At 46.2% G+C, this 461373-nt stretch carries 341 protein-coding genes, 15 tRNA genes, 11 pseudogenes and 1 CRISPR repeat array (2 of these 368 only partly in view); of the genes and pseudogenes, 184 read left to right on the top strand and 183 right to left on the bottom strand.

The window, feature by feature from the left end:
- Positions 1 to 2198, bottom strand: partial view of a glycosyltransferase gene (locus ACOJUO_RS22500; RefSeq protein ID WP_422138235.1) — the 5' portion only. The gene continues 535 nt to the left of window position 1, outside the view; 2198 of the gene's 2733 nt are visible here — the first part of the coding sequence; its start codon is at positions 2196 to 2198; the stop codon falls past the left edge of the window.
- A 181-nt stretch (positions 2199 to 2379) separates the two neighbouring features.
- Here ACOJUO_RS22500 and ACOJUO_RS22495 point away from each other — a divergent pair, with 181 nt between their 5' ends.
- Entirely contained in the window at positions 2380 to 2865 is a 486-nt protein-coding gene (locus ACOJUO_RS22495; protein WP_422138234.1) for a DUF29 domain-containing protein, read from the top strand.
- An 88-nt stretch (positions 2866 to 2953) separates the two neighbouring features.
- On the opposite strand, the gene ACOJUO_RS22490 is transcribed toward ACOJUO_RS22495, so the two are convergent.
- The 16 genes from ACOJUO_RS22490 to ACOJUO_RS22415 form a co-directional block, all read right to left on the bottom strand.
- Positions 2954 to 3679, bottom strand: coding sequence for a glycosyltransferase family 2 protein (locus ACOJUO_RS22490; protein ID WP_422138233.1), 726 nt, complete (start codon positions 3677 to 3679; stop codon positions 2954 to 2956).
- On the bottom strand, positions 3676 to 4779 hold the full coding sequence (locus ACOJUO_RS22485; protein ID WP_422138232.1) for a hypothetical protein: 1104 nt from the start codon (positions 4777 to 4779) through the stop codon (positions 3676 to 3678). Before ACOJUO_RS22485 ends, ACOJUO_RS22490 begins: the two co-directional genes overlap by 4 nt.
- Complete coding sequence (locus tag ACOJUO_RS22480) at positions 4743 to 5291, bottom strand: hypothetical protein (protein ID WP_422138231.1); 549 nt, start codon at positions 5289 to 5291, stop codon at positions 4743 to 4745. The genes ACOJUO_RS22485 and ACOJUO_RS22480 overlap by 37 nt, the downstream gene beginning before the upstream one ends.
- Before the next feature lie 4 nt (positions 5292 to 5295).
- Positions 5296 to 5682 carry a capsular biosynthesis protein gene (locus ACOJUO_RS22475; RefSeq protein ID WP_422138230.1) on the bottom strand — a complete coding sequence of 129 codons (387 nt, stop codon included), beginning with the start codon at positions 5680 to 5682 and terminating at the stop codon, positions 5296 to 5298.
- Complete coding sequence (locus tag ACOJUO_RS22470) at positions 5679 to 7121, bottom strand: hypothetical protein (protein ID WP_422138229.1); 1443 nt, start codon at positions 7119 to 7121, stop codon at positions 5679 to 5681. Before ACOJUO_RS22470 ends, ACOJUO_RS22475 begins: the two co-directional genes overlap by 4 nt.
- A 97-nt stretch (positions 7122 to 7218) precedes the next feature.
- A complete protein-coding gene (locus ACOJUO_RS22465; protein WP_422138228.1) occupies positions 7219 to 9606 on the bottom strand; it encodes a glycosyltransferase in 2388 nt (795 codons plus the stop codon).
- On the bottom strand, positions 9569 to 11395 hold the full coding sequence (locus tag ACOJUO_RS22460) for a hypothetical protein (RefSeq protein WP_422138227.1): 1827 nt from the start codon (positions 11393 to 11395) through the stop codon (positions 9569 to 9571). Before ACOJUO_RS22460 ends, ACOJUO_RS22465 begins: the two co-directional genes overlap by 38 nt.
- A 345-nt stretch (positions 11396 to 11740) precedes the next feature.
- Positions 11741 to 12853, bottom strand: a complete 1113-nt coding sequence (gene rfbB / locus ACOJUO_RS22455; RefSeq protein ID WP_422138226.1) for a dTDP-glucose 4,6-dehydratase — start codon at positions 12851 to 12853, stop codon at positions 11741 to 11743.
- On the bottom strand, positions 12850 to 13797 hold the full coding sequence (rfbD, locus tag ACOJUO_RS22450; protein ID WP_422138225.1) for a dTDP-4-dehydrorhamnose reductase: 948 nt from the start codon (positions 13795 to 13797) through the stop codon (positions 12850 to 12852). Before rfbD ends, rfbB begins: the two co-directional genes overlap by 4 nt.
- Positions 13798 to 13799: 2 nt before the next feature.
- Positions 13800 to 14429: a dTDP-4-dehydrorhamnose 3,5-epimerase gene (rfbC, locus tag ACOJUO_RS22445; protein ID WP_422138224.1), complete on the bottom strand. Its 630-nt coding sequence runs from the start codon at positions 14427 to 14429 to the stop codon at positions 13800 to 13802.
- Between the two features lie 12 nt (positions 14430 to 14441).
- Positions 14442 to 15365: a glucose-1-phosphate thymidylyltransferase RfbA gene (rfbA, locus tag ACOJUO_RS22440; protein WP_422138223.1), complete on the bottom strand. Its 924-nt coding sequence runs from the start codon at positions 15363 to 15365 to the stop codon at positions 14442 to 14444.
- A gap of 305 nt (positions 15366 to 15670) precedes the next feature.
- On the bottom strand, positions 15671 to 15946 hold the full coding sequence (locus ACOJUO_RS22435; RefSeq protein WP_422140091.1) for a nucleotidyltransferase domain-containing protein: 276 nt from the start codon (positions 15944 to 15946) through the stop codon (positions 15671 to 15673).
- 178 nt (positions 15947 to 16124) lie between these two features.
- On the bottom strand, positions 16125 to 17642 hold the full coding sequence (locus tag ACOJUO_RS22430) for an IS1182 family transposase (RefSeq protein WP_422132798.1): 1518 nt from the start codon (positions 17640 to 17642) through the stop codon (positions 16125 to 16127).
- Positions 17643 to 17697: 55 nt separating this feature from the next.
- Entirely contained in the window at positions 17698 to 18114 is a 417-nt protein-coding gene (locus ACOJUO_RS22425) for a nucleotidyltransferase substrate binding protein (RefSeq protein WP_422138222.1), read from the bottom strand.
- A gap of 9 nt (positions 18115 to 18123) precedes the next feature.
- Positions 18124 to 18519: a PIN domain-containing protein gene (locus ACOJUO_RS22420; protein WP_422138221.1), complete on the bottom strand. Its 396-nt coding sequence runs from the start codon at positions 18517 to 18519 to the stop codon at positions 18124 to 18126.
- On the bottom strand, positions 18506 to 18817 hold the full coding sequence (locus ACOJUO_RS22415; RefSeq protein WP_422138220.1) for an AbrB/MazE/SpoVT family DNA-binding domain-containing protein: 312 nt from the start codon (positions 18815 to 18817) through the stop codon (positions 18506 to 18508). The genes ACOJUO_RS22420 and ACOJUO_RS22415 overlap by 14 nt, the downstream gene beginning before the upstream one ends.
- Before the next feature lie 379 nt (positions 18818 to 19196).
- Here ACOJUO_RS22415 and ACOJUO_RS22410 point away from each other — a divergent pair, with 379 nt between their 5' ends.
- Together ACOJUO_RS22410 and ACOJUO_RS22405 are read left to right on the top strand one after the other, a co-directional pair.
- The gene (locus ACOJUO_RS22410; RefSeq protein ID WP_422138219.1) at positions 19197 to 19427 is read left to right on the top strand and encodes a hypothetical protein; all 231 of its coding nucleotides are present in this window, start codon (positions 19197 to 19199) and stop codon (positions 19425 to 19427) included.
- A 27-nt stretch (positions 19428 to 19454) separates the two neighbouring features.
- Positions 19455 to 19721 (top strand): hypothetical protein, encoded by a 267-nt coding sequence (locus ACOJUO_RS22405; protein ID WP_422138218.1) that lies wholly within the window; start codon positions 19455 to 19457, stop codon positions 19719 to 19721.
- Here ACOJUO_RS22405 and ACOJUO_RS22400 read toward each other — a convergent pair.
- From ACOJUO_RS22400 to ACOJUO_RS22390, 3 genes and pseudogenes are all read right to left on the bottom strand, one after another.
- Positions 19700 to 20032, bottom strand: a pseudogene (locus ACOJUO_RS22400) (IS1634 family transposase); the annotation flags it as partial. The gene ACOJUO_RS22405 and the pseudogene ACOJUO_RS22400 overlap by 22 nt on opposite strands.
- Positions 20033 to 21166 (bottom strand): ISAs1 family transposase, encoded by a 1134-nt coding sequence (locus tag ACOJUO_RS22395; protein WP_422138217.1) that lies wholly within the window; start codon positions 21164 to 21166, stop codon positions 20033 to 20035.
- Between the two features lie 117 nt (positions 21167 to 21283).
- A pseudogene (locus ACOJUO_RS22390) lies at positions 21284 to 22606 on the bottom strand (IS1634 family transposase); the annotation flags it as partial.
- 91 nt (positions 22607 to 22697) lie between these two features.
- Between ACOJUO_RS22390 and ACOJUO_RS22385 the strand changes: the two are divergent.
- Positions 22698 to 22901: a hypothetical protein gene (locus ACOJUO_RS22385; RefSeq protein WP_422138216.1), complete on the top strand. Its 204-nt coding sequence runs from the start codon at positions 22698 to 22700 to the stop codon at positions 22899 to 22901.
- A 161-nt stretch (positions 22902 to 23062) separates the two neighbouring features.
- Here ACOJUO_RS22385 and ACOJUO_RS22380 read toward each other — a convergent pair whose 3' ends face one another.
- Genes ACOJUO_RS22380 through ACOJUO_RS22365 form a run of 4 tightly spaced genes read right to left on the bottom strand, consistent with a single transcriptional unit; the run spans position 23063 to position 27462 of the window.
- The gene (locus tag ACOJUO_RS22380; protein WP_422138215.1) at positions 23063 to 24700 is read right to left on the bottom strand and encodes a polysaccharide biosynthesis/export family protein; all 1638 of its coding nucleotides are present in this window, start codon (positions 24698 to 24700) and stop codon (positions 23063 to 23065) included.
- Between the two features lie 58 nt (positions 24701 to 24758).
- Positions 24759 to 26012, bottom strand: coding sequence for a hypothetical protein (locus tag ACOJUO_RS22375; RefSeq protein ID WP_422138214.1), 1254 nt, complete (start codon positions 26010 to 26012; stop codon positions 24759 to 24761).
- 20 nt (positions 26013 to 26032) lie between these two features.
- Complete coding sequence (locus ACOJUO_RS22370) at positions 26033 to 26686, bottom strand: ABC transporter ATP-binding protein (RefSeq protein ID WP_422138213.1); 654 nt, start codon at positions 26684 to 26686, stop codon at positions 26033 to 26035.
- Complete coding sequence (locus ACOJUO_RS22365) at positions 26683 to 27462, bottom strand: ABC transporter permease (RefSeq protein WP_422138212.1); 780 nt, start codon at positions 27460 to 27462, stop codon at positions 26683 to 26685. The genes ACOJUO_RS22370 and ACOJUO_RS22365 overlap by 4 nt, the downstream gene beginning before the upstream one ends.
- A gap of 1330 nt (positions 27463 to 28792) precedes the next feature.
- On the opposite strand from ACOJUO_RS22365, the gene ACOJUO_RS22360 reads away from it, so the two are divergent.
- Positions 28793 to 29497 (top strand): acyltransferase, encoded by a 705-nt coding sequence (locus ACOJUO_RS22360; RefSeq protein WP_422138211.1) that lies wholly within the window; start codon positions 28793 to 28795, stop codon positions 29495 to 29497.
- Positions 29498 to 29602: 105 nt separating this feature from the next.
- Here the strand turns inward: ACOJUO_RS22360 and ACOJUO_RS22355 are convergent, their stop codons facing one another.
- From ACOJUO_RS22355 to neuB, 6 genes are all read right to left on the bottom strand, one after another.
- Positions 29603 to 30670 carry a DUF6716 putative glycosyltransferase gene (locus tag ACOJUO_RS22355; protein ID WP_422138210.1) on the bottom strand — a complete coding sequence of 356 codons (1068 nt, stop codon included), beginning with the start codon at positions 30668 to 30670 and terminating at the stop codon, positions 29603 to 29605.
- Between the two features lie 49 nt (positions 30671 to 30719).
- Positions 30720 to 32186, bottom strand: a complete 1467-nt coding sequence (locus tag ACOJUO_RS22350) for a hypothetical protein (RefSeq protein WP_422138209.1) — start codon at positions 32184 to 32186, stop codon at positions 30720 to 30722.
- Between the two features lies 1 nt (position 32187).
- Complete coding sequence (locus tag ACOJUO_RS22345; RefSeq protein WP_422138208.1) at positions 32188 to 32838, bottom strand: tetratricopeptide repeat protein; 651 nt, start codon at positions 32836 to 32838, stop codon at positions 32188 to 32190.
- On the bottom strand, positions 32819 to 33499 hold the full coding sequence (locus ACOJUO_RS22340) for a cytidylyltransferase domain-containing protein (RefSeq protein WP_422134106.1): 681 nt from the start codon (positions 33497 to 33499) through the stop codon (positions 32819 to 32821). The genes ACOJUO_RS22345 and ACOJUO_RS22340 overlap by 20 nt, the downstream gene beginning before the upstream one ends.
- Complete coding sequence (gene neuC / locus ACOJUO_RS22335; protein WP_422138207.1) at positions 33499 to 34665, bottom strand: UDP-N-acetylglucosamine 2-epimerase; 1167 nt, start codon at positions 34663 to 34665, stop codon at positions 33499 to 33501. The genes ACOJUO_RS22340 and neuC overlap by 1 nt, the downstream gene beginning before the upstream one ends.
- A 70-nt stretch (positions 34666 to 34735) precedes the next feature.
- Positions 34736 to 35773, bottom strand: coding sequence for an N-acetylneuraminate synthase (gene neuB, locus ACOJUO_RS22330; protein ID WP_422138206.1), 1038 nt, complete (start codon positions 35771 to 35773; stop codon positions 34736 to 34738).
- A gap of 978 nt (positions 35774 to 36751) precedes the next feature.
- On the opposite strand from neuB, the gene ACOJUO_RS22325 reads away from it, so the two are divergent.
- Complete coding sequence (locus ACOJUO_RS22325) at positions 36752 to 36937, top strand: hypothetical protein (RefSeq protein WP_422138205.1); 186 nt, start codon at positions 36752 to 36754, stop codon at positions 36935 to 36937.
- 51 nt (positions 36938 to 36988) lie between these two features.
- Here the strand turns inward: ACOJUO_RS22325 and ACOJUO_RS22320 are convergent, their stop codons facing one another.
- The 3 genes from ACOJUO_RS22320 to ACOJUO_RS22310 form a co-directional block, all read right to left on the bottom strand.
- Positions 36989 to 37432: a helix-turn-helix domain-containing protein gene (locus ACOJUO_RS22320; RefSeq protein ID WP_422134103.1), complete on the bottom strand. Its 444-nt coding sequence runs from the start codon at positions 37430 to 37432 to the stop codon at positions 36989 to 36991.
- Positions 37433 to 37449: 17 nt separating this feature from the next.
- Entirely contained in the window at positions 37450 to 37791 is a 342-nt protein-coding gene (locus tag ACOJUO_RS22315) for a DUF4258 domain-containing protein (RefSeq protein WP_422138204.1), read from the bottom strand.
- 205 nt (positions 37792 to 37996) lie between these two features.
- Positions 37997 to 38073: transfer RNA gene (locus ACOJUO_RS22310), tRNA-Pro, on the bottom strand.
- Between the two features lie 215 nt (positions 38074 to 38288).
- On the opposite strand from ACOJUO_RS22310, the gene ACOJUO_RS22305 reads away from it, so the two are divergent.
- The 3 genes from ACOJUO_RS22305 to ACOJUO_RS22295 are packed head-to-tail and all read left to right on the top strand — an operon-like array spanning position 38289 to position 42083.
- Positions 38289 to 38906 (top strand): peptidylprolyl isomerase, encoded by a 618-nt coding sequence (locus tag ACOJUO_RS22305; protein WP_422138203.1) that lies wholly within the window; start codon positions 38289 to 38291, stop codon positions 38904 to 38906.
- Between the two features lie 53 nt (positions 38907 to 38959).
- A complete protein-coding gene (locus tag ACOJUO_RS22300; protein ID WP_422138202.1) occupies positions 38960 to 39889 on the top strand; it encodes a sulfurtransferase in 930 nt (309 codons plus the stop codon).
- Positions 39882 to 42083: a tRNA(Met) cytidine acetyltransferase TmcA gene (locus tag ACOJUO_RS22295; protein ID WP_422138201.1), complete on the top strand. Its 2202-nt coding sequence runs from the start codon at positions 39882 to 39884 to the stop codon at positions 42081 to 42083. Before ACOJUO_RS22300 ends, ACOJUO_RS22295 begins: the two co-directional genes overlap by 8 nt.
- Positions 42084 to 42087: 4 nt before the next feature.
- On the opposite strand, the gene ACOJUO_RS22290 is transcribed toward ACOJUO_RS22295, so the two are convergent.
- The gene (locus tag ACOJUO_RS22290; RefSeq protein ID WP_422138200.1) at positions 42088 to 42330 is read right to left on the bottom strand and encodes a hypothetical protein; all 243 of its coding nucleotides are present in this window, start codon (positions 42328 to 42330) and stop codon (positions 42088 to 42090) included.
- Between the two features lie 314 nt (positions 42331 to 42644).
- On the opposite strand from ACOJUO_RS22290, the gene ACOJUO_RS22285 reads away from it, so the two are divergent.
- A complete protein-coding gene (locus ACOJUO_RS22285) occupies positions 42645 to 42902 on the top strand; it encodes a GrxA family glutaredoxin (protein WP_317146159.1) in 258 nt (85 codons plus the stop codon).
- Positions 42903 to 42969: 67 nt separating this feature from the next.
- Here ACOJUO_RS22285 and ACOJUO_RS22280 read toward each other — a convergent pair whose 3' ends face one another.
- The 3 genes from ACOJUO_RS22280 to pdxH form a co-directional block, all read right to left on the bottom strand.
- Positions 42970 to 43353 (bottom strand): hypothetical protein, encoded by a 384-nt coding sequence (locus ACOJUO_RS22280; protein WP_422138199.1) that lies wholly within the window; start codon positions 43351 to 43353, stop codon positions 42970 to 42972.
- 210 nt (positions 43354 to 43563) lie between these two features.
- Positions 43564 to 44460 (bottom strand): DNA replication terminus site-binding protein, encoded by an 897-nt coding sequence (locus ACOJUO_RS22275; RefSeq protein WP_422134096.1) that lies wholly within the window; start codon positions 44458 to 44460, stop codon positions 43564 to 43566.
- Positions 44457 to 45092 (bottom strand): pyridoxamine 5'-phosphate oxidase, encoded by a 636-nt coding sequence (pdxH, locus tag ACOJUO_RS22270; RefSeq protein WP_422134095.1) that lies wholly within the window; start codon positions 45090 to 45092, stop codon positions 44457 to 44459. Before pdxH ends, ACOJUO_RS22275 begins: the two co-directional genes overlap by 4 nt.
- A 683-nt stretch (positions 45093 to 45775) precedes the next feature.
- Between pdxH and ACOJUO_RS22265 the strand changes: the two genes are divergently transcribed.
- From ACOJUO_RS22265 to ACOJUO_RS22235, 7 genes and pseudogenes are all read left to right on the top strand, one after another.
- On the top strand, positions 45776 to 47335 hold the full coding sequence (locus ACOJUO_RS22265; protein ID WP_422134094.1) for an AbgT family transporter: 1560 nt from the start codon (positions 45776 to 45778) through the stop codon (positions 47333 to 47335).
- 552 nt (positions 47336 to 47887) lie between these two features.
- Positions 47888 to 50689: an insulinase family protein gene (locus ACOJUO_RS22260; RefSeq protein WP_422138198.1), complete on the top strand. Its 2802-nt coding sequence runs from the start codon at positions 47888 to 47890 to the stop codon at positions 50687 to 50689.
- A 135-nt stretch (positions 50690 to 50824) separates the two neighbouring features.
- Complete coding sequence (locus ACOJUO_RS22255; protein WP_422138197.1) at positions 50825 to 51058, top strand: CopG family ribbon-helix-helix protein; 234 nt, start codon at positions 50825 to 50827, stop codon at positions 51056 to 51058.
- The gene (locus tag ACOJUO_RS22250) at positions 51048 to 51338 is read left to right on the top strand and encodes a type II toxin-antitoxin system RelE/ParE family toxin (RefSeq protein WP_422138196.1); all 291 of its coding nucleotides are present in this window, start codon (positions 51048 to 51050) and stop codon (positions 51336 to 51338) included. Before ACOJUO_RS22255 ends, ACOJUO_RS22250 begins: the two co-directional genes overlap by 11 nt.
- Before the next feature lie 143 nt (positions 51339 to 51481).
- Positions 51482 to 52489: pseudogene (locus ACOJUO_RS22245) on the top strand (2-hydroxycarboxylate transporter family protein); the annotation flags it as partial.
- A gap of 134 nt (positions 52490 to 52623) precedes the next feature.
- Positions 52624 to 53724: an enoyl-CoA hydratase/isomerase family protein gene (locus ACOJUO_RS22240; RefSeq protein ID WP_422138195.1), complete on the top strand. Its 1101-nt coding sequence runs from the start codon at positions 52624 to 52626 to the stop codon at positions 53722 to 53724.
- A gap of 123 nt (positions 53725 to 53847) precedes the next feature.
- Positions 53848 to 54579, top strand: coding sequence for an SDR family NAD(P)-dependent oxidoreductase (locus tag ACOJUO_RS22235; protein ID WP_422138194.1), 732 nt, complete (start codon positions 53848 to 53850; stop codon positions 54577 to 54579).
- Positions 54580 to 54740: 161 nt separating this feature from the next.
- Here the strand turns inward: ACOJUO_RS22235 and ACOJUO_RS22230 are convergent, their stop codons facing one another.
- Genes ACOJUO_RS22230 through ACOJUO_RS22220 form a run of 3 tightly spaced genes read right to left on the bottom strand, consistent with a single transcriptional unit; the run spans position 54741 to position 57623 of the window.
- On the bottom strand, positions 54741 to 55418 hold the full coding sequence (locus ACOJUO_RS22230) for a type 1 glutamine amidotransferase domain-containing protein (protein ID WP_422134088.1): 678 nt from the start codon (positions 55416 to 55418) through the stop codon (positions 54741 to 54743).
- An 18-nt stretch (positions 55419 to 55436) separates the two neighbouring features.
- On the bottom strand, positions 55437 to 56594 hold the full coding sequence (locus ACOJUO_RS22225; protein WP_422134087.1) for an iron-containing alcohol dehydrogenase: 1158 nt from the start codon (positions 56592 to 56594) through the stop codon (positions 55437 to 55439).
- An 18-nt stretch (positions 56595 to 56612) separates the two neighbouring features.
- Positions 56613 to 57623 (bottom strand): NADP-dependent oxidoreductase, encoded by a 1011-nt coding sequence (locus tag ACOJUO_RS22220; protein ID WP_422138193.1) that lies wholly within the window; start codon positions 57621 to 57623, stop codon positions 56613 to 56615.
- Between the two features lie 98 nt (positions 57624 to 57721).
- Between ACOJUO_RS22220 and ACOJUO_RS22215 the strand changes: the two genes are divergently transcribed.
- Together ACOJUO_RS22215 and ACOJUO_RS22210 are read left to right on the top strand one after the other, a co-directional pair.
- Positions 57722 to 58666, top strand: a complete 945-nt coding sequence (locus tag ACOJUO_RS22215) for a LysR family transcriptional regulator (protein ID WP_422138192.1) — start codon at positions 57722 to 57724, stop codon at positions 58664 to 58666.
- 102 nt (positions 58667 to 58768) lie between these two features.
- A complete protein-coding gene (locus tag ACOJUO_RS22210; RefSeq protein WP_422138191.1) occupies positions 58769 to 59083 on the top strand; it encodes a hypothetical protein in 315 nt (104 codons plus the stop codon).
- A 159-nt stretch (positions 59084 to 59242) separates the two neighbouring features.
- On the opposite strand, the gene ACOJUO_RS22205 is transcribed toward ACOJUO_RS22210, so the two are convergent.
- Positions 59243 to 59707, bottom strand: coding sequence for a hypothetical protein (locus ACOJUO_RS22205; RefSeq protein WP_422134083.1), 465 nt, complete (start codon positions 59705 to 59707; stop codon positions 59243 to 59245).
- A 212-nt stretch (positions 59708 to 59919) separates the two neighbouring features.
- Here ACOJUO_RS22205 and ACOJUO_RS22200 point away from each other — a divergent pair, with 212 nt between their 5' ends.
- Complete coding sequence (locus tag ACOJUO_RS22200) at positions 59920 to 62865, top strand: TatD family hydrolase (RefSeq protein WP_422138190.1); 2946 nt, start codon at positions 59920 to 59922, stop codon at positions 62863 to 62865.
- Positions 62866 to 62987: 122 nt separating this feature from the next.
- On the opposite strand, the gene ACOJUO_RS22195 is transcribed toward ACOJUO_RS22200, so the two are convergent.
- Together ACOJUO_RS22195 and ACOJUO_RS22190 are read right to left on the bottom strand one after the other, a co-directional pair.
- A tRNA-Ser gene (locus tag ACOJUO_RS22195) sits at positions 62988 to 63078 on the bottom strand.
- An 84-nt stretch (positions 63079 to 63162) separates the two neighbouring features.
- A tRNA-Ser gene (locus tag ACOJUO_RS22190) sits at positions 63163 to 63253 on the bottom strand.
- A 238-nt stretch (positions 63254 to 63491) separates the two neighbouring features.
- Between ACOJUO_RS22190 and ACOJUO_RS22185 the strand changes: the two genes are divergently transcribed.
- The 5 genes from ACOJUO_RS22185 to ACOJUO_RS22165 all read left to right on the top strand — a co-directional run bounded on the left by ACOJUO_RS22185 (position 63492) and on the right by ACOJUO_RS22165 (position 65590).
- Positions 63492 to 64163 carry a Bax inhibitor-1/YccA family protein gene (locus ACOJUO_RS22185; protein WP_317146175.1) on the top strand — a complete coding sequence of 224 codons (672 nt, stop codon included), beginning with the start codon at positions 63492 to 63494 and terminating at the stop codon, positions 64161 to 64163.
- A gap of 67 nt (positions 64164 to 64230) precedes the next feature.
- The gene (gene tusD, locus ACOJUO_RS22180) at positions 64231 to 64623 is read left to right on the top strand and encodes a sulfurtransferase complex subunit TusD (RefSeq protein WP_422134081.1); all 393 of its coding nucleotides are present in this window, start codon (positions 64231 to 64233) and stop codon (positions 64621 to 64623) included.
- A 2-nt stretch (positions 64624 to 64625) separates the two neighbouring features.
- Positions 64626 to 64985: a sulfurtransferase complex subunit TusC gene (gene tusC / locus ACOJUO_RS22175; protein WP_422134080.1), complete on the top strand. Its 360-nt coding sequence runs from the start codon at positions 64626 to 64628 to the stop codon at positions 64983 to 64985.
- Complete coding sequence (gene tusB / locus ACOJUO_RS22170) at positions 64985 to 65272, top strand: sulfurtransferase complex subunit TusB (RefSeq protein WP_422138189.1); 288 nt, start codon at positions 64985 to 64987, stop codon at positions 65270 to 65272. The genes tusC and tusB overlap by 1 nt, the downstream gene beginning before the upstream one ends.
- Before the next feature lie 3 nt (positions 65273 to 65275).
- The gene (locus ACOJUO_RS22165) at positions 65276 to 65590 is read left to right on the top strand and encodes a TusE/DsrC/DsvC family sulfur relay protein (RefSeq protein WP_422138188.1); all 315 of its coding nucleotides are present in this window, start codon (positions 65276 to 65278) and stop codon (positions 65588 to 65590) included.
- A 95-nt stretch (positions 65591 to 65685) separates the two neighbouring features.
- On the opposite strand, the gene ACOJUO_RS22160 is transcribed toward ACOJUO_RS22165, so the two are convergent.
- The 9 genes from ACOJUO_RS22160 to ACOJUO_RS22120 form a co-directional block, all read right to left on the bottom strand.
- The gene (locus tag ACOJUO_RS22160) at positions 65686 to 66912 is read right to left on the bottom strand and encodes a hypothetical protein (protein WP_422138187.1); all 1227 of its coding nucleotides are present in this window, start codon (positions 66910 to 66912) and stop codon (positions 65686 to 65688) included.
- Positions 66913 to 67081: 169 nt separating this feature from the next.
- On the bottom strand, positions 67082 to 68356 hold the full coding sequence (locus tag ACOJUO_RS22155) for a hypothetical protein (RefSeq protein ID WP_422134076.1): 1275 nt from the start codon (positions 68354 to 68356) through the stop codon (positions 67082 to 67084).
- A 151-nt stretch (positions 68357 to 68507) separates the two neighbouring features.
- Complete coding sequence (locus tag ACOJUO_RS22150; RefSeq protein ID WP_422134075.1) at positions 68508 to 69989, bottom strand: hypothetical protein; 1482 nt, start codon at positions 69987 to 69989, stop codon at positions 68508 to 68510.
- A 93-nt stretch (positions 69990 to 70082) separates the two neighbouring features.
- Positions 70083 to 71360 carry a hypothetical protein gene (locus ACOJUO_RS22145; protein ID WP_422138186.1) on the bottom strand — a complete coding sequence of 426 codons (1278 nt, stop codon included), beginning with the start codon at positions 71358 to 71360 and terminating at the stop codon, positions 70083 to 70085.
- A 96-nt stretch (positions 71361 to 71456) separates the two neighbouring features.
- Positions 71457 to 73025, bottom strand: a complete 1569-nt coding sequence (locus ACOJUO_RS22140) for a hypothetical protein (protein WP_422138185.1) — start codon at positions 73023 to 73025, stop codon at positions 71457 to 71459.
- 170 nt (positions 73026 to 73195) lie between these two features.
- On the bottom strand, positions 73196 to 74674 hold the full coding sequence (locus tag ACOJUO_RS22135) for a hypothetical protein (RefSeq protein WP_422134072.1): 1479 nt from the start codon (positions 74672 to 74674) through the stop codon (positions 73196 to 73198).
- A 353-nt stretch (positions 74675 to 75027) separates the two neighbouring features.
- A complete protein-coding gene (locus ACOJUO_RS22130) occupies positions 75028 to 76287 on the bottom strand; it encodes a hypothetical protein (protein ID WP_422138184.1) in 1260 nt (419 codons plus the stop codon).
- Positions 76288 to 76479: 192 nt separating this feature from the next.
- A complete protein-coding gene (locus ACOJUO_RS22125) occupies positions 76480 to 78882 on the bottom strand; it encodes a hypothetical protein (protein ID WP_422138183.1) in 2403 nt (800 codons plus the stop codon).
- 264 nt (positions 78883 to 79146) lie between these two features.
- Positions 79147 to 80595: a hypothetical protein gene (locus ACOJUO_RS22120; RefSeq protein ID WP_422138182.1), complete on the bottom strand. Its 1449-nt coding sequence runs from the start codon at positions 80593 to 80595 to the stop codon at positions 79147 to 79149.
- 283 nt (positions 80596 to 80878) lie between these two features.
- Here ACOJUO_RS22120 and ACOJUO_RS22115 point away from each other — a divergent pair, with 283 nt between their 5' ends.
- On the top strand, positions 80879 to 84133 hold the full coding sequence (locus ACOJUO_RS22115) for an ankyrin repeat domain-containing protein (RefSeq protein ID WP_422138181.1): 3255 nt from the start codon (positions 80879 to 80881) through the stop codon (positions 84131 to 84133).
- Here the strand turns inward: ACOJUO_RS22115 and ACOJUO_RS22110 are convergent.
- A complete protein-coding gene (locus ACOJUO_RS22110) occupies positions 84020 to 84406 on the bottom strand; it encodes a hypothetical protein (protein WP_422138180.1) in 387 nt (128 codons plus the stop codon). The genes ACOJUO_RS22115 and ACOJUO_RS22110 overlap by 114 nt on opposite strands.
- A gap of 251 nt (positions 84407 to 84657) precedes the next feature.
- Here ACOJUO_RS22110 and ACOJUO_RS22105 point away from each other — a divergent pair, with 251 nt between their 5' ends.
- From ACOJUO_RS22105 to ACOJUO_RS22085, 5 genes are all read left to right on the top strand, one after another.
- Entirely contained in the window at positions 84658 to 86364 is a 1707-nt protein-coding gene (locus ACOJUO_RS22105) for a mechanosensitive ion channel domain-containing protein (protein WP_422138179.1), read from the top strand.
- 529 nt (positions 86365 to 86893) lie between these two features.
- Positions 86894 to 89233, top strand: coding sequence for an ATP-binding protein (locus ACOJUO_RS22100; RefSeq protein WP_422138178.1), 2340 nt, complete (start codon positions 86894 to 86896; stop codon positions 89231 to 89233).
- Positions 89234 to 89294: 61 nt separating this feature from the next.
- Positions 89295 to 90005, top strand: a complete 711-nt coding sequence (locus ACOJUO_RS22095) for a TetR/AcrR family transcriptional regulator (RefSeq protein ID WP_422134064.1) — start codon at positions 89295 to 89297, stop codon at positions 90003 to 90005.
- Between the two features lie 174 nt (positions 90006 to 90179).
- A complete protein-coding gene (locus tag ACOJUO_RS22090; protein WP_422134063.1) occupies positions 90180 to 91325 on the top strand; it encodes an efflux RND transporter periplasmic adaptor subunit in 1146 nt (381 codons plus the stop codon).
- Positions 91326 to 91327: 2 nt separating this feature from the next.
- Positions 91328 to 94384, top strand: coding sequence for an efflux RND transporter permease subunit (locus tag ACOJUO_RS22085; RefSeq protein WP_422138177.1), 3057 nt, complete (start codon positions 91328 to 91330; stop codon positions 94382 to 94384).
- A gap of 521 nt (positions 94385 to 94905) precedes the next feature.
- Here the strand turns inward: ACOJUO_RS22085 and ACOJUO_RS22080 are convergent.
- A complete protein-coding gene (locus tag ACOJUO_RS22080) occupies positions 94906 to 95802 on the bottom strand; it encodes a hypothetical protein (RefSeq protein ID WP_422134061.1) in 897 nt (298 codons plus the stop codon).
- Between the two features lie 172 nt (positions 95803 to 95974).
- Here ACOJUO_RS22080 and ACOJUO_RS22075 point away from each other — a divergent pair, with 172 nt between their 5' ends.
- Positions 95975 to 96382, top strand: a complete 408-nt coding sequence (locus ACOJUO_RS22075) for a hypothetical protein (protein ID WP_422138176.1) — start codon at positions 95975 to 95977, stop codon at positions 96380 to 96382.
- A gap of 285 nt (positions 96383 to 96667) precedes the next feature.
- Here ACOJUO_RS22075 and ACOJUO_RS22070 read toward each other — a convergent pair whose 3' ends face one another.
- The gene (locus ACOJUO_RS22070) at positions 96668 to 96973 is read right to left on the bottom strand and encodes an RNA recognition motif domain-containing protein (protein ID WP_422134059.1); all 306 of its coding nucleotides are present in this window, start codon (positions 96971 to 96973) and stop codon (positions 96668 to 96670) included.
- Positions 96974 to 97060: 87 nt separating this feature from the next.
- The gene (locus tag ACOJUO_RS22065; RefSeq protein WP_422138175.1) at positions 97061 to 97252 is read right to left on the bottom strand and encodes a hypothetical protein; all 192 of its coding nucleotides are present in this window, start codon (positions 97250 to 97252) and stop codon (positions 97061 to 97063) included.
- Between the two features lie 335 nt (positions 97253 to 97587).
- Between ACOJUO_RS22065 and ACOJUO_RS22060 the strand changes: the two genes are divergently transcribed.
- From ACOJUO_RS22060 to ACOJUO_RS22040, 5 genes are all read left to right on the top strand, one after another.
- Positions 97588 to 98583 carry a C45 family autoproteolytic acyltransferase/hydolase gene (locus ACOJUO_RS22060; RefSeq protein WP_422134057.1) on the top strand — a complete coding sequence of 332 codons (996 nt, stop codon included), beginning with the start codon at positions 97588 to 97590 and terminating at the stop codon, positions 98581 to 98583.
- A 113-nt stretch (positions 98584 to 98696) separates the two neighbouring features.
- A complete protein-coding gene (locus tag ACOJUO_RS22055; protein WP_422138174.1) occupies positions 98697 to 101129 on the top strand; it encodes a DNA translocase FtsK in 2433 nt (810 codons plus the stop codon).
- Positions 101130 to 101135: 6 nt separating this feature from the next.
- Positions 101136 to 101849, top strand: a complete 714-nt coding sequence (gene lolA / locus ACOJUO_RS22050; RefSeq protein ID WP_422138173.1) for an outer membrane lipoprotein chaperone LolA — start codon at positions 101136 to 101138, stop codon at positions 101847 to 101849.
- 62 nt (positions 101850 to 101911) lie between these two features.
- A complete protein-coding gene (locus tag ACOJUO_RS22045) occupies positions 101912 to 103189 on the top strand; it encodes a replication-associated recombination protein A (RefSeq protein WP_422140090.1) in 1278 nt (425 codons plus the stop codon).
- 104 nt (positions 103190 to 103293) lie between these two features.
- On the top strand, positions 103294 to 103608 hold the full coding sequence (locus ACOJUO_RS22040) for a hypothetical protein (RefSeq protein WP_422134054.1): 315 nt from the start codon (positions 103294 to 103296) through the stop codon (positions 103606 to 103608).
- A 3-nt stretch (positions 103609 to 103611) separates the two neighbouring features.
- Here the strand turns inward: ACOJUO_RS22040 and ACOJUO_RS22035 are convergent, their stop codons facing one another.
- Positions 103612 to 104319 carry a class I SAM-dependent methyltransferase gene (locus tag ACOJUO_RS22035; protein WP_422138172.1) on the bottom strand — a complete coding sequence of 236 codons (708 nt, stop codon included), beginning with the start codon at positions 104317 to 104319 and terminating at the stop codon, positions 103612 to 103614.
- Between the two features lie 260 nt (positions 104320 to 104579).
- Positions 104580 to 104861 carry an addiction module antidote protein gene (locus ACOJUO_RS22030; RefSeq protein WP_317146204.1) on the bottom strand — a complete coding sequence of 94 codons (282 nt, stop codon included), beginning with the start codon at positions 104859 to 104861 and terminating at the stop codon, positions 104580 to 104582.
- Positions 104862 to 105118: 257 nt separating this feature from the next.
- Here ACOJUO_RS22030 and crcB point away from each other — a divergent pair, with 257 nt between their 5' ends.
- From crcB to serS, 9 genes are all read left to right on the top strand, one after another.
- Positions 105119 to 105508 (top strand): fluoride efflux transporter CrcB, encoded by a 390-nt coding sequence (gene crcB, locus ACOJUO_RS22025; RefSeq protein ID WP_422134050.1) that lies wholly within the window; start codon positions 105119 to 105121, stop codon positions 105506 to 105508.
- A 112-nt stretch (positions 105509 to 105620) separates the two neighbouring features.
- Positions 105621 to 107048, top strand: a complete 1428-nt coding sequence (locus ACOJUO_RS22020; protein ID WP_422138171.1) for a hypothetical protein — start codon at positions 105621 to 105623, stop codon at positions 107046 to 107048.
- Between the two features lie 191 nt (positions 107049 to 107239).
- On the top strand, positions 107240 to 108841 hold the full coding sequence (locus ACOJUO_RS22015) for a hypothetical protein (protein ID WP_422138170.1): 1602 nt from the start codon (positions 107240 to 107242) through the stop codon (positions 108839 to 108841).
- Positions 108842 to 108994: 153 nt separating this feature from the next.
- A complete protein-coding gene (locus tag ACOJUO_RS22010) occupies positions 108995 to 110065 on the top strand; it encodes a hypothetical protein (RefSeq protein WP_422138169.1) in 1071 nt (356 codons plus the stop codon).
- Positions 110066 to 110133: 68 nt separating this feature from the next.
- A complete protein-coding gene (locus ACOJUO_RS22005; RefSeq protein ID WP_422138168.1) occupies positions 110134 to 111297 on the top strand; it encodes a hypothetical protein in 1164 nt (387 codons plus the stop codon).
- Positions 111298 to 111497: 200 nt separating this feature from the next.
- Positions 111498 to 112547, top strand: a complete 1050-nt coding sequence (locus ACOJUO_RS22000) for a hypothetical protein (RefSeq protein ID WP_422138167.1) — start codon at positions 111498 to 111500, stop codon at positions 112545 to 112547.
- A 143-nt stretch (positions 112548 to 112690) separates the two neighbouring features.
- Complete coding sequence (locus ACOJUO_RS21995; protein ID WP_422138166.1) at positions 112691 to 114238, top strand: hypothetical protein; 1548 nt, start codon at positions 112691 to 112693, stop codon at positions 114236 to 114238.
- A 146-nt stretch (positions 114239 to 114384) separates the two neighbouring features.
- Complete coding sequence (locus ACOJUO_RS21990) at positions 114385 to 115899, top strand: hypothetical protein (RefSeq protein ID WP_422138165.1); 1515 nt, start codon at positions 114385 to 114387, stop codon at positions 115897 to 115899.
- A 177-nt stretch (positions 115900 to 116076) separates the two neighbouring features.
- A complete protein-coding gene (serS, locus tag ACOJUO_RS21985; protein ID WP_422138164.1) occupies positions 116077 to 117360 on the top strand; it encodes a serine--tRNA ligase in 1284 nt (427 codons plus the stop codon).
- Positions 117361 to 117394: 34 nt separating this feature from the next.
- On the opposite strand, the gene ACOJUO_RS21980 is transcribed toward serS, so the two are convergent.
- Complete coding sequence (locus ACOJUO_RS21980; protein WP_422138163.1) at positions 117395 to 118786, bottom strand: MATE family efflux transporter; 1392 nt, start codon at positions 118784 to 118786, stop codon at positions 117395 to 117397.
- Positions 118787 to 119295: 509 nt separating this feature from the next.
- Here ACOJUO_RS21980 and cysG point away from each other — a divergent pair.
- Positions 119296 to 120684, top strand: coding sequence for a siroheme synthase CysG (gene cysG, locus ACOJUO_RS21975; protein WP_422138162.1), 1389 nt, complete (start codon positions 119296 to 119298; stop codon positions 120682 to 120684).
- A gap of 59 nt (positions 120685 to 120743) precedes the next feature.
- On the opposite strand, the gene ACOJUO_RS21970 is transcribed toward cysG, so the two are convergent.
- From ACOJUO_RS21970 to ACOJUO_RS21945, 6 genes are all read right to left on the bottom strand, one after another.
- Positions 120744 to 122471, bottom strand: coding sequence for a hypothetical protein (locus tag ACOJUO_RS21970; RefSeq protein ID WP_422138161.1), 1728 nt, complete (start codon positions 122469 to 122471; stop codon positions 120744 to 120746).
- A gap of 470 nt (positions 122472 to 122941) precedes the next feature.
- Positions 122942 to 124210 carry a hypothetical protein gene (locus tag ACOJUO_RS21965; RefSeq protein WP_422138160.1) on the bottom strand — a complete coding sequence of 423 codons (1269 nt, stop codon included), beginning with the start codon at positions 124208 to 124210 and terminating at the stop codon, positions 122942 to 122944.
- 5 nt (positions 124211 to 124215) lie between these two features.
- Positions 124216 to 124635: a hypothetical protein gene (locus ACOJUO_RS21960; RefSeq protein WP_422134037.1), complete on the bottom strand. Its 420-nt coding sequence runs from the start codon at positions 124633 to 124635 to the stop codon at positions 124216 to 124218.
- Positions 124636 to 125053: 418 nt separating this feature from the next.
- On the bottom strand, positions 125054 to 126988 hold the full coding sequence (locus ACOJUO_RS21955) for a hypothetical protein (protein WP_422134036.1): 1935 nt from the start codon (positions 126986 to 126988) through the stop codon (positions 125054 to 125056).
- Positions 126952 to 127737 (bottom strand): hypothetical protein, encoded by a 786-nt coding sequence (locus ACOJUO_RS21950; protein WP_422138159.1) that lies wholly within the window; start codon positions 127735 to 127737, stop codon positions 126952 to 126954. Before ACOJUO_RS21950 ends, ACOJUO_RS21955 begins: the two co-directional genes overlap by 37 nt.
- A 382-nt stretch (positions 127738 to 128119) precedes the next feature.
- Positions 128120 to 129487 (bottom strand): hypothetical protein, encoded by a 1368-nt coding sequence (locus tag ACOJUO_RS21945; RefSeq protein WP_422138158.1) that lies wholly within the window; start codon positions 129485 to 129487, stop codon positions 128120 to 128122.
- A 266-nt stretch (positions 129488 to 129753) separates the two neighbouring features.
- Between ACOJUO_RS21945 and ACOJUO_RS21940 the strand changes: the two genes are divergently transcribed.
- Positions 129754 to 131055, top strand: a complete 1302-nt coding sequence (locus ACOJUO_RS21940; RefSeq protein ID WP_422138157.1) for a hypothetical protein — start codon at positions 129754 to 129756, stop codon at positions 131053 to 131055.
- Between the two features lie 877 nt (positions 131056 to 131932).
- Here ACOJUO_RS21940 and ACOJUO_RS21935 read toward each other — a convergent pair.
- The 10 genes from ACOJUO_RS21935 to ACOJUO_RS21890 form a co-directional block, all read right to left on the bottom strand.
- Positions 131933 to 132916 (bottom strand): transposase, encoded by a 984-nt coding sequence (locus ACOJUO_RS21935; RefSeq protein WP_422138156.1) that lies wholly within the window; start codon positions 132914 to 132916, stop codon positions 131933 to 131935.
- Between the two features lie 166 nt (positions 132917 to 133082).
- Positions 133083 to 134606 (bottom strand): hypothetical protein, encoded by a 1524-nt coding sequence (locus ACOJUO_RS21930; protein ID WP_422138155.1) that lies wholly within the window; start codon positions 134604 to 134606, stop codon positions 133083 to 133085.
- 214 nt (positions 134607 to 134820) lie between these two features.
- The gene (locus ACOJUO_RS21925; RefSeq protein WP_422138154.1) at positions 134821 to 136320 is read right to left on the bottom strand and encodes a hypothetical protein; all 1500 of its coding nucleotides are present in this window, start codon (positions 136318 to 136320) and stop codon (positions 134821 to 134823) included.
- Between the two features lie 164 nt (positions 136321 to 136484).
- Positions 136485 to 138011: a hypothetical protein gene (locus tag ACOJUO_RS21920; protein ID WP_422138153.1), complete on the bottom strand. Its 1527-nt coding sequence runs from the start codon at positions 138009 to 138011 to the stop codon at positions 136485 to 136487.
- An 88-nt stretch (positions 138012 to 138099) separates the two neighbouring features.
- On the bottom strand, positions 138100 to 140163 hold the full coding sequence (locus tag ACOJUO_RS21915; RefSeq protein WP_422138152.1) for a hypothetical protein: 2064 nt from the start codon (positions 140161 to 140163) through the stop codon (positions 138100 to 138102).
- A gap of 93 nt (positions 140164 to 140256) precedes the next feature.
- Positions 140257 to 141750: a hypothetical protein gene (locus ACOJUO_RS21910; RefSeq protein ID WP_422138151.1), complete on the bottom strand. Its 1494-nt coding sequence runs from the start codon at positions 141748 to 141750 to the stop codon at positions 140257 to 140259.
- Between the two features lie 228 nt (positions 141751 to 141978).
- Complete coding sequence (locus tag ACOJUO_RS21905) at positions 141979 to 143541, bottom strand: hypothetical protein (protein ID WP_422138150.1); 1563 nt, start codon at positions 143539 to 143541, stop codon at positions 141979 to 141981.
- Between the two features lie 220 nt (positions 143542 to 143761).
- On the bottom strand, positions 143762 to 145372 hold the full coding sequence (locus ACOJUO_RS21900) for a hypothetical protein (RefSeq protein WP_422138149.1): 1611 nt from the start codon (positions 145370 to 145372) through the stop codon (positions 143762 to 143764).
- Between the two features lie 121 nt (positions 145373 to 145493).
- On the bottom strand, positions 145494 to 147293 hold the full coding sequence (locus ACOJUO_RS21895) for a hypothetical protein (protein WP_422138148.1): 1800 nt from the start codon (positions 147291 to 147293) through the stop codon (positions 145494 to 145496).
- A gap of 144 nt (positions 147294 to 147437) precedes the next feature.
- The gene (locus ACOJUO_RS21890; RefSeq protein ID WP_422138147.1) at positions 147438 to 149042 is read right to left on the bottom strand and encodes a hypothetical protein; all 1605 of its coding nucleotides are present in this window, start codon (positions 149040 to 149042) and stop codon (positions 147438 to 147440) included.
- Between the two features lie 883 nt (positions 149043 to 149925).
- Between ACOJUO_RS21890 and ACOJUO_RS21885 the strand changes: the two genes are divergently transcribed.
- Entirely contained in the window at positions 149926 to 156312 is a 6387-nt protein-coding gene (locus tag ACOJUO_RS21885; RefSeq protein WP_422138146.1) for a hypothetical protein, read from the top strand.
- Positions 156313 to 156359: 47 nt separating this feature from the next.
- Here ACOJUO_RS21885 and ACOJUO_RS21880 read toward each other — a convergent pair whose 3' ends face one another.
- Both ACOJUO_RS21880 and ACOJUO_RS21875 read right to left on the bottom strand, forming a co-directional pair.
- Positions 156360 to 157406, bottom strand: a complete 1047-nt coding sequence (locus ACOJUO_RS21880) for a hypothetical protein (RefSeq protein WP_422134022.1) — start codon at positions 157404 to 157406, stop codon at positions 156360 to 156362.
- A 118-nt stretch (positions 157407 to 157524) separates the two neighbouring features.
- Positions 157525 to 159129 carry a peptide ABC transporter substrate-binding protein gene (locus tag ACOJUO_RS21875; protein ID WP_422134021.1) on the bottom strand — a complete coding sequence of 535 codons (1605 nt, stop codon included), beginning with the start codon at positions 159127 to 159129 and terminating at the stop codon, positions 157525 to 157527.
- 395 nt (positions 159130 to 159524) lie between these two features.
- Between ACOJUO_RS21875 and ACOJUO_RS21870 the strand changes: the two genes are divergently transcribed.
- Positions 159525 to 161105 carry a hypothetical protein gene (locus ACOJUO_RS21870; RefSeq protein WP_422138145.1) on the top strand — a complete coding sequence of 527 codons (1581 nt, stop codon included), beginning with the start codon at positions 159525 to 159527 and terminating at the stop codon, positions 161103 to 161105.
- A 27-nt stretch (positions 161106 to 161132) separates the two neighbouring features.
- Here the strand turns inward: ACOJUO_RS21870 and ACOJUO_RS21865 are convergent, their stop codons facing one another.
- Together ACOJUO_RS21865 and ACOJUO_RS21860 are read right to left on the bottom strand one after the other, a co-directional pair.
- On the bottom strand, positions 161133 to 161789 hold the full coding sequence (locus tag ACOJUO_RS21865) for a DMT family transporter (protein ID WP_422138144.1): 657 nt from the start codon (positions 161787 to 161789) through the stop codon (positions 161133 to 161135).
- A 287-nt stretch (positions 161790 to 162076) separates the two neighbouring features.
- Positions 162077 to 163225: a pyridoxal phosphate-dependent aminotransferase gene (locus ACOJUO_RS21860; protein WP_422140089.1), complete on the bottom strand. Its 1149-nt coding sequence runs from the start codon at positions 163223 to 163225 to the stop codon at positions 162077 to 162079.
- Between the two features lie 356 nt (positions 163226 to 163581).
- Between ACOJUO_RS21860 and uvrB the strand changes: the two genes are divergently transcribed.
- On the top strand, positions 163582 to 165588 hold the full coding sequence (gene uvrB, locus ACOJUO_RS21855; protein ID WP_422134018.1) for an excinuclease ABC subunit UvrB: 2007 nt from the start codon (positions 163582 to 163584) through the stop codon (positions 165586 to 165588).
- A gap of 89 nt (positions 165589 to 165677) precedes the next feature.
- Here the strand turns inward: uvrB and ACOJUO_RS21850 are convergent, their stop codons facing one another.
- Positions 165678 to 166427: a hypothetical protein gene (locus ACOJUO_RS21850; RefSeq protein WP_422138143.1), complete on the bottom strand. Its 750-nt coding sequence runs from the start codon at positions 166425 to 166427 to the stop codon at positions 165678 to 165680.
- A 375-nt stretch (positions 166428 to 166802) separates the two neighbouring features.
- On the opposite strand from ACOJUO_RS21850, the gene ACOJUO_RS21845 reads away from it, so the two are divergent.
- The 5 genes from ACOJUO_RS21845 (at position 166803) to ACOJUO_RS21825 (ending at position 170842) form a co-directional block, all read left to right on the top strand.
- Positions 166803 to 166879, top strand: a tRNA-Val gene (locus tag ACOJUO_RS21845).
- 248 nt (positions 166880 to 167127) lie between these two features.
- Complete coding sequence (locus tag ACOJUO_RS21840) at positions 167128 to 167766, top strand: RING finger domain-containing protein (protein WP_422134016.1); 639 nt, start codon at positions 167128 to 167130, stop codon at positions 167764 to 167766.
- Between the two features lie 311 nt (positions 167767 to 168077).
- The gene (locus tag ACOJUO_RS21835; protein ID WP_422134015.1) at positions 168078 to 168548 is read left to right on the top strand and encodes a hypothetical protein; all 471 of its coding nucleotides are present in this window, start codon (positions 168078 to 168080) and stop codon (positions 168546 to 168548) included.
- Between the two features lie 46 nt (positions 168549 to 168594).
- Positions 168595 to 168819, top strand: a complete 225-nt coding sequence (locus ACOJUO_RS21830; protein ID WP_422134014.1) for a SecY-interacting protein Syd — start codon at positions 168595 to 168597, stop codon at positions 168817 to 168819.
- A 163-nt stretch (positions 168820 to 168982) separates the two neighbouring features.
- A complete protein-coding gene (locus tag ACOJUO_RS21825; RefSeq protein WP_422138142.1) occupies positions 168983 to 170842 on the top strand; it encodes a DUF3857 domain-containing protein in 1860 nt (619 codons plus the stop codon).
- A 7-nt stretch (positions 170843 to 170849) separates the two neighbouring features.
- Here ACOJUO_RS21825 and maiA read toward each other — a convergent pair whose 3' ends face one another.
- The 5 genes from maiA to ACOJUO_RS21800 all read right to left on the bottom strand — a co-directional run bounded on the left by maiA (position 170850) and on the right by ACOJUO_RS21800 (position 177695).
- Positions 170850 to 171479 (bottom strand): maleylacetoacetate isomerase, encoded by a 630-nt coding sequence (maiA, locus tag ACOJUO_RS21820; RefSeq protein WP_422134012.1) that lies wholly within the window; start codon positions 171477 to 171479, stop codon positions 170850 to 170852.
- A 4-nt stretch (positions 171480 to 171483) separates the two neighbouring features.
- Positions 171484 to 172794, bottom strand: a complete 1311-nt coding sequence (gene fahA / locus ACOJUO_RS21815; protein ID WP_422138141.1) for a fumarylacetoacetase — start codon at positions 172792 to 172794, stop codon at positions 171484 to 171486.
- Between the two features lie 92 nt (positions 172795 to 172886).
- Positions 172887 to 174200 carry a homogentisate 1,2-dioxygenase gene (gene hmgA / locus ACOJUO_RS21810; RefSeq protein WP_422134010.1) on the bottom strand — a complete coding sequence of 438 codons (1314 nt, stop codon included), beginning with the start codon at positions 174198 to 174200 and terminating at the stop codon, positions 172887 to 172889.
- A 260-nt stretch (positions 174201 to 174460) separates the two neighbouring features.
- The gene (locus tag ACOJUO_RS21805) at positions 174461 to 175669 is read right to left on the bottom strand and encodes a hypothetical protein (RefSeq protein ID WP_422138140.1); all 1209 of its coding nucleotides are present in this window, start codon (positions 175667 to 175669) and stop codon (positions 174461 to 174463) included.
- 508 nt (positions 175670 to 176177) lie between these two features.
- The gene (locus ACOJUO_RS21800) at positions 176178 to 177695 is read right to left on the bottom strand and encodes an IS1182 family transposase (protein WP_422132798.1); all 1518 of its coding nucleotides are present in this window, start codon (positions 177693 to 177695) and stop codon (positions 176178 to 176180) included.
- Positions 177696 to 178404: 709 nt separating this feature from the next.
- On the opposite strand from ACOJUO_RS21800, the gene ACOJUO_RS21795 reads away from it, so the two are divergent.
- The gene (locus ACOJUO_RS21795; RefSeq protein ID WP_422138139.1) at positions 178405 to 180765 is read left to right on the top strand and encodes a DNA polymerase II; all 2361 of its coding nucleotides are present in this window, start codon (positions 178405 to 178407) and stop codon (positions 180763 to 180765) included.
- 236 nt (positions 180766 to 181001) lie between these two features.
- Here ACOJUO_RS21795 and ACOJUO_RS21790 read toward each other — a convergent pair whose 3' ends face one another.
- From ACOJUO_RS21790 to ACOJUO_RS21745, 10 genes are all read right to left on the bottom strand, one after another.
- Positions 181002 to 182129: a hypothetical protein gene (locus ACOJUO_RS21790; RefSeq protein WP_422134007.1), complete on the bottom strand. Its 1128-nt coding sequence runs from the start codon at positions 182127 to 182129 to the stop codon at positions 181002 to 181004.
- Positions 182130 to 182550: 421 nt separating this feature from the next.
- Positions 182551 to 183165, bottom strand: a complete 615-nt coding sequence (locus ACOJUO_RS21785; RefSeq protein ID WP_422138138.1) for a hypothetical protein — start codon at positions 183163 to 183165, stop codon at positions 182551 to 182553.
- A gap of 890 nt (positions 183166 to 184055) precedes the next feature.
- Positions 184056 to 185273: a hypothetical protein gene (locus tag ACOJUO_RS21780; protein ID WP_422134005.1), complete on the bottom strand. Its 1218-nt coding sequence runs from the start codon at positions 185271 to 185273 to the stop codon at positions 184056 to 184058.
- 397 nt (positions 185274 to 185670) lie between these two features.
- On the bottom strand, positions 185671 to 186825 hold the full coding sequence (locus tag ACOJUO_RS21775; protein WP_422138137.1) for a hypothetical protein: 1155 nt from the start codon (positions 186823 to 186825) through the stop codon (positions 185671 to 185673).
- A 244-nt stretch (positions 186826 to 187069) separates the two neighbouring features.
- Entirely contained in the window at positions 187070 to 188194 is a 1125-nt protein-coding gene (locus ACOJUO_RS21770; protein WP_422138136.1) for a hypothetical protein, read from the bottom strand.
- Positions 188195 to 188649: 455 nt separating this feature from the next.
- Positions 188650 to 189753: a hypothetical protein gene (locus ACOJUO_RS21765; RefSeq protein WP_422138135.1), complete on the bottom strand. Its 1104-nt coding sequence runs from the start codon at positions 189751 to 189753 to the stop codon at positions 188650 to 188652.
- A 624-nt stretch (positions 189754 to 190377) separates the two neighbouring features.
- Entirely contained in the window at positions 190378 to 191181 is an 804-nt protein-coding gene (locus ACOJUO_RS21760; protein ID WP_422138134.1) for a hypothetical protein, read from the bottom strand.
- 720 nt (positions 191182 to 191901) lie between these two features.
- Complete coding sequence (locus tag ACOJUO_RS21755) at positions 191902 to 193002, bottom strand: hypothetical protein (protein ID WP_422138133.1); 1101 nt, start codon at positions 193000 to 193002, stop codon at positions 191902 to 191904.
- Positions 193003 to 193594: 592 nt separating this feature from the next.
- The gene (locus ACOJUO_RS21750; RefSeq protein WP_422138132.1) at positions 193595 to 195991 is read right to left on the bottom strand and encodes an ATP-dependent helicase; all 2397 of its coding nucleotides are present in this window, start codon (positions 195989 to 195991) and stop codon (positions 193595 to 193597) included.
- A gap of 120 nt (positions 195992 to 196111) precedes the next feature.
- Entirely contained in the window at positions 196112 to 198664 is a 2553-nt protein-coding gene (locus tag ACOJUO_RS21745) for an HYR domain-containing protein (RefSeq protein ID WP_422138131.1), read from the bottom strand.
- 299 nt (positions 198665 to 198963) lie between these two features.
- On the opposite strand from ACOJUO_RS21745, the gene ACOJUO_RS21740 reads away from it, so the two are divergent.
- From ACOJUO_RS21740 to ACOJUO_RS21700, 9 genes are all read left to right on the top strand, one after another.
- Complete coding sequence (locus tag ACOJUO_RS21740) at positions 198964 to 200217, top strand: NupC/NupG family nucleoside CNT transporter (RefSeq protein ID WP_422140088.1); 1254 nt, start codon at positions 198964 to 198966, stop codon at positions 200215 to 200217.
- Between the two features lie 121 nt (positions 200218 to 200338).
- On the top strand, positions 200339 to 200770 hold the full coding sequence (locus tag ACOJUO_RS21735) for a DbpA RNA binding domain-containing protein (RefSeq protein WP_422138130.1): 432 nt from the start codon (positions 200339 to 200341) through the stop codon (positions 200768 to 200770).
- Between the two features lie 42 nt (positions 200771 to 200812).
- Entirely contained in the window at positions 200813 to 202165 is a 1353-nt protein-coding gene (gene guaD, locus ACOJUO_RS21730) for a guanine deaminase (RefSeq protein WP_422138129.1), read from the top strand.
- A gap of 50 nt (positions 202166 to 202215) precedes the next feature.
- Positions 202216 to 203502, top strand: coding sequence for an MFS transporter (locus tag ACOJUO_RS21725; protein ID WP_422138128.1), 1287 nt, complete (start codon positions 202216 to 202218; stop codon positions 203500 to 203502).
- An 851-nt stretch (positions 203503 to 204353) separates the two neighbouring features.
- The gene (locus ACOJUO_RS21720) at positions 204354 to 205817 is read left to right on the top strand and encodes a glycosyltransferase family 39 protein (protein ID WP_422138127.1); all 1464 of its coding nucleotides are present in this window, start codon (positions 204354 to 204356) and stop codon (positions 205815 to 205817) included.
- 228 nt (positions 205818 to 206045) lie between these two features.
- Positions 206046 to 207296 (top strand): GtrA family protein, encoded by a 1251-nt coding sequence (locus tag ACOJUO_RS21715; protein ID WP_422138126.1) that lies wholly within the window; start codon positions 206046 to 206048, stop codon positions 207294 to 207296.
- Positions 207293 to 208519 (top strand): glycosyltransferase family 9 protein, encoded by a 1227-nt coding sequence (locus ACOJUO_RS21710; protein ID WP_422133992.1) that lies wholly within the window; start codon positions 207293 to 207295, stop codon positions 208517 to 208519. The genes ACOJUO_RS21715 and ACOJUO_RS21710 overlap by 4 nt, the downstream gene beginning before the upstream one ends.
- A gap of 105 nt (positions 208520 to 208624) precedes the next feature.
- On the top strand, positions 208625 to 208954 hold the full coding sequence (locus ACOJUO_RS21705) for a helix-turn-helix domain-containing protein (protein ID WP_422133991.1): 330 nt from the start codon (positions 208625 to 208627) through the stop codon (positions 208952 to 208954).
- A 108-nt stretch (positions 208955 to 209062) separates the two neighbouring features.
- Positions 209063 to 209887 (top strand): omptin family outer membrane protease, encoded by an 825-nt coding sequence (locus ACOJUO_RS21700; protein ID WP_422138125.1) that lies wholly within the window; start codon positions 209063 to 209065, stop codon positions 209885 to 209887.
- 210 nt (positions 209888 to 210097) lie between these two features.
- On the opposite strand, the gene ACOJUO_RS21695 is transcribed toward ACOJUO_RS21700, so the two are convergent.
- The 3 genes from ACOJUO_RS21695 to ACOJUO_RS21685 all read right to left on the bottom strand — a co-directional run bounded on the left by ACOJUO_RS21695 (position 210098) and on the right by ACOJUO_RS21685 (position 212308).
- Positions 210098 to 210370, bottom strand: coding sequence for an HU family DNA-binding protein (locus ACOJUO_RS21695; protein ID WP_257254590.1), 273 nt, complete (start codon positions 210368 to 210370; stop codon positions 210098 to 210100).
- A gap of 94 nt (positions 210371 to 210464) precedes the next feature.
- Positions 210465 to 210938 carry a hypothetical protein gene (locus tag ACOJUO_RS21690; RefSeq protein WP_422133989.1) on the bottom strand — a complete coding sequence of 158 codons (474 nt, stop codon included), beginning with the start codon at positions 210936 to 210938 and terminating at the stop codon, positions 210465 to 210467.
- Positions 210939 to 211447: 509 nt separating this feature from the next.
- The gene (locus ACOJUO_RS21685; RefSeq protein WP_422138124.1) at positions 211448 to 212308 is read right to left on the bottom strand and encodes a universal stress protein; all 861 of its coding nucleotides are present in this window, start codon (positions 212306 to 212308) and stop codon (positions 211448 to 211450) included.
- 302 nt (positions 212309 to 212610) lie between these two features.
- On the opposite strand from ACOJUO_RS21685, the gene ACOJUO_RS21680 reads away from it, so the two are divergent.
- Positions 212611 to 213237, top strand: a complete 627-nt coding sequence (locus tag ACOJUO_RS21680) for a tRNA-(ms[2]io[6]A)-hydroxylase (RefSeq protein WP_422133987.1) — start codon at positions 212611 to 212613, stop codon at positions 213235 to 213237.
- 211 nt (positions 213238 to 213448) lie between these two features.
- A complete protein-coding gene (locus ACOJUO_RS21675) occupies positions 213449 to 214627 on the top strand; it encodes a hypothetical protein (RefSeq protein ID WP_422138123.1) in 1179 nt (392 codons plus the stop codon).
- A 75-nt stretch (positions 214628 to 214702) separates the two neighbouring features.
- Here ACOJUO_RS21675 and ACOJUO_RS21670 read toward each other — a convergent pair whose 3' ends face one another.
- Positions 214703 to 215437 carry a UDP-2,3-diacylglucosamine diphosphatase gene (locus ACOJUO_RS21670; RefSeq protein ID WP_422133985.1) on the bottom strand — a complete coding sequence of 245 codons (735 nt, stop codon included), beginning with the start codon at positions 215435 to 215437 and terminating at the stop codon, positions 214703 to 214705.
- Positions 215438 to 215449: 12 nt separating this feature from the next.
- On the bottom strand, positions 215450 to 215941 hold the full coding sequence (locus ACOJUO_RS21665) for a peptidylprolyl isomerase (protein WP_422133984.1): 492 nt from the start codon (positions 215939 to 215941) through the stop codon (positions 215450 to 215452).
- Between the two features lie 387 nt (positions 215942 to 216328).
- Between ACOJUO_RS21665 and ACOJUO_RS21660 the strand changes: the two genes are divergently transcribed.
- The 19 genes from ACOJUO_RS21660 (at position 216329) to ACOJUO_RS21570 (ending at position 238546) form a co-directional block, all read left to right on the top strand.
- Complete coding sequence (locus tag ACOJUO_RS21660; RefSeq protein WP_422138122.1) at positions 216329 to 218023, top strand: glutamine--tRNA ligase/YqeY domain fusion protein; 1695 nt, start codon at positions 216329 to 216331, stop codon at positions 218021 to 218023.
- 74 nt (positions 218024 to 218097) lie between these two features.
- Entirely contained in the window at positions 218098 to 219477 is a 1380-nt protein-coding gene (gene cysS / locus ACOJUO_RS21655) for a cysteine--tRNA ligase (protein ID WP_422140086.1), read from the top strand.
- Between the two features lie 581 nt (positions 219478 to 220058).
- A complete protein-coding gene (locus tag ACOJUO_RS21650) occupies positions 220059 to 221192 on the top strand; it encodes an ISAs1 family transposase (protein WP_422138121.1) in 1134 nt (377 codons plus the stop codon).
- A 437-nt stretch (positions 221193 to 221629) separates the two neighbouring features.
- Positions 221630 to 221902, top strand: coding sequence for a hypothetical protein (locus ACOJUO_RS21645; RefSeq protein ID WP_422138120.1), 273 nt, complete (start codon positions 221630 to 221632; stop codon positions 221900 to 221902).
- A gap of 987 nt (positions 221903 to 222889) precedes the next feature.
- The gene (locus tag ACOJUO_RS21640; protein WP_422133980.1) at positions 222890 to 223786 is read left to right on the top strand and encodes a hypothetical protein; all 897 of its coding nucleotides are present in this window, start codon (positions 222890 to 222892) and stop codon (positions 223784 to 223786) included.
- A gap of 976 nt (positions 223787 to 224762) precedes the next feature.
- Positions 224763 to 225443: a hypothetical protein gene (locus ACOJUO_RS21635; RefSeq protein ID WP_422133978.1), complete on the top strand. Its 681-nt coding sequence runs from the start codon at positions 224763 to 224765 to the stop codon at positions 225441 to 225443.
- Positions 225444 to 225546: 103 nt separating this feature from the next.
- Positions 225547 to 226095: a GNAT family N-acetyltransferase gene (locus tag ACOJUO_RS21630; RefSeq protein ID WP_422138119.1), complete on the top strand. Its 549-nt coding sequence runs from the start codon at positions 225547 to 225549 to the stop codon at positions 226093 to 226095.
- A 108-nt stretch (positions 226096 to 226203) separates the two neighbouring features.
- Positions 226204 to 226695 carry a GNAT family N-acetyltransferase gene (locus ACOJUO_RS21625; protein WP_422133976.1) on the top strand — a complete coding sequence of 164 codons (492 nt, stop codon included), beginning with the start codon at positions 226204 to 226206 and terminating at the stop codon, positions 226693 to 226695.
- Positions 226696 to 227673: 978 nt separating this feature from the next.
- Positions 227674 to 228051 carry a hypothetical protein gene (locus tag ACOJUO_RS21620; RefSeq protein ID WP_422138118.1) on the top strand — a complete coding sequence of 126 codons (378 nt, stop codon included), beginning with the start codon at positions 227674 to 227676 and terminating at the stop codon, positions 228049 to 228051.
- A 528-nt stretch (positions 228052 to 228579) separates the two neighbouring features.
- Positions 228580 to 229005, top strand: coding sequence for a GFA family protein (locus ACOJUO_RS21615; protein WP_422138117.1), 426 nt, complete (start codon positions 228580 to 228582; stop codon positions 229003 to 229005).
- Between the two features lie 483 nt (positions 229006 to 229488).
- Entirely contained in the window at positions 229489 to 230622 is a 1134-nt protein-coding gene (locus ACOJUO_RS21610; RefSeq protein ID WP_422138116.1) for an ISAs1 family transposase, read from the top strand.
- Positions 230623 to 230828: 206 nt separating this feature from the next.
- On the top strand, positions 230829 to 231755 hold the full coding sequence (locus tag ACOJUO_RS21605; RefSeq protein WP_422133972.1) for a HamA C-terminal domain-containing protein: 927 nt from the start codon (positions 230829 to 230831) through the stop codon (positions 231753 to 231755).
- A 6-nt stretch (positions 231756 to 231761) separates the two neighbouring features.
- Complete coding sequence (locus ACOJUO_RS21600) at positions 231762 to 234302, top strand: DEAD/DEAH box helicase (protein ID WP_422138115.1); 2541 nt, start codon at positions 231762 to 231764, stop codon at positions 234300 to 234302.
- Positions 234303 to 234412: 110 nt separating this feature from the next.
- Positions 234413 to 234670 (top strand): BrnT family toxin, encoded by a 258-nt coding sequence (locus ACOJUO_RS21595; protein ID WP_422138114.1) that lies wholly within the window; start codon positions 234413 to 234415, stop codon positions 234668 to 234670.
- Entirely contained in the window at positions 234660 to 234890 is a 231-nt protein-coding gene (brnA, locus tag ACOJUO_RS21590; protein ID WP_422138113.1) for a type II toxin-antitoxin system BrnA family antitoxin, read from the top strand. Before ACOJUO_RS21595 ends, brnA begins: the two co-directional genes overlap by 11 nt.
- A gap of 262 nt (positions 234891 to 235152) precedes the next feature.
- On the top strand, positions 235153 to 236583 hold the full coding sequence (locus tag ACOJUO_RS21585) for a DUF4062 domain-containing protein (protein ID WP_422138112.1): 1431 nt from the start codon (positions 235153 to 235155) through the stop codon (positions 236581 to 236583).
- 144 nt (positions 236584 to 236727) lie between these two features.
- Positions 236728 to 237699: a hypothetical protein gene (locus ACOJUO_RS21580; protein ID WP_422133967.1), complete on the top strand. Its 972-nt coding sequence runs from the start codon at positions 236728 to 236730 to the stop codon at positions 237697 to 237699.
- A complete protein-coding gene (locus ACOJUO_RS21575; RefSeq protein ID WP_422133966.1) occupies positions 237696 to 238181 on the top strand; it encodes a Panacea domain-containing protein in 486 nt (161 codons plus the stop codon). The genes ACOJUO_RS21580 and ACOJUO_RS21575 overlap by 4 nt, the downstream gene beginning before the upstream one ends.
- Positions 238182 to 238234: 53 nt before the next feature.
- Positions 238235 to 238546 carry a hypothetical protein gene (locus ACOJUO_RS21570; protein ID WP_422138111.1) on the top strand — a complete coding sequence of 104 codons (312 nt, stop codon included), beginning with the start codon at positions 238235 to 238237 and terminating at the stop codon, positions 238544 to 238546.
- Here ACOJUO_RS21570 and ACOJUO_RS21565 read toward each other — a convergent pair.
- Positions 238535 to 240096, bottom strand: a protein-coding gene (locus ACOJUO_RS21565; protein ID WP_422138110.1) for an IS3 family transposase whose coding sequence is annotated in 2 segments (ribosomal slippage) — positions 238535 to 239634 and positions 239634 to 240096 — 1563 coding nt in all. Because the reading frame shifts where the segments join, the coding sequence is not laid out codon by codon here. The two genes, ACOJUO_RS21570 and ACOJUO_RS21565, sit on opposite strands and share 12 nt — an antisense overlap.
- Positions 240097 to 240112: 16 nt before the next feature.
- Here ACOJUO_RS21565 and ACOJUO_RS21560 point away from each other — a divergent pair.
- The 4 genes from ACOJUO_RS21560 (at position 240113) to ACOJUO_RS21545 (ending at position 242415) form a co-directional block, all read left to right on the top strand.
- Positions 240113 to 240820, top strand: a complete 708-nt coding sequence (locus ACOJUO_RS21560) for a class I SAM-dependent methyltransferase (protein ID WP_422138109.1) — start codon at positions 240113 to 240115, stop codon at positions 240818 to 240820.
- Positions 240821 to 241227: 407 nt separating this feature from the next.
- Positions 241228 to 241482 (top strand): type II toxin-antitoxin system HicA family toxin, encoded by a 255-nt coding sequence (locus ACOJUO_RS21555; RefSeq protein WP_422138108.1) that lies wholly within the window; start codon positions 241228 to 241230, stop codon positions 241480 to 241482.
- A complete protein-coding gene (locus ACOJUO_RS21550) occupies positions 241479 to 241811 on the top strand; it encodes a type II toxin-antitoxin system HicB family antitoxin (protein WP_257282032.1) in 333 nt (110 codons plus the stop codon). Before ACOJUO_RS21555 ends, ACOJUO_RS21550 begins: the two co-directional genes overlap by 4 nt.
- A 337-nt stretch (positions 241812 to 242148) precedes the next feature.
- Positions 242149 to 242415 carry a hypothetical protein gene (locus tag ACOJUO_RS21545; protein ID WP_422140107.1) on the top strand — a complete coding sequence of 89 codons (267 nt, stop codon included), beginning with the start codon at positions 242149 to 242151 and terminating at the stop codon, positions 242413 to 242415.
- A gap of 91 nt (positions 242416 to 242506) precedes the next feature.
- Here the strand turns inward: ACOJUO_RS21545 and ACOJUO_RS21540 are convergent.
- Positions 242507 to 242695: pseudogene (locus ACOJUO_RS21540) on the bottom strand (RING finger domain-containing protein); the annotation flags it as partial.
- Between the two features lie 112 nt (positions 242696 to 242807).
- Positions 242808 to 244070 (bottom strand): group II intron reverse transcriptase/maturase, encoded by a 1263-nt coding sequence (gene ltrA, locus ACOJUO_RS21535; protein ID WP_422138107.1) that lies wholly within the window; start codon positions 244068 to 244070, stop codon positions 242808 to 242810.
- Between the two features lie 705 nt (positions 244071 to 244775).
- Between ltrA and ACOJUO_RS21530 the strand changes: the two genes are divergently transcribed.
- The 5 genes from ACOJUO_RS21530 (at position 244776) to ACOJUO_RS21510 (ending at position 247482) form a co-directional block, all read left to right on the top strand.
- Positions 244776 to 245414 (top strand): FMN-binding negative transcriptional regulator, encoded by a 639-nt coding sequence (locus tag ACOJUO_RS21530; RefSeq protein WP_422133962.1) that lies wholly within the window; start codon positions 244776 to 244778, stop codon positions 245412 to 245414.
- 58 nt (positions 245415 to 245472) lie between these two features.
- Entirely contained in the window at positions 245473 to 245877 is a 405-nt protein-coding gene (locus ACOJUO_RS21525; protein ID WP_422133961.1) for an ACT domain-containing protein, read from the top strand.
- A gap of 102 nt (positions 245878 to 245979) precedes the next feature.
- Positions 245980 to 246684: an aspartate/glutamate racemase family protein gene (locus ACOJUO_RS21520; RefSeq protein WP_422138106.1), complete on the top strand. Its 705-nt coding sequence runs from the start codon at positions 245980 to 245982 to the stop codon at positions 246682 to 246684.
- 3 nt (positions 246685 to 246687) lie between these two features.
- Positions 246688 to 247116, top strand: coding sequence for a hypothetical protein (locus ACOJUO_RS21515; RefSeq protein ID WP_422138105.1), 429 nt, complete (start codon positions 246688 to 246690; stop codon positions 247114 to 247116).
- An 18-nt stretch (positions 247117 to 247134) separates the two neighbouring features.
- Positions 247135 to 247482: a cupin domain-containing protein gene (locus ACOJUO_RS21510; RefSeq protein WP_422138104.1), complete on the top strand. Its 348-nt coding sequence runs from the start codon at positions 247135 to 247137 to the stop codon at positions 247480 to 247482.
- Positions 247483 to 247743: 261 nt separating this feature from the next.
- Here the strand turns inward: ACOJUO_RS21510 and ACOJUO_RS21505 are convergent.
- Positions 247744 to 247977 (bottom strand): annotated as a pseudogene (locus tag ACOJUO_RS21505) (transposase); the annotation flags it as partial.
- A gap of 67 nt (positions 247978 to 248044) precedes the next feature.
- The gene (locus tag ACOJUO_RS21500) at positions 248045 to 248371 is read right to left on the bottom strand and encodes a phage integrase N-terminal SAM-like domain-containing protein (protein WP_422133957.1); all 327 of its coding nucleotides are present in this window, start codon (positions 248369 to 248371) and stop codon (positions 248045 to 248047) included.
- 225 nt (positions 248372 to 248596) lie between these two features.
- On the opposite strand from ACOJUO_RS21500, the gene ACOJUO_RS21495 reads away from it, so the two are divergent.
- From ACOJUO_RS21495 to ACOJUO_RS21470, 6 genes are all read left to right on the top strand, one after another.
- Positions 248597 to 249112 carry a GNAT family N-acetyltransferase gene (locus ACOJUO_RS21495; RefSeq protein ID WP_422133956.1) on the top strand — a complete coding sequence of 172 codons (516 nt, stop codon included), beginning with the start codon at positions 248597 to 248599 and terminating at the stop codon, positions 249110 to 249112.
- A gap of 87 nt (positions 249113 to 249199) precedes the next feature.
- Positions 249200 to 249736 carry a hypothetical protein gene (locus ACOJUO_RS21490; protein ID WP_422133955.1) on the top strand — a complete coding sequence of 179 codons (537 nt, stop codon included), beginning with the start codon at positions 249200 to 249202 and terminating at the stop codon, positions 249734 to 249736.
- 103 nt (positions 249737 to 249839) lie between these two features.
- Entirely contained in the window at positions 249840 to 250121 is a 282-nt protein-coding gene (locus ACOJUO_RS21485) for a type II toxin-antitoxin system mRNA interferase toxin, RelE/StbE family (protein ID WP_422133954.1), read from the top strand.
- 1 nt (position 250122) lies between these two features.
- On the top strand, positions 250123 to 250383 hold the full coding sequence (locus ACOJUO_RS21480; RefSeq protein ID WP_422138103.1) for a helix-turn-helix domain-containing protein: 261 nt from the start codon (positions 250123 to 250125) through the stop codon (positions 250381 to 250383).
- A gap of 171 nt (positions 250384 to 250554) precedes the next feature.
- Positions 250555 to 251073: a GNAT family N-acetyltransferase gene (locus ACOJUO_RS21475; RefSeq protein WP_422133952.1), complete on the top strand. Its 519-nt coding sequence runs from the start codon at positions 250555 to 250557 to the stop codon at positions 251071 to 251073.
- 146 nt (positions 251074 to 251219) lie between these two features.
- Complete coding sequence (locus ACOJUO_RS21470; protein ID WP_422138102.1) at positions 251220 to 252641, top strand: ATP-binding protein; 1422 nt, start codon at positions 251220 to 251222, stop codon at positions 252639 to 252641.
- A 289-nt stretch (positions 252642 to 252930) separates the two neighbouring features.
- On the opposite strand, the gene ACOJUO_RS21465 is transcribed toward ACOJUO_RS21470, so the two are convergent.
- Positions 252931 to 253731: a reverse transcriptase domain-containing protein gene (locus tag ACOJUO_RS21465; RefSeq protein ID WP_422138101.1), complete on the bottom strand. Its 801-nt coding sequence runs from the start codon at positions 253729 to 253731 to the stop codon at positions 252931 to 252933.
- A gap of 258 nt (positions 253732 to 253989) precedes the next feature.
- Here ACOJUO_RS21465 and ACOJUO_RS21460 point away from each other — a divergent pair, with 258 nt between their 5' ends.
- A complete protein-coding gene (locus tag ACOJUO_RS21460) occupies positions 253990 to 254646 on the top strand; it encodes a hypothetical protein (protein WP_422138100.1) in 657 nt (218 codons plus the stop codon).
- 45 nt (positions 254647 to 254691) lie between these two features.
- On the opposite strand, the gene ACOJUO_RS21455 is transcribed toward ACOJUO_RS21460, so the two are convergent.
- The 7 genes and pseudogenes from ACOJUO_RS21455 to ACOJUO_RS21425 form a co-directional block, all read right to left on the bottom strand.
- Positions 254692 to 255093: a type II toxin-antitoxin system VapC family toxin gene (locus ACOJUO_RS21455; RefSeq protein WP_422133949.1), complete on the bottom strand. Its 402-nt coding sequence runs from the start codon at positions 255091 to 255093 to the stop codon at positions 254692 to 254694.
- Positions 255090 to 255332, bottom strand: a complete 243-nt coding sequence (locus ACOJUO_RS21450; RefSeq protein ID WP_422133948.1) for a FitA-like ribbon-helix-helix domain-containing protein — start codon at positions 255330 to 255332, stop codon at positions 255090 to 255092. The genes ACOJUO_RS21455 and ACOJUO_RS21450 overlap by 4 nt, the downstream gene beginning before the upstream one ends.
- Before the next feature lie 144 nt (positions 255333 to 255476).
- A pseudogene (locus ACOJUO_RS21445) lies at positions 255477 to 255836 on the bottom strand (group II intron maturase-specific domain-containing protein); the annotation flags it as partial.
- A 256-nt stretch (positions 255837 to 256092) separates the two neighbouring features.
- Complete coding sequence (locus ACOJUO_RS21440; RefSeq protein WP_422133947.1) at positions 256093 to 256266, bottom strand: hypothetical protein; 174 nt, start codon at positions 256264 to 256266, stop codon at positions 256093 to 256095.
- Positions 256267 to 256583: 317 nt separating this feature from the next.
- Positions 256584 to 257207, bottom strand: a complete 624-nt coding sequence (locus tag ACOJUO_RS21435; protein WP_422138099.1) for a hypothetical protein — start codon at positions 257205 to 257207, stop codon at positions 256584 to 256586.
- 93 nt (positions 257208 to 257300) lie between these two features.
- Positions 257301 to 257807: a helix-turn-helix domain-containing protein gene (locus tag ACOJUO_RS21430; RefSeq protein WP_422138098.1), complete on the bottom strand. Its 507-nt coding sequence runs from the start codon at positions 257805 to 257807 to the stop codon at positions 257301 to 257303.
- A gap of 47 nt (positions 257808 to 257854) precedes the next feature.
- Positions 257855 to 258658 (bottom strand): group II intron reverse transcriptase/maturase, encoded by an 804-nt coding sequence (locus ACOJUO_RS21425; protein WP_422138097.1) that lies wholly within the window; start codon positions 258656 to 258658, stop codon positions 257855 to 257857.
- On the opposite strand from ACOJUO_RS21425, the gene ACOJUO_RS21420 reads away from it, so the two are divergent.
- The 3 genes and pseudogenes from ACOJUO_RS21420 to ACOJUO_RS21410 all read left to right on the top strand — a co-directional run bounded on the left by ACOJUO_RS21420 (position 258657) and on the right by ACOJUO_RS21410 (position 260450).
- Positions 258657 to 258809 (top strand): IS66 family transposase, encoded by a 153-nt coding sequence (locus tag ACOJUO_RS21420; RefSeq protein WP_422133943.1) that lies wholly within the window; start codon positions 258657 to 258659, stop codon positions 258807 to 258809. The two genes, ACOJUO_RS21425 and ACOJUO_RS21420, sit on opposite strands and share 2 nt — an antisense overlap.
- Positions 258739 to 259218 (top strand): annotated as a pseudogene (locus ACOJUO_RS21415) (IS66 family transposase). The gene ACOJUO_RS21420 and the pseudogene ACOJUO_RS21415 overlap by 71 nt, the downstream one beginning before the upstream one ends.
- 575 nt (positions 259219 to 259793) lie before the next feature.
- A complete protein-coding gene (locus ACOJUO_RS21410; protein WP_422138096.1) occupies positions 259794 to 260450 on the top strand; it encodes a hypothetical protein in 657 nt (218 codons plus the stop codon).
- A gap of 212 nt (positions 260451 to 260662) precedes the next feature.
- On the opposite strand, the pseudogene ACOJUO_RS21405 reads toward ACOJUO_RS21410, so the two are convergent.
- The 3 genes and pseudogenes from ACOJUO_RS21405 to ACOJUO_RS21395 all read right to left on the bottom strand — a co-directional run.
- Positions 260663 to 261256, bottom strand: a pseudogene (locus tag ACOJUO_RS21405) (IS91 family transposase); the annotation flags it as partial.
- Between the two features lie 179 nt (positions 261257 to 261435).
- A complete protein-coding gene (locus ACOJUO_RS21400) occupies positions 261436 to 261558 on the bottom strand; it encodes a tyrosine-type recombinase/integrase (protein WP_422140085.1) in 123 nt (40 codons plus the stop codon).
- A pseudogene (locus tag ACOJUO_RS21395) lies at positions 261531 to 261779 on the bottom strand (hypothetical protein); the annotation flags it as partial. The gene ACOJUO_RS21400 and the pseudogene ACOJUO_RS21395, both read right to left, overlap by 28 nt.
- A 313-nt stretch (positions 261780 to 262092) precedes the next feature.
- On the opposite strand from ACOJUO_RS21395, the gene ACOJUO_RS21390 reads away from it, so the two are divergent.
- The 3 genes from ACOJUO_RS21390 to ACOJUO_RS21380 all read left to right on the top strand — a co-directional run bounded on the left by ACOJUO_RS21390 (position 262093) and on the right by ACOJUO_RS21380 (position 265853).
- The gene (locus ACOJUO_RS21390; RefSeq protein ID WP_422133941.1) at positions 262093 to 262815 is read left to right on the top strand and encodes a hypothetical protein; all 723 of its coding nucleotides are present in this window, start codon (positions 262093 to 262095) and stop codon (positions 262813 to 262815) included.
- A gap of 569 nt (positions 262816 to 263384) precedes the next feature.
- Positions 263385 to 263711: a hypothetical protein gene (locus tag ACOJUO_RS21385; protein WP_422138095.1), complete on the top strand. Its 327-nt coding sequence runs from the start codon at positions 263385 to 263387 to the stop codon at positions 263709 to 263711.
- 759 nt (positions 263712 to 264470) lie between these two features.
- On the top strand, positions 264471 to 265853 hold the full coding sequence (locus ACOJUO_RS21380; protein WP_422138094.1) for a Fic family protein: 1383 nt from the start codon (positions 264471 to 264473) through the stop codon (positions 265851 to 265853).
- Positions 265854 to 266262: 409 nt separating this feature from the next.
- On the opposite strand, the gene ACOJUO_RS21375 is transcribed toward ACOJUO_RS21380, so the two are convergent.
- Both ACOJUO_RS21375 and ACOJUO_RS21370 read right to left on the bottom strand, forming a co-directional pair.
- A complete protein-coding gene (locus ACOJUO_RS21375; RefSeq protein WP_422138093.1) occupies positions 266263 to 266562 on the bottom strand; it encodes a hypothetical protein in 300 nt (99 codons plus the stop codon).
- A 590-nt stretch (positions 266563 to 267152) separates the two neighbouring features.
- On the bottom strand, positions 267153 to 267371 hold the full coding sequence (locus ACOJUO_RS21370) for a hypothetical protein (RefSeq protein WP_422133938.1): 219 nt from the start codon (positions 267369 to 267371) through the stop codon (positions 267153 to 267155).
- 811 nt (positions 267372 to 268182) lie between these two features.
- On the opposite strand from ACOJUO_RS21370, the gene ACOJUO_RS21365 reads away from it, so the two are divergent.
- From ACOJUO_RS21365 to ACOJUO_RS21325, 9 genes are all read left to right on the top strand, one after another.
- Positions 268183 to 271149 carry a death domain-containing protein gene (locus ACOJUO_RS21365; protein ID WP_422138092.1) on the top strand — a complete coding sequence of 989 codons (2967 nt, stop codon included), beginning with the start codon at positions 268183 to 268185 and terminating at the stop codon, positions 271147 to 271149.
- Positions 271150 to 271568: 419 nt separating this feature from the next.
- Positions 271569 to 271895 (top strand): hypothetical protein, encoded by a 327-nt coding sequence (locus tag ACOJUO_RS21360; RefSeq protein ID WP_422138091.1) that lies wholly within the window; start codon positions 271569 to 271571, stop codon positions 271893 to 271895.
- A gap of 150 nt (positions 271896 to 272045) precedes the next feature.
- On the top strand, positions 272046 to 272462 hold the full coding sequence (locus ACOJUO_RS21355) for a hypothetical protein (RefSeq protein ID WP_422138090.1): 417 nt from the start codon (positions 272046 to 272048) through the stop codon (positions 272460 to 272462).
- Positions 272463 to 273270: 808 nt separating this feature from the next.
- Positions 273271 to 276162 (top strand): hypothetical protein, encoded by a 2892-nt coding sequence (locus ACOJUO_RS21350; protein ID WP_422138089.1) that lies wholly within the window; start codon positions 273271 to 273273, stop codon positions 276160 to 276162.
- Positions 276159 to 276404 carry a death domain-containing protein gene (locus ACOJUO_RS21345; RefSeq protein WP_422138088.1) on the top strand — a complete coding sequence of 82 codons (246 nt, stop codon included), beginning with the start codon at positions 276159 to 276161 and terminating at the stop codon, positions 276402 to 276404. The genes ACOJUO_RS21350 and ACOJUO_RS21345 overlap by 4 nt, the downstream gene beginning before the upstream one ends.
- A 389-nt stretch (positions 276405 to 276793) precedes the next feature.
- Positions 276794 to 279811, top strand: a complete 3018-nt coding sequence (locus ACOJUO_RS21340) for a hypothetical protein (RefSeq protein WP_422138087.1) — start codon at positions 276794 to 276796, stop codon at positions 279809 to 279811.
- 235 nt (positions 279812 to 280046) lie between these two features.
- On the top strand, positions 280047 to 281150 hold the full coding sequence (locus tag ACOJUO_RS21335; RefSeq protein ID WP_422133932.1) for a hypothetical protein: 1104 nt from the start codon (positions 280047 to 280049) through the stop codon (positions 281148 to 281150).
- Positions 281151 to 281313: 163 nt separating this feature from the next.
- A complete protein-coding gene (locus ACOJUO_RS21330) occupies positions 281314 to 282417 on the top strand; it encodes a hypothetical protein (RefSeq protein ID WP_422138086.1) in 1104 nt (367 codons plus the stop codon).
- Positions 282418 to 282586: 169 nt separating this feature from the next.
- Positions 282587 to 283690: a hypothetical protein gene (locus ACOJUO_RS21325; protein WP_422138085.1), complete on the top strand. Its 1104-nt coding sequence runs from the start codon at positions 282587 to 282589 to the stop codon at positions 283688 to 283690.
- Between the two features lie 91 nt (positions 283691 to 283781).
- On the opposite strand, the gene folD is transcribed toward ACOJUO_RS21325, so the two are convergent.
- Positions 283782 to 284636 (bottom strand): bifunctional methylenetetrahydrofolate dehydrogenase/methenyltetrahydrofolate cyclohydrolase FolD, encoded by an 855-nt coding sequence (gene folD / locus ACOJUO_RS21320; RefSeq protein ID WP_422133929.1) that lies wholly within the window; start codon positions 284634 to 284636, stop codon positions 283782 to 283784.
- A gap of 359 nt (positions 284637 to 284995) precedes the next feature.
- On the opposite strand from folD, the gene ACOJUO_RS21315 reads away from it, so the two are divergent.
- The 10 genes and pseudogenes from ACOJUO_RS21315 to ACOJUO_RS21270 all read left to right on the top strand — a co-directional run bounded on the left by ACOJUO_RS21315 (position 284996) and on the right by ACOJUO_RS21270 (position 295485).
- Positions 284996 to 285072, top strand: a tRNA-Pro gene (locus ACOJUO_RS21315).
- A gap of 54 nt (positions 285073 to 285126) precedes the next feature.
- Positions 285127 to 285203 (top strand) — tRNA-Arg (locus ACOJUO_RS21310).
- 33 nt (positions 285204 to 285236) lie between these two features.
- Positions 285237 to 285312, top strand: a tRNA-His gene (locus tag ACOJUO_RS21305).
- Between the two features lie 70 nt (positions 285313 to 285382).
- A tRNA-Leu gene (locus tag ACOJUO_RS21300) sits at positions 285383 to 285467 on the top strand.
- 230 nt (positions 285468 to 285697) lie between these two features.
- Positions 285698 to 287056, top strand: coding sequence for a trigger factor (tig, locus tag ACOJUO_RS21295; protein WP_422138084.1), 1359 nt, complete (start codon positions 285698 to 285700; stop codon positions 287054 to 287056).
- Positions 287057 to 287220: 164 nt separating this feature from the next.
- On the top strand, positions 287221 to 287859 hold the full coding sequence (clpP, locus tag ACOJUO_RS21290) for an ATP-dependent Clp endopeptidase proteolytic subunit ClpP (protein WP_422133927.1): 639 nt from the start codon (positions 287221 to 287223) through the stop codon (positions 287857 to 287859).
- Positions 287860 to 288185: 326 nt separating this feature from the next.
- Complete coding sequence (gene clpX / locus ACOJUO_RS21285; RefSeq protein ID WP_422133926.1) at positions 288186 to 289475, top strand: ATP-dependent Clp protease ATP-binding subunit ClpX; 1290 nt, start codon at positions 288186 to 288188, stop codon at positions 289473 to 289475.
- Between the two features lie 561 nt (positions 289476 to 290036).
- Complete coding sequence (gene lon, locus ACOJUO_RS21280; protein ID WP_422137112.1) at positions 290037 to 292430, top strand: endopeptidase La; 2394 nt, start codon at positions 290037 to 290039, stop codon at positions 292428 to 292430.
- 530 nt (positions 292431 to 292960) lie between these two features.
- Positions 292961 to 293239 (top strand): annotated as a pseudogene (locus tag ACOJUO_RS21275) (HU family DNA-binding protein); the annotation flags it as partial.
- Positions 293240 to 293577: 338 nt separating this feature from the next.
- Positions 293578 to 295485 (top strand): SurA N-terminal domain-containing protein, encoded by a 1908-nt coding sequence (locus ACOJUO_RS21270; RefSeq protein ID WP_422138083.1) that lies wholly within the window; start codon positions 293578 to 293580, stop codon positions 295483 to 295485.
- Positions 295486 to 295725: 240 nt separating this feature from the next.
- Here ACOJUO_RS21270 and ACOJUO_RS21265 read toward each other — a convergent pair whose 3' ends face one another.
- The 3 genes from ACOJUO_RS21265 to ACOJUO_RS21255 form a co-directional block, all read right to left on the bottom strand.
- On the bottom strand, positions 295726 to 296646 hold the full coding sequence (locus ACOJUO_RS21265) for a hypothetical protein (RefSeq protein ID WP_422133924.1): 921 nt from the start codon (positions 296644 to 296646) through the stop codon (positions 295726 to 295728).
- Positions 296647 to 297054: 408 nt separating this feature from the next.
- On the bottom strand, positions 297055 to 299241 hold the full coding sequence (locus tag ACOJUO_RS21260; protein WP_422138082.1) for a hypothetical protein: 2187 nt from the start codon (positions 299239 to 299241) through the stop codon (positions 297055 to 297057).
- A 168-nt stretch (positions 299242 to 299409) separates the two neighbouring features.
- Positions 299410 to 299967: a hypothetical protein gene (locus tag ACOJUO_RS21255; protein WP_422133922.1), complete on the bottom strand. Its 558-nt coding sequence runs from the start codon at positions 299965 to 299967 to the stop codon at positions 299410 to 299412.
- A 237-nt stretch (positions 299968 to 300204) separates the two neighbouring features.
- Between ACOJUO_RS21255 and ACOJUO_RS21250 the strand changes: the two genes are divergently transcribed.
- A complete protein-coding gene (locus ACOJUO_RS21250; RefSeq protein ID WP_422138081.1) occupies positions 300205 to 300372 on the top strand; it encodes a type II toxin-antitoxin system RelE/ParE family toxin in 168 nt (55 codons plus the stop codon).
- On the opposite strand, the gene ACOJUO_RS21245 is transcribed toward ACOJUO_RS21250, so the two are convergent.
- Positions 300340 to 300960 (bottom strand): hypothetical protein, encoded by a 621-nt coding sequence (locus ACOJUO_RS21245; protein WP_422138080.1) that lies wholly within the window; start codon positions 300958 to 300960, stop codon positions 300340 to 300342. The two genes, ACOJUO_RS21250 and ACOJUO_RS21245, sit on opposite strands and share 33 nt — an antisense overlap.
- Positions 300961 to 301124: 164 nt before the next feature.
- Between ACOJUO_RS21245 and ACOJUO_RS21240 the strand changes: the two genes are divergently transcribed.
- The 3 genes from ACOJUO_RS21240 (at position 301125) to ACOJUO_RS21230 (ending at position 303680) form a co-directional block, all read left to right on the top strand.
- Positions 301125 to 301415 (top strand): type II toxin-antitoxin system RelB/DinJ family antitoxin, encoded by a 291-nt coding sequence (locus tag ACOJUO_RS21240; protein ID WP_422133919.1) that lies wholly within the window; start codon positions 301125 to 301127, stop codon positions 301413 to 301415.
- A gap of 96 nt (positions 301416 to 301511) precedes the next feature.
- The gene (locus ACOJUO_RS21235; RefSeq protein ID WP_422137111.1) at positions 301512 to 301691 is read left to right on the top strand and encodes a type II toxin-antitoxin system RelE/ParE family toxin; all 180 of its coding nucleotides are present in this window, start codon (positions 301512 to 301514) and stop codon (positions 301689 to 301691) included.
- Between the two features lie 507 nt (positions 301692 to 302198).
- On the top strand, positions 302199 to 303680 hold the full coding sequence (locus ACOJUO_RS21230; RefSeq protein ID WP_422138079.1) for a hypothetical protein: 1482 nt from the start codon (positions 302199 to 302201) through the stop codon (positions 303678 to 303680).
- Between the two features lie 7 nt (positions 303681 to 303687).
- Here the strand turns inward: ACOJUO_RS21230 and ACOJUO_RS21225 are convergent, their stop codons facing one another.
- Positions 303688 to 304155: an Lrp/AsnC family transcriptional regulator gene (locus tag ACOJUO_RS21225; RefSeq protein WP_422133917.1), complete on the bottom strand. Its 468-nt coding sequence runs from the start codon at positions 304153 to 304155 to the stop codon at positions 303688 to 303690.
- 306 nt (positions 304156 to 304461) lie between these two features.
- On the opposite strand from ACOJUO_RS21225, the gene hppD reads away from it, so the two are divergent.
- From hppD to ACOJUO_RS21205, 4 genes are all read left to right on the top strand, one after another.
- A complete protein-coding gene (gene hppD / locus ACOJUO_RS21220; RefSeq protein ID WP_422138078.1) occupies positions 304462 to 305550 on the top strand; it encodes a 4-hydroxyphenylpyruvate dioxygenase in 1089 nt (362 codons plus the stop codon).
- Entirely contained in the window at positions 305528 to 306445 is a 918-nt protein-coding gene (gene phhA / locus ACOJUO_RS21215) for a phenylalanine 4-monooxygenase (protein WP_422138077.1), read from the top strand. The genes hppD and phhA overlap by 23 nt, the downstream gene beginning before the upstream one ends.
- Before the next feature lie 199 nt (positions 306446 to 306644).
- On the top strand, positions 306645 to 307493 hold the full coding sequence (locus ACOJUO_RS21210) for an alpha/beta fold hydrolase (protein WP_422133914.1): 849 nt from the start codon (positions 306645 to 306647) through the stop codon (positions 307491 to 307493).
- 76 nt (positions 307494 to 307569) lie between these two features.
- On the top strand, positions 307570 to 308427 hold the full coding sequence (locus ACOJUO_RS21205; RefSeq protein ID WP_422138076.1) for a DUF4892 domain-containing protein: 858 nt from the start codon (positions 307570 to 307572) through the stop codon (positions 308425 to 308427).
- Between the two features lie 49 nt (positions 308428 to 308476).
- On the opposite strand, the gene mukB is transcribed toward ACOJUO_RS21205, so the two are convergent.
- The 3 genes from mukB to ACOJUO_RS21190 are packed head-to-tail and all read right to left on the bottom strand — an operon-like array spanning position 308477 to position 314971.
- Entirely contained in the window at positions 308477 to 312880 is a 4404-nt protein-coding gene (gene mukB, locus ACOJUO_RS21200) for a chromosome partition protein MukB (RefSeq protein ID WP_422138075.1), read from the bottom strand.
- Entirely contained in the window at positions 312877 to 313629 is a 753-nt protein-coding gene (locus ACOJUO_RS21195) for a chromosome partition protein MukE (RefSeq protein ID WP_422138074.1), read from the bottom strand. The genes mukB and ACOJUO_RS21195 overlap by 4 nt, the downstream gene beginning before the upstream one ends.
- Entirely contained in the window at positions 313619 to 314971 is a 1353-nt protein-coding gene (locus tag ACOJUO_RS21190) for a hypothetical protein (RefSeq protein ID WP_422138073.1), read from the bottom strand. Before ACOJUO_RS21190 ends, ACOJUO_RS21195 begins: the two co-directional genes overlap by 11 nt.
- Before the next feature lie 449 nt (positions 314972 to 315420).
- On the opposite strand from ACOJUO_RS21190, the gene ACOJUO_RS21185 reads away from it, so the two are divergent.
- Entirely contained in the window at positions 315421 to 315825 is a 405-nt protein-coding gene (locus tag ACOJUO_RS21185; protein WP_422138072.1) for a PPC domain-containing DNA-binding protein, read from the top strand.
- On the opposite strand, the gene ACOJUO_RS21180 is transcribed toward ACOJUO_RS21185, so the two are convergent.
- From ACOJUO_RS21180 to ubiG, 4 genes are all read right to left on the bottom strand, one after another.
- Entirely contained in the window at positions 315797 to 317437 is a 1641-nt protein-coding gene (locus tag ACOJUO_RS21180) for an HAD family acid phosphatase (RefSeq protein WP_422138071.1), read from the bottom strand. The genes ACOJUO_RS21185 and ACOJUO_RS21180 overlap by 29 nt on opposite strands.
- 144 nt (positions 317438 to 317581) lie before the next feature.
- Positions 317582 to 318355: a YciK family oxidoreductase gene (locus tag ACOJUO_RS21175; RefSeq protein ID WP_422138070.1), complete on the bottom strand. Its 774-nt coding sequence runs from the start codon at positions 318353 to 318355 to the stop codon at positions 317582 to 317584.
- Complete coding sequence (locus tag ACOJUO_RS21170) at positions 318348 to 319067, bottom strand: HAD family hydrolase (protein WP_422133906.1); 720 nt, start codon at positions 319065 to 319067, stop codon at positions 318348 to 318350. Before ACOJUO_RS21170 ends, ACOJUO_RS21175 begins: the two co-directional genes overlap by 8 nt.
- A gap of 8 nt (positions 319068 to 319075) precedes the next feature.
- Positions 319076 to 319783 carry a bifunctional 2-polyprenyl-6-hydroxyphenol methylase/3-demethylubiquinol 3-O-methyltransferase UbiG gene (ubiG, locus tag ACOJUO_RS21165; RefSeq protein ID WP_422137110.1) on the bottom strand — a complete coding sequence of 236 codons (708 nt, stop codon included), beginning with the start codon at positions 319781 to 319783 and terminating at the stop codon, positions 319076 to 319078.
- 532 nt (positions 319784 to 320315) lie between these two features.
- Here ubiG and gyrA point away from each other — a divergent pair.
- The 14 genes from gyrA (at position 320316) to ACOJUO_RS21095 (ending at position 336146) form a co-directional block, all read left to right on the top strand.
- Positions 320316 to 322937: a DNA gyrase subunit A gene (gene gyrA, locus ACOJUO_RS21160; protein ID WP_422138069.1), complete on the top strand. Its 2622-nt coding sequence runs from the start codon at positions 320316 to 320318 to the stop codon at positions 322935 to 322937.
- 140 nt (positions 322938 to 323077) lie between these two features.
- Positions 323078 to 324196 (top strand): 3-phosphoserine/phosphohydroxythreonine transaminase, encoded by a 1119-nt coding sequence (gene serC, locus ACOJUO_RS21155; RefSeq protein ID WP_422133904.1) that lies wholly within the window; start codon positions 323078 to 323080, stop codon positions 324194 to 324196.
- 99 nt (positions 324197 to 324295) lie between these two features.
- A complete protein-coding gene (pheA, locus tag ACOJUO_RS21150; RefSeq protein WP_422133903.1) occupies positions 324296 to 325381 on the top strand; it encodes a prephenate dehydratase in 1086 nt (361 codons plus the stop codon).
- Positions 325382 to 325491: 110 nt separating this feature from the next.
- The gene (gene hisC / locus ACOJUO_RS21145) at positions 325492 to 326601 is read left to right on the top strand and encodes a histidinol-phosphate transaminase (protein ID WP_422138068.1); all 1110 of its coding nucleotides are present in this window, start codon (positions 325492 to 325494) and stop codon (positions 326599 to 326601) included.
- Positions 326602 to 326715: 114 nt separating this feature from the next.
- Entirely contained in the window at positions 326716 to 327678 is a 963-nt protein-coding gene (locus ACOJUO_RS21140) for a prephenate dehydrogenase/arogenate dehydrogenase family protein (protein WP_422138067.1), read from the top strand.
- Between the two features lie 173 nt (positions 327679 to 327851).
- Positions 327852 to 328550, top strand: a complete 699-nt coding sequence (gene cmk / locus ACOJUO_RS21135; protein WP_422133900.1) for a (d)CMP kinase — start codon at positions 327852 to 327854, stop codon at positions 328548 to 328550.
- 246 nt (positions 328551 to 328796) lie between these two features.
- A complete protein-coding gene (gene rpsA, locus ACOJUO_RS21130) occupies positions 328797 to 330476 on the top strand; it encodes a 30S ribosomal protein S1 (RefSeq protein WP_317146341.1) in 1680 nt (559 codons plus the stop codon).
- Between the two features lie 312 nt (positions 330477 to 330788).
- Positions 330789 to 331088: an integration host factor subunit beta gene (gene ihfB, locus ACOJUO_RS21125; RefSeq protein WP_422133899.1), complete on the top strand. Its 300-nt coding sequence runs from the start codon at positions 330789 to 330791 to the stop codon at positions 331086 to 331088.
- Positions 331089 to 331169: 81 nt separating this feature from the next.
- Complete coding sequence (locus tag ACOJUO_RS21120) at positions 331170 to 331490, top strand: lipopolysaccharide assembly protein LapA domain-containing protein (RefSeq protein ID WP_422133898.1); 321 nt, start codon at positions 331170 to 331172, stop codon at positions 331488 to 331490.
- Entirely contained in the window at positions 331490 to 332665 is a 1176-nt protein-coding gene (lapB, locus tag ACOJUO_RS21115) for a lipopolysaccharide assembly protein LapB (protein WP_422138066.1), read from the top strand. The genes ACOJUO_RS21120 and lapB overlap by 1 nt, the downstream gene beginning before the upstream one ends.
- Positions 332666 to 332788: 123 nt before the next feature.
- Positions 332789 to 332992 (top strand): hypothetical protein, encoded by a 204-nt coding sequence (locus ACOJUO_RS21110; protein ID WP_422133896.1) that lies wholly within the window; start codon positions 332789 to 332791, stop codon positions 332990 to 332992.
- A gap of 315 nt (positions 332993 to 333307) precedes the next feature.
- Positions 333308 to 333541, top strand: a complete 234-nt coding sequence (locus tag ACOJUO_RS21105; protein ID WP_422133895.1) for a FeoA family protein — start codon at positions 333308 to 333310, stop codon at positions 333539 to 333541.
- Positions 333538 to 335892, top strand: coding sequence for a Fe(2+) transporter permease subunit FeoB (feoB, locus tag ACOJUO_RS21100; protein WP_422138065.1), 2355 nt, complete (start codon positions 333538 to 333540; stop codon positions 335890 to 335892). The genes ACOJUO_RS21105 and feoB overlap by 4 nt, the downstream gene beginning before the upstream one ends.
- Positions 335892 to 336146, top strand: coding sequence for a FeoC-like transcriptional regulator (locus tag ACOJUO_RS21095; protein ID WP_422138064.1), 255 nt, complete (start codon positions 335892 to 335894; stop codon positions 336144 to 336146). The genes feoB and ACOJUO_RS21095 overlap by 1 nt, the downstream gene beginning before the upstream one ends.
- On the opposite strand, the gene ACOJUO_RS21090 is transcribed toward ACOJUO_RS21095, so the two are convergent.
- Positions 336118 to 336591: a methyltransferase domain-containing protein gene (locus ACOJUO_RS21090; protein ID WP_422138063.1), complete on the bottom strand. Its 474-nt coding sequence runs from the start codon at positions 336589 to 336591 to the stop codon at positions 336118 to 336120. The two genes, ACOJUO_RS21095 and ACOJUO_RS21090, sit on opposite strands and share 29 nt — an antisense overlap.
- Positions 336592 to 336999: 408 nt before the next feature.
- Between ACOJUO_RS21090 and ACOJUO_RS21085 the strand changes: the two genes are divergently transcribed.
- Positions 337000 to 337602 carry a hypothetical protein gene (locus tag ACOJUO_RS21085; RefSeq protein ID WP_422138062.1) on the top strand — a complete coding sequence of 201 codons (603 nt, stop codon included), beginning with the start codon at positions 337000 to 337002 and terminating at the stop codon, positions 337600 to 337602.
- A 267-nt stretch (positions 337603 to 337869) separates the two neighbouring features.
- Positions 337870 to 345453: a CRISPR direct-repeat array (repeat unit 28 nt; unit sequence GTTCACTGCCGTGCAGGCAGCTTAGAAA).
- 239 nt (positions 345454 to 345692) lie between these two features.
- On the opposite strand, the gene cas6f is transcribed toward ACOJUO_RS21085, so the two are convergent.
- The 8 genes from cas6f to ACOJUO_RS21045 form a co-directional block, all read right to left on the bottom strand.
- The gene (cas6f, locus tag ACOJUO_RS21080; protein WP_422138061.1) at positions 345693 to 346280 is read right to left on the bottom strand and encodes a type I-F CRISPR-associated endoribonuclease Cas6/Csy4; all 588 of its coding nucleotides are present in this window, start codon (positions 346278 to 346280) and stop codon (positions 345693 to 345695) included.
- A gap of 6 nt (positions 346281 to 346286) precedes the next feature.
- Positions 346287 to 347264 carry a type I-F CRISPR-associated protein Csy3 gene (csy3, locus tag ACOJUO_RS21075; protein ID WP_422138060.1) on the bottom strand — a complete coding sequence of 326 codons (978 nt, stop codon included), beginning with the start codon at positions 347262 to 347264 and terminating at the stop codon, positions 346287 to 346289.
- 13 nt (positions 347265 to 347277) lie between these two features.
- Positions 347278 to 348474 (bottom strand): type I-F CRISPR-associated protein Csy2, encoded by a 1197-nt coding sequence (gene csy2 / locus ACOJUO_RS21070; RefSeq protein ID WP_422138059.1) that lies wholly within the window; start codon positions 348472 to 348474, stop codon positions 347278 to 347280.
- Positions 348471 to 349958, bottom strand: coding sequence for a type I-F CRISPR-associated protein Csy1 (gene csy1, locus ACOJUO_RS21065; protein WP_422138058.1), 1488 nt, complete (start codon positions 349956 to 349958; stop codon positions 348471 to 348473). The genes csy2 and csy1 overlap by 4 nt, the downstream gene beginning before the upstream one ends.
- 4 nt (positions 349959 to 349962) lie before the next feature.
- A complete protein-coding gene (gene cas3f, locus ACOJUO_RS21060; protein WP_422138057.1) occupies positions 349963 to 353313 on the bottom strand; it encodes a type I-F CRISPR-associated helicase Cas3f in 3351 nt (1116 codons plus the stop codon).
- A gap of 6 nt (positions 353314 to 353319) precedes the next feature.
- Complete coding sequence (gene cas1f / locus ACOJUO_RS21055; protein ID WP_422138056.1) at positions 353320 to 354261, bottom strand: type I-F CRISPR-associated endonuclease Cas1f; 942 nt, start codon at positions 354259 to 354261, stop codon at positions 353320 to 353322.
- 148 nt (positions 354262 to 354409) lie between these two features.
- Positions 354410 to 355612, bottom strand: a complete 1203-nt coding sequence (gene fabV / locus ACOJUO_RS21050; RefSeq protein ID WP_422138055.1) for an enoyl-ACP reductase FabV — start codon at positions 355610 to 355612, stop codon at positions 354410 to 354412.
- A gap of 135 nt (positions 355613 to 355747) precedes the next feature.
- On the bottom strand, positions 355748 to 356704 hold the full coding sequence (locus ACOJUO_RS21045) for a GlxA family transcriptional regulator (RefSeq protein ID WP_422138054.1): 957 nt from the start codon (positions 356702 to 356704) through the stop codon (positions 355748 to 355750).
- Between the two features lie 179 nt (positions 356705 to 356883).
- On the opposite strand from ACOJUO_RS21045, the gene ACOJUO_RS21040 reads away from it, so the two are divergent.
- The 3 genes from ACOJUO_RS21040 to cobB all read left to right on the top strand — a co-directional run bounded on the left by ACOJUO_RS21040 (position 356884) and on the right by cobB (position 361164).
- Positions 356884 to 358725: a beta-ketoacyl synthase gene (locus tag ACOJUO_RS21040; RefSeq protein WP_422138053.1), complete on the top strand. Its 1842-nt coding sequence runs from the start codon at positions 356884 to 356886 to the stop codon at positions 358723 to 358725.
- 252 nt (positions 358726 to 358977) lie between these two features.
- Positions 358978 to 360378: a DUF4139 domain-containing protein gene (locus tag ACOJUO_RS21035; RefSeq protein WP_422138052.1), complete on the top strand. Its 1401-nt coding sequence runs from the start codon at positions 358978 to 358980 to the stop codon at positions 360376 to 360378.
- 57 nt (positions 360379 to 360435) lie between these two features.
- Positions 360436 to 361164, top strand: coding sequence for a Sir2 family NAD+-dependent deacetylase (gene cobB / locus ACOJUO_RS21030; RefSeq protein WP_422133880.1), 729 nt, complete (start codon positions 360436 to 360438; stop codon positions 361162 to 361164).
- A gap of 59 nt (positions 361165 to 361223) precedes the next feature.
- Here the strand turns inward: cobB and ACOJUO_RS21025 are convergent, their stop codons facing one another.
- Entirely contained in the window at positions 361224 to 362030 is an 807-nt protein-coding gene (locus ACOJUO_RS21025) for a hypothetical protein (RefSeq protein WP_422138051.1), read from the bottom strand.
- Between the two features lie 234 nt (positions 362031 to 362264).
- On the opposite strand from ACOJUO_RS21025, the gene ACOJUO_RS21020 reads away from it, so the two are divergent.
- From ACOJUO_RS21020 to hepT, 4 genes are all read left to right on the top strand, one after another.
- Positions 362265 to 362387: a hypothetical protein gene (locus ACOJUO_RS21020; RefSeq protein ID WP_422133878.1), complete on the top strand. Its 123-nt coding sequence runs from the start codon at positions 362265 to 362267 to the stop codon at positions 362385 to 362387.
- Between the two features lie 23 nt (positions 362388 to 362410).
- Positions 362411 to 364534 (top strand): phosphocholine-specific phospholipase C, encoded by a 2124-nt coding sequence (locus tag ACOJUO_RS21015; protein WP_422138050.1) that lies wholly within the window; start codon positions 362411 to 362413, stop codon positions 364532 to 364534.
- Positions 364535 to 364885: 351 nt separating this feature from the next.
- On the top strand, positions 364886 to 365263 hold the full coding sequence (gene mntA / locus ACOJUO_RS21010; RefSeq protein ID WP_422133876.1) for a type VII toxin-antitoxin system MntA family adenylyltransferase antitoxin: 378 nt from the start codon (positions 364886 to 364888) through the stop codon (positions 365261 to 365263).
- Complete coding sequence (gene hepT, locus ACOJUO_RS21005) at positions 365253 to 365660, top strand: type VII toxin-antitoxin system HepT family RNase toxin (protein ID WP_422138049.1); 408 nt, start codon at positions 365253 to 365255, stop codon at positions 365658 to 365660. The genes mntA and hepT overlap by 11 nt, the downstream gene beginning before the upstream one ends.
- Positions 365661 to 365976: 316 nt before the next feature.
- On the opposite strand, the gene ACOJUO_RS21000 is transcribed toward hepT, so the two are convergent.
- Positions 365977 to 366129 (bottom strand): hypothetical protein, encoded by a 153-nt coding sequence (locus tag ACOJUO_RS21000; RefSeq protein ID WP_422133874.1) that lies wholly within the window; start codon positions 366127 to 366129, stop codon positions 365977 to 365979.
- A 300-nt stretch (positions 366130 to 366429) separates the two neighbouring features.
- Positions 366430 to 367329 (bottom strand): hypothetical protein, encoded by a 900-nt coding sequence (locus ACOJUO_RS20995; protein ID WP_422138048.1) that lies wholly within the window; start codon positions 367327 to 367329, stop codon positions 366430 to 366432.
- Positions 367330 to 367598: 269 nt separating this feature from the next.
- On the opposite strand from ACOJUO_RS20995, the gene ACOJUO_RS20990 reads away from it, so the two are divergent.
- Positions 367599 to 368174, top strand: a complete 576-nt coding sequence (locus ACOJUO_RS20990) for a DUF1285 domain-containing protein (protein WP_422138047.1) — start codon at positions 367599 to 367601, stop codon at positions 368172 to 368174.
- A gap of 83 nt (positions 368175 to 368257) precedes the next feature.
- Here the strand turns inward: ACOJUO_RS20990 and ACOJUO_RS20985 are convergent, their stop codons facing one another.
- Positions 368258 to 369901 carry an electron transfer flavoprotein-ubiquinone oxidoreductase gene (locus ACOJUO_RS20985; protein WP_422138046.1) on the bottom strand — a complete coding sequence of 548 codons (1644 nt, stop codon included), beginning with the start codon at positions 369899 to 369901 and terminating at the stop codon, positions 368258 to 368260.
- A 533-nt stretch (positions 369902 to 370434) separates the two neighbouring features.
- Between ACOJUO_RS20985 and ACOJUO_RS20980 the strand changes: the two genes are divergently transcribed.
- From ACOJUO_RS20980 to ACOJUO_RS20925, 12 genes are all read left to right on the top strand, one after another.
- Positions 370435 to 371184, top strand: a complete 750-nt coding sequence (locus ACOJUO_RS20980; protein ID WP_422133870.1) for an electron transfer flavoprotein subunit beta/FixA family protein — start codon at positions 370435 to 370437, stop codon at positions 371182 to 371184.
- Positions 371184 to 372113: an electron transfer flavoprotein subunit alpha/FixB family protein gene (locus ACOJUO_RS20975; protein WP_422138045.1), complete on the top strand. Its 930-nt coding sequence runs from the start codon at positions 371184 to 371186 to the stop codon at positions 372111 to 372113. The genes ACOJUO_RS20980 and ACOJUO_RS20975 overlap by 1 nt, the downstream gene beginning before the upstream one ends.
- A gap of 163 nt (positions 372114 to 372276) precedes the next feature.
- Positions 372277 to 372933 (top strand): UvrY/SirA/GacA family response regulator transcription factor, encoded by a 657-nt coding sequence (uvrY, locus tag ACOJUO_RS20970; protein WP_422133868.1) that lies wholly within the window; start codon positions 372277 to 372279, stop codon positions 372931 to 372933.
- Positions 372934 to 373024: 91 nt separating this feature from the next.
- Entirely contained in the window at positions 373025 to 374878 is a 1854-nt protein-coding gene (gene uvrC, locus ACOJUO_RS20965; RefSeq protein WP_422138044.1) for an excinuclease ABC subunit UvrC, read from the top strand.
- Between the two features lie 192 nt (positions 374879 to 375070).
- Positions 375071 to 375637: a CDP-diacylglycerol--glycerol-3-phosphate 3-phosphatidyltransferase gene (gene pgsA / locus ACOJUO_RS20960; protein WP_422133866.1), complete on the top strand. Its 567-nt coding sequence runs from the start codon at positions 375071 to 375073 to the stop codon at positions 375635 to 375637.
- A 103-nt stretch (positions 375638 to 375740) separates the two neighbouring features.
- A tRNA-Gly gene (locus tag ACOJUO_RS20955) sits at positions 375741 to 375823 on the top strand.
- Positions 375824 to 375857: 34 nt separating this feature from the next.
- Positions 375858 to 375940: transfer RNA gene (locus tag ACOJUO_RS20950), tRNA-Gly, on the top strand.
- A 151-nt stretch (positions 375941 to 376091) separates the two neighbouring features.
- Positions 376092 to 376174 (top strand) — tRNA-Gly (locus tag ACOJUO_RS20945).
- A gap of 34 nt (positions 376175 to 376208) precedes the next feature.
- A tRNA-Gly gene (locus ACOJUO_RS20940) sits at positions 376209 to 376291 on the top strand.
- A 34-nt stretch (positions 376292 to 376325) separates the two neighbouring features.
- Positions 376326 to 376401, top strand: a tRNA-Gly gene (locus tag ACOJUO_RS20935).
- A 99-nt stretch (positions 376402 to 376500) separates the two neighbouring features.
- Positions 376501 to 376574: transfer RNA gene (locus tag ACOJUO_RS20930), tRNA-Cys, on the top strand.
- 63 nt (positions 376575 to 376637) lie between these two features.
- Positions 376638 to 376725, top strand: a tRNA-Leu gene (locus ACOJUO_RS20925).
- A gap of 883 nt (positions 376726 to 377608) precedes the next feature.
- Here ACOJUO_RS20925 and ACOJUO_RS20920 read toward each other — a convergent pair.
- A complete protein-coding gene (locus ACOJUO_RS20920; RefSeq protein WP_422138043.1) occupies positions 377609 to 378058 on the bottom strand; it encodes a transposase in 450 nt (149 codons plus the stop codon).
- 79 nt (positions 378059 to 378137) lie between these two features.
- Between ACOJUO_RS20920 and ACOJUO_RS20915 the strand changes: the two genes are divergently transcribed.
- The 3 genes and pseudogenes from ACOJUO_RS20915 to ACOJUO_RS20905 all read left to right on the top strand — a co-directional run bounded on the left by ACOJUO_RS20915 (position 378138) and on the right by ACOJUO_RS20905 (position 379988).
- Positions 378138 to 379184 (top strand): hypothetical protein, encoded by a 1047-nt coding sequence (locus ACOJUO_RS20915; RefSeq protein WP_422133864.1) that lies wholly within the window; start codon positions 378138 to 378140, stop codon positions 379182 to 379184.
- 246 nt (positions 379185 to 379430) lie between these two features.
- Positions 379431 to 379586 (top strand): annotated as a pseudogene (locus ACOJUO_RS20910) (IS21 family transposase); the annotation flags it as partial.
- A 234-nt stretch (positions 379587 to 379820) separates the two neighbouring features.
- Positions 379821 to 379988 (top strand): hypothetical protein, encoded by a 168-nt coding sequence (locus ACOJUO_RS20905; RefSeq protein WP_422138042.1) that lies wholly within the window; start codon positions 379821 to 379823, stop codon positions 379986 to 379988.
- Positions 379989 to 380191: 203 nt separating this feature from the next.
- Here the strand turns inward: ACOJUO_RS20905 and ACOJUO_RS20900 are convergent, their stop codons facing one another.
- Positions 380192 to 380572 carry a transposase gene (locus tag ACOJUO_RS20900; RefSeq protein WP_422138041.1) on the bottom strand — a complete coding sequence of 127 codons (381 nt, stop codon included), beginning with the start codon at positions 380570 to 380572 and terminating at the stop codon, positions 380192 to 380194.
- A gap of 265 nt (positions 380573 to 380837) precedes the next feature.
- On the opposite strand from ACOJUO_RS20900, the gene ACOJUO_RS20895 reads away from it, so the two are divergent.
- From ACOJUO_RS20895 to ACOJUO_RS20875, 5 genes are all read left to right on the top strand, one after another.
- On the top strand, positions 380838 to 384377 hold the full coding sequence (locus ACOJUO_RS20895) for an ankyrin repeat domain-containing protein (protein WP_422138040.1): 3540 nt from the start codon (positions 380838 to 380840) through the stop codon (positions 384375 to 384377).
- A gap of 181 nt (positions 384378 to 384558) precedes the next feature.
- The gene (locus ACOJUO_RS20890) at positions 384559 to 385887 is read left to right on the top strand and encodes an ATP-binding protein (protein WP_422138039.1); all 1329 of its coding nucleotides are present in this window, start codon (positions 384559 to 384561) and stop codon (positions 385885 to 385887) included.
- Positions 385888 to 386586: 699 nt separating this feature from the next.
- Positions 386587 to 386778: an IS66 family insertion sequence element accessory protein TnpA gene (tnpA, locus tag ACOJUO_RS20885; RefSeq protein ID WP_422133859.1), complete on the top strand. Its 192-nt coding sequence runs from the start codon at positions 386587 to 386589 to the stop codon at positions 386776 to 386778.
- Between the two features lie 408 nt (positions 386779 to 387186).
- A complete protein-coding gene (locus ACOJUO_RS20880) occupies positions 387187 to 388296 on the top strand; it encodes a hypothetical protein (protein WP_422138038.1) in 1110 nt (369 codons plus the stop codon).
- A gap of 132 nt (positions 388297 to 388428) precedes the next feature.
- Entirely contained in the window at positions 388429 to 388818 is a 390-nt protein-coding gene (locus ACOJUO_RS20875) for a hypothetical protein (protein WP_422138037.1), read from the top strand.
- Between the two features lie 537 nt (positions 388819 to 389355).
- Here the strand turns inward: ACOJUO_RS20875 and ACOJUO_RS20870 are convergent.
- On the bottom strand, positions 389356 to 390267 hold the full coding sequence (locus ACOJUO_RS20870) for a LysR family transcriptional regulator (protein WP_422133856.1): 912 nt from the start codon (positions 390265 to 390267) through the stop codon (positions 389356 to 389358).
- Between the two features lie 109 nt (positions 390268 to 390376).
- Here ACOJUO_RS20870 and ACOJUO_RS20865 point away from each other — a divergent pair, with 109 nt between their 5' ends.
- Positions 390377 to 392395 carry an alkyl/aryl-sulfatase gene (locus tag ACOJUO_RS20865; RefSeq protein ID WP_422138036.1) on the top strand — a complete coding sequence of 673 codons (2019 nt, stop codon included), beginning with the start codon at positions 390377 to 390379 and terminating at the stop codon, positions 392393 to 392395.
- A gap of 596 nt (positions 392396 to 392991) precedes the next feature.
- Here the strand turns inward: ACOJUO_RS20865 and ACOJUO_RS20860 are convergent.
- Positions 392992 to 394134 carry a Fic family protein gene (locus tag ACOJUO_RS20860; RefSeq protein WP_422138035.1) on the bottom strand — a complete coding sequence of 381 codons (1143 nt, stop codon included), beginning with the start codon at positions 394132 to 394134 and terminating at the stop codon, positions 392992 to 392994.
- Between the two features lie 247 nt (positions 394135 to 394381).
- On the opposite strand from ACOJUO_RS20860, the gene ACOJUO_RS20855 reads away from it, so the two are divergent.
- The gene (locus tag ACOJUO_RS20855; RefSeq protein WP_422138034.1) at positions 394382 to 394954 is read left to right on the top strand and encodes a cyclin-dependent kinase inhibitor 3 family protein; all 573 of its coding nucleotides are present in this window, start codon (positions 394382 to 394384) and stop codon (positions 394952 to 394954) included.
- Positions 394955 to 395506: 552 nt separating this feature from the next.
- On the opposite strand, the gene ACOJUO_RS20850 is transcribed toward ACOJUO_RS20855, so the two are convergent.
- Both ACOJUO_RS20850 and ACOJUO_RS20845 read right to left on the bottom strand, forming a co-directional pair.
- A complete protein-coding gene (locus ACOJUO_RS20850) occupies positions 395507 to 395641 on the bottom strand; it encodes a hypothetical protein (protein ID WP_422132603.1) in 135 nt (44 codons plus the stop codon).
- A 153-nt stretch (positions 395642 to 395794) separates the two neighbouring features.
- Entirely contained in the window at positions 395795 to 396988 is a 1194-nt protein-coding gene (locus ACOJUO_RS20845) for an RtcB family protein (protein WP_422133852.1), read from the bottom strand.
- A 1477-nt stretch (positions 396989 to 398465) separates the two neighbouring features.
- Between ACOJUO_RS20845 and ACOJUO_RS20840 the strand changes: the two genes are divergently transcribed.
- Positions 398466 to 399341 carry a hypothetical protein gene (locus ACOJUO_RS20840; RefSeq protein WP_422138033.1) on the top strand — a complete coding sequence of 292 codons (876 nt, stop codon included), beginning with the start codon at positions 398466 to 398468 and terminating at the stop codon, positions 399339 to 399341.
- Between the two features lie 253 nt (positions 399342 to 399594).
- Positions 399595 to 400455 (top strand): trypsin-like serine protease, encoded by an 861-nt coding sequence (locus ACOJUO_RS20835; RefSeq protein WP_422138032.1) that lies wholly within the window; start codon positions 399595 to 399597, stop codon positions 400453 to 400455.
- A 147-nt stretch (positions 400456 to 400602) separates the two neighbouring features.
- On the opposite strand, the gene ACOJUO_RS20830 is transcribed toward ACOJUO_RS20835, so the two are convergent.
- The 33 genes from ACOJUO_RS20830 to ACOJUO_RS20670 form a co-directional block, all read right to left on the bottom strand.
- Positions 400603 to 403836, bottom strand: coding sequence for a CHY zinc finger protein (locus ACOJUO_RS20830; protein ID WP_422138031.1), 3234 nt, complete (start codon positions 403834 to 403836; stop codon positions 400603 to 400605).
- Positions 403837 to 404133: 297 nt separating this feature from the next.
- Complete coding sequence (locus ACOJUO_RS20825; protein ID WP_422133846.1) at positions 404134 to 405969, bottom strand: RING finger domain-containing protein; 1836 nt, start codon at positions 405967 to 405969, stop codon at positions 404134 to 404136.
- A gap of 149 nt (positions 405970 to 406118) precedes the next feature.
- Positions 406119 to 407681 (bottom strand): F-box/WD repeat-containing protein, encoded by a 1563-nt coding sequence (locus tag ACOJUO_RS20820; protein ID WP_422138030.1) that lies wholly within the window; start codon positions 407679 to 407681, stop codon positions 406119 to 406121.
- 149 nt (positions 407682 to 407830) lie between these two features.
- Positions 407831 to 409432, bottom strand: a complete 1602-nt coding sequence (locus ACOJUO_RS20815; RefSeq protein WP_422138029.1) for an F-box/WD repeat-containing protein — start codon at positions 409430 to 409432, stop codon at positions 407831 to 407833.
- Between the two features lie 149 nt (positions 409433 to 409581).
- A complete protein-coding gene (locus tag ACOJUO_RS20810) occupies positions 409582 to 411189 on the bottom strand; it encodes an F-box/WD repeat-containing protein (RefSeq protein WP_422138028.1) in 1608 nt (535 codons plus the stop codon).
- A 145-nt stretch (positions 411190 to 411334) separates the two neighbouring features.
- Positions 411335 to 412942 carry an F-box/WD repeat-containing protein gene (locus tag ACOJUO_RS20805; protein WP_422138027.1) on the bottom strand — a complete coding sequence of 536 codons (1608 nt, stop codon included), beginning with the start codon at positions 412940 to 412942 and terminating at the stop codon, positions 411335 to 411337.
- A 149-nt stretch (positions 412943 to 413091) separates the two neighbouring features.
- Positions 413092 to 414708, bottom strand: coding sequence for an F-box/WD repeat-containing protein (locus tag ACOJUO_RS20800; RefSeq protein WP_422138026.1), 1617 nt, complete (start codon positions 414706 to 414708; stop codon positions 413092 to 413094).
- 149 nt (positions 414709 to 414857) lie between these two features.
- On the bottom strand, positions 414858 to 416474 hold the full coding sequence (locus tag ACOJUO_RS20795; protein WP_422138025.1) for an F-box/WD repeat-containing protein: 1617 nt from the start codon (positions 416472 to 416474) through the stop codon (positions 414858 to 414860).
- Between the two features lie 149 nt (positions 416475 to 416623).
- Positions 416624 to 418228 carry an F-box/WD repeat-containing protein gene (locus ACOJUO_RS20790; protein ID WP_422138024.1) on the bottom strand — a complete coding sequence of 535 codons (1605 nt, stop codon included), beginning with the start codon at positions 418226 to 418228 and terminating at the stop codon, positions 416624 to 416626.
- 159 nt (positions 418229 to 418387) lie between these two features.
- The gene (locus tag ACOJUO_RS20785) at positions 418388 to 419998 is read right to left on the bottom strand and encodes an F-box/WD repeat-containing protein (protein WP_422138023.1); all 1611 of its coding nucleotides are present in this window, start codon (positions 419996 to 419998) and stop codon (positions 418388 to 418390) included.
- Positions 419999 to 420160: 162 nt separating this feature from the next.
- Positions 420161 to 421714 (bottom strand): F-box/WD repeat-containing protein, encoded by a 1554-nt coding sequence (locus tag ACOJUO_RS20780; RefSeq protein ID WP_422133837.1) that lies wholly within the window; start codon positions 421712 to 421714, stop codon positions 420161 to 420163.
- A 149-nt stretch (positions 421715 to 421863) separates the two neighbouring features.
- Positions 421864 to 423471: an F-box/WD repeat-containing protein gene (locus tag ACOJUO_RS20775; protein ID WP_422138022.1), complete on the bottom strand. Its 1608-nt coding sequence runs from the start codon at positions 423469 to 423471 to the stop codon at positions 421864 to 421866.
- 149 nt (positions 423472 to 423620) lie between these two features.
- The gene (locus tag ACOJUO_RS20770) at positions 423621 to 425213 is read right to left on the bottom strand and encodes an F-box/WD repeat-containing protein (protein ID WP_422138021.1); all 1593 of its coding nucleotides are present in this window, start codon (positions 425211 to 425213) and stop codon (positions 423621 to 423623) included.
- Positions 425214 to 425362: 149 nt separating this feature from the next.
- Positions 425363 to 426973: an F-box/WD repeat-containing protein gene (locus ACOJUO_RS20765; protein ID WP_422138020.1), complete on the bottom strand. Its 1611-nt coding sequence runs from the start codon at positions 426971 to 426973 to the stop codon at positions 425363 to 425365.
- Positions 426974 to 427198: 225 nt separating this feature from the next.
- Complete coding sequence (locus ACOJUO_RS20760) at positions 427199 to 431113, bottom strand: ankyrin repeat domain-containing protein (RefSeq protein ID WP_422138019.1); 3915 nt, start codon at positions 431111 to 431113, stop codon at positions 427199 to 427201.
- A gap of 689 nt (positions 431114 to 431802) precedes the next feature.
- A complete protein-coding gene (locus ACOJUO_RS20755; protein WP_422138018.1) occupies positions 431803 to 436068 on the bottom strand; it encodes an ankyrin repeat domain-containing protein in 4266 nt (1421 codons plus the stop codon).
- 204 nt (positions 436069 to 436272) lie between these two features.
- Entirely contained in the window at positions 436273 to 436515 is a 243-nt protein-coding gene (locus ACOJUO_RS20750) for a hypothetical protein (RefSeq protein ID WP_422138017.1), read from the bottom strand.
- Positions 436512 to 436763, bottom strand: a complete 252-nt coding sequence (locus ACOJUO_RS20745) for a hypothetical protein (protein WP_422138016.1) — start codon at positions 436761 to 436763, stop codon at positions 436512 to 436514. Before ACOJUO_RS20745 ends, ACOJUO_RS20750 begins: the two co-directional genes overlap by 4 nt.
- Positions 436681 to 437076, bottom strand: a complete 396-nt coding sequence (locus tag ACOJUO_RS20740) for a hypothetical protein (RefSeq protein ID WP_422138015.1) — start codon at positions 437074 to 437076, stop codon at positions 436681 to 436683. The genes ACOJUO_RS20745 and ACOJUO_RS20740 overlap by 83 nt, the downstream gene beginning before the upstream one ends.
- Positions 437077 to 437132: 56 nt before the next feature.
- Positions 437133 to 438734, bottom strand: coding sequence for an F-box/WD repeat-containing protein (locus tag ACOJUO_RS20735; protein ID WP_422138014.1), 1602 nt, complete (start codon positions 438732 to 438734; stop codon positions 437133 to 437135).
- 165 nt (positions 438735 to 438899) lie between these two features.
- Positions 438900 to 440510, bottom strand: coding sequence for an F-box/WD repeat-containing protein (locus ACOJUO_RS20730; RefSeq protein ID WP_422138013.1), 1611 nt, complete (start codon positions 440508 to 440510; stop codon positions 438900 to 438902).
- Positions 440511 to 440674: 164 nt separating this feature from the next.
- On the bottom strand, positions 440675 to 442282 hold the full coding sequence (locus tag ACOJUO_RS20725) for an F-box/WD repeat-containing protein (RefSeq protein ID WP_422138012.1): 1608 nt from the start codon (positions 442280 to 442282) through the stop codon (positions 440675 to 440677).
- On the bottom strand, positions 442270 to 443859 hold the full coding sequence (locus ACOJUO_RS20720; protein ID WP_422138011.1) for an F-box/WD repeat-containing protein: 1590 nt from the start codon (positions 443857 to 443859) through the stop codon (positions 442270 to 442272). Before ACOJUO_RS20720 ends, ACOJUO_RS20725 begins: the two co-directional genes overlap by 13 nt.
- Before the next feature lie 149 nt (positions 443860 to 444008).
- Positions 444009 to 445613 carry an F-box/WD repeat-containing protein gene (locus ACOJUO_RS20715; protein WP_422138010.1) on the bottom strand — a complete coding sequence of 535 codons (1605 nt, stop codon included), beginning with the start codon at positions 445611 to 445613 and terminating at the stop codon, positions 444009 to 444011.
- Positions 445614 to 445762: 149 nt separating this feature from the next.
- Complete coding sequence (locus ACOJUO_RS20710; RefSeq protein WP_422138009.1) at positions 445763 to 447307, bottom strand: F-box/WD repeat-containing protein; 1545 nt, start codon at positions 447305 to 447307, stop codon at positions 445763 to 445765.
- 149 nt (positions 447308 to 447456) lie between these two features.
- Complete coding sequence (locus ACOJUO_RS20705; RefSeq protein WP_422138008.1) at positions 447457 to 449058, bottom strand: F-box/WD repeat-containing protein; 1602 nt, start codon at positions 449056 to 449058, stop codon at positions 447457 to 447459.
- A 149-nt stretch (positions 449059 to 449207) separates the two neighbouring features.
- Complete coding sequence (locus ACOJUO_RS20700; RefSeq protein ID WP_422138007.1) at positions 449208 to 450770, bottom strand: F-box/WD repeat-containing protein; 1563 nt, start codon at positions 450768 to 450770, stop codon at positions 449208 to 449210.
- 58 nt (positions 450771 to 450828) lie between these two features.
- Positions 450829 to 452577, bottom strand: a complete 1749-nt coding sequence (locus tag ACOJUO_RS20695) for an F-box/WD repeat-containing protein (protein ID WP_422138006.1) — start codon at positions 452575 to 452577, stop codon at positions 450829 to 450831.
- A 190-nt stretch (positions 452578 to 452767) separates the two neighbouring features.
- On the bottom strand, positions 452768 to 454369 hold the full coding sequence (locus tag ACOJUO_RS20690; protein WP_422138005.1) for an F-box/WD repeat-containing protein: 1602 nt from the start codon (positions 454367 to 454369) through the stop codon (positions 452768 to 452770).
- Between the two features lie 168 nt (positions 454370 to 454537).
- Positions 454538 to 456151 (bottom strand): F-box/WD repeat-containing protein, encoded by a 1614-nt coding sequence (locus ACOJUO_RS20685; RefSeq protein ID WP_422138004.1) that lies wholly within the window; start codon positions 456149 to 456151, stop codon positions 454538 to 454540.
- A 104-nt stretch (positions 456152 to 456255) separates the two neighbouring features.
- On the bottom strand, positions 456256 to 457851 hold the full coding sequence (locus tag ACOJUO_RS20680; protein WP_422138003.1) for a WD40 repeat domain-containing protein: 1596 nt from the start codon (positions 457849 to 457851) through the stop codon (positions 456256 to 456258).
- A 116-nt stretch (positions 457852 to 457967) separates the two neighbouring features.
- Positions 457968 to 459923: a hypothetical protein gene (locus tag ACOJUO_RS20675; RefSeq protein ID WP_422138002.1), complete on the bottom strand. Its 1956-nt coding sequence runs from the start codon at positions 459921 to 459923 to the stop codon at positions 457968 to 457970.
- A gap of 300 nt (positions 459924 to 460223) precedes the next feature.
- Positions 460224 to 461373, bottom strand: partial view of a WD40 repeat domain-containing protein gene (locus ACOJUO_RS20670; RefSeq protein WP_422138001.1) — the 3' portion only. It continues 425 nt past the right edge of the window; only the last 1150 of its 1575 coding nucleotides appear in the window; its start codon lies beyond the right edge, outside the window — the gene reads right to left on this strand; the stop codon is at positions 460224 to 460226.

Genomic DNA, 461373 nt, shown 5'->3' with positions numbered 1-461373 from the left:
GTTTTATCATTGGATGGTGCATAAGGAGTAGTGCATTCATCAACCGTATTGTATAACAGCTGACTTCTATCTTCAGAGCCGACAAAGCGGGCAGTACAGAGCGAATTAACGATAAAACCATCTGCCCACTTGTTAATATTGATTTTGATTCTTTCAGGATTAGAGCCAAGAGCTTCGCAGAGATCATGATCCAGTTCCGGTAGTTCTCTCACATGCATAAGACCGGGTATACCCGATTCTTTTGCTGCCATTATCGGCTCCCTGAGGACTAGTGTATTGGCATGAAGCAGATTGACTTTGTATTGTTGAATGACAGCTTTGAATTGATCAACCGTCTCTCTGTTTACGGGTCTCTTTTCATGCCACCATAAATAGGGTATGACAATAATGTAACTTGCAAAGTCCTTCAAGGCATCCAGATACTCAGGGCTCCCTGTTTCAGGAAGAGTAATAATCAAGCGGTAATCATTGATGCTGACGGCCTTGGCCAAATCGAGAAAGCTGCGTTCCGCACCGAAAAGCGTTTTACCTGCGGCATGAGCACAGAGTAAAACGGTTGGTCTATCAGTAGATACAATCTGACTACCCTGATAAACAGGGTATAACGCTTTGCCAAAATATAAGCCTGGACGTTGAATGGATTCCGGGGCAGTGAAAGCTCTCTGCGCCGGGTTAAACTCCATATACAACGAGCTGTCTTTTTTTGCTTGCTGGTGCCAGCTTCGGGCAGCATCCATATAATCCTTACGAAGACCACCGAACTGTGTTCGCCAGTGGGTCTCGGAGGTGCCCGTCAGACTATTCTCTGAGCATCTGCCAAACGATAATGGAACGCCTGGCAACACTTCATACAGGCTGTTATCGCCATAATTACTGGCTATACGGTAGTAGAACTCAGTGTCTGCATTGATGGAAACTCTATCCCAGTAGCCCAGCTGTTCAAAAACCGATCGATGAAACATCAATGATGAAACGTTGCGATGTACCCAACTGGATTCCTGGCGCCAGGAACCAAAGACAAGCTCACCAGAACAACGAGCCCAGTGCGAAGTAGTCGCTTTAATGACGGAGGACTTTTTAAAAGCTTGAACCTGATATTCGATTTTCTGGCAATGAGACCAGTCATCACTGTCATGGGTGGTTATATAGTCGCCACGGGCAACTTTAATGCCTGTATTTCTTGCAGCATAGGCCCCCTGATTGCAATGTTGCTGAATGACTTTAACTCTTTTGTCCCGTTCAGAAAATAATTCAGCAATGCTCAGCGAATTATCGGTACTGCAATCATCGACAATAAGAATCTCAAGGTTCTGATGGGTCTGATTGAGCAAAGATTCAATCGCTGTTGGTAGTGACTTTTCAGCATTGAAAACAGGAACGATCACCGTGACCAATGGCTGTTCAGAACATTGATACACAAAACTGGATTTTGTAGTTAAATTATCTAGGTTCAAACCCCTGTCAATGCTCTTGTAGTCGGGCACCAGCAATTTATTTAATCGATACAAGCGCACTAATGAAGATAGTCCATCTCTTTTACTGTTCTGGTCTGTCTGCTCAAGAGAGCACTGCATTAATGCAATATCCGGTTGATGTTTAAACGACTTCTGAAGTTTATTGAGTAACTCTCTGGCTGAAGAAATATCACCACATTTCAGGAGTGCGCAGAATATCAGTATGAAAGGGCCATCATGAGCCAGAAAATCTTCACGCGCCTTCTGGAAGTCGTTACTTTGAATGGCTTTCAGCAAAGATTTTGCAACAGGCAGAGCTGCTTGCCATTGTCCCTGGCTTGCATACCATCTCGTAAGAGCCCAGTGTGAGTAAAGCCTTTCTGCATCGCAACCATGGTTTAATAGTTGACCCAGCTTTTTAACGCTTGAATCAACATGATCAGTCTTATTCCATAACTGCTTTTCAATTTCTATGGCTTGCAGTGATCTTGGCAGTCTGCCTTCATTTTTTCCGTATCGAAGAAAATGTAACAGTGGGTTTATGCCTGATGCTTTAACGTCAGGGTTGTTTTCCAGATACCACTCAATGGAGAAACGAGGGGAGGGGGAACAGCCCTTGAGCCAGCCTATTGTGCAGAAGTGTTCAAGGGCTGTTAAATCATCATCACCCTCCTTGAGGTATTTCTCCTGGTAGGCCTTTTGATCGAAATAATCTGAGGTCTTTATTAGTTGGATGTCTTGCATAATTCTAAAAACAACAGAATGCAGGCAGATCTTATTATCAAGGAATTTAAATTTTTCAGGCCATGTAAACCAGATGCACATTCAGCATCAAGGGTTCACCCTGATCAATGAAATCGCTGGATCAGTTGCAACAGATGATCTACATTGGAAGGTCAACGGAGTTAAACATTAAGAGGTCATCATGGAAAACCTTTATGAGTCCGACTATCACGGCTGGATCGCCCGGCAACGTGAACTACTGAAAAACAACAGGCTTAACGAACTGGATATACCCAACCTGCTAGAGGCAATGGAACAGGAAATGGGGAACAACCATCATACCCTTGAGTCACATCTGAAGATTCTTTTATTGCATCTGCTGAAATACCAACATCAGGTAGAGGTTATCAATCCGGTACTGCCGGTGCCGTATAATTGTCGTGAATGGTTTGCAAGCATAGACAGGGCCAGGGATGATATAAGGTCGTTACTTCGCAGAAACCCATCTCTGAAACGAGAGACCGGCGCAACACTCTGTGAGGTTTATCACAGTGCCAAGCGCATGGCCATTAAAGAAATGAATCGCTACGTGCAGAAGCATCAGCAGCTCGATAATAACAGTTACCCACCCGAGTGCCCATGGATCTTCGAGCAAGTGATTGAGGATGACTGGCTACCCTGCGATTAAGTCGGCTACTTTGAAGTTTTACCCGTTTTGGACGAAGCGACGACTTAATTAGAATTGTTTGACATATGTCATGATAGGTCGTTTTGAATTATTGGCCCGTAGTTTTAAAGTCAAGGTACTCTTGTGGTACACCGCAAAAAATCACTTCCTCCGAGGCAATAAGGTCATAACCCACAAAAGCCCCTCTAGAAATCAACAGGTTGTATAAAGGCGCAACGTATAACTCGGACTTTTCCCACTCAGACTCTGGTCTTGAGGCATATTCCAGATAGATCTCTTTAAAGTCACTCATATTGGAGAAGTAATAAAGCCCAGTACAACAGAGATCAGAGATTGGATTTTTCTCAGTCGTTTTTATCACTCTCTGTGGCTGAGCTTCATCAAGTTTGATAAATGACCAGTTATCACCTTCTCCTCTAAATACCTCAAGGTAGCCATCCAGCTCTTCAAGATTATCAGGGTAGGTAAAACCGGGTCTGAAGGTATCAATATTAAATATCGTAATAGATTCCTGAGAATTAATCTCCTCCAGAGCAAGATAGACTGTCTCAGCCTGGCCTCTTGTCTCTTCATCCAGTACATGAATTTTATAGGCACTGATACCCAGCTGTTCTAGTTCATCCCGTACAAAGTTAGCCGTACCATACACATCCCTGATGATAAACAGGAACGTCTCTGTCTCAAAATACTGTCTGAAACTCTCGACTGCATGTCTGAAGAGGCTTTTGCCATGAGCCTCAAGCATGTATTTAGGCTGCTCATAGCCTGCTTTGAAAAATCGGGAACTTAAACCCGCCATAGGCATGACAATCATTCAGCCTCCTCAAATCGTACGTTGCCACTCTCTATCAGCATGCGATACAGACGTAATGCATTAGCAATCATTGCCATTTGCCCTTCAGGGCGATCCGAATGTAGTGGCAGCATAGAGAGGAACAGGTGAATCGTGATGGCCAGAATTTGTTTTTCAGTCTCTGGCTGTTGATGAAAGAAGCTCTTCCGGAATGTTTCCTGAATCTCCAGAAGGCGCTCTGCATCAGGAAAATTCAGATAAAACTCACCGGCTTCAGGTCTGGATTCGAGTTCAAACCGTTGTGCAATAATCAAGTCATAAAGACCAATCACCGAGTGATAGAGCTTGGCGATGTCATAGCGACGGTCACCATAAATCGTGAGATTACCTTCATTGTCTACGCCCCTCGGGTCAATCAGTTTGATTGCCTGCACTCTGGAGTCGTAGAGGATGTTACTAAAGCAGAAATCACCGTGGGCCACTCCAACATCACCTGGCACCGCTCGCTCAATCAATTGGGCCGTTTCATGAGCAATATCCAGCAAAGAGGGTAGCGCTGCACCATTGAATGTAAGAGATTTATTGAGGTCAAAGTCTCTTTGAGCCGCAAAGTCCTCTAGCCGAGTTAACGTTTTTGGCAGGTACAAACTAACCAACTGCTCTGGAGTAATGGCCTTCAGTGGTTGATGGCCTTTGAAAGCCACACTTACTTCTTGGCAGGCTTGAAAGATCTGATGCCAGACACTGCCAGGCAGTCTGCCATAAACAAACATATCGTTCAGGGGCAGCAGGTAGAGATATTCCAGGGAATAGGTGGCCAGTTCGTCTTCGGTACGATCGCTGACCAGATGTGGCGTAAAAATTCTAAGCTCTTCCGGAAGGGTCTTAAACCAGTTCGCTTCAGCCTGCATCTTCAGTCGCTTTTTACTGGCTTTCTCAACAACACGAGGTGTGATGGACATCTCGTTAAACTCGCGCTGAGTAGTGATCAGGGTTCTGGAACGGAAAAAGGTATTGATATGACCAAAATCGAGCCACTCTTGCGTGTCAAGTCCCTTAAGGCGGCAGTGCTGGCTGTAATGTTTCAGTCCCTTAACAAAATCCCCGCTGTTTTTAGCCACCCCCTGGATAAACAAATAGGGCTGACTGAAAGAGAAATAGCCTGACAGTACCCAGTATCATCGCCAGCCCAGGCATCTTCAATTGAACCATTCATCAAATTGCCACGAGAAACCGTAGCGCGGTGATAATACCCTTTATTCTGGGCGATGGATACGTAGTCCAACAGATTAAAGTCAGCTCCGCAAATCAGTGTATCGCCATGAAGAATCTGTAATTGTTGATAGGCGTTACCGGTACTGTTCCAGCAATAAAGAATAGATTCACCCAGACTCAGACCTGTCGGTACAGGTATAATGGTGACTCCATGCTGATCCAGAAACGACTGATCATGGCTTTCCAAAATAAAATCTTCAGGCAGTGAGAGAAAAATATCACTCTCTGTAGCAGCTATCTCTTCCAATTGATAACAGAAAAGGCGTTTGTTTCCAACTGGTAGAAAGGAGGGTGGGAGCTGACCGATTTCAGAAACTAAGTCGGGGGAGACATAAGCCCCGGAGGTGATTAAAAACATAGTTTTATTGTTTCCTGTACTCGGCTTCCCTATCAAGCAGCTGATTAATGCCTTCAGGGCTTAACTCAGCAAACTCACTGGGTCGAATGGCCCTGTCATCTATGTAGAACCCGTCGTGGCCACACCAGGGTTTGCCGACAATGATTTCGTCGTAAGGTACTTTGTGTTGCTCAAGCCACTGAGTAATCACCGGCAAGGTGTGAATGTTGATCCTGCCAACATTCCCTTCATAAGTACGCATATTACGTGCGGTATGAATGGTAATGATGAAGCCTATTTTCCGATAAAGTCTTAACTGTCTAATAACATCCAGATTAGGTTTAACATTTTTGTAGTCATTAGTGTCAGCTTTAGTGATGGTTCCGTCGAGGTCAATAATTAGCTTCTTCACACTGTGTCCTCAGCTCTAAATATCTCATTCGTATCAAAAATACTTAACAACTTTGGGTTTGAAAAACCATTATGGGTAATATTGCTTTTTTTGCATTCAGCTCCATTAAGCCATGCTTCAATACCACAATTAGTATGGCCGGTATACTCTGAGGAAAATGCACTAATGATTCTGGTCAAGCGGGTTGATAAAAGATCACCACCATGTACATCCAATATTTTTGTCATCAAAGCAGGGTTACCAACTATAATTTGATCTCCAATGCCAAAGCCCCACTCTCTAAATATCCAACCGCCATCATTTTCAACATATACGAGGTTTTGATCGCAAACTTTTTCTGTATCAAAGAATGTATTATCAGATTTATATGTGATATCAGGTCTCACTTTAACTATCTTGCTATATTTTTTAAAATGATTTTTACCTAATGTTCTAATCCAAAAGCTATTATGGTAATACATTTTTTCAGATCTAAACATTTCATTGTATGGATACTCTTTATCATTTTTAATATTTATATGACAGGTATTTGCATCTTGTAAAAGACTGCCTAAACGGGCTTTTATCTCTGAGTCAATAGCTATAAATTTTTTGCTGATTTTTTGAGAAATTTTTTTCAAATCATCTTTGGTTTTATTTTCTTTAATCCATGCTACCGCATCTTTTTCAAATAACCTCTCTAACCTTTCCCATGTTACAGATGTAGTGCCAATATCATTCCAAGTGCTTACAAAAAAATCACAGTTATGGATGTTTTCTATATGTGAGACCAAAGATGCTATACCGTTTTCAAAACCTCGAAGCTGACCGGTAATAAATATTGCTACTTTATCTTTACCTTTAATTCCCTTTACGCTTTTCTCTTTTGCTAGAATCAAAGCGCTAATTCTTTTTTCGAATGCCGATCTGATATCTGATGAATAGTAGCATTCATTATGTTCTAATAAATTTAAAAACCGCTTAAGGTAAAAGATTTCTTTTTCCTTTGGGAATATCTGAAAAGCTGTAGCAGCTAATGCAACATAAAGAATTAAAGAAGGTGAAAAAGGTGTATTTAGACTAGGCTTTTCACCAACCAATTTTTCAAATAAAAACGAAGCTATTTTTTTTCTAGACATTACCCTTAGAAGTTTTTCCTTTTCTAGGCATGATAGAAAGGATAATGCATCATCATACAAGATAAATTGGCTTGGAAAGGCAAATGCTAGATTATATAAAAAAACTTCATCTTTTTTATTGGTTTTGATCAGGAAATTGTTTTTAGAAAAATGATCGTCAAGAATATCGCAAACTATATTCCAAGAGTAAAGACGCTCACCGTCTGCATCTTCTTTTAGTTTACAAATGAATGATTTGCTAGCTAAAAGATCGACAATCTCATTCATATCTAACGCACTTTTTTGCAAAGCACTTTTTACATTTGTTAAAGAAAGTTTCATGAAAAGTAATTGGTCAATAATATATTAAAAAATAATAGGCAGTAAAGGAATATAGTAATTGATTATTTAAAAACAAGGTAGAGCTGTGAATGACCAACTAACCAGTTAGTAAAGAAACTTGCAATTCTGCATTTGAATAAGTTTGATTTATATAAGCTTTTAGTGAATCTACATCACTAGCATACTTAATAACTTCGCTCCAGTGCATCTTATAGACTTCTCTTTCATTATGCTCACCTAATGAGGCAATCGTTGCACTAAACTGTTCCAGAAATTTTTTTTTCAGTAGAAGCATATCTATGTTGAAAACTTTATTACTAATATCAGATGGCTCAGGATTAAGTTTAACTAGTGAATCAGTTACAACTTCTACCTTATACTTCTCAAAAAACCTTAAATTAAACTCGAAATCTTGATGCCTTCTATAACTCTCATCAAAACCATTTATTGAAAAAACTGAAGAACGCTTGTAGGTGGCTGTGTTTGTGTGTAAATAGTGTTTTGAGTATTCAAGCAACAACAGCTCTTTTGTTAAATCGCCTGCTGTATATCTATTGATGTCATTTTTTGGTGAATTCCATCCAATAAAACCGCAATAAACGCCACCAACAATAGGGCCTTGTTTTTCCAAAAAAGCTACACTTTTCTCAAGGCGGCCAGGTAAATAAATATCATCATCATCTAAAAAGGAGATATACTCACCTGTAGAGGCGAGAATTCCAGTGTTTCTTGCTGATGCACCGTTTCGATTTTTTTTATGTTCAATAAATTTAATTAAGACATCTGGAAATTCTATTTTTATCTTATTAACAATAGCTCTAATCTCATGATTATATTTAGACTCTTGTCCTGTATCATTAATAACCAAAATTTCTTTATTAGAAAACCTTTGCTCTGCAACAGAGTTTAGTGCATTTCTAAGATTTTTAGGACGTTTATAAGTTGGAATTATTACCGATACTCTTCCAGGTACAACCTCTATTGTTCGTACTTTATGTTCCTTTAGAGCACCAATATAGCTATCACTACCTAGTTGTTTCTCTAAGATGTACTTTTCAATATCTTCTTCATACAGTACATCATTTTGACCAATGGTAACCCAGTAATCACTATCAGGATAATAAATATCTTTATTACAACTGTGTTTGCCGATCCAAGTAAGATTGTCAAAATTATGTATTGGTCTTAGTCCATCATCACTTAAAGCATACAATCTAAGGTTGAATGTAGACACCTTTGCTTTGCTGAATAAGCTTGCATACTTAAGACTTTTAGCCGATTGAATCAAGACAGAAACTGATGGAGAGGGCAAGGGGAATTCAAAATTTTCAGGTACCCATCTCATTTTTTCTGCATGTTGAAGCTGATCTCGACCATCCCTGATATTACTATCAGTCACATCTGGCATCACAATATTGGGGTAGGAAACAAAGCACTTTCCTAAGTATCTTTCATATATTTCACCCATCGGCAGATGGTCAAAGGGCGCTTCAAACGCTGACTCTGCTTCGATCAATTCTGAAAGTATATTACCCCTTAAACCAATAGCGAAAGATCCACATGTATCCAGCTGCCTTGGATAATAAAATCCATCTTTCTCAGCATTGGCTAGTTCAACAGAATTCCAGCCATATTGTGAGGCACCAAGCTGAATTACTTTCCAATCTGGATCAATTTTATTTAGAAAAGCTTGAAAGTCAGTTTCAAAGTTGTTCGATAAAATAATATCATCTTCAAGTATTAAAAACTTATCGTAACCCTTTTCTAGAGCATCTTTCATTATATTGATATAGGTATATATATAACCAACAGCTCCAGCCGATTCGATAAAGCCTTTACCGCGCCATATCTCACGCTCATTCATCTCCTTATACCGTATTAGACTACCTAATTGTCTCTTTTTATATTCTTCGTATTTTTTTAATGGTTCACCTTCATATCCATTTACAGCATTCCAGAACTGGAAATTCACACCTTTAATTTTTAGATGTTTAGAAATTCTTAGTTTTTCTTTTACTGATTTCTCCAAATTGACAACATATACATTATCAAAGTAATCATTTAATAAATGATATTTATTTTCATAGTTTAAGGAAAGTGAAGGTCTTGAATTTACTGTCTGATTTTTTGGCAGCGGAAATGTTATACGACCTTCTTTACTCCCACAACGTATAAAATGAACAAGTGGATTTATACCTGCTTTACATACATCAGGATGGTGCTCTAGATATTTTGCTGTATTAAATTTTTGTGACGGATTTCTCCCAATTCGCCAACCCAGGTTAGCATAGTGATTTGCTGGGCATAGATTGGCTTTTTTTACATCGGGGTATTGTTCAAGGTACCACTCGGCATCAAAGAGATCCGAGTTTTTAATATCCCTTAAAATTGACTCAGGCATAATATTTTTTATAGCAGGTTGAATGAAAATAAAGGCTGACAATGCATCAGGCTTTTTCGATAAAACGGCCTTCGCTTTGACCAAACTGGATGTAATGCAGCAATGGGTTCACACCGGCTTCTTTAACATCCTGATAAGTATTCAGATACCAGCTGCTATTAAAGTCGGCTGATGGGTTATGATTCTTTTTAGCTCCAAGCATCAGGTAGTGCGCAATAGCCCCGGCTTTATATTGAGCCGCTTCTGGGTAGGATTGGGTGTACCACTGGATATCGAATAATCCGGACTGTTCAATCAATGCGATCTTTTCTTTCAGTTTTGCGTTTGCAGCCTGTCTTTTCCCTAGTACATTAAAGCTCTGTGCCAAGCGTTTTTTGTAAGCTGTTTTTGCCTTCGTTTTTTCTTCAGCACCGGTAACAGTTTGCCGTTTGATTTGTTGCTCTTTCTCTTCCAGCATCGAAGTCAGCATAGCCAGTTCATCAAAACGCTGTTGTAGGGACTGTTCCAGTCGGCGGTTCTCCTGCTTTAGCTCTTCTATGGTCAAAGCTGCCTGTTTCTGATCCGCTTCTAACAACTGGTTATTCTGTTCCAGCCGTTGAATTAACTTATCCTGTTCTATCAATTTCTGGGTTGCGCCGGTCAGCTCCACCCCTGCCTTTTGATTATTACCCTGTTCGTATTTTAATTGTTCAGTCAGTTTTGTGATTTCCGCTAAACGGGCTTTATTGGCCTCTGTCAGGGATTGTTCCAGCGCCTGTTGCAGTTTTGTTTGCTCAACCCTGGCTGCCTCTAGTTCGGTTTCTGTCTCATTAAGCAATGTAGTCAGTTTGGCCAGTTCATCAAATCGTAAACTGATAGAATCTTCAAGAGCTTGCTTTTCTTCACTCTTTTTTGAATCTTGCCGTTTCAATTGTTCAACATCATCCTCTAATGTCTCAATTTTTCTCTGACTGTTATGAGATTCATTTCTGAATGATGTGAGTTGTTTTTCGATAGCTGCTTTCTCGTCAGCCAGGATTTTTAGATTTTCTTTAATATCAGTTCTATCTTTCTCGGCTATCTTAAGTTGAGTAATGGCAGCTGCTTTTTCTTTATCAATTAATAGCAGCTTTTCTTGTTGCTGAAGAATATCATTGTTGAGTTTATCCACCCTTGATTTATTGGTCTGACTTAACCAGCTATCATAACAGGCTCTGCCCAGTCTTCTGTATACGTCATGTAGAACTCGATTACCAGAATTGTTCGATCCGCGATTACAGAGTGATTGCACTCTGGCCGTTTGCTCCTGACCAAAAGCAACGAGCAATAGCCCATTACCATGAGTGAATTCAAAAGTGGGGTAGGTGTCTTTCAGTTTTCTGCAAATCGGTTTGAGTTCTTTTTTCTGGCTACCGTGAACCAGGACAACGGATTTTTCTGACAGTTTTTTTTGCCATTTATCCATCAATCCTTTATCGAATAAAATAGCGTTATTGTATTTTAATAGAAAAAGATCAATAGAATTATTATCATATTCATTAATGAGCTCTTTACCGGACTCTTTAGAAATTAATGAAAACTCCTGATAATGTTCATGATTATAGTCATTGATTTTTTGATAATTATCAAAGTTACTGCTCACTGTAGCATGGCAGAGTGTTTCAAGATTTAGTTTGTCCACTGCCTGACATAATGCAAAATAAGAGCTGGCAGCCGACATTTCTGTTTCGAGAATTCTTGCAGGCTCAAGAGCTTCTGTCAGCCAGAAATAAAAGGGTATATGTTCCAGCCATTCTGATTCTTCCAGGTATCTTGGTCGCCAGAACATAGCTTTGGAGGATAATGTGGGCAAAATGCTATTGCTGGTATCAATTATATTTTTTAATTCGGTCATAGTTGATTAGCTTCAGAACTGAAATGGTAATATTTGGGAAAAGTGTTTTATGGCTGAAAAGCTATTCTTCTTGAAAGACGTACGCACATTAAACAACTAAAGGCTTAATGCCACAGCGGTACTCATAGCAATCTAATAAATAACTTTCATCATATCATTGCTATATTGCATGTTTTTTAAATCGGCTTGTGGTACAGCAAGAATTTTATCGTAGGGTTTAACGTCATATATGGCAATGCTTCCGCTAAAGCAGCAATCGTTATACTGAATTCCTGAAATAGTGCTGTCACTTTGTAGTATCAGAACGAGTGGTCGGCTTTTTTGAGGGTTACATGCTGCTGCAGGCTATAGATTTTCAGGAGTGGCATTATTTTCCCTGCTCCCGTCAATAAGAGCCAGCCACCAATCTTGATTATTCAAATACCATTCAACGGTTTTTCGAATACCTGTTTCAAATGATTCTTTAGGCTCATAACCCAACTCTGAACGTGTTTTTGCTGCATCAATAGCGTAACGGCGGTCATGACCCGGTCGGTCTTTAACGTATTGGATCAGTGATTCTGAGTTGCCAGCTATTGCGGACTTTGCGGTTGGGTAGCGTTCCTTGAGCTGGAAGCCCGAGGCTGGAAGCTGGAAGCTTTCATCCATCAGTTTGCAGATCAGTCTGACTATATCGATGTTATGCCATTCGTTGTGGCCGCCGATATTGTAGTTTTCGCCAACTTTGCCTTTGTTCAGAACCAGATCAATTCCGCGGGCATGATCTTCTACATAAAGCCAGTCGCGGATTTGTTTGCCGTCGCCGTATATGGGGAGTGCTTTATCGTGCAAGATATTTGTGATCACCAGAGGGATCAGCTTTTCCGGGAAATGATAAGGTCCGTAATTATTTGAGCAATTACTAATAGTGGACTTTAACCCGTAAGTTTCCTGATAGGACCGAACCAGGTGGTCACTGCCAGCTTTACTGGCTGCATAAGGTGAGTTCGGGGCATAAGCAGTCTTTTCGGTAAAGGCTGGGTCACTTAACGACAGAGTACCGTACACCTCATCAGTAGATACATGGTGGAAACGATGTTCTTTATCTTTTAGCAGGTCTTCGTCCAACCAGACTTTTTTTGCCGCTTTGAGCAGGCTGTGAGTACCTATAATGTTCGTTTCAAGGAATGCATCAGGACCCGTTATGGAGCGGTCTACATGGGATTCAGCTGCAAAGTGGACCAGAGTGTCGATTTTATGGTTTCTCAGCAATCCTTCTACCCGTTCTGTATCCAATATATTCCCATGCACAAAGGTATAGTTGGGGTGCTCTTTAATGGGGTCAAGACTGGCAAGATTTCCTGCATAAGTCAGGGCATCAAGAACTACGATGTTATGCTCGGGGTATTGCTCTATCCAGTACTGGACAAAGTTTGAGCCAATAAAACCGGCACCACCGGTGACTAATAGTGATTTCATGAAACTGGTTTGTCTGACTTAAGCTCTGTTAGCACGCACCTGAGAGCACTTCGCCAATGCTCAATTGGAAGCTCTAACTGAGAGTAGGTCGGTTGTTTGTCCAAAACACTGTATCCAGGGCGTTCAGCCGGAGTGGGGTAGGCAGAAGCGGGTATTGGTTTTATCGGGATACTTTTTTGTAGGATGCCCAGCGTCAGGGCTTCTTCCTGTATGGCTATAGCGAAGTCGTACCAGCTTGCGACACCGGCGTCGGTCCAGTTGAGGATAGCTGGAAGCTGGAAGCCGGGCAGAGAATTGTTCCCGACATTCTCTGCATTCCCATTATCCCTGGCGGTCAAAGCTTGAAGTTTTTTTAATGATTGCCAGCAGCACAGTGCCAGAGACTTGGCCGAGGTAGGTGTGCCAATTTGGTCAAAAACAATACCCAGCTGATCTTTTTCTTGCATCAGTCTTAGCATGGTTTTTACAAAATTATTACCGTGAGACGAATAGACCCAGGCTGTGCGAATAATAACGGCCTTGTTTCCAAGTATCCTGAGAACCTGTTTTTCGCCCTGAAGCTTACTCTCTCCATAGACACTGACAGGGTTGGTTTTGTCAGTCACTTTATAGGGAGTTGATTGAGAACCATCAAAAACAAAGTCAGTAGAGAGCTGAATCATCGGGATGTCATGCTTTGAGCAAGCTTCAGCCAGGAAAGCGGCACCGTTGGTATTTACTGCGAAAGCTGCATCACTATCCGTCTCCGCTTTATCAACCGCAGTATAAGCCGCTGCATTGACTACCGCTTCAGGCTGATGAGCATCAAAGTAAGCATGAACAGATTCTTGAGATGTAATATCCAGTTGACCCCGATCAGCGCATAACAGACCTATACCGCAAGGCACAGTCCTCTGCAATTCGTAGCCCAATTGCCCATTGGCACCCGTAATTAGCACGCCCATCTTCAGACTTCTCTTACCCAACTTCCAGGCCGAAAATTGTTCCCGACATTTTCGGCACTTCCACCATCCCTGGCAGTCGCTTCCAGTTTCCAGCTTCCGGCCTCAGAAAACGCTATAGCATTCTCGTCCTTGCCAGACAGCAGAGGCTGTTCGCCATTGAGCAACGGCCATTCAATCGCCAGATCAGGATCGTTCCATGCAATGCTCAGATCATACTCAGGCGCGTAATAATCTGTGCATTTGTAAACGAAGTCAGCACTTGCGCTGGTGACATAAAAGCCGTGAGCAAAACCTTCGGGTACCCAGAGCATACGCTTGTTTTTGGCGGATAGAAAAACGCCATGCCACTGGCCGTAGGTCAGTGAATCTTTTCTCAAGTCGACCACTACATCATAGACTTCGCCCTGTATAACACGTACCAGTTTGCCCTGGGTATGTTGTGTTTGAATATGGAGTCCCCTGAGGATGCCCTGTTTGGAACGACTGTGATTATCCTGAACAAAATGGGCAGGAAGGCCAAGTTCCTCGAACTTTCTGGACTGCCAGGTTTCCATGAAGAAACCGCGTTCATCACCAAACACCTGCGGCTCAATGACTTTAAGCCCTTCAATGCCTGTTTCCAATGCTTTCACTATTATGATACCTCAGGCAACTTCGATCTTATGTTGTTCGAACCAATTGATGCCTTCCAGTTCTTCGATGATATTCATAAGATAAACACCGTATCCGCTTTTACGCAGTGGACCGGCTATTTCAAACAATTGTTCTGCACTAATGTAGCCCATTCTGTAGGCGATTTCTTCAGGGCAGGCAATCTTTAAACCTTGTCTGGATTCGATAGTTTCTATGTATGTAGCAGCATTAAGAAGGCTTTGGTGAGTACCGGTGTCCAGCCAGGTTGAGCCTCGGCCAATGGTAGTGACATTCAGGCTGCCTTCCTTAAGGTAGCAATCGATGACAGAGGTGATTTCCAGTTCACCCCGTGCTGAAGGTTTTATCGATTTAGCAAAATCCACGACCCGGTTGTCGAAGAAGTATAAACCTGTTGCTGCATAATTCGACTTGGGGTCAGAAGGTTTTTCTTCAATGGACAAGGCTTTGTTGTTTTCATCCAGCTCAATAACACCATAATCCTGAGGGTTGCTGACCCGATAACCAAAGATTGTTGCCCCCTGTTGTTTATCAGCCTTTTGAAGCAGACTGGAAAACTGGTGACCGTAGAACAGGTTATCACCCAGTATCATGGCGCAATCACTTGAACCAATAAACTCTTCTGCCAATATAAAGGCCTGAGCGAGACCATCAGGTGAAGGTTGATTCAGGTATTCAAGTTGAAGTCCCCACTGTGAGCCATCACCTAGCAGTTCTTTAAAGCAATGCTGCTCTTGAGGTGTGGTGATAATCACTATTTCAGTAATACCTGACAGCATTAATGTTGCCAGTGGGTAATAGATCATGGGCTTATCGTAAACCGGCATTAGCTGTTTGCTGACAACGCGGGTTAAAGGATAAAGGCGAGTGCCAGAGCCTCCAGCCAGGATAATACCTTTTCTATTTGATTTTCCCATCTTGGATCCTGATTGCAGGTTATTAGAGACTTAATCGGGCCTGCTGGCTGATCTCTTTCCTGACCAACTCTATGATGTCGTCTTTCTGTTTCGGACTGATTCTCAATGGCCACCACCTAACTTTATATTGTGGAGCCTGAGTATGTAGGCTTTGATCCGATCGGTGATTTTAATCAGTTCGGGAGCGACAGCTCATGCCATGTTGAGCGCTTCAGCCCGCTGTGATTCACTTTGAAACCAGTATGCTGCCAAGAGTGCCAACTTATCAGTATCTCCGAAAAGCATTGCCCGATAGGCGGGGGCTGTCAGCTCTGATAAAAAAGCTTTCCCACCCGCTGAATATGCTCAACCAGCGCCGGGTTATCAATGTCTTCCAGAATCGAGAGATCAAAACTGTAAGGCAATAGCAGGTTATCCAATGCATCATCAATTTTGAACAGCAGGTTTAAATCCAGTGTTTCACCCTCTGCAGCCACCAGGGTTAGATCAATATCTGAGCCTGTGCGGTAGTTTCCTTTTGCCCTGGAACCATAAATAATGGCGCTCCCAACTTGCTGGTGTCGGTTTAATACGTCTTGAATGGCTTCAATGGTTTTATCACTTAAGCCAAATTTCTTGAGTTATCGTCACCTAGGAGCCTGACCGAGAATAGCGCAACCAGACCAACAGAAGTTTTCCCAAATCTTAAAATGAGCAAAAAATATCCAATTATTAGTGGGATTTTGCTCATTTTTGCATATTTATGCCTTCTCACAGCCTCTATGCTGCCTTTTTAGCCTCTTTCAAATCTTCAAGACGGATTGACCTCGTGGAAGCCGCTTTTACAAATTTTTTGATATTATGCGCAGTGCATACCAGTGAAAATTCCGCTGAAACTTTTTCTTTGCCGCGGAGACTGAACCCTCGGAAACCAGATTCTTTTATCTGTCCAAATGGTGGCTCCGCAATAACTTTACGACGCTCATATATGGCTTTCGCACCGGCTGTCTCCATTTTCTTATTCATAGCCTGACGTGCTTTTTCAAACTTATCGGTACGGATAACCCTGCCAGCCTCTTTCTTTGAATCACTGCAATTCCGACGATAAGGGCATTCCCTGCATACCGTCTTGTTTGCCCGGTAGCTTTTTCTTTTGCTTTTGCTGGCCGGGTTCGTTACCAGCTTTTCCCCTGCCGGACAGATAAATACATCAGCTTCGGAATCATACGCAAAATCCGCTTTGACAAACTTCCTGTCAGAGCTTTCAAGGTCGTCAGCGGCAGGCTTCTCCGCCTTGTCGGTTGCGATATAGGCATCAATCTCATGTCGCTCGACTGTATGTAAGTTTGACCCTGAAAAGTAACCATTATCCATACTCCACTTATCTACAGCCGCGCCATCAGTGGCTCCTGATAATGCCCTCAGCGCCGGCTCCACTTCCTGTACATCGTTGGCGTGTTGGCTGACATGCTGGCCAACAATGATCTGGTTATCGGAATCAACTGTAATTTGAGCATTGTAGCTGTACTCACAATACCCCTTCTTGCTCATCACGCGGGCATCGTGATCTGCAAAACTGATCTGCTTTTTGTCGTCTATTGGTTTGTCTGGATTTAAAGCTTTTTCACGTTCTTCAAGTGCTTTCTTGGCCTCTTTGATTTTTTTCAGGCGCTCTTCTTTAAACTGGAGGTCTTCAGGAATGCTGTAACCATTGGTTGCTTTGTAGGCGTCATCTTCTTCCTGATCACACTGACTGGCTTTTTTGATCAGCTCATCCACTTCGGCACTGAGTTCTGCCTCTTTCGCTTTGAGCCTCCCGTAGCTCATGGCCTTGTGTTTTGAGCTGTTGGCTTTGAACTTGGAGCCGTCCAGGCTGATATGACCCAGTGATGCCATTTTGAGTTCAATGGCCAGTTTGACTGACTGTTTGAAGCAGTCATGGAAAAACGACAGATTATCCTTACGAAAGTCACCAAGAACCCTGAAATTCGGGCAGTTCATTTGTGAGATATACATGAACGCCAAGTCTTGTCGACACCGTCGCTCAATCTCACGGGAACTGAAAACACCATGGCTGTATGCGTAGATCAGAATAGCGACAATGAGCTTTGGAGGGTATGCGTGCTGACCAAGGTGGTGATATTTTTTTTCGACTTCAGACGTATTAATGTTCTGAAAAATGCTTTCATAAATAAAACAATCATGATCTTTGGGAAGCAAATCGAAAACGTTGGTTGGGAACAGCAGATGCTGATCAAACTCAACAGGACTGTCCTTAAACTTTGGTGGTGGTGACATTTGGCATAATCAGAGTTGGTTTAAGGCTTATCATAACAGATAAGCCTATTCTCGGTCAGGCTCCTAGCCTTTTTAACATCTGCTCCAGTGCTTTGAATTCAAAAAAATACTGGCTGATGATATTTTCATAGATTTCCTGAGCAACTTCTTCCCGATAGGTGTGAGATGTCAGGTTTCTGCTTTTAATCATACTCATCCAGATTTCACCCTGCTCTATAAGCCCTTCTTTGAAGGCGAGGCGAGTGACGTCCCTGGAACCGTAAATTTTTTCAGCCCCGCGCTCAATCAAAAAGCCTTTCAGGGTATTGCAGGCCAACTCGTGGGTAAACTCAAAGACTTTGATCAAACCCAGTTTTTCAAGCTCACTCAACACACGATGGTTGGCCAGACTGACAGCTTCCTGCAATCGGTCTAAGGCACGCTGGTAGTTATCAAATCGTTGCTTCCAGCGACTATCTTGTTGCTTTTCCATCCTGTTATTTCAGTGATCTGGTTGAATCAGGCTAAAGGCTGGCAGTCTTGATGCTTTTCTGTCAAAGGTCCAGGTCTTTTTGCATTGATGACTGAGGTTATAGTGGCCAATCATTGCATCTGCAAAGTCATACCCTTGTTCATAGTCATCCAGTGCAGCTATGACCGCTTGCCGGTCATCGGTGACAACGCCCTGTTGGCAAATAAAAGCCTTTAATATCTCGCACTGTCGTAACCGCTTGACCTGATAGAAATGACTGAGTCCCCATACCGTTTCTACCAGCAGCACGATGGGGGAGAGATAAACCTTCGGCATTCCGATAAACAGTGACAGTGCCTGTTGGTACTGCTGCAGGTCATCTTTGACCAGGAAGCGGATAAGTACATTTGTATCAATCCCTTCCATTGTCAAGCTCCTTGTTCTGCCCCCAATCCTTAGTGGCGCCCTCCTTGATAGCGGATTCCATATCTTCAAGGGATGCCCGGCGTCCGCCCACATCGTCGGCAAGGCAACCGGCCAGGTGGGTAATATCCTGTTTCATGGGTACCAGGGTGATTACCCCGTCTTTTTCTAAAAACAGCACCTTATCGCCCGGTTCCAACTGGAATTTCTCCCGCAAGGCGCTGGGGATGGTCACTTGTCCCTTGGTGGTAATAGAGCTGCTGGCCATGGCTGACTTCCCGAAAATAAAGGCATTACTCAAAGTAATACCTGGAAGTCTACGTGTCAAAGGGCGCAAGCCGATGTTTGCACTCAGTGGGTACCATGTCATTTAGGAACATTATTTCACCATAGACTCTCACCAGAACGGTATTGTTTCGCATATACATGGACATTTATCAATAAAGCAAAGGTTGCACTGAAATTACCAGGATTAACCGTACAAACAGACGACGGATTGATTATATATTAACCAGTCATTTGCACACCATTCCATTAATAATCATTAGCCCCAGCTATTGACTGGATACTACTGGAAAGGTGAGTGTCAAAACCGGTTCTGTTAATGATGATTTGCCAATGCACCATGATGCACTATTATCACATTCATGATGTATCAAACTAAAAAAAGGGCTTAAACCATGAGAACAACACTGGATCTAGAGCCGGGCTTGCTTGCTCAGCTCAAGGAGCAAGCCGCCAGGGAGCGCACAACCGTGAGCCAGTTGGCAAACCAACTCATTCGCATGGCTATTTCCACACAGCAGAATAAACCGGAGCAGGTGCCTTTCCAGTGGCATGTGGCAGAAAATGGCAAACCTGCCGATGGTTTTGATCCATCGGATCGCAGCTACCTTGATGACCTGGCTTAATGCCCTATGAATTGAGCGGAATAAGCCATGAAGCTGATTGATACCAATATTCTTGTCTACGCCAGCATTCCCTTTTTTGATGAGCACAAGGTAGCCAGGGGGCTCCTGGAGCAGGTTGCTTCGCAGAAAACCCGCCACTGCATTACCTGGATCAATATCTTTGAATATATGAGAGTGGTCACCCATCCAAAGCTAATCAAGCCGAAGCCACTGAGCATTGAACAAGCACTTGCCAATATAAAGAATCTTCTTGCCGCCTTTCACCACCCCTATCAGGAATACATGGACTCGTAAAAAATGCCCAAAATTTGAATGATCGTCCACTGCCTTTCCTTCAAACCAACCACATGTTCCTCCTGATTATTGACCGTTAATACACTAAGCCCCTGAAAACAGAAAAATACCCATCTTGCTGTTGGGTTCTGGCAGGGCTTTTTTTTCTGGTCTGGAAATACACGACTTTGCTTTTTCAGTTCCTGCCTGATTCTGTGCTGGATAGCAGCATAGACCATCAGGCACAGAGTCATCACCATTAACAGGGCTTCAATACGTTCCGCTTTCTTCAAATAGAGCGAAGAGACCAGAAAGTCCGGGCTAGGGAAAAATCATGAAACCCCACACCCAGCAAGGACTTCAGACAGGTATTGTGTGTTCATGGCTGCCTTTTTCTGTTTACGCTTTAAGCCTGCTTTAAAGGTTTTGGTATTGTTCAACATATTCACTGCCATATGTCGAAAACCTGTGAGCATTTCAGCGGCATTGCCCCTTCTGATTCGACAATCATCTTCTCGCATTGCAACATCCATTTTCCAATGGAGTTTATTTTCGATCGCCCAATGCTCTCTTGCAGCATGTGAAAATTCTTCTGCTGTTAACTTCGCAGAGGAGATATAATAACGGACACTGATATCATCAGCATTGAACACTTTATCTTCCATTCTTGCAGAGAAAATAATCCCGAGTGTTTTCATTCCTTTCCAATCAAAAGAAAAATTAACGAACTCATCAAAGGTATCACTTACAATGTGAAGGCGTGTTTCCATTCTACCATGGCTTTTCTCTTCGATTCTGAAAGTATCACCATTCCATTGATTCACTTTTTCAACAGAGAAATGTTTCTCAAATGCTTCATAAAGCTTACCCTGGTTGCCTTTTACCGCTAACAAATAATCAGCGCCTTTATCAACGATTTTCTTGGCAATATCCCTCTGACACCCCATGGCGTCTATAGTGATGAGGCAGCCACGGATTTCCAGGAGATCGAGCAATTCAGGTATGGCGGTAATCTCGTTACTTTTATCATTAATTTTAATTTGACCAAGAACCAATTCGTTTGCAGTCGCAAATGCACTCACCATGTGAATTGCACCTTTGTCCTTGCCTTTATCGTAAGAGCCTCTTGCTGTTTTTCCATCAATTGCAATGATCTCACCATTGGTTGTCTGGTGACAGGCTTGCATCCACTCAATAAAGCATTTCTGGAATTGCTTTGGGTTAATAGCAGCAACTACTCTGGAAATTGTATGATGTGAAGGAATACCGTATCCAAATTCACCATACTTTTTTAACCATTGCAGTCTTTCATTGCCGAAGTCTTCAATTTCTTCCCAACCTTCACAACCTGCAATGACAGCACAGATGGTTAAGAGCAGAATATCAGCAAGTTTATGATCTACTTTCCATTGCTGACGTGCGTCATAAATGACAGATAGCCTATTCATTAAATCAAATGCATTCATTTCCAGAACATCCAAATCTTTTTTGTATAAGACAATGGATGTGTATTTTACTCTATAGGTAGAAATCCTTATAGCCATTGAGCCCAGTGGCTTCGGGGGCTTTCATGATTTTTCCCTAAAGTCCGGGCTCTTCAGGAACCGAAAGCCGCCTTCAACTTTTTGTTGCGACTTATAGATAGACAACAGCTCAGAGGCATTCAAACTATTTTTATCCAGCTCATTGGTGCTTAGGATAAAACAACCCAGTGAGGCCTCTGCATGCTCCCTCTTCTCGCAGGAAACAAAGCATTCAGCCTGCACAAAGTACTCGAAGTGATCAGGCTTGCTATCCGGCGATGGTCTTCCTTTGCCCGAATAGCAGGGTTTACAGATAACCTCAGGCTCTGTTTCGCTTTGGCAAAGTTTCGATTGTTTCTGCCACAAGGCAAAAGCCTTCAATGCATCGTCCCGGCACAAAAAGGCCTTTTTGCTCAGCTTCTCCAGATCACGGGCCTCTTTCAATGACTGTTTTTGCATCTTTCGGGTCAGTGTTTTCCGTTCACTAAGCCCGCGCTTTTTGTTGAGAAACAGGAACCATCGTTGTTGAACCCCTCCGTAGCAGGAAGGCACTTCAGCTGAGTAATAATCTTCATAGCCTTCAACAGGCTCCAGCGACATGGTTGGCGCTTTGCAGACCAGCTCCTTTGCCTCCTTGATGTTCAGGGGTACCCGGGAGATAAACAGCTGCTTTTGCTCATCAAGCGACTGAAGGGTTTCTGCAACATACATGGCAGCATCAGCAACCAGATAGCGGCTATTCAAAGCAGCCTTAAAACATGACAGATGATTTTTGATAATTTCCTGAAAACAGGTTTTGTCGTTTACATTACCGCTGGCAGGGGCCATAAACACAGGGATGCCCGCCTGGTTTTCAGTCATTAACTGTAAGACTACCTGGTTCAGGTCAGGCCGGTGGTCACGGCTGTAACCTTGGCAGATATGAATACAGTTCAAGTCGTCTGGATTGTCATGACTGTTATAGACTCCATCCACATGAAAGCTGGTGCCATCCAGATTTAATGCCTTGCAAGGAAGTTTCAGATGATTGACGACCTTGACGGCCAGATTGAGATACAAGTCGCTAACACCAGCGTCGTACAAACTGTCGAGAGCCCGACCAAGTACCTTATCGTTCAAGTGTTCAGCCTGTATACCTTCCCCGATAAGGCGGTCAATCGGCTTATCCTCAAAAAACTCAGGGAGCATGTATAGAGTTTGCCCCGTAAAGCCCAAGCCATTGATGATCATTGCAACTACAGCTTGTCCAATAGTGACATTACGAACATCGGAGTCATTTGTGATACGGGCATCAATGTATTCGGCTATCTTTAACTCCCGACACATAGCGGCAACCAAGCCAAGGTGGTTGAGGTTCTTAGACTGGTATTGAGCTTGAGACATGTTGGTGTACCTGAATGTCTGTTTATTTCTTTGACAACAGATTTTAGGCAAATATCAATCGGTGTGGTGAAAGGCAGTTCTTGATCAGCCAGTGGTATCCCGGATTGATCCGGGCCCTGACCATTTGCAGTATTTTACAGAAATTATCCAACAAGTGGCGCCTGTCAGAGGTAACTTTGTTCACGATTGTCGTATTGCAGCAGTGATGAAAGAGCATAGTGTCCGTGAGATTATTACCCGGGATACCGATTTTATGAAAATCCCCGGTTTTTCTGTGACTAACCCTTTTGATTGATGAGGTACCTCAGCATCGAACGCAGGCAAATTTCTGCCCGGAAAAGCCATACAATGGATTTTACCCACATTACCAGTCATTCCGATTTGATCGGCTTTTCTACGGATAAGCATGAAAGGTTACTACCTAAAGTAATACCCTTTCATAACCGCAAAAAAGTGCTACAGCCTCAACACCACCGCCGCACTCATAGCCACCTGATAAATGACCTGCATAATATCACTGGTATATTGCATGGTTTTTTCATCGACCTGTGGCATCACCAGGATTTCGTCTCCGGGTTTAACGTCGTATTTCGCTAAACCACTACTGAACAGACCATCGTTGTATTCAATGCGAGAAATCGTTCCATCCTGATGCAGGACCAGCACTCGGGATTGATCGGCTTTTTGAGAGTAGCCCCCTGCTGCGGAAACGTAGTCGTTGATGGTTTTTTCATTATCAAAGACCATGGCATTGGGGAACATGACTTCGCCATGCACCTGAACCAGAACGGTGTCATTAGGAATAACGATTCTATCCTGGTCTTTCAGCATGACATCCATGCGGGTTTTATTCTGGCCCAGCAGTACCTGACCACGAGGGACTGCCTGTCTGGCTCTTTCTACAAATTGCAGGATCGATTGTGCATCGGCCTTTCTCAAGTTGGCTTCGCCTATGCTTTTGCTTCGTGCCGAGAGTGCCGCTTGCTCAAGCTGTTTTAGCTGCACATCAAGCATGGCTTTCTGGCGTTTTGCTACAGACTCTCTGAAGAGTTGCATGGCTTCCATATTGGACCGGTCGTTAGGGGAGAGCCGGGCCATCAGATCTTTAATGGTGCTGCCGTAAGGAAGGATATAAATAGCCTGTCCGTTGTGTTCCCCCTCGACTGATACACTGATGGTTCCCGGCATTTTGTCAGAAACAACGGTGACTTCATCGCCACTATGAAGTTGCACGTCCGCTGTTTTGGCAATAGACAGGTATTCCACGTTGCGCTTGGCCATCTGGTTTCTGGCAATCCGAACGTGGGTGGCCTCGGGTAACACACCGACCATATCCAGAGCGTCTTTTAGAGCCGTCTGGCCGTTGGCGAATTCAATTTGAACCGGGTTTTCAACCAGTCCATCAAAAGCGGCTACCCCTTGTCGTGTGTTGACTACCAGAGTGTCACCGTCGCCCAGTTGAACCTGTTCAATGGTACCTGTGAGAAGAAACTCGTAGAGGTTAAAAATAGCTCGGGTCTTGCCGTTGCGTTTTAGCTCGACGTTCAGATAACTACCAGACTCTGGACGTATGCCACCGGCTTTTGCCAGAAAGGCCAGTATTGAATCCGATGAAAAGCCGCCATAAAGGCCGGGTGATTGTACAAAGCCGGTGACAAACAGTTTAACCGGTTCTGCTGCATTCAGGCTGGAGTAGACGTTGACATTTTTTTGGTAAACACTGCGAACTTTTTTCTCGATAACCTGGTTCAGGTCTTTGTTGGCAACACCTTGCAGCTTTACGGGTCCTACCTGTGGAATAAAGACATTACCTTGTGCATCGACCGTAAGTTCTACGGCCACTTCATAAGCTCCCCACATTTGCAGGGTTACTCTGTCGCCAATGGCCAGAGTGTACTCAGGGTTGAAGCCTTTAAACTCGGCCTGTTTGAACCCTTCAAATAAATTTTGACCGAATACCGGATGTTGCGTGACGGTTTCAACCAGTTCCGGGCCCACTGTTTCCGTTTCAGTAGATTCGGGGATCGGTGTGTTTGCGTAAGCAGCCACACTCAGCATGAGTGCAGCTGTTGAAGAGATCAGTTGTTGTTTCATAAATTCATAGTCTGGGAAATCAGGAATGCTTTAACGATGCTGTTTTCTTGATCTTTCGTCAATCACGATGCTCATAGATAGTGGCGCGAATCATTCGTGCCAGAGCAAATATCATCAGCAAAATCAGCAGTATGTTAATAAGTGAGTAGGCCACCCTGGGGTATTTGGCATCCTGCGCCTGGTATGGACTGCTGACGACGACCAGCTGCTTTAATTTTCGGCTTGCCTCTGTGCGTGTTGTTTCCAGGGCAACCAGTGCCGACGTATAGGCCTGGGTAGCCAGCTCCAGATCCAGTTGTAACTCTTGTTGTTGAGCAGCAAGTTCGTTCAGCGAAGTAGCATCACTATCGACAAGCTTGTCCTTTTCTGTGGTGATCTGAGATTGAAGAGCACTGATCCGTTGTTTTAATGCAATAACTTGAGCGGAGTTTTCGTTCAGGTAAGACGTCAGGGTCTGTAACTCGGTCTGGCTTCTGATCAGTTCAGCCTGAAGTTCATTCATTATGCCGCTCAGTGCAGCTCCTTGCTCTTCGACGCTCAGTAATCCGGTTTCGTTCTGGAAGTTTAATAATCTTCGCGTGAAGTCCTTGAGCCTTTGTTCAGCTCGCTCGACTTCGGAACGTACAAAGGTTAATTGTTCATTGGCCAGGTTGTGACTGATGTCATTTACAAAGCTCTCGCTTTTTAAAAGAATCAGGTCGGTGACTTTTTTGGTGTATTCAGGCTCAAATCCCTGAACCTCCATATCCAGCATGCCATTGGTATCGTTGTATCGCACATTGATATGGCTGCGATAAAAGTCGAGAAAATCTTCCTGACTGGCAGATGGGGAGAGTCTGGAAATCCAGTCGGCAGATTCAATGTAATGCTGTTTCAATGAAAGCTTTTGATCCAGGTGCTCCAGCATATCGGGCGACTGTATAAAGGTCTCCAGAATCTTCTGGTCATTGCTGGCTTGTGGGGTCACGCCAAACAGACTGAGGCCTTCAATAGAGCCGCCGCCTGAGTCACTTCGCTCAATAAGAAAGCTGGCCTCGGACACATATCGATCCGAAGCGATCAGGGTAAAGTATATTGCACAGAGTGCCCAGGGAATAAGAACAATAGCGGTAAACCACTGCCCGGTTTGATGAGTCAGAAGTGCTGACTTGAGCTTATGAGCAAGGTTAAGCTGTTTTAGCTTTTTCTTGATAGTATATGCAGGAGCGACAGTCTGTTTGTGCTCTGGTGGAGTTCGAAGAACTTCGCTTTTACTGGCTGGTTTTTCTTCTTTAGGAGGTGTTTGAGGTGGTGCTTGAATAGTGTCTGGCATGTCGATAGGGTCAGGTCAATTTACATCGAGTTATAGGCGGCAATGGCATCATCTATGCTGTCATGAACATGGATTGAGCCGTCTTTTATATAAATGCCAATGTCACACTGCCGCTTTAGCTCATTGATGTTGTGTGAAACAAAAAGAAAGTTGGCTATCCCTTTTTTGGCATCAAAGGTTTTACGACATTTTTCTCTGAATCGCTTGTCACCTACGGCTGTAAGCTCATCAATCAGGTAGTAGTCAAAGTCAAAAGCCATGCAGACGGCGAATGAGAATTTGGATCTCATTCCGGAGGAGTAGCTTTTGAGAGGCATTTCGAAAAAGTCATTCAGTTCAGAAAAGTTTTTGATGTATTCGATCTTATCCCTGATCTCATCTTTGTTTTTTCCGTAAATCCGGCAGATAAATTCGGCGTTCTCACGGCCCGTCATACTGCCCTGGTAACCGGAAAGTCCCAGAGGCCATGAAACATTGCCTGCTATTTTGATACTGCCTTTGTTGGGGTGGTCGACACCCGCCAGCAGTCGCATTAGAGTGGACTTGCCACTTCCGTTGGCTCCAAACACTCCGATGTTTTTATCACCGGGCAAAACAAGGTCTACATCTTTGAGTATGTAGTGGCGGCCTTTGGGAGTCGGATAATATTTTGTGACGTTGTTGAAAGTGATCACTGTGTCAGCATCCTGCGCCAGTTAGCCCGGAGCATCAGAAGGCCTAAAGTTAAGGTTGTTAAGGCCCACATCTCTACGTATTCAAGACTGAGCAGGCTGGTATCATAGTCGTATGAAAAGCCTGAGCGCATAAATTCAAAAATATGGACCAGTGGATTCCACAGCAAGATTTCCTGTGCAGCAGAAGGCAGCTCGTTGATGGAGAAGAATGTGCCAGAGATGAACATCAGCGGTCTGAGTATGGCGGGTATAAATTTTCCAGGCTCAGGGTAAAGCGTATTGATGACGCCAAAGATCAAACCCAGACCAAATGCAATGATGCTCAACAAACAGTAGGAATAAATGATAATCAGGCTGTTTACCAGATTGACTTCATAACCAACCCACCAGGTGATCAGAATTATCCCGGATAAGACAATAAAAGATGTTATAAATTCAAGTATGAAGCGGCTCAAAAAGGTGTCAAAGACTCTTACCTGACGGTATATGAGTAGGTTTTTGTTGGCGCTGACTGCATTCAATGATTGTGTTACGACTTTCTTGAAATACAAAAAGGGTGCAATACCTGTGGCTAGAAATAGCGGTATTTCGAGCCCTCCCACAGAGCTTCTTCCACCAAAGTAAAACAGCCCCATGAAAACAGCTATCTGCAGAACAGGTTCAATAAAGGCCCAGGCTATGCCAAGCCGGTAAGCTCCAAAGCGGGTTTTAAGCTCGCGTGTGAGTAGCGCATGCAGTACAGCATACTGAATTTGTAAGGGTGATCTTGATTGCATCAGAAAAATGAGGTCAGTCAGCTCGAGCCATTAGCAGGTTTGTAACTTGGATTTGCATCGATTTATATTCAGGCACGCTACCGCCCTTCGAGATTTGCTGCATGAATTGTCATAGGACAGGTACGAGCACGCATATACTGAAACAGCGTGTTAGGAAATTTGGCTGAGTACTATAAGCTTTGTGTTTTATTCAGGTAATTGTGTATTGTCGCACTTGATTATTTCGTTTTTGTTACACTGATTATTGCGGCTATGTTCTTGTACAGGTGCGAAGACAAGGAAGGCAATAAACTCTAGGAGCCTGACCGAGAATAGTCTGCCCTACTGCGGCGGCAGCAAATTGGTCTGAAAATCCGCTTTTGTTCGTCAAATAGCTCGCTATTCTCCTCACAAAACCGAATTTTCATCCTCAATTTTCTGCCGTCCTCGCTACGGGCGCTATTCTCGGTCAGGCTCCTAGGTACAAAGGCGGATCAGGTATCTCGATTGCTGTTGTTCATATTCATGCTTTGTTCATAAAATGTCTGGTTTTGTAGGCTTTTTGTAATTTATATGGTACTAATGTTTCATACAATAGGTAGTATACCTGCTTGGAGAAATAAGAAAAGCATGATAATCGCCAATGTCCTATTATATTACCATGTTAGTGTATTTTAGTGTTTATCCAGTTATGAAAGACTTGGTGTAAGGTTAGTGTCGTTTAAAGATTCGCCAGCATCGCGCAATCCAATCGCACTTTCTGTGCGGTAACATAAGTCCTAGACATCCATTCCGATGCGTCGCTGGGCTCCGATAGGGAGTGGCCAGATGTACCTGAATCACTAGTCGAAAGCGCTGGGATAGCCAACATCTGAACTAAGGAGCTTGCGCACAAGTTTTGCTCTACTCAGGCTCTATCAGAAAAAAACGACATTCAGGCTAATGCATCGGGTCAACGAAAATAGTAATGATGCAGGGCTTGCGCACTATTTGACAGGTTGAGGTAGAGGTATATAATCCGGAACTTCCTAAAACTTATTAGCCTGATCCCTTCTCGCTTTACTTGAAAATTTCGAAGATACTCGTTCTTTGACGTCATGTGAACACGGCTTTAACGATATCCTTGTGATCGGTAATTTCGACATCATCACTAATGTCGGTATTTAGGGGAGGTTGGTAAAGAAAATAGGTTGGTTGCGAGCTTTTTGCGGAACTGTTCGGAGGCATGTCCTCGGATTATAAGTTCAAGCTAAGGATCAGCCATCTTTATCCTGGTTAATTTCTGGATTGCTTTACCCGCTGGGTAAAATCTGCTTTTCCCGAAGGCTCTGAAAGATGAAACCAGATTAAAATGATATCAATCAACGCAGACACACATTGCAACGATATTACTATCAACAAAATGAATAGTGATATCAATGGTCTTAGTATAATGGCTAAGGGGAGCGGTAATACGCTGCTTATTGAGTCAGGTGCCAAAATCAATAATCTCAAGATCGACCTTATTGGTGATCATAATAGTGTTATTATCAGAAAAGGTGCAATTTTCTTTGGGGGGAGCTTAAGTGTTTCTCACAAAGCTAGCGTTAATATTGGTCTCAGGTGCAGATTTGGAAACAGACTGGAATTAATCGCCGAAAAAGCATCCATAATCTTCGGTGACGATTGTATGTTAGCTGCCGGGGTTCAGCTCAGGACGACCGATTCTCATCCTATTTTTGATTTAGACAGCGATACAAAAATCAATCAATGCAAGAGTATTGAAGTGAGTGATTATTGCTGGATAGGAAAAAATGTGACTATCTTAAAAGGGGCGCAAATCCAACCATGCAGTAGTGTTGGCATTAACTCAACTGTTACAGGGAAAACTACACCGTTTTCGGTATGGGCCGGATCACCAGCGAAGCTGGTTAAAAGTGATGTCATCTGGTCAAGATTGAATAAAATTGATAGCTATCTTGATGAACCTATCATTGTAAGATATTTAAAAAAATATAAGGATCTCATTCCAGAAGGTTTACGCGACACTATTGTGAAAAAAATAGAAAGTTTCTAAAACACTGTGCTCAATATCTGAGCTAATGGTGAAAACGGCTTCTGTCGGGTAAATGTCATAATAGGTTGTGGCTACTGCATATAAAATATGTTTTGTGGTCAGACTTTATTGTGAGACTCCCTGTCTATTGGTTTTTGAGTCGATAATTGTTGCAAAATTTCTTAAAACTTTATACCTGGAGTCATTACAAAATCCTATTGGATCACTCATTAGCTTTTTCATTCTTTTTAACAATAATGGCCTGTTATCCGGTACTTTTGAAAAAGCTCCATCTGGCATATGACGATGTGGTAACAGGCCTTTATTTTTAAGAATCAGAAGCTCATTTAGTTTTATTTTTAATGCCTCCATATCAGGTGTTTTTACATTTTTTTCTAACCACTGTCGGTTAACCGAAGGCACATACCCAGTAGCCAGTTGATCAAAGGTTGCCAGGCATCCACTGCCTACAAAGCTTGCTGTATGTATATCTTTTCGTACCCCAAAATCACTTACAATGGCTGTTGGGATGCCACGAGCCATAGCCTCTATTGCGACAGTTGAACTGACAGTAATGCATAGGTCAGTGTGCTGAAGGATTTCTTCGACCGGTTCGTAGGTAAATCGCAAATTATCCGGAAATTTTAATTTCAGTAATTTTCTTATTCTTTCTAGATGCCATATTTGTTTATGAATTGTTCTACCGCCGAGTTTGCAGCGGGGCTTTATTAATATGGTTTTCTGAGGTTTTGATTTCGCTAAATGAACGAGTTTTTTTAATAAATAACATCTTTCGCGAAAATTCCTGGGCGCAACAAGCTGCTCAAAAAAAACTATATCTTTTTGTTTGTTGACGAAGTTATGTTTGATATTTAAAAGCTGAGGGTAGCCAAAACAAAAAGCGTTATCTGGTGAAAAAGCAAGCTCTTTCGATAATTCGATATATCTTTCGTAATCGTTGGGACAATTGAATAATATTAGATCAGACTGGACTCTGGATAAAATGGTTGCATCATCCCCCTCAATGTATCCAGAAAAACAACTAACAATCAGCTTTGAATGATTTTGTTCAAAAAAATTAATAAATTGTTTGTTGGTCAAGTTCTCAATCAAAATATCATTCTTGAAACAATCACCCAATGAATGTTTAATTGCATATTTCGATAAATTTAATGATGAGTATTTTTTAAGCAAATTGTATCAGCTGACGTTATATAAAATTTTAAAAAGATTAAATGAATAATCAAATTATGTATTCTTTTAATTTATTCAGATTGTAATCTGACTGCCCTTTGCAATTGACAAAAAAGTGATTGTCTCCATCGCTTTCCATCTCAGGCATGTTAACAATGTATTCGACAGTCTTTTTGTAATCATCGATATGATGAAATAACTTTTTGCTGATCGCTTCTGAAAAATATTCCTTGGCATTTTCGCCATAGGCTAGGACTTTACAACCGAAAAAACTGGCTTCATATGCTACTGTAGAACTTTCAACAACTACCGCATAAGCCTGATTTAAGAGTTCGTATATATTCTTTGAGGTGGTTTCTTGTATATCAAAAAAAGAATAACTAGAAAAATAGTCTGTATATTTTTCTATCAAATGATGACTTCGAGGATGCAGTCTCAAAGAGATCTGAAATTTATCCTGAAGATTATTGTCAATTATCGTATTAGCGGCCTTGGTTATCATTGATTTTGTATGGTTGTGAGTATATTGCTCAATAAATACAATATTCTTGATCTTTTTACCTTCTTTATTGCTTCCATTCTTATAGGAAAATAAGTCTAATTTCCCTCCTACTAGCACTTCTGGTGTTAAATCGTCTTTTACTGGCTTTATGTATTTTCTTGAAGACTCACCCCAGACCCAAAAAGTATCTGGTAAGATATCCTTTTGATGATCAAATTTTTTCAAGTTATAAAAGTTTGGCCCCAGAATCCCATGTTGTACTTCTACCGTTTTTATTCCCAGCTGTTTGCAGGCAATAACCGCAGCCAGGCGTTCAGAAGAATAAAAGCTGGTCAACATGAGAAGCTTAGGTGAGATGTTAGATAGAATATTTATGAAATTATCTGATCTTATAAATATGGATTTAATCCATCTATCAACATAATCGTAACTGAATGGGCATAATAATTTATTCTTCCTAATGAAAAAGAAGAGTTCTTTTAGTCCTCGTATGTTACGTTCTTTAAAATTATTGGGTATATATTTATCAATCGGTTTCTTATAGTACAATATGTCTCTTTCGAATTGGGTTTTTCTGAAACCGTTATCAAATGGAAGAATGCTTAACTGTGTAAACTCTGACATTTCATCTTGAAAAGGCTTAAAAAGCCTGTTCTCTGAAGAGCCTCTCTCATTTAAAACCAATGAATCAAGAGCTTCAAGAAAAACAATTTCATAATTATTGTTAAGGCAGCGTTTTTCTTTCGCTAATAGCAAATTATCACCAACCTCTTTTGCGAAGAGTTTGTTTTGACGAAATGAGGAATCACTATTAAAAACTGAATAAGTTTTTCTATTGGCCGAAGCCAATAGCCCAGCACTATCGAAAGACCACAGGTGAAGACCTGCTAGCAAGCACTTTACAGCGTTCCAGACATACCAGCCATTAAATCTTATGTTTTTTACATTGAACTCATGCTCAATTCGACTGATGTTTTCTTCAACAACTTTAGGGTTCAGTGAAAATGAGGCCATATTAAATAATTTCTAGCTTGTAGTTGATTTTAAGGCCGTACTTGTTTTCCAGAAATAGCTTTTTCTCATATTGTTTTTTTGCCTGATTGCCAACTATGTTGCTATATAACATTCTACTTCTTGGGTTGACACCGTTACGTATTATATATTGCTTTAACCTGAATAAGCTTTTTTTAAAATTGCCACAATGATAATGGCATTCAGCAGACTTTATTCTTGATGATTTAGCCGCTTTATGGGTATTTATAATGTACTCATAATACTCCAAAGCTCGTTCAAAATTTCTAAGTGCATGATATGAATCACCTATCAATTCAACTGTATTTTTGCCATATTTATGCTCAATTTCATCATGTCTTTCTTTAGAGAAGAGTCTTACAACTTTATAAAAAGATCTCATTTTAAAAAGTTCTCTAGCAATATCAACTTTAAGGGACTCATGAATTTCATAAAAGCGTATAATTCTTTCAGCAGAGAAATTATTGTTAGCACTACGGTATACTTTTGAAAACTTTACAGCTAAAGGGAATGTTCTTGGACTAACTCTACAGGCTAGCTTAATGAGTCTTTCAGTGTTTGCAGAGCTCTTACCAAAAAAAGAAAAATATTTCCTTATAAAAAAAGCTCTAACTCTAGAATATGGATTCAGCATTTACCAGGTCATCAATATTATCGATATCAATTGAAAATTTACGTTCCATGTCAAATGGAATGACCGGCTTTTCAAAGAGATCTAATCGTTTTATGAAGTTGATGCAATTTGATATATAGATTGCTCCATTAATTAAGTATGTTGACTCTAAACTTTGTCTTGGGGCTGTGAGGCTAGCCCAGTCAAAAACCGGTTCAATAAAACCATTCCGAAAATATAAGTTCTTTTGAATAGGGTGGTCTGTTTTGGTGACACTTACCAGGCTTTTAGCATTAGACGCATTGAATTTCTCCTTCGCGTCTTTAATGTGTGTAGCACTACGCAAAGGTGATGTTGGCTGCAAAAGTATAAAATGCGTCGTTTCTTTATTTTGATTTACAAGCTCTAACAAAGCATGTTTGACTACATCAAGACTGCTTGATAAATCTGTTGCCAGCTCATCTGGCCGGTCAATGACCTCAGCTCCCCAGGTCAAACTGACCTCTTTAATTTCGGAGCAATCTGTTGTTACAACAATATGCTCAAAGCATTGGCTTTCCAGTGCTGCTGTTATAGTGTGTGCAATCATTGGTTTACCAGCAAGGTCAAGCACATTCTTTCGGGGTAACCCTTTAGAGCCTCCTCTGGCAGTGATAATGGCGGTATAGGTATTTTTCTGCATCAGGCTACTTCCTTGATGACAGTTGCCATTAATGAAAAGTCTACATCATTGAATAGTTTTTGGTCTGCAGCAGACCAGATTTCTTCTTTCTCTATAAGTGAGATGAACTTTTCTGTACTATTGCCATCACCAAAATAGCTGTCTCTTACGGTTTTTGTAAATCGAGAAGCTTTTTGAATAGCTTTGTATATGTCTTCGCTATCGTAACCAGTATTGATAATGCTCTTTGCAAAATACCTTGCGTTCTGACGGTTACCTATATTAATTGATGGCATACCATAGAATGGTGTTTCACGAATGCCTGCGCTGGAGTTGCCAATTATGCACTCAGAATTCTTCAGTAACGTCAGAAATGACTCAAACCGGATAGAAGGGTAAATTCTAAAGTTTTCTCTGTACTTCAATCGATCATACTCTTTAAGAATATAATCTGAACCTTCATCATTATTGGGGTATACAACCACAAAGTTTTTTTGGCATTTCAATAAAGCGTCAACCATTGCTTTGGCATTGGCTGGCATATTATCAATATCAGTGGTTACCGGATGAAATAGAACAACGCTGTAATTTTCAAACGGGATGGAATAATGTTCCTTCACTATATCTAAATCAGGCAGGTCAGACGATAGCATGGCATCTATATCGGGTGAGCCGATATTATGGATAAATTCTTGCCTTTCTCCCATTTGGACCAGCCGTTTTACTGCCTCATTATTACTAACCATATGTAGATGAGATAATTTAGAAACAGAATGACGAATAGATTCATCGATCGTACCAGATCGCTCACCACCCTCAATATGGCACACCAGTGTATTAGTAAGGGCCCCTACAATGGCGCCTGCAAGGGCTTCTACTCGATCACCGTGGATGACGAGCATGTCTGGCTTATTTTCATGAATGTAGCGTGAGAGACCTTTAATGGTGCTAGCCAGAATCATTTCCATTCTGTCACCAACATGTTGATTCATAAATGTGTAAACAGACTTATAACCTGCGCTTAAAACCTCTCTGGCAGTATAACCATAACGTTGTAGTGTATGCATGCCCGTAATAAATACTTGGCATTCAAACCTTTCATGATTTTCAGTAGCTAGCATTAAAGGCTTTATTTTACCATAATCAGCACGTGTGCCTGTGAGGAATAGTATTTTACGTTGCTCCATGACTTTTTTTTCTGTTGAGAAGAGAATAGGAAGAGCTGACGAATGAACTTCGAAAGATCTTATGGGCAAGTTAATTTACATCTGACTTTTTAATATGTTCGTCAGAGCTGATGTTTCGTGTTGCGACTTTGCCTAGTAACGAATTGAAGTCCTCTGCTAGTATTTCACCAGTGCCAGGGCGCTTAACCCAGATGTTGTCTTTACTGAATAGATCACCTTCTCTGATATCTCTGATTGCAACAACTGTTGCGAATGCAAAATCTATAGTAGGTTGTTCTTCATTAATCGGTGTTTTTGTTCCGCCCAAAGTCTTGTGGATGATTTTAGATCCTAAGATTAGCTCAGACATGGTTTTTGAATCATTTGAACAAACAATATCTGGCCCTGGTCGATCCATTCTATCTGTAAAGTGTCTTTCAAGGATTTTGGCGCCCAGTGCTACGGCACCCAGACATGCATAATTATTAACAGTATGGTCTGACAGACCAATTACAGCATTCGGAAATGCAGATTGCATTTCGGTCATAGCACCCAGTCTGACTAATTCTGGTGGTGTTGGGTAGACGTTAGTGCAGTGTAACAATGAGTATGGTACGCCATGCTTTTCAAAAATAGAGACTGCTTTTTTAATACTCTCTATGGTATTCATTCCAGTGCTGAGTATTATAGGTTTACCAAATGAGGCAATATAATCAATTAATGGGTAGTTGTTGCACTCACCGGAACCAATCTTATAGGCAGGTATATCCATTCGTTTGAGTCTGTTCGCAGCTGCACGAGAGAAAGGTGTGCTAATAAAGATCATACCTTTACTTTCGACATATTCTTTAAGTTTGATTTCTTCCTCTTCATTGAGTGAGCATCTATCCATTATTTCGTATATAGAAATATCTGCATTGCCAGGGATGACTTTTTTTGCCTCTGCACTCATTTCATCTTCAATGACATGGGTCTGGTGCTTAACCACTTCTACACCGGCTTCAGCTGCAGCATCTACCATCTCGAAGGCTGTTTTCAATGAGCCTTCGTGGTTGATTCCAATTTCAGCAATAACCAGTGGTTCGTCATTTGGACCAATTCGTCTGTTACCGATAAAAAATTCATTCATGTTGTATCTCTAAAAGTTTTGGCTGTTTTTAAGTGAGCTTTATTTAAAGTATCAAATACAGAATTTAGGGGTTAGATTGTGAATTTAGAATCCACTTTTAATATCACTGGTGTGATGCATGGTTTTCTGATCAGGCTTTTGTGCCATCAAATCTTCTGGTTCGCTATTGACTGAGATTAATGGATATTTGAGGGGGTTGTTCCCCAAGCTATAAGTAGATTTACGCTATGGTTCGTAATGATTTATATTCTGAAACGCTACCGCCCTTCGAGTTTTGCTTCGTGAGTTGTTGTAAGACTGACGCAAGCACGCATAGACTGAAACATCGAGATGGAAAATTTGGCTGAGTATTTTAAGATTTATCTTTTGATCAGGTTATTGTGTATTTTCAATACCTTGATCGGTTTTGTGCATCTGACCTACAGATATGATCTGAAACAACCAGATGTCGAAATCTGGCTGAGCATTTTAAGTTTTATGTTTTTTTGAGTAATAGTGTATTTGCACACTTGATTTAAGGGTTACTACATTGCGTATTGCTGCTATGTTCCCGTAAAGGTGCGAATATAAGCTAGGTAATAAGTACCTTGTATAAAGGTGGAGAAGTATCGTGATCTCTATTATCTATATATATTTTGCACACGAAATTCAGAAGTCTTGTATTTCCCTGAAATCTATACTGTATTGATTTCCTATGCAATAAGTACTAGAACCTATCTCTGATTTGCCTTGCCTAAGTTTTGCTCACGACTTCGATCGCTAACCTTTCGACTGTTCGAAAGGGTTACAACTCCTTTTAATCTGCTATGCTCAGATCTCGAATAAAAAACCATTAATTGAAGTAGTATGATTCTTGAGGCTAGAGCCACGGCATTGGAAAAGAATCGGGAGCATTGCGACAAGGTCCCTGTTGGTATTGAGGGCACTCTAGGGTTGATTCTCAGGGAACAGGAGGGGATGAAGTAAGAGATCACCGGGGTGAAGAAAGAGATGGACAGGCGCTTTAGTGAGCACGATCAGATACTCACTGGCCTCAAAAGCACAGTGGCCTGGATTCTGAGGTGGCAAATATGGGTGAGGGAAGAATTGGCGGATCACAGTAGACGCTTCGACAAAGTTGAAGAGCTGCTGGTCCAGATCGTCAACAACCTTGCCAGCAAGTAATCAACTTGTTTCCATGCATGGACCGATAGAGCCTTGAAGCGCACGAACAAGTCAAATCGCTAACGACCACTGATTATTTTCAGCCTTGAGCGTCAGCTGCTTGATGGCCTGTGCCTCTTCGCTCTGTGCAAGAAGGTTGAGGAAAAAGCTGATTTTGCTGCTCGTGTTTATGGTTTCCAGATAGATAGATCGAAGCACTGCGTCCGAGGTTCTTGGTATAGCGATTTGATCCTTCTCCCAGCGAGCAACTGTTTGGCTATTAACACCCAATATTTCCGCCATGTTTTTTTGAGACATGCCACACTCGATTCTCAAAAATCGCACCTCCTCACCCAGGAGCGGGGTTTTCTTTTCAGTAATATATTTGGCAATGATTCGGTGAAGACCATGAACATCTTCTACGCCCACATAAGTCTCACCATCTATGGTTTCAATATCGTACCCATCAGCAAGGTAAATGTAAGATAAACCACACTCTGTATAGTGATAATTCATATCTCAGTCCTCCATCATCACTTAACGATAACTGTAACAATGTAAATGCTAGGCGCGTCTTCTGGTCTACGTATATCGATAACAAGCTCTATCGCCGTACCAGAAGAAAAGCCCATCAGGTTGAACTTCCATGTTCCTCTGGGAGTCTGATATGGGCTCTCGGTGATATAGCTTCGATGAGAGCCTAAAACATCGAATACTTGCTTGTTGCTGACTCCCCTTTCCAGCATGCGATCTTTGGCATGCTGGCTAAATCTGACAGACTGGGTATGGTTGTCTGCTAAATCGCGCACGATATTTAATGCTGAATTCGGCTTGAGTGGGAATTCCTCAACAGTATGCGGTTTTTTTGAGTCCATGTACTACCTATCAGTTTGATAGTTATCATTATGATAGATTGTTATTTGATGTTGTAAATAGATAATTTTTGAAGTTCAGTAAGTCAGGATGATCAAATGATTTAGGCAAGCCAAAATGTTCGAAAGATTCTTTGATGGCTTGTTAGCCAAATGAAGGTTTATGATGCAGGATTTTTTTGTAAATTGCTGAAAATAAAGGTTAATTTGGTCGGAGCGAGAGGATTCGAACCTCCGACCCCCACAACCCCATTGTGGTGCGCTACCAGGCTGCGCTACGCTCCGACGTGCCGCTCTGTGCGGCGGAGCTGTATATTACCTTTCTAATGCGGATTTGCAAGTCTTAGTCTGATTTCCTTCTATAGCAACCACTATAACAACAATGGATTAGCGAACAGAAAATGAAGAAATGTTTACTTTTTCTCCGTGTCAGACTATAGCCTTAACGACGAATCCAGTAGGATAACGACCTTAATCATCTTTCTTATGGGTTAACGCCAGTGTTAAATGCAATCAAAAGGGTTCTGACGCTATCTTTTTTACTCTTTGCCAGTCAACTGCTGGCAGAGCAGAAAGCAACAGCTCCAGATAAACCTGCTTCAGAAGCTGTGCAGCCTGTTGATGTAGTGATCAAGACCAGCAAAGGTGATATGACAGTTCGCCTGAATCCCGAGAGGGCCCCCGCCACCGTAGAGAACTTTCTCGCTTATGTAGACCAAGGGTTCTATGAAGGTCTGGTTTTTCACCGAGTGATGCCTGGCTTTATGATTCAGGGCGGTGGCATGACCGCAGATATGAGTCAAAAGCCGACGGAGGCACCTATCACGAATGAGTCTGGTAATGGCCTCAGGAACAGTCGTGGCACTGTCGCTATGGCAAGAACCTCTGACCCGGACAGCGCTACCTCTCAGTTCTTCATTAATCTCGTTAATAATGATTTTTTGAATAATCGTCCGGGTCGTCCGGGCTATGCAGTGTTTGGCGAGGTGATTAAAGGTGACGAGGTTATGGATTCCATAGCTTCCGTGAAAACCGGGAATAGAGGGCCTCATGCAAATGTTCCTGTTGACCCGATCACCATTCTGGCAGTTGAAAGAGTCAGAAACCCAATTAAGTAAAACAGCTATAAGCGTCGCTGTTACCCCAATAACTATCAGGTAAATAAGGTTCCATGAAGCGTTGGGCAAAAAATTGTCTGTTAATCATCTTGTTGCCGGTTATTACAGCCTGCGACAGCTTTTGGAATAGCAGGCTGGCATTAAAATCTGTTGATCAACCTGAGATGGAAGCATTGGTCCGGGAGCAGGGCTGGGTCCTGGTCGATGTTCGAGACAGTAACTGGTATAACGGATGGCCTTCGGGTAATGATCCGGATGGGGGGCATATTCCGGGTGCCCGAAACTTTGACCTGGCTTTGATGACAGCCGACCCTGAACCTGTTCAGAACCTTTTGGCCAGTAAGGGAATATCGCCTGACAACAATATCGTTGTTTATGGTCGCGACAAGCAGGATGCCCAGGTGCTCGCCCAGTGGCTGGTGGATGAGCAGGGCTTTAATGAGGATCGGATTCGTGTGTTTGAAGCAGGCTTTTCTTCCTGGCTGACCCAGGGTGGCAAGCCTGCCAAGTTGCCGGGTTATGAGCGACTGGTTACACCTGAGTGGCTGGATGAGCAGCTTAAGGTAAATTCCGATCTTATGGTACTGGATGTCTCCTGGGGCAGGGGGGCTCGCTATGTCGTTGAGCATATTCCCGGTGCCCTGCATGTTGAAACCGGCAGCCTGGAGTCGATTATCAAGGAGTCAAAAAAACTGGTGTCGGTCCTGCTCAGGCTGGGTATCACTAAAGATACGCCTATAGTCGTTTATGGCGATGATATGATTGCCGCTGCACGAGTTTTGTTTGTTCTTCAATATGCCGGTGTCAAAGATGTACGACTTCTCAATGGTGGACTTAAAGCCTGGACGGGTTCAGGCTTCCCGGTAGAAAGAGGCATTAACCACGCGACACCTGCCAGACAGTTTGGTAGCCGTATTCCTGCTGATTCTGAACTATGGATAGTTACGATGGCATTAGAAAAAATTGCGGCGGCAAATGGATAAAGTTGAGTCCATCCTGAGGCAGGCGGCTGAAAACAATCATCGTGCTCTATTGGTTTTATCCGGGACAGAAGTCTGGGCACAGCAGCAGGCTGAATGCCTGTTTCAAAATGCACTCCTGTGCTCAAATAATCCGGAGCTACAAGCTCTCTGGGTAGGTGAGCGCAAGCGGGGAAATGAAAGTTCGATCTCTGCATCTAAAGCTACAAGCTGGTTAGGGCGTGAGATTGACTTCCTGGTATTTAACGCCTTTTCCGGTTTTGATGTCGATGCCTTTGGTCAACTCAGTGGTGCTTTGAAAGGGGGAGGGCTTTTCGTACTTCTGGTGCCAGACCTGGATAACTGGCCAGATTACTGCGACCCGGACCATAAAAGACTTACTGTTTACCCCTATCAGCCTGAGCAGATCGGGGGGCTCTATCTGAAAAGGCTGGCAAACCTTATCAAGTCTGAAACGACGCTCTCTCTGTTATGCGAGAACAGCGATGCTCGATGGCAACAAACTGTTTGTTACACCGATTTATCTGATTCTTATCAAGCTGGATCAAAAGGCGACAGTGCTTGTAGAACATGGGATCAATCCGGGGCTGTTGAAGCTATTCTTCGCGTGGCAAAAGGCCATCGGCGTCGTCCATTAGTGCTGACTGCAGATCGTGGTCGGGGCAAGAGTGCTGCACTGGGTATTGCCTCCGCCCGCTTACTGCAATCGGGGCTTTCAAGGATATGGGTAACGGCCCCCTCTCTGACTTCTGCCGAAGTCGTCTTTAATACCGCTGAATCATTGCTTGATGGGTGTGAAGTCCGCCGGGGAAAACTGCTTTGGGAAGGCAGTATACTTGAATTCAAAGCACCCGACGAACTCCTGCATCCTGATGATGACTCTGGTTGCGACCTAATGCTGGTCGATGAAGCCGCTGCTATCCCGGTGCCACTGTTGACCCAATTGTTAAGGAATCATTCCAGAATCGTTTTCTCATCCACCCAGCATGGCTATGAAGGAACGGGCAGGGGTTTTGCCATCAAGTTCAAGTCAACACTGTCTGAACTGACGCCAAAATGGCAGGGTCTGCATCTGAAACAGCCGATCCGTTGGGCTGGTAATGATCCTTTCGAGGCGTTTGTTTTCAGAGCGTTGATGCTGAATGCCTCACCTGTTTCAGAGGAAATGGTAGAGGGTGCAGGTATTGAGAACTGTTCATTTGATCGTCTTGAGTCGACTGAACTGATTCATGACGATCAGCTGCTGACGGATGTGTTTGGTCTGCTGGTATTCGCCCATTATCGAACCCGTCCTTTTGATCTCAGGCATTTACTGGATGGCCCGAATATCGAGGTGCACTGCCTCAGGTATCAGGAACGTGTCGTGGCAACGGCGTTAATGGCGCTGGAAGGTGGCATTGAAGACAACTTGCAGGAAGCGGTCTGGCTTGGGCAGCGCAGGGTTCGGGGTCATCTTATTCCACAGTCTCTCAGCAATCATTGTGGTTTTCCGGAGGCTTCAGGCTTTAAAGGTTTGAGGGTTATTCGAATTGCGGTACATCCTTCATTGCAGGGGAATGGGCTCGGCACTCATCTGTTGAAATGCATTGAAGAGCAGGCAAAGCTCAGAAAACTGGATTATCTGGGCAGTAGCTTTGGTGCAACCTCAGAACTGGCGTCTTTTTGGGGAGGTTCGGGCTATCTTCCTGTTCGAGTGGGTATTACCCGTGAAGCGGCCAGTGGCTGTTATTCAGTGATGGTTTTGAAGTCACTGAATGAAGCATTTTGTCTTCTTGTTAAAGAAATGCAGTGTCGTTTTACTTCAGGTTTTCTGATCCAGCTGCCCGGGGTATTCAGAGAAATGACTCCTGATCTGGCTCGAGTGATACTTCGCTTGAGTCATTCAAACATTGAATCGGTTCTGGATCAGCGAGATCAGATGGATCTGAAATCTCTTGTCTGTTCGGATCGTCTGTTTGAAAGTTGTCTGCCTGCCATTCGCTCCCTCCTTTTATCAAAAATTTCTGACAGCTCTGTCTCGAAGGTCGCTTTGAATGTCTTGATAGCCAAAGTACTTCAGTTGAATGACTGGTCAGAGATAGCCAGGGCGAATGGCCTGACGGGCAGAAAGCAGGCCGTTCAATTTTTAAAGCAATGTGTCCGGGGCTTATGTACGCAACAAAAAATCGCTGAAAGCCAAAGTAGCTCCCAGCTTTAAGGAGTCAATCAGAGAAATTTGAGCATTTAACCACGCCGCCAAAGTTCTCTTTCTTGCAAAGCTTAACGTTTCCGTTTTCAGAATCCAGAACCCATATTCTGTGATCCTGATCCTTACTCTGGACGGGGTAAGCCACAAACCTGCCTGTAATGATGCTTCTTAAAGAATCCGCCGCCCAAACTGCGCTACTGAATAAAGCGGCAGCCAAAATAATCATCAGATAGTTTTTTGGATAGTTCTTTTTCATAAATGATATTTCCTCAACTCTTGAAAATGGTTGACTTCAATGCAAACTGGTTAGGTACTTACTATATAGACAACAAAAAAAAGTAATCGTTCACCGCTGAAAATCCAGTCTGCTGTAAAAGAGGCGTCTGGGAGAACGGGGCAATCCGTTGTTGAAGCCGGACTGACAGGCAATAAGGAGGTTCGGCAATGACGGATAGACTTTCTCTATCAAACCGTTAAAAAATACTGATTTCAGGCATTACACTGACTCGTTTATAGTCAGTGGCATCCTTTTATATGAATTTGAATCCTGATTAGAGTTAGGTGGATTTTATGGATCGTTTTACCGTTTTTGGACGTCCGGGCTGTGGCTACTGTGTGCGGGCTAAAGAAGTGCTGGAAAGCCGTGGACTGCCCATGTTGTATGTGGATATTCATGCGGAAGGTATCACCAAGGCAGATCTGGAAAAAACCGTTGGAAAGCCGGTTGAAACCGTGCCTCAGATCTTTCACGGCCAAAAGTACATTGGCGGTTACACAGAGTTGGCTGCCTATTTGAAAGAAGAGTTGGTGGAATCCCTGCAAGGCTGAGGTCAACAGCCAGCCGCTGCACCATTGCCAGCTGCTGCACAACCACTGCAACCAATGAGCCTTTGCGCTAGTGAAAGTGCCAGTTGATGATAAAGACGCTGACAATGGTGGTTATCAAACTGAGAAAGGTAATGATGTATTGTCGGGTGAAGGAACCCATTTCGGCTCGAGCATCGGTAATTTCAGCACGTACACCGGCTATCTCTTTATGCAGCTCAGTACGCACACCGGCTATTTCCCTATGCATCTCAGTACGCAAGGCACTGATATCCGAACTCAGTGACTGATAATTGCGCTCACTTTGCAGTTGTATCTGCATAATGGCTTCCTGCATGATCAGGATATCCTTTTTACTGGCATTGTATTCCGGATCAAGGGAAGCACTGACCTTACTGGCCAGTTCTTCATCAATGCCAATACGCTTGAGCTCTGAAAATAACGACTTTTCCATAACCACCCCGACAAAAACTGAAAAAACAGCATAGATCAGGGATGACATTATGACCAGCTGGCATGACTAGACCGCAGACCCATTTTTCAACAGGCCGACGATGCCGAAAAAGAACGTCTGTGCAACCATTACCGGGATCAGAATCTGGCCCCTGCCATTGCCATGGAAAACCGGGCCGGAGCGAAAAGCATTTTTGATGAGCAGGCACGTTCAGGCATATTTATAAATTCGAGAGTGCGGGTTTTCCGAGATTTTCACCAGTCTGGTGTCACTGCGTGTGAGTCGCTCCTGTTTGGCAGAGGGGTCAAAAGGTTTGATCCGGTTGAACTCTGGTAATGGCTGGCCTTTTTCCAGCTGGACAAAAACAGGCAGGGGCGTATTGATCTGGCCAGGATAGAGTTTGCGAAAATCTTTATCCGTTTTTCTCAGTTGCTCAATATCCTTTGCCCAGGTCAGGTTGGCACGCAGATGAGGGCTCAGCATTCTTTTAATAATAACGGTCTCAGCGGCAGGCATCTGCTCAAGCATCTGGATGTCTGTCTGGATGGCGTTGGAAGTCAGGTATTTCTTGCGCAGGTGATCAATCGCCTCATTTGCAGAAAGCTTCACAGAGCCGCTGTGGTGGGCTGCCCAGCTGAAGCCAATGCGACGGGGTGGAGTCTCAAAGAGTTTTAGTTGACGGTAACTCTGGACGAAATGTATGTGGGCAAACTGCAAGCCGCCGAGCATTTTTTCCCTGATCTCGTCCGAGGTTTCTTCAATGGCCTCAATACTGTCTCCGTAGAGTTTCCTGAACTCGGACATAGCCTGTTTGAAGTTTTCCCGGGCTTCGTTAAGTTTTATACCCGTCTGCAGCGTTTCTTTGGCAATGCCAACTATTCCGGGCAGTCGGGCTGTTTCCTGTTTGTTTTGTTGATCGGTATAGATCAGTCGGGTGCTGGTTTCTGCCGCCAGAGCACGGTCATTCTTGTCTTCGTCCGGGGATTTCATAACCCAAACGGGCAGGAGCTGGTCATCATAGACCTGATCACGAAACTGTCTGTTGACGGTCACCATATGAATCAGGGTGTCTCTGACGGCAATCCTGGCCGCCGTCTTCTGACTCATGGTGACAGCCTTTCTATTGACCAGTTGGATTCTGTTCGTTTAAACAGGAAACGGTCGTGCAGACGATTGGGGCGCCCCTGCCAGAATTCTATGGCTTCAGGGATGATCCGATAGCCCCCCCAGAAATCCGGTAAAGGAACCTTGCCTTCCTTGAATTTTCTTTTCATTTCTTCCAGCTTCATCTCAAGCACTTTTCTGCCAGTGATGACTGAACTCTGCTGTGAAACCCAGGCTCCTAACTGGCTGCCGTGAGGGCGGCTGGCGAAATATTTTAGCGAGTCGGTTTTGGAAATCTTTTCGGCCCGACCCCGAACAGTGACCTGTCTTTCCAGGGCAACCCAGGGAAACATAATGGCTACATTGGGGTTGTCGGCAATGTCCTGAGCCTTGCGACTGCTGTAGTTGGTGAAAAAGACAAAGCCCTCGGGGCTTACGTATTTCAGCAGGACGGTGCGCAGGCTGGGTAAACCATCTCTGGATGTTGTTGCCAGGCTCATGGCGTTGGGTTCGGGCAGTTGTGCTTCGACCGCTTGTTGAAACCACAGGTCAAACTGTTGGAATGGATCGGGATCAAGAGAGTCCAGATCGAGACCCGCCTGAGTGTAATTCTCTCGCAGATGGCTGATATCCATGTTCATACTTCGCTGATGCAGTGAGTTTATTGTATATGAACCGGTCAGGTCGTGAAACCGCTGTCAAATCTGGTCAGTGGAGTTGTACTTAAGACCTGAATCCTTGCATTGGGCTTGTCGAAGTGCGATACCATTTTGGGTATTAATTAATAGAAAATGATTAACGACACCGTTAACCTAATGCCCTGATTACACGTGTTTTTTTAAAAGGCCGCATTTGTGAATAGGGTATTACTTTGTTTTTATTTGAAGTTCTGGTTTATTTCTCGTTGTGCGAGTTTTTATTGGTTGAAAGTACTGTGTTCATTGGTATTAATACGATTTGTTGAGCTGGTCTATATCAATGAGAATACAGCCTCTTGTTCAAGATTATAATAGTGTGTGGGGGCAGATGCTTGAAGGTGGAAGAGTTTCATCTCTGAGGGTTTTTCTCCGTCGATGCGGTGAACGGACCACAGAACTCACTTCATGCCCTGTCCCTTGAGGTAGGGTAATTGATTTAATCCAAGTCATTCTGACTGAAATTAAAGTCAAACATACTTAATACCTTAATCCTGTCTTTCCAATTCCTTTCAGAAGGGAAGGGCCCTCAGGCCTTTGGCTTCCTGTACCCTGAGAAAGGGCAAATGAAAAATACAAATACCTGGTTAGGTATTTAACTCTTGTTAAACAGGCTGGTTTTAATGAGCACAACGTCAACGGTCGCACCTTCTGCCAATGACGGCAAGAAGTCCATTATTGAAAGAATCGGAAAAAAAATACCTGACCCGGTCATCATCTTTATCTGGTTATTCGGCCTGACTCTGGCAGGTTCTTTCCTGATGGGAGGCCACAGCTTTGAAGTTATGGGCGCTGATGGTGGTCAGATTGTTCATACTGTCAAAAACATGCTGACCACAGAAAATGTCCGCTGGATGTTTGAAAATGCCATTCTGACAAACTGGTTGTCCTTTGGTCACGGCGTTCTTGGCATCATCCTGATTGTTATGTTGGGGGTCGGTGTTGCAGAAGACTCTGGTCTTCTATCCACCCTGATCAAGAAGGCCGGTCTTAAAGTGAACGATAAATACCTGCCTGCTTTGCTGGTATTCATTGGCATCATGAGCAGTGTAGCCACCGATGCCGGTTATCTGGTTCTGATTCCACTGGCAGGCCTTTTGTATGCGGGCCTCGGCAAGAATCCTCTGATTGGCATGGCGGCTGCGTTTGCCGGTGTCTCTGCCGGGTTCAGTGCGAATCTGCTGCCTGCTACTCCGGTGGATGTTATCGTTGGTGTCAATGCTCAGATTTTTGCTGAATCTCAGGGAGTGCCTTTCACTAACGCAGCCGGTGAAGCACTAACGCCTGCCACCATGCACTATTTCTTTATTTTTGCATCGACTTTTATCCTGGCGACTGTGGGTGCCTGGGTGACCCACAAGTTTGTTACTCCCAAACTTGAGAAAATGGATTATCAGATACCTGAAGATCTGGATATCACCAATTTCGAACTCACCAAAGCTGAGAACAAGGGCCTGAAGGCCGCATTTTTTGGCCTGCTGGTTTCCATTGCCATTATGACAGGTCTGGCAATGGGGCCGCTGGCTGAATACACCAATGAAGCCGGTAAGGTGGTCAACCCATTCCTTAATAACATCATCCTGATGATTACCATGACTTTCCTCATTGTGGGTGTTTGCTATGGCAAATCGACAGGTAAATTCAAGGTTATGCAGGATGTTATCAGTGCCATGGTCAAGCAGATGAATACTGTCGGCTATGTACTGGTGTTGACCTTCTTCTGCTACAACTTTCTGGCCCTGTTGAGCTTTACCGGACTGGGGACCTACATTACCTTTCTGGGAGCGAGTTTCCTTCAGTTCCTGGGGTTGGATAATTTCCCAATTCTCTTGATCATTGGCTTCATTATCACCACTGCAGTCATCAACCTGTTTGTCGGCGGCCTGACATCCAAGTGGATGCTGCTGGGTCCAATCTTCGTACCTATGCTCTACCAGGCTAACCCGGCGATGACTCCTGATCTGGTGGCCGCAGCATTTCGTGTTGCTGACTCTTCCACCAACATTATTACACCGATGATGACTTATGCGGGTGTTATTCTGGCCTTTATGAGGAAGTACAAGCCTGATCTGACCATTGGTGACATGATCGGAATCATGATGCCTTATTCCATTGCCTTTATCACTATCTGGACGACTGCATTGATAGGGTTCTTCGCCTTCAATATTCCCCTGGGCTTCTGATCCCTCAAAGAAGAAAACCAGCCTTCAGGGCTGGTTTTCTTTATTTTCAAATCTTCAGCGCAACAGGGCGTTAGAAAGTTTGATTGGTATAAGTACTCAACCATACGAAATCATATTTTCTGACTTATTGTTCAGGCACTCGCGGCAACTGCTCCTGCGTTGCTCTAGCTCCTGCATCCATGCAGTCGTGATGCGTTGCAACTCTGGTCACATAGCTTGCTATGTGCCCGTCGTTGCGCCTTGCAGAGCACCTGCCCAATAAGCCAGAAATATTCGATTCCGTGTGGCTGAGTACTTAATACTCGAACCTTTAATCCTTTCTGTGGTACAAGTGTAATTAGATTACGACTGCTACTTTTGTACTCTGGTTTAAAATCTTGACGAATAGAAAAATAGATATAAATACAGGCACCCTTTGTACGTGCGTCTATACGGACATCTTTGCGAACAGTAAAAGGATGGTAAATTGGCTGTCTCAGTGCTTGATAATTAGCCCTGTCTGCAGAAAGTATTCAGCTGGGATCAAGACCTTTAGAAGGTGTGGGAACTTTTATGCTACGAAAGCACATGTCTCTGATTGTGGGAGTGCTGGCAACGATACTGGCAAGTGGGTGTACAGTGACAGCTGAACGAAATGCAATGGAAAAAAGTCGGGTGGTGGTGAAAAGTCCAGCGGATGATCGGGACTATCGTTTTGTCGAGTTGGACAATGGTCTCAAGGCTCTTCTGATTTCTGATCCGGATACCGATAAGGCCGCTGCCGCAGTGGATGTGAAAGTGGGTAGTTTCCAGGACCCGGACAATCGTCTGGGGCTGGCTCATTTTCTTGAACATATGTTATTTCTGGGCAATGAAAAATACCCGGAAGTGGATGGGTATTTTGAATACATCCGTGCCAATGGCGGCAGTGCCAATGCCTATACGGCTGATACCCGAACCAATTATTTCTTCGATATTAACAGTGACAAGCTGAGACCTGCGCTGGATCAGCTGGCACAGTTTTTTGTCTCCCCTACGCTGGATCCTGCTTATGTTGATCGTGAGCGTAATGCCGTTGATTCAGAATATAAGCTTCATGCCAATGAAGATGGCTGGCGTCTGATGACAGCTCAGAACGCTACTTCAAATCCGGCTCATCCCCGCAGTCGTTTCAATATCGGTAGTCTGGAAACCCTTGCCAACGAAGACGGCAGGTCACTCTGGAAAGACCTTAAGAGGTTTCACGATGCCTACTATGTAGCGGAGAATATCGGCGTTGTTATCTATGGCAAGGAATCAACAGATGTTCTGGAAAATTGGTTAAAAGAGTCTTTTGCCGGAGTACCTGAAGGCCAGTCACCGGGCACTCATATTGGTCTTGCTCCCTATACACCTGAGCAGCTGGGTGTTCGTATTGATCTGGTACCTCTAAAAGACGTCCGGGTACTCTCTTTGAGCTTTCCAATGCCCAGTCAATATGAGAATTACCGCAAGAAGCCTCTGGGCTATCTGGCGAGAATACTGGGTTATGAAGGTGAGGGCAGTCTGCACAGTTATTTGAAGGAGCGTGGTCTGATAGAGTCGCTGTCTTCTTATTCCAGCCATTTACCCGGAGAGTTCAGTGAGTTCACGGTTCGAATGGAGTTGACTCCAAAAGGTCTGGAGCAGGTCGACGAGATGACTGCCCTGGTGTTTGATTATCTGGATCTGGTTCGCAAACAGGGTTTGGAGCTCCGGATATACGAGGAAGCTCGTCAGCTGGCAGAACTGGGATTCCGTTACCAGGAAGATGCCAATCCACAGCAGACCGCATCCGGACTGGCTTCTCGCATTCACGATATCCCGCCTCAGGATATTTTGCGGACCAGCTACCTCTACGAAGACTTTGATCGCGAGCTGATCAGTGATCTGCTTGATCAAATGAAGCCTTCGAACATGAGGCAGGTTGTTATTGCCAGAGGCATTGAAACGGATCAGGTCGAGCCCTATTTCAAGACTCATTACAGTATCAAACCTCTGTCTGATACCCTGGTGAAGCGACTTTTATCGCCTCAGATTCATGCAGAAATGACCATTCCCGAGCCTAATGACTTTATTGCCCGGGATTTGAAGCTGCGTGAAAGCAGTTCCGGTGATAAGCCCGGGGTGTTACTGGAAGAGCCCGGCTTTCAAGTCTGGAGTATGACAGACAGCAGCTTTGAAGTGCCCAAAGCCAATGTTCGCATCAAGATATCCTCCGGGAAGGCTTCCGAAACAGAAGCCGATCTTGTAGAGATGCAACTCTACAGCGTCCTCCTGAGACGAAGTCTGAATGAATACGGCTACCCAGCCAAAGAAGCGGGCCTGAACTACGGTGTTTCATCCAGCCGGGAAGGGCTGACCATTGCGCTGTCTGGCTATCAGGATAAGCAGGAGCTTCTGCTAAAAGACATTCTCAAGGCCATCAGGCAGTTCAACCCCGATCAGGCCGGTTTTGACCAGGAGAAGGCGCTGCTGATCAGAAGGCTCAAAAACAAGCAGTTCCAGCCACCCTATCGACTGGGTATGGATCGTTTGAGCCAGGAACTTTATCCCACCTATCGTGACGATAAGACGTTACTGGCAGCCGCTGAAAAGGTGACCTTCAGTGATGTTAAACAGTTTGCCAGTGACTTCTATCGTTCGATTTATATCCAGATGCTGGTCCATGGAAACCACAGTTCACAAGAGGCTATGAAGCTGGCTGAGCTGGTGGAAAAAGCTTTGTTAACGAAAGACAACCGTGGCCGTCAATTCAGGCAGCCTCTTAATCTTCTGAAGGATAAGAAGCGCACCATCAAGACTGACTTTAACCACAATGACTCTCTCTATATCACTTACTACCAGCGCCCTGGTACTGATGACAGAGATCGTGCCGTATACTCCCTGCTGGGCAGACTGCTGGCGACTCCCTTCTTCAACCAGTTGCGGACAGAGCAGCAGCTGGGATACATCGTCTTTGCCGGTCCCCGTCCTGTTGAACGTCATCCTGGCTTAATCTTTGTGGTGCAGTCTCCTGTGCTGGGGCCGGAAGGTATCGAGGAGAAGGTAGAAGTCTTCCTGAAGGGCCAGAAAGAGAAGATGAAATCCCTGACCGATGAAGAGTTGGAGCAGTATCGTCAGGGCCTGTTGGGTGATCTTTTGAAGAAAGATGCCAACCTGGATGAGCGCAGCTCCCGTTTCTGGCAATCCCTGGATGGTCAGGAAGCCGGTTTTGATTTCCAGAAGCTCATTGCTGAAGAAGTGAAGACCGTCTCTGTTGAAGAGATTCAGCAGGCGCTGGATACCGTTCTAGAAGATAAGGGAAGATTGACCGTTGAGTCTGTTGGCAAGGCCCAGACGGACCGGGAAAGCTGAGTTCTCGTATCCAGGCCAGACGATTTATCTGGTTTGGATTTATCTCAGAAAAATAATTGGCTATGGACTTTTCTTGCAGGTGTACTATTTTGTGTACATGCGAACACAATGGAGGCACACAATATGAATTCCACTATGACAATCAGGCTTGAAGACAGTCTCAAAGATCGTTTGGAAAAGCTTTCTGAGGCCATGCAAAGGTCAAAATCCTTTCTCGCAGCGGAGGCAATCAAAGATTTTGTGGAACTCAATGAGTGGCAGGTGGATGAGATAAAGCTTGCTGTTAAGGAAGCAAATTCAGAAGAATTCGCTAGCGATCAAGAGGTTCAGGGGCTTTTTGATCGCTGGGGGCTAGAGAATGGAGATTAAGTGGCTTAGAAAAGCACTAGAAAGTCTGAATAATGAATTAGATTACATTTCACATGATGATCCAGCAGCGGCACAAAAAATTTTGGAGAGAATACACAAGGCCGTTTTAAGTCTTGCTGATAATCCTTCAGCGGGTCGAGCTGGAAGGGTTTCTGGGACAAGAGAGTTGGTTGTGCCAAACACAAGGTATGTTGTTCCTTATCGTGTTAGGCTCGACCTCGAGAGAGTAGAGATACTGAGGGTTTTCCATTGTTCACGCAGGCCACCCAAAAATTGGTAAAAATAGGTAAGAAGTAATTAGTGTCGCCAAATTATCCTCCACAGCCACACTTTTCTTAAACCCCACCTTAAGAATCTACCGGTTTTTCTGCCTGAAAGAAATGTCTCCCCGAAAGAGCGCCACTATCCCCCTGTGACAGCGTCTCTGATTTTGTCCGAAATCAGGGTTTTCTCACTTTGTTTATATCAGGCCTTATTACTGGCAGTTTGTTTGGTATGGACAGGCAGCTGCTGTTGCGATCAGCACTCTGGTATTTACCGGTGATCGTCGGCGGTGTTCTGGGTGCCATTACTCTGGTGGGGCTGGCAGGTATGCTCATTGGTACTGGCTTTGTTGAAGCTGTCTTCTATGTTGGACTGCCCATCATGGGTGGCGGTATGGGTGCTGGAGCTGTCCCGCTGGCAGAGATCTTTGCCAATATTCTGAACTCCGACGCTACGACGGTTTTGTCAAAAATGGTCCCGGCGGTTGTACTGGGTAATCTGGTCGCCATTATTGCAGCGGGGTTGCTGGAAAGGCTGGGTAAGATCAAGCCCGGTCTGACAGGCAATGGCAAACTGATGAAAAGTCAGAAGGCCACTCTCCATGAAGAGCGTCATGAAGATAAAGTCGAGCCTGTTCCCGATCTGGCGAAGATAGGGATCGGACTTTTTGTTGCGAGCGGTTTCTACGTTTTGGGTTATTTGCTCAGTCTGTTCATTTCTCTGCATCCTTACGCCTTAATGATTTTCTCTGTCGGCCTTGTCAAAGCGCTGGGAGTGTTTCCTTCCAGCGTTGAAGAAGGAGCTGCTCTGTGGGGCGATTTTATGGTGATGTCTCTTACGCCTGCTTTACTTGCCTGTATAGGAATAGGCTTTACGGATCTTCATCAGATTGCACAAGTGATCTCTTTGCAGTATTTCATTCTGGTAGTGACGACTGTCACAGGGGCCATACTGGGTGCAGGACTGGCTGGAAAAATACTGGGTTTTTATCCCATAGAAGCCTCTGTAACGGCGGGGCTGTGTATGGCAAATATGGGGGGAACCGGAGATGTGGCGGTATTATCAGCCAGCCGTCGTATGTATCTCATGCCTTATGCACAGGTCTCTTCAAGAATAGGAGGGGCCTTTATTTTGCTATCGGCAAATGCACTGGTGTGGTTGATGTAGATCAGATCAGGTTTGAAAAGCCCACGTTGGTCTCATATAGTGGATCAGTGAGAGAACTACCTATCCAGTGACCCTGGGTGAGCACAGAATAACGATTGAACGGTTTATCGCCGGTCATTGCAGGAGAAGAAGAAATGACCAAAAAGGTCCTATTTGACAGGCTCGATACAGCCTCCGGGCATAAAGTTGGTGTTATCACTCTGAATGCTGAGGGCAATCTTAACTCTCTCGACAAAGCGATGTTAGACAGCCTTTATGAACAATTCAGTGAATGGCAGGAAGACAACAAAATCGTCTGTATTTTTCTTCAGGGGGCTGGGGAAAAAGCGTTTTGTGCGGGTGGAGATGTCCGTTCTCTCAGGCAAAGTGTTCTTGATGGGGATACCAGTGCCCCGGGGCAGTTTTTTGAAAAAGAATACCGTCTTGACTACCTGATTCATACCTACCGAAAACCCGTGATCTGCTGGGGTAACGGAGTCATTATGGGGGGCGGTTTTGGCCTCATGGCCGGGGCAGACTTTCGTGTAGTGACCGACACTTCTGTTATGGCCATGCCTGAAATTACGATAGGACTTTATCCGGATGTCGGTGGTTCATGGATCTTGAATCGCCTGCCCGCAAAAATTGGTCTGTTTATGGCTTTGACCGGGTGTCGTTTAAATCCTGCGGATGCTATGTACCTGGGTCTGGCTAACCGATTTATTGATCATGCCTTTAGAAAAAATGTGCTGGAATCACTTCAGGAGGCTGACTGGTCCGGAGACCATTATCAGGTGACCTCTGATGTTGTTCAATTTTATGCAGATAACAGTGCTGGCTGGTTGCCTTACTCCAAGATCAGGGAACACCGTGATTTAATAGCCCGAATGATGGACAAGTCAAACTTTTCGGCGATCATTGCTGATCTGAAAGCCCTGGAAACAGAAGACAGCTGGCTTGAGCAGGCACGTAATATAGCTCTGACGGGTTCGGCTCTGTCGGCTGTGGTTGCCTACGAGCAATTTAAAAAGAGTCGGCATGTCTCTTTGAAGGAAGTCTTTCAGAGTGAACTCTTGCTCTCCATCAACTGTGTGCTGAAAGGCGATTTTCAGGAAGGGGTCAGAGCGCTTCTGGTGGATAAGGATAATCAGCCACAATGGGCTTATCCAGTGATTGAAGAGGTTCCTCAGGAAAAAGTAGTCGAAATGTTTACCCCCCCCTGGGGAGAGTCAGCCAATCCATTGTCTAATCTCTGATGAATGTCGGTAGCAGGTTCCCATGTGGAGCGTGGGAGCCAGTTGAAATTGATTATTGCGATAAAATGTGATCCAGATTCATCGGAATGCGTAGGATGAGTGACGCATCTAATTGAGGCTTCTATGAAAATACTGGTTGCTGGTGGCAGTGGTGGAATTGGTCGGGCCTTTGTCGAAGAGATCGTGCATGAAATGCCAGAAGCGCAAGTACATGCCACTTTTTTCAGAAGCTCTCCGGATTCCAAAAACTCTCCAGAAAATAATAATTCCGTAAACTCCGTTCAATGGCACAGGTCAGACCTTACCGATGCCGATTCCGTTGAACAGCTTGCCGATAGCGTTGGGCCAATTGACTGGATTATCAATGCTTCGGGAATGCTGCATACTCCCACTCAGATGCCTGAAAAATCGATTACTCAGATAGATTCAGATTTTTTTCACAAAACAATGGCAGTGAATGTTCTGTCGACACTTTTTTTGGCCCGTTACTTCCTGAAAAATTTTAAGGGCAGTGAATGCCCCCGGTTTGTTGCACTGTCTGCAAGGGTGGGTAGTATTGAAGATAACAGGGTGGGGGGTTGGTACAGCTACAGGGCATCGAAATCGGCTCTTAATATGGTGTTGAAAACACTCAGCCATGAGTGGCGAAGAAAAAAGCCCGATGGTTGTATTGTGGCCATTCATCCCGGAACGGTAGATACTCAGCTTACCGAGCCATTTAAAAAAAATGTTCCACCGGAAAAGCTCTTCTCTTCGCAGCACTCAGCCCAGAGGATGTTGGAGGTGATTCTTCGTTTAACTTCTGAGCAGACTGGTCAGTTTCTGGCATACGACGGCTCCCTGATTCCCTGGTAGTTAATTAGTATTGATTTTCCCGGATAGTCAGAGGCATTGATAGTCAGAGGCATTGTTGGTCAGAGGCATTGTTGGTCAGGTTACTTCATAAGAGAAGAGAGTGGCTGTTTCCAAAGCCTGCTTTGAAAAGAGAATACCAAAGCAGGCCCTGAATGCCAGCGTCAGCTAAGCATCGACAGGACAACTTCTGCAACAGCTTCTGAAGAAGCTGGATTTTGCCCAGTTACCAGTAAACCATCGGTAATACAGTAGGGTGACCAGTCATCTCCCTGGCTGTATTGGCCTCCCTTGTTTTTGAGCTCATCTTCCAGAAGAAAGGGAACCACATCGGTTAAACCTACAGCGGCCTCTTCGCTGTTGCTGAAACCGGTGACTCTCTTGCCACTGATCAGTGGTGTATTGTCTCCTTTCTTTGCATTCAGCAAAACGGCTGGTGCATGACATACGGCAGAGACAGGCTTCCCCTGTTTCGCGAATGCTTCTATCAGGGCTATAGAGTTTTTGTCATGGGCCAGATCCCATAAAGGGCCATGGCCACCCGGATAAAAGATGGCATCGTATTCGTCAGCAGACACCTCAGACAGCTTTAAGGTATTTGACAGTTTGTTTTTCAGGGCACCGTCCGAATCAAACCTTTTTGTGGCTGCAGTCTGAGAGTCCGGCTGGGCACTTTTAGGGTCAATGGGCGGCTGGCCACCCTTCGGGGATGCGAGGGTTACCTCGGCATTGTGATCCGCAAACACATAGTAGGGCGCTGCAAACTCCTCGATCCAGAAACCCGTTTTCTCACCTGTATCTCCCAGCTTGTCATGGGATGTCAGGACGAATAACACCTTCATAAGTTCATCTCCATATGGTCAGGCGGCATGCCTGAGAATTTTGGTGGCAACTTCAGGAGTAATATTCTGCTTTTCTCCCAGTGCAGTCATTTTGTGCCGTTTCAGCTGATCAACAAGGTCAGCGATGGCGCTTTCCTCAATGCCATAATCGGACAAACGCGTTTTAATACCCATCTGTTCAAAGAATTCGCGGGTTTTGCTGATGGCTGAATCCATCTTCTCCTGGTCGTTGCCTTCCTTAATGCCCCAGATCCTGTCAGCATACTGAAGCAGCTTGGACGCTTTCTCTTCTCTCATGACATGCATCACTGAGGGGAGCACGATGGCCAGTGTCTGGGCATGGTCGAGGCCAAACAGGGCAGTGATCTCGTGGCCAATCATATGAGTAGACCAGTCATGGGGCACACCCACGCCAATCAGACCATTCAAGGCCTGATTTGCAGCCCACATGATGGTGGCTCTGGATTCATATTCCTGGGGTTGTTTGAGTACAACCGGGCCTTGCTCAATCAGGGTTAACAGCAAACCTTCGGCATAGCGATCCTGAACAGGGGCATTTTCGCGGGTCGTCAGATACTGCTCCATTACGTGGACAAAGGCGTCTACGACACCGTTAGCGGTCTGGCCTTGCGGAAGGCTATAAGTGGTTTCCGGATCCAGCACAGTAAATTGTGGAAAGACTTCGGGGCTGCTAAAAGCCAACTTGTCATTGGTGGCTCTGCGGGTAATAACTGACCCTGAGTTACTTTCCGAGCCTGTTGCCGGAAGGGTAAGAACGTTGCCAGCAGGTATGGCCTGATGAATCCTGGCGTGCTCACTGAGAATGGTCCAGGGATCTCCTTCAAATGGAATGGCTGCGGCAATAAACTTTGTGCCATCAATGACCGAGCCACCACCTACGGCCAACAAGAAATCAATGTTTTCCTGTTTTGCCAGAGCAACCGCTTCCATCAGTGTTTCAAAGGAAGGGTTAGGCTCAATACCGCCAAACTCGGTAATGGACGTATGCTCTTTCAGGGCTTCCCTGACTTGATCAAGAGTGCCGTTCTTTTTAATGCTACCACCGCCATAGGTGATCAGAATTCTGGCATTACGAGGGACTTCATCAGCAATACGGGCGATCATGCCTTTGCCAAAGTGAATGCGTGTTGGGTTGTGAAATGAAAAGTTTTTCATGATTAAACCTAATACTGATTAGCTGAGTTTAACGAGCATTTTGCCGGTATTAATGCCAGAGAAAAGCCCGAGAAAAGCTTCAGGGGCCTGCTCGATACCTTCAAAAACCGTTTCTTTCCAGGAGATCTTGCCTTCCTGTATCCAGTGGCCCATCTGTTGGACAAACTCGGGGTAATGCTCCCAATGTTCGAACACAATAAAGCCCTGCATTTTCAGTTTTTTTACAATTATCTGAGCCAGATTGGCTGGTCCGGGAACAGGAGCAGTTGAGTTGTATTGATCGATCATGCCGCATACAGCTATACGTCCATGATCGTTCATTAGATTGAGGGCGGCTTCAAGGTGCTGGCCGCCGACATTGTCAAAATAGACATCAATGCCTTCAGGGCAGGCTTCGGCAATGGCATTCGCCAGGTCAGGTACGGTCTTGTAATTGACCACTGCATCGACTTTCAATTCTTCCTGCAGGTAACGGGCTTTATCATCGGAGCCAACACTGCCGACAACATAACAACCCTTGAGCTTTGCAATCTGGCAGACGGTCGACCCTACTGCTCCGGATGCAGCAGAAACAAAAACACGGTCACCTTTTTTCAGTTCTGCAATTTGTGTTAATCCCACCCAGGCTGTCATGCCAGGCATACCCATTATTCCCAGGAAGGCCTGATCGTCAATTTCTGTCTGGGGTAGCAATTGAAGGTCTTTATCATCAGAAATGAAATACTCGCGCCAGCCTTTCATGCTGGACACTTTGCTACCTGTCGGCAGGGATGGATTTCGTGACTCTATGACTTCGCCGATGGCTGCACCTTCGAGGGTGGCATCCAATGCAAAGGGTGGCACATAGCTTTTGCGATCGACCATGCGTCCACGCATGTAGGGGTCAACAGACATCCAAAGGTTTTTAACCAGAACTTCACCCTCTTTCAGCTCTGCAACGGGCTGAGAAACCAGTTTGAAGCAGGTGCTGTCTGGCAAACCTTCGGGGCGTCTGGCAAGATGAATCTCGCAATTTTTCTCTATAAACATGAACGAATGTCCTGAAACAGATAGTTCAGGGAATAATTTATCGTTGTACTCAATATGACTCCAATGCATCATTGTTATATTGATCATGATTGTGAGTAATGAGTTTGCCTGTTGATAATCTCTCGTCTTCCGACTTAAATTTGCTGCCGGTGTTGCAGGTCCTGATGGAAGAGCGAAGTGTGACCCGTGCTGCTGGTCGATTAAATCTGACTCAGCCTGCCATCAGTCGAAGTCTGGCCAGACTTCGGGTACTTTTTGATGACCCTTTGTTCACCCGGACTCCCCAGGGGCTGGCACCGACACCACGGGCCCAGGGTATAGCCCTGGACTTGCAAAAATCATTGCAAGACATCAGCCAGTTAATTGAGCCTCCCCGTTTCATAGCGGCAGAGTCTGAGCACAGCTTTCGAATGGCCTCTTCAGATTATGGGGCTCACGTATTACTGCCTGAAGTCATCAGGAGGCTAAGTCGTGAGGCTCCGGGAATTTCGCTCGAAATTGTGCCCTGGCGTTCGCATTTGCTCCATGAGATGGATCAGCAGAATGTCGATCTGGCTGTCTGCTCTATCACCGACGCGCCGGCAATGATTCATGGGCGAGGAATAGGTCAGGACAAGTTTGCCTGTGTTGTCAGAGATTCACACCCTCTGCTGGAGCAGGGCATGGATATTGAGCGCTATGCCAGCCATTCCCACGCACTGATTACCATGGGGGGGGAGCGTAAGGGTGCTGTTGACTACCTGTTGGAAGAGCGGGGATTGTCCAGGCGAATTGCCCTGAGGGTGCCGCACTTTATTGCCGCACTGGCTCTGGTAGCCAATACCGATTATATATTGACAGCACCTTATGGGTTGGTGAGAAGCTGTGCCAGTCACTATGGATTGGCGATACTGCCTTTTCCCATGGAGCAAAAGCCTTTTACCTACTCAATCATCTGGCATGAGAGGTATATGAAAGAACCGGCTCATATCTGGTTCAGGCAGCTTGTTTATGAAGAGCTGACTCAAAAGATCAGTCGGCTTCAGCTTGAGTGCACGGTTTGAGCAGCTACGGTTGATAACGCAAATTTGAGAAGAAAAAATTCATTTCTTTGTTAATTTTCTGTCAATATAGGAAGCACACATAACAAACAGGGAGTGTTTGACATGAAGGCTAAAGGATTAGCACTGTTGCTGATTTTATTTCCATTGCATTTGATGGCTGAACAGGTGGTAGATAATAAACGCTGTTCATCAGGTCTGGCCATCTATATCGCAGGTGATTATGCCAAAGCGTTTGAGGTACTCAAAGTAGAAGCCGACAATGGGCTGGACTGTGCTCAGCATTGGGTGGCCAGAATGTACCAGATGGGTCATGGTATTCCCATGAACAAAGAGCTTTCTGAAACCTATTATAAATTGGCCGCCGGTCAGGGATTTGAACAGTCCATTTTGCAGCTTGAGTTGTTGAAGAACAATTGAGACGTGTTGCTGAAGAGTGTCTGGCGCAGCATAAGCATTTTCTCTGCAACAGTGATAGCACGGAGTTATTGAAATGAAAAAAGCCTCTGACCACTTTTTATGCTGGTCAGGGGCTTTTTTTAATGGCGGAGGGTCAGGGGGCGAGTCTGTCCAGCTATCTCAATAGCTTAGGGCAATAGTTGTAGAGTAATATCCTCCCCGTGACACACTGTCATCATGATACGTCGAATACCAGTCTTTAATAAGATGGTCGGGGTCGGTACGTATCCATAAAAAAGGTAATTCGCTATCTGCGTGCTTGTACCACCTTATGAGTGCCTTATGTCCATGGACATCACTGACAGTGAAATCGAACCAGGACTGATGCCATGCGCAGTGAACAATCGACGAGGAATAGTATATATGTGTCACTGCTCCCGGCGGAACCCGGGTTCTAAGTCCATTGAAACCAATATCATCCATAGGATTATCATCCATACACTTACCGTCATCCGTGTGGATGGCCCAGTAGCTGTTATCTGTATTGCTTTTAAAATATAAAACAGCGGTTTTTGCCTGTGCAGCCGAACAAATTACCAGTGCGACAATCAATACAGCACAGCGTACATATTCTTTCTGTATCATGGTATTGACTCCAAAGAACAGGTTCATTGGGAAAATTTAGCATAGGGTGATACAGAAATATGAAGCCATTTTTGGGGGACCAGCGTTTTCTGACAGGTACGAAAATAAAAGGAAGATAAATTAAATATCTTCAAATTTAGGGTCTATTGTTATGTCTCAATTAATAAAGCCTGCAGGCAAATCCAATTATGAAAACAGCAAGATTTCTCACTATGACTCACCTGTTTCTCTTGTTCGTAGTGTCTGTCATTTTGCCGTTTGTTGCTCACAGTGCTGAATTTACCAACCTATTGAGCTGGACTGGCTGGTTGAGTTCCTCCAAAGCCATTAAAAAAAAGAGTGAGGCATCGGAAGGGATTAGCAAACTGTCATTTATAGGTGGCAGTCCGCCTCTCCATCTTAATTATGATCGCAAGGCGTTTGACGAGAACATCAAAACAATTTCTGAACTGGAGAACAATCAGCTTTATATCATCCTCAATGGCCAACCAGGCGACTTGTTTAATTTTTGTTTCAGGACGCCACCTGCATTTTCAACGGGAAACTTGCCTTACCCCCCGGTAATTGCAGAGGCTCTGAAGGGCCAGGCTATGCCGGATATACAAAACGGGGGAGTGAGGCTGGTTCCATTGGCGCCAGACAGTGATCGCTGGCAACATGAGTACTCGGCCAGTTGGCGCTTGCCGACAGGTAATAAGTCGCTGGTTCTGGCCATTGAAAACAATGACAATGGATGGGTTTTAGAGCCGGAATGTAGCGGTATAGTTTCAGAAAGCACTGGTTTACCGTCGCCTTCGAGAAGCAATATGTATGGCAGTATTACTTACGGAAACAAAAAAGCATCATTTGTCGAAATTTTTTTCCGAAGCAAACAAACTGTTAAAAATGGCCCTGATTATCTTGATGACAAAACGCGTTTAGATGGCCCTTTTTTAATACCCGGAGCCGCTGATAATGCTGATAACAGCCAGCCATTCGCAAGCTCTTCTGGTGGTAGCGGTTTTGGCGGTGGTGATGATTTAGACGATTTATTCAAGAAAAGGCCGGGAAACGGGTTGGCTCCACTTTACTCTTTTGAATGGGTGAGTGAACTGGTCAGCAGAATGGTGCTGGTGCCTGTCCCTGATACTGACGGTCAGACTGTTAAAAAACAGGTCTGGGATAACCGGATTGTGCTTAAAATCAGGCAGGGTTGGAATGAGCAGGCGATCATAATTTCGCAGGAACTGTGGAACAGGATAAGGGCGGCAAATCTTGAACGGAGTTCAGAACTTTTTCTGGCATTGTCCGGAAATCCCGCTAATCCGGAAGCTGCATTTGATCATTACCTGGGCAGCAACCCGGCACAATCGCTGCAACCAGAAGACTACAGTCGCTATGCAAAGCAAGAGTTCATCCTAAGTCCTAAACAATTACGAAGTGTATCTGTTTTTCCGGGCCATTGCCCCTCAGTGATCGGTTGCTCCGGAGAAACCGCTCAGGTTGAGAAGGCAATGGCTGACCTTAGTGTGAAACCACCGACCAATGCCCAATCTCAAAGAGGTTATGGTCGGCAAAATCAAGGCAGCCGCAGTGGAAGAAGGAGTGGAGGAGATGATGGGTCAGGAGGGTCACCCAACACCGGGTTATGCCAACATTGTAATAAACCTGCTGTAGCCTCCAATAAGTGTCTCAAATGCCTGAATCGTGAATCTCAACTCGATGAGCAGGAAGTGACTAAAGGATCGCCTCCTGTAATGAGAGGAGAAAAGAAAATACCGGAGCTTGTGGCAAAAGGTGTTGATAATTCAGCAGCGGCACATCCCTGGTATCAGTCATCAGAAACAAGCAAACTGAGCTCTGTAACTACGGACTCCGACGCTCACAGGAAAGATCTACAAAATGCCAGGCATCATTCTGACGGAAAGGGTTCGCAAGGAGACTGGGTGTTGGTCGCTGATTCACGGGCACGGAAAGGCAAAAAGAAAAAGCGCTCAGGTTTCGCGGGCAAGTCTGTTGCCGGGTATCCACCCTGTGCTGCCCGTCATCGTAATAACCCAAGTCCGGGTGCAGCTCAGGGGCAGCAGGCTTTGGTTGACATAGGACTTAAGTTCCGATATGGCAAGAACTCAACCCGGGCCGGCTTGCAGCTGACTGATTCTGGCAGAGGTGATACTTCCACTGGTTTTCAGTTAACTCCTGCAAAAGAAGGGGCAAAAGTAAAACTGAAATCTCTGCTGGAGAGACCCCGGTATGATACTCCGCTGATAGATATTGGTGCCAATCTGGTCGGGAATAGTAGGTTTCAAAACTTGCACGCAGTTGTTGCTGATGCTGCCCGTTCGGGGGTCGGCACTATAATTTTAACCGGTGCATCTATCCCGATATCCAGACAGACCCAAAATGAGGTCATGAAATGGGGGAAATCCTCCCCTGTGCCAGGCAAAGCAACCGATCAGGCAACAGCTATTGCCGATTCCTCTGATTCCTCTCGATGTTCTTTATACTACACCGTGGGTTGTCATCCTCACGATGCCAAAGACTTTTTAAAAGAGGGTGGCATCCCGGCGATGAGAAAAATGCTCAAGAAGGATCGCAATCGCTGCGTCGCAGTGGGTGAGTGCGGGCTTGATTACGATCGAAATTACTCGCCTGAGAAAGATCAAAAAGAAGCTTTTCGGCAGCAGCTGGCACTGGCTGTAGAAATGAAAAAACCGTTGTTTTTGCATGAGCGTGACGCTCATGACGATTTCAAGGAAATTCTGGTGGATTATATTGAGCAACTGCCCGCGAAAAAAATGGCCTGCGTTCACTGTTTCACCGGCAATAGCGAGGCTCTGCAAGATTACATCGATCTGGGGTGCTCTATTGGAATTACAGGATGGATTGCTGGTGGCTGCAACAGAGATCTGGTGGAAGCATTGCGTACTGTTGGATGGGATGTTCTGCGGGATCGTCTGATGATTGAGACTGATGCACCATTTTTATGCCCCTTCCAGGTGATGCCCCGAAAAGATAATCCTGTGAAGGGTAGTAAAAAAAGAGTTGATAATGTTCCTGCTAATCTGCCCTATGTGGTCCATGCACTGAGTGTAGTACTGGGTGTAGATGCTGAAGAGATTGCTGCTGCAACCACCCGTAATGCCAGGGAGATATTCACTCTATTTGATGATGATTGAAAAATTCCGAAGATCTGGAGTCTTAAATAAAGCGTTCAGATAAGGATGTCTGAAGCAATAAGGTTTCAAACAAATGAAACTCGCAAACAGACCAGCATGATTCCAGACGTTTTCGTGATAGATGGCGGTGGGTCAGAGATTCGAACTCTGGGTAGGCTATTAACCTACGCCGGTTTTCAAGACCGGTGCTTTCAACCACTCAGCCAACCCACCGTATCAGGTGAAAATTCACAGTAAAAGCAAGCTGTCACCCAAGTAACTGCCTACAGATATCTGATTTCAAAGGAAATTTAAATATGGCGGAGGGACAGGGATTCGAACCCTGGGTGGGCTATTAACCCACGCCGGTTTTCAAGACCGGTGCTTTCAACCGCTCAGCCATCCCTCCGCAGCAACGGGAATGAATATTACCTGAAAACGATCAACTGTCAAACCCTTGAAAACCAAAGGATATCTCCTGAATGGAAAAATATTTATGGCAAAGCATCGGAAAAAGTAACGATTGTTACGATTTTGTAACGCCATCAGGGTACTGTGGGCATCATGTAAAACGAAGTTTTGGATATAGCCGACATGTTCAGCTCTGGTATACTCCTTATATATCTCCCAACGTGAGGAATAAAAAGATGGAACGAAAATCTACCGTTATAGCGTCAAGGCCGACACAGGTTGGCAGCGGCATTGAGATCAACAGTGTTTTGCGCAACACCTACCTGTTGCTGGGTATGACACTGCTGTTCAGTGCATTTACTGCTGGTGTGGCCATGGCGCTGGAAATCAGCCGTATCACTGCCCTGGTGCTCAGCCTGGTAGGTTTTGGTCTGATTTTCGTTGTCAATAAAACCGCTGACTCAGGCAAAGGTCTGGTGGCTGTTTTTGCTTTCACCGGTGTTCTGGGCGCAGCCCTTGGCCCAATGCTGAACTTCTACCTGGCTCTGCCTAATGGTCCTTCTTTAGTGATGCAGGCTCTGGGTGGAACAGCCGTCGTATTCTTTGCCCTGTCAGCCTATGTGCTGGTTACCCGTAAAGACTTCTCATTTATGGGTGGTTTCCTTATGGTTGGCCTGATTGTGGCCGTAATCGCCAGTATCGCTCTGATCTTCTTCCAGATCCCGGCGGCATCTATGGCACTGTCTGCTGCCATTGTATTGCTGATGTCCGGTTTTATCCTGTTTGATACCAGCCGTATCATCCACGGCGGCGAAACTAACTATATCCGCGCTACCGTCTCTTTGTATCTGAATATCTACAATCTGTTTACGGCTCTGCTTTCTCTGCTGGGCATGTCTGACGACTAAGTATTCGATGGCCCATATAAATACCCCGGTATCCCCGGGGTATTTTTTTGTCGAAGGGAGTCTTTGAATGAAATACGCACTGGCTGTATACGGTGCCTCCGGCACCGGGCAGTCTTCACTGACAGCGCTTTCTTTTGCCAGGGCCCTGCTGGCTTGTGGCCATGAGATTATTCGGGTCTTTTTTTATCAGGAGGGTGTGCACAATGCTTCCAGCCTGGTTTCTCCACCACAGGATGAGGTGAATCTGCCAGAGCAATGGCAAAAGCTGATAACAGAGCAGGGTATTGATGCCGTTGTCTGCGTCGCAGCGGCTTTGCGCAGAGGTGTAGTGAATACTGAAGAAGCCGAAAGGTACGAACTGTCGGGAAGCAATCTCAGAGATGAGTACGATCTCTCGGGACTGGGTCAGTTAATTGAAGCGACGATTGTGGCCGATCGTCTGGTTACTTTTGGAGACTAAGCATGAGTCAATCCATTTGTATTATATCGACTCAGGCCCCTTACCGTGGTCAATTTGCCAAAGAAGCCCTGGACGCTGTGCTGGTTTCTGCATCCTATGAGATCCCAACCCGTCTGCTGCTGATGGGGGATGGTGTTTATCAGATCCTGGATGGGCAGTCTCCCGGACAGCTGCAAAGGAAAAAACTTTCAGCCCTTTTTCAATCCCTGGAGCTCTATGGCATTGAAACAGTTTATGTGGATGGAGAATCGCTGACAGAGCGTCACCTTGATCCAGAGCAGTTATTACCCCTTTACACACTGCTGGAAGGGGACGCGGTGGCCTCTTTCCTGGCACAGCAAGATAAGGTATTGAGTTTCTGATGGCTACTCTGCATACGGTCAATAAAACCGGACAACCCCTGGAGCTCTGCCTGAGAGCCCTTAATGCCGGTGACAGTATTCTGCTTCTGGAAGAGGGCGTTTACGCTTTGTACGAAGCCAGTGATGTGTTATCAGATCTTCTCAGGCATGTAACCGTCTATGTGCTGGAGGCGGATTTACTGGCCCGGGGAATCACAAACAGAGACGATCTGGATATTGGTATAGTGGACCATCAGGGATTTGTTGAGCTGACGGAGGCCAACGACAAGGTGGTGAGCTGGTTTTAGAATATGTCGGATTTGAAGCTTGATAAAGACGGTTATCTGGTCAACCTCAGTGACTGGAATCCAGAGGTAGCGGGTCAGTTAGCTGCTGAAGAGCAAGTTATTCTGACCGATGAGCACTGGGAAATCCTTAATCTGCTCAGAAAGTATTATCAGCAATTTGAACACGCTCCCAGTCAAAGACCTTTTGTGAAATACGTTGCCAACCAGCTGGGAAAAGAGAAGGGGAACAGTCTCTATCTGATGAAGCTGTTTCCCGGCAGTCCCGCCAAACTGGCTGCCAGAATTGCAGGTCTGCCGAGACCTACAAACTGTTTCTAGAACAGCCCGGCCTGTGTATCCCCACCACAAAACCGGGCTGTCCGGTCGACAGCCCTCCGGTAGCTTCAATTTGATTTAGCCGCCTGGCTGGAAGTTTATGAGGCACTGACATCCATGCGATAGACATGCCAGCAAAACAGCCCCAGGTTATGTATTGCGACCTCAGATTTGATGTTTTCGTAGGATTTAATCCCCATGTCCTGTGACATGGGTTCAAGAGCCGAATGGAAGATATAATCCGGCGAGTATTGCCAGGGTGCTAAGGATATTTCCCGATCAAGCCTTTCTGTATTTATGGAGGTAAATAACAGATAAATATCCTGCCGCGAAGGAAGTGTTGCCAGCAACTGGTTTAACCGGTAGATATCACCGTTTTCTGCGTTCATTTCTGCGGCTATTGCCTGGCGACGGGGTTCTGTCTCACGCTCCTCCAGCGTAATGCTTTGAGCGAGCGCGTGGTAATGTTTGGTGTACACCAGTTCCGGGGGAATATATTGCTGGGGTGAGGATGCGTGCGGGTCTTCGGTGATCAGGACAAAACAACCAGGATTGTTTTTTATGAGTGTGGTGAGATAAAAATCAGTTTTCCCCTGTGCAATCTCTTTACAAAGTTGTACTTCTTCCGAAGGCAAGCCGGTATAAGGGTGTATAGCGGTAAACAAAGTGGTCGCAGGATTAGCGCCAGCAATTTCCTGAGCCGGGATTATGTTGATGGGCAGCGGGTCGTCACAGTAAGTTCCATCCTGCATAGCATAAGCATTTCCGATATCTACAGGAATTACTTTGATCTGGGGGTTCAGCTCTTTGAGATAGTTTTGCATTAACAGGGATATTTTTCCAAAACCACAGCCAACATCAACAATGTATTTGATTTCGCTGTTTTTGCTTAAAAAATCAGCCAGAAAGCTGAAGTTATAGAGTTCCAAATGACTCCTGTTTGCCTCCAGGGCCTGATTAACAAATGATTGCGAAGTATCCAGTGTCATCAGTTTCTGGTTGCCGATCTGGACAGTTTTCGGTTCAGACGTACCGGGTACATTGGCATAGCTCGCACAGCAATAACGCCGGGGATTATTATCCATATGCTCACATTCCCAGTAAGTTTCAGGTGACGACGCAGAATGAGGGTTCAAGCCAGTAATGGTTCGGCTTGAAAGACTGGCGGCCTGTTGTTCCTGAATTCCATCGCCGTCGGTTTGCAATTGTGGGGCGATGTTATGTTTTTGCCTGACATGATCAGGTTTGTCAGGGGGAGTTTCTCTGGTAAATTCCTGTTGTGTCGTCGGAGCCTGTATATTGGCAGTGTCCATACTTCTAATCATGACATTTCTCCTTGTCGATGAGTCATCAATAAGATCAAACATTTTATTCAGCTTGAGCCGGTTTTAGTCTGTGCTTACATATTTAGACCAAAGTACTAGTTATTAGTTCAATCCATAAACCGGGCGTTGTTGACGGCTGTTCCCAGGCCAGAGAGGGTGTCTGGCTGCTTCAATTTGAAGAATAGGGCTCTTTCGCAGTTTCGCTGGTCACTTCTGAGGCACTGATGTCCTGACGATAAACATGCCAGCAACGCAGCTCCAGTCCATAATTTTCCAGGACAGATTTGATATGAGCGCGAGACCTGATTGCCTTATTGTCTAACCTTTTTCCCCAGAGATAAGCATTAAAAATGTAATCCGGCGTGAATAGCCTGGGTTTTAAGTCCATTTGCCGTTGTAATCTCTCTGTAATTGCAGAAGTCATAGCGAGATAATGACTCCGTTGCTCAGGAAGTTTTGCCAGAAACTGGTTTAACCGGTCAATATCACCATTTTCTGCATTCATCTCTGCAGCTTTTGCCTCTTGAAGGGATTTTGTCTCAATATCTTCCGACGAAACGCAATTCAGTAATGCATGGTAATGCTTGGTGTATACCAGTTCCGGGGGAATATAAAGCTGGGGTGAGGATGCATAGGGATCTTCGGTGGCCAGGACGAAACAACCGGGATTGTTTTTTATGAGTGTGGTGATGTAATACTCGGTTTCCCCCCTTACGATCTCCCCGGAGAGTTTTTCTTCTTCTGAAGGCGTGCCGGTAAAAGGATGTAAAACGGTAAACAAAGTGGTTGCCGGTGTAGCGCCAGCAATTTCCTGGGCCGGGATTATGTTGATAGGCAGTGGCTTGTTGAAGAAAACTGCATAGGAACGACTGTAAAAATTTGCGATATCCACAGGAATCACTTTAATCTGACGTTCCAGCTCATTGAGATAGTTTTGCATTAACAGAGATATTTTTGCGTTACCGCAGCCAATATCAACGATGTATTTGATTCCGCTGTTTTTGTCCAAAAAATCAACCAGGAAGCTGAAGTTAAAGAGTTCCAAATACTCCCTGTCTGCCTCCTGGGTTGAATTAACAAATGATTGCGAAGTATCCAGTGTTATCAGCTTCTGGTTGCCGATCTGGGCAGTTTTCGGTTCAGCCGTACCCGATACATTGGCATGTCTCGCACAGCAATTGCGCCGGGGATTATTATCCATAAGGGTACAAGCATAGGAGCGAGTTTCAGGGTACGGCGCAGAATGAGGGTTTAAACCAGTAATGGTACGGCTTGAAAGACTGGCGGCCTGTTGTTCCTGAATTCCATCGACGTCGGTTTTTAATTGAGGCTCGATGTTATGTTTTTGCCTGACATGATCAGTTTTGTCAGGGGGAGTTTCTCTTGTAATTCCCTGTTCTGTTGTCGGAGCCTGGAAATTGGCAGTGTCCATACTTCTAATCATGACTATACTCCTTGTCGATGAGCATGTAATAAGACTACAAACGCTTACTCAGAATGAACTGGTTTAAAGGTTGTCCTTACTTTTCAGACCAGAATATCAATATAGAGTTCCATTCATAAACCGGGCTGTCTATTAGTTTCAATTTAAAAAATCAGGGCTCTTTAGTGCCTTGCTCGGTAACTTCTGAGGTAGTAATATCCTGACGATAAACATGCCAGCAACGCATCTCTAAATTCTTTACTGCTAAGTCATATTTAATTCTAAGAAATGGTTTTACAGGCTCGAAAAGTCTCATCTGATCAAGATACGAATTGAAGATTTTCTCTGGCGAAAGTTGCTCAGGTTCTCCGGGTAAGTCCTTTTGCAACCTTATCCTGATTAGAGGGATCGAGTACAAATAAATATCCCGATTTCTAGTAGGAAATTTTGCCAGCAACTGGTTTAAACGGTAAATATCACCGTTTTCTGCATTTATCTCCGCAGCCTTTGCTTGACGATCAGACAATGTCTCATAATTGTGCGGCGAAAAGGCATTTGCGAATGCATGGTAATGTCTGGTGTACACCATTTCCGGGGGAATATAACGCTGGGGTGAAGATGCGTACGGATCTTCGGTGGTCAGTACAAAACAGCCGGGATTGTTTTTCAGGAGTGTGGTTAGGTAATAATCGGTTTTTCCCTGTGCAATTTCCCTGGTCAGTTGCTCTGCTTCCCGGTCCTCTTCGGTAAAAGGGCGTATGGCGGTAAACAAAGTGGTTGCTGGTGTAGCGCCAGCAATTTCCTGAGCCGGGATAATGTTGATGGGCAGTGGCTTGTTGTGGTTATATACATTGTCATAAGCATTGGCAATATCAACAGGAATCACTTTAATCTGAACTCCCTCTTCTTTGAGATAATTTTGCATTAACAGGGATTTTTTTCCGTCACCACAGCCAATATCAACAATGTATTTGATTTCGTTGTTTTTGTTCAAAAAATCAACCAGGTACCTGAAGTTATGGTGTTCCAAATCTTTCCTGTCTCCTTCCAGATCCGGATCAATAAATGACTGTGATGTATCCAGCGTTATCAGTTTCTGGTTGCCAATCTGGACAGTTTCCGGTCTAAACGTACGCGGTACATTGGCATAGGTCGCATAGTAGTTGCCCCAGGGGTTATTATCCATATGGGCTTCACGTCGACGCCTGGAACTACCTGGGTAGGGTTTGCGAGGAGTGTTCAGTTCTAAGGGACGTTCATCTTGTCCAACGTGTTCACTGGCCTCAGGGGCACTTTGGCTGTGCGAGGCTGTCTCAGAAGTCTTGCGTTTTTGTGATTCGCTGGGATCAAAACATTGCTTTAATACTTGTGAACTGTGTTTGTTTGCCAGTTTTTGCCTTGTCTGAGTTTTGCTGGTTACTTTTGCGTCTGCCTCGCGCGCATTGGGTAATGGGCTTTTTATATCTGCATTCAAATCAGTAACGGTTCGGCTTGAAAGATCAAGGCTCTGTTGTTGAATTTCGTTGCCGTCGGTTTTCAGATGAGGGGGGATGTCATGTTTTTGTACAACATCATCAGGTTTATCAGGGCGAGTTTCTTTAGTATTGCCCGGTAATGTCGTCGGAACGACAGAGTTTTCTATACCTCTAATCATGACTGTTCTCCTTGTCGATGAGCATGCAAAAAGTTTAAAAACGTTTATTCATTAATAGTCAGTGCTTATAGATTTAGACCAAGGTACAAGTTATTAGTTGAATCCATAAACCGAACTTTGTTCTGGGGGGCTGTATCCACAGGCTTTTGAGGTATTTATATCCTGACGAAAGACGTGCCAGCAACGCAGCTCCAATGCCTTTCTTTTTACGTCATATTGGATATCATCATAAGGCCCGACACCTTCGGTAAAGGACCTTTTATCAAGATATAACCTGAAGATCTCATCTGGCCAAAATCGATCGGGCTTTTTGACTATTTCCGGCTGTAATTGATCTTTCAATGCAGAAATCTCAGCTTGATAGCTGTTCCGCATTTCAGGAAGTTTGGCCAGCAACTGGTTTAACCGGTGAATATCACTGCTTTGCGCATTCATTTCTGCAGCTTTTGCCTGACGAATGGCTTTCTCTGTCTCACAAGCCGCTGGAACAAGGAAGTTCGGGTATGCATAGTAATGCTTGCTATACACCAGTTCCGGGGGAATATAATGCTGTGGTGAGGATACATAAGGATCTTCGGTGATCAGGACAAAACAGCCGGGATTATTTTTTATCAGTGTGGTGAGATAAAAGTCAGCGATCCCCTCTCTAATTTCCTTATTCAGTCTTCTTGCTCCTGAGCCTGAGCCGGTATAAGGGTGTGTGGCAGTAAACAAAGTGGTTGCGGGTGAAGCATTGGCAATTTCCTGGGCCGGGATCAGGTTGATGGGCAGTGCCCTGGCATCGTCAGCTTCATTGGCATAATCATTACGGACGTCCACAGGAATTACTTTGATCCGCAATCCCTTTTCATTGAGATAGTTTTGCATTAACAAGGATATTGTTCCGCGGTGACAGCCAATATCAACAATGTATTCAATTTGGTTGTTTTGGTGTAAAAAATTAACCAGAAAGCCGAAGTTATACAATCCCAAAAAGCGCCTTTCTGCCGCCAGATCCGAATCAACAAATGGTTGCGAAGTATCCAGCGTGATCAGTTGCTGATTACCAATCCGGACTGTTTCCGGTGTAACTGTTTCCGGTAGATTGGCATAGGTAGCCGAGTAGTTCCCCCGGGGATTATTATCCATATAGACTGATGTACATCTGGAAGTACCGGGATATGGCCTGGAAGGAGTCTTCAAATAAGCAACGTCACGGCAGCAAAGACTGAAGACTTGTTGCTCGTGGATTTCGTCACCATCGGTTTTCAGAAAAGGGGTGATCTCTTGTTTTTGCGTGCAATGAACAGGTTTGTCAGGGGGAGTTTTTTCAGTACTGACCTGTTCTGTCGTCTTGACGTTTAAATGAGAAGTCTCCATATCTCTAATCACGATGGTTCTCCATGTCGATTAATAAGCAATAAGATCAAAAATCCTTATTCAGTTTGAACTGATAAAAGTTTTGCGTTTTCTCTTCAGACCAAAATATTAATACTGAGTTCCATTCATAAAACGGACTGTCTGGTAGTTTGTCTGGTAGTTTCCATTTGAAAAATACGGCTCTTTAGCAGCCTGGCTGGAAACCTCTGAGGCATTGATATCCTGACGATAGACATGCCAGCAACGCATCTCCAATCCATTTTTTACCAGGTCATATTTAATATCACGGTATAACCTGAAACCCTTGGTAGATGCCATCTTGTCAAGATACAACTTGAAGATCTTGTCTGGCCTGGCTCGCTCAGGTTTTCCGGGCAATTCCACTTGTAATTTTTCTTTAATTGCAGGGATTGAGGTCAGGTAATGGGCCCGCTCTTCAGGAAGTTTTGCCAGCAATTGGTTTAACCGGTGAATATCACCTTTTTCTGCATTCATTCTCATGGCTTTTGCCTCTTGGTTGGGGTTTGTTTCATAATCATCCAGCTTCATGTCATTCGCGAATGCCTGATAATGTTTGGTGTAAACCAGCTCAGGAGGAATATAACGCTGGGGCGAGGAGAGGTAGGGATCTTCGGTTGCCAGGACAAAACAGCCGGGATTGTTTTTTATCAGCGTGGTGAGGTAATAGTCAGTCATCCCTTGTGCAATCTCCCTGCTCAGTCGTCTTGCTACTGAGCCTGTGTCGGTATAAGGGTGAATAGCGGTGAACAAAGTGGTTGCCGGTGCAGCGCCAGCAATTTCCTGGGCCGGTATCAGGTTGATGGGCAGTGTCGTGGCGACGTCAGATTTACCGGCATAAGCATTGCTGACATCCACAGGAATCACTTTGATCGGTAATGTCTTTTCGTTGAGATAGTTTTGCATTGACAGGGATGCTTCTGCATTACCACAGCCAATATCGACAATGTATTCGATGGTGTTGTTTTGGCGTAAAAAATCAGCCAGAAAACTGAAGTTATAAAGTTCCGAATCAATTCTGTCTTCCGCCAGGGTTGGATCAACAAATGCTTGCGACCTATCCAGGGTAATCAGCCGCTGGTTGCCAATCTGGACAGTTTCCGGCTTAACCGTAACGGGTACATTGGCATAGGTTGCAGAGAAATTGCTGCGGGGACTGTTATCCATAAAGGCAGACTCGTACCTTGGATGGCCAGGGTATGGTCTGGAGGGAGGGATCTGCTGTGTGGCACCTCTGCCTTGTCCAATAGGTCCACTGGCCTCAGGGATGCTATAGCAATACGAGGCTGTCGCTAAAGTGGGTCGCTTCGCTGATACAGCGTTAAAAAGTGGCTCAAAATACCCATCTGCTTCTTGTAAACGACGATTTTTAGCTGCTTTTTGCTTTGTCACAGCGTTGCTTGCTACTTTTTCGACAGTCTCTTGCAGAGAGGAGGGTGATGGACTGATTTCAGGGTTGTTTGAGTCCGAATTTAAATCAGTAATCACTCGGCTCGAAAGACTTATGGTTTGTCGTTGTTGAATTCCGTTGCCGTCGGTTTTCGGGGTGATGTTATTTTTTTGCGCAATATCATCAGGTTTGCCAGAGGTTTTTTTTTCTGTACTGCCCTGTTTTGCCGCCTGAATGGGAGAATTGGCTGTGCCCGTACTACGAATCATGACTAGTCTCCACGTCTATGCAACAAGATCAATAACTTTATTCACCTTGAACGGGTTAAAATTTGTAATTGTTTGTTTAGACCAAAATATCACCGCTTAGTTCAACTCAGGCTCTTCAGGGATAACTGTGCCGTTTGGGGCCTTCAATTTAAAAATCGGGCTTTTTTCGCCTACTGGCTTGCCACTTCTGAGGGATTGATAGCCTGACGATAGACATGCCAGCAAAGCATCTCCAATTGATTATTTTCTACTTCACGTTTGATACTTTCAAAAGTTCTGCCAACTTCCGTTAATAAGTCATTATTAATATGCAACTCAAAGATGACATCTGGCCAGAATTCAGAAGGCTTTCTGAGTATTTGCTGCTGTTGACAGCTGGTAATTTTATTGATCGAAGCCAGATAACTATCCCGCTGTTCAGGCAGTTTTGCCAGCAACTGGTTTAACCGGTAAATAGCACCATTTTCTGAATTCATTTCCGCAGCTTTCTCCTGACGAAGGGCCTTTGCCTCATCGGTCTCCGACGGAATCCTGTATACGAATGCCTGGTAATGTTTGGTGTACACGAGTTCCGGGGGAATATAACGCTGTGGAGAGGAGGCACAGCGGTCTTCGGTGGCCAGGACAAAACAGCCGGGATTGTTTTTTATGAGTGTGGTGATGTAATAGTCAGTTTTCCCCTGTGTAATGTCCCTGCTTAGCTTTATTACTTCATAGTCGAGGCCGGTAAAAGGGTGTATGGCGATAAACAAAGTGTTTACCGGTGTAGCGCCAACAATTTCCTGGGCCGCTATTATGTTGATGGGCAGTGACTTGATAGCTTCATCGTCGTGATAATTGTAAACATCTACAGGGATTACTTTGATCTTGAAATTCTTTTCGTTGAGAACGTTCTGCAGTAACAGGGATATTCCTCCGCTACCACAGCCAATATCAACAATGTATTCGATGGTTTTGTTTTTATCCAAAAAATCGAGCAGGTAGCTGAGGTTAAACTCCTCCCAATTGCTCCTGTCTGACTCCAGGTCTGGATCAACAAATGATTGTGAAGTATCCAGGGTCATCAGATTCTGGTTGCCAATCCGGACAGTTTCCGGCTCAACCTCAGCCGTTACATTGGCATGTCTCGCACAGTAATTGTGTCGGGTATTATTATCCATCAAGGCAAATACGCGTCTGTAACCGGAAGTATCAGGGTATGGCGTTAAGGGAGTGTTCTGCTGTGTGGGACGTTTATCTTGTCCAATGTGTTCACTGGTCTCAGGGACGCTCTGGTTGTGCAAGGTCATCTTAAAAGTTTTGCGCTTCTTTGGTACGTTGGGATCAAAACGTTCATTGACTTCTTGTGCACTGCGTTTGTTCGCCACTTTTGGCTCTGTCTCAGTTTTGCTGGCTACTTTTGCATCTGCCTCGCGCGGTTTGGGCAATGGGCTGGTGTCAGAGTTGTTTATACCTGAATTCAAATCAGTAACGGCTCGGCTTGAAAAATCGACAGTCCGTTGTTGAATTTCGTTACCGTCGGTTTTCAGATGAGGGGTAATGTCATGTTTTTGAGCAACATCATCAGGTTTACCAGGACGAGTTTCTTTCGTATTGCCCTGTTTTGCCGTCGGAACGAGAGAGTTGAAAGTGTCCATACCTCTGATCATGACTGTTCTCCTTGTCGATAAGTATGCAAAAGATTAAAAACGTTTATTCAGCTTGATCCGATAATGATCAGTGCTTATCTATTTGGACCAATGAACAAGTTAATGGTTCAATCCAAAACCGAACCCTATTCTAGGAGCCTGACCGAGAATAGACTGCCCTACTGCGGCGGCAGCAAATTGGTCTGAAAATCCGCTTTTGTTCGTCAAATAGCTCGCTATTCTCCTCACAAAACCGAATTTTCATCCTCAATTTTCTGCCGTCCTCGCTACGGGCGCTATTCTCGGTCAGGCTCCTAGGGGGCCAGCATCCATAGGATTTCTGAGAGCTATACATCCGAACCTGCCTGGTAGCTTCAATTTGAAAAAGGGGGTTCTTTAACAGCCTGGCCGGAAACTTCTGAGGCATTGATATCCTGACGATAGACATGCCAGCAAAGCAGCTCCAATCCATTTCTGGTGAGTTCATATTGGATGCTTTCGAAAGGTTTGATAGCTGCCTTTAATAATGTATCTTCAATATGCAACTTGAAGATGTTATCTGGCCAGAATTCCTCTGGCTCTTCGAGTATGTGCTCTTTTATATTATCTGTAATCTTGGAGATTGAAGCCAGATAACTATCCCGCTGTTCGGGAAGTTTTGCCAGCAACTGGTTTAACTGGCTAACATTACCGTTTTCTGAATTCATTTTTGCGGCTTTTTCCTGACGAACAGACATTGGTTCAGAACAGACCATGCCAAAGCAAATCGGGTAGGCATGGTAATGTTTCGTGTACACCAATTCCGGAGGAATATAACGCTGAGGGGAGGATGTGTGCAGATCTTCGGTGGCCAGGACAAAACAGCCGGGATTATTTTTTATCACTGTGGTGATGTAATACTCAGTTTTTCCCTGTGTAATCTCCCTGCTCAGTCTGTTTGCTGTAGACCCCAGCTCGGTAAAAGGGTGTATGGCGGTAAACAAGGTAGTTGCCGGTGAAGCACCAGCAATTTCCTGGGCCGGAATTAAGTTGAAGGGGATTGGTTTGTTGTCGTTATATTCAGTGTGAGAATTGTTGACATCCACAGGAACGACTTTGATCTTCGATCCAAGCGCCCTGAGGTGATTTTGCATTAACAGGGATATCTTTCCGTCACCACAGCCAATATCAACAATGTATTCAATTTTGTCGTTTTTTTTCAAAAAATCAACCAGGAAGTTGAAGTTAAATGAATCCAAAAAGCTTTTTTTCTCCGCCAGATCAGGATCAATAAATGATTGCGAAGGATCCAGTGTCATCAGTTCCTGACCACCAATTCGGACCGTTTCCGGTTTATCCTTATCCGATAGATGGGCATAGGTAGCAAAGTAATTGCCAATGGCATTATTATCCATAATGACATTAATCGATCTGGATGAACCGTAATAAGGTCTGGAAGGCGTCTTCAACTCAGTAACCGTTCGGCTTGAAAGATCGACGGTCTGTTGTTGAATTTCTTTGCTGTCGGTTTTCAGATAAGGGGTGATGTCATGTTTTTGCGTAACATCATCAGGTTTACCAGGGGGAGTTTCTTCAGTATTGCCCTGTATTGTCGTCGGAACGAGAGAGTTGAAAGTGTCCATACCTCTGATCATGACTGTTCTCCTTGTCGATGAGTATGCAAAAAGATTAAAAACGTTTATTCAGCTTGATCCGATAATGATCAGTGCTTATCTATTTAGACCAAGGTACAAGTTTTTGGTTCAATCCATAAACCGAATCTTCTTCTGTGGGAGCTGCATTCACAGGGTTTCTGAGAGCTATACATCCGAACCTGTCTGGTAGCTTCAATTTGAGCAAGAGGGTTCTTTAACAGCCTGGCTGGCAACTTCTGAGGTATTGATATCCTGGCGATAAACATGCCAGCAAAGCATCTCCAATTTATTATTTTTTACTTCACATTTGATACTTCTGAGAGTTCTGCCAACTTCTTTAAACAGGTTGCCATTAAGATGCAACTTGAAGATGGCATCCGGCCAGAATTTAGAAGGCGTTCTGAGTATTCGCTGTTGTTCCCGACCTGTAATTTTGTCGATCGAAGCCAGATAACTCTGGCGCTGTTCAGGCAGTTTTGCCAGTAACTGGTTTAGCCGGTAGATATCACCGTTTTCTGAATTCATTTCCGCAGCTTTCGCCTGACGAAAGGTCCTGGCCTCATCGGTCTCCAACGGAATCCTGTATACGAATGCCTGATAATGTTTGGTGTACACCAGTTCCGGGGGAATATAACGCTGCGGTGAGGAGGCACAGCGGTCTTCGGTGGCCAGGACAAAACAGCCGGGATTGTTTTTTATGAGTGTGGTGATGTAATAGTCAGTTTTCCCCTGTGTAATGTCCCTGCTTAGCTCTCTTGATTCAGTGTAGAGGCCGGTAAAAGGGTGTATGGCGATAAACAGAGTGTTTGCCGGTGTAGCGCCAACAATTTCCTGGGCCGCTATTATGTTGATGGGCAGTGACTTGACAGCTTCATCGTCGTAATAATTGTAAACGTCTACGGGAATTACTTTGATCTTGAACTTCTCTTCGTTGAGAACGTTTTGTACTAACATGGATGTTTGTCCGCCACCACAGCCAATATCAACAATGTATTCGATGGTGTTGTTTTTACGTAAAAAGTCAATCAGGTAGTCGAAGTTAAACTCTTCCCAATTGCTCCTGTGTGACTCCAGGGCTTTGTCAACAAAGGGCTGCGAAGTATCCAGCGTCATCAGATTCTGGTTGCCAATCCGGACAGTTTCCGGTTCAACCGTCACCGGTACATTGGCATGTCTCGCGCGATAATTGCGCTGGATATCATTATCCATCAAGGTATATACGCGTCTGTAACCGGAAGTATCAGGGTATGGCGTGGAGGGAGTGATCTGCTGTGGGATATGTTTATCTTGTTCAATGTGTTCACTGGTCTCAGCGAGACTTTGGCTAAGTGATTGGCTAAGTGACTGGCTACGTGAGGCTGTCGCAAAAGTGCGGGGCTTCTTAGCTGGTATGGTGGGTTCAGAATGCTCTTTTACTTCTTGTAAACGGCGCTTTTTCGCCACTTTTTGGTTCTTCATGAAGGCCGGTGGGCAGCTGTGTTCACAGTCTGAGGGACCTCTGGTAATGGGCTCGGTGCAAATATGACAATACTGGCGTTGCTGGTTTATCTGCTCTTGCCTTCCATTCCTTACGGTAGATGCTGTGCAGGGCTCCGGGGTTTGTTCTGAGCTGCGTTCTGAGTGACCCATTGCGTGAGTGTCAGAACCCGTTGATCCATCGTTTCTTTCATTATTTCCACCTGCAGGATTTAAGGGCCTTTGAGCACCAGAACGGATATTGGCATCCTGTTCAGGCCTCTCATGGGGATGAAAAGGCTGCTTGCGAATGAAGCGGTTCCATTCATGCCAGCCACCACCCGCTGGCAGCGACGGGCCGAAAATCTCCGGATACAGCGACTCAAGAAAACTTTGGCCATACTGACTGAACCTTAGGCAGGCTTCGAGCCTGCTGATGAATAACAGCTTGCCGTTTTGTTGGATGATGTATGACACTTGTCCATGACTGTCCTGCACATGAAAGGCTACCCCGTGAATGAGTGCGATAAATCTTAATAAAGGGTCATCAGATAACGAGTTCAGCAGCCATTGATTAGCCCACCTGAAGACAGATCTGACACCGCCGGTATCACTGTAAACAGACTCAACGGCAATGAGTTGCGGCCAGTTTTCATCGGCCATATCGCTGACTTTCGCCACGGCAGGAAACTCCGCAGGCACAAGAGCCAGCGATTCTTCCTGATTAAGCCTTAGCCAGATTGAATCCTGAAATAAAACCGAAATGCCGGGCTCAGCGTAACGGATTGACAGGGGGAAGGGAGCAGGGAGGAGGCGTTTTAACGGTTTTTTTACCGGGTCAAGGTCATTGTTATCCGATCTGTCATGGCCATTGCTCGCAAAAAACCAGGGTCGGTGACAATGTTCAGTTGGATCAATGTATTTTACGACGTTGTTCAGATAAGACGGATTCTGTTCTGGCAACAGGTTCTTTGCTTCGGGAATATTCCGGTAAACAGTGGCCATCAAGGGTAGCAGCGAACTCAGTGAAATGGGCTCACTGAGACTACCCACGGCCATTGCCTGCTGTATTGTCGCCTGCATCATAAGACAGAATAAGAGCAGCCTGCAAATAGCCAGTGTGCAATGTATTTTGTTCATGTCACCCCAATATCTGTCTTTCACAATACCGGTCAGGAAGCCATTGATAAGTAACTATGACAGAACATAAAAATTATTGCCGATGGGCTCTCCGTAATACCAACTGTTCCATTACTTTCGTTGTCCAGATATGGATCAGCCCTAACGAATGCGATGCCGGATAAAGGGTAGACTATCTGACAGAGAGTCATCGCCAACAACAGGGCTTAATCTCAATTTATGCTTTCAAAAAAATCGGGCTGCCTTGTAGCTTCAATCTGAAAGTTAGGGCTCTTTCCCTGCCTGGCCGGAAACTTCTGAGGCATTGATATCCTGGCGATAGACATGCCAGCAATGCATCGCCAATCTATTTCTTTTTATCTCATCTTCGATGCTTTCGAATGTGATACATTCGGAAGATTTGTTAGTTGCCATGAATAATGTGTCATTAATATGCAAATTGAAGATATTATCTGGCCAGAATTTCTCTGGCTCTTTGAGTATGTAACTTTTTATTCGATCTGTAATTTGGGAGATCGAAGCCAGATAACCATCCCGCTGTTCGGGAAGTTTCGCCAGTAATTGGTTTAACCGGTGAATATTACCGTTTTCTGAGTTCATTTCTGCAGCTTTTTCCTGATAAAAAGGCACCCTGTCATCATCCTCCAGCCACTTTATCCAAAAGCTATTCGCGTAGGCGTGATAATGCTTGGTGTACACCAGTTCCGGGGGAATATAACGCTGGGGGGAGGATGAATTAGGGTCTTCGGTGGCCAGGACAAAACAGCCAGGATTGTTTTTTATGAGTGTAGTGATGTAATAGTCGGTTTTCCCCTGTGTAACCTCCCTGCTCAGTTCTTTTACTTCATCCACGAAGCCAGTAAAAGGGTGTATTGCGGTAAACAAAGTAGTTGCCGGTGTAGCGCCAACAATTTCCTGAGCCGGGATAATGTTAATGGGCAGTGGCTTGTCGTCGCAATATACATTGTCATAGGTATTGGCAATATCAACAGGAATCACTTTAATTTGAATTCCCTTTTCATTGAGATAGTTTTGCATTAACAGGGATATTTTTCCGTTATCACAGCCAATATCAACAATGTATTTGATTGAGCTGTTTTCGTTTAAAAAATCAACCAGAAAGCTGAAGTTATAGTATTCCAGATCTTCCCTCTTTGCCTCCAGATCCCGATCAACAAATGCTTGCGAAGTATCCAGCGTAATCAGTTGCTGGTTGCCAATCTGGACAGTTTCCGGTTCATTCCCAAGCGGTACATTGGCATAGCTCGCATAGTAGTTGCCCCGGGGGTTATTATTCATATGCTCCCAATTCTTACGCTCGGAACTGCCCGTGTACTGTTTGGAAGGAGCATTCGTGGGTCGCTCCGCCAGGGGATGAAAAATTGCCACAAAATACTCATCTACTTCAAGTAAACGACGTTTTTTTGCCGCTTTTTGCCCTGTCTCAGTTTTGCTTGCTAATTTTGCGATTTCCTCCTGTGGAGGGGGCGGCGGGCTGATGTCAGAGTTGTTTGAGTCTGAATTCAAATCAGTAACTGTTCGGCTTGAAAGATTGACGGTCTGTTGTTGAATTTCGTTGCCGTCGGTTTTTAAATGAGGAGTGATGTCATGTTTTTGCGAAACATCATCAGGTTTACCAGCGGGAGTTTCTCTAGTGTTTCCCTGTATTGTCGTCGGAACGAGAGATTTGAGAGTGTTCATACTGTTAATCATGACTTTTCTCCTTGTCTATGAATAAGTACCTAACCAGTTGGTTTCGCATATTCTGGACGGCGGCTTTTTCCACCCTTCTGCGTTCCAACTTTGGTTGCGTAGCTATGGCTACGCGCCCGTCGTTGCGCCTTGAAGGATGAAAAAATCCACTCGCCAGAATATGCGAAACCAACTGGCCAGGTACTTATGCAATTAGATTAAAAACGTTTATTCAGCTTGTAATGATTAAAGTCTGTTCTTTTTTATTTAGACCAAAGTACCAGCTATTAGTTCAATCTATAAAATGAACCTTGTTACGGTGGGCTGCATCCAATACGAAGATACACTTGGTGAGGCTGTTCTGGTATCGAATAAAAGTTTCCTGAGTCTGAACTTCCTTATTTATCAGTTGTCAAAAAAAGGACAGCGTGCATTAAAAAAGCTGGCTGATGCTGGCAAGATTTTCAGGAGGGAAACAACAATGCTGCCAACAGGAGGGGCATCTTCCAATCCAGTAAACCTGAATGGTGGTGATAAAAACACATCTGAAAAGCACAATCCCGTAACAGTCCCCGCCACCGTAATACCCTCTGTCCAGAGCGTGGCATCAGGGCATTGTCAAAGCTCTGTGCCATCTGAAAGCTTACGCGCTACAAGAACAGTAAGACTGATCCAGGCTCGCTCCATTCTTGGTCATCCTTACTCCAGACCCGAAAGTAAAAAAGCACTCCCGGAATCATCTGGTAATGTGCTGATGCAACAAGTGATGATGGAGATGGCGGAACTGCAAGTCTCTTCGAAGGAGGCACCATGGCATCAGCGCAATCTTGCGGATAACTCCTCCCCGCAAGTCCTGATAAACCTGATAAGGCAGGGGGATACAGAAAGCGTAAAAGAATGCATTAGCAAAAACCCCCTTGCTTTAGCTATTAGAGATGAAGAAGGTAACTCCGTCCTGCATCTGGCGCTGCTACACGGCCATGATGATTTATCTCGGCTGTTGGTTAGTAGAGTTCAGCAGCTGTTGCAGGCAACAAATAATAACGGCGAACGACCTCTGCATATCGCAGCCAAAGAAGAACAAAATAATTTTTTGAGATTTTTTCTGGATAATTGCCCCAACTTGTCATTATTGGAAAAAGAACTGCTGGCAACAGACAAATCAGGAGCCACACCGGTTCATCTGGCAGCGCAACACGGCAATAAAGCCGGCCTAATGGCCATGCTTGAGTATGAAAGTATCCGGAATCTGTTTGTTGGCAATTATTCCCTTATTGGGTTGGCGATGGAAAATGGTCATAAGCAGTGTGCAGAAGTTATTATCAGCAGTGCAAAAAATGCGGGTACTTTTTTTCGACCCAATAGCCTTCTTCGCCATGCGGTAAAGTGTGGGCATTTGGATTGTGTAAAATGGCTCGTTCAAACCTGTCCAGATACTTTCACACCTGAAGAAGTTTATTTAAATGACTTGGAGCCGCTAACTCAGCTGGCTATAAAACGTGGCCATGATGAAATTCTAAAATATCTTCTCGAGCAGCCGTTCTTCATAAATCGACTGACGAAAATGGGATATGCCTCTGAATTTCAGAGTAAAGAAAATGGTATCTGTGCAAAACTGATCAGAGAGGCCCGGGAGAAAGTGAAGTTGCCGTTTTGCCCGGTGAAGAATTTCGAAAAAACGCTATTCCAACAGACCTTGCAGCAGGAAGAAGATAAAATTTTCAATAAAAATATCAGGGGAGAAAATTTATCGGATCAGCCCGATAACAGTTTTTCCGAGAGATCATTATCCGACAAATATTTGCCGCAGGTTAAAGCCTTGTTAAGTGGGTTACAGGAAATAGGGGTGTATGTACATTGTATCATTGAAGAAAATTTAGATAAAAAAGGTCAATTCATGTCTATGGGTGATACCGTGGCATCGGTTGGACTCATTAAAACCCTTGTTGACCTGGGCGCCAAAACTATTCATGCGCAATTGTCACCCCCGGATTACAGTGATTTCATTACACGACAAAAATTTAATCATAAAGAACAGGCAGGATACTTAAAGAAACAGCGAATAGCATTATCAATGTTGGCTTACTTGCTGCCAGGAATAAAGATTAATCAGGACATTCAGGAAATTTATATAAAAGACACCAGGGTTATCATTTCCAGCTGTAATCTTCGAAGCGAGAATAAAATCAATGCAGCCGTTACCCTTTCATTTTTTCGACCCGAAATGCTTTACTGGCAATTGGGATGCATACAAGAATCCTACATTACTTTAAAACCCTATCGTTTTTTCATTGAGCATGAAACGATGTATTTGGATACCAAAACATCGGTTAAAATGAATGATGAAAATAACGAATACTCTCTATGGTCACAGCCTTGCAACGTTTCGAAATCCACTTTCACCGATAAATCACCCACAACTTCCATTTACGACAAGGATGCAGTGTCTGATTGTAATATCGTCTCTTTGCATCTACCGGCAAACGCCATTATTCCCGGCGAAGATCTGCAACCACAGGGAACGGAAACAGCCATCGAATCCGTCGATAGCCATCGAGCAACATTAATCTCTGCTATTGATGATCTTTGTGATTTATCTGCCAACGAAAAAATACATATTGCGGTAGTTTATGGTTTGCACACTGTTCTGCGCCAGAATAAAGCAACGATACTAAGCAATTGGCTTAGTGCTATTAAAATAAATCAGGGTCAGGCAGCAGACGCCCTCCCGGTAGTGGTGACCACCACGGTCAGCGCTTTTAGGGATAAGGATAGAGAGGGAGATGAATATATGGATGAAAATGGAATGAGTTCGTTAAAAGAAATCACCAGAACCACGGGCTTTACACTGGTTGACTTTCGGGATCAGCAGGACCGGGCCTCTTTGATGGCCTCGGGCAGGAGCCAATGGTTACTGTGTCTTATGCCCAGTCTGCCGCAGCAAAGTTTCAATAAGCTGGTGCAAAGCACCCGGTTCCCGGTGTTAAGTGAAGGTGCCAATCTGACCACGACTCTGTTGCAAAGTGGCCAACCCCATCTTTCTCTCCTTCCCTATGGAAATACGCCAGTGGCCCAGGACATGGGAGTGCCACTGGAGGCTTTAAAGGCCCTGGCCTTTTCCTGCAAGCTACAGATGGAAAGGGAAGGCACCGGGATTGAAGTCCTTAAAAAGTTGTCCAATTTTGTCAGGGAAGGTCGCTATGCAGAGGCAGTTTCTTATATTGACAAGATAAAGACCAACGAGTTTGAATTTGAAAATGAGGCGTTGGATTTTGTATGGGCAGACCCCCAGCCATCGCCTTTGCAATTGCGGCCAGTCACCATTATGAGCCTGTTACATAAAGCAGAAAAACTGGGCGGGATTGAAAAAAAGGCGTTGCTCGCAGCGCTTGATCCTTCTGAGCAAGCCCTGGCTGATTATATTAATAGCTGCCTGGACAAGGACTCAATAACAAACCATCACTTCAGGCTGCAGCAAATGCATGTGAATAAGCCTTTCAATAACAAGGTGGTGGCAGCGCTGCTTCAATTTGGTCGCTATAAAAAACTGCTGCCATAGAGGGTGTCGCAAAACTCCAACAGCTCGTTCCCATGCTATGAGGTCGTCATTCCCGCGAAGGCGGGAATCCAGCGCCAACGGTGGATCTCTGCCTTCTCGGGGATGACAAGGCCAGGGGGGCACCGGGCAGTATGGTTCTGGTGGTGAGTCAGTGTGGATTCCCGCCTTCGCGGGAATGACGAGAATGAAGTCGGGAATGACGAGAATGAAGCCGGGAATGACGAGAATGAAGCCGGGAATGACGAGAATGAAGCCGGGAATGACGGGAGTCAACTCGTTCCCACGCTGGAGAGAGTTTCGCGACACCCTCAGAGCGTGGTAACGAGTTGTTGGAGTTTTGCGACAGCCTCCATAAGGGTAATCATGAAGTAGTTTACCGGAGTGAATCAGGTTATACTTATAAACGACGACTGACGACTATAAGGCAAGACCGGAATTCAAGTTCAGGTGCCAAATTTTCACATAGGGAATCCCATCACCACCTAAACTGGAACAGAGACTCTTGTTCTTTTCGGAGATTTCCGATGTTCAGAAACCTTATCTGGATATTCCTGTTTTTTTCTTTCAGCGCCTTAGCAGAAAACACCACTAGCCAGTCCCTGCCAGCAACCGAGCTTGTTGCTTCACAGGCTTCGGTCATCAGCAATATTGAAGCTGCCAGCAAACGGGTGGTTCAGATGGAGGCCAACTGGGAGGATACCCGTTCTGAGATGACCCGCGATTTAATTCAGCAACAAGTCGTTTCCGATATTCGCACCACTACTCGTCTGGTTAATGATTTCCTTGACCAGGTTCAGGCTATTAATACCCCAGAGACCATAAAGCTGGGTGAAGAGGTGGTGAACGCAGAAAACCGCTTTTTTGAAGCCCGGCTAACCCCCGCCTCAACTGATCTGCGCAAACTGTTTGAACAATATGAGAAAGCCAGTGCCGATGAGCAGTTACTGGTGTTGTTCAACATCAACGACTTCTACGCCTACATAAACTGGCTGTTGAATGAACGGCTGGATAACCTGAAATTACTGAAAAGCTGGAAGGTCAATAGCGCCGCTGCGCAACAGCAACTTGACCGGGAGATAACCCTTTACGCTGAGTTTATGGCTACCTATCTCCGTAATAATAACCGCCAGAAAGAGTTGTTACAGACGGAGCTGAAATCCCTTCCTGCAGATGCCCGAAGTTCTTTGGAAAGTAAAATTGCCACTCAGGACCGTCTGGTTCGCAGTGCCGTGGCGAATCTGAAACAGATCGTGATAATGATGCAAGAACAGGGACTGCCGGTGGAACAGTATAATGAACTGATTTTCAAAACTACCGGTAATCTGGCAGAAGCCGTCGTTAACATCGAAACATTGCACACGGTCATTGCCGGACTCTGGGGTGATTTGATTCATTGGTTTAAATCCAATCTGGGCGGCATACTCTCCCGCCTCTTACTGTTTGTCGCTCTGATGGCAGTCACCATAATGCTATCTCGTCTGGTTCGGCGGGGGATATCCCGGGCCGTTACTCTAAAGAAAGCTCGTTTCAGTACATTGGTTCAGGATTTCTTTATCAGTGTTGGCGGTAACCTGGTGGTGGTTTTCGGCCTCCTGTTTGCCCTGGCACAGGTGGGACTGGATTTAACACCGGTACTGACCGGTCTGGGTGTGGCCGGTATCGTTATCGGTTTTGCCCTGCAGGATACCCTGTCCAATTTTGCCTCCGGTATGATGATCCTGATCTATCGCCCTTTTGATGTGGGTGACTATGTTGAGGCCGGAGGTGTTGCAGGCAAAGTGGGCAAAATGAGTCTGGTCAACACCACAATTCGCACTTTTGATAATCAGGTCTTTATGGTACCCAATGCCAAAATCTGGGGAGAAACCATTAAGAACATCACATCGGAGCGCATCCGCCGGGTCGATATGGTCTTTGGGGTTGCTTATGGAGACAATGTTGAGCAGGTTGAAAGCCTTCTTGAAGATATTGTCTGCAGCCACCAGAAAATACTGAAAACACCGGAGCACATCATTCGTCTGAATATTCTCAACGAGTCATCTGTGGATTTTGTGGTTCGTCCCTGGGTAAAAACTGACGACTACTGGGATGTATACTGGGACATCACCCGTGAGGTGAAAGTCCGGTTTGACCGGGAAGGTATCACCATTCCATTCCCGCAACGGGAGCTTCATTTTTATAGCAAGGCGCCAGCAGACCTGCCGGGCGAGCAGGTAACAGGCTGTCAGTGAGCAATTCTGTAGGCCATGGTTCAAACTCCTGAACCGAACACCTCCATTTAGCAATGAACTAAATCATTTCTTCGTTGTCAAAGATATTAGGACTTTAGTGTCATATTTATACAAGCACGCTCTCCTGAGATTACCTGAAATACTCTCAGGCAGGATTCAACGTGCTGACTAAATATGCTGACTTCAAAAAGGTATTAACAGCAAGCATAAGAAATGGAGGATAAGAAATATGTATACTGAACCTGCAAGCTTTCAACCCGGCACAAATCTCCAATTCCCGGCAGGAGAGTCTACTGAAAGAGTTTCTGAAGTAGGGAATACCAAAACATTTTTGGGTAACCCCTCAAGGCTTGTATCATCTTTGTCATTAGATTATGAAGATGATTCAAAACTTTTTAAACCAATCGATATCAATGGGAAACCGATACAGACAGCTATTACGTCCAGGTGTGTATTATCTTCTGGTGCGGAGTTCACTCATGACGACCCTAATGAAAAGGTGGATTCATGCGTGCAGAAGTCGAATATAATGAATGGGGGAAACGATGGTGTTGGAATTGGCGCAGGCTTTCCTGTCCTCTTTGACTCAATTTTTAAAAAAGTCTCATACCACGATAAGTGTGTTTTTAGAGATCATATCAAATCTTTACACCAGATAACCCCCCCTTACAACGCCTTCCCGAAAAGTCTCAGCACTAAACCCTTTGCTGAGCAGTTCGCCGAAAAAACAATTCACTGGCTCCAGCTCGTCAACACACCATACGATCAACGGGGCTCAGTCACGACAAGCTTTTGTCACCAAGCGGATAATTGTTGGGCAGAAGAAGAAAAACGTCTGGGTGTTTTTTATCGGGAGGATTATCAGGCTCACGAACTTCGCAAGCTGACAAAAAGTACCTACCTCGGGGCGCACTCACTACCGGAATATTTTGACACGATGAACAGGCGTAGCTTTGTAGCAAGGGACAATGGGCATAAACCAAGTGAGTGTCTGAATGCTTTTTTTCATGGCCCCACCAGTGCAGACTGTGCAATGACCCTTTTGGCCTGTCAGTATCGGGCCATAGAAACCATCATTGGCACAGACGAATTCGACCGCATCTTTGGTGCACCGATCTCAAAGTTTAGAATTCCCTGCGACCTTTTCAGTCACATCAGCCATGTTTCTGAATTCTTCCAAGAACTCGCAAAAGAAGGTGAATCTTTAAAACTGACCGATTTTAGCAACCCTCTTCATCATCTGTTTGATTATCTTGAGTTTTACAAAGGTTCATGGAGCACTGAGCAGTCAGAACAAGAGATAAAAAAAGGTGATATCCTCTATATTCAGGGCGTAAAAGGCTACAATTTGAAGCACGCATCTGGTAATGCTATCGGTTACAATCTGGTATGCACCGGACAAAACAGCAGCGGACAAAATCTCTATCTGGGGTTTGGTCCGGGTGTATTTGATGAACCGAAAACCTACGACCAGGTCAAAAAAATACTGATTGATGGCTACAATGAACCACAGAGTCCTGAGACAATTTTTGCCATTAAAGAAGGGAAAATGAACTATACAGAGCGGGCCAGCGATATCCTGCCCTATGACCACCCTATTGGTGGTATCCTTATTGCGGCTCGCTTTTATACTGAGTTCTGGGAATATTTTCTGTCCCAGTGCGATCAAGTCTGGCATCGTCAACCGCTTTTGTCTGTCACTCAGACTATGGAACCAAAGCCGGTGCATCACGGGTCACAGCTCCACACTGAAAATCTTGATGCTGATATAGATCAATACAAACCCTACTCAACACAGCAGGAACTCATGCATGAGAAGGCCCTGAAGTTCACGCACGCTGTGATTAATAATCAGGGTGAAGCCCGGTGTAAAAAGTCCATGGGACTATTCCTGACCGGATCACCAGGAATAGGAAAAACACATCTTTGTGTAGCTGTTGCCAAAAAAGCAGCCAAGTATGGTGTCAACACCCTGTATCTGGACGCAGATAAGTTAGGTGAGCTTTATCAGCACTTACAGGCTGATATAGTGCGATGTTATGTAAAGATCGACGAAATGCTTGCCGGTAAAGATTTGGTGGTAATCGATGATGCCCGCAGCGATGGCTTTAGCAACAAACTTCTGGCAAAAACAATGAAACATGTGATGAATTATGATAAAGCCATCATGGTCAGTTCAAATCATCATATTCCTGTCAAAGCTGCATTCCCTTGCAATATCGATCCCTTAACCGACAACGCACATAATTTTCTTTATCTGAGCGATTTGCAGGGAGACAGTTACCGTTCCCGATGGTGGCACAGCCCTGAAGTACAGGCTGCTGATGCAATATCGCAACTGGGTCAGTATCACGGCCGCAATGCGGCAGCAGTGATCACTGAACACGCAGTATCAATAGACGAATTGGTCAGAGTACTCAGTATTCCGGCCGAACAGATCCGCCAGGTGGGGAGCCCCTTTTTACCCGGAAGATATGTTGTAAGCCCGGATTACGATCTCAGAGATTTAACCAAAACACAGCATCAGGCTGTTTTTATGGAGTGTGATGTTACTGATGATGATACTCATATCAAGCAGTTCTTAAATGTTATTCAGAGAGTACACAACGAAGGCTTGAAGCTGGTGGTCAAAACCGATGACCGCTTATTATTGTTAAAATCTGTACGGGTTTTTTTAAATCAGCCAGATTTATCTCTTAACTATAACGAGGTCTGTGTCGGGGAGCGGCTAGCGCATATGTTCCCGGACTTTGCGGAGTTCGGACTGCAGGATCAGCTCAAACAGCAAAGTTTGCCGGGAGCGTTTGGTGGGAACCCATTCAGCAATGTGAAAAATCCGGATCGTGGCTCCTTCCAATCTAAAAAATAACTTGTGTCAGTTGAGCAAAAACGAATATTATTCGTTTTTATTTCCAAGTATTAGCGTCCTTATGTCCAGACAGCAGAAACGTATTCAGAGAGAAGCCGAGATCGTTGCTGCCACACTCCTTCTGATGAAAGAGAAAAGTTTCCTCGATCTGCGAATGTCCGATGTTGCCCAGGCGGCAGAGTGCTCCATGGGAGCCATCTATTCTCATTTCTCCAGTAAAGAAGATCTGCTTCTGGGGTGCGCTTATTTTCTGGCCCGGCAAAAAATTCAGGTGCTGCATCGTGTTCTGGATACGGATCTGGCTTCAGTCGAAAAGATGGTCATGATCTGTCTCTGCCTCTGGCAAGTGAATCAGGATAATCCGGAGCACTTTTCACTCAGTCAGCTGGCCATGAACCCGAGTATCTGGCAAAGAGCCTCTGCCAATCGCAGCAATGCCATGAATGAGTTGGGTAACTATATTGACAATCAGCTCAGGGCTCTGGTTCGGCTGACGCTTGTTGAGAATGGCTATGAAGGCGTTTCTGATGCGCTGGTTGCTGAGCTGTTGATGGGGCTTTGGGGCTTGTCCTGCGGTCTTTATCAGATTAAGGAGTCAGGCTTTGGCGTTTTCAATGCAGACTTTCGAGAAGACGACGGAGTGGATCTGCACTTGTCAAATATTGAACGTTATCTGGCGGGTTGGAATCTTCATTCTGTCGTTCCCAGATCACGGCTTAATCAGCTGGTGGGCGTTGTGACTAGCTATACAGTCCTTGAAGCAGACTACTGAAAGTCTTACTTTAACACGGTTTGATTTGCCATTTCTGAAATGTGCAGCTGGCACAGAGTGTTTTTCTTTGCTTATTGCTGTTTATGTTGATCCCCTCACGCAGGGGATTTTTTAGGCTGTTTTGCGAATGATATTCGGGGTTGGGATGCCCTGTGTCCGCGAGGGAGAAAGTTTATGAAATCGATGTTCAGCCTGCCCAAAGGTAAGGCTTCAATCAATAACAACAAGTTGGGTTACTCGCCATTCCTTCTGACCTCACTGGTCGCTGCGGTTCTGGTTCTTTCAGGTTGCTCGCAGCCACAGGAAGAACAGAAAGTGGTGACTCGTCCAGTGAAGCTGTTCAAGGTGGAAGATTCCAATGCCGGCAACTTACGACAGTTTCCGGCCAAGGTCTATGCCAGCAAGGAAGCCGAGATTTCTTTCCGTATTCCCGGCGAACTGGTGGAGTTTCCTGTCAAACAGGCTGAAGAGGTTAAGAAAGGGCAGTTGCTGGCCAGGCTGGACGACCGTGATATTCGCAATGAGCTGGCTGCCCGACAGGCAGATTTTGATCTGGCAGAAACGGACAATAAACGGATTAAATCGCTCTATCAGAAAAAAGTGGTCTCTCAGTCCGAGCTGGATAACTCCAACGCCAAACTCAAGTCAGCCAGAGCCGCCCTGGAGTTGGCCAGGGATAAATTGAAGTACTCTGTACTCAAGGCGCCGTTTGATGGTCGGGTTGCCCAGACTCTGGTAGAGAATTATCAGTTTGTTCAGGCGCAGCAGGCCATTCTTATTCTGGAGGGCAGCAATACCCTGGATGTCAGTATTCAGGTTCCGGAGAGTATTGTCGCCAATGTCCGGGAAGAGGAGGTGGATTTCAGCTATCAGCCGACGGTCACTTTTGCCGGAAGACCCGGTACGGAATACAAAGTCAGTTACAAAGAGCACGCCACCAGAGTGAGCCCCGGTACCCAGTCCTATGAAGCCGTTTTCACCATGCCTATTCCTGAAGACTTAACGGTTTATCCCGGCATGGGCGCAACCCTGACAATGGATTTGGCAAAAGTTTCACCGGGAAGCAACGGCGGTCAGCACTTTATTGTGCCTCTGTCGGCGGTTTTGAAAGACAATACCAGCGGCAGGGAGCAGGTCTGGATATACGATGAGCATAATAACACCGTGAATCCGGTTGCAGTGACCACAGGTACCATTCTCCAGTCGGGTATCGAAGTCACTTCAGGGCTCAAAGAAGGTGAGCGCATTGTTTCAGCCGGTGTTAATCGGCTGCGCCCCGGCATGACTGTCAAGCCACTGCAGCGTGAGCGGGGGCTGTAAACATGAATATTGCTGAGTATTCGATTCGAAACAAAGTGATCAGCTGGATGTTTGTGGTCCTGCTGCTGATTGGCGGTACGGTATCCTTCTTTGGTCTGGGCAAGTTGGAGTTCCCGGAATTTCCGATTCCCCAGGCGATGGTCAACACGGCGTATCCCGGAGCTTCACCCCAGCAGGTTGAAGAAGAGGTCACTTTACCTTTGGAACGGGCCATTCTGGAGATGGAATACGTGAAGAATATCGATTCTGTCTCCAGTGCCGGTCTCTCCCAGATCATGATAGAGCTGAAAGATGAGTTCACGGCCAGCGATCAGCCGCAAATATGGGATGAGCTTCGCAGTAAGGTCAATGATACCCAGTCGTCTATGCCTCCGGGTGTCTTTCCTTCGAGTGTCAATGATAACTTCAGTGATGTCTTTGGCATCATGCTGAACATCAGTGGCCGCGACTTTAATTATCGTGAGCTGGAAAGTTATGGCGACTTTCTTCAACGTGAACTCTCTCTGGTCGACGGCGTCAAGAAAGTCAGCCTGGCGGGTACGGTCGATGAACAGGTGGTTATTGAGATTTCTCAGCCCAAAGCCGCCGCCCTGGGTGTCGATCCGGCCTATATCTTCAGTTTGATCCAAAATCAGAATGTTGTGTCCAATGCCGGAAAGATGTTTATTGATGGCTTTTCGGTACGTATTCATCCCACGGGAGAGTTCAGGGACATCAATGAGTTGAAAGAATTGCTGGTCAGTTCACCCGGCACCACTGAACTGATCTACCTGGGTGATATTGCTGATGTTCACACTACCTTTGATGACACGCCTCAAAACCTTTATCGAAGTAATGGTGAGCAGGCGATTTCTCTGGGCATCTCATTTGCCAAGGGCGTGAACGTAGTGGATGTGGGAGATGCCGTTAATGCCCGTCTGGCCGAACTGGAGTCAAGCCGTCCTGTAGGGATCGATGTTACCACTGTCTATGACCAGCCTGAAGTGGTCAGAGCTTCAGTAAATGGCTTTCTGATCAGTCTGGCTGAAGCTATTGCCATTGTCATAGTTGTCTTGCTGTTTGCCATGGGTCTGCGTTCCGGTCTGTTAATGGGTGGTATTCTGTTGCTGACCATTCTGGGCACTTTCATCGGCATGAACTTGCTGGGAGTCGATTTGCAGCTTATTTCACTCGGGGCATTGATCATTGCCCTGGGGATGCTGGTGGATAATGCTATTGTGGTCACCGAAGGGGTTCTGGTGGGTTTGCACAGAGGGCTTTCCCGAATGGACGCCATCAGGCAGGTGGTGGTTCAGAATCAGTGGCCTTTGCTGGGCGCGACAGTGATTGCCATTATCGCCTTTGCGCCCATTGGTCTGTCACCTGATACCACCGGTGATTTCATGGTTTCCCTGTTTCAGGTGCTGTTTTTGTCCCTGATGATCAGCTGGGTTCTGGCTCTCACTTTGACACCTTTTTTCTGTCATCTGGTATTCAAGGAACCGTCCGAGGCCATGGTGGGCAGTGAATCTGATCCCTATAAAGGCGCTCTGTTCTCTTTTTATCGCTGGTTTCTGAACAAAGCCCTGAAGCACAGAATTATTTCTCTGTTATTGACGGTGGCGGCTCTGGTCACGGCCATTGTCGGTTTTGGTTATGTTAAGCAGTCTTTCTTTCCTCCTTCAAATACACCGATCTTCTTTGTCGATGTCTGGATGCAGGAAGGCAGTGATATTCGTGCCACTGAAGAAGCCATCAAGCAACTTGAGCAGGATGTACTGACTTACGAGGGCGTCGTGAATGTCACTTCGGTGATGGGCAGGGGGGCTCAGCGTTTTATTCTGACATATGCTCCGGAAAAGAGTTACAGCAGCTACGGACAGCTGATTATCGAGGTCGATGAAAGGGATCGGATGAAAGCGCTGATTGGTCCCATGGAAAAGGCTATGAACGCCAAATACCCGGGCATTGAATTCAAGTTCAAGCTGTTGCAGAACGGTCCTTCACCCGCCGCCAACATAGAAGCAAGGTTCTACGGCTCAGACCCCGCTATTCTTCGGGAACTGGGCGCCAAAGCCATGGCCATCATGGAGGAAGAGCCCTCAGCCGTAGACGTGAGACAGTCCTGGAGAGAGCAGGTTACCATTGCCCGTCCTCAGTTTGATGAAGCGGCAGGCCGCCGAAGCGGTATTTCAAAACAGACGCTGGATGAAGCCTTGCTGGTGAACTTTACCGGCAAGCAGGTGGGTGTGTATCGGGATGGCAGTCATCTGTTGCCGATCATAGCCAGAGCTCCGGAGGAAGAACGCCTGAACGCCAATACCCTGACCGATCTTCAGGTATGGAGCCAGGAGCGTAATGCCTTTGTGCCAGTAGCTCAGGTCGTGAGCAGCTTCGAATCGGCTACAGAAAATCCGCTGATTGTGCGTCGTAACCTGAAGCGTGTTCTCACGGTCATGGCAGACGCAAGACCCTTCACAGGTGAAACCCCCGAATCGGTTCGATTGAGGCTCAAGGATAAAATTGAGTCCATCAGCCTGCCAGAAGGTTACACCCTGGAATGGGGCGGTGAATTCGAAATGTCCAGTAATGCCCAGGGCAGCATCTTTAAGTCATTGCCGATGGGTTACCTGATAATGTTTATTATTACGGTTTTGCTGTTCAGTACGGTTCGGCAGCCACTGGCTATCTGGTTTACCGTACCTCTGGGTGTCATCGGGGTGTCGGCAGGTTTGCTGTTACTGAATATGCCTTTCACATTCACAGCGCTGCTTGGTTTACTGAGTCTTTCAGGTATGTTGATCAAGAATGGCATTGTCCTGGTGGAACAAATCAACATTGAAGAAGAGAAAACCGGCAACCTTGCCAGGTCCATTGTTGATGCTTCTGTCAGCAGGGTACGCCCGGTTTGCATGGCTGCATTGACCACCATGCTGGGTATGATACCGCTGGTGTTTGATGCTTTCTTCAGTTCAATGGCGGTGACTATTATCTTTGGTCTCGGCTTTGCAACCGTTTTGACACTGATCGTACTGCCTGTGACTTATTCGCTGCTTTACAAGGTTCGCTATGACGGATAAGGCCGTTGCTCTCTAAAAAATCGAGCCGTGACTTTCAATAGCACGGCTCTTTTTTTTTGACATCCTCCGCACCGTGAACGACGGGGATTCCTACGGCTAGACGGTCATGCCCGACCGCAGTGTATACCTTACCCTATAGCGGCATACACCTTATTCGACAATCTGCTCTACCTTTCGGATTGTCTAGGCGACCCCGTTAACAAACACGGGCAGAAAACGGAAGGTATTTTACTTTTCCTGTCAGGTAGCGTAATCGCTAAAAACACCTGACGGATAGTAAAGTAGCACAAGGGGCTTGCTCTGCAAGCCGAGCTTTCATCCCCGCCCTTGAGAGGGTGTCGCAAAAGGTCAATTAAAACGCTTCAAGCTTCAAACCGTCATCTCCGCGAAGGCGGAGATCCACTGTTCGTGGTGGGTTCCCGCCTGCGCGGGAACGACGATCTTGATATATCCTGCTGACCATACCCTTTTGCGACACCCTCTCAAAGTAAGAGGTTTTACGCTCATTCGATAAAGGATGTTCAGTTTTGAGTCACCACTGGCTCATGAATACTCTGGTCGTTTCGAAGGGCGTAGTAATAAAGGTTGTTAAAAACCTCCGGGTAATCCACACCGGCAAATTCCAGAATTTCAGCCAGCTGACGTGCAGTGTAACCCTGACCCAGTAAAGTGCTCACGCTCCCCTGGAAATCTTCTTTGGAAGTAATAAATGCCCGGTAGTAAGGACGACTGGATACATCGATTAAACCCTGGGCATAAGAGGGAATCAATTTCAGCATGGCGCTTTTCAGCAGGTCAGGGCCGATCACTGCACTGGATTCAATTCTGGTCAGGGATTCGGCCTGGTGGCAAGAGCGACGTTTGGCGGGATCACTGGAGGGTTGAGGCGTCATTCTCTTGCAGGCCTTAATCTGCTGTTCGAGTTTGGGCATGATTTCAGTGGACTCCAGGGAAGGCGTAATCTGTCCTGACAGGCTTTTCTGGCTCCACTCGGCCAGTTTGTCCTGCATGCCATTTTTGATACTCAGGAGTGTCTCAGGTCCAAAACCTTCACGGCCCAGCCTCATCATCCACTGTGCCAACAGTGTCTCATTAATTTTTTCAACGGTATGACCCGGCTTTGCCAGCATCTCTTTCAGATAAGACAGGTAGAGGCTTCTGATTTGAAAACGATAGCCTTCTGTCACCATCCCACTGGGGCTGTTCAAATAAGCACTGGCCATCATTCCATAGCGCACCGCAGCAGAAACCAGTGGCAGAGGAGATTTATCTGAGAGTTCGGGTTGAGTGGCAGATTCAACGGTCATTTCAGCCTTTACGGGTTCAACCGGTTTTATAGGTTTTTGGTTAGCTTGTATGACAGGAGAGAGAACCAGAGCAAGGGAAAGCAAATACTTTTTATTCATCACATTATTCATCTGGACATCCATTAATCAGTTGCAGGGAGACGTTAGATTTGTATCGGCAAAAGTGGATAGGGATGAGGCTTGCGAAAGAGGTTTTTATTTATTTTTTTGTAAGGAGTGAACGAAGTATCGTTTTGTTGGTCTAACCTATATCTGGTTTTTTTTAGAGTGTTCAGATTAAATTATGTTGTTAAGAAATAGTCATAGAATTGCCGGTCTATCACTACTGGCCGTCACGCTGCTGCAGGCAGGCTGTGCAGGCAGGGATGCACATCCGGTTGCTGTACGACAGTACGGGGATATCAATCGCTCCTGTGCAGCTCTGGAAAACGAAATAGTCTTTATCGAGGAGGAAATCAGAAGGCTGGTTCCCAAGACCGATAAAACCGGTAAAAACGTAACCCTGGGGGTGGCCGGTGCGTTTCTCTTGGTTCCCTGGTTCTTTATGGACCTCAGTCAGGCAGAGCAGATTGAAATTAATGCCTTTCGTCAACGTTACAATTACCTGCTAGGTCTGGCACAGAATAAAAACTGTAGCAGCACTTCAAGAGTGCCCATTCCTGAATTCAGTAATTCCGGTTCAACCCGATAGCAAAAGCCATTCAACAACCGCAAATGCAGATTCAACGAGCGATGGATCTGCAAGTGCCGAGAAAATACCCATCAACCCGATGAAGTGACAGCAGGGAATGATGAAAAATTCTGGAGAAAAAAGACAGGGTCATGATCAGGGAAGCCGGGAACCATTTCCCGGGCCCTTCTGATTGAAGCCAACCAGAGCTGACCAGGTGCACGGAAAGCATAGCTTTCATCACTGTCATATCGGGTACTGAAATTAAATGACCGATCTGTTTCCCTGTCAGGTTCGTCGCCTTAATCAGACATTGTTTCTCGTAGGAGTTTGATTGCGGGACTTGCCACGGGTCTTTCCAGCATTGCGTTCGGTAGCAAAATTGACTCGAAGGGGTCTGCCATTCAATTCTTTACCATCCATAGTTAAAGCAGATTGAGCGTTATCACTTTCTGCAAAAGTAATAAATGCAAAACCTCTGGAGCGACCGGTTTCCCTGTCGGTAATCACGCGAATTTCATCGATCTCACCAAATTGCTCGAAGGCTTGCTGAAGGTCACTTTCATCACTGCTGAAAGGAAGGTTACCTATAAACAGTTTATTCTGTTGCATGGTAAATAGGTCTCCAATTATCCAAAGCTACTGTAACCCGGAATCGAGACACACAACTTGGCTCGAACAAGGCATTGGGCAGCATCATTATTTAAATTCAGGACGACATCTAAGGGCTTTCAGCAGAAACCCGGCAGAAACATTTTGATCTCTCTTGTTGTTATGAAGGGAGGGGCCAATGGCCTCTTTGCACAGGGTTTCCGGAATCATATCCTGAATGTTCTGGTTTTCGTGAACGGAGCACTCAGTGCAGCCAGACAGTCCATATTCTGACGTCATGAGTATCATTATTATCATGGCCTGTCAGCCGAGCCATGCATCCAGATTATAACCTCATTGCTTTATGTCAAGTATGAAGTTGAAACGGATGATATTTAGTGACATCAGTGAAGGTAAAGCTGCAAGGCTCAATAGCTTGATATCGAAAGATACTCTCTGTCGGGGATTTTGATACAGGAGCGACTCCTGAAATCATATGATCCTGATTTTTTTCTTGGCTTTCTGTTGTGTTATCTTCCACGAAGAGTGACACAAGAATCGAGACCAGCAGCGTCAACGGAAGCCCATTGAGCATTGGGCTGTTAATGAATCGGGACATTTCGGGGCTCATATTGATGAAAAAACTGGCGCTCAATGGATCAGCCAAAAACCGGGGGCGTATCCATGGTGAGCAGATGCGCGATGAAATCAGCGCAGTGCTGGATTACTACCGGTCACGTTTTCTTAGAGACAGGGAACGTTTACAGTCTCATCTTGATCTGCTGATGCAGAAAGTTCTGTCATTCAGACCGCACTATAAAGTGGAGATGGATGCTATTGCCGAAGCCGCAGACATTGAGCCTTTCTGGATTTATTGCATTAACGCCCGCAGTGAGCTTATGTCCTCGCCCATTGAGTGTTCTTCTGTCGCATTCCCAAGGCAGGGGCTGATAGGGCAAAACTGGGACTGGGCTGAAGCACTTGCAGGCAAGTTGGCCCTGGCAGATGTTGAACTCGAAAACGGTCATCGATTTCTGACCATGACCGAGCCGGGTATGCTGGCCAAAATCGGAATGAACTCTGCGGGGCTGGGCGTCTGTCTGAATATTCTGCCCGCCACTCGAAAACTGACCGGCTTACCTGTTCATATTTTACTGAGAGCATTGCTGGAATCTCAAAGCCTTCAGGAGGCCCGTTCCCTGATCGAGGCTCACGGGGCAGGCAAGGCCAGTCACATTATGGTCGCGGATAAAAATGAAACCATAGCGGTTGAGTTGGCACCTGATCAGCCCTGGTTCCAATCCACGGAACAGGCTACTTATCTGCATACCAATCATTACTTTCAGCCGGGCCAGGCCCAGCCAACTTCATCAAAGCCGTGTACTGAGACCCGGCTCAAACGGCTAGAGGATGGGTTACTGTATAACCCTCAACTGAACCTTAAGACCATGATGCAAATGCTTGATAATAATGAAAAACCTTTTCCGGTTCTCAGGCCCTACAGTTATCATGAGCTGACCGGAAATGCGGGAACTCTGGTGACCCTGATAATGAATCTTGGTAAACGACAAATGTTGTTGAGAGAGGGGCACGACCCTGAGCAAGGTTTTGAGAGTTACCGTCTGGCGTAATATTCAATGCTGGGACCCTGTGTGGGTTGCATGGTATCTTGAAATAAACCGTCAGCTGCTCTGCGCGCAGAGCAACTATTGATGAGACTGTCAGGAGATTAAACGGGAGTCGAATGTCCGAACCGATCACCAAGAAGCGTAAGCGAGCCGCAAAAGAAAAACCGATGCTCAAAGCCATAACGGGTATTCGTGATGCGGACTCTGGCGCAGGGACTGAAGAAGCCAGTGCTCTGGTACTGAGACTGAGAGAAGCGGGTATGTTATTCCTGCTGGTGCTGGCTGCTTTTACTGCATTGGCGCTGTTTTCTTACAGCCCTACAGATCCCGGCTGGAGCTACGTGGGCCATGAAGGAGAAGTGGCAAACAGCACAGGCAGAGCGGGAGCCTGGTTCAGTGATGTCCTGTTTTCCCTGTTTGGTGTATTTGCCTGGTGGATACCGGTTCTGCTGGTCATCAAAACGGTGCTGGTTTTTCAATATCGATACAGTGCCTGGCGCTGGCAACCCGGCTGGTTTGTTATGCGCTCACTGGGATTACTGCTGGCTCTGGCTACAGGGGCAGCATTGGCTGCTATTCATCTGGAAACAGTCGGCAGAGGCTTGCCTGCCCGCAGCGGTGGTATTCTCGGTCGCATGATTATGGAACAGTCACTGCCTGTTTTTAATCTGGTCGGCAGCACATTGATTTTGCTGGCCATTTTTCTGGTGGGATTCACTTTATACACCCATCTGTCATGGTTTCAGGTTCTGGATACAATCGGGCGGTTATTAAAGATAACTTTTGCCAGAACAGACAGGGGTATTATCCGGTTGGTTGCAATCATCCGGGCTCGCATCGCTAATTGGAAAGAGCAACGTGAAAGGGATCGTGAAGCCTTTCAAGCCGCTCAGCCTGAGCCGGAGCCTGCCGACTTTGCTCCAGGGCAGCGTCAGGAGCCTGTAGTGGTTCTCCCGGCTCCTGAGCCCGAATCAAAACCCACCAGACTCGGCAAAATTGCCGTGCCCGGGAAAAGCCCTTTAGCCGATATAGAAGATGCCATTGAAATACCGCCGGAAGGTGAACTACCCGGCGTGGGCTTACTCGACAAAATCAAAGATCATGGCAACGGTATTAACCAGGAAGAGCTGGACATTGTCTCCCGCCTGCTGGAAGCCAAGCTGGCAGACTTTGGTGTTAAAGCTGAAGTGGTCGCTGTGCATCCGGGTCCGGTGATTACCCGTTATGAGATTCAGCCTGCGCCCGGAGTCAAGGCCAGCAAGATTTCCAATCTGGCCAGGGATCTTGCCCGTTCTCTGGCTGTGGTCAGTGTCCGGGTGGTTGAAGTGATTCCTGGCAAGTCAGTGATGGGCATCGAAATTCCCAACGACGACCGGGAAACGGTGTTCTTTGCAGAATTGATTGCTTCCAGAGCTTACGAACAAGCCGCATCCCCTCTCAGTCTGGCGCTTGGACATGATATTGCCGGTCAGCCGGTGGTGGTAGATCTGGCAAGAATGCCGCACCTGCTGGTGGCAGGGACTACCGGTTCCGGTAAGTCGGTTGGCGTTAATGCCATGCTGCTCTCCATGCTCTTCAAATCCGGGCCGGAAGACGTTCGTCTGATTATGATTGACCCGAAAATGCTGGAACTGTCGATTTATGACGGTATTCCGCATTTGCTATCTCCCGTAGTGACCGACATGAAAGAAGCCGCCAACGCCCTGCGCTGGTGTGTGGCGGAAATGGAACGTCGCTACAAGCTGATGGCGGCTCTGGGGGTCAGGAATATTGCTGGCTACAACAAAAAGGTCAAAGATGCGGCGGCTACGGGCGAGCCTTTGCGTGATCCATTCCACGAAGCCATGACCCTCGGTGATCTGGCCCCTGAGCTTGAATCACTGCCGTTCATTGTCGTGGTGGTGGATGAGTTTGCTGACATGATGATGATTGTCGGTAAGAAAGTCGAAGAACTGATTGCCCGGATTGCCCAGAAAGCCCGTGCGGCGGGCATCCATTTGATACTGGCAACCCAGCGTCCTTCGGTGGATGTCATTACCGGCCTGATCAAAGCTAATGTTCCGACCCGAATCAGTTTCCAGGTGTCCAGTAAAATTGACTCCCGCACCATCATTGATCAGGGTGGGGCAGAACAATTGCTGGGTCATGGCGACATGCTCTACCTGCCGCCGGGAACCAGTGTTCCTATTCGTGTTCACGGTGCTTTTGTCAGCGATGATGAAGTGCACCGGGTGGTTGCTGACTGGAAGAAGCGGGGCAAGCCTGATTATGTGGAAGCCGTTCTCAGTGGCGCCGATACGGCTTCCGACGGCAGTGCTTTCAGTGGTGGACTGGATGAAGATTCAGAGCAAGACGCCCTGTATGATGAAGCGGTCGCCTTTGTGACTGAAAGCCGAAGAGCGTCAATTTCGTCAGTGCAGCGTAAATTAAAGATTGGTTATAACCGCGCTGCGCGTATCATAGAGACTATGGAAACAGCCGGTGTGGTGAGTCCGGCAGGTCATAATGGTAATCGTGAGGTGATCGCACCACCTCCCGTGAAGGGTTGAAGTTGAGTGTTTAATAAAATTTCCCAAGTGGTTGTAATTACTGCTATTTTTAATGTCTCAGCGCAGGTCGTGGCGGCCCCGCTGGAAAATGTTTCAGCCACCACCCTGAAGGCTCAACCAGTCAAGAAGCTGGATGTCAGCAAGGAGCTGAACGATGAGAAAGCCTCTCAGGCTCTCGCCAAAAAACTGCAGTCCATAAAAAGTCTGAGTGCTCATTTTCAACAGCAAGCGGTCTCTTCTGATGGTCGTACCAAGACAGAATCCGGGGAGATGCAAATGAAACGTCCTGATCTTTTTCGCTGGCTTACCAGGGAACCTTTTGAACAGGAGATCGTTGCCCAGGGCAATAAAGTCTGGATGGTAGACCCTGAACTCCAGCAGGTGATCATCCAGAAGCAGGATGCACGCAGGGCCAATACGCCAGCCAAACTGCTGACAGGGAATGCCCGTGAGTTGCTGAAACAGTACAAGGTTTCTGTCTATAGCAAGGATCGCAATGAGAGATTCACTCTGACACCCAGAGAGGAGTCAGACCTGTTTGAGAAGCTGGATATTGATTTTCGCCAGGGGAAGCTAAGCGCTATTGAGTTGTCTGATTCTCTGGGTGGCAAGCGCAGAATCCTGTTCTCCGGGGTGAAGGAAAACACTCAGTTGAATGACAGCCTGTTTGAGGTAAAACCTCCCAAAGGTTTTGATGTCATTGATGAGACCCGGGGTTAGCTGTGTATTCTGCCGGTTTGTTTGACGACGAGTCATCCCGATATGAGCCCCTTGCCGCGCGCATGAGGCCCCGCAATCTGGATGAGTACCTGGGACAGGAGCATATTCTGGCCAGGGGCAAACCTTTGCGTGAAGCTTTGCAGCAGGGTGCCATTCACTCCATGATTTTCTGGGGGCCACCAGGGGTTGGGAAAACAACCCTGGCCCGGTTGGTTGCCGGTGTCTGTGATGCCCACTTTGAAACACTGTCTGCGGTACTCTCTGGTGTCAAAGACATTCGGGTTGCGGTCGCCAGAGCTCGGGACGAGCAGATGACCCGTCAGCGCAAAACCATTTTGTTTGTGGATGAGGTGCATCGTTTTAACAAGTCCCAGCAGGACGCTTTTCTGCCCCATATTGAAGATGGCACTATCACATTTATCGGTGCTACTACCGAGAATCCTTCCTTTGAGTTGAACAACGCCTTGCTCTCCAGGGCCCGGGTTTATGTATTAAAACCGCTGACGGACGATGCCCTCAGAGAAGTGCTCCATCAGGCTCTGTCTGACGAACGGGGTTTTAAGGGCAGTCCTGTTTCGCTGGAGCCTGAAGCCGAAGATATTCTGGTGCGTTATGGCGATGGCGATGCCAGACGGGTTCTGAATACTCTGGAAGTAGCGGCAGATCTCAGTGAGGATGGCCGGATTAAAGCGGCAACGGTGACCGAGATTCTCGCCGACAGTGGCCGACGTTTCGACAAGGGCGGTGATGCATTTTACGATCAGATATCAGCCTTTCATAAATCCGTAAGAGGTTCTGATCCCGATGCCGCACTTTACTGGGCTGCCAGAATGGTGGATGGTGGCGCTGATCCACTCTGTATCATTCGCAGACTGGTAGCGATTGCCAGTGAAGACATTGGCAATGCCGATCCAAGAGCGCTGGAGATGACCATGAATGCTTGGCAGGCTTATGAGCGGCTGGGCAGTCCGGAAGGGTTGCTGGCTCTGGCCCATGCCACGGTTTATTGTGCCTGTGCGCCCAAGAGTAACGCCGTCTATCTGGCCTGGAAGGCGGCGATGGCCGATGTCAAAGGAAACCCTTCCTTTGACGTTCCGCACCATCTCAGAAATGCTCCCACCCAGCTGATGGGATCCCTGGGCTACGGTTCTGAATACCGCTATGCTCATGACGAGCCCAATGCCTATGCAGCCGGTGAATGCTATTTTCCAGAGAATATGGAGGCCCGAAAGTACTACCAGCCTAATGATCGTGGGCTGGAAATCAAGATTCGCGAGAAGCTTGAGAAACTGGCGCAATGGGATCAGCAGAGTCCTGTTCGCCGACGTCAGGAAGACTGATCCATACTGGTTCTCGTGACAACTGAAAGATAGCCATGGGCCCCGATGAACCTCAATCATGATGAAGTTAATCTGCAAGCGCAAAGTTTCCCCGGGTATTTAAAATGAAGTTCTGGATATTCCTGTCCAGCCTGCTGATGTCAGGCATAACCCTTGCCGGTGAATATCGCACCTGCTCAATCAGTCATGGTCAGATCAGCCAATGTGGTGGCAAGTATACCGGTGCAGCGGTGATTGAAAATAATGGTGCCTACCGTCAGTGCGAAATCATTCAGGGAAGGGTTTCTGGTTGTGAACAAAAATACAGCGGGTCGGCTATTGTTCCGGATAAGGGTATTCACCGCCAATGTAAAATCACCACAGGGTCTGTTTCTTTCTGCAGTGACAGGTTCAGTGGGACGCTACCGGTTTACAGATAATACTCAAATCGCCTGAAAAACCATGATCGCTGCCGGATACTCCGGCAGCTCTTTCACTATCTGGTGATCCAGCAGCTGCCAGCGAGCCTGCTCACCTATTTCACAAAGCTGCGCAATACTTTCCGGGAAGTCGAACTGGCTGACGTGATCCAGAACAAGGTTCTGCCAGTCGCCCTGAAGTTCCGAAATACTTTTGAAGTACTGGCCAACTTTTTCGATGTATTGATCCCGACTCTGTTGATCAAGCCTGATGGCATCAATCATCACAAACAGGCTGTTGGGGTCTGCCTTGTTCCTGAGTTCCGAGAAAAGCGCCTGTTTTTCCGACAGGGAGCCATGATGAATGGCGAAACTGCTGAAGATCAGGTTGTAGGAGCCTCTGCCTGGCAGGGGTTCGAAAATATTACTGAGAAAGAACTGTGAATCAACACCGGGTTTTTGCATGTTTTCTTTGGCCATGGCTAAAACAGATTCAGCAAGATCGACTGCCGTGTAAGAGGTTAGCGATAGCTCTCTGGTCATCTCTGCTGCCAGTGACGCATCGCCACAGCCAAGATCAAGCAGATTTACTTTTTGATCGCCGTAGTGCTGCATGAGTTTACGGGTAGCAAGACGCATCAGCTGCTGGTGCCCCATGACATTGTTATCGACCAGCCAGCGGTAGCACTGCCATTGTTCATTAAAAATATCGACTTCTGAACGATGTTTCATCGGCTTACCGGGGTGTACTCTGATGATGGAATGAAAGACGGGAGACCACTGTTATTGAAGCAGGTCAGAGATATCTGTCCAGTCGGCTGACCTGTTTGTCCCACTGCCAATGCCTGGGAGCTCGCGGAATCTGGAAAACATGGAATAAGGCGCACTTCCGCTGCAAATCAGAGCATCAGGCGCTGGTCGAGATCAACCTTGAAGCTCATGGTCGTCGATGACATCGATCATATAGAGCACATAAGAACCGCGTTGGCGATTCAAGCTGCAACAGTGAGCTTAACACCCAGTGATTTCAGCAGGCGGTGAACCGTATCCCAACGGGGCTGCACCCTGCCATTGAAGGTTTTGTAAAGGCTCTCCCGGCTCAGCCCGGTTTGCCTGGCCAATTGAGCGACCCCTTTTTTCTTAACCACGTCACCCAGAGCGAGTACGAAAACAGCGGGGTCGTCGTCCAGATAAGCCTCAGCCAGAAAGTGTGCAATCTCATCATCGGTTTCCAGCATTTCCACAGGGTTAAAAGGTTCAAGTTTCAGTGCCATCGTCATTCCTCATTTGTTCTATCAATGTGTGGGCTTTGAGAATATCCCGCTTTTGGCTGCTTTTTTGGTGAACCGTTCTGGCAGTTCAATTGAAGCAGGTCAGAGATATCTGTCCAGTCGGCTGACTTGTTTGTCCCACTGCCAATGCCAGGGAGCCCGTGTTATCTTGGCACAGATCAAACACTATTAGTCTGGTCACGCCTGACGTAGCAAAAGGGGCTACGGGCAGAACTGTGACCAGAAAACAAACAGGAATTATGATGCAAGCTACACACTGGATAGCCGTCGCTGCGGGTGGTGCACTGGGAGCCCTTCTCAGAGCATTTGTCTATGAGCTGTTTGTGCTGACCCGTAATCCTCATCTGCATCATTTTCCGACGCTGACGGTTAACCTGGTGGGATCAGTTATCATGGGAGTTTGCTGGTACCTGCTGACAGAAAAAGCCATGTTATCACCCACCTGGAAGGTCTTTGTGATGACCGGTTTTCTGGGCGCACTGACCACTTTCTCAACCTTCTCTCTGGATCTGATGAGATTGCTTCAATCCGATCAGCTTCTGACTGCCCTGGCCTATGGGCTTGGCAGTGTTCTTGTTTGCCTGCTGGGAACCTGGCTGGGTTATCAGGGGGTCCGCTGGGCGCTTTAGAACCTGGATACAGGCTCAACCGTTTATCGCTATTTCTGCACCTGCCAGTAGATTGTCCTATGCTTCCGGGGTTTGTTAAGGAAAATATTCTTTAAAGAAAAGGAGGTATAGGATGTATCTTTTTCGAATAATTAGTTCCGTTTTTGTCAGTCTTGTGTTGGTTGCTTCCTGTTGGGGCAGTGTTGATTCACCTGAGCAGAAAGCGCTCAGGTACGCCCGGGAAAATCTCAACAGACTCTATTTTGACTACGTCTTTGCAGAAGAAAACGAGAAGCTGTTAAAAGCCATCATGGTTTCTGTAAGGCGACTCTATGACCACTATGAGCTGGATCATTGGCTGGAAGGCCACTCTGCAACAGGCAATCAGACCGAAGCCCGACAGCAGCTTCTCACCGGGCTGGTCCAGCAGGCAACCCGGCATACTATCGCAAAAATCAATGGTGACGAGGAGCTGGATGGCAGTGATCGTTCCATGTTTCATCTCCTGCAGGCAGTCAGCAATGCGCCATCCATGCGGGAATCCCAGGATGTTGCTCACTGGTTCCACACCCGGCCCTTACTGCTTCAGGGGGTTCTGGCTGAAGATCGCATGGATTCCATGGAGAGCCTGATTCAGGAGGCTGTGCAAAACAGTTTCAGAGAGTTCCCGTCCAACCAGCTTTCCCGGGAGCAATTAGCTCAGCAAATCGGTTTTATTCTTCTGGAAATGCAGGAGCGTTTCCTGCGTGGCAAGGTGCTTCGTTCTCTAAGCCACAAGGTAGATCGGCAAAAGCAGAACCCGAAGATTGCCAGAGACCCGGCATTTAGCATTTACCTGTCCCTGCTGACTAAAACCTTTAACAGCCATCCCACCCTCTGGCATACAGACAGCAAACGTCGTGAGTATCAGGAAAATCTCTCCGCGCTGTTTATGAAAGCCACAGATCGTGAAGATTATGGTCATGAGTGGTACCAGCAGATCCGCAGGATTCTGGCTGTTGAAAAGATGGTGCCTGTTACACCACCACCGCCGCCCGGTCAGAACACGGTCAGCGATCACAATCGGCATGAAAGTAAAGGAGAAGCCTGGTATCAACCCACTGTGTTAAAAGCAGCGCTTGGGATGGGGGCTATGCTTGGCGTGTTGACCTGCGCTGCGGTTTACATGGCGATCTCCTTCGAATATGACACAGAATCGGGCATCGACAAACCCGGGCGGAAAGGTCCCCAGGGAAGGAACTTGAGACCTAACAGCGCTGAAGGGAAGCAGGTCAGTTTCATGCAGTCTCCACAGCCAAGGCTATACAGCTATTCGTGGGAAGAAGGCGATATCTGGGCAGTAGAAGAGGAAAGACGCCTGAGAAGACAGGAGGAAGAGGCTAAAAGACAAGCCACTCAATCAACTCATCATCAAGACGGGTTAGGGGAGGAATTTGGCTCCATTTTCAGTCCTCCAGGCAGCGGTAATGGCGGCAGTGGTTATGGCAGCTCTGGTGGTTATGGCAGCTTTGGTACACCCTCTACTGAACAAGTTCAGAGTCGGGATGCGGTCTGGGACTGAAGTCATGTATCTGTTTGATTCTACGTCTATGTGCCCGACATTGTTCCTGTCTGCCTGCCGGGAGCCAGTCTGGGTTATCAGGGTATCCGGCCGCTCTTTAAACCGAACGCAGCCTGAGCCAATAATTTTTTCAGAACCTGCAAGATGGTTGTCCTATGCTTTCTGAATTTGTCAGGGCGCAGGGGTGGCAGATGTTTTTTTTTCGCGGTTTGTGGTCCGTGTTTTTCAGTCTGATGCTGGTAGCTTCCTGTTGGGGCACTGTTGATTCACCCGGGGAGAAAGCTGCCAGGAATGCCCGGGACAATATTAACAGACTCTATTTCGATTACGTCTTTGCAGAAGAAAATGAGAGGCTGTTAAAAGCCATCATGGTTTCAGTGCGGCGAATCTATGACCGCGATGAGTTGGATAAGAGGCTGGAAGGTCAGACTGCATCTGGCTATCAGACAGAAGCCCGACAGCAGCTACTCACCGAGCTGGTTCAACAGGCCACCCGCCATGCTATTGCGAAAATCAATGGTAACGATGACACGGAAGACAGTTATCTTCCCATGTTTCATATTCTGCAGGCACTGAGCAATGCGCCATCCATGCAGGAATCCCTGGATGTTGCTCATTGGTTCCAGACCAGGCCGGTGATGCTTAAGGGGGTTCTGGCTGAAGATCGTATGGACTCCATGGAGAGCCTGATTCAGGAGGCTGTGCAGAACAGTTTTAAAGAATTCCCGTCTGACCCGCTTACCCGGGAACAGTTAGCCCGGCAACTCGGTTTTATCCTGGTTGAAATGCAGGAGCTGTTTCTTCGGGGCAAGGCGCTTCGTTTACTCAGTTACAAGGTAGACAAGCAAAAAAAGAACCCGCAGATTGCCAGAGACCCTGCATTTACCATTTACCTGTCCCTGCTGACGGAAGCCTTTAACAAGCATCCTACTCTCTGGCATACCGACAGCAAACGTCGTCATTATCAGGAAGACCTCTCCGCCCTGTTTATGAAAGCCGCTGATCGTGAAGGTTATGGCAATGAATGGTACCAGCAGATTCGCAGGATTCTCGATGGTGAAAAGCCAGTGCCTGTTACCCGACCAACGCCCGCTCAGAAACCGCACAGGCATTACTACCGGGATGATGATGATGAGTGGGAAGGCTGGTTTGAACTCACTCCCTTTAGAGTGGTGCTTGGGATGAGTGTTATGTTTGGCGCATTTGTCACCACCATGATCTGTCTGGGAATGTCTGAACATGAAGCTGAGCAGGGCAGGCAGGAGCGGCGGCAGGAGGAGAATCTGCAAAGGAAATTGGGCAAAACACTCAACAAACCTGGGCGGGAAGATCCGCAGGGAAGGGACTGGAAACCCAACGAAACTGACAGGAAGGAAGTCAAAGAAGCTGCGGAAGGCTTTGAAGAAAAGATCATAAAAAATGTACTGATCCAGGCTGGGGTTCTGAATCCCCTTTTCTGTAATATGGATATAGCTGATATCTACATGCAGATATCGCTGACAGAGCTCTACAGGTATTTAAGGAAAGAACGCTATATCTGGACAGAAAAAGATGAAATTCGCCGACAAAGGGAGCAGGAAGAATATAAAGAACGCCGCAGAAAAGAGCAGGAACAGGCTAATGAAAGAGCCTGGACGTCCTCATACGCTGAAACAACCTCGCAACAAAACGGGTCGGAGTCTTCATCGAGCTTCACTTATAATTTTCTAAGCAGCGATGACGACAGTGGTTATGTTAGCTTTGGTACTGCCACTGCTACTGAGGTTCAGGGACGGGATGCAGGGTGGAATTGAAGTCATTAATGTACCTGATTCCATGTTTGGAGGCCCGGCAGTGCTCTCATTTTCCTGCCGGGAACGTCTGAACCTGAACCATTAATGAGTTTTCAGCACCTGTCAGTGGATTGTCCTATGCTTCCTGGATTTATCAGGACATTGGGGAGGCGGATGTTTATTTTCTGCGGTTTATGGTCTGTGATTTTGAATCTGATGCTGGTGACTTCCTGTTGGGGCAGTGTTGAATCACTCGAGCAGACAGCTCTCATAGATGTCCAGTACGACATCAACAGTCTTTATTTCGGTCACGTCTTTGCCGAAGAAAATAACAGGCTGTTAGAAGCCATTATGGTTTCAGTACGGAAAGTTTATGACCGCTATCAGCTGTATCAGTGGCCGGAAAGTCATTTTGCTCCGGACAATCAGACAGAACACCGGCAGCAGCTGCTCACCAGACTTGTCCAGCAGGCTACCCGCCATACTATTGCGAAAATCACGGGTAACGATGATATAGATGACAGTTACCGGAACCGTTCCATGTTTCATCTCCTGCAGGCATTCAGTGGTTCTCCTGCCATGGAGGAATCCCGGGATGTTATTCATTGGTATCGAAACCAGCCGGTGTTGCTTCAGGGGGTGCTGGCTGAAGATCGCAGGGACTCCATGGAGAGCCTGATTCAGGAGGCGGTACAGAACAGTTTCAGAGAATTTCCGTCCAACCCATTTTCCCGGGAACAGTTAGCCCGGCAACTCGGTTTTATTCTGCTGGAAATGCAGGAGCTTTTTCTCCGTGGCAGGGCGCTCCGGTCTCTCAGCTACGAGATAGAGCAGCAAAAACAGAACCCGAAGATTGCCGGTGATCCTGCATTTATTCTTTATCTTTCCTTTTTGACTGAACTTTTTAACAGCCATGAAGCCCTCTGGCATAGAAAGAGCCTGGGGAGCAAATGGCGTCAGTATCAGGAAGACCTCTACGCCCTGTTTATGAAAGCCGCTCATCATGAAAATTATGGTATTGAGCGGTACCAGCGGGTTCGCAGAATTCTGGATGGTGAAAAGCTGCTCCATGAAAAGCCGGCCAGGAAATACTACTCGTACTGGAATGACATCAAATACTACCTGTACTGCATTGAAGTGGGCCCAAGGGAGAAATTTACCCTTTGGCTTGTGGTTGATTGGCTGATGATCGTTATTGTGGAAGATTTTGCGTACCGTATACGCCTTCACCAAGGGCAATTCTAATGATTTTGTCTGCACCCACTAGTCGATTGTCCTATGCTTTCTGAATTTGTCAGGGCATAGGGGGGCGGGTGCTTCTTTTTCGTGGTTTATGGTCTCTGCTTTTCAGTCTGATGCTGGTGGCTTCCTGTCGGGGCAGTGTTGAGTCAGTCGGGCGGAAAGCTCTCATAGATGTCCAGTACGACATAAGCAATCTCTATTTTGGTTACGTCTTTGCCGGAGAAAATAAGATGCTGCTAGAAACCATCATGGTTTCTGCACGGAAAGTCTATGACCGCGATGAGCAGTATCAGTCGCTGGAAAGTCATTTTACTCCAGACAGTCAGAAAGAAGATCGGCAGCGGCTGCTTACCAGTCTTGTTCAGGAGGCCATCCGTCATACTATTGCAAAAGTCACCGGTGACAATGGTATGGATGACAGTCGCCCTTGCAGTCCCTCGCTTCATTTTCTGCAGGTATTCAATAGTATTCCTGCTCTGGAGGAATCCCGGGATGTTATTGATTGGTATCAAAATCAGCCGGTGTTGCTTCAGGGGATTCTGGCTGAAGATCGTACGGACTCCATGGAGAACCTGATTCAGGAGGCGGTAAAGAACAGTTTCAGAGAATTCCCGTCTCACCCACTTACCTGGGAACAGTTATTACCAAGATTTGTGGTGAAGAGGGCATTCTATTATGAGCCACTTACCCGGGTACAGTTAGCCTGGCAACTCGGCTATATTCTGCTGGAAATGCAGGAGCTTTTTCTCCGTGGCAGGGCGCTCCGGTCTCTCAGCTACAAGATAGAGCAGCAAAAACAGAACCCGGAGATTGCCAATGATCCTGCATTCACTCTTTATCTTTCCTTTTTGACTGAGCTGTTTAACAGCAATGACACCCTCTGGCATACAAAGAGCCTGGGGAGCAAATGGCTTAAGTTTCAGGGAGGCCTCTCCGTCCTGTTTTCGCAAGCCGCTAATCATGAAAATTATGGTTTGGAGTTTTACAAGCTGGTTCGCAGAATTCTGGATAGTGGAAAGCTATTCAATAATAAGCCGGTCAATAATAAGCCGGTCAATAAAGAGCCAGTCAATAAAGAGCCAGTCAGGAAAGACTATGTGAACATGATCAGCGATTTACTGGATCGAAAGATCAGACTTGAGCTGATTGCTATTTTTAGCATGCTGATGATCAACGCGGTGGCTCATCTTTTGAGAACTGCACATGTATATGAAATGTTTGTACCAAGGGTATGAGTAGCTGTTTGAGGATAGGCTGCAAAGGACATCAGGCAGAGCGCTCAACCTAATTTACCAGCTTCAGTTGGGATTTTTTGACTCGTTCCCATGCTCCAGCGTGGAAACGAGTTGTTGGGGTTTATTTTTTAATGACTTTTTCAGCATCCACTAGTTGATTGTCCTATGCTTTGTAAATTTTTCAGGAAATAGGGGGGCAGATGCTTCTTTTTCGTAGTTTATGGTTTCTGTTTTTTAATCTTATGCTGGTGGCTTCCTGTTGGAGCAGTGTTGAGTCACCCGAGCAGAAAGCTCACAGGAATGCCCGGCTCAGTGTCAACGGCCTCTATTTTAGTTTCGTCTTTGCCGAAGAAAATAAAAGGCTGTTAGAAGCCATCATGGTTTCAGTGCGGCAAGTCTATGACTACTATTATCAGGATCTTTGGTCGGAAGGTCACTCTGCAACAGAGAATCGGACAGAAGCCCGACAGCAACTTCTCACCAACCTCATCCAGCAGGCTATCCGGCATACTACTTCGAAAGTCATTGGTAGCGAAAAGGTGGTTGACAGTCACCCGGACTGTTGCATGTTCCATCTCCTGCAGGCATTCAGTAATGCTCCTGCCATGGAGGAATCCGGGGATGTCGTTCATTGGTATCGAACCCGGCCTGTGTTGCTTCAGGGGGTCGTCGCTGAAGATCGTATGGACTCTACGGAGAGCCTGATTCAGGAGGCTGTGCAGAACAGTTTCAGAGAATTCCCGTCTAACCCGGTTTCCCGGGAACAGTTAGCCCGGCAACTGGGTTTTATAGTGGTGGAAATGCAGGAGCTTTTTCTCCGTGGTAAGGCGCTCCGTTCTCTTAGCCACAGGGTAAACCGCTTCAAACGGATACCGGAGATTGCCAGTGATCCTTCATTTGCTTTTTTTCTTTCCTTTTTGACTGAACGGTTTAACAGCCATGACACCCTCTGGCATACAGAGAGCGGGGGGAGCAAATGGCGTCAGTATCAGGGAGACCTCTCCGCCCTGTTTATGAAAGCTGCTGATCATGAAGATTATGGTATTGAGTGGTACCAGCAGATTCGCAGGGTTCTGGATGGAGAAAAACCGGTCATTGAAGAGCCTTTCGGGGCTGACAATGATTGGGAACATTGGATCAAACCTGTGATCATGATTCCGTTTTCCTTGGTGGTCATCTTCACGGTGGTATCAATAGTGAAAGAAATATGTGAACCGGAACCTCCGCGAAGAAGAGCTAAAAGAGGATAGGCTGTAAACATTAGCCAGAGCCCCCGTTTCGCTGAACAATTTCCACAATTAAACGTTCTGCCCTGAATTCATTGGTTTTTTCTCTGCAGCTGCCATTACCTTGTTCTATGCTTCCTTAATTTGTCAGGACACAGGGGTGTTGGATGCTTCTTTTTCGTGGTTTTCTGTTTTTGTTTCTCAGTCTGATAGCAGTGGCTTCCAGCTGGAGCAGTGTTGAGTCAATCGAGCAGAAAGCTGAGAGGAATGCCCAGAAGAATCTTGGCAATCTCTATTTTGATTATGTCTTTGCCAAAGAAAATGAGGGGCTGTTAAAAGCCATGATGGTATCTGTCCGGCAAATCTATGACCTTTATAAGCCGAATCAGTGGCCACAAGACCAACTGGTTCCAGACAATCAGAAAGAAGCTCGACAGCAGTTTCTTACCAGACTCGTCCAGCAGGCTGCCCGCCACACTATTGCGAAAGTTAACGATAAATTGGACGACAGTGACCCGGACCGTCCCATGTTTCATCTCCTGCAGGCATTCAGCAATGCTCCCGACATGAAGGAATCTCAGGATGTCGTTCACTGGTCTCAAACCTATCCGGTCATGCTTCAGGGGGTGATGGCTGAAGATCGTCTGGACTCCATGGAGAGTCTGATTGAGGAGGCTGTGCAGAACAGCTTCAGAGAATTTCCCGCCAACCCGCTTTCCCCGGAGCAGTTAGCCCGGCAACTCGGTTTTATTCTGCTGGAAATGCAGGAGCTTTTTCTCCGGGGCAAGGCGCTTCGTTCACTCAGTTTTAAGGTTGAAAAGCAAAAACAGAACCCACGGATTGCCAGAGACCCTGCATTTAACATTTACCTGACCATCCTGACTGAAGACTTTAATAATCATCCCACCCTCTGGCATAAAGACAGCAAACGTCGTGACTATCAGGAAAACCTCTCTGCCCTGTTTATGGAAGCGGCTGACCGTCAGGATTATGGTCTTGGGTGGTATCAGCAGGTTCGCAGAATTCTGGATGGTGAAAAACGGGTCAGTAAAAAGCTGGTCAGTAAAAAGCCGATCAGGCAAAGCCATCAGGATGACAATAACTGTGAACGCTGGTTTAAAATTGGGGTGATCGCTTCGGCAGGCGGCATGGTCATCAGCATGATCAGCATAATGGCCTTTTTGATGGTCGATGAATATAAAATGGAACGCAAGTGGCGGCAAGAGGAAAAGCTGCGAAAGAAGCTGGGCAGAGCACTCAACAAGCCCTGGCGGAAGGATCCGAAAGGAAGGGACTGGACACCTAACAGAAGGGACAGGAAGAAGGTAAGAGATATCATCGAAGGCTTTGATCGAAAGATTTGGGAAAAAGTCATGATCAGAGCCGGGGTTCTGGATCCCCATTTCTGTGACATGGATCTGGATGATCTCTATATGCAGTGGTCGCTGGCAGATCTTTATAGCCATTTGAGACAAGAAGAATATATCCTGACAAGAGAAGATAAAATACGTCATGAACAGCAGCGGCAAGAAGCGGCTGAAAGAGCCAGAGCAGCCGCCTACACTGCAACAACCCATCAACAAAATAAGCGCAATACCCTATCCAATTCCGGCTTCAGTTGGGATTCTTCAGACAACGATGGTGGTTTTGGCTTTTCCAGCTGGGATACACCGACCACTCTTTCAGTTCAGGGTCTGGAGGCTAGCTGGGATTGATTATTTAAAGCTTTGTCAGCTGATTTATTTCAGTAAACAATTTCCGCCATTAAAGGTTCTGGCCATGGATTCATTGTTTTTATTCCGCAGCAACCACAGTTGCTTGTCCTATACTTTCTAAATTTGCCGTTTGACAGGGAGGTCAGATGTTTTTTCTTCGAGAATTATTGTTTGTGTTTCTCAGCTTGCTGCTGGTGGCTTCCTGTTGGGGCAGTGCTGAGTCACCCGAGCAGAAAGCCGCCAGGAATGTTCGGGATAACCTGAATAGTCTCTATTTTGATTACGTGTTTGCCGAAGAAAATGAGAAGCTGTTAAAAGCCATCATGGTTTCGGTTCGGCGAGTCTATGAGCAGGATCAGGAGGCGCAGGACCGCTTTTTCCCAGGCAGTCAGACAGAAAACCGACAGCAGTTTCTGACCAGACTCGTCCAGCAGGCTGTCCGGCATACTATTTCGAAAGTCACCGCTAGCGACAATCCGGACCACCCTATGTTTCACCTTCTGCTCAACAAAGCACCTGGCATGGAAGAATCCCCGGATGTTGCCCGTTGGTATCGAACGCGACCTGTGTTGCTTCAGGGGGTCTCGGCTGAAGACCGAACGGACTCAATGGCGAGCCTGATTGAAGAGGCAGTGCAGAACAGTTTCAGAGAATTTCCGTCCAACCCGCTTTCCCCGAAAGAGTTATCCCGGCAGCTTGGTTTCATTCTGGTAGAAATGCAGGAGCTTTTTCTCCGTGGCAAGGCGCTTCGTCATCTCAGCTACAGGGTCGATGAGCAAAAACAGGACCCGGAGATTGCCGGAGACCCGGCCTTTGTTCTTTACGTTTCCTCTTTGACTGAACTGTTTAACAACCATCCCACCCTCTGGCATACAGACAGTGACCGTCGTCAGTATCAAAAAGATCTCTCCACCCTGTTTATGGAAGCCGCTGGTCGTGAAGGTTATGGCACTGAATGGTACCAGCAGGTTGGCAGAGTTCTGGAGGGTAAAAAGCCGGTCACCTACCACCCCCGAAGTGGTTATAATCTCGATGGTCTCAATTATAAAGTACTGTTCCTTTCAGGCGCCTTGCTCGGAGGTTTTTTAACCGGCGTGATGGGTATAGTCATTGCTCATGGCCAGAGGCTATCACAAAGAGAGCAATGGACATGGGAGATTGAACAGGCGGAGGAGTTGCAAAGAAAGTTAGGCAAGGCACTTGAGCTGGAAGATCAGGAAGGAAGGGACCGGAAGCCTGACAGGAGAGACAGGAAAAAGATCGGAGAGATTATGGAAGGCTTTGATAGAAGGGTTACGGAGAAAGTACTGATCAGGTCCGGGGCTCTGGATCCCTATTCCTGTAACGTGGATATTAATCTCAGCATGCAGATATCGCTGATAAAGCTATACGACTATTTGAAGGAACGCAGGTATCTCTTGACAAAAGAAGAGAAAAGACGCCGGGAGATGGAGATGGAGATGGAGATGGAGATGATGCAGGAAGAGGCGGATGAAAGGGCCCGAACAGCCACCTGCAGCGGAACTAGCCATCAGCAGGGGAGGGCGACCACACATTCACCCTCCAGTAGTTCTTCAAGTCAACAAAGAGCAAGTGGCTGTTCCAGCTGGCGTACCCCAAGGACTTCTGAGGTTCAGTGTCGCAAGGCGACCTGGAGCTGAATGGCACCATTAAAAAGACTCCCCAATAAACAATTTCCGCAATTAAAGAACCTGCCCCTTGTGAATTTACAGACTTTCCTTATTATTGATGTTTCACGGAGATCTGCTCAGGATCTCTGCGCTCGTCCTGGTTCAGGACCCTCAGAATTGTTCAAGACATAAGGTTACGGAATTCACATGCTGGATCCCAAATACGTTCGCAGCCACCTCGATGAAGTGGCTGCCTTGCTTCGTAAAAAGCATTTCGAGCTGGATGTAGAGCGACTAAACGCTTTGGAAGAGCGTCGCAAGTCCCTGCAGATTCGCACCGAACAGCTTCAAAGCGAACGTAAATCCGGGTCGAAGGAGTTCGGCAAGATTAAATCCCGGGGCGGTGATATCTCCGAACTCAAGGCTCGTATGGACCAGCTCTCTGCGGAGGTGAAAGAGTCCGAGCATGAACTGTCAGCCCTGCAGGTAGAACTGAATGACTTGTTACTGGGGGTTCCCAATCTGCCCCATGAATCAGTACCGGAAGGAGCTGATGAAGAAGACAATGTTGAAGTGCGTCGCTGGGGGACCCCGACTGATTTCCAGTTTGACATTAAGGATCACGTTGATCTGGGTGAGCCCCTGGGTCTGGACTTTGAAACCGGCACCAAACTGTCTGGTGCACGTTTTACACTGATGCGTGGTGGCATTGCCCGACTGCATCGTGCCCTGGCTCAGTTTATGCTGGATGTTCAGGTTCAGGAACATGGTTATGAAGAGGTCAATACACCGGCTCTGGTTCATGATACCGCTCTGCTGGGGACTGGACAGCTGCCAAAGTTCAGTGAAGATCTGTTCAAGACCGAATGCGCTGAAGCTGAGAAACCTTTCTACCTGATTCCAACCTCCGAAGTGACCCTGACTAACGTCGTGCGCGAAAGCATTCTGGATGCCACTGAACTGCCACTGAAACTGACGGCACACTCTTGCTGTTTTCGCAGCGAAGCAGGCAGCCATGGTCGTGATACCCGTGGCCTGATCCGCCAGCATCAGTTTGAGAAAGTGGAAATGGTTCAGGTAGTGCATCCGGAAAAGTCGTTCGAGGCGCTGGAAGCCATGACCGGTCATGCTGAGGCTATTCTGCAGAAACTGGGACTGCCTTATCGCGTAGTCGCGCTCTGCGGCGGTGATCTTGGCTTTGGTGCCGCCAAAACTTACGATCTGGAAGTCTGGTTGCCGGGTCAGGGCAAGTACCGTGAGATTTCTTCTGTCAGTAACTGTCTGGATTTCCAGGCCCGCCGTATGCTGGCCCGTTTCCGTAATCCTGAAACCGGCAAGCCGGAATTGCTGCATACTCTCAATGGTTCGGGTCTGGCAGTGGGCAGAACGCTGGTGGCTGTTCTGGAAAATTATCAGAATGAAGACGGCTCCATTACTATCCCGGAAGTGCTTCAGCCTTATATGGGTGGTGTTACTGTGCTGGGCAGATAGCTCTGAAACAGATAGTTCTGAAACCAGAGCACCTTCAGGTGCTCTGGGTCACAGGCTCCGAGACCAGGTTCTTCAACCACCGTCGTGAGAATACCCTGAACAACACCATCATAGCCTTAAACAGCTCTTCAAACAGGCTGAAAATAAACACCAGGTACAGCGGCAGTCCCCAGTGCGCTGCGAGCCAGGCCATGGGGATGCCAATCCCCCACATGGCAAAGGTGCTGATGATAGCGGTGGCTTTGACATCGCCGCCACTTCTCAGCAGACCAAGAATTCCCATCAGGTTGATAACCCGGATACATAAGCCCACACTGGCTACGATCATTGCCTCCTCGGCCATAGTCATGGTAGGGCCTTCAAAGTTTCCGAACAGGGTGACTACATCCGTCCGGAAAACGATCAGCAGAGTACCAATAAATAGCGCAATAAAGGGTGACATGATCAGCATCATCCAACCCTGTCGCCAGGCTCTCTCAAAACGGCAGGCTCCCAGTTCCTGACCCAGAATAATAGAGCCGCCCACACCGAATCCGAGAAACAGTGAAATCAGGATGGCCTCGATAGAGGAGATCGCTGACATGACTGCAAGCTCATTGACACCAATACCGGCATAGATGACGCTGTATATAATCAGACCAAAAGCCCAGGAACCGTCCTGGAGCACGATGGGAACACTGACTTTGAAATAGCGAATCAGCTCTTTCGTTTTCAGGCCCAACTCTAAATCCTGTTTTTCGGGAATCAGGTAGCTTCTGAATTGTTTGATGTACCAGAGCAGAAGGACTGTCTGGAAGAGTCTGGACAGGGTTGTTCCCCAGGCCGATCCGGCAACGCCCAGTTCCGGGAATCCAAAGTGCCCAAAAATCAGCACGTAATTCAGGAATACATTCACCAGAATGGCATAAAAGCCAATGAGGGTGGGTGTTCTGGCATCGCCAGATGCTCTCATCGCGGCTTCCAAAGGTACGACAATTGCCGCACAGATAATCGAAGGGGCGGTAATCAGGAGGTATTCAATAGCCAGTCGGGTTAGCTCAGGGTCGCGGGTTGAAAGCCCGATCACGACATCAGGCAGCAGCATGTAAAAGGCCACGATAGGTATTGTGATGAGTACTGAGGTCAGCAGCGATTGCACCAGCGTTCTTCGCAAGCCCGCAGGATCGCCTGAGCCTATAAACTGTGAGGCCAGAATACTCATACCACTACCCAGAGAGGCAGTCAGAATCAGGTTAAAGAAAAAGATTCGGTTTCCCAGACCCACCGCCGCAACGGCCGTCTCACCCAGCTGACCGACCATCAGAATATCGATGAGTCCGAGCAGGGAAAACATCATGGATTGCAGGGAAACAGGCAGGGCGAGGCGCCAGAGTTTATGAAAAAACTCCCTGTCCGCACTAAAACTTAGTGAAGCGGATGTATTCATGCAGTTCCTGATAAAAAGGGTATTAAGTACTCAACCCTACGAAATCATATTTTCTGACTTATTGTTCAGGCGCTCGCGGCAACTGCTCCTGCGTTGCTCTAGCTCCTGCATCCATGCAGTCGTGATGCGTTGCAACTCTGGTCACATAGCTTGCTATGTTCCCGTCGTTGCGCCTTGCAGAGCACCTGCCCAATAAGCCAGAAATATTCGATTCCGTATGGCTGAGTACTTAGACTGTTCTAGATTCAGTCTTGAATTATTCGGCGTAGATTATATGAACTAAAGTATCGCTCATCTGCTGGGAAATACCGAACTCTGAAGTGAGACAACCAGGCATTGGATTTTAAGGCTTTAAAAGAGGGTATAAGGATCAAATTTATTCTTATTAAAGGATAAGCATTCACTGGTATAATGCCAGACAATGAGAGGAACAGGTTCAGTATCAGGTTAAGCCGCTGAAAAAACCGTTTCCCGGATACAATAATGATAACTGAAAGAGAGTCGTCCGAGTGGATTATTTGCCATTATTCCTCGAAGTTCGTGATCGTCCCTGTCTTCTCGTTGGGGGGGGGGACATTGCCTTGCGCAAAGCCAGATTACTGTCTGATGCGGGTGCGATGATTCAGCTGGTAGCGCCCGAAATTCACCCGGACCTGATGACATTGATCAATGCCGGAGATCATCAGTTCCGGCAGAAAGCCTTTGAGCTTTCTGACTTGAACGGCGTTTGTCTTGTGATTGCGGCGACCGATGACCCTGAAGTGAACTCGGAAGTGGCCCGGCAGGCAAAGCTGCAAAATCTGTTTGTCAATGTGGTCGATGACGCTCAATCCGGTAATGCCGTAATGCCTTCTATTGTGGATCGCTCACCGGTTATGGTGGCTTTCTCAACGGGAGGAAAAGCACCTGTTTTAGCGCGAATGCTGCGACAGCGATTGGAATCCATCTTGCCGGCGGGCTATGGCCGTCTGGCCGAAATGGCGGGGCAGTTTCGTGCAGAAGTGTCCCGGAAATTCAGCCATATTAATGATCGCAGATATTTCTGGGAGCGCGTGTTAACCGGGAGCGCTGCGGAAAAAGCCATTTCCGGTGATGTTGAAGCAGCCCAACGTTTAATGGCAGAAGAGCTGGCCAGCTCCGAAGCGGTGACAACCGGGGAAGTGTATCTGGTGGGTGGTGGGCCAGGCGACCCGGACCTGCTGACATTCAAAGCGCTGAGGTTGATGCAGCAGGCTGATGTCGTGTTGCATGACCGACTGGTTTCAGAACAGGTATTGTCACTCTGTCGTCGGGATGCGGATTACATTTACGTAGGCAAGAAGCGCGATCGACACACCCGCCCCCAGGAAGAAATTAATCAGCTACTGGTGGATCTGGCAAAAGAAGGTAAGCGGGTGTTGCGTCTAAAAGGAGGAGATCCATTTATTTTTGGTCGGGGAGGTGAAGAGATTGACTCTCTGGCTGAAGAGAATATTCCTTTTCAGGTGGTGCCGGGTGTTACGGCGGCGTCCGGCTGTGCCAGTTATGCGGGCATTCCCCTGACGCACAGAGATCATGCTCAGTCTGTAAGGTTTGTAACCGGTCATCTTAAAGACGACAGCTACAACCTGAACTGGCAAGAAATGGTTGACACTTCCCAGACTCTGGTTTTCTACATGGGTCTGATGGGGCTGCCACGAATCTGTGAAGAGTTACACAAACACGGGCGCAGTTCAGACACACCCATTGCTTTGATTGAGAAGGGAACCACCCAGAAACAAAGGGTATTCACCGGAACTCTGGAGACGATCTGCAGTATTGTTGAAGGGAATGCTGTAAAGGCACCCACTCTGATAATTGTTGGCGATGTGGTGCAGCTCCACGACAAGCTTAAGTGGTTTAATCCTCAAACTTCTTAGTTCAAACAATACATCCCCCACCCACTGCATTCCCGCCCTTTGCGCGGGAATGCATCAGGTTATAAGTTCGACAATATGGCCAGAGTGGCCATGACACCCAGAGCAGTCGTCACTGCGGCTTTACCTGCTGATGAAGTGGGCAGGACTGTCATATTTGTGCTTGATGCAGTGGGTACGACGGTCATATTTGTATTTGATGAAGTTGGGAGTGCTGTGGTCGTAACTGTGTTTGATAAGTTGGAGGCCGCTGCCGAACTCATATTGACGGCATTGAAGAAGGCTGCGAAACCTGCAGCTGGGTCAGAGGGCGGACTGACTGGCTGGCAGACCTCTGAAACAAAGAAGAGCTCACCTTCGAGGTTGACCAGCCCGGCGCAGGCAGTGGCTGTGGAACCATTCATGGCGGTCCAGATATTCACGGTTGTTTGAGTGGGAATTGGCCAGACACTGGGTGAACTTACAACTTTTTCGCACAGTTTTTGTTTTCCCACGTCATCCAGTGTTATGTGTGCTGCTTTCAGGCTGAAGCGTTCCAGAGGTTGCCACCATGGTTTGACTGCCTGAAGGTGGTTACAAACCAAATTCAGAGCAAGCAGTCCACTGACGGTCAGAGCGGTCTGTGTTGTTTTGATCTGATTACCAATCAGGTAAAAAAGAGGAAACTTTGTTTCCTTATCTGCGGTACCAACAAGTACAAACCCTCCCTTGCGAAGAGGGTCGAGTCGTGTGATACCCTCATTGGAAATATTAACATTGTTTTTGAACACATCCATGGAGATTCTGGGGCCCAGTCTGAACTCTCCCGCCTCTGCCATATCGCCCTGGAATGTGTTCCCAGTCACAGTCAATAACCTGGACTGGTACTTGATGGCGGGAAGATTGATTAATATTCCCTGATCGGGAATAAGATTGGAAAGAATGCCGTTGTGAAGCCCGGTGTATTTTTTTCCAATGACCGTGTTATTGGCAAACTGTAGACCTGGACCTCGATACCAATAAGTGGCGGATAAATTCAAAGGTAACTTGCAATCCAGGTTAACTGCTGCCCGAACAGGAAGATGGAATACGTTTTTTTCTAATATCAGTCTGCGGTTATAACACTCTGCAAAAACAATGGAGTCAATTTTGGGGAGGTTATTCTCCCAGGTTGGCCGGAAAGTAATGTGTCGTATATTACTTTTTCTTCTTTCTTCGAAGAGGAAGTTATCAGGGGCTCCAATCCTGATCATACTACTGCCTGTAAATCCTGGCCGATTCTCGATAACGATTTCATGATCGACCTCGGCAGGTCCAAGAATGTCCTGACCGTCTTTCAAACGAATTTCACCGTCAATAAAGTATTTAGCGGTAATTTTACCAGGCGCCGAGGTCGTTGACGGAGGCGGCATCGCTGTGGTGCTATTTGACTGAACCATTGAGGAAGAGGTCATATTCATCGAAGAGCTGGTGGTGACATTGGCAGTGGTTGGGACAGTGGTTGGGGTCTTTACGGTTTCGGAGGAGAGCAAAATAACAGTGTTCTCGGGAATCCGTTCGATCAGCTTGTTTAAATTCTCTGTCGGGTCAGCTTTGAGAACAATACACTGTCGATTGTAAACAAGGTCGCTATAAAGGTTCACTACTGCATCAACCCCTGAAAGACGTTCGCACAATTCAGTCGGAAGGAGGGGGGGAGCAGAAGGGGTTACACTGGGTGATTGAGTTGTGTTCTGTGCCTGCAGAATCAGAGCCTGTGACAGGAGTACAAGAGCGATTAAGCAGGTTGAATAATACTGTAGCTTGGTCATGTTAAGGACTCCCGATAAGCCTAGGAGCCTGACCGAGAATAGACTGCCCTACTGCGGCGGCAGCAAATTGGTCTGAAAATCCGCTTTTGTTCGTCAAATAGCTCGCTATTCTCCTCACAAAACCGAATTTTCATCCTCAATTTTCTGCCGTCCTCGCTACGGGCGCTATTCTCGGTCAGGCTCCTAGATAGGAAGCCTAGACTCCGCATTTATACTTATCCATTAATATGGTTAAGATGTTTCAGGAAAAACAGTTGGATTTTTCTTACTACCCTCTCTTCAGTGCTCTTGCCCGGACAGCCAGCCCTGACTCCAGAGCTATTTCATATCACTCGTTTTGCCCTCGACGGGAATGTCTATCTCCCGAGATGATGTACGGATTCCCGGGCCGGGACCACCCATAGTACCTGAAAGCACGGGAATCAGAATAAACGCAGGGTACATTTATGTCAGGGCCTGGTTGCATAAGACTATAGATTCAACAATACAGCCAGAGTGGTTATAACACCCAAAGCAGTCGTCGCGGCGGTTAAACCTGCAGTTGAAGTGGTCACAAAATCAGAGTCGTCTAAACCCGCTGATGTGGTGTCAATAACAGCAGGGGTAGCAAGTGTCGGGCAGTTTGCTGCATTGTCAAAGTAGAGCTGACCCTGGATATTGGTCAGCCCGGTCAGAACAGAAGCTGTGGAATAATTGATGGGAGTCCAGGTATTCACGATCTGGTTGAGTGTCGGTCTACTGGTCGTTGCCATGCCGGCGGTTGAACTCACGGATCTTTGGCACTCAGTTCCGAGCGGTATGGGGTCAACTGCTATCACTGGACGAAATTCGCTGTATTGGTTCCACAGAGCCGTTCCCAGAAAGTCGTTACAGGCCAGGGCCAGTCCAATGCTGTAAGAGATGTTTATATTTTTCGTTGTGACGTAGATATAATTACCAGCCAGTTTAAAGCGAGAAACTTTACCGCCAAACCGATCACCTATAAGAGCGAATCCCCCTCGTCGGCCCGCATATCCTGTTGCAATTTCGTAACGCGTTATGCCTTCAGTATCAATGGTAACCGTGTTTCTGAAGATATCAATACTGTTTTCGGGCCCAAGCTGAATCTCAGCCAATTGTGAGGTTTTGCCCCGGACTGTGTTCTCAATTATTTCGAGTTTGTTTGACTGTCTGGTGATGTTACCAAGATTAATGATTATTGCTGCCTCGGGAATCATACTGTGCTGTGTTGTGCGGATGGTTTCACCTATGACCTCGTTGTTGGCGAAACGCAAGCCTGGACCCGTTTGCAAATTATTGGCGGATGCATCCAGAGATGTAGAGCATCTCATGTTGACTGCGGCAAAGGTAGGGAGATATAAAACGTTGTTTTCTATAGCCAGCGTCCGGTTATAACAGTTTGTGTGAAAAATAGAGTAGATTGGATTATCGGGATTAGCTCCGGTTGGCCGGAAAGTTATGTGTTTTATATGATTGTCTATTGTTTCGCTAAAATTGAATCCGCCATTGTATTCAACTCCAACCTCGATCATGTTTCTGTCTGCAAAACCTGGATGAAGCTTGATAACAATTTCATAACCGTCATCAGCAGCCCCGATGATGTCCTGACCGTTCTTCAAAGTTATTGCATTGGCGATAAGATATTCAACAGTGGGCTTACCTGTCACGGGGGCAACGGTTGGAGAAGTTGTTTTGGAGGAAAGCAAGATAATGGTGTTATCAGGAATCCGTTTAATCAACTCACTTAAATCATCTGCAGGGTCGGCACTGAGAACAACGCACTGTCGTCCGCTAACAAGACCAGGGTACTGCTTAAGCCGTTGTTCAACCCCAGTCGTTTGACCTCTGAGAGAGCTACATAATTCCCTTGGAGGGGGAGTTGCAGTAGTAGGAGCTGCAGTTGACGATTGAGCTGTAGCTGTCGATTGAGCTGTAGCTGTCGATTGAGCTGTAGCTGTCGATTGAACTCCAGCTGACGATTGAACTGCGGCTGACGATTGAACTGCGGCTGACGATTGAACTGCGGCTGACGATTGAACTGCGGCTGACGATTGAACTGCGGCTGTCGATTGAACTTCGGCTGTCGATTGAACTGCGGCGAACGGTTGAACTGCGGCGAACGGTTGAACTGCGGCTGTCGTTTGAACTGAGGCTGTCGGTTCAACTGCCGTTGTCAATTGAACTGTGGTTGTTGGATGAACTGAGGTTGTCGATTCAGCTGCCGCTGTCGGTTGAAGTGCTGCTGTCGGTTGAGCTGTGGTTGTTGGATGAACTGCGGTTGTAGGTTGAGTCGTGTTTTGAGCCTGAAGGTTCAGGGGCAGTAACAGAAATACAGGAGCGATGAACAGGGCCGAATGGTGCCGCAACTTAATCATTTTCAGGACTCCTTGGAAAAGTCGTTAGGAAGACTAGACGCTGTGTTTATACTTATCCATTAATGTGATGATGGTGTTGCAAGAAAATAGATGGATCTTTTTGTCAATCCTCTCTTTAGTGCTGCTAATCAGAGTATTAGCCTTGATTCCTGAGCCTTTCATATACAGGGTGCGGGCATGCTCTTTTAACCGAGGAATCAGCTCAGGCTATAGATTCAACACTATGGCCAGAGAAGCTATGACCCCCAAAGCATTGGTCACTGGAGTTGTACCCGCTGATGAAGCAAAGGATTGAGGCTCTGTCATGCAGACAGCTGAGTCAAAGTAGAACTGACCCTCGACGTTGGTCAGTCCAGTCAAAGCAGTGGCTTTGGAATCATTGAAGGGAGTCCAGGTATTCACGATCTGGCAAAGTGTCGATGCATTGGTCGTTGCCATGCCGACGGTTGAACTCACAGACCTTGGGCACTCATCTGCCAGTGGCAATGGATCAACGGCTTTCAGGGGGAAATCTTCGTTGTCTACTTTCCACAAAGTCATTCCCAGAAAGTGGTTACAGGCCAGCGCCAGATCAAGCTTGTCATAGATAGTTAAAGCTGTCGTTGTGACGTTGATGTTGTTACCAGCCAGATTAATGAGAGGCGCTTTTCTATAGGCAGAAACGAAAAGACCTTTTAAAGCGAACCCTCCTTCAATTCCTGTACGAATTTCGCCAGGTGTCTTGTCTTTATTATCAATATCAACAGTGTTTCTGAAGATATTAATATTGCTTCCGGATCCAATTGCAATCTGAGCCAATTCCGAGATTTTGCCCCGGAATGTGTTACCAATTATTTCGAGTTTGTTTGACAGGTTATTGATGTTGCGAAGATTAATGAATATTGCTTTCTCGGGAATCATACTGAGTTTTGTTGTGTGGATGGTTTGACCAATGACATGATTATCAGCGAAACGTAAGCCCGGGCTCGTGTGCAAATCACTGGTGGATGCATCCAGATTCGCAGAACAATTAATGTTAACTGCGGCCCGGACAGGGAGATAAAAAACGTTGTTCTCTATAGATAATGTCCCAGAATAGCAGTTTGTGTGGACAATAGCGTCAGTTTGAGTATCTGGATTAACTCCGGTTGGCTGGAAAGTAATGTGTTTTATATGACTGTCTGCTGTTTCTCCAAAATTGAATTCGTCATCGTAGTGAACGCCAACTCCGATCATGTATTTACTTGTAAAGTTATCATGAAGCTTGATAACAATTTCAAAACCGTCATCAGCAGCCCCGATGATGTCCTGACCGCTCTTCAAAACGATTGCATTGGCGATAAAATATTCAACAGTGGGCTTACCTGTCACGGGGGCAACGGTTGGAGAAGTTGTTTTGGAGGAAAGCAAGATAACGGTGTTATCAGGAATCTGTTTTATCAACTCACTTAAATCATCTGCAGGGTCGGCACTGAGAACAACGCACTGTCGTTCGCTAACAAGATCACTGTCGTCGATAAGCCGTTGTTGAACCCCCGTCGTTTGGCCTCTGAGAGAGCTACATAATTCCGTTGGAAGGGAAGTTGCGGTAGCGGCATTTACCAGGCAAAACGATAAATCCAACGCATCCCGAAATTCAGTTCTCGAAGAGCAATTGGCTGTTAACACACGTGGGTCTGCATTTTGGCAAAAAAGTTGATCATTGGGGATAGATCCAAAATTCCTTATATTGCCATTGACATAGCTGTTCACCGCATTGGTCTTGGTAACCTTTGTTCCACTATTTCCCCCAGCCCCGATCCCGGCTTTTGAAAATCCACGCTTGGTGGCTCCGACATGGCTGTTCACCGCCATGGTGTTGGCAACCTTTCCTGTATTTGTAACAAACGCCCCCCCGATGCCGGCGTCTGCATACCAACCCTCGGTTTTGGCATTGCTGTTCACCGCAGTGGTTTTGTCAACCGTACCGTGAACCTCCCCCCCACCGATGCCGGCATCTGCATTCGAACCCGAGGTTTTGACCGAGCTTTTCACCGCCGTGGTGCTGTCAACCTTTCCCCGGTAATACAACAACCCCCCTCCGATGCCGGCTTCTGCTTGATTACCCTCGGTTTTGACATGGCTGTTCACCGCCGTGGTGTTGACAACCGTTCCTTTAACCACCCCCCCACCGATGCCGGCGCATGCCTTGAAATTCTTGGTTTCGACCCTGCTGTAAACCGCAGTGGTGTTGGCAACCGTTCCTTCAACCCACCCCCCCCGATGCCGGCATGTGCATGCTGACCCGAGGTTGTGACACTGCTGTTCACCGCCATGGTGTTGGCAACCTTTCCTGTATCTGTAACATACCCCCCCCCGATGCCGGCGTTTGAATCCGAAGCCTTGAGTAAGACATGGCAGTTCACCGCCGTGGTGTTGTCAACCATTCCTTTAACCACCCCCCCACCGATGCCGAGGCGTACACGCCCCCCCCCTGGGTTGTCAATACGAACATCTTTCGCCCGGATATTACTGACTTTGCCAGTATCATCAACAACACAGGCTGCTAACCCGGTCGTCTTCCAGGAAGTTATATTGGCACCCGTAAAGTGAAGGTTCCTGATGCTGCCTTTCAGAGTGTCTATAAAACAGTCAGACAGGCCGCTGATGGCACGGCACTGCCCATAGTACTCCCCGGTGAATGGATGGGTATCATTGCCAATGGATTGATAGTCTTTAGTGACAACAATATCCGCTGTCTGTTGATAGGTACCGTTTAGTGGATATTCTCGACCAATCTTGCTCAGGTCTTCTGCATCATTAATCTTTATGGGGGCTGTTAACGCTGTAGTGGGTGTAGATTGAATGGTCAGGGCTAGTAACAGAAATTCAGGAGCAATGAACAGGACCGAATAGTGCCGCAACTTAATCATTTTCAGGTCTCCTTGAAAAGCCGACAGAAAGCCTAGTCGCTGTGTTTATAGTTATCCACTAATAGGATTAAGGTGTTGCAAGAAAACAGATGGGTCTTTCTGTCAATCCTCTCTTTAGTGCTGCTACTCAGGGTATTAGCCATGACTCCTGAGCCGCTCATATAAGTACCTAACCAGTTGGTTTCGCATATTCTGGACGGCGGCTTTTTCCATCCTTCTGCGTTCCAACTCTGGTTGCGTAGCTATGGCTACGCGCCCGTCGTTGCGCCTTGAAGGATGAAAAAATCCACTCGCCAGAATATGCGAAACCAACTGGCCAGGTACTTACAGGGCAAGGGCGTTGCAACAGCCTCTTTATAAACGAGGGGATGAAACACTCAGGCTATAGATTCAACAATATGGCCAGAGAGGCTATGACCCCCAGAGCATTGGTCACTGGGATTGTATCCGCCGATGAAGTGGAAACCGGGTTGATATTGAAAGTCGCATTGGTAGTCGCATTGGTAATAGACGCTATGACCCCCAGAGCATTGGTCACTGGGATTGTATCCGCCGATGAAGTGGAAACCGGGTTGATATTGAAAGTCGCATTGGTAATAGATGCAGAGGACTGAGGGTCTCTCATGCAAACAGCTGAGTCAAAGTAGAACTGACCCTCGACGTTGGTCAGTCCAGTCAAAGCAGTGGCTTTGGAATCATTGATAGGAGTCCAGCTATTCACGATCTGGCAAAGTGTCGGTGCACTGGTCGTTGCCATGCCGACGGTTGAACTCACAGACCTTGGGCACTTATCTGCCAGTGGCAATGGATCAACGGCTTTCAGGGGGAAATATTCGTTGTCTACTTTCCACAAAGTCATTCCCCGAAAGTGGTTACAGGTCAGTGCCAGATCAAGCTTGTCATAGATAGTTAAAGCTGTCCTTGTGACGTTGATATTGTTACCAACCAGATTAATGAGAGGAGCTTTTCTATGGGCAAAAACGAAAAGACCTTTTAAAGCGAACCCACCCCTTCGGGTTTCAATTCCTGTACGGATTTCGCTACGTGTCTTGCCTTTATTATCAATATCAACAGTGTTTCTGAAGATATTAATATTGCTTCCGGATCCAATTGCAATGTCAGCCAATTCCGAGATTTTGCCCCGGAATGTGTTATCAATTATTTCGAGTTTGTTTGACAGGTTATTGATGTTGCGAAGATTAATGAATATTGCTTCCTCGGGAATTATACTGAGTTTTGTTGTGTGGATGGTTTCACCAATGACCTTGTTATTAGCGAAACGTAAGCCCGGACCCGTGTGCAAATCACTGGTGGATGCATCCAGATTCGCAGAACAACTAATGTTAACTGCGGCCCAGACAGGGAGATAAAAAACGTTGTTCTCTATAGATAATGACCGATAATAGCAGTTTGTGTGGACAATTTCGTCAGTTTGAGTATCTGGATTAACTCCAGTTGGCCGGAAAGTAATATGTTTTATATGATTGTCTGCTGTTTCTCCAAAATTGAATTTGTCATCGTAGTCAACGCCAACCCCGATCATGTATCTATTTTTAAAGTTATCATGGAGCTTGATAACAATTTCATAACCGTCATCGGCAGCCCCGATGAGGTCCTGACCGTTCTTCAGAGTTATTGCATTGGCGATAAGATATTCAGCAGTGGGCTTACCTGTCACGGGGGCAACGGTTGGAGAAGTTGTTTTGGAGGAAAGCAAGATAACGGTGTTATCAGGAATCTGTTTTATCAACTCACTTAAATCATCTGCAGGGTCGGCACTGAGAACAACGCACTGTCGTCCGCTAACAAGATCACTGTCCTCGAGCCGTTGTTGGACCCCCGTCGTTTGACCTCTGAGAGAGCTGCATAATTCCGTTGGATGGGGAGTTGCAGTAGTAGGAGCTGCAGTTGACGATTGAGCTGTAACTGTCGATTGAACAGCGGCGGACGGTTGAACTCTAGCTGTCGGTTGCACTGCGGCTGTTTGTTCAACTGCGGCTGACGATTGAACTGCGGTTGTCGGTTCAACTGCGGCTGACGATTGAACTGCGGTTGTCGGTTCAACTGCGGCTGACGATTGAACTGCGGTTGTCGGTTCAACTGCGGCTGACGATTGAACTGCGGTTGTCGGTTCAACTGCGGCTGACGATTGAACTGCGGTTGTCGGTTCAACTGCGGCTGACGATTGAACTGCGGCTGACGATTGAACTGCGGTTGTCGGTTCAACTGCGGCTGACGATTGAACTGCGGTTGTCGGTTCAACTGCGGCTGACGATTGAACTGCGGTTGTCGGTTCAACTGCGGCTGACGATTGAACTGCGGTTGTCGGTTCAACTGCGGCTGACGATTGAACTGCGGTTGTCGGTTCAACTGCGGCTGACGATTGAACTGCGGTTGTCGGTTCAACTGCGGCTGACGATTGAACTGCGGTTGTCGGTTCAACTGCGGCTGACGATTGAACTGCGGTTGTCGGTTCAACTGCGGCTGACGATTGAACTGCGGTTGTCGGTTCAACTGCGGCTGACGATTGAACTGCGGTTGTCGGTTCAACTGCGGCTGACGATTGAACTGCGGTTGTCGGTTCAACTGCGGCTGACGATCGAACTGCGGTTGTCGGTTCAACTGCGGCTGACGATTGAACTGCGGTTGTCGGTTCAACTGCGGTTGTCGATTGAACTGCGGCTGACGATTGAACTGCGGTTGTCGGTTCAACTGCGGCTGACGATTGAACTGCGGTTGTCGGTTCAACTGCGGCTGACGATTGAACTGCGGTTGTCGGTTCAACTGCGGCTGACGATTGAACTGCGGTTGTCGGTTCAACTGCGGCTGACGATTGAACTGCGGTTGTCGGTTCAACTGCGGCTGACGATTGAACTGCGGTTGTCGGTTCAACTGCGGCTGACGATTGAACTGTGGCTGTCGGTTCAACTGCGGCTGACGATTGAACTGTGGCTGTCGGTTCAACTGCGGCTGACGATTGAACTGTGGTTGTCGGTTCAACTGCGGCTGACGATTGAACTGTGGTTGTCGGTTCAACTGCGGCTGACGATTGAACTGCGGTTGTCGGTTCAACTGCGGCTGACGATTGAACTGCGGTTGTCGGTTCAACTGCGGCTGACGATTGAACTGCGGTTGTCGGTTCAACTGCGGCTGACGATTGAACTGTGGTTGTCGGTTCAACTGCGGCTGACGATTGAACTGCGGTTGTCGGTTCAACTGCGGCTGACGATTGAACTGTGGTTGTCGGTTCAACTGCGGCTGACGATTGAACTGTGGCTGTCGATTGAACTCCAGCTGTCGATTGAACTGCGGCTGTAAGTTGAGTCGTGTTCTGAGCCTGAAGGTTCAGAGGCAGTAAAAGAAATACAGGTGCGATGGACAGGGACGAATAGTGCCGCAACTTAATCATTTTCAGGACTCCTTGGAAAGTCGATAGGAAGCCTAGTCGCTGTGTTTATAATTATCCATTAATAGGATTAAGGCGTTGCAAGAAAATAGATCGATCTTTCTGTCTGTTCTCTCTTAAGTTTCTGTTATTCAGGGTGTTTGCTCTGACTCCTGAGCCATTTATATACAGGGTTTTGCAACAACCTGTTTAAACCGAAAGGATGAATCAGTTCATGTCTATAGTTTCAACAATATGGCCAGAGTGACTATGACACCCAAACCATTGGTCACTGCGGTGGTACCTGATGATGAAGTGGGAACCGGACTGGAGAAAAAAAAAAAAAGACACCCATAAAAAATGTCTCTTCAGGGGGAAAAAATAAGACATTCAAAAACTGTACTCCCAAAAAGGATCAGAAAAATCTATCTTCAAGTAGCGTATCAACGAGCCACACAGCGCCACCCAACGAACAGAGGCTGTTCAAGCCATAATTCAGACAATGCAAATTCATTCCGACATAAGTCGAAGAGAGATAAAGAGAGGGTCTTTGACGTCTTAACTGATTTCAGAGAAAAAAAAGACACCCATAAAAAATGTCTCTTCAGGGGGAAAAAATAAGACATTCAAAAACTGTACTCCCAAAAAGGATCAGAAAAATCTATCTTCAAGTAGCGTATCAACGAGCCACACAGCACCACCCAACGAACAGAGGCTGTTCAAGCCATAATTCAGACAATGCAAATTCATTCCGACATAAGTCGAAGAGAGATAAAGAGAGGGTCTTTGACGTCTTAACTGACTTCTACGCTAACCTGTCAGGTACAAACGACTGCAGGCGTTTAAACCTCGAAGCCACTTCTGTCCGGCTTCAAGTGCATAAGCCTTCATCGCCTTCAGACGGCCAACTGCCCGATAAAAACGATTATTCCATTGCATGGTTTTCAGCCACTCATCCGGATCAATGTCCAACCTTTGAAGAATCGGAGGGGTGCACGACGGGATGGAACCTTTCTTATCTGTTCTGACAATGCGACCGCTCCAGTCAACCAGTTCCAGATAGTCGTGAAGAAGGTAGGGAAGGGCAACGTCCGTTTCCTGTCCCTGCAAACAGAAAGGTTTCAGGCTCAGCGGCTGATTTTTAGTCTCAGAATGTGTAACCTGCTCCACGCGTTCCTGAATCGACGTGTAGTCTGATTCTTCCGGTGTTTCTACCTTTCCAGCCCGAATCGGATTCAAGTCAACGTAGGTCATGCAGGTCAGTAACGCTGCTTCGTCCAGCAATGCCTGGCTTTTAAAGCGTCCTTCCCAGAAGCGTCCTTTACACTCGTCTTCTTTGTTGGCCTCACGAGCAAGATGTTCATTCAGGCAGCGCATAAACCAGCTGATATCCGTTAAACGACGCCGGTATGCCTCAGCATATTCATCGATACGGGCCAATTCAGCACTGCCCAACTTGTCAGCGGCCAGATGCCTTTGCACCAGAAGCGGACCTCTGAACAAGGTCGTCCAACGGTGAAGCACTTGATTCCGTGACCAGCCTCTGGCAGATGACTGATTGATGTGCAAAACCACATGATAATGATTCGACATGATAGCGTAAGCACAGACTTCGATAGCAAAGACAGAAACCAGTTCCCGGAGTTTATCCACCACCCACTGACGGCGATGCTCGTAGTTCTTGCCAGTCAGGTGGTTCTCTCCACAGAGGTAAGCCTGACGAACACATCTTGCCATGCAGTGGTAATAAGGCGTTGTGCCGGGATCAATCAGGGTATTGCGAGCTTGGGCCATGAACTCACCTGTCTGGGTAAAAAATCAGTGATGGGTGAAAAAGTAGACCAGGTGGATGGTAAAGCAAATTTATGGGTGTCTTTTTAATTTATTTTAATTTTTTTTTAATTTTTAATTTAATTTATTGCAGCAGCCTCTTTAAACCGAAAGGATGAATCAGCTATGGCTATAGATTTAACAATATGGCCAGAGTGGCAATAACCCCCAAAACAAGAGGGGATGTACCCACTGCTATTGTACCCGTTGATGTAGTGGGAACCGGGCTGGTACTTAGTGTCGTATTGGTAAAAGAAGCAGAGGACCGAGCGACGGTCATGCAAACAGCTGAGCCAAAGTAGAACTGACCCTCGACGTTGGTCAGTCCGGTTAAAGCAGTCACTCTGGAATCTTTAATAGCAGTCCAGGTATTCTCGATCTGGCAGAGTTGAGGTGGACTGCTGGTTGCCATGCCAACCATTGAACTCAGGGATCTTTCGCACTCATCTGCCAGTGTAAATGGATCAACGGCTTTCAGGCTTTGTCTCTCGTCAAGTTGTTTCCACGGACTGCCAGCCTGCAGGTGGTTACAGGCCAGAGCCAGTTTAACGATGTCAATAACGGCTATAGCTGTTCCTGTTACCTGGATCTGGTTGCCTGCAAGATTAAAAAGAGGCGGTTCTTCGGATTTATCGGAACTACTACCTACTAAAACGAATCCTCCCTCCATCAATTTTCCTTCACGAAAAGATTCACTGTATGTCACACCGTCATTGGAAATATTGACCTTGTTTCTGAAAACATCCGTAGTGGTTCCGTTTCCAATCATTATCTCAGCCACTTGTGCGATTGTGCCCCGGAATATGTTCCCTGTAACAGCGACCCTCTGTGTCTGGTTCTTAATGGAAGGAAGTTTGATATGTATTCCTCTCTCGGGCGTAAATTCGCCTGTCCACCATGTCGGGATATTGTTACCTATAACTGTGTTATTGGTGAACAGCAGACCCGGACCCGGACGACTGTCATTGTCCGATGCATCAAGATCTTCTTTGCAATCAAGTTTAACCGCAGACCTATAAGGAAGATGGAATACATTGTTGTCTAAAATCAGTCTCCGGTTAAAGCACTCTGCTAAAACAATAACATGAATGGGTCTGGGTTGCTTAGGCCCAGTCGGCAAGAAAGTAACGTGTCTTATATGGCTGTCTTCTATTTCTCTAAACTGGAAGTTATTAGTGTTTCCAACCCTGACCATCTGTTTATCTCTATAACCTGCGTTATTCTTGATGACGATTTCAAAACCGTCATTAGCAGCCCCAAGAATGTCCTGACCGTCTTTCAAAACGATTTCACTGCCAATGAGGTAGTCAATCGGGGTTATGCCCGAGGCAGGGGCAGGGGTGACCGATGGTATAGGCGTCGTTAGGTTAGTGACAGCCTCTGAGGAGAGCAGTATCACGGTGTTTTCAGGAAGCCGGTTTATCAACTGAGCTAAATCTTTTGTCGAATTGGCACCGATAACAATGCATTGCCGCCCGCTGACAAGGCTACTGTAGAGGTTTAGCCGTTGTTGAACCCCTGTCGTTTGTCCTGACAAAGAGTCGCACAGTACCCTTGCAGGATCATTGGCTGGAGTCTGAGCCTGCAGACTCAGAGTCAGTATCAGGCATACAGTGACGATTGATCGCGCAAAATAAAGTAGCCACTTAATCATTATCTGGACACCGCATAAAAGGCGATAGTAAGCCTGGACTCTGTATTAATACTTATTCATTAACGAGACCAGAGTGTTTTTATAGAATAGGTGATCTTTTCTGTCTATTGTTCCTCTGGTGCTTTTGGCCAGAGTTGAAGTCCTGACTTCTGAGCCATTCACAGGCGGCGTTTTGCAACGGCCTTTGTAAACCGAAGGGATGAATTAGCTCAGGTTATGGAGTCAATAAAATGGCCAGAGTTGTTATGACAGCCAAGCCAGTAGTCAACAGGGTTGTAACTTCTGAAGAACTGGCGATCGCGCCGTTAATGCAAGTCGTGTCAGTAATAGCAGCAGGGGATGCGGTTGCTGCCTGGCAGCTGTACGACTCAAACAGGAACTGGCCTTCGACGTTGATCAGTCCGCTGCAGGCAGTCGCCGTGGAGCCATTTATAGCCGTCCAGGTATTCATGATATGACCGATTGAAAACGGAATAGATGTTGCCATGACAGCTGCAGAGCCTGAAGTGGGCATTGCAACGGTTGAACTGACGAAGCCCTGGCACTCACCTGCCAGTCCAGGTTCTAATGGATCTTCAGCTTTCAGGATGAATTGCGGTTGAAGTTGTTGCCAGGGTTTAACTGCCTGCAGTTGATTACAAGCCAGAGCCAGCGCAAGGGGTGTGCTGACGGCTATAGCCGTCCCTGTTACATAGATCTTATTGCCGACCAGATTAAAGAGAGGACGTTCTGCGTCGGTATCTGCAAAACCAGTAAGAACAAAACCTCGTTGAGGTTGTCCTTCGACAATGTAAATCACCAGTGTATTTCTGAAAACATCCATACTGGCTCCGGGTCCAAGATTAAACTCACCTGCGTCTGCCATTTCGCCCACGAACCGATTCCCAATAACTGCGACCCTCTTTGAATGGTTCATGATGTTGGGAAGATTAATATAGACCCCTTCCTCGGGAATAGTACCGTGGTGCATCGCACTGGTGGGGTCAACTCTGAGCGTGTTATTTTCGAACAGCAGACCCGGGCCGGGCCGTGTGGTATTGTCCGATGCATTCAGGGGTTCTTTGCAATCAATATAAACTGCAGCCAATTCAGGAAGAAAGAAAACGTTGTTTTCTACAATCAATCTCCGGTTATAGCACTCTGCGAAAACAATGGTGTTAACCGGCCTGTGGTGCTTAGGTCCGGTGGTCTGGAAAGTAATGTGTTTTATATGACTGTCTCTTGTTTTTTCAAACTGAAAGTTGTCAGTGGTTCCAGCCCTGATCATCTCTTTCTTTTTATAATTTGAATGAAACGTAATGACGATTATAAAACCGTCATCAGCAGCCCCGAGAATGTCGTGACCGTCCTTTAAAACTATCTCTCTGCCGATAAAGTACTTAACCGGGATTATACCTGTCGCTGGGGTAACAGTCGGGGCCGTGGTATTGGAAGAGAGCAATATAACGGTGTTTTCGGGAATCTGTTTTATCCGCTCACTTAAATCATCTGCAGGGTTGGCCGTGAGAACAATACACTGTCGTCCGCTGACAAGTTTATTGTACTGGTTTAGTCGTTGCCTAACCCCCGTCGTCTGATTTTTAAGAGTGTTGCACGCGCTTGGAAGGCTTGTTATGGCTGTAGATTGAGTCGTTGTCTGGGCCTTTAAACTCAAAGTATGAAACAGGAATACAGGGGCGATTAACCAGATCGTATAATGCTGCAGCTTAGTCATTTTCTGAGCCCTTTTAAAAGAGTGGATAGGAAGTCCGGGCGCTGCGTTTAAACTTGCCGTCAGTCTGTGCTCCTGATGGGACCTGCCGAGCCTGAAAGCAAGAGAGCCAGAGTAAGTGAATTCATGCCTCTGGCTTTTAAACCGAAGGGACGGATTCTCTCGGGTTACAGATTCAACAATAGTGTCAGGGTGGTTATGACACCCAAACCCGTTGTTACTGAGGTTGTAGCTGTTGATGAATCGGGGTCTATGTCAGCGGCAGGCCTGCTGCTGTTGCCTGGAGGTAGTGTAGTCGTTTTCAGGCAGTCTTCCCGGCCAAAGAAGAACTGTCCTTCAAAGTTGGTCAGTCCACTCAGGGCCTTGATCCTGCAGTCACTGATGGCTGTCCAGCTATTCTCGATCTGGCTGATTGTATAGGAACCGGTAGTGGGTGTTGGCATAACTAAGGTTGAACTCACGAAGTTTTTGCACTTACTTACAAGTTGAAATGGATCAGCGGCTTTCAGGGTGAATTCTTTGTATAGTTGTCGCCAAGGGCTGGATCCCTGCAGGTGGTTACAAGCCAGGGCCAGTTCAAGGGGTGGACTGACGGCCAGAGCCATTCCTGTTACCTGGATCTGGTTGCCTGCCAAATTATAGAGTGGACGTTCTGCATCACTTTCTGAATGACCTTTGAGAACGAAACCACTCCTTTGTGTTATTCGAAGGCCAGTGGTGTCGCGAACAGTGGGGCCAGCATTGGTAATGTTGACCGTGTTTCTGAAGACATCCATACTGGTTCCGGGTCCAAGTTCAAACTGACCTGCATCTGCTATTACGCCCAGAATTGTGTTCCCGGTAAGCGCGACTCTCTTTGACTGATTCTTGATGGCAGGAAGATTAATAAATATTCCTTCCCTGGGAATGGTGATTCTGTTGTCTATTGTGCTGATGATCTTACCGATAACTATGTTCTTGGTGAACAGCAAGCCAGGGCCCTGCTGCGAGTCATTGTCAGACGCATCCAGACTTTTTTTGCAATCAAGATCAACCGCAGACCAGTCAGGAAGATGAAATACATTGTCTTCTATAATCAGTCTCCGGTTATAGCACTCTGCGAAAAGAATGGTGTTAACGGGGTGCTGGTCCAGAGGCCCGGTCGGAAGGAAGGTAAGATGACTCAGACGATTTTCATGAGTTTTGCCAAAATGGAAGTTGTCAGTGGTTCCAACCCTGACCATATTTTTATCCCGAAAACGTTTCCAAAGCGAAATAACGATTTCAAAACCGTCATCAGCAGCCCCAAGAATGAACTGACCGTTCTTCAAAACTATTTCATTCCTAATATAATAGTGAATCCGGGTTTTACCCGTCACAGAGGGAGTGGTTGGCACAGAGGGGGTGGTTGGTGAAAACGTGTGTGAGGAAAGCAGTATAACTCTGTCATCCGGAAGCTGTTTTATCAACTCACTTAAATCTTCTGCAGGGTTAGCGCTGAGAACCGTGCAATGTCGTCCGCGAATCAGGTTGCCGTATTGGGCCACCCGTTGCTTAACCCCCGTCGTATGCTTCAACGCAGGCAATAGGACAGAGTCGCACTCGATCGGGTCAAGTTTATTAGGGCGATGAGCGCCCGGAACCTCCTGGTTCAGAGCCTGTAACAGAAACAAAGGAGTAATCAACCAGACCAGATAATGTTGCAGTTTGATCATGCTGGGTCATACTCCTGAACGCTGCAATTTTACTCATCTATTAATCAAAACCGGTTGCCACGCTTGCGTAGGGATGAATAAGCTCAGGTCAAGGAGATAACAATACGGCCAGAGTGGTTATGATTCCCAGGCCAGAAGTAGTCAACAGATTTGTGCCCGCTGACGAAGTGGGGACCATAGAGGTAATGATAGTCTTGACGGTATCATGAGTCCTGCTGTTAATGGATATCGTATCGGTAATAAAAAAAGCGTGGGTCATGGCAACTGTCAGGCAGTCTTCTCTGTTAAAGAAGAACTGACCTTCGAAGTTGAACAATCCGCTGCAGGCGTTGGCGGTGGAATCATGGATGGCGGTCCAGGTGTTCCTGATCTGGTTGATTGTATAGGATTTGTGTGTTGGCATGACAACGGTTGAGTATGGAGTTGGCCAGTCAAAGGTTGAGTTTGGTGTCGGCGTGCCAATGGTTGATTCCAGACCTGACATGACAGAGGTTGAGTTTGGAGTTGACATACCAACGGTTGATCCCGGACTTGGCATGACAGAGGTTGAGTTTGGAGTTGACATGCCAACGGTTGATCCCGGACTTGGCATGACAGAGGTTGAGTTTGGAGTTGACATGCCAACGGTTGATCCCGGACTTGGCATGACAGAGGTTGAGTCTGGAGTTGACACGCCAACGGTTGATTCCAGACCTGGCACGACAGAGGTTGAGTTTGGAGCTGACATGCCAACGGTTGATTCCAGACCTGGCATGACAGAGGTTGAGTTTGGAGTTGACACGCCAACGGTTGATCCCAGACCCGGCACGACAGAGGTTGAGTTTAGCGTTGACACGCCAACGGTTGATTCCAGACCTGGCATGACAGACGTTGAGTTTGGCGTTGACATGTCAACGGTTGATACTGGAGCCTGTCTGGAAACGGTTGAGTCAGGAGTGAGCATGGCAATGGATGAACTCATCACACTTGGGCACTCTTTTCCCAGTGGCAATGGATTAGCAGATTTCAGGCTGAATTCTGGTTGAAGTTGTAACCAGGGACTGATTGCCCGCAGGTGATTGCAAGCCAGGGCCAGTTCAAGGGGGCCTCTGACGGTTATGGCGGCTGTTGTTGTCTTAATCTCATTGCCCGCCAGATTAAAGCGAGCAGGCTCTGAGTCGCTGTCTTTGTGACCTATGAGAGCAAAGCCTCCCAGCAATGATTGTCGTTGTCGACGGGCGCTGCGAAGTGTGATACCGATATTGGAAATGTAGACCCTGTTTCTGAAGACATCTAAATGGGCACCGGGTCCAAGAACAAATTCACCGGCTTCAGCCATTCTGCCCAGGAATCTGTTCCCAATAACCTTGAGCCTCTTTGACTGGTTCTGGATGGCTGGAAGGTTAATGTGTATCCCTTCCTCGGCAAAAAAGAGGCCGAACCGCGTTCTGATACCACTACCGATGATCAAATTATTCGCGAACAGGAGGCCCGGGCCCGTGTGATCATCATTGGCGGATGCATCCAGAGGTTTTTTGCAATCAAGGTCAACTGCCGTCCAATAAGGAAGAGAAAACTGGTTGTTTTCTATAATCAGATTTCGGTTATAGCACTCTGCTTTAACAATTGCGTATACTTGGCTGCGGTACCCGTGGCCTTTTGGCGTGAAAGTAACGTGCCTTATATGACTGCTTCTTGTTTTTTCAAACTGGAAGTTGTCACGGGTTCCAACCCTGACCATAAATTGCTTTTTATAACTTTGCTTAGGCGTAATGACTATTTCAAAACCTTTATCAGCTGCCCCAATAATGTCCTGACCGTCCTTCAAAACGATTTCACTATCAATAAGGTAGATAATCAGGGTATTACCTGTTGGGGGGATAACGGGTTGAATCGTCGTACGGGACGAGAGCAGTATGACAGTATTTTCAGGAATTTGATTGATCAGCTGAGCGGTATCCACCGTTGGGTCTGAAGTGAGAACAACACACTGTCGTCTACGAATAAATTCACTATTGTCGTCAAGCCATTGATGAACCCCCGTCGTTTGTCCTGAAAGAGAGGCGCAGTCTGTTGGAAGTGGCGGCTGAGTCGCTTGAGCTTCCGGATTCAGAGCCTGTAAAAGGAATACAGGAACGATTAAACGGGCTAAATAATACTGTGACTTGTTCATATTAAGGACTACTACCGATAAATCTAGATAGGAAGCCTAGACTCTGCATTTACAATTAGCCATCAGTCTCTTTGCCGGAGACATGACTTCAGATTAGTTTTTTAACAAAAGGAATAAAGAGGTCACGACGCCTAAAGCCGTTGCTGCGAGGTTTGTGCCCTCCGATGAAGGGGTAGATGGTGTGGTGGCAGGAGCAGAGGTCGAATTGATTGCCGGGCAGACTAGCGGGTCAAAGTTGAACTGACCATCGACGTAGGACAGTCCACTCAAGGCAGAAGCTGTGGAATTATTGATGGCAGTCCAGGTATTGACAATCTGACAGAGTCTGGGCGACCGGGTCATTGCCATGGCAACGGTTGAATTTACCGAACTTTCGCACTCACCTGCCAGTGGTAACGGATCAGCAGCTTTGACGGGGTGTTGTTGTTTGTCTTGTTGCCAGGGTTTATAGGCCCGCAGGCGGTTACATGCCAGGGCCAGTTCAAGTTTTGCCTCGACACTTATAGCGGTGTCTGTTACATAAATCTGGTTGCCTGCCAGATTATAGAGAGGCGGTTCTGAAGCGCGTTCACTATGACCAATAAGAATGAAACCACCTTTTAGTATTTTTCCTCCTAAATTCATTTCTCTATGTGTCAAGCCTGAGTTGTCAATATCGATAATATTTCTGAAGATATCCATACTGCTTCCGGGTCCAAGACCAAAGCGACCCATGCTTCCCATCTTTCCCCGGGAAGTGTTCTCAATAACACTGACCCTCCCGGACTGGTTCTCGATGCCACGAAGATAGATTTTTAACGCATGCAGAGGGATATGCATGTGACCGTGAGCGTTGATTGAGTCGGCCAGTACTGTGTTATTGATGAAGTGCAGACCAGGGCCCGGACGCAAATGATTGGCAGCTGCATCGAGAGGTTCTGTGCACTCAAGTCTGACTCCGATCCAGTTTGGGAGATAAAATACGTTGTTGTCCAGAAATAATCTGCGGTTAGAGCACTGAGCGAAGATAATCGTGTGAATGGGTGAGCTGTTGTCAGGTAGAATGGGTTGGAACGTAATGTGCTTTATATGACTGTCTCTTGTTTCTCCAAACTGAAAATCATCATAGGAACCCATCTTGAGCATATAATTTTGTCGGAAACTTGGCCAAGGCGAAATAACGATTTCAAAACCGTCATCAGCAGCCCCTATAATATCCTTACCACTTTTTATAAGTATTGGACTGTCAATGAAGTAGTTAACCGGTTTTTTACTTGTTGAAGGGGTCATGAAGGGAGTAGGCGTCACTCCATGGATAATGTTGGAGGAGAGCAGTATCACGCTGTTTTCAGGAGCTCGATTAATCAGCTCTGCGGTATCTTCTATCGGATCGGCACTGAGGACAATGCACTGTCGTCCACGAACAAGGTCATTATACTGGTTGAGCCGTTGCTGAACCCCCGTCGTTTGTCCTGTAAGAGTGTCACACAATGTTGATGGCAAGGATGTTGTGGTTGCAGGCTGAGTTGTCTGGGCGAACAGGCTCAGGGCTTGTATCAGAAATGCAGTAACGATTAACCGAGCTGTAGAACGCTGCAACTTAATCATTTTCAGGGTTCCTCGGGAAGGTCGTTAAAAAGCCTAGACGCTGTATTTGTAGTTATCCATTGGCCTGTGTTGAGAAAGTACAACTTGTTTCCATGCTCTGCTTATCCGAAAACCGGTCTCAATAACTTGAGATAGCCTGTTGTTTCCAACTCCGGATCCCATAGAGCCTGAAAGGGAACCAGAGTTTTCTAAAAGCCTGCCTGAACCGGAAGGGTGAATCAGCTCAGATTAATTAGTGCACATCACAGCCACGAGGGTCAGGAGAAAACACACACTAAAAAATTGGACGGTATGCTCTGGTAATCTACCGCAGTTCATGCAGATACTTTCAGTGGTAGTGCTACTGTCAGTTTTATTATTACTGCCAGTTTTAGTGGGACTGTCAGTTTTGCGGGTTCTGGAAACAAAGGATCGAGTGAAGGACTGGCAGTTTTCTGAGTCATAGAAGAGCTGGCCTACATAGTTTTCCAAACCGGAGCAAGCCGTATCAGAGGAATAATGTGTCGCCGTCCAGGTATTATCAGCCCGGTTGTTTTTATGTGGAGTTGGCATAACATCGTTTGAACTCACAAGGTTTTCACACTGTCTTCCAATATCACCAAATGTTGCAGGGAGTGCCTTGAATTTGTATTGCGGTTGCATTTGCCACCATGCATTGAAGGCTTGCAGCTGGTTGCAAGACATAGACAGTTCAATCAGTCCCCCGATAGTTATAGCTGTTGCTGTCACCTGGATCTTATTGCCAACCACATTAAAGAGAGGCGTTTTTGCACTGATATCGGTATGACCTAAAAGAGCAAAACCACCTCTGCGGTAAGCGGGGCGACCAATGCTGCCGTAATTGCGAATATCAACCGTGTTTTTGAAAATCTTTATATCGCTTCCGGAGCCAGGTTTAAACGCACCTGCCTCTGCCATTTTGCCCCGGATTGTGTTCCCGGTAACAGTTAATGCCTCTTGCTGATTTCTGATGGTAGGCAAATTAATAGATAGGCCTATTTCGGGAACAAGCGTTTTGGTGAGCTTTTTGAAGTTTGTACCTATGAGTGTGTTTCCGGCGAACAGCAGGCCCGGCCCCTGGTGTTTGTAATTGTCTGATGCATCCAGAGATTCTTTACAATCAAGGACAAGTGAAGCCCGGAGAGGAAGGTGAAATACGTTTTCTTTTAAAATGAGTTTCCGGTTATAGCATTCTGCGAAAACAATGGAGTCAATTGAGGGGGAGCCATTTTCCCGATTGGGCTGGAAAGTAAGGTGTCTGATGTGACTGTCTTCGGTTTCGTCAAACCGGAAGTTGTCAGTGGTTCCGACCTTAACGAAATGTTTATCTACAAATCCCGGCCGATCTCTGATGACGATTTCATGGCCATCATCAGCCGCCCCAAGAATGACTTGACCGTTTTTTAGACGTATTTCACTGCCAATAAGGTACTCAACCCGGACTTTGCTCGAGACAGGGTAACCTGATGGAGAAGGCGTCTTCACAGCAGTTTCGGAGGAGAGCAGTATCACGGTGTTTTCAGGAATTTGATTGATCAGCTGATCTGCATCCACTGTCGGGTCGGCACTGAGAACAGCGCACTGCCGACCGCGAACGAGGCTTTTATGCTCGATAAGGCGACTCTGAACCCCTGACGTCTGCCCCGAAATAGCCTCGCAGGACATCGTCGGAGGGGGTGTTGAAGGAGAAGGGGGTTCGGGTATAGTCGATTGAGTTGTCGTTTGGGCATGGAGACTCAGAGCCTTTATAAGAAACACAGGCGCGATTAATCGGGTTAAATTATGAATCACTTTAAAAACTTCCGGAAATCCTAAAATAAGGAAGCCTAGACTCTGCATTTATAACTATCCATTAATATTATTCGATCTCATGTAATTCGATCATGAAAAAATTGGCAAGAACGTATCGGTTCCCAGGTTGCGGCTCACAGGGCCTGAAAGCATGGGAGCCAGGGTTCTGCAATGCTGTTTTGCGGGGAATGATGGTGTCAAAAGGATGAATTAACTGAGGTTACAGATTCAACCATATGGCCAGACTAGCCAAAACACCCAAACCAGTAATCTTTGCGGTTGTTCCCGCTGCTTTAGTTGGGGCCAGAAGGGAACTGGATGTTGTATCAGCAACAGAGACAGAAGAAGCAGAAGCAGAAGCAGAAGCATAACGTAAAGTGAATGGTTGGCAGATTTCTGAGTAAAAAAAGAACTGACTCTTGGAGTTAACCAGACCGGCACAGGCAGTGGACGAGGAATTGTTTATGGGAGTCCAGGTATTTGCAAACCGGATGCTTCCATGTGTAGTGGGAGTTGGTATGGCAACCGTTGAATTTACAGCGGGAGTTGACATGGCAACGGTTGAGTTTGCAGTGGGAGTTGACATGACAGTCGTTGGGCCCACAAGGCTACCGCACACTCCTGACACTTTTTCCAAAGGTGCCGGCATTGCTCTAATGCTGGATTGTTTTAAGGGTTGCCACCATGGATTGAAGGCCTGCAGTTGGTTACAAGCCAGAGTCAGTCCAATGTGTCCCCTGACGTTTATAGCGGTCTGTGTTACCTTCATTTGATTGCCTGCCAGGAAAAAAACAGGCAGTTTTGAAGGGCTATGTGCAGGCCCAACCAGAACGAAACCTCCTTTGCGAGCAGAGCTTCGAATTGTGAGGCCAGCATTGAATATATTGACAATGTTATTGAGGACATTGATTTTAGATCCAGGTGCAAGTCTGAACTCAGCCGCTTGTGCAATATAGTACTCAAATGTGTTGCCAATAACCGATAGTCGATCTGACTGGTTAATAATAGAAGGAAGATTAATAAATATCCCTTGTTCCTGAGTAACATAGTAAAAAGTATAATCGGGAATCCAGCTGTATTTTCCTCCAGAGATTTTGTTATTAACGAACAGCAAGTTTGGGCCCGGGTTCCGGGTTGAGTCAGAGGCATCGAAGGATTTTTTGCAATCAAGAGCGAAGGCGGCCCTTGCAGGACTCATGAATAGGTTATCTTCTACGATCAGCTTCCGGTTGAAGCACTCTGCAAAAACAATGGAGTCAATGGGATGGTGAAAACTTTTCTGCCATGGCGAGAAAGCAAGGTGTCTTATATGGCTGTCTTTCGTTTCTTCAGGTTTGAAGCTTTCAGGGTATCCAACTCTGAGTATGTGTTTGTATTCAAAATATGACCGATCCCTGATGACAATCTCAAAACCGTCATCAGCCGCTCCAATAATGTCCTGACCGTTTTTCAAAACTATTTCAGTGTCAACAAAGTACACAGCCGGCGTTTTATCTGTCACGGGGAAAGGGGACGGAGAAAGTGTCGCGCCAGGTGCAGTGGCGGAGGAGAGCAAGATAACGGTGTTCTCCGGGATCTTTTTTACCAACCTACCTAAATCCTCTGATGGGTCGACACTGAGAACAACGCACTGTTTTCCATTAACAAGTTCTCTGTATTGCTTCAGCCGTTGCTCAACCCCTGACGTCTGTCCCATGAGAGTGTTGCAAGGTGATATCTGAAGGCATGATATATAAGAAGAGACTATCGGCACATGGGCCTGAAGAATCAGAGCTTGCAAAAGGAATAAAGGCGCGATCAATCTGGTCAGATAATCTGGCAGCTTGTTCATGTTTCGGGCTCTTTAGGGATATCTGTGGGTCATTGAACCCACAAGACCTGAAAGCACCTGAACCAGAGTTTTGCAACAGACGCTATGTGGGGAATGATCGCCTCGAAAGAATTCGCTCAGGTTATAGATTCAACCATATGGCCAACGTAGCCAAAACACTCAAACCAGTAATCTCTGCGGTTGTTCCCGCTGCCGTAGTTGGGACCAAAAGGGAACCGGACGTTGTATTAGCAACAGAAGCAGAAGCCAGAGTGAATAGTTGGCAGATTTCTTTACGAAAAAAGAACTGACCCTCGAAGTTAACCAGACCGGTACAGGGAGTTGACGAGGAATCGTTTATGGGAGTCCAGGTATTTGCAAACCGGGTGCTTCCATGTGTAGTGGGCGTTGGTATGGCAATCGTTGAATTTACAGCGGGAGTTGACATGACAACGGTTGAATTTGGAGTGGGAGTTGACATGACAGCGTTTGAATCTGGAATGGGAGTTGACATGACAGCGTTTGAATCTGGAATGGGAGTTGACATGGCAAGGGTTGCATTCGGACTGGAAGCCGACACAACAGCGGCTGTTGACATGACAGCCGTTGAATCTGGAGTGGGTGTTGACATAACAAAGGTTGAATTTGTACCAGATATTGGCATGACAGAAGTTGGACCCACAAGGCTACTGCACACTCCTGACACTTGTCCCAAAGGTGCTGGCATTGCTTTAATGCTGAATTGTTTTAAGGGTTGCCGCCATGGGTTGACGGCCTGCAGGTGGTTACAAACCAGAGTCAGTCCAAGCTGTCCCCTGACGGTTATAGCGGTTCGTGTTACCTTGATTTGATTGCCAGCCAGGAAAAAAACAGGCAGCTTTGCAAGGTCATATGTTGGCCCAACCAGAACGAAACCTCCTTTTTGAGTGGTGCTGCGAGTTATGGGGCCAACATTGGATATATTGATAATGTTATTGAAGACATTGATTTTAGATCCGGGGGCAAGTCTGAGCTGAGCCGCTTCTGCAATATCGTCCTCAAATCTGTTTCCAATAACCGATAGCCGACCTGACTGGTTCACGACAGAAGGAAGATTAATAAATATTCCTTGTTCCTGAATAACATGGGAATAAATTCTGTCCGTAACCGAAGTGTATTTTCCTCCATAGATTTTGTTATTAGCGAACTTCAGGTGTGGGCCAGGGGGGTGGGTTGGGTCAGAGGCATCGGAAAATTCTTCGCACTCAAGCTTGAAGGCGGTCTTTGCAGGAGTGCGGAATACGTTATCTTCTATAATCAGCTTCCGGTTGAAGCACTTTGCAGAAATAATAGAGTCAATGGGAAGGCGTGGATTATTCAGCGATGGCCAGAAAGTAAGGTGTCTTATATAGCTGTCTTTGGTTTCGTCAGGCTTGAAGCTTTTAGGGTATCCAACTTTAAGTAAGTGTTTGTGATTGAAAGTTGACCGATCCCTGATGACAATCTCAAAGCCGTCATCAGCTGCTCCAATAATGGACTGACCGTCTTTCAAAACTATTTCACTGTCAACAAAATACTCAACCGAGGTATTAGTTGCCTGGGTAGCGGGAGAAAGCGTTGCGCTGGGTGCAATACTGGATGCGGGGGTAGCTGGAGAAAGCGTTGCGCCGGGTGCAGTTCTGGAGGAGAGGAAGATAAAGGTGTCCTTTGGAATCTGTTTTATTAAATCACCTAAATCCTTTGAAGGGTCGTGATCGAGAACAATGCACTCTTCTCCATTAACCAGTTTTCTGTATAGATTTAGCCGTTTTTCAACCCCACTCGTTTGTCCCGTGAGAGTGTCGCATGTCGAAAGGCTTGATGTAGTAGGAGAGACTGTCGGCATCTGGGCCTGAAGAATCAGAGCTTGCAAAAGGAATAAAGGCGCGATCAATCGGGCCAGATAATATTGCTGCTTGATCATGTTCCCGGCTCCTGGCGAATCTAGATAGGAAGCCTAGACGCTCCATTAATAGTTGGCCATTATCAGGTATTAAGAAAATAAACAGGACTTCCCTTTAATCGTTCCCATGTTCCCGGAATGCCTGCGAGGATAAACAGGCTCTGGTTATAGATTCAACAATATGGCCAGAGTGGTCATGATGCCCAGAGGGGTTGCCACTGTAGCTGTAATTGTTGATGAGGGAGGGACTGCTGTCGTGCTGGTATCGGGAGCAGAATGGGAAATGACAGGCTGGCAGACTTCTGTAGCAAACAAAAACCGACCCTCGAAGTTGACCAGACCCTTACAGGCAGTGAAGAAGGAACCGTTGATGGCAGTCCAGGTATTGGCAAACCGGCTGCTTATTGCAGGTGGAATGGATGTTGACCTGTCATGGGCTGAACCTGAAGAAGTGGGCCTGACAGTCGTTGAACTCACTATGTCATTGCACCATTCTGGTTCTCTTCCCGAGGGCAATGGCAGTGCTTTCAGGCTGAATTGTTTTTGGGGTTGCCACCATGGATTAACTGCCTGCAGGTGATTACAAGCCATTATCAGGCCGAGCTGCCCCCTTACGATGATAGCTGTCCGTGTTACCCTGATCTGATTGTCAGCCAGTAAAAAAACAGGGGGGATTTCCGTGTTATCTGCAGGCCCCGCGAGAACGACCCCCCCTTTGCGAACAGAGTTGTGCTCTGTGTCGCCCTCATTGGAAATGCTGATAGTGTTATTGAAGACCTCCATGCGGGTCCCGGGTCCAAGCGTGAACTCAGCCGCTTCTGCAATATAACCTTCGAATATATTCCCGGAAACAGCTATCTTGTCCTGCTGATTCATGATGCCAGTAAGATTAATAAACAGGCCTTGGTCGGGAATAACATAGGGAAAAAGTTTGTCGCTAATCGAGTCGAACTTTTCACCGATGATCCTGTTATCTGCAAACTGCAACTCTGGGCCCTGGAGCCATTTGACAGATGCATCCAGATTTTTTTCGCAAGCAATACTAACTGCGGCCCGGAAAGGAGGCTCATATAAATCATTTAAATCAATAATTTCGGCCAGGACAGGGGGATAAAATACATTTTTTTCTACAATCAGTTTTCGGTTATAACACTCTGCGTAAATAATGGATTTAATGGAGTCGCGCTTTTTTTTTCGGGTGGGCCGAAAAGTAATGTGTTTTATATTGCTGTCGTCTGTATGGGCGGGCTGAAAGTTAGCAGATCCAAACCTGAGCAGATATTTGCCTTCAAATACTGGCCGATCCCTGATGACGATCTCAAAGCCGTCATCAGCTGCGCCAATAATGTTCTGACCATTCTTTAAATGTATTTCATGGTCAGCAAAGTACACAACCGGCGTTTTGCCCGTCAAAGAGGTAGCTGTTGGCGAGGGTGTCACGATAGGGTCAGTATTGGATGAGAACAATATGACGGTGTTCTCGGGAAACTGCTCTATTAACTCACTTAAATCTTTTAAGGGGTTGGCACTGAGAATAACGCACTGCTGTCCCTTAACAAGTTTCCTGTGCTGGTTCAGTCGTTTTTGTACTCCTTTCGTCTGCAGTGCAAGATTCGTCGGCTTCAGAAGATCGTCGCAGGGTGTCGTCTTATTTATGGCAGAAGGGGTTGCTGTTGAAGATTGTAATCTTGTTTGAGCCTGGGTATTCAGGGCCTGAAACAGTAATACAGGCACAATTAAACGTGCCAGATATTGCTGTAGCTTCATCATGCTCTGAACTCCTGAGAAATTTACCGAAGCCTAGACGCTACATGTATGGTTAGCCATTGATCGAGGTTAAGAAAACGGTGCGGTTTTCCAACCACTCCAGCCACCGACCGGCACATCTGTTCTGTATTTCTTATACCAATCGTATTTTCTAACTCCCGCAATGAGCATGGAGATTTGAGCCTTAAGACAAGGCGGCGTGAGGAGTCATAGCCTTAGCTATGGCGACGATCGCCAACGCAGGATTAAGGCTCAAATCTTCAGCGCAATAGGGAGTTAGAAAGTTCGATTGGTATTACAGGTTCGAAGAGCAAAGCCTGTGCTTTGGCCTTATCCATTGTCCATCTGGGCAATTTGTGAAAAAAGATCTATGTCAATAGCCAGATATAATAAGTACCTAACCAGTTGGTTTCGCATATTCTGGACGGCGGCTTTTTCCATCCTTCTGCGTTCCAACTCTGGTTGCGTAGCTATGGCTACGCGCCCGTCGTTGCGCCTTGAAGGATGAAAAAATCCACTCGCCAGAATATGCGAAACCAACTGGCCAGGTACTTAAGACAAATGTCGTTCTTAAAATGGGGCTCCAGCCCATTTTTGGTGCGTTTCATTAGCTGACAAATCAACCTCTACTCTGGAGCCTGAAAGTCTTGTCGGTTATTGTGGCTTTGGTGCATGAAAATCTACGAATTCATCTTTCCCTAAAGCCGTTCAATGTAAAAAATCCCACATCTATTTCAAACTATTTTAATTGTTGGAAATATTTTTCCTAACTTATTAACTATCAGTTTTTATAACTGAAGTTACACGACTAATTACTCAAACATTCTGTCATTGATGATGCGTTTGGTTTTTTATTAATTTTTATAGATATGGCTTACTAATTATTATGAAAAGTTCATGTGCAACTATTTGCTATCCGTCGTACAAAATTCGATGTTTTTTATCGGTTTTTTTTCTGGCATTCTGCGCTCTGTCTCTTTCCGCTTATAGTGTCGGCAGTGGCGCTTCCCCAGACACGACTACGCCCCCACCAGACACCCCGACTGATACGACTGCTCCCTCACCTGATAATCTGACTGACACGACTGCTCCTCCAAAAGACACTCCGACTGGCCTGTCACCAAACAGAACTTCAGCTACGGCTACGACAATAGCCACAACAATAGCCACAACAATAGCTACTACAATAGCCCCGACAACGGTATTCAGCAGAAGCAATCCCTGTGATGATTTATTCCGTAATCAGTTAGCCCTGGAGACTTGTAACAGGTTTTTCAACAATGAAACAGCGGCCGGAGAGACGGAATCCTTTGAAACGGCACAGGTTGTCACTAATGCCAGTGAACTTGTCAGTGCGGTCGAAAGCGCCAGGCCCGGAGGCACTATTATTGTTCTGGCTCCCGGAACTTATAAGCTTACCAAAGCATTGAAGCCCGCTCAGAGAATGGCTTTGGTGGGTATTAAATCGGCCGGGACCCGAGTAATGATCACTGCAAATGTTGATTTGGCGGAGAGTAATCCAACCGGTCTGGTTTATTTGCAGCAGCCAAAAGAGGGGGCTTCAGCTGGCTTTTACAGCGCATTTATAAACTGGGAAACCAACGTGATTTCGAATTACGGCGATGCTAACAACTACAGCACCATTTTCGGGGAGAATTATCCGGGGGAAATCAGGCTTTATGACAACATTTTTACACAAAAGAACAATAACTTTCATGGCAGTGAGCTTGTTTATCTGGAGAACAGGCGTGATACAGCCAAAAAAATAGTGATCGACAGTAACCAGTTCAATACCAGTAACATCAGACTTTCAGCGGTATTCTCAGAGGCAAGTGCCTCCGGTAGAGACCAGAATGAAATCATTATTACCAACAATGTATTAATGAGCAAAAATGGTGCGAACACTGTCAGTAAGAATGCCTTTCATCTTGCTAATCACAAAAAATTCACGATCAATAATAATATTTCTCTGAGCCGTCGGGCTAACGCATCCATATTGGTTGAGTTACTTAACCAGCCCGGTGTACAAGGCTCTATTGAAGACAATATTGCTGATCCTGCCGCAGATGAGTCCAATCGCTTAATCAATTTACAAGTAGCAAAAAAAACAAGCGAGGAGAATTCCAAAGTTACGGGTCTTCTGGCCATTTCTGACAATGACTATTTCGACGTTAAGCGCGAGGATGAAGAGGGCGCCTATATTGCCTTCACGCGAGGAAAAAAGATTCCTGCCGGAGGTTCTCCATTACCAATCTGCGGCAACTTGAGTCGGGATGCTGCTGCCTTCAAGATCTGTAACGACTTTCTCAGTCACTCGCTGGCAACAGGCGGCGATAAAAACTTCTCTCACGCCTTCGTGGTAAGCAACGCAGAGGAGCTGCTTAACGCCGTTGAGCGATATTACCCTGACGATAGCGGATTCACAGGCAGCATTATTGTCTTACGTGCAGGAACCTACCTGCTACCCAGACAATTAATCACCAATCATAAAGTGGCTTTGGTTGGTGAGAAATCCGGTGACTCTTTTCCCAAGATAAAAGCCAGTAACGAGATCCTCCTGACGTCCCGTGAAAGGTCATCGCTGGTTGATTTGAGGAGCAGTTCTTCACAACCATCCTCCGGTTTTTACAGTGCTCATATCAAGTGGGATACCGGCATTGATGATATTTATCATATACATGAAGCGGTTTCTGAAGACAGCACAATCAGCGGGGTGTCTTATTCGGGCAAGATCAGGATTTTTGATAACTACTTTATGCATCATTTGGACACTAACAACATTCGCCACTTCCTGATGCTGAATAATTTTAACGACGATGCTTACATAGGGCATAATACATTTGATACCACCCGTCTTAAATTTTGTGCGGTTGCTGCCCAATGTGCCGATTGTTCTGAACTCGGTACAAAAATGGAAGTTGTCTCAAACCGTTTTATCAGTGATCAGGCTTCAACGACCTATTCAGTTGCTCACGGCATTGAACTTAAGGGCTACAAACGATTCCAGATTGAAAACAATCGACAGGAAAACAGCAAAGCTGCCGCCAAAATCAGTGTTTTTCTGAAAGATAATACCAGTGGTGTCAATGGTGTAATCCGCAACAATACCGTGAGCACAAGTGCTCCGGGAAATCAGCGGATGATAAGAATCGAGTCCTACATGCTTGAAGGGCTCCCACGTGTCACCGGATCGCTGATTGTGACGCAAAACAGCGGTTATGTACTCTTTGACCCGGACAATCTGATGGCTGGATTGACCGTCGAAGCTACGACTGCCAGGGCATCATCCACTACTCAACCCGTGGTGTCGCCTTCGCAGGTCGTCCAGACATCCGCCCCGGGAATGTCTGCACCAGCACATCGGGATATTACCAATAGCACAACACCCTTAACGACCCGGGCAATGTCGCCAAGCTATTCCGTTACTCCAACAGGTTCTTCTGAGGCAATCTGTGATCGCATGCAATCAGCTGCAGAGGTCACGGCCAGTGAAATTGACGCCTGCAAAGCCTTTCTTAACAATAACAAAGCATCGGGTGGTCACTCTTTTTCCCTGGCGGTTGTCGTCAGTAATGCCAGGGAACTGGATGAAGCCGTTACCGGTAAGTTCCCGGAAGGCAATCCGGATGCCAGCAGACTGGTTGTATTAAAAAGCGGAACCTATCCACTCACCCGGTTCTTGGATATTACGCGCAAGGTGGCTCTGGTTGGAGTCCTTAAAGACGGTGAATATCCTACTATCAAAACCACTAAGGACTGGGGATACCGTTTGTTGGCTTATCTTCGCCAGGATCCAGAGGTAGCTGAAACCGGCTTTTTCAGTCACCATATTCACTGGGACATCTCTAGCACTCCAATATACTCATTTTTTTATGGGTTAATAAAAAAACGAGCTATCTACAGTAATTCCTATCAAGGGGATATCCGAATTTATGAAAACAAATTCTCGGAAGCAAGATTGAGTTATATCAACTCTTATATCGAGTTAGTGGATGCTATTGGTGGTACGTTTATAGAAGACAACAGGTTTGATACCGCTTATTTAACCGAGTGTACTATTATCGCCAATTGTCAAAGTAAAGTCTGTCAGGCTGCAGAACCTCCGCTTGACGTTAGTAATAACCATTTCTACATCGAAACCTCCCCATCCCCAGACGCCTTGGAATTCCTAAAGAGCTATAGAAAAGAACCGCCGAAATCGATGTGCGTTTTAGGTTATATGCGCTTCCGGATCGCTGGTAACCAGCAGAAAACCAAAGATGCAACAGGTAGCATTCTTTTAAGAGATCATTACGACGTTAAACGCTTGCATGGCTACGTGTTGAATAACATTGCTCATAAAGATGCTCCTGAGCTTCAGCGCAAAATTATCTTCCAGTCTTCCCACTTTGCCGATCATTATCTGAGGGTTACCGGAAAACTTCATGTTTTAGGAAATGATTATTACACCTTTGATGAATCCGGACTTGCCCCGAGTTTTATTGATTACATCCCAGGTAAACAGGTTATTGCGCCTTCACAGACAATTTCAGCGTCATCGACGGTAAAAGCGGCCTCATCAGTCAGTGTGTCTCCTGATGCCATTACGCCAACCGGTTCACTGATAGCTGCCACCGCCTCTGTTCGCCCGCTGCCTGCAAAAACGGAACCCTGTAACGATATCCGGGATCATCCAACCGCATTTGAAATTTGTAAGGCATTTCTGCAAGACGAACTGGCCTCGGGGCCGACTGCCAATAAGCCTGCCTTTTCTCACGCCATTGTGGTTAGCACTACTCCGGAATTGATCGACGCCATCAATAAAACGACCGGTGATGATGGCAGACCTGTTAGCGGTAGAATTATTCTATTGGAGCCGGATACCTATGAACTGTCAAAAGCTCTGAGTGCCAACCACCGGGTTGCCATGGTCGCCTTAAAAAGTGAAGACGGCCGATTGCCTGTTATCACAGCGGCACGCGACTTCAGTGGCAGCGAAGGTCCCGATCGTTCACTGCTTTACCTTAAGGCTGTTTCTGATCCTCTGGATACCGGCTTTTACAGTTGGAACCTGGAGTGGAGAACCAGTCGGCCCGATACCTGGGAACTCGATTCTAAATTTCAATCCCACATCTTCGCAGAAGGTTACAACGGAGATATACGGATTTACCAGAATCGCTTCAGTGACCGGCACGACAGGATGGCCTGGCCTTGGCACGCTGTATTGCTGGACGATAATACGGGTTATGGGTACTACATTGGTCACAATGTATTTTATACGACAGTGTTGTCTAGTATGATTGAATCCACTGCCAGGCTAAACTCCCTGGCAGCTATCGAGGTTGACGCAAATGAGTTCAGAAATTCCTATGGATTTGATGAGAGGCCAGATGCTATTAAACTAGCTGATTACCAACAGCTGAAAATTCACAATAACATACAAAAATACAGCAGTGCTGCAGTTGCGATAAAAGTTAGATATGAAAATAACCAGCGCATTCGAAGTGCCGTCATAAGAAACAACAGAGCACATGCAGACGCATCGCAAGAAGAAAGAATCATTCAGCTACAAGTCCACAAGAAATCATTTGATGAAAAGCCCAACTTATCGGGTTACGTAAAAGTAACCGGAAACGACTACTATAAATTGAAGATTCTGGATTTTGACGAGAAGAATTATCGCTACACCCCTCTGGAGGAAGCTACTGAAAGGTCGGCACGCTCCAAGTCCACTGTAACGCCCTCTTTGCCAGCAGCGACCGTTGCAATGAACGGCTACGGAACTTCAGAGCCAAGTCCGGGCGGAAAGATCCGTTCAGCGCCATCGTCTATCGTGCCGACCCGGATTCAGACCACTGTCGTATCATCCGTCACATCAGGATCGGCACCGTCATCTCTACCACCACCCAGTAGCCCATGTGATCAGCTGACCGATTCAGACAAAGCTCAGCTCTGCCAGCAACTTCTGAACGAGCTTGAGGAAATGAATATAAGGACTACGTTTTCTGAAGTGGTGATTGTAAAAAATACTTGGGAACTGCTTCACGAAGTAGACATGACGTCGGAGTCTGGCAAGGTTATTTTACTTCAGGCAGGCAGCTATGAACTGTACGAGCAGCTTCGTGTGGTTCGGCCTGTGGCACTGGTCGGTATTGGCAATACGGTTATTAAGCAAGCCGTTGATTATCCTGCCGAGGCAGAATCGCTGGTTCTGCTCGATTATGCCAGTACGGGTTTGGGTTTCTTCAGCAAAGGCATAACCTGGGATATTTCCGCTTCAGACAGTATCCGGAGCAACCCCATCAGCACGGCAATCAAGGCCGTCCACTATCGTGGAAAACTCGTGATGAGCGGTGATGAGTTTCAATATAACGCCATCAGGGAAAACGAAAAAGCGCCTTCCCATTATATTGAGGTACGGGACTCATCAGGTGATGTGATAATTACTGGCAGTACGTTTTTTTCCGGAGGTCTGACAAAGGCCGCCATTTATGCCGATTGTAAAAATTGCCTGGAAGAAGTCCAGAAGATGGATATTTCCGGTAACCGCTTTACAGACTCAAATTCTGGCGAGTCTGCACCGGCTGCTATTGATGTCCGTCACTACAGAATCCTGAAAGTTCGTAAGAATGTTCAGGAGACCGAGTCTGTTTCGGTGAACATCAGTGTTGTACTGCCAAATAATAATGACGATATCTATGCTTTTGTCGCTGACAACATTGCCATGGGTTCAGCTATTGACGAGAAGAAAACCATTGATGTCACGGTTGCCAGACTGGCTAAAGAGCCTGCCAGAATTGATGGCCTGGTTCAGGTGTACAGTAACCGTTGCTTCTCCGTTAACCTCGATGAAATACCTTCTGATATTCTTGAGTTTGCAGAGGGTAACTGTAGCGCTTTGCCCAATATTCAGGCCTTGAGAGGGTCTCCGACACCTTCACACAATGGTCTGAGCACGGGCCAATGGGTCGGCATAGGGTTCGCTGTCGGTGCAGCTGCTGTATACGGCGGGTGTGGTCTCTATGGTCTTACCAATCTGCCTGGACATGGGAGAGCCTGGTCGTTCTTTATCTTACCCAAAACCCTTGCACTGGCTGCCACTGCAAAAGTGCTTGCATGGTGTAACCAACGCAAATGGGGCAGTTTAAGTGAGGATGATGCAGTCAGTTTTTCGCCATCCGAAGGCGTAGAAATGAAAACAGGTTTGACGAAAGATCCTGAAATGAATTTGGGCGAAAGCGAAGGTGATCAATTCCCTTTGATTGAAAATCCGATAATGGAACCTGAGCTGTAAGTTTGATTGAGAGGGTTTTAAAAGCCCTCTCAATCAAACGTAAAGGTTCAGTGGGACTCATTTTTGGCGTAATGCTCAATATGTTTTGTGAACTTATCATGCCGATCCAGAAACGAATCATAAGCATGTTTGGCTGGAAGCGTGATGACTTTGCCGGTATGGGACAAACCGCTGATAAACTTTCCGGCAAGCGTCACCGGGTCTTTGCTGACCTTATAATGGGTTACCTTCTCGTGGGCGCTGGCCAGATTTTCTCTGGGAATGTCTGATAAAGCTGCACGACTCAGCTCCGCACTTGAGAAGCAAACCGCTTCGACTGGAGGCACCATGGAGAGTGCTGCATAGCTTGCTTCGGCTCCTCCTTTGGAATGGCCATTGAGTTTCAGAGAAAAAGGCTCGCCTTCAGGCGTTGCAGGCAGATTTTTCATAAGACTGGCGGTCAGGGCTTTGGCTTGTTTATAGCTGTCAGGGATGCCTTTTCCCGTGAGATTCTTGAGATTGGCTTGCCATTGCTTGCCTGAAAACTGCATGTTTTTTCTCGAACGTTCGATTAGCCCTCCTGCTGCCAGTCCCGATGTCGTGCCGCCAAACACCAGACGGACTTCCTTACGTTCAGGATTGGTAAGAACGTAAGCCGTGAGTCCTGTTTTCTTGTCATACAGGAATCCGGGTTCCTTGGTGCTGAGGGTCACTCCTGTCTCATCGGAAATCAGTTTTGCGATATCCTCAGAAGGTTGCCATTGAGCGGCAAAATCCTCTTTCTCTGGTTTGTGAATATCTCCGGCTTCGCTGATTTTCTCAAGCGATCGGTGGTAGGGATAAGCGGCCAACTGAGCATCAATGGCCATAGATCTGAGAACTCTGGGTTCTGTGGGCGGTTTACTGTTCATGGCCAGTTTTTTGATTTCCCGCTGCTCGAGTTTCACAGGGGCATCGTTTTTAAGAGTGGCTTTTTGGGGGGAATATTTGCCCATGGACTTGGAAATTTTGACTTTCCACCGGCCAAACACACCTGTTTTCTGAGACTTATCGAACTGTTTTTCAGAAATAGGCTTGAATTGAGTCGCTTGTGTATCGAGTCTGGATCTATCCATGATGATCTGATTCTTATGCCTGTTGTGAAACTTTTCAACTCAGCTCTCAAAGCAGAGTGTCTTTCCTCAGTATAGGGGGCGTATTCAAAGTCTGGTAACACTGCTTTTTCTCGGCGGGTCAGTCAAGTATTCGGTACAGGTGCCAGCTTTGAACCCAGCCTTCCGGATTGGAGGCGTAGAAGCCACCAATATCAGGATTGACGAGTGTTATCCGGGAAGGGTGGAGGACAGGAATCAGTGGTAATTCTCTGGCCAGAATAGCTTCGGCATTCTGATAGTTCGGTAAACGGGCTACAGTGGTTTTCTTGCTTGCAGCCAGGGAAAGTTCCCTGAGATAGGCTGGATCCCTGAAGGGGCCAAAGAATTGACTTTCGGTTAGAGGAATCAGGAACGCCGTGGCATCATTGTAGTCAGCTAACCACTCAAACCATGCCAGCTCGTAGTCTCCTTTGGATATATGCTCGAGGTAACTACCCCATTCCTCACTCTTACTGCTCAGGGATGTGCCCAGAGTGCTGTTAATCTGGTGGCAGATCTCTGGCAGAATATCCAGAGAATCGTACCTTGGGCTTGATAATACAGTTAGTTTTATATCACTCCCTTTAATGCCTGATTCAGCCAGTAACTTGATGGCCTGTTCCCTGCGATCCGGATTATCGAGCAGTCTTTTGCAGTTAGCCGGGTCCGGGTTGAAGCCCCGGGTATGGGGAGGCACAAAACTGCACGCTGGTGTGGTATGACTGTGGGGGTATATCTTCTTGACCAGCGCATTCCTGTCAATAGCCATCGATAGAGCCTGCCTTGCTTTTAAATTATGCAGGACCGTTACCTTCGGGCTGACCATCAGGCTGGCGGTGGCAAGAACCTGATCTTCAAACACAGACACAGGGTGCTTTTTCTTCAATTCCTGAATATGCAGCGCTGGCAATTGAGCCGTTACATCCAGTACGTGATTCTCAAATTGTTCTATTTGACGATGGACGGATGGAATAATCTGGTAATTGACCCGTTGCAGGTCAGTATCCAGATGACGGAAATAATGGGGGTTGCTGCTTAATTCTATACGGGTTTCAGGGATCACTTGACGAATTTTGAAGGGACCGTTGGTGACCGGAATGGTTGAGGTATCGCCCTTGAGATTACTCTTATGGACAGGCAGAAAGCTGGGAAAGGTCATCAGGTCCAGAAAATAAGGAGTGGGCTGATCCAGTTCGATAATGACTTTATCGTCGTATGCCTTCACCGCCAGGGCATCAAGATCGCCATTCAGAGCCTGCTCGGCTCCTTTTATTTTAGCGACTTTCAAGTACCAGCGGTAGGTGGCTCGACGTTCAGGATCGGCCAGTGCCCTGAAGCTGCGGGCAAAGTCTTCAGCCGTGAGGGCACTGCCATCTGACCATTTCAGATTTTTTCTGATGATAAAGGTATATCGGGTGCCGTCAGGGGCGCGTTCAACATCGCTGGCCACTCCGGGCACGGGTTCACCGTTTTTGTTCTGCACCATTAACCCTTCAAAAACATCCTTGAGCACCTGGGCGTTGGGTGAGCCGCCAAAATAGTGGGGGTGCAGGGATTTTGGGTTGGCCAGCAGACCCCTCTCAAGGGGCAAAGAGAAAACCTGCATGGAAGCAGTGAAGGCCAACAGGAAGCAGGGCAGGGCAAGGAGAGTTCTACGCAGCCAGCCACGAACCCTGAATGTAAGGGGCTTGAATATAAAGGACATTTAGGAGGTCAGATCAAAAAACTACACGAATCTTCTGTATAGCTTATTCATAAAGCTTCTGCCGAAAAAAGTCAGTAAGATGCGTCTGGTTTTCCATGGTAAAGGCTTTTTTGATGGCTAGCAGCCTGTCGGACTTAAGCGTCCGTAGTGAGGATTGCAAGAAATTGAGGATAAAAATCTCTGTTTCTGAGGAGAATAGCGAGCTATTTGACGAAGAAACAGGGATTTTTAGACCAATTTATTGCAACCGCAGTAGGACAGTCTTAAGTCCGACAGGCTGCTAGGCTCAACCACTGGGCAGACTTCTATATTGATCTATCCTTCCTCTCTGGAAATCAGAAGGCAAGGATAAAATTATTAAACACTTCCGTTTTGCAATACTGCTGTTATTGTCGTTGTCTGTCATCTGCCTGGCCAAACCGTTGAACGGGGGTTTTATTGTCGAGCTTGATAGACCTGACAGTTACGAGATGGAAACGCCTCCCATTGAGTCGACCTCCTTGCAATGGCCTTACGTCAGGAATCTGCTGGTTGCTTATGAACTGATCCTGACACCCAAAGACAAGCCTCTAAGCGCCATCCCCTATTCTCTAGAAGCAGCTATCGCCGTTGGCTGGCTTTTAAAAAGCTCTTGGAACCGGGATTCACCTCTGTTTAACCCGATTGAACAACAAGAAGTGTCTCAAAATCACCCGTTTGCGGTCAGCATTACGGTGCCAGGTTCTGAACAGGACCAACCACAGGGGCAACCTCCAGAATCATCCGGCCACCAGGCAATACAGTTCACTACCCAACCTTTGGGCTATTTAACCCATTTGCTCTACTCTGACTCTGGCAAAGGTAACGAAGAGCCACAACAACACTCACATACTTTGGGCTTAAATTGTTTCGTCCACCCCTGTAATGGCGTTTGTCGATTTAGACAATCTTCCGGTTCAACCGATGGTAAAGTGCAGAATTGTGAAGAAAGTTCTACAGACAAAACGGGTAAAACATCCGAAAAAAGCTTCTCCCACCATTTGGCAAGGAGACATTGTTATCGATGTAACTCTCTGGACGGGGTCGCCTCAGCCTCAATAGCTACAGTGACAGACGCTATAAACACTACTGCCGGGCGATTAGCCTGCAATGTGATAGTCTTCGAAAAGGATGGTCATCTGCGACAATGCGGGAAGGTCTGTAAAAACGAAAAAAGACTATCGTGTCACAAAAGCAAATGCCATACCGGGGAAAAAACCTGTGACGTGATGGTGATCGGGGAGGATAACCAGTCGCAGCCATGTGGAACCTTCTTCAAGAATGCCGGAGCCCTGTCGGTTCACAAAGCCAGAGTCCATGGCAATCAACGAATCTGTAAATTGACCATACTCGGGAAGGGTGGCCAGCTGCGGCCTTGCGAGAAAGTCTTCAAGAACAATCGATCTTTTGCGACGCACAAATACAAATTCCACACCGGGCAAAAAACCTGTGACTTGATGGTGACCGGGGAGGGTAGCCAGCAGCGGCCATGTGGGGCAGTCTGCAAGAATGCCCAAGACCTGATGATCCACAAAAGAAATGGACACACCAAGCAAGCAAGCTGTGACCTGATTGTGGTCTCGGAAGATGGCCAGAAGCGGTCATGCGCGTTTGTCGGCAAGAATCCTCAGGCTCTGAGGTCTCACAGAAGCAAAATCCACAGTGGAAAACGAACCTGTGACGTAACCGTGATCGGTGAGAATGGCCAGCAGCAATCATGTGCAAAGGTCTGCAGGAATGCTGGAGCCCTGACGGATCACAAGAGAATTGACCACAGCGGGCAACAAACCTGTTACTACACAGTGGTCGGAGAGGGTGGTCAGCGTTGGCCATGCGGAAAGATCTGCAAGAATACAAAAGCCCTGTTGGACCACAAAAGGGCACATCGAAAACACAAGACTGTTGATATGAACCAGCACGTCGACCAGGGTTCCCAAAAAAGTAAAGTGAAGAAATAACGATCAAAAGTGATTGAGTTTTCACTGCTACTTTGTTTGGTTTTTGGCTCGCTGAACAAAAAAGTGTTTTCCTGAAATCAAGGTCAAGATACCGCCAAGTATCATCAGTGAAGACAGAACAAGTCTCATAGATAAGGTCTCGTTGGTAAACAACACACCTCCTATTGCGGCAATAACAGGAACGAGCAATTGCACGACAGCCGATTGTGTGCCAGAAAGCCCCGCCAGCGCGATATACCAGATCATGTAACCAATCCCCGATGTGACGCCACCAGATACCACTGCCAATATGACACCTTCGGTGGACAAGCGGCTGTCCTGAATGGATACAAGCCCCAAAATCAATACAAATGGTAGCGTACGAACAAAATTATAAGTGGTGTCTCCCAGCGGATTTTGTGAGCCCCTGCCAGCAAGCGTATAGAAGCCCCAGGCTACGCCGGAGACAGTCATCAGGATAAATCCCGTCAGTGACGGCGTGGACAAACCGGGTATTACCAGATAAACAAAACCCAGAAATGCAATAAAAGCACCCAACCACTCAACAGGTAAAAGTTTTTTTCCTGTAACAAGCTCAGCAACAATAATCGTAATTTGTACCGAAGCGAACAAGATTAATGCCCCTGTTCCCGTATTCAGAGAGAGGTAGGCAAAAGAAAAAGCGATGGCGTAAAGAAATAACATGAAGGAAGCTTTCCAGCTCCCTTTTGATGTTGAAACGCAATTGAATCGGGATAACTTGAGTATCAGCAGCAATACCAAAACGCCGCTAAGTAATCGAATCCACGTAAAGCTAACGGCGTCAATCTCGTTATCACCCAAAGCCAATCTGCACAGAATGGAATTTCCCGCGAATGCTATGAGGGCCAGGCTCGTTAACCAAATGGTTTTCATTTCAAGAGGTAATTGCAGCGAAAGGTAATTCTACGACCAGCATTCGGAAAGAATGCTGGCTGGGATGACGAGAAAGATCAACTGAGTGCTGCTTCCATTCGATCCAGGGCTTTTTCCAGGGCTTCATCACTGGTGGCGTAGGATAGACGCATACAGCCTTCCATGCCAAAGGCTGAGCCCGGTACCAGGGCAACGCCTTTTTCCAGGAGCATCTCTGCCAGTTGGGTGTCTTTTTCAAAGCCCAGCTTCTGCATGGCTTCGCTGAAATCAGGGAAGGTATAGAAAGTACCGTCGCTTTCAATGGTGGTAACACCAGGCAGCTTCTTCAGACGACCTACGACATAGTCATGACGCTTTTTGAAAGAGACTAGCATCTCTTTTACACACTCCTGTGAACCGGCCAGAGCTTCAGTCGCCGCAGCCTGGGCAACAGAGCAGGGGTTGGAGGTACTCTGTGACTGAATCTTTTTCATGTTTTTGATCAGCCAGGCGGGTCCACCGGCATAACCAATACGCCATCCGGTCATGGAGTAAGCCTTGGATACACCGTTCAGAACAATTGTTCTGTCGTACAGTTCCGGGCAGGCCATCAGGATGTTGCAGAAAGGCTCATCACTCCAGAGGATGTGCTCGTACATATCATCAGTAGCCACCATAACATGGGGGTGTTTCAGCAGAACAGCGGCCAGACCTTCCAGCTCTTTGCGGGTGTAGGCTGTACCGGACGGGTTGGAGGGGCTGTTCAGAACTACCAGCCTGGTTTTTGTTGTAATGGCCGATTCCAGAAGTTCCGGAGTCAGTTTGAAACGGTTCTCAAGGTTGCCCTTGACGATCACCGGGACACCTTCAGCAATAGTGACCATATCCGGGTAGGAAACCCAGTAAGGGGCAGGAATAACGACCTCATCACCCTTATTGATCAGTGCCAGACAGAGATTGAAGAAGCTCTGTTTACCACCGGAGGAAACCAGAATCTGGTCTGGCGCATATTCGTGACCATTGTCGCGCCTGAACTTATCGATAATGGCCTGTTTCAGTTCTACAGTACCGTCAACGGCAGTGTACTTGGTTTTTCCTTCGTTAATGGCCCTGATCGCAGCAGCCTTGATGTGATCAGGGGTATCGAAGTCGGGTTCACCGGCACCCAGGCCAATAATGTCGTGTCCGGCGGCGCGAAGTTCAGCGGCTCGGGCAGTGACTGCCATGGTAGGTGATGGTTTGACCATCTGAACGCGGTGGGAAGGTTGACCAGTCACGATGTTCCTCGTTAATCGTTTTTCAAACCCGTATAAAGTCAGACAATCTGGCGCAATGCTCAGCCAGTGTCCTGACTGATACTGATTCCGGTGCGAATCTTATAAGGTTGACAAGCTGACTTGTCAGGGAATCACGCATCAGCAATGCGCATCATACACAAGCCCTCTTCACTGCGCCATCTGAAAACGGAAGTCTGGTTACATTTTTGCGACACACCGATGGTGGCTGCTTTTCCTGATTAAGCGCAGTGTTCTCTGGCTGCATTTCCTGTCCTGGGCTGTTTATAATCAACAAATAATTTAAGCGCTTCTGCCAGTGGATACGTATGGGAAAGACATTCAAGGTATCATCAAAATTTCAGCCTTCCGGAGATCAGCCTGAAGCCATTGAAAAGCTGCTGTCCGGCATTCATTCGGGACTGGCCTGCCAGACATTGCTGGGGGTGACCGGTTCAGGGAAAACCTTCACCATTGCCAATGTCATTGAAAAGCTGCAAAGACCCGCTATTGTTATGGCCCATAACAAGACTTTGGCTGCCCAGCTGTATGGCGAGTTCAAGGAGTTTTTCCCTGGCAATGCGGTTGAGTATTTTGTTTCCTACTACGATTATTACCAGCCTGAAGCATACGTGCCCAGTTCGGACACCTTTATCGAGAAAGATGCCTCGGTCAATGAGCACATTGAGCAGATGAGACTTTCGGCCACTAAAGCGTTGATGGAAAGGGAAGATGCCATTATTGTTGCGACGGTTTCAGCGATTTACGGTCTGGGTGATCCCAAATCTTACCTGAAGATGATGTTGCATATTTCCCGGGGTGAAATGATTGACCAGCGGGAGGTTTTGCGCAGGTTGGCCGAGCTGCAATATACCCGCAACGATACAGAATTGAAAAGGGCTACTTATCGTGTTCGTGGTGATGTCATTGATATCTTCCCGGCAGAATCTGAAAAAGAAGCCATCAGGCTGGAGCTGTTTGATGAAGAGGTGGAGGAAATCAGTGAATTTGATCCTCTGACCGGCGAAGTGCTCAGAAAACTGCCCCGGGTGACTATTTACCCCAAGACTCACTATGTCACACCTCGTCAGACCATCATTGAAGCCACAGAAGCTATCAAAGACGAAATGGTTGAACGTCTGGAAGTGCTCAGAAATAACAATAAGCTGGTGGAAGCACAGCGTCTGGAGCAGAGGGTCAAGTACGATGTGGAAATGATGCTGGAGCTGGGCTACTGCACGGGTATCGAAAACTATTCCCGCTATCTCTCAGGCACTCAACCCGGCGAAGCACCACCGACACTGTTTGATTATATTCCTGACAATGCCTTGTGTGTGATTGACGAATCACACGTCACGGTGCCCCAGGTGGGTGGGATGTACAAAGGCGACCGTTCTCGTAAGGAGACCCTTGTGGAGTATGGCTTCAGACTGCCTTCTGCGCTGGATAACCGGCCCCTGAAGTTTGAAGAGTGGGAAGGACGACGCCCGCAAACTATTTTTGTTTCCGCGACTCCCGGTCCTTATGAAGCAGAACATCAGGGACAGATAGTGGATCAGGTGGTTCGACCCACCGGGCTGGTTGATCCGGAGATTGAAGTTCGTCCTGCCACGACCCAGGTGGATGATCTGTTGACTGAGCTTAATAAAACCGTGGCTAAAGGCGACAGGGTTCTGGTAACGACCCTGACCAAGCGCATGGCGGAAGATTTAACCGATTATCTCCATGAAAACGGTGTTCGCTGTCGCTATTTGCATTCTGGTATCGATACAGTAGAGCGGGTTGAGATCATTCGTGATCTGCGGATCGGGACGTTTGACGTGCTGGTAGGCATTAACCTGTTGAGAGAAGGTCTCGATATGCCGGAAGTTTCGTTGGTGGCTATTCTTGATGCCGACAAGGAAGGTTTCCTGCGTTCTGATCGCTCTCTGATTCAGACCATTGGTCGTGCAGCCCGTAATATTAATGGTAAGGCTATTCTCTACGCCGACAAAATCACGGGCTCAATGCAGCGGGCGATTGATGAAACCGAACGTCGCCGAAAAAAACAGCTTGCCTACAACGAAGAGCACGGGATTACCCCGAAGAGTGTCCATAAATCGGTTGCGGATATTCTTGAAGGCGCAGTCATTCCCGGCAAGAAGAAAGGGCAGCCCAGTCGCAAGGTTGCTGAGCCGAAAGCGGACTATCACCATGAGATGTCGGCTCAGGAACTGGCTAAAGAGATCAGTAAGCTGGAAAACAAGATGATGGAACATGCCCGCAATCTGGAGTTTGAAGAAGCGGCAGCTGTCCGTGATCAGGTGGCCAGGCTCAGGGATCGGGTATTGAAATGATTTGACTCTCTTCCTAAGCCAGCCCAGCAGCGATTGTCTGTGGGGATCAGCGTTCTGACGCACCGGTATTAAGCCCGGTGCGACGGGTATTAATGGATAAAATTGTGAGAAAAAGCCTCAGCCATATCCATTGTAACGAGCAGTTGACCATTGTGGTTTGAAACAGTTTGTAATTCAGCTCTGACCGTCTCACCACCATTATCTATAAATACTTCTTTTACCGGGAAGTTGGGGGTATCAAAGCTGGCCAGCTGAATATTACCAACATATACATTGAATCGTTTAGTAGCGCCACTGACAGACCAGCTTAAATGAGCTTTACCGTGAATGGCACTTGCACCTCTGTTGATTGGGATGATGCTGTTGGTACTTTTTTTCTGATTTGAAAATGCAGTCTGAGTTATCTGGAAATAGTGTGGCTGATTGAAAAGTGTCAAGGTTACATATTGCCCCTTGTCAGCACCCATCAAAGAAATCTTGATTTCATTACTTCCACTTTTAATGTCAGAGCTGATAGTCAATAGACCAGCCCCGGCATAAAAATCATGACGAGTCAGGCTCTGTGGTCTATTGATTACAGAAATGATCTTACTATTGTGTGAGTGACTTTTTATTTGTTTAAAGCTCTTTAGTTTTCCATTAACCGATTTGCTTTCCGTCACTGTGGTAGTGGTGCTCTGAAAGATAGTAGCCTTGACTAAAAAACCACTTGCTTGAGCTTTTCTTTTCTCTTCCTCAATGTCAAATGCTTGTGCTTTAATAGCACCGATGCTTGAAGAAAAAACAAAAAGAAATAAGAAGGCGGTTTTTAAACGAAGTTTTTTATTAATTAGTAACATGTTTCTCTCCTAAATCAGTTAATTGATACGAAAATATATCCTTCTGGATAAAAATTAATTTTTCTGAAGGGATGATTAGTTCACCTACATAATACTTTGACTTGAAAAATGAGAAATAGTTCAAAAGTACCAGGTCAGGGAATGATGCGAAGGGACGCCTCAAAAAAATTGCCGACTGCCTGCTGGCGGTAAAAGGGCAAAAAAATGAACGTTTTTTGCACAGAAATCTGGACTGATTTTCAGCTATATCCATGCTCTGTTTTGTACATATTTTAACCAAGCTGATATTCAGCTAAGCGCCTGATTTTCTTTTAGATTAATCGGGAATCGGGGGTTGCATTTTTCAGCAGCGTTGATACTATACGCAGCAACTTCAGGCGGTTAGCTCAGCTGGTTAGAGCGTTACGTTGACATCGTAAAGGTCGCTGGTTCGACTCCAGTACCGCCTACCATATAAGTGATTGATCTCACCAACGAAAAGCCCATTTTTTACAGTGGGCTTTTTTTGCGTCGTAAAAAAACGATCAAATCTCCAAACCTTCCAAGCTCAGTTCAGCTTCTACAGACTCGTATCTGATCTCGTGTCCTTCCTGGTATTCCGTCGTCATTTTTCCAGTTGAGTGGCCCATGTACATCTGAACATAGCTACTTTCAGGTCCCTGTTTTTCTGCCGGTCCGACTCGGAAACCTGGAGAACGCCATGAACGAAGAAGTCCAATATCTTCATGCTCACCACGGGAGTTGGAAAACACGATTGGTGTTACAACTCCGATTAAATGGTTACGGCTATTCAATAACGACAAAAAATACCAGGGACCAAGGAACTGAAAGAGTTAACGCAAGTCAAACAAGCACAATCAGCCGATCAGGAATAAATATTATGAACAGAATCACAAGCTCTTCTAGCCAATATTACCAGCCCGCTACTGAATACATGCAAGAGGACGAATGTACTATTTGTAAATTCTGTTTTGCAGGAAAAAAAGTATCGGTTACCAAATGCAACCATTATTTTCATACATCTTGTCTGGAAACCTGGCTACAGCGTGGAGATCAATGTCCTTTGTGTAGAACTCCCCTCAAAGATAGGACAATCCAGCAAGAGGACTCACCTGTTGATGCCTTGATGGCAGCTTATAGCTTCACACCTATCCAGCATCCGGAGGACCCTGACACTGATCACTCGCAAGCGCTAAATGTGTTGATTGGAGCTGATAACTTTAGATTTAACAGGCACCCGGAGGACCCTGACCTTAATCGCTCGGAAGGGCTAAATATGTTGATTGAAATTGGCCGCAGCCTGGGGAATGGCGGTAGAACGCAGGCCAGCGGACTTTAAGCTTTGAGATAAGAGCTTGCTCCTGTTGTTGTATCTTCTACTCATATATACTTTGTGTCGAAAAATGATGACTAGTTCAAAAGTACCAGTTCAGAGAGTGTTGATGCCAAGGGACGTCTCAAAGAATTGCCAACGAGATTATAAATGAGTTGGTCAGATAGTCTGGAGTGACATAAGTTCAGAGTTCAGTGAGTTTTTGAATACATCGAAAAACATTTATTTTCCAATGAACTTTAAAGAGAAGTAATGCTCTGATGTTATAAATTGAATTTGAATTATCAGGTATATAATGTGGACAGAATACCGACAAATTGTTTAAGACAAGAAATTTTATCATTGATAACCTGTCAAGAGCTGCTGAATTTATGTTGAAAAATGGGATTCAAAACAAGGATCTTTTTGATAATAATGTCGTGTATTTTTTCAATCAGGGAGTTTTGAAATTCATAGACTTTAACAGTGCATGTTTTGACATTCCTGCCGAGAAAAATGAAATCATGAAAAATATCGGATTAATTGTTCTTTATTGTAAATTGAAAGAATCTCATGAGTGCAAAGAGAGTGTTACTTATAAATGCAAAGCCTGCTATCAGGTTGATGACAAGCTTAAAGATAAAGTTGAACTTGATAAAATCATAGATGAAACAATGCGGGGAAGCGGTTCTTTAAATACATTGATCAAAAGCTTAATAAAATTTGACCCTGCTTCCCCAATAGACCCTTCACAAGTATACAGCTCACTTGGATTAAAAGAGGCTCTCCCGCAATTGACTCGCACCTGACGACTGGTTCAGGTGCGCACGGCGGCCTCCAGAATATGGGAACGAATTGAGACAAGGTGAAAGTTCAGCACTATCACTCCGACAGCCTCTGACCCTGTTTTTTGTCGTCACTGATATGGAAGATATCAATCTTACCCTGAATAATGAAACCGGTGAGGTTTGGGTGGAAAAAGTTGGTAAAAAACTTCATTGCAAAGTATCAGACAATATGGCTCAGTTTCTAACAATGCTGAGCCTTGCAAAGCGGCCAGCGTGCAATAAGGTTTCTTGAGTTGCTCTGATGTCAGATACCGAAGGAATCCAGGACTGCTTCAATGTCTTTCAGTGTTTAAAAATACACTCTGCCCTGAACTTTTTTATATATTGACGGTCAAAGTTATTGAGTGAGTTTCATTAATTTTTAGAAAGTTCCATTAATTGTTAAAGGGGGAGTTATGTCTGATTCGAGATATTTTATGCGTGCTTGTTCTGCTCTTCTGTCTTTCTTGTTGCTGGTTATTTCGGGGTTGGTTCTGGCGGATGAAGCTGTTCAGGACTATCGCAGTCTGTTGGCGGAATATCATATAGAGATCAACGACGATCTGAGTTACACCCGTATTGTAACCTTTGAGTATCAGGTGTTGACTCCTGCAGGTGCTGAGGAGTTGCAGGAATACCACTACAGTTATTTTTCCGAGAATGAATCCCTGAAGGTTCTGGAAGCTTCGATTACCCATCCGGATGGTAAGGTGTTCCCTGTTGAAAAAGATAATATTTATGAACAGGATCTGGGAGGGCGTGATCAGGAGCGGCGTTCCAGGGAAGTCGTGGTGATTTTCTCCCGGTTGACACCAGGCAGCACCATGAAACTGAAGTTTGAGCATGTGGTGAACAAGGACAGCCCCATGGGCTTTAACATGGTGCTGCAACCCGAATTGGAACTGGAACAAAAGAAATTGGCAGCTACCATTGTGCTGCCTGAAAACAAACCCATGAAATGGGGGAGCAGAGGCAATTTCTCTGTTAAAGAACTTTGGAAAGGCAAGCGTAAAGAGTTGACGGTCAGCCTTGAAAACTTCCCTTATCAGGAGATGGAGCCAAATATGGTCAGCCCGGATGATGTGCTGCCCATGTTTGCGATAACCTCTCTGAAAAGCTGGGAAGAGATCGGCCAGATATACTACGAAAGTAGTCTGAACAGACAGGCTGACAGTGAAGAAATCCGTCAGTTGGCTGAAGAGATCACCCGCGGAGCCAGGCATCCACGGGAGGAGGCAGAACTCATCTATAACTGGGTGGCCCAAAATATTAATTACCTGTCTCTGAGCTACAACCTTGAAGATACGCTGGTCCCTCACCCGGTGGAAGAGATTCTTCTTCATGGTTATGGCGACTGCAAAGATCAGGCTCTGTTGTTGCAGGCATTGTTAAAAGCCCGTGGTATAGAGTCAAAGTCGGCATTGGTCAGCTGGGATAACAGCTATAAGGATTGGCCGGTACCGACTTCCATGCAGTTTAATCATGCGCTGTTATACATTCCTGAAATGAACACCTGGCTCAATCCCGTTTCACCCCTGTCTCCATTCGGATCACTGGATTACAGTCTTTCGGGCAAGCGAGTGGTGCTGGCCAGCCCTGAAGGTGAAACTCAATTTCTTCCCGTCATGCAACCGGATCAGAACCGTTATTGGGTAAAAAACCAGTCGGTGCTGTCCGGGAATGGATTTTTGAGAGGAGAGAGTAAAGTCACCGGGACTGGAACCATCGGAGAAGAGATTCGCGAGCTGCTGGCAGCCAGTGGCAGCGGTGAATGGAAGGCCAGTAATCTGCTGGCGGACACCCTGATCGGCGGTTTTGGCTCTATCTCTCAGGGTGCGTCTGCTTATGATCTGAAAACACAGCCCGCCTATAAGGGTAAATGGCACAGCCCTCACGCTTTTGAACTGGGCAAGGAAGGATTTATCACCACTGCACCAGGGCTGGATTTTCAAGATGTGCTGGCGCTGAGAACCTATCTGGTGGATGGAGAGCGCAAGTACCCGTTTACGGTCGGACCCCGGCATTATCATTGGGAGCACCGAATGAAACTCCCCAAAAATTATAAAGTCACCCGGCTTCCGGAAAATTTGAAGGTGGATAATCAGGCCGGCACTTACAGCAGTCATTACAGGATGGAGGGTAATACTCTGGTTGTGAAGCGGCAGATCGTCATTAAGAAAAACCTCTATCAACCCGGTGAATACCCTGAATTCGAGCGGTTGGCCTACCTGGCTATTAATGATCGCCGTGCCGTCATTGCTTTGAAGCGACGCTGAGCTTCAATCATAAGGTGCTGTCAGGCTGTTGCTCTGGACTGGCATCAATAAATGCATTGAGTTCATTACAGTGCTGGTGGATCCTCTGGATTTTTGGATAATCCCTTAATGGCACGTTAAACCGCAAGGCATTGTAGACCTGAGGTATCAGACAGATGTCGGCCAGGGTAGGGGTGTCTCCGATACAGAAAGGGTCATCCCCCAATTGCTGCTCACAGGCATCAAAACCTGTTTTTATCCAGTGCTGGTACCATTGGTTTTTTTGCTCGTCACTGATTGCAAATTCTGACTTCAGATATTTTAGTGTTCTCAGATTATTCAGAGGATGGATATCGCAGCTGATGATATTGGCCAGACTTCGAATCCGGGCTTTCTGCCAGGCATCACCGGGAATAATGGCTGGTTCCGGACAGGTTTCTTCAAGCCATTCCATGATAGCCATGGACTGAATCAGCCTGTTATTGCCGACTTCCAGTGCCGGTACCAGTCCCTGGGGTTGAATGTTTTTATATTTATCCTTTGTCTGTTCTGACTTCAACAGGTTAACCGGAACCAGTTCGTAATCCACCCCTTTCAGGTTCAGGGCAATCCTGACCCGGTAAGCCGCTGAAGATCGGAAGTAGCTGTATAGCTTCATTGTGTTATCCCTTTGCTGGCAGAAGAGTGGCCGAGACTTCACCAAAGCCTATTCTGGCCGTGCCTTCTTTCTCGCACCAGCCTCTCATGATCACGGTATCTCCGTCCTGCAGGAACCTTCTTTGTTCACCATTGGTCAGGTTTATAGCCTCCTTACCACCCCGGGTCAGCTCCAGCAGTGAGCCTGCTTCCTCTGGCCTGGGGCCTGACTGGGTACCCGTTCCCAGCAAATCGCCGGATTGCAGGTTACAACCATTACTGGCGTGATGAGCCACCATCTGGCCCACACTCCAGTAAGAATGTTTGAAGCTGGATTGAGACAGCTTTTCCATGCTTTGTTGAGAACCTTTCATGGCGGGTGTTTGCAGGAGGACTTCCAGCTGAATGTCCAGAGCGCCCAGACGAGTGTTTTCTTCCGAGCTCAAATAAGGCAGAGGTTGTGGATCATCGGCAGGACGAAGGTAACCGGTTCGATACGGAGCCAGTGCTTCCAGCGTCACAATCCAGGGCGAAATAGTTGAGGCAAAGCTTTTGGCCAGAAACGGTCCCAGGGGCTGGTATTCCCAGGCCTGAATGTCTCGTGCAGACCAATCATTGAGAAGACACAGGCCAAATACATGCTGATCGGTCTTATCCAACGCAATAGGGTCACCCAAAGGGTTGCCCTGACCGATGAAAATGCCCATTTCAAGCTCATAGTCCAGTCGTTTACAGGGACCAAAGGAAGGTTGTTCTGCGTCCGGTGCTTTGGTTTGACCAACCGGACGGTGAAAAGTTTGTCCTGAAACCCCAATGGATGAGGCCCTGCCGTGGTAGCCAATGGGCACCCACTTATAGTTGGGTAGCAGAGGATTGTCGGGTCTGAACAGTGAACCTACGGCTGTAGCGTGATAGATAGAGGAATAGAAATCCGTGTAATCCCGAATCTGGCAGGGCAGGGCGAATTCGGCTTTGTTCATGGTGATCAGACAGGGCTTCAGTTGGCTCTCCAGTTCCGAGCCTGTTCTCAGTGCTCTGGACAGGCTGAGCCTGAGAGCGCTCCAGTATTCAAAGCCCAACTCCATCAGGGGCGTTAAATTTTCCTGGGCACAGGCTGTCAGTGCCACGGCTGCCTTGCCGTCAAATGGCTTCAGTGCGTCCGTTGCCTTCAGGTCCAGAATCTGGTTGCCAATGGCTACGCCACAGCGGAAAGGCTCACTGCCTGTGCGAAAAACAGCAAAAGGCAGATTCTGAATGGTAAAGTCGGCATCCAATTTGTTGGCACAAATTACCCAGCTGGTTAGATTAACGTCATGGGTCTCGTTCATTGAAATCATTGGTCATCCTGAATGCATCAAGAAGCAGGGTACCAGCAACTGCAAACAGCCTATCTGGCACGCGTGATTTTTGTTGTTAATGACTGTCTGACTTAAGGCTTCTGACTGGGATCAAAATGCTTCTTCAGGCCAGACCAGCATTTAAGATAGTCTTTTTGTCGCAGGTTGCTCTCCATGGCAAATTTTGAGGGTACGTAGACATATCGGGATTCAAACATGAACGCCAGAGTGTTTTCATAACGCACGGGCTTCAGCTCCGCTTCGCTGGCTTTCCTGAATACCTCCGCCTCGGGACCGTGGGGTGACATACAGTTATGCAGACTGCTGCCACCGGGTACAAACCCTTTTTCCTTGGCGTCGTAAACACCCTGAATCAGCCCCATAAACTCACTCATAATATTGCGGTGATACCAAGGGGGGCGGAAGGTGTTTTCAGCCACCATCCAGCGGGGAGGGAAGATGACAAAATCCAGGTTGGCTACGCCGGGTGAGTGAGATTGGGAGGTCAGAACCGTAAAGATAGAGGGGTCCGGATGGTCATAGCTCACCGTATTGATGACATTGAAACGGGACAGCTCGTATTTATAGGGTGCCGAAGTTCCCACCCAGGCAACGACATCCAGGGGTGAGTGATCGAGCTCACAGGCATAAAGGTGACCAGCAAATTTAGCGATCAGTTCGAAGTTACCTTCTTCGTCTTCATACCAGGCAACGGGGTATTGGAAATCCCGGTCATTGGCGAAGCCATTGGCGCCTGCCGGGCCGCGTTCCGGCAGTGTCAGAGGGGCTCCATAGTTTTCGCAGAGATAACCACTGGCCTGACTCTCCAGAAGATCCACTCTGAATTTCATACCTCGCGGAATCACGGCGATATCTCCCGGGCTAACCTGTAATCGACCCAGTTCGGTACAGATCATCAGAGCGCCTGACTGTGGCACAATCAGCAGCTCGCCATCGGCATTATAAAAAAAACGCTTTTCCATGCTCTGGTTAGCGGCGTACAGATGAATGGCACTACCGATCTGTGTAATGGCTTTACCATTAGCCGCAAGGGTAGTCAGACCACTGATAAAATCAGTCGGTTGTTTCGGAGCGGGCAGTGGGTCCCAACGAAGCGGACTTGGCACAGGCGGCAGGTCTGTCAGGGGGGCGGTTTCCAGCAGGGGATTGTTCTCCCAGGGCTGGAAGTCTCCCTGAACAACAGAGGGGCGGATTCGATAAGTCCAGGTCCGGCGGTTCTGGTGTTTGGGGGCTGTGAAGGCCGTGGAGGAAAACTGTTCACAATAGAGCCCGTAAGCCACTTTCTGAGGGTTGAAGCAGGCCTTGGGCAGGGCACCGGGTAATGCCTCTGTTTCGTGTTCGTTACCAAAGCCCGTCTGGTATTCAAGATCGTCAGGTAATGTCATCAAACTGAACCTATCGTTTTTCTTATTTCCAAGCCTAATTGCCGGGTAAGGATGAAAGCTGTTTGTCGAGGTCCTGAATTGTTTCCATTTTTAGCCAGTCCTGAGAGTTTGTCCATAAGGATTCTGGATTTTTAATCTCCCGGCGCTGCTGCGACAGTGTTAAATCCGGCTCCTTCAGGGCTCTCTCTTTATCACAAGTCCTGTGAGCTTTTCTCTCCACGGCTTACCTTCATGACGACAGAAGTCGTGTGTGCAACAGGTCAATTAAACAAGGTGTGCAAATAATCCAAAGGGGCATAGAGTTTCTGCCATTGGTTACGGACTGTTTCGGTGAAACTTTCTTCAAGTGAGTAACCATAAACAGCATTGTTTGAAACGCCATTGATCAGAGCGATTGTCAATGCAGGAACCAGGGTAAAAGCGACGTTTTTCAATAAATGGTTTGAGTCCAGGTTTGATTTTTGACTCGACAGAAGAAACATGACGACGGCCCCGACTGTACTTCCGCAATCACCTGAATGCGGGATACTGGTTTCAATTTTTCCTAGAGAGAAGGCCAGAGTATAGAATGCGATAACGGACAAGACTGGGTCAGAGATCCAGAAAGCTACTGCTCCGATGGCTCCGATTGTGGCAACGGCCCTTGTTCCGGCTAATTCTTTGGTTGCGGTCAAAGCTTTTGCTCCTGCTTCCACCTCGACTGCATGAGCATCGTCTGAATTATATGTTGACATATAGATTTTTGACATCACTGAATGTGCCATCAAGTTAGACAGCACATAAGCAAAGATTGCATTAAGAGTAGAGCCTCTGGCGGCCAACCGCTCATAAACTATTGCCCCGACCATCAAGCCTGTGATGGATTTCAAGATGGCATATTCAAGAAGGGTAATTTTTTCAGGCTTGATTGAACGAATGTCACGGTCCCTTAAATCCTTTATGGTCTCAGCTTCGGCTACTGTTCTTGCCATTACCTCATGGGTAAAGTATGCGATTGTTATGGGTATAAAATAAGGGTCGTCAGTCGTGTATGCTCTGAAACCAACGAATCCTGTTCCTACATATCGCAGCGGTTGCCACAGGGGCCGGCGAAGGGACCAGTACGGCGATACGTGTCCGACTAAAGCAACCTCAGTGGAGGTAATAACGGCTGCCAGTTGATTACAAAAAGATGATTTGACCTCTTGTAACTCATTTTGCTGTGTGCCAGACAGGCCAGATCGGCCTGTGAGGGTAGATACCAGCTCGGGTGATCTGCAGATGCCGTACCAGAATCCGTAATTGATCAAAGTGGAAACGGCCAGCCCGGAACTGCTACTGACCAGTTTCAGGCTATCTTCAACTAACGAAGCATTATTGTAATGGCTCAATAAGTTAAATTGTTCTTCTTTCGATAGATCTGAATGAGCGACTGAACCTATAGATAACAAGCACGACAACAGTGCTGATATCTTACACAGTGTTTCCATTGTTCATATCCTTAATTGGGGTAACTGATTTATTGTCAGGAAATGTCAGGCTGAACCTTTTCGTACCGGGAATTAGTACCAAACGAACTTTCTAACTCCCTATTGCGCTGAAGAATTGAGCCTTAATCCTGCGTTGGCGATCGTCGCCATAGCTAAGGCTAAGACTCCTCACGCCGCCTTGTTTTAAGGCTCAAATCTCCATGCTCATCACGGGAGCTAGCAGCCTGTCGGACTTAAGACTGTCCTACTGCGGTTGCAATAAATTGGTCTAAAAATCCCTGTTTCTTCGTCAAATAGCTCGCTATTCTCCTCAGAAACAGAGATTTTTATCCTCAATTTCTTGCAATCCTCGCTACGGACGCTTAAGTCCGACAGGCTGCTAGGAGCCTGACCGAGAATAGCGCAACCAGACCAACAGAAGTTTTCCCAAATCTTAAAATGAGCAAAAAATATCCAATTATTAGTGGGATTTTGCTCATTTTTGCATATTTATGCCTTCTCACAGCCTCTATGCTGCCTTTTTAGCCTCTTTCAAATCTTCAAGACGGATTGACCTCGTGGAAGCCGCTTTTACAAATTTTTTGATATTATGCGCAGTGCATACCAGTGAAAATTCCGCTGAAACTTTTTCTTTGCCGCGGAGACTGAACCCTCGGAAACCAGATTCTTTTATCTGTCCAAATGGTGGCTCCGCAATAACTTTACGACGCTCATATATGGCTTTCGCACCGGCTGTCTCCATTTTCTTATTCATAGCCTGACGTGCTTTTTCAAACTTATCGGTACGGATAACCCTGCCAGCCTCTTTCTTTGAATCACTGCAATTCCGACGATAAGGGCATTCCCTGCATACCGTCTTGTTTGCCCGGTAGCTTTTTCTTTTGCTTTTGCTGGCCGGGTTCGTTACCAGCTTTTCCCCTGCCGGACAGATAAATACATCAGCTTCGGAATCATACGCAAAATCCGCTTTGACAAACTTCCTGTCAGAGCTTTCAAGGTCGTCAGCGGCAGGCTTCTCCGCCTTGTCGGTTGCGATATAGGCATCAATCTCATGTCGCTCGACTGTATGTAAGTTTGACCCTGAAAAGTAACCATTATCCATACTCCACTTATCTACAGCCGCGCCATCAGTGGCTCCTGATAATGCCCTCAGCGCCGGCTCCACTTCCTGTACATCGTTGGCGTGTTGGCTGACATGCTGGCCAACAATGATCTGGTTATCGGAATCAACTGTAATTTGAGCATTGTAGCTGTACTCACAATACCCCTTCTTGCTCATCACGCGGGCATCGTGATCTGCAAAACTGATCTGCTTTTTGTCGTCTATTGGTTTGTCTGGATTTAAAGCTTTTTCACGTTCTTCAAGTGCTTTCTTGGCCTCTTTGATTTTTTTCAGGCGCTCTTCTTTAAACTGGAGGTCTTCAGGAATGCTGTAACCATTGGTTGCTTTGTAGGCGTCATCTTCTTCCTGATCACACTGACTGGCTTTTTTGATCAGCTCATCCACTTCGGCACTGAGTTCTGCCTCTTTCGCTTTGAGCCTCCCGTAGCTCATGGCCTTGTGTTTTGAGCTGTTGGCTTTGAACTTGGAGCCGTCCAGGCTGATATGACCCAGTGATGCCATTTTGAGTTCAATGGCCAGTTTGACTGACTGTTTGAAGCAGTCATGGAAAAACGACAGATTATCCTTACGAAAGTCACCAAGAACCCTGAAATTCGGGCAGTTCATTTGTGAGATATACATGAACGCCAAGTCTTGTCGACACCGTCGCTCAATCTCACGGGAACTGAAAACACCATGGCTGTATGCGTAGATCAGAATAGCGACAATGAGCTTTGGAGGGTATGCGTGCTGACCAAGGTGGTGATATTTTTTTTCGACTTCAGACGTATTAATGTTCTGAAAAATGCTTTCATAAATAAAACAATCATGATCTTTGGGAAGCAAATCGAAAACGTTGGTTGGGAACAGCAGATGCTGATCAAACTCAACAGGACTGTCCTTAAACTTTGGTGGTGGTGACATTTGGCATAATCAGAGTTGGTTTAAGGCTTATCATAACAGATAAGCCTATTCTCGGTCAGGCTCCTAGGAGCCTGACCGAGAATAGCGCCCGTAGCGAGGACGGCAGAAAATTGAGGATGAAAATTCGGTTTTGTAAGGAGAATAGCGAGCTATTTGACGAACAAAAGCGGATTTTCAGACCAATTTGCTGCCGCCGCAGTAGGGCAGTCTATTCTCGGTCAGGCTCCTAGAAAGCACGATTGGTATAACTGCTTTTTTGTGGTTGTTTTTTGCAGTTGTGTATACCTGACCAGTTCACAGAGGAAGCTATCACCAGGCCCCAGCCCTCTGGACTTTGCTGTTTCCACGGGAGTTTATAGTTCAGCAGTGGAATTTTCGCCATTTATTAGATTCATCGAGTGAGTGTATAACCCCGTATTCTTAGAGGTCGCTGCAAAGCTTGAGGTTTCTCCATTTTTAGCCAGTCCTGAGAGTTTATACCAATCGAGCTTTCTAACTCCCTGTTGCGCTGAAGATTTGAGCCTAAATCCTGCGTTGGCGATCGTCGCCTTGTCTTAAGGCTGAAATCTCCATGCTCATCATGGGAGTTAGAAAGCACGATGGGTATTATTCGTACAGATGACCAATTTTTCCTCTCCCGGAGATATTGCGGCAATGTTAATATCTCTCAGAATCTGATTGACCGAATAGACAACGTTTGAGAACTGACTTGCCAAATACCCAGCCTGTACGCAAAGGCTTTCTTCTTAGCCGACATAGCCAGGACCGCAGAGGACAGACGGAAGTTGTTTTGTGGGTTGTCACTGATGATGGTCCTGCAAAGCTGGTGGTTGAAGGGGAGCGTCCCGTCTGTTTTGTTGTTTCCTCGAGGTTTGAGCCGCTAAAGAGTGAGTTTTTCAGGAGTTATCCAACGATTGAGGCAAAGCCTTTACCTCTGAAGAACTTTCGTCATGAGCCAGTCACCGCCCTTTATAGTCAAAACGTGAACCAATCGTTCCAGGTGCATGATTATTTTCGTACCAGAGGCATAGAGTTACTGGAAGCCGATGTCAGGCTGGCAGACCGGTTTCTGATGGAGCGTTTTGTTTACGGTGGCATGGCATTCACGGGTGATTTGGTGCAGAAGTCAGGCTATCAGGAATACCGCAAGGTGCGAATTCGTCCTGCTGAGTTTAATCCCGACTTCAAGGTGGTCTCCCTGGATATTGAATGTTCCGAGCGAGGTGAACTTTACTCCATTGGACTTTTGGCCGGGGACTTTCAACGGGTCATCATGGTGGGCGATCAGGAGCCGGTTGACTGGATACATTGGGTTGCTGATGAGAGAGCGCTTCTGGAGGCACTTGAAGTGACGCTCGGAACTCTGGACCCCGACATAGTGATTGGCTGGAATGTCATTAATTTTGATTTTCGGCTGCTGCTTAAACGGGCAGAACGCCATGGCATGTCGTTGAAACTGGGCAGGGGGCAACAGGCAGCCAGCTGGAGAAGTCGCAGGGGTGATAGTGGGCAGGGGTTTATTACCCTGCCGGGTCGAATGGTCATTGACGGCATTGAGGCATTAAAGGCGGCCACTTATCAGTTTGACAGCTTTAGTCTGGAGTTTGTGGCACAGACGCTTCTGGGCAAAGGTAAGGCGACAGAAGACGTAGATAACCGGATGGCTATCATTAATCATGACTTTCACCATAACAAGGAAAAACTGGCCCGTTACAACCTGCAGGACTGCCGACTGGTTGCAGAGATTTTTCAACACACCAACATCCTTGATTACCTGAGATTACGCAGTCATCTGACCGGGCTGGAGCTTGATCGCATGGGTGGCTCAGTCCAGGCATTCACCAATCTTTATATGCCCCGTTTGCACAGGGCCGGTTATGTGGCTCCGAATTTACCGGAAGGCGGAGGGCTGGCCAGTCCGGGGGGGTATGTTATGGATTCCATTCCCGGACTCTATCGCAATGTCATCGTTCTGGATTTCAAGAGCCTTTATCCTTCGATCATCAGAACCTTCAAAATCGATCCACTGGGACTGGTGGAAGGTTTGCAGAAACCAGAAGGGGCGATTCCCGGTTTTCGTGGCGGCCTGTTCTCCCGTGACCGGCATTTTCTTCCAGATATCATTGCTTATTTCTGGGCCCAACGGGATGAAGCCAAGAAGCAAAAGGATGCTGCCCGCTCCCAGGCGCTGAAGATTATTATGAATTCCTTTTATGGCGTGCTGGGCTCAGGCGGATGTCGTTTCTACGATACCCGGCTGGCCAGCTCCATTACCCTGCGAGGGCATGAAATCATGCAGCAGACGGCCCGCTGGATAGAAGAGCAGGGCTATCAGGTGATTTATGGCGATACCGATTCTACGTTCGTGCTCCTGAATGAAGCCTATTCCGATGAACAGGCCAGGTCCACCGGGAAAGAACTGGAGCGGCTGATTAATGAACGCTGGACAGCCAAATTAGAAGAGGATTATCAACTGGACTCGGCACTGGAGCTTGAGTTTGAAACCTGTTACCGAAGGTTTCTGATGCCGACCATTCGTGGCGCGGATACCGGCAGTAAAAAACGCTACGCCGGCATTACAGCCACTGCCAGCGGGCAGCAACTGGTATTCAAGGGACTGGAAACGGTCCGTTCTGACTGGACGGCACTGGCAAAATATTTTCAAACAGAGCTGTTCTCGTTGGTGTTTAACGATCAATCTCCGGTAAACCTGGTCAGGGAGACTGTGCAGAAAACACTGGCCGGAGAGTGGGATGACAAACTGGTGTACCGAAAGCGACTGCGGCGTAATCTCAGGGACTATGTTAAACACATTCCTCCTCAGGTCAGGGCGGCCAGAAAAGCCGATGAGATCAATCAGTCACTGGGAAAACCATTAAAGTACCAGCGAAAAGGCTGGATTCAATACCTGATCACCGTCAACGGCCCTGAGCCGCTGGAATATCGCACCAGCCCCATTGATTATCAACATTACATCGACAAGCAGCTAAAGCCGGTGGCAGAGGGTGTTCTTCCGTTTATAAATCTTGATTTTAATACCTTGATTGACGAACAGATGGGACTGTTTTGACGGTTCAACCCGTCGTGCCAGACTGGGCCTTAACCATCATCACCCATAAGTACCTAACCAGTTGGTTTCGCATATTCTGGACGGCGGCTTTTTCCACCCTTCTGCGTTCCAACTCTGGTTGCGTAGCTATGGCTACGCGCCCGTCGTTGCGCCTTGAAGGATGAAAAAATCCACTCGCCAGAATATGCGAAACCAACTGGCCAGGTACTTAGGTCGTCGCTCGCCTAAACTGCCTGTCAGTTAAACAAGGTACACAAATAATCCAAAGGATTATGAAATTTCTTCCATTGGTTACGGACTGTTTCGGTGAAACTTTCTTCAAGTGAGTAGCCATAAACCGCATTGTTTGAAAAGCCATTGATCAAAGCGAGAGTCAATGCGGGAGCCAGAGTAAGAGCAACGTTTTTCAATAAATGACCTGAGTCCAGTGCTGAGCGTTGATGACTGAGAAGAGCCAAGACCAGGTTTCCGGCCATCAATCCTCCCACCATTCCATCAGTGATGTCCCTTCCTCTGGTACAAGGAGAAATCAAAATCGCGGTGTAAACTACCATGGCGATGCTCGGTAATAGATCTTTTGATATGTGCGCGGCCCTTACGCCTCCGGATATGGCTGTAGCCCATGATCCAGCCAAGGCTCCGACTCCTGTTCCAGCCAAGACATCTGCTCCTGCTTCTGCTTCTGTCCAGACGCTATCATCACAGTTTGAATTGTATCTTGAAAGAGGGCTTATTGCTGATAATCCCTCTACCAATGCGTGGGATATTATGTAACCAAAGATTGCTTTTGCGTGTGAGCCATCTCTGGCGATCATCATGTCATAGACTATCGACCCGACCGTCATGGCAGCGACTGATGACAACATGGAATATTCACTTTCAGCATAATCCAGAGGATGGGTTGTGCTTCTGTCCTGATACCTTGAGCTCCGGATAGCAGTGGCTCCGGCTACCGTTCTTGCTACTACCTCATGGGTAAAGTAACTCGCAGTCACTATGGGCATAAGATAAGGATTGCTGTTAGTGTATGCTGCATATCCACTGTAGGCTGTTCCGGCATATCGCAATGTCTGCCACCAGGGTTGCTTAAGTGGCCAGGATGATACGTGCCCGGCTAAAGCGACCTCGGTGGAAGTGATAACGGCTGCGAGTTGATTACAAAAAGATGATTTGACCTCTTGTAGCTCATTTTGCTCTGTGCACGACAGATCAAAGCGACCTGCAAGGGCAGAGACCACCTCGGGTGATTTGCAGATGCCGTACCAGAATCCATAATTGATCACGGTGGAAATGGCCAGGCCGGAGCTGCTGGTTGCCAGCTTCAGGCTGTCTTCAACCAACGATGTATTACTGTAGTGGCTCAATAATTTAAATTGTTCTTCTTTTGATAGGCCTGAATGAGCGACTGAACATAAAAATAATAAGCACGAGAAAAGCGCTGTTAGTTGACCGGATATTTTCATTATTGAAATCCATAATCAGGGTATCTGATTTGCTATAAAGCAAATGACCAGTCAAACCTTAACTGTCAGAATTAATCTGCTTGTTTTTTATAGCATCCATAATGAGGTTCAAGGGTGACAGATGCTTAATATACGGCCGCATTTGGCTGGTCTTTGCAGATACGAGAGCTCGTTCAGTATATACAGGAGGCTGCAGTGCCTGACCTTTTATTGTTTACGGGAGAATTTATAGTACAGCAAATGAACTTTCGCTATTCAGTAACGGTCATTGTTTGGCGATTCACGAAATAAACTAGTCTCTCGCATCTAACCTAACCATTTGTTAATTAAACAAGGTGTACAAATAATCCAAAGGAGCATGAAATTTCTTCCATTGGTTACGAGTTGTTTCGGTCAAAGTGTCCTCAAGTGAGTAACCGTAAACCGCATAGTTTGAAATGCCATTGATCAGGACGATTGTCAGTGCAGGATACAGGGTAATAGCAATGTTTCTTAATAAATGGTTTGAGTCCAGCTCTAAGCTTTGTTTAAACAGAATTATCAGGACTGTGAGTCCGGTTCCAGCTCCGGCCATAGCTCCAAGTAGGACTTCGTCTTCAACTCCGGATAAAAATTCAGTTTTACTGAGTGACAAGGTCATATAACCCACTACGACTGTGGACAATGTCAGGTCAAAGAATCCAGCATAGAAGGCTCCGGTCAAGGCTAGGGCCATTGATCCAGCCAAGGCGCCGGCTAAGGTTTCTGCGTCTGCTTCCAGCTCGAATGCATGGGCACCGCCTGAATTAGAAGCTGAAAAATGGCTTTCGGGTAGTAATAATTCTATCAATGCAGAAAACGCAAGATAAGCAGAGATGGCTTTACCCGTTGAAGAGCCTGCGGCGAGAAACTGGCGATAAAACATTGCTCCAAACATCACGCAGGTGATTGATTTCACTAAGGCATATTCACTGCAGGTATAATTTTCGGGTTGGATTGGAGGTCTGTCCAGGGTCCTTAAAGCCAGTGTAGTCGTAGCTCCGGCTACCGTTCTCGCCACTATTTCATGGGTAAAGTAAGTCGCAGTCATTATGGGTATAAAACGAGTGTCGCATTTTGTGTATGCTAAATAACCAGTGTATGCGGTTCCAACAAATCGCAGTGGCCGCCACCAGGGCCGCTTAAGGGGCCAAAGCGATACCTGACCTGCTAATGCAACCTCAGTGGAGGTGGTGACGGCTGCGAGTTGATGACAAAAAGAAGATTTGAGCTCCTGGAACTCATTTCGCTCTGGGAGATTCAGGCCAGGGCGACCCGTGAGGGAAGAGACCAGCTCAGGTGATTTGCACAAGATGCCGTACCATAATCCATAATTGATCACAGTGGAAATGGCCAGGCCGGAGCTGCTGGTTGCCAGCTTCAGGCTGTCTTCAAACAACGATGTATTACTGTAGTGGCTCAACAATTTAAATTGTTCTTCTTTTGATGTGCCTGAATGAGCGGCTGAACATAAAAATAACAAGCAAGAGAACAGCGTTGTTAGTTGACCGGATATTTTCATTATTGAAGTCCCTAATCAGGGTAAATGATTTGTGATAAGCAAATGACCAGTCAAAACTTAACTACCAGAATTAACCTGTTTCTTTTATAGCTTCCAGCATTAGGCTTAAGGGCGACAGATGCTTAATATATGCCGTCTTTTGGGTGGTCTTTGTTGTGTCTCGCCCTGTAACGTTTCGTGAAGATTTTATAGTGCAACGATTGAATTTTCGCCATTCACTAGCGGAAATTGTATCAGCGATACACGAGCTGAAATCTAACTGGCTGTCTCTCGCATCTAACTATTTGTCAATTAAACAAGGTGTACAGATAATCCAAAGGAGCATGAAACTTCTTCCATTGGTTACGGACTGTTTCGTTGAAACTTTCTTCAAGTGAGTAACCATAAATCGCATTGTTTGAAAAGCCATTGATCAGAGCGAGAGTCAATGCGGGAGCCAGAGTAAGAGCAACGTTTTTCAATAAATGACCTGAGTCCAGTGCTGAGCGTTGATGACTGAGAAGAGCCAAGACCAGGTTTCCGGCCATCAATCCTCCCACCATTCCAACAATGGTGTCCCTTCCTCTAGAATAAGGAGAAACCAAAATCGCGGTGTAAACTACTATGGCGGCGCTCGGTAATAGATCAGATGTGTGCGCGACCCTTACGCCTCCGGATATGGCTGTAGCCCATGATCCAGCCAAGGCTCCGACTCCTGTTCCAGCCAGGACATCTGCTCCTGCTTCTGTCCAAACGCTGGCAACACCGTTTGAATTGTATTTTGAAAGAGGGTTTATTGTTGATAATCCCTCTACCAATACGTGGGATATTATGTAAGCAAAGATTGCTTTTGCGCGTGAGACATCTCTGGCGATCATCATGTCATAGACTATCGACCCGACCATCATGCCAGCAACTGCTGACAACATGGAATATTCACTTTGTGCATAATCCAGAGGTTGGGTTGTGCTTCTGTCCTGATACCTCAAGCTCCGGATAGCAGTGGCTCCGGCTACCCTTCTTGCCACTACCTCATGGGTAAAGTAACCCGCAGCCACTATGGGTATAAGATAAGGATTGCGGTTAGTGTATGCTGCATAACCACTGTAGGCTGTTCCGGCATACCGCAATGTCTGCCACCAGGGATGCTTAAGGTGCCAGGGTGATACGTGCCCGGCTAAAGCGACCTCGGTGGAAGTGATAACGGCTGCGAGTTGATTACAAAAAGATGATTTGACCTCTTGTAGCTCATTTTGCTCTGTGCCTGACAGATCAAAGCGACCTGCAAGGGCAGAGACCACCTCGGGTGATTTGCAGATGCCGTACCATAATCCATAATTGATCACAGTGGAAATGGCCAGGCCGGAGCTGCTGGTTGCCAGTTTCAGGCTGTCTTCAACTAACGATGTATTACTGTAGTGGCTCAGTAATTTAAATTGTTCTTCTCTTGATATACCTGAATGAGCGACTGAACATAAAAATAACAAGCACGAGAACAGCGTTGTTAGTTGACCGGAAGTTTTCATTATTGAAGTCCTTAATCAGGGTAAATGATTTGTGATAAGCAAATGACCAGTCAAACCTTAACTACCAGAATTAACCTGTTTCTTTTATAGCATCCGGTATCTTCCTGGCCCTTTGGGGCTTACACGGCATTAGTTGTTCACTATTCTTGTTTATTTTCGGCATTCACTAGGAGCCTGACCGAGAATAGACTACCCTACTGCGGCGGCAGCAAATTGGTCTGAAAATCCGCTTTTGTTCGTCAAATAGCTCGCTATTCTCCTCACAAAACCGAATTTTCATCCTCAATTTTCTGCCGTCCTCGCTACGGGCGCTATTCTCGGTCAGGCTCCTAGCGGAAATTGCTCAGCGACACACGAGCTAAAATCTAATTAGCTGTCTCTCGCATCTAACTATTTGTCAATTAAACAAGGTGTACAGATAATCCAAAGGAGCATGAAACTTCTTCCATTGTTTACGGACTGTTTCGGTGAAACTTTCTTCAAGTGAGTAACCATAAACACGATGGTTTGAAAAACCATTGATCGCAGCGATTGCCAGTGCAGGACCCAGAGGAGCGATGTTTTTCAATAAATGTTTTGGGTCCAGTTGTGAGTGTTGCAGCATCATAAGTCCAATGATTTGTGTTCCGGCTAGCAATCCGACGAAGGCTCCAACACAGACTTCCGGAACTATGGGGACGGCTGAGACCAGAGTGACAAGTGTGATTCCTTCGAAGATTAAATTTGAGCGCTCAGCAGACATCATTATGGCTGCGGCCATGGCTGCAGCTAATGATCCAGCTATGGCTCCGGCTTCGGCCAGTGCTTCTGCCCCTGCCTCGATTCTATCAGTATCGTCTGAATTAAGTGTTGAAAAAGAGCTTCTTGTAAATATTCTCTTTGTCAATTCAGACGATATCAGGTAAGCACCGATCGCTTGCGCCGTTGTAAAACCTCCGGCGAGCATAGCGTCGTAGACTACTACCCCGACCATCAGACCCGCCATTGATGACAACAAAGTATATTCACTACGGACATAATCCAAAGGTTGGCTCGTGCCTCTGTCCTGCTGCCTTAAAGCCTGGATGGCATAGGTTCCGGCTACCGTTCTTACAACGACCTCATGGGTAAAGTATGCCGCAGTGACAACGGGCATAAGAAAAGGAGGATTGCAGGTAGTGTATGTTTTGTAACCAACGTATGCAGTTCCCGGAAATCGCAGCGGCTGCCACCAATCCAGCGCAAGGGGCCAGGCCGATACGCGTCCGGCCAATGCAACCTCAGTGGAAGTGATAACGGCTGCAAGTTGATAACAAAAAAGTGATTTAAATTTTTGCAGCTCATTTTGCTCTGTACCAGACGGATCAGAGCGACCCGCAAGGGCAGAGACCAGCTCGGGTGATCTGCAAAGGCTGTACCAGAATCCGTAACTGATCACGGTGGAAACGGCCAGCCCGGAACCACTACTGAACAGTTTCAGGCTGTCTTCGACTAACGATGCATTATTATTGTAGTGGCTTAATAAGTTAAATTGCTCTTCTCTGGTTAAGCTTGAATGAGCGACCAAACACAAAGATAATAAGCACGAAAATAATGGTATTAGTCTAACGGACATTTTCATTCTTCGTGTCCATAATCAGGGTAAATGAAACTGATGTGTTGCGAGCATTTCCTGTTTTCTCAGGATCCTATTTATAGAACAGCAATGGAATTTTCGCCAACCATTGAGTGGTTCCCGGGTTCAGGAAATAAAGTGTCCAATGCAACTTGCTGATGGTAAAAGGTATGACAAAGATAGTGCGATTGACTTCACTCTGTCAATGAAACAAGGTGTACAAGTAATCCAAAGGAGCATGAAATTTCTTCCATTGGTTCTGGGCTGTTTCGGTGAAACTTTCTTCAAGTGAATAACCAAAAACAGCATGGTTTGAAACGCCATTGATCAGAGCGAGTGTTAATGCAGGAGCCAGGGTAACAGCGACGTTTCTCATTAAATGCCTTGAGTCCAGTTCCCGGCTTTGTTGCAATAGAAATTGCAAGAGTACGGCTCCGACTGTCATTCCGACTTCGGCTTTAAGTCCAATAAAACTGTCTATGTGTCCAATTTCAGATTCAGGACCGGCCAGGGTTATGGTAACAAGTGTGTTTACTTTCAAGAATAGATCTGATCTGCACCAAACAGCCATGGCTCCGCTTATGGCTACAGCCATTGTTCCCGCTATGGCCCCGGTTCCGGCCGCTGCCATGGTTACTGCTTCTTCCACAACTGCATGACCACTGCCTGAGTCAAGAACTAAAAGAGAGCTTAATGTTGATATTGTCTTCATCATTGAAGCAGATATCATGTAAGCAAAGGCTGCTTTCACAGGTGATAATCCTATGTCGAGCATCTTTTTATAGACTATTGCCCCGACCATTAGGCCAGCGATTGATGACAACAATTTATATTCAATACGGGCATAATTTAGCGATTGTGTTGTGCCTGTGTCCTGATTCCTTAAAGTTCGGATGGTAAGGGCTCTGGCTAAGGTTCTGGCCATTACCTCATGGGTAAAGTAAGCCGAAGTCACTATCGCAACACGATAAGGATCCTGGTTAGTGTATGTTTGATAACCAACGTATGCTGTTCCTACAAACCGCAGTGGCTGCCACCATGGCAGCTCAAGGGGCCAGGGCGATATGTGCCCGGCTAAGGCAACCTCAGTGGAGGTGATAATGGCTGCAAGCTGGTTACAAAAAGATGATCTGACCTCTTGTAACTCATTTTCGTCAGAGCCTGACAGGCCAAAGCGACCCGTAAGGGGAGATATCAGCTCGGGTGATTTGCAGATGCTGTACCAGAATCCATAATTGATAACAGTAGAAACTGCGAGCCTGGAACTGCTGGTCACCAGTTCCAGGCTATCTTCAACTAAGGATGCATTATTGTAGTGGCTCAACAAGTTAAATTGTTCTTCTTTTGATCTGCCTGAATGAGCGACTGAACATAAAAATAATAAGCACGAGAAGAGTATTGTTAGTTTACCGAATGTCTTCATTATTGAAGTCCTTAATTGGAGTAACTGATTTGTTATAAGACCAGTCAAAGCTTAACTGTCCGAATTAATCTGTTTCTTTTATAGCATCCATTATGAGGTTCAGGGGCGACAGATCTATGTATACACCGCGCTTTAGAGAGGAATATTAATAAAAGTGGTTGAGTGTTTTTGTTGGTTCGTTATTCAAAGAGAAAAGTTAAACTCAACCCGCTGCTTCCCGAAGCATTCAAAGCAACTTGAGCAGGTTCAGAACCTGCTCACTCCTGTTGAATCTTTTTACACTTTGTTGTTTTTAAACAGGATTACAAAGTTGTTGCCAATGACTTTAACCGTTGGCTATCTCTCGCTTCAACTATCTGTTAATTAAAAAAGCTGTACAAATAATCCAGGGGAGCATAAAATTTCTGCAATTGGCTACGGGCTGTTTCGGATAAACTTTCTTCAAGTGGGTAACCATAAACGACATTGTTTGAAACGCCATTGATCAGAGCGATAGCCAATGCAGGAGCCAGGGAAATCGCAAGATTGCTTAATAAATGCCTTGAATCCAGTTTTGACCTTTGCAGCTTCTGAAGTTCAATGATTCCCGTTGAGACTGCTGTCCCGGTTACCAACCCGGCCAAGATTTTGTAATCAGCTGCAATTCCCCACATCGGAAAAGCCGTGGCCACGATGGCAAGAGTGATGAACTGATTAAGTGAGCTCCCAACCCACATCATTCCGGACATGGTTGTGGCAAATGACCCAGCTAAGACTGCGTTTCCAGCCAGGCTTTCTGCTTCTGCCCCTGTCCCGACAAAATCAAAAGAGCCTGAATTGAGTGCTGAAAAAGAGCTAATGGCTAATATTTTCAGTGTCAATGTAGCGGAGATAATGCAGGCAAAAGCAGCTTTTACCGCTGAAACATCTTTGGCAAGCATCTGTTCGTAAACGATAGTACCGACCATCAATCCAGCGAGTGTTGACAACATGGAATATTCTCTGCGAGCATAATCCAAAGGCCAGACTGTTCCCTGATTCCTTAAAGTTTGGATAGCAGCGGCTCCTGCTACTGTTCTCATCACTACCTCGTTGGTAAAGAAAGCCAAAGTTGTTAAAGGTACATGATAAGGCTCCTGTTGAGTGTATGCTTTATATCCAATGTAGGCCGTTCCCATGTATCGCAGCGGTTGCCACCAGGGCTGCTCATGGGGCCAGAGCGAAAGTTGTCCGGCTAAAGCAATCTCAGCAGAGGTAATAACGGTTGCGAGTTGATTGCAAAAAGATGATTTGATTTCTTGTAACTCAATTTCTTCTGTGCCGGACAGGCCAAAGCGACCTGCAACGGCAGAGACCAGCTCGGGTGATTTGCAGATGCTGTACCAGAATCCGTGATTGATCACTGTGAAAATGGCCACCTTGGAAGTGCTACCAACCAATTTCAGGCTGTCCTCTACTAATGATGTATTATCGTAATGGCTCAATAAGTTGAATTTTTCTTCTTTCGATATGTCTGAATGAGCTCCCGGGCATATAAATAATAAGCACGAGAATAGCGGTATTAGTTTAGTGAATGTTTTCATTATTGATGTCCTTAATTAAATTTTCTGGTTTGTTATAAGCTAATGACACGTCAAAAAATACCTGCCAAAATTAATCAGTTTCTTAAATTAAATCCAGCATGAGATTCTTGAGTGACAGATGCTCTCTATATGCCCTCCTTTGGCTGACCTTAATAGTTGTAAGAACTTGTTTGTCATACAAATGAACCAGTGTTGCTGTTACTGGCTCTTTGGGCTTTTCTGTCTGGATAGTTCTTTATAGTACAGCATTGGAGTTGTCTCCACTCATTATCATAATTAATTCTTCTGGTGTCTGACCTGAAAGAAATATTCACCCGGAACCAAAAAAAGTTTTTTCAGAAATAAGTGGGCGTGCGTATTAGTCAAAGCCGCCAGGGCGCTTTTATTGAATCGTTCAAACGAAGAAAAGTCAGCTGGCATTTAAAGTCATTCAGACGCATTGCGAGGAGTTCATAGTAACTCAAAAAGTTTCATAGTCTGCTTATTCTTCTCGTAAGACAGTCTGCCGGGTTGATCCAGCTATTGTCAATTAAATATGGTGTACAAATAACCTAAAGGGTCATAAAGTTTCTGCAATTGATTACGGGCTGTTTCGGATAAACTTTCTTCAAGTGGGTAACCATAAACTGCATGGTTTGAAAGGCCATTAATCAGAGCGATTGACAGTGCAGGTGCCAGGATAACAGCGGCGTATCTCGATAAATGCCTTGAGTTCAGTTCCCGGCCCTGTTTCCAGAGAAACACCTCGAAAATGGGCCCGACGAAGCTTCCGGCTATGGCGCTAAAATAGACTCTGTATCCAACTTTAGGTATAGAGCGAGTGAAGGTGCTAACTGCGGTTACAGTCAAGACAACATTTGATCTGCTCCTAACATGGCCGGTTAAGATTGCGGCTGTGGCCATTGACCCAGCTAAGGCCCCGGCCCCGGCTAAGGCTGCTGTTCCTGTATCGTTTTTATTGCCAACGCCTGAATTTAACGCTGAAAAAGAGCTAAATGATGATATTGTCTCTGCCAATATAGAAGATAACACGAAAGCAAAGATTGCATTCGCAGGTGTATAACCTCTATCGATTGCCTTGTCATAGGCTATCATGCCAACGATCGTGCCAGCGATTGATGACAACATGGTATATTCACTACGGGCATAATCCAAAGATTGGATTGTATCATTGCCCTGAGACCTTAAACCCCTGATAGCATGGGCTCCGGCAAATGTTCTTGTTATTATCTCATTGGTAAAGTATGCGAAGGGTGTTATGGCCGCAAGATGAGGTACCTCTTCAGTGCCTGCTTTATAAACACTGTATGCTGTTCCTGCAAATCGCATTGGCTGCCACCAGGGCGGCTCAACGGGCCAGGGCGATATGTGTCCGGCTAAAGCAACCTCAGCAGAAGTCATAAGCGCTGCGAGTTGCTTACAAAAAGATGATCTGATCTCTTGTAACTCATTTTCTTGTGGGCCTGACAGGCCAAAGCGACCCGCAAGGGCAATGACCACCTCAGGTGATCTGCAGATGCCGTACCAGAATCCATAATTGATCGCGGTAGAAACTGCCAGCCCGGAACCGCTGGTTACCAGTTTCAGACCGTCTTCAACTAAAGATGCGTTATTGTAGTGGCTCAATAAGTTGAATTGTTCTTCTCTCGATACGTCTGAATGAGCGGCTGAACTTATAAATAATAAGCATGAGCATAGCGATATGAGTTTAATGGTTGTTTTCATTGTTTATGTCCTTATTAAGTGTGACTGATTTGTTATTAGTAAATGACCAGTCAAACCTTAAATACCAGAAGCATCCTGTTTCTTTAATTACATCCGGTATAAGGGTTATAAGTGGCAGATGCTTTATATTCACCCTCCTATGGCTGAACTTTCCAGTTAAGAAACCTGTTTGGCACATGCAGGAGCCTGCCATGCGTTCTCAGCACTATGGGCTTTACTAATTCAACAGGGATTTATAGTACAATAATGGATCTTTCGCCATTTATTGTCAGGAGTTGACTGTTCTGCCAATGCCCATTGATAGTCTCCCGAATCAGCTATCTGTCAGTTAAACAAGGTGTGCAGATAACGCAAAGGAGCATGAAATTTCTGCCATTGGTTTCGGATAGTTTCTGTCAAACTTTCTTCAAGCGTGTAACCATAAAGAATATTCTTTGAAAAACCATTCATCAGAGCGATTCCCAATGCAGGAGATATGGTAACAGCAATGTTTCTCCATAAATGGTTTGAGTCCAGAACGAAGCTTTGTATCACCAGAAGATGCTTGTATCCGGTTCCGGCTATGATTCCGGCAAGCACTGCGTCTTTGGCTATGAATTGAAACTTGGTCATAGATATGAACAGCTTGGCGAATGTGATTAGGGACGCGTACACATCTGATGACAACCCAACAGTTGCGACTCCGGTTATGCCTGTGGCTAGTGAACCCGTTATGGCTCCAATTCCGGCTATGGCTTTTGCTTCTGCCTCGACTGAATCAACAGCGCCTGAATTATGTGCTGAAGAAGAGCCTATTGCTAATACTTGCTCTATCAATAAAGCCGATATCAGGTATGCAGAGATTGCATCTAAAGTTGTAGCTCCTCTGCTGACCATCCTGTTATAAGCTGCTGTCCCGACCATCGTGCCTGCCATTGTTGACAAGAAGGAATATTCACTACGGGCATAATCTAAAGGTTCGATTTTGCCTCTATCCTGATACCTTAAAGCACGTGCAGCGTAGATTGCGGCTACCGTTCTTGCCATTACCTCATGGGTTAAGTAAGCAGCAGTCGTTGTGAGCCCATAATATGGATCCTGGTCAGTGTACACCAGATAAGCGCTGTATGCTGTTGCTACAAACCGCAGCGGCTGCCACCAGGGTGTCTCAGGCGGCCAGAGCGATACGTGTCCTGCTAATGCAATCTCAGTGGAAGTGACAACGGCTGCGAGTTGATTGCAAAAGGAGGATTTGAACTCCAGTTGCTCATTTTGCTCTGTGCCTGACAGATCGGAGCGACCCACAAGGGCAGAGATCACTTCGGGTGATCTGCAGATGCTGTACCATAATCCATAATTGATCACGGTGGAAATCACCAGCCCGGAACTGCTGGTTGCCAGTTTCAGGCCATCTTCAACTGACGTTGTATTGCTGTAGTGGCTCAATAAGTTTAATTGTTCTTGTTTTGATATGCCCGAATAGGCGATTGAACATAAAAATTGCAAGCACAAAAACAGTGGTAGTGATTTACCGGATGCTTTCATTATTTACGCCCTTAATTCGGGTAGTCGGTTTTGATATAAACAAAATACCAGACTGACCCTATCTATCGTGAGTACACGGTTACTTTGATTACATCCAGCATAAGTACCTAACCAGTTGGTTTCGCATATTCTGGACGGCGGCTTTTTCCACCCTTCTGCGTTCCAACTCTGGTTGCGTAGCTATGGCTACGCGCCCGTCGTCGCGCCTTGTAGGATGAAAAAATCCACTCGCCAGAATATGCGAAACCAACTGGCCAGGTACTTAAGGTTCATGGGCGACAGATGCTTTATATGTCCCCCTGGTTTGGCTTATATTTCTGTTGCGAAAAGCTGATCGGTATGCACTAGCAGCCTGTAATGCGCCAGCTTTTGGCCACTTCTGTTTTTCAGAAGGATTTATAGTACAGCAATGTCATTTTCTCCATTCATTGGCATGAGGCTGAGTTGCTCAAGCATAGAAAAAAGTCAGCTGACATGTAACTTTGCGAAGCGTTCAGAGCAGCTCGAACATATGCAGAACCTGCTGATTGCGGGCAAACCTTTTTACGCTATTCTCGCTGTCAAACAGGATGACAAAGTTAGTGTCGTTGACTTCAATGACTTTACCCTTCCCGAAAATGCTGTGTTTCAACCTCCGGTTAAGTTGCCATGGGGCATTTTCCGGTACTTCCCTGCGTAAGATGTTTTGTCGTGCTGACAAATAGGCCGGACTGTGAGACGAAGCGGAAGGCTTTGAGCGATGCTTTTCTGCCAGTGAAGGGATGGTTTCAATCCTTTGTGCCAGGTTCGGCTTTATTGCCTGAAAGTATCGACGTGCTGCTTTACTCAGGCCATTTTTCTTGAGTTGGTTGACCAGTTCATCCTCTGAGGCCTGGTTGAGTGACTGGCAAACGGATTTGACGTGAGGGACCTGCATCTCTTTCAGGAACTGGCTGATCTGTTGTGAGCCGTTATCCATCCAGCTTTTGGCTTTGGGCTGGAGAGATCCGTTGCTGGTAAACAGGTAGAGTTTTTCTCTGGCACGAGTCATGGCTACGTAGAGCAGTCGACGTTCACTTTCCAGATCTTCGCTGCTGCCCGGGGTCAGTTCATCTTCTCTTTTGAACGGCCAGTATTTTGAGGTCAGTCCCGGAATCAATACTGTCGACCATTCCAGCCCTTTAGCCCGGTGGCAGGAGCTGATCACGATCTGTTCGGTTCCGTGAGCGGTCTGTTGTCCCGAGGTTCTGGATGGTGTTTTCTGTTTGGATCTCAATTCATCCAGATGCAGGCAGCTTTCCCTGACGGTCAGGTTCATTTTTCTCAGATAGCTGAGGAATCCATCGATGGCCAGCAGTTGCTCTTCCGTTCTCTGATCATTAAGGCTCATGGATTGCAGGCTTTCCCTGAGCTCTGTGCGTTGAATGTAGCCTTGCAGTAATTCAGCAGCAGGTTGCTGATCGGATGTCTTTTCCAACAACTGTAATATCTCACCCCTGTCGTAAAGCTTCTGACGCTGATAATCACTGATTCCTGAAACTTTGCTGGCTAGCTGACCCAATTCTTTTCCCCATTGCTGATCCTGTTCCTGAAGGCGGGCAACCAGTTGTTTTAACAGGGCTGCTTTAACGCCCAGGTGAGGGAGGGTAAACAGCGAAGTCAATATCTCGGAACGAGCGGCAGGGTTCAGGTGCTGCAACTCGCCTGAGGCCATTCTGAGGGCTGCGATCAAGGCTGATATTTCAGGACGGTCAAACAGGGAAGGGCCTTCACACTGGTAAGACAGACCGTTTGCCAGCAGTCTCAGCTCCAATGGGACGGATTGTGCCCAGACCCTCAAAAGCACAGCAACCCGTGAGTCGGAGTTGGAAATATGTTGCTGGATAGTAGCCAATACCCGTTCGGTATCTTCGCCTGCCCCTTGCGAGATTGAGATACTCGAATCCGGGTTGTCCGGGTGGGCAATACAGATCACATCTTTTCTGTTTTTGTTACGACTGATCAAGTGACTGGCTGCCATGGCGATCTCGTGGCCATAGCGAAAAGTATGAGGCAGAGTCAACTCGTGAACGGCATCGGTGCTGGCGTAATCCGCTTCGAAATGCCGGAGAATATTCTGGATATTGGCTCCGGCAAATTCATAAATGGTTTGATCTGGATCGCCCACGGCAATCATTTTTGCCCGTTCACCAGCGATGATACGGGTCAATCGGTGTTGCAGGGTCGAAGTGTCCTGATATTCATCTACTATGATTCGATCTATTTTGTTGGTGATGCGGGGGATGACATCCGGGTTGGCTTCTATCAAACAGACTGTGTCGTACAGCATATCCGTGAAGGTTATTCTTTGATGCTGGTGGCGCCATTGTTCAAAGGCCTCAAAGAGTTCCACCAGAAATCGAAAATAATCAGGATAGTCTGCCTGTTCCAGAACTTCGCAGGGGGCGTTAAGACTGGCTTTAACGTTATCGATAAAACTGCTGGCCACTTCAATGTAACGGGCGCTGTCTGCTTTGATCCGGTCTTGCAGTACGTCAGGTGCCAGTGCCAGCAGCAGTTCCCGGACTTTCAGTTCGATCTCTTTCTCTGTCAGGGGGCGGTGATTGTAGGTTGCTCTCAATCCCCAGCCTTCCAGCGACTTCAGAAGTTTCAGGCCTGTTGAGTGATAGGTCCGGACTATCGGAAGTGTCGGCCACTGTCGACAGCGCTTTCGAAGCTTGCGGGTAAAGTCCAGCTGGGCTGATTTGTTAAACATCATGACCATGATGCGTCGGGGAGGAACCCCCTGGTTCAGCAACTCATGAATGAGAAAGGAGAGGGTGGTGGTCTTACCTGAACCGGCCACGGCTATGCAAAGGGCATGTCCATCTACATGCCGGGTTACCCTCTGTTGAGGGCCGGTCAGTTCCATACAATCAATACGCCAGTGGGGATCTATCGGACAGAGTAATCATAGTATCAGATAATGGTCTCAGGAGTGCATACTTATGAATACTTTATCGAACCAGATTTTCTACAGGCTTCACACCTTTCAAAACTGAAGATCAAAACGCAGGTCTAATCCCGAGGCTTCAAAGTCGCCATCGCCGATTCCGTCATAATAGGCTGAACAATAAAAACTGACACCGTTGCTGCTGTAGAGGTTAATGCCGGTCTTGAGCATTGCTCTAAAACCCTCACCAGCCAGGCCGGATGAACCGGACGGAACTGGTGCAGAGTTTTTTTGTTTGAAGGTCCAGATTCCCTCAAACGTGAGAAAGGGTGACAGACGAGTGTCCGTGGACATTTTGAAGTCTTTTCTGACCGTTGGTCCAAACTGAAAAACGCCGGTTTCGACTTCAACCGAAGAAATGGCTACGTTCAACGAATCCAGATAGTCATCACTTTTTTCCTTGTAGTAGGACAGTCTTGCCTCTGGCGTGATTCGAGTTTCCTGTATCTGCCAGGTTCCGATCAGCGCAGCAGTTGCGAGCCAGCGTTCAGAATCAAACGAATCCCGATAGGTGCCAAAGGGTGAAATCCTGTTCTCTACTTTACCCCAACCAGCACGGGCATCGACATAGAAATTGTCTGACAGCTCTGTGGTCAAATACGGAGAGACCAGAAACCCAACACCTTCTGCTTCACTACCAGGGACTAAGTACTCTAAGTCCGTCCAGTCACCCTGAACGGAAAGACCAACAAGAAGCTTTGGCTGGAACAAATAATCCATACCAATATGAAGAACTCCGAAACTGCCATCACCTTCTTTGTAATTGAACCTGCTGATTTGTCCCTCGGTCCAAACGTCGAACTTAAAAGGGATCTCAGAGTTGGCTGCAAGCATAATCTGTTTGCCAACTGCGGTTGGAAATTGTGGTCGAGGGTCTGGATTTTCGAGAGAGCGATGAAGGTCATCCAGAGACAGCCCTGCTTTTGAAACTGAGGACGATCTACCGACCCGCTGGTCAGACCCTAATGTCGCGATCAATACATCGATATTTGCAAGAACCTGCTGAAGATTAGCGTGTAAACCAGGTGAGTACGCATGCGAATGCGCATTGCTTCTGCTGTAGGCAAAACTGACCCGATCTGCTCCGAGGCACGCTGAGAATGGCAAGCTCCCGGCATTGAATGCAAAGCCGAAACCTTCGATGCCAGAAGTTCCTGGCATGCTATTTTCCAGTCTGTTGATGCGCCGGACGACATCGGGTTGGTGTTGCAGGATCAGCCTGGACCGCGCCTCCAGAAATTGCTCTATCTGATGCGTTGTGGCGCGCCGCGAGTCCTTCAGATCAATCGTGCAAACAATCGATTCCGCAGAGGTAAGCAAGAGCGTACCAGTTTGTTTTTGTACGTCCAGAACGCCTGAGGGATTGTCGCATGTAGCACCTTCTACCCCGATACCATCCGGTGCCGAAAAGTTTATGGGATAACTGCCGGGAGGCAAAGGAATGGCTCCGGAACTGCCCGATCCGGATTTGACCGGAATGGCAGTGTTCAAGTCAGGAGCTGACGACCGAATAAAGAAAGTACCGTCGACGTCAGACCGGATCACAAGTGTTACCGAGCCAAGTGGTGAAGCCGAGACGATTACATCAAAGCTACAGGTCGCGACGTTACCCGCATGATCTGTTGCAGTATCCGTAAGGGTCGTTACTCCCAATGGAAAAGCGCTTCCGCTGTTTAAGCCGACAGTAGGGCTCGATGTTTGTGTTGGTGTCACCGGGCCATCTTCATCGTCTGTTGCAGTGGGTGAGGTAAATGTTACGACGGCTGAGGTCTCACCTGCTGGGGCGGTTTTGTATATGTTTGAAGGAACCCCCGAAAAAACGGGTGCGGTCTTGTCAACATGTGGTGAAGTCGTAACGACCACACCAAAACTGTAGGCCGCTATGTTACCCGTCCGATCTGTCGCGGTATACGTAAGGGTCGTTACACCCAGTGGAAAGGCGCTTCCGCTGTTCAATCCGGGAGTAGGGCTGGAGGTTAGTGTTGGTGTCACAGGGCCATCGGTATTGTCTGTTGCAGTGGGTGACGCAAACGTAACGACGTATGACGTCTGTCCCGCCGGAGCGGTTACGTAAATGTCAGAGGGAACTCCCGAAAAAACCGGCGCAGTAATGTCAAATCTGCCACCATTTGCGACAAATGGCGTTATCTCCTCCGAGCCAGAAGGGACCGAGAAATTCAAGTTGACAATTTGTCCGTTGTCCTGAGTGTAGTCGTGATTGATAGTGCAAGAGCCGAGGTCTGGATTGCATTCGTAAAAGAAGCCCGGTCTGAAATGGGTAGGTGCGACGCAACCTTGTCCCGCGCAGCTGCCTGAATAGTCGGAGATATTAAAATTGGGCACACCTGCTTCACCAAAGCCGATAAAAACCCGCTTGCTTTGCAAACGATTGATGACAGAAAACCCGTTGTTCGGATGTGCAGCCCCATTGAAAATGCAACTACTGGGTGATGTCGTGTAATCTCCTTCGGCCAGATCACCAAAGGAAGGTAGTCTTGGACAGGCTACCTGGGCCGTCGAAATCCGGGGTTCTAATAATCCAATTAAGGTGAGAAAGGCGAGAACCAGAAAGCGTTCTGAACAGTATCCCATGATGAGATCCAATTCTTAAGAAATCATTTAGTGGACAGAATCAAGTTGTCTTTCATTACATCAGAATATCATCAACATCAGATTCTAGTCAGAGAGCAGATTTGTAGCAATTTTGCAGGTTGCCGGAGTCGTCGGCAGATTGAGTGAAATCTTTGTATCCGTTTACAGGCGAATTCTACGGGACATAGGGTGTGTCATTATTATGTTTTTATTCGGTAATTACTTTCTATTAAAGCCAATAAATATATAAGTATAATGCCCCAAAAATCCGTTTTAAGGTGACCATCCCCGTGCAACACATGCTTATAAGTCTCTTGGGAATCGCAGTCCTATTGGGTATTGCAATATTATTATCGGACAACCGCAGAGCGATAAAGTTGCGAACCGTGGGTGGGGCATTTGCTATTCAGGCGGGTATCGGCGCATTCGTTCTTTATATCCCTGCCGGACAATACATTCTGGAAGCCATTACCAACGGCGTTAATGCTGTTATGGGATATGCTAACAGTGGTATTGGTTTCCTGTTTGGAGGACTGGCCAGCTTCAAGCTTGGCTTTATCTTCTTTGTCCATGTTCTCTCTGTCATTATCTTCTTTGCTGCTCTGGTGGCAGTGCTGTATTACCTGGGGATCATGCAGCTTGTCATCAAACTGTTTGGCGGCGCTCTGCACAAATTACTGGGCACCAGTCGCACAGAATCGCTCTCAGCTGCTGCTAACGTTTTTGTTGGTCAGACTGAAGCACCTCTGATGGTTCGTCCTTTCATCAGCCGTATGACTCAGTCCGAACTGTTTGCCATTATGGTGGGCGGTCTGGCGTCTGTTGCCGGTGCAGTTATGGTGGGTTACGCCAGTATGGGGGTTGAGCTTAAGTACCTGATTGCTGCCAGTTTCATGGCGGCTCCGGGTGGCCTTTTGATGGCAAAAATTATCAAGCCTGAGACCGAGACACCTCATGATGACGTAGACGACATTGACGAGGAGGGCTCTGAAGAAAAGCCAGCTAATATTTTTGATGCTGCTGCTTCGGGTGCTGCCAGTGGTCTCAAACTGGCTGCCATGATTGGTGCCATGTTGCTGGCTTTCATCTCCCTGATTGCCATGCTTAACGGTTTGCTGGGTTGGGCTGGTGGCTGGTTGGGTTATCCTGACCTGACCATAGAACTGATCCTGGGTTATGCCTTCTCTCCTCTGGCTTACCTGATCGGCGTACCCTGGTCTGAAGCTCTGACTGCAGGCAGCTTCCTGGGTCAGAAAGTGATCGTTAACGAGTTTGTTGCTTTCAGCAGTCTGGCTAACTACGTCGATGCTGAAGCGGCAGCCAAGGCCGGTGTTGCCTTGTTGTCTGATCGTTCTCAGGCAATTCTGACCTTTGCCCTCTGTGGCTTCGCCAACATTTCATCCATTGCTATTCTGCTGGGTGGTCTGGGCTCTATGGCGCCTGACCGTCGTCAGGACATCGCCCGCTTTGGTCTGAAAGCGGTGGTAGCGGGTACACTCTCTAACCTGATGAGTGCCACTATTGCCGGTCTGTTCCTGGCCTTGGCCGTTTGAAGTCCGTTATTGGGTGAGTCGTAGTCAACGGCTCATTCAATTCTTCCTGACTGACTCCGCTATTTTCTATATTTTCTCTTCTATTGATTGGGTTTTCAGGGCTAACATTCAGCTATTTCAAATGGGCTATAAGACCCCCTCTGCTTCTCAGACCATGACGATTCTCCATCTGCTGTCGGGCCTAACCTGCTGGACCAGGTGCAGTCCGGAACGGGAAGGGCAAAGAATCCTGTTTGCCAATAAAGCAGAAATTGATGCCGAATCAATAGGTCGCATCGAAATCTATGACAGTGACTCGACTGTGGATATACCTGAGGGTGTGCCGCGCGAGAAAAGGCAGGGCAAGAAAAAGTCGGGTGAGAAAAAGCAGAAAGCCGGGGGACGCATGAAAAGAAGGAGTGATCACTACCTGTGCCCTTGCTCGATGAAACTACGAAACTTCTACCTTGAAATGTTCTGTTTTGTAGAGGTTTTTTTCAAAGGAAGATATATCCGGGGGTTTGCGTTTTCCCAGTCTGGAGCTATAACGACAGTTGCGCCATCTAGTTCGTAAGTTTCTTGTTTCAAGCAACTAGCAACTGTTGAGGGAAACGCTATGTCTGCAAGCCATTCCCCGGGTGTCGGTGAGCCATGTGCGGTAAGAGGCTCGGTCCTGTCCTACCGGGACGACCCCTTCCAGTCGCCGCTGGAAGAGTGTGTCGTCCACGAGCCCGACGGTGTGATAGTGATGCAGGACGGAAAGATCTCAGCTTTTGGTCCTGCTGATCAGGTCCTGCCCTCTTTGCCCGAGGGCATAGAAGTCACTAACTACAGAGATTCCCTGATTGTCCCCGGTTTCATTGACTGCCACGTGCACTACCCGCAGACGGAAATCATTGGTGCGTATGGCAAGCAGTTGCTCGACTGGCTGAATAAATACACCTTTGTTGCCGAGCAAAACTTCAGGGACAAGGCGCATGCCCTGGAAGTCGCGAAAGTGTTCCTGCAAGAGGGTTTGCGCAGTGGCACGACCACCTCCTGTGTCTTCTGCACCGTAGACCCGGTGTCGGTGGATGCTTTCTTCGAGGAATCCGAGAAGCTGGGGATGCGCAATATCGCAGGTAAGGTGTTGATGGACCGCAACGCGCCCCCGGAACTGATGGACACGGCGCAGAACGGCTACGACCAGACCAAGGAACTGATTGCCCGATGGCATAACAGGGGGCGCAGCCTCTACTGTGTTACGCCGCGTTTCGCTCCAACCAGTACTCCTGAGCAGATGGATATGACCGGGGCTGTATGGAAAGAGCACCCCGGTACTTATTTGCAAAGCCATGTGTCGGAGAATCTGGGCGAGATTGAGTGGGTCAGGGAACTGTACCCAGCGCGTACCGGGTATCTGGACGTATACCACTATTACGGGCAGCTGGGTGAGCGCAGCATTCTTGGCCACGGTGTCCATTTGACTGAAGAGGAATTTCAGATCCTGCACGATACCGGAACGGCGATTTCCCACTGCCCAACTTCCAACCTGTTCCTGGGCAGTGGCCTGTTCAGCGTGGAAACTGCCATGGACAGCAAGCGGCCGATTCGGGTCGGTTTGGCAACCGACCTCGGTGCTGGCACCAATTTCTCCCAGTTAGTCACCATGAACGAGGCTTACAAGGTCGCGCAAATGGGTGGTTATTCCCTGAGTGCCCATCACGCTTATTACCTGGCAACCCGTGGCGCTGCCAATGCCCTGTACCTTGATGACAAGATCGGCAGCATTGCGGTCGGGATGGAGGCAGACATTGCGGTGTTGGATCTAAAGGCAACCCCGTTGATGGATTATCGCCTGAAGTACGCAAACGACCTGGACGAGGTTTTGTTTGTGCTCATGACACTGGGCGATGATCGCACTGCACGTGCGACCTACGTCAACGGCAATTGCGTGTACCAGCGAGTAGCCAGTGAGACACAAGCATGACATGAAATGAAATAGCTCTCCATCAAACCTGGCCAGACAGGAGTATCAGCATGAGTAGGCAAAGCACCCTGGGTGGCGGACAGGCCTGGATCAACTGGCTACTGGCAACCGCTTTTGTCGTTTTTGTTTTCACCTTCCAGACGGGCTATGCCATCACCAGCGTGGGCATGCAGGAAGATCTTTCGCTGACGGTGGCCCAGGTGGGCTTGATTGGCTCTATCTATACCTGGGCATTTGCCGTGGTGCAGTTCTCCAGTGGCTCTATCCTGGATCGCTTCGGCATTCGCTGGGTCTTGCCCATCGCAGCGGGCTTTGTCTCGGTCGGGGGGTTAATTTTTGCCAATGCGGATGGCTCCAAAGTATTGGTATTGGGGCAGGTGCTGATGGCCTTGGGTGCATCCTTCGGCTTTGTCGGGGCCGGCTTTACCGGAGGGAGCTGGTTCGGTGCTGCCAAGTACGGAATTATGTTCTGCTGGGTACAGTTTGTGGCGTCCGCCGCAGCAATTATTGGCCAGCGTGTGCTGGGCAGCCTGGTACAGGAATTACCCTGGAACACCGTATTGAATGGCCTTGCACTGGGCGGAACGGCTCTGACGGCAGTTATGTTTATCGTGATGCGAGATCCGACACGGAAGGACCAGCACCTCATTCCCTGGGAGGGGGGACGTAAATTCCTGCACGATGTGGTGCATGCGATCAACGAGGTGGCATCCATCCCGGACAGTTGGATCAACGCTCTCATTGGTGGTGCGACTTTCGGTACCATGCTGTCTATGGGGGTGGTTTGGGGTCCCAAGTACCTGATGGTCGCGGGTATGGGGCAGACTGACGCGTTTTTCACCAGCTCAATGATGTGGGGTGGACTCGCACTGGGCGCGCCGGTTTGGGGTTGGCTCTCAGACACTTTCCGTAGCCGCAGGAAAACCATGTTCATTGGCTGCTTTCTCCAGCTACTCACCATTCTATTCATTCTGTTAAATCCCTCCATGTCACCGCAACAAGCGAATATCTTCTTCTTCGCCTGGGGATGGATGGCTGGTGCGTCCATGCTGAACTTTCCGATTGCTGCGGAGTTGGTGGAGCCACACCTCATTGGCACCTCGGCCGCCGTTGTGAATGCGGTGCAGTTCATTGTGGGCGGTATCATCATGGCAATTCCTGGTCGGGTCCTGTCGGGCTCAGGGCTGGTGGCGCGGATAGCTGATATAGAAGGAGATGCCGCGCAAACCGTCGTCAACTATCAATGGGCCCTGGTGTGTATTCCGCTAATCCTGGCTCTGGCGTGTTTCCTATTTCTGTTCCTGCGAGAGACTTACCCCCACGAAAGCCAGGCCTAGGAGCCTGGCCGAGAATAGACTGCCCTACTGCGGCGGCAGCAAATTGGTCTGTAAATCCGCTTTTGTTCGTCAAATAGCTCGCTATTCTCCTCACAAAACCGAATTTTCATCCTCAATTTTCTGCCGTCCTCGCTACGGGCGCTATTCTCGGTCAGGCTCCTAGTCAGGGTGTTTAATGCCAGAGCGGCCGTTACGGTAGATTATTCAATGAACAAAAGAATCAGCAATTGCGTTGCGATTAACCTGTTGAGTTTTAACCTGTCGCAGGGGGGGGGGCAAAGTCCGGATATTTGATTACCAGTCCAATGAAGTGCAACACCACTTCGTTCGCTATGAGATACCGTTTCTGAATGAGCCCAAGGAAGAGAACGGCTATGTGTGAACCAGCGTAAAGACGGCTGGCTAGCTATGAACTTTTTTATCCGTTGACTGTCCAAGGACATAGTTTTTCAAGAATGTTATGTTGTTATGAGTTACGGATTAGCACTAACAAACTTTGCTCCGGCCAGTTTGGGCGCTTCGGGCAGAGAGGGATTGCAGCCATCACAGTATGGTACCTCAGGTGCAAAGACCCATGAGGCAACAACAAAGAGTTCATCTACCTTAGACCCGAATGCTGCATTTTTCACAAAAAGCGCACTGTCTCAGAATGATATGGGTACTCTGACATACTTTTTTTTAGACATCCCTTGTCGTAGAGTAATGAGTTCTCTATCAGACAGGGGAAAGCCGGGCGGAATACTTTAATCAGATTCAGGAAGTTTGCTCAATTCCTGTCTGATAAGTGATGCAGAATCGGTAGTGGAACTTTGGGCGATCGCTTTATCCAATCATAATTAACGGGTGTGTTCATGCAGGAACGAGGGCAAGTTGCAGCCTGGGGTATCATTACCACGGTGCTCCTGATTCATTTAACCATGGCATCCGGAGTGCCACTGGGTGTTGATGAAGCTCACTATGCACTTTATGCCCTTCATCCGGCCCTGAGTTATTTTGATCATCCACCTATGGTGGGCTGGTTACAACTTCTGGTAGCACCGCTGGGGTACGATGAATTTACAGTCAGGCTTGTCCCTGCGATTCTTTATGCGTTAAGCAGTTATCTGGCATTCAGGGTCAGCAGGATACTTTTTCCTGATGGTCCGGTCTGGATCGGACTGGTGGCAGTCTTTCTGATCAATACGGCACCTATTCTGCAGCTGATGGGGTGGGGGCTGGTACCTGATCTGCCCCTGATGGTCTTTGGTCTCTTGTCGCTGGAATTGATTTACCGCATCCACCATGACAATTGTTTACCTTATTGGCTGGCTCTGGGTATCGTCTTTGGTTTGGCGGGGTTGAGCAAATATACGGCGGTATTCCTGCCCCTGGGCATGATACTTTTCATGATTCAGTATCAGGGACTGAGATGGCTTCGACAGGCCGGTCCATGGTTGGCAGCTTCGATAGCACTGGTGTTGATTTCTCCTGTACTCCTCTGGAATGCTGACAACGATTGGGCATCTCTGGCTTACCAGTTTAATCGTGGTGTCGGGGTTGAGGAGTGGTCATTAAAAGAGGCTCTGGTCATGCAATTGGCGCAAATGCTTCTCTATTCCTTACTGGCTTATGTTGCCGCCATAGCGGTGATTTTTTCACTGATCAGGAAACGAATCCCGGAGCGCCACAGGGCATCTTCCTGGCTGATTATCTGGAGTGCTGTGCCGTTACTGGCTGTGACCAGCTGGTCTGCCGGTGATGGCACAGTGTTGCCTAACTGGCCAGCCCTGGGTTGGACACTACTGGCGCCTTTGTCGGCCTATTGGATCTGCCATGGCTGGTCCCGTTTGTGGGTGAAAGGTCTGGTTGTTTTTTCTTCCATCCTGTCACTGGGACTGATTGGCTTTGTGTTTTTCTTTCTGGCCTTTATGCCTCTTTCTACTTTCCCTTTCATGACCTCAGCCATCAAAGACCTGGTGGGTTGGAAAGCAGCGGCTGAACAGGCGCAGTTATTGAAGCAGAAGTGGCAGAAAGAAGCAGGAATAGAATCGGTTCTGATGGTGGATAACTGGACCAAGGCCAGTCGCATAGCCTGGTATGCCTACCCTGAACCCGTGCAACTGCTGACCGATCGATTAACCCAGTTTGATTTCTGGCACGGCAAACCAGAATCCGGTAGTTATGGTCTGCTGGTACGCGATAAGAAATCAGCCCCTGAGAGTGGCCGCCTTAAAATACAGAACTTTTCCTGCATACTGGTCGATGAGACAGAATCCGGGCTGGACACTATTACGGTTAATCGATTCCAGTTTTATCGGTGTCAGGCCGCTCAGTAACTGAGGTTTTATTTAAAGCCTCATCCCTGGTCTATTGATGGGGTTTTTGTGCTTTTCTGTACGGCTTGCCTTTAACATTGATTTCATCAGTTTTTTTATTCTGTCTTTGCATATTCTTCTGTTTGCTGTAACTTGGTTTTTAGTGTTGGATAAATTCATCTGTTCATGATGAATCATCATTTTTATCGCTGAAAGCTGTTTTGACAGGGTTTCGAGGTTATATAAGGAATGTCCGATTTGCTCGGAGTCGATTCTGGCCGGTCTCGCTCAACAATCTATAAAGCCAGCTGCTTTCTGTTTCCCTTCGTGGCGCTGTTTTCAGTCACAGCGGTCAATCATTCAGTTTTTTATCAGGTCAATGACTGGGGTGTTGAGTCGCCCGCTGCTGTTTTCTGGGTGTTATTAACCAACCTGGGGGATGGCTTTTTCCTGTTTCCTCTGGCTATGTTGTTGTTTTATAAAAAGCCGGACAAACAGCTGGCGATTATTTTTACCATGTTGGTGGGTGACTTTTTATTGAGTGGTGGTAAAGCTCTTCTTCCCTTCTCACGTCCGGTCGGCGAGCTGGGGCTTGAAGCCGTTAATGTCCTGGGGCCTGTTTTAAAAACAGATACCATGCCTTCGGGGCATACCGGTACGGTTTTTCTTTTGGTTGGACTTTCGTTTCTTTATTTGAATTCACTCACTCAATACCTGCTTCTTTCGATTGCAATTCTTTCTGCAATCTCACGCATTGTTGTCGGGGCTCATTGGCCGTTTGATATTTTTCTGGGCGCCTGGGTGGGTATTCTTGCTGCTGTGACAGGGGACTTCCTCGCCAGTAAAGTGGCATCTGGCCTTAAGAGTCGGATGGTCTTTATTCTTCTGGGTTTGTTGTGCGTGGCTGTATTGCCATTCTACGACAATGGATTCCGCTCTTATAAAGTGATTATGTATTTACAATTTGTACTTGCGTTGCTGGCTCTGGTTTTATCCGCTCACTGTATGTTCTCTCTTTATCAGGACGAGCTGGAAGCTCGCATGAAACAATCAGGAACCCTGTTGAACAAGCTATTTATGACAGGGCAGAGACTGACCAAGTTCGGCATGGTAGGAGCCAGTGGATTCTTGGTGGATATGGGTTTTTACACTCTGTCAGTGCAGTGGCTGGGAGTGCCTCACTTGCTGGCAAGAGGTGGTTCCTATTGGGTCGCTGCCAGCTGGAACTGGTTCTGGAATCGTACTTTTACTTTTTCCCATGTCCCCAAAGAGAAAAAACTGAAACAGTGGAGTAAATATCTGACTATGTGTATGGTCAGTTTTATCCCCAACTGGGGAACTTATTATTTATTAACGTCCTTTGTACCTTTCTTTACGGAATACAAACAGCTGGCACTGATATCCGGTGTTTTGGCGGGCATGTTATTTAATTTCACCATAGCAACGGTATTTGTTTTTTCAGGACAAAAGTCCAATGTAGCTAAGGGGGCCAACCTGTGAAAGTAGATACTATGCGATGGGTTGATCATTATGTGGGTGTTCCACTCTGTCTTCTTTTAAAACTGGTTTTCTGGCCTTTTGACTGGATTCATAAGGGGCAGAAGACGGTTTCTAACAATGTACTGTTGATTGAGTTGTCTGAAATGGGCAGTGCTATTCTGGCTGACCCTTCCATGCGCTGGCTGAAGGGACAGGGCAAAACCCTGCATTTTGTCATTTTTGAGAAAAATGCTACCAGCCTGCAGTTATTAAATACCATTCATCGGGACAATATTTTCCTGATTAAACCGGATAATTTATTCAGCCTGGCAATCAGTAGCCTTAAATTCCTGATCTGGTGTCGGAAAAAGAAAATTGATACGGTGATTGATCTGGAGTTGTTCTCACGTTTTACAGCCATTCTGAGTCGACTCTGCGGTGCCAGCAATCGGACAGGTTTTGATCGGGTTCATGAAGAGGGTCTGTACCGGGGTAATTACTTAACTAACCCGGTGATGTATAACCCATACAGCCATATTTCGAAAAACTTTATGACTCTGGTGAGGGCTTCTCAAAATACACCTTATCAGCCTTATCAGAAAGAGCTATTTGATGAGTCAATTCAACTGGCCAGAGCAGAAGTAAGCAGTGATCTGAGATCATCGGTGATCACCAAGCTGAAATCGCTTTATGTCGGTTTTGAACCGGGTGTTCAGCGTCTGGTGCTTGTGAACCCTAATGCCAGTGACCTGCTCCCCCAGAGACGATGGATGAAAGATCGTTACGTTGACGTTATTCGGACTTTGCTGGCCGAGTACTCAGATATTCTGGTGGTCATTACCGGTGCTCCGGCAGAACGTCCAGAAGCTGAAATTCTCAGACAGCGGGTGAAACATGAACGCTGTCTCAACAGTGCCGGTGCTTTTGAGTTTAAGGAGCTGGTGCCCCTTTACTCTCTCTCTGAACTGATGTTGTCCAATGATTCCGGACCTCCTCATTTTGCTTCCGTCACAGAACTGAAAACCTTCGTGATATTCGGCCCGGAAACACCCGCACTTTACGGTGCCCTCGGGAATTCAACTCCGATCTATGCCGGATTGCCCTGTTCGCCCTGTGTCAGTGCCGCGAATCACAGGAAGACCAGTTGCAACGATAACCAGTGTCTGAAAGCCATTGACTCCCGACAAGTACTGGATTTACTCAGGCCAGTGCTGGATAACAGCCTGATCTTGAAAGCAGGTTAGGGTTCGGGAGAAAGGATTCTCTAATTGCAACCGGTCATTACCAGAGCATGTGTTACACTAAATTTTAATAAAGTATCTTTTTCGATTATCGACGAGAGTTCAAGGATGAACCTGACAACAAGGATTCTTCGCTCACGCAAGGAAAAGCGTTATTCCCAACAAGTTTTGGCTGATCTGATCGGTGTCTCCCGAAGTGCTCTGGCTCAATGGGAAACCGAAATGAGCAGTCCCAGTCTTGAAAATCTCCGCAAAATGGCTGAACTTCTGGAAGTTTCATTTGAATGGTTGGCGACAGGCAGGGGGAATCAGTACCTGACTTCACCTGCAGATACCATCTGCGACACTCAAGTCGATGATGAGATCATTCGCAGCCTGAACAGAATGAACCTGAAGAAAAAGCGGGCCATTCTTAATGTCATGAGAGCCATGGGGTGATCGGCTTCAGAAGCTCATATTCTCACTTCATATGCTCGGAGGTGAGTTGTTAAAAAGTTAATTTTATTTCCGTTTTTTGCCGTTGCAGCCACAGGTGCAAATGCCAAAGTGACATTTGAAGGCTCATTGGGTGTCTTAAGTGGAGAGGCGACCGAGTTAGTCTATATCGACGGGGAACGAGCCAGCCAACTCGATTGGGAAACTTACAATGCCCCTGTTATCAAGCTAGGTGCAATTTGGGATTTAGACCCAAGATGGACATTTAATGCAGACTACTGGATGACACTGACGCACGGCAATGGCTATTTGACAGATAGGGACTGGGAGTCAGGAATAGCTGAACCATCTGACATATCAAAACACCCTCACACAAAAACAACCAAGGCCTCTGCAATAGATCTAAGTGCTTCTTATTGGCTGCTTTCAAAAAGCGATTATAAAGTAGGCGTTACTGGCGGCCTGTTTGGTCAAAAAATGCACTATGAGGCACGTGGAGGTTCATATAATTACGATTTCGGTGAGGATGTAGGTACTATACCTCATGACACTCTTGGAGTTTCATACCAGCAAATATTTTTAACGTTATATCTGGGGTTGAGTGGAGACTACAGAGTCGGAAAATCTCAGTATGGTGCCCAAATAAAATGGAGCCCTCTGGTTAAAGCTGAAGATTTCGATACGCACCATCTTACAGATACGACTTATGACGGCAAAGGTAGTGGCCATTCAACTTACGCCTCTTTATCGTTTAATTACGCCTATCAACTAAGTCCGAGGATGAAAATTTACAGTGAATATACTTTCACAAAATTTTCTGAGAAAAACATTAATCTCAAGATCGATGATGGTTCTGAAACATTCTATTTGAAAGACGGAGGCGGAGCAGCCAACGAAAGTTCATTAATATCGGTTGGACTAAAGTACAGCTTCTGATAGCTTGTATACTTGCTTGATAAAAGGCGCTGAAAAGCGCCTTTTCAATAACCATGCATCAAACAACTATTTTTGGCTGCAATGAAAGAGGCTCACTGAAGACCTGTCAGAACAAAAGCCTTATTGGCATTGTCCAGACAGGTCCTCTCCATTTTGCTTTGATCGAGCCGGTTTGGGTAGTGACGCGGTAGACAACTTTGTGTTGTCTGGTTATTTCACCACTTCCCGCAGTTTGTTTCCCGGTTTGAATTGCGGCAATTTACAGGCGGGTATATGAATTTCCTGGCCTGTTTGCGGGTTCCTTCCCTTGCGCGCCGCTCGATCCACCACTGAAAAAGTTCCAAACCCGATCAGCTGCACAATATCCCCTTTTGCAAGGGTATCCTGGGTATTTTGAATGAAGGCATTGACGGCCTGCTCCGCCTTGTTCTTTGAAAGGTTGGATTGCTCTGCGACCTTTTCAACAAGTTCTTTCTTGTTCATAGCGCGTCTCGACAATGATTACCTGTGGGTGAGAAGGAATACCCACCCGGAGCAACTCTGGATGGGCGACGGGCATCTCTGGTATCAGACGTACTCAGGATGAAGGATAGAGGCCATATTGCTGTTCCTCATAATTCACAACCAGAAGCGGCTGATGTGTGGGGTCCGGATAGTTGATGGTGCAAGCCGGATCATCGACGGACCGACAATTGCAATGGCTGTCGCTGGTATCCTGTTTATGGCGGATGAATATCTGGTCAATCAGATCTTTTCTGCCTGCTTGCTTCAGGGTACAGAGCAGGGCAGGCAGTTCCGGGGCGCTGACATAATTTGCGTAATCAATAGTGGTGGTCAGGGCAGGGCTTTGCAGAAGTTCGTGAGCCGTGTGCAGCCTTATGGGGAATACAGGCTGGTGACTGGTGGAAATATCCGACAGTTCCCTCTGAAAAACGGGTCTGGTTCGATCAACGACGATCTGAGCTCCGAACTGTCTGGCAGACATTCCAGTGTCAGGGTCTTCAACCCCATGTGTTGTGATAGGGGTTACTACTGAATCTTCGTTGGCCATCAGTTTCCTCAGCAAATTCAATGCGGCGTTTTACAAAATTGGAAGCCGCCTAATCAGGAATTAAGACCGATGGATTCCAGTTTTGGTCACAGGCTGTCTGTTCTTGGTCAGTTTCCTACTATTCAGGCTTCTCTCAGAGCAGAACGACGGATCGGCTTAAGCAAGTAATCCGGAACCGATATTCTTCTGTGGAAGTGCCAACGCTGGTCTGCATTCCAGAAATAATCGGTAACGGGTTCTCGGAAGTGCCCGGATGGTTTTTTTTCGTTCTAACCCGAACAATATAGAAGCTCTTGCCGTTTTCGTCCCGAATCGTGTCGGCACTGACGTGTTCCACTGTGCTTTGGAGGCTACCATAAATGACAAAAATATAGGCAGTCACCTTGACAATGGCATTGAGCCAAGCCTGATAAGAGCAATGTATCCGGGGCCTATCCGTACCTTAATCCTATGAAGCTACTTTCTCGCTGCCTGACGGGCCTGACAGAAAGTAGCACTCAGGAATCTGGTCAGGCTTCCAGCTCACGCTCCAGCGGCAGCATGTGGTGTCTGGATTGAACCGCAAGCAGGTCACAGTCGATATTGCTGGCCAACTTCTCAGCCGTATTGCCCAGGGTCAGTCCACTGAGGCCTGAACGGGCATTGGTGCCCATGATCAGCAGTGATACCGCCAGCTCACGGGTCAGGTCCGGAATCATGGTCTCCGCTGGTGCAGTGATCAGGTGGATAGCGTCCTCGGTAATCCCGTAATCTTTGGCAAAATGCTGACAATTCTGAAGGTAACGCTCCTCATTGGTCTGACCGTCACCCTTGTCGGATACTGCCAGCATTATGGTGGGGTAGGCAGAAGCCAGATGCAGCTGTGCATCAAAATAGTCTCTGACCACTCTGGCATTTTCCATGATGGCCTTATTCAGCTGTTGATGGTCGGCATCTCCGGGATCGGCCTTAATGGCCGCGAGCATAGGCTCATTTTCCCACGGACGATCATGACGAACCAGAAGGACCGGAACCCGGCTTTTTCTCAGTAAAGCCCAATCTGTAGGCGTAGAGAAAGGCTTTTCCATAAAGCTTTCCTGCCGGAAATCCTTGATAACCAGATGACTGCGTTCCATCTGTCTGACATGGATAATGGTGTCGAGAAGGTTATTTCGCCACGACTCCTGACTGGTGACTTCTATACCGTCGGCCTCGACATTTTTGCTAAGTGTAGAGAGTACCTCAGCAGACGTTGCGTCAGGTTTGGGGTTCGGAGCCAGAATATGAAGACTGCAATGGGCTGCCCTGGCCAGTTGGGTGGCTCGATTGAGTGCGACATGACGGGCTTTGCGAGTATCAACAATAACGAGTATTCGTTGTATTCCTTGCATGGCCTGCTCCTTTATACCTTAAGAATTTCTATAACCCTGAGGGGGTCTAACTCTAACTGTTTTTTTTATAGACTAATGGGATCGAACTGAATAGCCCGATGAGGAAAAATGATCTGCATTAATATCGTTAACTTGTTAATCAGAAATTTGTGACGATGGCTCTATTAACAGGCATCAACCCATGACAGCATTCAGCTTTAAAGGTAAGGTAGTGCCGGAATTTTTACCCTTATTCAAACTTAATCAGGGTCGTTTGCCAGGACCTGGTTGTTTGGATTTTGTTGCTAAGAGACATAGAAATAATGAGTGACCAGAGCCTGACCGAACTTTTTCCTGAACTGGATGCTTTTTTACCCTGTGTGACGCCAGATGAATGGATTGCAGAAGCGCTGAAAAATCAGGATATTCTGCTGATTGATCACGCTAATTGTGAAAAAAAAGCGGCTTCCACTGCCTTGAACCTGATGTATCGCTACACCGGGCATTTTCAGTTGCTCAACAAAATGTCGCGCCTGGCTCGTGAGGAGTTGAGGCATTTTGAACAAGTTCTGGCCATTATCAAAAAACGGGATATTCCTTATGGAACCCTGTCAGCTTCACGTTATGCCGGAGCGCTAAGAAAGCACGTAAGAACCTGGGAGCCCGCTCGAATGGTGGACACCTTGATTATTGGTGCTTACATTGAAGCCCGCTCCTGTGAACGATTTCACAAGCTGGCCCCATATCTTGATGATGAGCTGAAGAAGTTTTACCTGTCACTGCTCAAGTCGGAAGGTCGACATTTCAAAGATTACCTGACTCTGGCAGAAAGTCTTTCAGAAGAATCCATAGAAGAGCGAGTGGCTTTTTTTGCCAAAGTAGAACGGGAAGCCATTGAGTCCGCTGATGAAACCTTCCGTTTTCACAGTGGCGTTCCGGCCACTGCCTGAAATGTAGCCAATCAGGGAATGGTAGATCAGCTTCGTAGTCTATAATCGAATACTTAGTGGGTTTACCCTGTGCTGTAAATTTTTTATTTATCTCAATAGCTGTTGCGTAAAGTGCTTTCAACTGACTCTATTCTTACGGCTTCTCATCTCTGATTTCCCACCTTCATTCTGATTCAGTTTGACTGGGATACTGGTTTTCGGGAGATATGCAATGCCCCTGCTGAAAAGAAAATCACTGCTGCTGATCGTTTTTTTTTCTGGAGCTGGACAGTTATTTTCCAGTTCTTCTCTATCGATTCTTGACCCAGAGGGTCCGTCGAATAGTTTCAATGCTCTGATACGAGAGGTCAGGCCAAACTTCTGGGGGAACTGGGATCTGGATCTTGCCATTAAGCCGGGTGCGATCGGTGTGATTGATACTGATACTGGAACATTTCATTCTGCAGGGCAGCAGATTTCCAAAATCTCTGTGGCTTCCGGTGACATTTCTGAACAGCTGAAAATATCGACTTCTCATGTTAAAGGCCCTCAGGTAGCCTCATTTCCAATGAATGATCAGTCATCAAAAGCGAGCGTAAATACGGACCTTAAATGGCAGTTCAGCAAACGGGGAGCGATGATGGCTCAATGGGATCTGGTAAAGGAGGATAGTTTGAAGGAGCCATTTCGGGTTATCAATGAGAATATGGATTTCTTGAAATCAGTCGCTGCAGATATGGAGATGTATGATCCTGGAGCCGATGCCATTTCCCAGGGGTTTGGAGTGGTAACCAGTGTGCTTCTGGCAAAAAGCGGGATGAATGTTGCGTCACTCTCAGACTCTTCCCAGTGGAGTATTACCGGCAAGGCCAGCAATTTACAGAGCATGCTGGGGCATGGTTCTGCAAAGGCATCATACTCCAGCGCCGGGGGTGATACTGATGTAATCAGCACTATCTGGCCCAGTCAACCAAACACCACAACTGAAGATCTTGTTCCTGTTGCATACACCTTTGCGTCGATTAGTGGCAAGCAGGTCATTCCTTACTGGATGGAAGAGATTGAAGCTTTTCAAATCATCTTCGAAAACAAGGGGAGTTACTTTATCAAGGCAACCTTAAAGTTCCAGACTCCGGAAGGTGAGAAGGAGCTGCATCAGGATATTGTTGGTTTTATGACCAGAACTATGGAGGGTATTCCATTGAATGCAACAGAACTGGCCCTGAAAATGGAGTTTGTTGATGCAATACCCAGCACCACAGAATTCTATCATTGGGATACGCCGCTGGGCAGGTGGTCTTCAGGGAAAAGACATGTCGAGATTAACGGGTGGTGGCCATGGCAGCCTTCATTTGTTGTTCGGGAGGATCATATGACTACAACGTCAATGGGAATCCTGAAGGACGAATGATAATCCATAAGAAGCCATCATCGCTATTGGAAGATGGATAGATAGCAGTAGGTGCCGGGTCGGTATTATCTCAACTTACAGGAGTGGCTCGATACAGAAAGCGTCCATTTTCAGTCCTGATTCGTCACAGGTCAGCACCCAACCCTGCCGGTCCCAATCGCCAAGTACAATCCGTTTTCCGGTACCTGAAGCCAGTTCGACTTCATGGGTATCCGGGCGATGAGTGTGACCATGAATCAGCGTTTTGACTTGATACTTGTCCATTACCCGAACCACCTCCTCCGGAGTGACATCCATGATGGCCAGAGACTTCGTGGATTTGGCTTTTTTGCTGTTGCTGCGTAATTTTTGAGCCAGTTTTTTCCGGTAACTCCGTGGAGTGAGGCGAAGTATGCCCAGAACCAGAGGGTTGCGGATAATCTTGCGGTAGCGAAGGTATTGCGTGTCACCCGTGCAGAGCAGGTCACCGTGCATCAGCAGAACCGTCTCGCCATTCAGGTCAATGACGCAGGGGTCATTGAGCCAGGTGGCTCCGGTCATTCTCAGGAAATCCTTGCCGATGGCAAAGTCACGATTACCTGCCATCACAAACAGTGGCTTGCCTGAATCAGAGTAGGCTTTGAGTTGACGGGCTATGTCATGATGAAAGGGTTCCATGGCGTCGTCGCCCACCCAGTATTCAAAGAAATCGCCCAGAATGTAAAGAGCATCTGATTGAGAAGCCTGCTCCTGCATGAAAGAAGTGAACGCCCGGACAATGTCCGGGCGTTCGGGTGTCAGATGCAGGTCAGAAATGAACTGTATGTTCATTCAATCGGCTTCCTATTCGACGACAGCAGACTCAATCAACACGTCATCTTCAGGAACATCCTGATGACCGGCCCGGAAGGTGGTTTTAGCCGCCTTGATCTTGTTCACAATATCCATACCTTCAGTGACCTGACCAAATACGCAATAGCCCCAGCCATCCGGCGTCTTGGAGGTGTGGTTAAGGAAATGGTTGTCAGAAACATTGATAAAGAATTGCGATGAAGCTGAATGTGGGTCCATCGTCCTGGCCATGGCAATAGTGCCAATGGTGTTTTTCAGGCCGTTGTCTGCTTCGTTTTCGATAGGTGTCTGTGTCTCTTTTTGAAGCATACCTGGCTCAAAACCACCGCCCTGGATCATAAAACCATCAATGACCCTGTGGAAGATGGTACCGTCAAAGTGGCCACTCTTTACATATTCCAGAAAGTTAGCCACAGTTTTGGGGGCTTTTTCAGCGTCCAGTTCCAGTTTGATATCGCCAAAATTGGTGTGCAGTACAACCATAGGGTTACCGTAATCTCTGTTCAGATGATCCGCGAACGGAAAACCTCCAATTCTAGGTGGTTATGAGACAGGTGTAAAAGGTCAGAGTGGAATAAACAGCGATGGGTGACTTAATCAAGCTGCTTGAGATGCAGGAAACTATTTACAGAAACCGCAAGCCAAAAGTCGGTCTGACCTGTACCCTTCGACGGGAAAATGTTAGTCTCAGGCGTTAACCAAACAGCCATGGGCGATTGAAAAGTCTATTATCGCTCTGGATGGCAAAAGATTTTTTTACGGTAAAATAATGCATTCCCTCTAGAGCATGGGCGGGTCAGATCCTGAACGGTCTGATGTCTCCGGGCTTCTGTATCAGAGAGGGCTTTCTCTTCCAAGACGCTGGTTGCAATGAGCACAACAGACACTTCATCCAACAAACCATCAAAATCCGGTAATTTCCTTGAGCAGATCATTGAAAAGGATCTGGCTGCAGGTCTGGTTCAATCGGTTCAGACCCGATTTCCGCCGGAGCCCAACGGCTTTCTGCATATTGGACACGCCACCTCCATCTGTCTGAACTTTGGATTGGCTGAGCAATTCAATGGCCAATGTAACCTGAGGTTTGATGATACCAATCCCGAAAAAGAGGAGCAGATGTATGTCGATGCCATTCAGGAAGATGTTCGCTGGTTGGGTTTCAAGTGGAGCGGAGAGGTTCGCTATGCTTCCAGCTACTTTGATCAGTTTTACGAATGGGCTCTCTACCTGATCAAAGAAGGAAAGGCCTATGTGGATCATCAGGACGCCGAGTCCATGGCTAAAAACCGGGGTGACTTTAATACCCCTGGCGTTGAAACGGAATGCCGCAAGCGGTCTGTAGAAGAGAATCTGGCAGAGTTTGAAAAGATGCGTGCCGGTGAGTATGAAGAAGGTCAGTGCAGCCTGAGGGCCAGGATTGATCTACAGAACCCCAACATGAATATGCGTGATCCGATTCTTTACCGTATCCGCAAGGTGCCTCACCACCAGACGGGTGATAAGTGGTGTATCTATCCAAGCTATGACTTTGCCCATGGTCAGGAAGATGCCATTGAAGGGGTAACGCACTCGATCTGTACACTGGAATTTCAGGACCACCGTCCGTTATACGACTGGTTTATCGAGAACCTGCCGGTGCCATCAAGGCCGAGACAATTCGAGTTTGCCAGAACGAACCTGAACTACACCGTCACCAGCAAGCGAAAACTGAAGCGACTGGTGGATGAAGGTATCGTAGAAGGGTGGGACGACCCCCGTATGCCTACCGTGTCCGGTATGCGTCGGCGTGGGTACACACCGGCTTCTATTCGCAAATTCTCCGATATGGTGGGCGTCAGTCGTTCCGACGGTATTGCTGATGTTTCCATGCTGGAGCATGCGATCCGTGACGATCTGAACAACAACGCAGCACGTGCCATGGCGGTTATCAATCCGCTGAAAGTCGTGATTACCAACCTGCCTGAAGGCGAGGTACAGGAAATGACCGCAGCGGCACACCCTAACAAGCCTAAGTTGGGTGAGCGTAAACTGCCGTTTACACGTGAACTGTATATTGATCGTTCAGATTTTACTGAAGACACCACTCTGTCACGCAAAAAATTCAAGCGACTGGTGTCGGGTGAGTACGTGCGCCTGCGCAGTGCCTATGTCATCAAATCAGACCAGGTAATTAAAGATGAGCAGGGCAAAATCACTGAGATTCACTGCAGCTATGTACCCGGTACAGTGGGAGAAAACCCTCCTGAAGGTATTAAACCTCGTGGTGTGATTCATTGGGTGTCAGCGAGCCATGGCAAGCAGGCAGAAATCCGTAAGTACGATCGCCTGTTTAATAACCCTGCTCCAGACAAGGGTGATGAAGACTTTATGGCTCATGTGAATCCGTCTTCCCTGGAAGTGGTGACAGGCTGGGTTGAACCCTCTCTGGTAGAAGCGAAGCCGGAACAGGGCTTTCAGTTCGAGAGGGAAGGGTATTTTGTCGCCGATCGACGTGAACACTGTTCTGAAAAACCCGTGTTCAATATGACGATTGGTCTCAAGGATACCTGGGCCAGTAAAGTCTGACGAGTGGAATCAAGCTCTCCCATTTCAGGGAGAGCATACAGCCTGGATCATCGGGCTACAGGACAAAGAACGTGTTGCAGATATACAACTCCCTGACCAGAACCAAAGAAGCCTTTAAACCACTGAATGAAAATCATGTACGGATGTACGTCTGTGGTATGACAGTTTATGACCTGTGCCATATTGGTCATGCCAGAACGGTTACGGCTTTTGATGTGGTCTCCCGTTACCTGAGAGCTAAAGGCTACAACCTGACTTACATTCGCAATATCACTGATATTGATGACAAGATCATTCGTCGCGCCACTGATAATGGTGAAACTATTGACGTGCTGACAGATCGTATGATCGCCGCCATGCGTGAAGACTTTAAACGTCTCGGCAATCTGGAGCCTGATCAGGAACCCAGGGCGACCGAGCACGTGGAAGGTATGATCGAAATGATCAGTGACCTGGTTGAGAAAGGCTTTGCCTATGCACCGGGCAATGGCGACGTTTACTTCCGGGTTCGCAAATTCGATGGCTATGGCAAGCTGTCTGGAAAAATTCTGGAAGAACTGGAAGCCGGTGCCCGTATCGAAGTCGATGAGCAGAAAGAAGACCCTATGGACTTTGTGCTCTGGAAGGGAGCTAAAGAAGGTGAGCCAAGTTGGGCCTCACCCTGGGGTAATGGCCGTCCTGGCTGGCATATAGAGTGCTCGGTTATGGGTAAGTGCTGCCTGGGAGAAACCTTTGATATTCACGGCGGCGGTTCAGATCTCAAGTTCCCTCATCATGAAAACGAGATTGCCCAGAGTGAAGCGGCCAACGGTCAGACCTTCGTGAATACCTGGATGCACTCAGGTGCCATTCGCATTGATAATGTGAAAATGTCCAAGAGCCTGGGTAACTTCTTTACGATTCGTGAGGTGCTGGATAAGTACCCGGACGAAGTCGTGCGTTATTTTCTGATTTCCAGTCATTACCGCAGTCCGGTTAATTACTCGGAAGATAGTCTGAAAGAGGCGTCTATTCGCCTTGAGCGTCTATACACTGCACTGAAAGGACTGGATGTGGCTGGTGTCACTGCGGCTGAAGGCACTCGTTTTGAAGAAAAGTTCATGGCTTCCATGGATGACGACTTTAATACACCGGAAGCATTGGCGTCCCTGTTTGAACTGGTACGTGAGCTGAATACCATTCGTGCCGAAGATGAGCAGAAAGCCATGCCGCTGGCAGCTTTGCTGGTCAAACTGGGTGGCATCCTGGGTATACTGCAAGGTGATGCCGAGTCTTTCCTGAAGTCCGGAGCCGATGTCGATGAAGCCTGGATTGAAGCAATGATTCAGAAGCGCAAAGATGCCAAGAAGGCTCGTGACTTTGCTGAAGCGGATCGTATCCGTGAGGAGCTGGCCAGTCAGGGTATTATCCTGCAGGACAGTCGGGAAGGAACCACCTGGCGTATTGAGCGCTGATAGACTTTTCAGGACCTGGAGTCTTCAGGTCCTGCCAAACCTCAAGAATTTTTACTCCTGTTGCCAAAAATTAAACCCTAATATCTGCCCTTCAATGAAAAATACTGGCACAATGTCGCTCAATAGAACCTGTTTACTCATCCAACCAGAATGCCATTGAGCCAAGGGATATGTGCTTGTCTGCTGTTTCGGCAGATTTAACTCTCAGGGCGGTAGCGTGCTTCTTGTATTTTGCGACAAGGGCTTTTTACTGTATGAGCACACGGGTTTGTCATATCAATGTAGATCCGGTTGTCTTTTTGTTAAAGAAACCGTCAGCTTGATTTTAAAGCTATAGCCCCTCACTCTCAGAGTTTTGTCTGCTTCAGTCATAAAAGCAGATGGCATGGTAAACTCAATAACTGTTATTTTGTACAGTATTATTGAAGAAAATACCAAAAATGCAAATAACTCACTTGCGGCCTAGGGAAAAATCATGAAAGCCCCCGAAGCCACTGAGCTCAATGGCTATAAGGATATCCACCTATAGAGTAAAATACACATCCATTGTCTTATATAAAAAAGATTTGGATGTCCCGGAAATGAATGCATTTGATTTAATGAATAGGCTATCTGTCATTTATGACGCACGTCAGCAATGGAAAGTAGATCATAAACTTGCTGATATTCTGCTCTTAACCATCTGTGCTGTCATTGCAGGTTGTGAAGGTTGGGAAGAAATTGAAGACTTCGGCAATGAAAGACTGCAATGGTTAAAAAAGTATGGTGAATTTGAATACGGTATTCCTTCACATCATACAATTTCCAGAGTAGTTGCTGCTATTAACCCAAAGCAATTTCAGAAATGCTTTATTGAGTGGATGCAAGCCTGTCACCAGACAACCAATGGTGAGATCATTGCAATTGATGGAAAAACAGCAAGAGGCTCTTACGATAAAGGCAAGGACAAAGGTGCAATTCACATGGTGAGTGCATTTGCGACTGCAAACGAATTGGTTCTTGGCCAAATTAAAATTAATGATAAAAGTAACGAGATTACCGCCATACCTGAATTGCTTGATCTCCTGGAAATCCGTGGCTGCCTCATAACTATAGACGCCATGGGGTGTCAGAGGGATATTGCCAAGAAAATCGTTGATAAAGGCGCTGATTATTTGTTAGCGGTAAAAGGCAACCAGGGTAAGCTTTATGAAGCATTTGAGAAACATTTCTCTGTTGAAAAAGTGAATCAATGGAATGGTGATACTTTCAGAATCGAAGAGAAAAGCCATGGTAGAATGGAAACACGCCTTCACATAGTAAGTGATACCTTTGATGAGTTCGTTAATTTTTCTTTTGATTGGAAAGGAATGAAAACACTCGGGATTATTTTCTCTGCCAGAATGGAAGATAAAGTGTTCAATGCTGATGATATCAGTGTCCGTTATTATATCTCCTCTGCGAAGTTAACAGCAGAAGAATTTTCACATGCTGCAAGAGAGCATTGGGCGATCGAAAATAAACTCCATTGGAAAATGGATGTTGCAATGCGAGAAGATGATTGTCGAATCAGAAGGGGCAATGCCGCTGAAATGCTCACAGGTTTTCGGCATATGGCAGTGAATATGTTGAACAATACCAAAACCTTTAAAGCAGGCTTAAAGCGTAAACAGAAAAAGGCAGCCATGAACACACAATACCTGTCTGAAGTCCTTGCTGGGTGTGGGGTTTCATGATTTTACCCTAACTTGCGGCCTATTCGGGACGGTAGGTAGAATAGCTCGTAGTCTGTTGATAATTAATGACTTTTTGACGGATTGAAAAAACGGGATATATCTCGAGTGCGTTGATTTTCTCTGATTTGGGGGGATATGGCGCGTGTGAGTGTAATATCTGATATCACTCGTTTGAGTTTTAATAGCTGTTATGGCTCTCAGTGCAATATCAAACTATTCAAATTAAATAAGTGTTAATAGCAAGTATATTCAGTAACAAGAATATAATTTTTTATTTAAATCTTGAAGCCTTAATAAATGTCATAAGTTATCAAGTTAAGTTTATGTATTAAAAGCCAGCTATTTTCTTGTATCTGAAGCAAAGTTGGCATTTTAATATACGTATTATTGTACTCAAATGAATTTGTTATCGGATATTTATTATAGGTAAAAATACTGTGTCAATTCTATTCGGATTCTTACTATCCTTCTTGATCCCTTTATTTTTGGCCAAAGAATATAAAATGTTAACCATGTTTTTAAGTCTTATTGTATTCCATACTCTTTGTTTTTTATATATTTATTATAATCTGGGGCCAGCTAATGGCTACTTAATTGCTTTTGTACAAATACCTTCAGCTTTTATCTCTATTTTTGGAATGTTGTTAGGGCATGTTTCAAAAAGAAACTACTTTGCTGAGAAAGGTGAAACCAATAAACACGAGCCATAACAAGTGCGTGGAATACGTTCCGCCCTTTCAGGGCGCCACCCGACGCGCCTACGGCGCGCGGTTCACGCAGGCGTTAGCCGGCAGCAGTATGAAAGTTTTTTCTATTTTTCCAATAGATGAGTCACGAACCAAAATCTACGCCAGCAATCAGTCTGGTCAATTCCAGTTCTGAGTAATTCTCAGTAATGCATGTTTGTAGGTTCTGTGTCAGTCGATGAAAAATCTGCGGTGTCTTGTTGGGCATGTCAGCGTGGGTTCACGGTGTTTATGAGTATTTGGTCCGGCGCACTAAACCAGTTAAAAGTTGTATCAGCATTGGCGTTACCTGCAAGTTTTCCAGCGGTAACTTTTATGCACTTCAATCGGTGCAGCAGGTGCAGGTTTTACTGAAACTCCTCTGCATCTATCAACATTGTCCCAGGCGGCAGGGCTGCCGGGCTAACAAATACAGGCAAAGGGATGGCTCACTGTGTTCGCCTCCCTTGCTGCCAGCGTTAGCAGGCAGCAATAATAGAGAGTTTCTGGTTGTGAAAAGACCAGTTTTCAAAAAGAGTTTTTGGGTTCACTGTCTATGGTGGGTTTCGAGTTAGAACCTCCCAGCAAAAAGACACTGTTACACTAACTTTTCAGTAGTTCTCAGCAGTTCATGTCTGTTGGTGTGAAGTCTGTCGCTGAAAAATCTGCGGTGTATCGTTGGGCATGTCAGCGTTGGTTTTCAGTTTATCGGTACTTTTTGCTCAGTGGCCCTATGCCAGTTCAAAGTTGCATCAGCTTCTTTATCGCCTGGAAGCTTTTAAATATCAGAGATTGTGCGCTTCAATCAGTTCAGCAAGAAAGCTGCTAATCCTCTGCATCATTCACCATTTGCCCTTGCGGGTGGGCTGCCATGCTAACAAGTTGCTGGTGTCGCCCCTAAAGGGGCTGGGACGCCGCTGTGCGGCGCCCCACAGCATGGCGTTATGCGTCTACATCAATTCAGGAGTAAAAATGCCTTTACCAGAATCACTTCAAGGCGATAGATGGACAGAGTACACAGCAAGAACAGTTCTACCATTGATTGTTTGGTGTGCAAAAAATGGTAAAACAATAACTTATGGGCAACTGGATCAAGAAATAATAAGTAGAGGTTGGGGACACCATGTTCTTCCTGTTCAATATGGCTATCCTGCTGGAGCTATTGGAGAAGCACTAATTGAAACAGAAGAAGAATGGGAAGAGTCGATTCCCCCTTTAAACGCAATAATTGTAAATGCTAAAACTGGTCTTCCTGGTAAAGGAGTAAATTATTATGTTGAGAGATACTCAGAGCCAGATGAGTATATTCTCAATATGTCATTAGATGATAAGCAAGCCCTGATAGAAGAAGTACATTCGGATATTTTTGCTTATGAATACTGGGATGATGTTCTAGAACTTTATGAGTTAGAGCCACTGGATGGAGCCTTTGCACCTGAAGGTGATGAAGATGAAATCTGTCCTCCATCAAAAGGGGGATGGTCAGATTGCAATGAAAGTGATGAACACAAGAATCTCAAAGAATACGTTTCTGAAAACCCAGAAGAGATAGAGTTAGAAAATATAATATCCACTGAACAAGAGTATTTATTTGCTTCTGGTGATCGAGCCGATATTGTATTCAGCACAGACCATAATATATACGCTGTAGAAGTAAAATCAATTCGGTCAAATAAAGATGATCTCAATCGTGGTATCTTTCAATGTATAAAGTATCAGGCTTTATTACGGGCAGAACAAAGAGCTTTAGGTAAGCCTCCAACAGCAAGAGCAATGCTAGTAACGGAAAGAGAGCTACCATTGTCTCTTCAAAATCTTGCAGATACATTGAGTATTTATTGCTATGTAATCGCAGTAAACGACGCATAACAAATGCTTCCAGTTCGTGGCTTCGCCACCCGACGCCGCTTGCGGCGGCGCGGCTGAAGCAGGCGTTAATGGTTACGTAATCAAACAATGACTACATTATTTGGCTTATTTACGTTCTTTGTTGGAATCTACTTCTATTACTCCCTAGCTGTGACTCTTAGAATGGCAATTGATTATGGTGGTAATCAAGTTCTTGGTTTTCATGCAAAATCCGAGATATCACTACTAGCAAATATGGCATTCATTAAGAGGTTGTTAATGGTAGATAGATCTTCACCGGAATCATCCCAGTTTGTAAAAACAGCTAAGAGCCAACTAATCAAGGCATGGTTACTTTCGTTAGTTGGTCTGGCAATAGTATTCACAGGGTCTGCCGCCAATGTCCATTAACAAGGCCAAGCACTTATGCACGCTGCGCGTGCCGGACTCGCAACAAGTTGCTCGCCCGTGTTGGCGGCGTTAGCAGGCAGCAATAATCGAGAATTTCTGGTTGTGAAAAGACCAGTTTTCAAAAAGAGTTTTTGGGTTCACTGTCTATGGTGGGTTTCGAGTTAGAACCTCCCAGCAAAAAGACACTGTTACACTAACTTTTCAGTAGTTCTCAGCAGTACATGTCTGCTGGTGTGAAGTCTGTCGCTGAAAAATCTGCGGTGTATCGTTGGGCATGTCAGCGTTGGTTTTCAGTTTATCGGTACTTTTTGCTCAGTGGCCCTATGCCAGTTCAAAGTTGCATCAGCTTCTTTATCGCCTGGAAGCTTTTAAATATCAGAGATTGTGCGCTTCAATCAGTTCAGCAAGAAAGCTGCTAATCCTCTGCATCATTCACCATTTGCCCTTGCGGATGGGCTGCCATGCTAACAAGTTGCTGGTGTCGCCCTTAAAGGGGCAGGGACGCCGCTGTGCGGCGCCCCACAGCATGGCGTTATGTGCTCAAGCATGCAAATTCACCAATAATAAGAACTAAGAATTCTGCTTTATGAATGAGGAAGTAAAAGCATCATATATCATTGCAACTGCGCCTGTAGTTGAAAAGATGCTTGAGGGCTATCTAACTTATAATCAAGCAACTAGCTATATATTTTGGTTATCGTTCATTATCTTTGTGTACTTCACATTCAGCCCTCAAACTTCAATAAAAAAAATCAGATCTGCTCTTGATAATCGACTAAAAAAAAGAAAATCATTAGGTTACTTATGGCTAGGAGTCCTGATTATATTATTTATATCTATTAGCACAAAACCAGTGCATCCAATGAGATATGACGAAATGCCTGAATTTCAAGGAACATATGCATGGTTTCAAACAGGAGGAAAAAGCCGTATTTCCTCGATATATCTACGAAAAAATGACAGAAAGTTTATTTTCAAATTTCATCACCTCTCAAGTGAAATAACAGAGCAAATAAAAAATCTAAATAAAGGTGATATTGTTTCATTACGCATTCACTTAGAAAAAGATGATTTTCAGGTAAAACCATATGTAACTGAAATAAATATTAATGGTGTAAAATCATACTTATTAAAGTCAACTTACCAAGAAAGATTTGAAAGATATAAAGACCGGAATAAATATATATTATTTTGGCTCATCTGCATTGTTATTATATCTTTTTATATTTTTAGAAAGTTGCCAAAAACAAACAAAACCACCGAGTAATCCGCACATAACAAGTGGGTGGAATACGTTCCGCCCTAAAGGGCTCCACCCGACGCGCCTTCGGCGCGCGGTTCACCCAGGCGTTATAAGGCATAGTCGAAGAATGTTGAAAACGGAAAGATTATTGCTTCGTCAATGGTCAGAGAATGATTTTCTCCCATTCGCTGAAATGTGCGGAGACAAAGAAGTAATGGAGCATTTTCCAAAACTCCAAACTCAAGAGGAAAGCTTCGAAATGGGGAGAAAAATCTTGTCCCTTATCAATGAACGAGGCTGGGGTTTCTGGGCAGTAGAGGTTCCTAATCAGCATATATTTATTGGCTTTGTTGGTTTGCATACACCAACAAATAAAATGCCGTTTTCGCCTTGCGTAGAAATCGGTTGGCGGTTATCAAAACATTATTGGGGCAAAGGCTACGCAACCGAGGCTGCCAAAGAAGCACTAAAATATGCGTTCAATACGTTAAATCTAAATGAGGTGGTCTCATTTACCACATTAGCCAATGATCGCTCCAAAGCCGTTATGCAAAAAATCGGCATGCACAACAGCAACCAAAAATTTATGCACCCAGACATTGAAGTTTCGCATCCGCAATGTGAGCATGTGTTATACAAAATTAGTAAATCAACATGGCAGAAAAATGCCTTATAACAAGTGGCGGCAATTCGCACCCTTCGGGTGCCGGACTCAGCACTGCGTGCTTCGCCGTTGCGCCAGGCGTTAGGTGTGCTCATACATCACAGTTAAGAGGCAGAAATAATGATAAGAGAAGTCGAGGACGGTGATATTCAACGGATTGTAGAAATCTATAATCACTATGTAAGGAACACTGCATTTACGTTTGAAGAAGAAGAGGTTTCATTGTCTGATGTTGATTTAAGAGTTAAGAAAATCAAATCAAATGGGTTACCTTGGCTTGTTTTAATAAATGATTCAGATGTGGTCGGTTATGCTTATGCTTCAAAATGGCATGATCGTAGTGCATACCGTTTCTCAGTAGAAGCTACTATTTATCTCGATCCGAACTTTCAAAGTAACGGACTTGGCAGTACATTGTATAAACAGTTATTAAATGAATTACAGAGTAAAAAAATTAAAACAGTTATTGGCTGTATAACATTACCAAATGAAAAAAGTATTGCCTTACATGAAAAGCTAGGAATGAATAAAGTTGCTCATTTTAAGAAAGTTGGTTTTAAGTTCAATCAGTGGCAGGATGTCGGCTATTGGCAAATAATCATGCGCACCTAACAAGTGTGTGGTGTCGGCAGCAAGCTGCCTTGGACGCCGCCTACGGCGGCGCCCCACACGCAGGCGTTAGCAGGCAGCAATAATAGAGAGTTTCTGGTTGTGAAAAGACCAGTTTTCAAAAAGAGCTTTTGGGTTCACTGCCTATGGTGGGTTTCGAGTTAGAACCTCCCAGCAAAAAGACACTGTTACACTAACTTTTCAGTAGTTCTCAGCAGCTCATGTCTGCTGGTGTGAATTCTGTCGCTGGAAAATCTGCGGTGTATCGTTGGGCATGTCAGCGTTGGTTTTCAGTTTATCGGTACTTTTTGCTCAGTGGCCCTATGCCAGTTCAAAGTTGCATCAGCTTCTTTATCGCCTGAAAGCTTTTAAATATCAGAGATTGTGCGCTTCAATCAGTTCAGCAAGAAAGCTGCTAATCCTCTGCATCATTCACCATTTGCCCTTGCGGGTGGGCTGCCATGCTAACAAGTTGCTGGTGTCGCCCCTAAAGGGGCTGGGACGCCGCTGTGCGGCGCCCCACAGCATGGCGTTATGTGCATAAGTTGCTTGAAATTTAAACAACAGCCCCAATAGATAGTTTTTAAGCATCTTAAGGGCTATTAGTATGTCAAAAATATATAGAAGTGTTAGTCATGTAGATGGCTGGCAAGGTTTACCCCAATATGAGATTAAAGGAAGCGAAATCTTTCGGTCCGTATCGCATGTGGACGGTTGGTTAGGTTTACCTCAATATGAAATTAAGGGTAATGAGATTTTCCGGTCAGTTTCACATGTGGATGGTTGGCTAGGTTTACCTCAATATGAAATTAAAGGGAATGAAATCCATCGGACAGTTTCCCACGAAGACGGCTGGTTAGGACTAGCCCAATACGAAATACGGTCCACATAGCCGCACATAACAAGGGCAGGCAACGGACCTCCGCCAATCGCCTCCGGCCGCTGCTGTCGGCGTTATGTGCCAAATCAAGTTAAGTTACTATGAATGAGATCCACTTTCTTAACATAGATCTAGATATCGAATCGTCGATTGATATATCTCCCATCATCGAGGAATGGGGGGAGCGTGTTTGCGTGTTTCGTAATGAAGAGATTGATGGTATTTATTATGGATCCTTTGAAACAGCCTGTAGCGGGATCGATGAGATAATTGCTGAGTATGTTTCTTTAATTGATGGTTTGTCCAAATCATCAAGAGATATCTGGGACAAAGCACTAAGGAGAGATTTTGACTTTGGCTATGAAAGTGGGACTACACCAAATAACTTTCATTCAAGAATAGAGTCAGATGCAATAAAAAAATTGGCTGGGGTCGGCGGTAGTGTTGTTGTTACTATTTATCCAGTACCCGGCACATAACAAGTGCAGGCAACGGACCGCCAATTTTGTCTGCCGATGCTGCAGGCGTTAGTCGGCAGCAGTGTGCAAGTTTTTTCTATTTTTTTAGTGGACGAGTCACGAACCAAAATCCATGCTAGCAACCAGCCTGTTCAAATCCAGTTCTGAGTAGTTCTCAGCAGTGCATGTCTTTGGGTTCTGTGTCAGTCGCTATGAAATCTGCGGTGTCTTGTTGGGCATGTCAGCGTGGGTTCACGGTGTTTATGAGTATTTGGTCCGGCGCACTAAACCAGTTAAAAGTTGTATCAGCATTGGCGTTACCTGCAAGTTTTCCAGCGGTAACTTTTATGCTCTTCAATCGGTGCTGCAGGTGCAGGTTTTACTGAAGCTCCTCTGCAATAATCAACATTGTCCCAGGCGGCAGGGCTGCCGGGCTAACAAATACAGGCAAAGGGATGGCTCACTGTGTTCGCCACCCTTGCTGCCAGCGTTAGGTGCCACTAAAAACTACACCGGAGCGTTCGCCGTAATAATGAGTGAGATCTATTTATGATTGGTCAGTGCTTATGCAATGAAGTTAAGTTTAAGTTGTCCTGTGAAACTCCAAACTTCTACCAATGCCACTGTAGTTTATGCCGCAAGGTAACAGGCTCTTCGGCTAATGCAGGGACTCTCATCAGCAAAGAATATTTTGAATGGGTTCAAGGCCAGAATAATATTTCATCGTTTGTTAAAGACTCAGGCTACCGTGTAGATTTCTGCAAGTCATGTGGAAGCCCAGTTCCAAACCCTTTAAGTAATACTGAGCTTGTATGGGTTCCTGTAGGTCTTCTCGAAGACCCCGATGGTAAAGTGGTAATCCATTTACATACATCTTCTAAAGCAGGCTGGGATGTTTTGCCACAAGGCTCATGCCAACATAAAACCATGCCAAGTTTGCATGAATTACAAAGCAGCTTGTGCAAAAGCACCTAACAAATTGTTGGTGTCGCCGCTGTAGGGGCTGGGACGCCGCTTTGCGGCGCCCCACGGCATGGCGTTAGTCGGCAGCAGTATGAAAGTTTTTTCTATTTTTCCAATAGATGAATCACGAACCAAAATCTACGCCAGCAACCAGTCTGGTCAATTCCAGTTCTGATTAGTTCTCAGTAATGCATGTCTGTAGATTCTGTGTCAGTCGATGAAAAATCTGCGGTGTCTTGTTGGGCATGTCAGCGTGGGTTCACGGTGTTTATGAGTATTTGGTCCGGCGCACTAAACCAGTTAAAAGTTGTATCAGCATTGGCGTTGCCTGCAAGTTTTCCAGCGGTAACTTTTATGCACTTCAATCGGTGCAGCAGTAGGGAAAAATCATGAAAGCCCCCGAAGCCACTGAGCTCAATGGCTATAAGGATATCCACCTATAGAGTAAAATACACATCCATTGTCTTATATAAAAAAGATTTGGATGTCCTGGAAATGAATGCATTTGATTTAATGAATAGGCTATCTGTCATTTATGACGCACGCCAGCAATGGAAAGTAGATCATAAACTTGCCGATATTCTGCCCTTAACCATCTGTGCTGTCATTGCAGGTTGTGAAGGTTGGGAAGAAATTGAAGACTTCGGCAATGAAAGACTGCAATGGTTAAAAAAGTATGGTGAATTTGAATACGGTATTCCTTCACATTATACAATTTCCAGAGTAGTTGCTGCTATTAACCCAAAGCAATTTCAGAAATGCTTTATTGAGTGGATGCAAGCCTGTCACCAGACAACCAATGGTGAGATCATTGCAATTGATGGAAAAACAGCAAGAGGCTCTTACGATAAAGGCAAGGACAAAGGTGCAATTCACATGGTGAGTGCATTTGCGACTGCAAACGAATTGGTTCTTGGCCAAATTAAAATTAATGATAAAAGTAACGAGATTACCGCCATACCTGAATTGCTTGATCTCCTGGAAATCCGTGGCTGCCTCATAACTATAGACGCCATGGGGTGTCAGAGGGACATTGCCAAGAAAATCGTTGATAAAGGCGCTGATTATTTGTTAGCGGTAAAAGGCAACCAGGGCAAGCTTCATGAAGCATTTGAGAAACATTTCTCTGTTGAAAAAGTGAATCAATGGAATGGTGATACTTTCAGAGTCGAAGAAAAAAGCCATGGTAGAATGGGAACACGCCTTCACATAGTAAGTGATACCTTTGATGAGTTCGTTAATTTTTCTTTTGATTGGAAAGGAATGAAAACACTCGGGATTATTTTCTCTGCCAGAATGGAAGATAAAGTGTTCAACGCTGATGATATCAGTGTGCGTTATTATATCTCCTCTGCGGAGTTAACAGCAGAAGAATTCTCACATGCTGCAAGAGAGCATTGGGCGATCGAAAATAAACTCCATTGGAAAATGGATGTTGCAATGCGAGAAGATGATTGTCGAATCAGAAGGGGCAATGCCGCTGAAATGCTCACAGGTTTTCGACATATGGCAGTGAATATGTTGAACAATACCAAAACCTTTAAAGCAGGCTTAAAGCGTAAACAGAAAAAGGCAGCCATGAACACACAATACCTGTCTGAAGTCCTTGCTGGGTGTGGGGTTTCATGATTTTTCCCTAGGTGCAGCAGGTGCAGGCTTTACTTAAGCTCCTCTGCAATAATCAACATTGTCTCAGGCGGCAGGGCTGCCGGGCTAACAAATACAGGCAAAGGGATGGCTCGCTGCGTTCGCCACCCTTGCTGTCAGCGTTAGCAGCAAAGAGTAAAAATCGAGTTCAGAGTAATCTTTTAAGAAAAGTGGAATATTAGTACCATATGGATCAAGTAAAGAATATTGCAGATAAAATATCAGTTGAAACGCCTGACTTTTCAAGTTGCATTGATGTAATAGAGCATGACTTAAAAATCTCTGGCATCGAAACAACAATTAGATTGCACTACTTAAAATTCGATGGAAATAGGCAGCCTATGGTACGGGCTCTAGCCAATACTTTGTATTTATATATCATTGATTATTGTCTTTCTGCAAAAAATAGAGAAGAATCTTTATCAGGACGACAATCAGCCCTTCTAGTGAAAGAAGCCAGAAGTCTGTTCCGTCACCCCGAAATATCAGATGAGTCCCCAGATAAGACAGGGGAGGCGGGAGAAACCCTACTTTATTTTCTAATGGAGGCGGTTTTACAAGCTCCTCAAATAGTTTCAAAAATGGAGTTAAAAACAAACCATAAGGATGAAGTAAAAGGTTCTGACGGCATACATGCGAGATGGAATGACGAGATCGAAATGGTTGATTTTTATTTCGGTGAGTCAAAATTATATAAGGATGTAGCTGGTGCGATGACTTCTGCTCTAAAAAGTGTCAACGACTTTCATGATATAAAAATGTATGAGCACGAATTCAACATGGTCACCAAACATTTTAAATATGCAGATGAAGAGGTTAAGCGTGAAATTTCCCAGCTATTCACTAACGGGAACCCTGGAGAAAACGTTAGAATTAACCACGCATGTTTGATCGGCTATGACTATGATGGCTATGCAGCAGTTGCAACAGAGCCTAGAAATATCATGAAAGATAAGTTTGAAGAATCTTTTAGAGCAGATGGAGAAAGATTAGTAAGACTTCTTCAGAAAAAGATGGATAACTTCAATAAAAAGTATCTTGCTTTTGATATTTTCTTTTTACCTTTTCCATCAGTCGTAGAATTTCGAAATGCTTTCAACGAGGCTCTGGACTAAAAGAAAATGACCAGCATCTCAACTCTAATTGAAAAATTACAGATATCTAGCACTCAAAATCAACTTCCGGGTAAACCGATACATGATGAAATGACTTTGACTAAAGGTGAAATCAATCAGCTAATTGGTCATACTTCTATAATATCATTATCAGAAAAGCCTGAAGACAAAATACTAGCTTATGAAATAATAACTCGGCTTATAGAAATAGATAATGATAAAAACCCAAAGCTAATTAACTCTGCAGAAGTCATAATGTCCAGGTTAGGTAATTTTCCTGGCAGACAGCTTCTCAGAGAACGCCACAGCTCTGCAACTAAAAAAGTTCCAAGTTTCCTAAAACTTGAATGCTTAATGCGAGAAGTTGAAAACTCTATTTTTATAGATGATGAATCAATTCAACTCACAGACTTTCAATACAATTTTTATAACTCTCTCCAAGAAGAAAAAGCTTTAAGTATTTCTGCACCAACATCTGCTGGTAAATCCTTTGTTCTTGGCTTAAATCTTATAAACAGACTGAGAGAGAAGAAAAATCAGTGCATTGTATACATTGTTCCTACAAGGGCTCTAATAACTGAGGTTTCTAACAGAATTAGAGAGTCATTGAGGCAATATAAACTTGATGACATTATTATCAGAACTGCTCCTTTCACTGTATCAGCAGATAAAGCTAAAAATGGAGTTGTATATGTCTTAACTCAAGAGAGATTAATGAACTTTCTCAGCAATACTAGTGAAGAGATGCCAAAAATATCCTCACTCATTGTTGATGAAGCCCATGAGATACAAAAGGGAAAACGAGGCATACTGCTACAAAGCGCAATAGATTTTCTGCTCAAAAAATATCCGAAAACCGAAATATTATTCGCTAGCCCTCTAATAAAAAACCCAGGCTATTTTTTCAATATATTTAACATTACGGACAATGGGAAATTTTTCACTGAAACAATTTCACCAGTTTCTCAAAACGTAATATTAGCATCAGATGTATATCGTAAGCCTAAAGAAATTCGGTTCGAGCTACTTGTTGAATCAGGAAATGTTGATCTTGGAATTAGGGGCGTTGACTTTAAATTCAGAGACAGCAAATCTCTTCAGAAGGCACACTTAGCCAAAGAAATTTCTAATAATCAGGAATCGGTTATAGTCTTTTCAAATGGTCCAGCTGACGCTGAAGCAGTTGCAAAATCAATAAGTTCAACAGCAACTGATTTCGTAGCAAATGAAAACATAAAGCAATTCGTAGACTTTTTAAAGAAAGAAGTTCATCCAGAATATCCACTTATTGAGTGCTTGCAATCCGGCGTAGGATTTCACTATGGAAAAATGCCTTCGATTGTACGTTCAGGGATTGAATCTCTTTTCAAAAACGATGAAATAAAATATATATGTTGCACAAGTACATTACTTCAAGGCGTAAACTTACCAGCCAAACATATTATAATCGAAAACCCTAAATCTGGTGACATACCCATGTCACGTTCTGATTTTCTTAACTTATCTGGACGTGCGGGAAGGTTGTTAAAAGAGTTTCACGGAAATATTTGGTGTATTAGACCTTCAACATGGGAAGATAACTCATATGAAGGAGAGAAGCTTCAGGAGATTTCTTCTGCAATCAGCACTGTCATGACTGATGGAGGGTCTTTAATTCAAGACCTTTTTGATGAAAATTTAGATTCAGGAAAGATTATTGATAAAGCAGAAATGGCATTCAGCAAGCTTTATCAAGATTATCATTATTCTGGTGACCTATCATCTTTTGAGAGCTATAGAACAGATGCTAATTCTGAGAATCTAGATAAGACCATATCCGTCATCTCGGAAATAATTATCGATTTACCCTCTGAAATAATAGAAAAAAACAAGGTCATAAGACCAGATCACCTTCAGCGTGTGTATGAATTCTTAACTAACTGCCATCAATTAGATAGCTATACCCCCTTAAGCCCATACTCTGTAGGTGCCAAGGCAGTCATGGAAAATATTATCGATATTTTCATCGAATGCTTTGAGTGGAAAATTACCACCGGTTTTAAGAATTTAATTAGCTATTTGGCGCACCACTGGATGTGGGGAAAATCACTAGGTGAACTACTAACACAGCGAGTAAATTTTGTAAGGAGAGATGATCCTGGTGCTGATGCATCGACAATAATTAGAAATTATCTAGATGTACTAGATCATGAAATTAGATTTAAATTGGTGAAATATTTTTCTGCATTTAATGACGTATTAAAACATGTACTTTTGGAGAAAACGCTTGTAGAAGATGATTTTGAAATAGAACCTTATCACATATATTTGGAGTTTGGCTCTTGTCGTAAAGAAGCACTAAATATTATGGCACTAGGCCTATCTAGATTTACGGCATTACATCTTGCTAATACCAACACTTTTCCTTCAGAAACTTCTGATATCGATGAGTACTTCAATAAAATAAAAACTATCGAAGTACAAAAGTTGAAGATGCCAAATCTATGTAAACAAGAGCTATTACAAATCCAAGGCAAGAGCCTGCCTCTAGCTGCTGCTAACAAGTAAATCCAGGTGACGCCTGCGGCGCACCTGATTTAAGCGTTATGCTGCTATACCAATTATCAAAATGGTATATAATAGGTATCTATATGCTGCAGGTAAGGTATTAAAACCAAGTGTTTGAATATGACCCAGATAAAAGTATGACTAATTCTGACAAGCATGGCATCGACTTCGATGAAGCCCAGAACTTATGGGAGGATGAGTCAAAAATTGTCTTTCCTGCAAGTGTTGAGGGAGAAGAACGATTTCTCATGGTTGCAAGGTATAAAGGCAAACACTGGACAGCAGTTTATACGCTACGAGGAGACAACATAAGAATTATTTCTGTACGTCGTTCCAGAACAAAGGAGATTACTTGCTATGAAAACTGAAGATTTCGACAAAGCCTTTGATGAAGGTAGCGATCTTATTGATGATGTTGTTCAGTGGGATAAAGGTCATCGTCCTGATCTTGATACAAAACGAGTTAACATTGACTTTCCAATCTGGATGATAAATGCCCTTGATAAAGAAGCTGCCAGGCTTGGAGTTGCTCGTCAAGCAATAGTAAAAACTTGGATGGCTGAAAAGCTAGATCAAGCCCGCCGGTGAGAACACAGCATAACAAAAATACCAGCGGACTGCCTTTGGCAGCCGCTGAATTTGGCGTTAGCAGGCAGCAATAATAGTGAGTTTCTGGTTGTGAAAAGACCAGTTTTCAAAAAGAGTTTTTGGGTTCACTGTCTATGGTGGGTTTCGAGTTAGAACCTCCCAGCAAAAAGACACTGTTACACTAACTTTTCAGTAGTTCTCAGCAGTTCATGTCTGCTGGTGTGAAGTCTGTCGCTGAAAAATCTGCGGTGTATCGTTGGGCATGTCAGCGTTGGTTTTCAGTTTATCGGTACTTTTTGCTCAGTGGCCCTATGCCAGTTCAAAGTTGCATCAGCTTCTTTATCGCCTGGAAGCTTTTAAATATCAGAGATTGTGCGCTTCAATCAGTTCAGCAAGAAAGCTGCTAATCCTCTGCATCATTCACCATTTGCCCTTGCGGGTGGGCTGCCATGCTAACAAGTTGCTGGTGTCGCCCCTAAAGGGGCTGGGACGCCGCTGTGCGGCGCCCCACAGCATGGCGTTAGCTGTCAAAGGAGAAATTGTGGCTAAATTAAGAATATTTATATCATCAACATGTTATGACTTGGGTGTTGTGAGATCTGAGCTTCGCCCATTTATAGGTTCTCTTGGCTATGAACCTGTGATGAGTGATTATTCTGATATTCTTTATGATCCTCGCTCTCATACCCATGAGAGCTGCATAAAGGAAGTACCAAACTGCGACATGGTTGTTTTAATAATTGGCCCTAGATTTGGTGGGACTGGTATACCTGCGTTATTAGAAGATTTTGACTTCGGATTACTAAAAGGCAGTTCTAGTAAAACGGATATTTTAGAACATAAAGACAAACTATCCATCACCCAGTTAGAAATATTGAAAGCAGTAGAGCAGTCCATCCCTATTTATGCCTTCGTTGATGAAAAAGTACTCCATGATCATCATGTCTATGAAAAAAATAAGAGTAAGCCATCTGTTATGAAGGAAATAGAATTTCCGTCAATACAGAAAAAAGATACGGCAAAATATATATTCGAATTTATCAACTTTTTAACTCACAGAACTAGCAATAACAGTGTAACTGGATTTTCTAAACTTGATGATATAAAAACCACTCTTGTTGGGCAGTGGTCACAGCTTTTCCAAAGGCTCTTATCCGAGAATAAAAATAGAAGTAATGAAGGGAAACGATATGCTGACTTTTCGGAAAGCCTTGAAGACCTAAAAGCTGTTGTTCTAGCGTCAATTACAACGCCAAATCTTCGTGATACAGCTAGAGGAGCAATTCAATTTAGGCACTTGATATCCTTTTTAGGCGGATTTCAATCTGAAGACTTACATGAACTTCTTGTTTCGGATTATAGCTGGGAGGAACTTCTCGAAAAATTTGAAATATCCAAAATTAAAGAAATCGAAATCGAAAAGGGTTATAGACCACGGCTATTTCTACTAAAAACAGACGGCACATTCTATGACTGTCGTTTTTCATCCAGGGTACTTGATGACGTTAAGTTGGATTGGAGAAGCTTCTTGGATGTAGAAAAGGAAAGCCGGAAGGCAATAATTGATGCTACCTTGCAAGATCGAGATTCACGCCGCCGCAGAGATATTCATTATGTACCGGAAAATTTTGAGGAATACATTGAAGAGACTATAAAGGAGCGCTTAGGTGATAGTGAGCAAGATGACAGCTAACAAGTTGCTGCACGCGGATAAATTATCCGCTGCGCTCCTAATTTACCGGTGAGCAAGGCGTTAGGGCGCTACACCAGCTCAAGAACTAGTAAATACATTAAAACCAGTGTATATTCATCCAGTTAAATAGGAGGGTGTGCATTAGTGGTCGAACGAAGAAACAGAAGCAGTTTAAATGTTTTTGAACGGGCTGGAGCGTTCCTTGATGGAGCATTTTATAGCCTTGCGACCCCTATTGGTGCCTTTATCATGACATTGGGAGGCGCATTCCTTGGCTCTTATGACCACAGTAAGGCATGGGCTGTTGTGGACTCTAGTGCTAGTTTTATAGCGTATCTACTGACGAACCCTTACGCAGCTTTTATCGTTGGTTTTCCTCTAACGGTGTTCGGTGCCAAAGGTGTGTACGATGAAAAGAAACAACTGACCAAAGAAAACGATCAGTTGCGCCAAGAAAATATTAAGGTAAAAGATCTTGAGGCTGAATTGGAAGCCTCTCAAGAGGATGGACAAAGCCTTCGCTCTGATATTTACCGTGTCCATCAAGACCTTGTTGGAACATGGTTAAAAGGTGTGTCTAAACAAATTAACTTGGACTCCTATTCTAGGGTTTCAATTTACTATGAAAACCGAGAAAGCTTTTATCTGTTATCAAGGTATTCAATAAATCCTAAGCTTGCTAAAGTGCATAAACCAAAGTTTGGACTAAACGAGGGTGTTATTAGTCAGGCTTGGCAGCATGGCGAGCACTCTGAAGATAATAGCCCTGAGTTTGCTTCAGACAAAGATGGATACTTTGAGTATATGATGCAAAATTATAGCTATAGCCGTGAAATTCTTGAATCTATTAATATGAAAAGCTGTAGGTATTTTGCAGTGGCTATAACTGAAGCTGGAGATAACATTGGAGTGATACTTTTTGAAAGCGAAAGAAAAGATTCATTTCCTAATGAAGTTAAAATACAAATAAGGGATTATTGCAGTGATTATCAAAGCCATCTTTGTAACTTTGTAAAAGATGGTATTTTGTATGATAAATCAATTGATTCTAACAAAGCACCAGCGACAGTCGATAATGATGCTGATGTATTGAATATGTTGGGAGGCTTAAAGTGACTAGGTTACAGAATATAATTGCTTACTTTTGCACCCAATATCCACATAAAGGTGAGCTATCTAAAGCTAGGCTGACAAAACTAGTTTATTTGGCTGACTGGTTTAGTGCTTTAGCAGATGAAAAACAGTTAACATCAATTAAGTGGCTGTTTAATCACTATGGGCCATATGTTGATGATGTTTTCAATGCAGTAAAAACTGGCGATGGTTTTACAATTGCGCACGAAAAAACCATGTATGGCTCTGATAAGCTTTTGATTGGGTTTGATGGTAATATTGAGCCTGTTGAACTATCTCCTAGAGATAAGCAGATATTAGATGCTGTAATCACTAAAACAAAAACATTATATTTCAATGATTTTACAGACTATGTCTATTCAACTTTCCCTGTCGTATCTAAGGATAGATATTCCTATCTTGATCTCGTAGGTCTAGCTCAAAAATACAAGGTAGAAAGCACCCTAACAAATGGTTCCAGGTGACGCCTACGGCGCACCTGATGCAAGCGTTATGTGCCAAATCAAGTTAAGTTAATATGAATGAGATCCACTTTCTTAACATAGATCTAGATATCGAATCGTCGATTGATATATCTCCCATCATCAAGGAATGGGGAGAGCGTATTTGCGTGTTTCGTAATGAAGAGATTGATGGTATTTACTATGGATCCTTTGAAACAGCCTGTAGCGGGATCGATGAGATAATTGCTGAGTATGTTTCTTTAATTGATGGTTTGTCCAAATCATCAAGAGATATCTGGGACAAAGCACTAAGGAGAGATTTTGACTTTGGCTATGAAAGTGGCGGTAACTTTCAAGGTAGATGTCGCCTCAACTTATGCAGCTAAATCACAATGCTGCTGATTCTCTGATCGCTCAGGGTTAAGCCACACCTCTACCGGTAATTGCCAGTTTCTGGTTTCACGGCTTCCCCAACGCTCAGGGTGTTGCTCTTTTGCTTTACGGTAAACTCTTTCACGATTCAGAACCTTTTTCTGAGCCTTCCCTGTGTGTCTGTCGTAGGGGGTCTGGAACTTGATGCCACTGTGCTTATGCTCCATGTTGTACCAGTTTACGAACCCATACACCCACTCTCTGGCTGACTCCAGACTGGAGAAGTGATTCGGATACCCAGGACGGTATTTCATGGTTCTGAAGCCTGACTCTGAGTATGAGTTATCGTTACTCACGCGTGGCCTGCTGAACGATGTCTGTACACCCAGCTGCTGAAGAGTACTCAGCATGGTCGCCCCTTTCATTGGGCTGCCATTATCGGAGTGCAGAACCAGTGGTTGCTCCTGAAGGCTGATTTTATTCTGCATGAAGGCTTTGCGGATCATCTGAGCAGCCAGATCAGAGGACTCCCTTTCATGAACTTCCCAGGTCACAATCATGCGGCTATAGACGTCCAGAACCAAATAGAGATAATAATATTTACCCCTGATGGGCGACCCCAAGAATGTTATATCCCACGACCAGAGCTGATTCGGTGCCGTAGCCCGATGCGATGTTGGCTTCCGCTTTGCGGGCTTCTGACTGCGACCGCGGTGATGCTGTTGATTATGGGCCTTCAGCACTCGATAAAAGCTTGACTCAGAAGCTATATAAACACCTTCGTCGGCCAGTGTCGGTACAATCTGGCATGGCGACTTACTTTTGAATCGCTCGCTGTTACAGACTTTCAGAATCTCGTTTTGCTCACTCTTGGTTAGTTGGTTGGCAGGCATTGGCCGGTCTGCGTATTGACGCTGATCTTCCCGCACCTGTTCTACATCTTTTTGCCAGCGCTGAACCGTGCGTATCGACAGGTTGAGCGCAGCACAGGCTTTCACTTTACGTGCACCCTGTGAAACAGCTTCCTGGATTAAAGCAACGGCTTCCTTGCGATCAGGGAGAGGAATCAATCGTCCTCGCGCTCCCCCCAGATCGCGTTTGCCTTTTTTGTTAGAACCAACAGTGCTGCGGTTTCAGCAAGTGCTTTGTCTTTGCGTTTGAGTTCTTTTTCCAGTTTCTGGATGCGCTTCTTGTCATCTCGTCTGGCAGCGGCCTGTACCTGACGGGATTCAGCAGGCTTTGTGCTGCCTGCGATAAAATCAGCTTTCCACTGCTGCAGGTCTTCATAGTAGAGACCCTTCTTACGACAGTATTCGGATAGCTCTGTTGTGTTCATGTTGGCGGTTTCCATCAGAACCGCGAACTTGTTTTCAGCACTCCACTGCTGAGGATTCTTACCATCACCGGGCACGACTACACCTTGCGCTTTTGCCTGTTTGCGCCAAGTATACAGGGTCGCATCAGTAATGCCGGTTTCTCTTTTCAGCTGAGCCACGGAAACATTATTTGGCGGCATCATCTTCTGGATAATGGACTCTTTCATTTCTTTGGAATAGCGAGCCATAACAGCCTCTTTCTAAATGCTCTCAGTTATTGAGAGTCATGAATCAAAAGAGGCGACATCTATTCTGACACAGAGGGGTGGCCCCACAGCATGGCGTTATACGGCAGAAAAAATCAAAGAGCTATACCACAAGAGAGTTTTTATAGTGAAGTTAGAAAACGTTGTTCCTTGGGGACGTACACTCGAAGAGTATGAATTGATGTTTTCTTTGAGTGATAAGGATAAAAGAAAGAAAATACTTGGCTGTGGGGATGGGCCAGCAAGCTTTAACATGGAAATCAAAAAGCTTGGAGGTAGTGTAGTTTCAGTTGATCCGATATATCAGTTTTCAAAGTCTCAGATAATCACAAGAATCAAAGAAGTTCGTTCCCTTATTATGGAACAAATATATCTAAATAAAAATGAATATGTTTGGAAAAATATCAAATCTCCTGAAATGTTAGAGTCAGTAAGAATGTCAGCAATGAATGCATTCCTTAGTGATTACGATAGTGGTAGACTTGATAGTAGGTATATTTATGCTTCATTGCCAAACTTACCTTTCCAAAACAATGAGTTTGATTTAGCAGTTTGCTCACATTTTCTATTTCTTTACAGTGAACACTTTTCTGAATCGCAGCATATCGAATCAATACTTGAATTAACTAGAATTGCAAGAGAAGTAAGAATTTATCCATTACTAACATTGGATGGTAAAGAATCAAAGCATTTGCCGGTAGTATAGAACATTTAAGAAAAAATGGAATTGAAGCTTCTCTCAAAGAAGTCAGCTATGAGTTTCAAAAGGGAGCAACTCAGATGCTAATCGTGAGAAGCCGTATAACAAAGCCCTAGGAGCCTGACCGAGAATAGACTGCCCTACTGCGGCGGCAGCAAATTGGTCTGAAAATCCGCTTTTGTTCGTCAAATAGCTCGCTATTCTCCTCACAAAACCGAATTTTCATCCTCAATTTTCTGCCGTCCTCGCTACGGGCGCTATTCTCGGTCAGGCTCCTAGAGTGCGTTCCTCCCTAAAGGGCTCCACCCGATGCTGCCTTCGGCGCGCGGCTCAGGGCGGCGTTATGCGCTTCGATTCATCATAAATCATAACGTTGATACCATTTTATGACACTATGCTCTATAGTGCCTTCTATGAATGCTAAACACCGTAAAACGCTCACAGCGATATTCAAAGATCCAACCCCAAAACAGTTGGAATGGAAGGCTATAGAAGCCCTCTTGATTGCTGTCGGAGCTGATATTATCGAGGGGCGCGGGTCACGTGTAAGATTCTATAAAGATGGGGAAGTCGGAACTTTTCATAGACCGCACCCAAAAAAAGAGGCAAAGCCCTATCAGGTTAAAGATGCACGAGATTTTCTAACTAGAATTGGAGTTAAACCATGAACACAATGACATACAAAGGCTATGCAGCTAGCATAGAATACAGTGACGATGATGAATGCTTTATTGGTCATATCGCAGGCATTAAAGATCGAGTTGGTTTTCATGGTGAGTCAGTAACAGAATTAAAAGATGCTTTTCACGACGCAGTTGAAGATTATCTCGAAACTTGTGCCTCTGTGGGCAAAGAGCCTCAGAAACCATACTCTGGAAAATTGATGCTACGTATTCCACCAGAACTTCATGCAACCATTGCAACAGCAGCTCAGGTTAGCGGTCAAAGTATCAACCAATGGATTTCAAGAGCCTTAGTTCAAGCTTCTCGCATATAAACCAGCGCATAACAAGTGCGTGGTGTCGCCAGCAAGCTGGCTGGGACTGCCGCCTGCGGCGTCAGCCCCACACGCAGGCGTTATGCCTTTAATCCTCAACAGTGCTATTACCACTATTATCTCTGGTACATATTCTTACTCGATATTCTTACTCGCACACATCCATCTTTTGATTCAGTAGTTATTTGTGTAACAGAGTTGCCATGGTTTATTTGCTGCAAAGTTGCTGTTTGATCTTCTGAAGGTAAACTAATTTGAATAGGATCTCCCTCCTGTGTGCCATAAATGAAAATTCCTTCTCCACGCTGTTGAAGCTGAATAGAAATTCCACTGCTATGTGACAAATCTGGCATTGGAGGCATTGGAGGCATTAGAGGCATTAGAGGCATTGGAGGCATTAGAGGCATTGGAGGCATTGGAGGCATTGGAGGCATTGGAGGCATTAGAGGCATTAGAGGCATTAGAGGCATTGAGGGTATTGGAGGCATTGAGGGCGTTGCCGGTAAAAATTGTGCCGACATTGATAACCCATGTGCTCCAAATGTGTATGGAGCATATCGTTGACGACGTGAATGTCGTGGGTGACGTGATTCTTCATGGTTAGACATTACACAAATAACATCAACGCATTTATCATGCTCTTCAGTACTGTACTCTGGAGTATGAATACAAGCTTTCTGCATGCAATTCGGGCATGTATCATGGGCCTCAAACCAAGGGGCTATACAAGTGGCATGATATAAATGCCCACAACAAAGTTGTTGTACATTGTCACTATCTTCTAAAACTTCCAGGCATAAAGAGCAAGCCTCTTGCGCTAATGCTTGTAGAGGGATTATGAATAAAGATACGGTCAACAACTTAAAGATAAAAATTTTGTTCATGATGGAAGTCTATGCGCCTCAGCCCAGCTCAGTATAGGCATAAATCGGGTAAGGACTGGTCTTTCTCCAGCCCTCCCCACAGCACCCGGCATGCGGGTCCGCACCGGGCGGTTCACCGAGGATAGTGAAACCTGATCCATAACTCTTTCAGGGAAACAAGCCCAATATTTGCAAGATAACTGTCGTTGAGTGCCTGCTGTGTTGCAAAGGTTTTGCTCAACCGATAATACCCTTTGCTGCTGGCTGCAATCGAAGCGGCCTTGATATGATCAACGCCTAACTTGACTAAATTTCGATAACGGGTTTTCGGCTTGCGCCACTGCTTAATAAAACAGCAACGGATGCGCCGACGTATCCATTGATCCAGCAGCGGTATAGGACGGTAATATTCGGTTATTCTGAAATAACCCATCCAGCCCCGGATATATTCGGCAAGCTTTCGCAGGCGGTAGCCCATCGAGACTCCCCAGCTGCGGCTGGTGAGTTTGATGATTGTCCGCTTAAAGCGAAGCAGGCTTTTCTGTGACCAGCGGACTCTCTTCCCTGTGAAGGTAAAACTCAGGAACTCGACCTCAGTGGATTTCACCACCTTGCTTTTGGTCGGGTTGATTGTCAGTTTCAGTCGACGCTCAAGGTACCGGGTGATGCTTTCCATCACCCTTTCCCCTGCCCGTTGGCTGTGAACCACTATCACGAAGTCATCGCAATATCTTGCGAAACAGTGACCCCGATATTCCAGTTCCTTGTCCAGGTCATCAAGAAGTACATTCGACAGCAGCGGTGAAAGTGGACCGCCTTGTGGCATACCCACCCGTGTCGGGTAGCATTGCCCATCAATCATGACGCCAGCACGGAGGTAGCAACCAATCAGTTTTAGCAGACGCTTGTCGTTAATCTTACGGGCGACTCTCGACATGAGTACATCATGGCTGACGGTATCAAAGAACTGACTCAGATCAACGTCAACCGCCTGATGCAGCCCCTGTTTGATATAGCGTTTAACCTGTTGCACAGCATCATGTGCAGATCTTCCCGGTCTGTAACCAAAGCTGCTGTTTGAAAATCCGAGATCAAAGATGGGGGTTAACACCTGCACTATGGCCTGTTGTATAACCCTATCCTGAACGGTAGGAATTCCAAGCAACCTTTCTCCTCTATCGGGTTTCTCAATGACAGCCCGAAGCACCGGAGACGGTTTATATGTTCCATCCAGTAAGGCTTGGCGCACTGAAGGCCAATGCTGTTTAGCAAAGTCAGGGTAGGCCTCAATGGTGACTCCATCAATACCGGGAGCACCTTTGTTGCTTCTGACCTGTTTCCATGCCTTCAGTAAGTTGGCAGGCTCCAGTGCACAACTTAGTAGATCGTGGTTCAAAGCTGGTTAAAGATTCTGTCGCCAGACACAGTGTTTCGCCGTTCGGCTGCACTGCTCCGAGGGAATCAGTCTCCTCTTTGTCATCGGTGTTCAGTCCTTCGCTGACGATTCCTGTCGAACAACTACGCGGTAACTGCTCCTGCGTTACTCTAGCTCCTGCATCCATGCAATCGTATGACGTCTGCTGACTTCTGTTCAATCACCACACAGGATTACTCCTTTGGGCGCTATTGGTTGTCATCGGGTTTGCTCGAACAGGGTGATGAATCTTGCTCGCCGAGCCTGTTGTAACCAGTGGCTGAGAACTGGGAATAACCAATCGCATGTTGAACAGACCTCGCCGGATAAGAACATGAACTGTCAGTGCACAACCGCCGCATTTACCGTGTCTCTCAAACCAGAGGGCTTTGTGATCATTGGCTCACTCGCCCACGAGACTCGGCCTTGTATGCGATTTATGGGGGACGCCCAGTCTCCGTCGGCTCGCACCTTTGCAGTCAGACTGCCTCCGCACAATCCCTCGCGGGATTGCAATTGCCTTAAGCTAGTGGTTATCATCGGTTGGCTTATTAGGCGCAAGATCCGATGCTGGTTTACCCACAGGGGACTTTCACCCCATAAGTTCATGCCCATGCCGGGCGTACCAAGTGCTTCAGGTGAAGCCTATGGTGTACCTGATGCAGGCGTCAGCTGCTAAGAGTAAATATGCACATTCCATCAAAATTTAAAGAAGAAAACTTGGATAAATTGTATGAGTTTATTCAAGAGCATCCGCTTGGCACTCTAATAGTTTCAGCTGAAAATACTTTGGATGCTGACCATATTCCGTTTTATCTTCAGAAACGAAAGAATGCACAGGTAATACTTCAAAGCCATATTGCAAAAGTAAACCCTTTATGGAAAAAGGTCTCAGACGGTCAGGAGGTTCTGCTTATCTTTCATGGACCAAACGCTTATATCAGCCCGAATTTATATCCATCAAAGAAAGAAACGGGTAAAGTCGTTCCAACATGGAATTACTCTGTCGTACACGTTAGAGGTCGAATTTTTTTCAGACATGAAAGTGACTGGATTATTCAGCTGCTCAACAATATTTCTGACTTTCATGAACTAAACCAAACCCTTCCTTGGTCAGTTTCAGATGCTCCGTTTGAGTTCACTAAAAAACTGATAAATGCTGTTGTTGGTTTGGAGGTCGTTATTGATGATATAGTTGGTAACTTCAAGTTAAGTCAAAATAAAACAGCATCAGACTATTCAGGTGTCGTAAACGGTTTGGCGGCTTCAGAAAACAATTCAGATATTTCTGTGTCCAAAAAAATGCAACAATCAGAACGCAGCTAACTGTCTGGGACGCAGCCTGCAAGCGTTAGCCGTCATAATAACATCGAGAAGTATCGTAATGTCAGGAATAGTAGATCTTGGAAAACTTCTGGAAAGTATGAACCCAGTGCTAGTTGAGGATGAATTTGTATTTTGCAATGTATCAGGTCAACTGTCCGAGTATATTAATTTAAACCCTCTTGCTACTTTCAATGAATCAGAGGGCTTAACATTGGTTTTACCAAAAAAATCTGCTGAAAGTGCTGGCATTAGTTTTGAAAATACCTACAAGCAAATCACTTTAACTGTGCATTCAAGCTTGGAGGCTGTTGGCTTAACAGCAGCAATATCAAACAAACTTGCGTCAAAAGGTGTCAGTGCAAATGTAATTGCAGCATATTTTCATGATCATGTTTTTGTTCAATCTGAAAAAGCTCACGCCGCATTAGCTGCTTTGCACGAAATATCGGGGAAAAACGGCTAACAAGCACATGGTGTCGCCAGGAAGCTGGCTGGGTCGCCTACGGCGCCCCACATGTAGGCGGTTATGTGGCACAAATCAACAATTGAGTAAAACGAGAAAAATATGAGAACTATTGGTCTGCTTGGAGGAATGAGTTGGGAATCTACCGCAAGCTATTACAAAGCAATAAATGAAGGTATCAAAGAAGTACTTGGTGGCTTACATTCCGCCAAAATCTGCCTCTATAGTGTTGACTTTGATGAAATAGAAAAGCTGCAACATTCTGGTTGCTGGGATAAGACAGGAAAAATTCTTTCTCAAGCCGCTCAATCAGTTGAAGCGGGTGGAGCTGATTTTATCCTCATCTGTACAAATACAATGCACAAGGTTTCAGAAGAGATTCAATCTTCTATTTCAATACCACTTGTTCATATTGCAGACGCAACCGCAGAAAAACTTATCACTGATGGAATAAAGCGGGTTGGTTTGCTTGGTACAAAATTCACAATGGAGCAAGATTTTTACAAAAATCGAGTTTCAGAAAATTATGGTATAGAGGTTATTGTTCCAAACGATCAAGATCAAAACATTATTCATCAAGTAATTTACAATGAGCTGTGCCTTGGTGAAATTAATGATGAATCGAGAGAAAAATATCTCGAAATTATCAGCAACTTATATTCGCAAGGAGCAGAAGCGGTAATTCTTGGTTGTACTGAAATTGCGTTGCTTGTTCAACAGCAGCATACAAATATCCCGCTATACGACACAACACAAATTCATGCAGCACAAGCTGTGAAGTTGGCAACCAGTCAAAGTGCCGCATAACAAGTGCGTGGTGTCGGCAGCAAGCTTCCTGGGACGCCGCTTGCAGCGGTGCCGCACAGGCAGGCGTTATGCCCTTATACCAAGAAAACAAATTACAATCTGACCGGTGAGAAAAATATAATGGCTAAAAAAGAATCACTCCTAAAACTCATAGAGATCATTGAGTCCCACAAGGCAAACCGAACAGATATGATGTTCAGAAATTATTTTTCTTTAGCATGTCATTTATCCCTTCAAGGGAAAGACGAAGCTTCGAGAAAAGTTCTCAGGAGCCTTTTTGATTGGCTTGGATATGAGAATAGGAAAACATATTTCAATAACATAATTCACACACTCCCACAATACGCTGAAGATTATGCTTGGGAAATATCAGCAAATTGTGAATTTAATGAGTTAGTTCAGGAAATTACTAGAAGCAAAGAACCAGCATAAGTTAAATAAAGGCAAGCAATGAAAGTGGTTTCTATAGATACTGCCAAGCATTACAAATGGGGCGAAAAGTGTGATGGTTGGCATCTCGTAAAGTCTGCCATGCTCAGTGTAATCCAAGAGCGTGTTCCCAGTGGCTGTAGTGAAATTCGACATTTTCACCAAAAGTCAGAGCAGTTTTTCTACATATTATCTGGTAACGCAGTTATTGAAGCTGATGGAGTGGTTCATTCGTTGATTACAGGACAAGGCTTGCATATTCCGGCTAAAGTCCCACATCAGCTTAAAAATACAAGCTCTCAAGATTTGGTTTTTGTTGTCACATCTGTTCCGCCGAGTCATGGTGATCGTATCGAAGCACGGGCATAACGAATAAGGATAGATTGCGCCCAGCCGCAATCTTATCCTGTTGTTGCACAAGCCCAGGTTGAATTCTGGTAAGAAAGGTCTATTGAAGTTTACTTATCTGGCGGACCTTGAATCAAAACGTTTTTTCTGAACGCTATTTATTCAGGATGAGTGTCTCCAGACCACTGCATTACGGTAGTCTTGGGTATATCGGATCTGTCTGGCTGAGCTTACATTTCCTCCTTGCTTGTGAATGGCGGTGTTTGTTGATGTGACAATAGCTCAGGTCGGTTTCAGGAAACTGAACGCAATGTGTTTCATAGGCTCACCGCAACGCCTGCATGTGAATTTCGGGCGAATCACGGGTTCGAATGCTTTGACCATCACATTTAAAACCAGTTGCACCAGTGATAATTGTTTTTTTGCGTTGCTGTGTAAAAATCCGTAATCCCGCGATCGTCGAAGTCGCCTGGGTAATACATGTTTCAGTACCAGCCACAGGAAGTCTTCTCCTGTGTCAACAGAATGGTGTAATAGCGCAGTTTCCGTGCAGTATTGAGCAGTCGTTCTACCTCTGCAGGCTTCAGGATAACGGGCAGTCGCTTGACGGTCGGTGGTTTGATGATTTCAACAAAGCCACAGGGTTTCCCAGAACATGTTTCCAGAAAAACTGCAGGCCATTACAATCGGTTTTGACCTTGCTCCAGGAATGGCTTTCCAGAAGGGCGGCAAAATAGGTTTTTAAATCCTCAGGGCTGAGTCTGTCAGGAGAACGATCAAAGAAGGTTGCCAGCCGCCGAATTGGCCTGCTGTATAGATCAATGGTTGATTTTCTTTTGCTCTGAAGCTTCAGGGTGGTGATGTGTTTTTGATACAGTTTGTCAAACCGGATTTGCTCAGAACGTTCCATGTTGCTTCCTTATATAAGCCGCGCCGGAGTGGTACGGATATCAGGAAGTATTGGCAATGTTGGGGTGGCTGGGATGAACGGTATTTTTTTGCCGCGTTAGCGGCTTGGTTCAACAACAACGATCATGGTGTATCAAACAGACGCATGAAAAAAATTCAGGTGACGCCTACAGCACACCTGATTTAGGCGTTATGTTGCATACAAATCAAAGGAATCATTCATCAAATGGACTTTCTCCCCAAAGTGTTGGAAGCAGAGAGATTAATTCTCAGACAATTCGAAGACGGTGATTGGGTTGATTTGCACAAATATTATTGTGACTCAGTAGCTACAAAATTCACAACTGGTCGCTCTTTTACAGAGGGTGAAACATGGAGAGCTATGGCAGGAATGATTGGCCATTGGCAACTACGAAGTTATGGCCCTTATGCTGTTGTAGAAAAGTCCAGTAACGCTGTACTGGGTCCAGTAGGCTTCTGGTATCCTAACGACTGGCCATCTCCAGAAATAAAGTGGGCACTGGCTCCGGAGTTCTGGGGACATGGCTTTGCAAAGGAGGCAACTCTGATTGTTCAAGCAACTGGCAAAAAAATTATGCCAGATTTGTCTTTGATAAGTTTTATTCATTCAGAGAACTTGGCATCAATAAAGCTAGCGAAATCTGTAGGTGCAAATCTCGAAAAAGAAACAGAGTTCAGAGGTGGGCTCTGGCAAATCTACCGCCATCCACATGCAACATAACAATTACAGGCAAAGGGATGGCTCACTGCGTTCGCAACACTTGCTGCAAGCGTTATGCTACGTACGTTTATAATAATAGGATTTAATATGTTAGATAAACTAAACAACAAAGTACTAATAATATGTTCATTGATATCTACATGCATTATGTTTTCAATTGTCATGTTTTATGTAAATCCATTAATTGATGGTAAAAATGGGTTTGAAGTTATTGGCTTGCAGCTGGCTTTTAATAAATCGGTTGGTATCGAGTTGGTGAGACATTGGGGGGATTCTGGTATAAACAATTTTAAATCATTGATATTTACTGACTATATCTATGCTGTATCTTACTCTTTGTTTTTTTCATCATTATTGTCATTTCTTATTTTCAAGAACAACAAATCTAAGCACTTTTCTTATACTTGGGTTGTATACCTAGCTTTTCTAGCAGGAATACTCGATTGCATTGAAAACACTATTGAACTTCGTTTTTTAGAAAATACTGCAATTTTTTCGGATGATATATTTTTAATCCATTCTTGGCTTGCTGTTTTTAAGTGGGCCACCCTTCCAGTCATATTAGGCTATGTTTTAGTTTTGTCTGTGCCGAAAAAAAATACTATGACGATAGAAAAAGCATAACAAGGCCAGTCAGTCGGAATCGCTACGCTCTCCGCTGCTGGCGGCGTTAAACCGCATTACCTATCATTGACATACTATAAATGATATATATACTATATTTGGTATGTGGGAAATATACGAACATAAGAAATTGGCTGGTCAGCTTCGAAAAATTCCGAAGGATGTCTTGCAAAGGTATGAAAAATGGAAGGATATCGTAATGATCTCAGGCCCTGGAGGCCTAAAACAGATTCGTGGGTTTAATGATGAGGCCCTACGTGGAGAGTGGAAGGGCTTTCGATCATCACGCCTAAATATGCGATATAGAGTGATTTACAAAGTTGAGAAAGACAATGTTCTTGTGCAGGTCGTAAAAGTAACTCCACACGACTACAGGAGAAAATGAAATGAGCGAATACAGGAAAGCTAAACGTCATGTAGAGGTGTCAGTGGGCGATTCGGTTCGGATTGTACGAGAGCTTCAAGAGCTCAGTCAGAATGAACTTGCGGAAATAACTGGGATACCGCAGTCTACACTTTCTGCAATCGAAAATAATCGAGTCAATCTTGGAGTTGAAAGGGCCAAGATCTTAGCTCGTGCTTTAAAATGTCATCCAGCCGTTCTAGTCTTTCCTGGTTGGGATATTAATCAAGAATCAGCGGCTTAATTGCTTTATATCTCAAACATGGCTTTCAAGCATTACATCAAGCAGAGCAGAATTCTGTAACAACAACGATCATGGTGTATCAAACAGACGCATAAAAAAATTCAGGTGACGCCTACAGCACACCTGATTTAGGCGTTATGTTGCATACAAATCAAAGGAGTCATTCATCAAATGGACTTTTTTGTCCCCAAAGTGTTGGAAACAGAGAGATTAATTCTCAGACAATTCGAAGACGGTGATTGGGTTGATTTGCACAAATATTATTGTGACTCAGTAGCTACAAAATTCACAACTGGTCGCTCTTTTACAGAGGGTGAAACATGGAGAGCTATGGCAGGAATGATTGGCCATTGGCAACTACGAGGTTATGGCCCTTATGCTGTTGTAGAAAAGTCCAGTAACGCTGTACTGGGTCCAGTAGGCTTCTGGTATCCTAACGACTGGCCATCTCCAGAAATAAAGTGGGCACTGGCTCCGGAGTTCTGGGGACATGGCTTTGCAAAGGAGGCAACTCTGATTGTTCAAGCAACTGGCAAAAAATATATGCCAGATTTGTCTTTGATAAGTTTTATTCATTCAGAGAACTTGGCATCAATAAAGCTAGCGAAATCTGTAGGTGCAAATCTCGAAAAAGAAACAGAGTTCAGAGGTGGGCTCTGGCAAATCTACCGCCATCCACATGCAACATAACAGTTACAGGCAAAGGGATGGCTCACTGCGTTCGCCACCCTTGCTGCAAGCGTTAGCCCTCCTAAATCTAGCTAAGATCAATCCCTTGACTTTATTTGGCTCCAGAGTAAACTTAAAATCAATAAATTGATCTTATAGTAATTTTCATGTTAACTATATCTGGCAATGAAATAATAAAGCGCCTCTACTTTGATAACCCATGGTGGGAAACCTCCAATATTGAATCTAGGTACCAAAATTATCCCAAGAGGTTTTACTTTACTCCTTTCTTTGAATTGGTTAGAGAGTCATCTATAAATAGAGCTGCTGTCTTAATGGGGCCTAGACGAGTTGGTAAAACTGTTATGGTTTACCATACAATTGGAAAGTTACTTGAAGAAGGTGTTAGTCCGACCAGCATTCTTTATGTTTCTTTGGAAACACCTATATATACGGGTCTTTCGCTTGAACAAATTTTAAATTTTTTTAATGAAGAATTTAAGCATAAGAGAGATAGCAAGCTCTATATAATTTTTGATGAGATACAATATCTTCCAAACTGGGAAGTTCATTTAAAATCACTTGTTGATTCATATGCATCTCATAAGTATATTGCCACAGGTTCAGCCGCTGCTGCTCTTAAATTGAAAAGCCGTGAATCAGGTGCAGGTCGGTTCACAGAATTTCATCTCCCATCTCTAACATTCGCTGAGTACATTTCGTTTATCAATAAGTCAGATAAACTCATGAGCTATGATGATGAATTTTGGGAAGCATTAGATATAGAAGAACTAAACAAAGAGTTTGTAAACTATCTTAACTATGGTGGTTATCCTGAAGCTGTATTTTCATCATTGATACAAGAAGACAGCTCTAGATATATAAAGAGTGACATAATTGATAAAGTGCTTTTAAGAGACTTGCCAAGTCTTTATGGGATAAATGATGTTCAAGAATTGAATAAACTTTTTAATGCTATAGCCTATAACACAGGTAATGAAATAACTTTAGAGTCATTGTCAAAGTCGTCAGGTGTTTCAAAAAATACCATAAAAAAATATATTGAGTATTTAGAAGCTGCTTTTCTAATAAAGATTATTCATCGTGTAGATATTAGTGCAAAAAAATTCAAAAGGGCAACAACGTTTAAGGTATATCTTACAAACCCTTCAATGAGGGCCGCTCTTTTTGGCCCTGTGGAGGGAAACCATGAAGCAATGGGAACCTTGACAGAAACAGCAATCTTCAGTCAGTGGGTACATAATCCCAATATAGAAAACTTACACTATGCTCGTTGGAAGGCAGGCGAAGTTGATATTGTGTGGTTAAATCTTGCAACTCAAAAGCCTTACTGGTGTGTTGAAGTAAAGTGGTCTGATTTACCATGCTCTGACTCTAGAGTTCTAAAGGGGATTATCGCATTTATAAAGCAGCATGATTTAGATGATGGCTTAGTAACCACAAAAACAATAACTCAGAAACAAACCGTTGATGGTGTTAAGCTACGATATAGGCCTAGTGCTGCTTACGCATACACCTTGGGAACAAATATACTCGGAGGGCTAAATCGGGTAGCCGGAGGATACTAACCTCCAACCCCCACCCCACGTAGCGTGCGGATCCGTACCGGGCGGTTCACCGAGGATGTTGAAACCTGATCCATAAGTCTTTCAGAGAAACAAGCCCAAGGTTTGCAAGAAAGCTGTCGTTCAATGCCTGCTGCACTGCAAAGGTTTTGGCCAACCGGTAATACCCTTTGCTACTGGCTGCGATCGAGGCGGCTTTGATATGGTCAACGTCTAACTTGATCAGATTTATATAACGGGTTTCCGGCTTACGCCACTGCTTGATAAAACAGCAACGGATGCGCCAACGTATTCATTGATCCAGTTGCGGTATGGGGCGGTAATATCCGGTTATCCTGAAATAACCCATCCAGCCCCGGATATATTCGGCATGCTTTCGTAGTCGGTAATCCATTGACACTCCCCAGCTGCGACTGGTGAGTTTGAATATCTTCCGTTTGAAGCGTTGCAAGCTCTTCTCTGACCAGAGGATTCGCTTCCCTGTGAAGGTAAAACTCAGGAACTCGGCTTCAGTGGCTTTCACCACTTTGCTTTTGGTGGCGTTGACGGTCAGTTTTAATGGGCGCTCAAGGTAACGGGTGAAACAGTGGCCCCGGTATTCCAGTTCCTTGTCCGGGTCGTCGAGAAGTACATTGGACAGCAGCGGTGAAAGAGGACCGCCCTGTGGCATGCCTACCCGGGTAGGGTAGCATTGCCCATCGATCATGAAACCAGCGCGGAGGAAGCGGCCAATCAGTTTTAACAGGCGCTTGTCGTGAATCTTACGAGAGACTCTTGACATGAGTACATCGTGGCTGACGGTATCAAAGAATTTACTCAGATCAACGTCAACTGCCTGATGTAGCCCCTGTTTGATATAGCGTTTAACCTGTTGCACGGCATCTTGTGCAGACTTTCCTGGTCTGTAGCCAAAGCTGCTGTTGGAGAATCCGGGGTCAAAGATTGGGGTCAACACCTGCACTCTGGCCTCTTGTATAACCCTGTCCTGAACCGTTGGAATGCTCAGCAGCCGTTTTCCTCCACCGGGCTTTTCAATAACAACTCGAAGAACCGGAGATGGCTTATATGTTTCATCCAGTATGGTTTGGCGCACTGAAGGCCAGTGCTGTTTGGCAAGGTCAGGGTAAGCCTCAATGACGACGCCATCGATACCGTTGGCAGTAATGGAAAGGTTAGATATGGTCAGGCAAGCATCAAACTTTGAGCATCCAGCCTAACCTGTTGGCCACAAACTCAGAGAGCACGGATTAAACAATCACGTTGGGCAGCAACCGCCTTTTAACAAGTGCAGTCAAAGGGAGGCTCACTGTGTTCGCGCCCTTGCTGCAGGCGTTATCAGTAGGGATACATTATGAGTAAATCAACGTTTGAAAAAATATCGATCGGTTCGGCTTTTGAAAGCCTTTTTGTTTTCCTGGTTGCGGGAATGCTATTGGTTGTTCTGGGTGGCTGTTTTGTAGATCTTAGTGGGGACTTGCCAGGTTGGTACTTAAATTTGATTCAAGAACCTATCTCGATCGGATACTTCTTTATATTGAGTATTCTAAGTCTATTGGCTACTGCTTTAGTTACTTGGGGAGGGACTAAGAACCATAATGAAAAGTGGTGGTTTGAAAAAATCTTTTTGGCTCCTTGTAGAGCAGGAATAAGTTGCGGCTTTATCGCAAGCGGTATGCTCGTTGGTATTGGGTTAGGATTGTTCATAGTTACCCGTGGGGTGCCTGATTCAGAACTCGCAAATACCTCACTAGCTTTTATTGCGTTGGGTGTATACTGCTTTGCTGTAGCTTATCCTATAGCACTGCTGATGCTTTACTTGATCAATCAGGATGCAAAACATAACTTTGTAATCGATCTGTTTGGTGCTCTATACATAGCTTTAGTAATCTTTGCAGGCTTCATGTTTAAAGAATATATGGATTGGGTTGGTTTGGGGGCGTGCTTTGCAATATTAATTATTTATGCATTTGTAGGTCGAATATGGTTGCGCAAAACTGATAACAAATAAATCAGCCTGTTGCCTGGCGGCACAGGTTATTAAGGCGTTAGGTGCTCACAACTTCACATCGCGCAATGGCTCTGCTATCAGAGGAAATTCAGAAATTACCTTCTTGTCCATCGTGAACAGTTTTGTCCCAAGGTTCATAGCCAAAGAAACATATTCGCAGTCGTATGCTGAGCAGTTGCTCTGATTTACAAGAGATAACACGTTCAGTGATTTGATGTCATATTCATTACCAGACATTAATGTTTCAGCTTCATTCTGTATCTGGAGAGCTTTGTCGTAGGTAACAAGCTCCTTTCTCAGATAGAGTGCTAAAACATTTCTAAATTCGCTACGCCAGAGGTGAGGAGCAACCCACAACGGGTCAATTTCGAGAAGCTTTTCCGCATGCGGGGTGTATTTCGTTGGCAAGTACAAATAAACGAGTACATTGGTATCAACAACAATCATGCTCTGCCTTTATTAATCGCATCTTGGATATCGTCAATATCAACCAGATTGGCATCAATCCCTCTACGTAGCTCTCTGGCACGCTGCAAGTGCTCGGAAGGGTTCACTCGCTTAGGCAAAAGCATTTGCTCAAGACAATGAATTAACTCACTATTTATGCTTCTGTGGTGGGCGGAAGCCGCTTCTTTCAACCTGTTATAAAGAGTTTCGGGTATGTTTTTAACCGTAATGGCTGGCATTGCTTAACCTCCTGAAATGCCATAATGGTTTCATTATGGTTGCAAAGTGTCAATCAGTCAAACAACGCACCAAAATCGGGTAGCCGCAGGTCTCTAACCTCCAGCCCCCATACCACCACGGCGTGCGGATCCGCACCGGGCGGTTCACCGAGGATGGTGAAACCTGATCCATAAGTCTTTCAGAGAAACAAGTCCAAGGTTTGCAAGAAAGCTGTCGTTCAATGCCTGCTGCACTGCAAAGGTTTTGGCCAACCGGTAATACCCTTTGCTACTGGCTGCGATCGAGGCGGCTTTGACATGGTCAACGCCTAACTTGATCAGATTTATATAAGAGGTTTCCGGCTTACGCCACTGCTTGATAAAACAGCAACGGATGCGCCGACGTATCCATTGATCCAGTTGCGGTATGGGGCGGTAATATTCGGTTATCCTAAAATAACCCATCCAGCCCCTGATATATTCGGCAAGCTTTCGTAGTCGGTAATCCATTGACACTCCCAGCTGCGACTGGTGAGTTTGAGTATCTTCCGTTTGAAGCGTTGCAGGCTCTTCTTACGAGAGACTCTTGACATGAGTACATCGTGGCTGACGGTATCAAAGAATTTACTCAGATCAACGTCAACTGCCTGATTTAGCCCCTGTTTGATATAGCGTTTAACCTGTTGCACAGCATCTCGTGCAGACTTTCCTGGTCTTTAGCCAAAGCTGCTGTTGGAGATCCGGGGTCAAAGATCGGGGTCAACACCTGCACTATGGCCTGTTATATAACCCTGTCCTGAACCGTTGGAATGCCCAGCAACCGTTCTCCTCCATCGGGCTTCTCAATAACAACCTGAAGAACCGGAGATGGCCTATATGTTCCATCCAGTATGGCTTGGCGCACGTCAGTGCACAAAGCTTCCGCGTCCTGCATCCATGCAGACGACCGCCGCATTTACCGTATCTCTCAAACCAGAAGGCTTTTTGACCTTTGGCTCACTTGCCCACGAGAGTCGGCCTTGTATGCGATTTCTGGGGGACGCCCAGTCTACGTCGGCTCGCACCTATGCAGCCTAGACTGCCTCCGCACAATCCCTCGCGGGATTGCACTTGCCTTAAGCTAGTGGTTATCATCGGTTGGCTTATTAGGCGCAAGATCCGATGCTGGTTTACTCACAGGGGACTTTCACTCCATAAGTTTATGCCCATGCCGGGCGTACCAAGTGGTTCCAGGTGACGCCTACGGCGCAGCTGAACCAAGCGTTAGGCACTTCAATCAATATGCTCAACTGACATAAAATCAGCTTTATTTAAAGCTAAGCTTTTTTTCATGTTGGTACATTCAGAGTTTTGTGTAATACTGCCATCTTTAAAGGTAAGCCCGCTGAGACTGGGTGTTTCTCTGAGCGCAGACATCGAATATAAAAATTGTTTTTTATGAAGAGCAACGTCAGTCGTATCTACATTATGCCTTATTAAAACTTTCCCTAAGAAATCAGAAAGCTTTGCTCTATTTACTTTGATATGGCAGTGCCAACCGTCTAACTTGTGATTTTTACTAGTAGGATTTTCTGGCTTATGTAACTCTGCTTTATGGTCTGGATGATAACTAAAAATCATACTTCCACTATCATAACCCAATGCATTTTGACATTCTCCAAAGCTAAAAAAAATTTTACCTGGAGGATAATATATTGTTAATACATCTTGCTGAGCAGCCTCTCTTTCCGTTAGCTTTACAGCTGAAATGAAAGCTTGGCTTTTAGGAAAATAAGTAAAGCTCAGCGATGTACTGGTTATAGATTTACTAGCAAATTTACCTGACGAAAGGTTTTCTTGGTTTGATGCGTCTTGCGGACTTGGTTGTAATAAGTTTACCTGATCTATTCCTTGCACTTTATCCTCCTTAATAATCAATTTAATTACTAATCTGACAATGCTGCTGCCAAGTAGTTCTACCAATACAAACATGTGTGTTAGCAATACTAACTATTCGAGACCAGTGCATAAATCGGGTAAGGACTGGTCTTTCTCCGTAACCTTGAATGTCTTTTCCAGGTGAGGCTTGAGGCCATATGCATGCCATATCCGGCGAACACTTCTCTCACTGATACCGCTAACAGCAGCCATAGTTCGGGTGCTCCAGTGAGTGGCATTTTCCGGAAGGGTGTTTGTGGTCAGACTCACAATCTCAGCAGCATCAATCTGCTTTTTACGGCCACTGCGAGCTCGATCCTGTTCAATCCCGGAGAAGCCTTCCTGGGCATATCGGTCACGCCAGCGGCTGACCTGATGACGACCGATCTTCAGTATTTGCGCAATCTCAAGATTGCTTTTTCCTTCTGCAGCGAGAAGAACAATCTGAGCACGGCGGGCCAGGCGAACAGGGCAAGTATTTGACGAAGTAATCTTTCTGAGTCGTACTTCTTCAGAAGCATCAAGTATTATCTCTGTGGCAACTCGCATAGTAAAAACAGGCAGTGGTTGGAATAACATCCATAGTAGACCGTTAGGAGTCTTTATGTATTTTTAATTAGGTCGCACTACACTAGTTCCGACAGCTTCATGCCGTCGTACTTTCCGTCATAAACTTTCATGTGGCAGTCACGACAGACCGGTATTTGCTTCCGGTTGATTTGCGCCATTACCTTGCTAAAGCCTTTGGCTTCCTGACCCATCTTGCGGGTATGCCGGACATGATGCATCTCAATATCATCGGGTTTACCGCAAATTGCACAGTGACACCCCAGCTTGCTCCTTGTTCGCTGGTTTATTCGCTTCAGGTACAATTTCTCAGGATCAAGACCTTTGCCGCTGACATTAAATGCTTTTTGGTTCACCTTCAGGGACAGGTTATTGCCGTATCCATTAAAATTAACCTGTCGTATACCATCTTTAGTTGTCTTCAAGGCTGTAATCTTACCGTTGCCTTTCTTCAAAACTTGCCGGGTTGAACAGCGCCTGCTGCTCGCTAATGTATGCATCAGTGATCTTTGAAGCGTGTATACCATCCAGCTCATTTTTGACCTGTTGGCAGCGAAAGAGTAATAGTTTAGAACTTCTCCCAAGACCGAGTTGTAGTACATGACTATTTCCCATTCCTGTCTCGGGATTAAATCTCTACGCGCTTTTCCCTTAAAAGACCCTTTCTTAGCAAATCCATCCTCAACCAGTTTGCCCATCAGCTCCATGATCGGAGCTTCGAGCCTTATGGTGCCCGCACCAGTACGTGCAAGTGTTGCCCGTTTCGCATGGCCACTTTTATGTTTGGAAGTGTGCCCCTTGGGATCGGATTTAATATACGTCCCAAGAAATTTCACTTTTGCCTTGTCGGGTCTGGCGATCATGGCGGATGAAACAACCCTACAAGTGCTGAAAGAACCAGGGCGAGAGGCGGCCAGCAAGTCGTATATGTGGCTATATCGCAATGGTGCTTACAGTAAACCCATTGTCATCTACGAATACCAGCAGGGGCGTGGATCTGAACATTTTAGCTGACTATCAGGGGACTCTGCACTGCGATGGCTACGCCATAGAACAGAGAGTGCGGGACAAAACACCGGATGAGCGACGCCTGGCGAGGCAAAACGACGCCGGTCCGGTGATGGACAAAATCAAGGTTTGGCTGGAAAAACAGGCGCTGAATGTCACCCCCAAAAGCAAGCTGGGTGAGGCGATTCGCTAAATGCAGAACCAGTGGACGTACCTTGTTCGCTAACTGGACAATGGTCTTGTGGGCATTGACAACAACGCATCAGAACGGGCGATCAAACCCTTCGTGATGGGGCACAAAGGCTGGCTATTCTCAGACAGTATTGCTGGTGCACGCAGCAGTGCGGTTCTGTACACACTGGTGTATGCACAAGCCTGTCAGTCTGCTGTTTCTAGAGATCCTCATGACCTGTGATCAGCTAAAGCGGGTTGGTCGTGAGATGTTTGCTATTGATGGTCGTAAAATGTCGTCCAATGCCCGCAAGGAATGGAGTGGGACACATAACATAAGGAACTGCCCAGTAAACAGAAAAAGCTCGAGCAGATGATCGCCCATCTGATGAAAAAGCATCAGAAGCACGACGTTCAGGAAGCACAGAACGAGCAGTATCGTGAGGGCGATGAGAAGCGTATTCAGACTCTGCGTATGGTAGCAATCTCCTTTTTCTACAGATTCGTTATGCTTTTATGAAGGAAATTGAAAATGCAAAAATATGTGTCAAACTGCCTATGTATTTCTCGCTCTTTGTGATGGTGAGATGATGTTCTTGGAACCTAGCAGCCTGTCGGACTTAAGACTGTTCTACTGCGGTTGCAATAAATTGGTCTAAAAATCTCTGTTTCTTCGTCAAATAGCTCGCTATTCTCCTCAGAAACAGAGATTTTTATCCTCAATTTCTTGCAATCCTCGCTACGGACGCTTAAGTCCGACAGGCTCCTAGGCTATTGAGGTGAAGTATGAAGGTTCGGAGTATTAATGAATGTCGGCTTGTGCAATCTATTGCAATCTCTCTTTTTTCCTGTTCAGTGTGTATGGCTAATCCTGTTCCAACATTGAGTGACAAAAATGGAACTGAACCGACGGTTGATATTGAGTCATTTTCCCGGCTAGTGGATGATAAAAGTGCTGACGACGTGCTGGAGTTAGCCAAGAAATATAATGTCCCCATTTATGAGGGGGAAATATTACTTGATGAGGTGACAGGCAATATTTCATTAGAGACCAAACCATATGATATGAGTCTTGACTCACATGATGATAAAGCAAATGAAACGCGAGGGTTAGATAGAGAAAGAAGATCTATCGATAGTACTGATAGCAATAATGGGGATTGTCATCTTGAAGATCTTGAATTCGATGTGTCGAAATTTGATATTTTGAAGGGTGATATCAGCGAATTCTGGAGCGCAAAAAGAATAAACATCAAGCAGGCTGTTGGCAGTTGCTCTAATATAGATTCCATGAGAAAGGCCAGGCAGCACACTATCGCCAAGCAAAAATTATACGAGCAAAACCACCTTGTACAGCCAGCAAGGTGCGTACCAATCAGTTTTAAAAAACGAGCCTTCGTAGTCAAGAATAGCCAGGGACATTTATCTATTGTGGAATTGAGAAAATTTATCGCAACTGAAGCTGGGTGTCGTTAGAAAAAGAACGTATATTAAACGCATTTTTCGGACAAGGTGTTACAAAAAAATCCAGTTGACGTCAACGGCACATATAGTTTTGTGCGTGTGTGCCGGGCATAGCGCTTAACTTGAGACATGAAAGTCCTCTTACCAGTTATTGGCAGAGTCGAAGGTTAGCGAAAGGGCACGGGCGTTGTCGTGTTGAGTGAGTTTGAGACCTTTTTTATCGGTCAGGTGAAACCTGTGAACCGGAATGCTACGGCTTTCATATCGCAGCCACAGGTTCTGCAGGCGTGTTTGGGTCGGATGACGGGTTACAGAGGTTCCAGCATGACTTTCAAGATCAGCTGAATCAGGTAAGTCTGCCTCTCCCGACAGTACAGGAATCCGTAGTCACGGGCTCGTCTCAACCCTCTGGGCAGAACATGTTGTAAAACCAGCCAGATAAAGTCTTCTCCTTTTATGGTTCGCTGCTCCATTGCACCGGTTTTACTGTTCCGGTAGATGAAAGTCACTTGTCCGTCATCATGACCTGTAATCTGCCGGTCAGTGAGAACGTCCCGGTAGAGATCTCTGGACAAGTATTACAAAGCAGGTTCGCCTTTTCCGACGTGCTGACAATTCACCACCCAGAGTTCGGGCGATGACTTTTTGAGCGTTGGTATCAGTAAACCCGCTTCTTTCGGGGCTTTCAACAATCGTCCCCGGAAGACTCTGGCCAGGTTGTTACTGTTGAACAGGTATTTACCCTTGAGCTTTCGCCATTCACGACGGCGGGTATTAATACCACCATCCGGAACTACAAAGTGCACATGAGGGTGATATCACGGCACTGGTAGGCAAGTGCATTTCTCATGGCTCTTTGGGGTAACGAGCGATTCATCGGCTTTTGTGCCAGGTGTTTTTCTGCTTTATCCCGGTCTTGTGGAAACACCCAACGTGGATTTCGGTGGGTTTTCCAATGGGTTCTCAGGGCCCCGAGTGCTTGGGTTGGCAGTGGGACCTAACGATCTTTACCGCCTTTGCGCTGTCTTAAATGAACACTCATTCTGTCTGAGTCAACATCGTTGACAGTGAGGCTCAATGCCTCTCCTAACCTCAGTCCCGAACTGTAAGTAACGAGAATAAAGTTTTTGAATATTGGAGTCCCGGCAGTCGCCTGACTGAGAGAGGCTTGAAGATATCAATGAATTTCCACGGTTTGTTGATCACATGTCCATAGTAGAACTGGATACCGTTGCGATCTGTTTTTAATATACTCCATGAGTGGCTTTCGATCAGATCCGCAAAATAGGTTTTAAGGTCATCCGTGTTGAGTGCATCGAGGCAGCAGTTAAAATAGCTGGCAAGACGTCTAACGGGCGGCTGTAGAGATCAATGGTGGGCTTGCTTTTGCTTTGTAGTTTGAGTGCGGTCAGGTGTTTTTGGTAAAGTTCTTCGAACTGTTTTTTTCGATTGAATTCATGTTTGGTATTCCTGTTATTCAGACACATCAGAATTGATGTGGTATCAGGAATTATTAGGCAATATTGTAAGTTTTTTTTCCGTGTAGCGGCTTGGTTCAACAACAGGCTCAACTGGGACGTACATATTGTGCGCCCGTCAGTTTTTCGGTTTTGCGCTGCCAGCAATCAGTTAAAGCCAGTTAGACGGGTAGGTTTTGGTCTATGATTATTTTCTTATTAATCACTTGAATGATGACTTAAAAGTGAAAAAGTTACTAAAGACAGTATGTTTATTCTATTGTTTCTCAGACTGTGCCTGCTCACAGACTGGAAAAGGTTTCATTGATGTTTTTTCAAACTCTTCAATTGTTCCAAATATTTTAAAATATTTAAGCTTTCAAGGCATTTCTTCATTTCGAACTGCGGTTGGTTGTGACTCATCTCTTTTGGGTTTGTCTGAATTAATACAAAGCTCGGGTCTACATGTAATAAGAACTATAAGTCGAAATAGGTGGCTGAATTACGCGTATTCTTCCTATTTAAGTGAAGATGGGGATTGGGAAGTGCGTGGAACACCTCAAGCAGGAATGCTGGAGTATTCTACAGACAGGGAGTTTGAAATTAAAAAAGTGATTTCATATTCAGAAGGTGAAAGAGATGAAGCTCCATGGGTCATGTTTGGGGAACTACATGATGGCTCAGTATTTTACTTTATTGCTAGCTGTGATTATACTGGTTTTGATTGCCAAGGAAGTGGAGTGATAACGTATGCGCCAAGTTGGGTCAACTTACTCAATAATCTTAGCCCTCGCGCACTAAATTACCTGATTAGCAATTTAAATACATCTGATGAGTTTATTGTCCTCCTTCTAAAAAACAAAGACTGCCCTGAAATACTTATACGTCTTTTTATTCAGGCACTTAATCAAAAAACGTAATAATTCATTCAAGTACGATCATGCGCATAAAAAATTTCCAGCAGACTACGCCTGCGGCGGAGCAGTTGAAAATGACGTGTGTGCCGAGCATGGCACTTAACTTGGGAGGTGAAAGTCCTCTGACCAGGTATTCGTAGAGCCGAAGGTTGGCGAAAGGGCATGGGCGTTGTCGTGAGGCGGGTTCTACGCGACCGGTCTACGCGACCGGTCTACGCGACCCGGTCTACGCGACCCGGTCTACGCGACCCGGTCTACGCGACCCGGTCTACGCGACCCGGTCTACGCGACCCGGTCTACGCGACCCGGTCTACGCGACCCGGTCTAAAGGAAGCTCGATGCAATACTCAAAGATGTCTCTTATTTTAAACAGGTCAGAGTAGCTTTTAGCTCAGTAGAATGGCCTAATGATCAAGATTTCAGCAAGGATACTCTTTATCTTCTCGGCGTTTCAGTGAGTTCAGCTCAAAGAAAACATTGACAACGCACCTTAAAAGAGAATCCGGCGGCGCTAGATGCACCGCCGCTTATAGGCTAGGCGTTAGATGCTCAAACCGAGCAAGGAGACTGGTATGAAAATCGAAGAAAAGGGAGTTATACCTGATTCAATTTTTTGGGTAGGAATTGGTAATATTTCGATATACTTGATCATATATTTTCTCGGGTGCTTAAATTCTGGATGGACATGTTCTGGTGATAGCATGGGCGGAATAATGATGGTTTACGCATTGACCATTTTTATTCCTCAGTTTCTACTGTTTATTTTCTTAACAATCTACTTTATTCGTAAATTAACTTGTATATTCAGAAAAGAAGAAAATGAACGACCAAGTAGAAGAGACTGGAGAAAGTTCATAATCTATTCTTCGTTATCAATGTTTGCTTATTTTATAGGGTGATTATTACTCCATATCTTAAACATAAAGTTTCAACAAAACCATGAGTTTGCGAATAGATATTATTCATAATTTTTATTAAACATTTCAAGAGCAGATCTAGCAAAATCGCCGTAAACCCTCGTCCAATCGAGGGTGTCGTAAAAGCCAAAATTCAAATACAGTAAAGCTCTCTCCTTTGCAAAGTATGAGGCTTTACTGAGTTTCTTTTCCGACTGACCCATTTTCTATCAAGTAACCAATATTTTTCAAAAAGCCAACAGAGAAGCTTGTTTAGCCACAAAATAGCGTAAATAACGGCTTTTACAGCCCTGCTCAGGTTGTAAGCCAGCAGATGCAAGCCAAACACCAATTTAACGTTCTCAAGCCCACTGCGACGGAAGCGACTTAACCCCTGTATCTCAAGAAAATCCATGGTTATGGCGGCGGAAAGTTGCTACAACGAATGGAGAAGATCAAAAAAGAAACGCTGAAACGACTTTGGTCGGTATTTATGTGAACAGCTTGCCCCGCCAGAGGCGCCTGCAGTGTTCTGAACGGTTCTCAGGCTGCTAATAAGCCAGAATGGAAAAATACAAATTAACCGCGAATCTGAAGATCAGTACTCGCTAATAACAGTAACCGCAGGTTTACGGCTTTGTTTTTGGGTTTTTCTAAAGGCTCGTTAGCTGTTCTCTCCACATCTCAAAATACGACATAATTGAGACAAACTAGAAATATTGAGTTAGAATATCTCAATATCACACTTTTTTGAGATATATTATGTTCAAGCCACCACCACCTGAAGGCCTAAATCCAAATGTATTTGAGGAAATCTCCCAATATAGTCCAGAGAAATTTGGAGATTATCTTAGTTATTACAAGCCCTTAGATGGAAAAGGTTGCTATTTACCCTTTGATGAATTCCGATATCGAGTAAAGAAAGGCTTAGATGTAGCTATTGCATGGTCCTTAACAAAACTGTCTAGAAACAGCCAGTATGTAAACTTGCTGCCTGTAGGTGAACCAACCGGACTATGTAGCCTAATACTTACGCCATCGATTCAAAAAACGATCTCACACACTGATCGGAACGCAACTACAGCTGCACTAGAGTGGATGAGTAGCAAAATTGGGGAAGAGCAACATTTTGAATATCTTCTAAATGATCTCATTGAAGATGAAGCAATTAGTAGTAGCCAGTTGGAAGGGGCAGCTACAACGACTCTTGTAGCAAAAGACATGCTCAAGAGAAAGAGAAAACCAAGAACATCAGATGAAAAAATGATTCTTGGAAACTATAAAATGATGAGATTTGCATGGGACAATAGAGATGAGCCTCTGACTATTGATTTGATATGTGACATGCACAGGATTGGTGTCAGTGACATTGATGATGATAAATATACGCCAGGTGTATTTAGACAAACTGATGATGTTGTCGTTGTAGATAGTGATGGTGAAACCGTCCATACACCGCCTTCTCATAAAGGGATAAAGAAACGGTTTAAACTTTTATGCGACTGGATAAATCAATGTCATGATGATGAGGATAGCTCAGACTACCTCCATCCACTAGTCAAGGCAATTTCATTGCACTTTTCGATTGGTTTTGAGCATCCATTTCGAGATGGAAACGGAAGAGTTGCCCGATCATTATTTTATTGGTTCATGTTCAAAAATGATTATGCAGCATTCAGATATATTGCAATAAGTGTTTTACTAAGAGCTGCTCCTGTAAAATATGGAATGTCATATTTATATACTGAGACGGATGATATGGACTTAACATATTTTATCGAATATCAGTGTGGAATTATTCATAAAGCAATAAATAATTTCAAAGAAGCATATAAAAAAGCATTAGATGATATTGAAAGTTTCAATCAATGGATTTGGTCTTCAGGACTTTATAAAAAGCTATCAGAAAAACAGAGGGTTGTGTTTCAGGTGGCAAAGAGTGGTACAGCAAGTGTCTTCACAGCATCTAGTGTAAGAGACAATCTTGGTTGCTCGTATAATACTGCTTCAACTGTACTAAACGGACTAGTTGATCTAAATATTTTTGAAAAAAAGAAACACGGTAGAGAGTGGCTTTTCTACATGATGGATAAAAATTCTATTCAGAAAAAATGGAGAACGCAGCTAACAAAAAAAACCAGGTGACACCTACGGCATACCAGATTTTAGTGTGTGTGCCGAGCATGGCACTTAACTTGAGAGGTGAAGTCCTCTTACCAGGTATTCGCTGCCAAAGGTTAGCGAAAGGGCAAGGGCGTTGTCGCGAGGCAGGGTCTGCGCGACCCGACCTGCGCGACCCGATCTGCGCGACCCGATCTGAACAAAGCTCAACGCAAAATCGCGGGACGACGAACAGCAACCCAATATGAGATGTGACGTATTCGCGGCCAGTGGGCACGTGATCATTAACCGCTCCATCTGCAATCTTTTGTTCATTTTTGATGGGTGGTTACTGGGAAATCTATACTTCGATCTTTCATGGGCATTACAACAATGATGAAACCGGTCGTTTAGCCTACGATCCAACCATGCTTTTAAAGGTGGTGTTGTTCGCCTATTCCCGATCCTCTCGCTCCATTTCATCCAATGTTTCCTGAAGCCAGCGTTTAGAACGATCATTAATATCTTCCTCGGAGAGAGCCGAATCTGTCTTCCTGATAGAATTACCAATAATTGTAATTGCTTCTTGCTCTGGTTGAGGACGTAATTCTGAAGGTACTCTGTTCCTATGGAGAGACTCGATGTGTTCTGTTAATAACAAATCTTCATTTGTGACTACAAGACAGTCACCAGGTTGTGCAAAAATTTTATACGTAACTGCTAGAAGTAATAGAACTATACCTTTAGTAATCATTTCAATATTCAGCTTTAAATAGTACGTTTTGTTCGGACAGTATAGGCATAATAGCTGTTAGCAGGCAGGTGTATGATAGTTTTTCCGCTTTGTCAGTAGTTAAGTAATGTACCAAAAAAAGTGCCGATAATCAGTTCGATCAAAACCTGTTCGGAGTATCTTTTAGCGGTAGATGCCTGCTGGTTTTGAGCCAGTCTCCAATGATTCTTTAGTGTAATCTTGTGTCTGTCAGCGTTGGTTCCCAGTTTTTATAAGTACTTGGTCTGGTGCTCTATTACACTTTAGAGTAGTGTCATTATTGGTGTTGCCTGAAGGGTGTTAACTCCGTTTTGAATGACCTTCACCCACTGATTTGAGATGACCCGCTTTCTGTCGTGTTTTTGAGCTCGACTTAACAGTTAAGTTCAGGATCATTCTTTATCCGATTATTTATTTCGGTTGAGCCATTCAAAAGTGCAGTCTGTATGCTCCATAAATTAATGACCTTTATAGGTCGGCATTGATTTTAAATCAGGAAAGATGAGTTCGCATATTTAATAAGAGGGATGTAGAGATAGCAGTTGTGCTTATCTTATTTTTCTAACGGTTTCTCAGGTTTCATCCGGATACCCATACTCTGAGCAATAAAGATGGATATAATCTGAAATAGCCTCTATTTGTTCGTAATTTTCAAAAAAAGGGTTGGTCAGAACCTGTGACACATAAAGCTGAACGACTGGGTAAAGCTCAATGCAATCTTGAATTAAACGAGCTAAGTAAACGTTGTTGAACCAAACTAGCTCAAGAAATACTAGAATCGCCTGCTCCACAGTTGCTCCTTTTTTTACTTATTAAGTTTTATGTAGCTAAAGGATTTACGAATTTATTTTTTATAATGCAACAATAGCATAAAGAGTTTAAAGAGCAATGGCACCTTTAGGGATGAATGCAACCAGCCACTAATAAAAATCAAAATCAGTATGCCGGTTTCTTAAATCGTTAGCTTTTAGTTCAGGGACTAACTTTTCTGGCAAGCACATTTTTCGCCAAAATCCTTTGTGGCTTTAGTTTGATTTTGTCCAAATTTAGACAAACTCTAAGCCTTTGGCACATGGTTTTAATTTTAACTCTTTTCTTTGCTCAGTAGTGAATGGCCATATGGTTAATGGAGAAAGAAATTTCACCATTTCTGCATGATAGCTTTCACTCTTGCCGCTGCCTTGTGGGGGAATTTGTTCACATTCGCCATGTAATGGGCTTTCCCCATCTTGGAGTGCCAGGGAACTCCGCCAGCAAACTTGTGTGGTACGGATCACCGCAAACAGTCTACATGTGTCCTTGCTGTCTCTGCATACCACCTGATAAGCCGTTAAGGTGTTGGCGATATTCTTCAGAATAACGAGGCACGATACCTGCCTACTGCCTACTGTTGACTTCTGGACATGGCCTGATCGATGTGACACTACATCACCCGCCCGAGGTGAATAAAAACATGCAAGGCAGGGTAAAAAAATGTCCGGAAAATCCTTGCCACATCAAGTTTTTCAGACAGGCACTGAATAGATGGGAATAAATAAAGCATTTTCAAATTTAAGGTCTATTGTTATGCCTCGTTGATAAGATCTTTAGGCAAATCCAATCATGAAAACAGTAAAACTTCTGACTATGATTCGCTTGTTTATGTTATTCATTCTGGCTGTGACTTTTCCTCTTGTTGGTCACAGTGCTGCTTTTTCCAACCTGTTGAGCTGGACAGCTTGTATGAGTTCCTCCAAAGCCATTGAAAAAAGGAGTGAGACATTGGAGGGGATTAGCAAACTGTCGTTTATAGGGCACAGTCCGCCGCTTCATCTCACTTATGATAGCAAGTCAAATGTCGAGATCGATAAAACAATTTCTGAACTGGATAATAATCAGCTTTATATCATTTTGAATGGCCTACCAAATGACCGGTTTGTTTTTTGTTTCAGGACACCTCCAGTATTCTCGTCGGAGAATATTCCTTCTCCTCCGGTAATTACAAAGTCTTTAACGGATAAGGGTTTGCCCGATATACAAGACGTGAGATTGAGACTGTTGGCATCGACACCAGGTACTGGTCGCTGGCAGTATGAGTACACGGCCCGATGGCGTTTGCCCGCAGGTAATCACTCGCTGGTTCTGGCCGTTGAAAATAATGGTAATGAATGGCTTATAGAACCGGAATGTAGTGGTATTCTTTCAGAACTCACCCGTTCTCCGTCGCCTTTGAGAAGCAATACTTTCGATGGCAAAAAAGCATCATTTGTTGATATTTTTTATCGTAATAAACAGGCTGTAAGAAATGAGCCTGTCAGTTCTGACGACAATAGCCGTACCAGTGGGCCTTTAGCAATATCTGCAGCACCTGATACTATCGATAACAGCGAATCATTCACAAGGTCTGGTGGTGGCGGTTTTGGTGGTGATGATTTAGACGATTTATTCAAGAAAAGGCCGGGAAATGGGTTAACGCCTCTTTACTCTTTTGAATGGATGAGTGACCTGGTCAGCAGAATAATCCTTGTACCTGTCCCTGACGCTGATGGCGAAACCTTAAAAAAACAGATTTGGGATACCCGGATTCTTCTCAAAATCAAACAGGGTTGGAATGAGCAGGCGATTATTATTTCGCAGGAACTCTGGCGTAAAATAAAGGGTGCAAATTTTGAAAGGAGTACGGGACTTTTTCTGGCATTGTCCAGAAATCCCGATAATCCGGAAGTTGCATTCGATCACTACCTGAGCAGTAACCCGGCACAACCCTTACAGGCAGAAGACTATCGTCGCTATACGCAGCAAGATTTTATTTTAAGTCCCAAACAATTGCTTAGTGTGTCTGTTTTTCCGGGCCATTGCCCCACTGGGATCGGTTGCTCTGGAGGAACCGGTCAGGTTGAAAAGGAAATGGCAGACCTTGGCGCGAAACCTCCCGGCTATAGCCAATCTCAAAGAGACGATGATCGGCACCATCAAGGAAGCCAAGGTAGAAGAGGGAGTGGGGGAGATGATGGATCCGGTAGATCACCAAGCAGTGGACTATGCAAAAATTGCAATAAGCCTGTTGTTGCCTTCAATAAATGCCGTGAATGCCTGAATCGTGAATCTAATTTATTTGAGCAGGTAGCTAATAAAGAGCTCTCCTCTTCAACAGATCAAAATAGCGAAATGCCACTGTCTGAAGCAAAAGATTTTAATGCTTTAGCAATTGATGTATTTCAGTGGTTTCAAACTTTGAGATCAAATGAAAAGGAGGCAATACATTATTTTCACCATAATGACTACTATAATCTACCAGAGCTTTATAAGCTTTTATCTCATCGCTTTTATTTAGACAAGAATAATCTAAGTAAATTTCATTCAAAATGGGTTGAATTTACAAAAGGAAATCTGGCACTTTACTCCCTTATTTCAGAAGTCGGTGAATTGGCTAAATCCCAGGGAGTCGATGATTATGTTGAGGTGATGAGAATTATACAAGCGCTCGCATTAAAAAGGGATGTATATGAGAACGAAATTTCTTTAACACTATTCAGAAGCAAATTGATAAACTATCTAGCGAGCAATAATCTTTTGGTATCTGATGAATCGGATCAAATTTCTTATTCAAGATTGCATTGCCATAAGAAAGCAGAATTGATTAATTTTATTTATCAGTTATTTAAATTGACTGTTCCCTTGGTAAAAGAAGAAACTGTACCATTGGGATATGAAGTAATGGTAATGTTAAATAGCTTTGCCAGAGAGATTTATGCTGAGTTTTTTTTTGGTCTTCCGGATGTTGATGATGACGGTTTATTCGACGTTATTATGTGGGGTTATGCAAATCACAATCAATATTCTTTTCTAACTCCAAACAACAGGGATGATTTTCTTGAGGTTAACAGTCATCAATCACTTCAAAATCTGGCATTGTTTGTTTCTGCTGATGGATCATCAAATGCTGAAGAAGTTAGCACTATGTTTACGGCTTTGGCTATTGTAAAATCAATGTTTTCAGAACGTTTGACAAAAGTTTTTCCGGAGCATGCTCTTTTAATAAAAGGTATTCCCTATAAGCAACTTGATTTTTTAAGGACTTTTACTTCTAAAGCCAGAGAGCAGCTTTTTGAAGTGCTAAAACTTAGTGGGGAAGAAAAAAAAGATGAATTCATACGTAGTATGCTTTTGATCTTTGGTATGGTTCCAAAAGAACTATCTGATGAATTGTCTAAAGAATCGGATTCCGAACTTTATCCATTATCGCAAGTTGCTTCTCACGCAGTAGCACATCCTCAGCATCTGTCATCAAAAATAAGAATACCGCAGTCTGTAAGTTTGGACTTTGCTTTACCACAAGGGGTACTCCAGAATATTGGATTTAAGCTTGACGAAGATTGGGAAAATTTTGCCAAAAGCTCTTTCCTTAGTAATGCTGATGTAAGAAAGATTGATGCTGATAACGAGAGAGTTGAAGATAAGGCAATGGCAATGCTAGAACTATGGCAACAATTGAAAGTCCGAATTACCTTTGTAGATTTACTGATTGTTCTTGAAAACATCGGACGAGATGATCTTGTAGACGATATAATGGAACTTTATGCTCTTTGAAATCATTAACTTTTTTATCGAAAGTCGTCTCAATTCAGTGATTTTGGAGCATTTTATGGCAGCGGTAAAACAACAGTGGGCATCAACAGTCGGGACAGCCAATTTTGGTATTTTCATGTAACCATGTGATCTGTTTCTGAGGTGTTTCATAAAATTTAGTGCACCGCGAAAAACCACGTCCCATGGACGTGGTCATGAATTGTTGGCTCTGCCTGCAATGAACGGAGCTACCCATGCTACAGCGAGGCATAAGGCTCATGCCCATTGATTTTGGCAGTTTTGGGACAGAGTGACGCGGTCGTTTATAGTAGCCCGACTGTGCAATTCAATAGTGTTTCTGAGAAATATCAGAATAGGTGAGAATAAATGCCGGTCACAGTGCCACCCATATCAAATGGAGTTCAGGACTTTTTCTGACATTGTCCAGAAATCCCGATAATCCGGAAGCTGCATTTGAACAGTACCTGAGCAGTAACCCGGCACAACCTTTACAAGCAGAAGACTATCCTCATTATGCAAAACAAGAATTCATTTTAAGTCCTAAACAATTACTTAGTGTGTCTTTTTTCCCAGGCTTCGTTCCCAACGGGACGAGCCACTCCGGGGGAAGCAGTCAGGCTCAAAAGCAAATGACAAACCTTAGTGAAACCCCACCTGCCGACACCCAATTTAAAAAAGACTATGGTCGTCAAAATCGGGGCAGCCGTGATGGTGGAGGGAGTGGGGGAGACGATGGTTCAGGTTGATCACCAAACAGTGGGTTATGTCAAGTTTGTAAAAAACCGGTACCAGCTTTCAATAACTGCAAAGAATGTCTGGATCGTGAACCCAGTGTAGCTGAGCAGGAACTGACTAAAGAACTGCCTTCTGTAATAAGACAAGATAGAAAAACAGCTGTGTCAGGAACAAAAAATGCTGACACATCAGCAATCCATGTATTTCAATGGTTCAGAACTTTAAAATTAAAGGATAGGCAGAGAGGAAATTGCTTTCACGAAAATGATTGCTATAAACTTCCACAACTTTATAATCTTTTAACTCAAAGTTTTATGTCAGATAAAAATACGCTTAGTAAGTTTCATTCGCATTGGGCTAGGTTCTTAAATTACAGTATGTCGATTTACGAGCTTATTTCAGAAGTCGGTAGATTGGCAAAATTAAAGGGAATTGAAGATTATGTTGAGGTAACAAGGGCAGTTAAAGTACTTGCTTTTTATAGGGATGAGTTTGAGAACGAAACTAGTTTTAATAAATTCGGAAACGACTTGCTGAACTGCCTAACGAGTAATAATATTATTGCCTCTGATGACTAAGAACAAGTTTTTTATTCAGGGCTGGATCGACAAAAGAAAGTAGCGTTAATTAAATTTCTTTATTGTAGCAGAACAGGAACTCCTGAATATTGGTTCTAAACTTGACATCGATTGGCAAAAATTTGCAAAAAATACGGGTGTTCTCAGTGACGATCAACTAAGAAGTATTAATGTTGATAACGCTAGATTTGATGATAAAGTAAAGGCAATGATGGAAAAATGGAAACGAATGAAAGGCTGGATTACCTTCAATGACTTACTGGATGTTCTTGCAGAAATCGAACGATATGATCTTATAACCGAACTAATAGATCGTTATCATCTTTAACACTATAGACTTTATACCTGGTTCCTGAGAGAAGTAAAATGGGTATCCCTATATTTGACTAATCGACTTGATATAATAATCTTTTCCTGCTTCCGATTTTTACCGCTTTATCAGGAAATCCCATTACTCGAACTCGTAGCAGCCTATTTTAACTGATTCAGCTACTGCCTGAGCGCTCAACCAACAACACCTACCCCGCAAGGCTTGGGTGGGGTTTATTAAAAATTCTGGTTTGATCTTCATTGGCAACAGGTGTTCCACATTCACGTCTTTTTCCGGGGCCGACAGAGTTGTCAACATAGTGACAGAAGAGTGATGCGACGTTTATAGTAACTTGGCTGCGAATTTTAAAGGTTTTTTCGATAGATATCAGAACAGGTGAGAAAAAATAAAACAACTTCAAATTTAAGGTCTATTGTTATCCCTGCTTAATAAAATTTGTAGGCAAACCCAATTATGAAAACGGCAAGGCTTCTCGCTATGACACGCCTGTTTCTTTTATTCATCCTGTCTGTCATTTTACCATTTGCTGGTCACAGTTTTGCTTATAGTAACCTGGTGCGCTGGCCAGATTGGGGGAGTTCTTCCAAAGACATTGTGAAGCGGGGCGAGGTATCAGGGATAATTAACAAACTGTCGTTTATCGGGAGCAATCCGCCCCTTCTTCTTACTTATCATCGCAAGATGCTTGAAGAGAGCGGTCAAACAGTTTCTGAACTGGAGAACAATCAGCTTTATATTATCCTCGATAGCCAACCGGGCGACCTGTTTAATTTTTGTTTCAGGACGCCCCCCGCATCTTCGACTGGAAATTTTCCCTTCCCTCCTGTAATTAAGAAGACTGTATCTCATCAGGGTATGACGGATATACAAAATGGAAGAATGAGACGGGTCGAATCGGCACCAGACAGTGGTTTCCGGCAGCATGAGTACTCGGCCAGATGGCGTTTACCGGCAGGTAATCAGTCTTTGGTTCTGGCCATTGAAGACAATGATAATGGGTGGGTTATAGAACCGGAATGTAGCGGTATTTTTTCAGAAAGCGCTGCTTTTAAGTCGTCATCGGGCAGCAGCACATTCGATAGCAAAAAAGCATCATTTGTCGATATTTTTTACCTTAATAAACAGGCTGTAAAACATGGGCCTGATATTCCTGAAGGCAGCAGCCGTTTCAGTGGGCCTTTTGCGATACCCGGAGCCTATGATACTGCTGATAACAGCGAGCCATACATAAGCTCTGGCGGTGGCAGTTTTGGTGGTGGCGATAATTTAGACGATTTATTCAAGAAAAAGCCAGGAAATGGGATGGCTCCTCTTTACTCTTTCGAAGTAACGAGTGAGCCATTCAGTAGAATGATCCTGATGCCTGTTCCTGGCGCAGTCGGCCAGACCGCAAAAAAACAGATTTGGGATAACCGGATTGTGCTCAAAATCAAGCAGGGTTGGAATGAGCAGGCGATCATTATTTCGCAGGAACTTTGGAATAAGATAAGGGGTGCAAATCTTGAAAGGAGTTCAGGGCTTTTTCTGGCGTTGTCCAGAAATCCTGATAATCCTGAAGCTGCATTTTATCATTACCTGAGCAGTCACCCAGCACAGCCTTTGCAGGCAGAAGACTATCGTCGTTATGCACAGCAAGAGTTCATTTTAAGTCCCAAACAATTACGCAGCGTGACCGTTTTTCCGGGTACTGTTCCTACAGGGATAGGCCATTCTGGAGGAACCGGAACCAGTCAGGCTGAAAATCAAAAGGGTGACGTTAATAGGACTCCGCCTACCAATACGCAGTTTCAAAGTGGCGATGGTCATCAAGATCAAGGCAGCAGAGGTGGAAGTGGGAGTGGAGGAGACGATGGGTCAGATGGATCACCAGACAGTGGGTTATGCCAAAATTGTAATAAACCGGTACTGGCTTTCGATAAATGCAAAGAATGTCTGGATCGTGAATCCAGTGTACTTGAGCAGGATCCGATTGAAGAACTGCTTCCTGCAATAAGACAATATGAGGGAAAGCCTGTGTCAGGAGCCAGTGTTGTTGAGCTGGTATCGACTGGAGAACTGCTTCCTGCAATAAGTCAAAATAGGGAAGTACCTGTATCAGGAACAAAAGATGCTGATACTTCAGCAATCCAGGTATTTGAATGGTTCAAAATGTTGGAATCAAATGAAAGTCAGAGAGAAGATTGTTTTCGCATTAATGATTACTATAAGTTCCCAGAGCTTTATAGACTTTTAACTCAAAGTTTTATGTCAGATAAAAATACGCTACGTAAATTTCATTCGAAATGGGTTAAGTTTTTAAATGGCAGTCTATCTCTTTATCACCTTATTTCAGATGTGGGGGAATTGGCAAAATCTCAGGGAATTGAAGATTATGTTGAAGTGGCAAAAATTGTTAAAGCACTTGCTGTTTACAGGGATGACTTTGAGAACGAAATCGGTTTGAAACAATTCAGAAACGAATTGCTGAACTACTTAACGAGAAATGATTTTTTCGCTTCTGATGACCCAGGTAAAGTTTTTTATCCAGGATTAGGTCGCCAGGAAAAAGCAGAGTTAATTAATAATATTTATCAGATATTTGAAAAAACGAGTCGACCTCTACAGAGTGAAAGATTTCCATCGAGATTTACAACAATATCAATGTTAAATAAATTTGCCAGAGATGTTTATGCTAAGTATGGTTTTGGTCTTCCGGATCTGGAAATGGAATATGAGGACACACCAGGAATTCTTATGTGGGGCTGTGGGAGTAGTGGTGAATATTCTTTTATTACTCCATATAACAAAGATTTTATAAGTGGAATCATTAGTCAATCACTTCATATGCTGGCATTAGGAGTTACTGCCAATGAATATTTGGATTTTGGTGCTGTTGAAGCTATGATTACCGCCTTTGTTCTTATAGGATCAATGCACGGACAACGTTTAAATGATATGTTCCCTGAATATGCCAGTTTTACGAAAGATTTACCCAGTGAGCAACTTGAGCTTTTAAGCGCTTTTAGCATTAAAGCCCATGAAGCGCTTGTTAAGGTTCTGGAACAGGCTGGATCAGAAAAAAAAGACAAATTTATACGTAGTATGTTTATGATCTTTGGTATGGTTCCTGAGAAGCTATCGGATGAGCTGTTAGATGAATCATTGGATCCCGAACCTGTTCCGTTAACGCAAGCCGCTGCACATGCAGACGCATATCCACAGGATCATGAATCAGAAATAAGCGCGCTACAGCCTCTAACCTTGAATTCTGATACAGCGGAAATCCTGGATGTGTGTTCCAGACTCGATATCGATTGTTCCTCATTTGTCAAAAAAAGCACACCACAGTCTGTAACTTTGGACTCTACCGTAGCCAAGAGGAACTCTTGAATATTGGTTTTAAAATAGGTATTGATTGGCAAAAATTTGCCAGAAATACCGGTGTTCTTAATGAAAAACATATAATAGAGATTGATAAAGCTAACGTTGGGTTTGATGATAAGGCAGGGGCAATGATGGAAAAATGGAAAAGCATGAAATTTCGGATTACCTTCAATGACTTGCTGGATGTTTTTGCACTAATCGGACGATTTGATCTTATAACCGAGGTAGTAGATCGTTATCATTTGTGAAATTGTTGACTTTTTATCCGGCTGGCTCCCCAAGAGAACTAAAATGGCTATCCCTGTATTTGGCTAATCGACCGGATATAATAATCTTCTTCTGCTTCCGATTTTTACTGCTGTAGCAGGAGATCCCATTACTCGAACCCGCAGCAGCCTGATTTGACTGATTCAGGTACTGCCTGAGCTGTCAAGCAACAACATTGATTTTGTTAGTTTAGGGGCAAAGTGATGGCGACGTTTAATAGTAGTTTGGCTGCTAATTTTAAAGGTTTTTTCGAGAAATATCAGAAAAGATGGGAATAGATAAAACAACTTCAAATTTAGGGTCTATTGTTATCCCTCCTCAATAAAATTTGTAGGCAAAACTCATTATGAAAACGGCAAGGATTTTCGCTATGACTCGCTTGTTTCTGTTGTTCATTCTGTCTTTTATTTTGCCACTTGCAGGTCACAGTTCTGCTTATACCAGCCTGTTGACTTGGCCAGATTGGGGGAGTTCTCCCAAAGACACTGAGAAGTGGGGTGAGGCATCAGGAGAGATTAACAAACTGTCGTTTATAGGGAGCAATCCGCCCCTCCTTCTTACTTATGATCGCAAGACGCTTGAAGAGAGCGGTAAAACAGTTTCTGAACTGGAGAAAAATCAGCTTTACATCATCCTCGATAGCCAACCGGGTGACCTGTTTAATTTTTGTTTCAGGACGCCTCCTGCATTATCGACAGGAAATTTTCCCTCCCCTCCTGTCATTAAAAAACCTCTAACGGGTCAGGGTATGATGGATATACAAAATGGGAGAATGAGACGGGTCGAATCGGCACAAGACAGTGGTTTCCGGCAGCATGAGTACTCGGCCAGATGGCGTTTACCGGCAGGTAATCAGTCTTTGGTTCTGGCCATCGAAGACAATGGTAATGGATGGGTTATTGAACCGGAATGTAGCGGTATTCTTTCAGAAAACGCTGCTTTAAAGTCGTCATCGGGCAGCAACGCATCTGATAGCAAAAAAGCATCATTTGTCGATATTTTTTACCGTAATAAACAACCTGTACAAAATGGGCCTGGTAAGCCTGATGGCAGCAGCCGTTTCAGTGGGCCTTTTGCAATACCCGGAACCTCTGAGACTGCGGATAACAGCGAGCCTTACATAAGCTCTGGTGGTGGCGGTTTTGGTGGTGGCGATGATTTAGGTGATTTATTCAAGAAAAAGCCAGGAAATGGGATGGCTCCCCTTTACTCTTTTGAATTAACGAGTCAGCCGGTCAGTAGAATGATCCTGGTGCCTGTCGCCGGCGGGCAGACCGTAAAAAAACAAATTTGGGATACCCGGATTGTGCTCAAAATCAAACGGGGTTGGAATGAGCAGGTGATTATTATTTCGCAGGAACTTTGGAATAAGATAAGGGGTGCAAATCTTGAAAGGAGTTCAGGGCTTTTTCTGGCATTGTCCAAAAATCCCGATAATCCGGAAGCTGCATTTGAGCATTTCCTGAGCAGTCAACCGGCACAGCCGTTACAAACGGAAGACTATCGTCGTTATGCACAGCACGAGTTTATTTTAAGTCCCAAACAATTACGCAGCGTGACCGTTTTTCCGGGCCATGTCCCCACCGGGATCAGCCACTCCGGGGGAAGCAGTGAGGCTGAAAAACAAATGGCCGACCTTAGTGAAACCCAACCTGCCAATACCCGGTTTAAACAAGACAATGGTCGTGAAAGTCAAGGTAGCCGAGGTGGAAATGGGAGTGGGGGCGACGATGGGTCAGGTGGATCTTCAAACAATGGGTTATGCCAAAATTGTAATAAACCGGTATTAGCTTTCAATAAATGTAAAGAATGTCTGGATCGTGAGTCTTGTGTACTTGAGCAGGAACCGGCTAAAAAACGGCTTCCTTTAGTAGGAAGAGTTAGGAAAATACGAGCGTCAGGAATCAAAGTGGTAGAACAGGAGGCGACTGAAGAACAGCCTCTTGCCACTAGACAAGATAGAGAAATACCGGTGTCAGGAACAAAAGATGCTGATACTTCAGCACTCGAGGTATTCCAATGGTTCAAAAATTTGAAATTAAATGAAAGGCGCAGAGCAAATCTTTTTCACACTAATGATCACTATATTTTCCCAGAAATTTATAACCTTTTAACTCATAGTTTTTTTTCAGACAAAAAAACTCTTAGTGATTTTCATTCGAAATGGATTCGTTTTGTAAAGAACAACTTGTCACTTTATGATCTTATTTCAGATGTTGGTGAGTTGGCAACATCGCAGGGAGTTGAAGAGCATCTCGAGGTGACGAGAATTATTATAGCGCTTGCATTATATAGAAATGTATATATAGACGAAGTAGCGCTGGTGCGATTCAAAAACGAATTGCTGAACAGCCTGGTGGATAATAATCTTTTGATATCTGATGACTCAGACCAAGTTTTTTATTCAGGGTTAGTTCGCGAAAAGAAAGTGGTGCTAATTAATTCTATTTATCAGCTTTTTAAAAAGACGGGGCGTCTACTACAAGAACAAACTGTTCCGTCGGGATTTAAAACAATAGAAATGTTAAATAAATTAGCCAGAGATGTTTATGCTAAGTATATTTTTGGTTTTCCGGTTATTGATGGCCGAGGGTTTGACATTATTATGTGGGGCTATGCGAGCCAAGGTCAATATTCTTTTATTACTCCATCTAACAAAAATAATTTGCTTGAAATGCCTGATCATCAAACACTTCAGGGACTAGCATTAAATGTTTCTGGCGATGGATCATCAAAATGTGAAGATGTTAGGGGTATGTTTACTGCTTTAGTTCTTATAAGATCAATGTTATCGTATCGTTTAAGTGGTATATTTCCTGAACATAGTCTTTTGGCTGAAGAGCTACCCAGTAAAGAACTTGAGCTTTTGATAGATTTTACCCTTAAAGCCAGAGAAAAGCTTGTTGAGGCATTGGAGCTTAGTGAGCCAGAAGAAAGAGACGAATTCATTCGTAGTATGTTTTTGATCTTTGGTATGGTACCCAAAGAATTATCTGATCTATTGTCTTGGGAAGTTAATCACGAATTTTTTCCGTTAACGCAAGCCGCTGAGTATGTATCGAAACATCCGCGGTATCATCCATTTAAAACAGGCACTCCACAGGCGGTAATTATGAAAGCTCCTTTACCACTGGGAGAATTGCTGAATATTGGTCTTAAACTAGGCAAAGATTGGAAGAATTTTGCCAGACAAACGGGTGTTTTTAGTAATCACAACCTAAGGAGTATTGATGATGATATCGATGAAGATGATGGAAAGGCAATGGAAATGCTGGAACGATGGAAAAAAAGGAAAGTTGGACTTACCTTTAAAGACTTACTGCTTGTTCTTGAAAAAATAAAACGAAATGATCTTAAGCGCGAAGTAATGGATCGTTATGGTCTTTGAAACTATTGGCTTTTCAGCTTGTTCCCATGCTTTTTGGCTCTGTAGCTCGTAGCGTGGGAACGAGTTGTTGTAGTTTTGTGACAGTCTTCAGAACACGGGGTTAAACGGCATATCTGATAAAGAATCTGAATGTTTTTGTCAGGATTTCTTGCGAAGATGTTAGTAAGAATATTGAACAAATATCAAAACTGAGACTCTAAAATAGTCTGAGATGTAAGAGTTAGAGGGTTCTACATTGTACTCAAACATAAATATGGAGGCTAGTGGCTCCTTTGCTGCTACAAATAATTGTCCAAATAACCAGGCAAAAGAGCCGGTAACGTATCAGGGTCATACCCTAGTCAGTGTGGAGCCTGTAGTCGGCTCTGATTTACCAGGGGTGAGTGCCTGTCAGCAAACCTCCATCAGGTTAAGAAAATACACCGCTTATGATCATCCTTTAAGTCATGTCTTTAAACATATTCAAGATGTTATTTCAAAAAAATATGGAATCACTGTTGGAATCAATAAAGACAGGCTTGTTTATGATTTAACTAAAAAAATCAATGAAGAACAGGATCGGCTTTTAGAATTTGGTGAATATCATTATTTAATCACAAGTGCCTTCAATGGTACGGATATCCCTGATTTAATCAGAGCTGAAAGGCTAATTCCTATTGTTCTGAAAGGTGATAGTAAAAGTCAATTCATTTTAGAGTTTAAGTGTTTTCCTGGGGCCTACGTGCATACTCTTTATGGAGAAGAGACGCCACTTAAAACACTATCTATTATGCCCTTTTATAATCCTGAAGCATTAAACGATGTTGATAGTTCTATGTTAAGGCTGGATATGTTTGATGTGGGGTTCATAGATGGCTCGCCACGATACATTTTTACTACAGGCATTTACCCCTGCATTTGTGTTGCTTTTTTTGATAAATCTCTAAATAAGGTGCTACTTTGTCACTTTGCTGGTACAGATTTTTTATCTGAAAAACTATCAGAAATTTTTGATTTTTGCGATCAGCAGAAAATGAAAAGCCTTGAATGCCATATTGTTGGTGGAGAATGTGAGTTTCTAGGTCAGAAATACGGTTTTTTAGATTTAATTGACTTTATATCCGCAAAAGGTGTTCCCATAAAACAGATGTTTGTTGGTGATAGTAAAGACCGTCCAAAATCGGTAGTTATAGACACCAGGGATATGAGTTTGTATGGGCTTCCTTTTAGTGATCTTGCTTTTCCTGCAAGCAGCCAAGACATGTATGTATCGAAAAAGAAACTTAGGCGTATAGCAAAGATGCCTCTCATAACGAAGAATCATAGCCTTTCATTATTAACGGCTGGTCTGGATGCCTGATTTAAACTGAAACGAGTGGAAAGGGCAGCCTTCGTGACACAGTATGTTCAAAGACTGGAGGATATTGTCGGCCTTTCTTGCAATGTTGTTAGTAATAAAAGTGAACGATTCTCGAAATAAAGTCTCTAAAATAACTGAGTGATTTAAGATTGAGGAATTATATATGGACCCAAGAACAGGCTTGCATGAAAGCTGTGTGTTTGCTTCCATAGATCACACTTCAAACAACCAAATTAAAGAGCAGGGAAATAATAAGGGGCATACTGTTTTGAGTGTTATGCCTCTGGTTTCGTCTGGTTCCTATGGGATGAGTGCCTGTCAGCAAACTCCTATCAGTTTAAGAAAATACACCGCTTATGATCATCCTGGGAAACAAGTCTTTAAACACATACAAGATGTTTTTTTAGAAAAAACCGGAATCCCTGTTGTCGTCAATAAAGGAAGGCTTGCTTTTGATTTAACTGAAAAAATCATTGATGATCAGGGTGGCTTTTTTACATGCTTAGGGTGTCATGCTAAATTAGGACATCTATTTGATGGCACAGATATCCCTGATTTAATTAGATCTGAAAGACTAATTCCTGTTGTTCAGAAAGGTGATAGTGAAAATCAAATGCTTTTAGAGTTTAAGCATTTTCCTACTGCCTATGTCCATACTCTATATGGAGAAGAGACGACTCTTAAAACACTACCAATTGCACCTTTTTATAATTCTCAAGCTTTAAATGACGTTAATACTTCGATGCTGAGGGTAGATGCGTTTGAAGTGGGGTTTAGCGATGGCTCACCACGATACATTTTTACTACAGGTCTTTACCCCTGCATTTGTATCGCTTTTTTTGATAAATCTCAAAATAAAGTGGTACTTTGTCACTTTGGTGGAACAAGTATTTCACCCAAAAATCTATCAGAGATCTTTGATTTTTGTGATGAGCAAAAAATGAAAAGCCTTGAGTGTCACATTGTAGGCGGTCAATATAATTATCTAGGTCAGAAAAACGGTTTTTTAACTTTGATAGATTATATATCTTCAAAAGACATACCCATAAACCAGATGTTTGTAGGAGATACCAAAGATCGCCCAAAATCTATAGTCATAGATACCAGAGACATGAGCTTGTATAAGCTTCCTTTTTGTGAACTTGATTTTCCAGTAAGCCACTATGAAATGGATTCAACAAAGGAAAAGTTCAGGCATATGGCAACGATGCGTCTCATAACAAAAAAACACAGTCTTTTATTATTGACAGCTGGTTTGGATTCCTGAAGTGAATTGAAACTGAAACAAGTCAAAAGGGCACCCTTAGTGGCACGCTAAGGATAAAAAACTGGAGGTGTAACTATGTCAGACATTGTTGCAAAGTTGTTCGTAATGAGCGTGAACGACTGCCGAAATCAAGTCGCTCAAGTAGCTGAGTAGTTTAAGGAATTGTATTATGGACCCAAAAGTAGGCCTGGATGCAGACCTTGTTTTTACTTCTATAAAACACACTTCAAATAACCAGTTAAAAGAACAGGTAACACATCAGGGGTATTCTGTTGCGAGTGTCGAGCCTGTAATCTCCCATGGCGATCAGGGGATGAGGGGTTATCAACAAACACCTGTCAGTTTAAGAAAATACTCTGCTGATGATGATCGTAGAAGTCATCTATTCAAAAAGATTCACGATATTGTTTCAGGAAAAAAAGGAATTACTGTTAGCATGAATAAAGATAGGCTTATTTTTGATTTGACTAAAAGAAATAATGTGAATCAGGACAACTATTTTAAAGATGGTGAATATCACGCTTTAATCGGAAATGCATTCGAAGGTACAGATATCCCTGATATAATCAGAGCGGAAAGGCTGATTCCTATTGCTCGGAAAGGCTATAAGGAGAAACAATTAACTGTAGAGTTCAAGGTTGCTCCTGAGGCCTACGTCCATACTTTGTATGGTCAGGAAGTGCTACTTGAAACGAAGCCTTTTACCCCTTTTTATAATCCCCGGGCATTAAGGGATGCTGATACCTCTATGTTAAGAGTCAATATGGATGAATTGGGGTTCACAGATGGTTCGCCACGATATATATTTACCACGGCTCTCGCTCCCTGCATTTGTCTTGCTCTTTTTGACGGGTCTCAAAGTAAAGTGCTACTTGGTCATTTTGGGGCTGCTGATTTTTCATATGAAAAGCTGTCAGATATTTACAAGTTTTGTGATCAACAACAAATGAGAAGCCTCGAGTGTCATATTGTCGGTGGCTGGTATCAATATTTAGGTATGGAAAACGGTTTTTTGAGCTTGATCGATTTTGTATCTTCAAAAGGTATTCCCATAAAACAGTTGTTTGTCGGTGACACCCCAGATCGTCCAATGTCCGTAGTTGTAGATACTAAGGATATGAGTCTGTACGGGCTTCCTTTCAAAAGCCTGGACTTTCCGACAAGTATTGTAGAAAGGTTCAGAGCAAAGAAAGAACTCAAGCGCTTAGCCAAATTGTTTCTCCTGACAAAAGATCATAGCCTTTCACTATACACATCTGGTTTGGATGCCTGATGCGAGTTAAAAGTGAAGTGCGAAATAAGGACATTGATACAGAGTAAAGAAGCTCCGGCCTGTTTAACGGAGCTTTTCAAACGTTGCGCGGTCAGTCGTGAAGGTGTTCCGCTGCGTAAAGTGTGTTTTCCAGCAGAGTGGCCACGGTCATCGGGCCCACACCGCCTGGTACAGGCGTGATCCAACTGGCTCTCTGCTGTGCCGTTTCGAACTCGATATCACCTACCAGTCGACCGTCGTCCATACGGTTAATGCCGATGTCGATGACTATTGCACCTTCTTTAACCCATTCACCTTTGACCAGTCCTGGTTTGCCAACGGCAACCACCAGAATCTCGGCTCCGCCTACAACCTCTTTGAGGTCGTGGGTAAAGCGATGAGCTGTTGTTGTTGTGCAGCCTGCCAACAGTAATTCCATGGTCATGGGGCGGCCAACGATGTTGGATGCGCCAACGATCACTGCATTTTTGCCGCGAATGGCTTCACCGGTACTCTCTAGCAGGGTCATAACACCTTTTGGTGTGCAGGGGCGCAGCATTGGGATGCGTTGAACCAGACGGCCAATATTATAAGGGTGGAAACCATCTACGTCTTTGTCAGGACGAATGCGTTCTAATACAGGGTCGCAGTTGATGTGCTCTGGCAGTGGCAGCTGAACCAGGATGCCATCAATGGCCGGGTCCTCATTCAGCTGGTCAATAAGGCCCAAAAGGTCTGCTTCGCTGGTAGAAGCAGGCAGGTCATGAGAAACAGAGTGAAAGCCAACACGTTCACAGTCACTTCTTTTTTTGCCTACGTATACCTGGGAGGCAGGGTCGTCACCCAGCAGAACGACAGCAAGACCCGGTACCCTGAGTCCCTGTACAATCCGTTGTTTGACGCGTTCAGCAATGGAATCTTTCAGTTTTTCGGCAATGGCCTTGCCGTCAATGATTCTAGCGGTCATGGTTCTTGGTGGATGCCTGTTAAGCGGACGAGTTGCCCATTTTATCATGGAAGTTCTTTATTGTTCATGAATTGAATAGGTCGAAGATACCTATAGCTATTAGATGGAGTTCTCCTGGAGTGCCGAATGACCCGGGTGATTGTTTTGGGCTGAAAAAATGAACGTTTCGAGTCTGGTCAGTCTGGTACTCCTGTGTTAGATTGTTTGCCGTTGGAAGCAAGGCGGAGCTCAAGTCCGGCGACTCGTTGATGGCTCAGATGATTGAATTAAATCGACGTTGACGAGACACTCTCTTCTGGGTAATATTCGCCGCGCTGCAACGATCAGCACATTGGATTAACAGAAAGTTATCCATGACTCGGGGTATAGCGCAGTCTGGTAGCGCGCCTGCTTTGGGAGCAGGATGTCGGGAGTTCGAATCTCTCTACCCCGACCAGATTAATCACTGGTTAAAATGTTCTTAATGTTTAGACGAGTGATGACTTATGATGCGCCCGTAGCTCAGCTGGATAGAGCATCCGCCTTCTAAGCGGATGGTCGCAGGTTCGAATCCTGCCGGGCGCGCCATAATTAACTGTCTCGAAGAGTCGGTTATTGCTGGTGGGCGTAGCTCAGTTGGTAGAGCCCCGGATTGTGATTCCGGTGGTCGTGGGTTCGAACCCCATCGTCCACCCCAGTATGAAAAAAGGGTTTAAGCCCGATATTTGGTTTGTCAAGAGTTAAGCAGCATCAGTAAAGTGCTGTAAGCGGATGTGGTGGAATTGGTAGACACGCTGGATTTAGGTTCCAGTGCCGTGAGGCGTGAGAGTTCGAGTCTCTCCATCCGCACCAGTGAACGATACGGGGATAAGCTTGCTTATCCCCGTTTTTGTATTGGAGAAATAGCCTGTTTGAGCCGGGCATTCTCTCTGCAACTAGTCCGCAGTCCCAGCTCGCTGGTGAGGCGTGAGAGGGGCAGGGGTCTGTTTGTATGATCCGGGGTGCAACCTATAAGTACTTTTGCTAGTCTATGCGCCTTTGTTCCATACGTACTGCAACTCAGGTTTTATTGAGGAACGCAAATGCAAGTCTCCGTAGAAACGACTTCCGGTCTGGAGCGTCGCCTGACAATTACAATCCCAGCCGACAAGATCGATGGGGAAGTCAACAAGCGACTGCAGGATCTGTCTCGTCGTGTTCGCCTGGATGGTTTCCGTCCCGGCAAAGTGCCTATGAAGGTCGTTAAGCGTCGCTATGGCCTGGGTGCACGTCAGGAAGTGCTCGGTGAGCAGATGCAACAGGCGTTTGTAGAAGCGATAACCCAGGAAAATTTGAATCCTGCAGGTGCGCCCCGTGTTGAACCCAAGAATGACGAAGAAGGCAAGGATTTTGAATTCGTAGCCATCTTCGAGGTTTATCCGGAGATTGTAGTGGGTGACTTCGCAGGTGTTGAAGTTGAGCGCCCGGTCGCTGAAGTTTGCGATGCTGATATCGATGAAATGGTAGAAACTCTGCGTGCTCAGAGCAAAACCTTTGAAGATGTAGAGCGTGCTGCTGAACTGGGTGACCAGATCGTATTTGATTACGTGGGTTCCTTTGCTTCAGGAGAGAAAGACGGTGAAGAGTTTGACGGCGGCAAGGCTGAGAATGCCACTCTGGAGCTGGGCTCTGGTCAGATGATTCCGGGCTTTGAAGACGGTCTGGTTGGTGTTTCAGTCGGTGAAGAGAAGACGCTGGAACTGACCTTCCCGGAAGACTACCACGCTGAAGAGCTGAAAGGGCAAGCCGTTAAGTTTGCCTGCAAAGTGCACCAGGTGCAGGCTGCCACTCTGCCAGAACTTGATGAGGCATTCTTTGAGCGTTTCGGCGTAGCTGGGGGTGGCGAAGAAGCTTTCCGCACTGAAGTTCGCAAGAATATGGAGCGTGAACTGCGTCAGGCTATAAAGAGCAAGGTTAAGAATCAGGTAATGGACGGTCTGCTGACTACTCACGAGATTGAGGTTCCTTCGCCACTGGTAACTCAGGAAATCGACCGCATGCGTGAACAGGCTGTTCAACGCTTTGGTGGTGCTCAGGGTGGTTTCGATCCCAGGCAGTTGCCTGCTGAACTGTTTGAAAAAGATGCCAGGAAGCGTGTAGCTCTGGGTCTGCTGATTGGTGAAATCGTCAAGCAGCGCGAAATCAAGGTTGATGACGATCGCGTTCGCGCCATGATTGAAGAAATGGCCTCTGCTTACCAGACACCACAGCAGGTTATCGACTGGTACTACAGCAACGAAGAGCAGCTCTCTGAAGTGAAGTATGTTGTTCTGGAAGAGCAGGTAGTAGATACTGTTCTGGAAGCAGCCAAGGTTTCTGATAGCGAATGCAGCTACCAGGATGCAATCAAGCCAGCTGCTCCTGCTGAAGAAGCCGAAGCTTCCGAAGAACAGCTGGCCTGATCAGGGCGTCGTCTAAGGTTTTGACGCGCGCTGCCGTATTAACGCCTTGTGTGCGTCGATAATGTTAGTCACTGTATCACTACAGTGGTTAAACCATGACACGTTTCGCGACCCGCTCTATGCGGGTCGTTCCTCTTCGACTTGGCAAGGAGTTAAGACAGGACATGTCCAGACTGATCGAAACGCAATCCGTGGCAATCACCAATTCCGGCCTGGTTCCAATTGTCGTTGAGCAGTCCGCCAGAGGTGAGCGTTCTTACGACATATACTCAAGGCTACTCAAGGAAAGAGTTATCTTCCTGGTGGGTCAGGTTGAGGATCACATGGCCAATCTGGTTGTGGCTCAGCTACTGTTTCTTGAGTCAGAGAATCCAGACAAGGATATCCATCTCTATATCAATTCTCCGGGTGGGTCGGTTACTGCCGGTATGTCTATTTACGACACCATGCAGTTTATTAAACCGGATGTTTCAACCATGTGTATCGGGCAGGCCTGTAGCATGGGCTCACTGCTTCTGGCGGCAGGTGCTAACGGAAAACGTTATGCACTGCCTCACTCCAGAGTGATGATTCATCAGCCGCTGGGTGGTTTTCAGGGACAGGCGTCTGATATTGCTATTCACGCCCAGGAAATCATGACCATCAAGGAACGTTTGAATCATGTGCTGGCCAAGCATACCGGGCAGCCCATGGAAGTGGTTGAGAAAGATACTGACCGTGATAACTTTATGAGTGCCGAACAGGCAATGGAATACGGCCTGATTGACAAGGTTCTGAGTAGTCGCATTCCGACTGACAAGTAAAAGCGTGGAGTTTGAACGAAAATAGCCTCGAGCTGTCTATTCTTGTTCAGACTCCCGAGTACCATCTGGCAGAAACAGATTAAAATCAGGCAAAGGTGGACAGTGAGTGCTTTTGTGGAGGCAGTCTCAGTATTGGTAACAGATTGCCCCAATGTGACGGAGTAAATTGAATCCATGACAGTTTCTGCCTGAGGCATGAAAAATAGGTCTGACTAACCTCTCGTAGACCATTTTTCTGTAATTTCTCCTGTTTGACACTTGAAAATACGTCCCAATGCCTGCATCTTGTTTTTATGGCAGGTGTTGTTCCTCCAACAGGTAATCGAATGACCGACGAAACTAGCGGCAAGGGTGAAGATAACGGCAAGTTGCTGTACTGCTCTTTCTGCGGAAAAAGTCAGCATGAGGTGCGCAAGCTCATTGCCGGCCCTTCCGTATTTATTTGCGATGAGTGTGTTGATCTGTGCAACGACATCATCCGTGAAGAAATTCAGGACAGTGAAACAGAGACTTCCTCTGACAAGCTGCCGACACCCCGGGAAATCAAGGATATTCTCGACGAATATGTGATCGGTCAACCGCGCGCTAAGAAAGTGTTGTCGGTTGCTGTATACAACCACTACAAGCGCCTGCGATATGGCGATAAGAAAAAAGATGATGTAGAGCTGGGCAAGAGTAATATCATGCTGCTCGGGCCTACCGGCAGTGGTAAGACATTGCTGGCCGAGACACTGGCAAGGCTGCTAAATGTGCCCTTTACTATTGCCGATGCCACCACTCTGACCGAAGCAGGTTATGTGGGTGAAGATGTTGAAAATATCATTCAGAAGCTGCTACAGAAGTGTGACTACGATGTAGAGAAGGCCCAGGTGGGCATTGTTTATATTGATGAAATTGACAAGATTTCCAGAAAGTCTGACAACCCCTCAATTACCCGTGATGTATCCGGTGAAGGTGTTCAGCAAGCCCTGCTCAAGTTGATTGAAGGTACCGTTGCTTCCGTTCCGCCACAAGGTGGTCGCAAGCATCCTCAGCAGGAGTTTCTGCAGGTAGATACCTCCAATATCCTGTTTATCTGTGGTGGTGCCTTTGCCGGTCTGGATAAAGTGATTCGGGACCGCACTGATAAAGGTGGTATTGGTTTCTCGGCGGAAGTGAAGAGCAAGGATAGCAAGAAGGATCTGAGTGAAATCTTTAAAGAGGTTGAACCGGAAGATCTGGTTAAGTTTGGTCTGATTCCGGAGTTTATTGGTCGTCTGCCAGTGATTGCCACGCTGGAAGAACTGGATGAAGCTGCTCTGGTTCAGATTCTGACCGAACCAAAAAATGCTCTGACCAAGCAGTATTCAAAGCTCTTCGAAATGGAAGATGTCGATGTCGACTTCCGTGAAGACGCTCTGCGTGCAGTGGCTAAGAAAGCTATGGAACGAAAGACGGGTGCCCGTGGTCTAAGGTCCATTCTCGAAGGTGTTTTGCTGGACTCCATGTACGACATACCGTCAGAGAGGACGGTTTCCAAAGTGGTCATTGACGCTTCCGTGATTGAAGGCAAGTCTGAACCGCTGATGATTTATGAAAACACTGGAGCACAGATGGCAGCATCTGACGACAGTTGACTATAAGTTCGCATTTTTACAGAACCGGGAACCCTGTCAAATGGCAGGGTTTCTTTTTCCCGGGAGCAAATCCACAACCGACCAAAATAGCGGGATTCTGGTAAAACGCTTATTGCTTTATTTTTTCAGTGTTGGATTACATAGGCCCAGCTCTGATGGGGATGACAGAAAAATACAAGAGATACATTGCTCTTGACAGACTTCAAAAACTGTTACATTAACGAATTGGGTCAGCGTTATTGTGGTACTAAGGTCTATAAATTTTACTTGCCGGGTGGGTAGAGAGTCTTGTAAAAAATCAGATCAGTGGCTGTATAGAGAATTGATCCAAAGAAGTTGCGAAGATAAGCTTCTCAATCATGAAAATCTACCACAGTTGGAAGCAATAAACACTATTGTAATTTCCGCAAAAAAGAAGCATCTTAAACCTTAAGCCAACGGTGCTGCACGTTTACAGGATGTTGCCCGTTGTGAGCCGTTCCGGAACATTATAATACCGGAGTCATGTAAGTAGAAATGCCGTAAGGGGACTGAGTCATGGATAAAAACGATACTTTGCATCTGTCAGAGCCCTTTGAGCTGCCATTGCTGCCTCTCAGGGATGTGGTGGTGTATCCGCACATGGTGATACCGCTTTTTGTCGGGCGTGAGAAATCCATACAGGCCCTTGACCTTGCCATGGAGCAAGATAAGAAGATTCTTTTGGTGGCCCAGAAAAATGCCCAGGTCGATGATCCGGTCGTAGACGATATTTTTCAGGTGGGCACACTTGCCAGCATTTTACAGCTTCTAAAGTTACCCGATGGTACCGTCAAAGTTTTGGTTGAAGGTGAGGGCCGTGTCACTATCAATCGTTTGGATGAAAGTAATGATTATGTTACGGCGGAAGTTCAGGAATTCATTGAGCAGGAAGTCAGTGAGCGCGAGTCGGAAGTTCTGACCCGGTCATTAATGTCCCAGTTTGAACAGTATGTTCAACTGAGCAAGAAAGTGCCTTCTGATGTACTGACGTCCCTGACAGGAATCAATGTGCCCTCCAAGCTGGTTGACACTGTCGCCGCTCACATGCCCATGAAGATTGAGGACAAGCAGAAAGTGCTTGAAGTCGAAGATTTGGGTGAGCGGCTGGAATACCTGATCGGTATTATGCAGGGTGAGCTGGATTTTCTGCAGGTTGAAAAGAAGATTCGTGGCCGTGTCAAAAAACAGATGGAGCGCAGTCAGCGTGAGTACTATCTGAATGAGCAGATGAAGGCTATCCAGAAAGAATTGGGTGATATGGATGAGACGCCTAATGAGTTGGAAGAGCTGAAACAGAAGATTGATGATGCAGGTATGCCTGTCGAGGCGAAAGAGAAGGCCATAGCAGAGCTCAGCAAGCTCAAGATGATGTCGCCAATGTCCGCTGAAGCGACTGTGGTCCGTGGTTATATCGACTGGATGATTGCTGTACCCTGGAAAAAGCGCAGCAAAGTTCGTCATGACATGAGGCGTGCTCAGGATATTCTTGAAGCAGAACACTATGGTCTGGAAGAGGTGAAGGAGCGTATTCTGGAATACCTGGCAGTACAGAAACGTGTTCGCAAGATAAAAGGTCCTGTTCTGTGTCTGGTGGGACCTCCCGGTGTTGGTAAAACCTCTTTGGGCGAGTCGATTGCCAGGGCTACTAATCGTAAGTTTGTTCGTATGGCTCTCGGTGGTGTTCGTGATGAAGCGGAGATCCGTGGCCACAGAAGAACCTATATTGGTTCCATGCCCGGCAAGCTGATACAGAAAATGGCCAAGTCCGAAGTGCGTAACCCGCTTTTCCTGTTGGATGAAATTGACAAGATGGGTTCTGATATGAGAGGCGATCCTTCTTCAGCTTTGTTGGAGGTGCTGGATCCCGAGCAGAACAACTCATTCAACGATCACTATCTGGAAGTGGACTATGACCTCTCTGATGTCATGTTTGTTTGTACCTCCAACTCCATGGATATCCCGGCACCACTGCTGGATCGTATGGAAGTGATCCGGATTCCGGGTTACACCGAAGATGAAAAAGTGAATATTGCCCAGCGTTATCTCGTCACCAAGCAGATCAAGAACAGTGGTCTCAAGGCTGGTGAGCTGGAGTTTGAGGAAGACGCCATACGTGATGTCATCCGTTACTTCACTCGGGAAGCAGGCGTCCGGGGGCTGGAAAGGGAAATTGCCAAAATTTGCCGTAAGGCGGTTAAGGATGAAGCACTTTCTGCTCAAGAGCGTTACGATACAGTGACCCCTGAATCACTGGAATATTTCCTGGGGGTTCGCAAGTTCAGCTTTGGTAAGGCGGAAGATCAGGATCAGGTGGGTCAGGTAACCGGACTGGCCTGGACCCAGGTTGGCGGTGAGCTGCTGACTATTGAGTCAATGGCGGTGCCTGGGAAAGGGCAGATTACCAAGACGGGTTCTCTTGGGGATGTTATGCAGGAGTCTATCCAGGCTGCCCTGACTGTCGTTCGTAGCAGAGCCCATTCACTGGGAATTCCTCAGGATTTCCACCAGAAGAATGATCTGCACATTCACGTTCCTGAGGGAGCTACGCCCAAGGATGGTCCAAGTGCCGGTATCGGCATGTGCACAGCTCTGGTTTCTGTACTGACTGATATTCCAGTCAAGGCCGATGTTGCCATGACCGGGGAAATTACTCTGAGAGGGCAGGTGCTGGCCATTGGTGGTTTGAAAGAGAAGCTTTTGGCGGCACATCGAGGTGGTATCAAGACGGTCGTTATTCCGGAAGAGAATCGCCGGGATCTGAAAGAGATTCCGGAGAATATCAAGGAAGACCTTACGATCGTGCCGGTGAAGTGGATTGATGAAGTGCTGGAGATTGCCTTGCAGTATATGCCAACTGCTGACAATGAAGAGCCTATTAAGGATCTTGAAACCGAGGCTGCATCTGGTAGGAGACGTTTAATCAAGACCCATTGAGCATACTGATCCTATTAAAACAACAGGCTGGTACAAGAGTACTGGCCTTTTTTTTGGAGTTAGTGCGCAGAGGCAGTATTGGCGGTTGTTGCCGCTGTTGACAGTTCCCATAAGGCATTGGTATAAACAGCGTCTGCTGTTAAGTAGGCTCTTGTGGGTTTTAGGAGCCTGAGAATTATCCGTTTCGGATACAATCTGCAACTCGTTTGATGCTGTTTCGCTTTTTTGCCCTGTTCAATTCTTTCAGATGGAAAGTCAGAGGGTATTTCGAAGTCGTTGTGGCCGTTCTGTAATAAACGGGGAGCTGTTGTTAACTGTTTGATTGGAACATACGATCAGATTAGGCAGAAAACGGCAGAAATTACCGGGTAACCTGCGCTATCGCTTGAGTTTTCAGCTAAAATCACGCAGCATAGCAAAGCACCCGTCAGGTATGGTATCTGGGGCAGTCAGACTGTCTTCAGTACCAACAAGCTATTTTTGGTTATAGCTATTTTTGGCTATAAAAGCATCGTACAAAGAAGGGGAATAGAGTGAACAAGTCCGAGCTGATTGAAGCAATTGCGGCATCTGCTGACCTTCCCAAGGCTGCCGCTGGTCGTGCCCTGGACGCCATGATTAACTCTGTCACCAATGCACTTAAAGATGGTGAACAGGTCGTCCTGGTTGGTTTTGGTACATTCGCTGTTAAAGAGCGTGCGGCTCGAACTGGCCGTAACCCTCAAACCGGTGAGCCTATTGAGATTGCTGCTTCCAAGATCCCTAGCTTCAAGGCTGGTAAAGCTCTCAAGGATGCGGTTAACAGCTGATAGCGCGCCTGGGATGAAGTCCTGAGACTTCAACAAACCACAAAGGAACTGTGGCAAGAATCTGCAGTTGTTTTCAAAAAGGCTGTTAATTTTTTGCTGCTTTCCGAAAAGGCGCATCTTAAGATGCGCTTTTTTTGTTGGTGAAGCCTGAAATTCTGAAACTCCGTTTTACGGGTCAGGGGATAAAGGTCATACCAGCAGCACCTGACACTACGTCTCAAGAGCTCATTCTCAAGAGCTTACAGAGAGGTAAGTGATGTCATCGTAACAGGGCTCGAACATCAGGTTCGTGTCTCTATGAATATAAAGCTAAAGCGAGCCCGGAACCTGAGGTTAGTATGCTCCAATCAATGAGGGATAAGGCAAAGAGCTGGGTAACATTTGTTGTTGTCGGCATCATTGCTTTTATGATGGCGATTACCGGCCTGGAAACACTGGCGCCGAATCCTAATAATCCTAACGTTGCTAGCGTTAACGGTGAAGATATCACCCGTGCCCAGTTGACACAGTCGCTGGAGCAACAGAGAAGAATGCTTATTCAGCAGATGGGTGATCAGTTTGATCCATCCCTGATTGATGAAAAACAGCTCAGGGAGTCTGTTCTTCAATCTCTGATTGATCGCAGTCTGCTGCTGCAGGAAGCCAAAAATGGTGGTATGGGTTTAGGTCAGAAAGAACTGGATGCCATGATCGTTCGTATGCCTGAATTTCAACAGGACGGTAAATTCGACCAGGATCGCTTCATGATGATGGTCCGCAGTTTGGGTATGTCTCCAGCTCAGTTCCGTGTGCTTTTGAGTGACGAAACAGTTTTGCAGCAAATTCAGGCCGGTGTTGCAGGTTCCGAGTTTGTCACCCAGTCAGAGATTAACAGGCTGACTGCCCTGGAAAGCCAGAAGCGTGAGATAACCTGGCTGACACTGGATGTTGCAAAAGTTCGCGACAGTATTGAACCGACTGAAGATCAGGTTAAATCCTACTACCAAGCCCACCGTGATCAGTACATGACATCAGAGCAGGTTGAGATCAGTTTCGTAGAAATGGACAGGGCTTCCATGGTTGAGGATCTTGAAGTCGATGAGCAGGCTGTCAAAGATGAATACCAGCGTCGACTCCAGGACATCGAAGAGAATGCCGCTGATACACAAACAGTGTCCACTATTTTGATTCAGACCGGTGATCAGCGCTCACTGGAAGAAGCTCGTAAAATTGCTGCAGAAGTAGAGTCCAGGCTGAAGGCGGGTGAAGCTTTTGCCAGGCTGGCAGAAGAGTACTCGGACGATCCCGTAACCTCTGCCAAAGGCGGTGATATGGGGCAGGTTCAACCAGGCATCTTTGGTGATACTTTTGATGAAACGGTGGCCTCTCTTGAGCCAGGACAGGTTTCCAGGCCAGTTGAAACTGACTTTGGAGTCCAGATCATCAAATTAACTTCTCGCGAGAAGCCCGTCATTCCGAGCTTTGATGAACTGAAAGATGAAATTGCTACCGGGCTTAAGGCTCAGGAAGCCGAAACCATTTATCTGGAAAAAACCCGTAAGCTGGCGGATATCAGCTTCGAAGCATCTGATCTGGCCCAACCGGCAGAACAGCTGGGCCTGACCATCCAGACGGCAGGTCCTTTTACTCGCCAGGGTGGAAGCACCGATGTAACTTCAAACGCTAAAGTTATTGCAGCTGCCTTCAGTGATGATGTGCTTGAACTGGGTGCCAACAGTGAACTGATTGAGCTGTCTCCAGAAAAGGCCATGGTTCTTAGAGTTAAAAAGCACCTTAAACCAGAATTGCGTCCGATGGCTGAAGTGCAGGACAGCATTGTACAGGCTCTCAAGATTGAAGAAGCACGAGAGCAGCTGGTCAAGAGGGCAGAAGCTCTGCAGGCAAAACTGGTGGCCGGCGACACGGTTAAGCAGGTAGCTGAATCTGAGGGTCTGAACTGGACTGAGGCCAAGACGATTGCCAGAAGAGAGCAGGGCGTTCCTCAACCCCTTCTGATTGAATCTTTCAAAATGCCTCATCCTGAAGACGGGAAGTCGAGCTATGCTTCAGTCGAATTGTCCAATGGTGATATCGCTGTTGTTGCCCTTAGTAAAGTAGTTGAAGGTAAGCCACTCGAGGCAGATACCGCCAGTAATCGAATGATGGCGAGCTACATCGCTAACGGTAATGGACGTAACCTCTTTACCGAGTACCTCAAGAGCCTGAAGGAAACCGCAAAGGTTAAGATCACTAAACAAGAAGAGTGATCTCAGGTTAACCCAATCCGAATGGCAGCCATAAACCCCGGTTTTTATCGGGGTTTATTTTTTTCTGGCCGATTACGGCACGCAGCGCCAACTGGCGCTGTTCCAGTCCGCATAGTGGCGACTATCCATTTTCGTACCAAACAGAAAGCGGAATATCTGTCGGAGCAGGTCATACAACGTTTAAAAGACTGTGGTCTGACATTGCATCCGGAAAAGACAAAGCTGGTCCAGGTGACTTTGTTAAGAAAATGGTACAAAAATTATTCTAGCCGTATGATCACTCATCATGAAGTATAAAAAGCAGCCTTCGAATTGCTCTTTAGATATATTAATTGAATAACGCTTGATATTGTCCAACAGGCAATGTGTAATGCTTTCGTTATGTTCAATTAAATCAGTTTCTGATGCATGATATAGGAATGTTCTGTTTGACAGCATTAAATCTACATCATGCCTGGTTAGCCCTCGTGGTTTGTTTTCTTTAGAGTTGTTTTCTACTGTTAGTAATACAATATAATTTTTTATTTGAGCTGATTTGGTTTGTCTGGAAAGTTGATCGAATGTTGAATAAATTGTAGATGATGCTCCTGAATAATTAATAATCTTGGCAATGTCTTCCTGTCTATTAATGTAAGTGTCTTGCTGCTCTACATTATCAATCAAGATAGACAAATCCTCCTCGTTCATCCGAATAGCTTCATTGATTGGAACCACTAATGATGAATTGACACTGAATTCTGGTGGTACGTCTAATTCAGCATTTGCTCCTGGTGGCGGGAACCTTAGATTCCTGGTTGCACGCAATACTAAGGAAAATCCTCTACGACAGCCATAGAGGATAGTTACAGGAAGGGCTGCAATTGAAATACCTGTGACTGCTGTTGCTGCACCAATGGTAAGAAAAGTGCCGCCTATTAAAATACTAACACCTGCCAGTGTTGGAATTGATCTGATTGTTGCTCGCCAGCCATGGTATGTTGTTTGAACGCCATTACTTACAACGGTAAGTTGTGCCCCTGTTTCAGAAGTTGAATATCTATATTCAGAAGTTGAATATCTATAGTTAAATTCAAATGAATAAGAACGCTCGGAAGAGGCTAAAGCCAAGAGAAACGATATTATATAAAACAGCTTTATCGTAGAGTGAGTGGTTGTTTTCATTGACTCAACCTATGCATTAGAAATTTCATTTAAGGTAGAGTCGTTTTTGTCTTTTGTCACGTAACGAGTCTGTAGAAAAAACATCTCAAAGGCTGCTATCTCCAAGAGACTCACTTTAATATTCATTTAATCCTGTTTCAGATATTCAGTTACTGACTTTTTTCTGGTTTTTCAGGGTAAGTTCGGTCGGTCTGATTTCCTGCCTATGACCAAGCGGTGGTTCCGACGTCACCAGTCGTTTGCCGTAAAAAAACCGAGGGGCACCCGGTTACTGCTGATGAAGGCTTCTTTATAAGTCCAGACGCTATAGGCTGGCTGTAGCCTGTGAAGTCAGAAACCTCCCATGACAAGGCGGAGAGCGTCACAGCAGGTATTGTAAATACCTGAATTCCCATTAATAAATGCTTATTATTCCGGCGGTAAATGAGGGCAGGGGATCTGAACCAGTTGAGTATTTTCATCAACATACCATTCTATTTGACCGTTTTTGGTGCTCAGTTTCACTGTAACTTCTGGTTCTGTTGCTGCAACGACATCCCGTTTCAGATCTTTCATGGAAACAATGGATCTGCCGGAAATTTGATATGTTTCCAGTCCCATAATCCCGGCACCTTTTGCTCCCAGTGAATAGGGTGGTTTGCTGGCGATCATTGTGTAATCAACGGCAAGGTCACCGTTTGCCAGTTGTGTGACGGTTATCTGGTGGTTATCGTCAGCGTCCCTGCCCATAGGATTCAACAGAAAGGGGGTCACCTTAAACAGTCGATAAGTCTCAAGTTTGGTCTGGTAAGCAGCAAAAGTCTGGGTCAAAAGTTTTGACAGAGTCCTGGCAGCACGTATGTCGCGAAGAAAACGCATCATTTGAGTGACTTCCAGCGAATGTCCGATACGAGAAAAAGTTTGATCCTTTCTTCGCTTTATGCTGCCAGTAGCTACCTTGAACTGATAGTCTGTTCGCACGCGGTCCTTTTCAAATTGGCTCAGCATTTCGTTGGAATCGTTAATACTGTTCAGAATGACTTGCCACTCTTTCGTCATGTTTTCTTTTATGCCCAGAAATTCCGGGGAAACAGGCATGTCATGGTTAAGACCATACTTTAACGCCACGGGTAATCTTTTTGTTAATTCGCCTGTGATATGGCTCAGCCATTTTTCTGAAGGCTCCCCGATCATTTGGCGGGTGTCAGAAGAAACACTGGGTACTGAACAGGCATCGTGTATTTCCTCAACGAGAGCAAACAGGTGTGATAGACCTTTGTCGTAGGAAAAAATTTCCGTTCCTGAAGCCACTTGGACCAGCAATGTGGGAATGTCTGCAACGTAGAAATTTCTTAAATTTCTATCAGAATTATTGAATCGTTCAACCCTCTGTACAATAAAAGTCATATCCTGATGAAATGTTTGTTGCCAGGGAGTGTTCTGAATTCCATGGATAGGTTGATCATTTGTCAGGTGCCGGGCGATAAGGGTAAAAAGCTGGCTCTGCATGCTCATTTGTTCGGGGGCCTGAATCAGCAGTCCCATGATGTAATGATTAAGTCTCTCCTGAGTCAACTGCTGTTGTTGAATATCGGACAACATTGCTGCCAGCATCTTTTTAGTGCTTTCATCCAGGGAGGCTGAACTCCACGACACAAGGCACTCTATCAAGTCCGGCTGAATGGGATTTGAAGTTTCTGCGGCTTGCAGTTGCTGCTCCAGGGTCTTTCCGGCCTGAAATGCTTTTACAAAACGCTTGATGGACTGCTCTAGTCCATCAAAGTACTGAATTCCGGGTAGGAGAGTCAGGTTAATCAAATGGTTTTCATCCAAGGGTTCACAAAGCTGACTCTTCAAAGGTTCATCGACCTGTTGCGACAGGGACTGACAGAAGTGTTCCAGCTTTTGTAATGTCATCAGGCCTGTTTGTTCAGACACCAGCGCCTTAACCGGTCGGGACCTGCGGGTTCGTTCCATCAGTTCAATATGGTCGAGCGTGATATCGACTGAAACCAGTGTGTAACTGTTGTCTTCTTCCCGATGGATAAAGCCCATCTGGCTGAGCTCATTGTTGGTAAAAAGTGGTGCTTCTTCTGTTCTGGCAGGATAAACACAGTGAAACACAAACCCCTGATCAAGTTTTCCACCGTCGTTTAACCAGATTCGACCAAACTCAACCAGGTCTGTACAGGCGAGATAGCGATCAAGCAGGAACAGCTTTCTGTTATTCACTTTTGATGCGAAGAATCCTGAAGGCTTCAGTGAGTTAACCTGACCAGAAGCCATTCCAAGCTTTGTTAATACAAAGGCTACTTTGCTGCGCAGCTGATTTTTGTCTGCATAAAAGTCCGAATAGTGCTGTTCCAGAGACGCTACAAATTGATTCAGTTCACGCTGCCAGAGCTTTTTGTGGCGCAACTGCAGTAGTTCCTCTCCCTGACCTCTGGCAGTCACTTGCCAGTGTGCCAGGGTTTTTGCAGAAAAGGGCTGAACTGTCGGGAGCGTATTTTGTGTGGGCAGACTCCTGACCTTATGACCCAGCCAGAAACCGGAGAGACGGCCAAGTCCACTGTGCAGAGAGCGATAGACTGAGCTGACAAAACTGGGTATCCGCATACCGGCTTAATCTTCCATGAAGAGGCTGATGGGGGGCTGTGTAAACTTTAACCTATCATAAAAAGCCAGAGAAACATGAGTTGTTAAGCCAGTTTCGTGTGCGCCAAACCCTTGTCAATTATTGGGGGACGCTCCCTCTCCGGTCGGAATTGGTACACCGATTGAGAATTAGTTTTCCAGCTCGAGCATCCAGTCACCTGGTATCCAAAAGTCGTCCAGATCCAGTGATAATACCGGGCGATCACCCTGATCAGACAAGGCCCTGGCATCTTTAAAGGCTTCAAGGCAGTCATCTTCGAGAATTGGGCCAATCAACTCAGGCCGGTATTTGTTGTCTTTTCCTGCCCGGTCGAGAATTTCGACGGCTTCGAATCCGAAAGAGCAATCCCAGAGTTCTTTGAGGCTGATTCTTGAAGCGCCGTAGGCGATTCTGGCAATGTTGATATCGTGCATATTGCACCAGAGAATCGTCGACATGGCTGCGCAGTCCGGCTCGGTATTGGTCAGCAGAATCAGCTCCTGATCCCGGCGGACATGATAGTTCTGTGCCAATGCATGAAGGGCCAGACCTTCAGCGCTGAACAGGGGACTGATATGCCGGGCATAAGCGGCAGTCACCAGAATCTGGCCGCAGGGGTCCAGGATGCAGCAGGAAAAAGGTGCTACGGGGTTGGCATTGATGCCAAGCTCGATCAGCTCTCCCATCATTTCTTCGTACTCTTGCATAACCGTTCTCCGGACGGGTTGAAATCATCAAGAGAGACACAGGCTATTTGTCATGTCCCAATTGTTAAGCGGAAAAGAGCCTGAATAAAGCGGAAAAAACTGCCAAATTTATAGTTCCATTTGTCATCTCCATCAAGGTATTGCGCCCATTTCTTCGAAAAGTGCAATGTCCACAAAGCGCAGTATATTCCGGGTACAATTTTCTCATGTCACAGCAGTGCGATTCTGTACACACTGGTGGAAACCGCCATTGCCAGAGTGTTCTATACAGTAGCCGGTGCTAGCATGCTGTTACTGCACGGCTTTATCAAAAAGTCGGATAAAACCCCGGCAAACGATCTTAAGCTGGCAAAAACGCGCCGTGATGACGTGCTAAGGGAACAGAAAGGAGGTAGTGATGAGTAATCCCCATATTGGCAGCAGTTTCGACGACTTCCTGGAAGAAGAGGGCTTGCTGCCCGAATGCCAGGCAGAGGCCATAAAGCGAGTACCTGGAAAAAGAGAAGGCCAACAAATCAACCTTTGCCCGCCGCCTGGGTACCAGCCGTTCACAACTGGATCGGCTTCTTGATCCCAACAGCACCAGCCTGAATCTGAAAACACTCGCGAATGCCGCTCAGGTGATGGGGAGAAAGCTGGAGTTGAGGATTGTTTGATTTGCCCGGCTTCGCCAACCCTTAGCCAGATTGACGGCAGATGCTTTAATGGGCTTCTTTTCTGGTAAGGTCTGCAAGTCAATGATCTGGTACTGGAACACCCGTTGACATCCTCCCACAGATAAAGAGGGTGTCGCAAAACTCCAACAGCTCGTCCCCGTGCTCTGAGGTCGTCATTCCCGCGAAGGCGGGAATCCAGCGCCAACGGTGGATCTCTGCCTTCTCGGGGATGACAAGGCCAGGGGGGCACCGGGCAGTATGGTTCTGGTGGTGAGTCAGTGTGGATTCCCGCCTTCGCGGGAATGACGAGAATGAAGTCGGGAATGACGAGAGTCAACTCGTTCCCATGCTGGAGAGAGTTTTGTGACACCCTCAGAGCGTGGGAACGAGTCGTAAAATACGTGGCCAGAAGGAGAAAAGGAATAGTGAAGCTCCCAATACTTGGCTGTCTCTCAATTGAGAGACATACTAAATAAACATCACTTAAAAAGGATATTTGTTATGGCTCATACATCAATGTTGCACGTCCGTGTAGATTCTGCTTTAAAAACAGAAGCGACCGAAAAGCTGGCCAACTTCGGCTTAACCCTGTCTGATGCGGTTCGGATCCTGCTGACCCGGATAACCAAAGAAGGTGGCCTGCCCGTCGGCCTTACCAGTGACCCTGAAGCGCATGATGCCTGGTTCCGGGAGCGGGTTAAGGAAGCCTTGAACTCTGAAGATGTTTTATCCCATAACCAGGTTATGGATGAAGCCCAAGCCTTGATCGAAAGGAAAAAACAACGTGCATAAATTGGAGCGGTTGGGCCTTGCTCGTAACGACCTTTTGACCATTGTTGATTACACTCCGATGATAACTTAGAGACGGCCCCTCGACTCAAGGACGACATTCAGGCCAAAGCTGAAAAGCTTATGGATTTTCCCAAAATTGGCAGGGTAGGCCGGGTTGTAGGTACAAGGGAGTTAGTGGCTTGGGGAAATTACATTATTGTGTACAAGGTAAGTGAAACCACCATTCGGATACTTCGCATTTTGCATGCCGCACAGCAATGGCCACTGTCGAAATAGGGGTTATGACCGTTAGCGTACGTTTTCGTTCCGGCTCCAGACCTCTGACAGCGAGATCGATATGGCGTTGTCGAAGGTGTCCATTGCCAAGCTGATTGAATGATGGGTTTATGGCCATCAGTGCGCAGGATGATATTGATCTCTTCGCTATACCCAAGCTGTTCTAACAAGTCGAAATAAAGCCGGGTTCCGGGAATAAAATCCCTCAGTCCTTCAGGCAGTCTCAGGGCGGGAAGTGCCATCAGGCTCTAGTGTCAGGTCTGGAAAAGAATCCAGGGCAGCCGTTTTTTTTGCTGCTAGTTGTCGTCAAAGCTGTAACCGCCTTCACCTCCGGTAAGAATGGTTTCTTCTGAAGGTGACGGTGAGGGTGTTAGTCCTCAATCTATATCCCTGCCCATTTGAGGTATCACAAAACTCTGTTTCCCATATTTTCAGGCCCTATGTGTCCCAGCATTTTTGCTAATGCACTACATTCTATGAAATGCCTAAGGTATAGAGGAGCAATCCATGTCAGTAAATGTGATGACAAGACTATCGTGGCGATGTGAAAAAAATTATTTCCTGTCCGGATGTATTCTTACTTTAACGGCACTGATACTGCCTCTGTCAGGCCTGAGTCTGGAGATCTTATCTGATGAGGTGGTTGAACCTGCAAGCTGTCTCAATCAGGAGTCGGACTTTCTCAGTCGGCTGAAGCATAATCAAAGATATTACCTGTTCTGTCATGTTCCTGTCTCGGACTGGAAGGTTTTTCGTGATGACATCATTGATGATGAATCTTTAAACGTGGAAGCGGAACAGCTGGTTGAGAAAATCAGCAATAATGACTTTATATTACCGGCCTCTGGCACTGAAAATTCTGAAGTCAAAAATGATGACGCAGTGCTGGAAAAAATGTTCGACCTTCTGGTCTACATTCATATTCACCTTGCCGGTCAACTCACCACTGACAACCTTTTGAATGCCTGGATCACCCAGTTGCTTCCAGCTGCTCAGTTTGGTTCTGCATCAATAAGCAAGCTTGATTCTGTTAGTGATGGCTCTTTTCAGGGTGTCCAGGTTAACCTTGATGAGCGCTATCGGAAAGCTTTCCTCAAATCAGCAACGCGTGTTGACCGTTGCCCTCATGCGGCTTCTGAAAAAGCGGCAGCGGTTTTAACCTGGCTTCGAATTTTGGACATAAATTCTGAGCCGTTTATCTATGATCGAGAAAAAAACCTGGTGCAGATACCCATCATGGCAAAAGTCTGGGCTGATATTGCCGAGCATAATCGATTACATTTCTATCATGAGACCTTCGGACAATCACCGGAAAAACCTGTTCTTTTTCTCGGCGCGCCTGATATAAAAGCGCTCTATAAGCTTCGCAAAAATGGCCTGCACCCGGTGACACTTTACCACCCAAAACTCAGCGAGCCGTCTCTGACAGCTGACGACTGTTATGCGGGCCCGGCTATGTCTGCCTGGCACGGTATGAGCTACATCATACTGTTATCGACACTGTCCAATGACACTAAGCAGCACAGCTATGAACTCTATAATTCATTGACGCAACTGGGACAGGAATTACAAACGGGTTCTCCATCATCTCCCGGGAATGCTTTTTTCCTGGCGCACTATTTAGAAGCCATGGATCGGTTATCGAGGACAACGGACTGGAATAAAGACCTGGCATTCTTATTGAGGGGACTGTTCAAATATAAGCCTTTTTTTGAGGGGAAGTCTGTTAACATCAGTGACTCCACTTATTTCGATATTCTTGAAATCGGGCATCACAACCATGCTATTGGTGATGGGCGCGATGATTTAATGAAGCTGTTATCGCTAATGATGAATGCCAAGACTGAGCTTCAAGAAGCCCACTGGGGCTTGGCCGGCCATTATTATGTCTTCACACACATGGACAAATGGTTAGGGCGTGGAAACAGCAAGGAGCTTGGGCTGGTTCCGCAAACTCTGGTGGAACTCTGGAGAGCAGTGCGTCAGTAAGTTTGTTTCACAAAGGCAGCGCCGTAGTGGATTTAACCGAGGCCAGGGCCAGGGCTGTCTTGACATGACTGACGCCGGGCAGGGTCAGGAGCTCTTTCATGATAAATTCATTCAGAGCCTGACTGTTGGCTGCCATGACTTTTAACAGATAGTCTCCATCGCCGGTTATCGAGTGGCACTCCAGTATCTGATCCATAGGTAAGATGGAGGTCTGAAAACTTTCAGCAGAGTGCTTGCCATGGGTTTCCAGTGTCACAGTGACAAAAGCCGAGACATCCAGACCCAGGGCTTCGGGGTTTAGTTGTGCCACCTGCTTCCTGATGTAGCCCAGCTTTTTCAGGCGGCTAATGCGTCTGGAGCATTGGGAGCTGGACAGGTTTACCTTGTTAGCCAAGTCTGCCAGAGAGACTCCATCTTCCTTCTGCAGACTATCCAGAAGACTTACGTCGTACTTATCCAGAGATTCAGTCATCATGAACAAGGCCCTGATATGCAATCAAATTGCATGATGTTGTTTTATTGCTTTTTATGTCGCAACCATTTTGCATGACCACCCTTTTATACTGTATTTACTATGGAAATGCAGCACTTTCAATGGCCGATACCGCTTGGTTATGGTTGGTGAGTTCTTCTCCCTGACACCTTTCAGATTATTGGCAATCTTGAGCTGAACTAACAAGAAGCTAATAGACGTCTGATTTGCCAAGGTTGGCCGATAGATAGAATAGCGGACTTTAAAGGGATAGTTAGCCCGAATTCGTCCATAAAATGAGGGTAATTTATGAAAGGCATTGGCCATTCTGCAAAGGTTTCTGATATTAATCCCATGGGGACTGACGGCTTTGAATTCGTAGAGTTTGCCTCTGCAGAGCCCGCTGCGCTCCATGAGTTCTTCGCAAGCCTCGGTTTTCACGCATCTGCTCATCATAAAACCAGGGATATTGCTCTTTACAAGCAAGGCGATATCCATTTTCTGGTAAATGGTGATGCCAGCAGTTTTGGTCGTCGTTTCTATGAAAAACATGGTCCCTGTGCCTGTTCTTTTGGTATCCGTGTGGCAGACGCTGAGTATGCACTGGAGCGAGCCCTGAGTCTGGGTGCAGAGCAGGGCGAATCTGAATATTCGGTCGATGGTCGTGAAATCCCCTGCATTGTTGGTGTTGGCGGCGCTTTGCTTTACCTGGTTGAGCGTTATGGGTCGGCAGGCACCATTTATGACAGCGATTTTGAGTTTGTTCAGGATCAGACAGAAAAACCTGAAGTCGGTCTGGAAATACTGGATCATCTGACCCACAACGTGGCACGTGGCAACATGGATCACTGGGCTGTTTTTTATGAAAGGCTTTTTAATTTCCGCGAGATTCGCTACTTTGATATTGAGGGCAAGCTGACGGGGCTCAAGTCCAGGGCCATGACCAGCCCCTGCGGCAAGGTCAGAATTCCCATCAATGAATCTTCTGATGATAAAAGCCAGATAGAAGAATATCTTGAGCAATACAAGGGCGAGGGTATTCAACATATTGCCCTGACAGCCGGAAATATTTATGAAGCGGTAGACAGAATGAGGGGTTTGGGGGTTAAGTTTATGTCGCCGCCACCGGATACTTACTACGAAATGCTGGGTGAGCGTCTGCCATGGCACGGGGAAGTGGTTGAAGACCTGAAAACCAGAGCTATTCTGATGGATGGTGCTCCCACTTCAGACGGCGGTTTGCTGCTACAAATCTTTACCGAAACCGCCATCGGACCGATCTTTTTTGAGATCATCCAGCGTAAGGGCGACGAAGGTTTCGGAGAGGGTAACTTTAAGGCTCTGTTCGAAAGCATGGAGAGGGATCAGATTCGTCGTGGTGTTTTGCAGGAAGAATGACTTTTCTTGCATCTCTCAGATCAGGCTGTCTGTTTTCGGACAGCCTCCAGGCTGTGAAAATGGCTATGGCGATTGCTTTTTTCACAGCAAAAGGAATTTCAGATTGAAGAAGCCCACACAGTATACAGCCCGAAAGCCTGATGAAAAGGGTTTTATCGAGTATCCCGCCGAAGAGCATGAAACCTGGCGAATACTCTATGAACGTCAGATCTGGGCGGTCGAAAAGAGAGCCTGTCCCGAGTATATCAGGGGGCTGGGGATTCTTGGTCTTTCTGCTGAGCAAATCCCTCAGCTCAATGACATCAGTGAGAAGCTGCTTGAATGCACCGGTTGGTCGGTGGCCAGAGTTCCAGCTCTTATCTCCTTTGACCGTTTCTTTGAATTATTGGCCAATCGTCGTTTTCCGGTGGCTACTTTTATCCGCACCCGTGAAGAGCTGGATTATCTTGAGGAACCGGATATCTTCCATGAAATATTTGGACACTGTCCTTTATTGACGAACCCCGATTTTGCGAAATTTACTGAAACCTATGGTCAGTTGGGACTCAGAGCAAGCAAAGAAGAAAGAGTTTATCTGGCAAGGCTGTACTGGTTGACCGTGGAGTTTGGCCTGGTCATGACAGATGAAGGGTTGAGAATATATGGAGGAGGTATTCTCTCCAGCTTCAGAGAAACGGTCTACGCTGTCGAAAGTGAGGATCCTGAGCGTCTGTCCTTTGATTTGATGACGGCTTTGAGAACTCCCTACCGGATCGATATTCTTCAGCCGGTCTACTTTATTATCCAGTCCCTTTCAGAGTTACACAGTCTGACAGAAATGGATCTGATGGCAAAAGTACATGAAGCCATGAAGCTGGGACTATTAACCTCAAAATTCGCCCCCAAGAGTGCCTGAGCCTATTGTCGCTGGTGCGGGGATCTGGTTGCTTTACCTTTAATATCCTGATAATTTTTCGGCATTCTCGGGCTGTTCGGTGAATGGATAAAACTGCCTGAAAACTTTTGTGATGAGACCGACAGGCTCCTGACCATAATTTATGGCGAAAATAATGACACACTGTCGTGGAAGATAGAGAGGCTGACAAGAGAGAGCTATGGAGCCTAGAGACATTGAAATCAGTATCGGGCGGATGAACTTCTCCGGTCAGGAATGGGGCGACCCGCAAGGAAAGCCCCTGATTGCCCTGCATGGTTGGCTGGACAACGCCGCCAGTTTTACTCCTCTGGCTCCCTTTCTGAAAGATGTGCGTTTGATTGCTATTGATCAGGCCGGACATGGGCGTTCCTCCCATCGACCCGATGAACTGGATTATTCCATCTGGCACTACGTCGAAGATCTGGTTGGAATCGCTGATAGCCTGGATTTGGAATCCTTCAGTTTAATCGGGCACTCAATGGGAGCCATTGTTTCGGTGATGGCTTCAGCCATTCTGGGGGATCGGATTGAGAAAGCGATTTTGCTGGATGGGCTTTTTCCCATGCCCAGAAAACCTGAAGATACTCCCAGTGCCCTGGCGGCCTACATTCAGGAACGAAAATCCTTTCGAAAAGGCAAGCCAGTAAATCGTTACCGCTCTTTGGAGCATGCTATTCGTGTACGTTGTCTGGGACAATTTCCAGTATCGCGGGACTCTTCCGCATTGCTGGTGGAGCGAGCGTTATTTCAGGACGGTGATGCCTGGACCTGGCGAACCGATCCACGTCTGAAGTTGCCTTCTCCCACTCGTTTTACAGAAGATCAGGCGCTGGCCTTTGCAGAACAGATGAGCTGTGATGCACACATGCTTTACGCAAAAGAAGGTTATGTTGATGCTTTGATTGAGCCATACCGTGAACGTCTTGATAATGTCCGGTTTTATCCGATGCCAGGCTCCCACCACTTTCATATGGACGGGGAGACGGATTCTGTAGCCACCATAGTGAACACTGTTATGAGTTCTTGACTCTGTCTGGCGGGCCAGGCACCTGAAAGGTACTTATATCCGATAAAAAAGCGGTACTTCATTGGTCGGGATTGAAATGCAAATCATAGCCATTTTTCATTCTTTGTTAAGACGAACACTTACTTTAACATTGGCAGGTGGCCTTATTGCCTCTGCTACTCTAATTGCTGATGAAATAGTCCCGTTTCCCAATGCCACTCTCAACCTTGAATTCGAACAGCAGGTGACCAGCTATCCGGTCATCAGTAGCCCAATGAAAAAGGTGAATGGTGTCGTGACTGCCGATTCAGAGCAGTGGCTTGATGGCTCTCTCAATCGAAAACTCTACCAGCTGCCCAGTGGTAAAAGCAGTGACGAAGCCTATCGATTTTTTACCGATCAGTTTGAAAAACTGGGTGTCACCTCTGTATACAGCTGCGAACGTTTCAGCTGTGGGGCCAGCAATTTCTGGGCGAATAATGTTTTTGATGTAGCTCGTTTGTATGGACTTGATAAGACTCAAGCCTATTTTCTGGGTGAAAAGCAAGTCGATGGCAAGACCGTTTATTATCTGACCTATACGGTTCGCAGAGGCGACAAAAGAGAGTACGCCCTGGTCGATATCTTCACTGCAGGCAAAACAAAAGTAGTGAGGAATAACCAGGTTGTCATGACCACCTTGCCGACCAGTTCATCTACCCTGGCCCGTTCAGAAGCCTACAAGTCTCTGCTTAAGGCTTTTGAAAACCAGACCAGAGCCTTATTGATTACGGTCGAGTCAGCTTCGGCTGAAAGAGTCTCTGAGGTGGACAGTCTCAGCAGGCGGTTGCAACAATTCAAAAGCCTCCTTCAATCCAGACTGAGGGAAGACGCTATTGGCTCCAGTCGTTTCCGGATTCAGTGGATTGTTGGAGATCAGGAAGAGGCAATGATGCATTGGCAGTTGCTTCAATAGAGTAACTTGATAGCCATCATAGCGTCTTCCTCCATCGGGAAGTCAGCCATTAAACACTTTCCAAAGCAACAGGCTTGCTTCTGACTCCTGAAAAAATAACGTGCTCATAAGGTTCCATTAGACGCACCATACGGTACGTCACGCCATTCTTTGGAAGAACGTTGTCCGGAGCGCCTACCAGCAATTGCAATGACTGATTGGCACAGAGTTCTTCCAGAGTCTGGAGTGCCCGGGCATCCAGTCGCGCCGCCTCATCAAGGAACAGCAGGCGATTGGCTGCATGGCCGTTTCCTTCACGGTTCTGGGATTCCCAGGAGTGCAGCACCATGGTGAGTACGGCCAAACCTGTGCCTATGGCTTCACCGGTAGACAGGTTGGTCGGATTGGCTGCTTCAAACTGGCTGCTACCTGCGCGTTGAATCAGAATGTTAAGTTTGATGTACTCGCGATAATCGAGCAGCTTCTCCCCGGTAATGGTGCCACCTGTTTCCCGTTTGAATATTGCCGCAAGGGCATCTTCAACGGTCATTTCAGGCTGTTTGAAAAGATCGCCATAGAACTGGCTTTGCAGGGCATCCAGTACCTTTTTGAAGCTCTCAATCTCCTGCACTTCGATTTTGATAGAGCGGATGGTGCCAAAGTGAACGCTGGACAACGCAGAGTTAAGTTGAAAAATCTGCTTCCGCTGTCTGTTAATACTGCGTTGAATGTTCTGGCCCATGTATTCCGATTCAGCAAGGAACTGCTCTTCTGCGTCCTTGAGTCGCTCTTCCAGTCGAACCAGATGTTCTTCAAGTTGTTCCAGTGCCTGTCTGGGGTCATCAGAGTTGGAAATGGTTTTATCCATTCGCTCTGCCAGTAGTTGCTGGGCATAAAGAACACATTCAAACAGGTCGGGCAAGTCGGAAGCACTGGCTTGGGACAAGCGTCTGAGCAGGGTATTTTCAGGTTCAGACTTGAGAGCCTGTTCCAATCTCGCCCGGGCGGTTGAAATATTTTCTTTTAACGCTTCATTACTCTCATGGAGTAATTGCTGAGAGTGCAGCCGAGTCATTAAACCGGACTGACTGGCACGCTCCTCAATCGCTGCCCACTGTTGCTTTGCTGTCTCGCACCTTGGGGTAATAGATTGAATGTCTTTCTGCAGGGCTTCTAAATGATCCTGTAGTTTATTCAGCTCTGAGCGACGTTCCGTGACTGACTGGAACAGGGTATTGTGTTTTGGCTCAAGGTCTTTCAGTTGCCGGATGACCTCGTCCAAGCGAGCTTTCATCTGCTCTGTCAGTGTTTCATGCCAATCCAGTGGGATGCCTTTGATCTCGTTTTCTTTGAGCAGGAGCTGACCTTCATTGTGTTGCAGTACGCTCTTATCGGCAGACATATTACTGTTAAGAGCCTGCAGCTGATCCTTAAGGAGTTCGAGTTCTCTCTGTTGGACCTGTTTTCTGGAGTCTTTTTCTTCCCATTCCCGTTTCAGGGATTCTCTCAAAGAGCTGGTTTCGTTCTGACGATGGACTGAGTTTTTAAAGCGCAGGTTTGGCAGGGTCTGTTCTGTGCGCTGGAGCAGATCAATAGTCTTACCTGACTCGGCTATCTGGTTGCCGAGTTTATCAAGACTGGCCTTGAAGACTTCAATGTCTTCAGCCGGAGGGGTATCAAGGTATAAACGACTGCTTTCCAGTTGACTGATATTTTCAGAATGTATTTTGATCCATTCGGCGGCTTCGAGGCACTGAGTCTGCCGGGACTCCAGACTCTCCACTGTCATGGCAAGATCGACTTCATCAAGAACAGTGGCATTGGATTGTTGAGAGGCCAGAAAAGAGACAACATGGTTAAGCGTTTTTAACTCTGTATCTTTCTGAGTCCGGGTGGCCTGAGACGATGTGAGCTGGTTTTGACAGTCTTCAATGCTTACGGCCAGTGACTGGAGGTCAGGCTCCTCCTGGCCAATCCACTGCGATAAAGGTGCCATCCTGTCGAGCAGAGTAAACTGTTTTTCAAGTTTCCTGCGGTTGACGGCCAGCGTTTGTCTCTCATCGAGAATGTTTTCTTCCCGTTCAATGAGTCTTGCTCTCTCTTTCTCGCGGGCCAGTTTACCGAGAGTAGGAAATTCAGGTTCCTTGCTGAGACGGGAAATGTTCTTTGAAAGATTCACCAGTACACTGCCGTCTTCATCCTGATGTAACGGTGATTCAATGAAGAGGTCTTCAGAAAAGCTGGTGCTCGAATCACCCTCAAGCAACCAGACATCGTCAGGGCGATCAGTTTCCTGTCTGATCAGTGCCGCTGCCTTCTCAACATCCTTTACCAGTAGCGCATTGCGTAAGGGACCCATTTTGGCTTCCAGCCAGGCGGCTTCTGCCAGTGAAATCTCATCTTCATCAAAGAACTGGCTTACCAGCTGACCCTTTGTCAATTCCGCCAGTCTTTGCAGCTGGATCTGCTCTTTTGAATCGCAGATTTCAAGCCCTTTCAACCTGAGTCTCAGGGTGCTCAGTTCGGTCTCAAGCCCAAGGTCCTGACGATGGCAGATATTCTGCTGTTCGGTCAATGTATAGCGAAGAGTACTCAGCTCCTCCGGCTGTTCTAATTGAATATCGTCGTTTAGCTCAAACAGCTGTTGTTTGAGACTTTCATATTCCAGCCATTGGGTATGATCTTTTTGCTTTTGTAAACGCTGTTGTTCCAGCTGCTGCTGCTTCACTTTCAGGTCCTGAATGGCATCGGAAAGTGTACTCAGTTGTTCACTGATCAGGGCTTTGTCCGTCTCTCCCTGCTTCAGGTGAGTCAGCCATTGTGCATGGTTTTTTATGGCATGGTTGAAGGGGGAGGGTAGTCTGGCGATGCCTTCTTTAAGTCGTTGTTGTTCTGCCAGTTTGCGTTGTGTTAATTCCAGCCTGTCCTTTATAACCTTTATTTGACGTGTATCATGCTCTTTTGAGCGCTTTACCTGAATCCACTTGTCTGATAACTGGCCGACATTGGCGGTAGACACTTCACTGTTTTCAAGGAGAGACAGGATCGGTAGACACTGATCAAAGTGATGTCTGATATTTTCCATCTGCTCCAGCAGGGGCCGTTTAACATGATACTCTGCTGAGAGTTCGCTGCGCTGCGCAATCGTCTGCTGAAGAATCTGACTGAGGTTTTTTTCACTCAGGGTCGCATCCGACAGATGGCTGCGACACTCTTCAAGGCTGGCTAAAGCCTGATTATAGAGTCCGGCTTTACGGGCTTCTTCAGAATAAGCATCTTCAGCGTCAGCCAGCTGTTTAACGAGTGATCGAACGTCCTCTTCTATTTGTTCCAGTTGCTGGTTTTGTTGCTGTTTTTGAGCTTCCAGTATTTCAAGTTGTTCGTTCTGTTGTTGCAGGCGTTCATGAATATTGTCATTTTCTTGTTTCAGCAGTCTGGACTCAGTGTGGATTCGGTCCAGTGTTTCGGCCTGTTCCTTTTGAGTACGGGCCATGGTTTCATGAGTCTGGAGCTGTTCCCTGGTACTTTCCAGTTGCTCTATTTCAAGCTCAATTGCGCTGATTTGCTGTCGTTGAGCTGTGATATCTGACTCAGTGCGCTCAGTCTGGTTCTGGCAATCAATCAGCGACTGCTCAAGTTGGACCTGAAGTCTCTGTGCCAATGCTATGATGTTTTCGCCCAGTTTGTAGCTTGAATCCAGTAACTCTTTAATCAGCTCCCGTTTTTCACGGGTATGGTGAATACTGTCCCGTGTTTTGCGAGTTTCCTGCAAAGCATTCTGCATGGAACCGACCGACTTTTTAACATTTTCTTCCGATGTTAGCAGGTAGTCCCGGAGCCCTTTTTGCATTTCAGAAGAAAGGCCACCATACAGGCTGGTTTCCAACATTCGATAATAACGCTGGCGGTCTCTGATGTTTTCCATTCTGCGGGGAATGATCCGGCACTGAAATTGCCAGTCCATAAACTGGCCGAGAGATTTGAAGCGTTTCAGTGTTCCGCCCTGAATGGCAATCTGATTTGAAAGGGCGTTTCCTTCCAGGGCATCGTAACGATTCTCACCCGCAGGACTCATCATCAGATCTTTTACTGATATGTCTTGGTCTATGCCCGAAATGGCAAACATTTTCAGCTCGACTCTGGGCTTTCCAAGGCGCTTTAGCTGGACGACGGCGATGACACGTTCACCGTTGTACAGGGTGTAATCCACCAGAGAATAACAGGTGCCTTTGTCAATGCGTCCCCAGATACCATTATCGCTGCGATCCTGACCGCTGTCGGAGTTGTTTCTTAATCTTACCAGACGATTGTCTGGTACCCGGTTAACCAGCAGTGCGCCCATAATGGTCGTTTTGCCGGCCCCATTATGGCCAATCAGGTTGCTCATCCACTGGTGCAATGAGAGAGTTTTAAAGAATATCCCTCGAAAGTTGACCAGCGTCAGACTGTTAATCTGCGTACGTGTCTGACTCATGCTTCGACTTCCTTAATCTCTTCATTGCCTTCAACGGAACCTTTGTTTTCTGCTGCCGGTTCGTCGCTGTTTAGTGTTTCATCCGTTACTGATTCGTCTGCCACTTCTTCGTCTGCCTCCAGAGAAATAGAACCGGATTGCACCAGCTTTTCCAGACTTTCCCGGGTCATTTGGCTGCTTCTTACAGGTTCAATAAAGCGCATCAGGGGGGATTGGGTCTGAACTCTGTCTGCTTTTATGCCATCCATGCGGATCATGCCGAGCTTCGCCAGTTGCCGCAGTGACCTCTTGAGGGTTTCCATAGCTTTTTCACGATCCAGCTGGGTATCGATTTTCTTTCTGTCCAGCAATCGTGCCAGCCGCTTGTCGTCTACAAGCATCCGTAAACGTTCAAACAAAGAATCCGCGTGAGTCCAGCCGCCGCCTTCGAGCTGTTCCGGGTCAAGGTGATACAAGGCCAAAAGCTGGCCCAGAACCATGCTGAGTTCGTCGAGCTTTTTAGAGCGAATCAGATTTTTGTTGCCCAGTTTTGGCTGCAGGTAATAATAGTCTTCCTGGGCACAAATCAGATCTATACCATAACGCTGGTAATGCCCGTCAAGCCAGGTTTCGCCTGCCTGTAACATGCTATAGAGATGGGTATGTCTGGCATCAATATGCTCACCCCGGCGCAGTCGGCTGTCCAGCTCGGGAAAGAGATCGTCGTTTATGACATCGGCCAGAGTCTGGTAGGGGTTGTTAGCATTCAAGCGAAGATTCTCTCTCTGATGTGATGGGTTTTGTTAGCTCTAATTGCAGGTGTTCGGCTTCGAGGTTGGGCATGATTTGGTGCCAGAAACTTTCAGGAATATCCTGAGCATTACGGAAATGGCCCAGTCTGGTCATGGCTTCGAACAGCCAGCCCGCAGATGGCAAAAAATCGGTCATGGGTAGGGTGTTGGCAAGTTCGCTTAAGGCTTCCTCATAGGAGGGAAGATAGCCTTTGTCAGAAACCCGTGTTTTTAGCCATTGAGCGATCGCTGTTTTACGGCTTTCAAGATCGTCCATGTCGGTCATGCTCTCTTCATCCATGATGACCCGGGACTGACTGGTTTCAGGCTGGGGCGCATCAATTTCTCTCAGTCGAAGTAAAGGAGCGTCGCTGCAAAGATTGAGATACCAGGGGTTCTGATCATACTGTTGAATGGCGTCCAGCGTTCTTTCCATCAGGGCTTTGCGTTCATCCATGTTGATAAACTGGCGGATATATTGATGGGCGCGTTGATGGAAACTTTCCCAGTGTGCCAGTCTTTCTCCGCTCCAGTGCTCAATGCGATCAAGGTGTTGCTCGAGTCTGAACACCGAGTGGGCTGCAAGATGTCTATTCGCTGTTTCGCAGGCCTGGGAAATGGCTTCCAGAAGTTGTCTCAGGTCATGACAGGAGGCCAGCAACAGTTGTTGAAGATCCTGTAATCGGTCCTGGGTATCATTCAGAAGGTGTTCACACTGTGTCATGGCATTTTGCCAGTCTTGCTTCAGCAAGGCGACGACGTCAGACCGTGTTTCTATGGCTTCCTGGTCCAGTTGTCTCTGTCTATGATCAATCGCGGTGACGAGTTGCTGTACAGTGACATCCAAGGGTGCTTCGATTTGAAGACGCCAGTACTGATCGTTACCATCATTGATAGCAGCATCCCTGATCTCCCGCAGGTGGCTGGCGACTGTCATAAACAGTGTGCTCAATGCGGTATGGGAGGCGTCAAAGCCTGTGCAGATGGATTCAACGATTTGTTCTGAAACGGGAGGAAGCAGGTAAGCGTGCTGTTTTTCACCGATACCCTCCAGACAGATCAGCAGGTTTTGATCCATCATTCGACGAATAGTTTCATTGCAGCGTCGTTCAGATGTGACGGAATCACTGTCTATAAGGTGTTTATCAACCTGTTCATAGACGATATGAAGCTCTGCTTCGCTGAACTCTGGCTGAGATTCCTGATCTCTCCAGTATCTCAGGGTAGCAAGAAATGCTAGCTCTGCGGGTTGCAGGTTAAGTTTTTGACCGCTGGTTAAAATGTTGCTGATCAGTGAAGGAATATCACGAGATGCCGTCAATCCGCACTCCCTGGCTGCTTAATGTGAAAATAAATGTTATGCCACGCTGAATCTGTGATTGAGATGGCATTGATAGAGTCAAGGCACGATTATGGAAAACCAAACGAGTCTCGTAAAGTAGAATTGATAAGCAGTAAGTAATGCAGTGAATAATACTGTGCAAACAGAGGTAGTTAGTCAGGAAAACGGGCACTGAAATACGGGCAACTGACAATAGGGAATGCTGAACAATTTGACTAAGTAACTGGTTAGGTACTTAAAGTAAGCCCCGGGTTTTACGGCGCTTTGTCACGACCGGTTATCTGGTTGGTAGCAGAGCTTTTTAAGAGGGTGGCCCGGCTTTTCAGGGCTGCCCTTGCTCTCTGTCAGTAACCTGTTCTTTTCTGCGAGTTTGTTTTCTTTTCTGCGTTTGTTAAGCTCTTTCCTAAGGTAAAACAGATCTGGGTGTTATGAAAACGCATAGTCAACGTTTGCTTCCTGGCGATGATCTCTATTTCGAACTCCTGACCCTTGCCAAGGAATGGCCTGCAGCCTTTCTGTTATCCTGCGTGGGAAGTCTGAAAGTGTTGTCGCTCAGATTGGCCGGAGCAGAGCAGGAGAAGATACTTCAGGGCCCCTTCGAAATTCTTTCTCTTTCTGGCACCTGTTGTCCATCAGGGCTCCATTTGCATATCTGTGTGGCGGACAAGGAAGGGCGTGTTTTTGGTGGTCACTTAAAACCGGGGTCGATTATTGAAACCACAGCAGAAATAGTTGTGGGTATTCTTGACGATACCTGTTTCACCCGGGAAGCAGATGATGAAACAGGTTATCTGGAGCTGGTGGTCAAAAAGGCTTCGCAGGCCAGTTCCTGATCAATTTTCGTCTGATGTTGGCTTGCTCTTCACTCGATAAATCACCAATGTGCTTACCGGCATAATCGCTGTAGATGGTAACAAGTCGACGTGTATTTAATGGGTTGGGAATGATCATATACTGACGGCCAAACCTGTCTTTATTGGCTGCCACGGATGCTTTCAGGTCTGGGTCAAAGCCATTTTCTTCAAGGCCAAAGTCAGAGAGTGTGTCACCAATATAAAGTGCGATCTGATGTTTTTTTCTATCAACCTGTCCGCTGGTGATCGCATGTCGCTGAGAAGTTTTTGTGCAGTTCTTCAGCTCGACCTCAGTGCAGTGTTCACCTTTTAATAAAACGTGGGTTTCGTCTGCATCTGGGTAGCCAAGCTCCCTTAATTTCCTGACCGTAAGCGTTTCTATGTCTTTCTTGTTGCCCTGCCGACCAGACGACACTGGTGTTTCGGAGACATAAAAGATATCAAATCCTTTTTCCTTTGCGCCAGCAAGAAACTCGGGAGCTCCGGGGGTTGGCTTTGCATTTTTTTGTTGTTCAAGGTGCCAGTTAAACAGATTCTGTTCTGATCCTGGTGCAGGTAGGTTCAGGTCAGGATTTTGGGGGGTGTATTGTAATATGGTACCGTTGATGTTCACGACAATAGCAGGGTTCTCCATGGTTTTCTGATTCATTTTTGCCAATATTCTTGTGGATTGATTGTAAGCCTGATGCGTCAGGGCATGATAATCCGCTGATGAGTTCATCCACAGCATTGCATTAATGTTGTGCAGTGCAAATGTTGGGTCCTGTATCTGCGCGAAGTGAGAATAGTTCAGCGCATTCAATTTGGCATCGTGCTTCTCATCAGGAGACAGCTGGTTGAAGTTCACCGTCACCACAGCATGCTCCCAGCTTCCATAGACAAGGTTGGGAAAGAAGATCCAATCTTTGCCGAATCTGCTTTGGTTTTGCTGAACCCACTGTTGTCTCCTGTTGAAGTGATGGCCTTCCACTTCTGCCAGATCATCCAGCTGGTCACCCAGAAGCATCAGTACGTGATAGCCCTTGTCTCTGATTTTCTGACGTTGGTTCTCTTTACTTAATGTTCTATTGTCTGTTTGCTGAAAGAGTAGATAATCAGCTCCTTTGATCGGGAATCCCAAGCGTTTTAGTTTGGCCAGGGAAAGTTCCTTGGCTTCATTAAAACGAGCGCTGACATAGAAGATGTCTATCCCTTGGTTATCAACCTCATTCAGAAAGTCTAAGGCACCGGGCAAGGCTTCCATCTTCTGATCTTTCCACCAGGCTAAAGTAGCATCGACGTTTCTTGCACCGTCGGTCCCCACCATACTTGAGAAATAGGTGGTGCCCTCGATCAAAGTGTCATCAATATCAGTCACTATCGCTGCACGCTTGCCTTTCGGTAGTTGATTCAGTGCGTTGCTGAGGTTGTCTCTGGCCATGTTAAAAGACTGGTACACCAGTGCTTCATATTCCGGTGAGTGTTGTTGCCAGTTGGACGCAACGACTTTTTCTTCATTCAATTCTCTCTGGGAATAATCATCAGGACGTGCTGACAATGCAGATGTGTATGCTGCCATTATGAGCAGGATTGAAGTTTGAGCTATGGCCATGAATTCCTCTGTCTGATCGATTTATCGGCGGGCTTCGAGGATAAAATCTAGTCGAGGTTTCAGGGAAGGCGTGTTTTTTTGTAACGGGTTGTTTGCCGACAAGGTAAATAATGACCCACCGTTTAAGTGGGTCACACGGCGATGTCAGAGTGTTGCAATGTTCTCTGGATCACCCGGAAGCTGGGCATGAAAGGCTTTGCCGCTGACTGAGTGACTGTCGTCTCCCATCAGATACAGATAGACTGGCATAATATCTTCAGGCGTCGGACGACTCATCGGGTCCTCTCCGGGGTAAGCAGAAGCTCTCATGGCTGTGCGGGTGCCTCCGGGATTAATCGTGTTGACTCTCACCTGACTGAGGCCGTCCTCTTCGTCGGCCATGACCTGCATAAGCCCTTCGGTAGCAAATTTCGAAATGCTATAGGCTCCCCAGTGAGCGCGCCCTTTATGGCCAACGCTGGATGAAGTGAAGGCAATAGAACCCGATTCAGCCTTGCGGAGCAGGGGGATTAGTTCTCTGGAGAGCAGAAAGGGGGCGGTCACATTAACGTGCATGACCTCATTCCATTTGTCCAGATCGAACTGTGCAATGGTCTTGAGTTCGCCCAACAGACCTGCATTGTGCAGAAGCCCGTCCAGTCTGCCAAATTCTTTGTCCAGAGTTTCCGCCAGGTTGGCATAGTCCTGTTCAGAGGCTCCGGCGAGGTTCATGGGGTAAATAGCTGCCTGGGGCCAGCCATTTTTTTCAATCTCGTCATAGACCTGTTCAAGCTTGCTGATGGTTCTGCCCAGCAGAATGACGGTTGCGCCGTGGCGTGCAAAGGTCAGGGCTGCCGTACGGCCAATACCACTGCCTGCACCGGTGACCAGGATGATTTTGTCCCGGAGGAGGTTGTCGGGTGCGGTATATTCAAACATGCGTTGCTCTCCGTGGCAGCTGCCACTTATACTTTTCCAGCAGCGGAAGAATCTCTTCTGCGGACGAAACCTTGTAATCAGCGTGCCATTGATCCGGTGTATCTATGGGGCTGATAAAACCATAGAGTGCTGCAATAGTCACCATTCCTGCATTTCTGCCAGCCTCGATATCACGCAAATGATCACCTATATAAATGCACTTTGCCGGGTTGGCATCTGTTTGCTGGCAAGCTACCAGCAAAGCTTCCGGGTTGGGCTTGGTCTGTTTGACATGGTCTGGACAGATCAATGTTTTTGAACGCTGGCTCAAGCCTGCCTGATCCAATAAGATTTTTGCATAAGCTGAAGGTTTATTGGTGACGACTCCCCAGGGAATGGTTTTGTCATCCAGAGTATCCAGCAGCATTGGCATTCCGTCGTACAGTTTTGCAGCCTTTTCCCTGCGATCATTGTTGATATATTCATTGTATTCTTCAAGAAGCCTGGTTCTGAGGCTTTCGAGCTTCGGATCAGGTGGCTCTATACCATAGGCAAGTTGAACAAGCTTTCTTGAGCCTTCCGAAACATGGCTTCGAATCAGTTCACTATCAATCGCTGGCATATTGTCGTCTGCCAGCATTTTGTTAACGGTGAAAATAAAGTCTTCCGAGGTGTCCAGCAATGTGCCGTCCAGATCAAAAAAAATACCTTCAATGGCGTTCGTTTGGCTCATCGGGATTCTCATTGGGGCTCTGGTTTGCTGCCGTAGATCAGGTAATTAACGTCAGTGTCTGACTTCTTGAGGGAATAAACGCCAGTAAACGGGTTGAAAACCATGCCTGTCATGTCGTGTACTTCCAGATCGGTCTGGCGCATCCAGCTACAGAGTTCATGGGGTTTAATGAATTTACTGTGCTCATGTGTACCCCTGGGTAGCATTTTTAGAACATACTCGGCTCCGACAATGGCAAATAGCCAGGATTTGGTGTTGCGGTTTATCGTAGCAAAGAAGATCTTTCCGCCGGGTTTGAGCAGCTTTTCACAGGCGCGAATAACGGATGCAGGTTCGGGAACGTGTTCCAGCATTTCAAGGCAGGTGACAACATCAAAGGTGCCGGGCATCTCTTCTGCCAGCTCTTCCACCGGAATTTTACGATAATTGACTTCGACTTCACTTTCCATGCTGTGCAGGCGAGCTACAGAAAGTGGCGCGTCGCCCATGTCGATGCCAGTCACCTCTGCGCCGCGAAGTGCCATGGATTCGCTGAGAATGCCGCCACCACAGCCAACGTCCAGTACTTTTTTTCCGGCCAGACCCACTCGCTCGTCGATGTAGTTGAGGCGCAGCGGATTGATTTCGTGCAGTGGCTTGAATTCACCCTCCATGTCCCACCAACGGCTGGCCAACTCTTCAAATTTAGCAATTTCGGCTGGATCGACGTTTTGCACTGGGCGTGGTTCGTCCTGGTTTGCAGTCATAGTGTCCAGATTCTCATGCGGTTGTGTTGAATGTGCGCCGGGAAGCGGGTCTCTCTGAAAACCGCTTTATGCGAAGAATAACGCAAAAAACCAATTTCGAGAGTCGGTTGATTTCCGAAAGTAACAGCGCAGTTTGTATTCTTGTCTGCATTATACAGACAGAGTTATCAGAGTTAAGTATTCCTGTTATCCGGATACTAAAGAGTTACTATGTCGTACTTCTGTGTCATTTTTTATTCACAAATATTGTTGTCAACGCATAGACTTGCTCGCAGTAGGGCTGGCAGCTGTGGTATTATTTCCTACTTAATATGAAAAAAGTAGCCATGCCCTTTTTATCGTTAAATTCATTTCAACGCTCCTTTCTATTCAGACAGGAACTGAATGATTGCTTCCACATGGCTGCGTGTTGATTGAATTGTTCGGGTTTCCGGCCTTCCGGGTTGAGAAAGGGTGCTGACTGGTATCCGTTGGGCGCAAGCTAAAGGACGACTGGGTTTACATGACTGATATCGCCAAAGAGATTCTTCCGGTAAACATCGAAGACGAACTCAAGCAGTCCTATCTGGACTATGCCATGAGTGTCATCGTCGGGCGGGCACTGCCCGATGTACGTGACGGACTCAAGCCGGTCCATCGGCGAGTTCTCTTCGCAATGAACGAGCTGGGCAATGATTGGAATAAGCCCTACAAAAAATCAGCTCGTGTGGTGGGTGATGTGATCGGTAAATATCATCCCCACGGTGACTCTGCAGTATATGACACCATTGTTCGTATGGCTCAGCCATTCTCTCTGCGATATATGCTGGTAGACGGGCAGGGTAACTTTGGTTCCGTGGATGGTGACTCTGCAGCGGCCATGCGTTATACCGAAATCCGGATGCAGAAGATCAGTCATGACATCATGGCTGACCTGGATAAGGAAACGGTCGATTACGTGCCTAACTATGATGGCACGGAACAGATCCCTGCTGTTATGCCTACCCGCATTCCCAATCTCCTGGTGAATGGCGCTGCCGGTATTGCCGTCGGTATGGCAACCAATATACCTCCTCATAATCTGACTGAAGTGGTCAAAGGTTGTCTGGCGCTTATTGATGATGAGAGTCTGTCTGTTGATGACCTGATGGAATACATTCCGGGTCCGGATTTCCCGACGGCTGGCATTATTAATGGTCGTGCGGGCATTTTGCAGGCCTATCGAACCGGGCGTGGTCGCATCTATATTCGTGCCCGAGCGGATATTGAGCACGATGAGAAGAGAAACAAAAGTACCATCATTGTTACCGAGCTTCCTTATCAGCTGAATAAGGCCCGGCTGATTGAAAAGATCGCCGAGCTGGTTAAAGACAAGAAAATTGAGGGCATTTCCGAGCTGCGCGACGAGTCTGATAAAGACGGTATGCGGGTCGTGATTGAGCTGCGTCGTGGCGAGGTGGCTGACGTAGTACTCAACAACCTCTATGCCCAAACCCAGCTTGAAAGCGTATTTGGTATCAACAATGTTGCGCTGGTGGATGGTCAGCCAAAACTCCTGAATCTCAAGGAGATGCTGGAAGCCTTCATTCGCCACCGTCGTGAAGTGGTGACCCGCAGAACCGTTTATGAGCTGCGAAAAGCGCGTGAGCGGGGTCATTTGCTGGAAGGTCTGGCCGTAGCGCTTTCCAATATTGATCCGGTAATTGCCTTGATCAAGGATTCTCCAACGCCTGCAGAAGCTAAAGAGAAACTGGTGGCTCAAGGGTGGCAGCCCGGTCACGTGCTGGAAATGGCAGAGCGTGCCGGAGCCGATGCCTGTCGACCTGAAGAATTACCTGCAGAGTTTGGCATGAGAGAGGATGGTCTCTACTATTTGTCCCCGGCTCAGGCTCAGGCAATTATGGACATGCGTCTGCACAGACTGACTGGCCTGGAGCATGAAAAACTGCTCAGTGAATACCGCGAGCTGCTGGAAAAAATTGCCGAGTTACTACTCATTCTTTCCAGCTCTGAGCGTTTGATGGAAGTCATCCGCGAAGAGATGGAAAAAGTGGTTGAAGAGTATGGCGATGAGCGTCGCACTGAAATCACCAGTTCACGCCGGGATCTGACCGTTGAAGATCTGATTTCTGAAGAAGACATGGTCGTCACTCTGTCTCATGGTGGTTATGCAAAAACCACATCGCTCGACACCTACCAGGCACAGCGCCGTGGTGGTCGGGGTAAGTCTGCCGCTTCGGTAAAAGACGAAGATTATGTTGAACATATGTTGGTGGCCAATACCCATACCCAGATTCTTTGTTTCTCCAGCAGGGGTAAGGTCTATTGGTTGAAGGTCTATCAGATTCCGGAAGCTGGCCGTACTTCACGTGGCCGCCCAATTGTGAATATCCTGCCTCTGGAAGAGGATGAGCGGATTACGGCGATGCTGCCTGTAGAAGAGTATACCGAAGGTCACTTTGTCTTTATGGCAACGGCTGCGGGAACGGTTAAGAAGACGCCTCTGGAGCAGTTTTCCCGTCCAAGAACCAGTGGTCTGATTGCCCTGGGTCTTGATGAAGGCGATACTCTTGTGGGTGCTGAAATTACTACCGGTGAGAAACAGGTTATGCTGCTTTCCAACGCCGGAAAAGCGATCCGCTTCGAAGAGACTGACGTGCGCGCCATGGGCAGAACTGCCAGAGGTGTGCGTGGTGTCAAGTTACAGGATGCACAAAGAGTTATCTCTCTGATTATTCCCGAAAACGACACCCAGATTCTGACCGTCAGTCAGAATGGTTTCGGTAAACGTACGGCGGTAGAAGATTTCAGAATCACCGGGCGTGGTGGTCAAGGGGTTATTTCCATGCAATGTACCGATCGGAACGGTGAGCTGGTTGGTGCTATTCAGGTGCAGGATGGAGAAGAGATCATGTTGATCTCTGATCAGGGGACCCTGGTGAGAACCCGTGTCGATGAAATATCTGTCATGAGTCGTAATACCCAGGGTGTTACCCTGATCAAGGTTCAGGAAGGCGAGAAGCTGGTCGGTGTTGCCAGGGTTGAGGAGCCGGAAGAGCCAGAGTATTCAGCTGAGGGCAATGAAACCGAAGAGGCTGGGGAAGAAACCTCTCAGGCCGAACCTGATGAAGGGCAGGAAGGCTGATTCTGTATTCCATAATTTAACGCCAGCATCATGCTGGCGTTTTACTTGCCGGGATGTAATTTATCCCTGAGATGCAGGAGCAATTTCAGCGGCAGTTACGCATTTCTGAATCGACGAGTCTGGCTGTATGGGAGGATGGTATGAACAATCTATTGGCAAAAACACTGGCTGACCCAAAAGGGCAAACCTATAACTTTTCGGCGGGTCCGGCGCCTTTGCCAAAGTCGGTGCTTGAGCGTGCTCGTGATGAGCTGCTGGACTACAACCGTGAAGGGGCTTCCATTATGGAAGTCAGTCACAGAGGGAAATCCTTTCTCAAAGTCGCAGAGCAGGCGGAGCAAAATCTGCGTGAGCTTTTGAAGATTCCTGAAAACTACAAGGTTCTGTTTTTACAGGGGGGTGCCCGTGGGCAGTTTGCTGCCGTCCCGCTGAATCTGAGAGGTGAGAAAAATAGCGCCGACTATGTCAATAGTGGGTACTGGGCTCAATCAGCTATCAAGGAAGCTCAGCGTTATTTGAATGTCAATGTTATTGCTGACGGTAAGGGAGCTTCATTCCATACCATGCCGGAAGAAAGTGAATGGCGCTTCAGTTCAGATGCGGCTTATGTCCATTACACGCCAAACGAAACTATTGGTGGTCTTGAATTTCCGTTTATACCGGATTCAGTGGATGTCCCGCTGGTAGCAGATATGTCATCCAATATCCTGTCCGGGCCTGTTGATGTCGGCCGTTTTGGGGTTATCTATGCCGGTGCCCAGAAAAATATTGGTCCGGCAGGATTGACAGTGGTCATCGTGCGTGACGATCTCCTGGGTCGAGGACATTCCAGTTGTCCTGCTGTTTTTGATTATCGAGTGCAGGCGGACAAGGATTCCATGTACAACACCCCGCCAACCTTTGCCTGGTATCTGGCCGGTCTGGTGTTTGAGTGGCTGAAGGAGCAGGGGGGGCTGGAGGTGATCGACCAGGTCAATGCCCGCAAATCCGGCAAGCTTTACCAGGTGATTGATGAGTCCGGTTTTTATCACAACAAGGTGGACCCTCGATGGCGTTCAAGAATGAATGTACCCTTTACACTGACTGACCCTGAGTTGGACAAAGTCTTTTTGGCAGAGTCTGAAAAGAATGGCTTTCTTTACCTTAAGGGTCACAAGGCAGTAGGCGGTATGCGGGCCAGTATTTATAATGCAGTACCGGAAGAGCATGTCGATGCGTTGATTGCTTTTATGCGTGAATTCGAAAGAAAATTTGGATAACAAATTCTTGATCCGTTGCAATCTCAATCACAAAGCTCGCAGGATTGCCAGCCGCTGATTGCACGGCTCTGGTCATTACAGTTAAACGCAGAGAACATTATGACAGATGATAAGTTGAAGGGGTTGCGGACAAAAATTGACAAACTTGACCAGGATATTCTGAAGCTGATCAGTGAGCGTGCACGCTGCGCTCAGGAAGTGGCCAGGGTCAAGCAGACTGAAGACGCTGCGGCAGTATTTTATCGCCCGGAACGTGAAGCCCAGGTTTTGCGTCGGGTGATGGAACGGAACAATGGTCCACTGGACGATGAAGAAATGGCTCGATTGTTCAGGGAGATTATGTCAGCCTGTCTGGCCCTTGAGGAGCCCGTCCGAGTGGCATTTCTTGGTCCGGAAGGCACCTTTACCCAACAGGCGGCCTTGAAGCACTTTGGCCATTCAGCGATTTCTGTCCCTATGGCAGCGATTGATGAGGTATTCAGGGAGGTGACGGCTGGAGCTGTAAGCTACGGTGTTGTGCCTGTTGAGAATTCAACGGAAGGCGTGGTCAGTCATACTCTGGACAGCTTCATGGATTCATCTCTGAAAATCTGTGGTGAAGTTGTATTGAGAATTCATCAGCACCTGCTGGTTTCTGAAAACACTCGTCGTGACAATATTACCCGTATTTACTCCCACGCCCAGTCACTGGCACAGTGTCGTAAATGGCTGGATGCTCACTGGCCAATGGCCGAAAGAGTAGCGGTCAGCTCCAATGCGGAGGCGGCCAAGCGTATCAGGGGTGAATGGAACTCTGCGGCCATTGCTGGTGATATGGCTGCTGACATTTATGGTCTGGAAAAAATCTCTGAGAAAATCGAGGATCAACCCGACAATTCCACTCGCTTCCTGATTATTGGTCATCAGGATGTGCCCGTCAGCGGTGAAGACAAAACCTCAATTGTCGTCAGCATGAGAAACCAGTCCGGTGCTCTGCATTCGATTCTTGAAGCGTTCGATGTTCATGATGTGGATCTCACTCGAGTGGAAACCCGTCCATCCCGTACCGGCATCTGGAACTATGTCTTTTTCATTGATTTTGAAGGTCATCAAGACGATCCGGTTATCCAGAAAGTGCTGGGAAAGTTGGCTGACAGAGTGAATGACCTCCGTGTTCTGGGCTCTTATCCGAAGGGTGTTCTTTAACAAAACAGCCATGCGCGATTGAAGCAATTTTTCGTCCCTGCCTCTGGAGGCTGTCTAAAAGCCCTGGTTTCAGTGTGGGGACGAGTAGATGGTGAATATACAGGTGAAACATGGGTTGTGATTTTACAAAGCTTGCCGTACCGGGAATACGTGCCCTGAATCCTTATCTTCCCGGAAAGCCTGTGGAAGAGCTGGCGCGCGAACAGGGTCTGGATGCCAGCAGTATTGTTAAGCTGGCCAGCAATGAGAATCCTCTTGGGGCGGCTCAGTCTTCTTGTGAAGCCATTGCCGCAATGATGGCCGAGCTGGCCCGATACCCGGACAGCAGTCTTTACAATCTGCGTGATACTCTCTGCAGAAAGCTGGCGGTTGATCCTGATCAGATAACCTTTGGTAACGGTTCCAATGATGTTCTGGTTCTGTTGGCGCAGTGCTACCTGAAAGAAGGATTCTCAGCCGTGTTCTCTGAATACGCCTTTGCGGTTTATCCCATTGCAGTTCAGGCGAGCGGGGCTGAAAGCATTGTGGTTCCGGCTAAAAACTGGGGGCATGATCTGGAAGCGATGGCCAAAGCGGTTCGTTCTGATACCCGTATCGTATTTCTGGCTAATCCTAATAATCCGACAGGTACCCGTTTTTCAGAAACAGAGTTGCGTGCCTTTCTGGGTAAACTAGCTGAAGGGGTTATTGTTGTTCTGGATGAAGCTTACTTTGAGTATGTCATGGAGAGTGATTACCCGGATGGTATTGCGCTGCTGAAAGAATACCCCAATCTTGTAGTGGTCAGAACATTCTCAAAAGCCTACGGTCTGGCGGGTGGTCGAATCGGTTATTCTGTTTCAAGCGCTGAAATAGCCTCTATTATCAACCGATTACGACAGCCTTTTAATGTTAATAATCTTGTTGAGGCGGCAGCGGTTGCTGTTCTTAATGACGAAGAATACCTGAACCGTTCCAGACAGGTTAACCAGGATGGAATGGCTCAGATTGAAGCGGGTCTGAAGTCCATGAATATTGATTACATTCCATCCAATGGCAACTTCATTACTTTTGATGCTGGCATGGAAGGTGTGGAGTGTTATCAGCGCTTACTCAAACAGGGCGTCATTGTCAGACCTCTTGGCAATTATGGAATGCCGGGGCACCTCCGGGTTTCCGTTGGTCTGGAAGAAGAGAACCGTCGTTTTCTGGAAGCACTGTCCGCTCTTAAACAGTCTTGAGTGATAACAGCCCTGAGCGAAATACAGCCCTGAGCGAAATACAGCCCTGTACGATAGTTATTAGTCTGAAGAGGCTGTCGCCATTTTCATTCGACAGACATTTGAAAGTGGTTTTTGAAAAAGGTTGAACGTGTAGTGATAGAGCAAAACAAGACCGGTACCCCACTGAATATTCTGGTGGTCGGGCTGGGCCTTATTGGAGGATCATTTGCAGCTTCCCTCAGAGAGTGCAGTGAAAACTTTCATCTGATGGGTTTTGATCTCAAGGGCGAAAACATCGAAGCAGCCCTTTCCCTGGGAATCGTGGCAGAAGGTTGTACAGATTTTGAATCCGCCGTCAGCAAGGCTGATGTTATCCTGCTATCAGTTCCCATGCTGGCTATGCCAAAATTACTCCGGCAACTTAAGGGTCTCGATCTCACTGACAAAGTGATGACGGATGTGGGTAGTTGCAAAGGCGTACTGGTCCAGGCTGCCCGGGAAATATTTGACTGTGTACCTGAGAATTTGGTGCCGGGTCATCCCATCGCCGGTTCCGAAAAAAGCGGAGTCACTGCTGCCAGGGCCGGACTGTTCAAGAATCATAAGGTGATCCTGACACCGCTGGAGAACACTGATACTGCCGCTTTATCCCTCGTCAGGCATCTCTGGCAATGCTGTGGTGCCCAGGTCAACGCTATGGATTTTCGGCGTCACGATGAAGTGCTGGCAATGACGAGCCATTTGCCTCATCTCCTGGCGTTTTCACTGGTGGATACGCTGGCGGGCAATCCTGAAAATCAGGATATCTTTCGTTACGCCGCCGGAGGGTTTAGAGACTTTACCCGCATTGCTGGCAGTGATCCGATCATGTGGCACGATATTGCCCTGGGTAATAGCGAGGCTATTATTTCCTCGCTGGATCAGTTTTCTGAGGGCTTGACTCATCTTCGTCAAGCCATCGTTGAGAAAGACAGCAAAGGGATACTGGCGAGTTTTGAGCGAGCCCAGTCTGCACGGCAGCACTTTGCCAGTATTCTGGAAAAAAGAGCCCGTATGAATACCCTTGATGAGAATCAGGTTGATTCCCTAAGCTGAGATTCGTATTCCGGATTGTGCCAGTGTGGTCACATCCTTAGCTAACTTCGTCAACCCGGCTTTCGATGCGGGTCTGGCGCTCTCTACAGAAGGTATTCAAGCGTGAGAGATATTGATATGTCTGCAGCGACAGAAGTAATTCTTAATTACTTCATGGATTAGAGAGTCAGTCAATGAAAACTTCTTCATATATAAGCGTGCCGGTCGTAACTATTGATGGTCCCAGCGGTTCCGGGAAAGGAACGGTTGCGGCTCTGCTGGCGAAAGAGTTTGACTGGCATCTGCTCGACAGTGGTGCTTTGTATCGACTGACGGCGCTGGCGGCCATGAATCACGGGGTGGATTTTTCCGATGAAAATTCACTGGAAGTTTTAGCAGGTCACCTGGATGTGCAATTTGAACCGGGTGCTGATGGTGAAGGTCTGAAAATCGTTCTTGAGGGTGAGCGCGTTGGCGCTAATCTGAGGACCGAAGAGGTGGGAGCCAAAGCTTCTCAGGTGGCGGCTTTGCCGGGTGTCAGGAAGGCTCTTTTGAGGCGTCAGCAGGACTTTGCAGAAGCTCCGGGTCTGGTTGCCGATGGAAGGGATATGGGAACTGTGGTATTCCCCCATGCTAACGTCAAAGTTTACCTTACAGCCAGTCCGGAAGAGCGGGCGAAACGCCGTCAAAATCAGTTGCAACAGAAAGGTATTGATGCTAGCTTTGACCAGCTTTTAGCTGACATTCTTGCCAGGGACGAGCGTGACATGAATCGCGATGTCGCCCCGCTGAAACCCGCCGATGATGCTATTGTTCTGGACAGCACCAGATTGAGTATTCAGGAAGTCTTCAGTCGTGTAGTGGATGTCATGCGACAGAATGGCCTGATCTGATTAACGTTAATCATTTCGGAACCTGCTGGTTGTTGAGGAGCTCGACAGCCTGTTTATATCGAGGTGGTCTGACCGACTTCCGGAAAGACCGGCGTGAATAGCCGTGTGGTGCAGATTGCCAGTTACAACCATACGGTGTTTTTTGAAAAACAACCCACACTGACTGGCGGTGTGGCCAGCATGCGATCGGTAGTCACTGCTTTTCTGAGGTGGTGTTGATTGAAGTGCTGATTGATAGGAATGACCATGAGCGAAAGCTTTGCTGAACTGTTTGAAGAAAGCCTGAAAGATATCGAAATGAAGCCGGGCGCTATTGTTAGCGGTCAGGTTGTCGATATCGACAGCGACTGGGTTACTGTCCACGCAGGCCTGAAGTCTGAAGGTGTTATCCCAAAAGCTCAGTTCCTGAACGAACAGGGTGAACTGACCATCGCTGTCGGCGACGAAGTTCAGGTTGCTCTTGACGCGGTTGAAGATGGTTTCGGTGAAACCCGTCTTTCCCGTGAAAAAGCCAAGCGTATGGAAGCTTGGGGCGAACTCGAAAAAGCCTTCGAAGCTGAAGAGATCGTTAAAGGTGTTATTTCCGGTAAGGTCAAGGGTGGCTTTACTGTTGACGTTAACACTATTCGTGCCTTCCTGCCTGGCTCTCTGGTTGACGTGCGTCCGGTTCGTGACACAGCTCACCTGGAAGGCAAAGAGCTGGAATTCAAGGTTATCAAGCTGGACCAGAAACGTAACAACGTAGTCGTTTCCCGTCGCAGCGTTCTGGAAGCTGAAAACAGCGCTGAGCGCGAGCAGCTGCTGGAGTCTCTGCAGGAAGGTCTGGAAGTTAAAGGTATCGTCAAGAACCTGACCGACTACGGTGCATTCGTTGATCTGGGCGGTGTTGACGGTCTGCTGCATATCACTGATATGGCCTGGAAGCGCATCAAGCATCCAAGCGAGATTGTGAACGTTGGTGACGAAATCAACGTCAAGGTTCTGAAGTTTGACCGCGACCGTAACCGCGTATCCCTGGGTCTGAAGCAGCTGGGTGAAGATCCTTGGGTGGCTATCACCAAACGCTTCCCTGAAGGTACCCGTGTTTCCGGTCGAATCACTAACCTGACCGACTACGGCTGCTTTGTTGAGCTGGAAGAAGGTGTTGAGGGTCTGGTTCACGTTTCTGAAATGGACTGGACTAACAAGAACATCCACCCATCCAAGGTGGTTGCTCTGGGTGATGAAGTTGAAGTTCAGGTTCTGGACATCGACGAAGAGCGTCGTCGTATCTCTCTGGGTATCAAGCAGTGCAAGCAGAACCCATGGGAAGAGTTCTCCGGTTCCTTCAACAAGGGCGACAAACTGGCTGGTAAGATCAAGTCTATCACTGACTTCGGTATCTTCATTGGTCTGGATGGCGGCATCGACGGTCTGGTTCACCTGTCTGATATCTCCTGGAATGAAACTGGCGAAGAAGCTGTTCGCAAGTACCGTAAAGGTGACGAAGTTGAAGCTGTTATTCTGGCGATCGACGCTGAGCGTGAGCGCATCTCTTTGGGTATCAAGCAACTGTCCGAAGATCCATTCAACTCTTTCGCTGGCCTGAATGAAAAAGGTTCCATCGTTAAGGGTGTGATCAAGGAAGTGACAGCCAAGGCAGCTACCGTAGAACTGGCTGAAGACGTTCTGGCTACTCTGAAAGCTTCTGAAATCAGTGTTGATCGCGTTGAAGACGCTACCAACGTCCTGAAAGAAGGCGAAGAAGTAGAAGCCCGCATCATCAGTATCGATCGTAAGAACCGCAATATCTCCCTGTCCATCAAGGCGAAGGATCAGGCTGAAGAGAAAGCGGCCATGAAAGAACTGCGTGCGAAGCAGGAAGACGAGACTTCCGGCCCTACCACCATCGGTGACCTGATCAAGGCTCAGATGGAAAACAAGTAATACTTGTTGGAGAAAGCTTCTGATGAAGCTTTCTTTTACCATAAAAAAAACCGCAGCTCGGGCTGCGGTTTTTTTTATGGTAATCAATAGGTTGCTTGATTTATTGAATCGGGTTGGCTAGGGTAGGAATTATCTGTAATCCCTGTCAGGTTCGGGACTGCCTGAATTATCGGGTGTCCGGCTAATGAGATACTTGGCCGTTCCAGGCTACGACTGTTTAATGTCTTGTTTATCTCCTGATCAGGGTGCAGCGTCTGTAACGATACTGATACTTCAGTGTCACCCAAGGGTGCAGGGATAGGAAGAACGACAATGACCCGATCAGAATTGATAGAACGACTGACCGATCTGCAAGATCAGTTGTCGGTGAAGGATGTAGAGCTGGCCATCAAATCTATTCTTGAGCAGATGTCACATTCTCTTTCCTGTGGAACAAGGGTGGAAATCAGAGGGTTTGGCAGTTTTTCCCTGCACTACAGGGCTCCCAGGGTGGGGCGAAATCCCAAGACCGGTGACTCTGTTGTTCTGAATGGAAAATACGTTCCTCATTTCAAGCCGGGCAAAGATATGCGGGATCGTGTTAACAGTAGCCTTAAGAATCTGAAATCTTGATTTTTCCACTGTTGTTAAGCTCTGTTCAATTGTGACTCGGAATCGGATCGTAAATAAGTCATCACTGGAGTTTGATCGAATATGGTCTCTCATTTGAGTATCTGGCTGAAGCGGCTGGTAATACTGTTGGGCAGTCTCCTCCTGCTGATTATTCTCGTCAATTTTATTGTCGCTAACCCACAATTGGTGAGATTCGACCTGGCTGGTTTTTTATTGCCAGAAGTGAAGGTGTCTTCTGTCGTCGTTATCTCCTTCATAATGGGCGGGCTGTTCGGGCTGCTGGTCTCACTGGTGGCTATGACCCGGCTGAGGTTGGCCAATGCCAGTTTTAAGCGTAAGCTGGGCCGACGTGATGCAGAAATACAAAAACTCAGAGCGAATGCCTTGCAAGGATTAACCTGATGCCCGATGTTGCACTGCTGGCGCTGATTATGGTGGCAATGCTGGCAGGATATCTTCTCGGACGTGCTGAAAAAAAGAAAAAAAAAGACCACTTCCCCGGGCGACCCCTCTCTAAAGAGTATTTTGTGGGGTTGAACTATCTGTTAAATGAGCAGACGGATGAGGCCATTGAGACCTTTATCAGAGCGCTGGATATTAATAATGATACTGTCGATACCTATCTTGCCCTGGGTAGCCTGTTTTGTCGTAAAGGAGAGGTGGATAAATCGATTCGGGTGCATCAGGATCTTTTGGCCCGACCCAGTCTGACCCCCCTTCAATCCATTCGTGTTCGGCTGGAGCTGGCCAAGGACTACATGACCGCAGGATTATTTGATCGCGCCGAAGCCATGCTGGTCGATCTTTCCAGTCAAAATCATGAATATAGAGTGGATGCGCTTGAACAACTTCTGAAAATCTATGAGAGAGAGAAAGAGTGGCAGCAGGCTGTTGAGATTGCAGAATCCCTCCGTAAATTGTCAGGTGAGTACTATGCCTCCAGGCTGGCTCATTTGTACTGTGAGTTAGCCGAAGAAAAACTGCTTCACAATGATCGATCGGGGGCCAGAAAGTTCATCAGAACAGCATTTTCCAGGGATAAGAACTGTGTCAGGGCCAGTTTGATACTGGGCCAGATAGAAATGGAGGAAGGCCGCGACAGAGAAGCCGTTAAGGCTCTCCAGAAGGTGTCCATTCAGGATAATCGTTACGTGCCACTGACTCTGGAAATGCTTGAAACTGTCTGTCACCGAAGTCATCAGCAGCGTGCTCTGGGCAGCTATCTGGCACGGTGTCTCAATGAGAAGTCGGGTACAGCTATTATATTGGCCATGACGGCTCAGTTAATGAGCAGTCGTGATGAAGTGTCTGCCATGGAATTTTTAACCATTCAGTTGCGACGGCAACCTTCTCTCAGGGGGTTGAATGCCTTGATCAATATTCAGTTAAATCATTCCTCTGACCCCTCTCTGACCAGTATCAAACTGTTGAAAGAGGTCACAGACCAGATGTTGCTTGAAAAGCCTGTTTACCAGTGCTTCAGCTGTGGCTTTTCCGGCAAAGAGATGCATTGGCATTGTCCGGGTTGTGATGGCTGGGGAACTCTGGCACCCATTCAGGGCGTAGAAGGGGAGTAATATCCCCATTTGTTTGTTTTACTGAGTGTTCTTGTCTAGACCTGTTTATAGAGCCTTCTTAGTATATCTTCCAAATTTCAGGATGCAGCGTGGGAGGCAGACAGGAAGTTAAGGATGTCTCCGATGAGAAAAAGAATAATCAGTTTTACCGCAGTGACCCTGCTGGCTCTTTCTGCCCCTGTTTTTGCCGACAAAGCCCCATCTCGATTGAAAGTAAAAATGAATATTGCCACTCTTCAGGAACTGGATGAAGCCAGGGTTCAAGTGCGCCATACACTGGCAGAGAAGATTGTCGGAGACAGAGAAAATAATGGCCCCCTGAGCTGAAAGTTAAATTGATTTTCAAGATGTCACAGTATGACCATTTAATATTTTCGTACTCATTTAGCAGATATTTCTTTTTGATATTTTGAAAAAATCTATATGAATTAAAAATTAATATTTCTGAAACTACGATATTAATGAGTTCGATTGTTAATTGAAATAATTCTCATTTAGGTCTAGTATTCCGCTTGCTTTTCAATCTGTTGTTGTCTTTCCATGAACCGCCTCAGGTTACTCTTTTCACTACATCATCAGATGTATCAGGAAGCACTCTCTCCCGCTTGCTGTGCGTTCCGGGAGGAGGCTTGGGAGATTGTGATGACGGTCACTTTAGGGGATCTCCGGACAGGAGAGGAAGCTCGGGTCTTCGCTTTCAGGGAAGCAGGCTTAGCCTATCGTCGTAAGCTTCTGGCCATGGGCCTGACGCCTGGAACCTGTTTCAGAGTATGCCGGGTCGCGCCTCTGGGTGACCCTATTCAGCTCCAGGTTCGGGGATTTCAACTCAGTCTGCGTCGTCACGAAGCGGCAGCCGTTGAAGTGACTCGTCTATGAACGAACATGTGTTTGCGATTGTAGGCAACCCTAATTGCGGCAAAACCACTTTATTCAACAGTTTGACGGGGGCCAGTCAGCATGTAGGCAATTGGCCTGGTGTTACTGTAGAAAAGCGCAGTGGCCGCTATGAGTATAAAAGCCAGCTCGTTGAAGTGGTTGACCTGCCCGGTACCTATTGTCTGGACGTGGTTGATGATCAGGTATCGATGGATGAGCGCATTGCCCGTGACTTTATCCTTGCCCGTGAAGCTGAGTTGATCGTCAACGTTGTCGATGCTGCAAATATTGAGCGTAACCTGTATCTGACCACACAGCTGTTGGATATGGGACTCCCCGTTCTTGTTGTCCTCAACATGATGGATGTTGCCAGGGACAAAGGTCTCAAGATCAATGCTGAAAAGCTGTCCGAACAGCTCGGTTGCCCTGTTCATGCCATGATAGCCTCCAGAAACAAAGGAACACCGGGGCTCAAGGATCTTATTAATCAATGCTTTTTTAAAGGAGTTGAACCGGCAAAGCCGCAATATCTGGGAAGCGTTCTGGAAGAATCTGTTACTTGCCTGCAGGCACGTGTTGCCAGTGAGATTGAAGATCGCTCAATTGCACGTTGGGTGTCGCTTAAATTACTGGAGGGCGAGGCCGGTTTTGTTGACCAGGTTTCTCAGGGTCTGTTGGAGGCTGCGGTTTTGGCACGATCCCAACTTGAGGACGCCTATGATGCAGAGATGGATATCCTGGTGGCAAACGGTCGCTATGAAAGCATCAGCCTCATCATGAAGGATACTGTCAAAAGCGTGGGGAATGTAAGTCAAGGTCTTACTGAGCGTGTCGACCGCATTGTCCTGAATCGACTGGTGGGGTTGCCGGTTTTCTTTGGTGTTATGTATCTGATGTTCATGTTCTCTGTGAACATAGGCAGTGCTTTTATAGACTTTTTCGATATTCTCTCAGGCACTTTCTTTGTCGATGGTGTGAGCCATCTGCTTCAAAGTATCGATGCGCCGGACTGGATTATTGCGCTGCTGGCCAAAGGTGTCGGTGGCGGTATCCAGACTGTCTCTACCTTCATACCGGTAATTGCTTTTCTGTTCCTGTTCCTTTCAGTACTGGAGGATTCAGGTTATATGGCCAGAGCCGCCTTTGTTATGGACAGGGCGATGCGTTTTCTGGGGCTTCCCGGAAAGGCTTTTGTGCCTATGTTGGTTGGGTTTGGCTGTAACGTACCGGCCATTATGGCGACCCGGACGCTGGAAAATCAGCAGGACCGGATGCTGACCATTGCCATGGCGCCTTTTATGTCCTGTGGTGCGCGTCTTCCTGTTTATGCGTTATTTGCTGCGGCCTTCTTTCCCGGTTTCGGCCAGAATGTGGTTTTTACACTCTACCTGACGGGTATTCTGGCTGCGGTGGTAACGGGTTTGATGCTGAAGAAGAGTCTCTTCAGTGGAGAGGTTACACCTTTTGTTATGGAGTTACCTAACTATCACAGGCCGTCAGTCAAGCATGTACTGCTGAGAACCTGGAGCCGACTGAAAGCCTTCTTGTTCAGGGCAGGTAAAGCCATAGTTCTCGTAGTAATGATACTCAATACCCTGAACTCTGTAGGAACTGACGGCAGTTTTGGCCATGAAGACACCCGGTCATCAGCGCTCAGTAAAATAGGTCAAACCATTTCACCTGCTTTTGCTCCCATGGGTATGTCAGAAGACAACTGGCCAGCGGCTGTTGGCCTGTTCACAGGCATTCTGGCAAAAGAGGCGGTGGTTGGCACGCTAAACTCCATGTACACCTCCATCGCTGAGCAGGAGAATGGCACTCAAGCCCAAACCCATAATTTTGACTTTATGTCTGGTTTTAAGGAGGCCATGGCAACCATTCCTGTCAATCTTTCAGAGGTGGTATCTTCTCTGGCAGATCCTCTTGGACTCAGTGTTGGTGATTTGAGTAATCTGGAATCAGTAGCGCAGGACCAGGCAGTGGAAGTTTCCACCTTCGCGGTCATGCAAAGACTGTTCATCAGTGATGCGGCTGTCGTCGCTTATCTCCTGATGATCCTGCTCTACACACCCTGTGTTGCAGCCCTGGGGGCTATTTATCGGGAATCAGGCCTTCGCTGGACATTCTTTGTGGCGGGCTGGACTTTCTTCATGGGATATTCAGTGGCTACTCTATACTACCAGCTGTCCCGAATCACTATTCAACCACTGACATCCCTGAGCTGGCTGTCCATCATAATACTGGCCATGGCTCTGGTGTTTCTGCTACTCAGGAGGGCAGGGCAGAGAATGCTATTCACTTCAGAAGATCTACCTGCTGAAACACTCAGAAGCTCTACAGGAAGCCATTGATGCTGCTATCAATCAGAGATTTTCTGTCAGAAAAAGGTATCTGCACTTTGGCTGAACTGAGTCAGCATTTTGAAGTAGACCCTGAAGCCATGCAGGCCATGCTGAGTCACTGGGTCAGGAAAGGAAAAGTGGTGGAGGAGTCATCCGGCTGCAAACAGGGGTGTGTCAGTTGTGGGCCTGAACAGTTGATTGTCTATCGTTGGTTAAGCTCGAGTCACTACGATCTCATTCCTGTCTGTGTTCAGAGTGATTAACCCGATATCGATAGACAGGGCTAAGGTATAAATCGTTAGCCTTATTCGTACGTTCAGGCTGCCATCCCGGTAGCCTGAATGTGTGGCTGACGATGTAACAGCCATCCTTAAGTTTCTCCTTGAATGCCCCGGATAACTTTTCCATAGCGCCCGGATAGAGATAGCATACGACCAATCCGGCTTCTTCCCATTGATGTTGAAAAATATCCTGCTGAATGATGATGACATTTTTCAGATGGCTGCAGCGTATTCGGCTGATCCAGTAGGGGAGGGGAGAACGTTCAATTCCGAAGATGATGCGGTCAGGATAGGCATTTGCCAACACTGAAATCAGAGAACCAAAACCACAGCCCAGTTCATAAATGTTGCCATCGACCCTTGAAGGCAGGGTTTCCAGTAGTTTTACTCTTACCTTGCCAGAAGTGGGTGTTGGAGTGATGCCCAAACGCAGGCTCCAAAAGACAATGGTCGTAGTTATCAGGCAGCCTGCAAAAAAGATCAGAATCAGAATTGTGTGTTCAAAGTTAATCATTCCCTTAAAGAACTTTATTACCCGCCAGGTTTTTATATTGCTCTTTATTTGACGCTTTGATCAAGTTCTGGCTGGACAGTTTTGCTGTATGAACTAGCTTACAAACAGAGTCTCAAGTCAAGTAGTGCGATGAATAGTGCAATAAACAGTGCGATATATAGTGCGATAAATGATGCGATGAGAAAATTGGCGATCACTGGCGTATTCTCATTGGTCACAATCGTCATTTGGCCTCTCTATGCAGCCGAACCTGTCCCGTCTATTGAAAGCCTGGATGCAGGCTTCCAAAAACTGCAATCAGTACTTGGGCGGTATGAGCCGATGCATGCCAGGCAGTTCCGTATCATTATTGACAAGGAGTATAAAAATAAACCTGTCGAAAATGAGCCGGAAACACTGACCATCTCTAAGGGTGAGGTGCTTATTGGTAATCCTTATCGAATGGCGGATGGCATCGCTTTTGATACGATTGAAGCCATCAGGAATACGTTTTACGAAATTAATAAACATGATCAGCGCAAGAAAAAGTTTCGTGAGCACCGCTATCTGGCGATTCGCTACGTATTAAGAATAGATGCCGAACATCAATGGCATTTTGAAAGCAGTGTACTGTCCCACAGTGATCCTGCCGTGGTGGAGTCCCATGCCCTTACAGGCAATGTCGACTGGCTGAAAAACGGCTTTGAGCTGACAGGTTTTACCTCGGGTGTTGCATACACAGCGGGAGTTAAGCCTTTGCCCATAGCGGTCTATGCTCAATTAAAATTTATACGTGCCGGTGATGAATTGTATATTGATGATCGATGGCAGGATTATAAAATGACCAAAGGTCCCAATGGCAAGCTACTGCCATTCCCGGATTTCAATCAGCCCGTCGGGCGCCCTCAGTCCTGGTACAGTCGGGAAGCTTCTTACTATGAATAAAAGCCCGTCGTCGTCTATCGCGATGCACTTTGGCTGCCAGATGGTTTGGGAGCATAGTTGGCTTATATTTGCGCCACCGACTTTGCTGGTTTGATTTTTTTGGGTGTTTGCAACAGAGTGACATTTTCCTGATTTTGACCAAAAATATTCGCTCTTTAAAAAGATGTTAAAAATCATATGGTTATAAATGGCTCAAAAAATTGGGGTGAATTTGATATTTATTCCTAAGTTGCTGTTATATAAGTGGTTTGATGCTTTATACTCTGGGTTCACTGCCGTGCAGGCAGCTTAGAAAATCTGAGGGGGCATTGACGTGAAAGTGCGTAGGTTCACTGCCGTGCAGGCAGCTTAGAAAATAAGCTATAACCGGCTACGGTCGGATCAATAGTTCACTGCCGTGCAGGCAGCTTAGAAAGAACCAAAGAAAATCATTCCCGCAGGGTGCAAGTTCACTGCCGTGCAGGCAGCTTAGAAAGATGAAGTCGAATTGCGTTCCGGACAGTTACAGTTCACTGCCGTGCAGGCAGCTTAGAAATTCTTGCGTCGAAAGCTCACGATTTCGCCGGTGTTCACTGCCGTGCAGGCAGCTTAGAAATTTTTGGAAAATCTCGAATTCTTCTCTTAACAGTTCACTGCCGTGCAGGCAGCTTAGAAATGTAAATGTAATCGTGTTTCATTCACTGGCCAGTTCACTGCCGTGCAGGCAGCTTAGAAATCAATGGTTCACACAACCCGCCGTTCATGGCAGTTCACTGCCGTGCAGGCAGCTTAGAAAGCCACCATGGCCCAGACGCCACCGCCTTTAGGGTTCACTGCCGTGCAGGCAGCTTAGAAATCGGTAGCATGATGTTTTTCTGTGCGTTTATTGTTCACTGCCGTGCAGGCAGCTTAGAAAATTAGCTGCTACATCGAGTGAGCCTGAATTTAGTTCACTGCCGTGCAGGCAGCTTAGAAAGCCCCAGCTGGCCCCCTCGAAGGTGCCCATGTGTTCACTGCCGTGCAGGCAGCTTAGAAAATAAATTTCCAGTCTGTAAGATTTTTCATTCGGTTCACTGCCGTGCAGGCAGCTTAGAAAAATCGCCTCAAGATCAGCAAGAACGGGCTTATGTTCACTGCCGTGCAGGCAGCTTAGAAAGAATCATTTTTGCATATCTGAACGAAAATGCTGTTCACTGCCGTGCAGGCAGCTTAGAAAAATAAAAGAAGCCTGATAGTTTGTCAGCAGGCGTTCACTGCCGTGCAGGCAGCTTAGAAATGTGAATGATATTGTCGATTCGTTTGGAATACGTTCACTGCCGTGCAGGCAGCTTAGAAAAGTATCCTTTTCATATTATTGATCGCCACGTAGTTCACTGCCGTGCAGGCAGCTTAGAAAGATGGTTGGAGAGTCGAGACTGATAACACTGCGTTCACTGCCGTGCAGGCAGCTTAGAAATGACCAGTTCCAGCCGAGACCATTCTCTGACAGTTCACTGCCGTGCAGGCAGCTTAGAAATCCATTGATTATCTGTCTTTTACTATCAAATCGTTCACTGCCGTGCAGGCAGCTTAGAAAGAGCAGGCAGCTTTGAAAAAGAGTGTTTATATGTTCACTGCCGTGCAGGCAGCTTAGAAATAGAGAAAATATTCCAGAAACATTGATATTGAGTTCACTGCCGTGCAGGCAGCTTAGAAATAAATATAAAGCGTAATGCTCACTACGAAACAGTTCACTGCCGTGCAGGCAGCTTAGAAATAGAAAAGATCGCTCATATCATCCAGTGAATAGTTCACTGCCGTGCAGGCAGCTTAGAAATTATGTGGAGGTTCTTTTCACTGGTGTTCAGAGTTCACTGCCGTGCAGGCAGCTTAGAAAGCTGGATGCAGATGAATACCTTGCTTTGTATAGTTCACTGCCGTGCAGGCAGCTTAGAAAACTATCGTCTAAATCGATCTTGTCAACAAACTGTTCACTGCCGTGCAGGCAGCTTAGAAATGAAAAGCGGCAAGGGCTTCAAGCTGGCGTTAGTTCACTGCCGTGCAGGCAGCTTAGAAACTTAACGGTAGTGTAATAACGTTCGGGGACACGTTCACTGCCGTGCAGGCAGCTTAGAAACAACTTCTTTAAGACCTTCCTGTCGTCAGGGTGTTCACTGCCGTGCAGGCAGCTTAGAAAACTGGTCGAACTCGTCAAGATCGACAGGGAACGTTCACTGCCGTGCAGGCAGCTTAGAAAGCACCCTTGGTATATACGCGGAATCCGCAGCGGTTCACTGCCGTGCAGGCAGCTTAGAAAATTCTCGCGAAGTCAGATTTCAGCTTTTACAGGTTCACTGCCGTGCAGGCAGCTTAGAAAGGATAGGCAGCTTAGAAAATGCAAGCGTGGTTGTTCACTGCCGTGCAGGCAGCTTAGAAATGGGGGTTATCATAAGCACGACAAAACACACCGTTCACTGCCGTGCAGGCAGCTTAGAAAAGCCATCGGTAAAGATGACTGTTCTTCTCTGGGTTCACTGCCGTGCAGGCAGCTTAGAAATATATCATTAAATCGAAAAAGAGCATTGAATAGTTCACTGCCGTGCAGGCAGCTTAGAAATTCCGCTGGACTGCTGACACCGACAGCGTATTGTTCACTGCCGTGCAGGCAGCTTAGAAAAACAACGCCAACGACGGTTTTAATATCCGGTTGTTCACTGCCGTGCAGGCAGCTTAGAAAAGTTGTTCATGGCAACACCTTCATACCACGAAGTTCACTGCCGTGCAGGCAGCTTAGAAATTGGATAGCTGAGAGAAACGTCTTCATTGAAAGTTCACTGCCGTGCAGGCAGCTTAGAAACGCAATACATGACAGTGGGATTTTCCGGTCAGGTTCACTGCCGTGCAGGCAGCTTAGAAAACTGGAGCGAAGCGGAGCTTCTTATTTCCTCCGTTCACTGCCGTGCAGGCAGCTTAGAAATCATAAGAAATCTTGATGTCTTGAAAAGAAAAGTTCACTGCCGTGCAGGCAGCTTAGAAAATCACAAGCATGTGCTGCTTATCCCGTCACTGGTTCACTGCCGTGCAGGCAGCTTAGAAACATCGAGCAAACGCTGATGGTCTGCGCCAATGGTTCACTGCCGTGCAGGCAGCTTAGAAACCGCTGCGGATTCCGCGTATATACCAAGGGGCGTTCACTGCCGTGCAGGCAGCTTAGAAAAGTGACAAGAATCCTGATTAAAAACAGTATCCGTTCACTGCCGTGCAGGCAGCTTAGAAAGCTGAAACTCGCGCTTCTCGGTCTTCAGCAATGTTCACTGCCGTGCAGGCAGCATAGAAATTCCAGTTCTCCCATAGCTCGGTCAAACTCAAGTTCACTGCCGTGCAGGCAGCTTAGAAAGTTGCCTTGATTGTTTTTTCCATTGCTATCACGTTCACTGCCGTGCAGGCAGCTTAGAAATGAGAGACCAGTTGGGCGCTGATACCCAAGATGTTCACTGCCGTGCAGGCAGCTTAGAAAAGCACAGACACCGCAAGCAGCATCAAGCAACAGTTCACTGCCGTGCAGGCAGCTTAGAAAGTATATACGCTGTCCCCATATCGACCAGTGATGTTCACTGCCGTGCAGGCAGCTTAGAAATAATTGGTCAATCAATGGCTGTGCTCAGTTAGGTTCACTGCCGTGCAGGCAGCTTAGAAACTGCTCCCATTTTTCAACAGTTCGTTTACTAAGTTCACTGCCGTGCAGGCAGCTTAGAAATCGCAGCCGTGAGCATCAATATTTTTGGACACGTTCACTGCCGTGCAGGCAGCTTAGAAAGCCGAATTGATAGAGAAGTATGTCCCTGATGCGTTCACTGCCGTGCAGGCAGCTTAGAAAGGACGATGGCCACCCGGTCTGGCACCAGGTTAGTTCACTGCCGTGCAGGCAGCTTAGAAAATTAATGCGAACAAAATCAGGACTGGTGACTTGTTCACTGCCGTGCAGGCAGCTTAGAAACGCCAGACCGCCACTGGCCACCCACCTGTCAGGCGTTCACTGCCGTGCAGGCAGCTTAGAAAGTTGACCCATTGCCCGGTGGTTTTATCGATGGGTTCACTGCCGTGCAGGCAGCTTAGAAATTAATTCGACAATGCGCTCCATAGCTTCCTGAGTTCACTGCCGTGCAGGCAGCTTAGAAAGCCGATATTGACGCCAGGGATCATATTCAGGCGTTCACTGCCGTGCAGGCAGCTTAGAAAATGTGGGTAGTCCAGTTTCTTATCAGACAACTGTTCACTGCCGTGCAGGCAGCTTAGAAATGTTCCGTGGGTGCGGGCAGCGGCACCGCTTTGTTCACTGCCGTGCAGGCAGCTTAGAAACACTCGGCTTTTCCCATCTTGTTGGCTGTGTCGTTCACTGCCGTGCAGGCAGCTTAGAAATCAATGGAAGGTTTTTGAGAACACTGAGGACAGTTCACTGCCGTGCAGGCAGCTTAGAAATGCCTGAGTGAGATCTATAGTCGCACTGGTTAGTTCACTGCCGTGCAGGCAGCTTAGAAAAACATAGCAGCATGGCTGCATAATGAAGGAGCGTTCACTGCCGTGCAGGCAGCTTAGAAAGATTCCAAACCTCCTAAAGCCTAACGATGGGCGTTCACTGCCGTGCAGGCAGCTTAGAAATTCGTTTAGTGCTCTTTTAGTATAAGTACAAAGTTCACTGCCGTGCAGGCAGCTTAGAAAACCGGCGGGATTTTGTCGGGATCGATGTGTTCGTTCACTGCCGTGCAGGCAGCTTAGAAAAAGTGACAAGGAAGTGAACAAGACCGTTATTGGTTCACTGCCGTGCAGGCAGCTTAGAAATGCATCAGCTGTTGTTGTTTTGCGGAGTATTCGTTCACTGCCGTGCAGGCAGCTTAGAAAATTCAACCCATTTGAGATAACTCTCATTCGTGGTTCACTGCCGTGCAGGCAGCTTAGAAATTCAGGATCATTTCTGTGGGCGTCGTGGTGCCGTTCACTGCCGTGCAGGCAGCTTAGAAATGCCTTTCCGCTTCGGCACGGGCTTTGCGTTCGTTCACTGCCGTGCAGGCAGCTTAGAAAAGCAGTCGGCAGGCTTTGGAAAAACGAACTGAGTTCACTGCCGTGCAGGCAGCTTAGAAATTCACCGCTTGCAGTGCGGCCAGCCACTAGCTGTTCACTGCCGTGCAGGCAGCTTAGAAATTATTAAATGTCTTGCGCTCCTGTCCCTGGGGGTTCACTGCCGTGCAGGCAGCTTAGAAAACTGGCCGAGATACCCCAAGCCATTAAACAACGTTCACTGCCGTGCAGGCAGCTTAGAAATTCTGGCAACAGTGCGGTTTCGGATGCAACTGGTTCACTGCCGTGCAGGCAGCTTAGAAATGTGTGTTTGATGTTCAGGTTACGGAGATCAAGTTCACTGCCGTGCAGGCAGCTTAGAAATGGAACTGTTTGCCGGGTTTGGCCGTGTTACCGTTCACTGCCGTGCAGGCAGCTTAGAAAGATAAAAAAGCCGGTTCAGTTTTTTGGGGTGGGTTCACTGCCGTGCAGGCAGCTTAGAAATCCCGGGGGCTATCATAAACACGATAAAACTCGTTCACTGCCGTGCAGGCAGCTTAGAAAGGTTTCATACAGCGGGGGCGTTTTCTATAACCGTTCACTGCCGTGCAGGCAGCTTAGAAATGTCGCAAAAGTTGGTATGAACGTATATTGCCGTTCACTGCCGTGCAGGCAGCTTAGAAAAAACGGCCAAGCTATCGGTAATCATGCCGCCTGTTCACTGCCGTGCAGGCAGCTTAGAAATGAACCGTGGCAGTAAAAACAGCTTTCCCCATGTTCACTGCCGTACAGGCAGCTTAGAAAACCGACATTAGTCCCCGGTGGATCGGATTGATGTTCACTGCCGTGCAGGCAGCTTAGAAAATTGCCAGAATGATAAGCCGCATCATTGGGAAGTTCACTGCCGTGCAGGCAGCTTAGAAATGTCTCAAGATTCCGTTCGTTTGGTCTATGCGGTTCACTGCCGTGCAGGCAGCTTATAAAATTGATGCCAGTGCTGCCGATTCTGCTGCAATGTTCACTGCCGTGCAGGCAGCTTAGAAATTATCTGGGAGCAAGGAAATACGATTGACTCGGTTCACTGCCGTGCAGGCAGCTTAGAAACTCCTGAGCGAGATAACGTAACCGGAGGGACGGTTCACTGCCGTGCAGGCAGCTCAGAAAGTTCCTGGAAGCTCATGGAGCGATACCAAAATGTTCACTGCCGTGCAGGCAGCTTAGAAAGCAATAGCGAGTGGAATCCTGAGCGGTACAACGTTCACTGCCGTGCAGGCAGCTTAGAAAAAAGGCTACCCAAACATAATCAGCATCATTATGTTCACTGCCGTGCAGGCAGCTTAGAAATCTATGGCATTATTAAGGACAGCATAGATCCTGTTCACTGCCGTGCAGGCAGCTTAGAAATTTGGAGATGTGCCAACGCTTCAAGCATTATTGTTCACTGCCGTGCAGGCAGCTTAGAAATATCTCGAAAACATAACCTTCTTCGCCATAGCGTTCACTGCCGTGCAGGCAGCTTAGAAACATAGCTCTGGCAACTTCTGGCGTGTTTTCGAGTTCACTGCCGTGCAGGCAGCTTAGAAAATAGCTTGCCCAAACTGCTGCATGGCGTTGGAGTTCACTGCCGTGCAGGCAGCTTAGAAATGCCTCTGCTTATTCCTTAACTCCCTCTCTTTGTTGACTGCCGTGCAGGCAGCTTAGAAAAAAAATTGATCCTGAAAAGGGCAGTTCGGCGTTCACTGCCGTGCAGGCAGCTTAGAAAAAAAATTGATCCTGAAAAGGGTAGTTCGGCGTTCACTGCCGTGCAGGCAGCTTAGAAATGCTTTCATAGATACCAACCCGACCGCTTGCGTTCACTGCCGTGCAGGCAGCTTAGAAAGCCGGGTGGAAAAAAAGGAGGCGCACAGCGCGTTCACTGCCGTGCAGGCAGCTTAGAAACAAAACACCGCATGGCCAAACGCCACGCCGTAGTTCACTGCCGTGCAGGCAGCTTAGAAAAGGTAATCGTCCTGGTCGTCGCGCTCACAGTGGTTCACTGCCGTGCAGGCAGCTTAGAAAGATAGAGCCAGCTTTGCCAGGGCGTTGAGTTAGTTCACTGCCGTGCAGGCAGCTTAGAAAATCATGGAAGTGGTTTTGCGGCCGTGTTGGTCGTTCACTGCCGTGCAGGCAGCTTAGAAATTCTTCAGATCCTGCTCAAAGCTGGCGCTCTCGTTCACTGCCGTGCAGGCAGCTTAGAAAAGTCAGGGGTGTTCTGCTGGTTTAGGCCAACAGTTCACTGCCGTGCAGGCAGCTTAGAAAAACCGGCAGTATCGACGCTGTTGTTGGTTCAGGTTCACTGCCGTGCAGGTAGCTTAGAAATGTAGCGCCTTAAATTACCTGAAGGTACTGACGTTCACTGCCGTGCAGGCAGCTTAGAAACGGCTCTTTCTTCGACGTTTGGCGGCCTTTCAGTTCACTGACGTGCAGGCAGCTTAGAAAGTCCGGTCGAAAAGCGGCCCGATGAAATGGTTGTTCACTGCCGTGCAGGCAGCTTAGAAATGGTCTAGCAAGTAATCCGCCACGTTTTTTAAGTTCACTGCCGTGCAGGCAGCTTAGAAATCACAAGACCTTTGTAGTTTGGATGGGGGGTAGTTCACTGCCGTGCAGGCAGCTTAGAAACTTACCGAGCTGGCCAAGTCGGTTCAGACAGCGTTCACTGCCGCACAGGCAGCTTAGAAAATCAAGTCCGAAGCAATACGAGCTGGCCGTTTGTTCACCGCCGCATAGGCAGCTTAGAAATGCATCGGGCGAAGTTGAAGCGGCTGTTTTGGGTTCACGGCCGCACAGGCTGCTTAGAAATTTGGACCTGCCTTTATCCGAACTTAAGCCGTTCATTGTCGCACAAGCAGTGAACAAAAAAATTCGAGTTAAGCGAGTTTTGAGACTTTACTATGCTGCCTGTGCGGCAGTGAACCTTCGAATTTAAAAAAACGTTACAACAATAACTTATGAATAATTGAGCGGTTAACCCAATAATCTAGGCGTATGTTGTAACTGTTTGTTTTATATAATATTTTTAAAGGCAGTTAAATAAAGGGTCAAAAATGAGGTAAAGCACCTCCCTTTGACAGTCCGTATAAATTAAATGTGGTCCCATTCATCATGACATTCTGGGTAAACTCACCTCCAATGAAGAGTTTGAAACGCTTTTTCTTGCTCAAGCTCTTCATCCATATGAATGGTGCTTTGCTGTATTGAGGTTGTAGATGCTTCCTTTCTTCCATCGCCTGTTCAAAGCTGGTGCCACTGCGTTTTGCCGCCCGCCGAGCCAGGCGCTCAATATTAGACTTAAACTGCAGCCGTTGGAAAATGACATAGTCTTTGATACCGTCAGGCACTGGCTTTATGGATGACAGGTGAACGTAGTCCCTGAGCCTGTTCAACGATTGTGTCATATTAAGCTCGACTAACTGACTTTCGTTTATGGCAAATGCCCTCAACTTTCGACCCAGCCTGTGCTGTTCAGCACTGAATTCCGGGAAGGCAATGCCAACGGATGAACTTCCATCAGCATTCTGTTGGTCAACCAGAGCCAGATGCACCTGCTGAAAGATCTTCTCCCAAAGAAAGTGATGGCCAATTTCTTCATTAGGGATAAGTGTTAGCTCAATATAATGCTTCATCATCCCCCCTTATGAATCAGCTTTTCTGCTAAATACACCACCGCGGATCAGATTAGCTAATACATAATTTTTCTGATTTTCAGTGATCAGTTTGTCGTTAACCCAGTTAAGCATTAGGGTATAGAGATCGGTCTTACTTTTTCGATAAGCTTGGGCTTGCTGTGTAACAGCGCCATAAGGCTCAACAGCGATGGGGAAATCAGCCGGTGTTTGGTCTGTTCCATACCAGTCATCAATAGTGCGAATGGCATTGCCGACTTTTACGCTGTGCAATGCGGCACAGTTGCCGAGTTTAAAAAGCACTTTTTTCTTTTCGCCCATATTCATTTCCTGAGAAGGGAATACGTGCTGACCAACCCCTTGTTTGACAAAAGCATTGACGGTTAAGCAGACAAAATGATCGTCATTATTCAAGCCGACGTACATAGCACTGGCAATTTGCGATAAATCTTCATTCTCCCGTTGAGAGTTGAAGTCATTAAGCGGGAAGTCATAACCATTGAATGTTTTTGGAGATTCGTCACCCACACGGATTTGTACTGATATTTTCTCTGCACAAACACGGTTACGCCAGAGAAAACGGCCACTGGCTATGTTATAGGCATAGCGGAAAGCCAGCTCTTTTAGTCCATCAGATTTGTATTCTTTGGTTTTTTTGATAATGGCATTGGTAAACTCAGGATCGTTACAGCCAAAAGGTACGCCAATTCCACCAACGACTCTCAGGGAGAAGCTGACCTTTAATGTATCCTTGTCATGGGGCAGGTTAGCATCATCATTATCAGATGACACAGGGTTTGGTTTGACTTTGTCGGCATCTTTAGTGCCAAAAGCGCTTTGAGTAGAGCGGTTTTTTCTTTGGGTGATGGTAATTTCAGACCAAAGCTTATCATCATCTTTATCCTTCCAATTACCCGCCATCATCAGGGCATCCGATGTTTCCAGCTTGCGTTCAAAAGCCAACATGCTCGGTAGTTTAATACTCATTCTTCTATCCTTTTTAGACCAGTTCATCTTCAGGGTTGTCGTATATCGCCAGAATCTGGTCGTCCAGATTTCCTGTGCTGGCAATAGTTTGTTGTGTTGTTTGTCTGCATAAGTACCAGCCATCTTCATACTGATAATGCCAAAGGCTGGCAGTAATATCCCCCTCTTCCCGGAAATGGTGAACGCCTTTCCATTCCCCCACTGAGTGGACGGACTCCACAAAACAGACCGGGGTTTCTGCATCACGGGTATTCAAAATTTCATTGTTGTCATAGACCGGTGAAATTGCTTTGTAACCCGTCATTATTGGTACAAGATAACCGCCTTCGGGTTTGGCCTGGTAACTCCAGTCTGCGGGGGTTTTGGCATCGGGCGCTATGTACTGTGCCCACTGTTGCAGTAAATGTTTATGCTCTTTACTGTCTTGTAGGTCAGAGAAAAAGGCTTTGAGTAAATCGGGAATCTCGCCCTCGTGAGTGGTCTCTAAATGCTTATTCCAGCACTCATAAAGCCCCTCGATGTCCTCGCCTGTTTTTGCCCGATCTTTGAGATAAGTATTAATCAGGTTCGATTGGGGGCGGGCACGCTGTTTGAGTGCCGAAAAGTCCAGCCAGGCGTCGATTTGTTCAGTTTCTGGATTTTCCTCAAGGCATTTCTGGTAATGTTCAGCTAATGCTCCGGATCGGTCCATCAGGGCAAAGCCAGGCAACAATTGTCGTTTTAGTCGGTAAAAGTCATTGCTGTCGGTTAAATCAAAAAGGGCAACAGCGCCTATCTTCCAAATAGAGCCGCCAGCTAAACGCTGCCTGAGACACTGACCTTTGACCCATTCCAGCCATTCATTGGTCCGGCGTCCGGGAAGCCCCTCCACTGCGATTAACAATGACACCATCATATTCATCTTACCTTCTTCAATGATTGAAGGAGAACTGCCTTTGGCGACATTTTCGGCATCTTTCTCTAAATAGGCCGGATTTTTGCTTTGCAGAAAGCGGTCATTGTAGTTGCCATAGGTATGCACATGGTGTTCATGAGCAAAAACACTGCAGCCCTCTAACTTAAGATTGGAAAAACTTGAGCAAGCGTGTTTTCGAGCTAGATTATGGGAGAAGCCCAGAAAATGGGTGATGGCTGGAAACCCCCAAGTAAATCCGGCAATGGTATTGGCATTTTCTACCTTAATCCGGTTGATTAGTAGATACAGGCTCATGCATCGCCCCTCGGTTTTTGTTTGAATTTCACCTCTAGAGCAGGCGTTAGTTCTCGCAAAGCATCAGCCATTAGTAGAGTCCATAGCTTCCGGTGTGCAGGTTGTGGCGTGAACTGCTTATCTTTACCCGGTAGCTTGCTGTTTAACCAGACGGCAAAATCTTGGCTGATAACCTCTTGCCAATTGCTGCCTTTTCTTGCGGCTTGAAACGCTTCATCTTCTCGATAAGGGTCGAGAAAATACTGGTGCGCCTGTTTGAGTTTGATATCTGGTACATTGCTCCAGCCTGCTGGGAGTTTTTGAACTTCCTGCACGTAAAAAAGCACTGTATCTATAATGTGTTGCCCCCATTTAATCAGCCATTGCCTTTTTTGGGGATCACGAATACTGAGATCAAGACGTTCATTACGCATTAAAAAATTAAGTAAGTATTCAATGTCGTCTCTTACTTCTCTGGCATGGATGCCCTGAAACAAAGATGAATGGTAAATGGGAGGTTTTAAATTACTTTTCCAGACAGGTGGTTGGCAAGAGAGCAACCTGATGGCGCCTCGACGCTTGCCATTGAGTGTAGTCGCATTTTGCGGCTGACTCTGAGTAGTCATTAGTTTGTTGACATCTGGAATCCAAAAGGTATTTCCTTGTGCGTATTTATTATTTTTTCTTGCTTTGTCTATTGACTTTTTGTCATTTTGGGCATCTTTGGAAAAGTGTGAATCGTATATCTTCTGAGCCAGTGATGATGATTTTAGTACACTCAATAAGTGGTATTTCTGGGGCTCTATGGGAAAGTATATTTGCTTCAACAAGGTGTCTGTTCTGGGTATTTGTGCCAGAACATCACGATACTTGCTTAACCAGGTGTTGAGTTCTTCAGGGCTTTCAGCAAAATGGTCCAATTCCGCCTTACCGGTGTCGTAGATTGCATCAAACAGGTAAGTCTCGTTGTGCCTCAGCAGCAAAAACTTAATCTGCCTTGAGAATTTTGCATCTACGTAGGTGCCATCTACGATTTTGCGCTTTAAGCTACTGGTCGTTAAATAGCCCTCTTTTTGATTGTTTGAATAATCCAGTATGGATGAGCCAGAACTTTTTGAGTGTGACAGTTTGGCGGCGTGGGTTGCAGGCATGACACCACCACTGAGCTCCACTGACCGACATATCCAGATATTGTAAAAATCAGTTTTGTTGTTAATGCGCTGCAGCGGTAGCGAAAAGTCGCTGATCCATTCTTTTTCAAGAAGCTGTTGGTAGGCCTTTTCAAATAAGGGCCTGTTTTTACTGGTTGGTGGTTTTTTGTTAATGGGTTGGATAAGACGTTTAAATTCTCTTTGATCCTCTTGAGAGACTGTGACTAAACCTAATTGTTTAGAGAGGAATATCGCTACCAGCTCATCAATGTAGAGCTGCTGGTTGCCATGTTCTTTCAGGTCATCAATATAGTGCTTGATAACCTTATGCCAGCTGTTTAATTTTTCTACCATTCTCTTATTCCCGCCGGTAAAGCCCTAATTGATGATGATAATCATAATCATGCATATTTTCTTGCATCTCTGGAGCGCGTAGCTCCCCGAAATTCCAGCTAACTTGCGGCAAGTCCATGCCCAGATCGCTGGCCAGTGTTTGATATATGGCTTCTGGCGTCTGATCGAACCAGAAGTGCATACCTTGACCCAATATGACCGGTGTTGCCGTTTCGATGCCCAGGTTATCTCCAAACTTTGGTGGCTTGGCTGCTTCATTATACCAGCGCCAATAGGAGGTACTATGGTAATCATCAAGCCACAAGTAATAGGCCTCATCTTTTTGAGACTGACGGAACCTTTGCTGGCGCTGAACTTCGCCGCACCAGTAGGGTTTTATGAGCTGTTCGCTATCCCACCAGAACTTCGCTCTCTTTTCTCCGGAAAATAGCTGCCAGGCCAATGCTTTATGTTCAAGGCCATTCAGATTGGTGTATTTACCATCCTGGTCGCGATTGTTGTCTTTTCTATCGGGTAACGTAATTCTGGGGATGGCATTGATTGACTGGTATTGGCAAGCATCTAACAGCTTGCTCAAGTGCGTTGAGGCCAGTTGCATCTTCCTGGTCTCGAAGCCGGGGCGTTCAAAACATACTTCCTTATTTCCCAGTGCCTTGTAGTTCTGGTCCAACAGTATGACATTAGGGGATTTGGGATAAATCTTCCGATGTCGTAAAACCCGCCCTGCTAATTGAATGATGGAGCGCATGGAACTGGGTTCAACAATGGCCCAATCGTAATCGTGGTCTCGCCCAACTTCTGCAACCGGCGATGCCAGCACCACGAAAATATGGTGATGTTGGCTATGTCGCTCCATAACACGACAGACAGAACTGCCTGGAGCCCAAATTGCGTCGGGATTTTTCCGATTCAATATTGCATCAAGGTGCTGTTCAATAAAATTACGAATCGCCAGTGGGTAGCGGCTGTGATAGACGCATAGATGAACACAGGTATCGCCCGCCGTATAAGTGGCAGGTGCATCCATCGCAAACAGCTTTTTGGCAACACGTACCAGCGGATCAATATTGGCCATTCTCACCAGGCCAATAGAAAGACTTTGGTTGTCTTTAGTGACGCAGTGATGCCGATGTAGATGAGTCATTTGCGTGTAAACAGAAGCGGCTAATGCGTCAGATGGGCTGGTTGCTGAGCCAGAATCAATCAGTGCAATATCACCCCATTGTTTGTGAGTTTTGCCGGGGGCAGAGTGAGCAGCTAAACGTTTAACGCGGGGTTTGATGAAGCGATTATGCTTTGCTTTATAATCCTCTAAGCTGCTGATCAGGCAATGCTCATTATCAGATGTCGCGAATTCATCAAACCAGCCACAACAAATTTCACCCTTCCAGGCAGGGATATTCGCCATGGCATACTGTTTCCATCCGTTTCGGTAGGATTCAAACAATGCGTAAGCCAGCGCCGGAGGCAGGGTTGCCGTTGAAAGCAGAACCCGGCTGCCGAGCATACCTGCCCAGTGAACAAGACGACAAAGTGCAGGTAAATCGCCCTGGCTAAAGTCGTCTGGTTCGTCCAGTATCAGGTCAGACGTAAGAAGCCGTAGCATGGCCGCCGTTTGTCGGCCTCCTCGTGTGCCTTCGGTGGCTGAGATTAGATGGTCAATGGTACATACCAGTGCAGGTGCATAAAGTAGTTTATCAATCCGTTTATCTTTTTCTGTCCATTCACTCAGGCTGTGACTGGTATCTCCGGTGTAATGGACATAAGCCTCTTTATCAAGAGCCTCATCCGCTGACTCGCTGCCGGTTCCATTTTCCTTTTCGGCACTCTTTTGATTGGAATAATCAAAAAGCTGTGTGATAGCAGTACCACCAACAGCAATGGCTAAATTTTCATCATTCAGGCCAAGTTCTGTTTTGAAAGACTGGCCTGTTTGCAAAGTCAGCGTGCGCAAACCGAGCGCAACACTGAAGCGAGTGCGACCGGTTTCCTGCCCCAGTGCATACATAATTTTGGCATTGCTGATGGTTTTTCCATAACCGGTCGATGCCATATTGACGCCGAAAAAACCATTGATAACCGTTTCTTTGGCAAGTTTTTTGGCCAGTTTGACGGCACCATCCTGCCAGCCGAATTTTCCTTTGAACTCTTTTTTGACCTTATCTGTAAGAGCGGAAATATCTTGAAGATTCGGTAAACTGTGATTCAAGCTAATCAGGGCTTTGGTGATTTTACGACTGTGGTGAGCAACTCCAATCAAATGCTCATCGAGCTTTTGCTTGAAGCCTTTGCGATGATCTTCTTTGCCGTAGGTGTTGGCATAAACACGGTAATTCTGACTCTGCCATTCGGTTGTTATTTCTTGCTGTGAGTAATAGCGATCTGCCAACATCATACAGAGCCGGGCCAGATGGCTGGTAAATAGGTTGTTGTGAAGGTAATCTGCTTGTTCGTTATACCATTGGGGAAAGTGCTTCAGGGTGTTTGTCGCAATATCCGATGCTCGACAACGCCATTTGAAGCTGTGGTAGGGCAATGCCTTCTCGGCGAATGTCCAGTTCTCTTCAATGCGACTCTTTTGGTCATAATCTTCGCACTGATACGAATTCCAGCGAGCATAAAATGCACTATCTAACCAGTCCTTAATCTTATCCAATGCTGGTGCTGTGAAGTTATTCTGCCATGCCGGTGCTAAGGGTAAGCGATGGTGGGATACAATAATCCAGGCAACCAACTGGGCAAACGAAGGCAAGCTTAACAGTGGATGTTCACCAAAAGCTTTATCAATTCCATCCCTGAAGCATTGACCAATACTATCAAGGTCGATTTCGCTTAGCTCTACAAGCCATTGACGGTCAGTCTTATCCGCAACGAAGGTCTGAAAAAGCCGGAGCGAAATCCATTCATGGCGATAAGGTTCAGCGATGGGCGTTTTTTTATCTGGATTGATTTTATCCTGAAAGAGAGTATTGGCTTTGCCGAAATCATGGAACAATCCGGCAATCTGGGCTGCACAAGAGATAGTATTGATCGTTGACCAGTAGTGCTGGTCAGCGTACTGGCTTGTAGGAGATTCAGTAATATTGACTGGTACGATACCTTGAGAGTTAAACTTTTCCTTTTGCCCTACCACCCAAACCAACTCACTACGCGACCGAGACCGAATCCAGTGGCAACTGACGGCAGTACTCTTAGTCGCTGTTTTGCGCAGCAGTTTTTTAACGGCGTTTAATCCTTCCTGAGTAATAATGGTTTGCCAGGTGTTGTCGCCAATTCGGTCTGCAAAAGCATCCAGAACCCGTCGTGTTTTTTTCAGAGCATTTTTTTCACACTGGGAGACAAAGGTGACCATCATGGCTGCTTACTCCCAGTCATCTTTCAGGGCTATGGCTTTTACCTGATCAAACATAAAATCCAGGGCCTTATGATCAGTAAATGCCTGCAAGCACTGTTGCCGGAACTCTTGCTCTGTGGCGTCTTCCTTTGCACAGATAAACGACCAGGGAAGAACCAGTGTATCCTTGATGAGATCAGCTACGTCGAATACCAGGGCTCCCCGGCGGGTTTTGCCGTGCATCACTGCAAAACCGTGGGGGATGCCTAATACCCAAAGCGTGGTTGCTGCCAGTCCGTAAGCCAGATAATTACCATGATTCAAAAATGTATTGGCCTGATCTTCTGCGCTGCGTTCACGAGTAAATGAACCATAACCGGTTTGCCGTGCTGCAAACTTATAAAGCGTCTTGGTCAGCCGTGCCTCTGCCTGTAGTAAATCATTGACTGTTAATACCTTGTTGATTGTGCTCTCAGTAGTCTCAAGGTCAGGCTTTATGCTATCAATGAGAAAGCCTTCATTTTTGAGGTCTCGGTCTTTGCTCCAAATTGTTTTCATAAACTGAATTCTGGCGAGCTGCATTTGTTTGGCTGCTTGTAATCTTTTCTGGTCATCAAACCAGAACTGCATCCAGCCCTGCATGTATTCTGTGGGGCGATATTCACTTTGTGGCGTTAACCATTCCACCTCATTGGCCATCAACAGGGGCGTTCCACCGCCACCACAAAAACCAATTAACACACCGGCAGAAGCCAGCATACGAGCAGCGGCCTGAGTAATAGAGGTTCCGTTGCCCAATAGCAGGCAAGTGGTGTTGGCAATGGGAATATTCCAGTAGTGGTTGTTATTTTTTGCTTCGGTGAGATACAGCACCCGGCCATCTTTCTGCATGATCCGGCATTTTTCCAGATAATAGATATTGGCTCTTTTTGAGTGCAGAATAGCCTTGAGATCAGTCAATATATCCATTGCATAATACTCCTTTTCTGAACCATGGCTTTCGTTTAAACGCATTAAATTCAGATTTAAAAAAATAGGTAGGATTGGTTGGCTGTCGTATTTCAACGAGCTTGGGAATTGATAAAAGAGGGCTTTCAAGCCCTCCCGGATCGGTCGATCAGATATCAATCACGTCAAAAGGCACTAATGGATTAACATCCGCCTCATAATCAACGCCTTCAACACCAAAACCAAAGAGTTTCAGGAACTCTTCCTTGTATTCAACGTAATCAGTCAGCTCGGCCAGGTTTTCGTTGGTCAGTGCTGGCCAGAGTGCCTGACAGTGTGATTGAATATCATCTCTCAGCTCCCAGTCATCCAGGCGCAGGCGATTGGTGTCGTCCACTGCCGGAGCCTGGCCGTCTTCTCTGTGAAGGCGATCACGGAACATTCGGTTGATCTGCTCGATGCAGCCTTCATGAACACCTTCTTCGCGCATCTTTTTGAAGACCATGGCGATATAGAGAGGCATTACCGGAATGGCGGAGCTGGCCTGGGTAACGACGCTCTTCAGTACTGCGATGTTGGCTGAACCATTCAGGCTCTTGAGTTGTTTATCAATGGCGTGGGCGGCACGGTCGAGATCCTTTTTGGCTTGACCCAATGCACCTTCCCAGTAAATAGGCCAGGTAAGTTCGGTACCAATATAGCTATAGGCCACAGTTTTACAGCCTTCTGCCAGGACATCGGCTTCTGAAAGAGCTTTTATCCAGAGTTCCCAGTCTTCACCCCCCATTACCGTCACCGTTGCTGCTACTTCTTCTTCGGTCGCAGGCTCAACAGAGGCTTCAAACAGTTGATCTTTGTTGGTGTCGACGGCAGTCGCCTTATAAGGCTGTCCCATAGGCTTGAGTACGGAACGGATCACTTCACCACTGTCAGGCAGTTTACGGACGGGAGAAGCCAGGGAATAAACTACCAGATCGATCTGGCCCAGATCTTCCTTGATCAGTTCGATTGTTTTGGTTTTGGCTTCGTGACTGAATGCATCTCCGTTCAGGCTTTTTGCATAGAGACCTGCTTCATGGGCCAGCTTTTCGAAAGCGGCAGAATTGTACCAACCTGCCGTACCGGGTTTTTTTTCGGTCGCAGGCTTTTCAAAGAAAACACCGATAGTGGCCGCGCCTGAACCAAAAGCCGCAGTAATTCGAGAGGCAAGGCCGTAACCACTGGAAGCACCAATAACCAGGACCCGCTTGGGACCCCCGGCCACTTCACCCTGAGCCCTGGTATAAGCGATCTGCTCTTTAACGTTCTGCTCACACCCGACAGGGTGGGTCGTTGTGCAGATAAATCCGCGAATCCTTGGCTTGATAATCATCTTTGGCTCCGGTTAACGATAAGAGACGGCACTCGGTTCACTGTGCCATAACAGTCGAGTAAAGCTTATCCAAAACCGGCAGGGTGGAAAAGGCGCAGGCGGTATAGATCAGTCGGTATATTGATACGAAATGTATCAAGAGCTCTCAAGATAGAAAAGTTTGTCCCGAACACTGCGCTTAAAGTCGCTTGGCGTGAGCTGGAAGTGTTTCTGAAACAGTCGGCTGAAATAGTCAGGGTCTGTGTATCCGGCCTGGTAGGCTGCTTCCCTGATTGAAAGGTCGGTACTTTTCAGGAGATCCGAGGCCAGTGTCAATCTCATTCGCTGAATATAAGCGGTGGGGGAGAAGCCCGTTGCTTCCTTGAATCTTCTGTGCAGCGTTCTTCGTGTCAAGCCTGAAGCTGCTACCAGGTTTTCCATCTCAATAGCTTCACAATAATGCTGCCTTATCCATTCCTGAAGCCGGACGATGATTTCATCGTTATGAGCGGTTGTGTGATCTTCGGCGAACAGCATCTGATCCATAGGTCGACGAATTTCGTGGGAGAACTGCTGCTCAACCTTATGGGCAATTTGTTCTCCCATACTCAGCTTAATAAGGTGAACCATAAGATCGGCAACCGAGTTGACACTTCCGGCACAGAATATTCTGCCCGAGCGGGTAATCAGGTGGTGGGGTTTAAAATCAACCTTGGGATAGTGTCGCTTTAATCGTTCAAGAAAATACCAGTGAGTCGCTGCGGGCTGGTGATTCAATAAACCTGTTTCGGCCATAAATGTGACCCCGGTTGCTGCTACGCAGAAGGTAGCGCCCTGCTGATGCTGATACCTTAGCCATTTCACCATTGCTCTGGATTGTTTGACCACGGGTAGGGGATTGCGCCAAAGGCCGGGCACAATGACAAGGTCTCCGGGACCTGTTTCAGGAAAGGTCACTTCCGGTGTCAGAGGAATTCTGCTCATGCTGATGATCGGGTTAAGTTGCTCAGCACAGAAACAGACTTCGACGTCTGGATACTGATGTCTCAGTCGACTATAGGTGACTCCTGCCTGGATCATTTCAAGGGGTAAACTGATGCTGGTAGACAGCATATGATCCACAAGGGGAATCAGAACTCTATTCAGTGAAAGCGTTTTCTGTACCAATGCACCGGCCTGTGAATTCGATGGTATGGCGTAATAATCAGGTATATTGGCGTAAATGTACAGATGAGTTGATGAATGTCCTATTAAACTACCGCTATATCTTTTCTCTAAATGGAGTTGTTACCGTGAGCAGATTGCCGGTCATTGTCGCGCAGGGAGGCATCAGCCCGGCGGGACGAAGTTCAGGGTTTCATGGCTATCATCGCCTGATATTTGATCAATTGGGTGCTCAGCAACAGCAGAAAACATTGTCTGCTATCGCACGACTCAGGGGGTTGGATAAAGACACTCCGGCAGACACCATTCTTTCAGGTACTTTGATCAGGCAGCTGGAAACCAATCTGTTTGATAATAACGCTCTCTATTATCACCAGCCCCTCAAAGCCGACAAGGGGTCCGAGCTGATTCTGCCCAAGTGCAGGTTGCCCAAGCCATTGCCGGAAAACTGGCAGGTGGAAGCACTGAATGATGGTCGAAATGTCAGAGTTTGTTTTTCTGGTCTGCAAACCCTGATGTTGCCTTCAACAAGGGCTGGTTCGGTCAATGCTGCTGGTCAGTTACCCAGCGGTTTTGATCCTGCTGCGCTCTATCAGTCGAGACATCATCCCCGCTCACTGGCTATGACGGTTTATGGTGCGTCAGATGCCTTGCAATCCTCAGGTTTGGAGTGGCAGCTCTTAAAAGAGAATTTGTCTCCCGAACAGATTGCTGTCTATTCTGGCAGTGCCATGAGCCAGCTCGACTATAACGGCTATGGCGGTATGCTGAAAGCCCGCCTGATGGGTAAGAGAGTTAGTTCCAAGCAATGTCCACTGGGCTTTGCTGAAATGTCTGCTGACTTTATCAATGCTTATATCCTGGGTTCACTGGGTAATACCGGCACTTCAATGGGAGCCTGTGCGACCTTGCTTTATAACCTGCAGCTGGCAGTAAACGACATTCGTTCCGGCAAGCGCCGTGTGGTGATTGTTGGCAACAGTGAGGCACCGGTCATTCCTGAAATCATGGATGGCTATAGCACCATGGGAGCTCTGGCTACGGATGATGCTTTGAGGAAGCTTGATGGTCTTGACGATCTTACCAACCCCGATTGGCGTAATGCCTGTCGTCCTTTTGCAGAGAGTGCCGGTTTTACCATTGCCGAGTCTTCTCAATACTTTGTCTTGATGGATGATGGACTGGCGCTGGAGACCGGTGCTGAAATTCTCGGGGCGGTGGCTGATGTTTTTGTGAACGCAGACGGCTATAAGAAATCCATTTCAGCGCCCGGTGCCGGCAACTATCTGACCCTTGCCAGGGCTGCCGCTCTCGGCAGGGCCATTCTGGGAGAGGACGCTCTGCGACAGAGAAGTTTTGTTCAGGCTCACGGTACCGGTACCCCACAGAACCGGGTGACTGAATCCCGCATCCTCAATGAAACGGCTCGTCATTTTGGTATGAATAACTGGCCTGTCACTGCAGTTAAGAGCTATCTGGGTCACTCTATTGGTGCGGCTGCCGGTGATCAGCTAATGTCGACACTGGGTGTCTGGCATCAGGGCATTATTCCCGGAATCAGAACCATTTCCGGCATTGCTGAAGACGTTCATCATTCACACCTTGATATCAGTATGAATCACAAACAGATGGACCCATCACAGATGGCCATGTCGCTGATCAATGCCAAAGGTTTTGGGGGCAACAACGCTACGGCACTGGTTCTGAGTCCTGATATAACCCGTGAGATGTTAAAAGCCAGACACGGCGAGCAGGCACTTTCATCCTGGCAGCAGTGCTACGAAACTACGTTCCGCCGTCAGGAAGAGTATGAGTCTGCACAGCTGTCTGGCCAGGCGGAGCCTATTTATCTATTTGGTGAAGGGGTTCTTGGAGAAGACGATCTGGAGTACACCGACCAATCCATTAAGGTACCCGGTTTCGGCCACCCGGTGAATCTGGAAGTAGATAATCCTTTCTGGTCTTTTTGATCTTGGAAGCCTGATGAAGTGGGGGCACCACCTTTCCAGCCCGGGACATAAGAAGAGTTAATGTATCCCGTTATTCGGCTGCACTGGATGATATTATTGAGTCATACCCGAGCAAACGTTCAGTTGATTTATGGTCTATTTTACGGGCATGTTCTTCAAAAGCTTTACATCATTATCCGGGCTGGTCATTGAGTTATGTATAAAGGTAGACTCAATCAGTCCTCAGTATCTCATTAAAGGGAGAAAGTCATAATGAGAACCAGACTCAAACTGACCGGAATACTGATTAGCTCTATTGTTCTTACTGGCATGGCTGCCAGTATGGTAACGGCAGATGAAGATGAACAGGCAGGAAGAGTGGAAGTCAGTCACGCCAACAGTACTCATTTAACGCTTTACCCGGACAAAACCCTGGTTCGTCAGCAGTTCAAAGTGCTTCCCGGATCGGATGGGAGCCTGGTCGTCGAAGGCATGGCCGATGATTGGGAAGATGACAGCCTTGAGCTGGAATACATCAAAGACAAACAAGGTCTGGTGCCCGATAGCCTCACTTGGCACAGAGGTGGGCTGGACCGGGATCATCTATACAACAGGTTGGTCGGCAAGTCGGTTGAACTCGTAGGGGGAGGGCTGAACGTTCCGGTACAGGGTGTGTTGCTCTCCTATGACAGTGGAATGGGTCTGGTCCAGGGCAGTAATGGTCGACAATACCTGGTGGACTGGAACGATCCGCAGGGTATCAGGCTGGCTTCGCGCGAACAGGTTTTTCTGGAAAAAGACTATCAGACTCGTCTGATAGCACGCTTCCCGGATCTGGAAGGTACCGACCAGTTACGTCTTTCTTACATCACGCCTTCCATTCGCTATTCAAGCCATTATCGAATGACTCTTGATGATGATGGAAAGGCTCGTATTGAGCTGACGGCGCTGTTAAACAACAACACAGAAACCGATTACAACAACGCAGATATCAAGCTGGTGGCCGGTGATATGGGGCGACCCAACGTGGGCTATGCCCATAAAATGGTGAGGGCGAATGCTGCCAGTCCCATGCCCGGTCAGGAAAATCAGCGGGTGGGTGAAGTCATGGTCATACCCTTGCCGAAGGATCAAACGAAACTGACCCCGTTCTCCTGGCAACAGATGACGCTCTACAAGGAAGATCAGATAGCACTCGATCATTACTATCAGCTGGATGTCAATGGACGTTCATATTCGGGCAGAGGTTCAGATCTGCAAAGACCCAGACTGAATTATCGCTTTAAGGCAGGGCGCGATCTTCCTGCAGGTGAGGTGAGAATTCTTGAATCTACCGGCGACGGCACTGTGATTATCAGTGGTAATGCCATGATTCCCCAGACCACCAAAGGGGATTATGCCCATCTTGCTATGGGCGAAGCTCTGACTGTGAGGGTTGAGAGAAAGCGTGTTGACAGTCAGCAGCGCGAGAAGGAGCTGATCAGTCGCTGGCAGGCCGTCGTATTCAATGACAGTGATGAAGAGGTGACCTTGATGATGACAGATCGCGATCATTCTCTGATTAAGTTGGAAGATGTGAAAGGCGGTACTCTGGAGCAGACTGACACCATCAAAGTCAAAGTTCCCGCAAAAAGCAAGAAAACGTATACATATACCTCGGTATACACTCGATAATACCGTTCAGGTCAGAAGTCTGAAGGCAATAGTTGTTCAGGCTTCTGGCAAAATAAAATGCAACTTACTACAGATCAAAGGCTCATGCTCAATTATCCATCCATTGTAGTTCTGACTGGTGCCGGTATTTCTGCCGAGTCGGGTATTCGAACCTTCAGGGGCAGTGATGGCCTTTGGGAAAACCATTCGATTGAAGATGTCGCCACGCCGGAAGGTTATTATCGCAATCCGGCCCTGGTGCAGGCTTTCTATAATGACAGGCGACAACGACTGAGTGAAGTGGTTTGTAATGCTGCTCATAAGGCTCTTTCAGACTTTGAAAAGTCTTTTGATGGTGAGTTTCTGCTGGTAACCCAAAACGTGGATGATCTGCATTCCCGGGCGGGCAGTCAGAACCTGATTCACATGCATGGTGAGCTTTATAAAGCGAGTTGTCAGGATACAGAGCAGGTTTTCGAGTGGTATGAGGATCTGACTACCGAAACACTCTGCCCCTGTTGTCAAATGGCGGGCAATTTGCGGCCTCATATCGTCTGGTTTGGTGAAATGCCCCTGGAGATGGATCGTATCTACAAAGCTTTGTCGCAGTGTGATCTTTTTGTATCCATCGGAACTTCAGGTAATGTTTATCCGGCTGCTGGCTTTTTTGAAGAAGCCAAAGCTGCGGGTGCCGAAACTGTAGAGTTGAATCTTGAGCCCGGCTCCAACGCCTCCCGGTTTGATCGAAGTCTAAGCGGTCCTGCTACTGAATTGGTTCCTGAATTCTTTAATACTTTGCTGGAATAGATGTACGGCAATATTATCCTATCTCAAATTTTTCGATGCCCTGCATGTTATGCTTCTTCTCAATTGGAGAAAGCGGAGTGTGTTTTTTTTGGCAGTTCGTGCTTCTGTTCCGAAGAGGAATTTTTTACTTTTGGGGTATTATCCAAAGGCGACAGTTTGTCTGAGTGGTCAGGCTTGTAATCTGAATGCAATGGGTCAACGGCATCAGGCGCGTGTTGAGATACAGCGGCTGCAGAACAGCCAGAGACTGCCTCTTCCCTAAAGTCACCGACGAATATAGCAGCTCTTTTACCAGCGCGCCTTTCACCAAGCGTTTGACCGGTAGCCGGAAAGGCAACAAAATTGAAGAGTTCAGGGTTGATACTGTTATACCTTGTAAACAGATGCTTCAAAACATCTTTAGTGAAGACGCTGCTGAGACAGCCTGAATATTCAAATTCAATCCTGATAATAGGTTTGTCCGATGTACGCTCCGATACTGTTCGTTTGACAAAAAGAGACTGTCCATCTGCAGACCAGCTGAACGAGGCTTTTTCCAGAGACTCAGGGGGAAACCATACCATTGGAACAGCATCAAATCGGTAAGTAACCGAGGTACCGGGCAGGCCAACAGAGACAACAGAGGTAGTACCTTTGATTTCGGGCGGATGAACAAGAATATTCAGCGATGATAAGAAGAAATTTTGCTTGGCTTTACCTTTAAATGACTTCACGTAGCTGAGGTAACCTGCATTCCTGTAATTAGCAGTAGCGTGGTAATCATGGTCAACGATCCACAGATACTCAGGGAACAAATCTGCCGGTGCCTGCGCCATAACCGCTCGAACCGTTGTCATAACAATCAGAAAAATAACAGTTTGTCGCACCAGAAACACCTGCTGGTTTATAACAAACGATAACTATAGACGCTCAAAATGGTTCTGCAGACAACCTTGATCGGAAAATAAAAAATAAAGGGCAATCACAAGCTAAAGGCATTAAAGGAAGGACCAACAGCTGTCACCAATTCATCATGAAACTGACACCCTTGTAACATCACTGTGTCTTATTTCTTACATACCCTGTGCTCGCAAAATAACCCATAACAAACGGGAGTCCTTGTGAGAGTTCTGAGTTTTATACCACTGATTGTTTTTTCACTATTGCTGAGTGGCTGTGACGATGAAACAGAAACCGCCAATGGTGACAATAATACCAGTGAATACCACTGCCCAGTTGAATAAATAGTAAAGGCAATCAGCTAATTATGAAAAAAGCGTTGAGTCGTCGTAAATTTTTAAAAGCGTCAGGTATCGGTTTAACTGGAGTGACAGCATCAGGGTTGCTTCCACCTTCAATTGTGAAGGCTTTATCCATTCCGGCAAATAATGTCCATGGCAACATCAATGATGTCGAGCATGTGGTTATATTGATGCAGGAAAACCGGGCTTTTGACCACTATTTTGGAACCTTGGCAGGGGTTCGTGGTTTTGCTGATCGCCATCCTGTTCCTACGGTGTATGGCAATGTCTGGAAGCAAAAATATAAGCAACGAAATAATGAACGCTTTATTTATCCCTATCATCTGGATGCGGAACAGGGTAATGCCCAGCGGGTGAATGGTACGCCACACACTTTTCCGGATGCCCATGAAGCCTGGGATCACGGGCGCATGAGCGATTGGCCAACCTATAAAGAAGATCAGTCGATGGGTTACTACACAGAGGCTGAATTACCTTTTCAATTTGCCCTGGCCGATGCTTTTACTGTCTGTGATGAATACTACTGCTCATTCCATGGGGGAACTAACCCTAACCGGCTGTATCATTGGACGGGTATCAATCATCACGAACTGGACCCTAACCCACCTGCCATTTTTAATGATTATGATAGTCTGGGCTCGTCCAGTGAAGGGTATACATGGACAACCTATCCCGAGCGTCTGGAGCAGGCGGGTGTCAGTTGGAGGATTTATCAGAACTTACCTGATAATTTTACAGACAACCCTCTGGCCGGTTTTAGACAGTACCGGGAAGCCAATGAATCAAAAGGCAATCAATCCAATGGTAAGCCTTATCCCGAATGGTCAGAAGACGATGACAACATAAGCCCTTTGCTGAAAGGCGTCGCCAATACCATGGCTGACGGTGGCTTTTTGGAAAGTCTTAAAAGTGATATTGAAAACAAAACTTTGCCACAAGTGTCATGGATTATTGCGCCAGCAACTTATTCCGAGCACCCGGGACCTTCGTCACCGGTACAGGGAGGCTGGTATACACAGGAAGTTCTGGATGCATTAACCAGTGACCCGGACACCTGGAGTAAAACAGTCCTGATTATCAATTTTGATGAAAATGATGGTTTCTTTGATCATATGCCTCCACCTTGCCCGCCTTCCCTGAGTGAGGGAGCTTTTCATGGTGAAAGTACTGTTGATACAACCGGAGAGTATCATACTGAAAATCAGGCTTATGGTCCGGGTCCAAGAGTTCCGGCATTGATTGTTTCTCCGTGGAGCCGGGGAGGCTGGGTGAACTCACAGGTGTTCGATCATACGTCGGTGTTACAGTTTCTGGAGAAGCGTTTTGGAGTGATCGAAGAGAATATTACGCCTTTTCGCCGTGCGGTTTGCGGTAATTTATTATCGGCGTTTAATTTTGAAAACCCTAATGACGAGCCATTGCCATCGCTACCGGAAATGACTAAGTCCGAGGCTGATACCATAAGATTCTTCCAACAACTATTGCCACAGATTAATCCTCCGGCTGAAGATGACCAGCTACCGCCCGCTGCGGATGCAGGTATCCGGCCTTCAAGAGCTCTTCCTTATGAGCTGCACGTCAACGCTTTGGTCGATATTGATCAGTATTCCGTTGTTCTGACTATGACCAACAGTGGACAGCAGGGCGCGGTGATTCATGTCTATGATCAACTGAATCTGGAAGAGATACCTAAGCGTTTTGTCATTGGAGCCGGAGATACCGTACGGGCTACATGGCCGACATCTCTCGACAATAAGTATGACTTGTGGGTGCTCTCTGCTAACGGTTTTCATCGTCAGTTTAAGGGAACCTGCGAGCAGGAACATAACCAGGAAGTCTCCGTATGTTATGGAGTTAACAAGGAAACGCCGTCGGTTCTTGTCAAGCTGGAAAATCTTGCAGATACAGAGAAGCGTGTAACTGTAGACTTCTCAGCCTACGAGCCAGGTAATCAAAAGACTGTCACTCTGGCAGCCGGTGAAAAATCGTCTGTTGAGCAGTTTATCAAGCCTGCATCCAACTGGTATGAGCTGGAAGTCAGTGTTGAAGGAAGTGACACGTTCAGACGTTATTGTGGCAGGGTTGAAAATGGCACTCATGGCGTTTCAGACCCTCTGATGGGGTCATAAAACTTCTGAAAATTCAGAGGGTGCCCAAAGTGATGGGGGATACCAATCGAACTTTCTAACTTCCTATTGCGCTGAAGATTTGAGCCTTAATCCTGCGTTGGCGATCGTCGCCATAGTTAAGGCTATGACTCCTCACGCCGCCTTGTCTCAAGGCTCAAATCTCCATGCTCATCATGGCAGTTAGCAAGCACGATTGGTATAACCTTTGTTTTTAGCCACATTGGCTGTCAGTCTGGGAGGTTTGGCTCATGATGGATATTTTGAGGCAGGATGACTATGGAAAAATAACTGGCCAGATGAAATGATAACCCTTAGTAATACTTTTTTAGACACTATCTGCAGGACATTCTATTGAGCCCTTCAACATGTCAGCTTCCGGATGGTCTGGTTGATGCAATGCGACATTTCAGTGCAATTGATGCCATCTATCTATACGGTTCACGGGCAAAAGGGAATGCCAGGGACGACAGCGACTGGGATCTTGCTGTTATTTATACAGATTATGAAACCGATCTTCTGGAACGTGCCGTCCGGCCACAAATGATGGAAGCCGAGCTAGAGCGGCTGTACCCCGAGCTTGAACTCAGTGTTGTTGATCTTCGAGAGGTACCTGTGCCTCTGCAATGGAATATTATTCAGGGTATGAAACTGTTTGACCGCTATGTTCCGGCCGTTCGCCGTCTTGAGCATGCCATTATTTCTGCCTGGGAAAAAGACTATGAACGATAAAGCGTACGAACAGGAAATTGAGAATGTTCAGCAGGAGATGATACTTATTCTTGATGAGCTTCATGATGATCTTGGCAGCTGGAGAGCCAGGGACATGCTGGCTGCCCAGAGAGCATTACAAATTCTGATTGAGTCGCTGATTGGCTTATCCCGATATGTTTATCAGGAAAAATTCGGAGTTAAAGTCACAAAATCCCGGGCGGCAATCGATGGTTTAGAGAAGCGGAACGCTTTAACTCGACAGGATTACGACACAGCGATGAAGATGATCGGTTTTCGAAATGTACTAGTGCATGACTATCTTGACGTCAATCGCAATATTCTTGAAGCCATTATAAAGAATAAGTTTTATCGTGATATTCAAAGGATTACTCTTCATATACAGTCTCTTTTGTAATATTTATCTGCTACCTGCAGTGCTACCTGCATGACATCCATAAACCTTCGTTTCCATAAACCTTCGTTTTCAACTGACTCACGGGTTTGGTGAGGGCTGCCCAGACTGAGGCCGGATGATCAGAACCATAGTACCTTAGTCAATTACCCTGAAATCTTCACGAGTACCGCTATTCCAAGGAATACTGGAAATTTGAAAGGTTCGTCAGGGTCAGTCAGAAGAAGCTGAAGAAGACTTTTTACTTGACGGTTTACTTGGTCGCTGAAATGGATGGGTTCACTGGCAAGTGCTTCGTTGAGAGTCTGCTCAATCGCTTTTAAGTATGAAGGCGATAATATGGTGTTGAGTCGCCGGCATCGTCGGCCTGACGCAATGCTTGATAATGGGTATTTTGTTGGTCACGAATGATGGTTTCTACGGGCAAAAAAGCCATCGGCTCAGCAATGGCATCACGGATGGAAGGTCGCAACGGCGTAAAAAGCCCTTGCTACACAAGAGTTTCAGGCAAAAAGAAACCCGCGACTCTGGGGGAAGAGTACGCGGGCTAAGACCATTTTAGGAGTGAAACATAGGTACACAATGCAAGTATCAAGGCCACTTAAGTCAGCAGCCCAGACTGATTGATCGTAGGGGGAAGTCGACCGGATCAGTAGAAGTAATTATGGTGCAGATTCTTCTCGCGTCCACTGAGCTATAAGATCAATTCTGAATAATCAGCTTTTTTATTACTCTTGAATGATTTGATGCCTCTCAGTTTATTCACCAGGCGTCAGTTCAAAGTGTTTCTGTTGTCCAGAGTCTCTGAGCCTGAGCCACTGTTTAATCCTATCTGCTGCAGTTCTTTCACCTCATCAGGGGTGATATAAAGATCTCCTTCCTTACCTTCCAGAGCGCCATGGCCATGCCAGGGAAGCAGTTTGTAGTCCGAATGGTGGGTATAATCGAGAAAGGGGTATTTAATGATCTGGAAATAGGGAGAGTAGTCAAAGTCACTGGGTGTGCAGAGTTTGGGATTGCGCTGAAACAGCTGAACACCATTTTCTCCATTCATTTTCACTAGAGGCAAAATCGGGAAGTGAATAAAACTGAATGCCTCGGCAATCATACTGGAGCAAACAGTTTTGGTTTCATCTCCGGGTGAATGTTGAAATAAAGTGGAACGCCAGCGCCTGGGCATTATGGAATAAGGGAAGAAAAAGCGGGCCAGGTCCAATATATGGCGCACGTTGTAATCAAGACCCAAACGGCTGACAGCATAGTGAATGACCTGCTGGCTGTCGGAATAGTTTAATCCATTGGGTCGACAAATTCTCAGGTGTTCACCTTCATAGCGGCTTAAAGGGTGTACGACTGTTCCAAATCCAAGCTCACTCTCAATGATAAGTTGATCATCCGGAGAGCCGTCATAAGACTCTTTAACGGTCTGTCGAATACGGTCGTCTTCTATATCATGCAGGCGGCCAACATAAAGCATGGCATGGGACCAGGGGCTCTGGGTGATCTGTTTGATGACATTGCTGACTCGAGATTTACCTTCAACGAGCACTACATCGCAGGGCTTAAGCTCATGGCGGATTCTTTCGAAATCACAGAGAGGTCGGTTGTTGTCTTCAGGCTGTTGCATGAGCCATTTGGTGAGTAAGCCAGCGAGTGATTTGAAGAGCTGCATTGTTTTTCCCTGTCGTTCTTCGACTATGCACTTCTCCATAACTTCAGTGCTTCAACTTAAATAGTAGCATTTGTCATATCCCTGATAGGGTCATGGGTGACTTCTAATCTCGATCTTGCGAACTATCCTTTCTGGATCGATCGAGTGTCCGGCAGAGATAAATCAGACGGCGTCCTCATTAAGACGATATAATGTCTTTGTTGCATCCGTGTTTCATTCGAGTACTGACGTTTCGCCAGAACAATGACAACAGACTGAGGGGCCGAATTATGAGTGATCAATCCATATCACCCGGACAGCTGGCTGAGAGCATGAAGCCTCTCCTGAAACAGCAGGGGTTACCTCCTGTTCATTCATGGAATCCCGATTTTTGTGGGGATATAGACATGAAAATCTGTCGGGATGGCAGTTGGCTCTACATGGGATCACCCATAGCCAGAGAGTCCATGGTTAAACTGTTTTCTAACATTCTCAGGCATGATGAGGATGACTGTTTTTATCTGGTGACCCCGGTAGAGAAGGTGAGAATCCAGGTAGAAGATGCTCCGTTTGTGGCTGTCTCCGTTGAAAATAATGACAATGGCCTGACTTTCACTACTAACGTAGGTGATAAAGTGACTCTGGATCGAGAGCATCCTTTGTGGGTGAATATTGATTCGTCGACGGGAGAGCCTTCACCGTACATCAGAGTCAGGGCTCAGCTGGATGCTCTGGTTCATCGTAACGTCTTCTATCAACTCATTGAGATGGCAGAAGAAAAATCTACGGGGCATGATGATGTAGAGTTGTGCCTCAACAGTCACGGTCAAACTTTCACCATTGGCAGTATAAAACCTGAATACTGATCCGGGATGGGAGTCAATAAATCTGCCTGAGCATCCATAAAACAGAAAAGGAGCCTGATGGCTCCTTTTCTGTGTAACCCGAGCTACATGTTCGGGTAGTTAGGGCCGCCGGTACCTTCCGGAGCTACCCAGGTAATGTTCTGAGCAGGGTCCTTGATGTCACAGGTTTTACAGTGAACACAGTTTTGACTGTTGATCTGGAAGCGTTGTTCGCCGGACGTTTCCTCTTCGACAATTTCATAGACACCAGCCGGACAGTAACGCTGAGCAGGCTCGTCGTATTTTGGCAGATTATCTTTCAGAGGAATTGATGCGTCCGCCAGTTTCAGGTGGCAGGGCTGGTCTTCTTCATGGTTGGTGTTGGACAGGAACACAGAACTCAGGCGATCAAAGCTGATGACTCCATCCGGTTTTGGGTAATCAATCTTCTTGCTATCAGCGGCTGGTTTCAGGGTTGCATAGTCGGGTGTTTTATCATGCAGGGTAAACGGCAGCTTGCCGCCAAAAATATTCTGGTCGACAAAAGCAAAGCCGGCACCCACAAAATTGCCCCACTTATGCATGGCCGGTCCAAAGTTTCTCTGCGCCTTAAGCTCTTCACCCAGCCAGGAGTTTTCAAAAGCCCGGGCGTAAGAGGTGAGATCTTCACCACCTTCGGAACCAGTGCTGATTGACTTGAAAACTTCTTCAGCCGCCAACATGCCGGACTTCATGGCCGTATGAGAGCCCTTGATTTTGGCACCGTTCATGGTGCCGGCATCACAACCGATCAGAATACCACCGGCAAAGGTCATTTTTGGCAGGGACTGAGGTCCACCTTTAGTGAGAGCGCGGGCTCCGTAAGAAACCCGTTTGCCTCCCTCGAGGAATTTCTTGATGGTTGGACTCTGCTTGTAACGCTGGAACTCTTCAAACGGACTGATGTGGGGGTTGGAGTAACTCAGGTCGGTAATGAGACCCAGAACGACCTGATTGTTTTCAATGTGGTAAAGAAAGCCACCACCGGTTGAGCCGCTTTCAGTCAGAGGCCAGCCAGCGGTGTGCACTACCAGGCCCTGAGAGTGGTTCTCTGGAGCTATATCCCACAACTCCTTGATGCCTATACCGTAATGCTGAGGGTCTTTACCTTCGTCCAGATTAAAACGGCTGATAAGTTCTTTGCCCAGTTGACCACGACAGCCCTCTGAGAAAAGGGTGTATTTGGCGTGCAGTTCCATGCCAGGCATGTAACTGTCTTTTTTCTCGCCATTGGCAGAGATGCCCATGTCACCAGTAGCAACCCCTTTAACACTGCCATCTTCGTTGAACAGAATTTCGTTGGCAGCAAAGCCTGGGAAAACTTCTACACCCATGCTTTCTGCCTGCTCGGCCAGCCAGCGGCAGAGGTTACCCAGGCTGATGATGTAATTGCCTTCGTTGTGCATGGTCTTGGGTACAAAGACCCCCGGCACTTTCAGAGCCTTTTCCTGAGAACTCAACCAGTAGATATCGTCGGATGCGACAGCGGTATTCAGTGGCGCACCTTTTTCTTTCCAGTCAGGAAACAGTTCATTCAGAGCAGTGGGTTCGAATACGGCGCCGGACAGGATGTGTGCTCCTACCTCTGATCCTTTCTCAACGACGCAGACAGAGAGTTCCTGACCCGCTTCCTGTGACAGTTGCATAAGACGACATGCTGCAGACAAACCGGATGGACCAGCGCCCACAATTACCACGTCGAATGGCATAGACTCGCGTTCCAAAATGAATCCCCTCCCTCACCGAGTTATCATATGGTGATTTTCATACACTATTTTTTATCTGATGACGCTTTAACTTTTCCGGTTAAATTTTCCGGCTGCCGTTGTCAGAAGAATCTGCCAGCATGAAAATCAAACAGTTGTTTGAATTTTTTTCTGCATTATACTGTCTCATACGCAAATAACCAGCATTCGCTGAGTCGGAGTCCGTTCGACGCAGAAGAGTGTCAGGTGGCTTTCTGCCAATGAGATGCCTCTGAGGCAGTTTGCAGAATATGCGATAATGTTCGGGTGCTCTAATAAAAGGCACTGGTCAGACAAATTGTTCATAAAACTGCTTGATAATCATCAATCTTGAACATAGGTTTGAACCCTTATTGACGTGCTGTTAGACTGCCCACACAGCAGTGATGTGAAACAATGATAACAATTGATGCTCCGCGCGATGTTTTCGGAGATTTCATGCCCTGCCTCACAACCAAGTATCCAGTCATAGTATAAATAAGGAAGGCTGCGAACCCATGAAAATTCTTGTAGCCGTTAAGAGAGTCATCGACTATAACGTCAAGGTTCGTGTAAAAGCGGACCATAGTGATGTCGATCTGACGAACGTAAAAATGGCCATCAACCCTTTCTGTGAAATTGCTGTTGAAGAAGCGGTGAGACTGAAGGAAAAGGGTGTTGCAAGTGAAATCGTTGTCGTATCTCTCGGTACCAAAGAGAGTCAGGAGCAAATACGCACCGCTCTGGCTCTGGGTGCTGATCGCGGCATTCTGGTAGAAACCGAAGAAAAGCTCGGTTCTCTGTCTGTTGCCAAACTGCTGAAAGCCATTGTTGATGAAGAAAAGCCAGATCTGGTGATTCTGGGTAAACAGTCCATCGACAGTGATAACAACCAAACCGGTCAGATGCTGGCGGCACTGTCTGGTCTTCCTCAGGGTACTTTCGCCTCTGAAGTGACTGTAGAAGATGGTAAGGCCTGTGTCACTCGTGAAGTTGACGGTGGTCTGCAGACTGTTTCCCTGTCACTGCCCGCTATCGTGACGACTGACCTGCGCTTGAATGAGCCTCGTTATGCTTCCCTCCCTAACATCATGAAGGCCAAGCGTAAACCTCTGGACGTCAAAACACCTGCAGATCTGGGTGTTGAGGTAACTTCCTCCCTGAACACACTGAAAGTTGAGCCGCCCGCCGAGCGCAGTGCCGGTATCCGTGTGGGCAGTGTTGATGAACTGATCGAAAAACTGAAAACAGAAGCGAAGGTAATCTAATGGCTATTCTCGTAGTTGCAGAACATGATAATGCAGCCTTGGGCGCAGCCACTCTGAATACTGTAGCGGCTGCCCGCCAAATAGGCGATGATGTTCATGTATTAGTCGCCGGGTCCGGATGTGGTTCTGTTGCCGAAGCAGCATCAGCCGTTGAAGGTGTCAACAAGGTTATGGTTGTGGACAACGCCGCCTATGAGCATCAGCTGGCAGAAAATGTCAGTTTGCTGGTTGCTGAACTGGGCAAAGGCTATAGCCATATTCTGAGTGCTGCCAGCACCAGCGGTAAAAACTATATGCCTCGTGTCGCTGCTCTGCTGGATGTTGATCAGATTTCTGACATTATCCGCGTAGATAATGCTGACACTTTTGCCCGTCCTATCTATGCCGGTAACGCCATCGCAACAGTACAGAGTGGTGCTCCTGTGAAGGTTATCACCGTTCGTGGTACCGGCTTTGATCCTGTCGCCGCTACAGGTGGCAGTGCAGCTGTTGAACAGTTGGATATTGCCCACGATGCAGGTATTTCTTCTTTTGTCAGTGAAGAAATGGCCAAGTCTGATCGCCCTGAGCTGGGTGGTGCCAAAATCGTAGTATCCGGTGGTCGTGGTATGGGTAATGGAGAAAACTTCGAAATCCTGTACAAACTGGCTGACAAGCTGGGTGCTGCCGTAGGAGCTTCTCGTGCTGCGGTGGACGCAGGCTTTGTTCCTAATGACATGCAGGTCGGTCAGACCGGCAAGATTGTTGCTCCCAACCTCTATGTTGCTGTAGGTATTTCCGGTGCGATCCAGCACCTGGCAGGTATGAAAGACTCTAAAGTCATTGTTGCCATCAACAAGGACGAAGAAGCGCCTATCTTCCAGGTAGCCGACTATGGTCTGGTAGCAGATCTGTTTGAAGCTGTACCAGAGCTGGAAGGCAAACTCTGATTTCAGAGTCTGATGTTGCTATCAGGCTGGTAGCATAATAAGCCTGCTGTACGGTATTATTCGTGCACAGGCTTTTTTGGTGGCATTGGAATGATTTACCATCAGGGAAGTAAGAGACGGATTAGGAAAATAACAACTATAAAGATGCAGGTTGGAGTGTTTCATGATTCGCGTACTGATTGCTGACGATCATGATCTGGTGAGAACGGGGCTATCCCGTATGCTTTCTGATGTACAGGAGCTGGTCATTGTCGGAGAGGCCAGCAGTGGGGAAGAAGCCATTGAGAAATGTCGAAGCCTGAAGCCTCAGGTTGTCTTGATGGATGTTCGTATGCCAGGCATTGGTGGTTTGGAAGCCACCCGCAGAATTAATCAGTCATTCCCGGGAATTCAGGTCATTGCTGTCACCGTCTGCAATGATGAGCTTTATCCTGCCAAGCTGATGGAAGCCGGTGCAGCCGGGTACGTGACCAAAGGCATCAGTATCGACGAGATGGTGACCACCATCAAGTCAGTGGTCGTTGGCAAGCGTTGCATTAGCCCTGATATTGCACAGCAAATGGCACTGAAATCGTTACGTCCTTCCTCCGGCTCCCCCTTTGAAAAACTTTCCAGCCGGGAAATGCAGATATGCCTGATGATCGTCAACTGTGAAAAGGTGCAAACTATTTCAGACAAGCTGTGTCTGAGTAGTAAAACGGTGAACAGTTATCGCTACCGTATTTTTGAGAAGCTACAAATAAACAGTGATGTGGAGTTAACTCATCTGGCCATTCGATGTGGCCTGATTGAAGTGGGGCAGGATATTGTTTCTGTCTAATCAGCCGTAAGCTCTGAACTAAAGTTTCAGTAGGTCTCTGGGTTAGTTTGTCAGTATACTGTTCGAAATTAATCGACAGTATTAACACTCCATGACAGGCTCAATGGTTCAGGGTGAAGAAAAAGAGCGCTTCGATCACAAGGCTTTTCTAAAACAGGCGCCCAGACAACCGGGTGTCTATGACATGCGGGACAATCTCGGGAATACCCTCTATATCGGTAAGGCGAAAAATCTTAAAAACCGTCTTTCCAGTTACTTTCGTCCTACTGGTCTGACCAGCAAAACCATGGCACTGGTCAGCAAGATACACACTATAGAGGTTACCATTACCAACTCCGAGTTGGAGGCTCTGCTGTTGGAGCAAAACCTCATCAAGGACCGGAAGCCGCCTTACAATATCCTTCTCAGAGACGATAAGTCCTATCCCTTTATTTATCTTTCTTTAGAAGATGAATACCCTCGCATTGGCTATCAGAGAGGTCGGAGTAAAAGCAAGAAAGGCTTGTTTTTTGGCCCTTATCCCAGTGGCGGTGCCGTGCGGGAAAGTCTGAATCTACTGCAAAAGGTGTTCAAAGTCAGGCAGTGCGAGAACAGTTATTTTCGCAATAGAAGCCGTCCCTGTCTCCAGCACCAGATTCAACGCTGTAAGGCTCCGTGTGTCAATCTGGTCAGGCCGGAAGAGTATCAGCAAGATGTGCAGGATACTCGTCAGTTTCTGGAAGGAAAGAGTCAACAACTCATCCGTAAACTGATCAAGAGAATGGAGAATGAGGCTGAAGCATTGAGGTTTGAAGAGGCAGCTGAAATTCGGGATCAGATCAGCCAGCTCAGACATGTCCAGGAGCAGCAGTCGGTGAACCGCAGCACCGGCGATGCTGACATAGTCGGTTACAGCAACCAGATGGGTAAGGTCTGTTTTGCGGTACTTTTTTTCCGCAATGGTCAGCTATTGGGTCACAAGAGCTATTTTCCGAACTTCAGACTGGATCTTCAGCCGGAAGATCACCTGTCAGAATTTCTGGCCCAATTTTATATCAAGCTCGCCAACAGTCGCAATTTTCCCTCTGAGATTATCCTGCCCATTGCCATGGAGGATTGTCAGGTGCTAGAGCAGGGAATAAGTCAGTTGTCGGGTAAAAGTGTCAAAATCAAGCATCGGGTGAGGGGAGAGCGGCAGGACTGGTTGAAGCTGGCAGAAAAAAATGCACAGATGAGCCTTCAGTCTGAGCTGGCCGGGAAAACTCACCAGCGCAAGCGCACGGAACAATTGGGTAAGCTGCTGAAGCTGAAAGAACCTTTAACCCGGTTTGAATGTTTTGATATCAGTCATACCATGGGAGAAGCAACTGTTGCCTCCTGTGTTGTTTTTAATCAGGATGGGCCTGATAAAAGCCAGTATCGGCGTTTCGACATAACAGGCATTGAGCCCGGTGATGATTATGCAGCCATGAAGAAAGCCTTACATAAGCGTTATAAAGGCTTGGCTGAGCATCCAGAGAACACACCTGGTCTGATATTGATTGATGGCGGTAAGGGGCAGTTGAGGGTGGCAGAGGAAGTCATGTACGATTTGTCTCTGCAACATATTCCTTTATTGGGTGTCGCTAAAGGAGTTTCCAGAAAACCAGGTCTTGAAACACTCATCTATAAGGGCAGGGAGCTAGCTGCACTGGAACAAGATGGCGCTCTGCTACTGATTCAACATATACGAGACGAGGCACACAGGTTTGCCATTACCGGCCACCGGCAGAAGCGCAGTGTTGCCAGAAAGCGATCAACTCTGGAAGATATTCCGGGCATTGGTGCCAAACGCCGTTCTGCATTGCTCAAGTTCTTCGGAGGGCGTCATGGCGTAATGAATGCACCAGTAGATGAGTTGGCAAAAGTCGAGGGAATCAGTCAGAACCTGGCAGAGCAAATACATGCTCATTTACATGGTTCCTAGGAGGCCGAAATTGACAGGCTTCTGGATTCGGGTTTGTACTCTGTCTCCTGACTGTGTAACTTATGCGGCTGTAAATACTTTCAACGACAGTCTGTCGGGTCTCCATCTGCACCAGACCATTCGAGGTTGTATGGGGGCTCTTATACAAAGATCTCAGCACTGTTTTCACATCATGGTTAGTTATCTGTTGCTATGAATATTCCAAATACTTTGACGATGCTACGCGTTGTTCTGGTTCCTTTTCTGGTCTTGATTTTCTACCTGCCCATTGAGATGCGTTACACCCTTTGTGCAGGCATCTTTGCAGCAGCTGCTGTCACTGACTGGTTTGACGGATATCTTGCCAGGCGCTGGAATCAGACCACACCCTTCGGGGCTTTTTTTGATCCTGTAGCAGACAAAATCATGGTTGCAACAGCGTTGTGTCTGCTGGTCGACGAATTCAGGGCAGCCTGGATGACCATACCCGCTGTTATCATTATTGGTCGGGAAATCGTTATTTCTGCTCTGCGTGAATGGATGGCCGAAATAGGAAAGCGTACCAGTGTGGCGGTGAATATGATCGGAAAATTTAAAACGGCCGGGCAAATGATGGCGATTACCTTGTTACTGCTTGCACCTGCTCCCCTGGAATCCATGATTGGTTATATTGGTTTGGCACTGCTTTACATTTCTGCGATCCTCACACTCTGGTCCATGTACGTATACCTTCATGCGGCATGGCCTGATCTGACACCATTCTCTAGGGCTGAAAGCTAATTCGTTGCTCCAATCTATTGACAGCAGACGAAATATTCTTAAACTACGCAGCATCTTCGACGGAGACGAAGCCCAAACGCTTCAAGCACTGACGAATACAAATGCGGGAATAGCTCAGTTGGTAGAGCACAACCTTGCCAAGGTTGGGGTCGCCTCAGAGTTAAAGAGTGAGTCTCGTTTCCTGCTCCGGACTTTGAAGAAGTCCTAAATTATCTTCATTGCGGGAATAGCTCAGTTGGTAGAGCACAACCTTGCCAAGGTTGGGGTCGCCTCAGAGTTAAAGAGTGAGTCTCGTTTCCTGTTCCGGACTTTGAAGAAGTCCTAAATTATCTTCATTGAGGGAATAGCTCAGTTGGTAGAGCACAACCTTGCCAAGGTTGGGGTCGCCTCAGAGTTAAAGAGTGAGTCTCGTTTCCTGCTCCGGACTTTGAAGAAGTCCTAAATTATCTTCATTGCGGGAATAGCTCAGTTGGTAGAGCACAACCTTGCCAAGGTTGGGGTCGCCTCAGAGTTAAAGAGTGAGTCTCGTTTCCTGCTCCGGACTTTGAAGAAGTCCTAAATTATCTTCATTGCGGGAATAGCTCAGTTGGTAGAGCACAACCTTGCCAAGGTTGGGGTCGCCTCAGAGTTAAAGAGTGAGTCTCGTTTCCTGCTCCGGACTTTGAAGAAGTCCTAAATTATCTTCATTGCGGGAATAGCTCAGTTGGTAGAGCACAACCTTGCCAAGGTTGGGGTCGCGAGTTCGAGTCTCGTTTCCCGCTCCAGTTCAATTACAGATAAGTCTGCGAGCTGAGAAAGGTTGGGTTTGTCTATACATGGCAGTGGCGAAACCCGTTCCCGATCCAGTCTCTCAAGAGATAAAAGGCGAGTTAGCAAAGCGGTTATGCAGTGGACTGCAACTCCATTTAGACCGGTTCGACTCCGGTACTCGCCTCCAAATTCAAAAAAACAGGTAACTAGCCTGTTTTTTTTCGGCTTGAATAGATAAGCTATTTATTTAGCCCGGGTGGTGAAATTGGTAGACACAGCAGACTTAAAATCTGCCGATCGTTAAGATCGTGCCGGTTCGATTCCGGCTCCGGGCACCAACTCCAAAAAGTCTTCCAGAAATGGGAGGCTTTTTTTTGTGGTGCGCCGAGTATGGCGCGTAGCGCCAAACGGCGCTGTATCAGTACGCGTGGTGGCGGCTGGATGACTTGGAGGTGAAAGTCCTCTATCAGCCCGGCAAGGGGAATGATTAGCCGAACGGCAAGGGTGTCCATCGTGAGGTGGAATCTGAAGAAAGCTGAAGGCAAAACACTGACCCGACGAACAGGAATCGCATAGTAGGCGGTCGCAGTGGGTAAGAAGGCCATTATCTTCAAAGCCCAATACTTGCATGGAAACTGCGGACGTAGATGCGGCGGGTATAAGTGGGAAGGTCACGCGCATTACCTCGGGAGATCTGTTCTCCTGCCTCAGGCTACCGGCATCGTGAGGTGTTGGGATGGGAAAACAGAAGTCAGCAGACGCCATAGTAGGTTTGTTGCCGCAAACTGAAGGGCTGAACCTGTAAATGATGTGAAGTAAGCGATCTCTGCTTGTTTAGAACAGATGCTCGAAAGAGGCCTTTAAATCCGAAAAAAAACAAATAAGACATCCAGATTCATAAAGAGCTTGCCCAGCGAGCAATAATCTGGCGGATCTTCCTCTTCATCTGGACCGGAAAACCACATAGAAGATATTGTTAGTGACTTTTAGAGCAAAGCGAAAGAAATAGAGAAATTAGGATAGAGAAATTAGGACACCCAAATATGGAGGGCGGTGTTTGTCAACAAAGATGTCGCCTCAACTTATGCAGCTAAATCACAATGCTGCTGATTCTCTGATCGCTCAGGGTTAAGTCATACCTCTAGTGGTAATTTCCAGTTTCTGGTTATACGACTTCAGCAACGCTCAGGGTGTTGCTCTTTTGCTTTACGGTAAACTCTTTCACGATTCAGACCCTTTTTTTGAGCCTTCCTTGTGTGTCTGTCGTAACTTGATGCCACTGTGCTTATGCTCCATGTTGTACCAGTTTACGAACCCATACACCCACTCTCTGGCTGACTCCAGACTGGAGAAGTGATTCGGATAGCCGGGTGGGTATTTCATGATTTTGAAGTCTGATTCCGGGTTTGAGTTATCGTCACTCACACGTGGCCTGCTGAACGATGTCTGTGCACCCAGCTGCTGAAGAGTACTCAGTATGGTCGCCCCCTTCATCAGACTACCATTATCCGAGTGCAGGACCAGCGGTTGTTCCTGAAGGCTGATCTTATGATTCATGAAAGCTTTGCGGATCATCTGAGCAGACAGATCAGAGGACTCCCTCTGATGGACTTCCCAACTCTCAATCATGCGGCTATAGACGTCCAGAACCAAATAGTTTTTGTTAGGCATCCTTACATCTCTGTCAGTAACAATATTGAACTTAATAAAGAACTAAAGAACTAAAGGACGACTAAGAGGACTAAAATACATGAATCCAGTAACCACAAGCTCTAGCTTACTTGGCAAACACTCTAATATTGATCAAGAAAAAGCTCAAAGTATACAAGATACTACAGCAAGAAAAATACCTGAATTTGAAAGTGCTACACCAGAAGGAAAGCACATAGCACAAAGAGGGGTTGAGTGGCTTAATTATGGCGATCCGAAAATTTGGGATCTTGAATTTGAAAATGCAGTAACAAACGCAGTGGATAGTATTAAAAAAAATGACCTGAAATCATCAAACATTATTGAGCATTTTGAAAAAACAAGAAAACATATAGCGCTCAAAAGAAATAATGAGAAATTCAACCTATTTGGTTTGCGTAGAGATTTAAATACAGGGGGTGCTTTATTTAATAATAAATCGTGTTATACAAAAATAAACCGTAAAAGTAAGGCATATGGCTATGCACTGGAACGGGCTGTAAAGATTCCATATGACAAAAAACACTTTTTCAATTTGATCAGTGACGACGGGTTATTATGGGCAAGAAAACATTTTTATGGCGGTGGTGCTACGGGTGAATTGAGATATGGCTTGGTTCATGGCCACATAGATGATACGCCAATTCCATTAACGCAGTATGTTTTTTGCCCTAGAGAATCTGGCAATAGAAGATATGAAAGCGAAAGATGGTTTGGAGTGGGCGATGATGATTATATTGGAGATAATCAAGAATCTGGTCTTTGGCTACACACTGGTAGGGAACAAATACCCATCGTGCTAGAGCATGTAAGAAATTTAATAGATAAAGCCATAAGCGGTGATCTAAGTGTTATTCCAAGAATACACTGGTGGTACGTTCACCTTGCTCCAACCTGCAGAGGCTCTGGGGGAATAGCAGAGATGTTAACAAATACATTGTGTCGGCTCCACGGTATTGACTTGCCAGCTTGGAAAAAGGGTATTGCACCATCTGTAGAAGTGCTTCTTGAGCCTAATGAAGAAAAGTTTTGCTCTAACTACCGTCTATTGTTTGAGCAAGGTGAAAAGAAACTCAAAGAAGTATTCCAGCCTGAATTAGATGCCTAATCGGGAAAGGGCAGAGTCTCACAACTCTGCTCCTCCCACAACACCGGCCATACGGATCACGTAGCTAAAAAAATGCCTCGTCAGCAAAATCTGTGGGGCATTTCTGGGTATTCCGGAGCCATTCCGGTAGTGTCCGGCCACTGATTCCGGTAAATCCAGCCACCCCTTTTCTGACCAGTGGCGCAGTCCTATTTTTCACCGCTACCCTCAAACTTGAGACCTCTTCAAGGACGAGCGGATAGCATCATGAAGAGACTGCCCATGCGCAAGATTCGTGAAGTACTCAGACTCAAATTCGAGCACCTCCTCAGCGAGCGGAAAATCGCTAACAGCTGTAATATTTCCCGAGCAACCGTAAGTGACTATCTGGGACGCTTTGCCGTGTCGGGGTTGACTTGGCCACTACCAACGTTCCTAGCATAAAGGGCGTCATACCACCGAGCCAGGGCATATGCCTGAAAAACACCGAAAGTATGCCGAATGGACGCCTGAGCGACTGCAAAACAGGGGGCAAGGACAGGTCCGGAAACAGAAGCAGTTATCCGCCGCATCCTCTCAACCCGTCGACATCCAGAGCAAAGTGACCGCAGTTGCCTCGGCATCATGAAGTTAGGTTAAGGCTATGGTCATGACCGGTTGGAAAACGCCCGCCGTCGTGCACTGTATGCAGATACCTGCTCCTACCGAAGCATTGAGTCCATCCTGAAAAACAATCTGGATCAACAGTCGTTGTCAGAGCTGGAGCCTGATGAAGTGCTGCCGGATGACCATGAGAACCTGCGCGGCTCAGACTACTACCAATAACAGTTAACAAAGGGATAAGAATCATGTTACTCAATCCTACCCTGGAAAAGCTTCAGACTCTCAAGCTAACAGGCATGTTGGAAACTGGGCTCCCCTTCAGGCTCATTTCATATTGGAAGAGACTAAACTGGCAAGATCCAAATATAAGTCCTAAGCTCCATTCCGATGCGTCGCTGCGCTCCGATGAGGGAGGTGGCCGGATGCTACCGGATTGAGTGGCCGAATGCTCTGGAATAGCCAGGATTGACAGGTTTGGCCGAAACGCCACTGATAAAGGCTGCTTTCCATTGCTGTATTTGTTCAGCAAAAAGGCCTTTCTTACGACAGTATTCGGCCATTTCTGCTTTATATAACGCCGCCGTTTCAATGATCACGGCTAATTGGTTTTCCGGTGTCCACTGATCTGGATTTTTTCCGTTGCCTGGCACAGGTATTCCTTGAGATAAAGCTTTCTTTCGCCAAGTGTACAGAGTCACATCGGGGATACCAGTATCACGTACCAGCTGAGAAACTGGCGCATTATTATTGGGGGGCATCATCATCTGAATGATGGACTCTTTGAGCTCTTCTGAATAGCGAGCCATTGATCACTCAGTGCCCGCCCCCTGTTTAGGTTTCTAAATTCAGGAGAGGCGACAACTATGCTGGCACAGGGGGGATTTGGATATTCAGGTATGCTCAAATTTATATGTTAAGTGAGGTTTTTCAGTGGAAAAAAGTTTGTTGCAGACATTGTTAATTTCTATTTTGATTACCACTGGAACGGTTAAAGGAGCTACTCTCCCAAATGCTCCGCCTGGGCCATTATCTATAGTTCTCGGTGACGGTTTCATTATTGTTGAGGCCGATATGATTTTATCGATCCATGGTTTTACTCCATTTTTTGATTCCCAAAAAGGCTCGGTACTCCTTATTTCTGACATTAACAAGAAAAATATCATCAGACTTCGGGCAGATGCTCACCAGTCTCTGGTTGTGACTGATATTTCAGATAATCAGATACCTATTGATTTGCAGGCTCTGGCAAAAAAGAAGAAGGTTTTTTTTGCGCCTGTTGATGCTTCAGCTGATATTAAAAAAACAGGGCAGCATTTTTCAGGTATTACTATAGCGGCAAAAGAATGGCCGACTGGTTTAAATCAAAAGGGCAGTCAGCAAGAATACTATTCAGGCAGCCTGACTCCGGGTCAGGCTATTTTTTCTCTTTCAGGTCTTGGCGATCAGGGAAAGACACTCTTACCGACAAATTATGGACTACCGGGAATAAACGACAACAAAGCGTTACGCTCTGACTTTCTGGATTATCCGTTAACGCCAGCTTTTCTGGAAGTGACGGCCTATATCAATTATAACAACTACCCAGATACTGGAGATATCAATGACACTATGATTCTGCTGAGGTTTTTGGCGGAGAAATCGCCCACAGCAACCACTTTTTATTCTTTGTTGCACGCAATGTTTCCTGACAACCTTGCTGCGAAAGATGAGTTTATGAAAAGATTCTGCAAGAAAGATCAATCGCTAAAGCTGAAAAAACTTTATAACTATTTGGTAGCCAAAAAGCAAAGAGAAATAAGCAATGCGCCCCAAACCACTGAAGGTGCAACCGGGGGAGCTTCGGCGGTGTTGACAGAGTCTGAAAACGCAGTAACAGCACTGGGTTATATGATTGCCAATCAAATTAGAAGTAGGCATCAAAGAAACAGAAATGACGAGATCAATGCTGTCCTGGAACGTTTCCTTGCACCGGTAGCCGTTCTGCCTGTTCAAAAACCATCTGCCTCGCAACGGGGTGTACCTGTCTGGAGGGGCGGTGCAAATACCGTTTCTGCTGATGATGGTTCTGTAGGAGGTACTTTAATGCTTACTCGCCAGGGTGCAGAAACGATACCAAGAGGTGAGCAACGGGGACTCCAGCGTGCTGTGCAGCGTGCCACCGGGGTAGATATGGAACTGTCAGATGAAGGTGAAGATGAGGCTGCAGCTGAGCCACTGTATGACCAGGCCACTTCTGGCGATGAACTCCTGCCCCTGCAATGCTGTCGTTCCGGAAATATTGAGGCGCTGTCTGACTGGCTTGACCGGGAACCCGAGCTGGCCGGTCAAAGCTTCTACTCAGCGTTTTACGGTGGCCATCTCACGCTGCTGCATATCGCTGTCCAGGTCGGCAATGAGGCGTGTGTACAGATGCTTATTGACCATCACTCTGATGTCAATGCCGTCTCGTCTTCAGGCGCGACGCCCCTGCATTTTGCTGCCGAATTTGGCCAGGAGCAGTGTGTCAGGACATTGGTCTGCAATGGTGCCAATATCAATATCCGGGACAGTATGGGCAGGTCGCCCCTGCACAGCGCTGCCCTGCATGGTGAGGTGAAGTGCGTGGAACGTTTTCTTGAATTCAAGGCGATTGGCAATGAAATTGACCATTTTGAAACCACCCCCCTGCATCTCGCAGCTATGATGGGGCACGATGCGTGTGTGGCAGCCCTGCTCTTCATCGGGCCCAGACAGAAACGGGAGAGGAGTTGGGTGAGGCATGAAGAGAACATAGATGCCACCCGTGATCACCACCATACGGCACTGCACCTTGCCGTTCTGAATGGTCATGGCAAGTGTGCTCAAATCCTGCTGGATCACGGAGCCGATATCAATGCCCTGCTGGACAAGGGCAAGACGCTCTTGCATGTTCTCACCCGAAGTGGCCCCATTAATTCCCTGCAAGTACTGCTTGACAGAGGGTTAGCTGTCGATGCCAAAGACGACAATGGCTGGACAGCCCTGCACGTTGCCGCCTTTACTGGCCGTATGGACTTTCTGGAACTGTTGCTCAAGCACAATGCCAGCCTGCTGGATGCCACGGACAACGGCGGCTCTACGCCCCTACATATGGCAGCCCTGGCTGGCAACGCCCGGTGCGTGGAGTGGCTGCTGCACCGACAGGCAAACGTCAATTGCAGAAACAACAGAAACTTGTCGCCACTGAGCAACGCTGCCCATCAAGGGTATCCGGAGTGTGTACAGCTTTTACTCGCTCATGGTGCCGGGTTTATTGAAGCCACCACAGACCCTGGCTGGTCACCCCTGCACAGTGCCACAGATCAGGGACATGTTGAATGTGTGGAACTTTTGCTTGGCGCCGGGCATGAGGTCAATGCGGCCACCTCTGACGGTATGACTGCTCTTCACAGAGCCACCTTAACTCCCCAGCGAAACTCCGTGGATATCCTGCTCAAATACGGTGCCAACATCCAGGCCCTTACAGAGGGCAATAATACCCCCCTCCATAATACCCTCATGTTCGACAGCGTGGAGTATCTGCTGGCCTTGATCAGGCAAGGGGCTGATATCAATGCCAGGACCCTTTATGGCTTGACGCCCCTGCATATTGCTGCCCGGGAAGGGAGTGTAAAGTGTCTGAAAGTCTTGCTTGAACACCAGGCGCTGATCGTTAGCTCCCAACGAGGAGGGGGATGGACGCCCATGCATTTTGCCAGCAAAAATGATCACAGTGAATGTCTTCGGTTACTGATGATGGACAAAAGGGTGAGCATCAATCCCGTGGATGAGGCAGGCTTTACCCCCCTGCACATCGCTGCTCAGTTTGGCAGGGTTCGTTGTATGGCTGTGTTGTTGAATGCTAAAGACCATGTGCATATTAATTTAAGGAGTAACAGGCATTGGAGCCCTCTGCATTTGGCCGCACAATTTGGCCAGTTGGAGTGTGTTCAACTCCTTTTGGCTTATAAAGCAGATATTAATATCAGGAATGTACAGGGCCTGACTCCCCTGCACCTGGCCGTCATGAACGGTCACGTGCAGTGTGTGCAAGTCCTGATCGATAACAATGCCAATATCAGTGCCACGGATAGCGGTGGATTTTCGCCCGGGTTCTACGCTGCCCGACATGGTCATTCTGCCTGCCTGGAACTGTTGATTGATAAGCAGACAAAGTCCGGTATTTCCGTCAATGAGTTAAAGGGAGGGGAATCGCTCTTGCATCACGCGGCCCAGTGTAGCCGAATCGACTGTGCTCAAGTCCTTATTAACAGCGGGGCAGATGTTAATATCGCTTCACCTGAAGGCTTGACCCCGCTGCACAAGGCCATGAAGCGGGACATGGCAAAGACTGCACAATTCCTGATCCATAACGGGGCAAATATCGATGCTACCAGCAGCATGGGCCGGACGGTGCTGCATCATGCTGTCATGTTAAATGCCATTCGGTCTCTGTCTGTACTGATCGACAGCGGCGCTGATATCCATGCCAGGGATTGCCATGGCCAGACACCCCTGGTCCTGGCCAGGAGGAAAAAACGTGAGCAGCTGATATTGATGCTTGAGAAGGCAGAAGCAAACCTGGGCAACACTCCCGACACAGCAGGGCCATGATCCTTCGTTCTTTTTGCCATGGATTTTCGCTTTGCTATCCAGGCTGGCGGTCACCACATAGCGGCCATCGCCACTGAAGGTAGCTGAGTACTTATAGCTCGATGTTTGCGCAGAGCATATTTGTATGGAGAGGATCATTTTTGTGATATAGTTACTGTAATAATTATTACGGTAACTTTTTATGATATTCTATAATCGAGAAGATGAGCTTGAACAGCTCCGTGAGTGGAGTGAACTAGCCTCTAAAGGAACGGCCCACCTGACAACTGTAGTAGGAAGGCGCCGGGTCGGTAAAACAGCGCTGTTAAATAAAACCTTTCCTCAGCGCAATACTTCTGCAGCCTCTATCTATCTGTTCGTATCCAGAAAGCAGGAGTCATTGCTTTGCGAGGAGTTTGTCGAGCAAATCAGAACGGTCTTAAATATTCCCATATTTGGTCAGCCTGCACGCCTTCCGGAAGTCATGGAAATCCTGTTGCAGTTCAGCATCACAACGCCGGTTACCGTCATACTGGATGAATTTCAGGATATCCAGCGGGTTAATCGGGCGTTTTTTTCCGAACTTCAGGATTTATGGGATCGATACAGACAACAGAGTCGTATGCACCTGGTCTGCTGTGGCTCTTTATACAGCCTTATGACCCGGTTGTTTCAGGATGGACGAGAGCCCTTGTTTGGTCGTGCCGATCATCGCATCAACCTTCAGCCGTTGCGTTGTCGCTATATCGCCCAGATGCTGAATGACCGACAGGAGTTTGCACCTGAAAAACTTCTGCAGTGGTACATGCTCAGTGGCGGTGTTCCTAAATATCTGGAGTGGCTGTTTAACATTGATCCTGCAACCGACCTTTGGTCGCAGCTGATTAACGCACACAGTCTGGTCATTGAGGAAGGGCATTATCGTCTGGCTGAAGAGTTCGGACCTGAACATGGTACCTATTTTTCCATACTGGCTGCTATTGCTTCCGGGAGTACGAGCCGACCTGAAATAGAATCTTTGCTGGGTATTTCCGTGGGGCCACAGCTTGATCGCCTGGAAAATGAATTTGATATCATCAGCCGAAACCGACCAGTGTTGTCTAAACCGGGAACCCGGTTGGTTAAATATCGTATTGCCGATGCTTTCCTGGCCTTTTGGTTTCGCTTTATTTATAAGCACCGTAGCGCAGTGGAGATTGGCAACTTTCCGTTTATCCATAAAGTCATTGAGCGTGATTACCAGACCTGGAGTGGTCACTGGCTGAAACAAATCGTCAGGGAAGTGATTGCGGAAACTGGCGAGTACAATATCGTCGGCAGTTACTGGGAGAGAGGGAACCAGAATGAAATTGATCTTGTCGCGGTCAATGAACTGGATAAAAAAGTCCTGATTGCTGAAATCAAGCGTAACCCGAAAAATATCCGAAAAACGCATTTACAGGAAAAAGCCACCAAGTTGGTGCAGCAACTGAAGGGGTATGAAATTGAGTACAGGGGCTTTTCTCTGGACGATCTGGCAGATTGGTTTTGACAGGATTGCTCTGCCATGACGGTTCTGTCCGACGGGTCAACAGGCGACGCTACGCGCATGAAAAGGATTTTTCCTTATCAAGTCCCGTGAAATTCGCGCAGGGCGTGATTGAAAAATCATGGCTAATATTACTGCCCAGACGGACTCCGAACACAGGCACCCTGAAAGTACCCGGAAAACAGGTGATGCTGGCAACGTTCAAATTTTTTGATCACAACAGGATTACCACTAATTCTGTAAGTAACTGGAATATCCAGGATTAATTTTCCGGCTCCGGGCACCAACTCCAAAAAGTCTTCCAGAAATGGGAGGCTTTTTTTGTACCTGTTACTCACGTTTTCTCACTATTAGATTTTGCTCCTTGTAGATTTCTTTGTCATATTTTTGCTGATCTACCCGATTTCACTTCGGGGGAATCACTGCTTCAGCAACTGACTTCTTGACCTCGAGGAGGAATGCATTTGAGTCATATCCCTTGTCAGCAAGAACGGAGTCCGCTGAAAATCACTCTATCAGAGCATTTGCCTGTCCGTATTCTGATGCTTGTCCAGCCGTGAGAATGAAGCGAAGAGGATTACCAAGCGCATCCGTCGCAACGTGGATCCTGGTTGTTAAACCGTAAACGCCAAACAAGCCCACGTACTTCAGAATCAAACTCCAGCCTGAAATGATAAGCCTCCCAAGAAAACGGAGGCCGGTATGGCAAAAAACTCACCCGAGCACAATGAATGGCAAGAACGCATCCAGGCCTGGCAGGCGTCGGGACTGTCCCAGAATGCCTGGTGCAAGCAGCACGACATCCGGGTATCCAAATTTGGATACTGGAAACGAAAGCTGGAAAAAACCTCTAGCAGCCTGCCGTCCTCGCTACGGGCGCTATTCTCGGTCTAAGGCTCCTAGATCACTTTCAGGTGTCTTTCCGGTCAGGTGTCTGATGTTTTTATCTGTTCGGTCGGCCTCCTGGAGGGAGTCTGTTCGCTTACTTCTGTTCAACTCTACGTTTCGAACTGATATTTTTTTCCAGGTCTGAAACGTAGGATTTTATGCCTTGAAGCTTGCTCAGGTTTTCAGTCCAGACCGAGCGCTACAAGCTATACTGCATCGTCGCTTCTATCGTATCTCTCAGGTCTTCTAAAGCCTGCTGTGTGTATGAATATCATGAAAACAATTGCCTTGGTACATACCTGCTTCAGTATTTTTTACTGCCTGAAGGTTTTTCCGAGTCTAACTGCTACGGCAGCGCTACCCGCTGTAAATAAGCAGGCGGCGTAAGTGTTAATTCATCAGAGGTTATTTATTATGAGACTGCACAACTACAAAACATTTTTCTATTGTTTGTTATTGCTAATTTTATCTGCTCAAAGCTTTGCCGAAGAAAATACGCAGGGCAACGCTTTCGAAAATCTTGTTTACTTTCAACCCCGGATTTACATTGCAGAAAAGGCTCAACCTTGTATTGGGGTGCGGGTTTCAAAAAAGCATATTTTTACCTCGCCATCCTGCGCCAAGCAAATACTCGCGCTATTCATGCAAGCCGTTGACATAAATGTACTGAGTCCCGGTAGCGTGAAGCTTGGCCATATTCAAACTTCACATAATCGGTCGGCTACAGCAGGTCTCCTGTCTATAGATCTTTATGCTGATAACTTGCCCTATCAACCGCCTGTATTGAGTACCGTTAATGTTACAAATGGAATTGAGCTAACGGCTTATTACATGCAACAAGGCGATGAAGAGATGAATGTTACAAAGCATTATTTTATCTTTGATAGCCAGCAAAATTCCGGAGTGCAAACAATGATCAAGCTGCCATCGGATATCAGTATCCCTGATGGGGCTCCGGTTAGACTAAGAAACCAGCTGTTCTGCGTAGTGGTAAGCGATACTTGCATCAGGTCATCCTACTTATTAAACGCTTCTGCAAAAGACTATGACCCCGGATGTCCAAGGGCTAACGATACTTATTATTTTCATTGCCGAGAAAGGGGGATGTACAATTGTAGTGAAGTTATATCACCAGAAGGTGTTGCAGGTCTTGATGTAAATGGGTCATGCGTTAACCCCAAGTCAAAAGAGCAGTGTACATTCAACTCTTCGTACGCTTTTAATTCTGATGAAATGGATTATGAGAGGAAGGGTGATTTTATTACATGCAAATCTTGTTCAGCCCAGTATACGTGGTCTAATTCGTCGTTGACCGGCAGCAAATCTGTGATTTGCAGACCCAAAGGCTGTATGCCAGGTTGTAAAGGTAAACCTGATCCAAAGCATTCTGGCAAAAAAACTGCTGACTCCATCGGAGAAGGAATAGCTGGAGAAGTTGCAGCGTTTGTTTTAATTGGTGTGATTGCTTCTGTGGGCTACCTGATTTACAAACTCTACCACAGGGCAAATTATCAGAGTTTGTAGTTCGGCGGCAGGTGCCCAGCTGATGACCCTGCCATGTTATTAAAGGCGGTTCTGTTCGCCTATTCCACAGCATAACTTCCAGTCCCCGGATTGCCAGGGCTTGTCAGGAAAACGTGATATTCATGGCGCTGTTTGCTGACGAGCGTTGCTGTAACCGGCTCTCATCTTCATTCGCGTAAGACCTTCAACGAGCTTGGGGGGCTTACGCGAATTAAGGATGAAGATGCCAAGAATCTGTTGCTCGAAGTTCACAGAACCAACCAGGGGCTACCAATGAGAATAATAGGGCAGGGTGATTGTTTTCTTCTTTTTAGCCGAGGTGAGCCTGACGCCGCTGCGGTGGTTGGTATCAACAAGTGTGAACATGGCCAGGAGTATTGGGTAAATACAGAGGAGCACAAATTCTTCTGGCATCAAACTTACTTTGATGTCATCGAACCTGCTGACACATTCATAGTAAACAGCCAATGGCGTAGGCTATACATACCGGGGCGCAGGGCTAAAATGTGGATGCTGCGGTGATGATCTGACACGATAAGAACTTTTGGCTGGCGCATTGCTGAAGTGCGTTGTTGAAGGTACAACCAGACGAAAAAAAACGCCAATCTTGCGATTGACGTTTCCAGAGAAGCTTCGAAATGGCGTCAGCCTGTTGTTGGCCTTCCTTGCATGCATCTTGCAAGCAAGTCCTTTGCTCCCCCTTTGTCCATTGGTTGTAGTTTCTCAAACCTGTCCGGTTTTCATCATCTGTGGTTATACCTGAATTTCTACGGCCAACCTGGTTCGATCCGGCTAATTTATGCTGAAAGTGGTCAGGTGCCTTCACCAGTTGCATTAAAAAGAGTATGAAAGTACCTGGGACAGGTCTGTTGAATGCTTGCTTCTGTCATATCTCTGCGTGATTTACCTGCGGTGTGGGGAATTGCCTGCTCATCAGCAGCTTTGCTTGCTACTTTTTTGACACCCTCCTGAGCACTTGAGTTCTGGAAGATAGCAAAGAAGTCCATCCAGAATCGTGCCGTCACGGAGCTTTTTCAGGAATGATCTGCCCGCCCTTTTCTATTCACCCCTTAACTCTGTGACATAAGACAGAATTTTACTGCGCAACCAGCAGTTGGTTTTGCTATTCCGGACCCGGCTATGGGCTAGCAATTTGTAGTTAATGGGCAAAGAACGAAACGGTATTTTCATGATCTGTAAACCAAATTGTTGAGAAAACATCTTTGCCAGACTGCTGCTCATAGTGCCAATACTTTCACTACTGGCTACCAGAGCCATTAACGCAAGCAGGGAGTCGCACTCAGCCATAACCTTCCTTGGTTGCAGGGGCTCTTGCGTAAAAGAGTCTGCCAAAAATGTATTTTCACGCCTTAGTTTCAACGTTATATGTTTTTCCTGATAAAACTGCTCAGCTGTAACGCTTCCCTGGATTCTGGGGTGGGATTGGCTGGCAATCAGGCAGATCTGGTCAGTAAACAAAGGCTGGGAAAAATAAGATAAGGTGGAGACATGAGCAAAATCTATTGCTAAATCCGCTTGCCGTAAATTGAGCTTATCAAGTAACTCTTCCTCAGTGGTCGGTGTTGGGAAAAGCACTATTTCCCGGTTTTCCAATGTTGAGTCAGCTTCAATCTTGGGGAGCAGTATCAGCATTACGGGCTCTGGGGTATACACGATGAACCGGCGCTTTCCATGATGGCTGAGTCCCTGCATATCAATGAGAGTATTGTTTATAGTTTCCAGGGCGGGCTCAATCTGGCGGGCTATTTCGTGGGCAAAATCCGTTGGCGCAATGCCTCGGCCATCACGAACAAACAGGGTATCTCCCAATTGGTTTTGCATTCTCTTTAATGCGCCACTGACGCCGGGCTGGGTTAGCTCCATAACCTCAGCCGCCACTGTGATTGATTGATAGCGATAGACCGCCAGAAAAACTCGCAGGAGATTAAGGTCGAACTTTGATGCTTTCATCAATATATAACCAGCAGTGATGATTAAACTAAAAAATCGTAAATTTATCATTATGAATTTAGCCATTAAAGTGATCGAGTCTTCAGTTCAACTGTGAATAAGGACCACTATGAAACCGACACAGACTCTATCAGCTATTACCCTTGCTATTCTTGCGTCGTTTAATGCAAGTGCTGAATATACCAGCCTTGAGGACTATCAGGGCAAACCTGCCACTGCCCATACTGAACAGGCAAACCAGAATCTGGCAAAAAACCTGCCATGGAAAGATGTATCCGCTTTTGAACGTACCCGCAAAGGGCTGATCACAGAATTTGGCAATCATGCTGCGGGAGAGCTGAAAAATCGTTTTCAGTACATGACGGATATGTCGATTGACGAAATACCTGCCACGGTGAATCCGTCTATCTGGCGTCAGGGTATGCTGAATTATACGGCGGGTGGCTTGTATCAGGTGACGGATGGTGTCTATCAGATTCGCGGGGCTGATCTATCCAATATGACCATTTATCGATCCAAAAACGGCTATGTCATTCATGATCCGTTGTTGTCCCGGGAAGCGGCTGCAGCTGCCTGGGATTTTGCCAAAACACACCTGCCTGAAATCAATGGTGAGCATAAAATTACCGGGATGATTTACTCCCATATGCATGCTGATCACTTTGGTGGTTCCAGGGGTGTCTATGAGTCCGGCAACTTCGCCGAAGGCGCGCAAATCTACGCGCCAAAAGATTTCATCAAAGAGCTGGCTGACGAAAACGTCATCGCCGGTACTGCTATGGGCCGCCGGGCAAACTATCAGTATGGAACAACGTTAACCAATAGTACCAAAGGCATCGTTGACAATGCTCTGGGGTTGGGTACGTCAAGGGGCGAGGTCACTCTTGTGGCGCCTACGACAGAAATTACGTCACGTGAAAAAGTGATTAATATTGATGGCCTGGAGTTTCATGCCATAAATATGCCGGGCGCTGAAGCACCTGCGGAAATGGTGCTCTATGTTCCGCAATACCGCTCACTCAATACCGCTGAGCTCACTTATGACGGCATGCATAACATCTACACTTTCCGGGGAGCAAAAGTTCGTGATGCTCTGGTCTGGACCAAGTATCTGACTGAACTGAAAATGCGTTTTGTGGATTCCGGAATGGTTGACAGTATTCACGCTGCACACTCTGCACCAGTCTGGAATGATCCCGCCACTGAAAACAACGAAATTGCCGAGTATATGACCCTGCAGCGGGATAACTATGGCTTTATTCACAATCAGGCCATGCGCCTGGCCAACCATGGCACCACTATTAACGACGTAGGTCGTGAAATTGAGAAGCTGGTGCCAGAGGTTCAAAAGCAGACCTGGCACACCAATGGCTACCACGGTTCATACAGTCACAACGCTCGCGCGGTGGTCAATTTATATCTTGGTTATCACGATATGAACCCGGTAAACACCAACCCGCTTGAAACCAGAGACAAGTCCTGTGTTTATGTGGATGCAGCGGGTGCAGAGGCACTTTATAGCGCAGGAGTTTCACACTTCAATAACGGGCAATATCAAGAAGCATCCCAGCTGTTCAACGATCTGGTGCAATGTCACCCGGATAATCTGGATTATCGCTATGCACTGGCTGACAGCTTTGAGCAACAGGGTTATCAGTCAGAAACCATGGCGTGGCGCAACTCCTACCTGCAAGGTGCAGTGGAGTTAAGAACCGGAGAGATCAAACCATCCATTAAGCTGGCCTCTGCCGATGTTATTGCTAATACGCCAACAGGCATGTTTCTTGACTTTCTGGCGGTTCGCCTCAATGCCGAAAAAGCGGAGCAGGCGGGTTTAGACTTTAGTTTTGGCCTTTATCACCCGGACTTGGAGCAGCGCTTTTTTGGTGAAGTTTCAAACGCCAATATGAGTAATATAGAAGTGGAAACACTGCCGGAGACTGATGTTGAACTGGTCATTCAAAAAACTGACCTGACAAAAATGGCGCTGGGTCAAACTTCCCTGACAACCCTCCTGAAGTCAGGTGATGCTGAGATCAAAGGCAACGCAGAGCTGATAGAAAAGCTGTCAGCAACTCTGGATGACTTTGACGGAATGTTTGAGATCATTCCAATGCCTGCCAGCTAATGACTTTCTTTGAATGATTTTTTGGTTGGGATGAACGACAGTAGTCATCTCAACCTTTTTTTCTATTTACAAACTTTATCCGGATCTTTTAGTGAAAAAAATTCCTCCACACGCATTTGCAGGCGCCATTGACTATGACATGTGACTGTCGTGGCAGAAGAGCTGCAGGATATGTCTGATCCTCTGGCGGTCCAGACACAGGTTGGTGCTGGCATCGCAGAGTCCGATATCTGGATCTAATGGATTACAAAGCGGCTGTAGGTGCTATAAGACTTTCAGCTTTGGATGAGTTATCAGCCTTGTCACATGCGCATAAGCCGGAGTTATGTGGGGCGGCCCGCCGTTGACAATCATCATCAGGGGCTGCGAATTGGCTCAGGATTACTAAAGAACGTCATGCTGCGTAAATGCCAAACACATTGCTGACTTATTTCCTCAATGATCGCTGGCGCAGTCTGGTTTGGCCTTGCTGAAGTGTTTACATGGAACGGAATAAGCGACTTTTGGAACACATATCGCTTTGGTGATTGACCCGGTTATGGCTATTGCTCCGTCACGACAAGAGAACATTCCGGTAGTTGATATGTAGCGTCTGATCATTTACGAGCGACCTGATACCGGGTACTGCGACCACCACCCGGCAATTTCTCAACACATCCTTTATTCAATAAATAAGACAAATGTCGGGTAGCTGTAGCCTTGCTGACTTCTGCCACCTTCTGGTATTGCGATGCACTGATCCCGGATTCAAACCCTTTCTCCCCGCCGTCGAGTAGCCGGTTAAGTACTTTGATCTGCTCATCGGAAAGCCCCGTATCGTGAAATGCCTGCCAGAACCGCGTTTTGTGTAGTGTACGATCAATCTTTCTCAACGAGGCTTTGATCGTTTCATCGAGCATTTGTAAAAACCAGAGCAGCCAGTGGGTGATGTCCACCTTCCCACGCTGGGATTGTTCCAGGATCTGATAATACGCTTTGCGATTATCCAGAATCGCGCTGGACACAGCGTAGAGCCGGATGCTTTGGGCATCGGCTTGTGCCAGGGCCAGGTCGGTAATAGCCCGGGTTAATCGCCCATTACCATCATCAAAAGGATGCAGTGTCACAAACCAGAAATGACTGATGGCAGCACGAAGCAGGGGATCACACTTTGGATCGTTTCTGCTCTGGTTAAACCAGACAAAGAATCGCTCCAGCTCTGAGGTCAATACACTTCTTGGCGGTGCTTCAAAATGAACGGTGGGCCGATCAATACGTCCGGACACCACCGGCATGGGTTCATCGCTCCTTAACTGACCTGCCTGAACCTTGTGAAAGGTAAACTCTGTATTGGGAAACAGCCAGCGGTGCCATTGGAAAAGACGATCCAGACTCAGAGGGTCATCCAGGTTAGTGATTGCATCCAGCATCATTTCTGCCAACCCTTCGGTTCGCTCGGAAGTCGGGTAGGCAGTGTCATCAGTACCTTTGAGATTCAGGCGTTTCGCCAGTGATGACCGGACAGACTGGGCATTAAGGCGTTCACCTTCGATGGCAGAAGAGGTGATGATGTTTTCCAGCAGGGTGTCCAGTGCAGAGGCTTCTGCTTTATCACTCTGGGTAGCGCTGGCTTTTCCTAACAGGACTCCCAGGCTGAAGCGAACTTCTCTGAGTAGAGGTAATACAGCCTCTTCTTGCCAGCAAAACTGGGGCCAGTCTTTGTTTTGCCAGATCCACAGCGTTGGTGAATAATCGGTCATTTACGGGTTTACCCAAGATAGTGAGCCGGTTGTGAATCTTAATCGACTCAAATTATGAGCTAAATAGTAGTATTAATTGGCTCAAACAACAAGATTACAGGGTCAATCAAAACTACTGAACACAACATCAGTCACAACTAATTCCGTAAATCTGCAAAAACGGATTGTTCGGATATACTAAAAGATCCCGTCAGAAACTATGGGAATATCGATTATTAACTCAGAATAAAGTCCGGGAATCATTTAAATGCGAGCATCACAATCAAATCCTTTAGTCATTGATAGCGTTTCTATTCCCGGAGGTGGAATTCTGGGCATGGCCGTTGCACCCGGTAAGAAGGGGCAGTCAATGTTTGGAGAGGACTGGAACCGGGATCTGGCTACAGACATTACCACTATAAAAAAATGGGGCGCAGTGCTGGTGATCTCTCTGATTGAAGAACATGAGTTCCACATGCTGGGTATCGGTGAGCTTGAAGATGAGGTTAACAAAGCAGGTATGCAGTGGCTGCATTTGCCGATAAAAGATTTCTCCATTCCTGATGCCCGATTTGAACAGCATTGGCAGCAGTCTGTTAATACGATTTATCGTTGCCTGGACCAGGGGAAGAAAGTATTGGTTCATTGTCGTGGAGGGCTTGGGCGCACCGGACTGTTGGTTGCCAGACTGCTAATGGCCTATGGTGCATCATCTGATGAGGCTATTTCAAATGTACGAAAAGCCAGGATCGGAGCCATAGAAACCAGGGAACAGGAAGATTACGTGCGGTCTATGCCCTCGGGCAATCACCCTGTCAACACTAAAGCAAAAAAAGTTTAACAAGCCGCACAAGAAAACACTGTTTTATTCAATGCTTTCTGATGCAGCCTGATATCGCTGCGACCACGATGTTTATCTTTACGGTTATAAGTACTCAACCATACGAAATCATATTTTCTGACTTATTGTTCAGGCACTCGCGGCAACTGCTCCTGCGTTGCTCTAGCTCCTGCATCCATGCAGTCGTGATGCGTTGCAACTCTGGTCACATAGCTTGCTATGTTCCCGTCGTTGCGCCTTGCAGAGCACCTGCCCAATAAGCCAGAAATATTCGATTCCGTACGGCTGAGTACTTAGCGGTTTTTCAGCTCTTCCCGACGTTGGCGAAACATAGGGCCTTGCATCAGTTTCAGCACCGCCAAAGGCGAGTGCTTACGAGCGTTTTTTTGCTTTTTCATTGTTCGGTCTCCTGAATGTTGTTGGTATCTTTCCATTCCGGCCTTGAATGTTGCCTTCATCCTGGTAATACACGTTGCGCACTGCAAACCTGGATTCATGGTTTCAGGTTTCAATCACTCGGTAACTCCAGACCATTGCTACTTCTCTTTTTTCCTAGTGCAGCCAAGCCTTGATATCCATACAGGCCACTCGTTCCGATACTCTGAGGTCGTCATTCCCGCGAAGGCGGGAATCCAGCGCCAACAGCGGGTCTCTGCCTTCTCGCGGATGAAAAGGCCAGGGGGACACCGGGCAGTATGGTTCTGGTGATGAGTCTGTGTGGATTCCCGCCTTCGCGGGAATGACGGGAGTGAGGCCGGAAATGACGGGAGGGGAACGGGTTTTGCGACACCCTCTGTTGCGTGGGAACGAGGGGTGTATGGATATCAGAGCTTAGCTGCACTAGCCTTTCACATTAACGATCTGTCGCAGTGTGCACACGACCTCAACCAGATCGTTCTGCAGGCTCATGACCTTATCGATATTTTTGTAAGCGGCGGGAATTTCATCCAGTACGCCTTTGTCCTTTCTGCACTCTATGCCCTGTGTCTGATCTTCAAGATCACGAACAGAGAAGGTTTTTTTGGCAGCGGTACGGGACATGCTCCGTCCAGCTCCGTGAGCGCAGCTGCAAAATGCTTCGGGATTGCCTCTGCCACGGATAATGTAAGACCTGGCTCCCATAGAGCCGGGTATAATGCCCAGTTCGTTGTTTCTGGCCCGGATGGCTCCTTTACGAGTTACCCAGACTTGCTGGCCATCATGCAGCTCCTGCTCAACAAAGTTGTGGTGGCAGTTAATAGCTTCATTGATGACGGTGAACGGTTTCAGATGCTGGTGCAATACGTTGAGAATACTGTTCATCATGTGTTCCCGGTTCAGCAGGGCGTAGTTTTGTGCCCATGCCACGGCTTCAACGTAATCATCAAAGTGGTCCGAGCCTTCCTTCAGGTAGCCGAGGTCTCTGTCGGGCAGATGAATCTGCTGCCTTTCCATGTCTTTTCGAGCCAGATGAATAAAGTACTGACCTATCTGGTTACCGATACCCCGGCTTCCGGAATGCAACATTACCCATACGTTGTCGTGTTCATCCAGGCACAGTTCAATAAAGTGATTGCCAGAACCCAGACTGCCCATCTGACGAACAAACTTGTCCCGATTGCCTCTACGAACAATATCCGGATGCTTTTCCAGAATACGTTGCAAGCCATGAGCAACAGATGAATCTCCGGCTATTTGCGCTTCTTTATGCTGTCCGCCGGCTCCAAGGGGAATAGCCTTTTCAATATCATGCCGGATGGCCAGAAGGTTGTCCGGCAGATCAGAGGCTTTCAGTGATAACTGAACCGCATTCATGCCACAGCCTATATCGACGCCAACTGCGGCAGGAATAATGGCTTCTGTGGTAGCAATAACCGATCCTATTGTTGCACCTTTGCCCAGATGGATATCAGGCATGCCAGCCACATGTTTGTGAATAAAGGGCAGGCTGGCGACTTTACGCATCTGTTCAAGTGCCTGTGGGCTGACCTCATCCGTCCAAATCTTAACTGGCTTTTGGCTATCGGTACCCTCTAGCAAAGTAATCACTGGCATGATGTTGCACCTCTCTTATTTTTTTCAGCGGTATGGTCCAAAATTTTATGGAGCAGGTGATTGATGGTCTCAAATGATCCCACAGTCGTTTGCTGGCTGCCCTTGAAGGCTTCCAGCGCAGAGAGTTGTGACTCCATGAATTCATTCAGTCCCAGCATAGCCTGAATGGTTTTCGTCTCGCTACTCCCCAGGCGCAGCTCCCGGATTCAATGGCATAGTGAATAATGACGTTGTGGTCTTTAATACGTTCTAAAATCTCATCTCTCATATTGCGCTCCCTGAAAGTTGATGGCTTGCTCATTGATTGTTTCAGATGTACTGAATGGTTAGACCAAATGCCGTGCCAATAAGTTCATTATGAGCTGAAAAAAAATAAGGCACTGATATGTAGAGGTTTAATTTTAAGCTATCCTCAAGTTCTCCAGTGTTTCTGTGACGACAGGACAGGTTACCTTCCCTTTGACGTTTATCTTCCCGTACCTGTTCTTCATTTTTTGCCAGCGCTGAACCCTGTGTATCGACAGGTTGAGCCTGGCGTGGGCCTTCACAGTACAAGTTCCCTTTGCCTTGTTTGTCAGAACTAACAGAGCCGATGGATTCTTACCATCAACGGGCACGAGTATACCTTGCACTTTTGTCTGTTTGCGTCAAGTATACAGAGCTGCATCAGTAATGCCGGTTTCTCTTTTTTAAGCTGAGCCACGAAAACATTACTGGCTAGGAGCCTGACCGAGAATAGTCTGCCCTATGCGGCAACTGCTCCTGCGTTGCTCTAGCTCCTGCATCCATGCAGTCGTCGGCAACTGCTCCTGCGTTGCTCTAGCTCCTGCATCCATGCAGTCGTCGGCAACTGCTCCTGCGTTGCTCTAGCTCCTGCATCCATGCAGTCGTCGGCAACTGCTCCTGCGTTGCTCTAGCTCCTGCATCCATGCAGTCGTCGGCAACTGCTCCTGCGTTGCTCTAGCTCCTGCATCCATGCAGTCGTCGGCAACTGCTCCTGCGTTGCTCTAGCTCCTGCATCCATGCAGTCGTGCGACGGCAGCAAATTGGTCTGAAAATCCGCTTTTGTTCGTCAAATAGCTCGCTATTCTCCTCACAAAACCGAATTTTCATCCTCAATTTTCTGCCGTCCTCGCTACGGGGTCGCCTAGTCGGGCGCTATTCTCGGTCAGGCTCCTGGCAGCCTGTCGGACTTAAGACTGTCCTACTGCGGTTGCAATAAATTGGTCTAAAAATCTCTGTTTCTTCGTCAAATAGCTCGCTATTCTCCTCAGAAACAGAGATTTTTATCCTCAATTTCTTGCAATCCTCGCTACGGACGCTTAAGTCCGACAGGCTGCTAGCATCACCTTCTGGAAAATGGGTTCTTCCATTTTTTGCAGCAGCGAGCCAAAACAGTCTCTTTTTATCTGCTCTCACTTATTGAAAGTCATGTATCAAAAGAGGCGATATCTATCCTGACGTAGGGGTTACCTATATGTCATTTATTTATGAAGCCAAAATATTATTCTACCGCTTTAGAGTATTAGTTACGCTAACATTCATATTTTTAGATGTATGTCCCAGCTCTATGGCGGGGTCAGATCTGATGCCTCCCCCACCCACGATATCCTCATCAGGAGGAGCAAGCGGCGGTGATGATCGTGACCCATGTCACTGGCAGAAACGCTGGGTGAAAATTGGTCAACAAACATTTTATGTGCATGCCGAAGATGAAGAACTCCTTCAGCAGCTTTCACAACAACTTGAGCAGATGCGAAATGCTGGGATGCTTATCCCCTATAGCATCAATCGGGGAGCCAATCTCTTTCCAGGTGAATGGATACCGCAAGCAATAAGAAGACTGATGGTACGCTATCCAAATGGAGTGACTATTTTTTCAGCCAGTGTCTGTTTTGCCGGAATGATAGCTTATTGCAGATATAATGGAATCAGTGGCACGTTAAGTCCAATACTGCAAGGTGCCGGCTCGGCCACTTTTGCACACATGATGTTTTTTGTAAATCTATGCCCTTCTTACTTACAGCGACCATTAATAGTTGGTTCTATAGGTGCGTCTGTCACTAATACGATTTGTAGAAATGCCATTGCTCATCATCGTTCACTATTAAATGCACGCAGGACTACAGTTATAAATCCTCAAGTTATTTTTCTGGAGCTACGGGAAGGCCAAATTCAAATGTTGAATGCTGATCAAGATGTAATTGTGCAAGCACAAGCAATAAGACCGGATGATGAACACAATATTGATGATAGATTACTTACTCATACCCGAACTTTAATAAGAACATCGCTAAACTATTTTTGGCAAACATATCATTGGCTTATGCACCTTTATTTCCGTTATCGATAATTGATGTTTCAAGGAACATAACCGCCTGCTTCAGCCGAGCGCTGGCAGGCGACTAAAAGTCATACACGACCACCAATGTGTAACTTACGGGAAAATTCTACCTATACCACGACTGGATCAATGGATACGCCAGCATATCCAGACGGACGCTCAAGTCCGACAGCCTCCTGGAGACCTTCGAAAACCCGATTTATGTCGCGTTTATAGACTACCTTTTTGAATTTATAGTATGAAAGGTTGAGGTGAGGTCGTTATGCACTATTTTGGGCTGGTTTTTCTAATTGTCTACTCCAGTTGCATTTTTGCATTAGATAGACAAAAGCGATACACAGAACCCACTCAAGTTGTTGCACCTGGCTTGCTACCTTGGGTTGTTAAAATGACAAATACCGGTGGCACTTTTACTGGAGTATTGATATCAGACAGACATATAGTAACGGTTGCTCATGCGTTAGATTCTTTTCCGGATGCTGACTGCCTTAAGGCTCATTTTAAAAATGCTTTGACTCCATTTTCGGTTAAAGCAAGCAGATATATATTGTACTCGAAATTTGATTCTTCACGAATTATTTATAATTATGACTTTGCGATAGTTGAGCTAGATCAAAAAATTTTTCTGGATGAGAAAGGTATAAAGCTACCCTTAATCGATAATAAAACATATTTAATAAATGATTTATATAAAATCAATCCCATTTACGCTGCTGCTTATTCAGATCACGATGCCTTGAAGAAAGTGATTCTTACATGGTTATCAGTTAAGAATTCAGTTTATGAGTTAAATTATGCTGGTTATGCAGAAAATGGCAATTCCGGAGGCCCCCTATTCTACAGCATGAACGGTACTGCATATTTATTAGGATTACTTGACGCAAGCGCTGGCGTGGCTGGTGGCGTAATTATCTTCGAAACCCTATCAAAATATCTTGATTTTATCGTAGATAATACCAGTTTAGAAAAGTCTCAAAAAGATAATTGGAAGGATGTTATTTGTATTTTTGACATTACTGTTGGCATTGGAGCTGGTGTTGTTGGCACTCTTCTTGGAATAACAGCCATTCTATATGTAAGTAGAAAGCTCAAAGAAACCCGCATGACAGGAGAAACAATATAATTGGGATAGGGCAGAGTCTCACAACTCTGCATCTCACTGACCAGGATCAATGCAGATCACCCAGGGATTATGGGAAAGAAAAGGCGTGTTAAACCGCTTTCAATAAATGCACACCGTCGGGCAATTATTATGTTCATGTTCACCTTCTTACGGGTATAGGGGATGCCTGCAAACAGGGCAGTGTTTTAACCTGTTTTGAACCATCGCAAGGCCGCACTCCCCGTGGACCTGGTGGGAGCAGGGAAGGACAAAACGGCTGCCGGGGACCTCTTCCAGACAGATGCAGCAGGTTTCGCGCCCTGAGATTTGCCGGCATTTGTGCGTGCTTTGTAAATTTATATCAAGGCAAAGGTTGCAAACATCACAGTGAAAAAGTTTATCCTTGCTCCTATGGCAAGCATCACATTTATCGCAGTGGAACATGGATCTTTCGCTAGAGGTAAAGAGTTTGCAACGTGCACAGAAATATTCCGACATTTGCTGGTGGCAGCCAGGGCATTTCTGGGAGTTTTCTGTAATGTCCCCCTCATATTTGCAGAGAGAACATTGAAACTGTTTTGCATCAAACGGCAGTTTATTCGTAACCTCGCATAGATCACTTTCGTTATGACATCTATGGCAGGGGAAATAGAATCTGCAGCAGTCAAATTTCAGAAGGCAGAGTCTGTAGTAATGAAAACAGAGCGACATTGGTTTTTTTTGTACAGATGTCATTGACTGTGCCTTCGACGGGCTGGTCGTTGAAATCGGTTGCTGCTCTCCATGGGGCATATCGTCTACTGATGGTAACTCTGAATGCTCATTGGATGAGTTTGTCGCCTCATACGAAGGGGTTGCAAGCTCATTGTGAGTGCCCGACTGCTGGTAAGAACCACTATGCCCGGCACCATTGCTTCCCATCGGCGGGCTGGCGGCTGTCATAGGTTCTTGCGCCCAATGGGGCATAGCGTTTAATGATTCTCGTAGCTCTCTGAGCACATACTGCGCCTTTTCAAGTTGTTTACTAAAGCATTCGTTTTCAGCCTGCAGGTAGCTCACGCAGCTCCGTAATCCCTGGTTATCTGTATTTAACGCTTGATTCTGCCTTCTTAACCCTTCAGCCTCCATTCTTAACTCTCGATTCTCTTTGCTTAGCCCTTTAACTTTTTCAGTTAACTCTTCAATCTGTTGTCTTTTATTTTCTTGTTTTTCCTGAGCTCCTCTTTTCAGCTCAACTTCGATTCTTAGCCTGCTGTACTCATTTAAAACAGTTTCCAGCTTTTCTAAACCACAATTGATAGTTTGAAATTCTTGATTGTTGGGGCTGTCGCCTGCATTAGATGGATTTCCCGGAGTAATCGCTGGGGTATCTGAAAGTAGTCCGTGGGTATACTTCATCGGTGCAGGCAGGGATGGTTGGGAATAAGGTTGCCGAGTGAGAAGGGAGTTGTCGACAAAGCCAGAGGCTATTGTTCTGTTAGAAGTGCTGTCTCTACTAATGATTGCAGCCCCTTGCAGTGGAGGCTGCTGTGGTAAAGTGTAAGTTTTTAACTGAATCAACAGTCGATTTAAGAAATGTTTTAATTCATGAAACGATGGGTGTTGAGGGAATTGTGTAACGGTATATAAAAAAGAGGTGGAAAGTGTAAATGACTGTGCGCCAATAAGAATATCTAGCCTTACTTCCGGATCTGATATTTGTCCTAACGGATAAAGAATAAGTTCAAGTGGGTTGGAACGGAGCAGGAACAATTGAACGAAGTACTCTGCAAAGCAACATTTTTCAAATTGTCCTATAGGTGGCTCTTGGCTGGATTGGTTGACTCTGTGGATTATATCCCGAACAATTTTATACAAAATGATCAGGTTCTTGTTTCCAGCTTCGGACAGAGTCCGGTCAGGTGGAATTATCGGCTGGAGTTCAGACGGAATCTTAATATCATCCAAAGTCCGTGTTTTATCACTGGTGGCTTCTATCAGCTGTTCGATAAAACGGTTGCGCGTTGAGTTTTCGTAGCAGGAACGCTGCAGCTTCAATATCGCCTCAAGGGGCGTGAGACTAATGCCCTCGGTGTTTGTGCTTTTTGTTTCCAAAACCTGCAAACGCAGAGGCATGTTCAGCTCAACCAGTATTTGCCTCAGCTTAAAAACGGCATCGGGATCGTCGCTTTCAATGATGGCTACAAGTTGCTTCGCCAGTACCTGAAGGTCTTGAGTCCTGCTGTTTTTTTCACTTTCTTTTCCATTGTCGTCTTTTCTGTTATTACCATCTCCACTGCTATCATTGTTTTCTCGCTGTGAATTGCGCTCCTGATCTTCAGGGGCACCTTTTTTTTCTTTTTGATGGTCGTTATTTTCGTTCTTTAGTGATTTATCTTGTACCTTATCCGATGACTCCCCATCCCCATTACCTGCCTTTAATACATCAGCATGATCTGTCTTCAAGGCAGTGTACTCAAGAAATAGTTTTAGACAGTCAAGCTGCCACTGAAGGCTCTCGCTGGCTGGGCAAGTAGTGGCGGCACGCTGGAAGAGGGTGTTCCAGAAATTAACATCGGTCAGTTGTTCTATATTCAGGAAGTTAAGCCAACCAACGGGTATAACGGCCTCACTGGAAGAGCCGTCGGCATTGACGCGTGTCATTTTCAGACGCGCCGGGGATCGCTGTTCCGCAAACAAGACAGAATCCTTGCCTATGGACATCAGCCAGTTGATGACGGGTTTCAGGATAACCAGGTCAATTTCGAAGAATCCCGATGGTCTTCCCCCTCCGCCTCCCGGGGGGGGAGGCGAATAGAAGAAGCCTCCATTACCGCCACCGGTAAAATCGGTGTTGCCAGCGAACCCGGCTCCTTTCAATGTGATTGTGTTATTTCGGGTTTGCCCGATTTTCAGCCCAATGTCGGGCAGGTTGTCGGGATAGAGCAGAAGGGTCAGCGGGCTAGCCTGGGTTTTGTCGTTCAGCGGTTGATCGGTGGTTACAGAAATAAGCTCTGGTCTGTCCGCCGTCGTGGATTTCAAGCGAACCAGTGCGCTATTCTCAGAGGCACCTTGTGAGAGAGGCCGGAAGACGGGTGTTTGCTTCTCATTTGGAAGCACTAGCTTATAGCAATAGTCACTCAAGTCGTTCGTGACCCATATTGCGATACTGTTCAAATCAGTTGGTACCACAGGTGCCTTAAAGCAAAGAATGCTGTTTCGGTCATTGAAGCTTTCCGAAAGCAGCAAACTCACTTGCCAATGACTCACATCCCGGGGATCTGTATCGTCGCTGATTTCAATCTGAACTCTTTGTCCATCGGGATTATGTCGGTCGATGATGGTTGAAGAATAGACTGATGGCACAACTACGATAGTTATCAGAGAAACAACAAATGCTATGAATAAACGACAAATTTGCATTCGAATCCCTCAAAAAAAGCTGTGTCAATAATATCAATTCCATTCTTTTCGCCTGATAGCAAACGGCAGGACAATCCGTTTTGACTTTCTGTTCTGGAAAAATAAAGGAACATCATTGGTTGATTTCATTATTTGTTGTAGAAACAGAGAATAGCCAAAAATTTCTGAATCGCTAAACGGTTAATTGTCTTGTGCCAGAGTGCTTTTCGCTGAATCAACTTCTTTGTCAGAAAAATACTTGTCTATCTGGCCAGTTAAGTATTTACAACGGGTTTTTCGGATGAGCTTTCTATTCAATCAGTCTTCCTTCCATAACTCAGTGATTGTTGCCTTGTGACCACCCATCGCCATGGGACCTCTGCCGGCGGTCACCACAAAGCGACTATCGTTGCTGAAGGAGGCTGGTTTTATCGGACCACCATGTCGGATGGTGACTTCATGTTTCCATGTTGCATCGCCCCTACGGCTATAGATTTTCGCCCTTCTATCTACACCAGCGGTTAACACAAAGCGGCTATCGGGGCTGAAGGTGGCTGATATCACTGGGTCATAATGGCGGATGATGGTTTCTTCTTCCCATAATCCATCATCCGTCAGGCTATAGATTTTTGCTTTACCATCTTCACTGGCGGTTATTACATAACGGCTATTGGCGCTGAAGGTGGCTGAGTTAATCATACCTTTATGGTGAATGGTGGCATCTTCTTTCCATGAGCCATCATCTTTCAGACCATAGATTTTCGCCTTTCTATCATCACTGGCGGTCACCAGATGGTGGCTATCGGCACTGAAGCTGGCTGAATTGACCGTCTTATCATGGGTAATGATGACACTTTCTTTCCATAAACCATCGCTCCACTGGCCAGTAATTTTTACCTCGTTATCCTTACCGACAGTCACAATATGGCTGCCATCAGCACTGAAGCTAGCTGATTTGACCGGAGTATTATGGCGAATGGTCATTTCTTCTTGCCATGATCCATCGTTTTTCTGAGCAAAGATTTTCGCAGTATGATCCTCACTGGCGGTCACCAGATGGAGGCTATCTGCACTGAAGATGGCTGAGTTGACAGTGTTGTCATGGACAATGATGGCTTTTTCTTTCCAGACTTGATCGGCTCGCTTGCCAGCTACTGTCACCCGATTTTTGTTTTTTATAGTTACAAAAAGCTGACCATCGGCATTAATTTCAACGACTCTCTCCCTTTGCCCATTAGATACAGTCAGTACATGGTTGCCATCGGCACTGAAGGAGGCTGATTCGATCGAACCACTATGGTGAATAGTGGCTTCTGTTTCCCAGGTTCCATCGTCCTTTTGGCCAGTAATTTTCGCCCTGTGATGCCTGCCGACAGTGACCACATGTCGTCCATCCTGACTGAAGGAGGCTGATTTGATCGGACCATAGTGGCTGATAGTGACTTCTTCTTGCCATGATCCATCCGCCTGGTAGCCATAGATTTTTGCCGTTCCATCGTCACTGGCGGTTATTACCAGGTGGCCATTGCTGCTGAAGACGGCGGAGTTGATCTTATATTTATGGATAATCTCAGCTTTTATAACCGGATGAATTATTTTTCGCAGGATACTTACATACTGTAAATCATCCGATGCCTGGCTGTTATGTCTGCAAAGTTGGACAAAATGATATAAGACTCCATGACATGCTTCTGCTTTATTCCATTCGTTCACTGCTCTGGCAGCAATATCTAATGAGTAACAACCGTCGTATTTATCCAATAGCCCATTTAAGTCTTTAAGTTTGTTCCTTAAGCTAATCAATTCTGCGCGACAAACAGGGCAGGTTTTAACTGTCCTGTTTCGCAGTCTGGTTTGCAGCCACTGATACAAACAATGCACGTGAAAAAGGTGTTTACATGGCGTTTTCATTATACTTGCCGTGTGTGACCCATAACAGACTGAACAATTCTCGTCAGTAACTTGCGCTTGTTCCAGTTTGAATGCACTGTCGCTGAAAGCACTAATGTTGATTAAAGCATTCAATGCTGTTTTTTCAGTGACATCGGAGGTTCTACCCTCACTAACAGAAGATGATACACTTCCCCGGCGAGCTCGCTTTGGTGGTGGCGAGTATGAACCTGAAATGCTGGAGTTATTATTAATTCCGTCCATGTCTGGCTCCTCCAAAGTTAGCGTTTATTTCCGGTTAGCAAAGACAGTAAACATTGATTCTGTAAATCAGAATGGGTTTTAGCATGAAAGTTCATAACATCTTGTTTAGCGCAACGGATAAAGTTTCTTTCAGTACCTACAGGGTGATGTTATCCAGTGACAGCAGACAAAAAATGATGTCTCCGCAGTTCAGTGATTTTTACCATGCCATACTCGCTGGAGGTGATCACCTGGCTGCCATCAGCGCTAAAGGTGGCCGATGAGAGCCAGTCATCATGAACAATGGTGGCTTTTTCTGACCAGGACCCATCATCTTGCTGACCAATGATTTTTGCCGTTTTATCAAGGCTGGCAGTCACCAGATGGCGGCCATCAGGGCTGAAGTTGGCTGATATGACGTGACTCTTATGGGAAAAGGTGGTTTTTACTTTCCACGAGCCATTGGCTTTTCTGCGGTAAATTTTTACTCTGTGATCGTAGCCGACAGTCACCAGATGGTGGTTATCGGTGCTGAATCTGGCGGATTTGACCCAGTGTTGAATGGTGGTATTTTTTTTCCATGATCCATCGGCCTCCTTGCCATAGATTTTCGCCTTCCGATCAGGAGTGTTGGCGATCACATTGCCAGTGTCGGCTCTGAAGATGGCTGACAAGACGTTACTAACATGGGTAATGGTATCTCTTTCTTCCCATGATCCATCGTACTTCTGGCTATGGATTGTCACCGTGTTATCAGAGGCGGTTAATACATGGCAGCCATCGATGCTGAAAATGGCATCATAGAAAAAAGTCTCATTGGGAAGGGTGGCCGTTAGCTCCCATGATCCATCGTTCTTTCGACTATGGATTTTCGCTGTATAATCCCAACTGGCGGTCAGGATATTTCGACCATTGCTGCTAAAGCTAGCTGATTTGACGATACCATTATGGTGAATGAGGGTGTTTGGCTCCCATGATTCATCACAACTCAGATCATATATCTTCGCCGTACCATCCGAACTGGCGGTGACTGCATGATGACCATCGGGGCTGAAAATCGCTGATCTGACCCGTCCTTCATGGGCAATGGTGGTATTTTTTTCCCATGTTCCATCAGGCTTATGGCCGTAGATTTTTGCCGTATTGTCTCCATTGGCGGTCACCAGATAGCGGCCATCGGCACTGAGTGCGGCCGAGTAGACTACATTGATGCTTCCCATTCGGATGAGATCGTCAATGTTGGCTTTAGTAACCAATTCAAAGGTATCACATTCAGACATCAGCTTAGCCTTGGTGAAAAATAACAGACCAGGTAAATAAACACTCGTCGACCGACGATCTGCGAGTGAATCGGCTAACGCTTTATTATTCGAAAATGACTCAAACCATGCACGGAGTTGATTCTTGTTTTTTGTACTGATGGTCATCCTTAGTTGCTGCTGATGTGCTGAAGTAAACTGGCGATACCAGGCTTTTGCCAGAGCGTTATCTTGCTTGATAACGTCGCGAAGACGGGTAGATACCTTTTGTAAACTGCGAATATCCCGAAGTTTCAAATGGCAAAAAATCATGGAAAGTGTATCTGAGGCCAAATCCTGTAATGAAAGTTTTTGCTTTTCTTTCTTGTCAGCTACTGTGATGGACCTACCCTGATGGTCAGCCGTTAGTGCCAGCGCTCTGGCTCTGGCTCGCGTCAGTGGAGGTTCAAAACCGGAATTATTGATTCCATGCATGTCTGGATCCTACAAAGTGGGTGTTTAATCTCGATCATCAGGGAGGTTTAAAAATTATTTAGTTAGTCAGAGACATTTCCAGAATGAAAGTTCATAACAGGTTGGTTAGTGAAACTGACAAAATGACTTTCGGCCCATGCAGAATAGTGTCACCCACTGACTGCAGACAATAAATGATTCCTGCGTAGTTCAGTGATTTTTACTATGCCATCCTCACTGGAGCTGATCACCTGACTGCCATCGGCATTAAAGGAGGCCGATGAGAGCCAGTCATGATGAACAATGGTGGCTTTTTCTGACCATGAGCCATCGTCCTGCTGACCAATGATTTTCGCCGTTTTGTCCCGGCTGGCAGTCACCAGATGGCGGCCATCAGGGCTGAAGGTGGCTGAAATGACGGTACTCGTATGGGAAAAGGTGGCTTTTTCTTGCCACAAGCCATTGGCTTTTCTGCCGTAAATTTTTACTTTGTAATCGTTGCCGGCAGTCACCAGATGTCGGCTGTCGGGGCTGAAGGTGATCGAGCTGACAGCTTCCCCTTGATTGAAGGCACTTTCTTCCCATGACCCATCGGCCCTCTTGCCATAGATTTTCGCCTTGCCATCCAAACCGGCAGTGGCCGCAAAGCCATTATCGGCACTGAAGGTGGCTGACATGACAAAACCATTATGGGGAATGATATCTTTTTCTTCCCATGATCCATCGTACTTCTGGCTATGGATTTTCACCGTTTTATCAGAGGTGGTTAATACATGGCAGCCATCGATGCTGAAAATGGCTGAATGCACAAAAGACCGATTGGGAAGGGTGGCCGCTAACTCCCATGATCCATCGTTCTTGCGGCTATGGATTTTCGCTGTGCCATCCCAGCTGGCGGTCAAGACATGTCGACCATTGGTGCTGAAGCTAGCTGAGTTCACGATACCATGATGGTGAATGAGGGTGTTTGGCTCCCATGATTCATCACAACTCAGACCATATATCTTCGCCACATGATCCGAACTGGCGGTGACTAAATGATGACCATTGGGACTGAAAATCGCTGATTTGACCCGTCCGTCATGGGGAATGGAGGTTTTTTTTTCCCATGTTCCATCAGGCTTGTGGTCATATATTTTTGCCGTTCGGTCGCCATTGGCGGTGACCAAATAGCGGCCATCGGCACTGAGTGCGGCCGAGTGGACTGTATTGATGCGTCTAATTCGGGTGAGATCGTCAATACTAGTGGCTGAGTTGTCTTTATAATTTTTGTCAATGATGGCTTTAGTGACTAATTCAAAGGTGTCACATTCAGACATCAGCTTTGCTCTGGTGAAAAATACCAGACCAGGTAAATAAAGACTCATCGACCGGCGATCTGCAAGTGAATCGGTTAACGCTTTATTATTCGAAAATGACTCAAACCATGCACGGAGTTGATTCTTGTTTTTTGTACTGATGGTCATTCTTAATTGATGCTGATGTGCTGAAGTAAACTGGCGATACCAGGCTTTAGCCAAAGCGTTATCCTGTTTGATAACGTCACGAAGGCGGGTAGATACCTTTTGTAAACTGCGAATATCCCGAAGTTTCAAATGGCAAAAAATCATGGAGAGTGTACCTGAGGCTAAATCTTGCAATGAAAGCTTTTGCTTTTCTTGCTTCTCAGCAACAGAGACGGACCTGCCCGCATTGTTACCCGTTAGTGCCAGTGCTCTGGTCTGGGCTCGCTTCAGTGGTGGTTCAAAACCGGAATTATTGATTCCATGCATGTCAGGATCCTGCAAAGCGGGTGTTTGTTCTTGATCACCGGCGAGGGTTAAAAATTGTTTAGTTAGTCAGAGGCATTTCCAGAATGAAAGTTCATAACAGGCTGGTTAGTAAAACTAACAAAATGACGTTCAGTGCCTGCAAGATGGTGTCACTCAGTGACAGCAGACCATGAATGATTCCTTTGCAGTTCAGTGATTTTTACTATGCCATCCGAACAAGAGGTGATCACCTGACTGCCATCAGCGCTAAAGGTGGCCGATGTGACGAAGTCATCATGGGCAATGGTGGCTTTTTCTAACCATGTCCCATCATCCTGCTGACCAATAATTTTCACAGTTTTCTCATAGTAGGCAGTAGTCAGCAGATGGCGACCTTCAGGACTGAAGGTGACTGATGAGACCGCCCTGCCATGGGAAAAGGTGGCTTTTATTTCCCAAAAGCCATCAGCTTTTCGGCCGTAGATTTTCGTGCCATCGCTGCTGCCAGTGGCTAGATGTCGGCCATCAGGACTGAAGTTAGCCGATTTGACCAGATTCCTGTGTTGAATGATTTTATTTTCTTCCCATGATCCATTGGCCTTCTTGCTGAAGATTCTCGCCTTGCAATCCTTACTGGTGGTGACCACATAGCCACCATCGGCGCTGAAGGCGGCTGACATGACAGAACTATCATGGGGAATGGCATCCTTTTCTTCCCATGATTCATCAGCCCTCTGACTATAGATTTTTGCGGTATTATCCCAACAGGTGGTTATCAGATGGCAGCCATCGTTGCTGAGGGCTGCTGATTCGAGACGAAATCCTAGGGAAAGTATGGCTGTTAATTTCCATGATCCATCGCGCTTGTGGCTATGGATCTTCACCTCTCCGTCGAGACTGCCGGTCAATACATGTCGGCCATCGGTGCTGAAGGCGGCTGAATGGATCTGATAATAATGGAGAATGATGATTTTTCGTTTCCATGATTCATCGCACCCCAGATCATATATCTCTGCCGTGCAGCCCGCACTGGTGGTGACTAAATGATGACCATTGGGACTGAAAATCGCTGATTCGACCAGTCCGCTATGGGGCAGGGAGGTTTTTTTTTCCCATGTTCCATCAGCCTTTTGGCCGTAGATTTTTGCCGTTTTGTCGCCATTGGCGGTGACCAGATAGCGGCCATCGGCACTGAGGGCCGCCGTGCTAACTCGATTGCGGTTTAATATACGAAGGTATTCAGCAATGCAGTTCGCTGAGTTGGTATCATAAGTTTTGTCAATGGTGGCTTTAGTGACTGATTCAAATGTTTCACATTGAGACATCAGTTTAGCCCTGGTGAAAAATAATACCGGTGAATAAACACTCGTCGGCTGGCGATCAGTGAGTGACTCGAGTAACGCCTGATCATTGGAAAACGGCTCAAACCATGCACGGAGTTGATTCTCGGTTTTTGTAGTGAGGGTCATCGTGAGTTGATTCTGGTGTGCTGAAGAAAACTGGCAATACCAGGCTTTTGCCAGAGTGTTATCTTCCTTGATAACGTCGCGAAGGCGGGTACATACCTTTTGTAAACTGCGAATATCCCGAAGTTTCAAATGACAAAAAATCATGGAAAGTGTATCTGAGGCTAAATCTTGCAATGAAAGTTTTTGCTTTTCTTTCTTGTCAGCTTCAGTGATGGACCTACCCTCGAGGTTACCTGTTGGTGTTAGTGATAGAGCTTGAGCTTGTTTTAGTGGTGGTTCAATAACGGAATTATTATTTATTCCATGCATGTCTGAATCCTGCAAAGTTGGTGTTTATTTTCGATCACCAGGGAACTTTAAAAATTATTCAGTCAGATAAAGTTCCAGAATGAAAGTTCATAACAAGTTGGTAAGTACAACTAACAAAATTTCTTTCGGCACACTCAAGATGGTGTTACTCACTGACAGCAGACCATGAATGATTCCTTCGCAGTTCAGTGATTTTTACGATGCCGTCCCGACTGGAGGTGACCACCTGACTGCCATCAGCGCTAAAGGTGGCCGATGAGATCCAGTGATCATGGGCGATGGTGGCTTTTTCTGACCATGTCCCATCATGCTGCTGACCAATGATTTTCACCGTTTTCCTGTAGCTGGCAGTAGTCACTATATGGAGACCATCAGGACTGAAGGTGGCCGATGTGACCAAACCAGTGTGGAGAAAGGTGGTTTTTTCTGCCCATGAGCCATTGGCTTTCAGACCGTAGATTTTTAATGTGCCATCGTCGCTGGCAGTGACTACGTGGCGGCCATCGAGGCTGAAGCTGGCCGAGTTGACTATTAGCCTGTGTTCAATGATGGTATTTTCTTCCCAGGATCCATCGGCGCTCTTGCCATAGATTTTCGCCTTGCCATCCAGACTGGCAGTGACCACATAGCTACCATCGGCGTTGAAGGTGGCTGAAATGACACCTCTATCATGGGGAATGACACCTTTTTCTTGCCATGATCCATCGCCCCTCTGGCTATGGATTTTCGCCGTCTTATCCCAACAGACGGTCACCACATGGCAGCCATCGGTGCTGAAAGTGGCTGACTCGACAAGATCATTATGGGGAAGGGTGGCCGTTAATTCCCATGATCCATTATCTTTCTGGCTATGGATTTTCGCTGTTTGATCCCAACTGGCAGTCACCAGATGTCGACCATCGGTGCTGAAGTTGGCTGATCTGATGAATCCATCATGAATAATGGTGGTTTTTGGTTCCCATGGTTCATCACACTCCAGATCATATACCTTCGCTCTGTTATGACTGGCGGTGACCAGGTAGTGACTATCGAGGCTGAAAATCGCTGATTTGACCCATCCTTCATGAGGAATGGTTGTTTTTATTTCCCATGATCCATCAGGCTTGTGGCCATATATTTTTGCCGTCTTGTCCGCATTGGCGGTAACCAGATAGCGGCCATCAGCACTGAGGGCCGCTGAGTCGACTTCATTTTCATGCACCATACGGATGCGATCATTTAATGAGGTGGCTGAGTTGGCTTTGTAAGTTTTGTCAATGGTGGCTTTGGTGACTAATTCAAAGGTTTCACATTTAGACATCAGCTCAGCCCTGGTGAAAAATAACAAAGCAGGTGAATAAACACTCATCGGCTGGCGCTCTGTGAGTGACTCGACTAACGCTCTATTATTCGTAAATGACTCAAACCAGGCACGGAGTTGATCCTTGTTTTTTGTACTGAGGGCCATCCTGAGTTGCTGCTGGTGTGCTGAAGTAAACTGGCGATACCAGGCTTTTGCCAGAGTGTTATCTTGCTTGATAACGTCGCGAAGGCGGGTAGATACCTTTTGTAAACTGCGAATATCCCGAAGTTTCAAATGGCAAAAAATCATGGAAAGTGTATCTGAGGCTAAATCCTGCAATGAAAGTTTTTGCTTTTCTTTCGTGTCAGCCAGAGTGATGGACCTGCCCGCATGGTTACCCGCTTGTGCCAGCGCTCTGGCTCGGGCTCGCGTCAGTGGTGGTTCAAAACCGGAATTATTGATTCCATGCATGTCTGGATCCTGCAAAGCGGGTGTTTATTCTCGATCACCGGGGAGGGTTAAAAATTGTTTAGTTAGTCAGAGATATTTCCGGAATGAAAGTTCATAACAGGTTGGTTAGTAAAACTAACAAAATGACTTTCAGTACCTGCAAGATAGTGTCACTCAGTGACAGCAGACCATGAATGCTTCCTTCGCAGTTCAGTGATTTTTACGATGCCGTCCCGACTGGAGGTGACCACCTGACTGCCATCAGCGCTAAAGGTGGCCGATGAGATCCAGTCATCATGGGCGATGGTGGCTTTTTCTGACCATGTCCCATCATGCTGCTGACCAATGATTTTCACCGTTTTCCTGTAGCTGGCAGTAGTCACTATGTGGAGACCATCAGGACTGAAGGTGGCCGATGTGACCAAACCAGTGTGGAGAAAGGTGGTTTTTTCTGCCCATGAGCCATTGGCTTTCAGGCCGTAGATTTTTAATGTGCCATCATCGCTGGCAGTGACTACGTGGCGGCCATCGAGGCTGAAGCTGGCCGAGTTGACTATTAGCCTGTGTTCAATGATGGTATTTTCTTCCCAGGATCCATCGGCGCTCTTGCCATAGATTTTCGCCTTGCCATCCAGACTGGCGGTGACCACATAGCTACCATCGGCGTTGAAGGTGGCTGACATGACAGCTCTATCATGGGGAATGACACCTTTTTTTTCCCATGATCCATCGCCCTTCTGGCTAAGGATTTTCGCCTTCTTATGCTGACAGACGGTCACCACATGGCAGACATCGGTGCTGAAAGTGACTGAATGGACAGAATCGTTATAGGGAAGGGTAAGGGTGGCCGTTAATTCCCATGATTCATCCTCTTTCTGGCTATGGATTTTCGTTGTGCCATCACGACTGGCGGTCACCACATGTCGACTATCGGAACTGAAAGCGGCTGATATGACGAAATTACCATGGGAAATGGTGGTGTTTGGTTCCCATGATTCATTGCACCCCCGATCATAGATTTTCGCAGTGTGATCTCCACTGGCGGTGACTACGTGGTGACTATCGGGGCTGAAAATCGCTGATTTGACACATCCTTCATGAGGAATGGTTGTTTTTATTTCCCATGATCCATCAGGCTTGTGGCCATAGATTTTTGCCGTCTTGTCTGCATTGGCGGTAACCAGATAGCGGCCATCAGCACTGAGGGCCGCTGAGTTGACTTCATTTTCATACATCATACGGATGCGATCATTTAATGAGGTGGCTGAGTTGGCTTTATAAGTTTTGTCAATGATGGCTTTGGTGACTAATTCAAAGGTTTCACATTTAGACATCAGCTCAGCCCTGGTGAAAAATAACAAAGCAGGTGAATAAACACTCATCGGCTGGCGATCTGTGAGTGACTCGACTAACGCTCTATTATTCGAAAATGACTCAAACCAGGCACGGAGTTGATCCTTGTTTTTTGTACTGAGAGCCATCCTGAGTTGCTGCTGATGTGCTGAAGTAAACTGGCGATACCAGGCTTTTGCCAGAGCGTTATCTTGCTTGATAACGTCGCGAAGGCGGGTAGATACCTTTTGTAAACTGCGAATATCCCGAAGTTTCAAATGGCAAAAAATCATGGAAAGTGTATCTGAGGCTAAATCTTGTAATGAAAGTTTTTGCTTTTCTTTCTTGTCAGCAAGAGTGATGGTCCTGCCAGCATGGTTACCCGCCACTGCCAGCACTCTGGCTCGGGCTCGCGTCAGTGGTGGTTCATAACCGGAACTATTGATTCCATGCATGTCTGGATCCTGCAAAGCTGGTGTTTATTCTCGATCATCAGGGAGGGTTAAAAATTGTTTAGTTAGTCAGAGACATTTCCGGAATGAAAGTTCATAACAGGTTGGTTAGTAAAACTAACAAAATGACTTTCAGTACCTGCAAGATAGTGTCACTCAGTGACAGCAGACCATGAATGCTTCCTTCGCAGTTCAGTGATTTTTACGATGCCGTCCCGACTGGAGGTGACCACCTGACTGCCATCAGCGTTAAAGGTGGCCGATGAGATCCAGTCATCATGGGTGATGGTGGCTTTTTCTATCCATGTCCCATCATCTTGCTGACCAATAATTTTCACAGTGTTGTCATAGCAGGCAGTAGTCAGCATATGGCGGCCCTCAGGGCTAAAGGTGGCTGATAAGGTCCAATCCCCATAGGACTCATAGGAAAAGGTGGCTTTTTTTTTCCACAAGCCGTTGGCTTTTCTGCCGTAAATTTTCACTTTGTTATCGTTGTCGGTAATCAACAGGTGGCGGCCATCGTTGCTGAACCTGGCTGATCTGACAATTCCCCAGTGTTGAATGGTGGTATTTTTTTTCCATGATCCATCGGCCTTCTGACCATAGATTTTCGCCTTCCATTCCAGACCAGTAGCAACCAAATAGTGACCCTCGGCGCTAAAGGTGGCTGACAGGACATCACCAACATGAGGAATGGCATCTTTTTCTTCCCATGATCCATCGTCCTTCTGGCTATGGATTTTCACCGTATTATCAGAGGTGGTTAACACATGGCAGCCATCGATGCTGAAAATGGCTGAAGCGCCAGCAGTTTTATGGGGCAGGGTGGCCGTTAGCTCCCATGATCCATCGTCCTTCCGGCTATGGATTTTCGCTGTGCCATTCCAACTGGTGGTCACGACATGTCGACTATTGACGCTGAAGTTGGCTGATTTGATGTCACCATTATGGGAAATGATGGTGTTTGGCTCCCATGTTTCGTCGCACCTCAGATTGTATATCGTCACCGTGCCACCCGAACTGGCAGTTACCAGATGGTGACCATCAGAGCTGAAAATCGCTGATTTGATCTCTCTGACATGGGGAATGATGGCTTTTTTTTCCCATGTTCCATCAGGCTTATGGCTGTAGATTTTTACCGTATTGTCGCCATTGGCGGTCACCAGAAAGCGGCCATCGACACTGAGTGCGGCCGAGTGGACTCTATTGTTTCGTCTAATTCGGATGGGATCGATAATGCTGTTGGATGAGTGGGTTTTATAAGTTTTGTCAAGGGTGGCTTTAGTGACTAATTCAAAGGTATCACATTCGGACATCAGCTTAGCCTTGGTGAAAAATAACAGACCAGGTGAATAAAGTCTCATCGACCGACGGTCTGTGAGAGATTCGACTAACGCTCTATTATTCGTAAATGACTCAAACCAGGCACGGAGTTGATCCTTGTTTTTTGTACTGAGGGCCATCCTGAGTTGCTGCTGGTGTGCTGAAGTAAACTGGCGATACCAGGCTTTTGCCAGAGCGTTATCTTGCTCAATAACGTCGCGAAGGTGGGTAGATACCTTTTGTAAACTGCGAATATCCCGAAGTTTCAAATGGCAAAAAATCATGGAAAGTGTATCTGAGGCTAAATCCTGCAATGAAAGTTTTTGCTTTTCTTTCGTGTCAGCCAGAGTGATGGACCTGCCCGCATGGTTACCCGCCTGTGCCAGCGCTCTGGCTCGGGCTCGCGTCAGTGGTGGTTCAAAACCGGAATTATTGATTCCATGCATGTCTGGATCCTGCAAAGCGGGTGTTTATTATCGATCACCTGGAAGATTTGAAAATTATTTAGTTAGTCAGAGACAGTTCCGGAATGAAAGTTCATACCAGGTTGGTAAGTACAGCTAACAAAATGACTTTCGTCGCGTGCCGGATGGTGTCACTCAGTGACAGCAGACCATGAATGATTCCTCCGTAGTTCAGTGATTTTTACTATGCCATCCTCGCTGGATGTGATCACCTGGCTACCGTCGGCGCTAAAGGTGGCCGATGTGAGCCAGCCTTCATGGACAATGGTGGCCTTTTCTAACCATGAGCCATCATCCTGCTGACCAATGATTTTCGCCGTATTGTCCATGCTGGCAGTCACCAGATGACGGCCATCAGGGCTGAAGGTGGCCGAGAAGACCCGACCCTTATGGAAAAAGGTGCCTTTTTCTTTCCAAAAGCCATTGGCTGTTTTACCGTAAATTTTCACTTTACAATCATTGCTGGCAGTGACTAAATGGCGGCCATCGGGGCTGAAGCTGGTCGAGTTGATAAAATCACCGTGTTGAATGATGCCGCTTTTTGCCCATGATCCGTCGGCCTTTTTCTCATAGATTACCGCTTTGCGATCCGGACTGACGATGACCACAGAGCCGCCATTGGCACTAAAGGTGGCTGAAATGATACTACCGTCATGAGGAATGGCATCTTTTTCTTCCCATGATTCAGCGTCCTTCTGGCCAATGATTTTCAACGTCTTATCCTTACCGGCGGCTACCACATAACAACCATCGGTGCTGAAATTGGCTGAATAGATAGCATTCTTATAAAAAAAGCTGGCTGATAACTTCCATGATCCCTCACCTTTCTTACTAAGGATTTTCACTTTACCATCCAGACTGGAGGTGACCAGATGTTGGCTATCGGTGCTGAAGGTGGCTGACCTGATGTACCCATTATGAACAATGGTGGTTTTTGGTTCCCATGATTGATCACATCCCAGATTATATATCTTCGCTGCACAATGACGATTGACGGTGACTAAATGGTGACTATTGGGGCTGAAAATGGCTGGTTGGAAATTGCTTTCATGGGGAAAAGAGGTTTCTAGTTCCCATGTTTTATCAGGATTTTGGCGGTAGATTTTTGCCCTATGGTCGCCATTGGTGGTTGCCAGATAGCAGCCATCGGCACTGAGGGCCGCTGATTTGACCTTGTTGAGACTTGCGTTAGCGTTGGGGTTTTGTAGGCTGATGGCTGGGTTGATTTCATGAGTTTTGTCAATGGTGGCTTTAGTGACTAATTCAAAGGTTTTACATTTAGACATCAGCTCAGTCCGGGCGAAAAATAATAGTGCAGGTAAATAAATATTCGTCGGCTGGAGATCCAGGAGTGACTCGACTAACGCCTTATTATTTGAAAACGACTCAAGCCACTCACGGCGTTGATTCTTATCTTTTGCGCTGATGGTCATCCTCAGTTGATTCTGTTGTGCTGAAGAAAACTGGCGATACCAGGCTTTTTCCAGAGCGTTATTTTCCTTGATTGTGTCGCGAAGACGAGTACATACCTTTTGTAAACTGCGAATATCCCGAAGTTTCAAATGGCAAAAAATCATGGAAAGTGTATCTGAGTCTAAATCTTGCAATGAAAGTTTTTGCTTTTCTTGCTCGTCAGCTTCAGTGATGGACCTGCCCTCGTGGTTACCCGTTGGTGTTAGCGATAGAGCTTGCACTGATGGTGGTTCAATAACGGAATTATTATTTATTTCATGCATATCTTGATCCTGTAAAGCGGGTGTTTATTCTCGATCGCCAGGGCGGTTAAAAAGTTATTTAGTTAGAGACAGTTCCAGAATGAAAGTTCAAGACGGGCTGGTCAGTGAAACTAACAAAATGACTTTTGGTGGATGCAGGATGGTGTTACTGAGATAGCGTCACTCAGTGACAGCAGACAATAAATGATTCCTTTGCAGTTCAGTGATTCTCACCGTGCCGTCCTCACTGGATGTGATTACCTTGCTGCCGTCGGCGCTAAAGTTGGCCGATGAGAGCCAGTCATCATGGACAATGGCGGCTTTTTCTGACCATGACCCATCATCCTGCTGACCAATGATTTTCGCCGTTTTGTCATAGCTGGCAGTCACCAGATGGCAGCCATCAGGGCTGAAGGTGGCTGATATGACCAGACTCCTATGGGAAAAGGTGGCTTTTTCTTCCCATAAGCCATTGGCTTTTCTGTCGTAAATTTTTACTGTGTGATCATAGCTGGCAGTCACCAGATGTCGGCCATCGGGGCTGAAGTTGGCCGACTTGACAGGTCCCCTGTGTCGAATGACGGCATTTTCTGCCCATGATCCATCAGTCTTCTTGCTGTAAATGATCGCCTTGCAATCGACAATACTGGCAGTGGCTACACAGTCACCATCGGCGCTGAAGGTGGCTGAGATGACACTGCCACCATGTTGAATGACATCTTTTACTTCCCATGATGGATTGTCCTTCTGGCGATGGATTTTCACTGTCCTATCCTGACAGGCGATTAACGCGTAGCAGCCATCGGTGTTGAAAGTGGCTGAATAGATATCACAATGATGGGAAAAGATGACTGATAACACCCATGATCCATCATCTTTTTGGCTACTGATTTTAACTGTGTTATCCAAACTGGTGGTCACGATATGTCGACCATCGTTGCTGAAGGTGGCTGATCTGATGAGATCATAATGAGTAATGGTGGCTTTTGGTTCCCATGATTCATTGCATCCCAGAGCATAAATCTTCGCTGTGCCATCACCACTGAAGCTCACTGCATGGTGACTATCGGGGCTGAAATTCGCTGATTTGACCCATCCTTCATGAGGAATGGTTGTTTTTATTTCCCATGATCCATCAGGCTTGTGGCCGTAGATTTTTGCCGTATTGTCGCCATTGGCCGTGACCAGGTAGCGGCCATCACTACTGAGGGCGGCTGAATTGACTCTATTGAGGTGTTCCAGGTGGATACGATCGACTAATTGAAGGTCTGGGTTGGGTTTATATATTTTGTCAATGGTGGCATTAGTGACTAATTCAAATCTTTCACATTTGGACATCAGCTCAGCCCTGCTGAAAAATAACAGAGCTGCTAGATAAACGCTCGTCGGCTGCCGATCTGAGAGTGACTCGAGTAACGCCTGATCATTCGAAAACGACTTAAACCAGGCTCGGAGTTGATTCTTATCTTTTCCAGCGATGGTCATCCTTAGTTGAGACTGGTGTTCTGAAGAAAACTGGCAAAACCAGGCTTTTGCCAGAGCGTTATCTTCTTTGATAGTGTCGCGAAGGCGGGTAGATACCTTTTGTAAACTGCGAATATCCCGAAGTTTCAAATGGCAAAAAATTAAGGACAGTGTCTCTGAGGGTAAATCCTGTAATGAAAGTTTTTGCTTTTCTTTCGTGTCAGCTATAGAGGTGGACCTGCCCGCGTAGTTACCCGTTAGTGCCGGGGCTTTGGTTGGAGCTGGCGTCGGTGGTGGTTCAAAACCGGAATTATTGATTCCATTCATGTCTGGATCCTGCAAAGCTGTTGTTTATTCTCGATCGTCAGGGCGGTTTAAAAATTATTTAGTGAGCAGAGACATTTCCAGAATGAAAGTTCAAAACAGGCTGGTCAGTGAAACTAACAAAATGACTTTCGGTGCATGCGCAATGGTGTTGATGAGATAGCGTCACTCAGTGACAGCAGACAATAGATGATTCCTTCGCAGTTCAGTGATTCTCACTATGCCGTCCTCACTGGATGTGATCACCTGACTGCCATCGGCGTTAAAGGTGGCCGATAAGATAGGGCCATCATGAACAATCCTGGCCTTTTCTAACCATGTGCCATCATCCTGCTGACCAATGATTTTCGCCGTCTTGTCCCTGCTCGCAGTCACCAGATGACGGCCATCTGGGCTGAAGGTGGCTGATAAGGCACAATGCTTATGGGAAAAGGTGGCTTTTTCTTCCCATAAACCATTGGCTTTTCTGCTGCAAATTTTCACTGTGCCATCCTGGCAGGCAATCACCAAGTGATGGCCATCGGGGCTGAATGTGGCTGATCTGAGAGGTTTCTCGTGTCGAATGATGGTGTTTTTTTCCCATGATACATCGGACTTCTTCTCATAGATTTTCGCAGTGTGATCCACACTGGCAGTCACCAAATAGTGGCCATTGGGACTGAAGGTGGCTGAGCAGACAAGCTCATTATGGGGAATGACATCTATTTCTTCCCACAGTTCATCGACCACCTGTTTATGGATTTTCGCAGTATTATCATAACTGGCGGTTACCACATAGCGGCCATCGGTGCTGAAACTGGCTGACCAGACAGCTCTTTTATGGCGAAGGGTAGCGGTTAATTTCCATGAACCATCGCGTTTTTGGCTATGGATTTTCGCTGTTCGGTCGCCACTGGCGGTCACTACATGTTGGCAATCGGTGCTGAAGGCAGCTGACAGGATGGGACTACCATGGGCAATGGTGGTGTTTGGTTCCCATGATTCATTGCGCACCAGATCATATATCTTGGCCCTGCCATCCAGACTGGCTGTCACTAGATGTTGGCTGTCGTTGCTGAAGGTCGCTAATTGGACCCAGAAGTCATAGGGAATGCTGGTTTCTTTGTCCCATGTTTCATCAGCCTTTTGGCCGTAGATTTTTGCCGTATGGTCTTCATTGGCGGTGACCAGGTATCGGCCATCAGCACTGAGTTTTGCTGAGTACACATCACACTTTATGTCAATGGAGGCCTTAGTGACTAATTCAAAGGTTTCACATTGAGACATCAGCTTAGCCCTGGTGAAAAATAATAAAGCAGGTGAATAAACACTCGTCAGCTGGCGATCTGTGAGTGACTTGATTAACGCCTGATCATTGGAAAACGACTCAAACCAGGCTCGGAGTTGATTTTTATCTTTGCTGGTGATGGTCATCCCCAGTTGATTCTGGTGTGGTGATGAAAACTGGCGATACCAGGCTTTTGCCAGTGTGTTATCTTCTTTGATAACTTCCCGAAGGCGGGTACATACCTTTTGTAAACTGCGAATATCCCGAAGTTTCAAATGGCAAAAAATCATGGAAAGTGTATCTGAGTCTAAATCTTGCAATGAAAGATTTTGCTTTTCTTGCTTGTCAGCTTCAGTGATGGACCTGGCCGCGTGGTGACCCGCTGATCTTAGCGATAGAGCTTGAACTTGCGTCAGTGGTTGCTCAAAACCGGAATTATTGATTCCATCCATGTCTGTATCCTGCAAAGCTGGTGTTTATTCTCGATTATGAGGGGATTTTGAAAATTATTTAGTTAGTCAGAGACAGTTCCGGGATGAAAGTTCATAACAGGTTGGTAAGTAAAACTGACAAAATGACTTTTTGTGCATGCTGAATGGTGTCACTCAGTGACAGCAGGCGATAAATAATTCCTCCGTAGTTCAGTAATTTTCACTATGCCATCTTCACTGGATGTGATCACCTGACTGGCATCGGCGCTAAAGGTGGCCGATGAGATCCAGTCATTATGGGCAATGTTGGCTTTTTCTAACCATGAGCCATCATCCTGTTGACCAATGATTTTCGCCGTTTTACAAAACACGACAGTAGTCACTAGATGGCGGCTATCAGGACTGAAGTTGGCTGACAAGAGCCAAAGCTTATGGGGAAAGGAGGCTTTTTCTTCCCATAAGCCATCGACTTTTCGGCCGTAAATTTTCACTGTGCGATCTCTGCTGGTAGTCGCCAGATGGCGGCTATCGGGGCTGAAAGTGCCCGAGTTGACAGTATCTTTGTGTTGTATAGTGGTATTTTTTATCCATGATCCATCGGACTTCTTCTCATAGATTTTCGCTTTGTAATCCATACTGGCGGTGACCAGATAGCGACCATCGGCGCTGAAGGCGGCTGACAGGACAGTCGCCTCATGGGGAAAAACCTTTTTTTCTGTCCATGATCCATCGGTCTGCTGACTATGGATTTTCGCAGTGTTATCGTAACTGGCGGTAACCACATGGCAGCCATCGGTGCTGAAACTGGCCGAATAGAGCGATTTCTCATGAGGAAGGATGGCTGTTAACTGCCAGGAACCATCGCGCTTTTGGCTATGGATTTTCGCCGTTCCGTCCATACTGGCGGTCAACACATGTTGGCTATCGGTGCTGAAGGAAGCTGATCTGATGTGATTTTCATGGGAAATGGTGGTGTTTGGTTCCCATGATTCATTGCATCCCAGGTCACATATCTTTGCCATGTCATTACTAATGACGGTGACTAAATGATGACTATCGGGGCTAAAAATCGCTGATTTGACATGGCCTTCATGAGGAATGGTGGTTTTAATTTCCCATGTTCCATCAGGGTTTTGACTGTAGATTTTTGCCGTATTGTCTCCATTGGCGGTGACCAGATAACGGCCATCGCTGCTGAGGGCGGCTGAATTGACTTTACTGAGCTGTCCCAGGCGGATGCGATTAATAATGCCGGTGGCTGAGTTGGTTTTATAAGTTTTATCAATGGTAGCTTTAGTGACTAATTCAAAGGTTTTACAGTTCGACATCAGCTCTGCCTTGGTGAAAAATAACAGAGCAGGTAAATAAACACTCGTTGGTCGGCGATTCGTAAGCGACTCGATGAACGCCTGATCATTGGAAAACGATTCAAACCAGGCACGCAGTTGATTCTTATTTTTTACAGTGATGGTCATCCTTAGTTGAGACTGATGTTGAGGAGAAAACTGGCGATACCAGGCTTTTGCGAGTGTCTTATCTTCTCTGATAACGTCGCGAAGACGGGTACAGACCTTCTGTAAACTGCGAATATCCCGAAGTTTCAAATGGCAAAAGATCAGGGACAGTGTATCTGAGGCCAAATCCTGCAATGAATGTTTTTGCTTTTCTTTCTTGTCAGCTACAGCGATGGATCTGCCTGCATGGATACCCGTTGGTGTTAGCGATAGAGCCTGCGTCAGTGGTGGTTCAATACCGGGCTTATTATTTATTCCATGCATGCCTGGTTCCTGAAAAGTTGTTATTTATCTACGATCAGCAAGGACGTTTAAAAATTATTTAGTCAGTCAGAGACAGTTTCAGAGTGAAAGTTCATAACAGGCTGGTCAGTGAAATTAACAAAATGACTTTCGGTACATTCAAAAGGGTGTCACTCAGTGACAGCAGACAATAAATGATTTCTCCGTAATTCAGTGATTTTCACTATGCCATCTTTACTGGATGTGATCACCTGACTGCCATCGGCGCTGAAGCTGGCGGATGTGATAAAGTCATCATGGACAATGTTGGCTTTTTCTAACCATGAGCCATTATCCTGCTGACCAATGATTTTTGCCGTTTTACAACGCTTGTAAATTGACACCAGGTGGCGGCCATCAGGGCTGAAGCTGGCTGACAATACTTCATCATCATGGAAAAAAATGGCTTTTACTTTCCATACACCATTGGCGTTTCGACCGTAGATATTTACTGTGCCAAAGTTGCTGCCGGTCACTAAATGGCGGCTATCGGGGCTGAAGGTGGCCGATTTGTTAACGTTGTTGTATAGAGTGAGGGTATTTTCTTTCCATGATCCATCGGGCTTCTTCTCAAAGAGTTTCGTCCTGCAATCCATACTGGCGGTGACCAAATAGCAACCATTGGGGCTGAAATTGGCTGAAATGACTTTACCACTATGGGGAATGGAATCTGTTTCTTCCCATGATCCATCCGCCTTCTGGCTATGAATTTCCACCGTTTTATTAAAAGAGGTGGTGACCACATGGCAGCCATCATCGCTGAAGTTGGCTGAGTTGTAGGCTTTCCTGAGGGTGGCCGTTAATCGCCACGATCCATCATCCTTCCGGCTAAGGATTTTCCCTGTCTCATCACAACCGGTGATCACCGCATGACGACTATCAGTGCTGAAGGTGGCTGAATTGATGAGAGCACCATGGCGAAAGGTGGTGTTTGGTTCCCATGATTCATCCCATGCCAGATCATATATCTTCGCCGCATTAAAACTTACGATTAATAGATGGTGACTATCGGGGCTGAAAATGGCTGATACAACCGGTTTGTCATGGGGAATAGTGGTTTTTATTTCCCATATTCCATCAGCCTTGAGGCCGTAGATTTTTGCCGTACGGTCTCCATTAGCTGTGACCAGATAGCGGCTATCAGCACTGAGAGCGGCTGAGTTAACCCTATTGAGCTCTGGCCTATTCAAGGGACCGGCAATGGGGGGGGATGAGTTCGCTTTATAAGTTTTGTCAATGGTGGCTCTGGTGACTAATTCATAGGTTTTACATTGAGACATCAGCTCAGCCCTGGTGAAAAATAATAGAGCGGGTGAATAAACACTCGTCGGCTCGCGCTCTGTGAGTGACTGGAGTAACGCCTGATCATCGGAAAAGGACTCAAACCAGGCTCGGAGTTGATTCTTATCTTTAATGGTGAGGGGCATTCTCAGTTGATTCTGGTGTGATGAAGAAAACTGGCGAAACCAGGCTTTTGCCAAAGCCTTGTCTTCTTTGATCAGGTCGCGAAGGCGGGTACATACCTTTTGTAAACTGCGAATATCCCGAAGTTTCAAATGGCGAAAAATCAGGGACAGTGTATCTGAGGTTAAATCCTGAAATGAATATTTTATTTCCTTGTCAGATACAGTAACGGACCTGCCCGCACTGTTATCCGTTGTTGTTAGCGATAGAGCTTGTGTTAGTGGTGATTCAGTAACGCGATTTTTATTTATTCCATTCATGACTGGCTCTTGCAAAGTTGCTTTTTATCGTTGATCAACAAGGGCAGTTAAAAAATATTCAGTCAGTTAGAGAAAATTTCAGAATGAACGTTCATAACAGGCTGATCAGTGGAACTAACAAAATGCCTTTCGGTGCATGCAGAAAGATGTCACTCAGTGACAGCAGACAATGAATGATTTCTCCGTAATTCAGTGATTTTCACTATGCCATCCATACCGGATGTGATCACCTGGCTGCCATCGGCGCTGAAGCTGGCCGATGAAATAGAGTCATCATGGAAAATGATGGCTTTTTCTAACCATGAGCCATCATCCTGCTGACCAATGATTTTCGCCGTTCCGTCCTTGCTTGCAGTCACCACATGACGGCCGTCAGGGCTGAAGGTGGCTGAAAAGACCCAATCATCATGGAAAAAAGAGGCTTTTTCTTCCCATAAGCCATCGGCTTTTCGGCCGTAAATTTTCACGGTTTGATCTCTTCTGGCCGTCACTAAATGACGGCCATCGGGGCTGAAGGTGGCGGATTTGACATATTTAGTGTGTTGAATGAAGGTATTTTCTTCCCATGATCCATCGGATTTCTTCTCATAGATTCTTGCCTTGCAATCATTCATACCGACGGTAACCACATAGCGATCATCGGCGCTGAAGGAGGCTGACAGGATAGCCTCCTCATGGGGAAAAACTTCTTTTTCTTCCCATAATCTGCCGTTCTGGCTGTAGATTTTCGCGGTTTTATCCCTGCAGGCAATTAGCAAATGGCGGCCATCGGTGCTGAAAATGGCTGAATGGATAGCATCGTAATGGGCAAGGATGGCAGTTGAATTCCATGATCCATCATCCTTCTGACTGTAGATTTTTGCTGTGTGATCCAAACTGGCGGTGACTACATGTCGACTATCGGTGCTGAAAGTGGCAGAAGAGATTGGATTATCATGGCGAATGGTGGCCTTTGGTTGCCATGTTTCATTAGATCCCAGGTCAAATACCTTCACCATGCCATAGCCATACGAACTGACGATCACCAGATGGTGACCATCGGGACTGAAAATTGCTGATACGACCTGTCTATCAAGAGGAATGGTGGTTTTAATTTCCCATGTTCCATCCGTCTTGTGGCCGTAGATTTTTGCTGTATTGTCGCCATTGGCGGTTACCAGATAGCGGCCATCAGCACTGAGGTCGGCTGAGTGGACTCTATTGTCAGCTTCCATAATCATGAGCTCGTCAGAGCTGGTGTCTGAGTTGGCTTTATAAATTTTGTCAATGGTGGCTTTTCTGACTAATTCAAAGGTTTTACATTGAGACATCAGCTTAGCCCTGGTGAAAAATAATAGAGCAGGTGAATAAACACTCGTCGGCTCGCGCTCTGTAAGTGACCGGAGTAACGCCTTATCATTGGAAAACAACTCAAACCAGGCTCGGAATTGATTCTTGTCTTTTATGGAGAGGGTCATCTTCAGTTGATTCTGGTGTGCCGAAGAAAACTGGCGATACCAGGCTTTTGCCAGAGCGCTATCTTCTTTGATCACGTCGCGAAGGCGGGTACAAACCTTTTGTAAACTGCGAATATCCCGAAGTTTCAAATGGCGAAAAATCAGGGACAGCGTATCTGAGGTTAAATCCTGAAATGAAGATTTTTTTTCCTCGTCAGATACAGTAATGGACCAGCCTGCACTGTTACCCGTTGCTGTTAGCGATAGAACTTGAGTTTGCGTTATTGGCGGTTCAATAACGGGTTTATTATCTATTCCATGCATGACGGGCTCCTGCAAAGTTGTTATTTATCTTTGATCAACAAGGACGTTTAGAAATTTTTAGTCAGTCAGAGACAGTTTTAGAATGAAAGTTCAAAACAGTTTGGTAAGTACAACTAACAAAATGATTTTTGGTGCATGCAGGATAGTGCTACTGAGATAGTGTCACTCAGTGACAACAGACAATAAATGATTCCTCCGTCATTCAGTGATTTTCACTTTTATTGCTCACTGTTGAAGGCTGCCCGATGGTTGGGCTCCATAGTCTTCAAGAAGTTTCTTGCAGTCTGTGCAGATAAGCTGCATAGCATAGTCGAGAGCTGTCCTGCCATATTTATCCTTCTCTTTGGCCAGTGAGCGGTCAGAGTCCAGCAATTTCTGGATGACCTCTGGATGGCCACAATTAGCAGCTGTGTGGAGAGCCGTTTTGCCATCGTTGTCCTTCTCTTTGGCCAGTGAGCGGTCAAAGTCCAGAAATGTCTGGATGGCCACTGTGTGGCCACGAAAAGCAGCATTGTGGAGAGCCGTTTTGCCATCGCTGTCCTTCTCTTTGGCCAGTAAGGGGCCAGTTTTCAGCAATTTGTGGATGGCCTCTGTGGGGCCTTCATAAGCAGCTTTGTGGAGAGCCGTTTCGCCAAGGATATTCTTCTCTTTGACCAGGGAGGGGTCAGAGTTCAGCAATGTCTGGATGACCTCTGTCTGGCCCTCCGAAGCAGCCAAGTGGAGAGCCGTTTCGCCATCAATCTTCTCTTTGGCCAGGGAGGGTTCAAACGCCAGCATTTTCTTGATCAATGGTGTGATGCCAGTGCGGACAGCAGAGTGCAAATCCCGAAGGCGCTTGATTCGGTCACTGTCCGGCAATACTTTGGCCTTGACGGTCCCTGTGTGACCTTGACCGGTAGCAAAGTGGGGTAATTTTGCTCCATCAGGCGATGAGCTTTTTTCTTCTGGCTTCACTTTAGGCCGAGCATCAGACACTTTCGTCATAACAATCTCAGGCAATCGGATGGTTGTTAATTGATTGGCTGAAATACTCTTGCGACAGAGAGAACACTCTTTTTTGTTTTCTACCCAACGGGTAATGCAATCTTTATGGAAGAGTTGACCGCAACAGGGAGTGGCCGCAACATTTTCGACCATTGCCTCCATACAAATTGGACACTCCATATGAGCCTCTGCGTCTGAAAACTCCTGAGTTGATGGCGATGAAGCCATTTCCGATGACGTGGGTTTTTGATTGAATATCGGCTTAAGCAGCCCCAGAACCTGTTTGAGTTTCAGGTCTTTTTCAAGATAAGAAGATACACGGGCATAATCGTATATATGCCGCCAGCTAAGTGCGCCAAAGAGATCTCTATCAAGCAGCTCATTGGCCACAGCATCTGATAAACCATGCAAAAGCCAGGAAAAAATAGTACCGGCGCTGATACCTCGATCAACCAATATATGAAAAGGCGTACAACCAGCAATATTGGCTTCTGATAGCATGGCTGGCGTAATGGTTTCAGCATTGCGTTCAAAGAATGCTGCAATCTCTTCAGGTGAGCTGTTTCTTGCTATTTCGTGTAACTGGTTTTTACCACTGGCGACAGTGACTATGGATTTTTCTGTGATGCTTTTTTCTCGCTCTTCCTTCAACCAGTCAAGTCGATGTGACCTGACTTGAAACAGCCTGGCCTGTTGAAACAGCTCGTCCCAGCTGAGTTCAGGGTTAGTCTCCAAAAGTGTTTTTAGAAGCTGGTCATGCTTATGCTCAAGGTCAGCCCGCAACCAAGACGATGCAGCTGCAGGAGAAGTATGCTGTAAAAACATCTGAGATACAGAGACACCGGCATGGTTGGTTGTTAATCCTATGAGATAATCAAAGTAAACCCTGCCCAGAAATGCTTTGGTCAGTGAGATATTACCTCTGGCAAAGAGAAGATGCAGCGGGGTATTGCCATCAATGGCTCGTTTTTTGCGTAACACCTTAGAGTCAAGGTAAATGCGACAGCCTTCAATAAGCCGTTGAATGGTAGATGGATAAGCCTGACCAAACAGTATGTGCAGTGGCGTTTCGCCATTATGGGCTTCAGCCTCCAGCATAGCACCGGTCATCAGGGAATAATTCTGGTCAATAAAATTATAAATCAGCGTGTTACTGCAACTGGCAAAAAGAATATGCAGCAGGTTTGCGCCACTGAAATTCTGCATTGCCAGATCCTGGCGAACAGGTCTGCCTGTCTGATTTTGTAATCTTTGAAACACTCCCTCCGCTGCCCGGAAGAAATTCCGGTGATAAAGAATATGAAGCGGAGTTGAACCTCGGCGGTTCTGCCGAGCCTGCAATTCCCAGGTAATCATCTTGCCATTAGATTGAATGGTTTCCATGATGTCCTGTTCCGACTGATATTGAAACAGGTAGTGTGCTGATGTCCAGCCGTCATTGTCTGGAAGCTGTATCAGTTCAGCGGTTACCCAATGCTTGAAACGCTGCAGAAACGACCGGATGACTGCCGGTGAAGTATATTGAGCCAGATCGTGAAGCACGGTTCTGTGGTTACGATCGGTCTGATTTATATCCTCAGCGACTATCGGTAAATCGAATTGTTGTAACAGGTCGAGCAGGGTTTCTTCGGTTCCGAAACGAATCATGAAACGGAACAGAGTCAGAGTACTGTCCATTGAAGGTGTTCCCGGTACTTGCCCTCTGTACCGAGTGCACTGACTTTGGGTATGGCTTTTTAGCATTACTTGGCGTGCGTCAAGGGTACCTGCAATGGGTCTGAATTGTTGACACTGATCGCATGTTATCCGGTGCCTTTCTGCGTGAGGCAGTAATTCCTGAAGCAGAAACCCGCTTTGTTCGCAATCCACACAAGATAGCCTTAAACCGGCTTCTGACGCAGGCCTGTCCAGATTCGCTAACACCTGTCGTTTGCTGACGTGATATTCGGTTTGATGCAGTATGACGGTGTAATACTCATCATCCCCGGAAAATGCATTATGAGTGTAATCGGTACCTTTGTTATCAGGTTCTGGATAATTCTGCTCTGGCTGGTTTTGTTGTTTTTCATTGTTGTGTGTCTGGCGGCCTGAATAACGCTGTTTGTTGCCTTTATTCACTGCGGGATTTTGTGAACTTGTGCTTTCGGAGTTTCCCAGCTGTATGGTTCCGGGGGGTGTCTGAGTCTTGGTCTGTCTTCTAAAGGTGCGTTCCAGTTCCGAGTATTCAAACTCAAGACTGAACTCAGTATCTGGAAGTTCCAACACGATAGCCAGTTGCTTTCGGAGGGATTTAAGGATTTCTTCAGATAATGGGTTGGGTAGTTCATCTGAGTCTGCTGTCAGCTCCAGAAGCTGTTGTATCAGATGCTCCCTGCCACTGAGTTTGGGTGCGAGCCAGTGTAAAAGCGCCCGTGTATTAAGCAGCTTATCCGCCAGTTCCCGGGATTCAGCCAGGCTGATTTGGAAGGTAAGCGGCGGCGAATCGCCGAACCGCACAACCATCGTTACTCCTTCGGGCTGAGTATTGGTAAGCCAGTGGTACACCCCGACAAAGGGCAGATAATCACGCCAGTTAGCAGGCAGGCTCAGAGTGGGCAGGAGAATCAGGTCGACCATCATTTTGTCAGGTACGGGCATAAAGGGCGGTCGTTTGAAATCGTTGTCATCGTCAGTGTCGTAGCCACCACCTGAAGGGCTTTGAAACAACACAGGCTTGATTGGCATATCGGCGGGAGGAATTGCCCCGGCATTTTGAGTATTGAGCGTTTTTTCTACTCGTCCATCTACCACTAAAAAAGGCCTTTTTGAACGCAGATATTGCCCTGATGTGAATGGATACGGGTGATTAAAAGACTCCGGGCAAGGCTGGCTTTCTTTAATCGTCATTCTGCCCGTTCGCTCACTCAACGTAAGCACATAAAGGTGGGTTGATTTATCATTATCAGAAAAGGGGAAAGGTACAACAGCACTGGCTTGATAAGTAAAGCCCTGAGCGTTTAAGCCTTGTGCACAGACAATGAATGGCTGGTCGATCTGCCCGAAAATAGTAACTTCGCCAGTAAAAGACTGTGTTCGTGTGCTCTGAGTTTTTGTAGCAACACTTACCGACCTGGCTCGAACGGATAGAGAGGCATCACTTTGTTGGTTTACAGGCAACTGCCATTCCAAATATTCACCAGCGGCCACTTCAGGATTTGTGAAAAAGGAAATTACTGTTGCTACAAATGATACAGTCGACAGCTGTAGAAAGGTGTAAAAGATGTACATTGCCAAAGAGTTTAGGTTGCTGAGTTTATACAGGGTAGTCTGTTTTGTTGAGACTGAGAATTGGAATAAGCCTTGTGAGGCTGTCGCAAAACTCCAACAACTCGTTCCCATACTCCGAGGTTGTCGAAAAACCCTGGTTCCCCTCCCGTCATTCCCGGCTAGACTCCCGTCATTCCCGGCTAGACTCCCGTCATTCCCGGCTAGACTCACGTCATTCCCGCGAAGGCGGGAATCCACACTGAATCACCACCAGAACCATACTGCCCGGTGCCCCTGGCCTTTTCATCCGCGAGAAGGCAGAGGCCCACTGTTGGCGCTGGATTCCCGCCTTCGCGGGAATGACGACCTCAGAGCTTGGGAACGAGGGCTGTATGGATATCAAGGCTTAGCTGCACTAGTCTCTTCCAAAATTGATGCAGTTATTTTTCGGCGTGCTACCTGAAGACTAAAGTCGAGAAACGTTGGTGAAAAGGCGTTTATTAAGGATGGGGAGGTCAAAGGTACTGCGACGGGTTTAGCGCAGTATGAGGGCGAGGTTTGAAATAATCAGGAATCGGTTCTCCGCGCAATTTTATTGCTCACTGTTGAAGGCTGCCCGATGGTTGGGCTCCATAGTCTTCAAGAAGTTTCTTGCACTTTCTGTGGCCACACTTGATAGCAAAGTCGAGAGCCGTTTTGCCATCGTTGTCCTTTTCTTTGGCCAGGGAGCGGTCAAAGTTCAGCAATGTCCGAATGTCCGCTGTGCATCCCTCACGAGCAGCTTTGTGGAGAGCGGTTTCGCCGTAGTTATCCTTCTCTTTAGCCAGCGAGCGGTCAAACTTCAGCAATGTCTGGATAACCACTGTATGGCCCCAAAAATTAGAAACAGCTTTGTGAAGAGCCGTATTGCCATAATAATCCTTCTCTTTGGCCAGAGAACGGTCAAACTTCAGCAATGTCCGGGTGGCCTTTAAGTGGCCACATTCAGAAGCGAAGTGGAGAGCCGTACAGCCATAGTTATCCTTCTCTTTGGCCATTGAGGGGTCAAAGTTCAGCAATGTCTGGATGGCCTCTGTGTGGCCGTTATAAGCAGCTAAGTGGAGAGCCGTACAGCCATAGTTATCCTTCTCTTTGGCCAGTGAGGGGTCAAAGTTCAGCAATGTCTGGATGGTTTCTAGTTGGCCATTACGAGCAGCTGAGTGGAGAGCCGTCGAGCCATCGTTAGCCTTCTCTTTGGCCAGGGAGGGATCAACCTTCAGCGATTCCCTGATCAACCATGTGTTGCCATTGCGGGCAGCAACGTTAAAATCCCAAAAGCGGTTGAATCGGTCAATGTCCGACAATACCTTGGCTTCGACGGTGTCTGTTTGGCCTTGACCAGTAGCCAAGTGGGGTAATGGTGTATCGCCCATCTTATCTGTCGTTTCTAATTGCATACCGGCTTTAAAGTCAGGTTCAACACCAAAGGCAAAACCTTTTGCTCCATCAGGCGACGAGCTTTTTTCTTCTGGCTTCACTTTAGGCTGAGCATCAAACCCTTTCGGAACAACAATATTAGGCAGTCGGATGGTTGTTAATTGATTGGCTGAAATACTCTCGCGACAGAGAGAACACTCTTTTTTGTCTTCTACCCAACGGGTAATGCAATCTTTATGGAAGAGTTGACCGCAACAGGGAGTGGCCGCAACATTTTCGACCATTGCCTCCATACAAATTGGACACTCCATGTGAGCCACTGCGTCTGAAAACTCCTGAGTTGATGGCGATGAAGCAATTTCAGATGATGTGGGTTTTTGATTGAATATCGGCTTAAGCAGGCCCAGAACCTGTTTGAGTTTCAGGTCTTTTTCAAGATAAGGAGATACACGAGCGTAATCGTATAAGTGCCGCCAGCTAAGTTCGGCAAAGAGATTTTTATCAAGCAGCTCAACGGTCACAGCATCTGATAAACCATGCGAAAGCCAAGACAAAATAGTACCGGCGCTGATACCTCGAACAACCAATATATGAAAAGGCGTAATACCAGCAGTATTGGCTTTTGATAGCATGGCTGGCGTGATGGTTTCAGCATTGCGTTCGAAGATTGCTGCAATCTCTTCAGGTGAGCTGTTTCTTGCTATTACGTGTAACTGGTTTTCACCACTGGCGACAGTGACTATGGATTTTTCTGTGATGCTTAAAACCTCTGAAGATTTTTCAGCACTTGCAATGGAGACTTCCGAAGTCGTTGCTTTCTCCGGTACAAGCAGCGGCGGAGCGGATGGCCCATGAGCAAGCCTTGTCGAACCCAAAGGTTCTGAAAGCGGTGCCGAAAATCCAACAAATGATGGTTCAAGTTTTTCTCGCTCTACCTTCAACCAGTCAAGTCGATGTGACCTGACCTGAAGCTGCCCGGCCCGTTGAAACAGCTCGTCCCAGCTGAGTTCAGGGTTAGTCTCCAAAAGTGTTTTTAGAAGCTGCTTATGCACATGCACAAGGGTAGCCCGCAACCAGGTCGATGCAGCTGCAGGAGAAGCATGCTGCAACAACATCTGAAGTACAGAGACACCGGCATGGTTGGTTGTTAGTCCTGTGAGATAATTAAAGTCAAAGCTGTCCAGAAATGCTTTAGTCAGTGAGATATCACCTCTGGCAAAGAGAAGATGCAGCAGGGTATAGCCATCAATGGCTCGTTTTCTGCTTAACACCTGAGAGTCAAGGTAATTTTTATAGAGGTCAATAAGCCGTTGAATGGCAGATGAAGAACCCTGCTCAAACAGTATGTGCAGAGGCGTTTCGCCGTTATGGGCTACATCCCCCAGCATAAAACCGGTCTTCAGGTAATTCCGGTCAATAAAATGATAAATCAGCGGGGTACTGCCACTGGCAAAAAGAATATGCAGCAGGTTCACGCCACTGAAATCCTTCACTGCCAGATCCTGGCTAACAGGTCTGCCTGTCTGATTTTGTAATCTTTGAAACACTTCCGCCACTGCCCGGAAGAAATGCCGGTGATAAAGAATATGAAGCAGGGTTGAACCTTGGTGGTTTCGCCGGGACTGCAATTCCCAGGTAATCATCTTGCCATTAGATTGAATGGTTTCAGTGATGGCTTGTTCTGACTGATATTGAAACAGGTAGTGTGCTGAAGTCCAGCCGTAATTGTCTGGAAGCTGTATTAGTTCTGCTGTTACCCAATGTTTGAAACGCTGAAGAAACGATCGGATGACTGCCGGTGAAGTATATTGAGCCAGATCGTGAAGCACGGTTCTGTGGTTACGATCGGTCTGATTTAAATCCTCAGCGACTATCGGTAAATCGAATTGTTGTAACAGGTCGAGCAGGGTTTTTTCCGTTCCGAAACGAATCATGAAACGGAACAGAGTCAGAGTATTGTCCATTAAAGGTGCTCCCAGTACCTGCCCTCTGTAGCGAGTACACTGACTTTGGGTATGGTTTTGTAGCATTATTTGGCGCGCATCAAGGGTACCTGCAATGGGTCTGAATTGTTGACACCGATCGCATGTTATCCGGTGCCTTTCTGCGTGAGGCAGTACTTCCTGAAGCAGAAACCCGCTTTGTTCGCAATCCACACAAGATAGCCTTAAACCGGCTTCTGACGCAGGCCTGTCCAGATTCGCTAACACCTGTCGTTTGCTGACGTGATATTCGGTTTGATGCAGTATGACGGTGTAATACTCATCATCCCCGGAAAATGCATTATGAGTGTAATCGGTACCTTTGTTATCAGGTTCTGGATAATTCTGCTCTGGCTGGTTTTGTTGTCTTTCATTGTTGTGTGTCTGGCGGCCTGAATAACGCTGTTTGTTGCCTTTATTCACTGCGGGATTTTGTGAACTTGTGCTTTCGGAGCTTCCCAACTGTATGGTTTCGGGGTGTGTCTTAGTCTGAGTCTTGGTCTGTCTTCTAAAAGTGCGTTCCAGTTCCGAGTATTCAAACTCAAGACTGAACTCAGTATCGGGTAGTTCCAACACGATAGCCAGTTGCTTTCGGAGGGATTTAAGGATTTCTTCAGATAATGGGTTGGGTAGTTCATCTGAGTCTGCTGTCAGCTCCAGAAGTTGTTGTATCAGATGCTCCCTGCCACTGAGTTTGGGTGCGAGCCAGTGTAAAAGTGCCCGTGTATTAAGCAGCTTATCCGCCAGTTCCCGGGATTCAGCCAGGCTGATTTGGAAGGTAAGCGGCGGCGAATCGCCGAACCGCACAACCATCGTTACTCCTTCGGGCTGAGTATTGGTAAGCCAGTGGTACACCCCGAAAAAGGGCAGATAATCACGCCAGTTAGCAGGCAGGCTCAGAGTGGGCAGGAGAATCAGGTCGACCATCATTTTGTCAGGTACGGGCATAAAGGGCGGTCGTTTGAAATCGTTATCATCGTCAGTGTCGTAGCCACCACCTGAAGGGCTTAGAAACAACACAGGCTTGATTGGCATATCGGCGGGAGGAATTGCCCCGGCATTTTGAGTATTGAGCGTTTTTTCTACTCGTCCATCTACCACTAAAAAAGGCCTTTTTGAACGCAGATATTTCCCTGATGTGAATGGATACGGGTGATTAAAAGACTCCGGGCAAGGCTGGCTTTTTTTAATCGCCATTCTGCCCGTTTGCTCACTCAACCTGAGCACATAAAGATGGGTTGATTTATCACTATCAGAAAAGGGGAAAGGTACAACAGCACTGGCTTCATAAGTAAAGCCCTGAGCCTTTAAGCCTTGTGCACAGACGATAAATGGCTGGTCGATCTGCCCGAAAACAGTGACTTCGCCAGTAAAAGGCTGCGTTCGTGTGCCCTGAGTTTTTTTAGCAACACTTACCGACCTGGCTCGAACGGATAGAGAGGCATCACTTTGTTGGTTTACAGGCAACTGCCATTCCAAATATTCACCAGTGGCCACTTCAGGATTTGTGAAAAAGGAAATTACTGTTGCTACAAATGCTACATTGGACAACTGTAGAAAGGTGTAAAAGCTGTACATTGCCTGATCGGTTAGGTTGCTGAATTTATTCAAGGTAGTCTGTTTTGCTGAGACTGAGAATTTGAATAAGCCTTGTGAGGCTGTCGCAAAACTCTAACAACTCGTTCCCTCGCTTCGTGGGTGTCGCAAAACTCCAACAGCTCTTTCCCATGCTCTGAGGTCGTCATTCCCGCGAAGGCGGGAATCCAGCGCCAACGGTGGATCTCTGACTTCTCGGGGATGACAAGGCCAGGGGGGCTCCGGGCAGTATGGTTCTGGTGGTGAGTCAGTGTGGATTCCCGCCTTCGCGGGAATGACGGGAATGACGGGAATGAAGCCGGGAATGACGGGAGTCAACTCGTTCCCTCACTCTGTGGGTGTCGCAAAACTCCAACAGCTCGTTCCCATGCTCTGAGGTCGTCATTCCCGCGAAGGCGGGAATCCAGCGCCAACGGTGGATCTCTGACTTCTCGGGGATGACAAGGCCAGGGGGGCTCCGGGCAGTATGGTTCTGGTGGTGAGTCAGTGTGGATTCCCGCCTTCGCGGGAATGACGGGAATGAGGCCGGGAATGACGGGAATGAAGCCGGGAATGACGGGAGTCAACTCGTTCCCTCACTCTGTGGGTGTCGCAAAACTCCATCGCAAAACTCCAACATGGGTCTCGCAAAACTCCAACATCAACTCTTTCCCATGCTCTGAGGTCGTCATTCCCGCGAAGGCGGGAATCCAGCGCCAACGGTGGATCTCTGACTTCTCGGGGATGACAAGGCCAGGGGGGCACAGGGCAGTATGGTTCTGGTGATGAGTCAGTGTGGATTCCCGCCTTCGCGGGAATGACGGGAATGAAGGCGGGAATGACGGGAATGAAATCGGGAATGACGGGAATGACGGGAATGACGGGAATGACGGGAGTCAACTCGTTCCCTTGCTCCGTGGGTGTCGTAAAACTCTAAAACTCCATGTAGGATGGTGTCACTCAGTGACAGCAGACAATAAATGATGCCTCCGTAATTCAGTGATTTTCACTATGCCATCCTCACTGGATGTGATCACCTGACTGCCATCGGCGCTAAAGGCGGCCGATGCGATAGTGTCACTATGGACAATGTTGGCTTTTTCTAACCATGTCCCATCATTCTGCTGACCAATGATTTTCGCCGTTTTGTCATAGCTGGCAGTCACCAAATGGCGGCCATCAGGGCTGAAGGTGGCTGAGAAGACCGAACTCTTATGAGAAAAGGTGGCTTTTTCTTCCCACAAGCCATCGGCTTTTCGGACGTAAATTTTCACTGTGTTATCTGCTCTGGTCGTCACTAGATGACGGCCATCGGGGCTGAAGGAGGCCGATTTGACAGCGTTAATGGGTTGAATGAAGACATTCTCTTCCCATGATCCATCGGACTTTTTCTCATAGATTTTCGCCTTGCCATCATACATAGTGACGGTGACCACACAACGATCATCGGCGCTGAAGGCAGCTGACAGGACTGTCTCCTCATGGGGAAAAACCTCTTTTTCTTCCCATAATTCATCGGCGCTCTGGCTATAGATTTTCGTCGTTTTATCGCCGCAGCCGATTAGCAAATGGCGGCCATCGGTGCTGAAAATGGCTGAAAGGACAGAACCGTGATGGGGAAGGGTGGTTGTTAACTTCCATGTTCCATCATCCTTCTGACTGTATATTTTTGCTGTTTTATCAAAACTGGCGGTCACGACATGTCGACTATCGGTGCTGAAGGTGACTGAACAGAGTGGACTTTCATTGCAAATGGTGGCGCTTAGTTTCCATGATTCATCAGATCCCAGGTCACATAGCCACACGGTGCCATGCATACTGCCGAGGACCAGATGGTGACTATCGGGACTGAAAGTGGCTGATTTGACCGGTCTCTGTAGAGGAATGGTGGTTTTAATTTCCCATGTTCCATCTGACTTGTAGTCGTAGATTTTTACTGTGTTGTCGCCATTGGCGGTGGCCAGATAGCGGCCATCAGCACTGAGATCAGCAGAGTGGACTTTATTGTGAACTTCCATAGACATGAGCTCGTCAAAGCTGGTGGCTGAGTTGGTTTTATAAATTTTGTCAATGGTGGCTTTTGTGACTAATTCAAAGGTTTTACATTGAGACATCAGCTCAGCCTTTGAGAAAAATAATAGAGCAGGTGAATAAACACTCGTTGGCTCGCGCTCTCTGAGGGACTGGAGTAACGCCTTATCATTGGAAAACGACTCAAACCAGGCTCGGAGTTGATTCTTGTCTTTTCTGTTGATCGTCATCCTCAGTTGATTCTGGTGTGCTGGAGAAAACTGGCGATACCAGGCTTTTGCCAGTGCGTTATCTTCTTTGATCTCGTCGCGAAGGCGGGTACATACCTTTTGTAAACTGCGAATATCCCGAAGTTTCAAATGGCGAAAAATCACGGACAGTGTATTTGAGGTTAAATCCAGAAATGAAGATTTTTTTTCCTTGTCAGATACGGTAATGGACCAGCCCGCACTGTTACCCGTTGGTGTTAGCGATAGAGCTTGAGTTATTGGTGCTTCAATAGCGGATTTATTATTTATTCCATGCATGACGGGTTCCTGCTTATCTTTGATCAACAAGGACGGTTAAAACTATTTAGTCAGTCAGAGACAATTTCAGAATGAAAGTTCAAAACAGGTTGGTCAGTGAAACTAACAAAATGAATTTCGGCACATGCAGGATAGTGCTGTTGAGACAGTGTTATTGAGACAGTGTCACTCAGTGACAGCAGACAATAAATGATTCCCCCGTAGTTCACTGATTTTCACTATGCCATCGAAACCGGATGTGATCACCTGGCTGCCATCGTCGCTAAAGGTGGCCGATGTGACCTCGTCATCATGGACAATGGTGGCTTTTTCTAACCATGTACCATCATCCTGCTGACCAATGACTTTCGCCGTTTTGTCCTCGCTGGCAGTCACCACATGGCGGCTATCAGGGCTGAAGGTGGCAGATATGACGAAATCCTTATGGGAAAAGATGGCTCTTTTTTCCCATAAGCCATCGGCTTTTCGGCTGTATATTCTCACTGTGCCATCGTTGCTGGCAGTGACAAGATGGCGGCCATCGGGGCTGAAGTTAGCTGAGTTGACAATTTTCCTATGTTCAATGATGGTATTTATTTTCCATGATCCATCGGCCTTCTTGCTAAAGATTTTCGCCATGCAATAATCCACACCGGCGGTGGCCACATAGCGACCATCAGGGCTGATGGTGGCGGTGGGTGACATGTCACCATCATTAATGGGAATAACATCTTTTTTTTCCCATGACCCATCGTCCTTCCGGCTGAAGATTTTCACCGTTCCATCGCAACAGGCGGTTACCAGATAGCAGCCATCATTGCTGAAAGAGGCTGATGAGACAGTATTTTCATGGGGAAGGGTGGTGGTTAACTGCCATGATCCATCGCGTTTTTTGCTATGGATTTTCGCCGCCTGGCGGCTACCGGCGGTCACCACGTGCTGGCTATCGGGGCTGAAGGTGGCTGAGTTGACGTAAAGATCATCGAGAGTGGTGATCTTTGGTTCCCATGATTCATCGCCCAGATCATATATTTCCGCCGTGTTCATCGAACTGGAGGTCAGTACATGGTGACTATCGGGGCTGAAAACCACTGATTCGACCCTTTCATCATAATGGGGAATGGTGATTTTTATTTCCCATGTTCCATCAGCCTTGTGTTCGTAGATTTTTGCTGTGTTGTCGCCATTGGCGGTGGCCAGGTAGCGGCCGTCAGCACTGAGTGCGGCTGAAATGACTCGATTGTGAAATGCCATATCTGAAATATTGGCAGAGAGATCATAGGAGTCGGCTTTATAAGTTTTGTCAATGGTGGCGATAGTGACCAATTCAAAGGTTTCACATTGAGACATCAGCTCAGCCCTGATGAAAAATAGTAGAGCAGACGAATAAAGGCCTGTGGGCTGGCGTTCTGTAAGTGAATTGAGTAACGCCTGATCATTGGTAAACGACTCAAACCAGGCTCGGAGTTGATTCTTGTCTTTTCGGGTGAGGGTCACCCTCAGCTGATTCAGGTGTGCTGGAGAAAGCTGTCGATACCAGGCTTTTGCCAGAGCGTTGTCTTCTTTGATAACGTCGCGAAGGCGGGTACATACCTGTTGTAAACTGCGAATATCCCGAACTTTCAAATGGCGAAAAATCAGGGACAGTGTATCTGAGGTTAAATCCTGAAATGAAGATTTTTGTTCCTTGTCAGATACAGTAAAGGACCAGACCGCACTTTTTCCCATTGGTGTTAGCGATAGAGCTTGAGTTTGCGCTATTGGCGGTTCAATAAAGGAATTATTTATTTCATACATGACTGCTTCCTGTAAAGTTGTTATTTATCTTTGATCAACAAAGGCGTTTAAAAATCATCAAAAATAATCAGAGACAATTTCTGAACGAAAGTTCAAAACAGCTTGGTCAGTGAAATTAACAAAAGTTCTTTCGGCACGTGCAGGATAGTTCTATTAAGATAGCGTCACGCAGTGACAGCAGACAATGAATGATTCCTCCGTAGTTCAGTGATTTTCACCACGCCATCCACACTGGATGTGATTACCTGGCTGCCATCGGCGCTAAAGGTGGCCGATGTGATAATGTCACTGTGGACAATGTTGGCTTTTTCTGACCATGACCCGTCGTCCTGCTGACCCATGATTTTCGCCGTTTTGTCATAGCTTTTAGTCACCACATGGCGGCCATCAGGGCTGAACTTGGCTGATGTGACCCAACCCTCATGGGAAAAGGTGGCTTTTTCTTCCCAAAAGCCATCGGCTTTTCTGTCGTAAATTTTCACTGTGCAATCTTTGCTGGCGGTCACTACATGACGGCTATCGGGGCTGAAAACGGCGGATTGGACAGTTTTCCTGTGTTCAATGATGGTATTTTCTTTCCATGATCCATCGGCTTTCTTCTCACAGATTTTCGCATTGCAATCATCACTGGCGGTAACCAAATAGCAACCATCGGCGCTGAAGGTGGCTGACATGACAGAAGAATTATGAGTAATGACACCTTTTCCTTCCCATAATCTATCGTCTCTCTGGCTAAGGATTATTGCCACTTTATCGTGACAGCCCAATACCAGATGGCGGGCATCGGTGCTGAAAAAGGCTGAATAGACAGGTCTGTAATGGGGAAGGGTGGCTCTTAACTGCCATGATCTGTCATCGTCGTTTCGGCTGTGGATTTTCGTTACGCCATCATAACTGGCGGTCAAGATATGTCGACTGTCGGTGCTGAAGCTGGCTGAAGTGATGCCACCACCATGGGAAATGGTAGTGTTTGGTTGCCATGATTCATCGCACTCCCGAACATATATCTGTACCGTGCCATTATCACTGGCAGTAAGTAGATGGTGACTATCGGGGCTGAAAATCGCTGACTTGACCCATTCGTTATGGGGAGTGGAGGTTTTTTTTTCCCAGGTTCCATCAGACTTTTGGCAGTAGATTATTGCCGTATAGTCTCCATTGACGGTAACCAGATAGTGTTCATCAGCACTGAGGGCGGTAGAGTAGACTTTACTGAGTTGTCTCATATAGAGGCGGTCGCCCCTGTCGGCAGCCGGGTTGGGTTTATTCGTTTTGTCAATGGTGGCTTTTGTGACTAATTCAAAGGTTTTACATTGAGACATCAGCTCAGCCCTGATGAAAAATAATAGAGCAGGTGAATAAACACTCGTGGTCTGGCGATCTGAGAGTGACTCGAGAAACGCCCTATCATTCGTAAACGACTCAAACCAGGCTCGGAGTTGATTCTTGTCTTTTCTGGTGATGGCCATCTTCAGTTGATTCTGGTGTGCTGAAGAAAACTGTCGAAACCAGGCTTTTGCCAGTGTGTTATCTTCTTTGATCAGGTCTCGAAGTCGGGTACATACCTTTTGTAAACTGCGAATATCCCGAAGTTTCAAATGACGAAAAATCAGGGACAGCGTATTTGAGTTTAAATTCTGAAATGAAGATTGTTTTTCCTTGTCAGATTCAGTAATGGACCAGCCCGCATGGTTACCCATTGGTGTGAGAGATGGAGCTTGAACTTGCTTTAGTGGTGGTTCAGTAACAGCATTATTATCTATTCCATGCATGACGGGTTCCTCCGTAGTTCAGTGATTTTCACCACGCCATCCACACTGGATGTGATTACCTGGCTGCCATCGGCGCTAAAGGTGGCCGATGAGATAGCGGCATCATGGACAATGTTGGCTTTTTCTAACCAGGTACCATCATCCTGCTGACCAATGATTGTCGCCGCTTTACAATGCAAGGTAGTTGTCACCAGGTGGCGGCCATCAGGGCTGAAGGTGGCTGACATGGCCAAAAAATTATTGTCAAAGGAGGCTTTTTCTTCCCATAAGCCTTTGGCTTTTCTGCCGTAGATTCTCACTGTGCCATCGAAGATGGTAGTCACGACATGACGGCCATCGGGGCTGAAGGTAGCTGAGTTGACACCATTTCTGTGTTGACTGATGGTGTTTATTTTCCATGATCCATCGGACTTCTTCCTATAGATGTTCACTGTGCCATCGAGGCTGGCTGTGACCACAGAGTTACCAGCGGGGCTGAAGTCGGCTGACATGACAGTACCTTCATGGGGAAAAACCACTTTTTCTTCCCATAATCTATCGTCTCTCTGGCTATAGATTCTTGCCGTTTTACTCCCGCAGGCGGTTACCACATGGCGGCCATCGCTGCTGAAAGTGGCTGAATAGACAGAATAATTATGGGAAAAGGTAACTGTTAACTCCCATGATCCATCATCTTTCCGGCTATGAATTTTCACTGTTTTATCAAAACTGGCGGTCACGACATGACGACTATCGGTGCTGAAGGTGGCTGAACTGATCTGATGATCATGGAGAATGTTGATGTTTGGTTTCCATAACTCATTACATCCCAGGCCACATATCTTCGCCCTGTGATTCGAGACGGTTACCAGATGGTGACTATCGGGGCTGAAAATCGCTGATCTGACTGAACTGCCATGGGGGATGGAGGTTGTTCTTTCCCATATTCCATCAGCCTTTTGGCGGTAGATATGTGCCGCATTGTCGCCATTGGTGGTGATCAGGTAGCGGCCATCGGCACTGAGAGCGGCAGATTCGACTTTATTGAGTTTTCTTAAATAGTCGGTGTCGTCAATGCCGGTGGCTGAGTCGACTTTACAAATTTTGTCAATCGTGGCTTTTGTGACTAATTCAAAGGTTTCACATTGAGACATCAGCTCAGCCCTGGTGAAAAATAATAGGGCAGGTGAATAAACGCTCGTGGGCTGGCGATCTGAGAGTGACTCGAGAAACGCCTGATCATTGGAAAACGACTCAAACCAGGCTCGGAGTTGATTATTATCTTTTCCGGTGATGGCCATCTTCAGTTGATTCTGGTGTGCTGAAGAAAACTGTCGATACCAGGCTTTTGCCAGAGCGTTATCTTCTTTGATCAGGTCGCGAAGGCGGGTACATACCTTTTGTAAACTGCGAATATCCCGAAGTTTCAAATGACGAAAAATCCGGGACAGCGTATCTGAGGTTAAATCCTGAAATGAAGGTTTCTTTTCCTTGTCAGTTACAGTGATGGACCTGCCAGCATGGTTACCCGCTGGCGATAGAGTTTGAGTTTGCGTTATTGGTGGTTTAATAACGGAATCGTTATCTATTTGATGCATGACTGGTTCCTGCAAAGTTGTTATTTATCCTTGATCAACAGGGGCGTTTAAAAATTGTTTAGTCAGTCAGAGACAATTACAGAATGAAAGTTCAGAACAGGTTGGTAAGTGCAACTAACAAAATGCCTTTCGGCACATGCATGAAGGTGTTACTCAGCAACAGCAGACAATAAATGATTCCTCCGAAGTTCAGTGATTTTCACTGTGCCATCGAAACCGGATGTGATCACCTGGCTGCCATCGGTGCTAAAGGTGGCCGATGTGACCCAGTCATCATGGACAATGTTGGCTTTTTCTGACCATGTGCCATCATCCTGCTGACCAATGATTTTCGCCGTTTTACTGGAGAAGATAGTAGTCACCACATGGCAGCCATCGGGGCTGAAGGTGGCTGATAAGACAAACCCGCTATAGGAAAAGGTGGCTTTTTCTTCCCAGACGTCATTGGCTTTTCTGCCATAAATTTTAACTGTGCGATCGTCGCTGGCAGTCACTACGTGGCGGCCATCGGGGCTGAAGGTGGCCGAGTTGAGATAATCACCGTGTTGAATGACGGTATTTTCTACCCATGATCCATCGTACTTCTTGCCATAGATTTTCGCCTTGCAATCGGTACTGGCAATGATCACATAGCAACCATCGGCGCTGAAGGTCGCTAACTCGACAACACTATCATGGGAAATGATATCTTTTTGTTCCCAGGATCCATCGCCCTTCTGGCTATAGATTATCACCGTCTTATCCTGACAGGCAGTTACCAAATGACAGCCATCAATGCTGAAAATGGCTGAAAGGAAGGCATTGTGACGGGGAAGGGTGGCTGTTAACTGCCATGATCCATCATCTTTCTGGCTATGGATTTTCGCTGTGTTAGCCAAACTGGTGATCAAGACATGTCGACTATCGGTGCTGAAGGTGGCTGATTTGATCTTACGATCATGGAAAATGGTGGTGTTTTGTTCCCATGATTCATTGCATCCCAGATCATATATCATTGCCTTGGCATCACTGGTGATAACAGCATGGCGACTATCGGGGCTGAAAATCGCTGATCTGGTGTGTCCGTAGTGGCGAATGATGGTTTTTATTTCCCATGTTCCATCAGCCTTGCAGCCGTAGATTTTTGCCGAACAGTCTTTATTGGCGGTGAGCAGATAGCGGCCATCAGCACTGAGAGCGGCTGAGTCGACTCCGCTGAGGTGTACCATACGGAGGCGATCAACTTCGCTGGTGGCTGAGTTGGGTTTATAAGTTTTGTCAATGGTGGATTGAGTGACCAATTCAAATGTTTTACATTGACACATCATCTCAACCCTGTTGAAAAATAACAGGCTAGCTGAATAAACACTCGTCGTCTGGCGATCTGTGAGTGACTCGAGTAATACCTGATCATTGGAAAACGACTCAAACCAGGCTCGGAGTTGATTCTTGTCTTTTCTGTTGATGGACATCCTCAGTTGATTCTGGTGTGCTGAAGAAAACTGGCGAAACCAGGCTTTTGCCAGAGCGTTATCTTCTTTGATCAGGTCGCGAAAGCGGGTACATACCTTTTGTAAACTGCGAATATCCCGAAGTTTCAAATGGCGAAAAATCAGGGACAGTGTCTCTGAGGCTAAATGCTGCAATGAAGGTTTCTTTTCCTCATCAGTTACAGTAATGGACCTGCCCGCATGGTTACCCGTTGGTGTTAGCGATAGAGCTTCGACTTGCGGTAGTGGTGGTTCATTAACGGAATCATTATTTATTCCATGCATGACGGGTTCCAGCAAAGTTGTTATTTATCTTTGATCAACAAGGACGGTTCAAAATTATTTAGTCAGTCAGAGACAATTTCAGAATGAAAGTTCATAACAGGTTGGTCAGTGAAACTAACAAAATTTCTTTCGGCGCATGTAGGAAGTTGTTACTCAGCAACAGCAGACAATAAATGATTCCTCCGAAGTTCAGTGATTTTCACTGTGCCATCGAAACCGGATGTGATCACCTGGCTGCCATCGGTGCTAAAGGTGGCCGATGAGATAGGCTCACCATGAACAATATTGGCTTTTTCTGACCATGACCCACCATCCTGCTGACCAATGATTTTCGCCGTTTTATCATAGCTGGCAGTCACCACATGGCGGCCATCAGGGCTGAAGGTGGCTGATAAGACCCAATCCTTATGGGAAAAAGTAGCTTTTTCTTTCCAAAAGCCATCGGCCTTTCGGCCATAGATTTTCACTGTGCCATCGTTGCTGGCAGTGGCTACATGGCTGCCATCGGGACTGAAGGTGGCCGAGTTGACAGTTTTACTGTGTTCAATGATGAAATTTTCTTCCCATGATCCATCGGCCTTCTTGCTAAAGATTCTTGCTGTGCCATCCATATTTGCGGTGACCACATAGCGACTATCGGGACTGAGCGTGGCTGACCGGGCATTTGTATAATTGGCGATGGTATTTTCTTCTTCCCATAATCCATTGTCCTTCTGGCTATGGATTTTCACCGTTTCATCCCTGCAGGCGGTTACCATATGGCGGCCATCGGTGCTGAAAATGGCTGAATAGACAGATTTTTTATGGGGAAGGGTGGCTGTTGACACCCATGATCCATCACCCTTCCGGCTTTGGATTTGCGCTGTCTTATCGCAACTGGCGGTTACGACATGACGACTATCGGTGCTGAAGCTGGCTGAATTGATCTCAAGATCATGGCGAATAGTGATGTTTGCTTCCCATGATTCATTGCATCTCAGACTATATATCTTCGCCGTGCCATCATTACTGATGGTTACTACATGGTGACTGTCGGGGCTGAAATTCGCTGATTCGACCTCTTTATCATGAGGAATGGTTGTTTTTATTTCCCATGTTCCATCAGGTTTGTGGCCGCAGATTTTTGTCGTATAGTCTCCGTTGGTGGTGACCAGGTATCGGTCATCAGCACTGAGCTCGGCTGAGTAGACTTCACACCCTATGTCAATGGTGGCTTTGGTGACTAATTCAAAGGTTTCACATTTAGACATCAGCTCAGCCCTGGTGAAAAATAATAGAGCCGGTGAATAAACACTTGTGGGCTGGAGATTTGTAAGTGACCTGAGTAACGCCTGATCATTGGAAAACGACTCAAACCAGGCTCGGAGTTGATTCTTGTCTTTTCTGATGATGGTCATTCTCAGTTGATTCTGGTGTGCTGAGGAAAACTGACGATACCAGGCTTTTGCCAGTGCATTATCTTGTTTGATCAGGTCGCGAAGGCGGGTACATACCTTTTGTAAACTGCGAATATCCCGAAGTTTCAAATGGCGAAAAATCAGGGACAGCGCATCTGAGGTTAAATCCTGAAATGACGAGTTTTTTTCCTTGTCAGGAACAGTGATGGACCTGCCCGCATGGTTGCCCATTGGTGTTAGTGATTGCGCTCTAGTCAGTTGTGATTCAATACCGGGCTTATTATTTATTTCATGCATAACGGGTTCCTGCAAAGTTGTTATTTATCCTTGATAAACAGGGGCGTTTAAAAATCATCTGGTCAGTCAGAGACAATTTCAGAATGAAAGTTCATAACAGGTGGGTCAGTGAAACTAACAAAATTTCTTTCGGTACATGCAGGACGCTGTCACCCAGTGACAGCAGGCAATAAATGATTCTTGCGTAGTTCAGTGATTTTCACTATGCCATCGAAACCGGATGTGATCACCTGGCTGCCATCGGCGCTAAAGGTGGCCGATGTGACCCAGTCATCATGGACAATGTTGGCTTTTTCTGACCATGTGCCATCATCCTGTTGACCAATGATTTTCGCCGTTTTAGTGGAGAAGATAGTAGTCATCACATGGCAGCCATCGGGGCTGAAGGTGGCTGATAAGACAAACCCGCTATAGGAAAAGGTGGCTTTTTCTTCCCAGAAGTCATTGGCTTTTCTGCCATAAATTTTAACTGTGCGATCGTTGCTGGCAGTCACTACGTGGCGGCCATCAGGGCTGAAGGTGGCCGAGCTGAGATGACCACCGTGTTGAATGACGGTATTTTCTACCCATGATCCATCGCACTTCTTGCCATAGATTTTCGCCTTGCAATCGGTACTGGCGATGATCACATAGCAACCATCGGCGCTGAAGGTCGCTAACTCGACAACACTATCATGGGAAATGATATCTTTTTGTTCCCAGGATCCATCGGCCTTCTGGCTATGGATTTTCACCGTCTTATCCTGACAGGCAGTTATCAGACAGCCATCAACGCTGAAAGTGGCTGAAAGGACGGCGTTCTGACGGGGAAGTTTAGTTGTTAACTCCCATGATCCATGATCCTTCAGGCTATGAATTTGTGCTGTGTAATCAAAACTGACAGTCGCGACATGTCGACTATCGGTACTGAAGGTGGCTGATTTGATCTTATGACCATGGAGAATGGTGGTGTTTTGTTCCCATGATTCATTGCATCCCAGATCATATATCATTGCCTTGGCATCACTGGTGATGACAACATGGCGACTATCGGGGCTGAAAATCGCTGATCTGGTGTCTCCGTAGTGGTGAATGATGGTTTTTATTTCCCATGTTCCATCAGCCTTGCAGCCGTAGATTTTTGCCGAACAGTCTCTATTGGCGGTGAGCAGATAGCGGCCATCAGCACTGAGGGCGGCTGAGTCGACTCTGCTGAGGTGTGCCATATGAAGGCGCTCAATTTCGCTGGTGGCTGAGTTGGGTTTATAAGTTTTGTCAATGGTGGATTGAGTGACCAATTCAAATGTTTTACATTGACACATCATCTCAACCCTGTTGAAAAATAACAGGCTAGCTGAATAAACACTCGTCGTCTGGCGATCTGTGAGTGACTCGAGTAATACCTGATCATTGGGAAACGACTCAAACCAGGCTCGGAGTTGATTCTTGTCTTTTCTGTTGATGGACATCCTCAGTTGATTCTGGTGTGCTGAAGAAAACTGGCGAAACCAGGCTTTTGCCAGAGCGTTATCTTCTTTGATCAGGTCGCGAAAGCGGGTACATACCTTTTGTAAACTGCGAATATCCCGAAGTTTCAAATGGCGAAAAATCAGGGACAGTGTCTCTGAGGCTAAATGCTGCAATGAAGGTTTCTTTTCCTCATCAGTTACAGTAATGGACCTGCCCGCATGGTTACCCGTTGGTGTTAGCGATAGAGCTTCGACTTGCGGTAGTGGTGGTTCATTAACGGAATCATTATTTATTCCATGCATGACGGGTTCCAGCAAAGTTGTTATTTATCTTTGATCAACAAGGACGGTTCAAAATTATTTAGTCAGTCAGAGACAATTTCAGAATGAAAGTTCATAACAGGTTGGTCAGTGAAACTAACAAAATTTCTTTCGGCGCATGTAGGAAGTTGTTACTCAGCAACAGCAGACAATAAATGATTCCTCCGTAATTCAGTGATTTTTACTACGCCATCCAGGCTGGTTGTGATCACCTGGCTGCCATCGGCGCTAAAGGTGGCCGATGAGATAGTGTCGTCATGGACAATGTTGGCTTTTTCTGACCATGAACCATCATCCTGCTGACCAATGATTTTCGCCGTTTTACAATACGAGGCCGTTGTCACAAGGTGGCGGCCATCAGGGCTGAAGTAGGCTGATTCGACCGAATGCTTATGGGAAAAGGTGGCTTTTTCTTCCCAAAAGCCATCGGCTTTTCTGTCGTAAATTTTCACTGTACGATCTTTACTGGCGGTCACGACATGACGGCTATCGGGGCTGAAAACGGCCGAGTTGACAGTTTTCCTGTGTTGAATGATGCTATTTTCTTCCCATGATCCATCGGCTTTCTTCTCACAGATTTTCGCATTGCCATCAGCACTGGCTGTAACCAAATAGCAACCATCGACACTGAAGGTGGCTGACATGACAGGAGCATTATGAGTAATGACACCTTCTACTTCCCATAATCTATCGTCTCTCTGGCTGAGGATTTTCGCCATTTTATCGTCGCAGGCGGTCACCACATGGCGGGCATCGGTGCTGAAAAAGGCTGAATAGACAGGTATGTAATCGGGAAGGGGAAGGGTGGCTGTTAACAGCCATGATCTATCATCGTCGTTCCGGCTATGGATTTGCGTTGTGCCATCATAACAGGCGGTCAAGACATGTCGACTGTCGGTGCTGAAGCTGGCTGACTGGACGCCTGCATCATGGGAAATGGTAGTGTTTGGTTGCCATGATTCATCGTACTCCCGATTAACTATCTTTACTGTGTAATCAGCACTGGCAGTCAGTAGATGGTGACTATCGGGGCTAAAAATCGCTGGTATGACCCATTTGTTATGGGTAATGGAGGTTATTTTTCCCCAGGTTCCATCAGCCTTTTGGCGGTAGATTTTTGCCGTATGGTCGCCATTGGCGGTGACCAGATAGCGGCCATCGGCACTGAGGTCTGCTGAGTAGACTTTACACTTTAGACTAATGGTGGCTTTAGAGACTAATTCAAAGGTTTCACATTGAGACATCAGCTCAGCCCTGGTGAAAAATAATAGAGCAGATGAAAAAACACTCGTCGGCTGACGATCTGTGAGAGACTTGAGTAACGCCTGATCATTCGTAAACGACTCAAACCAGGCTCGGAGTTGATTATTATCTTTTCCGGTGATGGCCATCCTCAGTTGATTCTGGTGTGCTGAAGAAAACTGTCGAAACCAGGCTTTTGCAAGTGTGTTATCTTCTTTGATCAGGTCTCGAAGGCGGGTACATACTTTTTGTAAACTGCGAATATCCCGAAGTTTCAGATGGCGAAAAATCAGGGACAGCGTATCTGAGCTTAAATCCTGAAATGAAGATTTTTTTTCCTTGTCAGGGACAGTAATAGACCTGCCCGCACTATTACCGGTTGGTGTTAGCGATAGAGCTTCGATTTGCGGTAGTGGTGGTTCATTAACGGAATCATTATTTATTCCATGCATGACGGGTTCCTGCAAAGTTGTTATTTATCTTTGATCAACAAGGAGGGTTCAAAATTATTTAGTAGTCAGAGACAATTTCAGAATGAAAGTTCATAACAGGTTGGTCAGTGAAACTAACAAAATTTCTTTCGGTACATTCAGGATGGTGCCACTCAGTGACATCAAACAATATATGATTCCTCCGAAGTTCAGTGATTTTCACTATGCCATCCAGACTGGCTGTGATCACCAGGCTACCCTCGGCGCTGAAGGTGGCCGATATGATCCTTTCATCATGGGTAATGGAGGCTTTTTCTGACCATGACCCATCATCCCGCTGACCAACGATGATCGCCGTTTTGTGATAAAACACCATATGTCGGCCATCAGGGCTGAAGGTGGCTGATAAGCCCAGGAACTGACAGAGTGTCGCAAAACCTTTGGTTCCCACGCTCTGGCGTGGAAACCCATACCTTATCTTACCAGGGCGAAAGGTGGTTTCTCTTTCCCAGGTGCCACTGGCTGTTCTGTCGTAAATTCTCACTGTGCCATCGTCGCTGGCAGTCACTAAATGGCGGCTATCGGGGCTGAAGGTGGCCGAGTGGACAGTTTCCCTGTGTTCAATGATGAAATTTTCTTCCCATGATCCATCTTCCTTCTTGGTATAGATTTTCGCCTTGCCATCCTGACTGGCGGTGACCACATAGTTACCATCGGCGCTGAAGGTGGCTGACAGGACAGCCTCTCTATGGGGAATGGCTTTTTTTACTTTCCATGATCCGTTCTTCTGGCTGTAGATTCTCGCCGAGTGATCCCAGCAGGCAGTGACCAGATGACTGCCATCGGTGCTGAAACTGGCTGAAAAGACTGCATCGTTATGGGGAAGGGTGGCCGTCAACTGCCATGATCCATCATCTTTCTGGCTATGGATTTTCACTGTTTTATCGCAACTGGCGGTCACCAGCTGTCGGCTATCGGTGCTGAAGGTGGCTGATCTGACGGAAGCATAATGGCGAATGGTGGTGTTTGGTTCCCATGATTCATCGCACCTCAGATCATATATCTTCGCCTTGCCACTCCCGCCGGCAGTAACCAGATGTTGAGTATTGGGGCTGAAAGTTACTGATCCGACCCCTCCACCATGAGGAATGATGGTTTTTATTACCCATGTTCCATCAGGCTTGTGGCCGTAGATTTTTGCTGTACAGTCTCCATTGCCGGTGACCAGATAGCGGCCATCAGCACTGAGGCAGGCTGAGTAGATTTTATTCTTGTGTGGTATATCGTCGCGTTCTTCATCGCTGGTGGCTGAGTTTGCTTTATACGTTTTGTCAATGGTGGCTTTAGTGACTGGTTCAAAGGTTTCACATTGAGACATCAGCTCTGCTCTGGTGAAAAATAATAGAGCAGGTGAATAAACACTTGTGGGCTGGCGATCTGTGAGAGACTTGAGTAACGCCTGATCATTAGAAAATAATTCAAACCAGGCCCGGAGTTGATTCTTGTCTTTTGTGTTGATGGACATCCTCAGTTGATTCTGGTGTGCTGAAGAAAACTGTCGAAACCAGGCTTTTGCCAGTGTGTTATCTTCTTTGATAACGTCGCGAAGGCGGGTACATACCTTTTGTAAACTGCGAATATCCCGAAGTTTCAAATGGCGAAAAATCAGGGACAGCGTATCTGAGGCTAAATCCTGAAATGAAGATTTTTTTTCCTTGTCAGTTACAGCAACAGACCTGCCCGCACTATTACCGGTTGGTGTTAGCGATAGAGTTTGGGTTTGCGTTATTGGTGGTTTAATAACGGAATCATTATTTATTACATGCATGACTGTTCCTGCAAAGTTGTTATTTATCCTTAATTAACAGGGGTGTTTAAAAATTATCTAGTCAGTCAGACACAGTTTCAGAATGAAAGTTCAGAACAGGTTGGTAAGTGCAACTAACAAAATGACTTTCGGTGCATGCAGGATAGTGTGATTGAGATAGTGTGATTGAGATAGTGTGATTGAGATAGTGTCACTCAGTGACAGCAGACAATAAATTATTCCTGCGCAGTTCAGTGATTTTCACTATGCCATTCCAACTGGCGGTGACCACATGGCTGCCATCGGCGCTAAAGGTGGCCGATAAGACCCAGTCGTCATGGGCAATGGTGGCTTTTTCTGACCAGGAACCATCATCCTGCTGACCAATGATTTTCGCCGTTTTGTCATGACTGGCAGTCACCAGATGGCGACCATCAGGGCTGAAGGCGGCTGATACGACCGAATTCTTATGGGAAAAGGTGGCTTTTTCTTCCCAAAAACCATCGGTTTTTCGGCCATATATTTTCACTGTGCCGTCGTTGCTGGCAGTCACCAGATGGCGGCCATCGGGACTGAAGCTGGCCGAGTTGACAGTTTGCGTGTGTTGAATAATGGTATTTTCCTGCCATGATCCATCGGTTTTCTTCTCATAGATTTTCGCCTTGTAATCCATACTGGCGCTGACCACATAGCAACCATCGCTACTGAAGCTGGCTGACAGGACGGCACGATCATGGGGAATGGCATCTTTTTCCTCCCAGGGTCGATCAGCTCTTTGGCTATAGATTTTCGTTGTCTTATCGTTACAGGCGGTTACCAAATGGCTGCCATTGGTGCTGAAAGTGGCTGAACGGACTGAAGAGTTATGGGGAAGGGTGGCTGTTAACTGCCATGATCCATCGTCCTTCCGGCTATGGATTTTCGTTGTGTTATCCGAACCGGCGGTCACCAGATGTCGGCAATCGCTGCTGAAGCTGGCTGAATTGATGAGACCATCATGGCGAATGATGGTGTTTGGTTGCCATGATTGATCGCACCCCAGATCATATATCCTCGCCTTTCCATTCAAACTGACGGTGACTAAATGGTGACTATCGGGGCTGAAAAGGGCTAACTCGACCCATGCGTCATGGGCAAGGGTGGTTTTTTTTTCCCATGTTCCACCGGGCTTTTGGGCGTATATTTTCGCCGTTTTGTCGCCATTGGCGGTGACCAGATACTGGCCATCGGCACTGAGGTCGATTGAGTTGACTTGATTGAGGCCTGCTAAACGGTTGCATTCCTCAGTGCTGCTGGCTGAGTTGGCTTTATACGTTTTATCAATGGTGGCTTTAGTCAATAATTTAAACGTTTCACATTCAGACATCAGCTTAGCCCTGGTGAAAAATAACAGACCGGCTGAATAAACACTCTTCGGCCGGCGATTTGTGAGTGACTTGACTAATGCCCTGTCATTCGAAAACGACCTGAGCCACGCACGGAGTTGATGCTTGTTTTTTGTCCTGATGCTCATCCTTAGTTGTTGCTGGTGTGGTAAAGAAAACTGGCGATACCAGGCTTTTACCAGAGCCTTATCTTCTTTAATGACGTCGCGAAGGCGGGTACATACCTTTTGTAAACTGCGAATATCCCGAAGTTTTAAATGGCGAAAAATCAGGGAAAGTGTATCTGAGGCTAAATCCTGCAATGAAGCTGTTTTTTTTTTCTTATCAGTTACAGTGATGGACCTGTACCCATGGTTACCCGTTAGTGCCAGCGATTGATCTTGCGTTAGTGGTGGTTTAATACCGGGATTGTTAATTATTCTTTGCATCTCTGGTTCCTGCAAGTGCTATTTATCTCCGATCAACAAGAACGTTTAAAAAATTAATAAGTACCTGGTTAGGTACTTACGTCAGTTGGAGACATTTTCAGAATGAAAGTTCATAACAGGTTGTTAAGTGCAACTAACAAAATTTCTTTCGACACATGCAAGAGGCTGTCACTCAGTGACAGCAGGCAATGAACGATTCTTTCGTAGTTCAGTGATAATCACTGTGCCATCCTCACTGGCTGTGATCACCTGGCTGCAATCGGTGCTAAAGGCGGCCGATGAGATCTTGCCATCATGGGTAATGGTGGCTTTTTCTAACCATGACCCGTCATCCTGCTGAGCGATGATTTTCACTGTTTTGTCTCTGCTGGCAGTCACCAGATGGCGACCGTCAGGACTGAAGGTCGCTGATAAGGCCCAATTCTTATGGGAAAAGGTGGCTTTCTCTTCCCAAAGGCCATTGGCTTTTCGACCGTAGATTTTCACCGTGCCATCGTTGCTGGCAGTGGCTAGATGGCGGCCATCGGGGCTAAAAGTGGCTGTGTTGACGACTCTGGTGTGTTCAATGGTGGTAATTTTTTTCCATGATCCGTCGGCCTTCTTGATAAAGATTCTTGCCTTGCAATCCCTACTGGCGGTGACCAGATAGCGGCCATTGGGGCTGAACCTGGCTGATATGACAATACCTTTATGGGGAATGGAGTCTTTTTCTTGCCATGATAATCCATCAGCACTCAGGCTATGAATTTTCACCGTTTTATCATGACAGCCCGTTACCAAGAGACCGTCATCAGTGCTGAAATTGGCTGAATAGACACCAGACCCGTGGGGAAGGATGGCTGTATATTGCCATGATTCATCATCCTTCAGGCTATAGATTTTCGCTGTGCAATCCCAACTGGCGGTCACCACATGTTGACTATTGGTGCTGAAGGCGGCTGATTTGATGCGTTCATTATGGTGAATGGTGGTTTTTGGTTCCCATGATCCATCGGACCCCAGGGCACATATCTTCGCCTTGTAATTCAAACAGATGGTGAGTAAATGTTGACTATCGGGGCTGAAAATGACTGACTCGACCCGGTTTTCATGGGGAATAGTGGTGTTTATTTCCCATATCCCATCCGCATTGCGGGCGTAGACTTTTACCCTATAGTCTCCATTGGCGGTAACCAGATAGCGGCCATCAGCACTGAGGGCGGCTGAATACACTTTAGCGAGGAATTCTATCGGCAGGTGATCAGGAGTGTCGATGGCAGAGTTGGCATGATAAGTTTTATCAAAGATGGCTTTAGTGACCAGTTCATAGCTTTCACATTTAGACATCAGCTCTGCCCTGGTGAAAAATAACAGATCAGTTAAATCAACACTTTCTGGCCGACAATCTGTGAGCGAATTGAGTAACGCCTGGTCATTAGAAAACGACTCAAGCCAGGCACGGAGTTGATCCTTGTCTTTTGCATTAATGATCATCCTCAGTTGCTTCTGGTGTGGTGATGAAAACTGGCTAAACCAGGCTTTTGCCAAAGTGTTATCTGTTTTGATAAGGTCGCGAAGGCGGACACATACCTTTTGTAAACTGCGAATATCCCGAAGTTTCAAATGGCAAAAAATCCTGGATAGTGTATCTGAGGATAAAGCCAGCAATGAAGATTGTTGCCCTATTTTCTTATCGGCTACAGTGACGGACCTACCCGCATTCCTACCCACTAGTGCTAACAATGGATCTCGGGCTCGCTTTAGTGGAGGTTTAATACCGGGATTATTATTTATTCCATGCATGACTGTTTCCTGTAAGATTGATATTTATCCTTGATTAGCAAGGTCGGATAAAAATCATTTATTTAGTTAGAGACATTTTCGGAACGAAAGTTCATAACAGCTTGTTAAGTGCAACTGACAAAGTTTCTTTCGGTGCATGCAGGAGGGTGTCTTTTGGTGACAGCAGACAACGAATGATACCAAAGCAGTTCAGTGATTCTCACGCTGGCATCCCAACCGGCGGTGATCACACGATGGCCATCGTCGTTAAAAGTCGCTGATGATATCCAGTTAAAATGGGCAATGCTGGCTATTTCTGACCATGAGCCATCGGCCTTCTGAGCAATGATTTTGGCCGATGAGTCACCGCTGGCAGTCACAATATGGCGGCCATCAGGGCTGAAGATGGCTGATATGACCCAGGCCCTATGATAAAAGATGGCTTTTCTTTCCCATGAACCATCGGCTTTTCTGCCGTAAATTTTCACTGTGTGATCTTTGCTGGCAGTGACTACATGACGGCTATCCGGGCTGAAGTTGGCTATCTTGACATGATCCTTGTGGTCAATGATGGCCTTTACTTCCCATAAACCTTTGTCGTTCTTACCGCAGATTTTCGCGGTGTGATCCCTGCTGGCAGAGACCACATAGCGGTTATCGAGACTGAAGCTGGCTGAATTGACTATGTCATTATGGTGAATGATGGCTTCTAATTTCCATGGTTCATTGTCCTTCTGGGAATGGATTTTCGCTGTTTTATCCCAACTAGCGGTGACCACATGGCGGCCATCGCTGCTGAAGGTAGCTGATTGGACAAAATCATCATGGCAAAAGGTGGCTGTTAATTGCCATGATCCATCGTCCTTTTGGCTGTGGATTTTCGCTGTCTTGTCCCAACTGGCGGTCAACACGTGGCGGCTATCGGCACTGAAGGTGGCTGATTGCACCGAATACTCATGGGTAATGATGGCTTTTTGTGTCCATGATTTATCGCACCCCAGACCATATATTTTTGCCGTACCATCATAACAGGCAGTCACCAGATGTTGACCATCGGGGCTGAAACTGATTGAGTTGAGGTCATGGTTGTGTGAAATGAGGACTTTTTGTGTCCATGATCCATTGGCCTCCCTGGCGTAGATTCTCGCCATATCACTGGCGGTAGCCAGATGGCGGCCATCGGCACTGAGGGCGGCTGAGTTGATAGTTTTCTCTTCCTCGATGATGGAATTTGTTACCAGTTTAAACCTTTCATCATGAGACATCAGCTTAGCCCTGGTGAAATACAAGAGAGCAGGAAAATAAACACTTTCCCGTCGCCCCATCAGTGAATTGACTAACTCTTTGTCATTCGAAAACGACTGCAACCAATCACGGAGTTGATAGTCATCTTTTCTGCTGATGGTCATGCTCAGTTGATGCTGATGGGGTGAAGGAAACCGGCGATACCAGGCTTTTGCCAGAGCGTTATCCTGTTCGACAAGATCGCGAAGGTAGATACATACCTGTTGTAAACTGCGAATATCCCTAAGCTTCAAATAACGAAAAACCCTGGAAAGAGATAATAAGGATAAATGCTGCAGTGAAGGTTTTTCATTTTTTTCTGTGTCAGTCAGACTGATGGTTCTGCCCGCACGGGTAGCCGCATCTGTTCTTGATTGAGCTTGCACAGGTGGTGAATAAAAGCCTTCAATGCTGGAGTTATTACCTATCCCATTCATGATTTGTTCCCAGAGACTGAGTATTTATCTTGATTAGCAATTAAGTACCTGGTTAGGTACTTACGTAAAGCATTGAGCTGGTTAATTGCCGAATGGCGTCTCTCAGTGAACAGCATTCAATTATTTCTCTGCAGTTCATTGATTTGCACTGTTCCATCCCAACTGGCGGTCACCACATAGCGATTATCGGCGCTAAAGTTGGCTGTCGTGATCCTGTCATCATGGCTAATGCTGGCTCTTTCTGACCATGACCCATCGGTGTCCTGACCAATGATTTTTGCTATACCGTTATCGCTAGCCGTTACTATAAGCTGGCCATCAAGGCTGAAGGTGGCAGAACGCACAGCGTCAGAATGTTCAATCACGGTTGTTTCTTGCCATGATTCATTAGCGTCCAGGTAGTAGATTTTCACTGTACCATCATGACTGGCAGTCACTATATGGCGGCTATCGGGGCTGAAGGCAGCTGAGTTGACAGAAGCCTCGTGCTCAATGGTGGCTATTTTTACCCATAAACCATTGCTATCCCTACCAAAGATTTTTGCCTCTTTGTCTTTGCTGGCAGTCACTACATAGCGATCATCGGGGCTGAAACTGGCTGAGTTAATGCTCATTTTATGGGAAATGATACCTTCTAATTCCCACGACCCATCGGCCTTCTGGCTATAGATGTTCGCTGTGTGATTCCCCCAGGTGATTACCAAATGGTTGCCATCGGTGCTGAAGGTGGCAGATATTTCATTGACGTCATCGGCCTTCCTGAATTGACTTGATTCGATATGACCTCCGGAAAGGCTGGCTGTTAATGCCCATGATCCATCGTCCATCCGGCTATGGATTTTCGCTGTGTGATCCCGGCAGACGGTTATCACATGGCAGCTATCGCTGCTGAAAGTGGCTGACTGGACAATACCATCATTGTGCAGGATGAGGGTGGCTGATAACGCCCATGATTCATCGGACTCCAAGCTATATATTTTCACCGTGTAATCGGTACTGATCGATAGCAAATGCTGACCATCAGGGCTGAAGATGGGTGATTTGACCCTGCAGTGGTTGGGAAGGCTGGTTTTTTTTACCCATGAACCAACAGTCTCCTGGCCGTAGATAAACGCCTCATTGTTTTCACTGGCGGTCACAAGATGGCGGCCATCGACGCTGAGGACGGCTGAGTTGATCATATTATTTTCGTGAATAGTGGCTTCTGTATTCAGATTAATTGTTTCACATTGAGACATTAGCCGGGCTCTGGAGAAATATAACAGCGCAGGCGAATAGTCGCTCTCCAGCGAGAGATTTGCCATTGACTCGGTTAACGCCTCATCCTTCACAAAGGGCTTCAACCAATCACGAATTTGATTTCTGTCTTTTGCATTGATGGCCGTATTCAGTTGCTGCTGGTGTGCTGAAGAAAACTGGCCATACCAGACTTTTGCCAGAGCGTTCTCTTCTTTGAGAGCCGTTCCAGGGCGCATACATCTCAGTCTTGTATTGTCAATATTTCCGCGCTGCAAACAGTGAAAAATCGTGGAAAATGAGGGTAAAGACTGTAGTGATGGTCTTTGCTTTTTTTCCTTGCCAACCAGAGTGACGCTCCTGCCCGCGCTGTCATTGGTTGGTGTTGTCAGTCGAACTCGCTTTGGTGATGAGACCGGACCTTCAACGATGGGATTATTATCAAGCAATTCCCGGGTTTCATCAGTGGCCCCCATCAGTAACAGTGACGGTGTCTGAAAAATACCATCAGGGGACAGGACCATATTTTCAGGAGTTGCCTGTGCTGCACGCCTGAATATATCTACGGTAAGACCCAGAGTCCCCTGTGATTCATCTGCCTGCGTACCGGGATTTAAATCATGACCCTCATCAGCAGAATCAGAACCGTCTTTCGTTCGACATAAGTGGCAGGGTTCAGATTCTTTAAATAAGTCATCACTGTACTCACGGCCGCACTTTATACAGTTCACTGCCAGAAGTTGTGAGGGTGTGAACAGAAAGCAGAGCAAACAGGATAACACTGGAACGGACCTGAACTGCCTGACTATATTGGAAGCCTTAACTGATGAAGCCATGTATGTACCTTGTCGTCTTAATCTTCGGCTATGTCTGGGAATATCGTTCCTATCTTATGAACCGCTACCCTGCAGAATGGTCAACCAAATGTTAAATCAGGCACTCAACATAGGATGGACTTCTGGTTGGCGCCAAAAAAGACAAATCAGTTTGAAGATTAAAATCTTTCAAAGCCACATTCTTCTTCGCTTGCAACAATGGGTGAGGGAGTCGTGAGGCTCCCCCTGTCTGAGTTTTGGGACAGCCGCAATGAAGGTTTTTTCAGCACAGGTGCAATGTCGTTAGTCAGTGAAAAGCATTCAATTATTGCTCTGCAGTTCAGTAATTTGTACTGTTTCATCCCAACCGGCGGTTACCACATAGCGACTATCGGCGCTGACGGTGGCTGAAAGGATAAAGTCATCATGGGTAATACAGGCTTTTACTGACCATGACCCATCGCTCGTCTGACCAATGATTTTTGCTGTCCAGTTCCGGCAAATCGTCACGATATGGCTGCCATCATGACTGAATCTGGCTAAGGCCACAGCTCTGTCATCTTTAATGACGGCTTTTTCTTGCCATTTTTCATCAGCGTTCAGGTAATAGATTTTCACCGTGCCGTCATTACAGGCAGTCACCAAATGGAGGCTGTCGGGGCTAAAGGTAGCTGAGTTGACACAACCCTCGTGCTCAATGGTGGCTATTTCTACCCACAATCCATTGCTATCCCTGCCAAAGATTTTCGCCTCTTCGTCTTTGCTGGCAGTCACTACATAGCGGCCATCGGGGCTGAAGCTGACTGATTTGATGGTCCCACAATGGGAAATGGTACCTTCTAATTCCCAGGATCCATCGGCCTTCTGGCCATGGATGTACGCTGTGTGATTCCCCCAGACGATGACCAAATGGCAGCCATCGGTGCTGAAGGTGGCAGATATTTCATTGACGTCCTGGGGGCACGTGAATTCACTTAAGTCGATACAACCTTGGGACAGGCTTGCTGTTACTGCCCATGATCCATCGTCCATCCGGCTATGGATTTTCGCTGTGTGATCCCAACAGACGGTTATCACATGGCAGCCATCGCTGCTGAAAGCGGCTGACTGGACATAACCATCATTGCGCAGGGTGAGGGTGGTTGATAATGCCCATGATTCATCGGACCCCAGGCTATATATTTTCGCCGTGTAATCGCTGCTGATTGTTAGCAAATGCTGACCATCAGGGCTGAACATGGGTGATTTGACCCTGCAGTGATGGGGAATGCTGGTTTTTTTTACCCATGATCCAACACTCTTATGGTCATAGATAGTTGCCTTATGCTTATCATTGACAGTCACAAGATGACGGCCATCGACGCTGAGGGCGGCTGAGTTGATTATATTATTTTCGTGAATAGTGGCTTCTGTATTCAGATTAAATGTTTCACATTGAGACATTAGCCGGGTTCTCGTGAAATATAACAGC

The sequence above is a fragment of the Endozoicomonas sp. ALC020 genome (assembly GCF_049275935.1).
Lineage (GTDB): Bacteria > Pseudomonadota > Gammaproteobacteria > Pseudomonadales > Endozoicomonadaceae > Endozoicomonas_A.
The sequence above is the reverse complement of the archived record's forward strand: the minus strand, read 5'-3'. Positions and strand labels throughout refer to the sequence as shown.

What these genes read in the sequence shown, in the direction of transcription:
- ACOJUO_RS22470 (WP_422138229.1), bottom strand. Translation starts at nt 7,121, where the DNA reads ATGAAACTTTCTTTAACAAATGTAAAAAGTGCTTTGCAAAAAAGTGCG.
- ACOJUO_RS20785 (WP_422138023.1), bottom strand. Translation starts at nt 419,998, where the DNA reads ATGAATGGAATCAATAATTCCGGTTTTGAACCACCACCGACGCCAGCT.
- ACOJUO_RS21640 (WP_422133980.1), top strand. Translation starts at nt 222,890, where the DNA reads ATGCCTTTACCAGAATCACTTCAAGGCGATAGATGGACAGAGTACACA.
- ACOJUO_RS21890 (WP_422138147.1), bottom strand. Translation starts at nt 149,042, where the DNA reads ATGATGAAGCTACAGCAATATCTGGCACGTTTAATTGTGCCTGTATTA.
- hisC (WP_422138068.1), top strand. Translation starts at nt 325,492, where the DNA reads ATGGGTTGTGATTTTACAAAGCTTGCCGTACCGGGAATACGTGCCCTG.
- ACOJUO_RS21750 (WP_422138132.1), bottom strand. Translation starts at nt 195,991, where the DNA reads ATGGAACTGACCGGCCCTCAACAGAGGGTAACCCGGCATGTAGATGGA.
- cas6f (WP_422138061.1), bottom strand. Translation starts at nt 346,280, where the DNA reads ATGATGAAGCATTATATTGAGCTAACACTTATCCCTAATGAAGAAATT.
- ACOJUO_RS20990 (WP_422138047.1), top strand. Translation starts at nt 367,599, where the DNA reads ATGAGTGATCAATCCATATCACCCGGACAGCTGGCTGAGAGCATGAAG.
- ACOJUO_RS21885 (WP_422138146.1), top strand. Translation starts at nt 149,926, where the DNA reads ATGAAAAGTTCATGTGCAACTATTTGCTATCCGTCGTACAAAATTCGA.
- ACOJUO_RS21970 (WP_422138161.1), bottom strand. Translation starts at nt 122,471, where the DNA reads ATGACCAAGCTACAGTATTATTCAACCTGCTTAATCGCTCTTGTACTC.
- maiA (WP_422134012.1), bottom strand. Translation starts at nt 171,479, where the DNA reads ATGAAGCTATACAGCTACTTCCGATCTTCAGCGGCTTACCGGGTCAGG.
- ACOJUO_RS21510 (WP_422138104.1), top strand. Translation starts at nt 247,135, where the DNA reads ATGAAAGTGGTTTCTATAGATACTGCCAAGCATTACAAATGGGGCGAA.
- ACOJUO_RS21230 (WP_422138079.1), top strand. Translation starts at nt 302,199, where the DNA reads ATGTCAGTAAATGTGATGACAAGACTATCGTGGCGATGTGAAAAAAAT.
- ACOJUO_RS20770 (WP_422138021.1), bottom strand. Translation starts at nt 425,213, where the DNA reads ATGAATGGAATAAATAAAAATCGCGTTACTGAATCACCACTAACACAA.
- ACOJUO_RS21450 (WP_422133948.1), bottom strand. Translation starts at nt 255,332, where the DNA reads ATGCCAGCCATTACGGTTAAAAACATACCCGAAACTCTTTATAACAGG.
- ACOJUO_RS21610 (WP_422138116.1), top strand. Translation starts at nt 229,489, where the DNA reads ATGAATGCATTTGATTTAATGAATAGGCTATCTGTCATTTATGACGCA.
- ACOJUO_RS20780 (WP_422133837.1), bottom strand. Translation starts at nt 421,714, where the DNA reads ATGGATGGAATCAATAATTCCGGTTTTGAGCAACCACTGACGCAAGTT.
- folD (WP_422133929.1), bottom strand. Translation starts at nt 284,636, where the DNA reads ATGACCGCTAGAATCATTGACGGCAAGGCCATTGCCGAAAAACTGAAA.
- ACOJUO_RS22250 (WP_422138196.1), top strand. Translation starts at nt 51,048, where the DNA reads ATGGAGATTAAGTGGCTTAGAAAAGCACTAGAAAGTCTGAATAATGAA.
- ACOJUO_RS22290 (WP_422138200.1), bottom strand. Translation starts at nt 42,330, where the DNA reads ATGAAAAAGAACTATCCAAAAAACTATCTGATGATTATTTTGGCTGCC.
- ACOJUO_RS22075 (WP_422138176.1), top strand. Translation starts at nt 95,975, where the DNA reads ATGTTGTTAAGAAATAGTCATAGAATTGCCGGTCTATCACTACTGGCC.
- ACOJUO_RS20995 (WP_422138048.1), bottom strand. Translation starts at nt 367,329, where the DNA reads ATGCAGCTCTTCAAATCACTCGCTGGCTTACTCACCAAATGGCTCATG.
- rfbB (WP_422138226.1), bottom strand. Translation starts at nt 12,853, where the DNA reads ATGAAATCACTATTAGTCACCGGTGGTGCCGGTTTTATTGGCTCAAAC.
- ACOJUO_RS20915 (WP_422133864.1), top strand. Translation starts at nt 378,138, where the DNA reads ATGAATCCAGTAACCACAAGCTCTAGCTTACTTGGCAAACACTCTAAT.
- cas1f (WP_422138056.1), bottom strand. Translation starts at nt 354,261, where the DNA reads ATGGATATATTGACTGATCTCAAGGCTATTCTGCACTCAAAAAGAGCC.
- fahA (WP_422138141.1), bottom strand. Translation starts at nt 172,794, where the DNA reads ATGATTTCAATGAACGAGACCCATGACGTTAATCTAACCAGCTGGGTA.
- ACOJUO_RS22490 (WP_422138233.1), bottom strand. Translation starts at nt 3,679, where the DNA reads ATGATTGTCATGCCTATGGCGGGTTTAAGTTCCCGATTTTTCAAAGCA.
- ACOJUO_RS21705 (WP_422133991.1), top strand. Translation starts at nt 208,625, where the DNA reads ATGAACCTGACAACAAGGATTCTTCGCTCACGCAAGGAAAAGCGTTAT.
- ACOJUO_RS20835 (WP_422138032.1), top strand. Translation starts at nt 399,595, where the DNA reads ATGCACTATTTTGGGCTGGTTTTTCTAATTGTCTACTCCAGTTGCATT.
- ACOJUO_RS21620 (WP_422138118.1), top strand. Translation starts at nt 227,674, where the DNA reads ATGAATGAGATCCACTTTCTTAACATAGATCTAGATATCGAATCGTCG.
- ACOJUO_RS21365 (WP_422138092.1), top strand. Translation starts at nt 268,183, where the DNA reads ATGAAAACAGTAAAACTTCTGACTATGATTCGCTTGTTTATGTTATTC.
- ACOJUO_RS21995 (WP_422138166.1), top strand. Translation starts at nt 112,691, where the DNA reads ATGCTTCTTTTTCGTGGTTTTCTGTTTTTGTTTCTCAGTCTGATAGCA.
- ACOJUO_RS20890 (WP_422138039.1), top strand. Translation starts at nt 384,559, where the DNA reads ATGATATTCTATAATCGAGAAGATGAGCTTGAACAGCTCCGTGAGTGG.
- ACOJUO_RS22410 (WP_422138219.1), top strand. Translation starts at nt 19,197, where the DNA reads ATGAGAACAACACTGGATCTAGAGCCGGGCTTGCTTGCTCAGCTCAAG.
- ACOJUO_RS22220 (WP_422138193.1), bottom strand. Translation starts at nt 57,623, where the DNA reads ATGTTTATAGAGAAAAATTGCGAGATTCATCTTGCCAGACGCCCCGAA.
- ACOJUO_RS22350 (WP_422138209.1), bottom strand. Translation starts at nt 32,186, where the DNA reads ATGGCCTCATTTTCACTGAACCCTAAAGTTGTTGAAGAAAACATCAGT.
- ACOJUO_RS21735 (WP_422138130.1), top strand. Translation starts at nt 200,339, where the DNA reads ATGGGCTATAAGACCCCCTCTGCTTCTCAGACCATGACGATTCTCCAT.
- ACOJUO_RS20790 (WP_422138024.1), bottom strand. Translation starts at nt 418,228, where the DNA reads ATGCATGAAATAAATAATAATTCCGTTATTGAACCACCATCAGTGCAA.
- ACOJUO_RS20720 (WP_422138011.1), bottom strand. Translation starts at nt 443,859, where the DNA reads ATGCATCAAATAGATAACGATTCCGTTATTAAACCACCAATAACGCAA.
- ACOJUO_RS21520 (WP_422138106.1), top strand. Translation starts at nt 245,980, where the DNA reads ATGAGAACTATTGGTCTGCTTGGAGGAATGAGTTGGGAATCTACCGCA.
- tig (WP_422138084.1), top strand. Translation starts at nt 285,698, where the DNA reads ATGCAAGTCTCCGTAGAAACGACTTCCGGTCTGGAGCGTCGCCTGACA.
- ACOJUO_RS21455 (WP_422133949.1), bottom strand. Translation starts at nt 255,093, where the DNA reads ATGATTGTTGTTGATACCAATGTACTCGTTTATTTGTACTTGCCAACG.
- ACOJUO_RS22140 (WP_422138185.1), bottom strand. Translation starts at nt 73,025, where the DNA reads ATGATTCGTAGTACGGGCACAGCCAATTCTCCCATTCAGGCGGCAAAA.
- ACOJUO_RS20810 (WP_422138028.1), bottom strand. Translation starts at nt 411,189, where the DNA reads ATGCATGGAATAAATAATAATTCCGTTATTGAACCACCACTAAAACAA.
- ACOJUO_RS20690 (WP_422138005.1), bottom strand. Translation starts at nt 454,369, where the DNA reads ATGCAAAGAATAATTAACAATCCCGGTATTAAACCACCACTAACGCAA.
- brnA (WP_422138113.1), top strand. Translation starts at nt 234,660, where the DNA reads ATGAAAACTGAAGATTTCGACAAAGCCTTTGATGAAGGTAGCGATCTT.
- rpsA (WP_317146341.1), top strand. Translation starts at nt 328,797, where the DNA reads ATGAGCGAAAGCTTTGCTGAACTGTTTGAAGAAAGCCTGAAAGATATC.
- ACOJUO_RS21260 (WP_422138082.1), bottom strand. Translation starts at nt 299,241, where the DNA reads ATGCGGATACCCAGTTTTGTCAGCTCAGTCTATCGCTCTCTGCACAGT.
- ACOJUO_RS20855 (WP_422138034.1), top strand. Translation starts at nt 394,382, where the DNA reads ATGCGAGCATCACAATCAAATCCTTTAGTCATTGATAGCGTTTCTATT.
- ACOJUO_RS21475 (WP_422133952.1), top strand. Translation starts at nt 250,555, where the DNA reads ATGGACTTTTTTGTCCCCAAAGTGTTGGAAACAGAGAGATTAATTCTC.
- ACOJUO_RS20840 (WP_422138033.1), top strand. Translation starts at nt 398,466, where the DNA reads ATGTCATTTATTTATGAAGCCAAAATATTATTCTACCGCTTTAGAGTA.
- ACOJUO_RS21185 (WP_422138072.1), top strand. Translation starts at nt 315,421, where the DNA reads ATGAAAACGCATAGTCAACGTTTGCTTCCTGGCGATGATCTCTATTTC.
- ACOJUO_RS21935 (WP_422138156.1), bottom strand. Translation starts at nt 132,916, where the DNA reads ATGGCCCAAGCTCGCAATACCCTGATTGATCCCGGCACAACGCCTTAT.
- ACOJUO_RS20815 (WP_422138029.1), bottom strand. Translation starts at nt 409,432, where the DNA reads ATGCATGGAATCAATAATTCCGGTTTTGAACCACCACTGAAGCGAGCC.
- ACOJUO_RS22240 (WP_422138195.1), top strand. Translation starts at nt 52,624, where the DNA reads ATGACCAAAAAGGTCCTATTTGACAGGCTCGATACAGCCTCCGGGCAT.
- ACOJUO_RS21035 (WP_422138052.1), top strand. Translation starts at nt 358,978, where the DNA reads ATGAGAACCAGACTCAAACTGACCGGAATACTGATTAGCTCTATTGTT.
- ACOJUO_RS22480 (WP_422138231.1), bottom strand. Translation starts at nt 5,291, where the DNA reads ATGTTTTTAATCACCTCCGGGGCTTATGTCTCCCCCGACTTAGTTTCT.
- ACOJUO_RS21625 (WP_422133976.1), top strand. Translation starts at nt 226,204, where the DNA reads ATGATAAGAGAAGTCGAGGACGGTGATATTCAACGGATTGTAGAAATC.
- ACOJUO_RS22060 (WP_422134057.1), top strand. Translation starts at nt 97,588, where the DNA reads ATGAAAAAACTGGCGCTCAATGGATCAGCCAAAAACCGGGGGCGTATC.
- ACOJUO_RS21900 (WP_422138149.1), bottom strand. Translation starts at nt 145,372, where the DNA reads ATGAACAAGCTGCCAGATTATCTGACCAGATTGATCGCGCCTTTATTC.
- ACOJUO_RS21925 (WP_422138154.1), bottom strand. Translation starts at nt 136,320, where the DNA reads ATGACTAAGCTGCAGCATTATACGATCTGGTTAATCGCCCCTGTATTC.
- ACOJUO_RS20725 (WP_422138012.1), bottom strand. Translation starts at nt 442,282, where the DNA reads ATGCATGGAATAGATAATAATGCTGTTACTGAACCACCACTAAAGCAA.
- ACOJUO_RS21635 (WP_422133978.1), top strand. Translation starts at nt 224,763, where the DNA reads ATGAATGAGGAAGTAAAAGCATCATATATCATTGCAACTGCGCCTGTA.
- hepT (WP_422138049.1), top strand. Translation starts at nt 365,253, where the DNA reads ATGAACGATAAAGCGTACGAACAGGAAATTGAGAATGTTCAGCAGGAG.
- ACOJUO_RS22120 (WP_422138182.1), bottom strand. Translation starts at nt 80,595, where the DNA reads ATGATTAACAGTATGAACACTCTCAAATCTCTCGTTCCGACGACAATA.
- ACOJUO_RS21660 (WP_422138122.1), top strand. Translation starts at nt 216,329, where the DNA reads ATGAGCACAACAGACACTTCATCCAACAAACCATCAAAATCCGGTAAT.
- ACOJUO_RS21740 (WP_422140088.1), top strand. Translation starts at nt 198,964, where the DNA reads ATGCTTATAAGTCTCTTGGGAATCGCAGTCCTATTGGGTATTGCAATA.
- ACOJUO_RS22105 (WP_422138179.1), top strand. Translation starts at nt 84,658, where the DNA reads ATGTTCAGAAACCTTATCTGGATATTCCTGTTTTTTTCTTTCAGCGCC.
- ACOJUO_RS22285 (WP_317146159.1), top strand. Translation starts at nt 42,645, where the DNA reads ATGGATCGTTTTACCGTTTTTGGACGTCCGGGCTGTGGCTACTGTGTG.
- ACOJUO_RS21555 (WP_422138108.1), top strand. Translation starts at nt 241,228, where the DNA reads ATGAATGCTAAACACCGTAAAACGCTCACAGCGATATTCAAAGATCCA.
- ACOJUO_RS21350 (WP_422138089.1), top strand. Translation starts at nt 273,271, where the DNA reads ATGACACGCCTGTTTCTTTTATTCATCCTGTCTGTCATTTTACCATTT.
- ACOJUO_RS20700 (WP_422138007.1), bottom strand. Translation starts at nt 450,770, where the DNA reads ATGCATGGAATAAATAATGATTCCGTTAATGAACCACCACTACCGCAA.
- ACOJUO_RS21680 (WP_422133987.1), top strand. Translation starts at nt 212,611, where the DNA reads ATGAGTGACCAGAGCCTGACCGAACTTTTTCCTGAACTGGATGCTTTT.
- ACOJUO_RS21665 (WP_422133984.1), bottom strand. Translation starts at nt 215,941, where the DNA reads ATGGTTGTACTGCACACCAATTTTGGCGATATCAAACTGGAACTGGAC.
- ACOJUO_RS21880 (WP_422134022.1), bottom strand. Translation starts at nt 157,406, where the DNA reads ATGGATAGATCCAGACTCGATACACAAGCGACTCAATTCAAGCCTATT.
- ACOJUO_RS21780 (WP_422134005.1), bottom strand. Translation starts at nt 185,273, where the DNA reads ATGAAAACTTCCGGTCAACTAACAACGCTGTTCTCGTGCTTGTTATTT.
- ACOJUO_RS21095 (WP_422138064.1), top strand. Translation starts at nt 335,892, where the DNA reads ATGCTGCTATCAATCAGAGATTTTCTGTCAGAAAAAGGTATCTGCACT.
- ACOJUO_RS21615 (WP_422138117.1), top strand. Translation starts at nt 228,580, where the DNA reads ATGATTGGTCAGTGCTTATGCAATGAAGTTAAGTTTAAGTTGTCCTGT.
- ACOJUO_RS22495 (WP_422138234.1), top strand. Translation starts at nt 2,380, where the DNA reads ATGGAAAACCTTTATGAGTCCGACTATCACGGCTGGATCGCCCGGCAA.
- ACOJUO_RS22225 (WP_422134087.1), bottom strand. Translation starts at nt 56,594, where the DNA reads ATGAAAAACTTTTCATTTCACAACCCAACACGCATTCACTTTGGCAAA.
- ACOJUO_RS22230 (WP_422134088.1), bottom strand. Translation starts at nt 55,418, where the DNA reads ATGAAGGTGTTATTCGTCCTGACATCCCATGACAAGCTGGGAGATACA.
- ACOJUO_RS21490 (WP_422133955.1), top strand. Translation starts at nt 249,200, where the DNA reads ATGTTAGATAAACTAAACAACAAAGTACTAATAATATGTTCATTGATA.
- ACOJUO_RS21525 (WP_422133961.1), top strand. Translation starts at nt 245,473, where the DNA reads ATGTCAGGAATAGTAGATCTTGGAAAACTTCTGGAAAGTATGAACCCA.
- ACOJUO_RS22340 (WP_422134106.1), bottom strand. Translation starts at nt 33,499, where the DNA reads ATGCAGAAAAATACCTATACCGCCATTATCACTGCCAGAGGAGGCTCT.
- ACOJUO_RS21745 (WP_422138131.1), bottom strand. Translation starts at nt 198,664, where the DNA reads ATGGGATACTGTTCAGAACGCTTTCTGGTTCTCGCCTTTCTCACCTTA.
- ACOJUO_RS21205 (WP_422138076.1), top strand. Translation starts at nt 307,570, where the DNA reads ATGCAAATCATAGCCATTTTTCATTCTTTGTTAAGACGAACACTTACT.
- ACOJUO_RS22150 (WP_422134075.1), bottom strand. Translation starts at nt 69,989, where the DNA reads ATGATTAGAGGTATAGAAAACTCTGTCGTTCCGACGACATTACCGGGC.
- ACOJUO_RS22010 (WP_422138169.1), top strand. Translation starts at nt 108,995, where the DNA reads ATGTTTATTTTCTGCGGTTTATGGTCTGTGATTTTGAATCTGATGCTG.
- ACOJUO_RS22420 (WP_422138221.1), bottom strand. Translation starts at nt 18,519, where the DNA reads ATGGAAGGGATTGATACAAATGTACTTATCCGCTTCCTGGTCAAAGAT.
- ACOJUO_RS21385 (WP_422138095.1), top strand. Translation starts at nt 263,385, where the DNA reads ATGAAAATCGAAGAAAAGGGAGTTATACCTGATTCAATTTTTTGGGTA.
- csy1 (WP_422138058.1), bottom strand. Translation starts at nt 349,958, where the DNA reads ATGGTAGAAAAATTAAACAGCTGGCATAAGGTTATCAAGCACTATATT.
- lapB (WP_422138066.1), top strand. Translation starts at nt 331,490, where the DNA reads ATGCCCGATGTTGCACTGCTGGCGCTGATTATGGTGGCAATGCTGGCA.
- ACOJUO_RS21560 (WP_422138109.1), top strand. Translation starts at nt 240,113, where the DNA reads ATGCTCTCAGTTATTGAGAGTCATGAATCAAAAGAGGCGACATCTATT.
- ACOJUO_RS21715 (WP_422138126.1), top strand. Translation starts at nt 206,046, where the DNA reads ATGTCCGATTTGCTCGGAGTCGATTCTGGCCGGTCTCGCTCAACAATC.
- ACOJUO_RS22115 (WP_422138181.1), top strand. Translation starts at nt 80,879, where the DNA reads ATGAACCTTGTTACGGTGGGCTGCATCCAATACGAAGATACACTTGGT.
- ACOJUO_RS21325 (WP_422138085.1), top strand. Translation starts at nt 282,587, where the DNA reads ATGGACCCAAAAGTAGGCCTGGATGCAGACCTTGTTTTTACTTCTATA.
- ACOJUO_RS22125 (WP_422138183.1), bottom strand. Translation starts at nt 78,882, where the DNA reads ATGAACAAAATACATTGCACACTGGCTATTTGCAGGCTGCTCTTATTC.
- ACOJUO_RS21585 (WP_422138112.1), top strand. Translation starts at nt 235,153, where the DNA reads ATGTCAGCGTTGGTTTTCAGTTTATCGGTACTTTTTGCTCAGTGGCCC.
- ACOJUO_RS22160 (WP_422138187.1), bottom strand. Translation starts at nt 66,912, where the DNA reads ATGATTAGAAGTATGGACACTGCCAATATACAGGCTCCGACGACACAA.
- ACOJUO_RS20805 (WP_422138027.1), bottom strand. Translation starts at nt 412,942, where the DNA reads ATGCATGGAATCAATAATTCCGGTTTTGAACCACCACTGACGCGAGCC.
- ACOJUO_RS22360 (WP_422138211.1), top strand. Translation starts at nt 28,793, where the DNA reads ATGATATCAATCAACGCAGACACACATTGCAACGATATTACTATCAAC.
- ACOJUO_RS22315 (WP_422138204.1), bottom strand. Translation starts at nt 37,791, where the DNA reads ATGGACTCAAAAAAACCGCATACTGTTGAGGAATTCCCACTCAAGCCG.
- ACOJUO_RS22460 (WP_422138227.1), bottom strand. Translation starts at nt 11,395, where the DNA reads ATGACCGAATTAAAAAATATAATTGATACCAGCAATAGCATTTTGCCC.
- ACOJUO_RS22215 (WP_422138192.1), top strand. Translation starts at nt 57,722, where the DNA reads ATGAGTTTGCCTGTTGATAATCTCTCGTCTTCCGACTTAAATTTGCTG.
- ACOJUO_RS21120 (WP_422133898.1), top strand. Translation starts at nt 331,170, where the DNA reads ATGGTCTCTCATTTGAGTATCTGGCTGAAGCGGCTGGTAATACTGTTG.
- uvrC (WP_422138044.1), top strand. Translation starts at nt 373,025, where the DNA reads ATGACAGGCTCAATGGTTCAGGGTGAAGAAAAAGAGCGCTTCGATCAC.
- ACOJUO_RS20710 (WP_422138009.1), bottom strand. Translation starts at nt 447,307, where the DNA reads ATGCATGAAATAAATAATAAGCCCGGTATTGAATCACAACTGACTAGA.
- ACOJUO_RS21530 (WP_422133962.1), top strand. Translation starts at nt 244,776, where the DNA reads ATGCACATTCCATCAAAATTTAAAGAAGAAAACTTGGATAAATTGTAT.
- ACOJUO_RS21875 (WP_422134021.1), bottom strand. Translation starts at nt 159,129, where the DNA reads ATGTCCTTTATATTCAAGCCCCTTACATTCAGGGTTCGTGGCTGGCTG.
- ACOJUO_RS20775 (WP_422138022.1), bottom strand. Translation starts at nt 423,471, where the DNA reads ATGCATGGAATAAATAATAAGCCCGGTATTGAACCACCACTGACGCAG.
- pheA (WP_422133903.1), top strand. Translation starts at nt 324,296, where the DNA reads ATGACAGATGATAAGTTGAAGGGGTTGCGGACAAAAATTGACAAACTT.
- crcB (WP_422134050.1), top strand. Translation starts at nt 105,119, where the DNA reads ATGATGCAAGCTACACACTGGATAGCCGTCGCTGCGGGTGGTGCACTG.
- ACOJUO_RS22425 (WP_422138222.1), bottom strand. Translation starts at nt 18,114, where the DNA reads ATGGAAAAGCAACAAGATAGTCGCTGGAAGCAACGATTTGATAACTAC.
- ACOJUO_RS21110 (WP_422133896.1), top strand. Translation starts at nt 332,789, where the DNA reads ATGAGAAAAAGAATAATCAGTTTTACCGCAGTGACCCTGCTGGCTCTT.
- ACOJUO_RS21895 (WP_422138148.1), bottom strand. Translation starts at nt 147,293, where the DNA reads ATGATCAAGCAGCAATATTATCTGGCCCGATTGATCGCGCCTTTATTC.
- ACOJUO_RS21045 (WP_422138054.1), bottom strand. Translation starts at nt 356,704, where the DNA reads ATGCTGTCTACCAGCATCAGTTTACCCCTTGAAATGATCCAGGCAGGA.
- ACOJUO_RS21255 (WP_422133922.1), bottom strand. Translation starts at nt 299,967, where the DNA reads ATGCAAGAGTACGAAGAAATGATGGGAGAGCTGATCGAGCTTGGCATC.
- ACOJUO_RS20895 (WP_422138040.1), top strand. Translation starts at nt 380,838, where the DNA reads ATGATTTTATCGATCCATGGTTTTACTCCATTTTTTGATTCCCAAAAA.
- clpP (WP_422133927.1), top strand. Translation starts at nt 287,221, where the DNA reads ATGTCCAGACTGATCGAAACGCAATCCGTGGCAATCACCAATTCCGGC.
- ACOJUO_RS21930 (WP_422138155.1), bottom strand. Translation starts at nt 134,606, where the DNA reads ATGATTAAGTGGCTACTTTATTTTGCGCGATCAATCGTCACTGTATGC.
- ACOJUO_RS21375 (WP_422138093.1), bottom strand. Translation starts at nt 266,562, where the DNA reads ATGATTACTAAAGGTATAGTTCTATTACTTCTAGCAGTTACGTATAAA.
- ACOJUO_RS20765 (WP_422138020.1), bottom strand. Translation starts at nt 426,973, where the DNA reads ATGCATGGAATAGATAATAAACCCGTTATTGAACCGCCAATAACGCAA.
- ACOJUO_RS20730 (WP_422138013.1), bottom strand. Translation starts at nt 440,510, where the DNA reads ATGTATGAAATAAATAATTCCTTTATTGAACCGCCAATAGCGCAAACT.
- ACOJUO_RS22255 (WP_422138197.1), top strand. Translation starts at nt 50,825, where the DNA reads ATGACAATCAGGCTTGAAGACAGTCTCAAAGATCGTTTGGAAAAGCTT.
- ACOJUO_RS22040 (WP_422134054.1), top strand. Translation starts at nt 103,294, where the DNA reads ATGAAGTTCTGGATATTCCTGTCCAGCCTGCTGATGTCAGGCATAACC.
- ACOJUO_RS22070 (WP_422134059.1), bottom strand. Translation starts at nt 96,973, where the DNA reads ATGCAACAGAATAAACTGTTTATAGGTAACCTTCCTTTCAGCAGTGAT.
- ACOJUO_RS22405 (WP_422138218.1), top strand. Translation starts at nt 19,455, where the DNA reads ATGAAGCTGATTGATACCAATATTCTTGTCTACGCCAGCATTCCCTTT.
- uvrB (WP_422134018.1), top strand. Translation starts at nt 163,582, where the DNA reads ATGGGAAAGACATTCAAGGTATCATCAAAATTTCAGCCTTCCGGAGAT.
- ACOJUO_RS22065 (WP_422138175.1), bottom strand. Translation starts at nt 97,252, where the DNA reads ATGACGTCAGAATATGGACTGTCTGGCTGCACTGAGTGCTCCGTTCAC.
- ACOJUO_RS21420 (WP_422133943.1), top strand. Translation starts at nt 258,657, where the DNA reads ATGGCGGATGAAACAACCCTACAAGTGCTGAAAGAACCAGGGCGAGAG.
- ACOJUO_RS21860 (WP_422140089.1), bottom strand. Translation starts at nt 163,225, where the DNA reads ATGGTCAAACCATCACCTACCATGGCAGTCACTGCCCGAGCCGCTGAA.
- ACOJUO_RS21210 (WP_422133914.1), top strand. Translation starts at nt 306,645, where the DNA reads ATGGAGCCTAGAGACATTGAAATCAGTATCGGGCGGATGAACTTCTCC.
- ACOJUO_RS22080 (WP_422134061.1), bottom strand. Translation starts at nt 95,802, where the DNA reads ATGAATAATGTGATGAATAAAAAGTATTTGCTTTCCCTTGCTCTGGTT.
- tusB (WP_422138189.1), top strand. Translation starts at nt 64,985, where the DNA reads ATGGCTACTCTGCATACGGTCAATAAAACCGGACAACCCCTGGAGCTC.
- ACOJUO_RS22365 (WP_422138212.1), bottom strand. Translation starts at nt 27,462, where the DNA reads ATGCAATCAAGATCACCCTTACAAATTCAGTATGCTGTACTGCATGCG.
- ACOJUO_RS21085 (WP_422138062.1), top strand. Translation starts at nt 337,000, where the DNA reads ATGCATGCCAGGCAGTTCCGTATCATTATTGACAAGGAGTATAAAAAT.
- ACOJUO_RS22300 (WP_422138202.1), top strand. Translation starts at nt 38,960, where the DNA reads ATGAAGCGTTGGGCAAAAAATTGTCTGTTAATCATCTTGTTGCCGGTT.
- ACOJUO_RS22020 (WP_422138171.1), top strand. Translation starts at nt 105,621, where the DNA reads ATGTATCTTTTTCGAATAATTAGTTCCGTTTTTGTCAGTCTTGTGTTG.
- ACOJUO_RS22085 (WP_422138177.1), top strand. Translation starts at nt 91,328, where the DNA reads ATGAATATTGCTGAGTATTCGATTCGAAACAAAGTGATCAGCTGGATG.
- feoB (WP_422138065.1), top strand. Translation starts at nt 333,538, where the DNA reads ATGAACGAACATGTGTTTGCGATTGTAGGCAACCCTAATTGCGGCAAA.
- ACOJUO_RS21225 (WP_422133917.1), bottom strand. Translation starts at nt 304,155, where the DNA reads ATGATGACTGAATCTCTGGATAAGTACGACGTAAGTCTTCTGGATAGT.
- ACOJUO_RS20975 (WP_422138045.1), top strand. Translation starts at nt 371,184, where the DNA reads ATGGCTATTCTCGTAGTTGCAGAACATGATAATGCAGCCTTGGGCGCA.
- ACOJUO_RS20985 (WP_422138046.1), bottom strand. Translation starts at nt 369,901, where the DNA reads ATGCCATTCGACGTGGTAATTGTGGGCGCTGGTCCATCCGGTTTGTCT.
- ACOJUO_RS21720 (WP_422138127.1), top strand. Translation starts at nt 204,354, where the DNA reads ATGCAGGAACGAGGGCAAGTTGCAGCCTGGGGTATCATTACCACGGTG.
- ACOJUO_RS20685 (WP_422138004.1), bottom strand. Translation starts at nt 456,151, where the DNA reads ATGCATGGAATAAATAATAATCCCGGTATTAAACCTCCACTAAAGCGA.
- ACOJUO_RS21690 (WP_422133989.1), bottom strand. Translation starts at nt 210,938, where the DNA reads ATGGCCAACGAAGATTCAGTAGTAACCCCTATCACAACACATGGGGTT.
- ACOJUO_RS22035 (WP_422138172.1), bottom strand. Translation starts at nt 104,319, where the DNA reads ATGAAACATCGTTCAGAAGTCGATATTTTTAATGAACAATGGCAGTGC.
- guaD (WP_422138129.1), top strand. Translation starts at nt 200,813, where the DNA reads ATGTCTGCAAGCCATTCCCCGGGTGTCGGTGAGCCATGTGCGGTAAGA.
- ACOJUO_RS21265 (WP_422133924.1), bottom strand. Translation starts at nt 296,646, where the DNA reads ATGAAAACAACCACTCACTCTACGATAAAGCTGTTTTATATAATATCG.
- ACOJUO_RS21270 (WP_422138083.1), top strand. Translation starts at nt 293,578, where the DNA reads ATGCTCCAATCAATGAGGGATAAGGCAAAGAGCTGGGTAACATTTGTT.
- ACOJUO_RS21805 (WP_422138140.1), bottom strand. Translation starts at nt 175,669, where the DNA reads ATGGAAACACTGTGTAAGATATCAGCACTGTTGTCGTGCTTGTTATCT.
- ACOJUO_RS22130 (WP_422138184.1), bottom strand. Translation starts at nt 76,287, where the DNA reads ATGATCAGAGGTATGGACACTTTCAACTCTCTCGTTCCGACGACAATA.
- ACOJUO_RS21330 (WP_422138086.1), top strand. Translation starts at nt 281,314, where the DNA reads ATGGACCCAAGAACAGGCTTGCATGAAAGCTGTGTGTTTGCTTCCATA.
- rfbA (WP_422138223.1), bottom strand. Translation starts at nt 15,365, where the DNA reads ATGGGAAAATCAAATAGAAAAGGTATTATCCTGGCTGGAGGCTCTGGC.
- ACOJUO_RS21760 (WP_422138134.1), bottom strand. Translation starts at nt 191,181, where the DNA reads ATGCGATTTGCAGGAACAGCATACAGTGTTTATAAAGCAGGCACTGAA.
- ACOJUO_RS22135 (WP_422134072.1), bottom strand. Translation starts at nt 74,674, where the DNA reads ATGATCAGAGGTATGGACACTTTCAACTCTCTCGTTCCGACGGCAAAA.
- ACOJUO_RS21500 (WP_422133957.1), bottom strand. Translation starts at nt 248,371, where the DNA reads ATGGAACGTTCTGAGCAAATCCGGTTTGACAAACTGTATCAAAAACAC.
- tnpA (WP_422133859.1), top strand. Translation starts at nt 386,587, where the DNA reads ATGGCAAAAAACTCACCCGAGCACAATGAATGGCAAGAACGCATCCAG.
- ACOJUO_RS22275 (WP_422134096.1), bottom strand. Translation starts at nt 44,460, where the DNA reads ATGAGTCAGAAGACGGCGGCCAGGATTGCCGTCAGAGACACCCTGATT.
- ACOJUO_RS22165 (WP_422138188.1), top strand. Translation starts at nt 65,276, where the DNA reads ATGTCGGATTTGAAGCTTGATAAAGACGGTTATCTGGTCAACCTCAGT.
- ACOJUO_RS21675 (WP_422138123.1), top strand. Translation starts at nt 213,449, where the DNA reads ATGCCCCTGCTGAAAAGAAAATCACTGCTGCTGATCGTTTTTTTTTCT.
- ACOJUO_RS22210 (WP_422138191.1), top strand. Translation starts at nt 58,769, where the DNA reads ATGAAGGCTAAAGGATTAGCACTGTTGCTGATTTTATTTCCATTGCAT.
- gyrA (WP_422138069.1), top strand. Translation starts at nt 320,316, where the DNA reads ATGACTGATATCGCCAAAGAGATTCTTCCGGTAAACATCGAAGACGAA.
- ACOJUO_RS21650 (WP_422138121.1), top strand. Translation starts at nt 220,059, where the DNA reads ATGAATGCATTTGATTTAATGAATAGGCTATCTGTCATTTATGACGCA.
- ACOJUO_RS21980 (WP_422138163.1), bottom strand. Translation starts at nt 118,786, where the DNA reads ATGAATACATCCGCTTCACTAAGTTTTAGTGCGGACAGGGAGTTTTTT.
- ACOJUO_RS21170 (WP_422133906.1), bottom strand. Translation starts at nt 319,067, where the DNA reads ATGAGCCAAACGAACGCCATTGAAGGTATTTTTTTTGATCTGGACGGC.
- ACOJUO_RS21240 (WP_422133919.1), top strand. Translation starts at nt 301,125, where the DNA reads ATGGCTCATACATCAATGTTGCACGTCCGTGTAGATTCTGCTTTAAAA.
- ACOJUO_RS21600 (WP_422138115.1), top strand. Translation starts at nt 231,762, where the DNA reads ATGACCAGCATCTCAACTCTAATTGAAAAATTACAGATATCTAGCACT.
- ACOJUO_RS22100 (WP_422138178.1), top strand. Translation starts at nt 86,894, where the DNA reads ATGAATGGGGGAAACGATGGTGTTGGAATTGGCGCAGGCTTTCCTGTC.
- ACOJUO_RS22260 (WP_422138198.1), top strand. Translation starts at nt 47,888, where the DNA reads ATGCTACGAAAGCACATGTCTCTGATTGTGGGAGTGCTGGCAACGATA.
- ACOJUO_RS21480 (WP_422138103.1), top strand. Translation starts at nt 250,123, where the DNA reads ATGAGCGAATACAGGAAAGCTAAACGTCATGTAGAGGTGTCAGTGGGC.
- rfbD (WP_422138225.1), bottom strand. Translation starts at nt 13,797, where the DNA reads ATGGGCGTGCTAATTACGGGTGCCAATGGGCAATTGGGCTACGAATTG.
- ACOJUO_RS21920 (WP_422138153.1), bottom strand. Translation starts at nt 138,011, where the DNA reads ATGATCAAACTGCAACATTATCTGGTCTGGTTGATTACTCCTTTGTTT.
- ACOJUO_RS20830 (WP_422138031.1), bottom strand. Translation starts at nt 403,836, where the DNA reads ATGCAAATTTGTCGTTTATTCATAGCATTTGTTGTTTCTCTGATAACT.
- ACOJUO_RS21725 (WP_422138128.1), top strand. Translation starts at nt 202,216, where the DNA reads ATGAGTAGGCAAAGCACCCTGGGTGGCGGACAGGCCTGGATCAACTGG.
- ACOJUO_RS22185 (WP_317146175.1), top strand. Translation starts at nt 63,492, where the DNA reads ATGGAACGAAAATCTACCGTTATAGCGTCAAGGCCGACACAGGTTGGC.
- ACOJUO_RS21425 (WP_422138097.1), bottom strand. Translation starts at nt 258,658, where the DNA reads ATGATCGCCAGACCCGACAAGGCAAAAGTGAAATTTCTTGGGACGTAT.
- clpX (WP_422133926.1), top strand. Translation starts at nt 288,186, where the DNA reads ATGACCGACGAAACTAGCGGCAAGGGTGAAGATAACGGCAAGTTGCTG.
- serS (WP_422138164.1), top strand. Translation starts at nt 116,077, where the DNA reads ATGCTGGATCCCAAATACGTTCGCAGCCACCTCGATGAAGTGGCTGCC.
- tusC (WP_422134080.1), top strand. Translation starts at nt 64,626, where the DNA reads ATGAGTCAATCCATTTGTATTATATCGACTCAGGCCCCTTACCGTGGT.
- ACOJUO_RS21825 (WP_422138142.1), top strand. Translation starts at nt 168,983, where the DNA reads ATGTCTGATTCGAGATATTTTATGCGTGCTTGTTCTGCTCTTCTGTCT.
- ACOJUO_RS21470 (WP_422138102.1), top strand. Translation starts at nt 251,220, where the DNA reads ATGTTAACTATATCTGGCAATGAAATAATAAAGCGCCTCTACTTTGAT.
- ACOJUO_RS21380 (WP_422138094.1), top strand. Translation starts at nt 264,471, where the DNA reads ATGTTCAAGCCACCACCACCTGAAGGCCTAAATCCAAATGTATTTGAG.
- ACOJUO_RS21440 (WP_422133947.1), bottom strand. Translation starts at nt 256,266, where the DNA reads ATGCGGCGGTCGTCTGCATGGATGCAGGACGCGGAAGCTTTGTGCACT.
- ACOJUO_RS21015 (WP_422138050.1), top strand. Translation starts at nt 362,411, where the DNA reads ATGAAAAAAGCGTTGAGTCGTCGTAAATTTTTAAAAGCGTCAGGTATC.
- ACOJUO_RS21180 (WP_422138071.1), bottom strand. Translation starts at nt 317,437, where the DNA reads ATGGCCATAGCTCAAACTTCAATCCTGCTCATAATGGCAGCATACACA.
- ACOJUO_RS20800 (WP_422138026.1), bottom strand. Translation starts at nt 414,708, where the DNA reads ATGCATGGAATCAATAGTTCCGGTTATGAACCACCACTGACGCGAGCC.
- neuC (WP_422138207.1), bottom strand. Translation starts at nt 34,665, where the DNA reads ATGGAGCAACGTAAAATACTATTCCTCACAGGCACACGTGCTGATTAT.
- ACOJUO_RS22265 (WP_422134094.1), top strand. Translation starts at nt 45,776, where the DNA reads ATGAGCACAACGTCAACGGTCGCACCTTCTGCCAATGACGGCAAGAAG.
- cobB (WP_422133880.1), top strand. Translation starts at nt 360,436, where the DNA reads ATGCAACTTACTACAGATCAAAGGCTCATGCTCAATTATCCATCCATT.
- csy3 (WP_422138060.1), bottom strand. Translation starts at nt 347,264, where the DNA reads ATGAGTATTAAACTACCGAGCATGTTGGCTTTTGAACGCAAGCTGGAA.
- ACOJUO_RS21695 (WP_257254590.1), bottom strand. Translation starts at nt 210,370, where the DNA reads ATGAACAAGAAAGAACTTGTTGAAAAGGTCGCAGAGCAATCCAACCTT.
- ACOJUO_RS20820 (WP_422138030.1), bottom strand. Translation starts at nt 407,681, where the DNA reads ATGCATGGAATCAATAATTCCGGTTTTGAACCTCCACTGACGCGAGCC.
- ACOJUO_RS20825 (WP_422133846.1), bottom strand. Translation starts at nt 405,969, where the DNA reads ATGGACGGAATTAATAATAACTCCAGCATTTCAGGTTCATACTCGCCA.
- pdxH (WP_422134095.1), bottom strand. Translation starts at nt 45,092, where the DNA reads ATGGATATCAGCCATCTGCGAGAGAATTACACTCAGGCGGGTCTCGAT.
- ACOJUO_RS21495 (WP_422133956.1), top strand. Translation starts at nt 248,597, where the DNA reads ATGGACTTTCTCCCCAAAGTGTTGGAAGCAGAGAGATTAATTCTCAGA.
- ACOJUO_RS20980 (WP_422133870.1), top strand. Translation starts at nt 370,435, where the DNA reads ATGAAAATTCTTGTAGCCGTTAAGAGAGTCATCGACTATAACGTCAAG.
- csy2 (WP_422138059.1), bottom strand. Translation starts at nt 348,474, where the DNA reads ATGAGCCTGTATCTACTAATCAACCGGATTAAGGTAGAAAATGCCAAT.
- ihfB (WP_422133899.1), top strand. Translation starts at nt 330,789, where the DNA reads ATGACCCGATCAGAATTGATAGAACGACTGACCGATCTGCAAGATCAG.
- ACOJUO_RS22430 (WP_422132798.1), bottom strand. Translation starts at nt 17,642, where the DNA reads ATGTCACCACCACCAAAGTTTAAGGACAGTCCTGTTGAGTTTGATCAG.
- ACOJUO_RS21340 (WP_422138087.1), top strand. Translation starts at nt 276,794, where the DNA reads ATGACTCGCTTGTTTCTGTTGTTCATTCTGTCTTTTATTTTGCCACTT.
- neuB (WP_422138206.1), bottom strand. Translation starts at nt 35,773, where the DNA reads ATGAATGAATTTTTTATCGGTAACAGACGAATTGGTCCAAATGACGAA.
- ACOJUO_RS20870 (WP_422133856.1), bottom strand. Translation starts at nt 390,267, where the DNA reads ATGAAAGCATCAAAGTTCGACCTTAATCTCCTGCGAGTTTTTCTGGCG.
- ACOJUO_RS20680 (WP_422138003.1), bottom strand. Translation starts at nt 457,851, where the DNA reads ATGAATGGGATAGGTAATAACTCCAGCATTGAAGGCTTTTATTCACCA.
- ACOJUO_RS22295 (WP_422138201.1), top strand. Translation starts at nt 39,882, where the DNA reads ATGGATAAAGTTGAGTCCATCCTGAGGCAGGCGGCTGAAAACAATCAT.
- ACOJUO_RS22015 (WP_422138170.1), top strand. Translation starts at nt 107,240, where the DNA reads ATGTTTTTTTTTCGCGGTTTGTGGTCCGTGTTTTTCAGTCTGATGCTG.
- ACOJUO_RS20715 (WP_422138010.1), bottom strand. Translation starts at nt 445,613, where the DNA reads ATGCATGGAATAAATAATGATTCCGTTAATGAACCACCACTACCGCAA.
- ACOJUO_RS22045 (WP_422140090.1), top strand. Translation starts at nt 101,912, where the DNA reads ATGAGGCCCCGCAATCTGGATGAGTACCTGGGACAGGAGCATATTCTG.
- ACOJUO_RS21950 (WP_422138159.1), bottom strand. Translation starts at nt 127,737, where the DNA reads ATGATTAAGTTGCGGCACTATTCGGTCCTGTTCATTGCTCCTGAATTT.
- hmgA (WP_422134010.1), bottom strand. Translation starts at nt 174,200, where the DNA reads ATGACATTACCTGACGATCTTGAATACCAGACGGGCTTTGGTAACGAA.
- ACOJUO_RS21460 (WP_422138100.1), top strand. Translation starts at nt 253,990, where the DNA reads ATGAGTAAATCAACGTTTGAAAAAATATCGATCGGTTCGGCTTTTGAA.
- ACOJUO_RS22280 (WP_422138199.1), bottom strand. Translation starts at nt 43,353, where the DNA reads ATGGAAAAGTCGTTATTTTCAGAGCTCAAGCGTATTGGCATTGATGAA.
- ACOJUO_RS22205 (WP_422134083.1), bottom strand. Translation starts at nt 59,707, where the DNA reads ATGATACAGAAAGAATATGTACGCTGTGCTGTATTGATTGTCGCACTG.
- ACOJUO_RS21685 (WP_422138124.1), bottom strand. Translation starts at nt 212,308, where the DNA reads ATGCAAGGAATACAACGAATACTCGTTATTGTTGATACTCGCAAAGCC.
- ACOJUO_RS20795 (WP_422138025.1), bottom strand. Translation starts at nt 416,474, where the DNA reads ATGCATGGAATCAATAATTCCGGTTTTGAACCACCACTGACGCGAGCC.
- mukB (WP_422138075.1), bottom strand. Translation starts at nt 312,880, where the DNA reads ATGAGTCAGACACGTACGCAGATTAACAGTCTGACGCTGGTCAACTTT.
- ACOJUO_RS21175 (WP_422138070.1), bottom strand. Translation starts at nt 318,355, where the DNA reads ATGTTTGAATATACCGCACCCGACAACCTCCTCCGGGACAAAATCATC.
- ACOJUO_RS21605 (WP_422133972.1), top strand. Translation starts at nt 230,829, where the DNA reads ATGGATCAAGTAAAGAATATTGCAGATAAAATATCAGTTGAAACGCCT.
- fabV (WP_422138055.1), bottom strand. Translation starts at nt 355,612, where the DNA reads ATGATTATCAAGCCAAGGATTCGCGGATTTATCTGCACAACGACCCAC.
- ACOJUO_RS21910 (WP_422138151.1), bottom strand. Translation starts at nt 141,750, where the DNA reads ATGATTAAGTTGCAGCGTTCTACAGCTCGGTTAATCGTTACTGCATTT.
- ACOJUO_RS20845 (WP_422133852.1), bottom strand. Translation starts at nt 396,988, where the DNA reads ATGCCAGTGATTACTTTGCTAGAGGGTACCGATAGCCAAAAGCCAGTT.
- ACOJUO_RS21105 (WP_422133895.1), top strand. Translation starts at nt 333,308, where the DNA reads ATGACGGTCACTTTAGGGGATCTCCGGACAGGAGAGGAAGCTCGGGTC.
- ACOJUO_RS22155 (WP_422134076.1), bottom strand. Translation starts at nt 68,356, where the DNA reads ATGATTAGAAGTATGGACACTGCCAATTTCCAGGCTCCGACAACAGAA.
- ACOJUO_RS22055 (WP_422138174.1), top strand. Translation starts at nt 98,697, where the DNA reads ATGTCCGAACCGATCACCAAGAAGCGTAAGCGAGCCGCAAAAGAAAAA.
- ACOJUO_RS22095 (WP_422134064.1), top strand. Translation starts at nt 89,295, where the DNA reads ATGTCCAGACAGCAGAAACGTATTCAGAGAGAAGCCGAGATCGTTGCT.
- ACOJUO_RS21570 (WP_422138111.1), top strand. Translation starts at nt 238,235, where the DNA reads ATGAATGAGATCCACTTTCTTAACATAGATCTAGATATCGAATCGTCG.
- ACOJUO_RS22395 (WP_422138217.1), bottom strand. Translation starts at nt 21,166, where the DNA reads ATGAATGCATTTGATTTAATGAATAGGCTATCTGTCATTTATGACGCA.
- ACOJUO_RS20675 (WP_422138002.1), bottom strand. Translation starts at nt 459,923, where the DNA reads ATGGCTTCATCAGTTAAGGCTTCCAATATAGTCAGGCAGTTCAGGTCC.
- ACOJUO_RS20735 (WP_422138014.1), bottom strand. Translation starts at nt 438,734, where the DNA reads ATGCATGGAATAAATAATAAATCCGCTATTGAAGCACCAATAACTCAA.
- pgsA (WP_422133866.1), top strand. Translation starts at nt 375,071, where the DNA reads ATGAATATTCCAAATACTTTGACGATGCTACGCGTTGTTCTGGTTCCT.
- ACOJUO_RS21990 (WP_422138165.1), top strand. Translation starts at nt 114,385, where the DNA reads ATGTTTTTTCTTCGAGAATTATTGTTTGTGTTTCTCAGCTTGCTGCTG.
- hppD (WP_422138078.1), top strand. Translation starts at nt 304,462, where the DNA reads ATGAAAGGCATTGGCCATTCTGCAAAGGTTTCTGATATTAATCCCATG.
- cas3f (WP_422138057.1), bottom strand. Translation starts at nt 353,313, where the DNA reads ATGATGGTCACCTTTGTCTCCCAGTGTGAAAAAAATGCTCTGAAAAAA.
- ACOJUO_RS22345 (WP_422138208.1), bottom strand. Translation starts at nt 32,838, where the DNA reads ATGCTGAATCCATATTCTAGAGTTAGAGCTTTTTTTATAAGGAAATAT.
- ACOJUO_RS20900 (WP_422138041.1), bottom strand. Translation starts at nt 380,572, where the DNA reads ATGGCTCGCTATTCAGAAGAGCTCAAAGAGTCCATCATTCAGATGATG.
- ACOJUO_RS22320 (WP_422134103.1), bottom strand. Translation starts at nt 37,432, where the DNA reads ATGAATTATCACTATACAGAGTGTGGTTTATCTTACATTTACCTTGCT.
- cmk (WP_422133900.1), top strand. Translation starts at nt 327,852, where the DNA reads ATGAAAACTTCTTCATATATAAGCGTGCCGGTCGTAACTATTGATGGT.
- tusD (WP_422134081.1), top strand. Translation starts at nt 64,231, where the DNA reads ATGAAATACGCACTGGCTGTATACGGTGCCTCCGGCACCGGGCAGTCT.
- ACOJUO_RS21430 (WP_422138098.1), bottom strand. Translation starts at nt 257,807, where the DNA reads ATGTTATTCCAACCACTGCCTGTTTTTACTATGCGAGTTGCCACAGAG.
- serC (WP_422133904.1), top strand. Translation starts at nt 323,078, where the DNA reads ATGAACAATCTATTGGCAAAAACACTGGCTGACCCAAAAGGGCAAACC.
- ACOJUO_RS20860 (WP_422138035.1), bottom strand. Translation starts at nt 394,134, where the DNA reads ATGACCGATTATTCACCAACGCTGTGGATCTGGCAAAACAAAGACTGG.
- uvrY (WP_422133868.1), top strand. Translation starts at nt 372,277, where the DNA reads ATGATTCGCGTACTGATTGCTGACGATCATGATCTGGTGAGAACGGGG.
- ACOJUO_RS22380 (WP_422138215.1), bottom strand. Translation starts at nt 24,700, where the DNA reads ATGAAACAACAACTGATCTCTTCAACAGCTGCACTCATGCTGAGTGTG.
- ACOJUO_RS22200 (WP_422138190.1), top strand. Translation starts at nt 59,920, where the DNA reads ATGACTCACCTGTTTCTCTTGTTCGTAGTGTCTGTCATTTTGCCGTTT.
- ACOJUO_RS20865 (WP_422138036.1), top strand. Translation starts at nt 390,377, where the DNA reads ATGAAACCGACACAGACTCTATCAGCTATTACCCTTGCTATTCTTGCG.
- ACOJUO_RS22235 (WP_422138194.1), top strand. Translation starts at nt 53,848, where the DNA reads ATGAAAATACTGGTTGCTGGTGGCAGTGGTGGAATTGGTCGGGCCTTT.
- ACOJUO_RS20880 (WP_422138038.1), top strand. Translation starts at nt 387,187, where the DNA reads ATGAGACTGCACAACTACAAAACATTTTTCTATTGTTTGTTATTGCTA.
- ACOJUO_RS21865 (WP_422138144.1), bottom strand. Translation starts at nt 161,789, where the DNA reads ATGTTATTTCTTTACGCCATCGCTTTTTCTTTTGCCTACCTCTCTCTG.
- ACOJUO_RS22030 (WP_317146204.1), bottom strand. Translation starts at nt 104,861, where the DNA reads ATGGCACTGAAACTTGAACCTTTTAACCCTGTGGAAATGCTGGAAACC.
- ACOJUO_RS21840 (WP_422134016.1), top strand. Translation starts at nt 167,128, where the DNA reads ATGAACGAAGAAGTCCAATATCTTCATGCTCACCACGGGAGTTGGAAA.
- ACOJUO_RS21550 (WP_257282032.1), top strand. Translation starts at nt 241,479, where the DNA reads ATGAACACAATGACATACAAAGGCTATGCAGCTAGCATAGAATACAGT.
- ACOJUO_RS21850 (WP_422138143.1), bottom strand. Translation starts at nt 166,427, where the DNA reads ATGTTACTAATTAATAAAAAACTTCGTTTAAAAACCGCCTTCTTATTT.
- ACOJUO_RS21800 (WP_422132798.1), bottom strand. Translation starts at nt 177,695, where the DNA reads ATGTCACCACCACCAAAGTTTAAGGACAGTCCTGTTGAGTTTGATCAG.
- ACOJUO_RS21670 (WP_422133985.1), bottom strand. Translation starts at nt 215,437, where the DNA reads ATGAACATACAGTTCATTTCTGACCTGCATCTGACACCCGAACGCCCG.
- ACOJUO_RS21485 (WP_422133954.1), top strand. Translation starts at nt 249,840, where the DNA reads ATGTGGGAAATATACGAACATAAGAAATTGGCTGGTCAGCTTCGAAAA.
- ACOJUO_RS21630 (WP_422138119.1), top strand. Translation starts at nt 225,547, where the DNA reads ATGTTGAAAACGGAAAGATTATTGCTTCGTCAATGGTCAGAGAATGAT.
- ACOJUO_RS20695 (WP_422138006.1), bottom strand. Translation starts at nt 452,577, where the DNA reads ATGCATGTAATAAATAATGATTCCGTTATTAAACCACCAATAACGCAA.
- ACOJUO_RS21915 (WP_422138152.1), bottom strand. Translation starts at nt 140,163, where the DNA reads ATGAACAAGTCACAGTATTATTTAGCCCGTTTAATCGTTCCTGTATTC.
- ACOJUO_RS22000 (WP_422138167.1), top strand. Translation starts at nt 111,498, where the DNA reads ATGCTTCTTTTTCGTAGTTTATGGTTTCTGTTTTTTAATCTTATGCTG.
- ACOJUO_RS22090 (WP_422134063.1), top strand. Translation starts at nt 90,180, where the DNA reads ATGAAATCGATGTTCAGCCTGCCCAAAGGTAAGGCTTCAATCAATAAC.
- ACOJUO_RS20705 (WP_422138008.1), bottom strand. Translation starts at nt 449,058, where the DNA reads ATGCATGGAATAAATAATGATTCCGTTAATGAACCACCACTACCGCAA.
- ACOJUO_RS20920 (WP_422138043.1), bottom strand. Translation starts at nt 378,058, where the DNA reads ATGCCTAACAAAAACTATTTGGTTCTGGACGTCTATAGCCGCATGATT.
- ACOJUO_RS22375 (WP_422138214.1), bottom strand. Translation starts at nt 26,012, where the DNA reads ATGCCAGACACTATTCAAGCACCACCTCAAACACCTCCTAAAGAAGAA.